Genomic DNA, 461,373 nt, shown 5'->3' on the forward strand with positions numbered 1-461,373 from the left:
ATGCACTTGAGAGAAGCCCGAAAATCGGGCCGGCCCAGTTGCTGGGTGCGGCCATTGTCTACGATGACAATGTGCATCTCCTTGCCCGCCACCGGCTTGGTGAAGTGCGAGGTGTAAGTAGTGACCGGCTGGCCGGTAGCGCTCCGCGCCAGCAGCCGCGTGAACACGCCCAAATCGGTGAGGCGCGGAATAATCTTCTCAATGCCCATGCAGGCGATGTGCACCGCCGCCAGGTTCACGCCTAAATCGGCGTTGCCCTCATTGGTGCACACCACCACGCCGCCCGTTTCGGCTATCGCAAAATTGACGCCCGAAATGGCCACCTGCCCGGCGATGAACTTACCGCGCAAGTGCTGGCGGGCGGCTTCGGTGAGGCGCTGGGGGTCACTTTCGCCCTTCTCCGTACCCAGGTGCGTGTGGAAAGTCTCGCCCACATCCTCCTTTTTCAGGTGGATGGCGGGCAGCACAATGTGGCTCGGCGGCTCATCCCGAAACTGAATAATCCGCTCGCCCAAATCGGTATCCACCACCTCAATCCCGTGCTTAATCAAATACGGGTTCAGGTGGCATTCCTCGGTCAGCATCGACTTGCTCTTGACGATGCGCGTCGCGCCCTGCTTCTGAATAATATCTAGGATAATGGCGTTGTGCTCGGCTGCATCGGCGGCCCAGTGCACGTGCACGCCGTTGGCTTGGGCGGCAGCCTCGAACTCCTGCAAATACAGGTCGAGCCGGCTAAGAGTGTGGTCTTTGATGTCGGACGCTAGCTGACGCAACTCCTGAAATTCGGGGACGGCGTACACGGCGCGGTCACGCTTTTCGCGCACGAACCACAGGGTTTCGTCGTGCCAGGTGGTGCGGTCAGCATCCAGCAAAAACTTGTCGGCGCGGGTGGCGTGGTTCATGCGGTCAGTCCGTTAAGAATTTCGGCGGCGTGCATCACTTTGATGGGCAGCTGGGCACGGCGCACAATGCCTTCGAGGTGCATCAGGCACGACATATCGCTGCCGGTGAGCACCTCCGTGCCGTTCAATACGTGGTCGGCCACGCGGTCCTGGCCCATGCGGGCCGAGATGCCGGCTTCGCTCACGCAGAACGTGCCGCCGAAGCCGCAGCATTCGTCGTTGCGGTTGAGCTGGGTCAGCTCGATGCCATCGAGCGAGGCCATGAGGCGGCGCAGCTGGCCGTCGCGCACCGGCGTCATCTCCGATTCGTTGGCCTGGTGCAGGCCGCGCTGGCCGTGGCAGCTCAGGTGCAAGCCCACTTTGTGCGGAAATGCGCCCGGCAGGCTTTCCACCTTCAGCACCGTGCTGATGAAGTCAATCAAGTCATACGCCGCGCCGCGCACGTGCTGCACGTCGGCCGTTTGGTCCAGTTTATCAAAGTGCTTGCGAACGTGGTAGACGCAGCTGCCGGAGGGCGCTACCACGTAGTCGTAGTCGCTGAATGTCTCCACGAAATGCTTGTAGATGGGCAGGGCGTCATGCTCGCAGCCGCTATTGGCCAGGGGCTGACCGCAGCAGGTTTGCTGCGCCGGGAAGTGCGCCTGCACGCCCAGCTTCTCCAGCAGCTGAAGCGTCGCAATGCCCACCTGCGGGTAGAACTGGTCGATGTAGCACGGGATGAATAGGGCAACTTTCATTTCAGCACAGAGCGGTCTGGGACCGGTCCGACCGCTCTAGGCGGTCCGACCGGTTATCGTTGGTACTTCGTTCTCACGGCAACCGGTCCGACCGCCTAGTGTGGTCGGACCGGCAATTGCCTCGCTACTTGCCCACTGGCGCGGCATCGCCGCGCACTGCCGCCAGTGGCATATCATCCTCATCCGTAAACAGCGGTTGCGTCTTCTTCAGCGCCTCGCCCTGCTCCAAATGCACCAAGGCACCCAGTGCCGTGGCCTGCGGCACCTCCAGCGTGCGGATTTCCGCCTTCGGGAAGTTCCAGCTCAGCGTTTGCATGAAGAGCGGGTTGCGGGCAAAACCGCCGTCGACGAAGATGGTTTTTTCGCCTTGCCACACGAGGTGAATTGACTCCAAAAGGATGTTAATCAGCCCGTGCATGAGGTGCTGATAGGCATCCGAAGCGGTACGGAAGCCGCTCAAGTCCCACTCCTCGGCCGGCTGGTCGGGGAAGGGGCCGGTGCCGGCCATGCATGCTGGGCGGAAGCCGGCGGAGGCTTCATCATACGGCCGGGCCAGCACAATGGAGCGGTAAAAATCGGGCTTGACGTGGAAGTGCGCAGCGATGCGCTCAACCTGAAAATCGTGCTCGCGGCCCAGGAATACACGGGCGGCGCGAGTGGCTTCACCCCGGGGCGTCATGAAGCTGAGGCAGTCGCGGCGCAGCAGTTCGGGGGTAAGTGAATTGCTGTTGAACGGGTTGATGGTGACCGACCACGTGCCCGTAGACACCAACACGAACGGCTCATCATTCTCCGCCAGGTAAGGCATAACGGCCGATGTGCTGTCGTGCAGACCCACGCCCACGAGGATGCCATCAACCACGGAGGCGATAGAATCGCGAGTAAGAGGCGCGAGCTTCTCGTCGATGCCCTCGCGGCGCACCCATTCGTGGTAGTCGTTGCGCTTGTAGTCCCACAGCGCCGTGTGGCAGCCGATGGAAGTGAAGTCGCTGAATTTCTCGCCCGAAATCAGGTAGGAGAGGTAATTCGGCAAGTGCAGCGAGGTGTGAATCTGCGCGTATTTCTCCGGCTTGGCGTATTTCAGCCAGTAGAGCTGCAGGCCCGAATTCAGCAGGCCCAAACGCGGCGAGCAGGTATCGGCCGCGAACTCCTCCGGCGACTGATTCAACGAGGCGTAGAACTGCGCTTCAATCTCGGCCGGCATCGGCTTGAGGTAATTGTAGAGCGGCAGCATGGGCTGGCCATCGGCCCCGAGGTGCACCCAGCTCGCGCCGTAGGCCGTGAAATTCACGCCCTTCACGGTGTAGTGTGGGTGGTGGCGGAGCTGGTTCCAGTGCGACTGCACCCATTCGGTGAGGCGCGGCAGGTGGTCGCAGGGGAAGCCGTCATCATCGAGCACGTCGGTGCAGATGTGCAGCTCCTCGTCAATAATCTGCTGGTTCTCATCGAAAAGAATCAGCTTTTTATTGGTCTTGCCAATGTCGAAAACGGCGTAGACTGACTTTTTCATTGTCGTGCTCATAGCCCGGTGGATACGCTGTGCTTGCCGCGCTGCTGGATGAGTTTCTCGCGCACTCCCTCAGCACGGAAGGCCGCGAGGGGATTCAGCGCGCCGCCGCTGCGCAGGTAGGCTTCCGATACCAGCGGGCGCACGTCGGTGAGGAAGGCGTCGCGCAGGATTTCCTCGGCGCGCACCACGTCGTTGGCATCCTGGGCTTCGGCGAGGGCTTCGCGGTCTACTAAAAGGGCTTTGGCGTAGGCGGATAGGATGTTTTCGACGGATTGCAGGAGGTCTTCCAGCGGGTCTTTCACGTTGTGGCTGGCGTCAATCATGTAGGCCACGGCCTCGGCGGGCACCGATTTATCGAGGGCGGCATCCACCAGCTCGTTGAAAATCAGGAACAGTTGGAACGGCTTGATGCTGCCGGTGGTCAGGTCGTCGTCGCCGTACATTGAGCCGTTGAAGTGGAAGCCGCCGAGGCGGCCAAACTGCCGCAGACGGCCCACAATCTGCTCGATGTTGGTGTTGGGCAGGTGGTGGCCGAGGTCAACCAAAACCTGCGCCTGCTGGCCCAGCGCCTGGCATAGCGCCAGCGAGGTGCCCCAGTCGGGAATCACCATCGAGTAGAAGTTGGGCTCGTAGGGCTTGTACTCCACCAGCATGGTCCAGTCGGAAGGCATGGCTTCGTAGATGGAAGCCAGAGACTCCTGGGTGCGCGAGAAAGCACGGCGCAAGTGCGACTGGCCGGGGAAATTTGAGCCATCAGCCAGCCACACGGTCAGCGTTTTGGCGTCGAGTTGGCGGCCGTAGCGCACGCAGTCAATGTTGTGCTGAATGGCCTGTTCGCGCACCGCTTTATCGGTGTGGCTAAGCGAGCCGAACTTGTAGGAATGAGGCTGGTCTTTCTGGTCCTGAAACGTATTGGAGTTCACCGAATCAATCACCAGGCCCTTCTCCTTCAGCAGCTGCTGGAGGCCGGGAATGTCCTGCGGAATATCCCAGGGAATGTGCAGCGAGATGGAGTTCGACGAGCGGTTGAGGGCTTGCAGAATGCCCACGTCGCCGATTTTATCTTCCAGCGTGGCAGGTTCGCCGCCGGCCGCGAAACGGCCGAAACGGGTGCCGCCCGTGCCCAGCGCCCAGCTCGGGATGGCGACCTGGAAATCAATCAGCTTTTGCACCACGGCGGCCACATCGGCGTGGCGCAGGCGCGGCGATTCGGCCGTGTACTGGAACTGGGTTTGGTGCTCGGCCAGCAGCGGCTGGTTGAGTTCGGCGAGGCGTTGGTCGGAGAACATAGTTGGCGAGAGAATAATGTCCGGTGTTGGTTGGGTAGAACAAATTACCCGTTTCCATTGGCCGGAACTGTTCTGGGCTCTCCTGTTTGCGGGCGGAAAGTTTTATCGACGCCCACGGGGAACCTCACCCCCGCAGAGGGGTGTAGCGTGGACTCTGCGAGTCCTCGCATGAGCGGGGTTGCGCGAACGGGTGCGAATGGAACGTACCATGCGCGGACTCGCAGAGTCCACGCTACAGCGACCCGCGCCGAATCGTGTAAAACGGGTTTTTCACTTTCACGCGCTGCTTTTCCAGCAGCAGGGTGGCGGCCGTGCGGCCCATCGCCTCGAAGTCGGTGGTAATCACTGTCATGTTCAGCAGCTCTTTCAGTGGCGTTTCGTTGAAGGAGATGATACCTACTTCGCGACCCAGCAGGTAGCTGGTCTGGCGGATTTTCTTCACCAACTCCACCAGGTCGGTTTCGCGGATTACCACGTAGGCGGTGCCGGCCTGCACCACTTCGTTCATGGCGTTTTCCACCACCGAAAACTCCTTGTTGCGCATCAGGCAGAAAGAGCGGAAACCCCAAGGCAATTCCTCGGGATGGTTGGCATCAGAAGGCAGCACGAGGACCAGGCGGGAGTATTTTTCCAGCAGGTCTTCAGCTTTTTCGAGGGCGGTGAAAATGTCCTTGTCGAAGTCCTGGAACACGCGCAGGCAGTCGTGCGTCAGCTCGGGAATGTCCTTATCGAGCAGCACCAATTCCTGGCTGGGAATGGTGTTGAGAATGGCCCGCGAAATGGCTTTGTCGGTATCCAGCGTGAAGTGCGGCATCACTACGTAGTAGTTGTATTTGCCGAGATTCTTCTCGATGATTTCCTGGAAAAGATTCACGTTGTAGTGGTGAATCTGGAGGTCGACGGTGGCGCGGTCGCCGAGGGTTTCGAGGAAAGCGTAGTAGATAATTTTCTTGTAGGAGCTCAGCTTGTTGAACACCAGCAGGATTTTCAGCTTCGAGTTATCGCTGGTTTCCACGTAGTAGCCCTTGCCCTGCACCGAGGTGATGAAGCCGCGCTCGCGCAGCTCGCGGTAGGCTTTTTCTACCGTGTCGCGCGCCAGGTAGTGCTCCACGCTCAGCTCGCTGATGCTGGGCAGGTGGTCGCCGTTTTTCAGCACGCCACGCTCAATATCCATGATGACCGACTGCACAATCTGCTTGTACTTCGGCGTTTTATCGAGGGGCTTTAGTTGGAGTTGATACATCCCGGGTGGTGGGCAAGTCAGGTGAATTTCGGCCGCGCTACTACGGATAAACCCGTTTGGCAGCGGCAGAATTCAGCGAGGTGGTATAAGGAGAGAAAAAGGCAGTATTCAGAGGCTGTACCCCAAATGTAGCCTTTTCGGCAATGCCAGCCGCACGCGCGCTAGCCAATACTATCGCAGCAAAAAACCTGGCGCCCCAATTCTAAAATCGGGACGCCAGGTTATCAGGCTTAACGCTGCAACAGGCTAACGCACGAAGGCCATGGCCACGCCGCCATCCACGTTCAGCACGTTGCCGGTGGATTTGCTCAGCGAGCCATCCACGAACACGCGCACGGCCTTGGCGATGTCTTCCGAAAGCAGCTCCTCGCCCAGCAGCGTGCGCTTGGCGTAGTGCTGGGGCAGCTCTTCGACCGTGATGCCGTAGGCCTTGGCCCGGCCGGCGGCCCAGTCGCCTTCCCAGATTTTCGAGCCGCGCAGCACGGCGTCGGGGTTCACGGTGTTGACGCGGATTTTATCCGCGCCCAACTCAGCGGCCAGCAGGCGGCTCATGTGCAGCTGGGCGGCTTTGGCCGTGCCGTAGGCCACGTTATTCGGCCCGGCCACGAGGCCATTTTTGCTGGCAATGTTCACGATATCCCCACCCAACGCCTGCTGGCGCATGATGGTGACGGCGGCCTGGCTCACCAGGAACTGGCCTTTCACGAGCACGTCGTTCAGGATATCCCAGTCGGCCTGGGTGGTGTCGGCCAGCGGCTTGGAAATCGACAGGCCGGCGCAGTTTACGATGATGTCGACGCCGCCGAACTGTAGCACGCCGGCTTTCAATGACTCGGCAATGCTCTCGGCGCTGGTTACTTCGATGGGGGCGGTGATGGTGCTGTCCTTGCCGAATTGCTTGCGCAGGTCGGCTTGGGTTTCTTCGAGGCGGTCGCGGTCGACGGCCACCACGCAGGCACCGAATTTCAGCAGTTCCTCGCAGATGGCTTTGCCGATGCCGCCGGTACCGCCCGTCACGTAGGCCACCTTGCCCGAGAGGGCTTTGGGCGGGGCCATGCGCTGGAGCTTGGCTTCTTCCAGCAACCAGTATTCAATGTTGAAGGCTTCCTGCTCGGGCAGGCCCTGGTAGGTGCTCACGGCTTCGGCCCCGCGCATCACGTTGATGGCATTGGTGTAGAACTCGGCGGCCACGCGGGCGGTCTGCTTGTCTTTCGAGAAGGAGAACAAGCCCACGCCGGGCCACAGGATGATGACCGGGTTGGCGTCGCGGATGGCGGGCGAATTGGCGTGCTTGCTGCGCTCGTAGTAAGCCGCGTAGTCCTTGCGGTAGGCTTCAAACTGGGCTTCCAGATAGGTTTTCACGCTGGCGGCGTCGCCCTGCATCACGTCGGCATCGAGGACGAGCGGACGGATTTTGGTGCGCAGGAAGTGGTCGGGGCAGCTGGTGCCTTTGGCGGCGAGGCGCGCGAGGTCGTGCGAGTTCACGAATTCGAGCACACGGGCGTCGTCGGTGTAGTGGCCCAGCATGCGGCGCTGGCTGCTGGCGAGGCCACGCAGCACGGGCATCACGGCGGCGGCGGCGTTGCGGCGCTGGGTAGCATCGAGGGTTTGCTCGCGCTTCACCCCACCGAAAACGGGGGCTTTCTTGCCGTAGTTGGCTTCGAGGTAAGTTGCGGCTTGCTCAATAACTTCGAGCGTGTTCAGGTACGACTCATACGAAGTGTCGCCCCAGGTAAACAGGCCGTGGCCGCCGAGGATGACGCCGCGCAGACCGGGGTTGTCGGCCACGATTTTCTCGAGCTGCAAACCGAGATCGAAGCCCGGTTTCTGCCAGGGCAGCCAGCCCATGGTGTCGCCCCAGATGTCGTGCATGATTTGCTCGCCGTCCTTGCTGGCCGCGATGGCAATCAGGGCGTCGGGGTGCAGGTGGTCGATGTGCTTGAAGGGCAGCAGGCCGTGCAGCGGGGTGTCGATGCTGGGCGTGGCGCACTTGGGGTCGAAGAGGCAGTACTCGAACAGGCCCACCATCTCGTCTTCGAACTCCAGGCCCCGGTAGCGGCCTTTGAGTTGGTGCAATTTCTCAACGTACAGGTTGGCGCAGCCGGCTTTGGTGAGCGTGCCGATGTCGCCGCCCGAGCCTTTCACCCACATTACTTCGGCGGCTTCGCCGGTGACGGGATTGGTTTCCTGGATTTTGCAGCTGGTGTTGCCGCCGGCGTAGTTGGTCAGGCGCAAATCCGCGCCGAGCAGGTTGGAGCGGTAGAGGAAAAGGGCTACTTCGTCGCCCGCCAGCTCGGCGGCTTTGGCTTCGTCCCAGAGGTAGCTGACGTGCTGGAAAGTGAGGGTTTTTTCCATGAGATAAGGTGCAGATGCGTTAACCAGAATTCGAAATAGGTTTGCGATGGTACAAAGGTGCCGGGAGGGCTAACGGCCAACATCCTGCACTCTCCTGCTTGGAGGTAAAAAAATTATTACCCGCCCGGCCCGGCTCCGAAAGGCGCGAAATCCGGCGTTATTTCGCGTTCAGGAGAGCACAGGAGGGTTTGTCCTCACTTACCCGGCAGCTTTGCCTAATACCTTACCATACCGAACGTAGCAATGGCTGTTATCTGGGGAGTTATCCTTCACGCGCTGGGCGGCTTTGCCTCCGGCAGTTTTTACCTGCCTTATAAGAAGGTGAACGGCTGGGCCTGGGAAAGCTATTGGCTGGTGGGCGGCATTGTGTCGTGGCTGGTAGCGCCGTGGGTGCTGGGCTACCTTACGGTGCCGCATTTGTTCGACGTGCTGCACCAGGCCGACAACTCCACCATTGCGTGGGCGTATTTCTGGGGCATTTTGTGGGGCACGGGCGGGCTCACGTTCGGGCTGGCCATGCGGTACCTGGGCCTGAGCCTGGGCATGGCCGTCACGCTGGGGCTGTGCGCGGTGTTTGGCACGCTGGTTCCTCCCATTTATGAGGGCAAGATGGGCGCGCTGCTGGCTACGGACTCAGGCCGGTACATCATCCTAGGGCTGGGCGTGTGCGTGCTGGGTATTCTGATTTGCGGCCGGGCGGGCCTGCTGAAAGAAAAGACCCTGACCCAGGAGCAGAAGCAGGAATCCATTGCTGAATTCGACCTAAAAAAGGGCCTGATGGTGGCCGTGTTCTCGGGCATCATGAGCGCCTGCTTTTCGTTCGGGCTCACGGCCGGGCAGCCCATTGCCGAACTGGCCGCTAAAAACGGCACCAACCCGCTGTTTGTGAATAACGCCATTCTGGTCATCATTCTGGCCGGCGGTCTCACCACCAACGCCATCTGGTGCCTCTACCTCAACGTCAAAAACAAGACCTATACTGACTACCTAAACCCCTCCTACCCGGCCCTGCGCAATATCATTTTCTGCGCGCTGGCGGGCACTACCTGGTATTTCCAGTTCTTTTTCTACGGCATGGGCGACAGCCAGATGGGGGCCTACCGCTTCTCGGGCTGGACGCTGCACATGGCCTTTATCATCGCCTTCAGCAGCATGTGGGGCCTCGTATTGCACGAGTGGCGCGGGGCCAACCGTAGCACCATGCGAACAGTGACGCTGGGCATTATTGCCGTGGTGCTGTCTACGGTGGTGGTGGGCTACGGCAATTATCTGGGCTCGCCCGAGCATAAGGCACCGGTAGAGGACACGGCCGCCATCAGCGCCAACGAATAGCCGCCATTTCAATGCTTGCCCTCAATAGCCCGGGCCTTATCGAATAGATGGGGGCCGGGCTTTTTTTATTCATCCTTATGAATCACCGCCTTGCTGTTTTTTTGCTGGCTACCGGCCTGCTGGGTGCCCGCCAAGTGGCCCCGCCAACCATTGCCCCGCAGGCGCAGCCCGAACGGTTGGGACGGGGGCTAGTGGCGGTGGCGCGCCCTGATGGCAAGGTACTGGTGAGCTGGCGGTTGCTGGTGAGTGATGCGCCCGGCGTGGGCTTTGATGTGTACCGGCAAACCGGCGCAACGGCAGTCAAGTTGAACAAGCAGCCGCTCACAGCCGGCACCAACTGGCTGGATGAAACCGCTAAAAAGGGCCAGGCAACTACGTACTCAGTACGAGTTGCTGGCGGCGCTACCAAACAAGTCGCGGGAGCCGCCAATGCTCCTGCTGATGCCTCAGCCACCGCCAAAACGTGGGCCGACGGCTACCTGCGCCTGCCGCTGCAGCCGCCGCCGGGCGGCACGGTGAGCAGCGGGGCCGAAACCAGCCCGTACACCTATACTGCTAATGACGCCAGCGCCGCCGACCTCGACGGCGACGGCCAGTACGAAATCGTGCTGAAATGGGAGCCTACCAACGCCCGCGACAACGGCTCCAGTGGCCTCACCGGCCCGGTTATTCTCGATGCGTACCAGCTGGATGGCACCCGCCTGTGGCGCATCAACCTGGGTCGGAATATCCGCGCCGGGGCGCACTACACGCAGTTTATGGCCTATGATTTGGACGGCGACGGCCGGGCCGAAATCGCCTGCAAAACCGCCGACGGCACCGTGGACGGCGCGGGCAAAATCGTCGGAGATGACAAGAAGGACTACCGCTCCCTCACCGTGCCCACCGACGGCGTAAGCGTGCCCACGGCCCGCGACGCCCGGTACGGCCGCATCCTGGCCGGGCCGGAGTATTTCACGGTGTTCGATGGGCGAACCGGCGCGGCGCTGGCCTCCACACCCTACCTGCCGGCGCGGGGCGAGCTGGGCGGCTGGGGTGGCATCGGGGGCAATGGCGGCAACGACCAGTACGGCAACCGCGTCGACCGTTTCCTGGCCGCCGTGGCCTACCTCGACGGCCAGCACCCCAGCGTAGTGATGTGCCGCGGCTACTACGGCCGCACCGTATTGGCCGCCTGGGACTGGCGCGGCAGCAAGCTCACCTCGCGCTGGGTATTCGACTCGAAAGACGGCCAGAACCCGTTCTCCGGCATGGGCAACCACGGCCTGAGCGTGAACGATGTGGACGGCGACGGCAAAGATGAAATCGTGTACGGCTCGATGGTGGTGGACGACAACGGCACGGGCCTGTTCAGCACCGGCCTGCGCCACGGCGATGCCCTGCACGTCTCCGACTTCGACCCCAGCCTGCCCGGCCTCGAAGCCTGGGGCGTGCACGAAAACGAGGAGAAGGTACCCGGCCACGAAAACGGCCCCGGCGCGGCTCTCTACGCCGCCGGCACCGGCCAAATCCTGTTCTCGAAACTGCCCGGCGAGGACGTGGGCCGGGGCATGGCCGCCGATATCGACCCGCGCTACCCCGGCGCGGAAATGTGGGTGAGCAACCCCGAGCTGGGCCTACTCAGCTGCAAAGGCGAACGAATCGGCCCTTCGCCGCGCTCCGTAAATTTCGGTCTGTGGTGGGATGGCGACCTGCTGCGCGAGCTGCTGAACGACACCCGCGTGGAAAAATGGGACTACCAAGCCGGCCAACTCACCAAGCTACTCGAAGGCAAGGATTTCAACGCTGCCTCTTGCAACGGCACCAAAGCCACGCCCTGCCTCAGCGCCGACCTGCTGGGCGACTGGCGCGAAGAGGTGGTGTGGCGCACCGCTGACAATTCGGCTCTGCTCATTTTCAGCACCTCGATTCCCACCCAGCACCGCCTCGTCACGCTGATGCAGGACCGCGCCTACCGCCTCGGCGTGGCCCGCGAAAACGTGGGCTACAACCAGCCCCCACACCCCGGCTTTTTTCTGGGCGAGGGGATGAAATAGGCCGGACGCCGACGGCAGGCCATACCTGAGGGGATAGGAATAGCTGGACGCCGGCGGCGGATGCTACTCAGGAGGGTAAGTGAGGCCGAACGCGCGCGGCGGGTGCTTTTAAGGCCGTTAAGTGGCATCCGCCACGCGCGCCGGATGTCACTTAGCATCTGCGGCGGCTCCCCGCAGTGCAGGTAGGTGCAGGATACCGCCGCCCGCATTCCGTCCAACATTTGGCTATCGAATACCGTGCTGCCTCTCCTCCCCCAAACCCACCCGTGAAAAAGCCCCTGCTCCCCCGGCATCTGCTGGCCGCTGCCGCCCTGCTGTTGCTGATTTGCGCCTTCGGCAAGCCCACTGCGCCGCCCACGCTCTACCTAATCGGCGACTCCACGGTGAACAACCCGAACCCGCCTCAGGCGGGCTGGGGTAACGTCATCGCCGCCTACTTCGACACCACCCGAATCAAGGTGCGCAACAACGCCAAGGCCGGCCGCAGCACCCGCACCTTCATCACCGAAGGCCGCTGGAAAACCACCATTGACGCCATCAAGCCCGGCGACTTTCTGCTGATGCAGTTCGGCCACAACGAGGGCAGCCCGCCCGATACCACCAAGGCCGGCCGGCGCGGCGTACTGCGCGGCACCGGCGAGGAAACCAAGAGTCTCGTGTGGCCCGACGGCCACCCCGAAACCGTGAACACCTACGGCTGGTACCTGCGCAAATTCATCCGCGAGGCCCGGGCCAAAGGGGCCACGCCGGTGGTCTGCTCCATGATTCCGCGCAACGAGTGGAAGGATGGCAAGGTCATTCGGGCCAGCAACGACTTCGGCAAGTGGGCCCAGGAAGTGGCGCAGCAGGAAGGCATCGCCTTCATCAATCTGAACGAAATCACCGCCCTGAAATACGACCAACTGGGCCCGGTGGAAGTGAAGAAGTTCTTCCCCGGCGACCACACCCACACCAACGAAGCCGGCGCAATTATCAACGCCGAATCGGTGGTCGACGGCATCAAAGTCAACAAGAAACTGGCGCTACGCAAGTACCTGAAGAAGTAAGCGGTTTATGAAATCCCCCAAACCCAACCTACCTCTCCGCGCCAGCTTGGGCTACGGCCTGCTGCTGGTAGCCCTGCTGCTGGCCAGCTTTACCCATCCGCTGGCCAAGCGCAAACCTACCCTCTACCTCATCGGCGACTCCACCGTGAAAAACGGCAAGGGCAAAGGCGACGGCGGCCTCTGGGGCTGGGGCAACTACCTGCCCGCGCACTTCGACACCATCCGCATCCGCATCGAGAACGATGCGCTGGGCGGCACCAGCAGCCGCACCTTCCAAACCAAGGGCCTGTGGGAAGCGGTGCGAGCCAAAATCCAGCCCGGCGACTTCGTTATCATGCAGTTCGGCCACAACGACGACGGCGCACTGGTTGATACTTCCCGCGCCCGGGGCACCATCAAGAGCAACGGCGAGGAAAGCCAGAACCTCTACAATCCCATCACCAAGCAGCAGGAAGTGGTGCACAGCTACGGCTGGTACCTCCGTAAAATCATCACCGAAACTAAAGCCAAAGGGGCCACGCCGGTGGTCTGCTCGCTCATCCCGCGCAACGTGTGGAAGGACGGCAAGGTGGCCCGCGCCATCGACAGCTACACCAAATGGGCCGCCGAAGCCGCCAAGCAGGGCGGGGCTTATTTCATCGATTTGAACCGGCTGGTGGCCGATAAATACGACCGCGAAGGCGAAGCCAAAGTGGGCACCGTCTACTTCACATCGAAAGACCACACGCACACCATCGAGGCCGGCGCGATGCTGAACGCGGCTACCGTGGCGGAGGGAATCCGGGCCACGAAAGGGCTAGCGTTGCGCAAGTATTTGAAGTAGCGCGAACTTTTAGTTCGCGTCCCCACGCCGTTACACCCATTCGGCTACGCGAACTAAAAGTTCGCGCTACTGCCACCTGCTATGAGAAAACTCGCCCTTTCGCTACTGCCGTACCTGCTGAGCCTGAATGCCAGCGCCCAATCGTTGCCCGCCGGCCGGCCCGCGCCGCTGCCGGCCACGGTCATCATACCGGCCTCGGATTTCATCCAGGAAATTCCACGGGGCGTCATTATCGCCGATGCCAACGCCCTGCACGCCCCCTGGATTTTCAACAACACGGCCCTGGTATTGAAATCGAAAACCAACATGCAGGTGCGCGTGCAGGTACCGGAAGCGGGCACGTACACGCTATTCGTGCGCAGCCAAGGTGAGAAAAACACCAGCTTCAAAGTCGCCATCAACGATAAGGTGACGGCCGCCACTTTTGGTCGCGGACCACTGAGCTGGCAGGCCGGCGGCACGTTTGAGCTGCCCGCCGGACTGGCTTACGTGAAGCTCACGCGCATCGAAATGGGCGCGGCCGTGGACGTTCTGGTGCTGAGCAAAAACGCCAATCTGAAGGAGGAAGACGTGCGGCCCTACCAGTTGCCAGAGGATGTGCAGCTGCTAAAGCAATACACCATTCCGCCCGCCAACGCCGTGAAATTTGGCGATGTGAACAACGACGGCAAAACCGATTTCATGGTGCTGGAACCGGACTTCTCTGCCCACGTTTTCGATAATTCCGGCAAAGAGCTGTGGGCGTATAAAGCGCCCGCCGAGTACGTGAAGGAACGTTCGGAATTTGAAGCGCCCGGCGTGCTCTGGGATTTCGACCACGATGGCCGGGCCGAAGTCGTCCACTGGCGCTTCATCGACGGCAAGGAATGGCTGGTGGTGGCCGATGGCCGCACGGGCCGCATCCTGCGCAAAACGGCGTGGCCCACCCAGCCGCTGCCGCACGCCTACAACAACTTCCGGCTGGCCATCGCGCACCTGCACCCCGGCCCGGCCAACGACCTGGTGGCCTACACCGACATGGGCGGCACCGAAAACGTGACCGCCTACTCGGCCGATTTGAAACAGCTCTGGCAGCACATCGAGCACCGCAAAAAAGACAACCTCGGCCACTACATCTACCCCATCGACCTCAACGGCGACGGCCTTGATGAGGTGCTCGTCGGCTCCCTCCTGCTCGATACCAAGGGCCAGGAAATCTGGAACCGCTTCGACCTGCTGCCCGACAACCACGACCACGCCGACAGCTACAAATTCATCGACATGAACGGCGACGGCAAGCTCGACATCGCCACCGCCAATAGCGAAACCGGCGTATTCATCTACGAGGCGATGACCGGCAAAATCATTTGGCAAAACACCGCCGAGCACAGCCAGCAGCTCGCTGTGGGCAATTTCCTGAAGAACGTACCCGGCCCCCAAGTCGTCATTGGCGGCCGCACCTACGGCAACCGCGCCGCCGACGAGCCCGGCCTCTCCAGCCAGCTCTACTGGTTCGACAACACGGGCAACCTGGTAACAAAATGGCCCGGCAACCCCCTCAATGGCAACCCCGATTTCGTGCGCGGTAACTGGCGCGGCGACGGCTCCACCTGGCTATTCTGGCACAAATTCCACCTCAACGACGCGGGCACCGGCGAGCTTTACTTCCCGGATATGGTCTTCCACATGTTCGATTTCATGGGTCAGGGCGCAGAGGAAGTCATCACTCTGAGCCAAGGGCGGCTGAGTGTTTTTGGCAGCCGCAGCGCCGTGCATAGCGGCAAGGATTCGAAAAAGGATGTGGAATATCTAAGAAACAGCGTGGTCAACCACACGCATTACTAGGCCTGCCCGAACGATGTGGAGACGCAACCCTTCGCGCCTCCCCGTTGAACGGCCGGAACTGCGGAGCCCTAGCAACATCAGCAACGACGAGACGCGAAGGGTCGCGTCTCTACATCGCCTTCCAATGCCCAAACCAATCCAATATCTGCTGCTGATTCTGGCGCTGCTCTCTGCCCCAACATCCCACGCTCAAACCCCAGCGCAGCGCCAAATTCAATACCTCTCCGGCCGCGATAACCACCCCACAGTACGCTGGGATTTCTACTGCACCGGTGGGCGCAAAAGCGGCTTCTGGACCACCATTGCCGTACCGTCGTGCTGGGAGCAGCAGGGCTTCGGCCTCTACAACTACGGCCGCGACTACAAAACCTACGGCAAAAACTTCCGCTTCGCCGATGAGCAAGGGCTGTATAAACATAGCTTCAACGTGCCCGCCAACTGGCGCGGGCGGCGCGTCGAAATCGTGTTTGAAGGCTCGATGACGGATACGGAGGTGAAGGTGAACGGGCAGATTGCCGGTGCTATTCACCAAGGAGCATTCTACCGTTTCAAGTACGACATCACCGACAAATTGAAGTTCGGCGAGGCCAATTTGCTCGAAGTAAAAGTGAGCAAAATGTCGGCCGAGCCCAGCGTAAACAACGCCGAGCGGCTGGCCGATTACTGGGTTTTCGGCGGGATTTTCCGGCCAGTTTACCTGCAATCCTACCCGCAACAATACGCCGACAACGTGGCTATCGATGCCCGCGCCAATGGCAGCTTCACGCTTCGCGCCAACGTGCGCAACGTTAAGCAAGCCGCCCAGCTTCAAGCCGAAATCCTCGACCAAACCGGCCAAACCGTGGGCACCGCCAGCGCCACTATAGCCGCCGGCGATACCGTCGCCCGCCTCAGCACCACCATCAAAAACCCCAGGCAGTGGACGGCCGAAACGCCCACCCTCTACCGCGCCCGCCTAACGTTGCGCAACGGCTCCGAAACCCAGTACCAAACTACCGAAACCTTCGGCTTCCGCACCATCGAAGTGCGGCGCGGCAAGGGCATTTACGTGAACGGTACGCAGGTGAAAATGAAGGGCACCAACCGCCACAGCTGGTGGCCCGAAACCGGCCGCACCCTTAACGATTCCATCCAGCTGATGGACGTGAAGCTGCTGAAGGAGATGAACATGAACGCCGTACGCATGTCGCACTACCCGCCTGATGCCGAGTTCCTGCACCTCTGCGACTCGCTGGGTTTGTACGTGCTCGATGAGCTGGCCGGCTGGCAGAAATTCTACAGCACCAAGGCTGGCACCCCGCTTGTGCGCTCCATGGTGGAAAAGGACCAGAACCATCCCAGCATCATCTTCTGGGACAATGGCAACGAGGGCGGCACCAACAAAGAATTGGACGCCATTTTCTACCAGTACGACCTCACCAAACGCCCGGTCATTCACCCGCACCACCGCCCCGGCAACGCCGCCAGCGGCATCGACTGCAACCACTACGAGGACTTCTACAGCACCCAGAAAATCCTCGCCGATTCGCTCATCTACATGCCCACCGAATTCCTGCACAGCCAGGACGATGGCGGCGGCGGGGCCGGCCTGGCCGATATGTGGGAGCTGCACTGGAAGGCCCAACGCTCGGGCGGCGGCTTCCTCTGGGCCATGGTGGACGAGGGCATCGTGCGCACCGACCAGCACAACATCATCGACGTGAACGGCGTGAACGCGCCCGACGGCCTCCTGGGCCCGCACCGCGAAAAAGAGGGCAGCTTCTTCGCCATCCGCGAGATTTTCTCGCCCATTCACATTACCCCGAAAGAGCTGCCGGCCAAATTCGACGGGAAAGTGGAAGTCGAAAACCGCTACCATTTCACCAACCTCAGCCAGTGCTTTTTTCAGTGGGAGCTGGTGAATTTCCGCAAGCCGAGCGACCCGTTTGCGGGCAGCATCACGCAGAAAAAGAGCCGCATCAAAAGCCCCAATCTGGCCCCGTTAGCCACAGGAAAGCTAAACCTGGAGCTGCCCAAAGACTGGAAAAGCTACGACGCCATCGTCCTCTCCGCCTTCGACCCGGCCAAAAACCTCGTGTATAAATGGACCTGGAAAACCGGCGGCAACGCCCGCCTGCTGGATAGCGTGCTGGCGCTCAAGGCCAAAGACAAGCCCGCCGTGCAAGTGGCCGAAACCGATACCACGCTCAGCCTCACGGCCAGCGGCATTTCGGTCATCTTCAACAAAACCAACGGCCACCTCAGCGGCATAAAAGGCAACAACGGCGACAAGCTCAGCTTCACCAACGGCCCCGTCATGGTGACCGGCACCGCCACCTTCACCGGCCTGAAACACCGCACCGAACCTGACGGCGAAGTAGTAGAAGCCAGCTACTCCGGCGACCTCAAAACCGTGCGCTGGAAGATGCACGCCACCGGCTGGCTTGAGCTCACCTACGAATACGCCCTCACCGGCGACTACGCCTTCACCGGCCTCAGTTTCAGCTACCCCGAGAACTTCGTGATTGGAGCCAAATGGCTGGGCCAGGGCCCCTACCGCGCCTGGAAAAACCGCCTTGCCGGCACCACCCTCAACGTGTGGGAAAACGCCAACAACAACACCCAAACCGCCGCCGCGCCCTGGATTTACCCTGAGTTCAAAGGCTATTTTGCCGACATCGCCTGGATGGAATTCAACACCGTGGAAGGCAAATTCCTCATCGCCAGCCCCGATAAAAACCTGTTCGTACGGCGCTTCAACTTCTACGGTCTTACCGGCATCAAGCCCCAGCCCGGCCTGCCCACCGGCGATATTTCTTTTCTGGATAACATACCGCCCATCGGCACCAAGCTCGGCCTCAACATCGACCAGCACCCCGAAAAACTCGGGCCCAACTCTGAGCCCAACCACCTGACCGGTACCCCAATCAAGCGCACGCTTTACTTCTATTTCGGCCTGCCGCCCACCGATAGCAAGCCGCAGCCCTACATCGCCCCGGTGAAGGACGATTTGTTCTAGCGCCGGCCAAGCTGCACAAACGTTGGCTTATCCCGATTACACGTCAGTTTTCCGTCTTTGAATTCCAGCTCGGCAACCTGTATGACGCTGCGTTTGGCGGCAATGGAATTGGCTGGTGCGGGACTGGCTTGGCTGCGGCCGGGGTGGGTGAAATAGAATACGTAGGCGCGATTGCCACTCACCACCACGTCGCAGTGGCCGCCGATGGCCTGGTCGTCGCGGCCCCGGCCGGGCTGTTCGAGGATGCGTTCGGGCTGGGGCTGCCAGTGCAGCAGGTCATCAGAATGATAGATGGCCATGCCTTTCCACTGGTCGATTATCATCCAGTATTGCTCGTGCCAGCGGAATACTTTGGGGCCTTCGCCGCGCTCGTTCAGGGCCTGGCCGTGGTCGGTCCAGTGCCGCAGGTCGGGGCTGTCGGCGTAGTAGATGGATTTGTGGTCCCGCTCGTTGTTGTACCACAGCCGCCAAGTGCCGTCAGGCAGCTTGAACACGCTGGCATCAATAACTTTATCGGTGATGAGCGGGAGAGTTTGCACGTATTTCCAGCTCAGCAAATCGGTGCTGGTGAGCTGGATGATAACGCGCGGGTGCTGCCAGTCGGTGAACGTGCCGGGCACGTAAGTCAGAAACATGTGGTACAGGCCCTTATCTTCCACGATGTCGGGTGCCCAGTGGGTGTAGTCTCGGTCAGGGCGGTAGTTGATGTTGGCGGTATCGCGGTAGGTCCAGGTGGTGCCGCCGTCGCCGGATTCGGCAATGCCGATGCGGGTGCCATGCACCCAGGTTACGCCGGTGGCGGTGGTATCGGTGGCGCGGCGGTCGGTGTAGAACATCCACCATTTGTTGGCCTGCTTGTTCCAGATAATGACGGGGTCGGCCGCGCCGTCGTAGATGGGGTCGCGGAATAGGGGTTTGGGGGCGGGTTTCACGACAGTTTTCCCAGAAGCCTTTTGCGCAACGGCATGGCGTGGGGAAACAATTACCAGCGCGGTTCCCAGCAAGCCCCAGGCAAAGGGGCGGGATATTTTGGTCATAAGATTCATCAGCGACTACTGTTGCTCCAGCAACTTTAACTCCTGGGCTGAGACGCGGAAAATAGTGCCGTGGCGTAGGCCCGCCGGCAGCTTTATTTGGTCAGAAACGTCGGTCCAGTGCGTTAAATCGGCGGATTTTATGGCTCCGTATTTATGCTCGCGGTACTTGTCGAAATACACCAGCCACTCCGCGCCCAGCTTGATAGCCGTCGGTCCCTCGGCCCAGTAGCTGCCAGTAATTGGCGCGGAAGAAGGGCCGTAGGGGCCGACGAGTTTATCGGAGAAAGCGACGCGCAGGTTCTTCTGCACAGGCTCGCGGGTTTCGTCCTTGAGGAACATCACGTAGCGCTTGCCATCGGGCTGAATGCTGGCATCGATGACGTTGAAGCCCGGCTCGTAGAGGAGTTTGGTGGGCGTGAAAGTCTGGAAATCCTTCGTGCTGGTGGCGTAGATGCGGTGGTTGTAGCCCTTTTCCTCCTGACTCTGGGTTTCGGGAAATTTGCCCGTGACGGTGCTGGCCCAGTAGATGAGGTAGGTTTTGGAGCCGGGGTCGTAGGTGATTTCGGGGGCCCAGGTGTTGCGGGTGCCGGGCTCGTGCGCCATCACGGGCAGAAAGCGCTGCTCGCTCCAGTGAATGAGGTCTTTGGAAGTGGCGTAGCCGATGCCCTTGTCCTGCCAGCTCACCGTCCAGACCATGTGAAAGCGGCCGTCCGCGCCGCGCAGGATGCAGGGGTCGCGCATCAGGCGGTCCTGGCTCACGGTGGGGCGCAGGAAGGTGCTGTCGTGTTTCAGGGCGGTCCAGGTGTAGCCGTCGCGGCTGCTGGCGAGGTGCAGGCCGTCCTGGCCGTTGTTTTTGAAGTAGCAGAAGATGAGGGCTTCGTTTTTAGGAAGCGCGGTCTGGGCGCAGGCGGGGCCGGCCAGAAGTCCAACGAAGGCGAGGAAGACGGCAATTTTCATTATCAAACTGCTTAGTAGCTTATATCAACGCTGCCGGTTGCGGAGTAAGCGGGCTTGACTCCGCTGGCCGATTTCACCTCCGTAAAGCTCACTCGCTCGGCATCGTTGATGACGACCTTCGCATTATCCGGCAGCCGGATATTACTAAATGTGACATTCCGCAGCCGGTGCGCGGGGTCTTTGAAGCCGTTGATGTTGATGGCAGGCTCAGCGGCGGAGGCTTCGGACAGGTCAATGTTCTGAAAAACGAAGTTTTCGAAAGTAGGAATTTCGGGAGCGGGCGCACCGTCGTTGTTATAATTGACGGCCGAGAAGATGGTGATTTGGCGCAGCTGACACTCCCTGACGGTGACGTTGCGAACGTAGCCACCCCGGTCTTTGGTGCCCTTTATCTGCATGCCGTGCAGCAACGGGCCGGCCTTACAGTCCTGCACCAGCACCTCGCTCACGCCGCCCGACATCTCGCTGCCGATGGAAATGCCGTGCCCGCGCAGGAAGTCGCAATCGGTAATCCGCACGTTGCGCGTGGGTTTGGCAATGGCGAAGCCTTCGGGGTTTTTGCCCGATTTGATGGCGATGCAGTCGTCGCCGGTATCGAAGGTGCAGTTGAAAATGTAGGAATCGGTGGACGAATCGGGGTCGATGCCATCGCCGTTGTGGATGCCTTTGGTGACGATGGCCAAATCGTGACAGCTGATGTTGTGGCTGTAGATGTAGTGGATGGTCCAGCAGGGCGGCTCCGTCACGGTGAGGTGCGAAATGCTCACGTCCTGGCAGCTCAGCAGGCAGATGAGGCGGCCCCGGCTGCGCAGGCCGTGAGCTTTGGTCATGGCATCGCCCAGCCGCCGCCCGCCGCCTAAAATAGTGCCGCCACCGGTGATGCGCAGGTTGCTCACCGTGTAGCCGTTGCGATTTAGCGTGCCGGCGTTGAGCAGGCTTGCGTAGGTGCTTAATTCCCAGCCTTCGAAGCGGTTCAGAATCATCGGCAGGTAGTCGTCGGGCACTCTGGAGCCTTTCAACACGCCTTCAATGCGCAGCGTCATATTGCTCTTCAGAAAAAGCGCGCCCGACACGTAAGTACCCTTCGGAATGTAGACGGTGCCGCCCGCCTCGCAGGCAGTAATAGCCGCTTGAATAGCTTTGGTGTTGACGATGGCGGTGTCGTTTTTGGCACCGTAATCGAGTACGTTATACACCTTGCCTTTGGCGGCAGTTTTGAAGGTGAGCGTGCTGAATTCTTTGTCCTTCTGGCCGCTGGCGGGCTTCACACTCAGCCGAATAGTGTACTGGGTAGCGGGTGCCAGTTGGGCAATAGTGTAATTGGTTTTGCTTGTCGAAGCCACGGCTTTGCCATTCAAGGACAGCTCGTAGGCCACCTTTTCTTTCCCGGATTCCTTGTCCCACAAGAGTGTAACTGAGCTCTCGGTGAGGGTACCCGGCGCAATAAGGAGGTGGCGTTTATCGATGGGCGCGGCCGCAACGCGGGCGGCAATAGCCACGAAGAAACTCACCCAGAAGAGGCGATGAATTGCGTTTAGGGAAGCTCGATTGGCCATTGAGGAAAATGAGTGGGTTTGATTTTTAGCAACAGTCAGGTCCCCGACTGCGCGGCTAATTCCCGTCCGGCTTAGTCACGGCGCTGCGGGGGCTGTCAATCCAAATCCAACTGGCCAGTGCGTCCGGCTTGGCCGGGTCGAACGTGAGCGTGTCATTTTTCAGGAATTTCACCAGGCCCAGCTTATTGGTTTTGATGCCTTCGACCACGCACTTGGCCAGCTCGTAGGCCCCGTAGGGATTGAAATGAGTGTTGTCGGCGAGGGGTTCGGGCTGGTTGGGATAGGTGTTGGCGGGGTAATGCACCAAGGCTTTTTTCGATTCTTCTACCCCGAGAGCTTCGTAGAATTTGGCCGACATGGCGTTGAGGTCGATAAGCGGGACTTTCTCCTCTTCGGCCACCTTGCGGGCAGCAGCAGGGAAGTCGCCGAGGCTGTTTTCAATCTTGCCATCGGCCCCGAAGGTGCGGCGGCTGGTGGAGGTGACAATGACCGGGATGCCGCCCTTTTTGCGCACCTCCTGCACGAAGAGGTGCAGCCGCTCAGAATATGATTTCCACGCACCGTCGTTTTCGCCCTTGTCCTTCTGGTCGTTGTGGCCGAATTCGATGAACAGGTAGTCGCCGGGCTTCATCACGCTTAGCACTTTGGTGAGGCGCTTCGAGCTGAGGAAACTGCCCAGCGTGAGGCCCGATTCGGCGTGGTTGGCCACGGCCACGCCGGGCTTGAGGAAGCGCGGCAGCATCTGGCCCCAGGCGGCCCAAGGCTCGTCGTCCTGGTTCACCACGGTGGAGTTGCCGGCCAGGAAAATGGTGGTGGCCGTGGGCGCGGGCGTTATTTCCAGCGCGGCCAGGCAGGGGTTCGCACCGTCGAATTCGAGGGTTAGGCGGTCGTCCCAGTCCAGTTTATGCAGCTCGCGGGGCTTCAGGCTCACGGTTTCAGTGTCGCTGATGCGGCGGCTCTTGACGTTGAGCGTGAAGGTTTGGGTCGTGAACTGGCCGGGTTTAGTGGCGGTAGTTTCGAGCAGCAGGCGGCGCGATTCGGCCTTCAGAAAAGTGCTGGATGGGCCCTTGGTGTCGCCTAGGGTCACGGTCACGTTGTAGTTGCCCTCGGGCAGCTTTACTGAGAAGTAGAAGGGCTGCCTGCTGGTTACGAAGTCGCTTTTCAGGGCATCCTTGCCGCCCCGGTCTGTGCCCGTCACCGTCGTGCCGAAATCGAAGCCGTAGCCGGTGGCATCCGAATAAGTGGCGGTGGGCAGCACCTGCTGGTAGCCGGCGGCCGTTTTGCCGGGGCCGAAATCAAACTTGTACGTGGTTTTAGGCGATTGCGCGGCGGCAGAAGCGGCCAGCAGCATACTAGCCCCAATGGTCAGGACGGAAATTTTCATGGGCGGGAAGTGACGAGTGGGCTAAAAGTACCGGCGGCGGCTACCGGCGCTTACCTGCACTGTCATGGCTCCGGCAGAGTGCAGGAGAGTGCCGCCCGAAAGACAGCCGTAGTTGCATCACATCTCATCCACTGCCCCAATCCCACCCGCGCTTATGCTGGCCCGCCGCACGTTTCTGACTGGTTTATTACTAGCCCCGCTGACGCGCGCTTTGGCCGGTTTCACGGGCCGGCTCATTGATTATCCCAAGGCCGCTTTCGCCAGATTCAGCAAGCACCTGCGGCCCGTGGGCCGGGCCCTGGAGCTGCCCGATTACTATGTGTGGTGCAACTCGCCCATCTACGGGCCCGATGGCAAGGTGCACGTTTTCTTCTCACGCTGGGATGCCAAAAAGGGCATGGGCGGCTGGCTCAACGGCTCCGAAATAGCCCATGCCGTGGCCGACAAGCCCGAAGGGCCCTTCACCGTGCTCGGAACTGTGCTGGCCCCGCGCGGCCCTGGCCACTGGGACGCCACCACCTGCCACAATCCCAGTATCCAGTTCGTGGATGGGCAATACTGCCTGTTTTTCATGGGCAATTCCAACGGCAAAACCGACACCAAGCGCATCGGCCTCGCCACCGCCCCCACCCTCAACGGCCCCTGGACGCGGCCCGATGCGCCGCTATTGCTGCCCGGCCCCACCGGAGCCTGGGACGACCATTGCACCACCAATCCGGCCTTCATCAAGCACCCCAACGGGCAATACTGGCTCTACTATAAGTCCTGGAATACCAAGGAATACGACGAGGCCAAGGGGAAAGAAATTCGCGGCAACCGCAAATACGGCCTTGCCATCTCGGATAAGCTGGCCGGGCCATACGTGAAATTTGAAGGCAACCCGGTTATCGATTTCTCCAAGCAGGGCAGCAACAAGCAGTTCGAAGATGCCTTTGTGTGGCGGCAGCACGGCAAACTCTGCCTGCTGGCCCGCGACATGGGCGTGTACAGCCAGGAAGTGGGCCTCTACCTTGAATCCGAAGATGGCAAGGCCTGGACATTCCCCAAAATCGCCTTCCTGCCCATCCGGGACTATGGCGTGCAGGAACCGCCCGCGCCGCCCAAACTCAAGCGTTACGGCCGCCTCGAACGGCCGCAGCTGTTGCTACGCGATGGCCGGCCGGAGTATCTGTTCTGCGCCTCGCAGGGTGGGAAGGAGATGACGGCTTCGGCATTCATTCTGAAAATAGTGTAGGGTGCGGGGCTTGTCCCCGCCCGTCGTTGAACGATTCGGGCACTAGCCGTTCAACGACGGGCGGGGACAAGCCCCGCACCCTACTTCAATCCCTAACTCATGGCCCGCTACTTCCTGCTGCTCCTACTGATACTCCCGCGCCTTAGCCACGCCGACGTCACCTTGCCCGCGTTGCTGACCGACAACATGGTGCTCCAACAGAAAACCACGGTGGCCCTCTGGGGCTGGGCCGCGCCCGGCGAAGCCGTGACGGTAACCGCCAGCTGGCAAAAAGCCCCCGCCAAAGCCACGGCTGATGCGCAGGGCAACTGGCTGGTGCGCGTGCCCACCACCAAAGCCGGCGGCCCCTACACCATCACCATCAACGGCCAAAACAAGCTCACCATCAACAACGTGCTGCTGGGCGAAGTGTGGCTGTGCTCGGGCCAATCAAACATGAAATTCTCAGTGGATAAGGGCGCGGCCAAATGGATGACGGGCGTCAAGAATGCCGCTGAAGTAATTCCAGATGCCCATTTCCCAGCTATCCGCATGTTCACGGTGGCGGAGCGCGTATCCGATACACCGCAGCGCGACGTGGCCGGTAACTGGGTAGTGTGCAACCCCGAAACCGTGGGCAAGTTCTCGGCCGTGGCCTACTTCTTTGGCCTTGAAATTCACCAGAAATTAAACGTACCGGTGGGCCTCATTCACTCCTCTTGGGGCGGCACTCCGGCCGAGTCGTGGACACGGCGGGAGGTGCTGGAAAACAACCCCGTGCTGCGCCCCATCCTCACCCGCTACGCCCTGGGCCTGACGCAGCGCCCGGCCTACGAAACTGCCCTGGCGGCCTGGAAACAGGAGAAAATTGATAATCCCCAGACTACCCGCCCCAAGCCGGAGGAGCCACTCAGTGCCACCAGCAATAAATCACCCGCGAAGCTCTACAACGGCATGATTCGCGGGCTGGAGCCGTACACGCTGCGCGGCGTTATCTGGTATCAGGGCGAAAGCAATGCCGAGCGCGCCTACCAATACCGCACGCTATTCCCGGCGATGATTGCGAACTGGCGGCAGGACTGGCAGCTGCCCGGCCTGCCCTTCTACTTCGTGCAAATAGCCCCGCACAAGGGCCAGAACCCCGAAATCCGCGAAGCGCAGCTGCTCACTTGGCAAACCGTGCCGCACACCGGCATGGTGGTCACCACCGACGTGGGCGACTCGCTCGACATCCACCCGCGCGACAAGCAGACCGTGGGCCATCGCCTGGCCCTGTGGGCACTGGCCAAAACCTACGGCACGCCGGCCCTCCCCTACTCCGGCCCACGCTACAAGGCTATGCTGGTAAAAAATGGTGAGGCCCGCCTCACCTTCGACTACGCCGAGGGCCTGCTGAGCCGCGACGGAGCTCTGCGTGAGTTCACCCTTGCTGGCCCCGACAGCGTGTTCCGGCCCGCCCAGGCGCGCATCGTGGGGCGCACGGTGGTGGTGAGCAGCCCGCAGGTGGCGCGGCCGGTAGCGGTGCGCTTCGGATGGGCTAAGTCGCCGATGCCCAACCTGTTCAACAGCGTGGGGCTGCCGGCCTCACCCTTCCGCACCGACCAGTGGCGCACGCCCACGCAGGGCAAAGAGTAGCGGTGAAAAATCGTTTTTGGAGGCGGGCAGGAGGGTGCGGGAAGGCTATTAATTAGAAAAAATAGATTTTTGCATAGATGAATGGTGAGCCCCGGCAGGTTGCTACCAAATCAACCCCGGCGAGGTCGGTATGGGCAGCTGCAACTGCCCGTACCGGCTGGGCCGCCGCCACGCAGCAGCACTTTGCTACCGGCCCGGCGCTCCGGCACCGGATTTTGGGTTACTCAAAGTGTGAGGCCGGCCAGCCGGGCGCGGCCCGCAGGTGGCAGCCTCGACGGTAGTGAGTAAGCAACTACTAAACTAAGTGCAGCTAAGCAGTAGTCTACAGGAGAGTACCGGCGAAACACGCTCATAATATTGGCCTCAGGTTCGGCCTCCACGTCCCTTCTTTCTTCAAAAAAATCTCACCCAAGTTCATACGCTCATGAAGAAGTTTTATCCCTGGCATCGGTTGCGTCTCGCGGCGTGTGTGCCAATGCTCCTGCTGGCGGGGCCGGGAACGGCACTGGCCGCCGCGCACCCGGTGCGCCACGTAGCCGCCGACTGGCAGCTGACCGGCAAAGTGACCTCGCCCACCGGCGAAGGCCTGCCCGGCGTGACCGTGGTAGTGAAAGGCACCACGCTGGGCACCACCAGCAACGCCGATGGCTCGTTCACCATCTCGGTACCTGAAAAGGCCGGCACGCTGGTTTTCAGCTTTATTGGGTTTCAAACCCAGGAAAAACCCTTTTCCGGCCCCGGCAGCTTCAACGTGAAGCTGAGCGACGACACCAAGAGCCTCGACGAGGTGGTGGTGGTGGGCTACGGCACCCAGAAGCGGGCCGACGTGACCGGCGCCATTGCCACCCTGGATGCCCGCAAGCTGGAAGAACGGCCCATTACCCGCGTCGACCAGGCGCTGGTGGGCCAGCTGGCCGGCGTGCAAGTGAAGCAGGTATCGGGCGTGCCCGGCCGGGCCTTCAGCATTCAGGTGCGGGGTGCGGGTTCTATTTCGGCCGGCAACGAGCCGCTGTATGTAATCGACGGCTTTCCGCTGGAGACGGCGGCGGCCAACGGTGGCGGGCGCTTCAGCGCCGGCAGCCCGTTGGACAACATCAACCCTAATGACATTGAGAAGATTGAGGTGCTGAAGGATGCGGCCGCGGCCGCCATCTACGGCTCGCGGGCGGCCAACGGCGTGGTGCTCATCACCACCAAGCGCGGCCGCTCGGGCAAGCCCCAAATCAGCGTGAATACCTACGTGGGCGGCTCGCGGGCCGCCAAAAAGCTCGACGTGCTGAGCGGCGATGAGTGGATTTCGAAAGCCACGGAAATCATCAACACCAACTGGGTACGCTCGACGCCGACCACGCCCGGTGCCACGCCCCGCACCGCCGACCAGAACAACACCACCCGCCGCCAGATTCTGAACTCGACGCTCACGGCCACGGGCGTACTGCCCACGCAGTTGGGGCCCACGCAGTACAACACCGACCTGATGCTGGACGAGCGTTGGGCCATGCCCGGCCACCCCGGCCTGGCGTTTGTGGACTGGCAGGACCAGCTCTACCGCACCGGCCTGAGCCAGAGCTACCAGGTGAGCGCCTCCGGGGCCACCGATAACGTGAACTACTTCGTATCGGGCAACTACAGCGACCAGCAGGGCTTCGCTATTGGCCTTGACTACAAGCGGTACTCGGCCCGCGCCAACGTGGAAGTAAAAGCCAGCGACAAGCTGCGCTTCGGCCTGACAGTGAGCCCGTCGTTTTCGATTGCCACCGACCCGGGCATCGAAGGCAAGGACAACCGCTTCCACCAGCTGCTTTCCGAAACCCCGGTGGTGGAAGACACGGCCGGCGTGAACACGGCTTATGGCAAAAACGACGCGTACCGCTGGGGCGTGAGCACGGCCAGCCCGATTGCCCTTATCAAGGCTTATCAGGGCGATACCCGCACGTTCCGGACCCTGGGCACGGTGTTTGGCGAGTTTCAGCCCATTACGGGCCTGCGGCTACGCTCCTCGCTGAACATGGACAACACCGACGCCACGTCGAAGTCGTTTCAGCCACCCACGCGCACGCTGGTTACCTCGCTGGCCAGCGGCTCGTACGCCGCCTTCCGCCGCCAGACGTTTGTGAACGAAAACACGGCCACCTACAGCAAGGTCATCGGCAAAAACGACTTCTCGGTGCTGCTGGGCCAGGCCTACAACTTTGCCAAGCTCGACAACGTGGCCCTGGCCGCAAACGGTGGCTTCATCAACAACAACCTGACCACGCTGAACGCGGCCACCAACATCACGGGCACGGCCGCCAACTACACCACCGAGACCCAGAGCGTGCTGCTCTCCTACTTCGGCCGTTTGCAATACGCCTTCGACGGTAAGTACCTGGTTTCGGCCAGCGTGCGCCGCGATGCGTCGTCGCGCTTCGGGTTTGAGGACCGGGCCGGCGTTTTCCCGGCCGTATCGGCCGGCTGGCGCATCTCGCAGGAGCCGTTTATGGCGGCTACCACTAACGTACTGAGCGACCTGAAGCTGCGCGGCAGCCTGGGCTACTCCGGCAACAACACCATCGGCGACTACAGCAGCATTGCCACGTTGGGCTTTGCCAACTACGCCTTGGGCGGCACCTCGGCCGTGCAGGTGACGGGCCAGGCTCCCAACAAAGTGGGCAACCCGTCGCTGAAATGGGAGCGCAACCGCACCGTGGACTTCGGCGTGGACGTGGCCTTCCTCAAAAACCGCATCACGGCCTCGGCCGACTATTACACCAAAACAAGCCAGGACCTGCTCCTGAACGTGCCCGTGGCCAGCGGCTCGGGCTTCACCACCAGCCTGCAGAACATTGGCGAGGTGCGCAACAACGGTTGGGAAGTGGAGCTGAACACCCGCAACCTGGAAGGCGCCTTCTCCTGGACTACTTCCTTCAACCTGAGCCACAACGAGAACAAAGTGGTGCACCTGGGCCCCGGCGATGCCACCATCGAAGTGCCTAACGGCCTGGATACGCCCAGCAACATCCTGAAAGTGGGCCTGCCCATCTACAGCATTTTCGTGGTGAAGCAGACTGGCATCCTTTCGCAATCCGACATCGACAGCAAGGTGGCCCAGCTGGGCACGCAGTCGGCCGGCGAGCCCAAGTTTGAAGATTTCAACGGCGACGGCAAAATTGACTTCAACGACCGCCAGGTGGTGGGCAACCCCAACCCCACCTACACCTACGGCATGACCAACACGCTGCGCTACAAGGGCTTCGACCTGAGCTTCCTGGTGCAGGGCCAGGCCGGCGGCTCCATCTACTCCACCCTGGGCCGGGCCATCGACCGGATGGGCGTGGGCTACAAGGAAAACGCCCTGGGCCGCGTGCGCGACCGGTGGTTTTCGGCCGACAACCCCGGCGACGGCATCAAGGGCAAGGCGACGCCGCTGAGCACCACCTTCATCCGCAACACCGACTGGCTGTACTCGTCGAACTACTACCGGGTGCGCACCATCACGCTGGGCTACGACCTGGGCCTGATTATCAAGAAGAGCGTGGCGCAGGGTGCCCGCGTGTATGTGACCGCCGAAAACTGGTTCGGGCACGACAACTACTACGGCGGCCTCAACCCCGACGCCCTGAACACCAACAACGGCAGCACCTTCGTGTCGGGCTCCGACTACGGCGGACTGCCGCTGGCCAAAACCCTGATTCTGGGCCTGAACCTCACTTTTTAATCGGCTGGGTTTGTCCCACTCACCCTTCTGAAAATTCCCATGAAACGTATATTCCTCTTCTTAAGCCTGGCCTGCGCCGTGGCCCTGAGCGGCTGCGAAAAAGACCTGGACCAGCTGCCGATTTCGAACGGTTCGGTACCAGACTTCTATAAATCGGCCACCGACTTCGACCAAGCCATGACCTCGGTGTACAGCCAGCTGCGCGGCTACCCCGACCGCGAGGTGTACCTGTCGGAAGTGCGCTCCGACAATATTTACGCCTCCAGCGCCGTAGGCGGGCGCGACTGGGACCCCATCAACAACTTCTCCACCCTGCTCAACATCAACGCCATCGTGGCCGATGCCTGGGCTACGGACTACGCCACCATCTACCGGGCCAACGTGATGCTCGACCAGCTGGCCGCCAATGGCTCGGTGGTGCCGGCCGCGCTGCGCACCCGCTACGAGGGCGAAGCCAAGTTCATTCGGGCTTTCATGTATTTCGATTTGGTGCGCAAGTTTGGCCGCGTGCCCGTGATTGAGCATGCCCTGCTGCCCCGCGAAGTAGCCCAGATTCCGCGCGCCGACGTGGCCAAAGTGTATGAGCTGATTATTAAAGACCTGGGCACCGCCATCACCAACCTGCCCGTTTCCTACACGGGGGCCAACGTGGGCCGCGTGACGGTGGGAGCTGCCAAGGGCATTCTGGCGCTGGTGTACCTCACCCGCTCGGGCCCGGACTACGGCATCAAAGGCCCCGGCATGAACTCCAACGAGTTTGACAAAGCCAATGCCCTGCTCAGCGAAATCATCGCGGCCACTGGCACGGCCCGCTACGCCACCCAGGCCACCTACGCCGGCATTTTCTCGCCCACGGCCGAGAACAACTCGGAGGTAATCTTCGACATTCAGTACTTCGCCAACGGCACGGTGGGTGGCTCGTTCCAGAACATTGTGGTGCCCGATGGCTACTATACTCAGATTGGTTTGTCATTCTCGGCCGGCTCGGTCGAAATCAAACCCTGCTCGAACGACCTGGTGAATACGTATGCGACGGCTGACGTGCGCAAAGCATTCAACATCCAGCCTGGCTTCTCGTACGTCACCGGTGCGACGACTATCTCGGATACCCGGCCGTTCTTCAAAAAGTACGTGAACGTGGCCGCCAAAGGCGCCAGCCGCACCGACTGGGGCCTGAACTACATCGTGTTGCGCTACACCGACATCCTGATGATGAAGGCCGAATGCCAGATGCGCGGCGTGGGCGGCAGCGTGGCCGATGCCCTGCTGCTGGTGAACCCCATCCGGGTGCGGGCGGGCGTGCCGCCCCTAACCACTCTCACTCTGGAAACGCTCATGGAGGAGCGCCGCCGCGAGTTTGCCGGCGAGAACCTGCGCTGGAACGACCTCATGCGCTCCGGTCTGGCCCTGACCGTGATGAACGCCTGGGCCGCACGTGAAGACCTGGCCCCGCCGTTCAACAAAATCACCCGGCCCATCACCGCCAACCTGCTGCTCTACCCCGTGCCGCAGGCCGAGCTGGCGGCAGTGCCCGGTCTCTACGACCAGAACCCCGGCTACTAAAAACCCTGTTTGCTGAGGCGCTACGCCCGGTTTTGGCTTCGGTCGGCACTATGCTGGCGGGGCCGAAACCGGGCGTAGCTGCGTTCGGACCGTCCCGCCGCACCCCACAGTACAGGACAGTGCGGGCCGCGACGGCCGCTTCTTTTGCTCCTCCCTCCTATTTCCCACCCGATGCCGCAACTCACCCGCTTATTTTCCGGCTTTTTGGCAAACCTGCGCTTTGTACGTGGGTGCTTTTTGTGCGGGTTTCTGATACTGAAAGTAGCCGCCGCTGCCCAAGCCGCGCCACCTGCAGCCAGCCGCCAGAAATTCAATTTCAACCCGGAATGGAAAGTGCGGGTGGGCGATGCGCCCGGTGCCGAAGCCGTCACATTTGATGATGCCCAGTGGAAAAAGGTGACGCTACCCTACGCCTGGAACGAGGATGAGGCGTTCAGCAAGGACATCAAGGATTTGAGCACCGGCGTGGCCTGGTACCGCAAGCACTTCCGGCTGCCAGCCGGGGCGGCAGGGCAAAAAGTCTTCATCGAGTTTGAAGGCGTGCGGCTGGCCGGCGAGTTCTACCTGAACGGCCAGCGCCTGGGGCTGCACGAAAACGGCGTAATGGCCATCGGCTTCGATTTAACGCCTTTTCTCAAGCCCGCGCCGGCCGACAACGTGCTAGCCGTGCGCACCGACAACGACTGGGATTACAAGGAAAAAGCCAGCGGCCAGGTGTTCCAATGGAGCAACCGCAACTTCAACGCGAACTACGGCGGCATTCCCAAGAACGTGTTTCTACACGTAATGAGCCCGCTGCACCAGACGCTGCCGCTATTTTCGGCGCTGGGCACCACGGGCGTGTATGTCTATGCGCAGGATTTCGACGTGGCCGGCGGCCGGGCCACGATAGTAGCCGAGGCGCAGGTGAAAAACGAATTTCCGGCCGCCCGCACCTTCACCTTTGAAACGTCGGTAGCCGATGGCGAGGGCAAACCCGTCAGCACCTTCAGCGGTGGCGAAACGACCTTGCAACCGGGCGAAACGAAGACGGTAACGGCCCGCGCCAGCCTCAGCGGGTTACATTTCTGGAGCTGGGGCTATGGCTATTTATACACGGTTTCAACCCGATTAATCATCGATAAAAAGGCCATCGACGAAGTAAAAACCCGCACCGGCTTCCGCAAAACGGAATTTGCCAACGGCCTCATCAAGCTGAATGACCGGGCCATGCAGGTGCACGGCTACGCCCAGCGCACCAGCAACGAGTGGCCGGCCGTGGGTCTGGGCATCCCGGCCTGGCTCTCCGACTACAGCAACGGCCTGATGGTGGCCGGCAACGCCAACCTGGTGCGCTGGATGCACGTCACGCCCTGGAAACAGGACATCGAAAGCTGCGACCGCGTGGGCCTGCCCCAGGCCATGCCCGCCGGCGACGCCGAAAAGGACGTGGCTGACCGCCGCTGGGGCCAGCGCCTGGAGCTGATGCGCGACGCCATCATCTACAACCGCAACAACCCCAGCATCCTGTTTTACGAGGGTGGCAACGAGAGCATCAGCGCTGCTCACATGCAGGAACTGAAGGACATTCGGAACCAATATGACCCGCACGGCGGCCGCGCCATCGGCTCGCGCGAGATGCTGGATATTCCAGCAGCCGAGTACGGCGGCGAAATGCTCTACATCAACAAAAGCGCCACCAAGCCGCTCTGGGCTATGGAATACTCGCGCGATGAGGCCCTGCGCAAGTATTGGGACGAACTCACGCCACCCTTCCACAAGGACGGCGCAGGCCCGCTCTACAAAGGCGCGAACGCCGCCGACTACAATCGCAACCAGGACTCGCAGGCCCGCGAGGATGTGATGCGCTGGTACGACTACTGGCACGAGCGGCCCGGCACCGGCACCCGCACCAGCGCCGGCGGCGTCAACATCGTGTTCAGCGACACTAATACCCACTACCGGGGCGAGGAAAACTACCGCCGCAGCGGCGAAGTCGACGCCCTGCGCATTGCCAAAGACGGCTACTACGCCCACCAGGTAATGTGGGACGGCTGGGTCGAGCCGGAAAAAATGCACACGCACATCATCGGCCACTGGAATTACAAAACGGGCACGGTGAAAAACGTGGACGTGGTATCAAACGGCGAGAAAGTGGAACTGTTTCTCAACGGCAAATCCCTAGGATTCGGCCAGCAGAGCTACCGCTTCCTGTTCACCTTCAAAAACGTGACCTGGCAGCCCGGCACCCTCCGCGCCGTGAGCTACGATGCGGCCGGCAAGTCCGTGAGCGAAGCCGAGCACCAGACCGCCGGCCCGGCCATGGCCCTGCGCCTCAGCCCGATACTCAGCCCCACCGGCCTGCACGCCGATGGCACCGATTTGGCCTTAGTTCAGGTTGAAGCAATTGACGCGCAAGGCCGCCGCTGCCCCACGGCTTTGAACATGGTGAATTTCACCCTGAGCGGGCCGGCCGAGTGGCGCGGCGGCCTGGCGCAGGGGCCCGGCAACTACATTCTGGCCAAGAGCCTGCCCGTGGAAGGTGGCGTGAACCGCGTGCTCATCCGCAGCACCACGCAGGCCGGCAAAATCAATATTACCGCCACCTCTGAGGGCTTGAAACCGGCTACGGTCAGCCTGAAATCGGAACCTGTGCGTGTAGAAAACGGCTTGATGACGCAGCTGCCGGGTGCAGATTTGCCGGTGAGTTTGCGGCGTGGGCCCACGCCGGCCGGGCCGTCGTTCACCGTCTCGCGGGTGACGGTGCCGATTACCGCCGCTACCGCCAGCTCCAATGCGGCCAACGCTGCTTTCAGCTTCGATGACAATGAGCTGTCGGAGTGGATTTCGGACCGTAAAGAGGCCCGGCCGTGGATTGAGTACGCGCTGGCCCGTACCGCCCCCATCAGCCAGGTGGCGATGAAACTGACGGGATGGCGCACCAGCACCTATCCCATTCGTATTTTACTCGATGGGCAGGAGATTTTCAGCGGTACCACGGAGCGCAGCCTGGGCTATTTCACCGCGATATTTCCGCCGCGCACCGGCCAGAAACTGCGCATCGAGCTAACCGGCACCACTCAAGCCAAAGACGCCTTCAATATCACCGAACTCGAAACGCCCAAAGTGCCCACCGCCGCCACCGACCAGGCCGGCCCGCCCGGCACCCTGGGTCTGGTGGAAGTGGAAGTGTATTCAACGCCGGCCGGCTCGCCCGCGCCCTAACCCGCCGCTATGCTCAAAAACGCTTTCCTGTTCTGCGCAATCCTGCTGCTGGCCGGCCCGCTGGCCCGGGCGCAAACTGCGCCGCCGCCGCCGCCGCTCTGGCACAATCAGCCGCGCACGTTGCGCTATCACCCGGAAGGCACCGATTTCGTCATCACCAACGGCACGCACCGCTTCACCCGCGCCCTCTACGGTACCAACACGGCCTTTCGCGTCGAGGCCGGCGACCTGCCCGAATTTGCCCTCTACCTGCCCGGCATGGGCGGCAATCTGAAATTCGGACTGCTGGCCAACGGCCAAAGCAAATGGCTTATCAAAGCCGAAAACATCACCGCCCGCTACCGCCCGGGCCTGATGCTCTACGACATCACCGACCCGCTTTTGGGACCCGGCAAGCTCCACCTCGAAGTGCTGGCCCGTGCCGAGGCCGAAGGCCTCATCATAAAAGCCCGCTTCGAAAACGTGCCGGCCAATTCCGTGCAATTGCTCTGGGCTTTCGGCGGAGCCACGGGCAAGAAATTCAGCCGCGACGGCGACATTGGAGCCGACCCAGAATCAAGTTTTTACCTGAAGCCGGAGTATTGCCAGGGCAATGCGTTTGACCTGAAAAAGAACAGTTTTACGCTAAACTACGGCACGGCTACGAAGCTGGTAGCAGGCACTGACAAAGCGGCAAAGCCAACCGCTGCTGAGCCAAAAATACTGATGGGCGTGGTGCCGCCCACATCCAAAACGCATGTAGCCGACGCCACGCAGCAGGAGACGCCGCAGCAGCTTCTGGCATCCTCCGCATCGGCCACGCCGGTGCTGGCGGGCACGGTACCGGTCATAAGTGAGAAGGAGTTTTACTTTGCCGTGCAAAAGTCAGAAACGGCTCCAATACCCACCTACGCCGCTTTACCGACCGCGTTTGCCCAGGCCGAAGCCGCCCGCGCCGCGCTGGCCGGCCGTGTCAAAGTCAGCACGCCCGACCCCTACATCAACACGCTGGGCGGGGCGCTGTCCGTGGCCGCCGATGCCATTTGGGAAGCCCCCTCCTACCTGCACGGAGCCATAGCCTGGCGCATCCGCCTCGATGGCTGGCGCGGTCCCTACGTGGCCGACCCGCTCGGCTGGCACGACCGCGCCGCTACCCACTTCCGGGCCTATGCCAAGTCGCAGCTCACCAGCCCGCCCAACGGCCCGGTCACGCCCGATACCGCCCTGCACCTGGCCCGGCAGCTTGAGAAGCTGGGCACCGCCGTGTTTACCGAAGGCTACATATCGCGCAACCCCGGCGGTGATTTCCGCGCCCACCACTACGACATGAACCTCGTGTTCATCGACGAGCTGCTGCGCCATTTCAACTGGACCGGTGACCTGAAATTTGCCCGCGAGATGTGGCCCGTGCTCCAGCGCCACCTGGCCTGGGAAAAGCGCAACTTCGACCCCGACAACGACGGCCTCTACGATGCCTACGCCGCCATCTGGGCCTCCGATGCGCTGCAATACAGCGGCGGGGCCGTCACCCACAGTTCGGCCTACAATTACTTCGCCAACCAAAAAGCCGCCGAGCTGGCCCGCCTACTGGGCGAAAACCCCGCCCCCTACCGCCAGGAAGCGCAGCACATCCACCAGGCGCTGCAAAGCCGGCTGTGGCTGCCCGCCCAGGGCCGGTACGCCGAATACCAAGATGCCCTCGGCCTCCGAAGCCTGCACCCCGCCGCCGGCCTCTGGACCATCTACCACGCCCTCGATTCGGAAGTACCCGATGCCTTCCAGGCCTACCAGGCACTCCGCTACATTGATGCTGAGATGCCGCACATCCCGGTGCGCGCCGCCGGCCTGCCCGATGCCGGCTACTACCTGCTTTCAACTACGAATTGGCAGCCCTACGACTGGTCGCTGAACAACGTGGTGCTGGCCGAAAACCTGCACACCAGCCTCGCCAACTGGCAGGCCGGCCGCCGCGAAGAAGCCTTCCTGCTCTGGAAAAGTGCCCTGCTCGAAAGCCAGTACCTGGGCAGCAGCCCCGGTAATTTCCAGCAGATTTCTTTCTATGACACCTACCGGGGCGAACTTTACCGCGATTTCGCCGACCCCATCGGCATGGCAAGCCGCTCGTTGGTCGAGGGCCTGTTCGGCATCCGCCCCGATGCCCTGCACGATACCCTACGCATCAGCCCCGGCCTGCCCGCCGCCTGGGATTCGGCCGCGCTGCAAGTGCCCGATGTCACTTTCCACTTCCGCCGCCAGGGCCGCCGCGAAACCTATACCATCGCCCCGCACCTCCCGAAACAGCTGGCGCTCCAGCTGCGCGTGCCCGCCCTGGCCAGCCGCGTGGCTTCGCTGACAGTGAACGGCCAGCCGGCCGCCTGGCACAACGTAGCCGCCGCCGTGGGCCAGCCGACTATCGAAATCAGCAGCGCCCCGGCAGCACGCTACGTGGTGGAAATCGAGTGGCAGGGCGAAATGCCCGATGCCGCCGCGTCGCAGGAATCAGCTGCTTTCGGTGCGGCTTTTAACGTCACGTTTGCCCATGCCCGGATTATTCAGGTTTCCGACCCGCAGCAGGTGCTGCGGCAGCCCCGCCTGAACGGCTCGGCACTCGCGGCGCAGGTGGCCGGTATGCCCGGCAGCCGCACCGCTTTCGCACAGCTTCAGCAGGGTGATTTGACGTGGTGGGAACCGCTGAAAATTTCCGTGCAACGCCCGGACACTTCCGCTCCTACAGCTAATTCTACTAATACTGCCAAGTGGGAAGCGCTTGATTTATCCGCCGCTTTCAATGACCGGGTAACGCAGATTTTCCGGAACAAATACCTTATTCCCCGCCCCGCCGTGGCCACCCTGGAGTTGCCCACCCAAGGCATCGGAAACTGGTGTTACCCTCTCACCCAGGCCAATATCGACGACAGCGGCCTGCGCCACTTAGCTGGTTCGAAAAACGAAATCCAACTGCCTGAAGGCGTGCCGCTACGCACACCTGGCGTGGCCGGTGCGAAGAATATCCTCTTCGTATCGCAGTGGGACAACTACCCCCACCAAGCCACGCTGCCGCTACGGGGCCGCGCCCGCCGCGCCGTGCTGCTCATGGCCGGCTCCACCAACGCCATGCAAAGCCAGTTCCTCAACGGCGAAATCACCATCACCTACGCCGACAACACCACCGCCACCCTGCCCCTGCGCAACCCCGACTCCTGGTGGCCCATCGAGCAGGACTACCTCGACGACGGCTTCGCCTTCCAAACCGGCGCGCCGAAACCTTACCGCGTCCACCTCAAAACCGGCCTCATCACCCGCGATTTCAGCCAGTACAACAGCATCAAAGGCTTTAGCACCCGCGCCATCGACGGCGGCGCGGCCACCGTGCTGGAACTGCTCCTCGACCCCAGCAAAAAATTAAAATCCCTCTCCCTGAAAGCCCTGGCCAACGACGTGGTAATTGGGCTGATGAGCGTGACACTTGACCGTAACTAATGCTTCTCCTAACCCTTATGAAACTGACTTCCAAATTTTTACTAACTATCTCATTAGCAACCAGCATCTTCTCGCTTGCCGCCCAGCCCATCAACCGGCAGGCCCTCGTGGAGCGCCACAAAGTGGTAATCACGAATACCGACTCGCTCAATTCCCTATCCGTGGGCAATGGCAGATTCGCCTTCACCGCCGACATCACGGGCCTGCAAACATTCCCCCTGCACTACGAGAAGGGCATTCCACTCGGCACCGAATCGGAATGGGGCTGGCACCGCTTCCCGAATAAAGAAGGCTACAAATTCGCCCAAAGCCTGCGCGAATACCAGTTCAACGGCCGCCCCGTGAGCTACTCGGTGCAGGTGAAAACGCCCGGCAACAAAGATGCCGTTGACTACCTCCGCGCCAATCCGCACCGCCTGCAGCTGGGCAATCTGGGCTTTATCATCCTTAAGAAAAACGGCCAGCTGGCCAAAATACAGGACCTCAAAAACATCCACCAGGAGTTGAACCCGTGGACGGGCGAAATCCAGAGCCATTTCACGGTGGAAGGCGCGGCGGTGGACGTGGTCACCGTCGGCCACCAAGCGCAGGATGCTGTGGCCGCCAAAGTCACTTCGGAGCTCCTAAAAGCCGGGCGCCTGAAAGTGGCTTTGCGCTTCCCTTTCCCCACCGCCGGCTGGGCCGATATGGGCACCGATTATTCGCACGAAGCCGACCATAAATCGGCCATCACCATGCAAGCGGCGGGCCGCGCCTTACTAACCCACCAGCTCGATACCACCAAGTATTTTGCGGCTCTGAGCTGGGTCCAGACTGCCACGCTGGCCCCCGGCCGGCCGCACGAATTCATCCTCACGCCCGGCACCCAAAGCGGCGTGCTGGAACTGAGCTGCCGATTTTCACCCCGCCAGCAAGCATCTGCCGCCCCCACTTTCGTCGCCACCCGCGCCGATAGCCGCCAGCAGTGGCAGGCCTTCTGGCGCAGCGGCGGGGCCGTCGATTTCAGCGGCACCACCGACCCGCGCGCCGCCGAGCTGGAGCGCCGCATCGTGCTCTCGCAGTACCTCACCCGCATCCACAACGCCGGCTCGCAGCCGCCGCAGGAGACGGGATTGCTGCTCAACAGCTGGTACGGCCGCCCGCACCTCGAAATGCACTGGTGGCACGCCGCCCATTTCGCCCTCTGGGGCCGCCCCGAAATCCTCGAAAAAAGCCTCACCTGGTACGCCCGCCCCGATGTGCAGGCCGAGGCCCGCGCCATTGCCCAGCGGCAGGGCTACGCCGGCTGGCGCTGGCAGAAAATGACCGACCCGTGGGGGGCCGAAGGCCCGTCGTCCGTGGGCGCATTTCTGCTCTGGCAGCAGCCCCACACCATTTATTTCGCCGAAGAAGCCTACCGCGCCCACCCCAACGCCGCCACCCTGAAACTATACCAGGAACGGGTACAGCAAACGGCTGAATTCATCGCCTCCTACCCGTTTTTTGAGAAAGACAAGGGCCGCTACATCCTCGGCAAAGGCGTAATTCCGGCCCAGGAGCGGTTCAAGGCCGAAGACACCTTCAACCCTACTTTTGAGCTCGTGTACTGGCATTGGGCGCTTGATATTGCCCAGAAATGGCGTGAGCGCCAGGGCCAGCCCCGCAACCCGCAGTGGGACGACGTGCTGGCCAAGCTCGCCAAACTACCCGAAGCCAACGGCGTGTACCTCGCCGCCGAAAGCGCCCCCGATTCCTACACTAACCCCGAATACAAAACCGACCACCCATCCGTGCTGGCCGCGCTGGGCATGATGCCCGCCACCGGCCAACAGGACGCCGCCACCATGCGCCGCACCTTCGACCTCATCTGGAAAGACTGGAGCTGGGACAAAACCTGGGGCTGGGATTTCCCTATGACATCCATGACGGCCACTCGCCTCGGCCTGCCCGAAAAGGCAATGGATGCCCTCCTGATGCAGGTCCAAACCAACACCTACCTCCCCAACGGCCACAACTACCAGGAAGGCCGCCTCCCCCTCTACCTGCCCGGCAACGGCGGCCTGCTCGCCGCCGTGGCCCTCATGTGCGCCGGCTACGACGGCTGCAAGGAGGCCACCCCCGGCATTCCCAAAACCTGGAAAGTGCGCTGGGAAGGCCTGCAAAAGATGCCGTAACAGCCGGTCTACTGTTGTCAACTAATCTCAAAAACTACTTCCTCTATTTTCTGAATTAGCGCCCTTGTAAATTCCGCCACATTTTTGGCTGCTACGCCCGCGTATATTTTTCCTATATCCACCTTATTCAAAGAACTATAGTTTACGTCGGCCAATTTATTCTTGCCTTTTGTGTCGGTATATTCTACCTGCAATTGAGAAGCATCACCGTCCTTATCTATAAATCCAAAATGCACCGATTCCGGCTTTTGGTTAATGGCCAGCGAAGTAATTTGCTTATCGTACAAACAAAACAACAGGTCCTCCGCCAGCTCATCCCGCCGCCGCACTTGCCCTTCGGCTTGGATAACCAGGTCCGGCCAGCCATCAACCGCCCGGGAGCGCAGCAAAAAGCCAGATTTTGGAATATTCTCATCCGAAATAATCACCCCGGTGCCATACAGTTCCGCATCCGTCGCCGCATCGGCCGAAGACAGTCGCCCGATGCTAAAAGCGCCATCTACCAGGCATCTAACCCATTTATCATCAACACTGAAGAACCGCAAAGACTCAAACGGCAGGAATGCTTCCGTGGGCACCAGGTAATTAAATGGCACCCCTTTCAACAGCGTCAAATCAGTAAGCCACTGCCCGACAAATGCCGGCATATCAGGGTACTGACTTGCCACTGATTTTAGAATGAGGTGGCCATTGAGCCGGCTGCTGGCCGACACTTTTTTGAATTGATAGCATTCCCGCTTCCACCGAAACAAAGCAGTGGAGAAGTTTTTATCACTCAGGGCCAGTATGCGCCCCAGCTCCCAGGCCGAAGCGTACGAAACATCAACATACTTCTCCCCTCCATAGGCCAGAAACCGAAATAGCTCATCTCCGCCCATCACCGGAACCGGCGCGGCCGGCTGCCCCGTGCCAGCCACCGGATTTGGCACCAACGGCCCCCGGTACACGGCATTAATTCGGTCGCCCGTCTTCAATACATACGGGAGTTTTAAATATCCGTCCAGCGACAAATCATCCGTATCGGGCAGGCGCAGATTTGCCGGGCTACGGTTCAAATGTTTCAGCAGCGATGTAAGATGCGCTATTTCAAACGTCTTAAATAAGCTCGCCGTCTCCTCATCGCTGACCGCAATACCAATTACTTTTAAGAAATCTGATTTATTAAAAAACTCAAGGCCCGCAATTTTAGCCAATGCCGACGCTAGCGCCGTGCTGACCCCACCAGCCGACACGTAAATAGCCAGCACCTCGGGCGTAACGATAAAATGGTCGTTACAAAAAAACTCCCAGCTATACAGCGAAGCAAAACCATAAAATCCATCTTTGGGCTTGCCGATAAAATCGCCCTTTTTGGAATACATATCCTCAAGGGATATCAGATGGACAATGTTCTTTTTATCCTTTACCGGCATCCGGCTGCCCACCACCGACGCTTTTTCATCTTTTTCCTGCCCCCGCACATGGGCCAGATAGCCCAACTCCTGATAAGTGGGCAGAATACTGGTCAGAAATGCCGCTTCAATCAGCAGGCCCCGCACCGAAATATCCGTTTCATTCGTGCTTTCAACGGGGGCAAATGGCGTCGTTTCCCAAATAGCTTTTACGGCATTTATTTTTCTGACTTTGCTGGCATCGGCCACCTCGTCTTCCGTAAGCAGCATCAAGGCCAGCCACGGTTTTACCGAATCATCTTTTTCATTGGTCTTTCTTTCCCAAGGGAAAGTGCTTCTTTCCAGGATAATATTCGGCAGAATAGTTGAAAAATCGCCTAATGCCGACATTGGCGGAAATACCGAATCAATCTGACTGGGATTCAACGTATACTGCTCGCCCTGCACCGAAAAATATAAAGTAGCAGGAGGCAACGCCAAAGAATCCTTATCAACGCCAAAGCGTTGCGTGCTCTCCACCTTATAATAGCCCGCCGTAAGGGCCGGCCGGTGGCTGTCGTAAATCAGTATTTTATCGTCGGTAGTAGCCATGATGCTATTTTTCGGACTGCCCGGATTGGCTACTCGGCAATGCCAAGCTGCTTACCCAATGCTTTGAAGGTGGAATTGTACTCGGAAAAAGGCAGTGGGGCACTGGTTTTCCGGCAGGTCAGATTAATAGGTGCATCCCGGAAAACAATTTCGGCTAACTGCGGAAATTCAACGCCACCTTCCGGCAATACAACCGGCTCGGTAGTAGACACATTAATGCCGTTGAACACTTCTACGGTTCGGTTTTCGGCATTTAAATCGGGCTGAAAACTGGTTCCCCAAATGGCAGCGGGCACTGCTTTTTGCTGCGGGGTGATAATAAGATTACGCAGACTTTTCGAATCCATTAGCGCATAATCCGATGGCTTATCCGGATTATGAGAAATAACTACTGCTAGTTCGCTTTTAATATCATCATTATTTTTCGCCATTGGCGAAACCCCAAATCGAACAGCGGAGCTGCTGCTGATATTATAAATCTCCTCGTCATTAATCGATATATTTTTGACTGGGATAGCCGAATTAACGAGTAATTCCAACTCTTTGGGATTCACAATAGGATTCTGGAACTCATCTTTACCGTGCTGCCCACCGGCCACTGCCGCCCCCAGCACTTTACCAGCCTCAGGCAGGCATTTCGCTTTGAAATCAGCCCAGGTAATTGGCTTCAAATCAGCCGAGTCATCCGCACCAAAATGTATCGTAATGTCGCACACGTAGATGTGCACCGTCGCCCGGCCCGAAAACTCCGGCCCCCATATTGCCAGGTCGGCCCCCAAATCGACTGAGATGGTATGGCTGCCGAAAAAATGTATGGTATAGGAGGCCCCCATACTCACATAAATGCTGGCCTCGTAATGATAGGGCTGCCAGGTAACCAAAAAGTCGGCCCCGGCCTTGAACCACGCCTTAAAATCGCCATCCTCATACACGGCCTCCAGGTGGCCGCCCGCCATGAAGGCATGGGCGCACAACGCGAAATACATATCGCCTTTCACGCTCAGCTTATCACTTACCTGCCAGTTCAGCGCCAGGCGCGGCACGCTCGGATAATGGGCCGGCACTTTAAAGGCCGGGTGGTACCCGCCCACCGTGGCCACAAAATCACCCTCGTGTTCTCCTTTGAACCAACTGTAAAACGCCGCTCCCCCGGTCAGGTGGCAATCCCTGGAAAAGATATAAGAGTCGCTGCTCAATTGCGCCAATACCGCCAGAAAGCCTTCGTCGGGCAGGTATTTGGCCATCAGCATTATTTTAACCTCAGCCAGCGGCGTAAATGCTTTTCCTAATTCCTGCAGCGGCACTACGATGTTGGATTGCCCCAGCAAATCAATTTCCATCCGGTTGCCAAAGGAAACTACGAGCAGCGCGAAGGAATTTATCAGCTTGAATGAGCTGAACTTTACCCCAACCGCCAGGAATATATCGCCTACCGATGGCGGCACATAAGCCGATAAAGCCTTCAGCTGGGCCTGGAGCGCCATTGCCGGATTCGCATCCGCCGGCACCGAGCTGCCGCCCATCACCTGCGCCACCAATGGGAAATTAGCCACCTGGCTGATATCGGGCATTATCAACGCCCTGTTATACCCAAACCCAGCGGCCAATCCTTCTACAAAGAAAAAGCTGGGGCCCCCAAGCGCTTTTTCGAGATAGGCATAAATAAATAGCGAAGGGTGCCCGTCGTAATAACAATAAGACCCCATGGCGGAAAGAGCAAATCCGGCGGTTTTTATGGTAGCGGCTCCATTATACACCTCCGTGCTTTTGCCATTAATCACCATTTGCTGCCTCAGAAAAGCAGCCCCTATTTCTAAACCGTTTTTTCTGAAATCAATACTTAAACCGGATAAATTGAACGACGGCCGAAAGCGTTTGATGGAAGAGCCAACCGATAATTCATCAAGCGCAATGGACAGCCCGCCCACGGATATGCCGGCATCGAGGTAAAGCCACAGCTCGCTGTTTTTAAAATCTACGCCAACACGTTTGAAGGTGGCGGGGCCAATTGTTTTTTCGATATTGAACCACTTCACCGAGGTTTCGGCCGCTGCCGGAACGGCAGGCTCACTTACAGTGGCAGCGGCAGCTTTCGACTTGCTGGACCGCGCCTTTTGCTTCGGCTTGGGCGCAACGGCAGTCGTCGCACCGCTGCCAACCATCAGCGTTTGGCTGGTGCCGGCAATGTTGAAGCGGCCGGAAAGGGCCAGGCCTTTCGCAATGCCCGCGGCGGCAAAACCGGCGATATGCGACGGAATCAGCTTGTTGATACCGACCATTTGGTCTTCGCTAAACTGGCCGGAGCTGTAGAGGATTTGCAGGTCGTCGAGGCCCAGCGATAAATCTTTTGGCAGCTGCTGGCCCACCATCGGCAGGTTGGCCAGGTCGATGGCCGTGCCCAGGTCAATGGCCAAAGCAAACTGCTTGCTGCCCGCACTCTTGTCCTGGTGGTACACAAACCTGACATCCTTCAAGTCAATCTCAATACCATCGGGCACCTCCCGGGCCATCTCCGCCGATATGGTGTTCAGCAGGCTATTGAGCCTTATGCTGGTCGCGGAACCATCCGGCCGGGAATAGGTCGCAATAAACGTATTGGCCTGGGGGTTGCCGTCAAAACGCAAATCAAATTGCAAGCTCCCAATTCGGATGGTACCACCGAAAGTATATTGATAATCAATCTTGCCCAAGGCCGCTTTTTTGGCAACGATATCAATCGTTACCACCGCATCCACGGCCGTACCGGCGATGTTGAAACCACCCTGACACGAAAAATGAAAGTTCTCGGTGTCGGTTTCATACCTGAAATCAATACCGGATAGCTCAAACATCTTGAAAGGGGCCGGCACTTTTACCCCAAACTTTTCGCTCAAATCAGCAATCAGGTCCCCCACCCTCACGGGCTGTCCGGCTTGGGTAGCGCCTTCTATCAGCCATCCCGCATCAGTCGGGCTATTTTTCGACAGGGATAGCGCGGCCGGAACGCCCGCAATGGTCATGCTACCCCTGAGCCCCACCGTATGCTTCCCAAACTCGAAAGCCACCGTATCCATTTCAAAGACCGTCGCCCCGGTTCCAACCTGCTGCAACGACACCTCGGTGGTTACTTCGAACCCACCCTGGGAGGAAATAACCAGGTTGAATTCGCGCGGTGCCCCGAATGAAAGGAAGTGATAAGACATATGCTATTGCTTGTAAGAAGCATACTGTAGGGCAAGGCGCTGGCGAAAGCCGTCCTCTTTGCACCCACAAAAAAACGAACCTGATTAGCCGGCAGAAAAGCCAAACGAGTATTTTTCGCCTTGCTATTTTCCCTTGTATTATCGGTTTTATCATCACTGCCTGCCAGTAGCTGCAGGCGACGCTGAACCTACTTTTTTTATTCTTCCGACTTATTCAACAAAGCCTCCAGTCGCTGCAATCGGGCTTCCTGGTGCTGGAGTTGCTGGGTGAGCGCATCAACCTGCTTGCTCAACTCCTGAATAGCGCTGATACCGGTGCAGAAAACGTAGTCGTAATCGAGCGTGCGGAAGTCGTCTACCTCTTCCCCGTAAATGAATAGGTGCTCTGCGGAAAATGTCCAGTCCTGAACCGTGAAGGTCAATTCATCCAGGACATTTACTTGCACGTCCTGAACACCACTTGCCTCCGTGATAATCCTCACCCGGTCGCCGGTGCTGAGCTCATGCGCTTTTTTCAGCGATATGGTCAACAGGCCATCTGCCAGTGTTGCATTTTCTGCTAAGGAATAAATACCGGGCGTAAAATCTTTGGTGATAGATACTGCTTCAGGAATGATTTGCTCGACTTCCTGCGCAATAAATCCTTTTTTTATTCCGGGACCTTGAGATACATAATCTTTATAATAATAATTTTTAACAACAAGCTTATTCAGCAACCCCAGCGCATCCCGACCGTCTGCCGTTGTTATTTCCTCTTTAATTCGCTCATCACTAAAGCAGTAGTACGCTGCACAATAAATCCCAGTTGATGCCCTGATAGAAACCGAATTTGTATGAGTACCAACGGAGGCCCGGCAAGCCCCATCCATCAGGAACCAAAATCCCTTTTGCATGGAAATATTGTTCCAACTATTGATATCGATTGGGAATTCCGGGTCATGTTTCCCTATTCCTATTTTGCCGTTGACGAGAAGGTTCGCATCGCTGGTGATGATAGCCAAATCCTTATAACCATTGGGGTCGCCTTGGTTGGACAGGGTTCTGAAATAGAGATTTCCGGTGCTCCGATTGCCCCAGTCAATTACAGCATCATAACTATCATACACTAAATGAGTGCTTTTTATGTAATAGTTACCAGCTTGCACGTCGCCTTCTACCTGTAGCTTCTTGCGTGGGTCAGGGGTGCCGATGCCAACGTTGCCATCAGGCAGCAGGCGCATGATTTCAGGATAAGACTGCTGCCCGTAGCTCCCGGAATTGGTATTTCCCACCCGCAGGGCCAGCCCATTTTCCGCGCCTCCGGCACTGATGAAGCCCGTGGTTCCATCATGATGTATCATCATGTGGTCCCAGGCCGCCGTGTTTCTAATGCCGATACTACCCACTACATCCAGGGTCTGCTGCGGTTCGATGTTATTAATTCCCATCCGGCCTCCGCTGGTGATAACCACCAGGTCACGGTGACCACCATCGGAATTACCCTGGTTTTGCAAAGACCTGAAATAGAGATTTCCATCGATTTGACTACCCCAGTCAATGGTGGCCCCCCGGTTATCATACACTAAGTTCGAACCCTTAATAAAGTATTTACTGGCCTGCAAATCACCGTTCACTTCCAACCGCTTGCTTGGGTCCGGGTTCGTTGTCCCAATGCCAACATTGCCGCCGCTGGTAATCGTCATGCGGGCATCCGCCAGGGTTGCCGGGTTGATATTCTCCTCGCTGTTTATCAAAAACTTCAGGCTGCCTGTGCCATAGCTCCCCAATCTTTCGTGCACAACGGCCGCCTTCACCCAATGGCCCATTGCCTCGTTGACAAAGCCTAATCCTACCGCATTTCCATTGCCCGCTGTGCCATTCAGGTTGTGTAGCAGCAAGGGGAAATTTAATCCGCTATTATTTACGACTATCTCTAATTTCTGAGATGGATTATTGGTCCCAATGCCTACGTTTTGGTTCTGAAAAACCATCGGCTGCTTATCGATGTGCAGCACGAATGTCTCGTCCCAATAGCCGGGGATATTCTCCAGCCGCACACTCAGCCGGGTTTTGCCGGTGATGTAATTGGTAATGATATTATCAAACGAAAAATCAATGTACGTTACGGCAGCCTTGTCGTTCACTACGCCCAGGGATGACTTGATGTATCCTATTTGCGAGCCTCCTTCGATTATCTTACCAACCGCAAATTTATCTTTATCAATAGTCTTGATAAACTTGCCGGTTATGGGCACATAAACCCTGCGGTCATCAATTATGAATAGCAGTTCACCTTCGGTCACCATCCGGCCATTCACACAAATATCCGCTTTGCTCGTCAGCACACCGGTGCTTACGTTAGAGACTTTTGTCTGAGCCGGAATCTGCCGGGTAAGAAGGCCCGCACCACTGCCATTAATCATTGGTAAAAGCAGCAAGCCCGCGCTATCAGCTATCGTAAAAGTCCACACAGGCAGCGGCTCCTGCCCGGATGGGGGAGCACCATTAAAATGGGTATCGAAAGGCGCGTCTTCTTTGACAATAATTCGCTGAATAGCGTCGGCATTCGCCAGCGCAGCAGCAGTTGAATTCAGATTGGGGTCGAAGAAAAAAATTATTTTAGAGTTTTCCGTAAACTCAATAGCCTTATCCCCATCAGCGTCCGACTTATTGGTATTACTGATTCTCAATCTCAGACTATTGCGTGATTCTCCATCATTCAGGATGGTATCGGCATCTTTAAAGCTGAGTTGCAGTGGCAAACCCGATTTTCCCCGGTGGTTTATCAGGGTCCAGTTAATTTGCCGAACAGAATCCTCAAACAGCACATCGCCAGCCGTAATATTCTTGCCCAACAATTCCACGTTGGTAGTCCGGGAACCCTTGCTGCCATTGATATCCACCAGAAACTTAATTTCAATACTGCCCTTGCTTTCGCAAATAAGCGGAGCTGCACCGGCATACAGCAGGTATATCGTGGAACAGCCCTGCGCATCAATTAAAGCCTCACTTATTTTCCATTCTCCGAAAGCCTGCTCTTTCTTGTTATCATTAAGCACCTCCGGCCGGAATTTCAGCGCAAAATGATAATTGCTTGCGCCAGCCTTTGCGCCCAGCGTATTAAGCAGCATTGGAGCCGCCAGCTGGTTGGCAATTTTGAGGGTTACCCCTTCCACCTTATCCTCCAGATAGAACAGGTCTTCCTCTTTGCTGTTCAACAGGCAAAAATCAAACGGGTAATTAGTTCTGAAACCCATAAATTCGGTTATTAAGGGGGGTGGCGACTTATTTGGTTACGCTTAAGTGTAGCCAGCCTTCTCTAATAAGAATTTCTTCCGAGAAGTGGCCTTGTGCATTCATGGGTACGATATGCCCGGCATCCAGCAGCTGTTGAATGCGTTGCAAATGCGCCAGCAGCAACGGCGACGGAGCTGCCCATTGCGTTTTGGGGTTGATAAGCGCCTTCTGGTCGGCAGTTTCTTTTATCCAGCCGGCAGTCAGCATATCCTGCCATATAGCTTCGCCATCGGCGGCAAATGCCTGTAAGAACAGCGCCTTATCGGCAGTGCCGGTAGTGGAAACCTGCGTCCATTTGCCGGCTTCCATTGCCAGCCACGACCAGGAATAGCCCGCCTCTTCGGGCAGCGAAATCGCAATGCTGTCTTTGGGCATCAGCAGTGGCCGGGTGAAGAAGCTCACGTTCATGCGGGCAAGGGCGGGCTTGAACTGGCTGGCGGGAATAGATATGCTTTTGGTCGGCAAAATCCCCGTGGTGGCATGGGCCTCGCCCCGGGGGTCTATCAGCAGCGTGAGATTTTTGGGCTTATCGGTGATGGATAGCGAAAAAGTATGGGCACCATCCCGATGCGCTAAAAAATAGCCTTTATCGATATTTTCCGGATACACTGACTGAAATACACTGGCACTTTCGTCTTCATCCCAAAAACCTAAAACGCCATCATTCAGAATACCGGGCTCACCGATAAGAACGGGAAATTTAACTTTTTCCCAGCTGTTCGTTTCCCGATTGTTGCGGCCTAAATCTGCGTTGAAATAGTCCCAGCTCTGGTTGATGGCCGGCATTCCCTTCACCTCCAGGCTGACTATCGCCTTTACCACGGCCATGGGCCGGCCCACCAGCATGGCCAGGTCTAAATGCTGGGCAAAATTCTCGGGGTCTATTTGCTGGAGCGTATTATCAAGTAGTTCAACAAAGTCCGCAAAGTCGCTTTTCCCAATCAACTTACTAACTATCTCCCGCAGATTACTATTCGGTATTTGGTTCGCGTCCGTAAGGGTGATGTTGCCGGGGGCCGACGCCCACTCGGTTACCGCACTGCCACCGGCGGCTTTATTCTGTTGAATAAGACCGAGAATATAACCATCGGCATCATACACCATTAAGCTGGCATCCAGATTATTGGGCACCAGCCAGCCGCACACCGGATTGGTATTCTGGCTGGCCTCTGATTGGTTTGAAGCAATATTAGCAGCCGAAATCCATCTGAAATTCAACCGCGCCGGCTGGACTATGCGCGGGGGCAAAAATGCCTCCTTGCCCTTGGGAACTACCGTAAACGAATGCGAGAACAGCACATCAGTGGTTCGTATCGGAATATTAGCCACTTGGCCGAAATTGTCGATAATGCCCAGCTGATTAATTCTGACAGTGCCCGTTTTTATGGGGTTAAACTGATTAAGCGGCAAGGGTGCCCGCTTATTTTCGCCTCCTATTAGCTTAGCGGCCAGTGAAGTCACCGCCTGCGATTCCGTGAAGGAAACCGGGTCGGCTACGGGGAGTTGCATGGTTTCGTGCAGCTGCAACAAGGCCGCATTGAAACCACCCAGCGACTGCGACAAATAGTTGCTGACACTTAATTCCATGGCAGCTGCTACTATATGCCGCAGAAATGTATTGATGGATTCCGGTGGCGTAACGGCCCTCAACAAATTATCAAAGGCGATAAAAACTTCATTATGAAAACTATTCGCTTCCGCTTCGGTAGCCTGGTTTTTTGCCGTGCCTTTAAGCCTTGCAATATCTTTTACCAGCCCAGCATAAATTACCTGCTCCAAATCATCCTTTTGCAAGCCCAGGTTGGCCGTTAGCTCGTCGGCATCCATCTTGAGCAAGTACGAGCTGATTACACTTTGCAGCTTTGTTTGGGCATGGGCTGATAATATGGTTGAGCCGGCGTATGATTTAATTCTTTCTCCCTGCAAAACGTTGGCCCCCTCAACGGTAAGGTCGTAGTCGCCGGTTTTGATACCGTAATTAGAGGTAATGAAATCCTCGGCAAACTCAGTTGAGTAAGGTCCGTCGAATTTGATATTATCCTGCGCAATTACTTCCCACTGCAAAAACGTAGGGTTCCAATTACCCTCCGGATTTCCCGGTCTTTGCGTCAATCCTTCGAGTTTATTTACCGCAGGGATTCTTTTAAGGTCATAATGCGATGATTGATTTCTTTCAATAATTCCGCTAAAATCAAAGCAAACACAATCGAGCCGCTGGCTTACCACATGCCGGTTCCCAACCTTCACATCACGGCCGGCAATCAGCACCACGGGGTCGTTGGGCAGCCAGAACCGGGGCGCTTTGTCGCTTTTGAGCTGAGCCTTTTTTAGCTTCAGCACGTTCCGGTCGTTGAAGAGGTCCTCTTCGCTCAGCAGCTTTTCGCTCATTCGCAAACTAGCCAGCTTGCCCTTCAGGCCACGAAACAACGTTATTTCCCGAGCAGCCACGGGGGCGCGGGCCACGAGGTGGATATGCACCCACCGGTCCTTGGGAATATCATCCCATTGCCGGGGCTTATAGGGGTCCAGCTTTACGCCATTTATAAAAACAGCCGTCCACAAATCGCCGGGCGTGGCGGGCCCCACTATACTAGTCGGGTCGTCATCAATCCGCAACAGGTAGCTCCCAACGGCTGGGGCCTTCGCGCTTACATTAACCAGAACCGACAGCGCCGCAACCTTGGTAGCCGGCTCAAGGGCATAGCCAAAAAAATCTGGTTCTGCGGCTGCACCATCCGGGCCTTGAAATACCGCAACGTATTGCCCGCCTAAGCTGGGCTCCGGGCTGAGCGTGAAAGACGGAGCCGGAGTAGTACCACTAAACAGCAGCGCATTCCCCAACTCCTGCCCTCCTCCGTCGAAATCAACGATACGTTGATTGACTTCTGTAATTGCTTTTGATAAGTCAGCAGCATAATCGGACAGCTCTTGCTTTTTGCGATTAATTAGCTCAAAATGGTCATTTTCTATCAAAAATTTGATTCGGTCAGCATCGGCGGTATGCGTATTTAAATCATCGTGATAGCAGGCAACCATGTATTTATACCAATCAGCAAATAATTGCTGCTGAAAGCTGACCAGCTCGTCATTGGCCCGGTCATGCCCTTGCTGCAGGCGATTTAAGGCCTGGACTTTACTTGCCATAAAAGATGGCAGGTCGAAGGCTACTCCGTCGGGCTGTACTGTTGGGCTACCGCCAGCGTTGGGGCTGGCATCGGCCGGCAAGGCATTTTCAATGCTTACGCTCCAGGCCGTGCCCCCGTCAACTTGGGCAAAACCCTGCTCGTGCATGGCTTGCAGCATTTTTTTACCGGTATCCAGTTCCTGGCCCGCCATTTTGGCAAAGAGCTGCAACGCTTCCAATTGGTCTTCGATAATCGTCCGATGATTATCGAGTCCGAATTGCTGGTTGATGCGATTGCCGAGTAGAGTGGAAAGCGCTTCCGTGCCGGTATTGCCTACGGTTACGGCCAGCCCTTCGGGATTCAAGGCATCTTTTCTTACGACGAAATCCTGGTATTTTATCGTTCCGCAGCAGATGAGACTGTCGCAGTCGAAATCCAGGTCAGCAATTTTCCAGTTAAGCTTATTCAGGATAATTTCAGCATATCCGCTGGCCGAGGAATCCTTATTCGCTTTCTGAAAAACGTGTAATAAGCCGATAGGGTCATTCGATGCGTCGCTGTACCAGCCCCAAATATCATATTCGAGCGTATACAGCATATCTGCCGTTACGTCGGCATCATAAAACCCAAAAACGCTGTGACAATTTGGGTAGAAGGCAGAAAAAACCGGGCTCCCGTAGCCTATCGAAGTCAGGTTTTGAAAATAGCCGGCGCCTTTGGGAATCTTGAGGTCTTCGGGTTTCACATTGCCTTCGCCATCCACGGGATAGTGCCGCCCCATGTACCGGTAGGGCTGCTCGCTGCCACTATTAGTGAGTGGGTAGCTGATGCCGTTGTAGGGATTGTCGTCGGGGCTGCCAGCACGATGGAGGTAGTTGCTTTCTACTATCCAGGCCTGATTAATATTTTTTTTAATCTTCCGAATAACCAACCATCGGTCGGGAACTACCGGAAAAACTACCCCACTATCTCCGGCGGCATTTTGGGAGGTGAAAATTTTAGGGGCTCTTTCATTTGAAATCCCATTCACCAAAGCGGCCGGAAGCGCCCAATGCAAATGAACACCGGGCGGCAGCAGTAAATTTTGATTTTGAAACGGCTTGGAAATAAAGCTCTCGCTCAAATACGGAACTTCGTAATTAAAATCGACACCTTTATTATTATAGGGCAGATTGGTGAAATCAGCAGTTGGCTCAGCAATAACCTTTTCAGTCGACAGATACAATCCATCAACATGTATCGGGGTGATTACTGATTTGTTCATAGCAAAGGATTGGGAGAATCGATACAATTAATTTGGTGGTCCGATATTCTGAAAGTATTATTTGCTTTTCATTTCATAAGTAAGAAGCCATAGCGTTTCCGGCTAATGCTAGCACATTAATCGGAGACACTATGGCTTCTTGCGTTGGAACTTCAACGTTTATTTCTCACCATCTCCGTCTTCAACGTATTTGCTTTCAACGCTAAAACCCGCCTCGACAACGCTAAAAAGGTTGCCTATTACTACCGGCTTGGGTATTTTTAGGCTGTCGGGGTCCATTAGCTTCCCGTTCAACTTCAATTTAAACTCTGCGTTCGGACGGTTACCATCTGCGTCTATAGCTCCTTCCCGGAATAAAAATTGGGTAACGGTAGCATCAGCGTCGAGAACCAATCCAATTATTTTGGCAATGGGTTCCTCACCCTTACTCTTAGCGGAAATTTCCGCCCCCTGCTCTTCAGTCAGCACTTTCAGCCGAATCAGCAGCTCTTTCAAAGAGCCAAGGTCAACGGTATCCCCTTTCTTAAGCTCGAATTCGATGCCGTTTTTTTTAACCTTTTCCCATTCTGAGGCATAGAGCGTAACTACTTTTGTAGCATCATTGCCGAGTTGAATAGTGATGTAAAAGTCCGTATTTGTAACGGACTTTAGCTTTTTGCCCTTTAGTGCGATTGGCTTCGTTACGGCTGGCAATGTGGATGATGCGGGCATTTGGCTGGGTCTGAAATGAGTGGTTTTACGTATTGCTTTCGGATTTTCCTAAGCGGCAGCGGGTATTTGCGGTAGCACTTCGGCTCAGCACCCGATAAATCAGGCGCACGGGGAAGCAAATAGGTTAGATTCTGTGATGCGTTCTTTTATACCGGCTTCTGCTCCTTCAACAGGGGATAAAAGCGGTTGAAGTATTTGGTGCGGTCGAGCAAGCCATTAGTACCGCCGTTCACGGCTTTGGTTACCGCCGTTAGCAGCGGCTCTGCGCCCTGATTGCATAAGTCAACCAAGGACATGGACTTGCCCTGGTAGACCACCTTGCGATTGAAAAAGAACCAAGCAGCCGAAACCAGTGGGTATTTGGTGGCTACCAGGTCGGGGCCGGCGAGCACGTCGTCGTCAACGAATTTATTGAATGCCTTAAAATTGTCTTTCCCGGTGAGCTGGATATAGCCCCGGCCTCGGTATTTCCAGCCATCTTTTGATGCTTCATCGCCATTGCCCATGCGCGAGGCATACACCCGGCACGCAATGGCTTCCGGCTTGCGGGCATAGGTATCGCACAGGTTGCTGGTGGCCGGGAAGTATTTGGGAAAGGTCTTTTTGAGGCCGTCAGCCGAATAGTTCAGGTTCTCGACCACGGCGGTAAAGTTGTTGCTCTCGTGGGCGCACTGCGCCAGAAAATGCGCCAGCTTCAACGGAGTATCTATCTTGAACAGCTTGATAACCGCGGGGATTTGCGCTAACACGCTACCGGGAATTTGCTTATCAAGCTTAGCGAGGTTCATGCCGTTTGGTTTTGTTGGGTTGGTCAAAACTGATTGAGCCGGCCGGGGAGGTTCAACCTCACTAAGCGCCCTGCAAACGTACACCGCGCATGGCACTTTGAACCACGTATTAATACCTGATTTTTGTTCCAAGCAATTCTACTTAGCCCATCAATTAAAATGGGCTAGGCGTTAGGCATCAGGCACTCCCGGCAATAGCTGTAGCTCGATGCCCCGAATGACCAGGCACACGCGATGCTGCGGCTTCCGCTACTGATAAAGATGAGCCGTTAGGCCGCCGAATCAGGCCAGGGTGGCCAGCCAGCTGGCCGCCTCGGCCTCCTCCGCAAACAGGCGGTAGGTCATGGAGCGGGCCGTGGCGGCGCCGGTGGCCTCGGCCAGGGGGAGGCGGGCCAGCACCTCGACGGGCAGCAGCACGGCCCCGTAGAAGTCGTGCATGCGCGTGCGGGGCATGCTCAGCCAGCACTCGGTGACCCAGGTGGATTCTTCGGGTGTGAAGGGCGTCATGCGGCGGTGGTCGCCGATGACCTTGTGCCAGCCGCGGAGCGCCAACAGCTGCTTGGCGTGGCCGAGGAGGGTTTGCAGGTCGGCCAAGCGGCGCGGGCCGGTGGTGTACCGGATAATGACGTATCCGCCGGCGGGCTGTTCCAGCAATTGACCCGCCGCGTTTCGAAAGTGGATGCGAAGTTTACCAGAAGCCATAATCGCCGCTAAGGTAATTAATTCCGCGATGGGAAACCGGCTCCAAAGCGCTGATTTCAGGGATACCTACCGCTTTTGTCTGGGCGGCCTGGCTGTCCGAGCGCGGCGGACGGGCAGTAGTATTTCCAGTCAATTCAACTCAGGGGCCAAGGCACCGATAGAAAATGCCCGGAAAATTGCACGAAACCGAAGCCGGTTTGGTTGGGCTTTTTCTATACCTTTTCTATACCTTTATTTTATGGAAATAGCTAACCACACTTTTGCCGAAGCAACTTCGGCGGCTCCGTTTCTGGATTATGCCATTTGCGTAGATGCCGACAACCGGCCGGCCAACCACGTGGGCGACTGGCCCGTGCAGGGACGGGCCTACGCCGTGCGCGTGGTAGAGAGCCGCACCGAAGGCCTGGACCTGGTACACGTACTGGGCTTCGAGGGCGAAGCGCCGTATTTCAACGCCTTTGCCCCGCACCGTTTTGAGTTTATTGAGCGCGTTTGGCTCAACTAAATAATCCTACTGCTACGTTGAAGCATTGAGTAGCTATTCAATTATTGCCAGGTTAAATCACACAAAAAAGCCCCTTCGCGATAACGCAAAGGGGCTTTTTTGTGTGAACCGGGCCGCCGCCTTCAAGGGGCCGCAGTGCTTCGGAGCTTTGACCAAGCAATTGCAACATCGTAGACGCTGCCCAATTACGGCGACTCGCCCAAGCTAACTACCTCACGACCATGAAGTACATCATGCCACGCCATGATACTGGTCATTTTAGCGGAAGGGGTTAGCAGTGAATTTTGGCCTGCCGGGCTGATGGTGTTCAGTTGTTGCCCGTGGCGATTCGGTGAGGCGTTTTGGCCGCCAAATCTTGCTTGACAGAGCATTTACCGCACCCGCCACCCATCCGCCTGCCTGCTGGTTCCCGTTGCTCGCTTCAGCCCATGGCCGCCCCCGATTTTCTGCTCAGTGCCCCGCCACGGGCAGCTACGGAGCGCTGGATGCAGCAGCTACAGGACGAGCTGTGCCGCCAACTGGCCCTGCTGGATGGGAGTGGTGTAGCATTTGAGCGCGACGACTGGCAGAAGGGCACCGGGCACGGCAGCACGCGGGTGCTTCAGCACGGCGACGTGCTGGAGAAAGGCGGGGTGGCCTTCTCGGTGGTTTGGGGCGAATTGGAGCCGGAAACCGCGCGGCAGCTGCGCCTGCCCACTCCTACCTACTTTCTGGCGCGGCTGCACGCGGTGCAGTTTCCGCGCAATCCGTGGGTGCCCATCGCGCATCTGAGCGTGCAGTATGTGGAGGCCGAGAACGGGGAAGCCTGGTTTGGCGGCAGCCTGGATTTGACGCCGGTGTACGTGGACCGGGCGCAGGCGCAGTGGTTTCATGCCCAGCTGGCGGCCCTGTGCCAAGCCCATAATGCCGACTATTACGCCCGGTTCAAGCCGGCGGCCGATAACTACTTCTACCTGCCCCACCGCCAGGCCACTCTGGGCATTGGCGGCCTGTATTTCGACCACCTGGCGGTGGATAAAGACGGCTCCTTTGCCCAGCTTTTTGCCTTCGTGCGGCAGCTGGGCCTCACCTACACCCGGCTATATGGCGTACTGGTGCGCCAGAATGCCGACCGGCCCTTCAACACCCACAACAAGCGCTGGCAGGTGATGCGCTGGGGGCATTACGCCGAATTCAACCTCCTGCTCGACCGCGATACCCGCCTCGGGCTGGCCACCGGCGTCCCGCTCGAAAGCACCTTGCTGGGCCTGCCGCCCCAGGCCGAATGGCCCGGCCAGCTGCGCCTGGACCCTCACTCCGCCGAAGCCCAGACCCAGCAGTGGCTGCGCCCCGGCGTGGACTGGCTGGCCCCGAACCCGGAGCTGCGGGAAGGCCAAACCTCCGATTCCTGAACCGCCTTATTTCCTCCCTGTCATGCGCACGCAAATCTGGTTACTCTGGGTGTTGGCCTCTTCGCTGGTCGGGGCCGGCTGCGAAAGCCCTCGGACTGGTGAAGAAACCGATTCGCCCAGCCGGGCGGTGCCCGTGGCTACCCCGCTGCCCCCTGATACGAGTGGCCGGGCCCGCCGCCCGCTCCCGCCTGCCCTGCCCCTCGACACGGAAGTGGCCGATGCCTGGACGCGCCTGCAAACCGCCCTGCGGCAGCACGACGCCGCGCAGCTCAACCAGCTCATCGACCCCGCGCTGGGCCTGTGGGTGGTGGAGGATGGCGACACGGGCGTGGTTATCACGCGGATGGCGGCGGGCGCGGCGCTGCGTAAGGCCATTGCCCGCGAGCCGCTGCTGCGCCTGGAGCGGCAGCTTCCGGCATGTACCACGCCGCTGGTCGTGGCCCAGTTTCCGGAAATTGACTGCGGCGACTACGGCCACGGGCGCTCCGGCTTTGCGCGGGATGGCTGCTTTGCCGGCCCGGCCGCCGACTTTCAGGCCGTGGATATATGGTCCCGCACCCGGCTGAAGGGTGGCACCGCGGCCCAGGGCCGGGCAGCGCAGGCGCGGGTGGGGCGCACGGTGCTGCATACGCTGAGCGGCTGGCGGTTTCATTTTGTCAAAGCACCCGGCGCTGGCGGGCGCTGGCACCTGGTGTTCGTCGACCTGCGCGCGCCCTGCATAAGCTGAAGCAGCGGGCCTGGTTCGCCCGGAGGCTCTATGACCATAATCAGGGCGATAACTGATTGGCATCATGCCCGGCAACCGGCGATAGCAGGAACTTTAACCTCCTGCTATCGCCGGTTGCCGGGCCGCGCCGCCTGGTTAATGCGAGCATTTAAACCGATGGATTTCAGCTCCTCATCTTCTTTCTGAGCCGTCATGAAAACACCCACGAAACCGTTGCGAATGCGCAAGCCGGCCCTCCTGCAATGGTCGGCTTTGGGGGCGAGCATTCTGGCCGGGCTCACGGCGGGCGTGTTGTGGGCTCCGGCGCCGGGCCAGTACTCGCGCGGGCGGCTGGCGGCCCGCTTCCGGGACTGGTCGCACAGCGTGGCCGGCCGCTGGAGCCTGTGGCAGCCCTGGCCCCCGCCCCGGCCTATCCGGCACCGCATGTCCAACGTTCCGCGAACCGCCGCCGACCTCGCCATGCAACCCAACCGCTTGCTGACGGAGGACTGACATCGGGCTACTTCTGCCCTCCTGTCCACCCACTCTTCTACCCTCTTTCCATCGAATTCGAAGCGGCCCCAGCGGCCACTAATCCGGAATGGACGGGCAGTCTGTGATGGCTGCCCGCCCTCCGGTAATTACCGCAACGCCGATGTATCAGGCGAGCCGCCACAGCCACTCGGCAACCCCTGATTTTCAGCAAAAAAAGACTGGCTTTTCTCCCTTTTATCTGCATTTAACGCCCTTCTTTTATGAAACGCAACGAAACCGTGGTGGCCGTGTACGACACCCACCAGGCGGCCGAAGCCGCCGTGAAAGAGCTTCAGCAGGCCGGCTACGACATGCGCAAGCTGTCCATCGTGGGGGCCGATTATGAAGTGGAGGAAAAGGTGCTGGGCTTTTATACCACCGGCGAGCGCATGAAAACCTGGGGCGGAATCGGGGCCTTCTGGGGCGGAATCTGGGGGCTGCTGCTGGGCTCGGCCATGTTTATGCTGCCCGGCATCGGGCCGCTGCTGCTGGCGGGCCCGGTGGTGAGTGCCCTGGTGGGCGCGCTGGAAGGGGCCGTGGTGGTGGGCGGCGTGAGTGCCCTGGGTGCGGCGCTGGTGAGTATGGGCGTTCCCGAGCACGACGCCCTGCGCTACGAAGTGGAGCTCAAAGCCGGCAAGTTTCTGCTGATGGCCCACGGCACCCCCACCGAGCTGGAACGGGCCCGGCAAACGCTGAATCAAGCCGCACTGGCTTAGCACCAGCGATAAATCAACGCATTAAGAATTCTATTCACCCGCCGTCCCTTTCCCGGCCCAACGCCTCCCCGCCATGAAACCGGCTTTTGTTGTCCTCACCGATTTATCGGCCGCCGCCGCCGATGCGCAGGCCTACACGGCCCGCCTGGCCACCCGCCTGCACGGCCGGCTGGTACTGCTGCACGTGTACCTCAGCCTGGACCCGCTGCGCGACCCCGAGGAGCTGGTGCTGACCACCGCCGCGGAGCTGGCCGGCCGCCAAAAAATCCAGGCCGACTTGCAGCAGCAGGTGCGCCAGCTCCCCGTGCCTGCCGAGGTCGAGCTGTCGTTCGACCCGCTGGCCTCGGCCGTGGACAAGGCCGTGCGCCACTACCAGCCGCTGCTGCTGGCCATGGGCCGCGCCGCGCACCCCGGCCGGCTCGAACGCCTGCTGCCCCACGAGGTGGAGCCCATCCTCCAGGCCGCGCACTACCCCCTGCTGCTGGTGCCCGAGGGCTGGGCCGAAACCGAGCTGCCACGGCACATGCTCGTGGCCGCCGACGGGCGCGCCTTCACCCTGGCCGCTCCGGCCCTGGCCCTGCAGGAGCTGCTGAGTGCCTTGCAGCCCACCGCAGCCGTGGTGCACGTGGCCCACGAAACGCATGGCCCCTCGCACGGCGACGTGGCGCTGAAATCGGTGGTGAGCACGCAGCTATTCGGGCACCTCACCAACAACAGCCTGTACGAAGTGCGCGAGGAAGCCCCGGCCGATGGCATTCTGCACGCGGCGGCCGAGCTTAATAGCCAGTTGATTGTGATGCTGGCCCGGCCCCACACCCTCCTCGGCGGGGTTTTCCATCGCAGCGTGACGGCGCAGGTGCTGCGCCGCAGCCCCGTGCCCGTGCTGGTGCTGCCCACCGTGGCCTGAGGCCGCGTCACCCTAACGTTTCTGCCTTATGCTTACGCCCGTAACGCCCCGCCACCATCAGCCGCAGCCCACGGAAGCGCCCGTGGAGAAAGCCCCAACTCCCACGCTCATTGTCCTGACCAGCTTCTTCCCGGAAAGTCGCCGGGCTCTGCGGTTTGCCGCCGAGCTGGCCGGCCCGCTGGCGGCCCCGTTAGTATTGCTGCACATCGACGCGATGGCCGCGCAATACCCCAACGAGCCGGTGGAAACCGCGCCCGCCGACAGCCGCGAGCTGCGCCACGACTTGCAGCAGCTTGCCCAAGAGCTGCACCGGCCGGTCACCATCGAGCTGGCCAGCGGCCTGCTGAGCCGCGTGCTGACCGACGTGGCCCACCGCTACGCTCCGGCCCTGTTCGTGCTGGGCCGCCCCGCCGATGAGCAGGCCGATTTCGAGCTGAGCGAGGCGATAGTGACCGAGCTGCGCGCCGCCCATCTGCCCTTGGTGCTGGTGCCCGAAGTGTACGCCGGCCCCGACCTGCCCCAGCACCTGGCCGTGGCCACCGACGACGAGCCCTTTGCCCTGCACGCCGGGGCCCAGGCCGCCCAGCTCCTGCTGCGCCAGCTGATGCCCAGCCAGGTAACGGTGGTAGCCGCCTCGCCCCTGCAGGACGACAACGTGTGCGCCGCCGCCCTGCACCACGTGCGCACCAGCGGCCTGCTGCCCACGCCCGGGCCGGTGCCCACCGTGGAGGGTTTTTACGCCACCCAAACCGAGCAGGGCCTGCTGCACGCCATTGCCACCACGCAGGCCGACTGGCTGGTGCTGCTGGCCCACCCGCGCCGCTACCTCGACCAGCTGCTGCACCACAGCATCACGAAGCGCATGCTGCACTGGAGCCCCGTGCCGGTACTGGTAGTGCCCTCCCAAACGTCCCGCAGCCGGGCCCCCAAACGCCCTACGCAGCTGGATAATGGCTTCCTTATTTGAGAATTAGCACCAATTATCGCACTGACATTAAACACCTTAAAAAATGGATTCAATCACCACCTCCGCCCCCACCATGGCGATAGCCGAAACCTCGGCCGTCTCCCACGCCCCGGCCCCCACGTCCTCGGTGGCCGAGCGGCTGGCGCAGCTCCTGAGCACCTCGGTTAATGCCCAAACCATCTACGGCAGCCCCGTGGAGCGCGACGGCGTGACGGTGATTCCCGTGGCGCAGGCAGCCTATGGCTTCGGCGGGGGCAGCGGCACCGGCCCCAACGCGCAGGGCGGCACCGGCGGTGGCGGGGGCGTGCGCCTCAAGCCGGTGGGCTTCATCGAATTGAAGAAAGGCCGCAGCCGCTTCCGGCCCATCCGGCGCTCGGTGGTACCGCTGGTGGCCGTAAGCGGGCTGATGGCGCTGCTGCTGCTGCGAGCCGTGCCCCGGCTGCTGCCTAACGGCCGCTAGCGCGGTAGGCCGGGTTAGTCAGTGTCATTTTTTTTCTGCCTCATGCAAGCATGAACTCCCCCGGCCCTCCTGCCATGAGCATCTGGCAGATTATCAAGCGCTTGATTCCGTATGTGCGGCCCTACCGGTTTTTGGTGGCCAGCACACTGATTCTCACGCTTATTGGTTCGCTCACGGCGCAGGTCAACCCCTTCGTGCTGCGCTACACCGTGGATAAGGTGCAGGTGCTGCTGCACCACGGCCACAGCCTGAAAGTAGGAATGCCGCTGCTGCTGGGCATCAGCGGCATTTTGCTGGGCAAGGAGGTGCTGAACGCGGCCCTGGATTTTGGCCAGAGCTATTTTGGGGAGGAAATCCGGGTGTACGTGTCCAGCGCGCTGAGCCAGGATGCGGTACGGCGCATATTATCTTATCGATTAGGGTTTTATGCGGCCGGCAGCAACCAGACGGGCAAGCTGCAAACCCGACTCGACAAGGGCGTGGACGCCCTCATGAAGCTGGTGCAGGATTTGTTCATCGACATCCTGCCGCTGCTGGCGGCGGCGGCGGTGTCGCTGGTGGTCATGTTTGCGGCCAGCTGGCGCATCGGGGTGGTGGCGCTGGGTGTGCTGCCGGTGTATTTCTGGCTGAGCTACCGGCAGGCCGTGCGCCTGAGCGGCGTGCGGCGCGGCATGCGCCAGCTCAAGGAAGACAAAAATCACGGCCTGCTCAACCTCATGGACTCGGCCGTGGTCATCAAAAGCTTCGTGCGCGAGCAGTACGAGGAGGAAAAGCAGGACCGCCTCCAGCACGAGCTGCGCGAAACCCAGCTGCGGATGCGCAAGACCAACTTCCTCTTCAACGGCCTGAAGTCGCTGGTGGAGCAGGTGGGGCTGGTGGTCATCATCGTGCTCACGGCCTATCTGGTGCTCTCGCACGAGCTGTCCATCGGCACCATCATGTTCAATAGCATGCTGTTCCACAACGTGTCGGCGCCCATCCGGCAGCTCCACCAGATGTACGATGAGCTGAACGAGGTGCACACTTACTCCGAAGCTTTCTTCGAGATGCTAGACGCCGACAATGCCGTGGAGCCCACCGGCTCGCTGCCGCCCACCAGCCTGCGCGGCACGTTTGAGCTGCGCCACGTCGATTTCACCTACCCCAGCGGCACCCAGGCCCTGCACGACGTAAGCCTGACCATCGAGGCCGGCAAAACCACGGCCCTCATGGGCCTGAGCGGGGCCGGCAAAAGCACGGTCATCAACCTGCTCTGCAAATTCTACGAGCCCCAAAGCGGCGAAATCCTGCTCGACGGCCGCCCGCTGGCTGATTACGATACCCACGCCCTGCGCCAATACATCGGCCTGGTGCTCCAGAAAAACCACATTTTCAAGGGCACCGTGGACGAAAATATTCGCTACGGCAACCTGTTGGCCACCCCGGCCCAGGTGCAGGACGCCGCCCGCCAGGCCCACCTGCACGACCAGCTGATGCAGCTGCCCGACGGCTACGAAACCGATGCCCAGCAGCTCTCGGGCGGGCAGCAGCAGCGCATCGCCATTGCCCGGCTGTTCCTCAAAAACCCGCCCATCATCTTCCTCGACGAGCCCACCGCCAGCCTCGACGCCGTGACCACCGAGCAAATCAAAACCAGCCTCGACGCCCTCAAACGGGGCCGCACGGTGGTCATCATCTCGCACAGCCTCTCCCAGATTGTGGAAGCCGACCGCACCTACGTGCTCGAACAGGGCCGCGTGGTGGAAAATGGCATCCACCAGGAGCTATATGACCAGAACGGGGCCTACCGCCGCATTTTCGACGCCTCGGCCCGCAGCCTCAACCTGGAGAAGCTGGCCCGCACGCTCACGTATTGAGGCCATTGCTGACACGAATCAGTCGCAAAGCCTGCCAGCGTCATGCCTTTTAGCGGGGCAAAAATGCATTTTTGGTTAAACCACCTCTACTCTGCCGGACCGGTAGCGGCCACTGTTTTTATCCATCATCCTTATCATCTTATCCAGTATTGTCATGAGAGCCTCGAACTTCATCTACTGGGCCACGACCATCATTCTGGCAGTCATGATGACGTATTCGGCCTATGCGTTCCTGACCCAACCGGGGATGGCGCAGACGTTTCACCACTTGGGCTTCCCTGATTATTTCCGGCATGAGCTGGCCATTGCCAAGTTGTTGGGCGTGGTGGCACTGCTATTCCCGGTGGGCCCGCGCCTGAAGGAATGGGCCTACGCCGGCTTTAGCATCACGTTCATTTCTGCCATCATTGCCCACATCAGCCTGGGCGACCCGCTGGCCTACCGGGTTGCTCCCTTCGTGGCGCTGGTCCTGCTCGTCACGTCATACCTCACGCTGCACCAGCGGCATCACCCCGACGAGGCGCGCATGATGACGGCGTAGCGCCTGCTTTCGCCAGCTGTCTGGCAGAAGCGCGGCACGGCCGGGTCAGGTAAATGATACAGACCATCGGTCAGGTGAAGGTTTGGGCACAACCTTCACTCGCCCGATGCTTTTTGCTTCACCCTCTTTCATCGAAATGCTATGAAAGCTTTTTTTACGCTGATTATTCGACAATTGTGCCACAGGATGCTGCCGAGCCTGCTGCTCCTGTTGGCTTGTCTGGGCAATGTGCGGGCGCAGGCACCCGCCTGGCAGTCGGCCGTGGGGGCCAACGGCGCTCAAGTGTATGCCATGGCAGCGGATGCCAGCGGCAACGTGTATCTGGCCGGCGCTTTCAATAACTCGGTCACCTTTGGCACCATCACCCTGTTTGGCAGCAGTTTGGGCGATGTTTTTGTGGCTAAGTGGAGCAATTCTGCCGGCCGCTTTGTGTGGGCCCAACAAGCCGGGAGCATTGGCAACGAGCGAGCAACGGGAATCGCGGTAAGTGGCAACTCAATATACATAGTGGGCGATTTTAGCAGTCCCACCCTCAGCTTCGGCACCAGCAGCATCACCAATACGACCACCACCAACACCTTTCCCGATATCTTCATCGCCAAGCTTACCGATGTGGGCAATACCGGCAGTTTTACCTGGGCCCGCCAAGCTGGAGGCGCTAGATATGATTTAGCCCCGGCAATTGCCGTGAGCGGTAGCAGCGTGTACATCGCGGGGTATTACGATAGCGCCACGATTAGCTTTGGCACAACCACCCTGGGCAATAACACAGCCCCGGGTGTCATCAGCACTGATATTTTTGTGGCCAGGCTTTCGGATATGGGCAGCACCGGCGAGTTTGACTGGGCAAACCGTGCGGGCGGCATCGGCAACGAAGAGGCTTATGGGCTAGCCACCAATGGTACCGACGTGTACGTGGTGGGCTACTTTGCCAGCGGCAGGGTCAACTTCGGGACTACGCGCCTGACTAATACCCGGGAGGGGAGCGAGGACGGCTACATTGCCAAGCTCAGTGACACGGGCAGTTTTACTTGGGCACTCCCAGTTGGCGGAATGGGGTCGGAAATCGCGACAGCAGTAGCGGCCAGCGGAAACAACGTTTTCGTAACCGGTTTTTTCAGTAGCAGTCCGGCCTCATTTGGCAGCACTACACTCGCCGCGGCTGGTGCCTCCGATGCCTTTGTGGCTAACGCTGTGGATGCAGGCCCGAGCGCAGCCTTTGCTTGGGCCCAGCGCGCCGGCGGCACCGGCCTGGATACGCCCCGGGGCATTGCCGCGAGCGGCACGGATGTGTATGTAACGGGCTATTTTGATAGTCCTGCGGCTAGTTTCGGCCCCACTACGCTGGTGAACGTGGCCGCGCCCGGCACGAGCAGCACCGATATTTTCGTCTGTAAGCTAACCGGCAGCGGCAGCTTTGCCTGGGCCGCCCAGGCCGGCAGCCCCGCCCGCGATGAAGGGCTCGCCGTAGCCACGAGCGGTACGACGGTGTATGTGGCCGGCAATGCTTCATTTCCCGCCTCCTTTGGCACCATTGGCCTGTCTCAAGTAAGTGGCTTGGCCGGATTTTTTGCCACCCTGGGCACCTCTGCCCTGGCGGTAGCCGTCGCGCAGGCGCGCCCGGATGTTGTCCTCTATCCCAACCCCGCTTCCTTGGGCACGGAGGTGCTGGTGGCCGTGCCGGTTGGCCGGGGCCTGGCCACGCTCACCCTGCTCGATGCGTGCGGCCGGGTAGTGCGCCAGCGCGCCAGCCTACCCGCCTCGGTGGCTCCCTATACGCTAGCTCTGGCGGGGCTGAGCGCTGGCCTCTACGTGCTGAAAGTGAAAACTGAGAACGGCACGCAAGTGTGTCGGCTGGTCATTAACTGAGGCTACCGGGGCCGCATCGCGGCTGTCCGATGCGCTGAACAGCGGGGCTATTGACCTGCGCTAAGCGCTATCCCATTGCTGATGCGCCCATCCTCCATCTCAATAATCCGATGGGTTTTGGCAGCAAACTCCGGGTCGTGCGTCACGATGAGCAGGGCCTGGTGGTAGGTTTCGGCCAGCTCCTTGAAAATATCGAACACGACCTCGCCGTTTTTCTTGTCGAGGTTGCCGGTGGGCTCGTCGCCCATGATGATGAGCGGGTCGTTGATGAGGGCCCGGGCGATGGCTACGCGCTGTTTTTGGCCGCCGGAGAGCTGGTTGGGCTTTTTGAGCGCCTCGCTTTCGATGCCGAGGATTTTCAGCTTTTCGTAGGCCCGGTGTTCGATTTCCTGGCTCGATAACTTGCCCAGCTTTTCGCCGGGCAGCATCACGTTGCGCAGCACCGAAAACTCGTTCAGCAGGTAGTGAAACTGGAACACGAAGCCGATTTGCTCGTTGCGCACGCGGGCCAGCTCGGCTTCTTTTTTGTCCCGCATGAACACGCCGTCAATCAGCAGGTCGCCTTCGTACACCGTGTCCATGGTGGAGAGGATGTATAGCAGCGTCGATTTGCCGCAGCCCGACTTGCCCACCACGGCCGCAAACTCGCCCCGGCCCAGCGCAAACGTGATGCCGTGTAACACCTGCACCCGCACGGGGTCGTCGAAATACTTGGTGATTTGACGGGCTTCGAGCGCAGGCGTGTCCATCTCACTTGCCTCTGATGATGACGACCGGGTCGACCCCGCTGGCCTTGCGGGCCGGAAAATACCCCGCCAGATACGTGGTAACGACCGAGAACACCGCCCCTATGCCGTAAAACCGCGGGTCGAAATTGACCGGGAAAGTGTGCACCGAGGGCAGCGAAGCCGGGTTGAACGGCAGCTGCGCAATGAGCGCCGAGAGCCCGTAGCCGAACACCAATCCCACCGCGCCGCCCGACAGCCCAATGGCCAGCGCCACCGCCACGAACAGCCGCTGCACATCGCCCCCCGCAAACCCGATGGCTTTGAGGATGGCAATGGTGTCCATCTTCTCGTAAATCATCATATTCAGGATGTTATAAATTCCGAAGCCCGCCACAATCAGCAGCGTGACACCCACGGCGTACGAAATGAGCGTGCGGATGAAGGTGCCGGTGGCAAAATCGGAATTGGCCGTTTGAATGTCCATGGCCTGCACCTCGTACAGTTGCGCGTATTCTTTGGCCAGCCGGGGCGCCAAGGTGAAATCGTGGAGCTTTATCTGAATATCGGTGATGTAGTTGTTGGCTTCGCCGAGCAGCTTTTGGGCGGTGGCGAGGGAGGTGTAGCTCTGCACTTTATCCACTTCCAGCAGGCCCGACTGGAACAGGCCGACCACCTTGAGCTGCACGCGGTTGCCCTTCACGGTGGTGATTTGGACCACGTCGCCCACGTTCACCAGCATGAGGTCGGCGGCGGCTTTGCCGAGGACGATGCTGTTGGCCACGGTTTTGAGGCTAAGCGGGTTGCCGGCCACCATGTAGTCGCCGAAGGCAAAAAGCCGGTCTTCCTGCTCCACCTCGATGCCGCTGATGGTGCCGGTGAGGTCGATGGTGCCCACGTTGTAGAACACCTGGACCTGGGCTTTGGGGGCCACGCCGCGCACGCGCGGGTCGCGGCGCAGGGCCGCGATGATGGCCACGGCGTTGTGAATGCGCGGCAACTCGTCGCTGGGCTTGATGGAGTGGATGAAATTGTGCGGCCCGGGGCCGGTGTAGCGGTCGATGGGCTGCTGCGGGGCGGGCTGCACCTCGTTGTAGAGGCGGACGTGGGGCGTGCGGTTCAGCACCAGCCCATCGAGCAGCCGGTTGAGGCCCGACATGAAGCTGAGCAGCGCAATGAACATGGTGATGCTGAACGTGACCCCGATGGCCGCCACCAGCGTCTGCCGCCAGCGGGCCAGCAGCAGCGACAGAGCCACGTCGTAGAGCAGGGGCAGTTTCATTTTGCGGGGGTCGTGAGTTCGTCATCGGGCGTGATGCCCGCCAGAATTTCCACCATCTGGTAGTCGCGCAGGCCGGTTTTCACCCGCGCCAGCTTCCCGTCGGCCTTCCGCACCGTTGAGTCATCCACCAGCAGGCGGCGCGGAATCAGCAGGGCTTTGGGCTTGGTTTGCAGCACAATGTTGGCCTCGAAGCTGATGAACGGATAGAGCACTGGCGGCTGGCGCATGAAGGCCGCGTCCACCTCAAACGTGCGGGTGCCGGTGTTCATCATGGGCGAAACCGTGGTGACGCGGGCGGTGAACACCTGGCCCTTGTAGCTGTCCAGCGTCACCAGCACCTGCTGGCCGGGACGCACTTTCACGATGTCCGTTTCATCGACCTGCATTTCGAGCACGAAGTGGCGGGCATCGCCCAGCAGGGCCAGCGGCGTTTGGGGCGTCACGGCCTCGCCTTTTTCGCGGTAGAGCTGGTACACGAGGCCGTTGATTTTGCTGCGCAGGATGAAGTCGCCGGCCTGCTGCCGGGCAATCTGGAGGTTTTTGCGCGACTGCGCGGCGGCGAAATCGAGCTGCTTTTTGAGCGTCTGGTAGCTGAGCACCGCCGATTCGTAGGCCGTTTTGGAGGCGGCGTAGGCCAGCTCCTTTTGCTCCAGCGTCAGCTTCGTGCCGATGGCCTGCTGCCAGAGCTGGCGCTGGCGGGTGAGCTGGAGCTGGTCGTTTTGCATGGTGCGGCGTTGGAGGGCAATGCGTTCGCGCGCTTCCTGCAGCTGGCTTTGGTTGGCGGCTACATCGGCGTAGCGGGCGGCCAGGGCGGCGTTTTCCTCGTTCAGCTTCTGCACGTCGCTGGATATGGAGAGCAGCGGCGTGCCCACCCGCACCGAATCGCCCTCGCGCACCAGCACCGCCTGAATAACGCCGCTGGCGGTGGCAAACGCCTGGTACTGCCGTCCGCTTTTAACGGTGCCGGCCGCGTACACCGACTCCGAAATAGCCGACCAGATGGGCTTCACGAGCTCGGCTTTATCCCGGCAGCCGGCCGCAGCCAGGCTTATCAGCAATAGCCAGGCCCAGGGCGGCACGGTGGGCGGGCAAGGCAGCGGGTACCGATTGACTTTCATGGGCAAGCAAGCCGCTACCGGCCCCGCCGGGTGCCGTGGTTCGGCGGCAATTTCTGCCGGAGCCGCGCCTCAACAAATGACCTTAATCAATTGAAATTTCGATTGTTGTCATGGCCCCGGAAGAGGCCAAGATTGAAATCAGCCCCGGGCCTGATTCTCCTCATACTCCACCATGAATGGTTTTTCTACTTTTAAGAAGCTGCCTGTAGGCCGTTGCGTAGTGGTCGATTTCCACTCCTTTTTAACGCCCATCTCCCAATGAAAAACACCGCGCATCGACTACCGCACAAACTGGCCGGGCATACTCAGGCCAACCTGACCGGACTGAGTGCCAAGTACGTCCGCAAGCTGGAAAAGCCTCTGGCCAACATCTTACGGAAGCTCAGCCGCAAGTTCACCAAGCTGCTGGATAAGTACAGCGAAGCGCGCAACCGGAAGGCCCGCAAGGCGACCCGCGAGGCGGCCCGATTCCTGGTGAAGCGGCTGTATAAAACATTCGAGCGGCGCGGGGCGGGCCTGGCCCTGCGGTCGGCCTGAGCCGGGACCGATAGCCAAAATCTATTGCTGCATATGATTCCATTTATCAGTTAAAACCGGGTGGGCTGTTGGTTGCCGCTTCGGAGGTGGAAGCGGTGCGTAGTTATCATGAATACCTGGCAATGGCCTGACCCACACGGGTGTGGGCGCGGCTACCGTGGTGGCGCGCCCGGCCCTGCTGCACGCCATGAACCACTCCTTACTCTACGATTTACTGGTTATCCTGCTGTTGTCGGTGAGCGTGACGCTGCTGTTCAACCGCATCCGGCTGCCGTCCATCATCGGGTTTCTGGTGACGGGCATGCTGGCCGGGCCCTACGCGCTGGGCCTGGTGAAGCTGCCCGCCAAGGTGGACCAGGTGGCCGAAATGGGCATCATCATGCTCATGTTCACCATCGGGCTGGAGTTTTCGGTGCAGAACCTGGGCCGGATGCGGCGGGCGGTTTTTCTGGGGGGCACGCTGCAGGTGGGGCTCACGGTGGCGGCCGTGGCGGTGCTGGGCATGGCCATGGGCAGCTCGTTGGGCACAGCAGTGTTCTGGGGCTTTTTGCTGTCGCTCAGCAGCACGGCCATCGTGCTCAAGCTGATGCAGGAGCGCATGGAAGTGGAGTCGGTGCACGGGCAAATTGTGCTGGCCATTCTGCTGTTTCAGGACCTGGCGGTGGTGCCCATGATGCTGCTCATTCCGCTACTGAGCGGGCAGGGTGGCGGCAATCAATTGCTGGTGCTGGGCCTGATGCTGGCAAAAATCCTGGCCGTGGTGGCCGTGGTGGGGCTGAGCGCGCGCTACCTCATGCCGCGCCTGCTGCTGGCCGTGGCGCGCACCCGCAGCCGCGAGCTGTTCCTGCTCACCATCATCGGCACCTGCCTGGGCGTGGCCGTGCTCACGGAGCAGGCGGGGCTGTCGCTGGCGCTGGGGGCGTTTCTGGCGGGGCTCATCATCTCGGAATCCGAGTACAGCTACGAGGCCGTGAGCAGCGTGCTGCCCTTCCGGGAGGTGTTCGCCAGCTTCTTTTTTGTGTCCATCGGTATGTTGTTCGATGTGCACGTGCTGCTATCTCACCCCATTGAAATCGTGCTGCTCACCATTGGGGTTATTTTGCTGAAAATGCTGCTGACGCCAGTGGCTACGGCCTTTTTGCGCGCGCCGGTGGGCGAAATCCTGTTCACCGGCATGGCCCTGGCGCAGGTGGGCGAGTTCGCATTTGTGCTCTCGCGGGAGGGGCTGCGGGCCGGCCTCATCAAGCCCGACAGCTACCAGGTTTTTCTGGCTATTTCGGTGCTCACCATGTGCTGCACGCCCGGCGTGATGGCTCTGGCGCACCCCGTAGTGGCGTGGGTGATGCGCCTGCCCTGGCCCCTGGAGCTGGAGCAGCGCCTACACGTGGGCCACGCCCCGCCCCCGCCGGCCGTGGCCACGGCCAGCCCCGCGCTCATCGACCACCTCATCATCGTGGGCTACGGCCTGAACGGGCGCAACCTCGTGCGGGCCGCCAAATTTGCCAAGCTCCCCTACATCATCCTCGAAGCCGATGCCGACAAAGTGCACCGGGCCTTGAAACGCGGCGAGCGCATGATGTACGGCGACGTGACCCACGAGCACGTGCTGGAACACCTGGGCGTGGTGCGGGCGCGGGTGGTGGTGGTGGCCATATCCGACCCCGCCGCCGCGCTGCGGGCCGTGGCGGCCATCCGGCGGCTCAACCCCATGGTGTGCATTCTGGTGCGCACACTGTACGTGTACGAGCGCAAAAACCTCTACCACGTGGGCGCTACCGAGGTAATTGCCCAGGAGCAGGAAACCAGCATGGAGGTGCTGGCCCATGTGTTGGCCCGCTTTCTGGTGCCGCAGGACGATATTGAGAAGCTCATCGGCGAGCTGCGCCACGGCAGCCACGCCATGCTGCGGCCCCACTCGCTCACCAAGGCGGCCTGGGCCAGCATTCACCTGGGCCTGACCGGGGCCGAGCTGGCCGCCGTGCCCGTCGAGGCCGACCCGCAAACCTGCCTGGACGGTCAGGTTTTGTCAGAAGCGGAATTGCGGCGGCACTTTGGCCTGTGCCTGCTGGCCATCCGGCGCGACGGCGCGATGCTGGAACCGGTGACCAACGAAACGGTCATTCTGCTGCACGACACGCTCTACGTTTTTGGCAAGCCGGCCCAGGTAGCGGAGCTGGTGCAGGTGGTGGAAGCGGCCTGAAATGGGCGCTAAAACAAATGCCGCTGGTCGACCAGGATTTCCTGCACGTCGGTGGGGCGGATGATGCCCCGGCGGGGGCGGTCCAGCTCCAGGGTGATGAACACCACCAGCGTCACCATCAGGTGGAAGGTGACGACGGCCATCCAGTCGAACCGGGCACGATTGGCGCTCACGTAGCCCGAAAAAAAGGCCGTAATGAGGGCAATAATGAACAACATGTACACCACGGCATCGGGCACGTGGGCGCGCAGCGAGGCCTGGCGGGTCACGCCATTAGCCGTCACTTCGTTCAGGGCATCCACCATTTTATCGGTCGCAATGGCATACTGCGGGTCGACCGACAGCCGCACCACGCGGTGCCACACCTGGTTGATGGCCGTATCGGCGTGCACCAGCGTTGCTTTAATAATCGTCGAATCATACGGAGCCGCGCCGAAGGCAATGCGCGCCTCCAGGTAGCTGCGCAGCTCCCGCCGGAGCCCGGCCCGCTCGGGGTCGGGGTAGAGGTTGGCGCGCAGCACGGCCGTGCGGAAGCTGGCGGCCAGCGCCACCAGGGCATCGCGTCGGGCCTCGAAACGGGCGCTGGCCATCGAAAACGAGAAGGCCAGCAACAGGCCCTGCAACGCCAGCAGCGACGCCACGGCCACCGACTGCTCGTTGGTGGCCGTGGCGTAGGGCTTGCGGAGGCGGCCCACCCACAGGCCGGCCCAGGTCAGGAGCAGCAGCAGGCCGAGCAGAATGAGCACCAGCAGGCGCGAATCGGTGCGGTACAGCAGCGAGTATTCTCTCATCAGTTCCTGGCTCAAATGACCGAATGGCTCGCTGCCCACCAGCAGGATGTTGTCTGACTGGCCGCACAAGCCGAATCGGTCAGCGAAAGGCATCATGACATTTCTGGCAATTGCTTCATACCATGAATATCAACCCGATAAGAGCGGTGCTAATTGACGCAAATCAGGTCATCGCCTGTTCATTATCCTGTTTTTTGGCCGAAGGCGCAGCAGGGCCGGCCTCTGCCCTCCAGCTAGCAATGCAGTGATAAAAATCACTGCGTAAGCTGATTGTATTCAATGCCCTGCCCGCCGTAGGGACGGAAATTTACGAAGGGTTTGCCGCGCACCGCCACGTTAGTCCTGCTCGCTCAGCCGCCGCCCGGAGCTGTGCTCCTTCCGGCCACTCGCGCCCGGCTGGCCGCCGCCCGCGCCGCTGTTTTTCTCTCCTTCTAATTCCCGTAAGCTCATGGAAACCATTGAACAACCGACCCAGACCGGCATGCAGGAACACGTAGCGGACGCCGACATCACGGCGGCCATCGAAACGCTGTTTCTCAGCAGCCGCGGCGTGACGGCGCACCTCATCGATGTGACCACCCTGCACGGCGTGGTGGAGCTCACCGGATTCACCGACAGCCTGTTATCCAAGCAGCGGGCCATGGACATTGCCTTGGCCGTGCGGGGCGTGCGCAGCGTGGTGGACGAGCTGGAAATCCGCACGCCGGAGCTATCCGACGCCGAGCTGCGCCGCGACGTGGAGCGCGCCCTGGCCCACGACCCCGCTACCAACGACTACAAGCTGAGCTGCACCGTGGCCAACGGCACCGTGACCGTGAGCGGCGTGGTGCAAACCTGGCAGGAGAAGCAGCTGGTGTTGCGCGGCGTGCGCGGCGTGCGCGGCGTGCGCCGCCTCGACACCGGCAACCTGAAGGTGCGCGGCGGCGAAATCATGAATTCCGACGAGGAAATCTCCACCGAAATCCGCGAGGTGCTCGACTGGGACATTCGGGTAAACAGCGCGTTGGTGGAAGTACATACTACTGATAAACAGGTGCATCTATCGGGCACCGTGGGCTCGGCGGCCGAGAAGGAGCGCATCATTGACGTGGCCTACCAGGCCGGGGCCGCCCGCGTGGATGCCCACGACCTGTTTGTGGCCTACTGGGCCGTGGTGGGCGATTTGCGGCGCGAGAAGTTTGCCCACCGACCCGACGAGGAGGTAGCCAAAGCCGTGCGCGACACCTTCCGCTACGACCCGCGCGTGCTGTCCTACGAGCCCAGTGTGCTGGTGCACAACGGCTACGTCACGCTCACGGGCACCGTGAGCAACCTGCGCGCCAAGCTCGATGCCGAGCAGGATGCCCGCCACGTGGTGGGCGTGTGGGATGTGCAGAACCGCCTGAAAGTGCGCCCGCCCCACCCGCTGCCCGATGCCGTAATCCGCCAAAACGTGAAAGATGCGCTGGCCCGCGACCCCTACGTGAGCGATTTCGATTTCATGGTGCTGGTGTACAACGGCAAAGTGTACCTGGACGGGCGCGTGGGCAACCACTTCGAGCAGGAGCACGCCGCCGACGTGGCTGCCGGCATCACCGGCGTGGCCGAGGTGGCCAACCGCCTCGAAGTGACCGGCACTACCTGCGCCACCGGGGTGCGGCCCTACGGCCGCCCGGCCGCCGGCCTGCATCCCACCCCCATCGCCGACCCCGACTACGCCCTGGCCGAGCGCATCCGGCGGCGGCATTACTGGTCGGCTGGCCTCTACCACCAGGACGTGAACGTGAAGGTGGAAAACGGCGTGGCCACGCTCACCGGCACAGTCGATACCTGGTTCGACCGCGAGCAGGCCGGCTTTGAAGCCTACGAGGCGGGTGCCCGCTTCGTGAACAACGAGTTGCAGGTGCGCACGCCCGTGCACGCTTAATTCCGGGTTTTCACCGTTGCTTTTCCCCCTTGCCATGTCGCCTTGCCTGGTTGTTCTCACCGATTTTTTCGCCGTTTCTAACCGGGCGCTTTCCTACGCGGCGGGCCTGGCCGTGCCTCTGAAGGCGCATTTACTGCTGCTGCACGCCCGGCACGACCAGCTGCTGGCCCCCGACGAATTTGGCAGCTACCACACCTGGGCCGGCGAAGAAAAAACGCGTCAGGCGCTGAAAAAGCTGGCCGCCGCCCAGGCCGTGCCCACCGAAGTGGAGTTCTCCGACGACTCGATTGCCGAAACCGTGCGCGAAATCATCGGCGAGCGGGAGCTGCTGGCCGTGGTGCTGGGCCAGCCCGGCTTCGAGGACGCGCCGCGGGGGCTGGTGGCCCGCACGGCCATGGGGCTGCTGCGCCGCGCGGCCTGCCCGCTGCTGGTGGTGCCGGCCATGGGCTGGGACAAGTTTCCGCCCCGCCGCCTGCTGCTGGCCGTCGATGGCGACCCGTTCAACGTAGGCCCGCACCACCGCGCCATCTACCGCCTGCTGCACGCCCTGAAAGGCACCCTGGAAGTGGTGCACATCACCGACGACGAGCACGAGCGGCCCACCGCCAGCGCGCTGCTCGCCTCCGTAACCCAGAACGACCTCGTGGAAGACGCCACCGATGCGCCCCTGCACCTGCACGAGCGGTACCACACCCGCGTGGCCAGCGGCGTGCTCACCGAAGCCGCCCAGCTGGAGGCCGACATGCTGGTGGTGGTAGCCCGGCACCACAGCTTCATGGGCAATTTATTTCATCGCAGCGTTACGGCCCAGCTCATTCAGGAAAGCCCCATTCCGGTGCTGGTGCTGCCGGCGGAGGACTGATTGAAGGATAGAGTTGGGTGATAAAGAAATGGTAGAAACGGTCATGCTGAGCGAAGCGAAGCGCAGTCGAAGCATCTCTACCTCATTAGTAATCAATGCCAATGCAACGAAGCGGTAGAGATGCTTCGACTGCGCTTCGCTCAGCATGACGGCCAATAAGCCTGCCTTTGACTCACCTTTTTTCTGTTGATTCCCCATCCCATGTCACCCTCCATTCTGGTACTCGCCAATGTGTCGGCCACCGCCGAGCGGGCTGCGCGCTACGCCGCCAAGCTGGGCGCCCCCCTGCACGCCAACGTAGTCCTGCTCAACCTGCTCGCCCTCAATACCTACCCGGTAATGCTGACGCCGGAGCTGGCCGAAATAGAAACCCGCGAAGCCGCGCTGGAACGCAATGAGCGGCTGGAGGGCCTGTGGTCGATTGCGCGGCAGCTGCCCGGCCTGGCCGTGGTGGAAGAAGCGACGGGGCCCATGTTCGATGCCGTGACCACGGCCGTGCGGCAGCATCAGTCCCTGATGCTGGTGATGGGCCTGAGCCCCGAGCACAGCCTGCTCGACCACCTGCTGCACAACCAGATACTGCCCGTGCTGCGCGCCACGCACCTGCCCCTGCTGCTGGTGCCCGAGGCTGCCCCGCCGCCCGGGCTGCCCCGGCGCGTGCTGCTGGCCCTCGATTCTAACCCCTTCACGCCCAATGCGGCGGCCCGGCACCTGGCCCCGCTGCTGGCCGCCTGCCCGGCCACCTTCACCATCGCGCACCTGGCCGATGAGGACGAGTCGCTCGAATTCTCCAACCAGCTGGTACGGGCCGAGATGCGGGCCAGCATGCTGCTGCCCGAAAACGCCCCGGTCGAGCTGTACCAGATAACGAAACAGTCGGCCGCCGACGGCATTCTGCAGGCCAGCTTCGATACCCAGGCCGATTTGGTGGTGCTCATTGCCCGGCCGCGCAGCTTCCTGGGGCGGCTGTTTCACCGCAGCGTCACGGCCCAGGTCATCAGCCGCAGCCAGAAGCCGGTACTGCTGCTGCCCGCCGAGGAATCGGACTAGGCCCCGGCCTGCGGCCCAGTTGCCTCAGCGGCATTCTCCACCCCTATTCATCTGCTGTTTTATCATGAAAACGAAACGCAAATTCACCAAGCCCGCCGCCAACGAACCGGCCACCAAACCCCACGCCGGCACCCCGCACTACGCCAACTTCGGCAAGGAGACCGAAAAGCCAGCGACGCCCGACCCAGCCCGCGATGCCGCCGCCGAACTCATCGCCAAAGGCGGCCCCGAAGCCAAGCTCCGCGCGGCCTACGCCACCGAAGACTCCCGCTACGCCGGCGGCGACGTGTTCGACCTAAAAAACGAGCAAACGGACTTATAAGCAAGCGGTTCTGCCCGAACAACCCCGGCGCATGCCCGTAAAACCGGTACCTCCTTTCCCTTGTGTACTAGCCGGCACGCCGCGTGCAGTTAGCCGTGAATGAAAACTCGTTGCTGAACCAGACCGGCTTGTTGACCCGCTTTGCCGGGCGGTTTTTTCGCGAGCTGTTCCGGCCGCATTTCGAGTGGGCTGAGATGGTGCGCCAGTGCTTCGCGGTGGGGTATCAGTCGCTGCTGCTGGTGGGCGTCACGGGGTTTATCATGGGCTTGGTCATCACCATGCGGCTGCGGCCCACCATGGTGCAGTTCGGGGCCGAGTCGTGGATTCCGACCATGGTGGGCGTCACCATCATCCGCGAGATGGGGCCCATCATCACCGGCCTGATGGTGGCCGGCAAGGTCAGCTCCAATATCGGGGCCGAGCTGGGCTCGATGCGCGTGACCGAGCAGATTGACGCCATGGAAGTATCGGGCACCAACCCGTTTAAGTACCTGGTGGTGACGCGGGTGGTGGCCACCACGCTCATGGTGCCGGTGCTTTCCATCCTGGCCGATGCCATTAGTTTGAGCGGGGCATACCTGGGAGTCCGGCTGCACGGCGACACTTCCCTATCCCTGTTTATCAACGATATTCTGAACAAGCTCACCCTGGCCGCAGTGGCGGAAGCACTAGTCAAATGCGTCTGTTTCGGCTTCGCCATTGGCCTGGTGGGCTGCTATAAAGGCTACCATGCCACGGAGGGCACCGAAGGCGTGGGCCGGGCGGCCAATTCGGCCGTGGTCGTGGCCTCGCTAGTCGTCTTCGTGCTCGATTTGCTGACCGTGCAAATGAGCACCATTCTGGGCATTGATTAATAAGTCCGTTTAGGTATTCGCCAGAACACGACATCAAGCACATCCAATTAAAAGCCAAGGCCATGACAGCCGATGGGAGCCTTTTTCGGCTTGAGCATACGGCGGCCCGCTGGCTGCGGCGGCGCGGGCCCGGGGTCGTTTTGTTTGCCGTGGGCTGGGCCCTGCCGTGGCTGGCCTTCATCAGTCTGGCCGAAGACATTTGGGACAAGGAAGGCTTCCCGCCCGACCAGAAGCTGCTGGCGTGGCTGCAAGCCCACCGCCACCCGGCCCTCGACGAGGTTGCGGTGCTGCTCTCGCGCCTGGGCGGCATGGAGGGCACGGGCTCCTTCGGCCTGGGGCTGATTGGCGGGCTGCTACTGGCCGGCCGCCGCCGGCCTGCCGGGCTGGTGGGCGCGGGCCTGGGCGGCGCGTGGCTGTTGCAGCTGGCCGGCAAAGCCCTGCTCCAGCGCCGCCGCCCCGAAGAATGGAGCCCGCTGGTAGAAGAACCGCTGATACCGGCCACGGTTTACTCCTTTCCGAGCGGGCACGCCATGGCGGCCGCCGCGCTGGCGGCTACCGGGATACTGCTGCTCTGGCCCTCGCGCTGGCGCTGGCCGATGGTGGGCCTGGGCACGGGCTGGGCCGGGGCTATGGGCGTGGCGCGGGTATATCTCGGGGCACACTATCCGAGCGATGTGCTGGCCGGTTGGCTGGGGTCGGTGGGCTGGGTGGTGGGGCTGTACCTGCTGGGTTTTCATCCGCCGCGGGAAGCACCGCGAAGGCAGTAGCTGCCGACTGGGCCGGCCGATGGGCGTAGCGGCGATAAAACCACTGCTTCAGCGCTTCGGCGGCCAGCACGTAGGTGGCCACGATGCCGAGAATGGCCCCATACAAGGCCAGCGGCAGCGGCGCAAAGCCCAGCACCCGCGCCAGTGGGCTCAGCGGCAACAGCAGCACCACCAGTCCGACGGCGGCCGTGCTCAGCACCAGCCACTTGCCCGGCCGGCTGCGGAAAAACACGCGGCGCGTGCGCACCACCAGCACAATGACGGAAGCCGAGAGCACCGACTCGACAAACCAGCCCGTGCGAAACAGCGTGGGCCCGGCCCCGAAGCCCCACAGCAGCAGCCCGAAGCTCAGAAAATCGAACACCGAGCTTAGCACGCCAAACGTGAGCATGAAGCGCCGGATGAACGGCAGGTCCCACCGGGCGGGCTGGCGCACGGCGGCCGGCTCCACGTTGTCCGACGAAATGGTCATTTCCGGCAGGTCGGTGAGCAGGTTGGTGAGCAGAATCTGGCCCGGCAGCAGCGGCAGAAATGCCAGAAACAGCGAGGCCCCGGCCATGCTCAGCATATTGCCAAAGTTGGCGCTGGTGGCCATAAAGAGGTATTTCATGGTATTGGCGAAGGTGCGGCGGCCCTCGCGCACGCCCTGCACCAGCACGCGCAGGTCGTGCTCCAGCAGCACGATGTCGGCCGATTCCTTGGCCACGTTCACGGCCGAATCGACGGAAATGCCCACGTCGGCCGCGTGCAGCGCGCTGGCGTCGTTGATGCCGTCGCCGAGGTAGCCCACCACGTAGCCGGCCTGTTGCAGGGCCCGAATCAGGCTTTCCTTCTGGTTGGGTTCGATTTCGGCAAACACATGCACGCGGGCCACCTGGTGGCGCAGCGCCTCCGGGCTCAGCTGGCGCAGGGCCGCGCCGGTCAGCACCTCCCCGGCCCCGTTGATGTCCACGGTTTTGGCCACGGCGGCGGCCACCAGGGCATTGTCGCCGGTTATCATTTTCAGCTGAATGCCCAGCTCCTCCAGCTGGTCGAGGGTGTGGCGGATACCTTCTTTCGGCGAATCGAACAGGGTGATAAAGCCCCGAAAAGTCATGCCCGTTTCGTCGGCGGCGGTGATGTCGCGCCGGCCGTCGGTCGCCTTCGTGGCCAGCCCCAGCGTGCGGAAGCCCTGCGTGCTCAGCTCCTGAAACAGCCGCTGAATCTCGTCGGCGTATTTGGCCAGCGGCTCGGGGGCGGGGCCGCCGGCATCGGCCCACTGGCACACGTCCAGCACGTTGGGCAGCGCGCCTTTGGTTATCATCAGAGGCTGGCCGTCGAGCTCGGTAAGGATAGTGAGGCGCTTGCGGAGGAAATCGTAGGGGATTTCGTCGAGGCGCGGGCAGGCGGCCACGTCGTCGGGCGCGAAGGCCAGGATGGCGGCATCGAGCGGGTTGCGGAAACCCTGCTGCAGCTGAGCGTTGATTTTGGCCAGCCGCTGCACCGCCGGCGCGGGCTGCCCGTGCAGGTCGATGATGCGGGCCACGCGCACCGTGCCGTCGGTGAGGGTGCCGGTTTTGTCGGTGCAGAGCACGGTCATGCTGCCCAGGTTTTCAATCGACGACAGCCGTTTCACCACCACCTGCTGCCGGGCCATGCGGCGCGCCCCCTGGGCCAGGTTGATGCTGATGATGGCCGGCAGCAGCTGCGGCGTGAGCCCCACGGCAATGGCCAGCGAAAACAGAAACGCTTCCAGCGCGGGCTTGTGCAGCAGCACGTTGCTGGCAAAAATGAGCAGCACCAGCACCAGTGTCAGCTCCAGCAGCAGGTAGCCAAACCGGCGGATGCCGCGCTCGAAATCGGTTTCCGGCGGGGCGGTTTCGATGCGGGCGGCCAGGTGGCCCAACTCGGTGGCGCGGCCGGTGCGCACCACCACGGCCGTGCCGCTGCCGCTCACCACGCTGGCCCCCATCAGCAGCGTATTGGTGCGGGCGGCAAGCGGGGCCTCGGCGGGCAGCACGCCGGGCAGCTTGGCGACGGGGAAGGTTTCGCCGGTGAGCGTGGCCTCGTTGAGGAACAGCTCGTTGCTGGTGAGCAGCAGGCAGTCGGCGGGCACCAAATCGCCGGCGCTGAGGCTGAGCACATCGCCGGGCACCAGCTCCTCATCGGGCAGCGGCTGAGGACGGCCGTCGCGCCACACGGTGGTGCGTACCAGCACCAGGGCCAGCAGTTGCTGCATGGCAGTAGAGGCCCCGTATTCCTGGCTGAAGCTGAGCACGCCGCTCACCAGAATGATAACCAGGATGATGCTGGCATCCACCACATCGCGCAGAAAAAACGAGAGCAAGGCCGCCCCAATCAGAATGAGCGAAATCGGGCTCTGAAACTGCCGAAAAAATAAGCCCCACGCCGAGGGGGCCGCGTGGGGCTTAAGGGAATTGGGGCCGACGGCCTGCCGGATTTGCTGCGCCTGAGCCGCGCTCAGGCCGGTTTCGCGGGTGTGCAGCCGGGCCAGTACCTCGGCGGCGGGCTGCGCCCAGTAGGCCGAAAGCCCGTCATCAGCCAGCGCCGGAGGGGGAAGTGCAGCCATCAGCCGGAAGTAGCGCGGGCTACCCTGAAAAGGACGTTTTATACCCGAATCCGGGTTTTCTTCACCACGCGGGTGATTTGGCCGGTGCCGTCGAGAAACACCTTCTTCTCTTCATGGCCTTTTTTGATTAGCACCCGGTAGGCCACCTTGTCGTGCTGGTTGTGCATGGTGAGCTTTTCCTGGTCGCCCACTATCAGCCAGCCGGGGAACTGGGTAGCCACGTTTTTCGCGGCATCGATGGGCAGCGGCGTGTTCTTAAGGACTTTGCGCGAGCTGATTAGATTACCGCTCTTGTCGTAGACGGCCGTGTAGGCCATGCCCTTGCTGCTGGCATTCACCTGGTAATAGGTTACGTCGGCCTGGCCGGTGGCGGGTTTTTCCTCGCTTACCGACCATTCCTGGCCGTATAGCGTGCCCGGAATGGTAGACACGTCTTTGACGATGGAGCCGGGAAAATCCTTCTCAAGCGCCGACATCACTTTTTGGGGCTCCTCGCCTTTCTTAACGTGATGGATGGTCACGGTTTCGGCTTCGGTGGGCTCCTGGGCCCAGGCGGCGCTCAGCGAAGCACCGGACAGAAGTACAGCAATCAGGGTCGTTTTCATGGCTTGGAAAGATTGAGAGGTGAGAAAAATGGGGGTAAGAAAACCGCGCCCGTGGGCGGAGCTGGCAGAGCCCCACGGGCGCTTACGCCACGGCGGGCAGCACCAGCACGGGCACGGGGCTGGTGCGCAGCAGCTCGGCCGTCACGTCGTGGTGAAACAGGCTGCCGGGGAAGAAATGGGGCCGGGGCATCACCACGAGCAGGTCGGCGTCGAACTCATTCACGGCGTGCAGCAGGCCCGCCACCGGGCCCATTTCGCGCAGGTCGTACACGCTGTTGCCGTCCAGTGGGCCAAACAGGCCGGTTTCGCGCACGGATTCCAGGGCCTCGGCGGCGCGGGAGGAGCCGTGGGCGTGGGCTGCTACGTGCACCACCGTGGTAGTGGGCCGCAGCTTGGCCAGCAGCGGAGCCAGGTCCTGGGTTGCGGCCGTCAGGGCCAGGGGGGCACCATCGGCCGCTACTACCAAGTGGTGTGGGAGCTCCGGCCGGGGCCAGTCTTCGGGCACCAGCAGCACGGGTATGTGGGTGGCTTCCAGGGCCGCGGCCTTGTGCGACTGCGTGAATAAATGCGTAAACCAGGCGTGGGCGTGGGCCCGGCCCAGCACCAGCAGCTGCGGGTAGCGGTGGGCCAGCAGGTGGTGGAGGGCCTCGCCCATGGGTGGTTCCATCAGCTCGGCCTCGGCGGGCACGGACAGTTGCCGGGCCTCACGGGTCAGCTCGGCCAGCACGGCATCGCGGCTGGCATGGGGCCGGGCGTGCATCCCGGGCTGGCCGAAGGCTGGTCCCGGAGGGAAGTTGGTGGGGCCAGACTCATGGTCTTCAAAAACGTGCAGCAGCAGCACCTGCCCATCCACCAGCGTGGCCAGACGGGTGGTGTAGGCCAGGGCGGCCTCCGCCGCCGCCGAAAAATCGGTCATTACAACAAACGTCGGTTGCATAGGGACAGGGGAAATGGCTAATGCCGGCGGCAGAAGTAGGCCCCACGGCCAAAGCCGCACAGGCGCTGATGCGGCCAGCCGGAACGATGCAAAGCTGCGTCCGTGTCGCGTCGAAACACATGATTTACATCAGCCCCCCGGCTAATCCTTGGCAGGGGCGCGCGCAGTGCTTTCCATCTTCCAAGCAGCCTCGGCTAAAAGGAAGAAAATGCCCGCCACGCCAGCGGCCCGCACCAAGCAACAGAGGCCCCCATGACGACCAGAATAATTGCCTTCGGCAAGCAAGATAAATTCTAATCATCTGACAGTCTGATTTCCATCATTCATCCCCGTCATAGCGCTGCCTTTCTTCACATCCTCAAAAGGCTCTTTTCTATCACCTCAACTCCTATACCCATGCGCCGCATTTGTACCCGCTGCCTGCTGGCAGCCACTGGCCTGCTCCTGCTGGCGCTGCCCGGCCACGCCCAGTCTCAAGCAGGGCTGCTGCCACCTACGGGGTTGGCATTGATGGGGGCCACAGCCATACCCGGTCTGCAAGCGCCGCACCAGCAGCCGGCTCCGACCAGTTCAGGGCCTTTGGCCAACTCCGGCCGCCCCGGCGGCGCAGTCACCGAAGCCTGGGTGGCGCGCTACAACGGGCTGGACTACTTCACTGACGAAGGCGAGAAAGTGGTTGTGGACAGGGCCGGCGATGTGTACGTGACGGGAAGGTCTTTCAGCAACAGCGGCAGCGACTATGGGACCATCAAATACGACGGGCGTACGGGCCGTCAACTGTGGGCGGCCCGGTATAGCGACCCGGGCTACAGTGACCCGACCTACGGCAACGATTACCCCACGGGCCTGGCCTTGGATGCCTCTGGGGCGCTCTACGTCACGGGGTATTCCTTCAACGGCACCAACTACGACTACGTCACTATCAAATACAACCAGCGAACCGGTGCCCAAGTCTGGCTTGCCCGCTATGATGGGTCGGCCAGTTTTAACGATTTGGCCACCGCGGTGGCCGTAGATGCGGCCGGCACGCCCTACGTGACGGGCTACTCGAGCACCAGCGGAAGCGGTTTGATTGATTACGTGACGATTAAGTACGACCCGCGCACGGGCCTGCCGCTGTGGGTAGCCTCCTATAACGGACCGAACAACACGGATGACTACGCCTACGCCCTGGCCATTTCTTCCAACAATGACGTGTACGTATCGGGCTCTAGCTACGGGCCAACGGCTTTCGACTACGCGACCGTGAAATACGATGGACACACCGGGAGCCAGCGGTGGGCTTCGCGCTACAACGGCCCCGCCTCCTTCGGCGAGGACCGGGTGACGAGTTTAAGCCTGGATGCAGCCGGTAATGCCTTCGTCACGGGCTATTCCTACAATGGGCAGAACTATGATTTTGCCACGGTGAAGTACGACCGCCGGACGGGCCAGCAGCGCTGGGTCACCCGCTTCAACGGCCCGGCCAATGCCGATGATATGCCCGCCCAGATGGTGGTCGATGCGGCCGGCGATGCCTACGTGGCCGGTACCTCCTTCAACGCGGCCAATCGGGACTATGCCACAGTCAAATACGACGGACGCACGGGCCAGCAGCGGTGGATTTCCCGCTACAATGGCCCCGGTAACAGCTTAGATGGGGCGACGGGCGTGGCGCTGGACGCTGCGGGCCAGGTGTATGTCACGGGGTATTCTTCCAACAGTGACTTTACGCTGGATTATGCCACGCTACAGTACGACCCGCGCACGGGCCGGCAAATCTGGGCAGCGCGCTATAATGGCCTAGGCAACCGGGACGATGTTGCCCGCGCCCTGGCCGTGTCGCCGGGCGGCAACGTCTACGTGACCGGCTCCTCCTACAGCGGGAGCAGCAGTGGCGACGACTTCGTGACCGTGAAATATGAAAGCCGCCGGGGGCATGGCCACGACCACGATGATGACGATGATGACCAGAACCGGACGACTCCCAGCCTGGCGTTGGAAGCCTACCCCAACCCTGCCGCCACGGCCACGGCCATCCGCTTCCGCCTGCCGGCGGCCGGCCCGGTGCAGGTGCAGGTTTACAACCAGTTCGGCACTCTGGTCGCCACGCTCCAAGCACCCGCCCCTACCGACGACGCCTGGCAAACCCTACCCCTGCCCACCGACAACCTGCCCAACGGAGTCTACCTGTGCCGGCTGCTGCACGATAACCAAGTGGAGCAGGTGCGCCTGCAAGTGCAGCATTGAGCGGCATTGCATCGCCCATTGCCAGTGTGTGGGCGGTCCCTTCAGCTGCCGTTCCAGGAAACAGTTTCACTTTATCCTCCCTCGCCATGCTTATGCCCGCCACCAGCTACACCGTTCAGCTCACGCTGCCCGACATCATTCTGCCGGGCCAGCTCGAAATCCCCAGCCAGGCCACGGGATTGGTCATCTTCTCACACGGCAGCGGCAGCAGCCGGCTGAGCCCGCGCAACCGCTACGTGGCCCGGCACCTGCGCGACGCCGGCCTGGCCACCCTGCTCTTCGACCTGCTCACCCCGACCGAAGACGCCACCTACGCCACCCGCTTCGACATCCCCCTGCTCACGCACCGCCTGCTCGATGCCACGCACTGGGCCCGCGAGCAGCCGGCCCTGACTAAACTGCCGCTGGGCTTGTTTGGGGCCAGCACCGGGGCGGCCTCCGCGCTGGCCGCCGCCGCCGAGCTGGGCCCGCGGGTGCGCGCCGTGGTGTCGCGCGGCGGCCGGCCCGACTTGGTGCTGCCCCTGCTGCACAGCGTATCGGCTCCCACGCTGCTGCTCGTGGGCGGCAACGATACCGAAGTCATCGCCCTCAACAAAAAGGCCCATCTGGCCCTGGGGCCGCCCAGCGAGCTGTGCCTCATCCCCGGGGCGGGGCATTTGTTTGAAGAGCCCGGCGCGCTCGAAGCCGTGGCCGCCGCCGCCACGGACTGGTACCAGCGCTACCTGTGATTTTTTCCAACTGCGCCCGTTAGCTCCATTTTGCCATGGAAATCCCGTTTGCCAACCGTCAGGTGGCCGCCCGGCTGCTCGTTCAGCAGCTGCTGCCCCTGCGCGGACAGCACGGCGTAGTGCTGGCCGTGCCCCGGGGTGCCCTGCCGATGGGTGCCATCATTGCCCAGGCGCTGGGCTGGCCCCTCGATGTGGTGCTGACCAAGAAGCTGGGCCACCCCAACAACCCCGAGTATGCCATCGGGGCCGTGAGCGAGCACGGCTACGTGCTCAGCCCCAACGTGCAGCTGCCCGGGGCCTACCTCACCCGGCAGGTGGCCGCCATTCAGGCCAATCTGAAGGCCCGCCGGCAGGCCTACCAGGGCCACCGCCCGCCCCTGCTCCTGGCGGGCCGGCCCGTGGTGATAGTGGACGATGGCGTGGCCACGGGCCAGACCCTGCTGGCCACCATCGCGCTGGTGCGGGAGCAGCAGCCGGCTCGCATCATCGTGGCCGTGCCGGTGTCGTCGCCCGAAGCGCTCCGGCACTTGCAGCAGGCCGCCGATGAGGTGATATGCCTGCTGGCGCCGCCGGATTTCAGAGCCGTTGGGCAATACTATCAGGACTTTAGGGAGGTGACTGATGCAGAGGCCCTGGCGGCATTGCACCCGGCCCAGCGCCCGGCCGCCTGAGCCGTCCGGCACCCCAATCGGCCCTCCATGATTAGAATCAGACTCTGCACTGATTGGCGTCAATTTTCTCGCTTGAGCCGGATTCTACCTTTGCGCTGAGCACTCACTCCTATTTGCGGGCGGGAAGCAATGGGCTTTCTGCTCGCATTTTTGGGAGAGTTGGATACGATGGTGTTGGCTGCTGATTTTCGGTGGATTGGCAGTTGCTGATGGGTAGATATCCTGGCCAATGTCGCCGCTGCGACGGACGGCCGCAATCCTTTTCATGTCGTGTTAACTCCCTGGCCTCCTGATTGCGACACCCAGACGCAGAGCCGGCTCTTCGTGCGCCAGTTCGCCCATCGGGTGGCGAGCGACCCGCTCCTGGGCCCCTCCTTTCCCGGCCAACACCACACGCCGGCCGACTGCGAATACGCGTGGTGGGAACAGGCCCTGACCGGCAACCTCTACACCGGCCGGCCGCTGCACCGGGAGGACACGCCGCCCTTCACGGCCCCGCAAATCAGACGCTGGTGCACCCTGCTCGAAGAAAGCCTGCACGAAGCCTTCGGCAGCCCGGCAGCCACCGAGATGAAGGGCCACGTACTCAATCTGGCCACCATGCTGGCCCACTGGCAGCTCAGCCAGCAGTGCGACGACACTGGGGAAGGCCGGCTCTCGGAAGCGATGACGACGGCTTGGTAATAGCTTGAATTATTTGCAATTAAATGAAACGGGGGCGGGTCAGTAAAATTATGGGCAATAGCGGCACGAGCTGATTGGCTGGGGCCGCCGAGTCGGTTTCGTGTGGTTTGCATGGCCGTTGTCCCCCATCCAGCCATGCCAACAGCCACCTCCATAAAGCCCAATCCCGATACCACCGCCACGCCCCTAGCCGGTGGTGCCACCCCGCCGGAGCAGCCCAATACAGCCGCCACGCCCTGGCCCGCCGATGTGCCGCGCCCCGTGCCCGACGATGCCCCGCTCGACGACACCCTAACCGAGGCCGCCGGCATGGCCCGCAACGACGACGCGCTGGGCCCCTACGCCGGCTCTTTCTAACCTTTTTTCCGTGCCCGCCATGCTGCCCGCTGCCCTGCTCGTGCTCCCCGATTTATTCCCCGGTAGTGGGCACGCACTGCCGTATGCTGCCCGCCTGGCCGAGGCGCTACAGGCCGGCTTGCTGCTGCTGCATGTGCGGCAGGATGAGCTGCTGACGCCCGAAGAGCACCCCGGCCTGCACACGCGGCGGCGCGAGCGGCAGTCGCTAGCCGCCCTGCAAACCCTGGCCAGCAAGCAGGCCGTACCCACCGAAACCGTCAGCATCGAGGAGTTTTTGCCCGAGGCGGTGGGCGAAATCGTGCGGGAGCACCAGCCCCTGGCCCTGGTGTTGAGCTGCCCCAACGCGGGGGCGGTGCCGGCCGAAGTTGTGACCGGCACGGCCCTGGACTTGCTGCGCCACATCAGCTGCCCGCTGCTGGTGCTGCCGCCCGGCGGCGCGGCGGCATTTGTGCCGCACCGCCTGACGCTGGCCGTCGATGGCCACGATTTCACCCTGCCCAACTACCCGCACATTGTGCCGCAGCTGCTGACCCGGCCGGGAGCCACCCTCGACATCGTGTACGTGACGGACCAGAAAGACCCGGGCGCGGAGGCCGGGCATCGGGCGCTGCACGCGGTGCGCCGCAGCGGCCTGGCCGCCGTGCCGGAAGGCACCTGGGCCCACATAGTTTACAACCCGGACACGGCCCAGGGCATTTTGCAGGGTGCCGCCGAGCGGCAGGCCGACCTGCTGGTAGTGGTGGCCCGGCACCATAGCCTGTGGGGCAGCCTGTTCCACCGCAGCATCACGGGACAGCTGATTGATGCCCGGGCCATTCCGCTGCTGCTATTGCCGGCGCTGGACTGAGGATGAGGCAGCATAGATTAGCACAAGTAAGTGCACAAAAAAAGCGCGTCAAAGCCCCGGAGGGGCGACATATCGGCAGTAAAACCAGTTGAAAGAAACGTCAAAGCCCCAGCGGGGCGACACTCGTTCAACGAATGTCGCCCCGCTGGGGCTTTGATTTTCGCGGAGGCCGGTATTTCTACCGATATGCCGCCCCTCCGGGGCTTTGATTCTCTGGCGGCGATGGTTTCTATGATATGTCGCCCTCCGGGCACGCCCCCGCTGGGGCTACCGCTCAATACTCCGCAACTTGGGTAGAGCACTTCAGTTTTCGCACTCATTTTCAATGACCTGAATCAGGACTTGGGCTGACTGGGGTCATACGTTGGCGGCCGAGGCGCTGGTAATTTCAACCAGGTTCCGGGAAGGGGTTTGGGCTGCTGGGCGCGGCCGGTTGCGCTTGCTTTCTCAGGGACAATTGTCGGCGGCAACCACTTGGCAGGCAGCCCCGGCAGCTGCGCTTTCTACGGCTTTCTCCTCACCCTTTTCCCTCCTCCACCATGAGTATCCTGACAACTCCTACCCCCAAACAGCTGTTGGCCGACCACGACATCACGGCCGCCATCGAGCGCCTCTACAGCCGGCGGCAAGGCGTGTCAGCCACCTGGATTGACGTGAGCACCGCCGAGGGCATCGTCACCCTCAAAGGCTTCACCGACAACCTGCTTTCGCTGGACCGGGCCGAGGAAATCGCCAAGCTAGTGCGCGGGGTGCGCGGCGTGGTCAACGAGCTGGAAATCCGCACCACGGAAGTGCCCGATGCCCAGCTGCTCACCGATATCAAGCAGGCCCTGGCCACCAACCCCGCCACCCAGGACTGCCCCATCGAGTGCCGGGCCACGGCCGGCGAAGTGGAGCTGCACGGCACGGTGCGCAGCTGGGCCGAGCGCCAGCAGGTGCTGCGCGTGGTGAAAGGCGTGCGGGGCATCCGCCGCCTCACCGATAGCCTGACCTATACGCCCGCCATCACGCCCCGGCCCGATGAGGAAATGGCCGCCTCCATCCGCGAGCTGCTGCGCTGGAACGTGCGCGTGCACGCCGCCCTGGTGAACGTGACCGTGAAGCAAGGCACCGTGACGCTGAGCGGCGTGGTGGGCAGCGCCCTCGAGCGCAGCGAAGTCATTGCCATAGCCTGGAGCGCCGGGGCAGCCAAAGCCGTGGACAGCAAAGACCTGCGCGTGGAACCCTGGGTGCCCGCCGACGACCTGCGGCAGGACAAGTACGCCTACCATTCGGAAACCGAGCTGGCCCAGGCCGTGCGCGATGCCTTCGTGTACGACCACCGGGTGTTTTCCTTCGAGCCCATGGTGAGCGTGCAGGGCAGCACCGTGACCCTAACCGGCACCGTGAGCAGCCTGGCCGCCAAGCGCGCCGCCGAGCAGGACGCGCGCAACGTGGTGGGCGTGAGCTGGGTGAACAACCGCCTGAAAGTGCGCCCCGCCGGCCCCTTGGAGGACGTGGCCCTGCAACGCAACGTGCAGGCTGCCCTCACCCACGACCCCTACGTGGGCCGCTACCCCCTCACGGCACAGGCCCACAACAGCACCATCAGCCTGAGCGGCAGCGTGCCCACGCACTTCGAGGCCGCGCACGCCGAGCAGGTAGCGGCCGGTATCAGCGGGGTGGTGCAGGTGGATAACCACCTGACCGTGACGGCCAATACGCCGGCCTGGTTTGGACGCCACCCGAACGGCGTGCTGGCCCACGCCGTCAACCTCGACCAGGCCATTGAGCAGGCCATCCGGCAGGAGCTGTACTGGAACGCCTTCCTGCACGACCAGAACATCCAGGTGAGCGTGAAAAACGGCCAGGCCACGCTGCGCGGCACCGTCGAGAGCTGGCACCAGGCCCAGCTGGCCATTCACAGCGCCCTGGCCGGCGGGGCCAGCAGCATCAACAACCGCCTGCGCACGACCGCCGAAGTCGGCTTCAACGGCTACTAAACAACCAGTATGCTCCGGTCCGACCGCCCTGGGGCGGTCGGACCGGCCCGCGCCACTATCTCATTTCGATGCGCCATGAAACCTCTTATTACCCTTCGCCGGCCATTGGCCGGGCTTTTTTCGCTGCTGAAAATGGGCTTGCTGCTGGGGCTGGGCACGGTGCCGCTGGCGGCACAGGCCCAGGACAAAGGCCCGCCCCGCCTGAGCCTGAAGGTCGGCGGCATCTACGCCAACCTCACCGGCGACGACTTCAAACAGCTGGCCGGGCCGGACTACACCACCCGCCTCGGCAATCGGCACCTGGGCTACCAGGCCGGCGCGGCCCTGCGCATTCCCGTTTCCCAGCACGGGGCACTGGCCATTCAGCCCGAACTGCTGCTCAGCATGCGTGGCTATCGCATTGAGGGCGACCGCACCAGCGGCCTGGCCACGGGCGAGGCCTCGTCCTCCTTCACCCAAAAACGGGCACTGACGTACCTCGACCTACCGCTGCTGGCAAACGTGAACTTGCAGGGCTGGTTTTTAGAATTCGGCCCCCAATTCGGCTACTTGGTGCACACCAAGGCGGAAACGACGACCACGACCCGCTTTGCCGACGGCTCGCCGGAAAAATCCACCAGCACCTCCAGCACCGGAAAATCGGATTTGACCCGCTTCGATATCGGCGTCATCGGCGGGGTGGGCTACCAAACCACTGGCGGCCTGAGCCTCGGACTGCGCCTCAACCGGGGGCTGACCGCCGTGCTCGACCCCGCCGGGGCCACCTCCAAACCCAAGGCTTACAATGACGCGCTGATGCTGCAGGCGGCGTATTTATTACCCGCCGGCCGATAGGTATTTCAATCGGTTCAGCCGATGTTTTTTAGCGCGGTGAGGGTGGCGGTTCTACCTGGCGGTATGTGCTGAGAACTAAGCTGAACCTTATTGCATTACTGATATATTTATGATTATTGCAGAAACGTAAGGCACAAGCCTGCATCTGCATATGCCGGCCACATTATACCGTAATCCACTGACGGACATTCTCTTTGAACAAAGCAAGGAGTTTGTGGGGCTGTATCATGTCGAACAGGGTTGGTTCACGCACGTCAACTCGGCGGGCTACCGCCTGCTGGGCTATTCGTCGGCCCAGGCCCTGTACGACGAGCCGGCCCGCACCCTGCGCGCCCGGCAACTCACCCCGGCCGAATGGACCGAGCTCCGCGACCGGGTGCTGCGCGATGGCTCCCACGAATTTGAGGACGAATTGCGCCGGCAGTCGGGCGAGCTGTTTTGGGCCCGGGTCGAGCTAACCTGCCTCGTGGTTGAGCAGCAGACGTATTTTCTCGTGCGCCTCACCGACACCACGCCCCTGCACGTGGCCGAGCACCGGTTGGCCGAAAGCATGGGCCGCTTCGAGGCCGTGGTGAGCCACGCCACCATTGGGATTGTGATGTGCAACCGGGTCGGCGAAATTTTGCTCGCCAACGATAAGGCCCACCAGTTATTTGGCTATCAGAACGATGGCATGCTTCATCAGCGCATCGAAGCGCTGGTGCCCGAAGCCGTGGCCCGCTACCACGAGCAGCTGCGCGATTCCTTCAATGCCCGCCCCGAAACGCGGGCCATGGGCCAGAACCGCGACCTGCTGGCCCGCCGCCAGGACGGCTCAGAATTTCCCGTGGAAGTCAGCCTGAGCTATTTCCGGCTCGAAGAGGAGCTGTTTGTGGTGGCTTACGTCATCGACATCTCCTTCAAAAAAGAGGCTGAGCGGGAGCTGCGGGCCCAGCACCAGCGCATTGCCCGCCTCAATGCCGAGCTGGAACAAAAAGTAACCGACCGCACCCACGCCCTGGCCGATACCCTGAGCCAGCTGGAGCTGCGCACCCGCGAGCTCACCCAGGCCCTGGCCCTGGAGCAGGAGCTCGGCGAGCTCAAAACGCGCTTCGTGGCCATGGCCTCGCACGAGTTCCGGACGCCGCTCACGGCCGTGCTCACGTCGGTGGCGCTGCTCGAAAAGTATGCCGGCCCCGAGCAGCAGGACAAGCGCCAGCGCCATTACGACCGCATTCGGACCTCGGTGATGCACCTAACCGATATTCTGGAGGAGTTTCTGTCGGTGGGCAAGATTGAGGAAGGCCGCCTGGAGGCCCACCCTACCCGGCTGGAGCTGGCCCCCCTGGCCAACGAAACCGTGGCCGAAGTGGAGGGCCTGCGCAAGCCCGGCCAGCACATCATTCTGCAGCTGCCCGCTGCCCTGCCGCCGCTGTGGCAGGATGCCTCGCTGCTGCGCAAAGTGCTGGTCAACCTGCTCTCCAACGCCCTGAAATATTCCCACGAAAACACCACCATCACCGTGCGGGCCACCGCCCAGGAGCACGCCCTCTGCCTCGTGGTGCAGGACCAGGGCATGGGCATTGCCCGCGACGACCAGACGCGGCTGTTCCAGCGGTTTTACCGGGCCCGCAACGCGGCCAATACGCCCGGCACGGGCCTGGGCCTCTACATCGTGGCCCGCTACGTGGAGCTGATGGGCGGCACCATTGCCCTGCAAAGCGAGCTGAACGTGGGCACCACCGTCACCATCACGCTTCCCTATGAAAACCATTCTGCTGATTGAGGACAACGACATCCTGCGGGAAAACACCGCTGAGATTCTGGAGCTGGCCGGCTACGGCGTGCTCACGGCCGAGAACGGCAAAGTGGGCGTGGAAATAGCCCTGGCCACCAAGCCTGATTTGGTGGTGTGCGACATCATGATGCCCGTACTTGATGGCTATGGCGTGCTGCACATTTTCAGCCAAAACCCGCAGCTGGCCGGCGTGCCCTTCATCTTCCTCACCGCCAAAACCGAGCGCACCGACCAGCGCCGCGGCATGGAGCTGGGGGCTGATGACTACCTCACCAAGCCATTCGACGAAACTGAGCTGCTGAGCGCCATCAGCAGCCGCCTCAACCGCTTCCGGCAGCTGCAACCCTCCTACGACCTGCGTGCGCCCGAGGGCCTGGGCGCGTTTCTGGACGATGCCACCGCCGTGGCCAGCCTGCACAGCCTCACCCTGGACCGCCGGCCCCACGCGCTGCGCAAAAAGCAGGTGCTGTATGCCGAAGACGAGGAGGCTACCCGGCTCTATTTTGTGGAGAGCGGGCGGGTGAAAACCGTGCGCCGCACCGCCGGCGGCAAGGAATTAATCACGGGCGTGTATGGCCCCGGCGAGTTTTTTGGCTACCTGCCGCTGCTGCAGCACCGGCCGCACAGCGACTCGGCCGTGGTGCTTGATGATGCCCAGGTGCTCTACATTCCGCAGAAGGATTTTGAGCTGCTGCTCCACTCCCACCCCGACGTGGGGAAGCAGTTTATCCGGCTGCTGGCCGGCCAGGTGGAGGAGCGGGAACAGCAGCTGCTGGGCATGGCCTACGACTCGCTGCGCCGCCGCGTGGCCAGCACCCTGCTGCGCATGCAGGAGCAGGCCGGCGATGGGGCGGCCACCATCCGGTTCTCGCGCGATGACCTGGCCGCCGTGGTCGGCACCACCCCGGAATCGCTGATTCGGACCCTGAGCGAGTTTAAGCAGGACGGCCTGATTGAGCTCACGCCCAAAAGCATTCACGTCCTTCAGCCCGAAAAGCTGCACGCGCCTAACTGGTAGCGGTTTGAGGTAGATGCGGCTTCAGGGCGGTGAATGTAGGGGCGGGGCTTGCCCCCGCCCGGACGTTCGCACCGTTCTAACGACCCCGTTCAAAGACGGGCGGGGGCAAGCCCCGCCCCTACATCGTTCAGGACAGCCCCTTCTCATTTAGCAAACCTGACAGGAATCAGCTGGCAAGGTGATGCGCATCAGGGCAGTATTAGCGAATAGGCAGGAGCTTTGCCCAGTTTACCGGGGGCAATGAATGCTCAGCTTAGCCCGCCGGCCAGGGTGCCCGGCTTGCCGGGGCTGGCTGGCCGGCGGGCATACCGCAGCTTCTGTTATCGTTATAAGTGCATTGCGCAGCCATGAAACAGCAGGTTATTTCGTCATCGGCGTTTGCGCCGCGTCCGGGGGTCGAGAATTGGATGCGAGAGTTCCAGGACTGGCTATGCCACCGGATGGAGATGGCGGATGGCGGCAGCAAGTTTGTGCACGACGAATGGACGCACCCCGGCGGCGGCGGCGGCATCACTTCCGCCCTCCAGTACGGGGCCGTGCTGGAGAAAGCGGGCGTGTCCTTTTCGGCCGTGTGGGACCAGATGAGCGAGCCGATGGCTCGCCAGCTCCAGGTGAAAGACCGGCACTACTACACCGCCGATGTGAACGTGGGCCTGCATCCGCACAGCCCCATGGTGCCCATCTCGCACCTCAACGTGCGGTATTTCGAGACCCGCACGGGCGAGGCCTGGTTTGCGGGCAGCCTCGACCTGACCCCGATTTATGTGGATGTGGTGCAAGCCCGCTGGTTTCACCAGCAGATTCACGCCATGTGTCAGCGCCACGATAACGGCTACTATCCGCGCTTCAAGGCTGGGGCCGATGCTCATTTCTACCTGCCCCACCGGGGCGAGACGCGGGGCGTGGGCGGCCTGTTTTTCGAGCAGCTCATGGTGGAGCGCGACGGCATGTTTGAGGAGCTGCTGGCCTTCGTGCAGGACGTGGGCGAGGTATTCGGCCGCACCTACGGCACCCTCATGCGCCAGAATGCCCACCTGCCCTACGCCGAGCCCGAGAAGCGCTGGCAGCAGCAGCGCCGCGCCCGCTGCGCCGAATTCAACCTGACCGTGGACCGCCCCAGCCGCTTCGAGCTGGCCGCCCACGGTCCGGAGGGTTTCGTCCTCAGCCTGCCCCCCCGGGCCGAGTGGCACAATGCCCCCGCTCCCGCCCCCGGCTCGGCCGAAGCGCGGACCCAGCAATGGCTGCGCCCCGGCGTGGACTGGATAACATCCAGCGGCGCGGCCTGAACGCGCAAAATCTATTTCTTAAGCTAAGCACTCCTATTGCTCCACATCAACCCCACGCCTCATGTCCTTAGTAGCCACCCTCACCCTGAACCCGGCGCTGGACACGAGCACCTCCGTGGCGGGCATCGTGCCCGACCAGAAACTGCACTGCGCTGCCCCCAAAACCGAGGCCGGCGGCGGCGGCATCAACGTGTCGCGGGGCCTGCACCGGCTGGGCACGCCGTCGGTGGCCGTGTACCCGGCCGGCGGGCACACCGGCGCGCTGCTGGAAGCGCTGCTCACGGCCGAAGGCATTGCGTCCTGCGTGATTCCGACCAAAAGCGCGGTGCGCGAAAACTTTGTGGTGGTGGACACCGCCAGCCACCAGCAGTACCGGTTTGGCATGCCCGGCGCGCCGCTCACCGACGCTGAGCAGGGCCAGGTGCTGGAGGCGCTGCACCAGCTGACGCCCCTACCCGATTTCGTGGTGCTGAGCGGCAGCCTGCCGCCCGGCATGCCACCCGCATTCCTGGCCCGGGTGGCCCGGCAGGCCCGCGAGGCAGGCAGCAAGGTGGTAGCCGATACCACCGGGCCGGCCATGCTGGCCGTTATCGAGGCCGGGGCCTACCTCATCAAGCCCAACCTGGGCGAGCTAAGCCAATTGGCCGGCGTGCCCGAGCTGGACAGCGCCGGCGTGGTGGCTACTGCTCGGCAGCTAATTGGCGCAGGCCGCTGCGAAATCGTGGTGGTGTCGATGGGCCCGCAAGGTGCCTACCTCGTTACCTGCGACCTGGAAGACTACGTTTCGGCCCCGGTTGTGAAGCGGCGCAGCACCGTGGGGGCTGGCGATAGCATGGTGGCCGGCATTGTGCACGCGCTGGTGCACGGGCAGTCTCTGCGCGAGGCCGTGCGCCTGGGCGTGGCCTGCGGCACCGCCGCCACCATGAACCCCGGCACCGAACTGTTCCACCCCGCCGACGTGGAAAAGCTCTATCGCTGCCTGCTGCAAGCCATCCCCGCGCCGCATGCCGCCGCCTGAGCAGCGGCCGCCTCGCTCCTGCCCTACGGGTACTCATCGGCCACCATTTCCTCGGCTTTCACCATGTTGGCCATGCCGTTGAGCAGGGCATCGGGGGTGAAGGAAATGCTGTCGATGCCCTGCTCGACCAGGAACCGGGCAAAGGCCGGGTAGTCGCTCGGGGCCTGGCCGCAGAGGCCAATGGGCCGCCCGTGCGCTTTGGCCGTGTGGATGACCTGGGCCAGCAGCCGCGTCACGGCCTCGTTCCGCTCATCAAAGAGCCCGCTCACGATGGCCGAATCCCGGTCCAGCCCCAGCGTTAGCTGCGTTAAGTCGTTGGAACCGATGGAGAAGCCGTCGAACACCGTGGCGAATTCCTCGGCTAGAATGACGTTGCTCGGGATTTCAGCCATCACGTAGATTTCGAGGTTGTCGATGCCCTGGCGCAGGCCGAAATCGGCCATCAGGGCCACCACGCGCTGGCCTTCCTCCACGGTGCGGCAGAAGGGAATCATTGCCTTGATGTTGGTCAGGCCCATGTCGTGGCGCACGCGTTTCAGGGCCTCGCATTCCAACCGAAAACCCTCGCGATACTGCGGGCTGTAGTAGCGCGACGCGCCCCGAAAACCCAGCATTGGATTTTCCTCATCGGGCTCAAACTGCTTTCCGCCCAGCAAATTGGCGTATTCGTTGGTCTTGAAATCACTCATCCGCACGATGACTTCGCGCGGATAAAAGGCCGCCGCCACAAAGCCCAGCGCCTGCGCCAGCTGCTCGATGAAATACTCGGGCTTGCTGGAATAATTGGCGGTGAGGACCGTGATTTCTTCGCGGGCTTTCTCATCCGTCAGCTGGTCGAACGCAACCAGTGCCATTGGATGTATCCGAATGGCGTTGCTGATGATGAATTCCATTCGCAGCAGGCCCACGCCCTGGCTGGGGTAGCGCGCCAGCGTGAGGGCCCGGTCGGGGTCGGCGAGGATGAGCATGGGCTTGGTATGGGGCTTCACGAGGTGTTCCAGGTCGATTTCGGTTTCCTCCCAGGCCAGCGCACCCTCGTAGATGTGGCCCTCGTCGCCCTCGGCGCACGACACGGTAATGCGCTGCCCGTCTTGGATTTTCTGCGTCGCATCGAGCGTGCCCACCACGGCCGACAAACCCAGCTCCCGCGCCACAATAGCCGCGTGGCTGGTGCGCCCGCCCTGGTTAGTCACGATGACGGCCGCCTTCCGCAGCACCGCGTTCCAGTCCGGACTGGTGCTGTTTGTCACCAGGATTTCGCCCGCCTGCAGCCGATGCCCCTCGGCCGGCGAGGCGATGATACGCGCCACGCCCGACACAATCTGGCTGCCCACGGCCTTACCGGTGGCCAGCAGCGGGCCTTTTTCGGTGAGGTGAAACTCGTGCAGGCACAGCGCCCGGCGGCCGTGGTGAATGGTTTCGGGCCGGGCCTGCACGATGAACAAAGCGCTGCTGAGGCCGTCCTTAGCCCATTCAATGTCCATGGGCATGCCGTAGTGTTCCTCAATCAGCAGGCACCAGCGGCCCAGCTGCTCAGCTTCGGCATCGGTGAGCACGAACTGGGCGCGGCGCTCGGCCGGGGTATCCGTGTTTTTGATGCCGGCCGCGCAGGCGGCGAGGCTGGTGGCGTAGCGCATGGTTTTGGCCTTGTCGCCCAGCTTTTTGCGCACCAGGGCGCGCTTGTCGGCGCGCAGGGCGGGCTTGAAGAGGTAGAACTCATCGGGGTTCACGTTGCCCTGCACCACGTTTTCGCCCAGGCCCCAGCTGCCGGTGAGGTACACCAGGTTTTCGTGCCCCGTTTCGGGCTCGATGGTGAAGGCCACGCCGGCCGAGGCCAAATCGGACCGTACCATGGTTTGCACGCCCACCGAAAGCGCCACCTTCATGTGGTCGAACCCGTTCTGCACGCGGTACTTAATGGCACGGTCGTTGAACAGCGACACATAGCATTTCCGGCAGGCATCGAGTACGGCATCGGGGCTGCGCACGTCCAGAAACGAGTCGTGCTGCCCGGCAAAGCTGGCCGTGGGCAGGTCCTCGGCCGTGGCGCTGCTGCGCACCGCCACTTGGATTTCGTGCTCATAACCGTCCTCCAATTGCTGGTAAGCGGCTTCAATGGCAGTGGCTACCGGTGCGGGTAGCGGGGCCACGCTCAGCATCGCCCGCGCCTGACTGCCGATGTCGGCCAGATTGGTAAACTCCTGGGTATCCAGTTGGGCCAGCAGGGCCGTGAGGGGCTCGCGCAAGTGGTTTTCATCCAGAAACAGCCAGTACGCTGCCGCCGTGGTCGCGAATCCATTCGGCACATTGATACCCTTGGCAGTGAGCCGATTGAACAGCTCGCCCAAGGAAGCATTCTTGCCGCCCACCAGCGCCACATTGTCGTTGGTCAATTCCTGAAAAAACAGTGCGAATGGTGCTGGTGCCATGATGCGGAGGGAAAAAACAGGGGTTGGAAAAATGACCGGGCACACGCCACGCACGGCGCAAAGCGGCCCTTCATTACGCCCAAAACTATCTGCTGCCTGTTCGGCCCGCACTGCGTTTTCTTACCCTTCAGCCTGATTAAAATCATGGCCTGAAACACTTGGCTGCCAATTGAAAATCAACCTTTTGCCTGAATCCGCAGCAACTTATACACCTCCACCCAGCCCGCGCCCAGCAGCGCCGCCAGCCCGCACCAGCCCAGCTCGACCAGCGGCACCGGCGCGAACTCAAACAGCTCCCGCGCGGCCGGCAGCCACAGCGCCGCCAGCAGCAGCGCCAGCGTGAGGCTCAGCATCAGCCAAAGCAGGCGGTTGGGCACCAGCAAAGTGCGCCACACCGAATGAGTGAACGAGCGGTTGACCAGCGTCAGGACGATGTTGCTGAGCACCAGCGTAGCAAAAACCAGCGTGCGGACTTCCGCCACGGGCCGGCCCCTATGCATGGCCACGAAGTACACGCCCAGCACGGCGGCGGCAATGCCGAGGCCCTGCACAATGCTGCGCCCCAGCTCCCGCCCGCCCAGAAACGTGGTGCTGAGCGGGCGCGGCGCGGCCTGCATCTGGCCGGCTTCGGCGGGCTCATTTTCGAAGGCGATGGAGCAAGTGGGTCCCATCACCAGCTCCAGAAAAATGACGTGCACGGGGTTCAGCAGGTTGGCGAATTTCCAGCCGGCCAGCAGCGGCACCGCCACCGTGAGAATAATGGGAATGTGAATGGAAACGATGTAGGAAATGGCCTTTTTGAGGTTCTGGTAGATGCGGCGGCCCTGCGCGATGGCCGTCACCATGCTGCCCAAATCATCATCGACGAGCACCAGCGAGGCGGCCTGTCGGGCTACTTCGGTGCCGCGACGGCCCATGGCCACCCCAATGTGGGCGGCCTTGAGGGCGGGGCCGTCGTTCACGCCGTCGCCGGTCATGGCTACCACTTCGCCATTGGCTTTCAGGGCTTCCACCACTTTTAACTTGGCTTCGGGAAACATGCGGGCGAACACGGCCGTGCCTGGCACCCGCTGCCGCAGCGCGGCCTCGTCGAGGGCCAGCACGTCGGCCCCGGTCAGCAAGGTGTCGGCCCCCGGCAGGCCCACCTGGCGGGCAATGGCCTGGGCAGTTTCGGGGAAGTCGCCGGTTATCATCTTCACCTGAATCCCGGCTTTAGCAAAGCAGTCGATGACCTTCGAGGCGTTGGCCTTGGGCGGATTTTCCAGCGCCACCAGGCCCAGAAACGACCAGTCAAAATCGTCCTGACTGGCCGGAAAACAGCCCACCTCCGGGCAGCGGGCCTGCGCCACGCCCAGCACTCGCAGGCCCTGCGCCGAGAGCTGCTGCGTGATTTCCCGCACCCGCGCCGCCACGGCCGGAGCCGGCCGGCATAAGGCCAGAATGTGCTCCACGGCCCCTTTGCCGGCCACTACCGGGTTGCCGGCCTGGGCGCGGCGTACGTGCGTCATCATGGGCGGGGTGCCGGCCAGCGGGTACTCGTGCACCATGGGGCAGGCGATGGAAGCCAGCACCGGGTCGGCCACCGCGAAGGCTTCGGTGATGGCTTTTTCCATGAAGTCGAACGGCTCGGTTTCGCTGGCCCAGCGGGCGTGGGCCAGCACAGCAGCGGCCGTATCGGACAGCGGGCCGGGCACGGGCACGAGGGCATCGGTGCTGCCATCGTAGAGCTGGGCCACGCGCATGCCCTGCTGGGTGATAGTACCGGTTTTGTCCACGCAAATCACCGTGGCCGAGCCCAGGCTTTCCACGGTTTGGGGCTGCTTGGTGAGCACGCCTGCCCGGCTCAGACGGGCCGCGCCCAGCGCCATGAAACTGCTGAAGGCCACCGGAATTTCCTCGGGCAGAATGGACATAGCCAGCGTGAGGCCGAAAAGCAAGGCCGTAACCCAGTCGCCCGACCGCGCATAATTGACGCCCCACACCAGCGCAAAAGCCCCGAGCCCCACCCAGGCCATGCGCCGCACAAACTGGCTCACCTGCAATTGCAGCGGCGTTTTCTCGCTGGCAATGGTATCGAGGCTGCGGCCGATGCGGCCCAACTCGGTGTGCTCGCCCACGGCCGTGAGCGTGAGCCAGGCACTGCCCGAAGCGGCACTGGTGCCGGCAAAAACCGGGTCGCCGGCCGCTTTGGCTACCGGCACGGCCTCGCCGGTGAGGATGGCCTCGTCGGCCGCGAAATCGTTGGCGGCATCCACGGTGCCGTCGGCGGGCACGCGGCTGCCTTCCTCCACCAGCACGGCATCGCCCACCACCAGGGCTTCGATGGGCACGGTGGTCAGGGCACCGTTGCGCCAGGCTTTGGCCTGTGGCTGGGTCAGGTCGCGCAGGGCGGCCAGGGCGCGGTCGCTGCGCAGGCTTTGGTACACCGAAATGCCCGCCACCGCCAGCAGCGCCACGATAAGCGTGATGGCTTCCTCGGTGCGGCCCATGCCGAAATACAGGCCGCAGGCCGCCAGCAGCAGCACAAACATGGGCTCGGTCACCACTTCCTTCAGCGTGAGCCACAGGCCCGAGCGGCGGGTGGCGGCAAACACGTTGCGCCCGTGCGCCGCCCGGGATTGGGCAACGGCTTCTTCGGACAGGCCGGGCGCGGCGAGTGGGGCAGACGGGGCAGATTTTACCATGACTATTTCAAGTATATAACCCTGATTTATTGCTACTTATTCAGCCTCGTTATTAAAACCAAACCGCCTCGCAGGGTGGGGCTGCGGGGCGGAAAGAGAAGCGCTTCATCGGCTGCGGATGAAAAGAAAGATGGTATCAAGCCAGACCAGGGCGGCTGGCCCGGGGTGCAAACGTGCGCTGGGATAGGGCCGGAAACTGGTCGAGCCAGCGCAGCAACTCCGATAAGTCGGCGTGGGCCGAGAAGGCTTGAAGCGGAAATGCACGGGCAGCAGTCCCCGAATATCTTCAACTCCTTCCCACCGACCAGAAATCACTGAGTAGCATTCATCACCGTGGAATAGAGCTGATTTGCGCCACAATATTCGTCAGCCCACGCGCCCTGCTCCATGACAAAAATCAAGGCATCGGCTAATAATGAACAGGGCGTTGGCGAACGACGGGCCGGTTCTTCGAATTCGGGTTTTGCCTTTTTCCGGCTGGGTTATGTCTCCTCGCCGGCTCACGCCTGAAATGGCCTGTCATCGCAGTGGGCCGAGCCCACTTTTTGCGGGCATCCGGGCACGACTATCACCCGCGAACTGCCGGTGGTGCTGCACAAGCACGAAACTGAGGCCTTGCGCCAGTTGGATTTACACTTCAGCAAAAAATTAGAGCGGGTCCGGGACCTAATGGTCGCGCAGATATTTTCCGGATTGCGCTTTTCGGACCTGATTCGTTTACGCAAGGACCATTTGCAGAAAGGACATGTGGTCATTCGCATGCAGAGCGCCGTCGGCCGCAAACGACTCGGGCTCGGGCCGGGCACGGTCGACGAAGTCGTATTCGCCCGTGACTAGGAACAGCTCGGCGGGTTTGCCCACCAAGTCGGCGAACACGGCAAGATGGCGGCGCAGCAGTTCGTGCCAGTCCGCGGCGGCGGCCGGGTAGCGTTGCCCCTCGGGTAGGCTGTAGAGCCGTAGCCACCGGCGGGGATAAGTCGTGCGCAACAAATGGCCCAGGGGCACCGCCTTGGGGTACGTGGCGCGCCAGTAGGCGTCGAAGTCAGTGGCCAGCATGCGGGACTTTTTAGGTAAGGTAGTCCATTTGCTCGTTTTCCGACTCCGACCCTTTAGTTAAATGTGGCTACGCGTGGTCCACGAAACAGATAACTCCCAAGGCCGTGGCTTGCTCCCACACAGCTGCAGCCAACGACACGGGCAGGGCGAGCACCACCGGCTCTTCCTCGAGCACTTGGGTTTTGATGCGCCACGCTTCCGCCAGCCCCAGACCCGCCACATCGTGCAGCAGCCGCGCAAACCGGAGGGATTTCATTCCCTCGCGCCAGCCCGAAAACGTTATTTTTACCTGGGGTTCCAATGACGAAGTGCAGTGAGTCGTTCCGGTGAATGTACACCCGGGCCATTACATCACCGGTTTTGCTATTCGGACCCTTTGGCTAAACACCTCATTTTACCTTTTTGCCCCTTTGCATGCCAGAAATTGCCGGGCTGCCCCATTTCTTTTAGTGGCCAAGTCAGGTATGGCCAACGTAGCTTGCCACCGGCAACACGTATCCGACACGTAGCAGCGCCACGACCGCCTCGACCCACACGAGGACGGCTTCAACCAGGACCATTTGGGCGGCATCTACTCCCGCCAGAAAGGCAGGCGCATGTGGGATTGCGTGGTTAGGTATCCTGTAGCAGGTCCCCCGTACAGCGCCAATAGAGCGCTAGGCAGGAGAAAGTGCGCCGTTCAGGGCGTGCCTTTTTTGCGCTTAGGGCGCTTTAGTGGCTGCTGAGTGGCGCCGCGAACTGGCCCGCAATGGCAGGTACCGGGCTGGCTCCGTTGCAGCGCAGGTGGCTGCGCGACTAGTTGCCTGAACCGGCAAAATAAGTATTCGGTGGCCCGGCCATGCTTACCACTTTGTCCAACAAGCAGAACTAAATGCAGTACCTTGCTCATCAGCAAATGCCTCGAAAATATTCTCATCCCGCCTTCTTCATTTGAGTGCCTGCGAGCATTTTTCTACCGACCCTTGTATGAACCTCGTAAGAAGCGGCCTGCTGCTACTGTGCCTGCTACTGCTGGCCACCCGCCCCCTGCTGGCCCAGCGCGGCCACGCCTACTGGGACGCTAACCCCGACTCCCTCCGGCAGGTGCTGGCCCGGCAACGCGCCGATACGGCCCGCTTGCGCACCCTGCAGCACCTGATTGACTGCTTGAGCGCAAGCACTGAAGAAGTACAAGTTCTGCAGTATCTGGAGCAGACCATAGCGCTGACGCATCGACTGCACCGCCCCGAGTACTTGGCTTATCGGTTATGGCTCAACAGCTGGCGGCTGCTCAATGCGAACCTGCCTGATGACAAACTGGGTCTAGCGGCCAAAACTCCGGCCCTGGACAGCTTGCAGGCGGCCGTTAACCTGTTTGATAGCCTTGGGCGTCAGCAGCCACGACTCCTGCGGCGCATAAGGATTGCTTTCGGCGATTTGCAGCGATGGGATGCTGCGCAAGCCTATTTCGAAACCAAACTGAGCTACTATCGCCAACGGGGAGCAATGGAAAGCATGGCCCCCTGCTACCACGGCTTGGCAGCCTGTTATAACTTCAGGGGAAACTATAACCATGCTATTAGCTATTACCTGCAAGCCGCCGAACTCTACCGCCGCCTCGATACCCGTTGGTACTACAATGAAATGGCCGTCGTCGGGGCTACGTACGCAAGCTGGGGAAACGATAACAAGGCGGAGTTTTACCTGCGGCAAGCCCTGGCCTACTCTGACCCCGACGCGCTTGCCTATGTCTACTTTAACCTGACCGCTATTTATCTGCATCAACGCAATTATGGGGAGGCAGCTCGGACTGCTGAGTCAGCGCTGCAAAATGCTGGATTGTCTGGTGACGTGAGCAATAAGAAGCCGATGGCGCTGGCTTTGAAGGCCGCGGTCCTCATTGCGCAGCAGCAACTGGCCGCGGCAGGCCGGCTTCTTCCCCAAGCCCAGCACCTGGGAGACTCCGCGAAGGTGCCCATTGTTAGTCGCAATGGCTTTTTCGAACTGGATGCCACCTGGGCGCAATACTACGCTGCCCGGAAGGAGCCGGCCCTGGCCGAAACCGCCTGGCTCGCGGCCTTGCGCCAGGCCCGGCAGGCGCATTCCCAGCCGCTTCGGCTTCGCTACCTGCGGCAGCTGGCCGATTTCTACGCCCAGCAAAGGAAGCCCGCGCTGGCCGCGCCCTACGCGCTGGCCGCGGCCCGGCTCAACGATTCGTTGCAGGAAATCCAGGGAGGCTTTCGGGTGTCGTATTACGAGCAGCAACAGGTGGAGCGCCGCCAGGGCGTGCGCATTGCCAGCCTGCGCCGGGCCCAAACCCAGGCCACGGCCCGCGCCACCCGCGAGCGCACGGCCCTGGCCTGGTTGCTGGGCGGCACGGGCCTGCTGGTGCTGTTCAGCGGAGCGCAGTGGCGCAGCCACCGCCGCCAGCAGCGGGCCACCGCCCTGCTGGCCTACCAAAAAGCCCAGCTTGAGGAGCAGGCCACCCGCCTCGGCCAGCTCGACGCGGCCAAAAACCAGTTCTTCGCCAACGTCAGCCACGAGCTGCGCACGCCCCTCACGCTGGTGCTCGGCCCCCTCGACGGCTTGCTGACGGCCCCGGCCCTGCCCGCCGCCGTGCACGAGCCCGTGGCCCTGGCCCACCGCAGCGCCCGCCGCCTGCTGGAGCTGGTCAACCGCATCCTAGATTTAACTAAGCTGCAGGCCGGCCGCCTGGAGCTGCGGCCCGGACCCACGGCGGTGGCCCCGCTGCTGCGCCGGGTCGTGACGCAGTTCGAGTCGCTGGCCGCCGAGCGGCGCGTGGCGCTGGTGGCCCCGCTCGCGCTGCCCGAAGGCCTGTGCCTATTGCTCGACGCCGACAAGGTGGAACAGATTCTGACCAACCTGCTCATCAACGCCCTCAATCATACCCCCGCCGGCGGGGCCGTGACCGTGGGCGCCGCCCTGCCCGATGCCACCGGCCACTACGTGCTGACGGTGCGCGACACCGGCCCGGGCATTGCGCCGGCCGAGCAGGCGCGCGTGTTTGAGCGCTTCTACCAGAGCCCCCAGGGCCAGGCCCAGGGCGGCACCGGCCTGGGCCTGGCCCTGAGCCGGGAGCTGGCCACGCTGCTGGGCGGCACCCTCACGCTGGCAAGCGAGCCGGGCCTGGGCGCGGCCTTCACCCTGCGCTTTCCCGCATCGGTGCTACCCGCGGATGCCGCCGAAAACACCGAAAACACCGAACCGGACGACCAAGAAAACGCCATTGAAGAAGATAAATTCGAGGAGCTAACTGACTTCATTCCGGTCTTGCCGGATGCGGGCACTGGCCCCCGGCCGCGGGTGCTGGTGGTGGAAGACCAGGCCGACTTGCGCGATTACCTCCGCCAGCTGCTGGCCCCCGCATATGAGGTGCTCACCGCCGTCGACGGCCAGGACGCGCTGGATGTGCTGGCCCGCGAAGCACCCGTCGACCTCGTCACCACCGACGCCATGATGCCGCGCGTGAGCGGCACCGAGCTGCTGGCCCGCCTTAAGGCCGACCCGACCTGCGCCGGCCTGCCCGTACTTATGCTCACGGCCCGCGCCGACGAGGCCCACCGCCTGGCCACCCTCACGGTGGGCGTCGACGACTACCTTACCAAGCCCTTCGTACCCGCCGAGTTGCTGGCCCGCGTGGCCACGCTGCTGCGCCGCCACACCGTGCGCCGCCAGTTTGCCAGCCAGCCGCCCGAGGCGCTGTCCTCCGCCGAGGAGCTGGCGCGGGAAACTGAGCTAGCGGCAACCGCTCCCCCCGACCAGGCCGCCGCCGAACCCGACGGCGCGGCCTCGCCCTTCACCAGCGCGGAGGGGGCGGAGCAACTGGCCCGTTGGCAGCCCCATTTGGGGGCCCGCCTAGCGGACCCCGCCTTCGGACCGGCCGAGCTGGCCAGCCTGCTGTGTCTGAGCGAACGGACCCTCTACCGCCGTCTGGGCGAGCTGGCCGGCCTGACGCCCGCCGCCTGGCTGCGCGAACTGCGCCTCGACCGCGCCCGCCAGCTGCTGGAAGCCGGCAGCTTTGGCTCCGTGGCCGACGTGGCCGACGCCGCCGGTTTTGTCAATGCCCGCTCCTTTGCCGCGCGGTATGCGGAACGGTTTGGGCGCCGGCCTCATACCTACCGTAGTTAGCGCTAGCACGAAGAGGAGGTCGCTATTGGGGGGGCACTGCTGCGCGCAGCCGACAGGAACTGCCGTTCGGGGCGCACCAGTTCTGCCACCTGAAACGACAGGCCGAATTTCGCGGGGCAGCGGCCCCGAAAAAAGCACTGGTGGAAGGCACGTTCTCTGCCAAACGGGCATCGCGCCTGCCAAAATCAGGACTTATTGAATATTGGCAAGGATTGTACCCTGTTACCAAAAGCATTGCGGGAGATTTGTGAACATCATTTTTCACATCCGGGAAGCGGGGAATTGCATGACGTGCTCCCGCTTCTCGCTAACCTCCCTTCCTATGGTTACAGCTATACACCTCTGGTTGAAGCGCACGAGCCGCCTACTGTCAGTGCTACTACTGCCCCTAGCGGCCCACGCCCAGGTGCCCGCCAACGACGACCCGGCCGGGGCCATCGGGCTGCCCCTGGCCGCCACCTGCACGCCTACCAGCGCCACCAACGCGGGGGCCACCACCACCGTACCCAACGGTTACACCAACCCCGGCTGCGGCATTGCCGTCACGCCGAAAGACGTGTGGTTCCGGTTAAGGACCGATGCCAGCGGACTCGGTAGCACGGCGGCCGCCATTGCGGTGACGGGCACAGTGGCCGGCCAAGTGCAGCTGTTTTCCAGCACGGGTGGGGTGGCGGGGCCGTTCACTTCTATTGGCTGCACATCCGGCGGGTCCAATAACTCCCAAGCGCCCCGACTGGTGGTAGTGGGCCTGACGCCCGCCACCACCTACTACGTGTCCGTAGCAGGCTACGGCTCGGGGGATACGCAGGGCCCGTTCACCATCTGCGCCACGGTGCCGGTGGCCAACGACGCGGCCGTGGATGCCGTGCTCACGCTCACCCAGCTGCCCATTCCGCCGGGTGCCCCCCACGTGGTGCAAGCCGTGGTGAGCAACCAGGGCAGCAGCCCTCAGACCAACCTGCCCGTGACCCTGGCCGTGACCGGGGCCAATGCCTTCACCAATACCCAAACCGTCCCTACGCTGGCACCCGGGGCCTCGGCTACGGTGAGCTTCGCCGCCTTCACGCCCACCGGCACCGGCACCAACACCCTGGCGGTGACCGTCCCGACCGACGACGACAATACCAACAATAGCCGCAGCGTGACGCAGGTGGTCAACACCACCACGTACTCTTACGCCGCCCCGGGCGGCGCTACTGGCAGTTTCTTCTATGGACCCAGCCTGCCTAACCGTGCCTTCTCCTGCCGTTATCACGTCAACAGTTCGGTTAGCGTGACGCAGGTGCGCTCGTATGTCGTCAACTTTGGGGGCCTGGCCGCCGGGCAACCCGGCAGCTCCATCGGCAAAACGGTGTACGGGGTACTGGTCGACCTGGCCACCGGCGTCCTGCTGGCCCGCTCGGCCGACTACGTGCTCACGGCCGCCGACATCAACACCTACGTGGCACTGCCCCTCACCACCCAGGTGGCCCTGCCGGCGGGCACCGATGTGCTCGTGGGCATGGTGGCAGTATACCCGGCCGGCCAAACGGTCAACTACTTTCCCTACGGTGTTCAGGTTGACGAGCCGGGCCGGCAGAATGCCTTCTACGACGTTTCCACCATCGGCGCTTTTCCTCCCTTAATCATTAGTGGCAATACCGGGGGCTACAAGCGGCTGATGATAGAAGCCGTGACGGCTCCCGCCACCGCCTGTCCCGCCCCGACCAACCTGACGGCCACCAGCCTCACCACGACCGGGGCCACGCTCGCCTTCACCGCACCCACCGGAGCCAACGGCTACACGCTGACTTACGCCACCGGTGGCGGCACGCCCACCACCCTGACGCCGGCCCCCACCGGCTCGCCCGTGGTCCTGACCGGCCTGACCCCCGGCACCCTCTACACCGTGGCCCTGAGCACCAGCTGCGGCGCGGGACAGGCCTCGCTGCCGGCCACGGTCAGCTTCACTACTACGCAAACGCCCGCCCCCTATGCCACGCTGCCCGTGAACGAAAGCTTCGAAGGCCCGTGGCTAAGCGTGAGCGCCGTGCGCGACGCCCCCACCGCTAACTGGCGTAACACCCCGGCCACGGGCATCCAGTCGTGGCGCCGGGAGGACGACGGCGCATCGGCTAACTGGCCGACAACCCTCGGCGGCTACTCCACGGGCGGCAGCCAGGGGGCGCATTCGGCCCGCTTCCACACCTACGATGCCCCGGCGGGCAGCACCGGCACCCTCGACCTGTACGTGAACATGAGCGCGGCCGGGAACAAGACCCTGTCGTTCGACTACGTCAATTCCAGCGGTACCGACCGGCTCGAAGTGTTGGTAAGCACCGATGGCGGGGCTACCTTCAATGCCACGCCCGTGCTCAACCTCCGCGTCAGCACCGCCATTCTGGCCGTCACGGCCCCCATCGCCAGCACCTCGGCTACCACAGTCATCCGTTTCCGCGCCACCGGCGACTTTGGCGTCACGGATATCGTTTTTGACAACGTGCGCTTGGCCGTGGTAACGGCCACCCGCAACGAGGCGCTGGCCGCCACCGTGGGCCTGTACCCCAACCCCGCCCACGGCAGCTTCGCGCTGGCCGTGCCCGCCGGTCCGCTCGGCGCGGCCTCGGCCACGCTGCTTAACGCGCTGGGCCAGGTGGTGCAAACCCGACAGTTGCGCCTGCCCGCCGGCGGCGGCACGGCGGAGTTTGACGTGCGCGGCCTCGCGGCCGGCGTGTACTCGCTCACGCTCCAATCGGGCAACGACGTGGTGGTGAAGCGCGTGGTAGTGGAATAACTTGCATATGCTTTCTCTAAAAAAGGCTGGCCACTTGGCCAGCCTTTTTGCGTTTGTAATGGCCCTGCGGAGCGTGACTTGCGCGGCTATTTCTGCGGCTTGGCCACGTAGCCAGCCTTGGCGGCCTTGATGGCAGTGGAAAACTTCCAGCAAACGAAAGACATAACATGTAATGACCCTTTGGCTAAACCGTTTTTAGTCTTCCCCATCCATGAAAAAGTAAACAGTTGCGTTGTAGAGGATGCCGTGCGGGCAGCTGGCCTTGCTGGAATGTCATGCTCCCCCGCAGCAGCCCCTTTGCCTGCCCTGCGCCCGGGCCTCGGCAGACGAGGAGGGCCAAGGCACTTTGCGTCCTTCGCGCAGTGGGCGGGAACTGAGCAACGGGACCGTAGGGCTGCACTTCAACTACAGATATCCCCTCGAAAAGCACCCCGACGGTGGGGGCGTCGGCCTGTGGGGAGGCGTTCGAACCTGCACCCTCGTTAAGGAGGTGCACTATCAACAGGCCCTACAACCAGGCCTTCGCCAAACATTTTCCGAACGGGGATGCTTGCCCCAGCATGAGACCCGCCGCCCTCCTACTTTTCCTGCTCCTGTCCATCGCCGGCCGTGCCCAGAACCCCGGCACCCTGGCCGGCACCGTGCGCGACCGCGCCACCCAAGAAGCCCTACCCGGCGTGAGCATTACCCTCGACGGCACCCCCTTTGGCACGGCCACCGATGCCGAGGGGCACTACCGCCTCGCGGGCGTGCCGGCCGGTGCCTACAACCTGCGCGCCACTTTTGTGGGCTACGATGCCCTGCTGCGGGCCAACATCAGCGTGAGCAGCGGCAACGTGAACACCCTCACGCTGGAGCTAAACAAGGCCGCGCAGGCACTGGACGAGGTCACCGTGACGGCCAGCCGCGCCATTCGCGTGGCCACCGCCGAAACGCCCCTGAGCGTGCAGCGCCTTACCACGGAGGAAATCAAGAGCAACCCCGGCGGCAACTTCGACATTTCCCGCGTGGTGCAGAGCCTGCCGGGCGTGGGCGGCGGCGGCAGCGGCGGCACGGCTGGGTTTCGCAACGACATCATCATCCGGGGCGGCGCGCCGAACGAAAACGTGTACTACCTCGATGGCATTGAGGTGCCCGTCATCAACCACTTTCCCACCCAAGGCAGCGCGGGCGGGCCGGCCGGCATTCTCAACGTCAGCTTTATTGAGGACGTGACGTTGAGCAGCTCGGCCTTTCAGGCGCGGTACGACAATGCGCTGAGCTCGGTGCTGCAGTTCCGGCAGCGCGAGGGCAACGCCGAGCGCATTCAGGGCAACCTGCGCACCTCGGGCACCGAGGTGGCGGCCACGCTGGAAGGGCCGCTCACGAAAAATACCACGTTTCTGGCCTCGGCCCGGCGCAGCTATTTGCAGGTGCTGTTTAAGCTGATTGACTTGCCCATCCGGCCCGATTTCTACGACTTTCAGTTCAAGACCACGACCAAGATATCGCCCAAAACCACGCTCACCACGCTGGGACTGGGCGCGATTGACCACTTCGAAATCGTGCCGCCCAAGAAAAGCTCGCCGAGCAAGGAATTCATCCTGCGCAACAACCCCACCATCAACCAGTGGAACTACACCGTGGGCCTGAACCTGCGCCGCCTGGTTGAAAACGGCTACCTGAACCTGGCCCTGAGCCGCACCCAGCAGTACGCCGCCGCCGACCAGTTCCAGTACGGCTACACCGGCCAGGAGGCCTACCGCAAGCTGGGCGCCCGCACCCACGAAACCGAAAACAAGCTGCGCGCCGACGTGAACAAGCGCCTCGGCCGCTGGCAGTACAGCTACGGCGTGGTGGGCCAGCTGGTGCACTACGATAACAACCTGACCAACCGCATCCGGGCCGAGGTGCGCGAGGCCGGCGCGCTTGTGAGCCCGGCCGTCACGGTGCGCTTCGTGACCGATTTGGACTTCGTGCGCTACGGCGCGTTTGCCCAGGCCACCCGCACGTTTGGGGCCGATAGCCGCCTCACCGTCTCGGCCGGCCTGCGCACCGACGGCACCAGCGCCCTCACCGAAGGCTACCGGCTTGACCGCACCCTCTCGCCCCGCGGCTCGGTGTCGTACGCCCTGCGGCCCACGCTGAACCTGAACGCCAGCATCGGGCGCTACTACAAAATCCCGCCCAGCACGCTGCTGGGCTTCCGCGATGAAGCCGGCAACCGCCCCAACGCTAGCAACCGCTACATCCGGGCCGACCATTACGTGGCGGGCCTCGAGTACCTGCCCGACGCGGCCACCCGCTTCACGCTGGAGGGCTTTTACAAGAAGTACAACAACTACCCGGTGTCCGTCCGCGACGGCATCAGCCTGGCCAATCTGGGCGGCGATTTCAACGCCATTGGCAATGAGGCCGTGACCAGCACCGGCCGCGGCCGCGCCTACGGGGCCGAGGCGTTCTTTCAGCAAAAGCTCAGCGGCAAGCTCTTCGCCATCGTGTCGCTCACGGCCTTCCGCTCCGAGTTCACGGGCCGCGACGGCATTTACAAGCCCACGGCCTGGGATACCCGCTTCCTAGGCTCGGCCCTGCTGGGCTACCAATTGGGCCGGCAGTGGGAGCTGGGTGCCAAGTACCGCGTGGGCGGCGGCGGCCCCTACACGCCCTATGACGAAGCCGCCAGCCGCGCTAGCTACCAGGCCGTGGGCCAGGGCATTCTCGACTATAGCCAACTCAATACCCAGCGCCTCCGCCCCTTCCAGCAGCTCGACCTGCGACTGGACAAGAAAATCAGCCTGCGCCGCCTCAGCTTCGATTTTTACCTCGATGTACAGAATGCCCTGCTCGCCAAGCCCGTTTCGGTTCCCACCTACACCTTCGAGCGCCTGGCCGACAACTCCGGCTACGCCACCACCGACGGCCAGCCCCTGCGCCCGGATGGCCGCAACGCCGTCCCGATTTTATTGCCCGACAGCGACGCGCTGGTAGTGCCCACGGTGGGGTTCATCGTGGAGTTTTAGCCGGGCGGCCATTTCAAGCCGGGTGCCCCCCGGCTTTACCCGCCTCCTCGCAAGGGCGCCGCTTTAGGAGTCCTTCCTTTATCCATCAATTCTGCCCGCCTCAACGATTTATTCCTGCCCCGCCAGGACGCGTTCCATTGGGGGTGGCATGATAGCGGGCTGTCCCGGGAACGTTGCGGCAACCCCGCGCGCGGAGCTGGGGCAAGCCGCGCACCTGCGACCCTACCTGATGATAGATAACGGACGAGTCCGGTCGTAGGCTCCTTTCATCAAACAGACCGCGTTTACCTTCGGACCGTTTCTCTATCCAAAACGGCATCCAACCCCGCGTAATATCCCTATTAACAGTCTTAACAAGAGGAGAAATGAGCGTACTGGGAACGCTGGCCGGTGTACGCGGCCTATCTTGCGGCGGGCGCCCTGTCGAACCGGTATAACGGCCATCGAGCCCGCAACGCCCCGCACGTTTTCTCTCCCCGTCCCTCCCTGCGCAGGAACCCGCCGCACCGCCGTATGCCTTCCCCCATTCCTTTGTTTCTCATGGCTCTGGCCCTCACGCTGGGGCTGACCCAGTGCCAGAGCGAGGGCACCGCAGCGGGCGACGCTTCCCAAACGGCCGCGAGCCCCGCGCCCGGGTACACCGCCGAAGAAGACCAGGTCTACCAGCACGTGTTGCCCCAGTTGCTGCAGCAGGCCTATTGGGAGGACCTGCAGGGACAGTACACCGCCGCGGGAGTTCCATTGGTGCCGCCCCCGCCCCCGTCCGACACCACGCAGGCCCAGCAGTGGACGTACTACCGGGCGTACCTGGCCGCGCACCCGGCGGTGGCCGACGCCCCATTCGTGTTGAATTTGGCACCGACGCTACGCAGCCTGCCCGCGTTTCTGGCCGAGAACGGGGGGCTGTTGCCGGACACCACCCACCCGGCCCACAACCACGCCCTGCGCGCGCTTCAGCGAGGAGCGCCGGCCTTTGCCACACTCCTGGACCGCCCGTACCGTCCCGACATCCCGCCCCCGGTCTGGCAATACGGGCTGTACTGGCGCTACGAACCCTTCCGCGAATACGCCGACCCGCCCGGCAGCGCCGGCCGGCAACGCGGGCTGCAACTCTCGCGGGTCTGCTTCAACGCGGCCCGCGACTCGGGCTTCTTTGTCTACGACGTGGATTACTACCGCTACGCGCTGGGCGGCGTGGGCCTCGTGTGCAAGCGCCAAGGCCGCTGGGCATTGCAGGAACCCAAAACGCGGGTTGTACCAAGGAGCAAACGCGGGAGACAGAAGCGCGGGTGAGCGCAGAAGGCCCACGTCTGCTTGTTGGACCGTGGCTGTTGCAGAGCTCACTATCGGCCTTTCCAAGGTGCTGCCATTGGTTGAACCAGTCCTTGAACCTTACGTTGTAGCCGCTTTTTGCTCGTTCTGCTGTTAAAGGCACGCTGTTTTCGAGCAAATTGCGGGTTCTGCAACAGACACGAGCGTCAATACCAGCCGGTGAACAGCGGCCCGGGCGGGTGGAGGCCAGGAAACGGGTTAGTGCTTGCCCTTGCCGTGCCCCTTGCCTTTGCCGTGCCCCGTGCCCCGCTCCTCGTAGTACACCGGGCCCGCGGGCACCAAGTACACCGCTTGGCCTTTCTTGAGCTTTTTGGGATGGTACGGCTTGGGGGCATGCTCGACCACCACAACTTGGGGCGCGTACGCGGGCTGGCCGATGTTGATGTTTACCTGGGCGTGGGCCGCCGAAGCGCAGGACAGGGTAGCAAAAAGAGCAAGGGCAATGGGGAAAGGGCAATGGGGAAGAGCAGGCGCATGGCGAATGAAAGAAAGTAAAAAAGCGGGGAGCACCACCCGGTGTTCCCGTCGGAGGCGGAACCATAGGCAAGAAATGCGCCACACTGCCCCGCGAGTAGCGTAGCCGTGGAATAAGCGCGGGCCCCAAGTGAGAATTATGGCGCCCGTCCACAAGAACGGTCGGAATAGAATAACGAGCGGAATTCTACCCCCCTGCAGAGGCTCAACGGATTTTCGTACTACCTTCCCCACCCCGCCTGCTTCCTCACCCCGCCTGCTGGCGACCTGTTCCATGACGATAATGCTACCGAAGCCCGTTCGTGGGCGTCAACTCTTGGTCCTTGGCTTGTTGCTATTGCCCCTGGCCTGCTTAGCGTGGACCTGGTCGGCGCTGCCGGCGCAGGTGCCGGTGCACTTCACCCGGGGCGGTGCCGACCAGTACGCGGCTAAGCCGGTGTGCTGGGCCCTGGTCTTGGTGCCGGTGCTGGTCTACGGAACGGCCCGGTGGCTCTCCCCGCCGGCCACCACCCCGGCCCAGGCGGCGAGTCGGCGCTTGCTCACGGGCGGGATGCTGTTCCTCAGCGCGGTGCTCTGCGTCTGGCTCGTGGCGGCGGGCCACGGTGTCCGCTAGCCGTGCCTGTCCTGGACCAAGGGAAGTTCACGCAAAGGGGCGAAAGATAGCCCGTCGAGCTGGCCCAACAGATGCAAGCCGTTCGGGCCGTGGTAGCGCAAGCCGCTGCCCCCGTCACGGCCGCTCAGGTTGCGGCCCGGTTCCGGCGCACCCGCGCTACTCAGGTGCAACCGCTGCTGGCCACCCCTACGGCCCTCTCCCTACTTCGCCACCTGGAGCCGGAAGATGCTTGCGCGGCCTAGTTTTCAACACTTACCAACCACACCTTTTTCCTATGGCAGTTTTTGGAGCAGGTTCCACATGGTATGGAACAGGGGCCGGGGCTACTTTGCCCACCGCCTAGCCTACCCTAGCCAGCGGCTTTGTTATGATTCCCAACTGATGCCAGCGAGTCTCAAGCCCCTCATTGCGCCACTCGCGCTAGACCGCAAGCTAGCAGATGCCCATATGGCCCGACACAAAAAGGGACGCAAAACGCACTACCGGGGCAAGCCTACCCGTTGGTATGCCCGCCTGCAGGCTCTAGAGGCGAAGGCAGACCGCGCCGCATTTGTCGGGCTGGCCCACACCGCGAGCGGCCGGTTTAACCCGCTGACCTGAGCGAGGCCAGAAAATTTGTCCCGCAAGCCTGAAAAAAATATTGCTTTTCGCGAGCCCTAGAGAGGCAGATTGGAATTTTTGTCCCGCAAGCCGTCCCGCAACAAAGGAATGAGGTCTGCAAACAGCTAATAATCAGCTGCTTACAGACCTCATTTGTGGGCCCAACTGGAATCGAACCAGTGACCTGCTGATTATGAGTCAGCTGCTCTAACCGATTGAGCTATAGGCCCGGTGCTGGAGGCAGTCATCTTTCACCTCAACCCTGCCGTTGCCGGCCCTCCAACGGTGCAAAAGTACGACCTTCGCGGATGGAAAAACAAGCCAGCCCATGCTTCCTCACTTATTGTTCGATTTTGGCGGTGTCATCATTGATATTGATTACGACGCCACCCCTACGGCCCTGCGCCGGCTGAGCCGCGCCGGCAGCACCATTCCCTTTTCGCAGGCCAGCCAGGCCGAGCTGTTCGACCGCTTCGAAACTGGCCACCTCTCCCCCGCCGAGTTTCGGGCCGGACTGCGTGCCGCCTACGACCTCGACGCCACCGATGCCGAGCTGGATGCCGCCTGGCACGCCATGCTGCTCGACGTGCCCGCCGAGCGCCTCGCCCTCATCGGCGAGCTACGCCGGCAGGGCCACCAAACGGCGCTGCTCAGCAATACTAACACGCTGCACATCGCCGAAATCAACCAGCGCCTCGCCGCGAAATACGGCTTCAAAAACGGCATTGCCGACGTGCTTGACCGCGTGTTTTACTCCCAGGAAGTGGGCCTGCGCAAGCCGGGCGAGGAAATATTCCACCACGCGCTGCGCGAAATGAACTGGCGGCCCGAAGACGTGTTGTTCATCGAAGACAGCCCGCAGCACATTGCCACGGCCCGCCGTCTGGGGTTGCGGGTGCTGCACCTGGCCCCGCCGCTCACCCTCACCACCGCCCTGCCCGAAGCCCTCCGTGCCTTTCCCCGAGAATACCCCGTTGCCCATTCCTGAACCTGATTTCGCGGGCTTTCCTGCTGATGTGGCGGCCCCGGTGGCCACCGATGCGCCCGGCCGCCTGGCCCGGGCGCGGGCACTGTTCCGGAGGTTCGAGCGCCCGGAGCCGTCGCCAGGGCGCACGGCGGCGCTGCATATCGGGCTGTTTCTGATAACGCTCATCACCACCACGCTGGCCGGTATTCAGCTCACGCGCGGTGCGGTCGATTTTTTGCCGCTGGATGTGTTTCAGTTGAGGGGGCCAGCCTTGTGGGCGGAGGTGCAGCGCGGGCTGTGGTTTGCGCTGCCGTTTCTGGGCGTGCTCACGGTGCACGAGTTCGGGCATTATTTCACGGCGCGCCGCAACCGAGTGCGCACGTCGCTGCCCTACTACATTCCGTTTCCGATGGGGCTGGGCACGTTCGGGGCCATTATCCGCATTCGGGAGCGGATTTTTTCGCGGCGCGAGTTTTTCGATATCGGGCTGGCCGGGCCGCTGGCAGGTTTCCTGGTGGCGGTACCGCTGCTGATTTACGGCTTCACGCACCTGCCGCCACTGGCGTATCTGTACGCCATTCACCCAGACTATGCCCAATATGGAGCTGATTATGCGCAGCATGTGTACGGCGCGAAGGAGCTGGCCAACGGCATCACCCTGGCCCGCCCGCTGCTCTACCAATTCCTGGAACACACCTTCGCCGACCCCGCCCGCCTGCCCCACCCGCTGGAGCTGATGCACTACCCCGTGCTGCTGGCCGGCTCGCTCAGCCTGTTTTTCACGGCCCTCAACCTGCTGCCTATGGGCCAGCTCGACGGCGGCCATATCCTGTACGGGCTGCTGGGGCCGCGGCGCTTCAACCGCATGGTGCCGGTGCTGTTCACAGGCTTCATTTTCTACGCCGGGCTGGGCCTGTTTTCGCTGCACGACGACTGGCAAACCTGGCTCTATGGCGGGCCGGTGTACGCGGGGTATCTGGCGCTGATATTCTGGCGGGTGCTGCCCCGGCCGCGCCAGGGACTGCTGCTGGCGGCGGGCATCTGGGCGGCGCAGCTGGCAGGGGCCGCGCTGCTGCCGGGCGTGGTGGGCAATCCCGGCTGGCTGGTGTTCGGGCTACTGCTGGGGCGCTTCACGGGCATCTACCACCCGCCGGCTCCCGATGAGCGCACCCTTAGCCCCGGCCGCCAGCTGCTGGGCTGGCTGATGGTGGTTATTTTTGTTCTTTGCTTTACGCCGAGTCCGTTTGGGTAATTCTCATTCCTGATTTAGTGGCCGTCATGCTCTTTCCAAGGTTCTCCCTTCTACCCGCTTCCCATTTCCCCTGAATGATTTTTAGCCAAAAACAGCTTTTTCTGGGCACTACGCACATTGAATTGCGGGCCGAAAGCCTCTACGTGTGCAAGCGCAACCCCCAGGGCGTGCCCACGCTCGAAACCGAGGTGCCCTACGAAGAAATCCTGCCCATCAAATCCGGCGAGCACCGCCACATTCCCACCAACCAGCTGCTGCTCACCGGGCTGCTGCTCGTGTTTCTGGGTTACGGCCCCTGGCGCGAGTGGCTGACCACCGGCCATACCGATATTGCTCTGTACTCGTGGTGGCTGATTTTTGGGCTGAATGCGCTGGCCAGCTGGCTGCGCTTCGAGCAGCAGTGGTGCACGTTCCGGCTGCGCACGGCGCATCTGGCCGTCACGCTGGCTGGCCGGCCTTGGCAGCGCAAGCAGTTTCGGGCGCTGGTGGCGGAGCTGGAGCGCCGCACCAAAACCTACCTGCGCGACGAGTACGGCCAGGTGAACCCGCTGGGCTTCATCGAGCCGCAGCTGCGCCGCGTGGCCTGGCTGCACGAGCTGGAAGTCCTGAGCGCCCCCGAAGCCCAGGCCCTGAGCACGCGCCTCACCGGCCGGCGCGGGGCCGCTACGCTCCGTAGCATGGGCCAGGAGCTGGAATCGCCTTACCTGAACTAGCCGGCCGACTGCCGCTTTTTTCCGTTCGCCATGCCGCTCCCTGCCCCTGCTGCCGCGCTGGTGAGCATCATCATCCCCACTTATAACGAGGCGGAAGGCATCGCGGCGCTGCTGCACCACTTGCGCCGGGCGGGCACGGCTACTGATGCGGGTGTGGAAATCATCGTGGCCGACAGCCCCGGCACCGATGCCACGGCCGCGCTGGCCCGCCAGGCCGGAGCCCGCGTGGTGGCCTGCCCGCGCAAGGGCCGCGCCGCCCAGCTCAACCACGGGGCGCGGCACGCCACGGGCAGCATCCTGTATTTTCTGCACGCCGATTCATTGCCGCCGGTGGGCTTTCTGAATGATATCCGGCGGGCGGTGGCGGCGGGGTATGGCTGCGGCTGCTTCCGACTGGCGTTCGATATGCCGCACTGGTTTTTGCGGGCGCACGCCTGGTTCACGCGCTTCGATGTAGCGTTGGCCCGCTTTGGTGACCAGAGCCTGTTTGTGCAGCGGAGCATTTTTGAGCAAGCCGGCGGCTACCGCGAGGACCTGCTCGTGCTGGAAGACCAGGAAATTGCGCGGCGGCTCAAGCGGCTTACGCGGCTTCGGGTGCTGCCCGGCATCATCATTACCTCGGCCCGCAAGTATCGTGAGAATGGCGTTTTCCGGCTTCAGGCCACTTTTTACCTGCTCACGGGGCTGTACTATCTGGGCGTGAGCCAGCCTACTTTGCTGCGGGTGTACCGGGCCATCATCCGGCAGGACAAGCTGTAGCGCCGACGCGGGAACCGGCCACAACAGGCAACGGTTGGCAGCGAGGAGCCGAGTACCTCACAAACCGGCCAGCGCGGACCGGCACGCGACGGGCGCAATCCAGCGCTGCCACCCCGTCGTTTATCCAGCCGGGCGATAGCCTGAATCGTGAGCCGTTGGCCTATCTTTGCCCTTATAGCTTCCCGCTTTATGCACCGCATTCTGGCTTTTTTCCTCGTCACGCTCATGCTGCTCCAGACTTTGGGGCAGGAGGTGCTGGTCGTGGATTATCAGCTGAATAAGGCCCGCATCACGGAGCTATACTGCGTGAACAAGGCCAAGCCGATGCTGCATTGCAACGGCAAATGCCACCTGGCCAAGCAGCTGCGCAAAGCCGAGGGCGGCGACAAAAAAGCCCCCGAAATGCTGGCCAAGGTGAAGTACGAGGTGCTGCCCCTGGCCACCTTGCGGCTGCCCCAGCCCCGGCGCTGGCCAGCCGCCGCCCGGCCCTACGCCCGCCCACAAATGCCGCGCTACGCGGCTGTGCCCGGCCGGGGCGTGTTCCGCCCACCCCTCTTATCTGCCTGATTGTGGCTTAGGGCTTTCTGCATGGCAGGAGGCCGGCCAATTTGCGGGCTCTGCCGGACTTTCGGCGAGCCAGCTGCGCGTGTACGCGCTGTTTTTCAATCAGTTGTTGATATCCCCCTCCCCCCGCTTTTCCGATGAAACGCTTTTCTATTTCCGCCCTTTCCTATACGTTCGCCCTCGCAATGCTTGCCCTGACGGGCTGCAAGAAGGACGTGGAGGCAACCAGCCCAACCGGCACCGTAGCCCTCGAATTTGAGCAGACAGTGGGGGCCGACGGGCTGGTACTGGACACCAAAACCTACACCACTCCGGCCGGCGACCAGTTCAGAATCGGCATTTTCCGACAGTACATCTCCAACATCGTCTTCACCAAAACCGACGGCTCGACTTATGCCGTGCCCGAGAGCTACTACCTCCTCGACGCGGCCAAGCCCGCCAACCAGCACCTCGCGCTCAGCGGCGTGCCAGTAGGCGACTACAAAGGCCTCACCTTCACCATTGGGGTCGATAGCGCACGCAACGTTTCGGGCGCGCAAAAAGGGGCGCTCGACCCCAGCAACAACATGTTCTGGTCCTGGGACTCGGGCTACATCTTCACGAAACTCGAAGGTTACTCGCCGCAGTCCACCACGTCAGCCATCACCTACCACATCGCCGGCTTTAAAAAGCCCAACAACACCATTCGGACGGTTTCACCGGCTTTCCCGAGCGGCACGACGCTATTGGTACGCGCCGACCATAACCCCGAAATCCACCTCAACATGGACGTGATGGCCATGTTTGTAGGAAAGCCCGGTGTCGCCGGAACCGGCGATATTCGTTTTAACACGATGCCTGACGTGCAATCGGCGGGCGCCAACGCCGTGCGATTGGCCAATAACTACGCGGCCGGCATGTTCTCCATCGAGCACATTCACGCCAACTAAACGGCCATGAAACCCCTTGTTGCTGCCTCGCTGGCCTGCGGGCTGGCGGGGCTGCTCCTGGCGGGCTGCGGCCTCGGCGATGTGGTGGTGCCAGATGCCTCGGTGCCCGGCACCACCCTCCCGGCCAATTTCCCCGCCCCCGTGTATGCCCTCGATGCCAACCCGCCCACGCCGGCGGCGTTTGCGCTGGGCCGTAGCTTGTTCTACGATGCGCGGCTCTCGCGCGACGGCTCGGTGTCGTGCGGCAGCTGCCATCAGCAGTTCGTGGCCTTCGCCAACGCCGACCACCGCTTGAGCCACGGCGTGGACAACCGCCTGGGCACGCGCAACGCCCCGGCCCTGCAAAACCTGCGCTGGAAGCCGGATTTTTTCTGGGATGGCGGGCCTAAAAACCTCGAAACCCTGCCCCTGGCCCCGCTCACCAATCCACTGGAAATGGACGAGACGCTGCCCCACGTCCTGGCCAAGCTCAACGCTGACGCTGACTATCCGCGCCGTTTCGCGGCCGTGTACGGGCCGGGCCCCATCGATTCCTACCAGTTTCTGCGGGCGCTGGCGCAGTTCACGGCCTCGCTCACCTCGGCCAATTCGCGCTATGATAAGGTGGTGCGGGGCGAAGGCAACGCCGTGCTCGCGGCCGACGAAATGCGCGGCCGGACGCTGGTGGCACAGAAATGCGCCAGCTGCCACGCCACCGATTTATTCACCGACGAGTCGTTCCGCAACAACGGGCTGAGCCAGTCCTTCGGGGCCGATTCGGGGCGGGCCCACATCACCGGCCGGGCCACCGACGTGGGCCGCTTCAAAGTACCGAGCCTGCGCAATGTGGCCCTCACGGCTCCTTACATGCACGACGGCCGCTTTGGCACGCTGGCGCAGGTGCTGGCGCACTACGACCACGGCGTATTGGCTTCGCCTACCCTCGATGCGGCGCTGCGCCCGGCGGGCGGGCCGCTGGGCATTCCCCTCACATCCACCGAACAAGCCGACATCATCGCCTTCCTGCAAACGCTCACCGACGACTCGTTTATCCACGATTCGCGGCTGGCTATGCAGCCTTAGGCATCAGCATTTACTTTGATGAACATTCAGAAATTTATTCTCATAGCACTGATGATGAGCGGGCTGGCGCTGCCTGGCCGAGCCTGCGACATCTGCGGCTGCTTCATGGGCATCACGCCCTACGACAACCAGAGCAGTTTCAGCCTGATGCACCGCTACCGCATCTTCAACGGCTACCAGGCGCTGGGGCAGTCGGCGCAGTTTTTCCCGACCGGGGCACGGCCGTTTTTCCCCTCGCCACTCAACGGCGACAACGGCTACGCGCACTCCCACCACGGCGACCCGACGGATTTTGAGGCTTTCCGCGTGATTGAGTTGCGGGGCAAATACTTCCTCTCGCAGCGCGTGGAGCTAAACGCCTTCGTGCCCTACGTGATGAATACCTCGCAGATAAACGGCCGGCAGCTGAACTCGGCCGGCGTGGGCGACGTAACGGTTTTTGCCGGCTACCACCTCATTAGGGCCATCGAAACGGCGGGCGTGCAAAGCCGGCTCATCGTGGGTGGCGGCGTGAAATTGCCCACCGGCGAGTACACCCGCCAGAATGCGCAGGGCCAGCGCTACCCGCTGCTGAACCAGGTGGGCACCGGCACCACCGACGGCTTTATCTATGCCAACTACATCGGTGGCTTCCACAGCTTCGGGCTGAGCGTGAACAGCAGCTACCGGCGCTCGACGGAAAACACATTCAGCAACAGCCTGGCGCCCAGCACGGCCATCTACGCCAGCCTGTTTTACCGCGTGCCGCTGGGCGAAAACTGGCAGATTTACCCCTCGTCGCAGTTTTTCTACGAGAAAACCAAGGGCGAAATGCTGGACGGCCACCTCACCGGTGAACACGCCATGAACAACGCCCTGCTCGGGCCGGGGCTGGATTTGTATTACAAAAACGTGTCCTTGAACACCAGCTTTCAGCTGCCCATCTACACCGCTGCTACGGACCACCCGGCCAGCGCCGGCCGGATGGTAGTATCCGTCGGCTACAGCTTCAAGCAGACCAAATATTTGCTCCACGGCAAAAGCTGAACACTGGGAACCCCGGCGCAACTACCACGTAGGAAAGCAGATACAGCCACCTTTTTTCCTTCTGAGCCATGAGCGTTTCCCTGAATTCCGCCGCCGTCACCTTCGCCAAAAAGCTGATTAAGGACGGCAAAATTAAAAACGATTCCGGTCACTGGGGCCAGCACAATCCCGATGCGTCGGACGAAAATGCTTACCTCAAAAAGCACGAGATGGACGAGTACGCCGGCTGGCACCTCGGCCTCGATAAGAGCAAGGGCGAAGACACCAAGGGCCGCTACAAATTTCCCTTCGGCGACTTCAAAACCGTGCACCGCGACGGCCTCATTGCCGCCAAGGAGCGCGCCGCCCAGCAAGGCTACGCCGACATCGAAAAAGCCGCCGATGAGCTGTTGGGGTTGCTGGAGAAGGCTGCTAAGTAGTAGCCAAGGCGTTTTTTTTACAACTCAAGGGGGTTGAGCCAGCGCATGGCAGCTCCTTCGTCTTCAAACAAATTCATGTCGAAGGGCCGGGCGGGGTCCATCACAAAGGCCACGTATTTTCTCTGGTCGGGGTCCGAGGTGTAGGCTTCGGTGAGGGCCGGCGAGTTGAGCACGGCCATGCGCAGGCGGCGAGGTGCCATGCGCGCAGTGGCTTGTGGATAAAACACATGCGTAACCCAATCGCTGAGGTCGGCAGGAATTTTGTCGCGGCGGCGCACATCCAACAGCCAGTCGCTGATGCCGTGCTCTTCGGCGGCGGCCAGCATTTGGGCGTAGTCGGCCTGCACCACTTCAAAGGCTGCGTGACTGTGCCAGCGCACCACCATCACCCGCAAATCGGGGCGGAAGGAAATGCTGCGGGAAGGAAGCTCGATGGGTTGGGCCATGGGCCAAAAGTACGCCGCCCAGCCCGCCGGGCAGTTTTATCATTAAAACAAAAAAGCCCCGACTGCCTGTGCATATGGGGCTTTTTTTTGGGCTACTTCGGCACGAAGCGGTAGAGCACCAGCCCGATGCCGGAGAAAATCAGGCTGGGCACCCAGGCCGCCAGCATGGGCGAAAGCTGCCCCACCTGCGCCAGATTGCGGCTGAACATCACGAAAAAGATGAAAATGAAGGCCAGCACAAACCCCAGCGCAATCTGCCCGCCCACGCCGGCCCGCGCCTTGCGGGCGCTGAGCGTGACGCCAATCAGGGCCAGGATGACGATGGCGAAGGGATAGGCGTAGCGCTCGTATTTGTCGCTTTGGTAGGTTTGGGTGTCGTTGGCCCCGCGTTCGATTTTGGTGCGAATCAGACCGTCGAGCTCGGGCAGGGTGAGGGTTTCGGCCAGATGGTAGTCGCTGCCGAAATCCTTGGGAAAGAGGTTCAGGGTGGTGTCGCGGGCGGGCAGGGTTTGCAGGGTTTCGTCCTGCAAACCGCGAAAGGTGCGCACCACCTGCGGCGATAAATGCCACGCGTGCCGGGCCGAATCCCAGTTGATGGCATCGGCGGTGAGGCGGCGGCGCAGCACGGTGCCGTCCACGGTTTCGAGGGCAAAATGGAAGCCGATGTTGCTGATGTTATCGTAGCTCTCCATGTACACGTAGTGGCGCGGCCCGATTTTGATGTGCACGTTGCGTCCCTCGTAGCGCCAGGGGCTTTTCACGTAGGCGCGCTCGAACTGTACGCGGCGCTTGTTGCCCAGCGGCAGCACCCAGCCCACCACCGCAAACGTGAGCAGACCCAGCAACCCGGCCCCCGCGGCATACGGCACCAACAGCCGCCGGAAGCTGACGCCCGATGCCATGATGGCCACAATTTCGGTGCGCGCCGCCAGCTGCGCCGTCACAAATACCACGGCGATGAACACCGTGATGGGCGAGAGCATATTGGCGAAATACGGGAACACGTACACGTAGTAGCCGAAGATGATTTTGTGGCCGGAGAGCCCGTGGCGCAGGAAATCGTCGTTTTTCTCGGTGTAGTCAATCACGCAAATCACCGATACGAGCAGCACCACGGTGAAAAAAAACGCCGTGAGAAACTTGCGGATGATATAGCGGTCGAGGATACGCACGAGCTTTAAATAAATATTCAATATATAAAATACAAAGACTAATTTGAATCCTACCTTTAGCGGGCTGATTCACCCTGCTTTTCGCCATGCTTCCCTTCCTGCCCTGGTTGCGGGCGCGCCCCTGGGTGCCCGCCGTGCTTGCCCTGCTGGTGCTGCTGCCGGCCCTGCTGCTCAACCTGGGCCTGCTCCCGCTCATCGCCGATGAGCCCATCCGGGCGCTGGTGGCCCTGGAGCTGAAGCTGCACGGCAATTACTTCGTTTCGACGCTCCAGGGCGAGTATTATTTCAACAAGCCGCCGCTATTCAACTGGCTGCTGGTGGGGTTTTTCCAGCTATTCGGCTCCGTTGAGGAATGGGTAATTCGCCTGCCCACGGTGCTGGCGCTGCTGGGCATGGGGGCCAGCCTGTACTACTTCGTGAGCCGCCGCCTGGGCTGGGTGCTGGGTGTGGTGGCCGCGCTGGCCTTCATCACCAGCGGGCGCATGCTGTTCTATGATTCCTTCCTCGGGCTCATTGATACCCTGCACGCCCTGGTCACTTACCTCGGGTTTATGGCGGTGTTTGAACTGGGCGCGCGGCGGCGCTGGGCGGCCCTGTTTGTGGTGAGCTACGCCCTCACGGCGGTGGGCTTTCTGCTGAAGGGGCTGCCGTCGCTGGTATTTCAGGGGGTGGCGCTGGGGGTGTATTTCGTGTTTGTTGACGGCCACTGGCGGCGGCTGTTATCGGGAGCGCACGCCATGGGGCTGGCCGTATTGCTGGGGCTGATAGGTGGCTACTTTGCCGTGTACCGCCATTTTCACCCGCTGCACGACTACCTGGCCACGCTCCTCGACCAGTCAACGCAGCGCACCGTGGCCGCCCACGCCTGGCGGGAGTCGCTGGCCCATCTGGTGAAGTTTCCGTTCGATTTTATCTCTGATTTCCTGCCCTGGACCCTGCTGCTGCTGTGCCTGGCCCGGCCCGGCTGGCGGCAGGTGCTACGCGAGCAGCCCTTCCTGCGCTTCAATGCGCTGCTGTTTGCGGCGCTCACGCCGGTGTTCTGGCTGTCGCCGGGCACTATTCCGCGCTACTTGTTCGTGCTCACGCCGCTGTGCTTCACGGTGGCGGTCTATTTCTACCAGCAGTTTTGGGCCGAGCGTCGCTGGTCCCACCGCCTCCTCGATGCCGTGCTGCTAACGGCCATGGCGCTGGTCAGCCTGAGCCTGGTGGCCGTGCCCTGGATACCCGCGGCCGCCGTGCAGCCCGGCGTGGTCTGGAAATCGGCGCTGGGGGCGCTGGCGCTGGCCGGCTGCACGCTGGCCTACTGGCACCTGCCGGCCCAGCGGCTGGCGTGGCTGGGGCTGTTTTTGCTATGCATGCGCGTCGTCTTCAACTGGTTTGTGCTGCCGGCCCGCCTGCTCACCCGCGATGAGACGCCCTATCGCACGGCGGCCATCCGGGTGGCGGAAATAGCCGGCCACGCCCCGGTGTACAAGCTGGCCGATACCCACGTCGACAACGACGAGGCGTTTTACATCACGCGGGGCACGGGCCACATCGTGTATTCGTCCACGTCGGCGCAGTTGCCCGCCGCTCCCGCCAAAAATGCCTTCTATCTAGCCGAAGACCGGTACCTCATCGGCCGGCGCTACCACCAGTACTATGAGTTCGTCATCGACCGGGGCATTCGGCTGCACTTAGTAAAATTCGACCAGCCGGGCTTATTTTCATCGTCAAACCGCTGTTTAAACCGCCTCCCCGCGCATTGACCTTCCCGCCTCGCCTGCGTGCTACTCTGCTGCTGCTGCTGAAGCTGGGGCTGCTTGCGGCCGCGCTGTGGTTCGTATTTCGCCGCATCAGCCCGCGCCAGATTGGGCAGGTGCTGGCCAGCGTGCAGCCGGGCTGGCTGGGGGTGGCCGTGGGGCTATTCGCGGTTTCGAAGTGGCTGGCGGCCCGCCGCCTCAACTACTTTCAGCGGGCCATTGGGGTTGATTTGACCGAGGCGGTCAACCTGCGCCTTTATTGGCTGGGCATGTTCTACAATCTTTTTTTACCCGGCGGCATCGGCGGCGATGGCTACAAGGTGTTGGTGCTGCGGCGGGCCTACCCTTCCAAAACTGCCGCACTGGTCCGCGCCCTGGTGCTAGACCGCGTGAGCGGCTTGCTGGCGCTGGGGGTGCTGCTGGTAGCACTGGCCTGGGTGGTGCCCCTGCCGCTGCCCGGGCTTTGGATATGGCGCGGGGTGGCGGGCCTGGGGGCAATTGGCATACTCTGGGGTGGAGCGGTGGCTATGGGGCGGTGGTTTGCGCCGTTTGGGCCCACGTACTGGCGCACGCAGGGGATGGCACTGGGGGTGCAGGCGGCCCAGCTGCTGTGCACGCTGGCTTTGCTTGCCGCTACGCACACCGTCTCGCAGCAGCCGGCGTACCTGCTGGTTTTTCTGGCTTCGTCGGTGGCGGCGGCTTTGCCCTTTACGGTAGGCGGAGCCGGGGCGCGCGAGGTGGTGTTTTTGCTCGGGGCACAGTGGCTGGGGCTTAATGCGGCGGTATCGGTCAGCCTCAGTTTGCTCTTTTACCTGCTATCGGCGGCGGTGGCTTTGCCGGGGGCTCTGGTGGGCGAGAATGGATTGCAGGGGGCAGTGGAGCGTAGTTGAAAAACCAGTTTCCACAATCCGGCTTTTCAGATTTCATCGTACCGAATCAAGCTCCCACCCTGCTCCGCCAGAGGCTCGCGCCAGGTACCACCGCGCCAGAATTCGTATTCCGTGCGGCGGGCTAGGTACGAGCCGGGCCGGTCGGCCAGGCCGGGGTGGGTCATAAATTCCACGGTGGGGCCGTGCCGCCGGGCGCGGGCCAGGCCCTGCACAAACAGCGGCAGCGTGGCCGCCTGCGCCGCCGAAAAATCGGCCACCAGCGCATTGGGCGTGGCAAAACCCCGTAGGCCGGCGGTCGAAATTCGCCCAAACACGTTCAGAATGCGGCCGCGCTGTCCGTAGCTGGGCTGGGGCGTCCAGCGCCGCAGCCGCCGCACGCCCAGCTGGCCCAGGATGCGCGTGAGGGCGGGCCCCAGTCCGGGATAGAGGTGCAGGTGCCGGTGCGAATCAGCATGGCTCGGGGGGAGGCCGTGGGCGCGCAGTCGGTCAAGCTGGGCGGTTAGCTCCGTGGTTAGCTCGGTGGGGCGCACCCGGCCGGCCAGGTAGCGCAGCCACAGCTGCTGGGCGGGCCAGAAATGTCCATTCGGCCCCAGAAGGCTGGGCACGGCGGCGGCGGGAGCCACGGGCGGTCCTAAAATCAGGTTTAGGTGGTAGCCTACCGAAACGCGGTCAGAAAACTGGCGCAGGGCGACCAGGTCCATTTCGCTGGCCATATTGGCCATGACGGTGGTGCTACTGAGGCAACCCTGGGCGGCCAGGTCAAGAATGGCGGCCGTGGCAGGTGCATCCCAGCCAAAATCGTCGGCGTTGATGATGAGACGCAGCGCCATTCGTCAGAGCGTTAGGGCCGGCGTGCGTAGCTCGTGCCGCACCACGTAGGGCGCCCGGTTTCGGCGGGCGTAGTAGGCGTGCGTGCCGATTTCGGCCAGCAGGCCGAAACAAATCAAAAAGATGCCGCTCATTATCAGGAATAAACTAAAAATGAACTCCATGGGGAATCGATGGGATATATTAACTCCGAAGAAAATGGAGCTGACCAGCAGGCCGGCGGTAGCCAGCAGGCCCACTGCCAATGTCAATATCCCCAGCACCCCGAACAGCCGGAACGGCTTGCGCGAGTAGCGCAGAAAAAAGCGCAGCATCACCAAATCGACTACCACCACCAGGGCTTTGCCCAGGCCGTAGTGGCTGGTCCCAAACTGCCGCTGATGCACCTCAATCGGGAATTCGCGGTAGCGGATGCCGCGCTGCGCCACCAGGGCCCCCAGGAATCGGTGCGAGTCGCCGAGCAGCTCCACGTTGCGCAGCAGGTAGCGGCGGTAGGCTTTGTAAGTGGCCCCAAAGTATTCGAGCTGCACCCCTGACAACAGGGAAATGACCTTGTGGGCCGTGTTGGCGAGCAGGGAATGGGCGCGGCCGTCGGGGCGCTTGGCTTTGGCCCCGCTCACCATGTCGTAGCCCTCGCGGATGTAGCCCACAAACTGCGGCAGGTAAGCGGGGTCGTGTTGCAGGTCACCATCCATGGCCACCACAATATCGCCCCGGGCCCGCTCGAAGCCGGCGCGCAGGCTGAGTGTCTGGCCGTAGTTACCGGCCAGGTCGATTCCTATTACGGCCGGGTTTTCGGCGGCTAGGGCGCTAATGCGCGCCCAGGTCTGGTCGTCGCTGCCGTCGTTTACTAGCAGTAGCTCGTAGGGCAGCCCGTGGGCGGTCATCACGTCGTCAATCTGCTCGGCCAGGGGGCGCATGCTGTCCTGCTCGTTGTGAACCGGTACCACGATGGACACCAGGTCTTTGATTTCCACGGCTGGGGTCACAACTCGACGGGCCGGGGCGGGAGCAAGAAAATCGGTGAACATGGCTTGGAGCTGTTCAGTAAATTCAATTAGTAAATATATATTTAAATTTATTATTATAAAAACACAACCATACCCTTCCACTAATCCGCCATCTATGCAGGTGCTTAACCCCACAAAAAAGCCCCGACTGCCAATGCAGCCGGGGCTTTTCAATGCCTGGTGAGGCGGGTTTTTTATTCCACCACCAGCTTTTTCACCACCACGCCGGCTTCCGTCTGGAGGCGCAGCGAGTACACGCCGGTGGCCAGGTTGGTGAGCGGCAGGGTGTAGGTGGGCTGGCCGGCTGGCAGGGCCTGCGTGAGCACCACCCGGCCCAGGGCATCAACCAGCGCGGCCGTCACGGCTTTGCGGTTGAGGACGTAGGGCAGTTCGACGAATACCGCCTTGCTGGCGGGGTTCGGGTACACGGTTACCTGGGCCGCCAGCTTGGCCGAAGCCACGCCCAGCACCCGGGCCCCAAACACCAACTCGAAGCGCGGGGTGGTATTGGCCGCGTTCATGGTGAAGGTGTAGTCGGGGTTCACACTTAGGTCGGTGAGCGTGCCCAGCTGCAAGTCGCGCAGGAAGGGCTGCTCGCCGGCACCGAAGTTGAGCACCTGCGCCGCGTGCAGCGTGTAAGTGCCCGTCACGGGCAGGCCAATGAACAGCGGCACCGTGACCGAAGCCGTCGAGGTCAGCGGCAGGCCGTTGATGGCCAGCTTGTTGTTGCCAGCCCAGGCGGCCAGGTTCAGGCCGGTGGGGTTGGCCAGCTTCATGGCGTCCATCTCGCGGTCGAACCCGGCCGTGGCGCCGTTATCGAAGTACACGTAGGCCTCGTCCGAAGCAGCGCCCGCGGCGGCACCTTGCAGCGTCAGCTGCACCAGCGGCCGCGTTTCGGCAGTGCGCTGGAAGGTGGTGCCGTTGGGCGCGGTCAGGCGTTGGGCGTTGCGCAGGGTCAGGTTGCCACTGGTCTGGCCAGCAGCTACGCGAGTAAAGAAGCCCTGCCCCGAGGGAACGACGGGATTGCCGATACCGCCAACGTAGGTCCGATACTGGCCGGCATACTGCCCGGTGCTGCTGTAGACGTAGATGGCGGCATCCAGGCCCACGCGGTCGGCATTAGCTACGCGGCTGTAGTCCAGGGGAGCGGGATAAGGGTTGCCCACCAGCTGCCAGCCGCCGTCGGGGATGGTGTTCCGGGTGCTGGTCAGGGTCTGCGACAGGTCGCCGTTGTTCAACGTGCCGGTTACGGCCAGTGTCTGCGGGGCCAGGTTCACGGTGTAGCCTTTGCCCACAGCCAGCGGGTCGGTCAGCGCGCTGGGCGACGTCCAGCCACGGTCGAAGGGAGCCAGGTTGTTGTTGGTGGCCGTGGCCACGCGGGCTTCGTCGTAGAAATAAACCGTGGGGAACGGCCGCACGCTATTGGGCGTCGCCGACGTGTTGTAGGTCGGGTTCACCACGGGCGTGAAGCTGGCCGTGGCCAAGCTGCCTACGGTGGCCGTGCTCACGGGCGCGCTATAGTGGCGATAACCCAGGCCGGGGTTCAGGGTCGGGTCGATGTAGCGCTGCACCGTCACGGTGCCGCTAACGATGGCACTGCCGTTGTTCACCACCAGCGCCGTGTTCGTATCGTTCGACTCCAGCGTGAGCGGGTTGCCGTTGGTGGTGAAGTTACCGTTGAGCGTGAACAGGCGCTGCACCGAGGTGCTGGCCGAAGTGCTCGACTGCGCGCCGTTGGCTTGCACCGTCAGGTTCCAGAAGCGGGTGTTGCTGCTGCCCAGGATGCTGCTCGCGGCGGTATTGCCCAACACCATCGTACCGCCCGTGGGCTGGTAGGTGCCGTTGTTGGTCAGGTTGGCCGCGACCACCACCGTGCCGCCGTTCTGGGTCAGGCTCGCGCCGCTGTTGAGGGTCAGGTTGCGCACGTTGGCCGTGCCACCCGTGAGGGCCGGGAAGCGTCCGCCGCTGGGCGCGGTCGGGATGGTGGCGTCAATCGTTGCGGTGGGCACCGCGTTGGGCGACCAGTTGCCGGCCGTGAACCAGTCGGTGCTCACGGTGCCGGTCCAAGTCACGGCCGTCACGACCGGGGCCGCGATGGTGAGCGTGTATGCCTGCGAACCAGTGAAGCCAAAGGCATCGGTGGCCGTCGCCGTGAAGGTAAACGAGCCGTTCACTGCGGGCGTGCCCGAAATCGTGCCATTCGTCAGGCTCAGGCCAGCCGGCAGGGCACCGGCCGTAATGGCGTAGGTGTAAGGAGCCGTACCGCCCGAGGCCGACAGGGCCTGGCTGTAAGCCGTGCCCTGCGTGCCGTTGGGCAGCGTGGTCGGAGCAATCGTGATGGTCGGGGCTGCAACCGTCAGCGTGTAGCTGCGCGAGCCGCTGTAAGGGCCGGGAGCCGCCGAGTTGTCGGTGGCCGTCACCGTGAAGGTAAACGTGCCAACTACCGTGGGCGTGCCCGCAATCGTGCCGTTCGTCAGGCTCAGGCCCGAAGGCAATGCGCCAGCCGTGATGACGTAGGTGTAGGGAGCCGTGCCCCCCGAGGCCGACAGGGCCTGGCTGTAGGCCACGCCCACCGTGCCACCTGGCACCGAAGCCGGAGCCAGGGTGATGGTGGGAGCCAGGAAGGTGATGGCATAAGGCGAAGGCGTGCCGGCCGTGTTGAAGTTGCCGGCCGCGTCCTGGGCTACGTTGGCCGGTACGGTCACCGTCGTGGCCGTGCCCGCCGTGGTCGGCGTCACGTTAAACGTGAAGGTGGTGCCCGCAACAACGGTGGTGAAGCCCGAGATGGCCCCATTAGTCACCGTCACGTCGCCCTGCACGAAGCTGGCGTTCACGTTCTCCGAAAAGGTTACCGTGAAGGGAATGGGCGAGGTCGTGGTCGTACCGCCGCTGGCCCCAGCGGAGCTCGTGATGGTCACCGCAGGACGCGTCGCATCGATGGTGAACGTGTTCGTGTTCGAATTCGCGCTCACCGACGTGCCGCTGGCCTGGGCCGTGGCGTACACCGTGTGGCTGCCGTCGGCCAGGTTAGTGGGTTGCGTCAGGCTGAAGCTGCCGCTGGCCGTGGCCGTGGTCGTGCCAATGCTCGCGCCGTCTACATACACCGTCACCGTCGAGTTGGCTGGAGCCGTGCCCGAGTAAACTGGCGTGCGGGTATTCAGCAGGCTGCCGTTGGCCGGGGCCGTTACCACCGGAGCCGGGGTAACCACCGTGAAGGCTTGGCTCAGCGTCTGGCTGCAGGGCAGGTTCACCACCAGGTTGCCCGAGGTCGCGCTGGCCGGCACCGTAAACTGGAAGCCGGTCGCGCTGATGCCGGTAGCCGTTACAGGCGCACCATTCAGCGTCGCGCTGGTCAGGCCGCTCAGGTTGGTACCGCTCACCGTTACGAGGGTGCCCGGCGTGGCCGGGTTGGGGGTGGCGCTGGTGATGGTAGCCGTGGGAGCCGGGTTCACCGTCACCTGGGCCACCGACGTGCTGGTGTTGCCGCTGCCGTCGGTCACAGTCAGCAGCACATACTGCGTTTTGCTGGCCTCCGAGCAGTCGTAGCTCAGGCTGCCGGCGTCGGCCGAGTAGGCGGCCTGCACGGCCAGCGCCTTGGGCGTGCCGCCGCAGGGGTCACCGAGCGTGGGGTTGTTGTTGGCGCTTGAGCCGTTGACAGCGTCCATGCTGCCGGTGCTGCGGCCGATGAACGAGTTCTGGGCCGTGGTCACGCTGTTGGCGGCGTTGCAGCTGCCCAAGCGGTAGTTGCCGTTGGTATCGTCGGTGGGCGTGCCGTAGCTGGCGAAACGGATGGCCGTGAAGTTGGCCCCGTTGGGCGTGGTCAGCGTCAGGGTGCTGCCTTCGGCTACCCGGCCGCGGGCGATTTTCTGGATAGTGTAAGTAAGCGTGCCCGGGCCGGTGCTGCCGTTGTTCACGCTGCTGGCGCTCAGGGTCGCCGTGCCGTTGGCAGCCAGGTTCACCGTTACGTTCTGCGCCGTCGCCACCACTGGCTGCGCGTAGGTGATGTTGAACTGCGCAGCGGCGGTGTTGAAGTTGCCGGCTGCATCCTGGGCCACGTTGGCCGGCACGTTCACCGTCACGGTGGTGCCGCTGCTGGTGGGTGTCACGTTGAAGGTAAAGGTCGTGCCCGAAACGGCGGTGAAGCCCGAAATCGTACCGCCCGTCACCGTCAGGTCGCCCTGCACGAAGCTGCCGTTCACGGTTTCCGAGAAAGTCACCGTGAAGGGCACCGGCGTGGTGGCCGTCGTGCTGCCCGAAGTGCCCGCCGACGAGCTGATGACCACCGATGGCCGCACGGTATCCACTGTGAAGTTATTCGTACTCGAGTTGGCGCTCACGGCCGAGCCGCTGGTCTGGGCCGTGGCGTACACCGTGTGCGAGCCCTGGCTCAGGGCCGTGGGCTTCACCAAGCTGAAGCTGCCGCCGGCCGTGGCCGTCGTCGTGCCAATGCTGCTGCCGTCCACGTAAACCGTTACCGTCGAGTTAGCCGCAGCCGTGCCCGTATAAGTCGGCGTGGTGGTATTCAACGAGCTGCCGTTGGCCGGGGCCGTTACGACCGGCGCCGCCGTTGCCGGCAGCTGGTACTGCACGCTCACCGAATTGCTGGCCGAGTTGCCGGTGTTGTTGGCATCGTTGGCCACGCCGGTGGCCAAGCTCACCGTTACCGTACCCGCGCCGCTGGGCGTCACGGTGAAGGTGTAGGGGCCCGCGCCGCTGCCCGCGAAACTGCCGCTGGTCAGCGTGCCGCCCGATACCGTCACGTCCGAAGCCGTGAAGGTGGTACCCGCGCTCTGCGAGAAGCTTACCGAGAAGGGAATGGGCGAGGTGCTGGTGGGGCTGCCCGAAGTCGTGCTCACGGTGGCCGTCAGGGCCGGAGCCACTACGTTGAACGTGGCCGAGGTGAAGGCGTCGTACGTCGGGATGTTGTTCGGCTGAATGTTGCCTACGAACACGTCGTTCACGAACACGTTCAGCCGCTGGTCGAGCGCGGTGTAGTTGCGCTGCATGGTCTGGAAGTTAATCTGGTAGCTGCCCGTGGGCACGGCCAGGTTTTGCGATACGCTACCGTTGTTGCCAGTAGCGCTTTGCAGCAAAGCCACTGCGTCGCCCGAGTAAGCCGTCGACGCAAAGCCGCTGCCGTTGCGCGACACACCGGCCTGCGTGCCGAAGCTCCAGGGACTAGCCACCACACCTTGGGCTTGGTACAGGAAACTACTGGGAGCTACGTTGTTGCTCTCGAAGCTACCGTTCTGCAAGCCGTTGGCGAAGGCCGTGCCGCCGCTCAACACCTGCACCACGTCCACGAAGGCCGTCACGTCGCCGTTGCCGCTGGCGCTGCCCGCCGCCTGAATGCGCAGCGTGGGCGCGGCCGCGAAGCTCTTGGTGATGGTGTACACCTCACCCGCCGTGTAAGGCACGTTCGTCACCGTGGGCGTCGTGCCCGTGGTGTTTTGCACGTCTAGGCGCAGGCTGCCGTCGCCAGTGCCCGTGTTCACCACGACCGTGTAGGTCGTGCCCGAGCCGCTCACGCTGCTGATAGCAGCACCGCTGATGCTGCCACTCGTGATGGTGGGCGTGAAGTTGGTGGTCGTCAAGTTTGCCACCGTGCCCGAGAATACCACCCGGTAGCTCACCTGGGCCGTGGCCGTGGGCGAAGGCGTCAGGCGCGTGACCGAGACTACGGTTACGCTCTGGTTGATGTCGTAGGTCTGGCCGCCCGTGAAGCCGCCGCTCAGGGCGTTGCCGGCGGCGTCGGTGATACCCGAGCCGCTGCTCTTCACGTCGAGACGAATCGTGCCGTTGCCGCTGAGGCTGCTGGCCGTTACGTCGTACTGGGTGCCGTTGCTGCCGCTCACCGAGGCCACGCTGCTGATGGAGCCGCTGGTCGAGCCGGTGGTCGTAACCAAGGTAAAGCTGCTGGTCGTCACGCCCGTCACCGTTTCGCTGAAAGTCACGCGGAAGGTGACCGAAGTGCCGCTGGTGCTGCTGCCCGTCGGGTTCTGGCGGTTGCTGCTGCTCACCGTTGGGGCCACCCCGTCGACCAGGATGCCGGCCGTCGAGGGCACGCCGTTGAGGGTCAGGGTCGCGTTGTTGCCCAGCGCGTCGCGCAGGGTGCCGCCGTTCAGCCCCAGGGCGCCCAGCGCAATGCCGTCCGCATCCTGGTCGCCGCTCTGCACGGTGTAGCTGAAGACTAGTGCCGTGGTGCCGGTGCCCGAGGCGTAGGCCGCCTGCCGGGCAGTCGCGCCGACGGTCAGGGCCAGCTGCGGCGTGCCCGTCACGGTCACGGCTTCCGAGAAGTTTACCGTGAAGCTCAGCGTCTGACCGGCGCGGTAGGTGCCGTTGGCCGGCACCGCCACGCTCGACACCGCCGGGCCATCCTTATCGATGGTGTATACTTCGCCGCTGGTGTAGGGCACGTTGCTCACGCTGGGCGTGAGGCCGGTGCTGTTGTTCAGGTCCAGGCGGAGGGTGCCGCTGCCGGTGCCGGTGTTCACCGTCACGGTGTAGGTAGTGCCCGAGCCCGATACGCTGCTCACGCTGGGCGTGGCGCCCAGCGTGCCGGTGGTCGTCAGGGTGAAGTTGCTGGTCGTCAGGCCCGTCACGCTGGCCGCGAAGGTCACCGTGTACTGCACGGTGGCGGCGTTGGTGGGGTTGGTGCTGGTTCGCACGATGGACGAAACCGTCGTCGGCACCGGCGTACCCGTTATCTGGATGTTGTCGAAGGCAATTTCTTCGCCCCCGTTGTCGCCCACTTCCACTCGGAAGCTCACGTTGGTGCCGGCCACCGCGGCGGGCAGCGCGATGTCCACATCCTGCATGGTGGTGGTCAGCAACAGGCCGGAGGCGCTACCGTCCTGGCGCAGCCCCCCGTTATTCAAGCCCGTGAAGTTGCCCGAAGGGAAGGCCTGCCAGCCCGCGCCGTTGTTCAGGTTGTAGGAGAAGCGCAGAAAGTCGTCGGTGGAAAAGGGACTGGGGGAGGTGGCGGCGGCCTTGAGCTTGAAGTGCAGGTTGGTGAAGCCGGTGGTATTCACCGGGGCCAATTGCAGTACCCCGCCAAGCGGCGTCGCGATGTTATTGCCCGCCGTGGGCAGCCCGTCGCTCGACGCGGGCAGGAATTCCTTGGTGCCCCGGCCGTAAAAGTAGCCGCTGCCCTGGATTTGACTGAAGACGGTGCTGGAGCCATACGTAGCGCCGGGGGGGCCGGTCAGCCGCACAAAGCCCTGCGTCCCGGAAGTAGCCGTGTTGGAGCCGTAGGTCGTGCCTTCGCCGTCATCTTCAAAGTCCTCGGTGAAAGGCAGCCCCACCGCGTCATTGAGCTTGGCCGTCACCACCACGTTGCGGATAAGCTGACCGCTGGTGCTACCGCTGTTGCTGACCGTAAACGCGAAGGTGCGCGTGCCGCCGCGGGCCGCCGTAGAGGTGGTGTTGCGGTATTTCACCGAGAGCAGCAGGTTCTGGTAATTGGTTTCCGAGGAAGAGCCGGTGAAAGCCAGCGCGCCGTTGGTGCTGTTGGCCGCATCGAACGAGATGCCGCTGCCAGCAGGAATCGTGTAGGTCAGCTCGTCCTGCGCCGCCACGCGGGTGCCGTTCGTGAAGACGACCTTGGCGGCATCCAGCGTGGCACCGCTGGGATTGTCGGCGGTCAAATCGGTGAAAATGGGCAGCGCCGCGCCCCCTTCGGCATAAGCCCGGTCACCGGTGTCAGTGGTAGCCAGGGTCGGGGGTAGGCTGGTGGCCTGGGTGCCCGTTACCCGAATGTTGTCAAACCCCAGCTCCCTGCCCGAAGCGGCGACGTCAACCTGCACACGGATAAACAGGAAACCGGAGCCCGAATTAATCGGAAACTCAAAATTTTTGAAGACTTCGGTCAGGTTCTGCCCGGTACTGACACCGTTTACATACTGATACCATAAGCCGGGGGAAGCATTGACACCAGTGAATTCGCCGGCTGTGAGAAAACTGGAAGCAGCGGGAACAACGTTCGTAGAGGTATACGCATACTGGATACGCATATGGTCGGTGTTGATGGCTACGCTGGTATTGGTGCCACTAGTCGTGCGGCGCGGGTCCGTGACCAGAATATTGACCTTGATGGTGTTGTAGTTCTGCGCGTTGGCTATGGCGTTGAGCGTCAACGTCGCCGGGGGAATCGTACGGTTAAAATCCACTCCTGCTTCCGCCGCCCAGAACCAGGAGCCATCGGGCGTTGGCGAAACAACCGGGTTACCAAATCCTGCTTTTGGATTCTGAGTCCGGGTGAAGTAGACCTGGGTAGCAGAAGTGTTATTAATGGTCGCGTTATTGTCGAAGGTAGTGGTGTACCCGTAGTCGCCATTAGTTGCCTCGAAGCTTTCCCTGATGCTCAACTGAGCCCAGGCGCTGCCGGAAAGCAGGAGCAGTACCCAGAGGATTATATGTTTTTTCATAAAAAAATATTTGAAAGGATGAAACAAAGGCACTATGTAATGCAGTGATTTACTCGATTTTAGCGTTTCCTTTTTAGGGAAATCAATTCAGTACTTCGCCGACGCCCACCCCAAGCTGCAGGAGCTGCGCCCCGGTGAAATAGCCTTCTTCCAGGGCTACCATGTCAAGGCGCAGGGCTTCATTTTTGCCGCACGCTACCCAGATGCCGGCCGCCGCATCTGCGTGGAGCACCGTACCGGGGGGCACCGGGCCGGTGGCGGCGTTGGGGTGGGGCAGCACGCTCAGCAGGCGCAGCGGCTGGCCGCGCAGGGTGGTGAGCGCGCCCCGGTTCCAGGGGTTGGCAGCGCGCACCAGTCGTTCAATGGCCGCAGCCGGCTCCGTCCAGCGCACCGATACGTCGGCCAGGGCCGGGCGCGGCCAGTAGCGGGCCCGGGCCTCGTCCTGGGGCACGGGCGCCAGGGGCGGCCCCTCGCCGCGCAGGCTGGCCAGCAGGCGCAGGGCCACGGGGGCGGCCTGCAGCGCCAGGCGGGCCCGGTGCAGCCCGTGCGTATCGGCCGGCCCGATGGGTACGGGCTCGGCCAGTAGCACGGGGCCGGTGTCAAAGTCGGCGTCCATGCGGTGCACGGTCACAGCGCCGGCTGGTTCGCCGTTGCGCAGCTGCCAGAACAGGGGCTCGGGACCGCGGTAGCCGGGCAGGGCGGCCAAGTGAAAATTGAGGAAGCCCAGCGGCGGCACCGCCAGCAGCGCCGCCGGAATGCGCCAGGGCAGCGTAAACACCAGCACGGCGGCCGGCTGCAGCTCCTGCAGCCAGGCCGCCAGTTCCGTCGCCAGCCGGGGCCGGGCCAGGCGCACCACGGGCAGGCCCAGCGTGGCGGCCTGCCCCGCCAGCTGCTCGGTGGCATCGAGCGGGGCGCAGCGGGGCACGGCCACGCCCGCCACGGCGCCCTGGGCCGCCAGGGCCTGGAGAGCAGGCCAGCCCAGCTCGTTGCTGATGATAACGGCTACTTGCATGTGGTAGGAAGCAGGAAAGCCCGCCGCCAATAAACCGCGCCGGCCACCGGCAGCAGACGGGCTGCTACCCAGGCCGGCGCGGTTTATTGGCGGCGGAGCCAAAGGATTAGCCGCGCGAAGGGAAGATGCCTGTTATGGCAATGGCGTAGTTCATTGCCATCAGCGGCTGGCGGTTTTCGTGGGGCTGGCTGCCCCCGCTGTTGTCCGTGTTGCCCGTAAACTGCCCGCCCAGGGTCGTGTTGGCCGAGCCATTGGCGTACTGGTTGCCTTGGTTGAGAGGGGGAGCCGGATACGAATTGGATGGGGAGGTGCCGTCGGCCGAGTCCGCTGTCTTCACCGTGCCCGAGAAGGGGTGCACGTGCGCCGGAATCTGGTTGGCGTTCAGCGCTACCGATTCGGTGCCGGCCACTTGGCCCGGCACGTAGTTGGTGCCGCTGGCCGTCGACTGGCCCTGGCCCAGAATCACGCGGCCGCGCAGGTCGGGCAGCTTGAACGTGGTCACGCCGTCGCCGCCGTAGGTGGTGCCGAGCAGCGAAAATAGGGCCTGGTTCTGGCTAACGGGCAATGTCTGGCCCTGGCAGAGCAGCCAGCCTTTCGGAGGAAAAACGAAGCTCATGAGGCGAATCTCGCCGAGGAATATACCGTCCATATGATGGGGAGCTGATACGAGGTGGGAGAGAAGAAACTACTGTTGCGACGGGTAGATGCCGTACAGGGCGATGATGTAGTTCAGCGCCAGCACGGGCTGGATGTTGAGGTGCGGCGCGCTGCTGCCCACCGGGGTGGTTTGGCCGGTCACGGAGCCGGGGGCCAGGGTGGCATTCGCTCCCCCCGCCGGGCTGGCGTATTCACTTGCTCCATTGCTCCCGAACTGGTTGTTGACGGGCGTATTGGCGGGTGTGCCGCCGTTCATCGCGCTGATGGTGCTGCTGACCGGGTGCGTATGCGTCGCCATGTTCAGGGTGGTCAGCGTCACGTTCTCCACGCCCGCACTCATCCCCATCGGGTAATTGGTGCCCGTGGCGGCCACCCCCTGGCCTACCACCACCCGGCTCTGCAGGTTGGGCAGGGCAAAGGTCGTTTGCCCGTCGCCGCCGTAGGTCGTGCCGACCAGCTGAAACAGCGCGGGATTTTCACTGATATTGACCAGGCTGCCGTTGCAAAACGCCCAGCCTTCCGGGGCGAAGTTGCCGGCAAAAACGCGGATTTCACCAACGTAGTTATCCATAAGAAAAGCTGTTTAAATGTCAGGGGTTAGGAACGGGGCGGGAAAACGCCCACCAGGCAGATGATGTAGTTCATGGTCAGGTAGGGCATCATGTTGCTGTGCGCCTGCCCGCCCCCGCCTGGGCCGGAGGTACCCTTGATAATGCCCTGGCCCATCGTTTTGCTGCCGGCTTCTTCCCCGTACTGGCTGACGGAGGTCGTAGCCAGAAAATTATTGTCGGGAGTGCCCTTGTCCGCCAGGCCATCGAAAGCCGGCAGCGTGCCGGTGATGGTGTGGAGGTGGGCCGGAATCTGTGTCATATCCAGCGTGACGCCCTCACTGCCTACGGCCGCGCCCTGCGGGTACACCGATAGCCCCGGGCCCTTGCCCGCGTTGATGATGGCCCGGCCGCAGAGGTTCGGCAGGGCGAAGGTGGTCGTGCCATTGCCGCCGTACGTCGTGCCCAGAATCGAGAACAGGGCCGTATTCGACCGGATTTGCATAATCTGGCCCTGGCATAAGGCCCAGTTCTGCGGCGCGAAATTGAACCCGACGGCACGGATTTCGCCTACGTAAGCTTCCATGTAAGAATGAAGTGAAGAGGGTGAAAAAATGGAATGAAAAGGCTTTTGCCGGGGCAAAAGCAATGAAAGCAACCAAGTGCTGCGTGGCAGCGGCGGACGTATAAGCCAGTGCTGGCCGCACGTGGCCGAAAGCCCTGTCGGTTTTACTAGCCGGTCCTGCCCGCTTCTTTTAGTGCGCACATAAAATCACGCTGTCGATTTTGTGCAAGCTTGCAGCATTCCCGGTTTGATGCCTCATATCATTGGCTTGCCCAGCCACATGGCGCGGCAGGGCAGCCGGTTTCGGCATGATGCCAATGCGGTGGGCAGCGCCGTGGTAGAACGCGTTGAGCGGGGCCAAAGTAGCGGGTAGAATCATCGGGTGGAAATGAGGCGATGAGGAAGGCGGCATAAAGGTACACGCCGGAATCATACTGCAAATAGCTTCGTCATTATTTAATCTTATTCGCTGTTGGTCAAAGCCTTTATGCACCAATTTAGCAGCAAAAAAGAAATTTAGCGTACCAGTCATGGGCGGGGCCAGCATTGGTTTTAGCAAGTTATGTCCTGAAAACATCCAAGTGTTAACAGCCCACAAAGTAAGGCCCGTACCAACCGCCGCAATAGCGTAGAAATACCTGATTTTCCGAGCCGCTCAATTTATTTTTTGCCCGTTCGAAAACAACAAAACACCGAAAAGCCCCGGCCGCTGTGGGGGCCGGGGCTTTTCGGTGTTTTGCGGAAATAGCGGGCGGCAGCCCTAGCCAAGAGCCGTCACGCCGGGCAGTTCTTTGCCTTCCATGTACTCCAGCAGCGCGCCGCCGCCGGTGCTGATGTAGCTCACCTGGTCGCCGAAGCCGAGCTGCTGCACCGCCGCGGCCGAGTCGCCACCGCCGATGAGCGAGTAGGCACCGGCCGCCGTGGCTTCGGCAATGGCTTGGGCCACGTACTCGGTGCCGAGCGAGAAGTTGCTCATTTCGAATACGCCCATCGGGCCGTTCCAGAGGATGGTTTTGCTCTGGCGGATAACTTCGGCGAAGGCCTCGCGCGAGTCGGGGCCGAGGTCGAGGCCCATCCAGCCGTCGGGGATGCTGGTGTTGGCGGCCACGTCCACGTTGGCGTCGTTAGCGAATTTGTCGGCGATGAGCGAGTCGGACGGCAGCATCAGGTTCACGCCCTTGTCTTTGGCTTTCTGGATGAGCTGGCGGGCCAGGTCCACCTTGTCGGCCTCCAGCAGCGAGCTGCCGACGTGGCCGTTTTCGGCCACGGCAAAGGTGTAGGCCATGCCGCCACCAATGAGGAGGTTGTCCACTTTATCGAGCAGCTTTTCGATGATGAGAATCTTGTCCGAAATCTTGGCCCCGCCCATGATGGCGGTGAAGGGCCGCTCGGCATTCTCCAGCACCTTTTTGGCGTTGTCGATTTCGGACTGCAGCAGGTAGCCGCCCACGCGGTCCTGCGGAGCGAAGGAGCTGGCCATGACGGCGGTGGAAGCGTGGGCGCGGTGGGCGGTGCCGAAGGCATCGTTCACGTACACGTTGCCAAGGGCGGCCAGCTTGGCGGCGAAAGCCGGGTCGCCGGCTTCCTCTTCCTTATAGAAGCGCACGTTGTCCATGAGCAGCACCTGGCCGGGCTGCAGCGCGGCGGCTTTCTGGGCAGCCTCGGCCCCCAGCACGTCGCCGCCGAACTGTACTTCGCGGCCATATTCCTGCGAGAGGCGCGCCACGAGGGCTTCGAGGGAGTACTTCTGCTCGTAGCCGCCCTTGGGCCGGCCCAAGTGCGAGAGCAGCACCACGGAGCCGCCGTCGTTCAGGATTTTCATCACCGAGCGGGTGGCCATGCGGATGCGCGTGTCGTCGGTGATGCGCAGGTCCTTGTCGAGCGGCACGTTGAAATCGACGCGCATCACGGCGCGCTTGCCGGCAAAATTATAGGTATCGAGGGTGTTCATGGTGTTTTGGGGACTTGGGGTGATGATGGCGCAAAAGTGCAGCGCTTTCATAGATTTACCTGCTTACCGGCAAAACTCATTCAGGGTTGGGCGTGCGGTGGTAGCGGACCAGCGCTTCAATCGGGGTTTCCAGAATCTGGCCCACGGCCATGCCGTGACGGGTGGCCGCAGCGGCCAGCGCAGCCCTGAAATGGTAGCCGATGGAGCCTACACAGTTGAAGGTATAATTTTGATAATCGGGATAATGCGTGACGATTTGCGCAAAAAAAGAATCGAACGCCTCCCCTACCACTGCCTGACAATAGGGCTCGGCATAATGCTCGCCGGCAAAGCGGGCGAAGCCGGCCAGGAAGCGGTTGGGTGAGGGCTGATTGTAGAGGCGGTCCAGCACTTCGCTGATTTCGCCCAGCTGATAAGTGGCTTTGAACTGGTCGGCCAGGCCCGCAGGCAGACGGCCGCGCAGGTAGTCACGCAGCAATACCCGGCCGATGGATGTGCCCGAGCCTTCATCACCCAACGAGTAGCCCAACGACTCGACCATCTGCGTAATCCGCTGGCCATCATACAAACAGGAATTGGTGCCCGTACCCAGAATGGCTGCGAAGCCCGGCTGCCGGCCCAGCAGCGCCCGCGCCGCCGCCAGCAGGTCTTCGGCCACCTGCACCTGCCGCGCCTGCGGAAACACCTGCCGCAGTGCACCGGCCACTATCTCCGCTTTAGCTGGCGAAAGCACCCCCGAACCGTAATAATAAATGGCGCTGATGGGGGCCTGGCGCACCGCTGCCGGCACGCTCCGCGCCAGCGAGGCGGCAATAGCGGGCGTATCCCAGAAATAGGGATTGTAGCCTTCGGTGCGGAAGTAGATGGGGTTGGCATGGTCCAGCAGGCACCAGCTGCAAGTGGTCGAGCCGCCGTCGGCGAGGAGTAGCATAGTGAAGCGAAAGTACGCGGGAGCTGGCGGCTGGGTGTATCTTTCGCCGTCTCATTTCCCCTCTTTATTATGTCGTCTCGCCGGAAATTTCTGCACACTTCCGCCGCCGGGCTGGCCGGACTAGCGGCAGCCCCACTCGCCGCTGTGGCCCTGCCGGCCGCCCCGGCCCTGGGCAAACCCATCGTGATTTCGACCTGGGACGCGGGCGTGAATGCCAACAAAGGCGCGTGGCGCATCTTGGGGCCCGGCGGCTACGCCCTCGACGCCGTGGAGGCCGGCGTGATGGTGACCGAGGCCGAACAAGGCTGCTGCGTGGGCCTGGGCGGCAACCCCGACCGCGACGGCGTCGTGACGCTCGACGCCTGCATCATGGACGAAAAATTCAACTGCGGCGGCGTGGCGGCCTTGGAGCGCATCAAGCACCCCATCAGCGTGGCGCGGCGCGTGATGGAGCGCACGCCGCACGTGCTGCTGGTGGGCGAGGGTGCGCAGCAGTTTGCTATGGCGCAAGGCTTTCCGCTGGAGCCGCGCAAGCTGAGCGCCGATGCGGAAAAGGCCTACAAAAAGTGGCTCGAGACCAGCCAGTACAAGCCCGTCGTCAACATCGAGAACTCCAAAATCCGCACCAATGGCCCCGTGGGCGGCCCGCAGAACCACGACACCATCGCCATGCTGGCCCTCGATGCGCAGGGCCGCATCTGCGGCAGCTGCACCACCAGCGGCATGGCCTTCAAGATGCGCGGCCGGGTGGGCGACTCGCCCCTCATCGGCTCCGGGCTGTTTGTGGACCCGGCCGTAGGGGCCGCCGCCGCTACCGGCCAGGGCGAGGACGTGGTGCGCATCGCGGGTGCCCACACCGTGGTGGAGCTCATGCGCCAGGGCCGCTCGCCACAGGCCGCCTGCCAGGAGGCGATTGGGCGCATTGCCGCCATCAAAGGCGTGAAGGCGAAGGACATCCAAGTGGCCTTCATCGCCCTCAACAACCAGGGCCAGACGGGAGCATACGCCCTGCAAAAGGGCTTCAATTTCACGGTGAGCACCACTGATGCGCCAGTGCTGCGCGACAGCGAGTTTTTGCTAAAATGACCCGAATCCTGGAAATCTGCGCGGGGTCGCTGGCCTCGGCCCGGGCGTCACAGGCGGGCGGCGCGCACCGCATCGAGCTGTGTCAGAACCTGGAGCAGGGTGGCATCACGCCTTCCTACGGCCTGATTCGGGCGGTGCGGGCGCAGCTTCAGATTCCGGTATTTGTGCTGATTCGGCCCCGGCCGGGCGGCTTCGTGTATGATGCCGAGGAGCTGGCCATCATGCGGGCTGATATTGAAATGTGCCGCCAGCTGGGCTGCGCGGGCGTGGTACTGGGCGCGCTGGATGCTGCCGGCCACGTGGATATGGATGCCTGCCAAGGCCTCATTGAGGTTGCCGGGAATCTGCAAGTCACCTTTCACCGCGCCTTTGACGCCTGCCCCGACCAGTCCCAGGCACTGGAGGATATTATTGCTCTAGGCTGCCAGCGTGTGCTGACTTCGGGCGGGCAGCCCACAGCATTTGCGGGGCAGGAGCAGCTGGCGGCACTGGTAGCGCAGGCGGCCGGGCGCATCAGCGTGATGCCGGGCGCGGGTATCACGGAAGCTAACATTCAGGCGCTTGCCACCCGCACCGGAGCGCGGGAGTTTCATGCCAGCGCCAAGCGGCTGGTGCCGGCCGACCCGGCTGCCGGGTTATTTCAGACCGAACGTTTTGAGACGGATGCGGTTTTGGTGGCCGGGCTTGTGGCGTAGCTGTAGCGCGGACTTTTAGTCCGCGAGCGGCGGTTGTTCACCCGCGGACTAAAAGTCCGCGCTACGGGTTCTTACCTTTGCCACACTTATGAAAATCGGTATTTTTTTCGGAGGCACTTCGCGCGAGCGGGAAATTTCTTTCGCCGGCGGCCGCACCGTGTTTGATAACCTTGACAAGGCGCTGTTTCAGCCCGTGCCCATCTTCGTCGATAGCCTGGGGCAGTTCATTCTGCTCGACTGGCAGTTTATTTACAAAGGCACCATTCGGGACTTTTACCCGCCGGTGAGTTCGCAGCCGCCTTCGCTGCACCATTTGCAGGTCTACATCGAAAGCCTGGGCGAGCTGAGCCACGACGAGAAGTTCGAGGCCATTGCCAAGGTGGGCCGCAAGATTGACGCCGAGCAGCTGCCGCTGCTGATGGATTTCGCCTTCCTGGCCCTGCACGGGCCGGGCGGCGAGGACGGCGCCATTCAGGGCCTGCTGGAGTGGCTGGGCATTCCGTACTCGGGTTCCGGCATTCTGCCTTCGGCGTTTGGCATTGATAAAATCGCGCAGAAAAATCTACTGAAAGCGCTGGGCCGGCCCACGCCCGATTTCCGCGTCATCACGGCCGAGGAATGGGACCGCACCGACCACGCCGCCACCCTCTCCTACCTAGTGCGCGAGCTGGGCCTGCCGTTGGTGCTGAAAGCGCCGCGCCAGGGCTCCAGCATCGGCGTGAGCATTCTGAAAACCGATGAGTTAGCCAAGTTTGAGGCGGCCATTGACAAAAGCCTATTCCGCAAAATCGTGACGCGGGCCGACTGGCAGCGCCTCGGCGAGCAGGACCAGATTGCCTGGGTGCAGCACCTCACGGACATCCGCGAAGGCATCGGCCTACCGGTGGTTCTCGATGACGAAACCGCGCCCATTTACCACCCCGAAACGCTGCTCTTCACCCTAAATGAGCGGCTGGAAACCGCCGAGGAAGTACGCCTGACTAACATCGATGGCGAAACCCAGGTGCTAGTGGAAAGCTTCGTGGCCGGCCGCGAGTTCTCGTGCATCGTGGTGGAAGACCCGGATGGCGCACCACTGGCCCTCCCTCCTACCGAGATTGTGAAGGGCGAGGAGATGTTCGACTACCGCTCGAAATACCTGCCCGGCCTGGCCCGCAAGGTCACACCGATTGACTTGCCGGAGGATAAAATCCAGGAAATCCGCGAAGCCTGCGAGGAGATGTTCCGCACGTTCGGCTTCCAGGTTTATGCGCGGTTGGATGGCTTTGTGGGGCACGATGGCCGGCTGTTTCTCAATGACCCGAACACGACTTCGGGCATGCTGCCGGCTTCGTTCTTCTTCCATCAGGCGGCCGAAATCGGGCTGAACCCGTCGCAGTTTCTCACCTACCTCATTCGCACCTCGCTGGCGGCCCGCCGCCGCGCCGGCCTGCGCCCGGTGAAGCTGGGGACGCTGTTGGAGCAACTGGATACGGCCGTGGCCGGCCGCCAGCACGAGGCCACCGAGCGCATCCGCGTGGCGGTGATAATGGGCGGCTACTCGTCGGAGCGCCACATTTCAGTGGAAAGCGGGCGCAACATTTATGAGAAGCTGAGCTCGTCGGCCAAGTACGCGCCGGTGCCGGTGTTCCTCACCGGCTCGGCCCAGGAGCACAAGCTCTACGTGCTGCCCGTGAACGTGATGCTGAAGGACAACGCCGACGACATCCGCGAGAAAATTGAGCACGCCGAGGCCGGCGAGGCCCCGCATCCCATCCTGGCCCGCATCCGGCAGGAGGCTAGTGTTATCACCAGCACCTACGCCGGGCAGGCGCTGGCCCAGCCGCGCCGCATCTCGTTCGAGGAGTTGGCGGATATGGTCGATGAAGTCTTCATCGCCCTGCACGGCCGGCCCGGCGAGGACGGCGCGCTACAGCAGGAGTTGGAAAGCTTCAACCTGCCCTACAACGGCTCGGGCGTGGCCAGCAGCAGCGTCACCATCAATAAATTCGAAACCAACAAGCGCCTGCGCGAAGCCGGCCTGCTGGTGGCCGAGCACCGCATGGCTACCAAGCTGGAGTGGCAGGCCGACGCCGAAAGCTTCTACCGCTCACTCGAAACGCAGTTTCCCTACCCCTTCATCGCCAAGCCCGCCGACGACGGCTGCTCCTCGGCGGTGAAAAAAATTAAGAACCGCGCGGAGCTCGAAGCTTTCAGCCAACTCATCTTCCGCACCGACGAAGACCTCATGCCCGGCCCGGCCGAAGTGCTGCACCTGGGCTTCAAGGAGGAATTCCCCCGCAAGGATGCCTTCTTGGTCGAAACCCTCATCAGCCGCGACGGGGCGGCGCATTTCCTCGAAATCACGGGTGGCCTGCTCACTTCTTATGATGAGGACGGCCTGCTCGACATCGAAGTTTTTGAGGCCAGCGAGGCCCTGGCCACCGGCGAGGTGCTGAGCCTGGAGGAGAAATTCCTGGCCGGCGAAGGCCAGAACATCACCCCCGCCCGCTACGACGTGGACCCCGTGGAGCGCCAGCGCATCTCGAACGAGGTGAAGGCCGTGCTGCGCCGCGTGGCCGAAGTGCTCGACATCCAGGGCTACGCCCGGATTGACGCCTTCGTGCGCGTGCGCCAGGAGGGCGAGGTGGAGGTGCTCATCATCGAGGTAAACTCACTGCCGGGCATGACGCCGGCCACCTGCATTTTCCACCAGACGGCGCTGGCCGGCTACACGCCCTACCAGTTCATCGACCGGATTCTGGAGTTTGGCAAGGCACGGGCTGAAAAGGCCGTTGCGCAATAAAAGGTCGTCATTGACCGTCATGCAGAGCGCAGCGAAGCATCTTGTCCGCCATCAGTAATTCCTTCAATTGAATTGCGTTGAGCGGTAAAGATGCTTCGCTGCGCTCTGCATGACGGGCGATTATGACGTTCTTTGGACTCCCAATTACAATACCCACGTTACCCATTCAATGGCTTTCCTCACCTCCAATACTCCGCTCGACGTTGTGAAGCACCTCGTGCTCATTGCCGTGGCGGGCCTGCTACTCGTGCTGGGCTTTTTCTACGTGTACCTGCCCGTGAGCACGCACCACGGCGAAACCATCACCGTGCCCAAAGTGACGGGCATGAACGTGGCCGACCTGGAGAAATATCTCGAAGAGCGCAACCTGAACTACTTCGTGGACGACTCCAGCTACAGCCCTAACATCCGCCCCTTCACCGTGCTGGTGCAGGACCCCGCGCCGGGCGAAAAGGTGAAGGAAGGCCGCAAAATCTACCTCCAGGTGAGCATGAAAAACCCGCCGGTGATTAAGATGCCCAAGCTCACCGACGGCTCTTCCAAGAATGCCATGCTCATCCTCAAAAGCTACGACCTCGTGGTGGGCCAGATTCAGTTGGTGCCCGACCTGGCATCCGGCGCGGTGCTGAAGCAACTGGTGAACGGTAAGGAAATCGCGCCCGGCGCGCCCATCGCCAAAGGCACAAAAGTGGACCTCGTGGTGGGCGACGGCCAGGGCAACCAAACCTTCGCCGTGCCCAACCTTATCAATATGCCCGAGGATGAAGCCATTACGCTACTCGTAGGCCAGGGCCTGCAAAAGGGCGAAGTCTTTGAGCAGCCCGCCGAAGAAGGCCAGGTGGCGGGCACCGTGGTGCGCCAGCGCCCCGTGGCTGGCCCCGATGCCACCATCCGCATGGGCCAGCTGGTGGATATCTGGGTAGCGAAGTAAGCTATTAATTTTCAGCGCAAAGCGGTGCTTTGCGTCGCCGCGCCCGTGCAAGTTTTTTCGCCGGCTCGGCGGCGCGGGGCACCGCTTCGTCGTAATGCACTTTTCCGGACGCTTTGGTCGTTAGGCCCTCAAAATCCTACTAATCTTATGATGACACGATTCCACACGTTGTCCCGCCTGCTACTGCCGGCGCTGCTGCTGAGTGCGGGCACGGCCGCCGCCCAACTCTCCCCTTCCGAGCCCCTGCTGGCCGACCCAAGCCGGGCGGCTTACGCGCCTACGGCCGCCGCCCACACCCAGATGTACCGCACCACGGCGCTGGCCCTGCCTTTCTTCGACGACTTTACCACGCCGCTCAACGGAAACCCCAACCCGCTGAAATGGATGCCCACGGGCGGTGCCTTCGTGAGCAACCGCCTGGCCATTCAGCCCCTCACCCGCGGGGCCGCCACCCTCGACGCCCTGCGCGCCGATGGCCAGAACTACAGCGGCCAGGTGAATATTGTGTACGGGGCCCTCGATTCGCTGGTATCGCAACCCATCAACCTGGGCGGCCTCACCATCAACGATAAAGTGGCCCTCAGCTTTGCCTGGCAGGCCGGCAGCGTAGTGAGCGCCCCCGGGGCCAACGGCGGCACCACGCCCGTGCGCCTGGAGCTATTTGTGAGAACCGATGCCAACCTCTGGGAGCGGGTCTGGATGTACAATGCCCAGCGGGTGCGCACCGGCTTCCGGCAGCAGGTGGTGCTGCTGGAACAAGCCAAATACCTGCATGGCAATTTCCAATTCATGTTCATCGCCACCGGCAACAGCTCCGAAAACCGCGACAACTGGAGCGTGGACTACATCCTGCTGGACCGGGGCCGCACCGCCGGCCTGGCCGACACCACGTTTCTGGATTCGGGGGCTGGGGGCGGCCTCACCGGGGGCATTCCGGCGGGCGGCATGCGCAGCCCTTTGCGCCGCTTTTCGTCGATGCCGGTCTGGCAATTCAACGCCGCCACGCCGCCCAGCAGCGAGCTGGCGGCCAACCTCGGCGTGAACTACAGCAACCTGCGCAGCAGCCTGGCCCCCCTCAACGTGAACGTGCTGGGCACCGTGCAGCAGCTACCCACCGGCCCGGTTATCGGCACCTGGCTGCAGCGGAGCCTGCCCCTGAGCACGCTGCCCCGCCTCACGCCCGTGACCGGCGCGGCCAGCGCCGTGCCCCTGCCCACTACCCCCGATGCCAAGCGCCTGCGCTACACCATGGCCCTGAACTCGCAGGAGCAAAACCCGCTCACGCTGCCCAACGACACCATTTTCCGGGACGTGGAGCTGGCCAATTACTACGCCTATGACGACGGCAGCGCCGAAGGCTCTACCTACCTGCCCCCCTTCGCCAGCGGCCCGCCGCTGGCCTTCGCCTACCGCTTCGACCTGAACCAGCCCGACTACGTGCGCGGCCTGCGCCTGTACCCGGTTTACCCCGCCTCCAGCGTGACCAGCGGCACCCGGACCTTCGATTTCGATGCCCGCCCCGTCACCATCAGCGTGTGGCCTGATGCCAACGGCCGCCCCGCCGCCACCGCCCGGGCTTCCAAAACGGCCACCATCCCGGCTTCTTCTGCGGCTAATATTCCGACCGGCGCGCAGTACTATCAGATTGATTTCGACCAGCCCGTGCCGGTATCGGGCATTTTCTACGTGGGCTTTTCGCAGCCCTCCACCTCAGCCGGCCGCTTCCTGCCCTACGCCGTCGACTACAACAACGGCTTCCCGGCCCAGCACCTGCTGGTCCGCGACAACGCCGGCGTGTGGGACACCACCAATTTCATCTCCGGCCGCGGGGCCCTCATGATGCGCCCCGTGATGACCAACAACGTGGCCACCGCCACCACCGCCGGCCACGTCGCCGCAGCCTACAGCCTCTACCCCAACCCCGCTCACGGCACCGTGAGCATTGCCGGACCGGGCTTTGCGCGGGCCGCCCTGCTCGATGCCCTCGGCCGCGTGGTGTGGGAGCAGCCCGCCGCCCAGGCCGGCAATGCCACCCTGCCCCTGCCCGCGCTACCTGCCGGCCTATACACCGTCCGCCTAACCCTGGCCGACGGCCGCACCATCGGCCGCAAGCTGGTGCTGGAATAGCTGCTGCCATTCAATAAATAAAAAAGCCGCCCGGACAATCCGGACGGCTTTTTTATTGGGACAAGGAGTCTGATTTGGCAGAATTACTTGGCCGGCATCAGTACGGTGTCAACTACGTGCGTTACGCCGTTGCTCGACACCACGTTCGGGATGGTTACGGTGGCCATGCCGCCTTTGGCGTCTTTCAGCATCACGCTGCTGCCGGATTTCATCACCGTCAGTTGCTCGCCTTCCACGGTGGTCAGTACCTGGCCGTCTTTGAGGTCGGCGGCCATGAGGCGGCCGGGCACTACGTGGTAGGTGAGGATTTTGGTGAGCGTGGGCTTCATCTCGGGCGTCACCAGCGAGTTCACGGTGCCGGCGGGCAGCTTATCGAAGGCCGCATTGGTGGGCGCAAACACGGTGAAGGGCCCGGCACTTTTCAGGGTTTCAACTAGGCCAGCGGCTTTCACGGCCGCTACCAGGGTGGTGTGGTCGGCGCTGCCGCCGGCATTATCCACAATGTCTTTATCGGGGGTCATCATGGCCCCGCCCACCATCACTCCGCCGGTGCTGGTGGTGGTGCTCATGGCATCGCCAGTCATGACCATTTCGCCTTTGCGGGGCGTGGTTTTGGACTTCATTTTATCGCCGGCATCCGACTTGCCTTTCACTTTCATCTTGCCATCGTCGGCCATTTTGGTCTTCGTCGTCATGCCGTCGGCTTTCGTCTTGGTCTTTTCAGCGTCACTTTTGGTTTTCATATCCTGCGCGAAGGCGGTGGCCGAGCAGGCGATAGTCAGGGCGAGGGCCGCGAAGAATGGTTTCGTGTTCATGGTGGTGGGAGTTGGAGTGAGAGAAATAGTTGTTATCCAGCCTATACGGCAGCGAAGCAGCATTGGGTTTTACACTTCGGTACTCATTTGCATAAATAGTTTATATATAATATATAAAATAAATATCATTTAAAAAGCATTCATTCCCCTGATTTTCACCGGTGCTTCAAGCGCCCCAACCCTGTACAATGTCCACCCAACAGCGGATAAAATAAAAAACCCCATTTCCAGCTTGGAAATGGGGTTTTTAGTGGTGATGCTAGGAATCGAACCTAGATCAAGAGCTTCGGAAACTCTCATACTATCCGTTGTACGACATCACCAGGTCTGGATAGGACTGCAAAAGTAGCCGCAAAAGCCTCGGCAGCCAAATACCGGGGCCGTTTTTCTACTCGACAGTTGCTTCTGTGCACTAACCGAAAAGCCCAAAAAAGCCTCGCCGATACTATATCGGCGAGGCTCTTAATTTCGAAGCGTCAACGGCTTAGGCAGTGGCCAGCACTTCTTTCACGCGGGCAGCGGCGTCTTTCAGCAGGGTAGCCGAATAAACCTTCAGGCCGCTCTCGTCGATGATGCGGGCACCTTCTTCGGCGTTGGTCCCTTGCAGGCGCACGATGATGGGCACACGGATGTCGCCGATTTTCTTGTAGGCTTCCACCACGCCGTTCGCCACCCGGTCGCAGCGCACGATGCCGCCGAAGATGTTAATCAGGATGGCCTTCACGTTCGGGTCCTTCAGGATGATGCGGAAGCCCGCTTCAACCGTCTGGGCATTGGCTCCACCCCCTACGTCGAGGAAGTTGGCGGGCTCGCCACCCGAAAGCTTGATGATGTCCATGGTGGCCATGGCCAGGCCGGCACCGTTCACCATGCAGCCCACGTTGCCGTCGAGCTTTACATAGTTCAGGTTGTTCTGGCTGGCTTCTACTTCCAGGGGGTCTTCCTCGTTGAAGTCGCGCAGGGCCACGAAATCCTTGTGACGGTACAGGGCGTTTTCGTCCAGCGTCACCTTGGCGTCCACGGCCAGGATTTTGTTGTCCGACGTTTTCAGCACCGGGTTGATTTCGAACATGCTGGAATCGGTTTCGTCGTAAGCCTTGTACAGGGCGGTTACGAACTTCACCATTTCCTTCTGCGCCTCACCTTCGAGGCCCAGGTTGAAGGCAATTTTACGAGCCTGGAAGCCTTGCAGGCCCACGGCGGGGTCCACGTGCTCGTGGTGGATTTTCTCGGGGTGCGCCTCGGCCACTTCCTCGATGTCCATGCCACCCTCGGTGGTGTAGATGATGACGTTTTTGCCCAACGCACGGTCCAGCAGCACACTCATGTAGTACTCCTTCGGCTCCGAAGCGCCGGGGTAGTACACGTCCTGTGCCACGAGCACCTTGTTCACCAGGCGGCCTTCAGGGCCGGTTTGCTTGGTGATGAGCTGCATGCCAATGATGTCCTTGGCAATGTCTTTCACCTTGTCGATGCCTTTGGCGAGCTTCACTCCGCCCCCTTTGCCCCGGCCTCCGGCGTGGATTTGCGCCTTGATGACGTACCAGCTGGTGCCGGTGTCGGCGGTCAGTTTCTCGGCGGCGGCCACGGCCTCCTCGGGAGTGTCGGCCACGATGCCTTCCTGCACGCGGACGCCGTATTTTTTCAGGATTTCTTTGCCCTGATATTCGTGAATGTTCATAAAAACGGGTAAGGGGTGGTTTTGAGCTACGCGACCTTGCGGTTGGTGGCACGAAAGTACGGCGGCCGGCCCTGATTGTAGCAAACGAATGCGCGTGGCGCGAATTTACTGCCCGTACCAGCGGGCCAAAACGGCCTCGGCGGGCTTGTGCTGGGGCGTAAAGTCGGCGTGGCGGCGGGCCGGGCCATCGGCTTGCAAGCCCGGGTACCACTTCCAGATAAACATGCCTTTGAGCCACGGTAGCCCCCAGCAGGCCCGGAACAATGCCTCGTAGCAGCGGGCCTGGGTGGCCTCGTCGGGCGTTTGCAGCATGGCCGTGCGCTCGGGCCATTCCCAAGGCCGGGCGGCGGCATCGGGGGTGGTTTTATAGCCCACTTCGGTGAAGACTACCGGCTTTTTGATTTTTTTCTGCCATCGGGCCAGCTTTTGCAGGTGCGGTTGCCAGCCTATTAGTAATGTATCAAGCGACGGACTAGCAGCCACGCTCAGCGGGAAATAGGCCTGAATGCCCACGTAGTCCAACGCGTCCCAGAACCGGATTTGCTCGTACTCGCCGCTCCAGTTGGCGGCGTAGGTGAGCGGGCCGTGATACACCCGCCGAATCTGGCGAATGAGGCTGCGCCAGGCCTTTTCGTGGGCGGGCTCGGTGGCGTGCTGCAACTCAGTGCCGATGCACAACCCGTCCAGGTGCGCGGCCTCGGCCAGCGCGGCGTAGTGCAGCATAAAGGTGGCGTAACTGGCAAACCACGCATCCCAGGCGGCCGGGCTAGTCATATTAATATCGCCGGGCCAGGTGCTGCGGCCCCGCACCCACAGGTGCGGCTTGAGCAGCGTGCGGATGCCGTGCGACCGGGCCAACCGGGCGGTGGAGGCAATGCCGGCGTCGCTTTCGCCCCACAGGCCGAAGCGGCCACCGGGCCGGGCAGTGTGCATTTGCACGGCCGGCTCGGCGGCACCTGCCTGCCAGCCGAAAGGCATCTGGGCAATCCAGCCGACGTGGTCGCGCAGCAGCGGGGCTAGGTCGGCCTCGGTCACAGAATCGCCGCCCACCCAGCTCACGCCGCGCAGCCGCAGACTGTCTGACGCCACCGCACCCTGACCACGCGGCGCAAATGCCGCCCCAAAGGCCGACGGCATCGTGGCCAAATCCTGGGCTTGGCGGGCGGTTTCGGCAGGGCTGGGGGCGCGGCGCGGCCAGTGCAACAGGCCCAGCAACGGCAGCAGGGCCAGTAAAACCAGCGGCCACCAGCGGCGCACCGAAGAAATAGGAAGCGGCATGGAAGGAAAATGCGTCAAGGCGGGGAATCGGTTTGCGCTTAATTGGCTGGCTACGTATAAGACGCGGCATGGCACCGCCCGGATTGTGCGTAGCTTTGCCACTACCGCATCACTCACGTCTATCGCTGCCCGCCGTTGCTGCAAGCTATCAACATTCACAAGAGCTACAATTCCCTGAACGTACTCAAGGGCATCGATTTGACGATTGAAAAGTCGGAAATCGTGAGCATTGTCGGTTCCTCGGGGGCCGGCAAGAGCACGCTGCTGCACATTCTGGGCACGCTGGATTCGCCGGATTCGGGCGATATCCTGTTCGATGGCGAGTCGGTGAGCTCGCTGGGACGCAACGATTTGGCCCGGTTTCGCAACCGGCACATCGGCTTCATTTTCCAGTTTCACAACCTGCTGCCCGAGTTCACGGCCCTCGAAAACGTGTGCCTGCCTGCCTACCTGGCCGGCCGCTCCGAAAAAGAAGTGCGCGTGCGGGCCCGCGAGCTGCTCGGGATGCTGAACATGGAATTCCGCGCCGACCACAAGCCCAGCGAAATGAGCGGCGGCGAGCAACAGCGCGTGTCCGTGGCCCGCGCCCTGATTAATTCGCCCGAAATCATTTTCGCCGACGAGCCCAGCGGCAACCTCGACACCAAAAACGCCCAGGAGCTGCACCAGATTTTCTTCCTGCTGCGCAAGGAGCTGGGCCAGACCTTCGTCATCGTGACGCACAACGACCAGCTGGCCGAAATGGCCGACCGCAAGATTGTGATGCGCGACGGCCACATTCTGGAAGGCGGCTAAGGGCCGTTTTTCAGTCGAGAACTAAACAAAAGAACGTCAGGCTGTGCCCGCCGTCGCCCTCCTGCAATAGGGCGGCCGGTAGGTTTAGCCTGACGTTCTGGTTTTATTTGGGGCGGCCCTTAGGGCGCGGCTACGTACCACTTATCGCCGGAATCGTCGAAATCGTGGCCTTCGGCGTGGCCGCGGGTGGCGTTGTCGCCGGCATAGTAGTAGAGCGGGTGGCCTTTGTAGGTGAGCTGCTCGCGGGTGCTGGTGGTGTTGCCATAAGGCCCGGCGGTAGTGCTGGGGTCGCGGGTGATGGTGGCAAAATCAGTCGTTTTCAGGGTTGAAGGCGCAACCGGTGCGCTCAGGTAGAAGGCGGGCCAGATGGCGGCGCAGCCCCCCATGCAGTTGGTGGGCTGGGTGGTGGGGCTGCTGTTATCCTTGGCGAAGTAGTACAGGGTGCGGCCCTGACCGTCCACGAGGAAGGTTTTACTGGCCACGACGTGCGTGGTTTTATCCTCCACGTTTTTGCTGGCCAGCATGACGTTGTAGGCCGGGTTCACCACGTGCCAGATGCCGCCGATGGCATTGCCGCCGGTGAGGCCGGGGGCTTCACGGGTGTTTGCGCCGCTGGTAGCCGGGGCGTAGTAGTAGAGCGGCCAGCCTTTGTAGGTGGTTTGCGGGCGGCCGTCGGTGGTGTTCTTGGTGGCGAAATCGGCCGCTTTCAGGGCTTTGGGCACTTTCACGCTGGCTTCGTAGTACACTGGCCACTGAGGGTTGCAGGTGGCGCTGGTGCAGGTGTTGGTGCCGTCGATGTCGCGGGCGAAGAAGTAGAGCGTGTTGCCGTTGGCATCGGTGAGGTAATTGCCAAGCGTGGCCGAGGTAGCCACTTTCACGTTGGCCACGGCATCGGGGTCGTCGGGCGTGTTGGTGGAGTCCTTTTTGCAGCTGACAACCACCAGGCTCAGCAGGCACAGCAGGGCCAGCCCCAGGCTAAGCGACCACAGGCGCAACGATGGAGAATTTATTGATTTTTGCATGACTTGTAAGGTGTAAGAAGTTGGTGTAAAATGGTTTGCAGCAAGAATTTCAAGGAGAAACAGGCACAGAAAAACCCACACTCCCCCGGCCGGCAAAGCCGGGGAGCAGTCACGGCAGCGCCGGAGGCAGAAAAAAATCGGGGAAATGCAGCAGGCAGCGCCAGGAGCAGCCGGAAACGCAGCGCCGGGTTCCCAGGCCGGGCGCGGTTTGGTCGGCTTTGCTGAGCGCGTCTCCACGCGGGCTTTGGGATGGCCTGCGGGCGTCGGGGGTACAACTACCTACTCGGAGCGGGCCGGCAAAAGGTTGTTTGAGGGGTTATAAAATCAGCGAGCCCTCCCACCGCCTCCCCGCTTCAGGCCGACGGGCCGGCGGCTGGACTGTCGGCCTGAAGCCATTTTTTATCGGCACGCGGCTTATCCCAAGTATATTAGTTTTAAATTATTTTGCTAATGTAGTCAAACACCTGATATACAACAATAAAATTTACCAATATTTTTGGCAATTGTGGCACGTTTCTTTCTAGCTTTGGGTTATAAACCCGAACATCAGTTGGACACATTACTAAAGAACAAAGCCATGAACGAGGCCCCCAAAACCACCAAGGACATTACCAAAAAAGTTAAAGTCGAGAGCTACGACATTGCCCGCTCCGATGAAACGCTGGATTTGGCGAAGGACCTCGCTAAGTTCATTAAGGATAACAAGCTCACGACCAACGTACAAGGCAAGGAGTTTGTGAACGTGGAGGGCTGGCAGTACGCCGGTTCGCGCCTGGGCATCGTGCCCATCGTGGAGCACGTCATCAACGTGAGCAGCCCCGAGGAAATGAAGTATCAGGCCAAAGTGACGCTGTTTGACCTGCGCCACGGCACCACGGTGGGAGCAGGATTCGCGGTGTGCTCGAACAAGGAGAGCGGCAAGAAATTCTACCAGGAATTTGCCATCATGAGCATGGCCCAGACCCGCGCCATCGGCAAAGCCTACCGCAACTGCCTGGCTTGGATTATCCGCGCCGCTGGCTACGAGCCCACGCCCGCTGAGGAAATGGACTACAACACCAATACCCACGCGGTGGCCGCCGCGCCGGCTCCGGTTGCTGCTGCAGTAGGCCAAGCCGTGCCTACCATGCAGGTGTTGCCCGCCGAAGCGCCGGCCGCAACGGCTGAAGCTCCTGCTGCTGCGCCCGTGCAGTACGCCACGGCCTCGCAGAAGGAGGAAATCATCCGTCTGCTGAATCATCCGGTCATCACTCGTCCCGAGAAGACCAAGATGCTTCTCAACATCAACCGCCTCGATGAGGAGCGTGCGGTGCAGGCCATTGCCAAGCTGCGCAAAGCCATTGACGACCGTGAGAACGGCGAGAAAGCAGCTGCCTAATTAATTGTTCTTTCTTTCTTCTACCAGCCCGGTGCCGTGAGGTGCCGGGCTTTTTTGTGGCTGCTTGCTTCTTTGAACTGGGTGAACCGCCAGCCGGCCTGAACTTGTGCGGGGCGACTGGGTTATGGTCACGATTTTCGGTGGTAGCAGTTGCCATAGGGCCTTGCTGCTGCAACAATCCGGTTATAACGTTTAATCAACAGGCAGAAAGACAGATGAAATCTACCCTCCTATTTACGGCCGCGCTGGCCGTTTTCGCGGTTCGGGCGCAAGCCCAAACGACTACTGCGGCCACTACACGTACGGCGGCTGACCAGATTGCAACCAAAAAAGGTCCGCTTACGGTGCAGCCGATAACGCACGGCAGCATCGTGTTTACGTGGAATGGCAAAACCATTTACGTGGACCCCTACGGCGGGGCTGCGGCCTATGCCGGGTTGGCCGCGCCCGATGTTATCCTCATCACCGACATTCACGGCGACCACTTGGACCCGCAAACGCTGGCGGGCCTCTCCGTGGGCAAGGCCCTAATGGTGGTGCCGAAAGCCGTGGCCGAGAAGCTGCCGGCGGAGTACAAGTCGCAGGTCCGTATCATGAGCAACGGCCAGCGGCTCGACACGCTGGGCCTGACGGTTTCGGCCATCCCGATGTACAACCTGCCCGAAGCGACCGATGCGCCGCATACCAAAGGCCGGGGCAATGGCTATGTGCTGAACCTGGGAGGCAAGAATGTGTACCTGTCCGGCGACACTGAAGATATCCCCGAAATGCGCGCCCTCAAAGGCATCGACGTGGCGTTTGTGTGCATGAACCTGCCCTACACCATGGATGTGAACCAGGCCGCGCAGGGCGTGCTGGCCTTCAAGCCGGGCATTGTGTACCCGTACCACTACCGGGGCCAGAACGGCCTGAGTGACGTGGAAAGCTTCAAAAAGCAGGTAAATGCAGGCAACAAAAAGATTGATGTGCGGCTGCGCAACTGGTACCCGGCGGCCAAGTAAGTGCGCGTAACTTCGCAAAAAAAACGTCCGGTCAAGCCAGTGGCTTAACCGGACGTTTTTGCGTTTTGATGCACAACACGCAGTCGGTTAAACCATGTAAAACTCCCAGGAGATGCGGTCGGGGTCTTTAAATGCCACGTACTTCATCGGAGCCACGGTGTCCATTTTGACGCCGGTGTTCTCCACCCCGGCGGCCTGTAAGGCATCGGCGACCCGGTGCAGCTCGGCCTCGTCTTCGCAGGCAATGGCGATGTGGTCGAGGCCCACGTTGAAGGGCGTGAAAGTGCCGCCCCCGGGATGGGTGGGCTGCGCCTGCTTGAAGCCGATAAACGTGCTTCCGACCAGAAAGCCCAGGATTTCGGGTGTATCGAGCGCGATGGGCAAGCCCAGCAAGTCGTGGTAAAAGGCCTTAGCGCGGGCAAAATCGGTGGTGCGCAGGGCAACGTGCGCCAAGCCTTTGGTTTTTGGTTGAATGGCCATGAACAAGAAGAGAGTAAGCGTTGGCTCTGTTGAACGGTAAAGCGGAGATAGTGGCTGACCAGCCCACCGAACAAACTGCCCACTATTAGCGGGTGTCGGGTAGCATCGGTCAGCCGTAACTTCGCACCATGTCCTCCACCCCTACCGAAACCTCGCCCCTGGCCCTTTTGAGGGAGCATTGGGGGCACACGGCGTTCCGGCCGGGACAGGAAGAAATCATTGATTCCGTACTGAAAGGACACGATACGCTGGCGCTGCTGCCCACGGGCGGCGGCAAGAGCATCTGCTTCCAAGTGCCGGCGCTGGCGCGACCGGGCATCTGCATTGTGGTGTCGCCGCTGATTGCGCTGATGAAGGACCAGGTGGACAACCTGCGCAAGCGCGGGCTGAAAGCCGAAGCCATTTACGCGGGCATGAGCCACCAGGAAATCGACCATGCGCTGGACAACTGCGTGTACGGCCGCAGCGTGAAATTCCTATACGTGAGCCCCGAGCGGCTGCTCACGGAGCTGTTCCAGGTGCGGGTGGCGAAGATGAACGTGGGCCTGCTGGCCGTGGATGAAGCGCACTGCCTTTCGCAGTGGGGCTACGATTTCCGGCCGCCCTACCTGCGCATTGCCGAGCTACGCGAGAAGCTGCCGCCGGGCACGCCCGTCATCGCCCTCACGGCCACGGCCACGGCCCAGGTGCAGGCCGATATCGTGGAGAAACTGGAGTTCGGGCCAGGTTCGGGGGTATTTCGGCAGAGCTTTGCGCGGCCCAAGCTCTCGTACTCGGTGCTGCACACCGAGGACAAGCTGCGCCGGCTGCTGGAAGTGGTGCGCGGCGTGGGGCCGAACAAAACCGCCATTGTGTACGCCCGCACGCGGCGGCAGACGGAGGACACGGCGGCATTTTTGCAGCAGCACCGGTTTGCGGCGGCGGCCTACCACGCGGGCCTGCCCTCGGAGAAGCGCACCCAAGTGCAGCAGGACTGGATTGCCGACAAAGTCCGCCTGATTGTGGCCACCAACGCCTTCGGCATGGGCATCGATAAGCCCGATGTGCGCCTCGTGGCCCACCTCGATGCGCCCGATACGCTGGAGGCCTACTACCAGGAAGCCGGCCGCGCCGGGCGCGATGGCCAGTACGCCTTCGCCGTGCTGCTGGCCGGCCCCAACGATGCCGACGAGTTGCGCCGCCGCACCAGCCAGTCGTTTCCGCCGCTGGATACGGTGCGGCGCGTGTACCAGGCACTGGCCAACTACTCCAGCACGGCGGTGGGCGGCGGCGAGCTGGCGGCGTTTGAGTTCGACATTCAGCAGTTTGCCGAAACCTACCGCATCAAGGCGGTGGACGCGCACAATTCGCTCAAGATTTTGCAGCGCGAAGGCTTTGTACAGCTGAATGAGGCCGTGAACCAGCCGGCGCGGGTGCACCTGATTATGAGCCACCAGGATTTGTACGCCTTCCAGGTGGCCAATGCGCAGCACGATTTGCTGATAAAGGCGCTGCTGCGGCTACACGGTGGCGAGCTATTTTCTGACTTTCAGACCATCTCGGAGAATTCGCTGGCCACGCACCTGCGCCGCAGCGTGGTGGAAGTGCGCCAGCAGTTGCGCTACCTGCACACGGCCGGCATATTGCACTACCAGCCCAAGCAGGAATCGCCGCAGGCCATGTTCACCACGCCGCGCTTCGATGCGCCCAAGCTGCCCATCGACCAAGTGCGCATGACCGCCGCCCGCGACCTGGCCCGCGCCAAAACCCACGCCGTGGGCCAGTACCTGAGTGGCACCCGCTGCCGCCAGATTCTGCTGCTCACATATTTTGATGAGGCTGACCCGGCCCGCTGCGGCGTGTGCGACATTTGTTTGGCCGAGAAAAAAGCCGCGCAGGCCGCCGCCCAGGCCCCGTCGCTGCGCGAGCCGCTGCTGGCGCACATTCGGCAGGCGGCCGTATCGCCGCGCGAGTTGCTGGCCGCGTTTCCGCCCGCGCAGGCGGCGGCCATCACGGCGGCCGTGCGTGAGATGGTGGACCGGGGCGAGCTGGCGTATGCGGCCGATGGGCGGCTGGTGGTGCCGTAGAGACGCATATTTGCGTCTCGTCTTCCGGGCCGCGTGGCCCAGTCGTTCATCAACACCGTTCAACGACGAGACGCAAATATGCGTCTCTACATCGTTCTATCCCCATGACTTTTCTCCATTGGCTGGCCGTGTTGCCTCTTTTCGCGGCCCTCGTTAGTGATGATGCGCCCACCCCGGCCAACCCCGGCCGGCTGGAGCATCTGGCCGATTTCCCCTCCAAATTTGTGAAGGCCCGCAATGTGGATGTGTGGCTGCCCGAGGGCTACCCGCAGCCTGGCACCCGCTACGCCGTGGTGTACATGCAGGACGGCCAGAACCTCTTCGACCCCAAAAACGCCTACGGCGGCGTGGCCTGGGAAGTGGATAGCACGCTGGCCGCCCTGGGGCCAGCCGTGCGCCCGTGCATCGTGGTGGGCATCTGGAATACCGACCGGCGCTTTCCCGAATACACGCCGGCCAAGCCCTACGCGGCCATGAGCGCCGCCCACCGCGCCCAGATTGAGCAGGAGCGGCCGGGCGCACCGCTCTCCGATGCGTACCTGAAATTTGTGGTACAGGAACTGAAGCCCTACGTGGATAAGCACTTCCAGACCTCGCCCCGGCGGGCCGATACGTTCGTGGCCGGCTCTAGCATGGGCGGCCTGATTTCGCTGTACGCGGCGCTGGAATACCCCAAAGTGTTTGGCGGGGCAGCGTGTTTCTCCACGCACTGGCCGCTGAGTTTAAAGGAGAATACGTCGGACTTCACCACGGCGATGGTGCAGTATCTGAATAAGCAGCTGCCCCGCAGTGGCCAGCCCAAACTGTATTTCGACCACGGCTCGGCCACGCTGGATGCGTGGTATGAGCCGCACCAGTTGCGCATCGACAGCGTCATACGGGCTCACGGCTACGGCCCCGGCAACTGGCTAAGCCGGAGCTTTCCCGGCGCGGCCCACAACGAGGCCGCGTGGAAAAAGCGGGTGGGGCCGGCGCTGCAGTTTCTGCTGAGGCGGTAGAAACGAGTAGGGTGCGGGGCTTGCCCCCGCCCGTCGTTGAACGATGATTCTGTTCAACGACGGGCGGGGGCAAGCCCCGCACCCTACTTAATTAACCGGCCGAATACTCGGTGAACCCGCCCAGCAGATTCCGCACGTTGGTGAAGCCCTGCTGGGTGAGGTAGGCTTTGGCTTGCGAGGAGCGGGCGCCGCTTTTGCAGTGCACGATGACTTCCTGGTCCTTCCACGCGTCGAGGTCGTCGAGCTTGTCGGGCAGGGAGCTGAGGGGGATGTTCTGGGCGGTGTCGATGCGGCCTTCTTCGTACTCCCAGGGCTCGCGCACGTCGATGAGGTTCGGGGTTTCGCCGGCTTGCAGGCGCTGGCGGAGTTCGGTGGTGGTGATGTCGGCCATGAGAATAGGGCGGGGTGAGTTGGAGGGAATTGCGGGGGCAAAAGTACGGCCGAAGTCTTCTTGGTTTCGTAATGGGCGGGGCTTCAGCCACCCGGTTTGAATCCATTATCTTTACTGCTTCCCTCTGCCCCCGCGCTTATCCCTCATCCCATTATCCCCTTCTTCGGTTTCGTATGAAACAACTTTTCGCTTCGCTGCTGGTGGCGCTGGCCCTGGTGCCCGCCGCGCTGCAGGCCCAAACTTTCCCGGCCATGCCGGCGGCTCCGCCCACCAATCTTCAGGGCCAGGCCCTGCGCGACTGGCTCCGCACCAACTGGTACGACGGCAAGCGTACGGTGCTTTCCTACGCCGGGGCCCGGGCCAAAATGTATAACTACGCCGACAACTACAACAACTCGGTGACCTGCGTGTACTCCGGCTACAACACCCCGGTGCCGCTCAACTTCAGCAGCTCGAACTCTTCGCCGGCGGCCAACATCAACTGCGAGCACAGCATTCCGCAGTCGTGGTTCAGCTCGGCGAACCGCATGGTGTCGGATATGCACCACCTCTACCCCACCTACATCCAGTGGAACTCGAACCGGGGCAACAACCCCTACGCCGACATCCCGGACGCCACCACCACCCTCTGGATGCGCAACACCACCAGCCAGAGCACCATCCCCACCACCAACATCGACGAGTACAGCGAGGACACCAACTCCCAGTTTGAGCCCCGCGAAGACCACAAGGGCAACGTGGCCCGCACGGCCTTCTACTTCTACACGATGCACGACACCCAGCCGGAGCTTATCGCCACCGGCCACCAGAGCATCACGGCGCTGGCCCCGCTGGCCACCCTCTACGCCTGGCACCTAGCCGACCCGGTGGACGCCCACGAGATTGAGCGCAACCGCCGCGTGGCCGCCAGCCAGGGCAACTACAACCCCTACATCGAGCACCCCGAGCTGGTGGCACTGGCCTACGGCCTGGCGCCTCCCGGCCCGGTGTTCACGTTTGCCAGCGCTACCGGTGCCATCACCGAAGGCAACACCGGCACCAGCACCTACACCTTCACGGTGAACCTGGCCCCCGCCGCCACCACGGCTACGACGGTGCAGGTGAACTTTGATGCCATGAACTCGACCGCCACCAGTGGCACCGATTTCACCTTCGCCTCGCCCGCTACCGTGACCTTCCCGGCCGGCAGCACCAGCCAGACCGTGACCCTGACCGTGACCGGCGACACCCAGCCCGAAGCCGATGAAACCGTCGTGCTCAACCTGACCAACCCCGCCACCGGCACCAGCCTGGGCGGCCCCAACGTGCACACCCTCACCATCACCAATGACGACGGCACGCCATCCACGGTGAGCTTTGCCTCGGCCGCCGGCTCCATCATCGAAGGCAATACCGGCACCAGCACCTACACCGTGAACGTGGCCCTGACCGGCGCGGCCATCACCAGCGCCCTCACGGTGCCGGTGAGCGTGGACGTGGCCAGCAGCACCGCCACCTCGCCCTCCGACTACACCCTGAACACCGCCAGCGTGACCTTCGCCGTGGGCGGGGCCACTACCCAGGCCGTGACCGTGACCGTGAACGGCGACGTGACCTTCGAGCCCAACGAAACCGTGCGCCTGCGCCTCGGCACGCCCTCCACGGCCACCGTGCTGGTGGGCCAGCCCAATGCCCACATCCTCACCATCACCAACGACGATGCGGCCCCGGTGGGCGCGCCCTGCACCAAGCCCTACTTCACGCAGTACACTGAGTCGAGCACCGGCAACACCAAAGTCCTGGAGATTTACAACCCCACCAACGCGCCCTTGTCGCTGGCCGGCATGAGCGTGGTGCTGTATGCCAACGGCGCTACTACCGCCACCACCACCCAGGCCCTGACGGGCACCGTGGCCCCCTACGACGTGTTCGTGATTGCCAACACCGGCGTGACTGACACCGGCGTGGCCGCCCAGACCGACCTGCAAAGCGGCGTGGCATTCTTCAACGGCGACGATGCCATTGCCCTGTTCAATGGCACCGATACCCTCGACGTGATTGGCGTGATTGGCCAGCGCCCCACCGAATGGACGGTGGCCGGCGGCGGCTCGACCCTAAACAACACCATGGTGCGCCTGCCCAACACCAACCAGGGCGGCCGCTGGAACGGCCCCTACGGCGCCGCCACCTGGACCGGCAACGGCGTGGACAACTACGCCGGCGTGGGCAGCTACACCAGCACCGCCTGCGGCACCGCCACCGCCACCCGCTCCGGCGCGGCGGTGCGCAACGCCCTCGAAATATTCCCCAACCCGGCTTCTGAAACCGTGCAGGTGCGCCTGACCGGCCTGGCCACGCCCAGCATATCCACCACCGTGCAGGTGCTGGATATGCTGGGCCGCCCCGTGCGCCAGCGCACCGCCCAGCTCGGCGGCGCCGAAACCGTGGCCGTGGACCTGCGCGGCCTGCCCGCCGGCATCTACGCCGTGCGCGTGCAAACCCCCGAAGCCGACTACACCGGCCGCGTAGTGGTGCGCTAGCCGCTATAGTTTGATGACAAAAGCGCCCCCGGCCTGCTGGCCGGGGGCGCTTTTGCGTTTGGTCCGGTGGGGGCGTCGCCCATGGATAGCCCCAGGTTGCAAAGTCAATGGACTAAGCCCCGGAGGGGTCGTACCCGGAGGGCGACATATCGGTAGTGAGTAGTGCAAAAAGAACGGCAAAGCCCCGGAGGGGCGACATTCGTTGAACGAGTGTCGCCCCTCCGGGGCTTTAATTCTTCAGCAGCGGGGGTTACTACCGATATGTCGCCCTCCGGGTACGACCCCTCCGGGGCTTAACCCGCTACTCCGCAAATGGAGTTGCAAATGATAGGATACCATGCAGCTCAGCCGACAAGCTCCCTACACGTTGTAGGGTACGATACTGCTCAGGCGAAAGGCACCCTACAAGCTGTAGGGTACAATACCGCTCAGGCGAAAGGCCCTCTACAAGCTGTAGGGTACGGTACTGCTCAGATGAAAGGCACCCTACAGCTTGTAGGGTACGATACCGCTCAGACGAAAGGCACCCTACAAGCTGTAGGGTGCCTTACAGAAGTGACGACAGCCACCCTACGCTTCATAAGGTACCCGACGGCCCGGCCGCCCGGCGACCTACCTCACGCCAGCAGGTCGGCGTACTCGGCGTGGTGCTTTTTCACGAAACCATTCATAAAGGTGCAGCTGGTTTTCACCTTGAGCTGGTGCTCGCGGGCGAAGGCCAGGGCGGCGCGGGCCAGCTCGTCGGCCAAGCCTTGGCCGCGCAGGTCCTCGTCTACGAAGGTGTGGGTGAAGTCGATGATGCCCTCGGCGGGGCGGGCGTAGGCCAGCTCGCCGGTGTGGCCGTCCTGGCTGAGGGTGAATTCCTGGTTTTTGGGGTCGTGCTTGATGGGCATCGGTTTGTGGGGGGTGAAGGGCGAAAAGTTGCGGCCTATACGCAAAAGCCAACGGCCGCCGCCGAATTGCGTACAGGGATACCAAAGCGGGCCCGGCCCGTTTGGTTTTTTATCCCCCTTCATTTTCTTCTGCATGGATACGCCCACTTCCCCCCTCCCGCCCGACAACGACCACCGGCCCCTCGACCAGCAGGAACGCGCCGCCGCCGCCCGCCCCAACGCCAACGACCCGGCCGTGACGGCTGGTAGCCCCGCCTTCGGCACCTTCGGCCACGCCACCAGCGCCCCCACCAACGAAGGCCCCGGCCGCAGCGGGGCCAACGACAACCCCGACGAGTTCAGCGAATTCTCGGACCGCGAAAAGGAAGCCCAAAACGCCCCCGACGCCCCCGAGGACCAGCCCGGTCACATCACCCAAAACCAAAACCCCGAGCTGGTGCGCCAGGTGCAGGCCGAAGGCGGCGACAACGAGGAGCTGCGCAAAGCCTGGGCCGCCGATGACCCCCGCTACGCCGGCGGCGGCACCCACAACACCCGCGAGGAGCCCGCCGACGCCGACTACCCCACCAAGGACGAGTAAGCCGGCCCCGGCCGCGCGTCTCCCATCTGTTTTTTATCCCCCGACCCCATGCCCACCAATCCCAACGATACCTTCGACCAAGAGCCTTCGGAAGACGGCGCTTCGACCCCCATGCTCGACGCGGCCACCCACGGCCAGGTCCTCGACGACAACAACGCCTCGGGCCAGGAAAAAGCCGACGAGATGGACGACTCCCTCCGCTCCGATACCGCCGAGATGCGCGCTGCCAACGGCCCCGCTCCCGCCTCGTCCGATAACCTCCCCAAGGAGCTCACCGACCCCAGCGACCGTGCCTTCACCCTGCCCGAAGAGCAGGAGCAGAAGTAACCCGCTTCGCTTCCCAAAAAAAGGCTTTCATCGGTTGATGAAAGTCTTTTTTTATGCCCACTCAGCGGCTTGGCCAGCTGTTCCATGCGGCCTGCAAGCTCAACTTTAAGACCCGCGCCCAGCCCGGTGAACTTTTGCTTGGTACCGTTCGGTTTCGAATATAACCACTATTATATATTTGGAATTCGGCAGAAATAATCCCGCATCCTGGAAGCGGATTGGGAGGAAATAATTTAGCCACGGTGGTGAGCAAAATGCGTGCGCAACCACAAACCCAAGACTGTTCGTTCGTTTTTCACTCTTTTTCTCTCCTCCCAATGGATACGCCAGAAGCCCCCAACCCGGCCCCCCTGCCCACCAACCAAGCCGACCAAAACCAAGCACCAGCCGCGCAAGCCGCTGCTCCAACGGCGGAAGCCGCCCCCGCACCGACGGCGGAAGCCAACCCCGCTGCGGCTCCGACGGCAGCGGCCCCCGCCCCAACCCCGATGGCAGAAGCCAACCCCGCTGCGGCCCCAACTGCGGCAGCGGCTCCGGCGGCGGCGGCCACCGCCGCCCCGGCACCAGTTGCTGTCGTTATCACTGCTACAGCTGCCCCGGCCGCAATCGCCACGCCTGCCCCGACGGCGGCGGCCGTTGCGGCGGCCCCAGCAGCAGCCACGGCTCCTACCGCGCTTACCCCGGAGGTCACTGCCCCCAACTACGCGGAGGTTGGAAACGCAAGTGCCCCGGCAGAGCCCGCCACCAAGCTCACGTTCTCCATTCCGATTGAGATATCCGTGAGCACCCCGCTGCAACAGCCGGCCAACCCACTGGAGCAGCCCGCCAACACCGCTCCGACTCTCACCAGCCCGACTGCCGCCGCCAACGCGCCGGCCAGCGAAAAGAACGTTATTGGCTTCCAGTACGCGGCCTCCCGCAACGAGGCCCCCGATACCCCAAGCGACCAGGCTGCCCCCGCCGAGTCAGCACCCCAGTAATCGCTTGCTCATAGGAGTAAAAAAGGCTTTCATCGGAGGATGAAAGCCTTTTTTACTCCTATTCACCAGTCTCTACCACCGCCAACCCACCTGCGCCCCGCCGTACCACGCCCGCCCCGGCGCGGGCTGGAAATACCGCCCCCCGAAGGCGTTCAAATCATTGCCCAGGCTGTAGCGGCGGTCCGTAGCATTATCAATGCCCGCGTAAACGTTGGTTTCCAGATGCCGGCCCAGCGGGTGCCGCCACCCGCCCCGCGCCCCGAAAACCCAGTAGCCCGCCGCCTCCTCAGTATTGGCATCGTTGAGCACGATACGGGCCTGGTGGCTCAGGCTGGGGTTGAGGTAGAAGCCCCGGCGCTCGCTGAAATCCAGCCCCGCGCTCAGCGTGTGCGGCGTGGTGCCGGTGAGGCGGTTGCCGCTCAGGTCAGCCCCGCCGCTGGCGTAGCTGCCAAAGCGGAAGTCGTTGCAGGCGTAGCTGGCCCAGGCGCGCAGGCCGCGGCTGGTAGTTTGCGCATCGTCGGGCGTTGGGGCGTTTTCGCGCCACAGCCAGCCGCTCAGGGCCGCTTCGAGGCCGCGCTGATGGGTGCTGCCGGTGTTGCGGAAGATGACCGTGCCTTGGTCGGCGGTGCTGCTGACGATGGTTTGGCGCAGCTCCAAGTCAAAAACAGTCACCTCATAAGTCAGGCCATTGCCGAAGAGATTGCCCCGCGCGCCCACCTCGTAGCTGGTGCCGCGCTCGGCCTGCAAGTCCCCATTCAGGCTACCATCGGAGGGCCGGATTTCGTCCACCGTGGGCGGCGAGAAGCCGGTGCTCACGCTGGCATACACCGACAGATTGGGGCTGAACTCGCGCAGCAGCGCCACGCGGGGCGACACCACGGGCCGGAAATCGCGGCTGAGTTGGTAGCCGGCGGGGTTGGCGGCCGCGCTGCTCACCCGCGCGATGCGGTGGCGCAGGCGGTTGTAGCTGGCAGCCACGGTTAGCTGGAAACTGGCCGGCAGTTCATAATCGGCCTGGGCGAAGGCGAAGCCGGTGGTGGTCGTGATTTCGTCGTCGTAGCGCAGCGCGCCGGGCGTACCGCCGTTGTTCTGATAGCTGCGCCCATCGGTGAAACCAGCTTGAAACTCGCCGCCGCCCTGTAGCCGCAGCACCCGCCCGGCCAGTGCGGCGCGGTAGCTCAGGGCCGTGCGCCCGCCCACGCCCACGCCGGTATTCCGCTCGTAGTCGACCAAATACGGCGTCCGAATCACGGTACCGCTGCCGTACAGCGTGGTTTGCAGCTCCAGCTTATCAGTAAAACGGTACTCGTGCGTGAGGCCCAGCAGGCCCGTGCGCGAGGCATAGAACGCCTGCTGCGCCACCGTGCCGGGCGCGGCGGCCGTACCCGGCCGCGCCTGCCGGGGGTCGGCCGCGAACTGGGCGCGGGTGAGGCCGCCGGGCAGCTGGTAGCTGATGTCGGTGTAGAGCAGGTGGGCCGCCAGCGTGGTTTTGGGCCCAGCCACGGTGCGGGTGTCCAGGGCAAATACGTCGCGCTGCAAGGCGCTTTGCTGGCGGTAGCCGTCGAGGCTTTGGTGGGCGTACTGGGCGCGGATGCGGCTGGTGGCGCTGCCCGTTTCGGCCGTGATGGTGCTGCGGCGCAAGCCGTAGCTACCCACCGTGGCCCCGGCCGCCACCCTACTAACGCCCGCCGCCACCGCCGGCGTACCGAATAGCGCCACGCCGCCCGTACCCGCGCCGTACACGCTGCCGGCCGGCCCCTTCAGCACCTCCAAACGCCCAATAACGGCGGGGTCGAGCAGATTGAGCGGCGTGCTGCCGTCGGCCTCGGTGAAGGGGATGCCATTGTAGTACACCTTCACATTGCGCACCCCAAATGGTGAGCGCAGGGTGCTGCCCCGGATGCTGAGCCGGTAGCTGGCCGTGGCGCGCTCTTCCAGCCGCACGCCAGGCAGCGTATTCACCGCCTGCGTGAGCGCCGTGGGACTGAACTGCTCAATCACGCGGGCATCAAGTACGCCCACGGCGGCGGCGGTGCGGCGCAACGGCAGGCGCTGGCCGTAGCCGGTGATGGTGGCTTCGGGCAGGGCCACGGCGCGGGTGGTATCGGGCCGGGTTTGGGCGCGGGCGGGCAGCTGGAACAGGCCCAGAAACACTATCAATAAGTAACGAAGAGGCATAAGGGGCAGGGCAAACGGCACGACGCAGACCAGCGGAGTACGCGAATTGTTGCCGACTGACGAACTGTAGCGCGAACTAAAAGTTCGCGTCCCCGCGCCGTTCGCATCGTTTAGGTTTCCACCGGGGACGCGACCTAAAAGTTCGCGTTACTCCCCACCCCTCCCCACTAGCAGCGCGTCGATTTCATCCGCGTCGGGCAGGCCGGGGCAGCGCCAGAGCTCCGCGCCGTGGTGCATGAGCACGCTGGTGGGCAACTGGGCCGGCGCAAAGCTGCGCAGGATAGCGGGGTAGCTGGCTTCGTCGATTTGCAGCACCCGCACGGCGGGTCCCAGCCGGCTTTGCAGCGTGGCCAGGTCGACCGCCGAAACGCCCCGAGGCTGAGCCAGAGGGTACCGGGCCGGCGGCGGCAGCATAACCAGCAGCACAGCCGTTGGCGGATACTCAGATTCAACGGCTTGGGAGCCAGACATGGCAGACATAAAAAAGTGTGCGGCAAAACTAGCCCGCCTCTGCAGGCGCGGACCTGACAACCGTCAGGTCCGCGCCTGATATCTGTCAGGACGCTTCGCAGGCCGCCATTCCGGTGTTACTTTACCGAATCAATTGCCCGCCATGCCGCTCGACTTTTACCGCAACCCGCTGACCGACATCCTGTTTGAGCAGACCAGCAACTTTGTGGGCCTGTACGACGTGAACGCGGCCTGGTTTACGCGGGTGAATACCACCGGCTACCGCCAGCTGGGCTACCCCTCGGCCCAGGCCCTCTACGACGACCCCGTGCGGACCCTGCTGCTGCACCGCCTCAGCCCGGCCGAGTGGGAGCAGCTGCGCGATGAAACGCTGGCCGCCGGCCACTACGAGCGGGAAGTGGAAATCCGCCGGCACGTGGGCACCCCGTTCTGGGCCTACCTGGAGCTCACCAGCCTGGCCCTCGACGGCAAGCCTTACTTCCTGGTGCGCATCACCGACACCGGCCGGCTGCACGAGGCCGAGCGCAACCTAGCCCAGAGCGTGCGGCGCTTCGAAGCCGTGTTCACCCACGCCACCATCGGCATCATCGTGGCCACGCGGCAGGGCCACATCGTGCTGGCCAATGAAAAGTCGCATCAGCTGTTTGGCTACGCGGGCGGGCAGCTGGTGGGCCAGTCCATTGAGGTGCTGGTGCCCGATGCCGTGCGCGGCCGCCACGAGCACCTGCGCGAGTCCTTCAACGCGCACCCGGCGGTGCGGGCCATGGGCTCGAACCGGGCGCTGCTGGCCCGCCGCCGCGACGGCTCGGTGTTTCCCGTCGAAATCAGCCTGAGCTATTTTCACCTCGATGAGGAGTTGTACGTGGTGGCTTACGTGGTCGACATCAGCGCCAAGCAGGAAGCCGAGCAGGCCCTGCAGGCCGAGCGCCAGCGCGTGGACCGCCTCAACGCCGAGCTGGAGCAGAAGGTGGCCGACCGCACCCACGCCCTCATGACCACGCTGGCCCAGCTGGAGCACCGCTCCGACGAGCTGGCCCAGGCCCTGGCCGCCGAGCAGGAATTGGGCGAGCTCAAGTCACGCTTCGTGGCCATGGCCTCGCACGAGTTCCGCACACCGCTCACGGCCGTGCTCACCTCGGCCACGCTGGTGGAGAAGTACCCGGCCGCCGAGCAGCAGCCCCAGCGCCTGCGTCACCTCGACCGCATCCGGGCCTCGGTGAAGCACCTGACCGATATTCTGGAGGAGTTTCTGTCGGTGGGCAAAATCGAAGAAGGCAAGATTGAGGCCCACCCGGCCCAGCTGGCCGTGCCCACCCTGCTGCGCGAAGCCGTGGCCGAAGTGCAGGGCCTGCGCAAGCCCGGCCAGCACATCGAGCTGAGCACCGACGGCCCCGAAATGGTGTGGCTCGACGCCTCGCTGCTGCGCAAGGTCCTCGTCAATCTGTTATCGAACGCGCTGAAATATTCGGCCGAAAACACCACCGTCCGGCTCAGCGCCACCGGCCGGCCCGGCCGCCTCACGCTGCGCGTGCAGGACCAGGGCGTAGGCATTTCGGCCGAAGACCAGGAACATTTATTCCAGCGGTTTTACCGGGCCCGCAATGCGACCAATACGCCCGGCACCGGCCTGGGCCTCTACATCATCACCAAATACCTGGAGCTGATGGGCGGCACCATTGAGTTGCAGAGCGAGCTGAGCCTGGGCACCACCGTTACCATTACCATTCCCTATGAAAACCATTCTGCTGATTGAGGACAACGACGTCATCCGCGAAAACACGGCCGAGATTCTGGAGCTGGCCGGCTACGCCGTGCTCACGGCCGAAAACGGCAAAGTGGGCGTGGAAAAAGCCCTGACCACCAAGCCCGATTTGGTGGTGTGCGACATCATGATGCCCGTGCTGGACGGCTACGGCGTGCTGCACATCTTCACCCAGAACCCGCACCTGGCCGGCGTGCCCTTCATCTTCCTCACCGCCAAAACCGAGCGCACCGACCTACGCCGCGGCATGGAACTCGGGGCTGATGACTACCTGACCAAGCCCTTTGAGGAAACCGAGCTGCTCAGCGCCATCAGCAGCCGCCTCCACCGCTTCCGCCAGCTGCAGCCCGACTACGACCTGCGCGCCCCCGAGGGCCTGGGCAACTTCCTCGACGATGCCGCCGCCGCCGGTCAGCTCAGCGACCTCACCAGCGACCGCCGCCCGCACTCGCTGCGCAAAAAACAGGAAGTGTACGCCGAAGGCGACGACCCCACGCGGCTGTACTTCGTGCAAACCGGCCGCGTGAAAACCGTGCGCCGCACCCCCGGCGGCAAGGAATTAATCACGGGCGTATATGGCCCGGGCGAGTTCTTCGGCTACCTGCCCCTGCTGGAGCAGGGCCCACACGCCGACACCGCCCTGGTGCTGGACGATGCCACGCTGCTCTACATTCCGAAGGCTGATTTTATGGCCCTACTGCACCGCAACGCGGCGGTGGGCCAGCAGTTTGTGCGCCTGCTGGCGGGGCGGGTGAGCGAGCGCGAGGAGCAGCTGCTGGGCATGGCCTACGGCTCCATCCGGCGGCGCGTGGCCGACACGCTGCTGCGCCTGCACGAGCAGGCCGGAGCCGCGCCGGAAGCTACCATTCAACTCTCGCGCGATGACATGGCCGCCGTGGTGGGCACCGCCCCGGAGTCATTAATCCGCACCCTGAGCGAGTTCAAGCAAAGCGGCCTGATTGAGCTGAGCAGCCATGGCATCAAGCTATTGCGCCCCGAAAAGCTGCGCCAGCCCAACTGGTAGGTGGTGCCTTCAGCCCGCCGGTATTACTGCGCCAGGTAGCCGCCATCGACCACAATGGCCTGGCCCGTGACGAAGGACGCCTGCTCGGAGGCCAGCCACAGCAGCGTGCCCGCAATTTCTTCGGGCCGGCCCAGGCGGTGCAGGGCGTGCCTGGCGGCAAGCTGCTCATGCATCTCGTTGTGGCCTTCGATTCCGGCTTTGGTGAGCATGGGCGTTTCGATGAAGCCGGGGCACACGGCGTTGATGCGGATGCCCTGCGGGCCATATTCGAGGGCGGCGGTTTCGGTGAGGCCGATGAGGCCGTGCTTGGCCGCCACGTAGGCGCAGGCCCCGGGAAACCCGACTTTGCCCAGGATGGAGGCCATGTTGATGATGCTGCCGCGCCCGGCGGCCACCATGGCTTGCAGCTCGTATTTCTGGCAATACCACACGCCGCTCAGGTTGATGCCGAGCACGCGCTGCCATTCCTCGTCGGGGTAGTCAGCGCTGGGGGCCGAAGCACCGCCCACGCCCGCGTTGTTGATGGCCACATCGAGCCGGCCAAACTTGGCCAGCGTGCGCTGCACCAGTTGTTGCACGCTGGCGGGCGAGGCCACATCGCAGGCCACAAACAGGCTTTCCGGGCCGGTTTTGCTGAGCTGCCGGGCCAGCGCCTGTCCGGCGGCTTCGTCCACATCGGCCACCACCACGTGCGCGCCGGCTTGCGAAAAAGCCTCGGCCGCCGCCTTGCCAATACCGGACGAAGCGCCCGTGATGAGCACTACCTGGTTGTCGAATGTTTTCATATCGTGTCGTGTGAAAGGGGGAAAGGCTTCGTTGCTCCGGTCCGACCGCCCTAGGCGGTCCGACCGGTTGTCGTTGTTTACCAGAATGTGCTGACAAGAACCGGTCAGACCGCCTAGGGCAGTCGGACCGGGGCAAGCGCTAGTAACTTAAGCTACTCAGCGACACAAAATTGCCGCCCCCAGGCTGCCGGCCCGCTGAGATTAATCAGGCCATTGGGCTGACATTCATCAGGCGAGGGGCTGGTGCGGGGCCGGAGCTTTGGGGTTGCCATCAGCCCCATTTTGCCCGTGCCCTTTGCGCCTGCCCTTGCCCCTCCCCCGCCCCACGTTGGCGTAGCCTGCACGCACTGCGGCGATGCCTGCCCCGACACCCCCATCCGCCTGCTGGCAGAGCCTGAGCTGGCCTTTTGCTGCCAGGGCTGCCGGGCCGTGTATGAGCTGCTGGCCGCCAACCGCCTCTGCACCTACTACCGCCTCGACGAGCATCCCGGCCAGAAAATGAAGGCCGTGGAACTGCCCGGCCGCTTCGACTACCTCGACGCCGAGGCGGTGCAGGCGCAGCTGCTGGCCTTCCGCTCGCCCACGCTGGCGCGGCTCACCTTCAGCATTCCGCAAATGCACTGCGCCTCCTGCATCTGGCTGCTGGAGAACCTGTTCAAGCTGAACCCGGGTATTTCGGCATCGCGGGTCAATTTCCTGCGCAAGGAGCTAACGGTGAGCTACCAGCCCGCCACCACAACGCTAAAAGAAGTGGTGAAGCTGCTGGCCTCGGTAGGCTACGAGCCGCAGATTACGCTGGCCGAGCTGGGCGCGCAGCCCCACGCCGCCAGCCGCACGCTGTACTACCAGCTGGGAATCGCGGCCTTCGGCTTCGGCAACGTGATGCTGCTGGCTTTTCCGGAATACTTTTCCTTCACCGAGCAGCTGCAAAGCACGTTCGGGCGATTTTTTGGCGGGCTGAGCTTCCTGCTGGCCTTGCCGGTGCTGCTGGTGAGCGCGCGGGGCTTCTACCGCTCGGCCTGGCAGGGGCTGCGGCAGCGCTACATCAACCTCGATTTTCCCATCAGCCTGGGCCTCACGGCGCTGTTTGTGACCAGCGTGTTTGAAGTGGCGACCCAGCGCGGGCCGGGCTATTTCGATTCCTTCACGGGGCTGGTGTTTTTCATGCTAATCGGCAAGTGGGTGCAGCAGCGCAGCTACGACGCCCTGCGCTTCGACCGCGACTTCACGTCCTACTTCCCGGTGGCCGTGACGCGGCTCACGCCCGCCGGCGAAGAATCCGTGTCGGTAAAAGAACTGCGGGCCGGGCAGCGCATCCGGGTGCGACACCAGGAAATCATTCCGGCCGATGCCGTGCTGCGGCGCGGCACGGGCCAGATTGACTACAGCTTTGTATCGGGCGAAAGCGAGCCGGTGGCCCGCCAGGCCGGCGACCTGCTGTATGCCGGCGGCCGCCAAATGGGCGAGGCCGTGGAGTTGGAAGTGGTGCGCGAAGTGTCGCAGGGCTACCTCACCCAGCTCTGGAACAATCCCGCTTTTCAGAAGGAAAAACAGCCCTCGCTGGAAACCTATGCCGATAAAGTGGGCCGCTATTTCGTGGGCCTTACCCTCACACTTGCGCTGGGCGCGGTGGCCTACTGGTACCCGCAGAGCCCGGCGATGGCGCTGCGAGCCTTCACCTCGGTGCTGGTGATTGCCTGCCCGTGTGCGCTGTCGCTGGCCACGCCGTTTGCGCTGGGGGCCGCGCTGCGCGTGCTGGGCCGCCGCAAATTCTACCTCAAAAACTCCGCCGTGGTAGAAACCCTGGGCCGTGCCGATACCATCGTATTCGACAAAACCGGCACTCTCACGGATGTTAAAAAATCGGTGGTGGAATACGTGGGGCCGCCGCTCAGCCCCGCCCAGATGCAGGCCGTGGCGGCGGTGGTGCGTCAGTCCACGCACCCGCTCAGCCAGCGTCTGGCGGTGGAGTTGCCCGCCAACTCATTGGCCGTAGCGGATTTTATGGAAGTGCCCGGCCAGGGTGTGCGCGGCACCGTGGGCGGCGTGGTAGTGCGGGTGGGCACGGCCGCGTTCGTTGGAGCACCCGCTGCTGAAGACGCTGCCGAAACGGCCGAAGCACCGCAATCCGGCGTGTATTTCAGCCTCGGCGAAGTCATTGGCTGCTACCGGTTTCGCAACGTATACCGCGATAGCCTGCGGCCGGTGCTGGCCGCGCTGGGCACACGCTACCGCCTGGTCGTGCTCTCGGGCGACAACGATACCGAGCAGACTCGGCTGCGCGAGCTGTTCGGCCCGGCGGCCGAAATCCACTTCCGCCAAACGCCGCAAAACAAGCTCGATTACATCGCGCAGCTCAAGCAACGGGGCCGCACCGTGGTGATGGTAGGCGATGGCCTGAACGATGCCGGTGCCCTCCAGCGCGCCGATGCCGGCATCGCCCTCACCGACACACTCACCAACTTTTCGCCCGCCTGCGACGCCATTCTCGAAGCCGGCAATTTCGGGCAGCTGGCTACTATGTTGGGCTTTTCGCGGGCCTGCCTGCGCATTGTGCTGGCTACGTTCGCGCTGTCGTTTGCCTATAATGGCATCGGGCTCACGCTGGCGGTGCAGGGCCGGTTCACGCCCATCGTGTCGGCCATTCTCATGCCCATCAGCTCGCTGAGTGTGATGGTGTTTTCCACGCTGCTGGTGCGGCTGGCGGCGTGGCGGCGCGGGCTTTAATCAACTCCAACCATGTCTATCATCTTCCTGCTTATCGGCATCAGCCTGCTGGTGGCGCTCACCTTTCTGGCCGCGTTTTTCTGGGCCGTGCGCTCGGGGCAGTACGAGGACGACTACACGCCCGCCGTGCGGATGCTGTTTGAGGACGAAACGGAGCCGGATAGCCCGCCCGGCGGGACGCCCGCCTGACATCAATCACGCCGTCGGCCTGACTTTTGTCAGCTTTTCGGCACCAGCTGGCCGGGACCTTTGGGGTAATAATAATTCAATTCCCCCTTTATGCAGGCCGAACCGCTAGCTCCCGTTGCTGCCCCCCGAGCGCCCCTGATTCCAAGCGCTGTGAACCGGGCCGTTGACACCTTTTTCTACGATAATAAGATTGTCCGCGACTTCGGCATTGCCACCGTTATCTGGGGCATTATCGGCATGGCAGTGGGCGTTTTGGCCGCTTTCGAGCTGGCCCGGCCCGAGGTGAACATGGGCACGGCCTACACCACCTTCGGCCGCATCCGGCCCCTGCACACCAACGCGGTGATTTTCGCCTTCGTCGGCAACGGCATTTTTACGGGTGTTTACTACTCGCTGCAGCGCCTGTGCAAGGCCCGGATGTTTTCCGACGTCCTTAGCAAAATCCACTTCTGGGGTTGGCAGCTGATTATCCTTTCGGCGGTGGCCACGCTGCCGCTGGGCTTCACCACCAGCAAGGAATACGCCGAGCTGGAATGGCCGATTGACATCGCTATTACCGTGATTTGGGTGGTGTTTGGCTGGAATATGTTCGGCACCATTGCCCGGCGGCGCGAGCGGCACCTGTACGTGGGCATTTGGTTTTACATCGCCACGTTCATCACGGTGGCCGTTTTGCACCTCGTCAACTCGGCCGAAGTGCCCGTGAGCTGGCTCAAAAGCTACTCGGCCTACGCCGGCGTGCAGGATGCCCTGGTGCAGTGGTGGTATGGCCACAACGCGGTGGCCTTCTTCCTCACCACGCCCTACCTGGGCCTGATGTACTACTTCCTACCCAAGGCGGCGGAGCGGCCGGTGTATTCCTACCGCCTGAGCATCATTCACTTCTGGTCGCTGATTTTCATTTACATCTGGGCCGGGCCGCACCACTTGCTCTACACTGCCCTGCCCGACTGGGCTCAGAGCCTGGGCGTAGCTTTCAGCATCATGCTGATTGCGCCGAGCTGGGGCGGCATGATAAACGGCCTGCTCACCCTGCGCGGCGCCTGGGACAAAGTGCGCGAGGAGCCCGTGCTCAAGTTCTTTGTGGTGGCCATCACGGCTTACGGCATGGCCACTTTTGAAGGCCCGATGCTCTCGCTGAAAAACGTGAATGCCATTGCGCACTTCACCGACTGGATTGTGGCGCACGTGCACGTGGGGGCCTTGGGCTGGAACGGTTTCCTCACTTTCGGAATGCTGTACTGGCTGTGGCCACGCCTCTACAAAACGCCGCTGTTTTCGAAGAAACTGGCCACTACGCACTTCTGGCTGGGCACGCTGGGCATCCTGTTCTACGCCATTCCGATGTATTGGGCGGGCTTCACGCAGGGCTTGATGTGGAAGCAGTTCAACGCCGAGGGCATGCTACAATACCCCAACTTCCTCGAAACCGTGATTCAGCTGGTGCCCATGTACTACCTGCGCGGCATCGGTGGGGTGCTCTACCTCAGCGGCGTGTTTTTGCTGATGTATAACCTCTACAAAACCGCCCAGGCCGGCACGCTGCTGGCCAACGAAAAGGCCCAGGCCCCAGCACTGCTGCCCGAAGCCCAGGACCCGCACGTGCAGGCCGGCCACTGGCACCGCTGGCTCGAGCGCCGGCCCTTCCAGCTGGCCGTAGGCGCCACGGTGGCCATTGCCATCGGCGGGGCGGTGGAGATGATTCCGACCTTTTTGGTGAAGTCGAACGTGCCCACCATCGCCTCGGTGAAGCCCTACCGGCCGCTCGAATTGCAGGGCCGCGACCTCTACATCAAGGAAGGCTGCTCGAACTGCCACACCCAGATGGTGCGCCCCTTCCGCTCCGAAACCGAGCGCTACGGCGAGTACAGCAAGGCCGGCGAGTACGTGTATGACCGGCCTTTCCTGTGGGGCAGCAAGCGCACCGGGCCCGATTTGCAGCGCGTGGGCCAGAAATACCCCAACTCCTGGCACTACAACCACATGATGGACCCCACCAGTATGTCGCCCGGCTCCATCATGCCGCCCTACCCGTGGCTGTTCGAGAATAACATCGATTACAGCACGCTGCCCAACAAAATCCGGGTGCTGCAAAGCCTGAACACGCCCTACCCCACCGGCTTCGATAAACTGGCCGTGGCCGATGCGCAGAACCAGGCCCGGGGCATTGTGGCCGAGCTAAAAAAGGAGGACATCGAGGTGAAATCGGACAAGGAAATTGTGGCTCTGATTGCCTACCTCCAGCGCCTGGGCACGGATATCAAGGTGAAACAGTAGCGCGGACTTTTAGTCCGCGACCTCCCACAACCTCATTACTCGCGGACTAAAAGTCCGCGCTACAATCATGGACAAGAACGTTTTGCAATCCATCGCCGGGGTAGAAATCTATCCGCTTATCTCGCTGGGCATCTTCGTGCTCTTCTTCCTGGGGCTGCTGGTGTACGTGCTGCTGAGCAGCCGCCAGCACCTGCGCACCATGAGCGAGCTGCCCCTGCTCGACGACGAGGAAACCATCCAATCAACCCTAAACCACGACGTGTTATGCTAACCACCCGCACCCTCCCGCTGACTTTCCTGGGCCTGCTCAACAGCTTCGCGGCCGCCGCCCAATCTGCTACCCCAAACGAGGCTCCCAACTCAACTACCGTGCTGAGCTGGGTGGTGTGGTGGGCCGCCGGCGTGGTGCTGCTGATGGCCGTCGTGACTGCCGGTTCGGTGACTTCGGCCGCAAAATATCGGTACGAAGCGCAGCAGGCGCAGCCGGAAGCGGCAGAAGCACCAGTTGCTGCCGCGCCAGCCATTGCCCCCAGCCAAGCCACGCCGGTTGAAACCGCACCGGTCAAAATCGCCACCCAAGAAGAGGTTTACGCATGATACGCCCTCACCAATTGCTTTACGGGGCCGGGGCGGCGCTACTAGTTGCCCACCCCGCCCTGGCCCAGGCGGCCGAAGCCAGCGCACTGGCGGGCACCGACACGCAACGGACCCTGCTCTGGTTTGTGCTGAGTACGCTGGTTCTGGTGCTGATGGTGTTTTTGCTGCTATTCGTAGCCTTAGTTGCTTGGATGCGGCCGCAGCTGCGCAAGCTCTACGACCTACCCACGGTGCACGACACCTGGAGCGGCCAAGTGCTGGGCCTGCTGGTGGGCGATGCCCGCCTGGTGCAGGGAGAAGTGCGCGACGAGCTGCTCGACCACAACTACGACGGCATCCACGAGTTCGACAACGACCTGCCGCCGTGGTGGAAGTATGGCTTTTACGCCACCATCGTATTTGCCATCAGCTACGTTACGTACTACCACGTCCTCAAAACCGGCCAGCTGCAGGGTGCCGAATACGCCGCCGAAATGCAGCAGGCCGCCCTGCTCATCGCCGCCACGCCCGACGACCCCAACCAGCTCACCACCTACCAGCCCCTGCTGGTGCCGGCCGAGCTGAGCAGCGGCAAAAGCATCTTCGCCACCAATTGCGCGCCCTGCCACGGGGCCAGCGGCGAGGGCAAAGTCGGCCCCAACCTGACCGACGAATTCTGGCTGCACGGCGGCGAGGTAAACCACGTCTACAAAACCATCAAATTTGGCGTGAATGGCAAGGGCATGGTGGCCTGGAAAGGCAAGCTCTCGGGCAAGCAGATTCTGCAAGTGGCCTCTTATGTGCTGAGTTTGCAAGGCACCAAGCCAGCTAATGCCAAGCCGCCGCAGGGCGAGAAAGAGGCACCTGCAAAGGCAGTGGCAAAGCTTTAGCATAACGCTTCAGCGCCGGAACCTCACCCCCGGCCCCTCTCCAAAAAAGAGGGTAGCCGAACGACTTGTAGCGTGGACTCTGCGAGTCCGCGCATTGAACGAATCCTCTCCCATACGCGGACTCGCAGAGTCCACGCTACGGCCCGCGCCGCGCCCCAACCGTCAACACCATGCCCGCCACCCAATTCAAGCCCGACGACTCGTACCGCGACTCGCTCTCCACGATAAGTGCGGCGGGCGAGCGGGTATGGCTCTACCCCAAAAAGCCCGCTGGCCGTCTCTACCGCTACCGCAAGGCGCTGAGCTACGGCTTTCTGGCGCTGCTCTTTGCCGGGCCGTGGCTGCGCATTCACGGCCTGCCCGTGCTGCTGCTCAACCTGCCAGCCCGGCGCTTCATCATCTTCGGGCAGATTTTCTGGCCCCAGGATTTCTTCATTCTGCTGCTGGCCACGCTCACATTTCTGGTGTTCATCATCGTGTTCACCGTCGTGTATGGGAGGGTGTTTTGCGGCTGGGTGTGCCCGCAGACCATTTTTCTGGAGATGGTGTTTCGCCGCATCGAGTACTGGCTGGAAGGCGACGCGCCCCAACAAAAAGCCCTCGACCGCCGCGCGCTGGACTGGGACAAATTCTGGCGCAAAACCACCAAGCACGCGCTGTTTCTCGGCATCTCGTTTCTGATTGCCAACACCTTCCTGGCCTACATCATCGGCACCGAGGAGCTGGTGAAAATTGTAACTGATTCGCCCACGGCCCACCTGGGCGGGCTGGCGGCGCTCACGGTTTTCACCGGCCTGTTCTACGCGGTGTTTGCGCGGTTTCGGGAGCAGGTGTGCACCATTGTGTGCCCGTATGGGCGTTTGCAGGGCGTTTTGTTGGATAAGGACAGCCTCGTGGTAGCGTATGACTACCAGCGCGGCGAACCCCGCGAAAAGCTGCGCAAAACCCAGACCCGCAACGCCGGCGACTGCATCGACTGCCACCAGTGCGTTCAGGTATGCCCCACGGGCATCGACATCCGCAACGGCGCTACCCAGCTCGAATGCACCAACTGCACGGCCTGCATCGACGCTTGCAACAACATCATGGCCCTGATTGAGAAGCCTCCAGGCCTCATTCGCCACGCTTCGGTGAACGGCATTGCCGAGGGCACCAAGTTCCGCCTCACCGGCCGGGTGAAAGCCCTTTCCGGCGTGCTGGCCTTCCTGCTGATTGTGCTCACCGGCCTGTTGGTGTCGCGCTCCAACGTGGCGGCCACCGTGCTGCGCACACCCGGCCAGCTCTTCCAGAAAACCGACCACGGCACCATCACCAACCTCTACAACATATCGGTCATCAACAAAACCAACCAGCCCTATCCCCTCACCCTGCGCCTGCTGGAACCGGCGCAGGGCACCATTTCCCTGGTCAGCACCTCCACCCTCACCCTGCCCGCCCAGGGCATCGCCGAGGGCGTGTTTTTCGCCGAGCTGCCCCGCGCCGCCCTCCACCACACCAACCAGAAAATCCGCATCGGCCTGTTTAGCGGCTCCACGCTGGTGGCCGAGACGAGCACGAAATTCCTCGGGCCGGTGCAGTAGAGAAAGGATGGCGCGGGCCTGCGGCCCGTGCCGATTATTCGCAGGCCTCTGGCCTGCAATCATTGAACAACACCCGCACGGCGCGACCGCCTGCGGGCCAGAGGCCCGCCAATAAGTAGACACGGGGCAAAGCCCCGCGCCATCCGCCTATACATGATGACTCCCTCCAAACCCCGCACCATCTGGCCCTACGCCATCATTGCCGTATTCGTGGCCTTCGCCGGCTACATCGGTTTTATGGTGCAACAGGCCATGCGTACCACCGTCGACCTCGTCAGCCCCGACTACTACAAGCAAGAGCTGGCCTACCAGCAGCGCATGGAATCGGTGGCGCGCACTGCCGCACTGCCCGCGCCCGTGCAGCTGCACCACGATGCCGCCGCCCAACGCCTCACCCTGCAAATGCCCGCCACCCTGGCCGGCCAAACGGTGCGCGGCAGCATCCACTTCTTCCGCCCTTCCGACCAGAAGCTGGACTTCAACCTGCCGCTGCAAACCGGCACCAACCAACAGTTCAACACCGCCAAAATGCTGCCCGGCTACTGGCGCGTGCGGGTCGATTTCACCGCCGACAACCAGGCTTATTTCGTCGAAAAAGAATTAATTATCCGCTAGAACCATGCTTTGGGCCGGCTTTTTATTCGGGTTGCTGGGCAGTTTCCACTGCGTGGGCATGTGCGGGGCCATTGCGCTGGCGCTGCCCGGGCCGGCGGCCGGCACCAGCCGGTTCCGCTATGTGGGCGGCCGCCTGCTCTACAACCTGGGCCGGGCCAGCACCTACGCCACGCTGGGCGCGGGCGCGGGCCTGCTGGGCCAGGGGCTGCGGCTGGCGGGCGTGCAGCAGGGGCTGTCCATTGCTTCGGGCGTGCTGATTCTGCTGCTGGTGGCGGTGCCCGAGCGCCACACGGCGCGGCTGGCGGGCCTGCTGGGTTTCAGTCGGCCGCTGGCTTGGGTGAAAAACACGCTGGGCCGGTTGTTTCAGCAGTCGTCGGGGCAAGCGCTGTTTGCAACGGGCCTGCTCAATGGCTTGCTACCCTGCGGCCTGGTGTACCTCGCGTTGGCCGGGGCTTTGAGCGCGCCGGGCGTGATGGGCGCGGCGGCCTACATGGCGCTGTTCGGCCTGGGTACGCTGCCGCTGATGCTGGGCCTTTCGCTGAGCGGGCAGCTGGTGCCGCTGGTCTGGCGCAGGCGCATGCGGCAGGCGGTGCCCTACGCAGCTTCGGTGCTGGCGGTGCTGTTCATCGTGCGTGGATTGGGGCTGGGCATTCCATATCTAAGCCCGCAACTGCAGGCCCCGGCCGTAGCGGCCGGGCCTCAGCCGGCTACCGTGCATTACTGCCATTAAGGTTTTCACCAATAGCATTCTACTGCTCCAAAAGCAGATTTTCAACCATTTACAACGGCATTCTGCGCCGCCAAAATAGCCCCATGAAAACCATCCTCGTTCCCCTCGACCACACCGCCGCCACCGAAGCCACCCTCGCCTACGCCAACAAGCTGGCCGTGCGCTGGCCGGCCGAGATTGTGCTGCTCTACTGCCAGCCCGCGGATATCGTAACTACCCTCGAAGCCCAGACGCAACACCTCCAGAGCCTGGTGGAGCGCCTGCGCTACCAGCAGCTCACCCGGCAGGACGGCCGCCGTATCCGCTACCATTACCGGGTGCTGGCCGGCTGCCTGCACGACCACATCCGCGCCGAGGCCACCCGCTGCGCCGCCGACCTCGTGGTGATGGGCCTGGAGCACATCGACTGCGGCCGGCAGGAAGCACCCGGCAACCACGCCGCCGCCCTCACCGAACTCGTGACCTGCCCCGTGCTGGTAGTACCGCCGGGCCGCCGCTCGCTGCCCCAGCGCCTGGTGTTCCTGGCCGATTTTGGCACCCTCAACCCCACCGTGCTGCCCCGCCTGGCCGCCTTGGAAAGCGCCTTCCCCACCGCCCCGCTCGATTTGGTGCAGTTCTACGCGCCGGCTCAGCGGCCGCAGCGGCGCAGCCTGCGCCAGGGTCTAGCCAAAGCCGCCGCCCAGTTGGCCTGGGCGGCCCCCAGCGCCCTGCACCTGCTCGAAGACGACGCCCCTCTGGAGGGTATCAGCGAGTTCTGCGCCCACATTCAGGCCCAGCTCCTGGTAATTGCGCCCGCCAGTCCGGCCCAGCTGTTGCGCTATTTCGATGCCTGCTACACCACCACGCGGGCCTACCACACCCAGATTCCGGTGCTGGTGCTGCGCGCCGCCGAGCGCCAGCCCGCCGTGCAGTGCTGCGATAAATGCGCCGAGCGCCTGGCCCGGCAGGAAGCTCCGGCCGGGGCTACGGCCACCGCCAGCAGCCGCGCCGCCTACCACGGCGTGAACTGGGTGTAGCCGTTTGGACAATCATTTGAACGGTCATGCTTCGACTGCGCGGACGCCAGATGAAGCATGACGTTCTTTTTCTCTCAGTCTTACTGATTTCACTCATGGAACCCTCCGTTTTACAACCCCAAACCCTCCCTGTCGCTACGCCGCGCGCCATGGTTGAGCAGTGGATGCGGCAGTTTCAGGACTGGCTGTGCCACCGCCTTGAAGCCGCCGACGGCAGCGGCCACCGCTTCGTGCCCGAAGACTGGACCCACGCCGGCGGGGGCGGCGGCTGCACCCGTGTGCTCCAGCACGGCCACATTCTGGAGAAGGGCGGGGTGGCCTTCTCAGCCGTGCGGGGCGAGATGAGCGAAACCGCCGCCCGCCAACTGCTCATGCCCGACCGCCGCTATTTTGCTACCGGCGTGAGCGTGGTACAGCACCCGCGCAGCCCGCGCGTGCCCATCTCGCACATGAACGTGCGCTACTTCGAGGCCGGCAACGGCGAAGCCTGGTTCGGCGGCGGGCTCGATTTGACCCCGATTTACGTGGATGCGCAGCAGGCCCGCTGGTTCCACGAGCAGATTCGAGAAGTGTGCCAGCGCCACAATCCCGACTACTACCCGCGCTTCAAGGCCTGGGCCGATGAATACTTCTACCTGCCTCATCGCCAGGAAACGCGCGGCGTGGGCGGCATCTTTTTCGACCGCCTCACGGTGGGGCGCGACGGCCTGTTTGAGGAATTATTCGCCTTCGTGCAGGACGTGGGCGAGGTGTACGGCCGCGCCTACAGCGCCATTATGCGCAAGAATGCGCCGCTGCCCTACACCGAGCGCGAGCAGCAGTGGCAGCGCGTGCGCCGGGGGCGCTACGCCGAATTCAACCTGGCCATCGACCGTGGCACCCGCTTCGGCCTCGAAACCGGCGGCCGCACCGAATCCATCCTCATGAGCCTGCCCCCGCAGGCCGACTGGCACTACAACCTCACGCCCGAACCGGCCTCGGCCGAAGCGGCCTCGCAGCAGTGGCTCCGCCAGGGAATCGACTGGCTGGCCGTGGGCGCGGGCGGGGTGGCGGCTTAGGCCGGCACCACCGTCAGTCGCACCCGCACCGGCGTCGGGGGGATGGAAATCTGGCCCACACGCGGGGCTGGCACCGTGGTGGCCACCCACCCCACGCCCCACGCCGCCGAAACCGTGGATGCCACAAAAACCAGTTGCAGATGGTCGGCAGAAACTTGCATGTACCTGGCAGGAAGCATTTCGAAATCCTCCGCTTGATTGATAAATAAAGCCGTTCGCGTGGGCCCAGTTCCGGCCCGTTGGTTCGCTGTGCAGCCGGACTGCTGAGCACTACTCGCAAAGCTGTCGCATGCTTCCCACACATTTAATAATCAGTATCACACCAATAGCTGACTTTTATCATTTTACCTGGACTGTTGCCGGCAAACCCAGGAGCTTAAATGGCGGCGGCCAGTCTTGGCTGGCCGCCCCCACCTCAGCCGCGCGGGTGGGCCGAGAGCAGCAGCACCGGCACTTTGGTGTAGCGCAGCACATGGTCAATCACGCTGCCGCTGACCAGCTTGTGCATCCAGCCGTGGCCCTGGTCGAGCAGTACCAGCAGGTCGGCGTTCAGGTCGTGCACCGCTTGCAGCACACCGGATGCGGGCAGCTCGCTCCGCACCGGGCGCAGCTCGCTGCCGGGCGTGGTGGCGGCCAGCCCGCACGCCTGGGCCGCCGCGTAGCCGGCCCCGGTGCCGGCCGGGGCACCGGGCGGCTGCACCGTCACGGGCAGGATTTCGCACTCCAGGGCATGCAGCACCGGGATTACGGCCGTGGCCGCCGGCTCCAGGGCGAAGGCCTGGTCGGCTTCCAGGGCCAGCACCAGGCGGCGGGGCGGGTGCATGGCGGCATCGGGCAGGTGCTCGGGCACGAGCAGCAGCGGGAAGTTGGTTTGGCGCACCAAGGGCAGGGTGCGGTTGCTCAGCCACTCGTCGAGGTAGCCGCTGGTGGCCGTGAGGCCGGACACCAATAGCAGCGGGTGGTGCTCGCGCAGGGCCTGCTCGATGGCGCTGGGCCAGTCGGCTTCCAGCAGTTCGGCGGTGGCGTGCACGGGCATAGCAGCAGCCACTTGCTGGAGGCTGCGCCGGGTGGCGGGCACGTACTGCTCGTCGAGGATGGGCAGCACCGTTCCGTATTCCCCGACGATGGGCTGCGGCAGGAAGACGTGTATCAGGTGCAGGTCGGCCTTGAGGGGCGTGGCCAGAGCGGCCGCGTACACCCGGGCCCGCTCGGCCGCGAGCGAAAAATCGGTTAAGACAACGAAGTTGGGTTGCATGACGAAGCGAAAAAAAGGGAGCAGAACAGCATCATGGTCAGCAGTCCGGTAATGCCTTAGCATTCAATTCCTCAGCTCATGCTGGGCATCCAGTCGGGGATTTCGGGGGCTTCGGCGGGCAGCAGCAGCACCGGCACGGGCGTGTGGCGCAGCACCTGAGCCGTGACGCTGCGGTGAAACAGCCGCCCCAAAAAGCTGCGCGTACGGGCGATGAGCACCAGCAGGTCGATGCGCGGGCCGTAGAGCGCCTCCACGATGCCGGTGGCCGGGATGGGGTGGTGCGACTCCTGCAACACCAGCGACGTGGCGGGCGGCAGCAGGTGGCTGGCCCGCACATCGGCCAGGGCCATGCGGCTGGAGAGGGCCAGCGGCTCGGGGGCGGCCGTGACGTGCACCACGGTGTAGGAGGAGTGCCAGGCGGCCATGAGCGGGGCCAGGGCCCGGGCGGCAGCATTAAGCTGAAATGGCTCGGCATCGACGGCGATGACTACGCGGCGCGGCAGGCGGGGCTCCGGCGCGTCTTCGGGCACCAGCAGCAGGGGGCGGTGGGTGGCGCGCAGCGCGGGCAGGGCGCGGTTGTGCATCAGGTGGTCGAGCAGGGTGTGTTCCTCGCTCAGGCCCAGGGCCAGTAGCAGCGGGTGGTGCTGGTGCACGGCCGTGGCCACGGCTTCGGCGAGGGGCTCCTGGGAGATGGTGACGCCGGTGGGCATGGCCAGTTGATGCCCCAGGGCTTCGAGGGCCTGAGCGGTTTCGGCCTGGCTATTGTAAGCATGAATGCCGGCCAGCGTAGCCGGCTCGGGGTCCGACTCCGGGCCTGAGCATAGGTGCAGCAGCTCAAGCCGGGCCTGGAGCGGGGCCCCCAGCACGGCCGCCCACCGCGTGGCCTGCGCCGCCGAGTCCGACAGATTGGCGAGTACCAGAACAGATGGATTCATGACCTTGAGCCGAAAAAACAACGATTAAAACACCCCGAATACTCCTGCCACGCTACTCCTCGGCGGGCAGCACCAGCACCGGAATGGGGCTTTCCTGAATGAGCTGCGCCGTGACGCTGCGGTGGAACAGGCCGCCCAGCAGGCTGTGCCGCCGGGCCACCACCACCAGCATATCGGCCTCCATATCACCAGCTTGCTGCAACACGCCCCCCACCACGGTGGGCTGCCGCACGCGGTGCACCCGGTGGGCATCTACCTCCTTCAGCATGCCGTGCTGGTAAATGCTGGCCATTACATCGGGCGAGGCCGGCGCGTCGTCGGTGGCCACGTGCACCACATCGAGCGTACCCTGGTTGGCCTGGAGCAGGCGGGTCAGCAAGTGACGGGTTTCGGGCAGCTTGAAGGACTGGCCATCCACGGCCAGCAGCAGCCGGCGGGGCGGCAGCACGTCCCAGCCCACGGTGGGCACCACCAGCAGCGGAAAGGGCGCGTGCCGGAGCAGGTCCATGGCCGCGTTGGTCACGATTTCGGCCGGCATGGTGGCCGAGCCGGGGCGGCCCAGCACCAGCAGCAGCGGGTGGTGGCGGCGCACCACGTCCTCCACGGCTTCGGGCAGGAAGTCCTCCGAAATATCCACTTCGGTGGGCACCTCCTGGCCGGCAGCCAGGTGCTTTAGCTGCCGGGCCGTTTGCCGCTCGGTGCTGGTGCTGTGGTGGCTGTACTCGGCCGGGGCCAGCAGGCCATCGCGGCGCACGTGCAGCAGCACCAGATGGGCGTGCAGCGGCACCGCCAGCCCCGCCGCATACGAGAGTGTGCGGTTGGAAACTGCAAAAAAATCGGTGAGGACGACGAGGGCGGGCGAATGATTCATAGCTAGAAAAAGCGCAAACAGAGCAAGTAAAAAATTGAAATCCAGACCAATTCGAAGCATTAGCTGAAAATAAGCCAATCCCCCAGCCGGAGCAGGTAGCCGCTCTGGGGCGCTAGGCCGGACGGTGAGCATTGGCCTCCAGCCGCCACCCCAGCAGGGTCAGCAGGCTGGCCAGCAGCACCGAAAACAGCAGTATCAGCGGTTGCATAGGCGGCGGTTTTGGGGTGGTGAGGACAGAATTGGGTTGAGACGGCGGCAGTTCAAATATCGAGAAATCGTCCCCTCGCCGCCGTGATGTTAATCGCCTTACAATATGATTTATATCATAAACCGGACACTACCGAGCCCAAGCTAGGGCCGCAGGCCGAACAGCGCCTGGCGCAGGGCTTCGTCGCGGTGGTACACATCGGCCAGGAAGCGGAGCTGACCATTTTCGGCGGTGCAGGTGGCGTAGCGCACGTACAGGGGCAAGGGGCGGGCCAGGCGCACATCGCGGGGGCGCGGCATCTCGGCGCACTCGTCTTCGGTGGGCAGCTGCACGGGGCGGCCTTCGCGGCGCAGCAGGTAGGCCGCCAGCAGCATGGGGTTCTGCAGGCGGATGCAGCCGTGGCTAAGGGCGCGACGAGGAGACTTGAACAGCGACCGCGCCGGCGTGTCGTGCAGGTAGATGGAATACGGATTCGCAAAGCGAAACACGATGTTGCCCAAGGCATTATCGCAGCAGGCCGACTGCCGAATGGTAAAATCGAAGTTCTCCGGCGTGACGTTGGCCCAGTTGATGTGCCAGGGGTTGCGGCCCCGGCCCTGGGCATCGGTGAGGCGGTAGTTGTTGCGGTACAGGTAGCCGGGGTCCTTCTTGAGGCGGGGCAGGATTTCCTTCGTGGCAATGGACTGCGGCACGTGCCAGTCGGGGGCCAGGGTGAAGTAGCTAAGGCGGCTGCTGAGCGTGGGCGTGGGCGTTTCGGGCTTGCCCACCACCACGCGGTGGCGGCGCTGCACCGAGTCGCGGGCGATGACCTCCAACTCGTAGGCGGGCAGGTTAATGAGGATGTATTCGGCTTCCGGGATGCCATCCCAGCGCCAGCGCTCCAGGTTCAGGGCCACCTGCTCGTACTGCGCCCGCCGCCGGGCCGCCGAGTCGGGCAGCACCGGGGCGGCCAGCCACTGCGCCAGTGCCTGTTGCAGCTGGCGGTACTCGCGGTTGGCGGGCTGGCTGGCCCGCAGGGCGGCGGGCACGTTGTGGCCGGCCAGGGCGGCACGCAGCACCGAGGCCGGCTGCCGGCCCGGCCCGGCAGCCTTCTCCCCCACCGACACCGTGTAGGGCCGCAGTCGCCCGCGCCGCAAATCGCGCATAAAGGCCAGCACCGCATCGCTGAGGTACACTTCGAGGCGGGCCTGCTGGGCGGCGGCCGGGTGCCGGGCGCGGCCCAGCGAATCGCGCAGGGCCAGCAGCTGGTCCAGGTGGTAGTCGGCGGCGCTCAGGCCGTGCTCGGCGGCACGGGCCAGCAGGGCCAGGGCGGCGCGGGTGTTGAGGCTATCGGGCGCGGTGCCCCAGGCCGGAGCATAGGCGGCCCCGAAAAATGCCCGCACGGTGGCCCCCGCCTGCAGGCCCCGCGACTCGTCGGCGGCGCGCAGGCTGCCGGCGGCCGTGGTATCAAGCAGCGCCTGAATGTAGTGGGCCACGGACTCGGTGGGTGGTGGGCTGGCGGGTTCGATGACGGCCGGGGGCGACTCTGGCACGCGCCAGCCGGGCACGAGGCCGCCCCCCGGGGCCGTCAGGACCAGGCACAGGCAAACCGGCAGGAGGCGGAGAGCAACCATCGGAATCAGCAAGTATAATTCTTTATAATAGTAATTAATATATATTACTTAAGCAAATCAGCTGCCGGGCTTTCGGCCCAATGCCGGAACCCCATTATAAGGCCAACCTCACCCCGTGGAACATGATAAAAATCAGGCATTTTTACTAACTTATTATAGCTGACCGGCATAGCGCAGGCCGGTTCTTTGTCCCGCTCTCTTTCACCAGCCCTTACCCACTCATGACGTCCTCCCTGCTCATTCTCACCGACTTTTTTCAGGCCGCCAACCGCGCCCTGGACTATGCTACCAACCTGGCCCGGCCGCTCCACGCGCGCCTGGTATTGCTGCACGTGCGCCGCGATTCCGCGCTCGACCCGGAGCACTTCACGGGCAATTTTTCCAACCTGAGCAAGGAAGCCGTGGCGCTGGCTCTCAATAGCGTGGCACGCGGCCTGCCGGTGCCCGTGGTGGCCGAGGTAGGCTACGGCCGCGTTGAAGTAGCCGTAGCCGATGCCGTGGCCCGCCACCACCCCGCCCTGATAGTGCTGGGCCGCCCCGACCACTCGGACCTGCCCGATGAGCTGGTGCAAACCACGTCGCTGGACCTGCTGCGGCACCACCCCTACCCCATGCTGGTGGTGCCCCACCTGGTGGCCAGCACGGCCCCGCCCCGCCGCGTGCTGATGGCCGTGGACGGGGAGCCCTTCAGCCTGGGCGCGCACGCGGGCACCATGCAGGAAATCTTCACGAATCTGAAGGCCGAGGTGACCGTGCTGAACGTATCGGCCGGCCGCCACGAGTTGGACCCCGCCGCCCTGGAATCGGTGCGGCAAACCGGCCTGCTGCTCGACCTGCCCCCGGCCCACGCCCGCAGCGTGACCAACGCCAGCCCTGCCCGGGGCATTTTGCAGGTAGCCCAGCCCCACGACTTCGATTTGCTGGTGGTGGTGGCCCGCGAGCGCAGCTTCCTGGGGAAGCTATTTCATAACAGCGTTACGGCCGAGCTGCTGCTGGACAGTGCGTTGCCCATCCTGGTGCTGCCGGCGAAGTAGGCCCCGGGGCACCTTCCGGGCGCGGGGCGCGTAGTTTGCGGCTGAACTCCCGCCCGCGTAGCGCCACCCCATGCCCGCCCTTTCGCCCGACCTCCGCAAAGCCCTGTTGCAGCTGCCGCAAAAAGAAAAAGACCAGCTCCTGGCCCGCCTCGTGGCCCAGGACGCGGTGCTGACCGAACAACTGGCCTTCCGCCTGCTCGAAGGACCCGAGGCCTTGGAAACCCGCCGCGCCGTCCTGCGCACCCAGGTCGACGACCCCGTGCGGGGCTTCCACCAAATGCCTAACGACCTGCTGGTTATTCTGCGGCAGCTCCAGGCGCGGCTGGCTTACCACGCCAAAATCACCGATGATGCCTTCGGCGAAGCTGAGCTTAGCTGGCGGCTGCTGGCCAACGTGTTCCGGCATCAGGCCGCCAGCACGGCGCGCCTGCATGGCCCCACCCAGCCCCTGCTTCAGCACCTGGCCAAGCGCACCCAGGAAGCCCTCCGCCAAACCACCCGTCTGCACGAGGATTTCCACCTGGAGCTGGCCGAAACCGCCAACGCCGTGTTGGCTGCGCTTTGGCAGTCGGGTGCGGCCCCGCTGGCGCGGGAGTTGGGCCTGCCGCGGGCTTTTGGGGGTTGATGAATTTTACAACGCCCGGAATACGATGGGCATGGTCATGCTCACCCACACGGGCTGGCCGTGGACTTTGCCGGGCGTCCACCAAGGCATGAGGCGCACGAGGCGCAGGGCTTCTTCGTCGAGGCCGCTGCCCAGGCCGCGCACCACGCGCGGGTCGTGCAGGTGGCCGGCGGGGTCCACGGTGAAGGTGACGTGCACTTTGCCCGACAGGCTGCGGTCGAGCGCAGCGGCGGGGTATTTCACCTTGCTGCTCAGGAACTTTACCAGCGCCGCGTCGCCGCCCGGGAAGGCAGGCATCTCCTCGGCCGTGAAGTAGACGGTGGGAGCCGCCGGGGCGGCGGCAGTTCCGCTGTCGGTTTGAGCCGGCACATCGGCTGAAGCCGTCTGGGCCTGGGCCAAACCACTGGCCGCCGCAATCAATCCAGCAACCAGCGCGAAACGGCAAAGCATAAGGTGGTCCGGCTAAAGTTCTATGGTACAAAGCTACACGCCCCCGTTGCTGGCTCAGAGCCCTCAGAATTATCCTTTTGTTGTGGTAATGTTGGTAACATAGCCAGCGGGTGCGCGGCGGGTTGGGCTGGCATCCTTTCGGCCCCGAAATCAGTACAATACCCTGCTAGTCCGCCCCTTACTTCGCCGCTTATGGTTCCCTCTCCTACTTCCGATGCGTCCGCTCCGCGCGACCCGCAGCTTTCGGCCGCCAACCTGCGCCTGGCCCTCGATGAGCTGGACGCCAAAATCAAGACCCTGCACAACCGCGCCCACGCCACGGCCGCCGGCTCAACTAACACTTACGAAACCCACGCCGCTGCCCTTGAAGCCAAGCGCGCCCGCCTGGCGGCCCAGCTCACGCAGGCCGGCACTCCCGCCCCCGGCGCCGAGCCCGGCCCCTGGCAGCAGCTGCGGCAGGACATCGAAAACCTGGGCCACGACGTACAGGCCTTATTGTAGCTGATTAATGGCTTAATCCTCTTCAAAAGCACTTTCCAAAAGTATTCCCTCCCTTCAGTTCACTGTCTTTTTTACCGTCATGCACAAGATTTTCTCACTGCTGCTTCTGGGTTTCGGCCTGAGTCTGACCCTTCCGGCCACTGCGCAGTCGCGCCCCAAGCTGAAAAAGCGTGCGTTTTCCCACACTTCAGAATCGGGCCGGGGCAAAAACAACAAGGCCCACTTCCGTGCTGAGAATGGCGGCAGCCGCCCGGTTCTCGACTTGAAACCCCACAAGCTGGAGTCCTTCAAAACGACCAAATCGCCCAAGCCTTACAAATTTTACAACCCCAAGTAAGGGCCCGCCTCACGGTCCTTGCCAGCCAAAGCCGCTGCTTCTGCCGAAGCAGCGGCTTTACTTTTTCGGCCCTTACCAATTAATCCAGACCGCACAATAACTACGTAAGCACTTATCTTTAACTACAATCTCACCGCGACGCTTCTGCCTGATGAAAAACACGTTACGCGCCCTATTTTTCTTGTTGATAATTGGACTGGGGCAGTCGGTTTCGGCGTTGGCCGCACCGCCCACTATCCCCGGCCGCGTGGTGCTGAAACTACGCTCCGGCCAGTCCCCGGTTACGCTCGAAGCCGCGCTAAAATCCCTGAATGCTCACGATTTACGGCAGAAATTCCCGCGTGCCCAGGCCCCCAGCGCCGAGCGGCCCGGTAGCGTGGATTTGCGGGGCATTTATCAAATCGAGCTACCCGCCGCCGTGCCGTTTGACCGCGCCCGGGCCGTGCTGCTGGGCACCGGGGCCGTGGAGTACGTGGAGCCACTCTACATCCGTGAGCCGATGTACCAGCCCAACGACCCCCGGGCCGATTCTACGCTCACCAGCCTCACGGCCAGCCAGTTTTATCTCAAGCAAATCCGCGCCTACCGCGCCTGGGACGTGACGCGCGGCGACAGCAGCATCGTCATCGGCATCACCGACGGCGGCGTACGCCTCACCCACGAGGACCTCCGTCAGCAAATCAAGCACAACTACGCCGACCCCGTGAACGGCCGCGACGACGACGGCGACGGCTACGTGGACAATTTCACCGGCTGGGACCTGGCCAACAACGACAACGACTGTGGCTACGACATCAACATCATCCACGGCTCGCTGGTGGCCGGCGTGGCCACCGCCCGCACTGATAACGGCCTTGGTATTGCCGGCCTGGGCAACCAGTGCCGGTTTCTGCCCCTGAATATTTACCCCAACACGCCCACGGGCAGCTTTGCCGGCTACGAAGCCATCGTGTACGCCGCCGACCACGGCTGCCAGATTATCAACATGAGCTGGGGCGCGCCGGGTGGCTACTCGCGCTTCGAGCAGGATGCCATCACCTACGCCGCCGTGAACCGCGACGCCGTGGTGGTAGCCGCCGCCGGCAACACCAGCGCCGACATCCTCTTCTACCCCGCTTCCTACGACCACGTGCTGTCGGTATCGGGTGTGAGCAGCACCGACCAGAAAAGCCCCGCTGCCACCTTCAACCACCGCGTGGATATGGTGGCCCCGGGCCTGAGTATCCTCACCACGCAGGGTTACCACACGGTATCGGCCGGCGGCGTGGCCGATGCAGATTACGTGGCCGTGGGCGGCACCTCGTTTGCCGCGCCGCTGGCGGCGGCGGCGGCGGCGCTGGTGCGGTGGCGTTTCCCGCAGCTCACGGCGGCTCAGGTGATGGCCCGCCTGCGCCAGACCACCGACAACATCGACGGCCTGCCCGCCAACGCGGCCTGGGCTGGCCGCCTCGGCACCGGCCGCCTCAATGTGCTGCGCGCCCTCACCGCCAACCCCAAGGAAGCCCGCGTCATCGCCAGCACGTTCCTGCCCGCCCGGCCCGCCTACGCGCCCAGCGACACCTTGCGCCTGGCCGTGGACGTGCAGAACCTATTGCAGCCGGTGGCCGGCCTCACGGTCACGCTCACTTCGCTCTCGCCCTACATCACGGTGCGGCAAGGCAGCTTTGCGGTGGGGAATATGGCCACGCTGGCCCGCGCTACCAACTTCACCGCGCCCTTCCGGCTGGCCGTGGCCGCCAGCGGTATTCCGCTCAATACCACCGCAACGCTGCGCTACCGCATTACCGACACGGGCGGCTTTCAGTATGACCAGTACGTGGACCTGATGCTGAACCCCGACTACGTCATTCTCAACGCCAACGACCTGACCCTCACGCTCACCAGCCGGGGCAATCAGGGTTTCGATAACCTGGCCGGCACCATAGGCGCGGGCCTCACCTACCGCACCAGCGGCAACATTCTGAGCGAGGGCGGCCTGCTGCTGGCCACCACGCCCACGCGCGTTTCGGACCGGCTGCGCACCAGCGGCGGGCAGTCGCGCCAGTCGTTTTTCAGCCTGCGCCAGGCCACCCGCCAGCAGCCCGGCCCCCGCGCCGACCAGGAAGCCCGCGTGGCCTTTCAGGATACCATTCCGGTAGCCGGCAGCCGCGTGCGGAGCGTGGGCGTGGCCGTGCGCCAGCGCGCCTACGCCTGGGCCACGCCCGGCCGCCGCGACTTTGTGGTGCTGGAATATTCGCTCAAGAACCTCACCGCCGATACCCTCAAACCGCTATACGCCGGCATTTTCACCGATTGGGACCTGCCCAACCCCGACGGCGCGGCCCGCAACGCCGCCGCTTACGACACCGCCCGCGCCCTGGGCTACTGCTACGCGCTGGGCGGCCCGGCCGGCACCACGCCCCCGGTGGCCTACGCGGGCATCCGGCTGCTGCGCGGCGGCACGCCGGCCGTGTATTCCATCGATGGTGGCGCGCCCGCCGGCTCCCCCATCCGCCTGGCCGACGGCTTTTCCTTAGCCGAAAAATTCCTAACCCTGAGCAGCGGCACCGCACGCGCCCAGCGCACCGCCGGCCTGCCCAACGGTGCCGATGTATCGCAGGTAGTGGGCACCCGCCTGGCCCGACTAGCCCCCGGCGACTCTACCACGGTGGCCTTCGCCATGCTGGCCGCGCCCACGCTGGCGCAACTCCAAGCCTCAGCCGATGCGGCGGCGGCGGTTTATAGTGCGGTACTGCCCACGCGCCCAGCGACGGTTGACGGCTTCAGTATTTATCCTAACCCTGCTACCGGCTTACTGCGGGTAGAAGTAGCGGCAAATTTGGGTTTGCGTGAGCTGCTGCTGCGCAATGCGCTGGGGCAATTGGTCCGCCAACAAGCTGCCAGCGGCATCGCCGCCACTCTCGACCTGACCGGCTTGGCACCGGGGTTATATATACTGCGGGCACAGGGAACCGGCGGCGTACTTACCAAATCTGTATTGCTACGCTAAAAAGATGCCCGAATCAGCACTGATAATAGGCACTTTTATAAAAGAAAGTGACGCTTTGCCTGGCAGCCGTTTACCGACTGGTCACACCGTCCAAAGCTCGTCCCAGCCGGTGGTGTAGCGCGGCGACCGGTGAGCGGAGCGCCCCGCCCAGGCCGGGGCCAGCGGCTGGCCCGTAGCAGACTTCGCCACGCCGGCCGCCGCCAGCTGCACCAGGGGCCGGCCGTAACGCATATTCAGCGCGTCCAGAGTTGTCATCAGTTGCTGGCGGCGCTGCTGGTCGGCCGCTGGGGCACTGAACAGGGCCAATTGTGCCTGCCCTACCGGTTCTAACCCACTGAGCAGTATCCCGGCGCGGTGGTAGGCCACACCGGGCCGGCGCAATTGGAGCAAGCCGCGCAGGGCCGCCTGCGTGAGCAAGGCGGTGTCGTTTGTCGCTTCGGGCAGGCTGAGCACGGCGGTGCGGGTGGCCGGCTCGGCAGTAGGCGCATACCGGTCGGTGCCCAGAATAATGGTTACCAGGTGCGCGGCCAGTCCGTGGTGGCGCAGCTTTACGGCCGCTTTGGCAGCGAAGGTGGCCACCGCCTCGGCCAGCACGGCCGCCTCGCGCTGCGGCCGACCAAAAGAACGGGTGCAGGTGACGCTGTGGCGGCTGGCCGCACCGGGGCGCAGCTGGTCGCCGTCGTCGTCCCATTCGGCGGGGTTCCAGTCTAGGCAGGGCTGGCCGTGCAGCTCGCGCCACAGGCGCTGGCCCACCACGCCGCCCAAGTGGCGGCGCAGCCAGGGCTCGGGCAGGGCCGCCAGGGCCGCGCCGGTATCAACATTCATTTCCAACAGCTTGCGGGCGTAGCGTCGGCCGATGCCCCACACGTCGGCAATAGCGGTTTGGGTCAGGGCTGCCTCGCATTCAGTGGGCGTGGCCAGAACCAGCACGCCCTGCGTGCCCTGCTTGCGGGCCAGGCGGTTGGCCAGCTTGGCCAGCGTTTTGGTAGGGCCGATGCCTACGCAGACCGGAATACCGGTGTGCTTTATCACCGTTTTGCGCAGCTTCTGGCCGTATTTCAGCAAGTCGGGGGCCAGCAGGTTCATGCCCCGAAAATCCAGAAAGGCCTCGTCAATCGAATAGACCTCTACGCCCGCGGCAAAGTGGCTCAGCACCTGCACCACGCGTCGGCTCATGTCGCCATACAGGGCATAATTGGAGGAGAATACGCGGACCTGGTGCTGCTCCAGCAACGGGCGCACGAGATGGTAAGGCTCGCCCATTTTCAGGCCCAGGGCCTTGGCTTCGTCGGAGCGCGAAATCAGGCAGCCGTCATTGTTGGAAAGCACCACCACGGGCCGGCCTTCCAGTTGCGGCGCAAACACCCGCTCGCAGGAAACATAGAAATTATTGCAGTCGACGAGGGCATACATAGACCTGAATGTGGAGTTGGGCGGGGAAATTCAACCATCTATCGGTTTATAACCATGTGTAGGAACGCGGGACCTACGTTTGTAACGTACCCTAGCAGCGGGGCCGGGCTACTTCCGGCCCCCGCCCGTCCCATTATTACCCAGCGAATGAATAACGTGCGTGACCACGCCCCACACCACCAGCCCCATGTCGCGGCTCACGGCCAGGGGCGGGTAGCGGGCGTTTTCGGCCACCAGCCAAGGCTGGCCGGCGCGCAGCTGCAAGCGTTTGATGGTGTGCTCGCCCTCCACCACGGCCACCACAATGCTGCCGTGGCCAGGGCGCAGGGCGCGGTCCACGGCCACGAGGTCGCCGGGGTGGATGCCGGCCCCGGTCATCGAGTCACCGCTGACGCGGGCCAGGAAAGTAGAGGCCGGATTTCGGAACAAATGCTGCGTCAGGTCGAACGGCGCATCGAGTTGGTCGTCGGCGGGCGAGGGGAAGCCGGCCGGCACCGGGCAACTAAACAACGGCAGCTCCCGAGTGCTAAAAAGAGGAGCAGCGATAAAATCGCAAATAGATGCAAGCATAACAATATTCAGGTGATTTAGCGACAACAGTCCGCACCGCTAATTACTAAATAAATTAGCCAATTGTTTCACCCTACCCTACCCATTACACAACAACCTTCCATTCAAAATTTTACAACCTTCATGGGATAATCATGTTGAACATATGAAATCACCCAACTACTCCTCGAAAAAGCCTAAATAAAATTCTTTCCAAATTTTTTAGTTTACCGTAATAATTGTATCTTTGGGTATGTCAAACGTCAAGCTCCCTACGCCGCTGCCCTTGCAGCAATTTGCCCGTTGCGTGAACGACGCGCAACGTCCGGCCGACTACGTTGGCGACTGGCCCGAGGCCGGCCGCGTGTATGCCGTGCGCGTGTTGCCGCACGTGCGCACCGGCCATCCGCAGGTGCACGTCCTTGGTTTTTATGCCGAGCGTCCCTACGGGGCTTTTGCCGCCCACCGCTTCGAGCAAGTGGCGGACGTATGGTTGAACTAGGCCGCGCCGGCCGTTCGCCCGATGGTTCCATCCCTTAAGACCCCGCTGGCTTCACCGCCGGCGGGGTCGGTTTGTTTTGGGGGGTGGGTTCTGTCACGGATAAAAGAAGACCGTCATGCAGAGCGCAGCGAAGCATCTTGCCCGCAGTCAGTAATCCTTATTGATTGGATTAGTGGTGGCGGGCAAGATGCTTCGCTGCGCTCTGCATGACGGTCTGGAAATCTGTCCAATACCCCGGCTACCGGCCGTAGATGTGGAAAATCCCTTTATCGGAAGGCGTCCAAAGACAAGCGCGCTGGCCACTGGCTTTCAGGGCGTTGTTGGTCCAGGTGTTGCAGGTGTACAAGAAGCTGTAGACGCGGTGAGCTTCGTAGAAAGCATCGTCCTGACCGTAGCTGTGGCCTTTGATATGCTGGGCGTGACCGGCGGCATCAAGCGCGAAGCTGCGCTGGATGTAGGCAATCAGGCGGGCGTACTCGGCGCGGCTGAGATGGAGCGGGATGGTTTCGGGGCCGGGCGCGAGGCTGTGGAAGTAGGTGGTGTGCATGGCCGAGGAGCCCAGCCAGAACGCGGCAACAAAGGCGGTGCTGAACTTGAGGTCGGCCCAGGTGGGCGTGTCGAGGTAAAAGCCTTTATCGCCCCAGCCGAAGGCGATGTAGCGCATGGTGCTGTCCTGCGAGGGAATGTTGGCGATGGGCAGCAGCTGATTCCAGTCAATCTGGTCGGTTTTGATGGGCAGCACGATGTCGGTGTGCACGCCGTTGGTGTGCAGGAACACGGTGACGTCGGCCGGGGCGTTGGGGTCGGTTTTGGCTACCGGAATGGCCGACAGCGCCAGGGCCGAGCCGACGTAGAGCGCTGCCACGCCGATAATGCCGCCAATGGTGTAGCCAGTGAATTTTAGGGTTTTGCGAAGCGTGAGCGACATAGATTGGGGTAAGCGGATTTATTGAGCAACGCCGGAACGCTGGCTGTCGCGGGTGTTCTTCTGCACGGCAATGGCCGCGAACATGCTCAGCAGAAACGACATGGCGTAGAAGCCTTTTTCGCTCAGGGTGAGCGTGGCGTTCCAAAGCCCAACAGTGAGCAGCAGAATGCACAGTACGGTAGAAAACCAGCTCAGGCCGTAATAAATGTTGGTTACAGGGATGCCTTCGAGGCGGTCGCGCACGCTTTTTTGTAGGGAAATGGCCGAAAACAGGCCGTACATGAGCACCGTGAAGTAGTAGCCTTTCTCGTTCAGGGGCATGGCGGCGTTCCAGAGGCCGATGATGAAGGCGGCCAGGCCGGCCAGCAGGGCTACCCAGGAAGCGGCGATAAAGGCGTTGGACGGTTGCGGTTGGGGGTTCATGCTTGTGTGGAAATGGTTGAGTTTAACGCCGCCAAGTACGGCAAAAATCGGATAGGCCACGGGCCGGGGCAACCGGCGGCGGCCTGTACTTTTGTCCGGCTGCCGCCGTCTGCGGCGGCCCCTCCCCTCGCTTTCCATGTGGACTTCAACCTCCGAGCGGCTGGCCGCCCTCGATGCCGAATGGCGGCAGCCCACGGCCCGCTTTCGCAACTTCCCGCTCATTGCCCGCTACCACGCGGCAGTGCCCGCCGAACCTGCTTACCACCGGCTCGACCAGCAAACCTGGACCGACCTGAACGGCGACGAGCTGTTCACGCTGCTCGACGGCACCGTGAGCCGCGTGGGCCAGCAGTGCCTCTACCACCGCCTGCGCAGCCCGCTGGATGATGCGACGGCCCTGCGGGAGTTCGACGAAGCGGCCGGGTTCTTCGCTGCCCGGCCCACCGAGCGCGGCCGGGTGCAGCTGGCCCTCAGCCGTCTCACCTCCACCGCCGCCTACTACCTGGCCGACCTGCTGGCCGGCGAGCCCCTGCCCGAGCTGCCCTGGGCGGCGGCGGCCCCAGCGCTGGTGCTGCTGCTGCTGGCCACGGTTGTGGGCGGCTTCTGGGCGCCGGCGCTATGGCTGCTCACGGGAGGGCAGCTGCTGGTGCACACGGTATTGCACATCTGGAGCCGGGCGCGGGTGGTGGCCGGCGTGCGGCCCATGCTGCAGCTGGGCAGCCTCTATCGCACCGGGCTCGATTTAAGCCGCCTGGGCCTGCCGCTGCCTGCGCTAAGCGGACTGGCCGCGCCGCTGGGCCGGCTGGGCTCGCTCGTGAAAAAGGTGGCCTTTTTGCAGTTCGAGGGCCAGCTGCAATCCGACCTGGCCGCCCTGCCGTGGCTGATATTGGAATACATCAAGATTGTGCTGCTGCTCGATTTCATCGTGTACCACCGCTGCCGACGCGACGTGGAGCAACACGCCGACGCCATCCGGGCCGTGTACGAGGCCGTGGGCTACGCCGATTGCGCGGTGGCGGTATCCGGCTTCCGGGCAAGATTCTTACACTGCGTGCCGGTTTTTACAACCGAAGAAACCGGCTTGCACCTCACGGCGGCTTACAACCCGCTGGTGCCCGGCTGCGTGCCCAACGACCTGGTCGTGACCGAGGCCAGCGTGCTGCTCACGGGCTCGAATATGTCGGGCAAAACCACGTTCATGCGCACCATTGGGCTCAATACGCTACTGGCCCAGACCATTGCCACCTGCCCGGCGGCGGCTTACGCGGCCCCGTTCCGGCGGGTGGTGTCCAGCATCAACCTGGCCGATAACCTGCCCGAGGGCAAGAGCTATTATTTTGCCGAGGCTGAGGCGGTGCTGGGCTTTATTCAGCAGGCGGAGACGGGCGGCTACCTGTTTATTCTCGATGAGCTGTTCAAGGGCACCAATACGGTGGAGCGCATTGCGGCCACACAGGCGGTGCTGGCGCACCTGCAAGCCCACAGCCTGGTGGTGGCCTCCACGCACGATGGCGAGTTGGGTGCGCTCCTCGCCCCGGCCTTCACCGAATACCACTTCTCCGAAACCGTGACCGAAACCGACTGGTACTTCGACTACCAGCTCAAGCCCGGCCCGCTCACTACCCGCAACGCCATCCGGCTGCTGGCGCGGGCGGGCTACCCGGCCAGCATCGTGCAGCAAGCCCTGGCCCTGAGCCGCACGCTGGATGCCGCCGGATGAGCACATTACGCACTCATTCGACCCAAACGGCAACTTTTCCGGCTTCGCCAACGAACACCGGGCATATGCATTTTTCTGTCATCACCCCCACTCACCAGCGCCGGGAGCTGCTGCCCGAGGCCGTGGCCAGCGTGCGTGCCAGCATCAGCGCCCCGCTCGACTTCACTTTTGAGCACCTGATTTACGACAGCGGCTCGCGCGACGGCACGGCCGCCTACCTGCGCGAAGCCGCCGCCCAGCCCGGCCCGCCGTTGCGCCACTGGCACTCGCCCGGCCGCCAGCTGGCCGGCGCGGCCCGCAACCTCCTCATCGCGGAAGCCACACCCGATGCCTGGATTGTGCCGCTGGATGATGACGATATCATGCTCCAGCGCACGCTGCATAATTATGCCGCCCAAATTAAGGCCCACCCCGGCCGGCCGTGGTTTGTGGCCGATTTCCTGCGGGTGGACGAAACCGGCCGCTACCTGCCCAACGAGGATTACTACGCCTGGCAGTTTGAGTCACCAACAGCCATGCTCCACGCCATTTTTCGGGCCGAGCATTTCATTCAGGGCAACGTGTGCTACAGCCGGGCTTTTGTGGACAAAGTGGGCGGCTACGACGGCGAGTTGAAGATGGCCGAGGACCTCGACCTCTACGTGCGCTTTCTGCTGGCCGGGCAGCTGCCGGTGGTGTGCCCACACATCAGCCACCTGCACCGCTTCCACGCCCGCAACGTGAGCATTGGGGTGGATGCGGAGACGCACAACGCTGATTTGCGGGTGATTTATCAGAAATACGCCAAACAGCTAAAAGCCTTGGGCGTGGCCGAACCAGGGAAGTAGCATACGCCTTATTTTTGGGCTTTTGCCCGCCCCATGGCCGCCCCCGAAACCGCCGCAGAAGAAGAAGTGTACGCCATCCCGGCTGCGTACCGGAAGATGGAAAACACCCACATTCTGTTCTGGCTGCTGAAGGACATTGCCTGGTGCATGGTGTGGCGGCCCCTGGGCCTGCTCATGGTGCTGCCCACGCTGGGCATTGCCCTGGTCATTGCCTGGCGCACCCGCGCCTACACCTCGGAGCTGGCCCACAACCTGGCCATCGTGTTCTGGATTACGGCCAACTCTTACTGGATGACCAGCGAATTTTTCGGGTTCGATACTGTGCAGGTGGCCCCGCACGTCACGGGCAAGCACCTGGCGCTGGTGCCGTTTCTCATCGGGCTAGGCATTCTGCTGTACTATTACCTCGTGCAGAAGCCGCGCGAAGGGCGTGCCGACCAAGTAGCCACGCTTTAGCTTCGACCCCGAAACTATGACTTCCGACGACGAACAGCAAGCCCGTATCGAGCTCCGCGCCTGGCAGCTGAAAATGCAGCGGGCACCCTCGTTTCTCAACAACTTTGCCCGGCGCGTGCAGGTGCGGCTCAATGCTTTCCTACCCGAAAAGGTGCACCAGGCCATCACATCTGCCATCAAGCAAATGGTGCGCGGCGTGCTCTTCGGCTCGCAGCACACCACCGGCAAGGTGCTGGCCAATGCCACGTTCGCGCAGCGCGAAACCGCTGTGCGCGGCCAGATTCGCAACTACCGGACCATGGCCACCGCCGAAGGGGCCATGACCGGCGCGGGCGGCTTCCTGCTCGGCCTCGCCGATTTCCCGCTGCTACTCGGCCTTAAGCTCAAACTGCTGTTCGACGTGGCCGCCGCCTACGGCTACGACGTGCACGACTACACCGAGCGCCTCTACCTGCTCTACGTGTTCCAGCTGGCCTTCAGCAGCCAGCACACCCGCAACGCCACCTACCACCGCCTCGCCGACTGGGATGCCTACCGCCTCACCCTGCCCCTGAACCCGGAAGAATTCTACTGGCGCACCTTCCAGCAGGAATACCGCGACTACATCGACCTCGCCAAAATGGCCCAGCTCCTGCCCTTCGTGGGGGCGGCCGTGGGGGCCGTGGCCAACTACAAGCTCATCGAGCAGCTGGGCGAAACTGCCAAGAACTGCTACCGGATGCGGTACTTCGCGGCCGAAAGCTTGCAGTCGCGGCCCCTGCCCCCACGCTTGCCATAGCGCCACGGATGCTTACCGCCCCGGCCGCCGGGCCCACCAGCTCCGCTGCGGTGCTTGTCGGCTCGGCAGACACCCATGTCACCCCGGCCGCTAGGCATGTCAACTCCGCTGCTATCATTGCCAGCCCGGCTAAGGTCTTCGCGGCTACGGCAGCAATGCTTGCCACCTCGACAACATGATATGACGTCACGGCAGACATCATTACCACCCCGGCAGCATTATTAACGGCCCGTGCTACATGACATGACGTCATGAACAGCATCATAATGGGCCGTTCATTTAGTGTTGCATTGCAATCGACTCCCCGCGGGCAAGCATCTGCCACGCGCACTAGAGGGAAATGACCTGACCTCAATACAAAACGGCCGCCCCAGTTTCCTGAGGCGGCCGTTGCAACTTAAGCTACTGGCTGACGGGAATTACACCGCCTGCCCGGCTTCTTTCAAGCGAATCAAATTCAGGGCCGAGCCGGCTTTGAACCACTCAATCTGCCCTTCGTTGTAGGTGTGGTTGAGGGTGATGAGGTCGGTGTCGCCATCGGTGTGGTGCAGGCGGGCCTGCAGGGGCTTGCCTTCCTGGAAATCCGTCAGGCCGAGGATGTCGATGGTGTCGCCTTCCTCAATCAGGTCGTAATCGGCCTTGTTGGCGAAGGTGAGGCCGAGCATGCCCTGCTTTTTCAGGTTGGTTTCGTGAATGCGGGCGAAGCTCTTCACAATCACGGCGCGCACGCCGAGGTGGCGGGGCTCCATGGCGGCGTGCTCACGCGAGCTGCCTTCGCCGTAGTTCTCGTCACCAATTACCACGGTGCCGATGCCGGCGCTCTTGTATGCGCGGGCCGACTGCGGCACGGTGGTGTAGCCATCGCCCTGCACCGCGAAGTTGCGCACCGAGTTGGCCTCGCCGTTGAAGGCGTTGGTGGCTCCGATGAGCATGTTGTTCGAGATGTTATCGAGGTGGCCGCGGTATTTCAACCACGGGCCGGCCATCGAAATGTGGTCCGTCGTGCATTTACCCTGGGCTTTGATGAGCAGACGCAGGCCCATCAAATCAGTACCTTCCCAAGCCTTGAAGGGCTGGAGCAACTCCAGACGGTCGGAGGTTTCGCTCACCAGCACCTGCACGCCCGAGCCATCGGCGGCGGGAGCCTGGAAACCGGCATCTTCCACGGCGAAGCCCTGCGGGGGCATTTCCACGCCCTGGGGCTCATCCAGTTTCACGGGGCCGTTTTTGCCAGGCAGCGTGTCGGTGAGGGGGTTGAAAGTCAAATCACCAGCAATGGCGAAAGCCGTCACGATTTCGGGCGAGGCCACGAAGGCGTGGGTGTTCGGGTTGCCGTCGTTGCGCTTGGCGAAGTTGCGGTTGAAGCTCGTGATGATGGAGTTCTTGCGCTTGGGGTCGTCGGTGTGGCGGGCCCACTGGCCGATGCACGGGCCGCAGGCATTGGCCAGCACCACGCCGCCCATGTCGGCAAAGGTGTCGAGGAGGCCGTCGCGGGCCACCGTGTAGCGCACCAGCTCCGAGCCGGGCGTAATGGTGAACTCGGCGTTCACGGTCAGGCCTTTCTCCACCGCCTGCTTGGCGATGCTGGCGGCGCGGGTGATGTCTTCATAGGAAGAGTTGGTGCACGAGCCAATCAGGCCGACTTCCAGCTTCTCGGGCCAGCCGTGCTCTTTCACGGCAGCGGCGAACTCCGAAATGGGCCAGGCGGCGTCCGGCGTGAACGGGCCGTTCACGTAGGGCTCCAGCGTGTTGAGGTCGATTTCGATGAGCTGGTCGTAGTATTTCTCGGGCTGGGTGTACACCTCGTCGTCGGCGCGCAGGTGCTGGCGCACGGCGGCGGCGGCATCCGCGATTTCGGCACGGCCGGTGCCGCGCAGGTAGTCGCCCATTTTCTCGTCATAGGAGAACACCGACGTGGTCGCGCCGATTTCAGCGCCCATGTTGCAGATGGTGCCTTTGCCGGTGGCGCTCAGCGCCTCCGCGCCATCGCCGAAGTACTCGATGATGGCCCCGGTGCCGCCCTTCACGGTCAGGATGCCGGCTACTTTCAGAATCACGTCTTTGGCCGAAGTCCAGCCGCTCATCTTGCCGGTCAGCTTCACGCCGATGACTTTCGGGAATTTCAATTCCCAGGCCATGCCGGCCATTACGTCCACCGCGTCGGCACCGCCCACGCCGATGGCAATCATGCCCAGGCCGCCCGCGTTGGGGGTGTGCGAGTCGGTACCAATCATCATGCCGCCGGGGAAGGCGTAGTTTTCCAGCACTACCTGGTGGATGATGCCCGCGCCGGGCTTCCAGAAGCCGATGCCATATTTATTGGAAACCGAGGCCAGGAAGTCGTACACTTCCTTGTTCTCGGTGTTGGCTTCGGCAAGGTCAGCCGTAGCGCCGTCTTTAGCCTGGATAAGGTGGTCGCAGTGTACCGTGGAGGGCACAGCGGCCGTGGGCTTGCCGGCCTGCATGAACTGGAGCAGCGCCATTTGGGCGGTGGCATCCTGCATGGCCACGCGGTCGGGGGCGAAATCGACGTAGGAAACGCCGCGCTCGTAGGCCTGCTTTACTTCGCCGCCGTAGAGGTGGGCGTAGAGGATTTTCTCGGTGAGGGTGAGCGGGCGCGCCACGGCGGCGCGGGCCGCCTCGATGCGGGAACCCATGCCGGCGTACACCGTGCGAATCATTTCCAGGTCGAAAGCCATAGGATGCGTGTTATTATAAGTGTGGTTGCGCAAATGTAGCACTCACGGCAAGTTGGACCTAGCCCAAATGCACAGATGCGGGTTTGCATAGGGTTAACGTGGGTTTTTGGGGTTACGTTCGGATGAGCTTAACCCGCAGCGGGCGCATCAGGCTTGCGCAGATGACGCAGAGGCAGGCGGCAACCTATTGGCAGGGTTAGCGGTTTGTGGAGCTTGCCTTTGCATTTTTGCGCTTACTTATGAATAACAATCTTCTCTGCCTAATGGCTACGGCCGCGCTAGGCCTGGGCCTTGCTGGCTGCTCTTCCAACACCTCTACTTCCGAAACGGCCGCTACCGGCGGCGCGGCGGCCCCGGTGCTCACGCCCGGCCCGTGGCGCGGCGTGCTGGCCACGCAGGGCCAGGAAATCCCGTTTTTGTTTGAGGTGAAAACCGAAGCCGGGCAGCCGGTGGTCTACCTCATTAATAAAGGCCTGAACGGCGAGGAGCGGCTGCGTTGCGAGGATATCAAATCGGCCGGCGACTCGACGACGATAAGAATGCACGCCTTTGATGCAGCGCTGGTGGTGCGGGCCAATGGCTCGGATAAGCTGAAAGGCACTTGGGTGAAATACGACTCGAAAACGCCGTACCGCGTGCCAATGACGGCCACGGCCGGCGCGCAGGAGCTGTTCTCGGCCTCTGAAAAGGCTGAGCAAATTGGCAGCTTTGGGGGTACTTGGCGGGCTACTTTCCGCGACGATAGCGGCGAGAGTTACCCGGCCACGGGCGTTTTCGTTCAGCATCGCAACCGCCTCACGGGCACCTTCCTCACCACCACCGGCGACTACCGTTACCTCAGCGGCGTAGTGACTGGGCAGAAAATGGCCGTAAGCACGTTTGACGGCAGCCACGCCTTCCTGTTCACGGCCCAAAACGGGCCGAAGGAGCCCATAGACATCACCAAAGAATACGCCCCCAACACGCTGTTCGGTGACTTCTACTCCGGCAAATCCGGCCACGAAACCTGGACGGCCGTGCCCGACCCCAAGGCCAAGCTGCCTGACGCCGACACCCTCGCCTACCTCAAAAAGGGCGAAAGCCGGCTGAATTTCAAGTTCCCAAATGCAATTGAGGGCAGCTCTATCTCCCCCACCGATGCCAAATACCGGGGCAAGGTAGTAGTGCTGCAAATCCTGGGCACGTGGTGCCCCAACTGCATGGACGAAACCAATTTCCTGGCCCCGTGGTACGAGAAAAACAAAGCCCGCGGCGTGGAAATCATCGGCCTGGGCTACGAGCGCAAGCCCGAATACGCGGTATCAGCCGCCAAGCTGCGCAGCATGCGCGAGCGGTTCCACATGGGCTACGACGTGGCTTTTGCGGGTGTGGCCGATAAGGATTCGGTGGCGAAATCGCTGCCGCAGCTGGCAAAATTCCTGGCTTTCCCGACCACTATTTTCCTCGACAAAAAAGGCAATGTGCGGAAGATTCATACCGGCTTCTCGGGGCCGGGCACGGGCAAGTATTATCAGGAGGAAATCGACGGCTTCAATAAGACCGTGGATAAGCTGCTGAAAGAGTAGACTGGAGCGGTAGAGTTAGCGCCTAACCAAATAGGGCTTTTCATTCCGACGGAGGAGGAATCTGGATACAGTTTTCAGATTCCTCCTCCGTCGGAATGAAAAGCCCTATTTTAATGCGTGGCCGAGGACAACTAGGCGGCATTGCGTAGTATATTGTGATATGCTATTATTCTTCCACCCGCCGCCTGGCACGGCGGGCGGAAGAGGCGGTAATTTCCCCTCACCTCACTCATTCCGGCCATGAAGAACATCCTGGTTTGCACCGATTTTTCACCCGAAGCCCACAACGCTTTTGAGGTAGCCTTGCAGTTGGCCAAGCGCACGGGTGGCCGCATCATGCTGCTGCACGTGCTGGAAGAAGCCGAGGGCGTATCGGGTGGTTTCAGTACGATGGGCTCGTCGGCGGGCGGCCACAGCGTCGACCGGATTTTCACCATTAAGCTGCTGGAAACGACCAAGCGGCGGATGCACCTGCTGCGCGATGAAGCGGCCATGCTGGCTCCCGAAGTGCCGGTGCAGGACGAGGTGGAAATTGCCCGCGTCGGCGACGGAATTCTGCACGCCATCAACCGCGACCACCCCGACCTGGTGGTGCTGGGCGCGCGCGGCCACGGCGCGGTAGAGCATTTTTTCGTGAGTTCCACCACCGAGCGCCTTATTCGAATGGCCCCCTGCCCAGTGCTCACGGTGAAGCACCCGCACACCGATTTCGACGTGCAGAACATCGTGTTTCCGTCTGATTTTTCGGCCGATGCCGCCAGCGCCCTGGAAGGCCTGCGCCAGGTGCAGGCCGATTTCCCCAACGCCACGCTGCATCTGCTACACGTAGCGGCCGGCGGCAGCGGCCATGTCGCCCAGCAGCAAATGCAGGCCTTCGCCCAGCAACACCACCTGCTCAACTGCCAGACGGCCGAGGTGGATGCGGAGCGCACCAGCGTCGGCATCGAAGAATACGCCCAGAATGTGGGGGCTGACATGGTGGTCATTCCCACCCACGCCCGCTCGGGCCTGAGCCGCTTCCTGCGCACCAGCATTGCCGAAACCGTGGCCACCCACGCTTTCCCGCCGGTGCTGACGTACCATCTGGCGGCGTAGGAGCCGGCGGCTTAGCCGTTCAGAACGCTTTACCAGAACGTCATGCTGAGCGCAGCCGAAGCATCTCTACTGAGGAAGTAATCAGTTACTCTCGCGGTAGAGATGCTTCGGCTGCGCTCAGCATGACGTTCTGAATTAGGGCTGTTCTAAAACCTAAACCCCTCACCTACCCCCGCACCCGCAGCCGGACCTGAAAATCGTGCTTCGGCCGCAGGGTGATGAGCGGCTGCACCGTCACCGGCGGCTGGCCAGCCACCCATTCAATATCGAACTGCCGCAGCAGCTCCAGCGTCACGAGTTGCATTTCGGTGAGGGCGAACTGCATCCCGATGCACAGGCGCGGCCCGCCGCCGAAGGGCACGTAGGCGTTGGCCTGCACCGGCCTCGCCGCGCCGGGCGCAAAACGACCAGGCCGGAATTCCTCGGGTGCGGGCCAGTATTTCGCATCATGGTGGAGGCCGTGGAAGTAGAGCGAAAACAGCGTGCCTTTGGGGATTCGCAAGCCGTTGTATTCGTCATCGGCCAGGGCTACACGGTCCACCATCCAGGCGGGCGGATAGAGGCGCATGGCTTCCTGCACAGCATTCAGGGCGGTGCCGAGACGTGGGAGGTCCTCAAATGCGGGGACGCGGCCGGCCAGCACAGCGGCCATTTCCTGCTGAATGACCACGGCCTCGGCCGGGTGGTGGGCCAGCAGGTAAGTGAGCCAGGTGAGAGCGTTGGCGCTGGTTTCGTGGCCGGCCACGAGCAGGATGAGGGATTCGTCGATGAGGCGGTCCGTCGGCATGGGCTCGCCGGTATCCTCGTAGCGCACGTCGAGCAGCATTTGCAGCAGGTCGTCGGGCGGGGTGGCGTTGGGATTCGCGTTGGCCTGCTGGCGCTTGGTGATGAGGCCGCCCAGCAGCGCGCGCAGCTCGGCGGCCAGCGCATCGTGGTAGTCAAACCGCCCGCGCAGCCGGAACCACGGCTTGAGGTAGGGCTGCCGAACGGAACGCACGAAAAACGCCTGAATCTCGGTAATCAGCCCCGCCAGCCGGTCCAACTCGGCCTCCGGGAAATTGGTACTGAACACCGAGCGAGCGATGATGCGGAAGGTGAGGCGCGTCATAAGCTCGTGCACGGCCACGGTGGCAGCACCGTCCGCGCCCATGGCCTGCGCCACCAGCGGGGCCAGCGTTTCGGCCGTTATTTCCTGCATCAGGCCAGTGAGGCCCGCCACCCGCTGCCGGTGGAAACCGGGCTGAATGAGCCGGCGCTGCCGCAGCCAGTCGGGACCGTCGTTGGTTAGCAGGCCGTGGCCGATATAGCGCGAAAAGCTCCGCGTGAATTTCGACTTGGCGTAGTTCCGGTTGTTTTTCTGCAACACGTGCTGAATCAGGCCGGGGTCGCGGGTGAGAATGCTTTTTTCCACGCCACCGATGAACAGCTCCACCGTGTCGCCGTAGTGCGCCAGCGTATCATTCAGCACCGGCAGCGGGTCTTTGGCCAGCGCAAATGAGCGCAACAGGGAGCGCCAGCGCGGCAACCGGGGCAGCCGAAACGCATTTTCCGAATCCTTCTCAACAACCGGTAGCTCGCTCATGGCACGGGGCCGCACTTGGATGCAGCTCCCAAAAATAATCCGACGGCGGCGGGAAGCTCATCTTTTTTCAAACCAGCCGCGTACAGCCAGATAAGGCCACGCGCCAGCACACTTTCTTTCTCCAAACTTCCCGCTCTTTATGTGGATTCACCAGCAACCCAACGCCCCCGCCCCGCTCGCCGACCTGCAAGGCCGTACCGTCGGCCTCAAGTTTGAGTGCAACAAGTGCCACACCGAAGTCTTCACCGACCTCATCGGTGTGCCCGCCCCCAACGACCAGGCCGACTCGCCCGCCCACGCCGACAATCACGAAATCGAGGAAATAAAGTGCCCCGGCTGCGACATGACCCACACCCTGGAAGTCGACAGCACTTTCGATGGCGTCACGTTCAAAGTGAGTGATGTGAAGCCGGGCAGCGTGAGCTATCAGGTGTCGAAGTAAGGACCACGGATTCGCTCGGATTCGCTCGGATTTCCCGGATTTTGTAGTCGACTGCTGATTTCAGTCAATGACATTTTCAGAACAAAAAAGCCTCTCATGCGAGAGGCTTTTTTTATGATTTAGATTTGAAAATCCGGAAATAAATTCGACTACAAAATTCGTGAAATCCGAGCGAATCCGTGGTCCTATTTCTCGCGCTCAATCGTGTAATTAATCAACCCTTCCAACGACGTGCGGCTGGGCGATTCCGGGAAGGTGTGCAGGATGGCGAGGGCCTCGTCGCGGTAGCGTTTCATGGTTTGCACGGCGTAGTCCAGGCCGCCCGATTTTTTCACGAATTCAATTACCTGCTGCACCCGGTCGCGGTGACCGTCGTTGTTTTTTACGTTAAAAATAACTTTGCGCTTTTCCAGCCACGAAGCCTGTTGCAGGGCATAAATGAGCGGAAGCGTCATCTTCTTTTCTTTAATATCAATGCCCACAGGCTTGCCGATTTCGGCGGTGCCGTAATCGAATAAATCGTCTTTAATCTGAAAGGCAATTCCGACTTTTTCACCGAATAATCGGGCGCGTTCGATGACCTCTTTATCAGCGCCAACGGAGGCCGCGCCCACGGCCGTGCAGGAGGCAATTAGGGATGCCGTTTTTTGCCGGATAATGTCGAAATAAACGTCTTCGGTGATGTCTAATTTGCGGGCTTTTTCGATTTGCAATAATTCGCCTTCGCTCAATTCGCGCACGGCGTTGCTCACGATTTTCAGCAGGTCGAAATCGTCGTTTTCGAGGGCTAATAGCAGGCCGCGCGAGAGCAGGTAATCACCGACTAAAACGGCGATTTTATTTTTCCAGAGCGCGTTGATGGAGAAGAAGCCGCGCCGGTAGTTGCTCTCGTCTACCACGTCGTCGTGCACGAGGGTGGCAGTGTGCAGCAGCTCGATGAGGGCGGCCCCGCGGAAGCTGGCGTCGGGCAGTGGGTCGCCGGTGGCGGGCTCGGGGCGGGTGGCGCGGGCCGTGAGAAACACGAACATGGGCCGGATTTGCTTGCCCTTGCGCTTCACGATGTAGCCCATTATCTTGTCGAGCAGCAGCGCTTTGGTGCGCATCGACTGGCGGAATTTGTGCTCAAACTCTTCCATTTCGGCCGCGATGGGGGCCTGAATCTGGTCGAGGGACAAGGGGGAGTATTGGGGCATTGCGGCGACAATGATACGGCAGAACGGCGGAGAGAACACCTAGGAAGCGCCAACCTTTTGGGCCGGCTACGAATTATAACCGCAGCGGCGGCCAATTGGCTGCGCTTCGCTCCTACCTTCGCCATATGCTCACTCACGCCTCCTTCCTGCTCTCGGGCGCTGCCCACGGCCGGCCCTTCGAGGCCGATGCCACCTACTACGCCACCGGCCATCCCAAGCCCGTGCTGCTGTTCGTGCACGGCTTCAAGGGGTTTAAGGACTGGGGGCACTTCCCGCTACTGGCCGATTATTTCGCGGAGCAGGGCTTCGTGTTTGTGAAGCTGAACCTGTCGCACAACGGCATCGTGGTGGGCGGCACCGGCGATTTGGAGGATTTGGATGCCTTCGGGCGCAATAATTTCAGTATTGAGCTTGATGACATCGGGCAGGTAATCGATGCGCTTTTTACGCCCGGGGCCACGCCCGTGCCGGCTGCCGAGATGGATTTGCAGCGGTTTTTCCTGGCCGGCCATAGCCGGGGCGGCGGCCTGGCACTGCTGAAAGCCGCCGAAGACCCGCGCGTGCGGGCCGTGGCGACGTGGGCCGCCATTGCCGAAGTGCACCCGCAGTGGCCGCAGTCGGTGTTTGACGAGTGGCAGCGCACGGGCGTGCTACACGTGCCCAACACCCGCACCGGCGTGGAACTGCCCATGCACTACCAGATTGTGGAGAACTACCACGCCAACCGCCCGCGCCTCGATATTCCACACAACGTGCGCCGCAAGCTGAAGCAGCCGCTGCTCATCATCCACGGCGACCAGGATGAGACGGTGTCGGTGGATGCGGCCCACAAGCTGCACCAGCTCAAGCCCAATGCCGAGCTGCTGCTGGTGCCGGACGCCACGCACATGTTTGGCGGCGCGCACCCCTGGCCCGAGACGGAATTGCCCGCGCCCGCCCGGCACGTTGCGGAGGTGACGGCAGCCTTTTTCAAGCGGCAGAAATGAGTGATGCCCCCGTGTTGGCCTACCTGCTGCTGGGCTCGAACCTGGGCGACCGCGCCGCGCTGCTGGCGCAGGCCCGCGCCCGGCTGGCCGCAACTGCGGGTGAAATTGTAGCCGAATCCGGGATTTATGAAACGGCCGCCTGGGGGCGCGAAGACCAGCCGGCATTTTTGAATCAGGCGCTGGCATTGCGCACGGTTTTATCGCCCGAGGAATTGCTGGCTACCTGCTTGGCCACGGAACAAGCCGCCGGCCGTGAGCGGCGCGAACAATGGGGCAGCCGCACACTGGATGTTGACATCTTGTTTTTCGGGCCGAAAATCATTGCTACGCCGACGCTGAGCGTGCCGCACCCGCGCCTGGCCGAGCGCCGGTTTGCACTGGTGCCGCTGGCCGAAATCGCTGGTTCGCTGGTTCATCCGCAATTGGGCGAAACAGTGGCCTCGCTACTCGCCCGCTGCCCCGACCCCTTGCCCGTGCGGCCCTGGCCCGGCGAATGAGTCGACCGGCATTGGCGGCACCCGGCGCAGCTCCTGCGCTACGTGCCCTACTCGCACCGCCGCGCCCAGCAGCCAGACGGCCAGCAGTCCCGCTCCCAGCCAGTGCGGAGCCCGGGCCGGCCACGCCGCCAGCACCAGCACCACCACGGGCGCAAACAGCACGCTGGCGTATCGCTCGGCATCGTGAATGCCGGCGGCGCTCTGGGCAAACACCGTGAGGGCCGCCACCAGGACTACCAAGGCTACACTGGCGCTCCATAGCGTTTGCAGCATCAGCTGAAGGCGGAAATCCGGTTCAGCTTGTGAGTTAGAAAGCGTTGTTGAAGTAGCTTCTGGAAGAGCTTCAGGAGCATAAGCAGCAGCTGTTTCAGCCGAGGTAGACTTATGACGCGGCCACAGCAGACAACCGATTATCAACAGCCCAGCAGCCCACGCAAATTCCGGCAGCAGAGTTCGGCCCGAAACAGGCAGCGGCAGCAGCCAGCGCCCCAGCACGAAGCCATAATCAGCGGCTGAACTTAGCAATTGTCCCCAACCCCGGCCGGGGTGGTAGCGACTGGGGCCGGCCACCAGCAGCGCATACCACTGCCACAGTACGCCCGCCAAGCCACTTATCAGCAGGTGTAAAAAAAGCCTTGTCCGGCCACGGGCTGAAAGCCTGCGCCACCCGCCCACCAGCAGCCCCGCCCCTACTCCGGCCAGCAGAAAAAGCCCCAAAGTGCGCTGCAAAGGCAACAAAATTCCAACAGCCGTGAGCACACCCCACCACTGCCAGCGGGCCGTGTGCAGCCATTGCCACATCGCCACCGCATACGCCGCAAACAGCAGCAGAAAAACGCTTTCGGCCCACACGAATTTACTCACCAGCAGCCACGGCGTGTTCAGCGCCAGCAGGATGGGCAACGCCAGCGCCCGGCCGGCCGGCAGCAGCCGCCGGCCCAGCCAGCTCCACAGCAGCAGGCTGACCAGCAGGCACGCGCCGTGCAAAAGCCGCACACACGCCAGCGAGCTGCAGGCGCTCAGCAGCAGCGGGAACAGCGGCGGCCAGTAGCGGTACGGCGTGCCGTCGGGGTTGAGCAGGTGGCCGGTTTCGCGTAGCGTGTGGGCGGCGTAGAGGTAGTAGCGCGAGTCACCGGTGCTGGCCAGGCCGGGCGCGGTGGCGTAGGCAAACAGCGCCAACTGCAACAGCCCGGCCGCCAGCAGCAGCCCCGCGAAGGGCCACCGGTAGCGCCGGGCTGCGGCAGAATCAGAGGGAAAAGTTTGGACCATCGGAAGCGGAATGTAGCGCGAACTTTTAGCTCGTGCCCCCGCGCCGTTAGAATCGTTCGGGTTTCGTTCGGGGGCGCGAACTGAAAGTCCGCGCTACGGCTAGAAGCTTCCTACCGTGGCCGTGGGCACAATTTTCTTCACCAGGCCTTGCAGCACCTTGCCGGGGCCGCATTCCACGAAGTCGGTGGCACCGTCGGCGGCCATGCGCTGCACCAGCTGCGTCCAGCGCACGGGGGCGGTGAGCTGGGCCAGCAGGTTGGCTTTGATTTCGGCCGGGTCGGTGTGGGGCAGCGCGTCCACGTTCTGGTACACGGGGCAGCGGGCGGGGCTGAATGTGGTTTTTTCGATGGCTTCGGCTAGGGCAGCGGCGGCGCTTTGCATCAGGGGCGAGTGGAAGGCGCCGCCCACGGGCAGCGGCAGGGCGCGCTTGGCCCCGGCAGCTTTCAGGGCTTCGCAGGCCTGGGCCACGCCTTCGGCCGAGCCGGAAATGACGAGCTGGCCGGGGCAGTTGTAGTTGGCGGCTACTACCACGTTGCCGGCTTCCATGATTTCCTGGCAGATGCGCTCCACCGTGGCATCGTCGAGGCCAAGGATGGCGGCCATGGTGCCGGGCTGCTCCTCGCAGGCGGCTTGCATGGCCTGGGCGCGGCGGGATACGAGCGGCAGCGCGTCTTCAAATTTCAATACGCCGGCGGCTACCAGGGCCGAGAATTCGCCCAGCGAATGGCCCGCCGTGCTGGCCGGCTGGAAATCGGGCCGCGCCACAAACTGCGCCACCGAATGCACGAAAATGGCGGGCTGGGTAACGTCGGTGCGGCGCAGGTCCTCCTCGGAGCCGCTGAACATGATGTCGGTAAGGCTGAAGCCCAGGATGTCGTTGGCGCGGGTGAGCAGGGCGCGGGCGTCGAGGTTCTGGTCGAACAGCTCGCGGGCCATGCCGGGAAACTGGCTGCCCTGGCCGGGAAATAGCACGGATTGAGTCGGATTCATCGGAAGTCGCGGATTGGTGGTTTTCGGGTGGTGGGAATTGGCAAATGATGGCCGGCCGCTCCTTCAGAAGCGGCAAAGCGGGCGCAAGCTGCACAAAAAGCCGCATTGCCCAAAAAAAAGCGGAGCCGACCTAATGGTCGGCTCCGCTTCAGGGCGAGTTATGAATCAGCCTAAATCCGTGATTAGCGGACGATTTCGACCCAGCCCTTGTAGGTGCGTTTGGTGTTGGCAAAGTCGGCAAACTCCACCTCGACTAGGTAGAAATACACGCCGCCCACGTTTTTCACCTTCGTGTTGGCTTCGCCCGTGGGACCGCCGCCATCCCAGTTGATGAGGATGGGGTCGTCGGCCGTGGTGGTGTTCTCGAATACTTTAGTGCCCCAGCGGTTGAAGGCCTGGAAGTGTACGCGCCGCACCGGGCTACTGTTTTTGGGCCGGAACTGGTCGTTGGAGCCGTCGCCGTTGGGCGTGAAAATATTGGGCAGCTTAAAGAATACACAATTGTCCTGGCAGACCACGTTGCTCGTGTCGCTCAACGCGCCGCTGCTGGCTACAGCCTGAATGGCGTAGCAGCCGCCCGAAAAGGCCAGGTTGCCGTGCACGTAGCTGGTGGTGGTGGTCGTGCCCAGCAGCGTGAAGCGCCCCGTGGGCGTAGGCCGGTAGAATACCTTGTAGCTCACCGGGGCCACGTCGCAGCCGGCCGGCGTGTTGCCCACCGTCCAGCGCAGGCGGTTGCTGTATTTTTCATTCTGGCGCGGGAATTCGGGCAGATTGGCCAGGCTGTCGCAGTTGGTGGCCAGCGGCCTGAGCACCGGCGTGCAGGGCGGCGAGATGAGCGTGAGGCAGCGTTCCTGGCTGCGGTTCAGCAGCGAGCTCAGGAAGGTGAAGCCAGCGTAGCGCCCGTTCGTTTCCACGTAGTAGCAGTAGTCCTGGCCTTTCACCAGCGCGGGGTCGCGGTCGGCGTAGGTGCCGCCGGCGGCCGTGGAAGTGGCCGTGCCGATGCGCACGTAGGCCCCGGTATTGCCGTTGCGGCGGTAGATGGTGGTAGGCTGCGCGGCGTTGTCCCAAGGCACATTAAAGGTCCAGTTCACCGTGATGGCCGAGGCGGCCACGTTGGCGGGCAGCGCACTCACGCGCACGCTGCTGGCGGTGGGCGAAAACTCACTGATTGGCGTGGCCAGCGCCTGCACAAACTCCAGCTTGTAGGTGTATTGCTTGTTCTGGGTGTCGAGGCCGGAGTCGACGTAGCTCGTATCGGCCAACGTGATGAACGGGCCATGCGCCACCGGTACAAACGCCGTAGCCGCCGGGGTCAGCCCCTCGGCCCGCGACAGGTTGTAGCGCACCGGGCTGGTGAAAGTGCCACTCACCGGGCGGGGCTGGGTCCAGCGCACGTTTATCTGGCCGGTGGTGGCGCTGGTGGTGGCCACGTCCACGTTGGTCAGCATGGCTCCGCGCCCGGCCACCTGGGAGCAGGCTTCGTTCGAGGCCAGGCTTTCGCCACCGGCCGGCAGCGAGAAGTCAGCGTAAATACGGTAGCAGTAGTTCTGGCCCCGGTCCAGGCCGCGGTTGGTGTTGGTGGCATCCGTGTTCAGGTCGGTGAACGTGGTCACGGTAGGCCCTACCGTGCCAATGCGCACGTAGCCCGATGAGGCCGGAATACCCGTTTGGCACGCTCCCGGCGCGGTTCCAGGGTTCACTTTGCGGTAGATGTAAATATTGGCCGCATTGCCGCATGTGTAGGCATCCCAGTTCAGCACCATACTGTTGAGGCCGCCCGTTGCCACGGCGGGCGTGGCCCGCAGGTTTTGTGGGGCCGGCCCTACCACCGTAATGCGCCAGGTTTTCTCGTCAATCAGCGCCGGGTTGGTGGTGGAGGGCACCGCTGGGTTGTCCTGGGCCTTAAACACCACCAGATATGGCACTTTGGCCACGTTGCTGCACGTGGTTTGCCAGCTGAACGTGCCGGCGGCCTGCGGCGGGCCGGTCGTCGTTTGGCGGAACGTGGCGGGCGGGAAAATTCCACCGTAGGCAAACAGCGTGATGGGCGACTGCGGACTGCTGGCAGTCACGCCGTCCACGGCCGTTACGGTGCCCGTTATGCGCTGCCCGGCCACCACGCAGATGTCCTGCGGAATGGTGATGGTGGGGCGAATGTTGACCGAGGCCGTCACGATTATCTGCATGTCCCGAATCACCTTGCCGATAAGCCGACGCCCCAGCGGCACGCGCCGCCATTCCTCCACTTCAAACGCGACGTTGTAGAAACCCACCGCCACGGGCGCGTTCCAGGTAATCTGGCCGGTGTTCACGTCCTGAAAGAAAATGGCATCGTCATTAACCACTCCCGCCGGCACGCCGCCATAGGCCACCTGCACGGCCCGCGGATTACCGGCGGTGATGGCCTGGTCGTTGGGAAAGCGGAAATTGGGCACGGGCTGGGCCACGGGCATATTGGTCCCCGTGCCGGCTCCCGGGCCGGTGCAGGGCGAACCACCCACCGAACCGCGAATGCCGGCCGGCACCTGCTGACTGGCTCGCAGGTGAAAAGCCAGCGAATCATTGTCGGCATCGTAGGCCCCGGGGTTATGCAAAAACACCTGGCTGGTAGCGGCCTTGTCGATGGCCGGAGCCGTGAAGATGGGCGAATGATTCAGCCCCAGCGACGGGTCGATGTAGACATAGGTTCGGATGTAGAACGACTGATTTTTTGAGTCGGTCATATTTATCACCCCATCGTTGCGGTTTTCGCCGATAAACTCCACGTTGTAGCCACCCGTGGACGGGTAAATGTGCTCGAAATAATAAATATTAACGCTGGTGTCGGTGTTGCCCGGAATGGCCCGCTTCAGGAAGCGGGGCACACCATCGACGCAGCTGGAGGTGCCATCACCAAAGAAGATGGTGGCCGTCGGCTGGTCCACCGGCGAGCTATTGTCCGTGTACAGCACCATCTTGAAGAAGATGCGGCGCGGGTTGGGGCTGGCCGTGGTGTCCACCTTGGCCTGAATGTCGCCGGCGCGCAGGTGCGATGCCTGGGCCACATTCGGGCGCACACTCAGCCCGGTCATTATTGTCAGCAGTAGCAGCGCCAGCCGCGCACCGGCCCCACCCCGGAGTAGAAGAAATTGTATCATATAATCTCGAACGGAAGAAAGAAAATTCGCTAGCCTTACGCTGATTCGGACCTTAAAGGCTGGCCCGGCAACGCGAAGCTATACGAGAAGTAACGGGAGAAGGAAAAGTTACGCTGCCTTCGGCCGAAGGCGAATAGCAGCCTGCCTCATTCAGCGGATTCAGTAAAGCCGACAACCCCGCAAAAACCGCTCCGAGCAGGGCAGTTTTTGCGGGGCAGTCATTTTATTTAAGCCAAAAAATACGCGGCGCTAACGAACGATTTCGACCCAACCCTTATACGTGCGCTTCGTGTTGGCAAAGTCGGCAAATTCCACTTCGGCCAGGTAGAAATACACGCCATCGCCCACTTTGGCGCTGGTGCCGTTGCCCGATTCGCCCGTGGGCCCGCCGCCGTCCCAGTTGATGAGCACGGGGTCATCGGCGGTGGTGGTGTTCTCAAACACCTTGGTGCCCCAGCGGTTGAAGGCCTGGAAGTGGATGCGCCGCACCGGGCTGTTGTTCTTGGGCCGGAACACCGAGTTCTGGCCGTCGCCGTTGGGCGTAAAGATATTGGGCAGCTTGAAAAACAGGCAATTATCCTGGCAGGCCACGTTGCTCGTGTCGCTCACCGCGCCGCTGGCCACCACGGCCTGCAAGGCGTAGCACCCGCCCGAAAAAGACAGGTCGGAATGCACGAAGCTGGTGGCCGAGGTAGTGCCCAGCAGGGTAAAGCGGCCCGTGGGCGTGGGCCGGTAATACACCCGGTAATTGATGATGTTGGCATCGCAGCCGGCGGGCGTGGTGCCCACCGTCCAGCGCAGGCGATTGGTGTAGCGCTCCCGCAGGCCCGGGAATTCGGGCAGGTTGGCCAGGCTGTCGCAGTTGGTGGGCAGCAGGGTGAGCACCGGCGCACATGGCGGCGAGTTGAGGGTGAGGCACTGCACCTGGCTGCGGTTCAGCAGCGAGCTCAGGAAGGGGAAGCCGGCATAGCTGCCCTCGGTCTGCAAATAGTAGCAATAGTTCTCGCCCTTCACCAGCGTGGGGTCGCGGTCGGTAAACGTGCCGCTGGTGGCCCCAGTCGGAGCAGTAGCCACCGGCACCAGTGCGCCCGTGGCCCCGGTGCGGCGATAGATGGTAACCGGTTTGCCCGAATTATTCCACGGCACCTGATAGGTCCAGCTCAGGGTGATGGACGTGGGCGGGTTGTTGGGCAACGCCGTGAGCCGGACGCTACTGGCCGTGGGCGAGGCCTCGGTGAGCGTGGTACCCTGGCCCGGGGCGAAGGTGCGCACAAACTCCAGCTTGTAAGTGTATTGCTTGCTCTGCGTGTCGAGCCCCAGGTCCACGTAGCTGGTATCAGTGAGGGCGGTGAACGGACCGTGGGCCACTGGTACAAACGCCGTAGCCACCGGGTTCAGCCCCTCAGCCCGCGACAGCATATAAGATGGCGTGCCCGTGAACGTGCCCCCGCCAATCGGGCGGGGCTGGGTCCAGCGCACGGCAATCTGGCCGGTGGTGGCACTGGTGGTGGCCACGTCCACGTTGGTGAGCATGGCGCCCCGGCCCGATATCTGAGCGCAGACCTCGTTCGAGGCAATGCTCTCGCCGCCAGCCGGCAGCGGAAAATCAGCATAAATGCGGTAGCAGTAGTTCTGCCCCCGGCTCAAGCCGATGGTAGTACCAGTTGCCGGGTCCACGTTCAAGTCAGTGAAGGTCGTCACGCCGGGCGCTACTGTGCCAATGCGCACATAGCCCGCCGAGGCCGGAATGCCGGTATCGCACGGCCCCGGGGTGAACGTGGAGGGGTTCACCTTGCGGTAGATGTAGATGTGGGCCGCATTAGCGCAGGTGTAAGCGTCCCAGTTCAGCACCATGCCGTTGTAGCCGCCCGGGGCGGCGGTGGGTGTGACCCGCAGGTTTTGGGGCGGCGGCCCCACCACCGTGATGCGCCAGGTTTTCTCGTCTATCAGTATCGGCGTAGGAGACGCTGGGCTGTCCTGCGCTTTAAATACCACTAAGTACGGCAGCCCGGCCACGTTGCTGCACGTAGTTTGCCAGCTAAAGGTGCCGGCGGCCTGCGGCGGGCCGGTCGTCGTTTGGCGAAAGCTGGCGGGCGGAAGAATTCCACCGTAGGCAAACAGCGTAATCGGGGTTTGGGCGCTGCCGGCGGTCACACCGTCCACGGCGGTCACACTGCCGGTCACGGTTTGCCCGGCCACCACGCAGATATCGGGCGGAATGGTCAGCGTTGGGCGCTGGTTGTTGGTCGCCGTCACGATTATCTGCATGTCCCGAATCACCTCCCCGATAAGCCGGCGGCCGAGGGGCGTGCGCCGCCATTCCTCCACCACCATCGCCACGTTGTAGAAGCCCACCGCCACGGGCGCGTTCCAGGTAATCTGGCCGGTGTGCACGTCCTGCACGAAAATGGCGGGGTTGCCCCCGGTGGGGTCGCCCGGCACGCCACCATAGGGCACGGTCACGGGGTTGGCCGCAATGGCCGGGTCGTTGGGGTATTTAAAGTCGGGCACCGTCACGGGCCGGGGCGTGTTGTCGCCGGTAGCGCCGGGGCAGGGCGGCCCGACAATGTTGGATGCCAGGCGGGGCTCCTTCTGGCTGGTGCGCAGGTGAAAGGCCAGCGAGTCGTGGTCGGCATCATATGCCGCCGGATTGTGCAGATACACCTGCCCTACGGCCCCCTTATCAATGGCCGGAGCCGTGAGCACCGGCGAATGGTTCAGCCCCAGCGCCGGGTCGATGGTGATGCGGGTGCTGATGTAGAACGACTGGTCGAGCGGATTGCTCATGTTGACGACGCCCCCGTTGCGGTTTTCGCCCACGAAGCTGACCGTGTAGTTGCCCGTAGACGGGTAAGTATGCTCGAAATAATAGATACTGAGCGCCGTATCGGAGTTGCCGGGAATGGGCAGCCGGCCGCCCGGCCGGGCAATGCCCGGGTTGCAGCTCGACGTGCCGTCGCCAAAAAAGATAACCGCGTTGGGCTGGTCTACTGAATTTGGCCCGCGGCTAATGTCGAGGTAGAGAATCATCTTGAAGAAGATGCGCCGCGGGTTGGGGTTGGCCGTGGTGTCCACCTTGGCCTGAATGTCGCCCGCCCGGATGTGGGTGGCCTGCGCCACCTCGGGCCGCAGGCCCAAACCTGCCAATAGCACCACCAACAGCAGTGCAGCCCGCACCAGCATTCCAGCCCGCGGAAGAGTAAACTGTACCATACCAATTCAGTTACAAGAAAGGAAAACCGTAATGCAGGCCCGGGCACCCAGCGAAGAAGCCAGCTTTTGAAGCCGGCCCTGGCAGAATTTGTTGCTGGTTAAGCCACACGCCCTTGCGTGTTTAACGATGCCAGCCGTGGATAGATTCACCACGCCTCCGCAATGTTTTTCGGAAGCGCGGCACTTGCACGAATCAAGCCCGACCGTTGCCCGGTTAGCGGGTGGGGGCTACCTTTGGGCGACCTAAACACACCTCTTCACTTCCCTAGTTTGGCAACTTTATGAGTTGGATAACAAAAACATTAACCAGCAGCATCGGCCGGAAGATAATTATGGCCGTTACCGGCCTGTTTCTGTGCTCGTTCCTGGTGGTTCACCTGATTGGCAACCTGCAGTTATTCAAGCACGACCAGGGTGCGGCCTTCAACACCTATTCTCACTTCATGGGTACCAACCCCATCATCCGCACCATCGAGTGGGGCCTGGTGCTGGGTTTCGGCTTTCATATTTTTGAAGCCCTCGTGCTCACCCGCCGCAACAAAGCGGCCCGTGGCGCACAAGGCTACGTGAGCAACCACTCGGAGCAGAACTCGGAATGGACCTCGCGCAACATGGGCATTCTGGGCAGCATCATCCTGATTTTCCTGATTGTCCACCTCTACAATTTCTTCTGGCGCGCCCGCTTCGCCGGCGACCTGCCCAAAATGGGCGGTGCCGACCCGCTGACCAGCGACTACGACAACCTGTATATGGCCGTAGTGTCGTCGTTCCACATCTGGTGGTACGTGCTGCTGTATGTGGCCGCCCAAATCAGCCTCGGCTACCACTTGTGGCACGGCTTCCGCTCGGGCTTCCAGACCCTGGGCCTGAACCACCGCAAGTACACCCCGCTCATTAAGTATGTGGGCTACACCTTCGCGGTAGTGGTTTCGGCGGGCTTCGCCTCCATGCCGCTCTACTTCTTCCTGTTCACCAATGCACAGGGCGAAATGGCTGCTAACGCGCCAGCATTCCTTCACACCGTGGCTTCGGCTTTTTAATTGATTAGGAGCAATAAAACCGGCCGGCCGCGCTAACACCTGCGGCGTTCGGCGGTTACCTTATTGTTCTATCACTCAGTCATTCCATCACTCCGTCGCTCTATGCTGTTGGATTCCAAAATTCCCGAAGGCTCCCTCGCCGAAAAATGGGACAAGCACAAGTTTAACGTCAAGCTCGTGAACCCCGCCAACAAGCGGAAATACGACGTAATTGTGGTCGGCACGGGCCTGGCCGGCGGCGCTGCCGCCGCCTCGCTGGCCGAGCTGGGCTACAACGTTAAAGCCTTCACGTACCACGATTCGCCCCGCCGCGCGCACTCCATCGCCGCACAGGGTGGCATCAATGCCGCTAAGAACTACCAGAACGACGGCGACTCCGTGTTCCGTTTGTTCTACGATACCATCAAGGGCGGCGACTACCGCGCCCGCGAAGCCAACGTGTACCGCCTGGCCCAGGTATCGGTCAACATCATCGACCAGTGCGTAGCCCAAGGCGTGCCCTTCGCCCGCGAATACGGCGGCCTGCTGGCCAACCGCTCCTTCGGTGGTGCCCAGGTGAGCCGAACCTTCTACGCCCGGGGCCAGACCGGACAGCAGCTGCTGCTGGGAGCCTACTCAGCCCTGAGCCGCCAGATTGCCTACGGCAAGGTGAAGATGTACACCCGCTCGGAAATGCTCGACGTGGTGATTGTGGACGGGCAGGCGCGCGGCATCGTGACGCGTAACCTGGTGACCGGCGAGATTGAAACCCACGCCGCCCACGCGGTGGTACTGGCCACTGGCGGCTACGGCAACGTGTTCTACCTGAGCACTAATGCCAAGTATTGCAACGTGACGGCCGCCTGGCGTGCCCACAAAAAAGGCGCATTCTTCGCCAACCCCTGCTTTACCCAGATTCACCCCACCTGCATCCCCGTGAGCGGCGACTATCAGTCGAAGCTTACGCTGATGTCGGAATCGCTCCGCAACGACGGCCGCGTGTGGGTGCCCAAAACGGTGGAAATGGCTGAGCGCGTGCGCAAAGGCCAGGTGAAACCTCAGGACATTGCCGAGGATGACCGCGACTACTTCTTGGAGCGCAAGTATCCCGCTTTCGGCAACCTGGTGCCGCGCGACGTGGCTTCGCGCAACGCCAAGATGATGTGCGACGAGAACCGTGGCGTGGGCAGCACCGGCCTGGCCGTGTACCTCGATTTCTCCGATATCATCAAGCGCACGGGCGCTGAAGCGGTGAGCCAGAAGTACGGCAACCTCTTCGACATGTACGCCAAAATCACCGACGAGAATCCGTATGAGATGCCCATGCGCATCTACCCGGCGGTGCACTACACTATGGGCGGCCTGTGGGTTGACTACAACCTGCAAACCACCGTGCCCGGCCTGTACGCCACCGGCGAGTGCAACTTCTCGGACCACGGAGCCAACCGCCTCGGTGCTTCGGCCCTGATGCAGGGCCTGGCCGATGGCTACTTCGTAATCCCTTACACCATTGGTGATTACCTGGCCCAAACGCCGCCCAAGCCGGTGGATACCAGCCACCCCGCTTTCGCCGAATCGAAAGCCTACGTGCAGGCCCGCACCGAGCAGCTACTAGGCATCAAAGGCAACCGCACGCCCGACGAATTCCATAAGGCGCTGGGCCACATCATGTGGGAATACTGCGGCATGGCCCGTACGGCCGAAGGCTTGCGCCACGCCAAAGCTGAGATTCAGAAGCTCAAAAAAGGCTTCTGGAGCGACGTGAAAGTGGTAGGCACGGGCGAAGAAATGAACCAGGCGCTGGAGAAAGCCGGCCGCGTAGCCGACTTCATCGAACTGGGCGAGCTGATGGTGGACGACGCGCTGAACCGCAACGAAAGCTGCGGTGGCCACTTCCGCGAGGAATACCAGACCCCCGAGGGCGAGGCCCTGCGCGACGACGAAAACTACGCCTACGTGGCAGCCTGGGAGTATCAGGGCGACAACCAGCCCGAGAAGCTCAACAAGGAAGAGCTTGTATTTGAAAACGTGAAGCTGACCCAGCGCAGCTACAAATAAATTTGATTTTTAGTAGTCAGTATTGGGTAGCCAGTAGTCAGTCCGTTTCGCCTGACGAATTATCCATCCGACTACTGACTACCCAATACTGACTACTAGAAAAAAGATGGCCGGTTCCAACCCCAACGCTAAACCGATGAACCTGACCCTGAAAGTGTGGCGGCAGCCCAACCGCCAGGCTCAGGGGAATATTGTGGAGTACCACGTGAAAGACATTTCGCCCGATATGTCGTTCCTGGAAATGCTCGACGTGCTGAACGAGGACCTGCTGCACGCCGGCCAGGACCCGGTGGCCTTCGACCACGACTGCCGCGAAGGCATCTGCGGCTCGTGCGACTTGTTCATCAACGGCCGCTCGCACGGCCCCGAGAAGGGCACCACCACCTGCCAGCTGCATATGCGCAAGTTCTCGGATGGCGACACCATCACCATCGAGCCCTGGCGCGCCGCATCGTTCCCCGTAAATAAAGACCTGAGCGTAGACCGCTCGGCGTTCGACCGCATCATTCAGGCCGGCGGCTACGTGAGCGTGAACACCGGCGGCGCACCCGACGGCAACGAGATTCCGATTCCGAAGGAGATTTCCGACCGCGCTTTCGAGGCGGCTACCTGCATCGGCTGCGGTGCCTGCGTGGCGGCTTGCAAGAATGCTTCGGCGATGCTGTTCGTATCGGCCAAGGTTTCGCAGCTTTCGTTGCTGCCGCAAGGTCATGTGGAGCGCAAAACCCGCGTCGAAAACATGGTGGCGCAGATGGACAAGGAAGGCTTTGGGGCCTGCACCAACATCGGCTCGTGCGCGGCCGAGTGCCCGGTGGGCATCTCGCTGGAGAACATTGCTATCCTGAACCGCGAGTTCCTGGCGGCCAAGGCTACGTCGAATAATCTGGCTTAAGTCAGTCGAAACGTTAGACGCAAAAGGCCCCGGCAGTAGCTACTGCCGGGGCTTTCTATTTAATGTCGGGTGCGGGGCTTGCCCCCTACTCTGTTAAGCTGTTACGGCATCCAGCGCTTTCATATCCTCGGCCGAAAGGTGGATATCGGCCGTTTTCATGTTCTCTTCCAAGTGGTTCACTTTGGACGTGCCGGGGATGAGCAGGATGTTGGGCGAGTGGTGCAGGAGCCAGCTCAGGGCAATTTGCTGGGGTTTCACGCCATGTTTGGCAGAAATCTGGTCCAGCGCTTTGAGGGCATCGGCGTTGCCGCCGCCCAGCGGGAACCACGGAATGAAGGCGATATTTTGCTCGCGGGTGTAGGTGAGCTCGGCTTCCCACTTGCGGTTTTCGACACTGTACATGTTCTGCACCGACACGATGGGCACGAATTCCTGGGCCTTTTTGATGTCAGCCACGCTTACTTCGGACAGGCCGATGTGCTTGATGCGACCGTCCTGCTGGGCTTTTTGCAGGAATTCCAGGGTATCCTCGAAGGGCACATTAGGGTCGATGCGGTGGAGTTGGTAGAGGTCGATTTGCTCGACTTTCAGGCGTTTGAGGCTGCCGTTGAGGGCTTCTTCGAGGTGTTTGGGGCTGGCATCAATGGGCCACTGGTTGGGGCCGGTGCGGAGCAGGCCGCCTTTGGTGGCGATAACGAGGCCTTTGGCATAGGGGTGCAGGGCTTCGGCAATCAGCTCTTCCGACACGTTAGGGCCGTAGCTGTCGGCGGTATCGATGAAGTTGACGCCCAATTCCACGGCCCGCTTCAGCACGCGGATGGATTCGTCGTGGTCGGCGGGCGGGCCCCAGATGCCTTCGCCGGTGATGCGCATGGCCCCGTAGCCGAGTCGATTGACGGTGAGGTCGCCGCCGATGGTGAAGGTGGTGGGGTAAGTGGTGGGGTAAGTGGTGGCAGTGGTTTTATCGGACATGAGAATTGACATTGAATGAAATACCCCGGCGCAGGTAGTGGCGGGGCGCTTTGTAAGACGATTGAGGAACCGAATTGTTTGAAGAGAGCTGTAGCGCAGACTTTGTAGTCCGCGTTTTCGGACGATATTATCAGGCGCGGACTACAAAGTCCGCGCTACTTTTACCGCCGTGCCCCTGCTTCCCCCCGACCGTCGCCTACCGCTGCTTTACGCTATTATTCTGGTCGATGTGATTGTGGGGGCGGCGGTGGGGCCCGTGCTGCCGGAGTTTGTGCGAGGGCTGCGGCAGCCGCAGCTGTGGCTGAGCGTGGGCACGGGCGTATTTTTGGGAGTGCAGCTGTTTTCAGCCCCGCTGCTGGGGCGGCTGAGCGATGGGTATGGGCGGCGGCCCATCTTCATCATTTCGGCAGTTGGTACGCTGCTGGCCAATGCATTGCTGCTGCCGGTGCGGGCGGGCCTGTACTTCGTGAACCGCGTTTCCGACGGCCTCACCAATGGCATGTACGCCACGGTGCGCTCGGCCATTACCGACATTTCACCGCCCGGGCGGCTCTTTCGTAACCTCGGCATTGAGGGCGCGATTATCTCGCTGGGCTTCGTGCTGGGGCCGATGGCATCGGGCTTGATGCTGACCTTTTTGCAGGTACCGCCGGCCCAGCAGGCCACTTACGTGGTGCGGCTGGCCGTGGCCCTGGCCGCCCTCAACATCGGGCTGAGTTTGTGGCTGCCCGAAACCCACGCCGGGCGCGGGGGAGTGCGCGGAGCCGAGCTACGCGCCGAGTTGGCCCGTAGCGTCAACCCGCTCACGCTCTGGGCGCGGCTGCGCGAGAAGAACGTGCAGAACCCCGGCGTGCGGCGCATTGTGCTCACGCAGGTGGCCCTCACGCTCAGCACGGGGTATTATTTCTACTTTGTGGCCTTTGCCAGCCTAGGGCCGCTGCGCCTCGATGCACGGCAGATTTCCTATTTTTTCATGTATTTCGGGGCGCTGAGCGTGGGGCTTAACTACGTGTTCTACGGCTATTTTGCCGACCGCATCAACCAGCGCCGGGCCATTGTGTGGCTGGCCGCGCTGGGCGCACCGGTACTGGCCGGCTACGGCCTGATGGGCACCTCGAAAGTGGCCCTCTACGTGCTGGTGACGCTGGACTGCCTCACACTCTCGCTCATCCAGGGCTTGCTGGAGGGGCGGCTGGCCCGCCGCACTACGGAGGCCGACCGGGGTGAAATCTTTGGACTGAATCAGGCCTTTCAGTCATTGGCCAGCTTCGGCACGGCACTGGTATTTGGGGGGCTGTCGGTGCTCGATTTGCGGCTGCCGTGGGCGTGGTTTGCGCTGTGCCTGGCGGCGGTAGCAGGGTTGGCAGCTACGGACCGGGATGCCAAAAGCCCCGCGTAAGGCGTGAGTTATTTGCCGGTGCGGGGCGCGGCTTTTTTAGCTGGGGCTTTGGACGCAGCTTTCGCGGCTGGTTTGGCGGTGGGCTTGGGGGCCGCCTTCACTGCTTTGGCATTGGACCGGGTAGTGGGTTTGGCCGCCGGGGTAGCGGCTTTATTTTTGGCAATGGCCTTGCTTCTGGCAATGGCTTTCGATTTAGCCGCAGCATCTGAATCGGGTTCTGCGGTAGTGACCGCTACACGCTTGGAGGCCGGGACAGCGGGTTTCTTAGCGACGGGCCTGGAGGCAGCAGTGGGCTTGCGCCGGGCCGGGCGCGCGGCCGATGCTCGAAAAAGGCTGCGCAACTCGTTGTAAACCTCTACCATCACCTGCTCGCGCTGGGTCCGGCTCATCCCGCTGAGGGGCGTGCGCGGTCCGTTCATGGACTGGAGCTGGCTCAGCGGCGAATCCTGAAACGCGCCCTCGCAGGGCCGCACAATGATGGTGAGCAGGGTGGCCCCCTCGCGGTCGGCCGCCTTCAGCAACGGGGGCAATTCTTCGGCGTGAATAAAGTCGGAGGCCAGAAAATCGGCACTCACCAGGAAAATACCGACCCGCGCCATGGCCATCTGCTGGTGAATGCGGTCGCGCCACCGCTCGCCCTTGCGGATTTTCTGGTCGCTCCAGATTTCCAGGTTCTGGTCGCGGACCAGTGGTTTGAGGTGGGTATTCAGCAGGTTCAGCCATTGGCTATCGGCGTGGCTGTAGCTGATAAAAACGCTGGTGCGGGCAGATGCTGGCATGGGACGAAAGTACCCACAAGGGACTGCATAAACTAGCCGCGCCGGGGCCGGGCCGCGCAACCTCTGCCCCACCCAAGAGGTTAAGCAGCATATTTGCACCTCGTCTTACCGCGCCTCCCCTTGATTACCATCCTTGCCGGCACCAACCGGCCCCACTCGCGCGCCCGCCGCATTGCCGACTACTACCGCGCCCTGCTCACGGAGCTGGGGGCCGACAGCCACATTCTGGACCTGGCCGAGCTGCCTGTCGACTTCATTACCACGGCGCTCTACGCCAACGTGGGCACGCACCCGGAGTTCAACCGCCTGGCCACCATGCTCGATGCGAGTGATAAGGTCGTCATTGTGGTGCCCGAGTACAATGCGTCGTTTCCCGGCGTGCTGAAGGCGTTTATCGACGGCCTCACCTACCCCGGCGGCATTCAGGGCAAAAAGGTGGCGCTGGTGGGCCTGAGTAGCGGTGGCCAGGGCGGCCTGCTGGCTATGGCCCACCTCACCGATGTGCTGATGTACCTCGGCACCACGGTACTGCCCCAGCGCGTGCGCCTGCCCTTCATCAACCAAGATTTGAACGCAGAGCACGGCCTGAACCACGACCTGTCGCGGCAGCTGCTGCGCGAGCAGGCGGCGGCGCTGCTGGCGTTTTAGTATCGGGGCTTTTAAAGAATCGCCTGTCATCCTGAGCGCAGCGAAGGACCTTATTACGTTAGAACAGCTGGCAGTAATTCAACTGTTGCGAACGTGATAAGGTCCTTCGCTGCGCTCAGGATGACAGGCGTTTTCTAGTCCTCCAACACCGCCTGCCGCGCCAGCACCCGCCGGAACACCACCCGCAGCACGAAGTACAGCACCGCCACCAGCGGCACCATGGCTACGGCCCATAGCAGCAGCGCGCCCAACTCAGCCCGCCACAATAATTTACCTACCGCTTCCCAACCTTCGTGGTCGATGAGCTGGCGCAGGCTGGCTACCGTGAGGTGGGCCACTTTATCGCCCTGGCCCATGATTATGGCCCCGGCGCGTAGGAAAGGAATGAGCAGCGCCAGCTGAAAAAACGTCATCAGGTGGGTGGCCAGCTGCATGGCGGCCACGTTGAGGCGCAGGCGCAGGGCCACGGCGGCGCTCAGTATGGTGGTGATGCCGAGGGCGGGAATCAGCCCGATGGCTACGCCCAGGCCTACGGTGAGGGCTAGTTTTTCGGGCGATAGGCCGGTTTTGAGCAGGTCCAGCAGCGGGTCGGCCACGCGGCGGCGCAGCCAGGAGCGCGGCGGCAGCGGGGCGGGCGGGACTAGCGGCGGCAATTGGGTTTCAGAAGGCGACATACAGAAAAATAACGGGGCCGAAAGCCGGGCCACACGGCAGCCCGTACCTTCGTTGGGGGCCTGCTTCTTACGGCTACGGCCCGAAATGTTGCGCCCCGGGTATTGTATGACAAAGTTAGATTCCCCGGCCGAGTTGCCGGGTCCGTGGTGGCGCGAGCTGCCCATCTTGCTGCACCGCGCCGGCCGCGAGCTGGGCCAGAACGACCCGCTGCGGCTGGGCGCGGCCACGGCGTTTTTCACCTCGTTTGCCCTGCCGCCCATCCTCATCATTCTGGTACAGTTGCTGAGCTCGCTCTACCCCTCGTCCATCGTGCGGGTGATGCTGCTGGGCAAGGTCAGCAACCTGGTGGGGGCCCCGGCGGCGGGGCTGGTTTCGCAGATTGTGATGAACGTGGCCGACCCCAGCCGCAGCCGGCTGGTGACGGTGGTGGGCTTCGCGTTTCTGCTCTTTGTGGCCACCACGCTGTTCACCATCATCCAGCATTCGCTCAATCAGCTCTGGCAAATCCGACCCAAGCGCGGCACCGGCAAGGTGTCGCAGGCCGTGCACGAGCGGGTGCGCTCGGGCGGCGTGCTGCTGGCCACGGCGGTGCTTACCCTGCTGGCCTTCGGGGCTGATGCCGCCCTGAGCTTGTTTGCCGAAAGCATCCGCGACTTCGATGCCACCTTCGCCTATTTCATCGTTCGCGGGCTGAATGCCGTCATTGCCTGGCTGATTCTGGCGGCCTGGTTCGGCGTCACTTTCCGCACGCTGAGTTTGGCCAAAGTGCCGTGGCGGGCGGTCACGCGCGGGGCGGCGCTCACGGCCCTGCTCATCAGCCTGGGCGAAGTGGTGCTGGGACAATTACTGGTCGCGCGGGATTTGGGACCAGTCTACGGCCCGGCATCCAGCCTGGTACTGGTGCTGCTGTTCGTGTTCTATTGCGCCATGATATTCTACTTCGGGGCGGCGTTCACGAAGGCCTACGCCCACCGGATTGGGCTGGACATCCGACCCAAGAAATCGGCCGTGCGCTACCGGCTGGTGAACGTGGAGGAGTAGCGGGGCGGGCCGACGGGTTTATTGCCGATGCAGTTTACATTAGCTCCCGGCGCGGCCAGCTTACTGCCAATGTAAGTTACATCGGTGCCCGGCGCTGCCAATCCACTGCCGATGTAAGTTGCATTAGCACCCGGCACCGCAGGCTGGGAGTCGATGTATCTTACATTGATGCTTGGCTCGGCGTACCGGGTACTAATGTAAGTTTCATGCGGTAGGGTGCGGGGCTTGCCCCCGCCCGCCGTTGAACGGGCTCGTTGCATAGGCGCGCGGGCGGGGGCAAGCCCCGCACCCTACGATACCACAGCCTGCGCCGTCAGGGGAAGCAAGCCGTACCTTTGTCCCGTGCAAACTCCTGATACCTCCGCCGCTGCCGGTGCCTCATCGGCCCAGCCCACCGCCAAGCCCAACCTCCAATTCGCCGATTTCGGCCTCTCCCCCGCCCTGCTGGCCGGCGTGGCCGAGCTGAATTTCACCCAGCCCACCCCCGTGCAGCAGCTGGTGCTGGCCCCCGCCCTCGAAGGGCAGGACGTGGCCGGGCAGGCCCCCACCGGCTCGGGCAAAACCGCCGCCTACGGCCTGGCCGTGTTGCAGCAGGTCGATGTGACCTCGGCCACCATGCAGGCCCTGGTGCTGGTGCCCGCCCGCGAGCTGGTGATGCAGGTGCGCGACGCCCTCCAGCGCCTCGGCAAGCACGTCCCGAACCTGCGCGTGGCCGGCTACTACGGCGGCCACGCCATGCGCGAAGAAGTGAAAGGCCTCCAGCAAATGCCCCACATCGTGGTGGCCACCCCCGGCCGCATGCTCGACCACCTGGAGCGCCGCACCATCGTGCCCAACCGCCTGAAAGTGCTGGTGCTGGACGAAGCCGACAAGCTGCTGGAGCTGGGTTTTCAGGAAGAAATGGCTACCATCATCAGCCGCCTGCCGCAGCGCCGGCAGACGCTGCTGTTCTCCGCCACCATGCCCGATAAGGTGCTGAACCTCGTGCGCGAGTACCTCACCCGGCCCCGCGTGATGAACGTGGGCGGCTCCAACGCCACCACCCTGCCCGAGAGCCTGGTGCTGCGCGGCCACGTAGTGAGCGCCGCCGACCAGAAGCCCGCCGCCCTCTACCACCTCATCAGCCAGCCCACCGCCGGCCGCTCCCTCGTCTTCGCCAATACCCGCGACCGGGTGGAAGAATTGACCCGCTTCCTGCGCGGCCGGGGCCTGGCCGCCGAGGCCCTGCACGGCAAAATGCTTCAGCCCGAGCGCGACAAAAGCATGATGAAGCTGCGCAACGGCTCGGCCACCGTGCTGGTAGCAACTGACGTGGCCGCCCGGGGCCTCGACGTGAACGAGCTCGACACCGTGGTGCAGTTCGACCCGCCCCACGAAACCGACACCTTCCAGCACCGCGCCGGCCGCACCGCCCGCGCCGGGGCCGTGGGCACTGCCCACCTCATCGTAACCTCCCACGAGCAGCAGAAAATCCAGCAGTGGCCCACCGCCAGAGGCGTGCAATGGGCGGCCCTGCGCCCGCCCGCCCTCCCCGATGCCCTGCCCAAAGCCCCGCGCCCCAGCACCGTCACCCTCCACGTATCGGCCGGCAAGAGCGAGAAAATCAGCCGGGGCGACCTGGCCGGAGCCTTTGTGAGCGTGGGCGGCCTGGAGCGCGACGCCGTGGGCCGCATTGAGGTATTCGACCACCACAGCTTCGTGGCCGTGCCCGAGGCGCTGGCCGAAGAAGTGCTGGCCCGCATGCAGGGCGCGAAGGTGAAAGGCAAGAAAGTGAAAGTGGCGCTGATTCGGTAGTAGCACACTCTCTGAACGATGCCCGGAACGTCATGCTGAGCGTAGCCGAAGCATCTCTACCGCAGTAGTAATCCTTTCGATTGGATTGCGTTGTGCGGTAGAGATGCTTTGGCTGCGCTCAGCATGACGTTTTTTTTACCCTTATTATCCAACTGCCCCCCATGCGCCTCCTTTTCATCTGCAGCCAGAACAAGTGGCGCAGCCTCACCGCCGAGCGGCTTTTTGACGACCACCCGCACCACGAGGCCCGCTCGGCCGGCACCGAGCCGGGGGCTAGGGTGCGCGTGGCGGCCGGCCACCTGGGCTGGGCCGAAATCATCTTCGTGATGGAGCGCCGCCACGCCGACCGCCTGCGGGAGAAATTCGCGGCCGAGCTGGCGGGCAAGACCGTAGTCACGTTGCGCATTCCCGATAAATACCCGTTTCAGCACCCCACGCTGGTGGCGCTGCTGCGCGAGAAGCTGGCGGCGCATTTGCCGTTACTTTAGTAGCCACATTATCTACCCTCTATGCTGCAACGACTATTACTGCTGCTGGCCGCCGCGCCACTTTTCACTCTCCAAACCCACGCCCAAGTATATGAGCCGGGCCTGCTGGTGCGCGCCAACGGCGACACGCTACGGGGTGAAATCGAGAACGGGTTCTGGGTCGAGCCGCCCGCCTCCATCCGGTTTAGGCCCGGCCCCACAGCCGCCATTGAGACGCTGAAACCCCGGCAGTTGCGGGCCGTGCTGCTCACCAACGGCCGGTACTTCCGCTACGAGGGCCTGCCCATCAACCACGCCGACGTAACGGAACTGGCACGATTGCCACACGGCTACGCCACCAATGTGCAGGTTGATTCGCTACTGGCCGAGGTACTGGTGGAGGGACCGATGACGCTGTTCCGGGTGGTACGCCCCGGTAGCCTGCACTTGCTGCTGCACCGCGCAGGCCAGCCCGTAGTGGACCTGTGCGAACGTCAATACCTGCGGCACGCCCCCAACGGCGGCTGGGAAGTCACGGATGGTAATAATTACCGCAATCAACTGGCCTTGTACTTGGCCGATTGCCCGGAGGCAAGCCAAGCGGCAAAGTCGGCGGCGTTTACACCGGCCGGGCTGGTGGCCGTTGTGCAGCGCTACAATCAGGCCTGCGGCCCGGCCCGGCAAGCGGGCCGCTCGTGGCTGGCGGTGGCCGCGCCCCGCCGCCGGGTGTCGGTGCAAGGCGGCGCACTGGCCGGGGTGCGCTACAATCACTCAGAAAACAGCAACGTCAATCTCGCTGACTGTACCGACTGCGAAGCCCGGCCCTTCGGTGGGCTGTATGCCGAGGTACTGCTGCCCAGCCGGCGAACCGCTGTGTACGGCGAACTAAATCTGGGGAATTTTCGCAACCAGCTTTCGCAGTTTGTGACGGTTGTAAACACTATTCCTGACCCGCGCTGTGCGGGCTGCACCCGCACAGAATTAGCCGTTGTCGCCGCCACCTACCATTACCAGGCCCTGATGAGCACGGCCCGCATCGGTGTGCGCTACTTTGTCTGGCTACCGCACGAGCAGCAATTGTTGTTTGGCCTGAGCTACGAGCTGAATTCGCTGTGGAACGTGCGGGGCAATTTCCAGCCAGGTCCCGATTTTACGCTCCGTGACGAGGACTTAGTTTACCATTCCGTCCCACTGTTGCCCGCCCTCACGGCCGGCTGGCGCTGGAACCGCGTGAGCGTGGCCGCCGATGTTCACTCGTGGTTCGTTATTGGTGGGCTGTTCGTGGTGCGGGGCAGCCTGGCTTACCGCCTGAGCCGGAACCACGACCAGCCAGCGCCCCAAACCCACCAGCCCTGAGCCAACCTCCCGGCCCGGCGGCCGTACCAACGGCCATGCCCTATCTGATTTCCCTGGCCGTTTTGGCGGCCATTATCTACGCGTTTTACCAATACGCCACCGCCGATTCGCGCCGCCGTACGGCCGCGCTGGCCCAAGACTTTCCCGCCGCCTGGCGGCAGATTTTATCCGAACAGGTGGCCTTCTATCTGGCCCTGACGGATGATGAAAAAGTTCGGTTCGAGAAGCAAACGCAGGTGTTCCTGGCCAGTACCCGCATCACCGGCGTGCAAACGGAAGTGGATGATACCACGCGCCTGCTGGTAGCGGCTTCGGCGCTTATTCCGGTATTCGGCTTCCCCGATTGGGAGTACCGCAACCTGGGCGAAGTCCTCATCGTGCCCGATGCCTGGCAGCTGGACAACGACCCCACCAAAGAAGTAAAACCCTTGCAGGGCACGCTGCTGGGTTCGGTGCAGGGCTTCCAGAATCAGCACTATATGCGTCTCTCGAAAGCCTCCCTGGAGCAAGGCTTCCGCGACGCGGTGGACCGCCAGAACGTGGGCATCCACGAATTTGCGCACCTGCTGGACGAGGCCGATGGCGTGATTGACGGCCTGCCCAAAGCCGCCCTGCCGCCCACGCTGCTCCAATCCTGGACGGCGGTGATGCAGCGCGAAATCGCGGCCATTCAGGCCGGCAAGTCGGAAATCAACCCCTACGCCGCCACCAACGAGGCCGAGTTTTTCGCCGTGGTCACCGAATACTTTTTCGAGAAGCCCGAGAAGCTCCAGGAGCATCACCCCGAGCTGTACGAGCTGCTCAACCAGGCCTTCCGCCAGAACCCCAAAAACCGTTTCCTCCGCTTCGCCACCGACCCGCGCGAGTGGCTGAAAACCCTGCGCAGCCGCCGCAAATTCGGCCGCAACGCACCCTGCCCCTGCGGCAGCGGCCGGAAGTACAAGGACTGCCATTTGGCCGCTCAAACGGTGTAGGTTTTGGCGCTGGTGTTGGCCTGATGGGTCGTCATGCTGAGCGCAGCCGAAGCATCTCTACCGCGTAACTAATCCTTTCGATTGGATTACCATTGCGGTAGAGATGCTTCGGCTGCGCTCAGCATGACGACCTACTTCAGGTGTGACCGCGCTACTTGCTCCCCTGCTGCAACACCCAGTCGCGCACCGTAGTGAGCAGCACCGGGGCAACCACGGGGTCAACCGTTCCATCATCGGCGACAATGAGTTCGGCGGTGGGGGTTTGAAACCAATGATTGAGGCCCGGCAGCCGGCGTGAGCTGACGCGCTTATTGCCTTTGAGGCCTTTTTCCAGCGCCGTCAGGTTGGTGGCGGCATTCACCTCGGCATCGTCGGTACCGTTGAGCAGCAGCACCGGGCACTGCACATCGGCAAGGCTGGCCTGGGGGTCAAATTTGAGATAGTAGCGGTACCAGGGCGTGAGCAGGTCGGTGGCGCGGGCGCGGGCCAGGGCGGGGTCCTGGTCGGGGTAGCGCTGGCGCAGCATGTTCACCACAATGGCCTGGGCTTGGTCGTTGCTGGCCGTCTGGCGCACAATTTCCAGCATAGTCCGCCGGAATTTGAGGGTCGCTTCCGCCTGCTTGCGCGCCTCGCTTTTGATTTTGAGCCGCTGCTGCGCCACGTAGGTTTCTACCTGCGCCGAGTTGGAGCCGCTGGTCCGGAGCTTAGCGGCTTTGGCCAAGACCTCGGCCCAGGCCTGGCGGCGGGCTGCGCCGATGCGGGCCGTGTCGGCGGTGCTCAGCGGCTCGGCCTGGCTGGCCAGCAGGTCCAACCCTACCAAGCCAGACGCGGCCATCGCCACCACAAAGCCGGGCGGCACGGGCTGGGCCGCCGCCAGCAGGGCCACGTTACCGCCCTCGCCGTGCCCGATGAGGCCGGTACGGGCCGGGTCGATGCTCGGCCGGACGCGCAGGTAGTTGAGGCCGGCCAGGGCATCGCGCACCAGGTCGGCGGTGGTGGCCAGGGTGCCGTTGCCGCCGCTCTGGCCCACGCCCCGGTCGTCGAGCCGCAGCACGGCAATGCCCTGACGGGCCAGCGTGGCGGCGATATCGGCAAAAAATCGGTAGCTGCCCTGCCGGGAGTCGCGGTCCTGGCTGCCCATATCGGACAAGAGCACTGCGGCCGGAAACGGCCCGGCCCCGTCCGGAATGCTGAGGGTGCCGGCCAGGGCCACGTTGCCGGGCTGGCTGGTCAGGCTCACGGTTTCGATGTGGTAGGTAGTGGCTTTCACGGCCACGGTTTTTTCCGTGCTCGCCGGGCCGGCACCGTTGGCGGCGGCCCGTTGCAGCACCAGCGGCACCCGCAGGCCGGGCTGCGACCACACGCCGCGTAGTTCCTGGCCCGCCTCACCAGCCTGGGTGCACACAAAGCGGCAGTCCACGGTGGCGGCGTAGAAGATGAGCGTATCGCCCCGCAGCGTGAGCGAGGCCGGCACTTTATTCAGGCGCTTGGCAGGCAGGTCGAGCGTGGCAATCAGCTTATTAGCGCCCGGCTGGATGATGCTGATTTGGACGGGCAATGTCCCACCGGGAATAGACAGCGGCCCTTTCCAAACTCCGGTCAGGCTGGGCTTGCCAACCACTGCTGCCGTCGCATGTTGGGCCGCCGAGTCGGGGCGGGTGGGCGTGCTGGTTTGCCCCAGCACCGCCGCCGGCCACAGTCCCATCCCAACTATCAACTTTCCCGCGTTGCGGAGAAACATCCTTGTCATATCAATTTTAAACAACCTCCTAGCCGCATCGGCTGCGGTTTTTTGGCCCCTTGCGAGAACAATAGAGCCGCGCCTGCGGCAAGTTAGGGCAGCAGCACGCGGTCAATCACGTGCACCACGCCGTTGGTACATTGCACATCGGGAATCACCATGTTGGCGGGCGTCGTAATGCCCCGCGACTTTACTGTCAGGACACCGTTTGTGAAGGTTCCGAGTTGCAGCGAACCCGTACCAAAGCTAGTTACGGAGGTGCCATCCGGCAGTTCCGGCGTGAATTTATCACCCAGGCTACCAGCCAGTACATGGTTTGCCAGAATGCCCGTCAGCGCGGCTACTTGGGTGGCATTCATGTTGTTGATGGCATCTACGCTTGGAATACCGGCATCGATAAACGCTTGGTCGGTAGGCGCAAACACAGTGTACGGGCCGGCCGCCGACAGCAGCCCGGCCAAGTTGCACTTCACCACGGCCGCCACCAGAAACGTCAACTCGGGCTTCACAAATACCTGCGCTGTTTGCAGCGCAATGGCCGATTGCACCACGTTGCCGCCCGTGGCCAGTAATACCTTATCAATAGGATGAATCAGGCCATTGGCCGCCTTCACATCAGTACCCAGAATTTTGGAACCGTTGACATACAGCGTGCCATCGGCCCGCCGGATGATACGCCTGGTGGGCGTCACCGGCTGAATTGCCGGGGTGGTTGCAGTAGCAGGAATGAGTTTGGTCGTGAACACCCCTGGCGACGGGCTGCTGCCCGGCGTTAGCGCGCTGCCCGGCAATAGGCCACTGAAGACATGATAATAAAGCGTGTTTTGTAAAAACGACTGTTGCAACGCCCCCAAATCCTGGGCCGTGTTGAGGCCTAGGCGGCTGAAAGCGGCATTGGTTGGCGCAAAAACAGTGAAGTTTCCGCCGCTGGCGGGGTCGGTGTTTTTGTTGCCGAGCAGCACGGCCACGTTGCCGCGAATAGCCGCATCTTCCAACTCCTGAAAATCGGGATTGGTGACGGCAATATTCGTGATGGACGGTTCAACTTCTTTGTTTTTGGCGCAGCTATTCACAGCCAAAAGGCCCAAGGCCAGCAACCCGGCTTTAATGGGAAAATATTTTTTCATCGGGCAAATTATTGTTTTTATCGTGCTGACAAGTGCGTTCAACTCAAATCGCTGAATATAAACGATTTTATAAAGCCATCGGATTGCGCTAAGGTAAATCCGCTCCCCCAAACTCACCCGTAGATTGCGTCAAAATAGACTGATTAAGCCGTTTTTGTTTGGCTGTTTCCAATCAGTCTGCTCCTTATAGTAATTCCTTATTTGTTGCTTTTATGCAAAATCTCTCCACCCTGTTTTGTAGTGCTCTTCTAGTTGCTGGCGTTGCCACCACCGCGCAGGCTCAGAGTCTGGTGAGCGGTTTCATGGCGGGCAAGGGCCACGGCTCAGTGGTGGTGTCAGGCACGGCCGAGCGCTACGACGATGTGTACCTGGCCCCCGAAAAAGTCTCCGGCGTGCCTATTTTTCAGGAGGTGCGCGTTAATTCTCTCAACCTGTACGGCACCTACGGCCTCTCCGACAAGATTGACGCCGTTATAAGCCTGCCCTACATCCAGTCGAAAGGCCGGGCACCGGGCGCGGTGATTGATAACCTGAACTCCTACTACTCCACGCAGGGCTATACCAACGTGCGCCAGGGCCTGCAGGACCTCACCGCGCTGTTCAAGTTCAAGTCCTACAGCCGCGAAATCGGCAGCAGCATTCTGGATTTGTTGGGCGTGGTCAGCTTCAGCACCCCGGTCAGCGACTACCAGACCAACACCGGCTACGGCTACATCATCGCCATCGGCAACCGGGCCACCAAGTACACGGCCGCCGGCGTGGCGCATCTCAAAACCAGCTCGGGGGTGTTTGCCACGGGCCAGGTAGGCTACAGCCTGCGCACCGGCCCCGTGCCCGATGCCCTCGTGGGCGAGGTCAAATTGGGCTACGCCGGCCCCAAAGTATACCTGGAAGGCAACGCTTCATTTCAGGAGTCCAACGGCGGCACCGACATTGCCGCCCAGAATTTCACTGGCTTTTTCCCCTCCACGCGCGTCAACTACATCCGTCTGGGAGCCAGCGCCTACCGGCCCATCACCAACGGCTTTGGCCTGACGCTGGGGGCCAGCACCTACGTGGCCGGCCGCAACATTGGCAAATCCACGGGCTACTCGGCCGGCATCACGTATAACTTCTAATTCGTTAGCCGTCTTTGTTTTAAGCAAACGAGAAAGCGCCCCCAAAACCGGAAGTCATCCGGTTTTGGGGGCGCTTTCTCGTTTGCTTGGTTAATAATTCGACTCGGCCGAAGGCAGGTCAATCAGAATAAACTGGGCATCTTTTGCGGCGCGGATTTGCACCACGTCGTCATCGGTCATGCGGGCCTGGTCGTTGGGGCCGAGTTCCGTGCCATTCACGAAAATGGTGCCCTGCTTCACGTAAATGAAGGTGAGGCGGATGGGGAAAGTTTTAAATTCAATCTCCTCGTCCTCGTCCAAGTTAGCCCAGTAAATGGTGCTGTTGGAATTCATGTATACCACGTCTTCCAGCACTTTCTGGCCGGTCACGAGGGGCACCAGCTTGTTTTTATTGCCGCTGGTGAAGCCCAGGTCCTTCTGCTCATAGCTGGGGGCCAGGCCCTTCTGGCCAGGAATAAACCACAGCTGGTACAGGTGCAGGGGCTTGTCCTGGCGGTTGAACTCGGAATGGGCCAGGCCGGTGCCGGCAGTCATGCGCTGTACCTCGCCGGCTTTAATGGTCGTTTTGTTGCCCATCGTGTCCTGGTGCGTGATTTCGCCATCCAGCACCAGCGTCACGATTTCCATTTCGGAGTGCGGGTGCTGCGGGAAGCCCGACTGGGCGGCCACATTATCGTCGTTGAACACGCGCAACGGCCCGAAGTGCATGTTGGTGCGGTCAAAATAATCGGCAAACGAAAACAGGAAGTAGCTGCTGAGCCAAGCGGCGGGAGCAGCGTGATGGCGGTCGGCGGCGGAAATGTATTTGAGCATAGCTTGGGAGCGAGAGGATATGGCGTGCCTCCCATACGCGCAGGCCGGGCCGGAAGTTGGCCCCATACCACACAGCAAAGCCCTTCCGGGATACGGAAGGGCTTGCGGTATTTCCAACTAAGCAGCGCGGCGCTAGGCTTTTCTCAGCAGAGCCACTTGCTGTTGCAGGTCGAGCACGAGGCTGGCCACGCGCTCCAGCGAGAGCTCAGCAATTGGGAATGTGCTGCTGATGTAGCTTTTGGCTTCCCATATTTCGAGCACGTCGTCGGCCTTCACGTCGTAGGGCGAGAAATTCGGGTTGTCGGAATGCAGCACGAACATGGCCCCGGAGCGCATTTTATTGAAGACGCGCTTGAACACAATGCCGTCGCGGGAGCTCACCACGATGCAAGGTGTACCGTCTTTGATGTTGGCCCACTCTTCCACGTAGCGGCCCACGATGACGGTGCCGCTGGCAATGGGCAGCATCGAATCGCCGGCGATTTCAAAGGCGCGGTAGGTGCCCGTTTGCGAGAGCATGGGCAGACGGAACTTGGGCAGAACCTCCAGGTATTCGCGGTCGGCATAGCCATTGAGGTAACCGGCAGCGGCTTTCTGGGGCACCAGCTCGATGTTCTCGTTCTGGTCTTTGTCCACGGTGAAGGCCAGCACGCGGAGCTTGCCGCCGGCGGCCGGCGTGGGCGGCTCGGGGTTGTCGTCGGCATCGGCCCCGGGCGCGTTGGGGTCAGGCGCGGGCAGGGAGCCGATGATTTTGGTGTTCTTCTTCTTGCTGAAATCGGTGGTCACGAGCTGGTCGAGCGTGATGCCGAACAGGCGGGCCATGTTGACCAGGGTGGCAAGGCGGGGCTCGGCGCGGCCCTCTTCGTAGGCACCCACCAGGGAACGTTTGATGCCGAGCTTCTCGGCCATCTGGGCCTGCGTGAGGGCGAGCTCGCGCCGGCAAAATTTGAGGTTGGTATTAATCATCGGTGGGGGCAGCAGCCGGGAGTGGCGTTGGATTTAACGCAGATTCGGCTGGTGAAGTTAGCAACGCAAGCGCGAAGTTACTAATTCACTTAGCTAATAAATTTCTGCCCACCACTTTAGCGTTGAGCAATTTGTCTTTCTACCCACCATTCGTCGTTTTTCCAGAAATTATTCCAACCCACGCGGGCATATTTGGGGTTGATGTGAGAATCCCGCTCGCCGATTTCGAAGCGCGTGAGTACCTCGTGCGTCACGGCAATTCCCTGTTTCCAGACCACGGGCGTGGTTTCGCTGCCCGGCCCGTCGGCCCAGCTGCCTTCAAACAACAGGCCGCCGTTGCGGGTGGCAGGATTAGCGGTATTTGTCATCAGCACGGCTCGGCGGCTGGGTGTGAGCTGAAAGTCGAGCGCAATGCGGCCCGTAAACTGGCCGCCCAGCCCGTGGCGGCTGGTGGCCTGCAGCGCAAAACCGCCCGTGGCGCAATACGTTGGCGCGGCCGACTCCTCATAATCAGGCGCAATCACTTTCATACCTGCCGGCAGGCGCTGTACCTGTTGCAATTCGACGCTGCCCCGAAAGGGCGTCACGTCGCCGTAGCAGCGAAACTTGCCGGCCACGAGGTAGCGGCCAGGGCTTTTGCCATCGGCCTGCACGGTGGTGAACACGAATTCCAGCCGCCGCCCATCGTAGCCGAAACAGCCGTTGAGCACGTCTTCGGTGCCGGCCTGGGGCTGGTGCTGCCATAGTTTCCCTAAGTTGGTGCGGGCCAGCAGGGCGGTGCGGGTGGCGTTGGTGAGCACCGCGCCGGGGGCAGCCAGCGGGGCAGCTGGGCTGGCAGTTGGCCCCGAAAAGCTGGGCAAGTGTTGGGGTTGGGGCGCAGCGAAGAGCAGCGCAGGCGCTGTGAGAAGCAGAAAGTACCGCATACAACCGAAAGAGAAGGGTTTTTAAGGCCAGCTATATTGCTAGATGGCGCTTATGCTTTCCCAACGGTGATGGTGGCTGGTTTAGTATTAGAGGTTGAGCTTTGGCTTGGGCGAGTCGGCCCACCATTCCTCATTCTCCCACAGTTCATTCCAGCCCAGCTTAGCGTATTTAGGGTTGATTTCTCCGCCCCGGTCGCCGATGGCGAAGTCTTTGTACACTTCGGGAGCAGCTGCGAAGAAATCGGTCGAAATGACAAATTTCTTCACCTGCTTGGTCGAACGGTTCAGCCGGTTTCCACGCACAAGTAAACCACTGCCCCGGGTGGGCATGCTTTCGTCGATACCCATCACGGCCGTTACGTAGTCCACTTTTTTCGACTTGGCCAAGGTATAGAAATCGAGTATGGCTTCTCCTTCAAAAAGGCCACTATTATCACTATTTTCCTCGGTTAGTTGGAGTTGAGCACGCGCCGTATACGTTTGGGCTGCTGCCGTATCTAGCAATTCACTGCCCGCTCCGGCGATGAAAAAATATCCCCGCGGCAAGTCCTGCACCTGCCGCATGGTTAGGGTACCGGCAAATTTTCGGACGTTTTTCCGGTAATGGCATTTCCCTTGAACATGGTAGATGGCTGGATGCTGCTCATCGCGCCGCACTTGACTAAAAACCAATGCAAAACGGTAGTGGTCAGGGCCAAAAAAACCTTCCAAAGCTGGATTTCCCTGCTTATCCTTCGTATCGCCCTGCCAAAGGTTGGCTAAGTTGTACTGGCTCACCAAGCGGCGCATAGGGGCCGTCAACGTATCTGAAGCCGCGAATAATGAAGGCAATGATGGTTGGGCCGTCATCGCCGCAACATCTGCGGCCGCAGGGGCTCCTTTGGCTGCTTGCGGAACTGTTGCGGCCTGCGCAACCGGCGCTTTCTGATGACATGCCGGGGCGGACACCGCTAATACAAGCATCCAAATCAGATTTTTCATGCCGCCAATTTACGCCGCAGGTCCGGCATGAACTCCTGCAGAAAATACCGTCCTAAGCCTGCCTCCAATAGGATTTCAATCACAACTAAATTACCTACCCACGAGAGCCACGTCACCGTCAGATACGTCTCAATCGGCTTGGTTTCGAACACGTAGTACATGATGTAGCTCTCGCCGCGCAGGGCCAGGGCGGCCAGGGTCACGGCGTAGGAGCGCAGCATCCAATCCACATGCAGGCTCCACTGGCGCTGGCGGGCGGCACGGTAGGCGCGCCAGGTGCACAGCCACCACACGAGGCATTGCAGCGTGAAACCGACCTGCGCGGCCAGCCCGCCATTTGCAAAGTGCGCCAGAATGAGGCCCGACGGGGCCGCCAGCGCCAGAATGCCGATGATGTAAAACTTGCCCAGCTGCCGGTGCAGCCCCGGCCCGCGCCGCGCCAGCACCGGCAGAAACTGCATCAGCCCCGCCACCAGCACCAGCAGACTGGTGGTGATGTGCACATAGAAACCCAGCCGAAACACGGGGCTGTCGTTGGTTTCGTCGCTCTTGGTGGTGAGGAAATGGATGCCCTTCTCGAAGGTATAGTAGGGCAGCGTTTTGGTGAGCATCAGGCCCGCGAAGGCAGCGATGACGAGGGCCGCGAGGGCCGCGAGGGCGAGCAAGAGTTTTCGGGCCATGAAGCGCGGCAGTTTCGAACGGGAACCTGCAAATAAAGAGGCCCGCCGTGGGTAACGGCGGGCCTCTTTATTTTATTGGCTTCTACTGACCCCGAAGGCGCTTGTGGTAGAGCGCGGCCATGCGCAGCTGGAAGTAGTCGTACTTCTCGCGCAGGTGGTCGAACAGGTCGCGGAGCGTAGGGTCGCCGCCGAGCTGGGCGCGGGCGGAGAAGATTTCGGCCAGTTCGGCATCGCTCACGAAGTCGTGGATGCGCAACTCGCGGCCTTTGGCGTAGGCGTTGTAGAGGTGGGTTTTGACGGTGCTCAGGGCCAAGCCGCGGCGCTCGGAAATGTCCTCGGGCGTGAGGCCCATCTGGTGGAACTGTATGGTGGCGTCCTCGGAGTCGCTCACGGGCTTGTCGGCTTTTTCGGCGGCCGTCAGGCGGGGGCGCGGCTCGCTGAACATATTGTCCGAATCGGATGGCATGGCCCCGCCGCCTTCTTCCAGAATAAGACGGATGAAGGCCTCGCCGTAGGTTTCGAATTTCTTCATGCCCACGCCCGAGATACCCAGCATGCCCACGCGGCTCACAGGCCGCTCGGCGGCCATTTCCTGGAGCGTGGCATCGGAGAACACCACGTAGGGCGGCACGCCCTGCTCATCGGCAATATGCTTGCGGAGCTTGCGGAGCTTGTCGAACAGCTGAGCTTCGGGCGTGCCGAAGGCGGCTGCGGCAGTGGCATTGGCGGCTTTTTTGCCGGCGCGGGTGGGCTTCTCGGCCTTCTCGCTGGGCTGGAATTTCTTGAGCGGCAGCGTCAGCTCGCCTTTCAGCACCTGGTGGCCGCGCTCGGTGATTTTCAGAGCGTAGCCTTCCTCGTAGGCGATATAGAACAGGCCGTCGTTCAGCATCTGGTGGACGTAGCTGTACCAGTCGAGGTAGGGCAAATCCGAGCCCGCGCCGTATGTTTTAATCTGGTCGTAGCCGCCTTGCAGCACGGCTTGGTTGCGCATGCCGCGCAGGATATCAATTAGCAGATTAATAGCAACTTTCTCCCGGCTGCGGAATACGGCGGAGAGGGCTTTTTGGGCAATGAGCGTGCCGTCGAAAGTCGTGGGCGGGTTGCGGCAGATGTCGCAGTTGCCGCAGTCCTGCGGCAGATTTTCGGAGAAGTAGTTGAGCAGGATTTTGCGGCGGCAGCTGGCGGCTTCGGCAAACTGCTGCATGCGCTCCAGCTTGGCGGTGTTGAGCTGGGCCTGACGCGCGGGCACGTCCTTGGTCACCATCTCGCGCATCTGCATCACATCGGCGAAGCTGTAGAACAGGATGGCGGTGCTGGGTGCGCCGTCGCGCCCGGCGCGGCCGATTTCCTGGTAGTAGCCTTCGATATTTTTCGGCAAATTATAGTGCATCACCCAGCGCACGTTGCTCTTGTCAATGCCCATGCCGAAGGCAATGGTGGCCACAATCACCTGAATATCATCCTGCAAAAAGGCCTCCTGGGCCTTGCCGCGCTGCAAAGGCGTGAGGCCGGCGTGGTAGTGCGCGGCCTTGATGCCCTTGGCGATGAGCTTGGCCGAAATGGTTTCGCAGGTTTTGCGCGAGAGGCAGTAGATGATGCCGGGGTCCTGCGGGTGCCGGGCGATGTAGTCGATGACCGAGCCCACGCGGTCCTGGCCGGGGCGCACGTTGAGGTTGATATTGGGCCGGTCGAAGCTGGAGAGGAACACTTTGGGCTCGTGCAGGTTGAGCTGGGTGATGATGTCGCGCTTCGTCAGCCGGTCGGCCGTGGCCGTGAGGGCGATGATGGGCGTGTTGGGGAAATGGTTCCGCAGCTGGCCCAGTTGGGTGTATTCGGGTCGGAAATCGTGGCCCCAGCTCGAAATACAGTGCGCTTCATCAATAGCAAACAGGCTGATATTAACCCGCGTCAGAAACTGCATAAAGCCGTCACTCAGTAGCTTCTCGGGCGACACGTAGAGCAGCTTAAGGTAGCCGCCGGTGGCGGCGCGGGCGATGTCGTTGGCCTCGCTCTGGCCCACGCTGCTGTTGATGTAGGCGGCGGCTATGCCGTTGGCTTTCAAGGCCTCTACCTGGTCCTTCATCAACGCAATCAGTGGCGAAACCACGATGCAGGTACCTTCCGAAACCACGGCCGGAATCTGGAAGCAGACCGACTTGCCGCCGCCGGTGGGCATAAGCACTACGGTGTCTTTGCCGGCCAGGATGTGCTGGATGATGTCGCCCTGCATGGGGCGGAAATTGTCGTAGCCGTAGTACCGTTTCAGGGCCTGTTGAGCGGCGGGCAGCAGGTTGGGTGGGGCGGTAGTTAAGGTATCAGACATAATGCGGGAGGAATAACTGGTTAAAATAACGAGACGGGGCCGGAAGTTCCAAGCAGATTAGCTTTCGGCCGGAGCCTCGGATGATTTTGGCTCACGGCGTGAGCCCCGGTACAACTCATACTTCAGCAGCCGGCAGTCAATCGGCCCGTTAAACAGCGGCACCCGACGCGCCGGCTTCAGCCCGATGCTCTTCGCCGCTTCCAGATTCCCGGTGAAAACAAAGGCGTTATACCCCTGAAAATTTGCCTTCAGCGAATCCCCAATCGTCTTGTACAACGCCGCCATCTCGGCCTCCTCCCCTATCCGCTCGCCGTAGGGCGGGTTCATAATTACAATGCCGGGCTCCTCCTTAGCGGGGGCGGTGGCATCCTTCACATCGCGCACCGACAAACGGATGAAATCCTCCAAACCTGCGGCCGTAATATTCGCGGCGGCCATATCAATGGTTTTGGGGTCGAGGTCGGAGCCGGCGAGGTAGGCTTGCGGTTCGTCGAGGCGCTGGGCTTTGGCTTCTTCGCGCACCTGGTTCCACAGCTCGGGGTCGAAGTCGTACCAGTTTTCGAAGCCGAACTTGCCCTGGTGGAACAGGCCGGGCGCGATACGCTGGCTGATGAGGCCGGCCTCGGTGAGGATGGTGGCCGAGCCGCACATGGGGTCGATGAGGGGCTTTTTGCCATCCCAACCGGAGAGCATGACCAAGCCGGCGGCCAGCACCTCGTTCAGCGGGGCTTCGTTGGTGTGCTGGCGGTAGCCACGGCGGTGCAGCGAGTCGCCGGCCGCGTCGAGGCTGAGGATGACTTCATTTTCCGTCATGCGCAGGTGCAGGCGGATGTCGGGCTGGCGAGTGTCAATGCTGGGCCGCTCGCCGGTGCGGGCCCGGAACTGGTCCACGATGGCATCCTTGGTGAGCTGGGCCACGAAGAGCGAGTGCTCAAACGTGGAGCGGTTCACCACGGGCGTGATGGCGAACGTCTGGCCGGGACCGATGAAATCCTGCCAGTCGATGCGGCTTACTTCGCGGTAGAGTGCTTTTTCATCGGCGGCATAAAAGGCGGCGAAGGGGCGCAGCAGGCGCATGGACAGCCGGCTCCACAGAGCGGCTTCATACAGCAGGCGGTGGTCGCCGATGAACTCAACGGCGCGGGAGCCGACGTGGGTGATATCGGCCCCGAGGGCGTAGAGCTCGTCGGCGAGCAGTTCTTCCAGGCCGAACTGGGTGGTGGCGGTGAGATGCATAGTCCGGCAAAGGTCGGCAGGAATACGGGAGAAGGAACTACGATTTATTTCGTACTAAACGATATCAAATAGCTAATCCCAGCATACATTTACAGCACATCATCCGAAACTCCTTCCTCTCATCGAAATGAAAACCTTGATTTTCTGCATAATGCTGATTTGGCCGCTGATGCTGGCTGCTCAAACCAAACCGATTGCTACGATTCCGTTCGTACTTGAAAACAACGGCATATACATCTATTGCCAGGTCAACGCTGCCGACAGCCTGAAATTCCTTTTCGATACGGGTGCCAACGGCTCGGTGCTGAGCGAGGCCGCCGCCACCCGCATCAAACTACCGCGCACCGGTACCACGCGCAACGTCGGCTCGAACGGCACCAACACGGTGGGCCAGAGCGCGGGCAACGTCGTTCGCTTCGGCAGCCTCACCAAAAGCGACGTGCTGCTGGCCGTCATTCCGTACAAGGGCTTCAACTTCGACGGCGTATTTGGCACCGACTTTATGAAAGGCTACGTTATCGAGGTGGATTACCATAAGAAAGAGCTGCGGTTTTACGAGCCTGCGGGCTACCACAACGACCTGAGTGCCTACGCCCGCTGCAAGCTGCGCTTCGTAGATGATTACCCCACCATCACGAGCACCATCGTGGCCAACGGCCGCCGCTACACGGGCCGGTTTGGCCTCGACACGGGTGCCGACGACGTGCTGACCGTGGCCGCGCCCTTTGGCCGCAAGCACGGCCTGCCGGGCCGGCTCCCCCGGATTGGCACGGCCACATCGCAGGGCTCCGACGGCTCTACCTACGAGAGCGCTGTGGTACTGGCCCCGGAAATCCGCTTCGGCCAGAAGTGCTTCTACCGCGTGCCGGCTACCCTGCCGCAATCAACCAGCGGCGTCAACGCGACCGAAGACAAGGCCGGCTTCTGGGGCAACGGCTTTTTGAAGCGGTTTAACGCCGTGTGGGATTTCGACCGAAACTACCTCTACCTCAAGCCCAATAAAAACCTGTACACAGAGCTCTAGCCGGTGAGCCCAAGGCGAACCCAACGAGCCGGCCCCACTCAATGGCCGGCTTTTTTTGTACCTTCCGCCCTCATATGGCTACTCCTATTTCTGCTGCTGCGGCGGCCTCCACCACTGCTGCACCCGCCCGCTCCTACGCCGGCCCCATGGTGCTGATGACCACCCTGTTCTTCCTGTTCGGGGCCGTCACCAATTTCAACGACGTGCTGATGCCGTATTTGAAAGACGTGTGCCAACTCACCGATTTGCAGTCCTCGGCAGTGCAGTCGGCCTTTTTCGGCGCGTACTTTCTCATGTCGCTGCCGGCCGGCTGGGTCCTGAAAAAGCTGGGCTACCAGCGCGGCATCGTGGTGGGCCTGCTGGTGATGGCGGGCGGCGCGCTACTCTTCATCCCGGCGGCCGACTCGCGGGCATTTGCGCTGTTTCTCACGGCGCTGGCCACGCTGGGCGCAGGCATCACGCTGCTGCAGGTGGCAGCCAATCCTTACGTGAGCATCCTGGGGCCGGCGCGGGGCGCGGCGGCGCGGGTGAGCGTGGTGGGCGTGGCCAACAACTTCGGCGGAGCCCTTTCGCCGCTGGTGGGCGGGCTGGTGCTGTTCGGCGGCTCGGTGGCGCTCAAGGCCCGGCTGGCGGCGTTGCCGCTGACGGAGCGACTGGCCGAAGAATCGCAATTAGTAAAAGGCCCTTACATCGGCCTGGCCGTGTTTCTGGTGCTGCTGGCGGCGCTGTTTTTCTTCCTCGTGAAGCTGCCCGACATCGAAGGCATTCCTGAAGAAGCCGCCGAAGAAGCGCGGCCCATGGCAGCGGGGCGGACGTCGGCGCTGGCGTTTCCGCACCTAGTGCTGGGCATCGCGGCCATTTTCGTGTACGTGGGCGTGGAGGTCGGGCTGGGCTCCTTCCTCATTCGCTACGGCGAATCGCAGGGGATTCGGCAGCTTTCGGCCTTCACCCAAAGCCTGGTGCAGGGGCTGAACGTGGCCACCAACTACGCGCTGGTGCTGTTCGGCAAAGAGCCGTCGGCCATTGATACCACGGCCGGCTTCACCAAGGCGGTGGGCGCGGTGCTGGTGTCATCGTACTGGTTTGGCTCGCTCATCGGGCGCGTGGTAGGCATTCCGCTACTGCTCAAATTTCACAACCGCATGCTGCTGGTGGCGGTGTGCGCGGCCGGCACGGCGCTGGTGGGCGCGAGCATCCTGAGCACGGGCGAAACGGCCCTCTGGCTCATCGTGCTCTGCGGGCTGATGAACTCCATTATGTGGCCCGTGATTTTCCCGCTGGCCATCACTGGGCTGGGGCCGTTCACCAAGCAGGGCTCTTCTTATTTGATTATGGCCATTGTGGGCGGGGCGCTTATTCCGCCGCTCATGGGATTCATCGCCACGCATGGCGGCGGGCTGCGCGTAGCCTTTGTGGTGCCGGCGCTGTGCTACCTGTACCTCTTGTTTTATGCACTAAGTGGTTATCGGGTGCGTTAGCCCACCCGCCGGTGCCGTCATCACCATCTCCAAACCGGCCCTTGTTTCATGAAAAGAATCATCCCTGTTTCCGCGCTTTTTCTGGTGGTTTTATTGCTGGGCACCGCCAGCTGCAAGAAAGTTCTGGACCTGCTCACCTTCCAGATTAACGACTCCTCTACCTTCCAGCTGCCGGCTACTGGTCCGCTGCCCATCGGCACCACCGGGCCGGTTATTGCGCTGCCGGGCGTCACGGTCAACTCTACCGCCAACAGCACTTTCCAGAACAACAACACGGCGGCCGACTACGTGAAGGACGTGACCCTCGACCGCCTGGCCCTGACCGTAACCGACCCGGCCGACCAGAATTTTGACTTCGTAAAAAGCATCAGCATTTCGATTGCCTCGGATGCGGCCGGCACCAACAAAGTGCCGCTGGCTTCTCTCAACCCCGTGCCCACCGGCCAGACCACCATCGAGCTCACGCCCTCCGGCCAGAAGCTCGACACCTACCTGCGCAGCGGCACCTACACGCTGTTCACCACGGTAGAGATGACTCAGCTCGGCCTGAGCAAAGCCACCACTGTGCGCGCCGACTCGCGCTTCAACGTGAAGGCCGACCCGAAGTAGCACACTGTAGCGTGGACTCTGCGAGTCCGCGCTTTGCAGAACGTTCGCCCACACGCGGACTCGCAGAGTCCACGCTACAGTGTGCTGCGGCGCGGCCGCTACCTTTGCGGCCATGATGCCTACGCTCGAAGAAAACGTCTCCCTCCGCCCCTACAACACCTTTGGCCTCGATGTGCAGGCCCGCTACTTTGCCCGCTTCGCCTCGGCCGATGCGCTGCGCCAATTGCTGAAAATGCCCGAAGTTCAGGCCGCCGATAAGCTCATTCTCGGCGGGGGCTCCAACCTGCTCTTCACCCAGGATTTCCCCGGCGTGGTGCTAAAAAACGAGATTCGTGGGCTGGAAATCATTTCCGAAGACGGCGAAACCGGCACGGCACTCATCCGCGCCGGAGCCGGCGAGAGCTGGCACGGCCTGGTCGAATACGCCCTCGACCAGGGCCTGAGCGGCATCGAAAACCTCTCCCTAATTCCCGGCACGGTGGGCGCGGCCCCGCTCCAGAATATCGGGGCTTACGGGGCCGAGCTGCGCGACACCTTCGACCATCTGGAAGCCGTCGAAATTAATACTGGCGCGGGGCGCGTGTTCACTGCCGGCGAGTGCGGCTTCGGCTACCGCGAAAGTGTGTTCAAGAACGTGCTCAAAGGCCAGTTTGTGGTCACGGCCGTGGTGCTGCGCCTGCACCGCCAGGCCCGCCCCAACGTGCGCTACGGCGCCATCGCCGACACGCTGGCCGAGCTGGGCATCGAAGGCGAGCCCACCCCGCACGACGTGAGCCGCGCCGTGGTCCACATCCGCCGCAGCAAGCTGCCCGACCCGGCCGAAATCGGCAACGCCGGCTCTTTCTTCAAAAACCCCGAAATCTCCCAGGCCAAGTTCGACCATCTCAAAAGCGAGTATCCCGAGCTGCCCGGCTACCCCGTGCCCGGCGGCGTGAAGGTACCCGCCGGCTGGCTCATCGAGCGGGCCGGCTGGAAAGGGCTGCGGCGCGGCCCCGGCGCGGGCACTCACGGCGTGCACGCCCGCCAGGCCCTCGTGCTGGTGAACCACGGCGGGGCCACCGGCAGCGAAGTGCGCCAGCTGGCCGAAGAGATAATCTCGTCCGTCCGCCAGCAGTTCGGCATCGAGCTACACCCGGAAGTTAATATTTTGTGATTGAATAGCACACTGGTCAGCAATCTGTATATATTGCTAAGAATGCCGAATGATGCGTAATTTGTCCCATCATTTGCATCAGTCATTTCTTCGCCGGTCTGCTTATTCTTCAATTTATGAAACGCTCTTTTCTCCTGTTTGCCGCGGTGCTATCCGGCCCGGTCCTGGCGGTTGCGGCTCCCCTTCCCACGCCCCCGGTACTCACCCTGAAGGTGGCCCGCGCCATGGGCCCCGGCAGCACCGTCACGGTGCGGGCCGTGGTGCTGAACGGGGCCGAGATGGGCAACGTCCGCTACGTGCAGGACGGCGAGGCCGGCCTCGCGCTCTACGCCCAAGCTGCCAAGCTGCCCGGCTACGGCGAGCTGCAGGCCGGCGACAGCATCCAGGTTACGGGCCAGCTCAAGGCCTACAACGGCCTGCTGGAAATGGACCCCATTGCCTCGTTTCATAAGCTGGCTGGCGGCCAGCGGCTGCACCCGCTGCGCGTGCCCGTGGCCCAAGTCACGACCGCCTTTGCCGAGGCCAATGAGAGTCGCCTCATCGAAATCAAGGGCGTGACACGCCTGCTCACGCCCACCGGCACCCCGGCCGAGGCCCTGGTTGGCAACGCCAACTACCTCCTCGACGGCACGGCCGGCGCACTACTGCGCGTGGGCTCCACCAGCACCGGCCCCGAGGGCCTCATCGGGGCCACCGCCCCCAGCGGCGAGCCGTTCGACGTGCGCGGCATCATGAGCCAGTACTCGCCGGGCGGCACCGGCGGCTACCAGCTGCTGCCCCGCCTGGCCACCGACTTCGTGCGCGGCAGCGGCCTGCCCCGCCTCACCGAAGAGCCCGTGCCCGTGAACGTGAGCCCCACCGGCTTCACCGTCGTGTTCTCGACCCTGAACGCCGGCGACACCCGCGTGCGCTACGGCCTCGATGCCAAGCAGCTCAAGGAAAGCCGCGTCGATGATGCCCTTACCACCCACCACAGCCTCACCCTGAACGACCTGATTCCGGGCACCACTTACTACGTGGAAGTAAGCTCGCGCAATGCGGCGGGCACCGAAACGGCCACGCCCGTGCCGTTCATCACCACCGGCGGCAAGCGGGTGCGGGCGGGCGGCAAAAATTAAGTTTTCGCAGCCCGGCACTATTGGCGTCCAGCGGCGGTTCGTTTCGCTGAAATTCAGCATCTTTGTATTTCCGTCTCCCACCTAATCTTTAAAATTTAACCGTTTCGTAACTCTGTTTTTTTCATGAAGAAATTTACTCTGCTGGCGCTGCTGGCGGCGGCCACTTCCTGGCACACCGCATCGGCCCAAACTGCGATTACCATTGCGGCCGCCCGGGCCCTGGCCCCCACCACCAACGGCACCGCCGGCCCCACGGTCACGGTGCGCGGCATCGTGACGAACGGGGCCGAGCTGGGCTCCTCGGTCAGCATCATTCGCTACATTCAGGACGGCACGGCGGGTATCGGCGTGTACACCACGGGTGGCACCACGGGGCCACTGGTTTCGGCGCTGGTGCCCGGCGACAGCATTGAGGTAACGGGCGGCCTGAAAATGTTCCGCGGCCTGCTCGAAGTTGACCCCATCACCTCGCTGACCGTGCTGGCCGGCAACCGGCCCATTCCGGCCCCAGTGGTATTTTCGGCGGCCAACGCGGCCAACGCTTTCGCCGAGCAGTACGAAGGAATGCTGGTGCGCATCAACGGCCTGACGTCGATGACGACGGCGCCCACCACCTGCACCACGGCCGGCGTTTCGGTATCGGCTTTCAACGCTAATACCTCGTACCGCCTCAATGGTAACTGCAACTTCGTTACCTACGTGCCCACCAACTCGACGGGGGCCGACGGCCTGATTGGCAAGCCCAGCCCCACGGGCACGTTCGATGCCATTGGCGTGATGAGCCAGTATGCGCCCTCGGCTACGTCCATCACGGGCGGCTATCAGTTGCTCAACCGCAAGTACAGCGACTTCATTCAGGGCCTCACGCCCAACCTGACCACCAGCCCGGTTCCGACGAACATCACCACGACCTCGCTCACCATCAGCTTCAACACCCAGAACACGGGCAACACGCAGCTGGCCTACGCTACTTCGGCGGCGGGCCCTTTCACCACGTTGGCCGGCAATACGGCCCTCACCACGGCCCACAGCCAGGTGCTCACCGGCTTGTCGCCGGCTACTATCTACTACGTGCAGGCCGTTTCGGTAAACAGCGTAGGTCGTTCGGAGTCGCGTGTGGTACCCATGGTGACGGCTTCGCTGTCGTCGGGGGTTATCAAGAACTTCTATAATAATACGGTCGATGCTTCGCTGGCCCTGCCCGGCAACACGGCCGTGACCATGCTCAACGGCGCGGCTCCCGATACGCTGGTGCGTTACATCAACCGCGCCACCCAGACGCTGGACATTGCCATTTATAACTGGAACAACGCCACCATCCTGAACGCGGTAAACGCCGCCTTCACCCGGGGCGTGCGGGTTCGTGTGATTTACGAGGACGACAATGCCAACGTGAGCATCACCAGCCTGAATGCCGGCATTCGCCGCATTTCGCGCCCCAACACGGCCGGCAGCACCACCAGCAGCATCATGCACAACAAGTTTGTGATTGTGGATGCCAACAGCACCAACCCCAACGTGCCGTGGGTGTGGACGGGCTCGATGAACTGGACCGCGGCCCAGCTCACGACCGACCGTAACAACGTCATCGCCATTCAGGACCAGTCGCTGGCCCGCGTTTACACCATCGAGTTTGAGGAAATGTGGGGCTCGAACACGGCCACGCCCGGCACCAGCACCTTCGGCTCGCGCAAAACCGACAACACGCCCCACTTCCTGAACATCGGCGGCAAATCGGTGGAGTCGTACTTCTCGCCCACCGACAACGTGAACGGCCGCCTGCTCCAGGCCATTGCCTCGGCTGATAACGACCTGCACTTCGAGTCCATGCTCATCACCCGCGCCGACCTGGCCCGCGCCATTGCCGCTCAGGTTACCCAGCGCGGCATCGGCTCCTGCTCCGACGGCCTCGTGAACGACACCAGCGGCACGGCCGGCTACTCCTTCCGCCTCATGCAGGCCGGGCTGGGCACCCGCCTGCTCATCAAGCGCGCCGGTGCCGGCTTCGGCATCATGCACCACAAAACCCTGATTGTAGACGCCGGCGCCAGCCAGTCGGACCCCACGGTATTCGTCGGCTCGCACAACTGGACGCTTTCGGCTGATACCGAAAACGACGAAAACACCCTCGTGGTGCACGATGCCCGCATCACCAACCGCTACTACCAGGAGTACGCCGCCCGCATTGCCGAGCAAAACGTGGCCGGCGTAGTAGTCTGCCGCCTCGTACTGGCCACCAAAGCAGGCAGCATCCAGGCCAGCACCATGGAGGTGTATCCGAACCCCGCCCGTGGCAGCTTCCAGCTGCACTTGGCTAGCTCCTCGGCCCGCACCGCCACCATCGTGCTGCGCGATGTGACCGGCCGCGTGGTACTCACCAAAACCCAGTCCCTCACCGGCACCGACCTGAACATCGACGCTACGTCGCTGAAGTCGGGCCTGTACATGGTGCAGGTAACCACTCCCGAGGCCGTGCAAACGGGCCGCGTAGTAGTGGAATAACCTGAGCGAAACTGATGCAAAAAAGGCGGCTCCCGATTTGGGAGCCGCCTTTTTTTTATGGCCTGACTGTAATACTCTGAACGGTCATGCTACTTCAGCACCGCAATGGTCACGCCATCCCCGCCCCTATCGGCGTGCTCGTCGGCCACGCTGGCTACGGCACGTTGGGAGCGCAGGTAGTCGCGCACCACCTGGCGGAGTACGCCGTTGCCGCGCCCGTGGAGGAACTTGATTTCGGGCATTCCTAGCATCACGGCATCGTCTACGAAGCTCATGGTTTTGGTGAGGGCATCTTCGGCGCGCTCGCCGCGCAGGTCGAGGGTGGGGCTGAAGCCGGCCATGCGGTCGGTGATGTTCACGCCGTTGCCACCGCCGGAGCTGCCGCCGCTGAGCTTCGACTTGCTGGCTTTAGCGGCCTGCTCCCGCTCGCGGATTTCGGCTCGGCCCAGCTTTTCGAGTTGGCTGAGCTTGGTCAGGGTTTTCAGGCCACCGAACATGACTTCGGCGGTCTGGCCCTTCACGCTCACCACTTCGCCGTGGCCTTCCTGGCCGAAAAGGGCCACTTTATCGCCGGGCTTGAGGTCGCCGGCTTCGGCGCGCTCGCGGGTGGCTTTGGGCTTGGGCGGCTCGATTTGCAGCTCCTTCTTGACGAAATTATCGAGCTTTTCGCGGGCGGCTTTGTTGGTTTCCTTCTCGGCGTTGCCCCGCCGGATTTCGCCGATGGTGGCTTCGATTTGCTGATTGGTATTCACCAACAGCGCCTTGGCCTGCTGCTTGGCCGTGCGCAGGGTTTCGATTTTGGTATCCTCAATGTGCTGCTTGAGGTCCTGGTATTCCTGGGCGGCACGCTTGAGGCGCTTCTCAGCTTTGGCAGCTTCGGCGGTGCGGGTTTCGAGTTCGGTTTTCTCCTTTTCGAGGCCTTCGAGCAGGCGGTCGTAGCGGATTTTGTCCTTGCCTACCAACTGCGTGGCGCGCTCCACTACCTCCTTCGGCAGGCCGATTTTGCGGGCAATTTCGATGGCGAACGAAGAGCCCGGCTTACCCACTTCCAGCCGATAAAGCGGCTGGAGCTTCTCCGGGTCGTAGCGCATGGCCCCATTCACGAGGTGCGGGGTGCGCTCGGCGAAGTTCTTGAGGTTGGTGTAGTGCGTGGTAATGACGCCGTAGACGCGGGCTCGGTTCAGCTGGTCGAGCACGGCCTCGGCGATGGCGCCGCCCAGGCTGGGCTCGGTGCCGGTGCCGAACTCGTCAATCAGCACTAGGCTTTTCTTGCCGGCCAGCAGCATGAACTGCTTCATGGCCAACAGGTGCGACGAATAGGTACTCAGGTCGTTTTCCAGGCTCTGCTCGTCGCCGATATCCAGGAAAATATCCTCGAAAACGCCGGCTTCGGAGTTGTCGGCGCAGGGAATGAGCAGGCCCATTTGCAGCATGAACTGCACGAGGCCCACGGTTTTCAGGCTCACCGATTTGCCGCCGGCGTTGGGGCCGGAAATGACGAGGATGCGCTGCTCGTGGTTCAATTCCAGGTCCAGGGGCACCACTTCGCGGGGGTCGCCGTTGTCGCGCTTGTGCTGGGCGAAGGCCAGCTGGAGCAGCGGGTGGCGCACCTTCACCCATTTCAGCAGGGGCTTGTTGTGCAGCACGGGCAGGCGGCAATCGAGTGTGACGGCCAGCCGGGCTTTCGCCCTGATGAAGTCAATCAGCCCCAGATAAGAATACGCTTTGCGCAGGTCCGGGATGTGAGGCCGGAGCTGGTCGGTGAGCGCCGTAAGGATGCGAATCAGCTCGCGGTGATAGGCATTGTCAAGGTCCTTGATGTCGTTATTCAGCTCGAAAACAGCTTCCGGCTCAATGTACACGGTCTGGCCCGAGGCCGATTCGTCGTGAATCAGGCCCTTCACCTTGCGCTTGTGCTCCGCAATAACGGGCAGCACCAGCCGCCCGCCGCGTATCGTGGGCTCGGAGTCGCTGGGAATCCAGCCCTCGTTTTTGGCGTGGCGCAGGATGCCGGCAATCTGCTTGCGCAGCTGCCCCTGACGGGCAATGAGTTCCTGCCGAATCTGGCGCAGCAGCGGGCTCGCGTCGTCGCGCACGGCCCCTTCGTCGTCCACCACTTTATCCAAAGCAGCCAGCAGGTTGCGGTCGACCTGGATGCCAATGCCCAGCAGGCGCAGCGTGGGATATAGGCTGGGGTCGGCATCGGAGAAGAAGCTCAGGGCCTGCCGAATGGTACGCAGGCTCATCTTCACCTCGAAGAAGGCGGCCACGTCGAGGTACGCGCCCGGTAGGGCGGCGCGCTTGAGATGCACCTGAGCATCGTGGTAGTGCGAGGCCGGGAAATCGGCCCCGGAGCGCAGCAGGTAGGTGAATTCGTCGGCCTGTTGCAGCAGTTTCAGCAGGGGCTCGTGCTTGGGTTGGAACTCCATGCGGGCCACGTAGTGCCGGCCCAGGGCGGAAAGGCAATTGGCCTCAAGCTGCTCGCGCAGGGTGGTGAAGCCGATTTTTTGTTCGAAGTGTTGGGGTAACAGCAAGTAGGTAGTATTTCAGTAATTGGGTACGAAGGTAAACAGCCAAGCGGGCGGGAAGATTCGCGGACGGCAAGGTATTGGGCTCTGACGGCGGCGGACAGCAGCCCAACCCGGCCTTCCGCCCGCCCCAAACGCCTGATTGATGGGAAAATCCCGGCCCCGGCCCGCCAGTTTATCGCGTTCGGCAACGATGCCGGGAACGTTTGCGCAACTATACTCCGGCTTAGGCTTTGCTATATACTCATTTGCTGACGCTTAGCGGCTAGGTTTGTACATAACCTCTCACCGATGGCAGCCGCCATCACCCACCCAAAACCGCTCCGACTATGAAGCACTTGTTCTCTCTACTCTTCCTGCTGTTGCTGTCGCCGCTGGCCCTGCGCGCCCAGGCCCCGACCGTGCTGGAATCGTCCGGCTGGCTGGAAACCGCCTACGTGCGCTGGACGCCGGTTGCCAACGCGCAAAGCTATAATGTGTACTACACCGGCGGCGGCCTCGTCAACCAGAAGCTCGACGACCAGCTCATCCGCAACTACGGCACCTTTTACCGGGCCGATGCCCTGGGCCTCACGCCCGGCTCGTACACGCTCAAAGTGGCCCCCGTTATCGGCGGGGTGGAGGGCGCGGCCACCACTACCAGCGCCCTCACGGTGCTGGCCCAGGACCGCACCGGGTTTGCCTTCAGCAACGGCCGCGTGCCGGGTGCCTACAATGCCAACGGCACGGTAAAAACCAACGCCGTCATCCTCTACATTACCCAAAACACTAAGAATACCGTGTCGCTCAACGTGACCGGGGCCACCACCAATCCCTGCGTGGGCCTGCAAACCATCCTCGACGGCTTTAAGAAAGGCCGCGATGCCCGGCCGCTGCTCGTGCGCTTCATTGGGCAAATCACCGACCTGACCTACATGCTGGGCGGCGACATCGTCATCGAAAACAACAACCTGGCCTCCGGGGCCATCACCCTCGAAGGCGTGGGCAACGATGCCGTGGCCGATGGCTTCGGTATTCGCATCAAAGGCGCGTCCAACATTGAAATTCGCAACATCGGCACGATGAACACCGACAGCGATGAAGGCGACAATATTGGCCTGCAGCAGGACAATGACTACATCTGGGTGCACAATTGCGACTACTTCTACGGCCACGCGGGCAGTGCCGCCGACCAGGTGAAGGGCGACGGCGCGCTGGACTGCAAAAAGTCGACCTACGTCACGTTCTCCTACAACCACTTCTGGGATTCGGGCAAGTGCAACCTGCTCGGCTTGAGCGAAAACACCACCCAGGGCCTCTACATCACCTACCACCACAACTGGTACGACCATTCGGACTCGCGCCACCCCCGCGTGCGCTTCTACTCGGCCCACGTGTATAACAACTACTACGACGGCAACGCCAAGTACGGGTCCGGCTCGACGGAGGGCTCCTCGGTGTTCATGGAAGGCAATTACTTCCGCAATTGCAAGTACCCCATGCTGACTTCGATGCAGGGCACGGACGTGTTCAATCCTGTGACGATGACGAACAACTACACCACGCAGCCCATTTTCTCCAACGAGGACGGCGGCACCATCAAGGCCTTCGATAACTACATGACCGGGCAGACGCGCTTCGTGCCCTACGGTGCCACCGGCTACCCCAATTCCACGGTCGACTTTGATGCCTACGTGGTGACCACCCGGACCCAAACCGTGCCCGCCACCGTGCTGTCGGCCTACGGCCGCAACGCCTACAACAACTTCGACACCAACGCGGCCGTGATGTACACCTACACCCCGGACAGCCCCACGGCGGCCCGGACCAACACGATGCTGTACGCGGGCCGCGTGAAGGGCGGCGACTTCCAGTGGACGTTCAACAACGCGGTGGACGACGCTTCCTCGGCCGTGAATCTGCCGCTGCAAGCGGCACTGGTGGGCTACACCACCGGCTTGGTTTCGGTGCAGGGCGTGACGGTGGTAACCCCTCCCGGTGGCGGTGGTGGCGGCGGCACGGGCGGCGGCGGCGGCACCAATACGTCGGACATGCTGCACAATTTCACCCTGTCCGGCACTACCAGCACCTTCTACACCATCACCGGCAACCTCTCCACGTCGCAGGGCACGGTGGTCTACAACGGCCTGAACCTGACGCAATGCCTCAAGCTGGAGTCGACCACGAACGTGGCCTTCACCACCACGGCGACCGCCACGCTCACGCTGGTGTTCAACGATGCGTTCAGCGGCACGGTTAAAATCGACAACGTGAACCAGACGGTGGCCTCGGGCCGCCTCTCGATGAACATCGCCGCCGGTACCCACCAAATCACCAAAAACGTGACGGCGAACATCTACTACATGAGCACCGTGTATGCGGCCCCCCTGGCCACGCGCAACCCGCTGGATGGCCTCGCCATCAAGGTGTACCCCAACCCGGCCACCGATGAAGTGACCGTGGCCTGGAAGAGCAAGCAGCCTTTCTCGCTCTACAGCATCACGGGCAGCCTGGTGAAAACCGGCCTCACCAACCAGTCCTTCGACCTGAAAGACGTGAAGCCCGGCGTGTACCTCATCCGCCTGCGCGACGAAGACGGCTACCTGCGCACCAGCCAATTGCTCAAGCAATAGATTAGCGTCTCCCCCGATTGAAAAAGGCCCCGGCAGCACTGCTGGGGCCTTTTTTTGTGGCTGGCAACGGGCTCGCAGCTTTCGTTTCGCCCGGCGCGGAGCGATATAGCAGTAACTTATGCCCTGTAAGGCCGCAATCAGCGCAAATAAGGCAGATATTATGCTAAGGCAGACCGTATAAATACCCAGAGAGGCCTTACTAGCACTAAGCGGGGCTGCATACATGCTCAGGAGGGCCTCATCAGCACTAAGCGGGGCTGCATATGTGCTCAGGGGGACCTTACTACCACTAAGGGAGGCTGTATAGATGCTCAGGGGGGCCTTACCGGCACTAAGCGGGACTGCATGTGTGCTCAGGGGGGCCGTCATTGGAGTAGGTAAGGCATTGTTCTTACCTTGCGCACCTCCTTTACCCGCTTGACTGCCTTGCTTATGGAACCCGTGCCCACCCCTGATGCCGCCACCGGCTCCCTGGCCGCCCGCTTTGCCCAGCGCCTGGTGGTGCGCGACGCCCCGCCCCCACCGCCCAGCCAGGAGCCGGCCGCCATTCTGGCCCGCATTCAGGCGTGGCTCATTCCGCCCCAAGGCGTGCGCGATGCCCGTACCCACGGGCGCATGGCCCGCATGCTGGTGGCCCTCATGGAGCACCTCGAACTCAGCACCGAGCAGTTGCAAGCGGCGGCGGGCCTGGGCTGGCGCGCCGGCTCGCGCATGGCGCAGGAGTTGCTCACGCGCGGCCTCACCGAGCGCGAGCGGCGGGGCCGGTTCTTCTACCACCGCCTCACGCGGGCAGCTGAGGACGCGCTGCTGCTGGTGGTGGCCGGGCCGCAGGGCTGATGGCGCGGGGCTCCGTCCCGTGCCGACTATTGGGGGGCCTCCGGCCCCCGGCGACCGGACAAGGCGGGTGTGAATCGCGCAACGATTGCAGGCCGGAGGCCTGCGAATAGCGGGCACGGGCCGCAGGCCCGCGCCATCGGGGCTGTTTAGATTTCGCTTTACCCTGCCGGTTATATCGGCAAAGCGTGTCGTTCATTACCTACACTTCTCAGCCAATTACTCACTTATCGCTCACATATCTACCCTGCTGACGCGCGTCTGTGACGCACGCCAGCAGGGTTATTCAGGGTTTGACAGTATAAGGCAAGTTGAACTGGCCGTTGGTGATTTTTCGGCTATCGCATCCCAGCGTATAGATACCGCTGAAGGTCCCGCTAACGGTGTGGGTGCTCGTGTCCACGGACTTTACCACCACCTCAAGGTCGGGCGCGCTGTCGATGTAAAATCGGTACAGTTGTGTGCCCAATACGAGGCTGCGGCAATTCGTGGAGTAGTTGGTAATGGGTAGGGTATAGGCACTGCCCGCGCTCGCGCCTCGGTAGGTGCGGGGCGTTTCCACACCTTGCCGGTCCGTGACAGACAAAGAAATTTGGTGGTTGTCGGCAGTACTGGCATCAATGGTGAGCTGCTTCACCCCCAAGGCATTGGTTTCCACCACGGCCGTAGGTGAGCCAAACACCACCACCTGGCCATTGTCGCTAAGCTGGATGCTATTGGCAGGAATGGCTGGTTCGGCATCAGACTTTTTGGAACAGCCGACGACGACAAGACTCAAGGATAACAAAAGGGTAAGAGCACGGACCATGGCAGCGATGGGGAATAGGTGAATGAGTGACAAAGAAAGTACGCTGGGGTCACGAGGCCCCAGCGTTTGAGTTTACTTATCCACCCCCGCGCCAAACAGGGCGAAATCGTACTTCACCGGGTCGCTGGGGTCGAGTTTGCGGAGGTTGGCGGTGAGCTCTTCGGCGGCTTCCCAGTCCACGAGCTTGCGGGTGAGCAGGCCCAGGGGGCGGGCCTGGCGCTCGACGTGCAGGTCGATGGGCATGATGAGGTCGGCGGGCGAGAGGCGGGTCCAGAGGCCGAAATCGACGCCGTGCTCGTCGCGGCGCACCAGCCAGCGCAGGTACATATTCACCCGCTTGCAGGCCGATTTGCGGGCCGGCGTGGCCACGTGCTTGCGGGTGCGCTGGGGCGCATCGGGCAGGCTGAAGAAGTGCTGATGGAAGTTAATCAGCCGCTCGCGCTGCGTGTGCCCCACCAAAAACGCGGTTTCCAGCGTCTCGTGCTGCCCGTACCAATGGCGCAGGAAATGCACGAAATACAGCAAATCGGTATCGCAAAACGTGCGGTGGCAGAAGCCGAGCAGCTTCTTCAAGTCCTCGTCCTGGTGCTGGGTGATGAACTGGTGCGGGGCGTCGTCCATGCGGCGCAGCAGCTCGTTGCACTTGTTGATGATGGTGGGCCGCTGCCCCCAGGCCAGCAGCGCCGCAAACAGGGCCGCGATTTCCACATCCTGCCGCTGGGTGAAGCGGTGCGGGATTTGAATGGGGTCGTTTTTGATGAACTCGGGGCGGTTGTAGCGCAGGTATTGCGCATCGAGCTGGCGGCGGAGCTGGGCGATGTTCATAAAGGGGGATAGGAAAAACGCCTGTCATCCTGAGCGCAGCGAAGGACCTTATCACGCTCGCATTAGCCGTGCTTACGGCGAATCGTTCAGTCGTGATAAGGTCCTTCGCTGCGCTCAGGATGACAGGCGGATTGAATTGCGCTACGTTTCTCTACTGCGGAATGTAGTTCGTCTCCACCCGAAAGCGGGAGTCGGTGGTGCCGAGCTTCTGCACGGCGCGGGGCGAGAGGCGCACCAGGATGTTGTTGTTCTCGCCCGTATCGGGCAGCTTGCCGATGACGCGCACATACACCGAGAGGCCATTCATGGCGTTTTTCACCTGCATGATGGTGCCCACGGGGGCCGTTTTGTGCAGGGCGAGGTACTTATCGGTAATGCTCTTTTCGATGGGCGCACCGAGGCCCGACTCCACCACGCGGGCCAGCACTTCGCTGGCGCGGCTGGGGGTGCGGTCCTCCTTGTCGTCCTCGCGCTCGGGGCGTTCGGTTACGGTCGCAATCTGGGCGGGCTTGTCGGGGGCCGGGGCTTTGGCGGGCGTGGCGGGCACGGCTTCCACTTCTACCGGGCGCACCACGGGCGCGGGCTTGGGCGCGGCGGCCGTAGTAGCCGGAGCTTCGGCCGCGCCGGAAAGTATCAGTTGCTGGCCCACGCGCACGGTGCCGCCGGCGGGCAGCTTGTTGAGCCGAATCAGCTCATCGGGCGTGAGCTGAAACTTGCGGGCGATGCCGAACAGGGTTTCGCCTTTGGCCACGGTGTAGTGGGTGGGCACGGTTACGGGCGCGGCGGCTTTGTCGGGCGCAGCGGCGGCCGGGGCCTTACCAGCGGCGGGACGGGGCACGTACACAATCTGGCCCACGCCGAGGCCGTTTTTAATCTGCGGGTTGGCGGCATTGAGCTCAGCCAGCGTGACGTGGTAGCGGCGGGTGAGGGCGGTGAGGGTTTCGCCGGCCGCCACGCGGTGCTTCACGAAGCGCTGGCCGCCGCGCATTTCCTGGCCAATGGAGTCGGCGGGGGCACTTTTGGCGTGGCCGGGTTTGCCCGGACCGGGGCCGCCCAGGGCCAGCAGCGTCAGCAACGAAAGAATTACAGTCATATAAATAGCCTTCCAAAATTCACTTTGCCCCCGCCCGGGAGCGCCAGCCAAACAGCCAGCGGAGGCAAAATAACGCAATAACCGGTGGGAAATTGAGCCCGGCCGGTTTCAACACGGTCCCGTTCCGTTATTTGGGGCTTATTGGCGGGGCTTTTCCCGCCGCTGGCTATTCACTTCCTGCCCGCTGCTATGGTTCTCGGCCTCATTCCCGCTCGCTTCGCCTCCACCCGCCTGCCCGGCAAGCCACTCGTCGATTTGGGCGGCCAGAGCATGATTCAGCGGGTGGTGATGCAGGCCCGGCAGGCCAACTTGGCCCGCGTGGTGGTGGCCACCGATGATGAGCGCATCCTGCGCCACGTCCAAGATTTCGGGGGCGAGGCCGTGCTCACCCACCCCGACCACCCCAGCGGCACCGACCGCCTGTGGGAGGCCTTCCAGCAGCTCGGCAGCCCGCCTGAGGTGCATTGCATCGTCAATATTCAGGGCGATGAGCCGTTCATTCACCCCGCCCAAATCAACGCCCTGGCCGATTTATTTGCCGACCCAGCCACCGCGCCCGCCATCGCTACGCTGGTGAAGCCGGTGATTTCGGAGGAAGAATTATTCAGCCCGCACCTGCCCAAAGTGGTGCTCAGCCAGCAGGGCCACGCCCTGTATTTCAGCCGCCACCCCCTCCCCTACCAGCGCGGCCGCGAGCCCGCCGAGTGGCTGGCTCACCATCGCTACCTGCGCCACCTGGGCCTGTATGCCTACCAGCCGCAAGTGCTGGCACAGCTCACGCGCCTGCCCGTATCGCCCCTCGAAGCCGCCGAAAGCCTGGAACAATTGCGTTGGCTGGAAGCCGGCTTCCAGATTCGCTGCGCGGAGACGGAGCTGGATGCGTTCGGGATTGATACGCCGGAGGATGTGGAACGGGCGCTGGTCCGACTGCGAGGCTAGTCGACGCGCTCTGCTACGGGCTTTGCGGCGCTGGTTTGGTGGCGCTCATCCCGCATTTCGCGCGAGAGGAAGTAGTTGAGGGCAGTGCGGATGATGGCAATGGCCCCGAGCTTGCCCAACTGCTCCCAGGTCGGAGAAATGGCTGTGGAGAGGATATCCGCCCCGAGTTGAAACTCCAGCGCCAGCGCCAAGTAACGGGCCAGGGTCAGCCGGATAGCGGTGAAGTCGGCTGTCTGGCCCTTGCTTAATGCTTTCAGCAGCAACCAGCCCGCGCTGAGAATGCCTAGCGCGATGATAACCGCGCCCACCATTTCCACGCCCAGCTTCAGCCACAGCACCGCGTCGATGACCGTGCTTTCAGCGCGGCCATGCAAGGAAGTCACGTCGCGGGCCGCTTCGGGCAGAATGGATAGGAAACAGGTAAACAGCAATGGCATGAGCGCGGGAAAGGCAACAACGAGCAGGATACGGGCAGTGTCGGCCCAAGGCTGGAATTAGCCGCCGGCCTTTTTGGCCTTATAACCTTCCTTCAGCAGTACTTCCAGCACTTTATCGCGGAAATCGCCCTGCACCACTACTTCGCCGTCTTTGGCGCTGCCGCCCACGCCGCACTTGGTTTTGAGGAGTTTGCCAAGGGCCTGCAAATCCCCATCGGTACCCACAAAGCCGGTGACGAGCGTGACCTGCTTGCCACCGCGCTGCTTCTTGTCGAGTTGCACGCGCAGTTGCTGCTGTTGCGGTGGCAGCGTGGTAGCGGCGGCTGGCTCGTTGCTCTGGTAAGTGAAATCGGGATTGGTGGAATAAACCACGCCGGTGCGGTTGGATTTGTCTTTCATTGGAAATCGCCTATTGATAAAGGGGAATTAAACCGCCACGGCCAGGGCCAGGGGCATAAGCTCCACGTCGAATTCGGTGGCGTGGCCCAGGTAGTCCCCATCGACGTGGAAGCCGATGGGCGCGGCGGCCACCACCCGGGCACGGGGCACCCGGAAATACTCGGCCGCCTTGCTTTGGGGCAGCGTGCCGAGGGCCATGGCCAGGCTCACGCGGAAGGCGCGAAACACGGGCAGGGCATCAATCAGACAGACATCGAGCAGGCCGTCGCGCAGGTCGGCCAGGGGCGCGATGTAGGCATTGTTGCCGTATTGCGAGGCGTTGGCGAAGGCCAGCACGTAGCAATCAGTGGTAATTTCCTGGCTGTCGAGGTTGGCCTGCACCGCTACGGGGCGGTAGCGGCGGTACTCGCGCAGCGTTACCTGCAAATAGGTGCTCAGGCCCCGCGAGCCGGCTTGGGCAAAGTGCTGGCTCACGTGCGCATCGAACCCCAACCCGGCCGTGCAGAAGAACGGGTGGCCGTTTATCACGCCCACGTCCATGCGGCTGAAGTCGGGCGTGGCCAAGCGGCGCAGGGCGTCGGGCAGGCCCAGTGGCACCTTGAGGTGGCGGGCCAGGCCATTGCCCGAGCCCTGGGGGATAATGCCCAGGGCCGTTTCGGTGCCCAATAAGCCCCGGCCCACCTCGTTCACGGTGCCATCGCCGCCCACGGCCGCCACGACTGCAAAACCCTCGGCGGCGGCTTTTTGGGCCAGCTCCACGGCGTGGCCGGCGTACTCAGTCGGGCGGATTTCATAGTCCTCCTCCCGCGCGCCGAAGTACCGCGCAATCAGGGCGGGCATGTCGTGGCGCTGGCTGGGGCCGGCCTTGGGGTTCAGGATAAAGCAGGTTTTGGGCATGGAAGACGCCCAGCGCAGGCTTGGCGGAATATTAGGGGAAGCAGTTCGTATTCAGTAGTGCGCAATAAGAGTAAAATCAGCTGATTTATCACCCCCTGAATACCCATTACGCTACACTTACAAATAAAAACGCCGTCCGCCCCGCCACAAATGGCAAAGCGGACGGCGTTTATTTACGGGAGCAGCAATTAGCCGTTCATCTTCTCGCCGAGCTTCTGAATCAAATCAGCCGTGCGGGTCGAGTAGCCGGTTTCGTTGTCGTACCAGCCAATTACTTTGGCCAGCGTGCCGTTGGCCGAAGTCAGCTCCGAGTCGAAAATGCAGCTGTGGGGGTTGCCCACGATGTCGATGCTCACAATCGGGTCGGTGGTGTATTCGATGATGCCTTTCAGGGGGCCTTCAGCAGCAGCCTTCAAGGCGGCGTTGATTTGCTCCTTGGTCGCCTCCTTTTTCAGGATAACGGTCAGGTCGGTCATCGAGCCATCCGGCACGGGCACGCGCATGGCGAGGCCGTCGAGCTTGCCCTTCAGCGTGGGCAGCACCAGGCCCACGGCTTTGGCAGCACCGGTGCTGGTGGGGATGATGCTGTAGGCAGCGGCGCGGGCGCGGCGCAGGTCCTTGTGAGGGGCATCCTGCAGGTTCTGGTCCGATGTGTAGGCGTGCACCGTGGTGATGTAGCCTTTCTCGATGCCGAACGCGTCGTCCAACACTTTGGCCATGGGTGCCAGGCAGTTGGTGGTGCAGCTGGCGTTGCTGATGATGGTTTCCGAGCCGGTGAGGATGTCCTCGTTCACACCCAATACTACGGTGGGGATGTTGCCGGTGGCGGGAGCCGAAATAACTACTTTCTTGGCACCAGCGGTGATGTGCTGGCCAGCGCCGGCCTCGTCCACGAAGCGGCCGGTCGATTCCAGCACCACGTCAACACCCATTTTGCCCCAGGGCAGCAGCTTGGGGTCGCGCTCGGCGAGGGCGGCGATTTTGACGCCGTTTACGGTGAGGCTTTCCTCGTCGTAGCTCACGGTGCCGTCGAAGCGACCGTGTACGGAGTCGTACTTCAGCAGGTGGGCCAGCGTTTTGTTGTCGGTCAGGTCGTTGATAGCAACGATTTCCACGTTGTCGCGGCCGAGCAGCGACTTGAAGGTGAGGCGGCCGATGCGGCCGAAGCCGTTGATGGCGACTTTAATTTTTGCCATTGTAAAACAGGTGGGGATTAGTGGCCAGCCGCCACGCTGGCGGCCGGTTGAAACACGGGGCGAAGATAGCAGGCAGGCGCGGGTTAGCCCACATTCTTACTGCGACCATAAAGGAGTTCGATTCCCCTACGGATTACGGTGCGTTTGAGTGGGTGGTTATCCGGCTCGCACCGTTTCGACAAAGGGCAATTAGGACCCTGCGGAAATTTTTCAGCCTGAAAAACAGGGTACTTTGGTCTTAACAGCACTTTTTTTTCTGCCAGAACTTGCACGAAACGAAGCGCGCCGTACCTTTGCATCATCAAAACGAACAACGGTCCGTTCGTCTAGGGGTTAGGACAGTAGATTTTCATTCTACCAACAGGGGTTCGATTCCCCTACGGACTACAACAAAGGCCCTCAGCATATGCTGAGGGCCTTTTTTATTGCACTGTTTTTTTCTGGAACGCATATTTGGCCGCCGCTCTGCAAGAGCAAGATTGACCGACGACCGTGGCTGGTTTACGCGGCTGCACTCCAGTGGCAAAGCGTGCACTAACGCGTTCTAGTTGGCAGAAAAAACGCTAATATTCCGCCCGGTCCGGCTTTATCAAGCGCCACGATTATCGTTGAGGGCACTTAGCCCGTATCTGATGTTGCTGCTAGGGCAGCGCGGGCCTTCGGCTGCGCTGCCACGCTTATCTGCTGACGATGCAATCCACTGCTAACCAACTGTCCTTAAAGCCGAAACCCTGCGCCAGTTGGGACGATGCGGAATTGGTGCTGGCGTTGCGCGGTGGGAGCGAGCCAGCCTTTGCCGAGATATACCGCCGCTACGGCTTCGGCCTTATTGAACAGGCGTACCGCAAAGTGGGCTCGCGCGAGGCGGCTGAGGAAATCGTGCAGGATTTGTTTGCCGCGCTCTGGCACAAGCGGGAGGGGGTTGATATTCAGAAACTGCCGGAATACCTGGGCACGGCCGTGAAGTACCGCGTCATCAACCTCATCAAAACCAAGCTTATCCACGCGGGCTATCTGGCTTATTGCCACACTCAAAGCCCCCGGGCCGACCACCACACCGAGCAAGAGCTGGCCGCCACTGACCTGGCCGGTGCCCTGCGCCGGGGCCTGACCCGCCTACCAGCCCATACCCGGGAAATTTTTCAGCTCAGCCGCCTGGAGCACCAGACGGTGCCAGAAATTGCCGGCCGGCTCAAGCTTTCTACCAAAGCCGTGGAGTACCACATTACCCGCGCCCTGAAGCAGCTGCGCGTTTCGCTAAAAGATTTTTTGGTGGTGCTAGCGTTACTGATACTCAGCTAAGCACTTGCTTGTCAAATTAGTGTACCTTGAGTAGCTCAAGGCATTCGGGCAAACAGCTACCCGAATGAAAGAATTTTGCTGGCGGGTTTAGGGGTACGGGTTTGTTCATTGACTACTGTTTCAAGCACCACTTTTGAGGTATGGCCACCGACAAGTCCGAATTTCGCCAACTGTTGCAACGCTACCAGGAGGGCAACTGCACTCCGGAGGAAGTGCAGCGCATTGAGGCGTGGTACCGCCATCTCGGAGCCGAGCAGCAGTTCAACCTCTCCCCCACCGAGAAAGAGGCGCTGATGACTACGGTGTGGCAACGCATCAGCCGGCAAACGGCCCCGGGCACCGTGCCGCAGGTTGACCTGCCGGGTGGGTGGCAGTCGTGGCCCGCCAGTGTGCGCTGGGCGGCTGCGGCGGCACTGGTATTGGGCGCAAGCTTAGTAGGATTGCAGGTATCGCACATGCCAACAAAATGGGCTGCACTGACTAATCCTGCCCCCTCGGAGAAGGCAGAGTGGCAGGTTTACGCGAATACCTCAGCTTACGAAACCCACGTGGCCCTGCCCGACGGCAGCGCCGTGACGCTGGCCCCGGCTAGTACCCTGAGGTACCGGCGGGAACTGCGGGGCGGCCGCCGCGAGGCCTACCTCGCGGGTGCGGCTTTTTTCGATGTTTTTCATGACAAGAACCACCCGTTTTCGGTGTTTACCGATAAGGTGGTGACTACCGTGCTGGGCACCAGTTTCCGGGTGCAGGCGTATGCCGGGCCGTCCGATGTGCAGGTGCAGGTGCGCACCGGGGCCGTGCGGGTGAGCCAGCGCCGTACTCTGGCGGGCGCAGTCGCGGCCACTGTGGTGGTGCTGCCCAACCAGCAGGCCGTGTACTCGGCGGGCGGGCAGCAGCTGCGCCGCGAGCTGGTGGCGCAGCCAGCGCTGCTGGCCCCGCAATCATTCGTGTTCGAGGACCGGCCGGTGGCTGAGGTACTGGCGGCCCTGGAAAAGGCGTATGGCGTACGCATTGAGTATGATGCGGTGGCGGTGCGCAACTGCACGCTCAACCTGAGCCTGGGCAATGAGCCCTTGTTTGCGAAGCTCGATATCATCTGCGAAACCCTGGGCGCGACCTACGAAAAGGCCGGCGACCACCTCCGCTTCCACAGCCCGACCTGCCTGGCCGAGTAGCCTTTTTTATTGTCCGCAAAATCTGCCGCCTATGACTTCATCTCCCGCAATCGATTCCAGAGACACTGCCGGGCCTCAGCGATACAACAGCTTGTGCTGACCGCAGCCGGATAATCATTCAATAATTCCCACCAAAACAATTCACCTTATGTCCACTCCCTTACAATTCCCACCGCTGCTGAGGCGCTGCCAGCGCTTTGCGCTGGTGCCCGGGCTGGCGCTGTGCCTGCTTGCGAATGTTGGCCCGGCGCAGGCCTCGGCGGGGCAGCCCCTAATGGAGCAGCCCATTACGCTGCAGGCCCGCGGCGAGCGCATGGCCACCGTGCTCAGCAAGATTGAGACGCAGGCCAACGTGCATTTTCAGTACAGTCGGCAGCTCATCGGGGCCAGCCGGCGGGTGTCGGTTGATGCCGTGGGGCAGCCCCTGGCTCAATTGCTGAACCAGCTACTGGAGCCGCTGAAAATCAGCTACAAGGTGATTGACGACGGCATTATTCTACGGCCGGCACTGGCGGCTACTACGGAAGCCACGCGGGCCGATGCGACCGTAACGGGCCGCGTGGTGGACGAGAAAGGCGCGGGCCTACCCGGCGTGAACGTCGTCATCAAGGGTGGCACCAATGGCACCCAGACCGATATGGACGGCAAGTTTACGCTGGCTGTGCCCGATGGCTCTACGCTGGTATTCAGCTTCGTGGGATATACGGCCCAGGAAGTGGTGGTAGGTAGTCAGACGACCATCAACGTGGCGCTGGTGCCCGATACCAAGTCCCTGAGCGAAGTGGTCGTCGTCGGTTACGGCACCCAGCGCCGGCAGGACCTGACCGGAGCCGTGGCCCGCGTGGACGGAGCCGAAGTGGTGAACCAGCCCGTGCAAACGGCCACCCAAGCCCTGCAAGGCAAGGTGGCCGGCGTGCAAATCATCAGCGACGGCACGCCCAACGCCCAACCCAAAGTGCGCATTCGGGGTACGGGCACGCTGCTGGGCGGGGCCGAGCCACTGTACGTGGTGGACGGCGTGCAAACTACCGACATCCGCAACCTGAGCAATGCCGACATTGCCTCGATTGACGTGCTGAAAGATGCTTCGGCGGCCGCTATTTACGGCGTGCGCGGGGCCAACGGCGTTATCATCGTGACCACGAAGCAAGGCAAGCTGGGCAAGCCCGTGCTGAGCTACAGCGGCACGGCCGGCTTCAAGCAGGCGGCGCATCTGGTGAAAATGGCCGATGCCGGCCAGTACACGAGCTACATCAAGGACACCTCGCCCACCACGGTGCTGCCCAACTACGGGGCCTCGACTAACTGGTACGACGAAATTCTGAAGCGCGGCACTTACCAGAACCACAACCTGGCTGTGTCGGGCGCGACGGACAACGTGAAATACTACTTCTCGGGCAACCTGTTGCAGGACGATGGCACGGTCATCAACAACAAGTTCCAGCGCCTGACGGTGCGCTCCAACACCTCGTTCCGGCTTTCGGACGCGGTGACCATCAGCTCGCAGGCCTCGTTCAGCCACGCCGATACGCGGTCGGTGAACCTGGGCACGGCCTACAACAACGCCTACCGCGCCGCCCCGGTGATTCCGGCCAAAGTGGATGGCTTGTACGGTAATACCTCGGCCTTCGGCAACGTGGGCAACCCGGTGCTCGACATCGAGAAAAACGACAACAAAGCCCTCGACAACCGCTTGCAGGGCAACATTGGCATTGATGTGCGGCCCGTAGAGTGGCTCACGCTGCGCTCGGCCATTAACGTAGACTTGATTTCCAACAACAGCCGCACCTACGACTACCAGTACCGCAACGACAACAGCACCTTCTTGGCGGCGGGCGGCGGCCAGCAAAACCTGCGCAGCAACCTGGGCGTGAGCCAGCTCAACGGCTACCGCTACCTCTGGGAAAACACGGCCACCTTCCAGCGCACTTTTCATGAGGACCACAACCTGACCGTGCTGGCCGGCACCGTGACCGAGGAAGGCATGACCACGCCGCTCTCGGGCTCGCGCAAGGACGTGCCCGCCGACCCCAACCAGTGGTACCTGAATACCGGCGACCCGACGTCGGCCGTGAACAACGCCGTGGACCCCAACAACCCCGACCCCGGCCTGCCCTCGAAAGACCGCCGCATCTCCTTCCTGGGCCGTATCAACTACGCCTACAAGGGACGTTACCTGCTGACTACCAACCTGCGTCACGACGCTACGTCGAAGTTTAATTCGGACCGGCGCAACGGCTTTTTTCCGTCGCTGGGTTTGGGCTGGGTGATTTCGGAGGAGAGTTTTTTGAAGGAAAACAAGACCCTGAGCTTCCTGAAGCTGCGCGCCAGCTACGGCCAGCTTGGCAACGACCAGATTCCGGCCAGCTCCTACATCCTCACGGCCAACGCCAACATTCCCTACGTGTTCAACGGCCAGCCCGTGCTGGGCAACACCATCACCCAAATCAAGGACCGGAACCTGCGCTGGGAAACCACCACGGAATACGACGCGGCCCTGGAATTCGGCTTCCTGGATAACCGCCTGACCGGCGAGGTGACCTACTACGACAAGCGCACCACCGACGCGCTGATTCCCATCAAAATCCCGGGCTTTTTTGGCGACCCTGATAACCAACTCATCACCAACGCAGCCACCATCACCAACCGAGGGGTGGAGGCGGCCCTGAACTGGCGCGCCGCCATTGGCACCAGCACCGACTGGACCTACAACATCGGCGCAAACGTGACCTTCAACAAAAACCGCATTGCCAACCTCAACGGCGGCCAGGCCCTGCCCGGCGGGCCGAACGACGTGACCAAATCGGACAATGGCGTGGCCGCCGGCAGCTTCTTCCTGCTCGATGTCATTGGCGTGTACCAGACCGCCGACGAAATCAAAAGCTCGCCCAAATCAATCTACGGCACCGGCCCCAACGGCATCACAATCCCCGGCGACCTCAAATACGCCGACACCAACGGCGATGGCGTGATTGATGCCAAAGACCGCAGCTACTTCGGCTCGTACCAGCCACCGGTGTATTTCGGCATCAACGGCGGGCTGAATTTCCGCAACGTGGACTTCTCCTTCGTGTTTTCGGGCAACCTGAATAACAAGGTGTACAACGCCAAAAAGCAGGCCGTCAGCCAGGCCACCAACAACGTGGAAGCCAGCTTCGCGGCCGACCGCTGGACGACGGCGAACCCGTCCAACTCCAACCCCCGCGCCCTCACGCCCAGCATGCCCAACTCGACGTATTTCCTCGAATCGGGCTCCTTCCTGCGCCTCACCAACCTGGTGCTGGGCTACACCGTGCCCGGCACAGCCCTCGAAAAGGCCCACTTGACTTCGGTGCGCGTGTTCGCGGCCGCCCAAAACGTGTTCACGGCCACCAAGTATACCGGCTTCACGCCGGAGCTGGCCGGCGGGCCGCTCGACTCGGGCATCGAACTCAACACCTACCCCACCAGCCGCACCGTGACCCTGGGGCTGAACGTCAACTTCAAATAAGCTACGCCGATGAAACCTAATTTCTCCGCCTTTCCCCGCCGCGCCGGCACGGCCGCGCTGGCGCTCACCCTGGCCCTGGCCAGCGGCTGCAACGGCTTCCTCGACGTAGCGCCCCAGGGGCAGCTCAGCGAAGACGCCATCCGCAACGACCCGGGCATTGCCCAAAAGCTCGTCGATGGCGTGTATAATACCATGTACCTGGGCGGTTTCGGGCCGGATATTCACGGGCTGCAGTTCGTCATCCTCACCGACATTGCCTCGGACGATGCCGACAAGGGCAGCACCCCGACCGACTACAACGACGCCCTCACGATTGACAACTTCACGCTGACGCCCAGCAACGGCACCGTCAACAACGCCTGGACGGGCTACTACCAGGGCATTTCGCGCGCCAACCAGGCGCTGGATAAAATTGCCCTCACCACCGTGCCTGATGCCACCAAGAACAACCTGCTGGGCCAGGTGCGCTTCCTGCGCGGCTACTTTTACTTCAACATGGTGCGCCTGTTTGGCGGCGTGCCCAAGCTTGACCGGGTGCCGACGGCCTCCGAAATCGGCAGCCCCCAGCTCCAGCAGCGCGCTTCGGCAGCCGATATCTACGCCTTCATTATCAGCGACCTGCAATTTGCCGTCGATAACCTGCCCTTGAAGGGTGCTACCGAAACCGGCCGCGCCACCAAAGCCGCCGCTCAGGGCCTGCTGGCCAAGGTGTACCTCTACCAGAAGAACTACCAGAAAGCCTTCGACCTGACCGAAGAAATCGTGAAAGGCCGCTCGGGCACCTACGGCCTGTTCCGGCCCTACGCCGACATCTGGCGCACGGCCGGGGCCAATAGCGTGGAGTCCATTTTTGAGGTGCAGGCCGGCACCAATGCCTCCTGCGACAATTCGGCCGTAAACCTGTATACCGTGAGCCAGGGGCCGCGCGCGGGCGGCCTGCGCGGCTGGGCCGACCTGGGCTTCGGCTTCAATAATCCTACCACCGACCTGGCAAATGCCTACGAGCCTAACGACGTGCGCAAGAACGGCAGCATCATTTTCATCAAGCCCAAAGGCCCCACCGTGCTCTGGGACGGCTTCCGCGTGCCGGGCCAGGACTCGGTGGAGAACTCGCGCTACAGCTACAAAGCCTACCACAGCCGTACCAAAGAGGCCAACTGCGGCAACAACGACTACCTGCCTAAGAATATCCGGGTGCTGCGCTACGCCGAAATCCTGCTCATCCACGCCGAAGCGGCGGCCCAGCTCGGCAACGCCGGCGCGGCCCAGTCCGACCTCGACGCCGTGCGCAGCCGCGCCGGCCTCGCGCCCACGGCCCCCACGGTGGCCAACATCTGGAAAGAGCGCCGCGTGGAGCTGGCCCTGGAGCACGACCGGTTCTTCGACCTTGTGCGCCAGGAAAGCGTGACGCCGGGCCGCATCGTGCCCATTTTCGCAGCCCAGGGCAAGACGTTTGTGAAAGGCAAGCACGAGCTGTTTCCCATTCCACAGCCCCAGATTGACCTGAGCGGCGGCCTGTTGACGCAGAACCCGGGATACTAGGCCGTAGCCACGGAATTAAAAAGAATGGTCATGCTGAGCGCAGCCGAAGCATCTCTACCGCAGCAGTAATCAACGCTACCACAACGAAGCGGTAGAGATGCTTCGGCTGCGCTCAGCATGACGTTCTGTTATTTATGACGTTCAAAACCAAACGAATGAACGCAAAACCCTTGCTCCTCGCGCTGCTTCTGCTGCCCGGCGTCCTCCACGCCCAGCAAAAGCCCTCGCCCAAAAAGCCTGCCGCCCCCGCTGCCAAGTTCGACCCGCGCCAGCGCCCCCGCAACCTCACCGACGACCAGCTGCTGGACATGGTGCAGAAGCAAACCTTCCGCTATTTCTGGGATTTCGGCCACCCCGTTTCCGGTATGGCGCGCGAGCGCAGCAACGTGGCCTACGACTACGGCAACGAAGTGGTGACCACCGGCGGCACCGGCTTCGGCATCATGGCCATTGTGGTGGCCGCCGACCGCAAGTGGATTACCCGCGAGCAAGCCGCTACGCGCATCTACAAAATGGTGCGCTTCCTGGAAAAGGCCGACCAGTTCCACGGCGTATTTCCGCACTGGCTGAACGGGGAAACGGGCAAGGTCATCCGCTTTGGGGCGAAGGATGATGGCGGCGACATCGTGGAGACGTCTTTCCTGATGGAAGGCCTGATATGCGCCCGTCAGTACTTCACCGGCGAAAGCGGCGTGGAGCGCGACCTGCGCAACCATATTCTCTGGATGTGGGAGAATGTGGAGTGGAACTGGCAAACCCAGGGCGGCCAAAACGTTCTCTACTGGCACTGGAGCCCCAACAACGGCTGGAGCATGAACCACCAGATTCACGGCTGGAACGAGTGCCTGATAACCTACGTGCTGGCCGCATCCTCGCCCAAATACGCCATCGACAAGCCCGTGTATGACCAGGGCTGGGCCGTGGGGCCGGAGTTCAAAAACGGTAAGGAATACTACGGCATTAAGCTGCCGCTGGGGCCGGATTTTGGCGGCCCGCTGTTCTTCACGCACTACTCCTTTTTGGGCCTGAACCCGCACGGCCTCAAGGACCAATATGCCGACTACTGGCAGCAAAACCAGAACCACACGCTCATCAACTACCAGTACTGCGTCGAAAACCCCAAGCACTTCAAAGGCTACGGCCCCAACACCTGGGGCCTCACCGCCTCGGACAGCTACCAGGGCTACGCCGCCCACAACCCCAAGGAAGATTTGAGCGTGATTTCGCCCACCGCCGCGCTCTCGGCCTTCCCCTACACGCCCGAGCAATCCATGAAGGCGTTGAAGCATTTTTATTTTGACCTCGGCGATAAAATCTGGGGCGAATACGGCTTTGTCGACGGCTTCAGCGAAGAGCACAACTGGCAGGCCAAATCCTACCTGGCCATTGACCAAGGCCCGATTGTGGGCATGATTGAGAACTATCGGACCGGCCTTCTGTGGAAGCTATTTATGAGCTCGCCCGACGTGCAGCGAGGCTTGAGCAAGCTGGGTTTTGAAAGCCCAGCGCTGAAAAAGTAGCTTTTTGAATCCTCCTAGAACGTCACGCTCATACTGCTAAGAACACCCTTCACACTTCTCTTTCGCATGAAACGCTTCCCCCTGCTCCTCCTTGCCCTAGCCCTGGCTCCCACCGCCCACGCCCAGAAAAAGCCCGCGCCCGCCGCTGCCACTTCCGACCAGAAGATGAAGCAGTACATCGACGGCCTGATGGCGAAAATGACCCAGGAAGAGAAAATCGGCCAGCTCAACCTCGTGTCCGTGGGGTTTGATGTGACCGGGCCAGTGGTGAGCAAGGACGTGGACGCCAACATCCGCAAGGGGCTGGTGGGCGGCGTGTTCAATACCTACACGCCAATTGCCGTGCGCAAGCTCCAGGAAATGGCCTTGAAGGAGTCGCGGCTGCACATTCCGCTCATGTTTGGGTATGATGTAATTCACGGGCACCGCACCATTTTCCCGATTGCGCTGGGCCTGTCGGCGAGCTGGGATTTGAAGGCCATTGAGCAGAGTGCCCGCATCGCGGCCGAGGAAGCCTCGGCTGATGGGCTGGATTGGGTGTTTTCGCCGATGGTGGACATTGCCCGCGATGCCCGCTGGGGTCGCATTTCGGAAGGCGCCGGCGAAGACCCCTACCTCGGCTCGCGCATTGCCGAAGCCATGGTGCGCGGCTACCAGGGCCCAAACAACGACCTGACCAACCCCACCAGCGTCATGGCCTGCCTCAAGCACTTTGCCCTCTACGGAGCCGCGGAGGCCGGCCGCGAATACAACACCACCGACATGAGCAAGCAGCGCATGTACAACGAGTACCTGCCGCCCTACAAAGCCGCGGTGGACGCCGGCGTGGGCTCCGTCATGTCTTCCTTTAATGACGTGAACGGCACGCCCGCCACCGCCAACAAGTGGCTGATGACCGACCTGCTACGCAAGCAGTGGGGCTTCCAGGGCTTCGTGGCGACGGACTACACGGCCATCCCCGAGCTGGTTGAGCACGGCATGGGCAACGCCGAGCAAGTAGCTGCCCTGGCCCTGAACGCGGGTATCGACCAGGACATGGTGGGCGAGGAATTCCTGAAATACACGGCCAAAAACATCCAGTCCGGAGCCGTGAGCAAGGCCCAGCTTGATGCCGCCTGCCGCCGCATTCTGGAAGCCAAGTACAAGCTCGGCCTCTTCACCGACCCCTACCGCAAGGTGAGCGCCGAGCGCGCCACCAGCACCCTGATGAAACCCGAGTTCATCGCCGCCGCCCGCGACATTGCCCGCCGCAGCATGGTGCTGCTGAAGAACGAGCGTAGCGCCCTGCCGCTGAAGAAAACCGGCAGCATCGCCCTCATCGGCCCGCTGGCCAACCGGCAGCGTGACGTCATCGGCAGCTGGAGCGGGGCCGGCGACTGGCACCAGGCCGTATCCGTGGAGCAGGGCCTGCGCGCCGCCGCGCCCGGCCTCAAAATCACCTACGCCAAGGGCGCTAACATCGCCGACGACCAGCAGATGCTCGACCGCCTGCAAGCCCACGGCGGCGAGTTGGAGCTGGACAAACGCAGTTCCGAAGACATGATAAAAGAAGCCGTGCAGGTGGCCCAAAGCGCCGATGTAGTGGTGGCCGTGGTGGGCGAAAGCCAGGGCATGACCGGCGAGGCTGCCGCCCGCGCCGACATCGGCCTGCCCGGCCAGCAGCTGGCTTTGCTGAAGGCCCTGAAAGCCACTGGCAAGCCGCTGGTGCTGGTGCTGATGAACGGCCGCCCGCTGGCCCTGCCCTGGGAAAACCAGAACGCCGACGCCATCCTCGAAACGTGGTTTGCGGGCACGCAGGCCGGCAATGCCATTGCCGACGTGTTGTTTGGCGACTACAACCCGAGCGGCAAAATCACGGCCACTTTCCCCGTGACCGTGGGCCAGGAACCCATCTACTACAACCATAAAAACACCGGCCGGCCCTACGGCGGCGTGAAGCTCGACAAGTACAAGTCGCGCTACCTCGACGCGCCCAACGACCCGCTCTACCCCTTCGGCTTCGGCCTGAGCTACACCAGCTTCACCTACGGCAAGCCCACCGTGAGCAAAGCCACCATCGGCCCCGCCGAAACCCTGACCGTGAGCGTGACCGTGCAGAACACCGGACCGCTGGACGGCGAAGAAGTGGCCCAGCTCTACATCCGCGACCTGGTGGGCTCCATCTCGCGTCCGGTTTCAGAACTGAAAGGTTTCCAGAAAGTGATGCTGAAAAAAGGTGAGAGCAAAACCCTCACCTTCCGCCTCGCCCCCGACGCGCTGAAGTTCTACAACAACGACCTGAAATTCGTGGCCGAGCCCGGGGATTTCCAGGTGATGGTGGGCGGCAACTCGCGCGACGTGCAAACGGCGACCTTCAAGCTGGCGGCCAACTAGCGTTTCAGCTGCACGCTGGCCACTTCGCCCAGGCGCAGCGGGGACCGTGAGGGCAGCCGGATTTCGAGGGTGATGCCGCCGGTGGTGTCGGTGGCGGGCGCGGCCACGCCGGTTACCACGCGGGTGGGGCGGCTGGTGGCCCACACCCGCACCGAATCGCCGGGCTGGACGTGGGCGGCTTTTTTGGCCCTGATGCCCACCGGCACCACCAGGTAGCCCTGCTTCGAGATGGTGCTGACCACGGTGGTAGGCGTCACGTACTCGCCCACGGTCACCTGCCGCTCGCCCAGGAAACCATCGTGCGGGGCCGTCACGAAGTTGTAATCGGCCAGCTTGGCCATTACGGCCCCGCGGCGCATGTACTCGCCGGGGCTGAAGTACACGCTGCGGATGCGGCCGCGCTTGCGGGCCAGCACCGGCTCGGTGCCGCCGGCCCCCACGCGGCCCGTGAGCACAATAACCGTCGAATCGGGCACGATGGCGGCGGGCGCGGGGCCGGCGGCCAGGGCGGCTACTTCGTCGGTGGATTTCCACCACCAGCGGCGGCCTACCACGGCCCCGATAATTAACAACAAGGCCAAGCCAATAAGGAGTGGTTTTTTCATAAAACAGAATAACAGAATTCGCCGGCCGGCGCTCCGGCTCGGTTGGTCAGCATACGGCAAAAGCCACTGAGCAGCTAGCCACGGCAAGAATGTTGCGCCAGTTCCCGCTACTCCACCCGGCGCAGGCGCAGGTAGTCCAGCATGGCCTGGTTCACAGTGCCGTTCATGTTCTGGTTGGCGGGCTCATAGGCCAGAGTGAGGGCGATGGTGCCTTTTTCGAGGCGCACGAGAATGGGGTTCGAGAACCCCCAGTTGCTCCACTCGGCCACGCCGCGCTGGGGCAGCACCACGGTACCCAGCAGCTCGCCCCCGCGCCGTAGCGTGCGGATGGCGCACTGGTTATTGGTGTTGATGGGGCCGTTGCCGTTGGCGTAGCGGAAATCGAGGACGTACACGCCGCTTTCCGACACGGTGACGGGGATGGTGAGGGACGGATTTTTGGTGGTTGAGATTTCGACGAAGCCCTTGCCGGAGTAGCCTTTGTAGGGCTGGGTGGCTTTGGGGGCAATGGTTTCAAGCTGTACCTGGTGGGTGAACAGGCCGGGGCCAACGGCTAGTGGCTCGCTGGCGAAGGACTCGAAGCCGGCGGTACTCACCGCAATTACTTGGTATTCGCTGTTCCCGTTGGCATCGGGCAGGGCAAATTTCGGCTCGGTGGTGCGGCCCAGCGGCTGGCCGTCGCGCAGTATCTGGTAGGCCCGAATATTAGGCTGCGCTGCCCAGCGCAGCCCACCGTTAGCAAAAGTCACCACGGCGGTCTCCGGTGAAAAGTCATCGGCCACGCGGTTCACGGGCTGCGTGGCCGTGGCCTCGCTGCGGAGCACGATTTTAACCGCGTGTCGCCCGCTGAGGCTGGCCGGAATGGCGGCATCGGCCAGCGGCTGGCCATCGAGCGTAATGCTTTTGAGGACGTTGCCGAAACCCGTCATCTCCACATCGAGCACGGCCCGGCGGTACTTAAAGCCGGTGAGCCGCCGCGCCCCCGCAAACGCCTGCGCCACGAAGGGCCGGAACACCAGCCGCTCATCCTCGTACCGCAGCCCAAACAGCACCTTATACACCAGGCTCAGGCTGCCGGACAGGCTCCAGAGCATGTTGCTGGAGTTGATTTGGGTGCCCGCGTAGTCGCCGGTGCGGGCCACGAAATTCTCTTTGTTGGTCAGAAACAACGCCGCCGGCCGGTAGATGGCCGCCATGCTCTCGGTGAGCGACGCTTCGTTGCCAACCTGCGCCGCCGCCAGCGCCCAGAAGCTCTGCACAAAGGGCCACACGGCATCGTTATGGTACGGCGGGATGCCCGGAATCTGGGGATAAATGCACGGCACGCCGAAGGGCACGGTGGGGGTGCGTGCTACCACCTCCCGCGCCCGCTCGCCCTCGGCAATGCCGAAGAGAACGCACAGGGCCTCGCCCAATGCTTCGGCTTTCGGGGAGAGAATCAGCGAAGTGCGGCCGTAGAGGAACTGGCCGTAGTAGCCCTTATCGGCCTGCCAGAGGTGCTGGTTGATGGCAGCTTTGATGCCGGCGGCCTGGCGCTGGTGCTGCGCGGCGGTGCCGGGGTCGCCGAGGCGGGCGGCCATGCGGGCCAGCACGATGTTGGCCTGGTAGTGCACGGCGTTGGTGCCCAGGTTTTCACTCTGGTAAATGTCCACGGGCTGCATCCAGCGCGGGTAGGTCTGCTCGCGCCAGTCCAGGAACGACGACTCGCCGCGCACCAGGCCGGTGGCGGGGTCGTAGGCGTTCTGCACATCGTCGGCAATGCTTTGCTTGATGATGGGGTACACCTTGCGCAGCCAGGCCTCGTCGCCGGTGGCTTGGTACACCTCCCAGGCCGCCGTGGCCCAGATAATGCGGTCCGTCGAGCACGGGTAGGCCCCGCCCGTGCCGGTGTCCTGAATGATGCGGCCGGTGGGGCTCACCTTGCGCAGCAGGCTGTTCATGGCCACCTTCGGCTGCAAGCTGGCCTGCGCCAGGATGATGCTGTAGCTCACATCGCGGGTCCAGACGCCGGCCCACTCCTTGCCGGTGCGGAAGGTGCTGTCCGGCTCCACGGCGCGGCGGGCTTCCTCCAGGGCCAGGTTGTAGAGGGCATCGGCGAGGGGGTAGTCGGAGGCGTATTGTGGAAAATCGTCGGTGTTGATGGTCTTTTTCCAGCTCGCGGCGGTGGTTTTGGCGGCGGTAGGCTGGTTCAGGGTCAGCGTGGCTTCGTAGATGCCGTCGCCGTCCGGGTCCTTCATTTCCAGCTCCGTCTTGTTGGTCAGGTTGTCGAAATCCCAGCTCAGCGGCGCGGTGCCCCCGGCAATGTAGACGTGCTTGAAATCCTGCTGGTACAGCTTCTCCCCCTTGAACGTGGTGTAGAAGCCCTGCTTCTTAAACGCCGCCAGCACCGGCCGCAAATCCAGCCGGATGCGGACCGGCGTGTTGGGGGCCAGGTAAGTATCGGCGGCAGCCGGCGTAGCATCCACGTAGCGCTGCCCGAACACGATGGGCGGCGTTTCGATGGCCCCGCCGCCGGGCCGGGGCACGGCCACCAGCAGGTGGTTGAGGCCGGGTGCCATCTCGTTGTCCTTGCCGTTGATGCTGAACTTGAACTCGACGCGCGGGTTCTGCCGGTCGTTGGCCGGGCTCACGTAGTTCGACACCAGTTCGGTGACGGAGAGGGCGCGGGCCTCGTGCGGACCCTGCGTCACGTGGTCGCGGTAGAGGCTATAGGCCTCGGATTGCCAGATGGGAGTTTGCACGGCGGGTGTAATTGCGGTGGTAGGGGCAGTTGGCTTGGTGGTCTGGCAGGCGGTGAGCAGGCCGAGGGTGAGCAGGAAGCCGGTGGCGAGGATGGTGGGTTTCATTGGGAAGCAGGGCGGCGAAAGTGGCGGGAACGCGCAAATTACGGAGTCGCTGGTCCGCGCTGGTCGGGCTGAGCAGAGGCCGGCGAACAGGCAATGCTGGCGGGCCAATGCTGCCGCCCTGAACCCGCCAAAATCCGGGGCGAGCCAGCCCCTCCGCCGAGAGCCGGGTGGGCAAAAAGAACTTTCTGAACCCTTGGAAAGCCCGGGTTTCAAGGCTGACCTTTGTCGGGAATTTTCTGTATTCCATCCCATAATCAACCAAGTTTTTTCACCTTTTCAACCACATTTTTCCACGTCGTTTTTTATGATGCAGCTGCTACCACTGTACTTCAATATGCTAACAACGCGCCGCCTACGGCCTATTCTGGCCTTCTTACTGGCGCTACTGCTGGCCGGGCCGGCGCAGGCGCAGTTTGTGGTCGATGGCCGCGCTTCGGCCAGCGAAATCGGGCCGGGCAAATACCAGCTGGTGGGCTCCTACACCGGCCCCCACTCGGTGGCCGACCGGGGCCTGAAAAGCCTCTACGTGGCCCGCACCGCCACCACGCTCAACATCATGATGGTGGCCTCGCCCACCCTGGCCACCGACTACAGCTCGCTGGTGCTCTACCTGAACGCGGCGGGCCGCACGGGTGTGCCGGCTGGCACGCGGCTGGCGGGCAGCTCGCGCATCGAGTCGCCCCTCTACCATCGGCCCACCCTTGACCAGGAAACCGACTACGCGCTGCGCCTGACCACGTCAGCCACCGGCGTCAACCGCGACAGCGTGTATTACAGCTACGTCGACTACACCACCCCGGCCACCGTGGGCGGCCGTAACGTGGACAATTTCCTCGGCCCGGCCACCAACCAGGGCGGCCTGCTAGCCGTGGCCAGCGGCGGCCTGAACGGGGCGAAGTTCGCCTACTTCAACACCGCCAGCATTGCAGCCAACACCGCCACGGGTTGGGAAATGGAGATTCCGCTGACTGCCATTGGGGCGCAGGGCGGCACCCCGCTCGACCTTTTTGGCGCCTTCACTACTAGCGTGGGCGACTTCACCACCGATTTGTTTCCGCAGGTGGCCGGACTGAACACGCCACTGGGCACCGACCCGAACTTCGGCACCATCGCCGGCACGCAGTCCATCCGCGTCAATGCCCTTACCATCGACGGCCGCCTCGATGCCAACGAAATCGGGACCGGCACCCAGGGTCTCTACCAGTTGGTGGGCGAGTACACCACCCCGCACCCGGCGGGCTTCGGCGACTACGGCCTAACCAAGCTCTACATGGCCAATACCGCCACCAAGCTCTACCTGTTTGTGGTGGGCACGCTGGAAAATAACGGCAACACGTTTCAGCTCTACTTCAACGTGCCCGGCCTCACAGGCGTGCCCCGGGGCACGGCCCTGCCGGGCGGCAATCCCAACTCGGGCACCAGCTTCGAGCAGATGAAAGCCAAAATGGACCTGGAAACTGACCTCGGCCTGGCCCTGCAAGGCAGCACGCCCGGCTACACGGTACAGGTAGCACGCTACGCGGGCAGCGTGGTCGACCAGTATTCGCTCCCGAACCTCTCAACGGCCGGCGCACCCAGTACGCTGAATTCTACTGCCGTCACGCAGTTCGATGGCGCGCTGATAGCCTACCGCAACTCGCCCACGGGCTTTTTGTCGGGCAACCCCGGCAACTACGGCTGGGAAATGGAAATTGACCGCGCCGCCCTGGGCGTGCCGGCCACGCTGGCTAATGCCACCATCCAGGCCTTTCTGGTGCAGAACAACGGCAACGGCAACTACCTGTCATCGGACATGATTCCGGCCATCCCCGGCAATGGGGCCACCAACCTGGGCGTGTCCACGGGTCTTGATTTTAACCTATTGCCAGGCCGTCAGGCCCTAACCTACGCCTTCAACTGCCCCACGGCCGTGGCCGTGGCGTATGGCGCGGCCAGCTACTGCCAGTCCGGTACCAACCCCACGCCCAGCGTCACCGGCCCCACCGGCGGCAGTTTCAGCGCGGGCACCGGACTGAGCATCGACGCCGCTACGGGCAGCGTGAACGTGGCCACGTCCACGCCCGGCACCTACACCGTGAGCTACAACGCCGACATCGTGAACTGCCCGACGACGGTTTCGGCCCAGCTTACCATTGCCCGGCCGCCGGTGGCTACGTTCAGCTACGGCACCGCAGCCTACTGCGCCAATGCCGGCACCACGGCCGCTCCCACCCTGGGCACCAACGCCGCGGCAGGCACCTTCACTGCTTCTCCGGCTGGGCTGAACATCAACGCCAGCACCGGCATCGTGACTCTGACTGGCAGCCAGGCCGGCACCTACACCGTTACCAACACCATTGCCGCCGCGGGTGGCTGTGCGGCCGCCACGGCCACGGCCCAGGTGGTTATCAATGCCGCGCCCGTGGCAAGCATCACGGCCAGCGGGGCCACCACGTTTTGCGTGGGCGGAACGGTTACGCTCACGGCCAACGGTGGCAGCAGCTACCGCTGGAGCACCGGCGCTACCACGGCCAGCATCACGGTTTCGGCCAGCGGCTCGTATGGCGTGACAGCCACCAACGCGGCCGGCTGCTCGGCCGCCGCCGCTACCCCGGTTGCCGTGACGGTGAACCCGGCCACTACGGCCACATTCGCCTACGCAGGCCCGACCTACTGCCAGAGCGGCCCCGCCCCCACGCCCACGGTAACGGGCACGGCCGGCGGCACCTTCTCCGCCCCCACCGGCCTCAATCTGAACTTTACCACGGGCACCATAAACCCGGCTACCAGCACGCCCGGCACCTACACCGTGACGTACAGCGTGGGGGGCAGTTGCCCGTCGTCGGCTACGGCTTCGGTGACCATCACGGCCGCGCCGGTGGCTACGTTTGCTTACGCCAACGCCGCTTATTGCGTATCGGGCGGCAATGCAACGGCCGTGGTGCCGGCCAGCAGCACGGCGGGTACGTTCTCCTCCGCAAGCGGCCTGAACATTAACGCCACCACGGGAGCCATTGCCGTAGGCACCAGTACGCCCGGCACTTACACCGTCACCAACACCGTGGCCGCTGCCAGCGGCTGCGCGGCTACCTCAGCCACCGCCACGGTTACCATCAACGCCCGGCCCGCCACGCCTACGCTCTCGGTCCAGTATAACGGTTCGACCACTACGCTGACCTCGAGCGCGGCTACCGGCAACCAGTGGTACCTCAATAATGGGCTGATTCCCGGCGCTACCAGCCAGACCTACGTGGTGAATGGTACGCCGGCCCAGTTCGGCCCCTACACCGTGCAGACCACCAACGCCAACGGCTGCATCTCGCTGCCTTCGGCTCCGCTGGTGGTTACTTCCAGCCTGAAACCGTTGGCCGGCAGCTCGCTCAGCGTGTACCCCAACCCTACTCCGGATGGCAACTTCCGCGTGGAGCTCACCGGCTACCGCGCTGCCGCCGAGCTGACGGTGCTTAATGCCCTAGGCCAGGTGGTTTTCACTGCCACGGTTCCGGCCTCAGCCAGCACCGCCACACAGGCCGTCAATCTGACCCAGCTGACCTCAGGCGTGTACCTGCTGCGCGTGAAAACCGCCGGCAGCCTCGATACCCGCCGCGTAGTTAAAGACTAAGTACATCGGTTTTAATTATTAAAAAGGTCCTGACCAAAATGGTCAGGACCTTTTTTTGTGGCGATATCGGCCTGTTTCCTGCAAGATTCGGAAAGCAATTTGTCACTACCCTAACGACTTCGTGAAACCCACCTTAATCTTCAGCTGAAAATCGGCAATGACCTTGAAAATCTCCTTCAGCGTCACCTGCTCCACCTTCGTCAGCGTCTTCGGGTCGAGGTAATTATCGGGCGTCACGTTGTCGTTGATAATCTGGGCGGCCTGCTTTTTCAGGCGCACACCCATGAGGTAGTAGTAGGATTGCAGCAGCTCGTGGGCCTCGCGCTCGGTGAAGATGCCAAGGGCCTTGAGCGCCTCCAGCCGCTCGCCGGTATTGGTGGCGAAAATGCGGTGCTTGAGGGCGTACATCCGCACCAAATCGACGATGGGCGACATGGTTTTCTTCAGGTTGAACACCTTGTGCGCGCCGTGGGCAAAGGTGCGGATGTTGTTGAAAAACGTGAGTGGCGGCTCGTATTGCAGCGCATTTACGGCCATGTGGTGGAAGAAGCGCTCCACCGGCTTTTGCAGCTCCACGGCCAGGAAATCGTGCAACTCGTCCATGATGGCGGGGTCGCCGTAGATGTAGCGGCAGTCGAACGAGGCGGCGAACTGCATGCCGGTTTCGGGGTTCGAGTCGGTCATCCACGCCACGTAGTTGCGCTTCCAGTGCGAGAGCGAGTGCGTCCACTTCGGGTTTTTGGCCATGAAGCCCCCTTCGCAGTAGCTGAAGCCGATTTCGTTGAGCTGGTCGCTCACCATTTCGGCAAATTTCAGGAAGTAGTCGCGCACTAATTCGCGCTGCTCGTTGGCCTTGTCCTCGTAGATAATGGCATTGTCCTGGTCCGTGAGCAGGGTTTGCTCCTTGCGGCCCTCGCTGCCCAGCACCATGTACACGAACTTGGCCGGCGGCGGCCCCAGCTCGGCAATGGCGCCCTCAATCAGCTTCAACGCAATAGCATCCGACACCGTGGTGATAACCTGATTCACGATTTCGGGTTTCACGCCGCGATTCAGGAGCTGATATACCATTTCCGGCACCTGCTCCCAGCGGCGCTTTAGCTCGGGCACCGCCTGCGCCTGCTTCACCGACTGAATGAAGATGAACGGCGACTGCGCCTGGTCGTCGGTCAGCAGCTTGTTGCGGCTCAGGAAGCCCACGTACTCGCCATCGGTTTCGACCAGCAGATAGCGCGTCTTCGTTCTGAACATCAACAAAATAGCCTCATACACAAACGCCCGCGAACTGATGCTGACCACCGGCGCATCCACGATGGTTTCGACGGGCAGGTTGGCATCGGCGCAGGCAGCTACCACCTTGTCGCGCAGCGTGATATCCGTCACGTAGCCAATGATGTGGCCGTCCACATCGGCATTGGTGATGAAGTAGCAGCTGGTGCGGGCGGCGGCCATGCGCCGGGCCACTTCGTGGATGGGCGTGTAGGCGGCGCATACGTCGAGCGGGCGCAGCTCCAGCGTCTCGATGCGGCGCGAGAACAGCTGGTCCGAAGCCAGATAGCTGGAGCCGGAGCTGGTAGCGGGCCGCACAAAATGGGCGTATTCCTCGTTCAGCATCCGCTGCCCGTAGCGCGTGGTGAAGAAGTGGAAGAAGCTCTCGTAGCCCTGGCACAGCGCCAGAAACTCACGCCGATGCAGGAAGTATACACGGGTATGGCGCTTGGCCACCACCGTGCGCAGCGACTTCTTCTTATTGAGCAGCAGTGAAATACCGCCGTAGCACTCGCCGCGCCGGGTGAGCTCCACCACGCGCCGGTTCTGCTGGCTGTCGTAGAAAAACGTCTCGTATTCGCCCTCCACGATGATGTCGAGGCCCCGCAGCTTCGTCTCGTCCTGGTAGTAGATAACACCCTCGCGGGGGTGGCGCACTTCTTCCAGGCCCTCGGCCACTTCGGCCAGCACGTCTTCGGGCAGCCGGTCAAAGGGCTTCACGGTGCGGAGGAAATCGAGTTTTTCGCTCATGGGGCAGGGTGTCGAAGGGTTAACAGGCATTAGTTGGTAGTCAGCAAAATCAGCCCGTCATGCAGAGCGCAGCGAAGCATCTTTACCGCGTAGTGTACCAATCGATAGGATTAGTATCACGGTAAAGATGCTTCGCTACGCTCTGCATGACGTTCCTTAAATCTTTCACATCAGTAAAAACACCGACAGCAGCACCAGCGCCACGGCAGCCAGCAACAGCCACGGGGCCACACCGATGCGGAGCTTACGTCGCCGACGGCGCGCCAGTCGGGCCTGCGGCGTGGGCAGCCCGATGGGCACCTGCTGAGCAATAATTTCATCAGTAATCACGCCCTGCTCCCGCATTCGGAAGTAGCAGCGGGCCGTGGCACGGGCGTCCACTAAGGCATCATGTTCGCGCAATAACGGCTCCTGAAACAGGCGCTCGTGTAATTCGCCCAGCCGCAAAAAACCCTGGGTGCTGTGGCGCAGCAGTGGCCCCGTGGCCCGCATGGTACAAAACTGCGGTAGCTCCGGCAGCGGGTTTTTCAGGCCAGCCCGATGGAAACCCACGCCCAACATGTGGAAATCGAGCTGCATGAAGTGGGCCACAACCCTGGGCTTATAGTGCAGCAGGTCGCGCTGCAGACGTTGCATCACGGCGTGGCGCGAGCGGCCGTTGGCTTGCAAAAACTCCGCCGTGAGGCCATGGATTTTGCCCGACTCCGGGCTCATGTCGTAGTCGTTGGGGCGGATGTAGTGGTTTTCGGCCTTCACTTCCTGGCCATCGGGCGTGCACACCACCCAGGCCAGCTGCACGATGTGCGGCCAGTTGTCGCGGCTGGTGTATGGCTGCGTCCAGTCGCGCGGAATGCCCGTGGTTTCGGTATCGACGAACAGCAGGTAGTCCTTCACGGGCCGGGAGCCGGGCGCGGCGTTTGTTAGGGCTGCTGGTGCCAGAGCGACGACTCCCGCTTTATCAGCCGGGGCTGAATCACAATTTTGCGCGGGGCCTGCTCGTGCTCCTGCACCATTTCCAGCAGCAGGCGCATAGCGGCCAGGCCCATTTCCTCGCAGCACTGGTCCACCGACGTCAGGTTGGGCTCGGTGAGAGAGGTGAAGCTTTCGTTGCTGAAACCAGAAAGCGCAATGTCCTCGGGGATGCGCAGCTTGCGCTCCTTGAGTACGCGCATGGCCCCCACAATGGAAAAGTCGCTGGCCGAGAAAACGGCCTCGGGCGGCCTGGGCAGAGCCAGCAACTGCTCCATGCCGGCGCGGCCGTCGGCCTCCCACATCTCGCTGAACAGCACCAACTCTTCCTCAATCGGAATGCCGTACTCCTGCAAAGCCTGCCGGTAGCCACCGAAGCGGTTGATGTAAATGTTAAGGTGCTGCGGCCCGCCGAAGTGGGCAATGCGACGGCAGCCCTGCTCCAGCAAATGCTTGGTAGACTGGTAGCCGCCCTGGAAATCGTCGAGCTCCACGGCATTCACCTCCGGGCTGTCCAGAATGCGGTCGAAGAACACCAGCGGAATATCGCGCTTCTTAATCTTGTCGAAGTGCTTGTAATCGTGCGTGGTACGGGCCACCGACACCATGATGCCGTCGACCTGCGCGTTAATCATTGTGTCCACGTTCTTCTGTTCCTGGCCGTAGTCCTCGTTCGACTGGCACAGCAGTACGTTGAAGCCGGCACGGTTGGCCACGGCTTCAGCGCCCTTCATCACCTGCGAGAAGAAGTGACCATCAATGTGCGGCACGATGACGCCCAGCGTATTGCTGCGCCCCTTGCGCAGGGCGGCCGCCAGGTGATTGGGCTGATAATTAAGCTGTTCGGCCAGTTTCCACACGCGCTTGCGAGTGGCTTCGCTGATGCGCGAATGGCCGCTCAGCGCCCGCGAAACAGTAGAAACGGCCAGGTTGAGCTCCTTGGCAATGTCCGAAATAGAGGCGCGTTTTTGAGCCAAAGCGGAAATAAATTAGTGAGTGCGGGGCTAAATGTAACCTACCGCTCCCATAACAGCGATGAAGCGCGGAACGTTGGCCGCAATTATTATTCCCGGCGGTAGCAGGGCTACTGCGCTGCCTTGTAGTGAACTTCCGACTGCTCGCGCAGCCGCCCGGCGCTAAATTCGGGCGTGATGTCGCGCTGCGGGTCGCCCAGCATCTCGTAGCCCACCATGAACTTGCGCACCGTGGCCGAGCGCAGCAGCGGCGGGAAAAAGTGCATGTGCAGGTGCCATTCCGGGTGTTCCTGGCCATCAGTAGGCCGCTGGTGCAGGCCGGCCGAGTACGGGAACGAGATGCTAAACAGGTTGTCGTAGCGGATGGTGAGGCGGCGCAGAATGTCGGCCAGCGCGTCGCGCTCGTCGGGCGTGAGCTGGGTCACGTCCTGCACCGGGCGGCGGGCGATGACGATGGTTTCGAACGGCCACACCGCCCAGAAGGGCACCAGCACCACAAAATGCTCGTTTTCGATGACCACCCGCTCCTTTTGCTCCAGTTCGATTTTCAGGTAGTCGCTCAGCAGGGTACGGCCGTACTCTTGGAAATAGGCCAGCTGCTGCACCGTTTCCTTGGCGGGCTCGCCGGGCACGGTGCGCTGCGCCCAAATCTGGCCATGCGGGTGCGGGTTCGAGCAGCCCATCATCGGGCCCTTGTTCTCGAAAATCTGCACGTAGTTGATATCCGGCCGCGCTCCGAGGGTCGTAAATTCCTCCACCCAAAGGTCCACGACATTGCGGATGGCGGGTGTGGTCATCTGCGGCAACGTCAAATCGTGGCGCGGCGAGAAGCAGATGACGCGGCACACGCCCGACTCGGCCTCGGCCCGCAGCAGCCCGCCTTCGTTGATGCCGCCGGTGGGCACGTCGGGGGTCAGCGCGCCAAAATCGTTGTTGAAAACGAAGGTGTCGGTGTATTGCGGGTTCACCTCGCCGCCCACGCGCACGTTGCCGGGGCAGAGGTAGCAGGTGGGGTCGTAGGCGGGGCGCTGGTCCTGCTCGGTTTCTTCCTGCTGGCCCTGCCAGGGGCGTTTGGAGCGGTGCGGCGACACCAGCACCCACTCGCCCGAAAGGGCATTGAAACGGCGGTGCGGGTGTTCGGTGGAATCGAAAGTGGAGGACATGAGAACAGGCGTTTGAACGATTGTAGAGACACAACATTTTGCGTCTCGTCGTTGCTGATGTTGTTTAATTGTTTGTGAGAACGGCGCGGTTCCGGCCGTTCAACGCGGGTCGTTCAACGACGAGACGCAAAATATTGCGTCTCTACATCGTTCAAACAGCCACCGCCCCTACCCCGCCCACAATCGTGGTCTGGTAGGTTTCCAGCTTCATATCGAACTTCTCCTGATAAGCCGCGTTCACGCTGGCAATGAACTGCTCCACCTTATCAGGAGCCACCAAGTTGATGGTGCAGCCGCCGAAACCGCCGCCCATCATGCGCGAGCCGAACACGCCGGGCACTTTCTGGGCCGCTTCCACCAGTACGTCGAGCTCCACGCAGCTTACTTCGTAGTCGTCGCGCAGGCCGGCGTGGCTGGCGTACATCTCTTTGCCGAAGGCAGCCAGGTCGCCGGCTTCGAGGTGGCGGCAGGCCTCTACTACGCGGGTATTTTCCTGCACCACGTAGGCGCAGCGACGGAACACCGTGGGGCCGAGCTCGTCGCGGTGGGCTTCGAGCTGGGCCAGCGTGGCATCGCGCAAGGCCGCGATGTGGGGGTAATGCTGCTGGAGCACCGACACGCCACGCTCGCATTCCTGGCGGCGGGTGTTGTAGGCCGAGCTGGCCAGGCTATGCTTCACGCCCGAGTTGCAGAGCACGATGCGGCAGGCCGTGGTATCGAAGGGGAAATACTCGTAATCAAGTGAGCGGCAGTCGAGGCGCACCACATGGCCATCGCGCCCAAACAGGCTGGCAAACTGGTCCATGATGCCGCACTGCACGCCGGCGTAGGTGTGCTCGGCCAGCTGCGCGATGCGGGCCAGCTCCATTTTATCGAGGTTGGTGCCGAGGAAATGATTGAGCGCGAAGGCCAAACCACATTCCACGGCGGCCGACGACGACATGCCCGCGCCCATGGGCACTGTGCCGGCAAACACGCAGTCGAAGCCCGGCACGGCGTGGCCGCGCAGCTGGAACTGGGCTGCCACGCCCAGCAAATAATTGGCCCAATGCGTGGCGCTGGGGCTTATTTCGGCCGCATTGGCCAGCTCAAAATCCTCGCCCAAATCATGGGCTACGAGGCGGATTTTCTCGGTGCCGTTCAGGCCCACGGCGAAGCTCATTTCCTTATCCACGGCGGCCGGCAGCACGAAACCGGCGTTGTAGTCGGTGTGCTCGCCGATGAGGTTGACACGGCCGGGCGCGCGCACCAGCAGCGGCGCATAGCCAAAGCGTTGTTGAAAATCAGCCTGAACGGCCTGGATGAGCGGAGTGGGCATAGAAAATCAGGGAGGAAATAACCGGGCGGAAACCAAACGCAAACGGCGCTACGACACTACGCAACTTTGGGCCGGGTGGCCAATCCATCGCATTTGCGGGCCGAAAAGTACGGCAGAAGAGTTACATTTGCGCAATCGTTTGTCTTAAAATTAACATTCAGATTTCGCTAATTACGCTGGCTGTGACAACAAACCGTGGCGGTATGCAGCAGCTCACAATCGGAATTTAGATAAACGATGACCTGATTTCGACAGCCGCCGTTTCATCCCTATCCATTTCGCTTTTCCGGTTCTATAAGTATGCCCTTACGCTATTCATTTCTGCTGTTGCTCAGCTTCTTTTTTTCGACTTTCATTACTTCAACTGCTTGCGCTCAAAAGGCCGCCAGAGAGCCTTCGGGCGACGTTTTTGTGGATAAAAAAGGCGTATTGCGCTGGCAGAAAACCCAGCAGGAAGTGGCCCTGTTTGGCGTGAACTACACTGCACCGTTCGCCTACTCCTACCGGGCGCACCAGAAGCTGGGCGTGAACCTGGAGCAGGCCATCCGGCAGGACGTGTACCACCTCTCGCGGCTGGGCGTGGATGCGTTTCGGGTGCACGTCTGGGACGTGGAAGTCACGGACACTACCGGCAATCTGCTTGAAAATGAGCACCTGCGCTTGTTCGATTTTCTGGTGAATGAGCTAAAGCAGCGCGGCATCAAGCTCATCCTCACGCCCATTGCCTATTGGAACAACGGCTACCCCGAGAAAGACAGCGGTACCGGCTTTTCCAGCATCTATTCCAAAAGCGAGGCCTACACCAACCCGCGCGCCATCGCGGCCCAGGAGCGGTACCTGACGCAGTTTCTCAACCACCGCAACCCCTACACCAAAAACCTCAACCGCGAAGACCCGGATATTCTGGCCTTTGAGGTGTGCAACGAGCCGCGCTACCACCAGCCCGAGGCGCAGGTGACCAGCTTCGCTGACCGCATGGCCGCCGCCATCCGGGCCACAGGCTGCCGCAAACCGGTGTTCTACAACGTATCGGAAAACCCCGACGTGTACCAGGCCATCCTCAACGCCAAAGTCGATGGTCTGACCTATCAGTGGTACCCACAGGGCCTGGTGAGCAACCACACGCTGCGCGGCAATTTCCTGCCCTACGTGGACCAGTATCCCATTCCGTACCGCACAGATGCACGCTTTTTGAGCAAGGCGAAGATGGTGTACGAGTTCGAGTCGGCCGATATTATTCAGCCGGTGATGTACCCGTTTATGGCCCGTAGCTTCCGCGAGGCTGGTTTTCAGTGGGCCACCCAGTTTGCCTATGACCCGTTGGCCATTGCTTACGCCAACACCGAGTATCAGACCCATTATTTGAATCTAGCTTACACGCCGGCCAAAGCAATAAGCCTGCTCATCGCGGGCAAGGCGTTTCGGAGCGTGGGGCGCGGGCAGTCGTTTGGGCGATACCCGCAGGACTCGGTGTTTGGCAATTTCCACATCAGCTACCGGCTGGGACTGAGCGAACTGAACTCGCCCGAGGAATTCTATTACACTGCCAACACCAACACCGCGCCCCGGCAGCCGGCCAAGTTGCAGCACCTGGCGGGCGTGGGTTCCTCGCCGGCCGTGAGCTACGGCGGCACCGGCGCATATTTTCTGGATAAGCTGGCCCCCGGCGTGTGGCGCTTAGAAGTATTGCCCGATGCCGTAGCCATCCGCGACCCATTCGAGAAAGCCTCGCTGAGCAAGCCGGTGACGCAGATTTCGTGGAACGACCAGCCGCTACAAGTGTCGCTGAGTGAGCTCGGCCGCAGCTTTTCTATCAAAGGCCTGAATGAAGGCAACACTACCCAAACCCAGGCCGCCGATGGCCGCGCTACCGTGCGCCCCGGCGTGTACCTGCTGGCCGCGTCCGGCAAATCCACGGCCGCTTTCACGGCCCAAACGGCTTTCAAATACATCAAATTGGGTGAGTTCGTGGCCCCAAAACCTACCGACTTAGGCCCGCAGGTACGGCACACCGCGCCGGCCCAGGCTGCCGCCGGCCAGCCCCTCCGCATCAGTGCCACCATCAGCGGCCTCGCGCCCACGGACAGCGTGTTTCTCGTGGCCCAGCACTACTACGGCCAGACGCGCACCCTGCCCATGACCACCCGCAGCTACGCGGCACTGGAAGCTACCGTGCCGGCCGAGTTGCTCTATCCCGGCCAGCTCCGCTACTGGCTGGTGGTGAAAAAGGGCGGGCAAACCCTCACCTTCCCCGGCGGCTTCAGCGGCCAGCCGCGCGACTGGGACTTTGCCCACGCCGAGCATTACGAAGTGCCCATTGTGGCGGCCGGCGCGCCGCTACCCCTCTTCCAGGCCAGCCGCGACCAGGAGCGCATCGAAGCCCACGGCCTAGCCCCAATGACCTGGACCGACTATGTCACCCTGCCCGACGGCACCCTGGCCCTTCGCCTCGTGCAAGGCCCGCCCCGGCCCAACCAACCCGCCCAAGCCACCGGCCCGGCGGCCAGCCTGCGAGCATTTTTCGGCGATAAGCTGGCCGGGCACGCCACCGATTTGGCCGGCTTTAAGGAAGTGGTGGTGCGGGCGCGTAGCAGCCAGCCCGATGCCAAAATCAGCCTCACTCTGACCACGAAAGATGCCGTGGCCTACGCCGCGCCGCTGGCGCTGGGCGCGGAAGTGCGGGAAATCCGTCTGCCGCTCAGTGCCTTCCGGCCGGCGGCGCTGCTGCTGATGCCCCGGCCCTACCCCGGCTTCCTGCCCCTGCACTACCAGGCTCCCGGCGCGGGTAGCCTGAAAATTTCGGAAGCCGAAATGCTGCACCTGACTTGGGAGGCGGCCACTGTCACAGGCAGTCCGCTCAGTGTGGATGTGGAGTCGATTTCGCTGCAATAGCGGGCTTTATACCCAATTTCGCTTTCCCGCAGTGTTCGCAGTGTGAACTTCAATACACTTTTTGATACAGAATACTTTGAGTAAATATTTTTCCTATAAAACTCCGTAAAATCAGTTAGCCCATGCAACTGATATCTTCCCCCAGCCACATGATGAGACGTCTACAATCACTGTTGATAATGGGGTTGTTCCTCGGGCTGCCGCGCTACGCTACGGCCCAAACCACGCCCTTTGCCAAAGGGGCCGATGTGAGCTGGGTAACTCAGATGGAGGCGTCCAACTACCGTTTCTACAACGAGGCCGGTGCCCAGCAGGACCTGTTTCAACTGCTGCACGACCACGACATGAATACCATCCGGCTGCGGGTGTGGGTGAACCCGGCCGGCGGCTGGAACGGTAAAAACGACGTCATCGCCAAGGCCATCCGGGCGCACAACCTGGGTTTCCGGCTGCTGATTGACTTCCACTACAGCGACTCCTGGGCCGACCCCGGCCAGCAGACCAAGCCCGCCGCCTGGGCGGGCCACACCCTGGCCCAACTGCAAACCGATGTATACAACCACACCTACGACGTTCTCGACTCCCTGAAAGACAACAACATCGTGCCCGAATGGGTACAGGTGGGCAATGAAACCGACGACGGCATGCTCTGGCCTGAAGGCCGCGCCTCGGCTAACATGGCCAACTTCGCCAGCCTCGTCGACCGGGGCTACGCGGCCGTGAAAGCCGTGAACCCGACCAGCAAGGTCATCGTCCATATCTCCAACGGCTTCAACAACAGCCTGTTTCGCTATCTATTTGATGGCCTGCGGAATAACAATACCCGGTACGATGTCATCGGCATGTCGCTCTACCCCACAGCCGCCAACTGGCCCACGCTCACGGCCCAGTGCCTCACCAACATGAACGATATGGTGAGCCGCTACCCCGGCAAGGAGGTGATGGTGGTGGAAACCGGCATCGCCGCCAACGTGCCCATTCCCGCCCAGCAAATGCTGCTCGACCTGATGGCCAAAACCCGCGCCGTGCCCAACAACAAGGGCCTGGGCGTGCTCTACTGGGAGCCGCAGGCGTATAACTGGATGGGCTACGGCCTGGGCATCTGGGACAGCACCGGCCGGCCCACGGTGGCCATCAACGCCTTCCTCAACAACCCGCCCAGCCCCGGCCTGGTCTACAACCCCGGCTTCGAGTACACCGCCGCCACGCAAACGCCGCTGGGCTGGAACACCGCCTCCACCACTGATGCCGACGCTGACCTGACGCAGAACCCTGGCTACGCCAGCTCCTACCAGCTGGGCCACCAGAAGGCCACGGCCTACCAGGTACGCACCTACCAGCTGCTCGCCAACGTGCCCAACGGCACTTACACCCTGCGCGCCTGGGCCCAAAGCAGCGGCGGCCAAATCCAGTGCCAGCTCTACGCCAACGGCTTCGGCGGTACCGAGCTGGCCACCACCCTGCCCACCGTCGGCACCTGGACGCGGGTGCAGGTGAGCGGCATTGTGGTGAGCAACGGGCAGTGCGAAATCGGCCTGCGCTCGAATGCCCACGCCGGCGAAACCGCTAGCATTGATGACGTAGAATTCGTGTCTTCATCCGTAACTTCTTCTGCATCTGCCACTTTCAGCACAGGCTTCACGGCCCAAGTGTACCCGAACCCCGCCACGGGGGCCCGCACCGTAGACCTGGTGCTGGACCGCGACGAAACCGTGCAGCTCACGCTCTACACCCTCACGGGGCAGCTGGTGCGCACCCTGGCTCCAGCCCAGCGCCTGACGCGGGGCACTCATCAGCTTTCGACCGAGGCAACCGGCATTGCGCCCGGCACTTACCTGCTAAAAATCAGGCACGGCGACCAGACTGTGATGCGACAATACGTGCAGCTATAGCCGCCTACCTCTCTCACTGTTTCCCATCATTCATCCTTAAACCCATGCTCAGAAGGGCGGCTCCAGTGTGGAGCCGCCCTTTTTTGATGTTCACAACAATGCATTTTTTGTGATATGCAATGATAATTATGTATATCTTAATTAAAAATTCATTATTATGATTTAATTTTTATATATATTTATTAGACAGTTTAACCTTTTACCTCCCGCCTTATGAAACAGTTTTTTATGCTCGCCGCGACTGGTATCCTTACCATCGCCTCGCTCACTGCCAGCGCCCAGTTTACTGTAGACGGCAGGGCGACAGCTGCTGAAATTGGTGCCGGCATGGGCAAATACCAGTTGGCCGCCACCTATACCGGCACCCACCTCGAAGCCGACCGGGGCCTCCAGGCGCTCTATGTGGGCTACACTGCTACCACGCTGAATATCATGCTGGTGGGTTCGGTCGAGGCGGTTAACAGTACCACGGCATCGGGCGGGTACCGTTCCCTCATCGTGTACCTGAACACACCCGCCCGGCCGGGCGCACCGGCCGGCACGGCCCTGCCCGGGGGCAGCGACCCGCAGTCGCCGCTCAAGCACCACCCCACCATGGACAACCCAACGGACTATGGCTTTCGGGTGTCGGTAGGCCCCGCCTCGGCCACGGCTAATGATGTTTATTTCAGCCGGGTATCCTACGTGACCGGCACAGCCGTGACGCCTGGCACCGATACGTTCATTGCGGCCGGCACCAAGGCCGGCGGGCAGGCGGTGGCCCCCGGTACACTGGATTTGTCAGGCAGCAAATATGCCTACAACAGTACCGCCTCCCTCACCGCCAACACCACCAATTCCGGGTTTGAGCTGGAGATTCCATTATCATGCCTGGGCACTGCGACGGTGCCCATTACGACGGGCACTAACATTGAGCTGGTAGCGGCCTACACCGACGGCGACGGCGTTTTCTTTTCCGATGTGATTCCCCAGATTACCGGCCGCACCACCGTCCTGGGCAGCAACCCGGATTTTTCAGCCATTCCGGGCAATCAGTTTCTTACGGATGCTTTGGGCACGGGCGTGCTGGCCAGCCGCAGCGCCGTGGCCACTGGCTTTGACTTTCAGGTGTATCCCAACCCGGCATCGACCACGTCCACCATTGCCTACACCGTGCCGGCAGGCCGGCAGCCCGTGTCGCTGGCCGTGTACAACGCCCTGGGCCAGCGCGTGCGCTCGCTGGCCAACACCGAACAGGCCGGCAATCAGCAGTTTGCCCTGGGCAGCCTGCCCGCCGGAGCCTACCTCGTCAAGCTTCAAATCGGCGACCAGCTCACCAGCCGTAAGGTGGTAGTGCAATAGCGAAAGCAGCGCCGAAATGACCAAAAAAAGGCGACTCCGCATTGGAGTCGCCTTTTTTATTGGCTTTTGGCTTAATGAATTATGCGGCCAGCGGCTGAATTTCGAATCCGGCGTCCTGCACGGCTTTCACTACCTGGGCGGCGGTGGCCGTGGGCGAGCTCACGGTGAGGATTTTGTCGGCGTTGGCGGTGTCGACCTGCCAGTTGTTGGCCCCCACTTCCTGGTTGAGCGCGGGCGTGACGGCCTTGATGCAGCCGCCGCAGTTGATGGTGGTTTTGAAACGAAGCGTTGACATGGAATTGACCAGTGAAATAGATGGAAAGCGCCCGATGCCTGATGCGGCGGGCGACATCATAAAGTTACCATTGCCCGCGCCGCCGGCTGGCATAGAATTCCTGCGCAAAGCTGTAGAATTCTGGTGCTCGTAGCTTTTGACTACGATTTTTTAACCAAATCCATTTCGCAGGTGGGGCACTTACCGGGCTTGCTGCTTTGGCTGCCGGCGCAGCCCATTGGGCACTCGTAGCTTGCCTCGGCTACAGGCGTGGCGGCGGGCTTGGCAGCCGGCGCGGCGGTGGCAGCAGCGGGCTTCTGGCCTTCGCAGCTGCTCAGCAGCAGGGTGGCGGCGCACAGGGCAGCCGGCAGGAAGGCGGGAATTTTTGAGAACATAAAGGAAACGGAAAGAAGAAGCAATGAAACAACGTCCGCGCCAGTGGCGGCAGCCGAACGGCAAATTTAACGATGAAGGTTCCGGCTGGCCTACTCGCACCGGCGGCAGCTTAATCGAAGCCGCCGCCGCGGGTGTCGTCGGGCTGGTCGTCTTTGCGCTTGCTGCGGGAGCTTTCGCCGGCGTTGCCGAAGCGGTAAGTGAAGCCCAGGTACACGATGCGCGACTCGCGCTTGTTGCGGGCCAGCGACTCGAAACCGGGGCCGTAGGCGTTAAAATTGAATTGCAGGGTGTTGAAGATATCGGACACCCGCAACGAGATGCTGCCCTTGTCCTTGAGCACGCTTTGCTTGGCGGCAAAGTCGGCGTTGAACTGAGTGAGGCGCTGGCCCTGAGCTGATACCACCGGCGAGCGGTAGTTGGCCGACAGCTGCAAATCGAGCTTTTTGGTGGCCGACACCGTGGTATTGAGCCGACCCGTGTACACAATGTTGCTGTTGTTGAAATCCAGATTCGTCGGCACCGAGCCCTTGATGATGCGCCGGAACGCCGAGGCATTGGCACTCACTTTCCAGATGCTGGTGACCGGGGCCGAGGCCACTAGCTCCAAGCCGTAGTTGGTTTCCTGGCCCACGTTGAGGCGCGTGGTGTTCGTGACGAGGGCGTTGGTGACGGGGTCACGGAAAAACGGGTCGCGGATGTTGGTAATCGTGTTTTCTTCGAGCCGATAAAACGCCGTGGCGCTCACCGAGCTGCTGGCCCCGAAGTACCGTTGGTTGCCCAGTTCCAGCGAGTGCACGAACTCGGGGAACAGCAGCGGGTTGCCGGTGCGCAGGTTCAGCGGGTCCGAGCGGTCGGTGAAGGGGTTGAGCTCATCGGCCCCCGGCCGCTGCACGCGGCGCGAGTAGCTGAGCTGCACCCGGTTCTCCTTGCTCACATCGTAGGCCAGCACCGCGCTGGGAAACAGGCTGAGGTAGCTGCGCGTGAAGTGGGCGTTGGGCACGTCCGTCGACTGGTCGCCCCGGGTATTGGTCTGCTCCAGGCGCAGGCCCAGCTGGTAGCTGAACGCGCCGGCCGCGTTGGCATACGTGCCGTAGGCGGCCTGAATAAACTCGTGGTAGATGAAGCGGTTCGAGGGGTCGAAGGCCAGCGCGGGCAGGCTGGTGTACTTATAATCATTGTCGGAGCGGCGCGAAATGCTTTTGGCTCCCAGCTCGTAGCGGCCCTTCTCCCCCACCGGCATCACGTAGTCGATTTGGGCCGAGGCCAGGTCGTTCTGGGTATCAAATTGCTGGTGCTGGATGCCGGCGGTCTGGTCGCGGTAATTCACGTTCGAATTCACCCCGATGCTGTTTTGCACGGGCGTGTAGATGGCGTTGGCAGTCAGCTCGCGGCCCTTCTGGGCGGGCCAGAGGCGGCGGTAATCGATGCTGAAATCGGCTTGCCTGGCGGTGCCGGCGTTGGTGACGTAGCGGGTGCTGTTGCCCAGCGGCGGCGTGGCACCGGTTATCAGGTTGGTCTGGGTTGAGATGATATTTTCCTGGTTATCCTGGCTGTTGTAGCGCGGCTGCACGGTCAGGGTCAGCGTCTGGTCGGGCGTGAGGGCGTAGTCCAGGCCCAGGCGCACGGCGTGCGACGTACCCTGGAACACGCCGGTGCGGTCCTGGTTCAGCACCACGGTGGTATCGAGGCGGGTGGTGCGCTGGCGCACCGAGCCGTAGCCCGTGCGCCGGTCGTCGCGGAAATCGTAGGAGCCGAACACGTTGAACTTGCCCTTGTGGTAGTTCAGGCTCAGCGAGGTGTTGTACTTCTCGCCGGTGCCAGCGGTGGCATTGGCCTGGCCGTTCCAGCCGTCCTGGCGCTCCTTTTTCAGCACGATGTTGATGATGCCAGCGGAGCCTTCCGCGTCGTAGCGCGACGACGGGTTGGTCACCACTTCAATGTTCTGGATGGAGCTGGCCGGCAGCTGGTCCAGCGTGACGCCGGTGGGCTTGCCGTCCACCAGAATCCGCACGTTGGTCGAGCCGCGCAGGCTCACCGCGCCGCTTTGGTCCACGGTCACGGAGGGCACATTCTGGAGCACATCCACGGCGGTGCCGCCGGTGGCGGTCAGGTCCTTGGTTACGTCGATGACTTTTTTGTCGAGGTTGTCGGTCACGATGGCACGTTGGCCCTTCACTACCACTTCGGCCAGCTTGGTGGCGGCCACACGCAGCCGCAGCGGGCCCATTTCCAGCGCCGGCGCGGCAGCCGTAACGGCCACGGCCCGCTGCCCGGTGCGGTAGCCCACCACCGAGGCCCGCAGCACGTAATTGCCAAACGGCACTTTCTCGATGGCAAACGCGCCGGTTTCCAGCGTCTGCGCGCCGGCCACGAAACTGGAATCCGTGGCGCGTAGCAGCACCACGCCGGCAAAGGGCAGCGGCTCGTTATTGGCCGCGTCGAGCAGCTTGCCGCTCACGCTGCCGGTCTGCGCCTGCGCCGCCAGCGGGCCAGCCAGCCCGGCCACTAACAGCATCCCGCCCACCAATTGTTTCTGGACCAACCCAATGGGCCGGGCACTAAAAAACCGCACGAGGGCGGTGAGTAGAACGTTCATATCCCTAAAAATCATCCATCAACTGCGGCAAACGACACCATTCGCCCCTACTAGCTGCTTGCAGTCCCAAAATTGCAGCACGAACCTGTGGTAATTCTGTATCGTGTCTGTATCTATCAGCACAAAAAAAGCCGGCGCAGCCACGAATCCCGCAGCCGCGCCGGCTCATTATTTTAAAGCCCGGCCCGGCCTACGGCTTGGCAAAGCGTCGGTCGTGGGTGAAGGTGGTATCGGTGAGGGTGCGCAGGAAGGCCACTATTTTGGCCTTCTCGTCTTTGGTCAGGCCCAGCGGGTGGCCGGCCCCGAGCGCGTTGTTGCTGCCGTTGAGGATGAGCGGGTCGAGGTTGGGGCTAGCCGTGGCAATGTGCTCGTTGTAGTGGCTCAGCACGCTGTCGAGGTTGGGAAAGCGGCCGTCGTGCATGTAGGGGGCCGTGAGTTCGATGTTGCGCAGCGAGGGCACCCGGAACTTGCCGTTGTCGGTGGGCTTGCCGGTTTGCAGGCCCAGGCCCAGGTCCGTGAGCGTGGCATCGAGGCCGTTGTTGCGAAAGGCGTTGTCTGTTTGCAGGTTGCCGCTGTGGCAGTCCTGGCAGTTGCCGCCCCGGATGCCGGCCGGCCCGTCGGGGTGCGTCACGAATAAGACCAGGCCCTGCTGCTCGTAGCTGGTGAGGGCCGCGCGGTTGCCTTTCAGGTACTGGTCGTAGCGCGAGTTACTGGAAACCAGGGTGCGCTCGAACTGGGCCAGCGCCTTGAGGGTGTTATTCTCAGTAATAGTGCTGCTGCCAAAAGCCTTGCGGAACAGTGGAGGATACGTAGTGGTGGCTTGCAGCCGGACCACGCCGGCAGCCAGCGTCTGGTGCATCTCCGCCGGGTTTTCGATGGGAATGCGGGCCTGGGCTTCGAGGCTACTGGCGGCTCCGTCCCAGGTGAGCTTGGGCTCCCAGGCCAGGTTGGCCAGCGACATGGCGCTGCGCGGCGTGGTGCTGCCGTTCACGCCTTGGGCATGGGCCAGTCCATCGGTGAAGGCCAGCTCCTGGCGGTGGCAGCTGGCGCAGGATATCGTGCTGTTCACCGACAGGGCTTTTTCGTAAAACAGCTGCCGGCCCAGCGCCACGCCTTCCACCGTCAGCGGGTTGTCGGCGGGCTGGGCGGGCAGGGGCGGGAATTTATCGGGCACCGTCAGGTTGTAGGCCGTGGGGGCCACCACCGGGCCTTCCGGGTCCACGGTGTCGCTGTCGTGCTTGCAGCCGGCCAGGGCCAGCAGGGCGGCACTGAGCCACAGGGCCGTTGTCTTCGGGGCCTTCCGCATACGGGCCGTCAGGGGTAAGGAGTGGGTCATGGGCGAGGGTACTGGCAGAAGCACGGCAGCCGCGCATAGGTTCCGGGCAGGTTATAAAGTTAAGCGTTAGGAGTTGAGAGTTGAAACGGTACAGCTGTTGATTCAACTCCTAGCTCCTAGCTCTTCACTCCCTCACACGTCCAGCTCGAAGCTGATGATGGTGCCCCGGCCCAGGCGCGAGTTGATGGCCAACCGGCCGCCCAGCAGGGCCACGCGGTTGCGCACCCCGGCCAGGCCAATGCCCGCCAACGGCTGCCCCACCAGCGCGGCCGGCTCGAAGCCGCAGCCGTTGTCCTCCACGCTCACTTCGAGGCGGCCGTTTTCGTGGGCCACGTGCACCACGGCTTCGGTGGCGTGGGCGTGCTTCATCACGTTGTTCAGCAGCTCCTGCACCGTGCGGTACACCCCGATTTCGACCGGTGGGCTGAGGCGGTGGGCCAGGCCGGACAGGTGCAGGCGAATGGGCAGGCCGGCCGGCGCAATGCGCTTCACCAGCTCCTGCAGGGCGGTTTGCAGGCCAAAGTCCTCCAGCACGCCGGGCGTGAGCTCGAAGGAAATGGTGCGCGTGGCCCGAATGGCTTCCTCCAGCAGCTTCAGCGACCCGGACGGGGGGCAGGGCACCCCGGCCCGCCCCGCCAGGCTGAGCTTGGTGGCGTAGAGGAGCTGGCCCAGCCCGTTGTGCAGGGCCTCGGCAATGCGCTTGCGCTCGGTTTCCTGGGTGTTCAGGATGGCGGCCAGCACTTCCTGCTGCTGGCGCAGGCGCTGCTGGGTGGCCTCCTCGGCCAGGCGCTCGCGCTCGGTCACGTCGCGCACCACCGTGAGCACGCCGCTGGGCTGGCTCTCGCCGCTGTGGTAGAGGGGCACGATGTGGGCATCGTAGCGGCCGGGGCGTTGCTGAAACGCGCGGCTGAACAGGTCGATGCGTTCGCCGGCCAATGCCCGGTTCATGAGCTGGTGGGCTTCGGGTTTGAGATACGGCAGCGCTTCGGCTAGGGAGCGGCCCAGCACGGCGGCGGCTTCGTGGCCAAAATAGCTGGCGGCTTGGGTGTTCCAGGCAGTGATGCGCAGGTCGCGGTCGACGGCCACAATGCCGTCCACGGTGTTATCGAGCAGGCTTTCGGTGAATTCCTTGCCCTGCTGGAGCTGCTGCCGGGCCAGCTTGGCGGCCGTGATGTCGCGCCATAGAATGTGCACCACCGGCGTGGCCCCGTCCAGCTCGATGGGCGTGAGTACGGCCTCAATCCAGACGGACTCGCCCGTGAGGCGCTGCACCAGCACCTCGCTTCGCTTCGAGCCGTTGTGCAGGGCCTCGGCCATGGCTTCGTGAATCAGGTCGATGGTGCGGCGGCCGTCGGGCTGCCGCTCGGGGGCGTGGGCCCAGGCCGGCTGGCCCACCAGCTGCTGCCGGTCGGTGGTGCCCAGCAGGCGCAGGGCGGCGGCGTTGCAGTCCACCACCTGGTAGCCTTGCAGCAGCACCGCGGCCGTGTAGCTTTCGCTGAACAGCTTGCGGAAGCGGGCCTCGCTGGTGGCCAGGGCCGCCGTGGCCTGCTGGCGGGCGGTGGTATCCAGCACGGCCAGGCGGCACTGGGGGCCGGTCGGCGTATCGACCCGCAGGCCTTCGAGCTGGCCAAAAAACAGGCTTCCGTCTTCCTGCTGCAATTGCAGTTCCAGGCTCTGGGTGCTGTCGGTGCCGAATACGCGGGCCAGGAACTGCCCAAAAACCAGCCGCTGGGCCGGCACCACAAACAGGGCAAAGCGCCGCCCGGCCAGCCGCTGGCGCACGGTGCCCAGCAGCTTGGCCCCGCAAAAGTTGAGCTGCTCAATAATCCCGGCTTCGGTGAGGGTGAAGTAGCTCACCGGGGCGTAGTCGTAGAGGTCCATGTACTGGCTACGGGCGGCCTGGGCTTCGGTTTGGCTGAGCAACAGCTGTTCGTACTGCATTTCCAACTCTATCTGGTGCACTTGCAGCTCCTGCACCAGGCGCTGCATCTCCTGGGGCGTGTGCTGCTCGGTGGCCTGGGTCAGCAACTGCCGGCGCTGCTCGGCGCGGACACGGAGCTCCAGCAGCGAGGCGTGCGGGTCGGGGGGGAGCGCGGGCGTATTGGGCGGGGGCATTGAAGAAGGGAAAGGCATAAAGTGAAGGTAAGCACTCGCGGGCACCGGGTAAGTGCAGCGCGGGGCAAGCCGACTAAAAACCTGCTTGGCGGCGGCCCGGAGGCATCATTCCCGGCATTTCACGCGCTCCATAATTGTAGCCAAGGGGTCCGGTGTCACCAACCGAAAGCCCGGCATCGTTCATCAAATGCCTACCGGTAGCATTAGTATGCTTGGCATTAATACCCAAGTGACGGATGTTAGCAATTAACTGATTGATGTTAGCGATAGAATGATTTATATGGGCAATAGAATGATGGATGTGAACAATCGGATGATGTATATTGGCAATCGGATAACGTGTGTGGGCAATCGGGTGACGGATGTGGGCAATCGGGTGACGGGTGTGGGCAGTCGAGTGACGGGTGTGGGCAGTCGGGTGACGGGTGTGGGCAATCGGATGACGGGTGTGGGCAATCGGGTGACGGGTGTGGGCAATCGGCCGCCCCCCTACCCCGGCCGGCTCATGAGCCAGGCCACGGCCGCCCCCTCGTCATAAAACAGGCCCGCCTGGTACGGGCGCTCCTCGGCCAGGGCCGCGCCCACGGCGGCGGCCACCGTGGGGTCGGTGTGCAGCTGCTGGAAACGGGCAAGGGAGCAGATGACGGCCAGCCGCAGCGGGTGCGGGGCGAGCCGGGCCGCCGCCATCGGCAAAAACTCGTGGGTGAGCCACGCCGCCACCTCCAGGTTGAGCGGGCCGGTGCTGCGGGCATCGAGCAGCCACCGGGCGCAGCAGTGGCGGCGGGCCAGCGCCAGCGCCGCCTGATATGATTTGCGGGCCTCGGCCGGGGTATAGGGTCCCAACCAGCGCAGCAGCACCGCATCGAGGCTTTCGTGATAGGCCAGCGAATAGGTGGGCGCGGGGATAACGGATACGGCTTGCATAGATACGGGGAAGGCTTGCATGGCTAAATATATAACAACCATTATATCAAGCAAACCCCTGGCCAGTGCCCTCCCCCGCGCGGCCCGGCCTGGCGGGGCTTGCAGGCCAGTGAATCCGTATTTATACCCTGCTCAAAATCCGTATTTGTCCGGCGGCTAGGCCGGCACCACCTCCACGCCCAGCAGCAGGCGGCCGGTGCGCGCCCCGCCGCTGGTGAGGGGCCGCCCAAACAGCCGCAGCGTGTGGGGGCCGGCCCCGGGGAAATCGGCCGTGTAAGGAAAGTCCAGAAAGGGCTGCTCCGGGTGGCGCAGGGTGGTTTCGAGGCGCTCGCGCAGGGCGGGCTGCTGCCAGGCCCCGCCGTCGAGCTCGCGCAGCAGCCGGCCCTTGCTCTGCTCGCGGTCGAGTTTGAACAGCGTGGCAAAGGCCTCGCTGATGGCCAGTACGCGCTGCTCGTTATCGAGCACGAGCAAGGGCTCGCGCAGGGTTTCCACGATGCTTTCGGCAAAGCGGGCGCTTTCCTGGAGCTGGGCCTCGAGGGTTTTGAGGTCGGTGATGTCGGTGAAGGTGATGACGGCCCCGCTGATGTAGTTGTCGAGGGTGCGGTAGGGCAATATGCGCATCGCATACCACTGGCCCTGGGTGGTCTGGATGTTGGCCTCCACGGTCACCAGCTTGTCGAGCACCTGGCGCACGTCCTGCTCCAGGGTTTCGCGGCGCAGGTTGTTGGCAAAGTGCATGATGGGGCGGCCCACGTCGGTGGGCAGCAGGCTCACAATGCGGTGCACGGGCGGCGTAAACCGCTTTATCACCATGTCGTTGTCCAGGAAGATGGTGGCGATTTCCGTGGCATCGAGCAGGTTCTTCATGTCGTTGGCGGCCTGGCTCAGCTCCTCGGTTTTGGTGAGGTACTGCATGTTGAGGGTCATCAGCTCCTCGTTCAGGCTCTGCATTTCCTCCTTGTTGGTCATGGCCTCCTCGTTGGTGCTTTGCAGCTCCTCGTTGGCGCTCTGCAGCTCCTCGTTGGTGCTCTTCAGCTCTTCCACGCTGCTTTCCATCTCCTCGATGGTGGTTTGGAGGCGGTGCTTGGTGTAGTGGAGCTCCTTTTCCAGGGTTTGCACCTGGGCGTCGTGGTCGGGGGCCAGGGTGGCCTTGCCCAGGCGCACCTTGCGGGGCGTGGGCTGCTCCTCAAACACCACCAGCAGCAGGCCGGCCAGGGGCTCGCCCTCTTCCAGCACCTTCACCGTGACGCGCAGCAGCTGCACGCCGGCATCGAGGCGCAGCTTCACGCCCTCGGCCACCACGTCCTGGCGGGTGGCCACGGCCTGGTGCACGGCCTCGCTCAGCTCGTAGTTGAGCTCTTCGCGGGCCATGTCGAACACGTTCATGGCGCCCAGGCCGGGGGCGGGCTCCAGGTAGCGGCCGGTGCGGCCGTTCACGTACAGGATTTCGCCTTTGGGGTTGATGACCACGGCGGGTGGGGTGTACTGGCGCAGCAGCACGCGCTGGACCAGCGCGGCAAACGGGCCCTCTTTGCGGGCGGGGTGGGATGTCATGGGACCAGCGGTAGAAGCAGGCGCGGCCTGGGCGTGTTGCCGGGCCAGCGCGAAAGGGAAATTGGCCAGCCGCGTGAGCGACGACGGCGTATCGGTGCGGCGCGAAATCTTCCATTTCACGTCCAGCGGCAGAAACAAATCCTGGAAGCCGGTGAGATTTTCGCTCGGCCCCAGAAACAGCAGCCCGCCCGGGTTCAGGGCGTAGTGGAAGATGGGCACGAGGTTTTTCTGGAGCTCGGCCGAGAGGTAGATGAGCAGATTGCGGCACACCAGCAGGTCGAGCTTGGTGAAGGGCGCGTCCTTGTTCAAATCGTGCACGGCAAACACCACCACGTCGCGCACCTCCTTTTTGATGCGGTAGCCGTCTTCGTCTTTGGTGAAAAAGCGCCGCAGCCGCTCGGGGCTCACGTCGGCCGTCACGTTCTCGGGGTACAGCCCCGCGCGGGCAAAGTCGATGGCGTCGGGGTTGATGTCGGTGGCAAAAATCTGGAGCTTGAGGTAGCTGGGCGGCGTCATTTCGCCCATGCATTCGAGCAGGGTGATGGCCAGGCTGTAGGCTTCCTCGCCCGTGGAGCAGCCCGGGGCCCACGCCCGCACGGTGCTGTCGGCAGGCTTGCCGCGCAGCAGTGGCAGCAGCCGCACCTTAAGCTGCTCAAACGCGTCGCGGTCGCGGAAGAACTTGGTCACGCCGATGAGCAGCTCCTTGAACAGGGCGTCCACTTCGGCCGGGTTTTCCTGGAGGTAGCGCACGTACTGGGTAAACTCCCGAATCTGGTGCGAGTTCATGCGCCGGTCGATGCGCCGGAACACTGTGTTGCGCTTGTAGAAGCTGAAGTCGTGCCCCGTTTTGGCCCGGATGAGGTGAAAAATCTTTTGCAGGGCGTGGGCCGGGCGGGTGCTGCCGTCGGCCTCCTCGCGGCGGGGGCGGGTGTCGGGGTGGCGCACGTAGTCGAGCAGCTTGGCTGGCAGCTGCTCGGCGGGCAGCACAAAATCCACAAACTCGGTGGCCATCGCCGAGCGCGGCATCGAGTCGAACTCGGCCGTTTCAGGGGCCTGCACCATCACCATCCCAAAGTTTTCCATCACCATTTTCAGGCCCAGCGTGCCATCCGAGCCCAGCCCCGAGCAGATGATGCACACCGCCCGGTCGCGCGCGTCCTTGGCCAGGCTCTGGAAAAAGAAGTCGATGGGCAGCCGGTGCCCCGTGGGCTGGGTGGGCGCAAACAGCAGCAGCATGCCGTGCAGAATGCTCATGTCGCGGCCGGGCGGAATCACGTACACGTTATTGGGGCGCACCCGCAGGCCGTCGCTGGCCTCCTGCACCGGCATTTTGGTGAAGTGCTGCAGCACCTGCGCCAGCTCCGACGGCTGGTCGGGCATGAGGTGCGTCACCACCATAAAAGCCATTCCACAATCGGCCGGCATGGCCCGAAAGAACCCCTCAAACGCCGCCAGCGACCCCGCCGAGCCGCCCAGCGCCACCAGCGGAAACTTGTCGGCCACGTGCTCGGGCTGCCGGGCCTCGCGGGCCAGCGTGCCGGTGATGGGCTCATCGCCGTCGCGGGGCATTTCGCCGGCCGGGGTGATGTGGATGCCGGGTTCGTCGGGCGCGGACGCCGAATGGGTGGGATTCATAAAACAACAGACGTGAAAGGCCGCGCTCCCTTTGGAGGTGGGCCAAAGCAAATTTACCGGAAAAAGACCGGGGCCTTCGCCGTTTCGCCGGATTTGCCGTAGGAAATACTATTTTCCGCGCTTCCCATGTCAGCTCCTACTTATTTGATTGTAGTTGGCACCTCGGCCGGCGGTATGCCGGCCCTGGTCGAATTCGTAACCAATCTTCCGGCTACCATTCCCGCCGCCATTCTGGTGGTACAGCACTTCGCCCCCGATGCCGACGGCCAGCACCTGGTGGAGCGGCTGGGCCGCCACACCGCCCTGCCCTGCCGCCTGCCCACCGACGGCGAGGTGCTGAAGGCCGGCACCCTCTACCTGGCCCCGCCCGACCGCCACCTGCTGGCCAAGGATGGCAGCGTGCCCCACCTGCTCGTGACCAAAGGCCCGCGCGAAAACCACTACCGCCCCGCCATCGACGCCCTGTTCCGCTCGGCGGCGGTGGCCTACGGGGCGCGGGCGGTGGGCGTGGTGCTCACGGGGATGCTGCACGACGGCACGGCCGGCCTGGAATTCATCAAGCGCTGCGGCGGCATTGCCATCGTGCAAGACCCCCACGAAGCGGCATTCCCGAGCATGCCCGAATCGGCCCTGCAAAACGTGGACGTGGACTACGTGGTGCCCCTAAGCCAGATGGCGGCCCTGCTGGATGAAATCACCCACAGTCCCCCGCCTCAGCGCCAGCCCATCATTCCCGAAGACCTGAAGCAGGAAGCCGCCATTGCGGAAAGAGTGGTGGGCGATACCATCGCCGTTGATAGCATCGCCCACCTGGTGCCCCTCACCTGCCCCGACTGCGGCGGCAACCTCTGGGAAGTGAACGAGGGCAAAGTGCTGCGCTACCGCTGCCACACCGGCCACGCCTACACCGCCGACGGCCTGCTGCACAATTCCCAGCAGCAACTCGAAGAAACCCTCTGGGTGGCCCTGCGCATGATGGAGGAGCGCAAAAACCTGCTCACCGGCATGGCCGCGCGCGACGAGGGCGCCTACTCGGCGCAACGAGCAGAAAAGCTGAACGAAATCAAAATGCACATCAACCGCCTGCGCGAGTTTCTGCTCAGTGGCAGCAGCCCCACCACCGTTGCCACGCCCGAAGACTAGCGGCGCGGGGGCCGTGAGCGGGCGACGGGCTTAGGCCTCCAGGCCCCAGTCGTGCCAGCTGGCCTGGCGGGCGGCGTCCAGCAGCGTGGGCACCATGCAGGGCGCGGGGCCCAGCTCCTGCTCCAGCAGCTCGCGCTTCACGCGCTCGGGCACGTGCACCAGCACCAGCTGCGCGTGTTTTTCCTGAAGCTGAAAGTGCGAGTTCCACAGCAGTCGGGCGGCTTCGGTCGACAACGATTCCAACATGCCGCAATCGACCCACACCGAGGGCTTGCCGCTGCGCTGCGCCCGGCGCAGCCAGCGCGCCAGCACCGATTCCGGCTCGCCCTGGCGGCCGGGAGCCAGGATGAGCAGGTAGCTCTCCGGCAGCATTTCATGGTATATCACATGCATAACGAATAGAATTTAAGCAGTTGTCAAACAGACATAAACAAGATATTTTGATACCATGCGGCAACCTATCGTGTAATGTTGATACAAATTACGCCGGCAGGACAAGTTGATACCAAGCTAAAAATACTGGTTTTACTATGTATAAATACTTAAACTATTGTTGGGATAAATTTCATTATTCAGTCTTTTCCCTGCTCATCGTCCTGCCCGACATTTCCGGGCAAAAATGGGTAGACCATCATAACGAAAGTTAAACATAGATTTATATATATACAATAACCGGCTATTAAATTTCCGTTCCACCGCAGACCAACCAAAACATCTTTCCCCGATAATCGTCTCCATTTTGCCGACATTGGCGACGGGGCAGACGTCAGGCGCAACAGCAACCGCCCCAAAACCGCCTTATTAACCTTTTTCCACCTTTCACCTCTTCACTATGAGCCCTTCCGTACGCAACATCATCGCCTGGATTTTGCAGGCTCTGCTGGCCGCCATGTTCATCTATGGCGGCAGCCACAAGCTGATGGACCTGCCCGGCACCATGAAAATGTTCGAAGGCCTGGGCATGCCGGGCTGGTTCGGCGGCTTCATTGGTGGGGCCGAGCTGCTGGGCGGCATTGGTCTGCTTATCCCCCGCACGGTGCGCCCGGCGGCCATGGGCCTTATCATCATCATGATTGGAGCCGTGTTCATGCACGCCACCAAAATCCCCGGCGGGCTGGCCAAGGGTGTGCCGGCCATTGTGGCGCTGGTTCTGCTGGTAGTAGTGCTGATGCTGCGCAGCCGCACCGAGGCGCGGGCGGTCTAAAGACGGAGCTGGCCTGTCATTCCGGCGAAGGAGGAATCTGAGTCAAACCGTTCAAACAACTTTGCTCAGATTCCTCCTTCGCCGGAATGACAACCGAGCCTTGCTTCTAACCTAAACCATTGCCGCCCGGCCGGGTTGCTTGCCTTCTGGCCGGCCCGGCCGGGCTACTTGTGTGTTCCCTTTGTCATGAAAATCCTTTATAGCTACCTGCGCAACTACTGGCCGCTGCTGGTGCTGGCCCTCGGGCTGGCCGCCGTGAACCAGGTGTTCTCGCTGCTCGACCCATATTTCTTCCGCAAGCTCATCGACCATTTTGCGCCCAAGGGCGGCGATTTGGGCGCGATTCATCTGGTGCCGTTCGGGCCGTTTCTGCGCGAGGCGCTGCCCTACATCGGGCTGATGCTGGGCGCGGCCATGGTGTCGCGCATCGCCAAAAACTTCCAGGATTATTACGTCAACGTCATCACCCAGCGGCTGGGGGCCAAGATGTATTCCGACGGCCTGCGCCACTCGCTGGAGCTGCCCTACCAGGTGTTTGAGGACCAGCGCTCGGGCGAGACGCTGGGCAAGCTCCAGAAGGTGCGGATTGACGTGGAAAAGCTCATTCAGAGCTTCGTGAACGTGCTGTTTACAGCGCTGGTGGGCATCATTTTCGTGATGTGGTACGCCATTACGGTGTACTGGCCCATTGCGCTGGGGTATTTCCTCACCATTCCGCTGCTGGGCATTCTGAGCTTTTTCCTGAGCAAGCGCATCAAGGTCATTCAGAAAACCATCGTGGCTGAGACGACGGCCCTGGCCGGCTCTACTACCGAGAGCCTGCGCAACATCGAGCTCATCAAAAGCCTGGGCCTGGCCCAGCAGGAAACCGAGCGCCTGAACGCCACCACCGACAAAATCCTGAAGCTGGAGCTGCGCAAAGTGCGCTACCTGCGCTCGCTGAGTTTCGTGCAGGGCACCTTCGTGAACCTGCTCCGCAACGTGATTGTGCTGCTGCTGCTGTACCTGCTGGTGCAGCGCCACATCAGCCTGGGGCAGTTTTTCTCGTTCTTCATCTACTCGTTCTCCATTTTCGGGCCGTTGCAGGAGCTGGGCAACATCATCGGGGTGTACCGCGAAACGGAGATTTCGCTGGGCAATTTCCAGACGATTCTCGACACGCCGAAGGACGTGAAGCCGGCCGACCCCAAGTCCGTCGCGCACATCGACAACTTAGCCTTCGACCACGTCAGCTTCCAGCACCTCACGGCCAAGGGCAAGGCGCTCACCAATATTTCCTTCGGGGTGAAGCTGGGCGAAACCATTGCTTTCGTAGGCCCCTCGGGCTCGGGCAAAACCACCTTGGTGAAGCTGCTGGTGGGCCTCTACCCGCCCCTGGCCGGCCAGATTCGCTACAACGGCATCCCCGGCGATGAAATCGACCTCGACGAATTGCGCGAGCAAATCGGCTTCGTAACGCAGGATACCCAGCTTTTCGCGGGCACCATCCGCGAAAACCTGCGCTTCGTGGCCCCCCACGCCACCGACGAAGAATGCCTGCTGGCCCTGCACCAGGCCGCAGCCGATACCCTGCTGGCCCGCGCCCCGCTCGGCCTCGATACCGTGATTGGCGAGGGCGGCGTGAAAGTGAGCGGCGGCGAAAAGCAGCGCCTCAGCATTGCCCGCGCGCTGTTGCGCAAGCCCACGCTCATGGTGTTCGATGAAGCCACGTCGGCCCTCGATTCGCTCACCGAAGAGGAAATCGGCAAGACGGTGCGGGAACTCTCCGGCTCACGCCAGCACATGACCATCCTCATTGCCCACCGCCTCAGCACCATCCTGCACGCCGACCGCATCTTCGTGCTGGAGCGCGGCCACATTGCCGAGCAGGGCGGCCACGCCGAACTGCTGGCCCAAAAAGGCCTCTACTACGCCATGTGGCGCCAGCAGATTGGCGAGCGCAAGGAGGCCGAGGTTACCAGCGCCGTGGCCGTTTAGCCCGCCAAATTGCACTTTATCGCCTGAAAATTCTCTGTTTTGTAGTCCGGTCGCGGCCGGAGGGCTTGGCAGAGCTCTGCCAGGCGCTCTGGACCAGACCGGAGCCCTAAAAAGAGCTCTGCCGAGCACTCCGGACTAGACCGGGGTGCTCGGCAGAGCTCTTTTAGGTAGTCCGGACTCGGCCGGGGCGCTCGGCAGAGCTCTTTTTACCCGTCCAGATTCGGCCGGAGGGCTTGGCAGAGCTCTGCGCGGACGGCCATTCCTCCTACTCAATCACCTGCGCCTTCGGGTCGAAATCGACGGTGGGCTGCTGGAGGTTCATGTCCTCCAGGGCGGCCACCACAATTTCGGTGATGGCCAGGTCGCGGCCCCACTTGTGGTTGGCGGGAATCACAAACCACGGCGCAGCACCGGAGGAGCACTGCCGCATGGCCTCCTGGTAGGCGGCCTGGTAGTCGGCCCAATGGGCGCGCTCCTTGAGGTCGTTGGGGTCGAATTTCCAGTTTTTGCTGGGGTCGTCGAGGCGGGCTTGCAGGCGCCGGGCCTGCTCCTCCTTGCTGATGTGGAGGAAGAATTTGAGGATGCGCGTGCCGTTATTGGTTAGCAGCTGCTCAAAATTATTGATGTCGGCGTAGTGCTGCTCGCAGGTTTTCTCGTCAATCATGCCGTGTACGCGGGTGATGAGCACGTCCTCGTAGTGCGAGCGGTTGAACACGCCAATATGGCCACGCTTGGGCGTCTGGGCATGGATGCGCCAGAGGAAATCGTGGTTCAGCTCCTCCGAGGTGGGCGCCTTGAAGTTGGCCACCTGCACGCCGGCCGGGTTCACGCCCGTGAGCAGGTTCTGGATGGCCCCGTCCTTGCCGCCCGTGTCCATGGCCTGCAGCACGATGAGCAGGCTGCGCGAGTGCTCGGCGTAAAGCAGCTCCTGGAGCGCGCTCAGGCGCTGGCGCAGCTGGAGCAGGCGCGGGCTGGCCTCCTGCTTGTCGTCGGGCTGGTGCTTGAAGGGCGTGATGTCGGCCGGGTCCACGTCGGCGAGGCGAAAGGACTTGCTGTTGACGAAAACGGCGGGGGTTTCGGGGAGCTTGAATTTCATGATGAGTTGAATAATAATTTCTACGCGCCGCCCACCAGCCGCGCAATGCCAAAGGCCGCCGCCGCTGCCAGCGCGCCTACCACGGCCATTTTCACGGCCCCGGCCACGGGCGGCTGCCCGGTCATGCGGCTCTTGAAGTAGCCAAACACGAACAAACACACCAGCGTGATGGCCGCCGACCACGCCAGCCCCTGCTGCGGCGTATCGGTCACAAAATAGGCGCTGAGCGGAATCAGCCCGCCCACCGCATAGGCCACGCTGATGGTGAACGCGCTTTTGGGGGCCTGTTTGGGGTCGGGCTCCTCCAGGCCCAGCTCGTACTTCATCATGAACTTCACCCACTGCTCGGGGTCGGCGGTGAGCTCGGCCACGGCCTGGCGGCGCGTTTCCGGGGAGAGGCCCATGTCGGCCAGCAACTCGTCTACTTCGGCGCGCTCTTTTTCCGGCACTTCCTGCACCTCGCGGTGCTCGCGGCTCAGCTCCGAGGCGTAGTGTTCTACCTCGGTGCGGCCGGCCAGGTAGCCGCCCAGGCCCATGGCAATGCTGCCGGCCACAATCTCGGCCAGCCCCGCCGTGATAACCAGACTGGACGACGACACGGCCCCGCTCAGCCCCGCCGCCAGCGCAAAGGGCACGGTGAGGCCATCGGAGAGGCCAATGACCACATCCTGCAGCATGGCCGAGCTGGTGAGGTGGTCTTCGGGATGCACGTCGTGTGGCAATTGGGTGGTGGTTTTTGGCTCGGTCATAATAGGAAATTTAAGAATGTGGCCTGAACCCGGCAAGGTGCTTTACGTACGCAGAAATAGAATTTTCGCTGCCGGAATATTTCGGCGGCCTGCCTCACCTCACTCGTTTTCATCATTATGGCTGCTCCCGCCAAAACCGCCGCTCCCAAAACCGCCGCACCCAAAAAAGCTGCCGCCCCGGCCGCCAAGAAAGCCCCCGCCAAAGCCGCTGCCTCCAACAACGGCAAAGGGGCCGGCACCAACGCCGCCGTCGACATCCAGCCCATCCTCAACCAGCAAAACCACGCCCCCGCGCCCACCCAGCGCTACGGCACCGTGAGCCAGCGCCTGCCCATCGGCCTCGACGAAGCCACCCGCCGGAGCAGCGTGACCATGCTCAACCAGCTCCTGGCCGATACCATCACGCTGCGCGACATGTACAAAAAACACCACTGGCAGGTAGTAGGCCCCACTTTCTACCAGCTGCATCTGCTGTTTGATAAGCACTACGAGGAGCAGGCGGTACTGGTCGATGCCATCGCCGAGCGCATCCAGATTCTGGGCGGCGTGGCCGTGGCCATGGCCCACGACGTGGCCGAGCTCAGCAGCATCCCCCGCGTGCCCCGCGACCGCGAAGAAGCCCCCGTACAAGTCTCACGCCTGCTCGACGGCCACCAGCGCCTCCTCAAAAACTGCCACGACTACGCCGGCAAAGCCGACGAAAGCGGCGACGACGGCACCAACGACCTCATCGTGAGCCAGCTCATCCGCACCAACGAAATGCAGGTCTGGTTCGTCTCGGAGCACGTAGTCGAGTCGCCCCTCACCCGGGCCGAGTAGCCTTAGATTAAACCACAAAAAAGGCTGCCGCATCATTTGCGGCAGCCTTTTTTGGTTTTGGTTTCAGTCGTTAGTCGACTTGCGCGGCCAGCTTTTCGCTGTGGTTGTCCTCAGCTTCTTCTATCGAATGGGTTTTGCCCAGGTCGTTGTCCTTCTTGGCCAGCTCGGCCAGCAGACAGTAGAAATCGTGCAGAGTCTTGATTTCCTCTTCCGAAAAGTCCTGCGCGTTGATAAGGCGGTTGCTGGCCCCCTGCTGGGCCGCAATCAGCTCGTTCAGCTTGAGGTGCAGCACCAGCGAATCCTTGTTCTGCGCCCGCTGAATGAGAAACACCATCAGAAACGTGATGATGGTGGTGCCCGTGTTGATGACCAGCTGCCAGGTTTCAGAATAATGAAACAGCGGCCCCGTGATGCCCCACACAATCACGATGCTCGCCGCAGTAACAAATGCGGCCGTAGAGCCCGAAAACTTGGTAATGGCCTCGGCCATGCGGCCGAAAAAGGAGTTTTTAGTGGGCAATGAGGAGGAATTCATGGCGTTTTTTCTGAAAAAAGGACGAAAAGCACCCTAGTGCTATTACGAAACCACAAGATAACCAGTTCAATGGTGGGGGCTTGGTGAAAAAGGCCAATAAAAGGTTGTGTGGCCAAAATCCTCCGGCTATCTTTGCACCCGCTTCGCCACCTCAGCGACGCCGGCCTCGGCCGAATACCCGGTTTAGTTGCTCTATTTGCGCACGTGGTGAAACTGGTAGACACGCCATCTTGAGGGGGTGGTGCCTTCGGGTGTGGGAGTTCGAATCTCCCCGCGCGCACGCAAATCGAAAGCCCGCTGCAAGTAATTGCAGCGGGCTTTTTCGTTTCTCTCACTGCCTCTAACTCTCTCCTACTCCCGCTCAAATGGGTTGCCGGGCTTCACCAGCACCACCCGCTCGCGCTCCACTACCACCTGGCCGGGCAGCGCGCCCTTGGGCTTGCGCACAAACTTCTTGGGCGTGACCGTGACCGGGCACAGCGTATCATGCTGGCGGCGCGAGTACCAGCCGGCCAGCATGGCGGCGTGCTCCACCACGGGTTCAGGCACAACCTGCCCCGCCTTGTGCCGGATGACGACGTGCGAGCCGGTCACGTCCTTGGCGTGCAGCCACAGGTCGTCCTTATGAGCATATTTCTGGGTGAGCAGGTCGTTATTCGCCGCGTTGCGGCCCACCAAAATGGTGAAGCCCCGGTCCTCAAAAACTTTGAAGGGAAGTTCCGTGGCCGCTTTGGCCGCCGTGGGCGTGGGGTCGAGGCCGTGCTGCTTGCGCCAGGTGCGCAGGCCGCGCAACTCGGCCAGGGCGGGCTGGGTGTCCATCTCCTCAAGGCGCTCCAGGGCCGTGAGGGCTTCGGCCTCGCGGCGAGCAATGCGCTCACTGAGCTGGCGCTCTTCGATTTGCTGGTTTTTGCCCTTGCGGTAAAGGTTTTCGGCGGTGAGCTGGGGTTTTTCGGTGCGCTTCAGCTTGATGGTTTTGGGCTGGTTGGTGTAGAAATCCAGCACTTCGATTTGGGTGGCCCCGGCCGGAATCTCGTGCAGGTGCGCCATGATGAGGTCGGCGGTGTGGCGGTAGCCGGCCTCGTGAGCCAGGGCATGGAGGCGTTGGCGGGCGTGGGCGGCGGCGGTACTGGCCTCGTCGGCGCGGCGCTCCAGCAGCTGGCGAAGCTGCTTGGTTTCCATTTCGAGGGCACGGCGGCCCAGAGCCATGGGCACGAAGCGGCGCAGGGCGACCACGGGGTCGTCGCCGGCAAAGGTTTCCAGCGCTTCGCCCAGCGGCAGCAGGCTGAGGCGCGTGCGGCCGTCGAGCTGGATGATGTAGTATTGGGCCGGCTTTTCGAGCTGGGCCAATACCTGGTTCACCAAGCGGGTTTTGGTTTCGGGCGGGGCTAGGTCGTAGCCGTTTTCGCGCAGGTAGCGCAGGGGCAAATCGGCGAGCGGCGGCGGGAGTTTCCCGGCAACTGGAGGCGTAGTAGCTGGCTGGGGCCGCAGGTCAGCATCAGCCAGCAGCTTTTGGTGGAAAAGCTGGGCTTTGGCATCCGGCGCAGTGCGGAAAATGGCATTGGGGCGCGGGCCGTATAGCTTGAATACGAGGCGGGCACCGCTACGGAAATTTAGTTGCAGCACCCGGTCCTGGGGCCAGGCGGCCACGGTTTCGACCTGCTGGCCCAGCATGTCCGGGAACAAATCGACGGAATTGGCGCGGGCACGCTGGAAGGTTTCGGGCAACGCCAGGGCCGGAAAATTGGCTCCCAGCTGCGCTTTCAGCCAGAACTCAGCCGTGCCGCTGGTGAGTCCGATGACCAGCTCATCCTTTTCCTGCGTGAAGCAAACGGCCACGCGGTAGCCCCGCAGCCGCTCGGTGAGCGCGGGGGCCAGCTGGCGCAGGAAATAGTAGTTGGTGTGCATGGATGTAGCGCGGACTTTGCGAGTCCGCGAGTGTGGTGCTAACTCGGTTGTTCAATTCGCGGACTCGCAAAGTCCGCGCTACACCTCCACTTTCAGCCCATCATACGCCAGCCGAATCCAGCTAGGCAGTTCGGCTTCTACCTCGCGGTGCAGGCCCAGCTGGTGGCTGATGTGGGTGAGGTAGGCGCGTTTGGGTGCGGCTTCTTCGAGCACGGCCACGGCCTGGGCCAGGGTGAAGTGCGAGATGTGCTCCTCGCGGCGCAGGGCGTTGAGCACGATGACGTCGGCATCGCGGAGCTGGGCGCGGGTTTCGGGGCCGAGGTGGTTGGCATCCGTCAGGTAGCAAAAGCCGCCGATGCGGAAGCCCAGCACCGGCAGGCGGTGGTGCATGGCTCGGAGGGGCAGCACGGGAACGCCCAGCACGTCAAACGGCACGTCATCGCGCTCGATGGGGTGCAGCGTCACGCGGGGCACGCCGGGGTACTTGTGCTCGGCAAAAATGTAGGCAAACTCCTGCCGGAGCTGCTGCAGCACCCGGGGCTCGGCAAAAACCGGCATGTCAGTCTGCTGCCGGAAGTTGAAGGCCCGGATGTCGTCGAGGCCGGCGGTGTGGTCCTTGTGCTCGTGGGTGAAGAGCAGGGCGTCGAGGTGGGTGACGCGGGCGCGCAGCATCTGCTGGCGGAAATCGGGGCCAGAATCGACCACGAAGCTGCGGCCGTCCACTTCCAGGTGCACGGACACGCGCAGGCGGTGGTCGCGGTGGTCGAGCGAGCGGCACACCACGCAGGTGCAGCCAATCATCGGCACGCCGGAAGACGTGCCTGTACCTAAGAACGTTACTTGCACTGCGTTTGAATTATGAATTATGAGTTTTGAATTATGAGTTGTTTCGCAGTCAAAACCGCCGTGAGGCATTTGGGCCTACGATTTCAACTCATAATTCATAATTCAAAACTCATAATTCCTTTAGCCCACGTATTGCTTCACTACGCGCACCAGGGCGTCGAAATCGAGCGGCTTGGGCAGGTAATCGGTCACGCCGGCCTCGCGGAACTGGTCCATCGAGTAGTTGTTGGCGTTGCCGGTGATGGCGATGATGGGCAGCTTGTTGATTTTGGGGTCGGCGTGGGCGCGGATTTCGCGGGTGCACTGCATGCCGTCTTTCACGGGAATGTTGATGTCCATCAGCACGCAATCCACCGGGTTGCTCTCCAATTGCTTCAGCACTTCGCCGCCGTTTTTAGCCAGCACGATTTTATACTTCTGCAATTCGAGGATTTTGCGGGTAAGATTGAGAATTACCGAGCTGTCTTCGGCAATGAGGATGGTTTTGGATGCGGGTTCGGCGGACATTGGCGAAGGGGTTTGAGTTGGGTTCATAGGGTAGAGCGGTAAGAAATTGGCCGCGCTCAGGCGGCCGAAGGGTCAGCAGCGCGCTCAACTGCGCCGGGGTATTCGGCAACGAACTGCGCAAAGTAATGTTCCAGAAGTTGAAAACCCACGGCACCTTCATCCAGCCGGCCCTCTTTGAACTGGTGTTCAAGGTGCCGGGCCTGCGCGGCCAGGGCCACCCCGCCCAGCGTAGAGGCCGTGCCTTTGAGCTGGTGCAGCATGGGCAGCAGCTCGCGGAAGTTGGCCTCGGCCACCACGGGGGCAGCGTCGCGCAGCAAATCGCCGGCCTCCTGCTCAAACTCCTTATACAGCTCGAACGTGAATTCGGAGCCACCCAGCTCTATCAACTGGTGCATGATGTTCACATCGAGCGTGGGCTCCTGAGGCGCGGCTGGCGCGGGCAGCGCAGCCGGGACCGGGGCAGTGCCATTGGCACCAGGGGCTGTGGCGGGGGTATTACGCGGGCGCAGCCAGCGGTGCAGCACTTCGTAGAGGTGGCGGCTTTTCACGGGCTTGCCCACGTAGTCGTCGAGGCCCTGGCTCATGAAGCGGCCGGCGTCTTCCTGCATGGAGTAGGCCGTCATGGCCACCACGGGTGGGCAGGCAGCCCCCAGCAAGCGGCGGATTTCGGCGGTAGCGGCCACGCCATCCATTTCCGGCATCTGGATGTCCATGAAAATAATGTTGTAGCTGGCCCCCGGCTTGCTAACCAGGGCAATGGCCTCGGGGCCGCCGCCGGCAATGGTCACATCGCAGCCCAGCTTGGTGAGCAGGCGCTGGCCCACCTTCTGGTTAATGGCGTTGTCATCGACGAGCAGCACCCGCGGGGCGGCCTCGAAGGGCTGGAACGCGGCCTCGCGCTGCGGAGCCGCAGCGAGTGGCTCAACGTGCTGGGCCTCGCGGGCCGTGATGGTGAACCAGAACACCGAGCCCTCGCCCTCGTCGGATAATACGCCGATTTCGCCCCCCAGCAACTCGGCCAGCTGCCGGCTGATGCTCAGGCCCAGGCCCGTGCCGCCGTAGGCCTTGCTGGGCGTGGTGTCGAGCTGGGTGAAATTGGTAAAGAGCAGGCTGGCGTTGTCGCTCGAAATGCCGATGCCCGAATCCTGCACCGCAAAGCGCAGGGTGTGCAGCTCGCCGTCGGTGCTCACGCTGCTCACCACGATGCCCACAGTGCCTTCGTTGGTGAACTTGATGGCGTTGGCCACCAGGTTGGACAGAATTTGGAGCAGGCGCACCTCGTCGGTTATCACGTAGCGCGGGGTGTGCGGCGTGATGTGGTAGGTGAAACGGATGTGCTTCTGCTCGGCCCGGTAGATGAACAGGGCGCGGATGCGCTCCATCACGGCTTGCAGCTCGATAGGCGTTTCGTGAATCTGGAGCTTGCCGGCCTGGATTTTCGATAGGTCGAGAATGTCGTTCAGGATGGTAAGCAACGCGTCGGAGCTCTTGCGCAGGGTATCCACGTAGTCGAGCTGCTCGTCGGTTTCCACGGTCTGGTCGAGCAGGTCAATCATGCCGATGATGCCGTTCATGGGCGTGCGCAGTTCGTGGCTCATGTTGGCCAGGAACTGCGTTTTGGCCTCCAGGGCGGCTTCGGCCTCGTCTTTGGCCAGGCGCAGGTCGTCCTGCATCTGCTTGATTTCGGTTACGTCGCGGGCAATGCCCTGGGTGCCGGCATCGCCGCCGCCTACGATGCGCGCATTCACCAGCACGCTTACCGGGTAGCCGTCCTTGTGCCAGAGCTGGGTTTCGAAGTTGCGCAGGCCACCGCTGCGGTCCACTTCCTCGGTGGCGCGGGGCCGGTCGGCGGGCTCCACGTAGAAATCTATCACGGGCCTGCCCACCACTTCTTCGGGCTCGTAGCCCAGCACGTCGCGCACCGAAGGGCTGACGATGGTGAGAATGCCTTCCTCGTCGGTGCGGTAGTAGATGTCCTGAAACGACTCGAAGATGGAGCGGAACTTCTCCTCCTGCCCTTCCAGGGCCAGCTGGGCGCGCTTCTGCTCGGTGATATCGTGGGCAATGGCCGAAATTTCCTCAAACGAGCCATCGCCCAGGTAAATCGGGTTCAGGTAAATATCGGTCCACACGTCATAGCCCCGGGCATCGCGCAGGCGCATCTCGAAGCGCTGGGCCTGGCCCTTGGCGGCCGCGTCGTAGTGCTGCACGAAGGTGTCGCGCTCGTGGGCGGGCATGTTCGCCAGGTCGGCCTTCCACAGGTTGAGGCCGCGCACCGGGTAGGTGCCGTTGCGCCGCAGGAACAGGGCCGCGTAGTTGCGGTTGAAGTTCATGAGGTTGGCGTGGGTGTCCACCGTCCACATCACGTGCGAGCCGCTCTCGAAGATAGCATTGAGGCGGGCCGTTTGCTTGCCAATCTGTTCCTCGTTGCGCTTGCGCTCGATGGCCAGGGCCACTTGGTTCGAGATGAAGTGCAGCACGTCGAGGTCGCCGGGTGTGTAAGCATCGGCGCGGCTGTAGTCCTGCACGGCCAGCACCCCAATGATGCGGTCGCCGATGCTGAGCGGCGAGGCCAGCATCACCTCCGGGGCCTGCCCGAAGGCCGTGACGGCCCCGCTGCGCACCAGCTGCTGGTAGTCGGTGTGGGTGAGGTAGCGCGGCTGCCCGCCGGCAATGATGTACTCCGACACGCCCGCCGAAAAAGGCCGCGTGCCCTGCGGCCGGGCCTGTGGGTGCTGGTCGACGTGGTACACGAACTGCAGCTGCGTGCGGGCATCGTCGCAGAGGGCGATGAACAGGTTGCTGGTTTCGATAATCTTGCTCAGCTCGCGGTGAATGGCCCCGTAGAGGCTGGGCAAGTCCTTGGCCGAGATGGCCAGGTTGGCGATGCTGTAGTAGACCTTTTGCAGGCGCTCGGCCTTGATGCGGTCCGTAATGTCGTGCAGAATGGCGCGGCTGCTCACCGGCTGGCCTTCCTCGCGCACCACGTTCATGCTCCCGATAAGGTGCACGGGCTTGCCCTGGCTAGTCAGAAACACGGTTTCGACCTTGTTCACCGGCTCGCCATCATACAGATTGCGGAGCTGATAGAGCAGCTTGGCCTTGTAGTAGGGGTGCACCACATCGGCCAGGGTGCGGGTGGCCAGCTCGGCGTCGGTATAGCCCAGCTTTTCCTTCCAGGCCTTGTTCACAAACAGGAAACCGTTGTCGGCCCCGAGGTGCTGCACCAAGTCTTGGGCATTGTCGAGAAAGTCCTGCAGGTGGGTGCTGTCGCCGGCCAGGGCCGGGCTAACCACACTGTGGCTGGCCACTTCCTGGCCGGCCATCCAGAGGCCCGTAACGCCCCCGGCGGCATCGTGCGTGAAGCCGGCCTGCCAGTTCAGGTAGCGCAGCTGGCCCGTGCGCGTACTTATCGACCGCTCGTAGCTGGCCGCCACGTTCTGATGCTCAATTATTTCCAGGAACTCCCGCCGCCGCGCTTCGCGCTCGGCAGGCGGGGCAAACAGCTGGTAGCAGTGCTGGCCCAGCACTTTGTCGCGGGTATAGCCCGTGAGGGCCAGCAGGGCCTCATTGACCTCAACGATGGTCCCCTTCGAATCGGCCAGCATGTACACCTGGCCAAGCTGGTCGAGCAGCGCCGCCAGGGGCGGGGCCACGGGGCGGGCAGTGGAAGTAGCCGAAAAAGGAGCCATAAACGACACGAACTACCAGTTGATATTTCCGGCTAAGATAGCCACCGCGCTGCGAGGCGGCGGTGTAAATTTGGCCAAAATATAATTATCGCCGGCCGTCCCTGCCCGGCTGGCCCTCGCCCCACCCCGCCCTTGCCGCTCCCCTCCCAGCCGCTGCTTTTCACCGTCACCACCGATTTGTGCTTCGACCAGCGGATGCAGCGCATCTGCGGCAGCCTGGCCGCCGCCGGCTACCGCGTGCAGCTGGTGGGCTGGCAGCGGCCCACTTCGCCCCCACTCACGCCGCAGCCTTACCAGCAGCGCCGCCTGCGCGGCTGGTTTCAAAAGGGCAAGCTGTTTTACCTGGAGTATAACCTGCGGCTGTTTTTCTACCTATTGAGCCAGCGCGCAGCCGCCTGGTGCGCCTGTGACCTTGATACCGCCCTACCTGTGTGGCTGCGCGCCAAGCTCGGCGGCCAGCCCTTCGTGTACGACGCCCACGAGCTATTCACGGAAGTACCCGAGGTGGTGGCCCGGCCGGCGGTTCAGCGCATCTGGCGGTGGGTGGAGGGCTTCATCGTGCCGCGCGCCCGGCTAGCCTACACCGTGGGGCCGGCACTGGCGCAGGTCTTTGAGCAGCGCTACGGCCGGCCCTTTGCCGTGGTGCGCAACGTGAGCCGCCTGCGAACTGGCGAGGTGCTGCCGCCCGCCCCCACCGCTGCCCCGCCCGCTGGCTACATCCTCTACCAGGGCGCGCTGAATGTGGGCCGGGGCCTGGAAAACCTGATTGATGCCATGCCGCAGGTGGCGGGCCGGCTGGTGATTTGCGGTGAAGGCGACCTCTCGGCCATGCTACGTGAGCGCGCCGAAAAGCTGGGTTTGCTGGCATCAGGCAAAGTTGAATTTCGGGGCTTCGTGCTGCCCGAGGCATTGCGCGAAGTCACGCGGCACGCGGCCGTGGGCATCATGCTGCTGGAGAATATCGGCCTGAGCTACTATTACTCGCTGGCCAATAAATTTTTTGATTACGTGCACGCCGGCATCCCGCAGGTGCTCATCGACTTTCCCGAATACCGCGCCCTCAACGACCAGTTCGACGTGGCCGAGCTGGTGACCGACCTGCAACCCACCACCCTGGCCGCTGCCCTCAACCGCCTGCTGCGCGACGAGCCCGCCCGCTACCAGCACCTGGCCGAAAACTGCCGCCGCGCCGCGCTCCAACTCAGCTGGCAACATGAGGAACAAGTGCTGCTGAAGCTATTTGCGGGCTTATTTGCATAGCCTGGCTTTCGCTTGCACATTGAGCCAATAACTTAAACTACTGGCTCGTTGGCGCCAGCGCATCGGCCGCTTGCTGCCTGGAAGGCGGCCGTGGGCGTTATCTTGCCGGTCCGATGGGTGGCACTACACGCCGAAAATATTGTTTTGTAGCTGCTTACCCTGGTTCCCCGTTGCTCCGGCCTATGAAGATTTTTCTGACGCTGGTACTGTTGGTTTTTCGGCTGATACTATATGCACAGCCCACGCCGCCCGCTATCCCGTACACCGACGCGCAAGCCCGCTACCAGCTGGCCTTTGCGCCGGGCTGGGTGCCGCCCCGGGCCGCGGGCGGGCAGGTAGCCACGTTCACAGCCGGCGCGCCGGTTATCGCCGCGACAGTGAAAGTCCTCCAGCAGCCACTGCCCGACGACCGCCGCGACCTGCGGCTGCTAGGCGCGGGCCGGCCCGATTCGGTGTACCAACGCATCCAGCGCCTTCCCCGCGTGCAGGTGCTGCGCCTCGACCAGCACAGCATTGGCCCCACCGATGAGATTGATTACGAGTACACCTACGCCCCGCCAGCCCTAGCCACGCGCATGCACGTAGTGGGCCGGCAGCTCTGGCGCGGCGGCTACGAGTTTCGGGTAGAATACCGGGCCGGCACCGACCAGAGCGGCCGCTACCTCACCGAAGGCCGGCAGTTGGTCGAGTCGTTCGCTTTCACTAACTCGCCCTGGCCCAGCCGCCGCTACGCCGACCAGATTTGTGACGGCAAAATGTATGGCATTGCCGCCCTGCGCTACCACGACGGGCAGTGGGAAGATGACTGCCGCACCATCCACGAGTTTTCAACTTCCGACCCCACAGCCACGCCCCGTGCTCACCGCCGGGTGCTGCCCTTCCAGTCCTACGCCCTGGCCAAAGGTTTCGATAACTGCCTGTATTCCGTCACGAAAGCCCCCACCAACGCGCCTGAACGCGTGTACCGCTACGACCCCGCCGCCCGGCGCGGCGCGTACACCGACTGGCAGCTCCCCGCCCAAGGCCCGGAAAACGTCTGGATTTCCGCCGCTACCGACGACCACGGCGACCTGTATTTCATGACTTCCGATGCCAACCTGCTCGTGCGCGTGAGCCCCCACGAAGGCCGCGTGAGCGTGGTGTGGGCCACGGACCCCATCCGCAAAGCGCCGTATTATCCCCTCATCGGCTTCGCCAGCGCGGGCACCCACGGCAATTTCTGTCTCGACGATGCCAGCACGATGTATATGGTGTACAGCACCGACGGCTCGCTGCTAAAAGTAAACCTGACCACCAAGCAGCCCGCGCCCGAGCGCATTCCCATCGACGGCTTGCCCGTGCGCGGCGGCTACAGCGACCTGCTGATGCAGAACGATGCCGCCGGCCGCCGCCGCATGTACCTAGCCGGCCCGCACGGGCTCTATCAGGTCGATTTGGCCCGCCGCCAGGCCACCCGCGTGCGCGGCGGCACCTATACCGACCTGGCCGGCTGCAACCTGTTTGGCGTGGTGCAGCCCGCCCCGCCCGCGCCGCCACCCACGCCCACCACTTCCATTTGGGAAGGCCGCGTGCTCGATGCCACCACCTCGCTGCCCCTGCCGCAGGCCCAGCTCCGCCTCGACCACGACGACGTGGGCACGGCCGTGCTGCTGTCGGTGCGCGGTAGCTTCACCTACACCACCACGCCGGGCAGCACCTACCAATACCACGCCCAGCACCCCGGCTATTTCTCCACCGACAGCACCTGGGCCGCCGCGCCCGGCCCGCTGGTACGCGACATATTGCTCCGCCCGCTGGCCGTGGGAGCCACCCAGCAACTCGCCAACGTGCAGTTCGAGCAGGGCAAAGCCGTTATGCTGCCCTCGTCGGCCGCCGCCCTCAACAAGCTGGTGCGCCTCATGATTGACAACCCCGGCCTGACCATCGAGCTGCGCGGCCACACCGACAACGTGGGCCCGCCCGAAAAAAACGTGGTGCTCAGCCAGCAGCGCGTAGCCGCCGTGAAAGCCTACCTCGCCGACCACGGTGTGGCCGGCAGCCGCATCACCGGCCTGGGCCTGGGCGGGGCCGAGCCCATTGCCAGCAACGACCAGGAAGCCACACGCCGCCTCAACCGCCGCGTCGAATTTCGCATCGTGGGGCTGCAATAGCGCGGGCGGCGCGAACTTTGCGGCCCGCGTTGACGCTTTTGACAGCGCATTATTTCCGCCGTGTCCGCACTTCCTCCCGAAATCCTCGCCCAGCTGGCCCCCACAGCCACCGACCCGCGCCCCGTGCTGCTCACCATTGCCGGCCCCACGGCCGTGGGCAAAACGGCCCTGTGCGTGCAGCTGGCCCAGCAGTTTCACACCGAAATTGTCTCGGCCGACTCGCGCCAGTTTTTCCGCGAGCTCAGCATCGGCACGGCCAAGCCCACGCCCGCCGAAATGCAGGGCGTGCCCCACCATTTCATCGATAGCCACAGCATCACGGAGGATTACAGCGCCGGCCGCTTCGCCACCGATTGCCTGGCCGTCCTCACCGACTTATTCCAAAAGCACCCGCTGGTCATCCTCACCGGCGGCTCGGGCCTCTACGTGCAGGCCGTGACCGACGGGCTCGACGAGCTGCCCAGCGTGCCGCCCGAAGTCCGGGCCCAACTCCACGCCGAGCTGGCCGCCCACGGCCTGCCCCACCTCGTGGCCGAGCTGGCCGAAACCGACCCCGTGGCCCACGCCCGCATCGACCAGCAAAACCCCCAGCGCGTGGTGCGCGCCCTGGAAATCACCCGCGCCACCGGCCGGCCTTTTTCCAGCTTCCACACCGCCGGCCCACCGCCCGAAAACCCACTTTTCCGCAACGTGAAAGTGGCCCTCACCCGCGAGCGGGAAGAGCTTTACCAGCGCATCAACCTCCGCGTGGAGCACATGCTAGAAGCCGGCCTGCTCGATGAAGTAAAAACCGTCCTGCCCTACCGCCACCATCACGCCCTGCAAACCGTGGGCTACCAGGAGATTTTCGGCTTTCTGGACGGTGAATACGACTGGGCCGAAGCCGTGCGCCTGCTTCAGCGCAACACCCGCCGCTACGCCAAGCGCCAAATGAGCTGGCTGCGGCGGGACTCGGCTTATCAGTGGGTGCAGTTATAACCAGCTGTCATTGCGAGCGGAGCGAAGCAATCCGTCCTGTCAAAACCAGCCATTTTCTTATACCAGAAAGCCCCGGCACTTTGCAGTACCGGGGCTTTTCACATTATCAGGTTAGTCGCTGGGAACAGGACGGATTGCTTCGCTCCGCTCGCAATGACAGCCGTCAAACGCTATACGCTCAGAATCTCCACCATCCGCATGAAGCTCTGGTTGATGAGTTTTTTCTTGTTAATCGTATCCGTGAACGGCGTGTACACCAGCTTTTTATCCACAATTCCGGCCATTACATTACGCATGCCGTTCATGAGGCCTTCCACGGCGGCGATGCCGATTTGGGAGCCCAGCAGGCGGTCGGCGGCCGTGGGGGAGCCACCGCGCTGAATGTGCCCGATAACCGTGACGCGAGTGTCGAGCTGCGGAATGGCTTCCTTCACGCGGGCGGCCGTGTTGGTGGCGTTGCCTTCTTCCTCGCCCTCGGCCACGATGACGATGAACGAGGTTTTGGAACGCTGCCAGCCCGTTTGCAGCGTGTCAATTACCACATCCACACTCATTTGCGTTTCGGGAATCATCACGATTTCGGCCCCGCCGCCGATGGCACACGGGATGGCGATATAGCCCGAGTCGCGGCCCATCACCTCCACAAAGAAGCAACGGTCGTGCGAGTCGGCCGTGTCCCGGATTTTGTCGATGCACTCCAGCGCCGTGTTCACGGCCGTGTCGTAGCCGATGGTGTAGTCCGTGCCGTACAGGTCGTTGTCGATGGTGCCCGGCGCACCCACCGTGGGGATGCCGAATTCTTCCTCAAAAATCATAGCCCCGGTGAAGGTGCCGTTGCCGCCAATGGCCACGAGGCCTTCAATACCGTTGTTTACCAATTGGTCGAAGGCCTGTTGGCGGCCTTCCTTGGTCATAAACTTCTGACTGCGAGCCGATTTAAGAATGGTGCCGCCCTTCTGCACCGTGTTGGACACCGAAGCCGAATCAAGACGCACAAATTCGCCCTTAATCATGCCACTGTAGCCCCGCATAATGCCGTAAACCTCAATACCGTGGTATGTGGCCGTGCGTACCACCGCCCGGATGGCGGCATTCATGCCCGGCGAATCGCCTCCACTCGTAAAAACCGCTATTCTCTTCATCTGACCTGATATATATACAACCGGGCGCGCAAATGGCACCCAAACCGCGCAAAGTTGGTGAAATGAATGCAAACCCTCAACCCAGGCAAAGAAATTGCCGTTATGGAAACGATTGTAATTTCTCTTAGCAGAACAGTAATTTGACAACAAAAAGCTGATTTTTCGTGTATCTTACCCCTGAAATCGCGGTTTCGCTCCCAAAATCATTCCCCACATCTTAATTCCCACGTTTATGTTCGGTTTTTTCGAAAATGAGCAGGCTAAAAAAATCAAAAGCCACCTGTTGAATCTCGCGGCGCTGGCTAAAGCCGACGGCCATATCGACGCTCGGGAGATGAATTTTATCCTCGCCGTGGGTAAAAAGAATGGCATCAGCTCCTCTGAAGTGCAGGCGCTGGTATCGGGCTCGAAAGGCAGCAGCAACGACCTGCCCACCACCGACTCGGAGCGTTTTGACCAGATTTTCGACCTTGTAGATATGATGTTGGCCGACGGCATCGTGGACGAAACTGAGATGGACTTCTGCATCATGATGGCCGAGAAGCTGGGCTTCCGCAAAGCCATTGTGGGCGTGTTGGTGCGCAAGATTTCGCAGGGCGTGAAAGATGGCCTGCCCAAGGAACGCATCAAGGAAGAAAGCACATCATTTCTGAACTACAACGAGTTGCCCCGCCCCAACGTGGCGGTGTAGTAGATTTCCCAACGGGCAGCCCGCAACAGAACCGGCCCTTTGGCAACCCCGTTTCGGGCTGCCAAAGGGCCGGTTTTTTGCTGCACCGAGCTTGGTTCGTTAATCGCCCTAGCTAGCCCTACCGGGTGCAACCCCGCCCCCACCGGCAATGTGCTCGATGGCGCGCAGCAGCGCGGCGCAGGCGTCGTCAATCTCGGCCTCGCTGATGGTGAGCGGCGGGGCCAGCCTTAGGGAGTTGTCGCAGAACAAGAACCAGTCGGTGAGGATGCCTTCGTGCTCTAAGGCATAGTCGATGATGGGCTTGAGCACGGCGAAGGAATCGAATTCCACAGCCATTAGCAGGCCTCGGCCGCGTACCGCCCGAATGGCCGGGTGCCGCAACTGCTCCCGGAACCGCACCGCTTTGGCGTCCACGCCTTCGGCCAGTTTTTCATCCTGCATCACCTGCAGCGTGGCCAGGGCCGCCGCGCAGCTCACCGGATGCCCGCCGAAGGTGGTGCAGTGGCCGAGAATCGGATTGGTTTTGAAGCCGGACATGATTTCCGTGCTCGAAATGAAGGCCCCAATGGGCATGCCGCCCCCCATGCCCTTGGCGCACACCAGAATATCGGGCTCGATGCCGAACTGCTCGAACGCCCACATGGTGCCAGTGCGCCCGTAGCCGCACTGGATTTCGTCGAGAATGAGCAACGCGCCCACTTCGGAGCAGCGGGCGCGCAGGGCGGGCAGGTAGCCGGGGCTGGGCACGCGCACGCCGGCTTCGCCCTGCACGGTTTCGATGACCACGGCGGCCGTGCGCTCGGTGATAAAGGCGAGGTCGGCCAGCTCGTTGTGGCGGATGTGGCGCACGTCGGGCAGCAGCGGGCGGAAGCTGTTTTTGAAGCTCTCGGAGCCGGTGATGGACAGGGCACCGTGCGTGGAGCCGTGGTAGGCGTTGAGGCAGGAAATGAGCTCGGTGCGGCCGGTGTGGCGCTTGGCCAGCTTCAGCGCGCCCTCGATGGCCTCGGTGCCGGAGTTGGTAAAAAACACCGAATCCAGCTGCGCGGGCAGGGTTTTGTGGATGGCCTCGGCCAGCTGCGCGGGGACGGCCTGCACCAATTCGCCGTACACCATCAGGTGCAGGTATTTATCGAGCTGGGCCTGAATGCCGGCCAGCACGCGCGGGTGGCGGTGGCCCACGTTGCTCACGCCGATGCCCGAAATCAGGTCGAGGTAGCGGCGGCCGTTGGGGCCGTACATGTACACGCCTTCGGCCCGCTCAATTTCCAGCAGCAGCGGAAAATCAGAGGTTTGGGCCTGGTGGCGCAGGAATAATTGGCGGGGTGTGAGGACCACGGCTTTATCGGATTTGACGGATTAGTCGGATTTTGGGGACGAGGATGCATTGGCAGCTTCACCCACCCGCCCTTGATAACAACCTGCGAAGTGGCTGTTTAGATTATCCCACAAAAGTAAAGAGGCCACTGCGGGGGCAGCGGCCTCTTGGCATAGCTCAGAAAGAAACGGTCTTAATTGGTGTCAATGGCTGGCTGGGCACCCGCCCCGGCCACGCGCTTGATGACTTCCTTCGTGAAGTCGCGTTCGGCCTGAAACAGCTGAGCCACTTGGCGCAGGGAAATGACTTTCTGAAACTTATCGAAGTATTCCTTTTCGAGGTTCAGCTCCTGCTGGCGCATGTTGAAGGATTGGGTGAAGTTGTCGCGGATTTGCTGGTCGGTCATGCCTTCGGTCACGTCGCGACGCAGCAGGCGGCCGCTGCGGTTGAGCTCGCGGCGGCGGGTCGAAAACTCGTTGTAGAGCGGCCAGAACTTCTGGGCCTGGTCCTGGGTAAGGGATACGCGGTTGGTGATGAAGGCAATTTTGGCGTTTTCGAGCTGGCCGAGGCGCTGGCGCCGGCCGCCGCCCAGCCCACCCTGGGCGTGCGCGGCCGGGGCCAGCAGCAGCAGCAAAGCCGCGAGGCTCAGCAAACGAAACATGGATGATAAAACGGACATGATAGCGAGGTAGGAATACAGAAATTAGAGGTACGTAGAATCGTCGGAAGGTTGCGCGTCCAGCGCGTCGTTCAGCTCATCTTCCGATGCTTGTAGGAAGCCTTTGGTGATGGCTGGATGCGCGGCGGTGAGCACGGCCAGGTCGGAGTTTTCGACGCGGGCACCGCTCGTGAGCAGGTAGCCCACCAGCTCGGTGCGCGGCACAGCATCGAGCGAGGCGGTGGTGGCCGTGGCGGGCACCAGCGGCGCAGTGCCGCTCATGTAGAACGAGGCTGCAAACCCGCCCAGCACGGCCACCGAGGCCAGCCCGGTGCGCAGCGCCGGCGACAGGAAGCTGAGCCAGCCGCGACCTAATGCAGTTTCGCGGGCATCGGCCTGGGGCAGCCGGGCCATTATATGCATCGGCAGTTTATCGAAGTAGCCAGCGGGCGGCTCGCTCAGCAGCGGGCGGGGCCGCCGGGGATGCGCGTCTAGCTTGAAAGCAGTTTTCATGATGGTTGGATGAAAAGGCAGGGGCAGCGTTTAATTCCGCCAGTAAAAAATTGTGCGGGGCGGGGTTAGTCGTCGGTGTTGCGGGTCACGTATTCTTCTACTTTTTTCACGGCGTGATGGTAGCTGGCTTTCAGCGCGCCCACGCTGGTGCCGGTTACTTCGGCCATTTGCTCATAGGGCATTTCGTCGTAGTAGCGCAGGTTGAACACGAGGCGCTGCTTGTCGGGCAGGCGCAGAATGGCTTGTTGGAGCTTCAGCTCAATGGCATCGCCGGCAATAGCGGGGTCGGCTTCAATTTTGGCAGCCAGCTCGGCCCCCACGTCATTCAGCGGCAGCAGGAACTTGCGCCGCTTGCTGCTCAGGAAATTCAGGCACTCGTTGGTGGCGATGCGGTAAATCCAGGTAAAGAGCTGGGAATCCTGGCGGAAGTTTTCGAGGTGCTTCCACACCTTCACAAACACGTCCTGGGTGAGGTCGTCGGCGTCGTCGTGGTCCACCACCATCTTGCGCACGTGCCAGTACACCTTGCTCTGGTACTTGCGCACGAGCTGGTTGAACGCCAGATTGCGGCTAGCGGGGTCCTGGAACTTGAGGAGAATTTCGTGGTCTTCCAAACGCGATAGATTCTTGCCTGGGCGGCGAAGGCGGGGGTTGGACGCGCTGACAAAGGTCGCGTTTAATGCGACTGGTGAAAAAGTATTTGCCCCGGCCCACTACACTGGCAGGTACAGGCAGTTAGCCTGCACCAGAGTTGCGGCTACTTTTCCGCGTAAGTGCAAGTCCAGCGGTTATCAGGATTGGTCGGAAATACCAGAAAGTATTTATCGGGCCGGTCTATTTTCTCTGCTTTGCCTTTATCAAAATAGCCACCAGTAAATAGCAGGTTTCCGTCTTTATCAACGATGAATTTTCCCTTGCTGGGTTTCTCAAAACCGGAGTAGAAATAGGTGCCATCGGTACTTATCGTGAACGAACCGCGCGGGATATATTCGGTCACTACCCCACGGTATTTGCTGGCTGTGCAGCTGTATTTGCCATATTTAAGCTTGGCTTTTGGTGCCGCCTGGGCCAGAAGCTCGACTGAAGTAAGCGCGAGCAATGCGCAGCTGACAGCTGTAATCAGAAATCCCTTTTTCATTTTAACTACTTGTGCTTTGAAAACTTCGGGGCACTAATCAACAATAATTTACACAAATTAAAAAATCCAAATAATCTCTGTTTACCCCCGCTGAGATAAGTGGTATTACGCAGCAAAATGCGCCGCGAGCCGCCGAGCAAAGGCTTTGTTTAAAATTCACTATGTTTAATATAAATTCTACCAGAATAATCCGTCAGGGTTGGCACACCGAGGAGCGGCGAGCTTAATTCCGATAGCTGGCAACGCTTTTAGCAAGTAGTCGATATGCAACGGACATCCCTGAATTGGACAATTATCACCTTGCTGGCGCTGGCATCGTCGTGCAGAGAGAAAACCACCACCCCATCACAGGCCGCCATCACCCAACTGAGCCTCAAACGCGGGCAGGTGATTACTTGCGGGGCCAGCAACCAGCAGCTGGGCGCGGTTCAGTTCAAGGTTTCGTGCGGGGCGGCCGCACAGGCAGATTTTGACCTTGGCCTGAAGCTGTTGCATTCGTTTGAATACGATGAAGCAGAAAAGGTCTTCGCAAAGATTATTGATAAAAATCCGGCTTGTGCCATGGCGTATTGGGGCGTAGCCATGGCCAATTTCCATCCGTTGTGGACGCCGCCCGCCGAGCCGGAATTACAGAAAGGCCTTAAGGCTATCACTCTGGCACAATCAATTACCCAAAAAACTGCCCGCGAAGCCGATTATATCGATGCCATTGCGGCCTTCTATCAGGATGCCGACCACGCCGACCACCGCACCCGCTGCGGCCGTTTTGAGAAGGCCATGGAAGCTCTTCACACGAAATATCCGGCGGATAAGGAAGCCACTATTTTCTACGCGTTGGCGCTGAACGCGTCTGCTAATCCGGCGGACAAGCAGTTTGTTAATCAGAAAAAAGCGGGACAATTATTAGCCGCGCTCTATCCTAATGAGCCGAATCATCCGGGCATAATTCATTATATCATTCACACATACGATTACCCGGAACTGGCCGAATTAGCCTTGCCCGCGGCTCGGAAATATGCGGCCGTGGCGCCATCGTCGGCGCACGCGCTGCACATGCCTTCGCACATTTTTACCCGGTTGGGACTGTGGGAAGAGTGTATCAATTCCAATTTGGCTTCCGTGGCCTCGGCGCAATGCTACGCGCAAGAAGCCGGCCTGCCAGGGCACTGGGACGAGGAATTGCACGGCATGGATTACCTCATGTACGCGTACCTGCAACGGGGCGAAAATGCCCTTGCCCAACAGCAATGGGACCACCTGCAAAATATCAAAATTGTCACGCCCCAAAACTTTAAAGTGGCGTATGCTTTTGCGGCCATCCCGGCCCGCTATTTACTCGAAAACCGGCGCTGGCAAGAAGCGGCCGCACTGGAAATTAACAGGCCCGATTTTCCCTGGCAGGATTTCCCCTGGCAGCGGGCCATTGTGCATTTCACACGGGCGCTGGGCCTGGTTCATTCCAACAAAGTGGTTGCTGCCAAAGCAGAGCTGCAGGCGTTAAAGGAGCTTCAGGGCAAGCTCCTAGCTCAGAAAGACGAGTACAAAGCCCGGCAGGTTGAAATCCAAGTCAAAGCCGCCGAGGCCTGGATTCTCTGGCGAGAAGGCCAAGGCGATGCTGCATTAGAGCTTATGCATGCCGCTGCCGACCTGGAAGATGGCACCGAAAAGCACCCGGTTACGCCTTCCGAAGTACTCCCGGCACGCGAGCTATTGGGCGATATGCTCCTGCAATTTAATAAGCCTCAGGAGGCGCTAATGGCGTACGAGGCCAATCTTCGCAAACACCCCAACCGCTTCAATGGCCTGTGCGGCGCGGGGCTGGCCGCCAGCCGGGCCGGCGATGCCGCCAAGGCCACCCGTTATTATCAGCAATTGCTGCGGGTTGCCAACCTGGCCAAATCAGACAGGCCCGAAATAGCGGCTGCCCAGCAGTTTCTGCAAGCTCATCGGCCGCCCCAAAAGCTGATGAGCACTACAAATATTTGAAGCTACTTAGAACATTGGCACTCCCTCTAGGCGGAAAGAATTGAATGCCTCGGCACGTTTAAAACGCAAAAGCCCCCGCAACTTTCGGAGCTGCGGGGGCTTTTGCGTCACTGAAAGCTAATTATTTCTTCCGCTTCATCACCGCTTCCACGGCTTCTACAATGGCCTTATCGGTGAGGCCGTATTTCTCCATCAATTGGTCGGGGGTGCCGCTTTCGCCGAAGCTGTCGTGCACGGCCACCATTTCCAGGGGCAGGGGCTCCTCGCGGGCCAGCAGCTGGGCGATGCTGTCGCCGAGGCCACCGTTCATCTGGTGCTCTTCGGCGGTTACCACGCAGCCAGTTTTGCGGGCCGAGGCGAGGATGGCCTGCGCATCGAGCGGCTTGATGGTGTGGATGTTGATGATTTCGGCATTGATGCCTTTCTCGGCCAGGAGCTTGCCGGCGAGCACGGCTTTCCACACGAGGTGGCCGGTGGCGAAGATGCTCACGTCGGTGCCTTCGTTCATCAGCCAGGCTTTGCCGATTTCGAATTTCTGGTCGGCGGCCGTGAAGTTGGGCACCACGGGGCGGCCGAAGCGCAGGTACACGGGGCCTTCGTAGTCGGCGATGGCGATGGTGGCGGCTTTGGTCTGGTTGTAGTCGCAGGGGTTGATGACGGTCATGCCGGGCAGCATTTTCATCATGCCGAGGTCTTCCAGAATCTGGTGGGTAGCGCCGTCTTCGCCCAGCGTGAGGCCGGCGTGGGAGGCGCAGATTTTCACGTTCTTGCCCGAGTAAGCAATGCTCTGGCGAATCTGGTCGTAGACGCGGCCGGTGCTGAAGTTGGCAAAGGTGCCCGTGAAGGGGATTTTACCGCCAATGGTCATGCCGGCGGCCACGCCCATCATGTTGGCCTCGGCAATGCCGACCTGGAAAAACCGCTCGGGGAAGGCCTTTTTGAAGGCGTCCATTTTGAGCGAGCCAGTGAGGTCGGCGCAGAGGGCGACTACGTTGGGGTGGGTGGTGCCCAGCTCGGCCAGGCCAGCGCCGAAGCCGCTGCGGGTGTCTTTGGATTCGGTGTAGGGGAAGTCTTTCATTGGGATGTTAGGGAGGTTTCGTTAGAACAAACTCCCCTCCTTTTTTAAGGAGGGGACATTTCAGCAAGGCTGAAATTGGGGTGGTTAAGTCGTTGAACGACTCGCACCAGAAAGATTAAACAAGATGAAACTTACTTTCAATAGTGTGCAATACACTGGTCAGGTCCGACCAAATCAATTTATTTTCAAATCGGATTACCTGAATACCCAACGTATTGAGGTAATCCGTGCGAGCAGCATCGTGCAGATTACCCGTCGCAGTGTAGTGGCCGGCACCGTCCAGTTCCACGGCAATTCTTTCTTCAGGGCAATAGAAATCCAGAATGTAAGCGCCGACGCTATGCTGGCGGCGGAACTTCCGGCCGGCAAGCTGGCCGCCTTTCAGGGATTTCCATAGGGTTGCTTCGGCAGGAGTGAGCGCATTGCGAAGGGTGCTGCGGTCTTCTTTCTTTTGCGGCAGGTTGTGGTAAGTGTCCATTGCTACTTGATGAAGAATCTTGCGTTTCTGATGCGAGTCGTTCAACGACTTAACCACCCCAATTTTCACTTCGTGAAAATGTCCCCTCCTTAAAAAAGGAGGGGAGTTTTCGTTCTGCTTTACTTTCCAAAAATGGCTACCGAAGTCGTCTGCCCGCTCCGAATACTAAAATTGCGCACGTCCGTGTATTTGCTGCCGTTGCTGGTGGCAGTACGGAAAACTAAGCGGTAAGCACCCGGCTGCATGGGTAGGTTGATTTTGCTGCTCCCGCCCTGCGGCAGGTCGTAAATCCAGGTCTGCGACTCATCATCATTCAATTGATAGATGCTGCCGTAGCCTTTCAGGTCGGAGGTGATGTTGAGGGTGCCGGGGGCGTCGTAGGTGAAGGTGTATTCCTGGCCCTGCTTGATGGAGAGGCGGCGCACGGTGCGCGGCAAGGTCAGGGCTTCCACTTCGTAGTTACCGGCCAGCAGCTTCTGGCGGGTGCCGAAGGTGCCGGCGGTGACGGTAGCGCCGGCCGGGGTGCGCACTACGGCCCGGATGGTGCCGTAGGGATTGGGCGAGAGCGGCGGGTTTTGCAGCCAGAGGGTGCCCTGCGGGGTTTTGTAGGTGAGAACGTTGGCCTTGCCGGGGATGATGGGGATGTTGGCCTGGCGCACGGGCGGCACGGTGTTTATCACGAGGTCGTAGCTCTGGAGGGCATCGATGTCGAGCACATCGGCCTTGCCCTGGGCGTCACGGTAGTGGACGTAGTTGTACTCGGGCTGCTCGGTCACGTTGTTGACGAACGTCATGTTGACGTTCGTCTCCACGGGCTTGCCGTTGGCATCGGTGAGGTTTACCGAGACGGTGGTTTTACTCAGGGTTTTGGCGATTACGTCGTTCATCACCGTGCGGAAGGTCTTCACCTCGGCGGCGTTGTAGTACTGACCGAGGCATTCGAGCTGCCGGCCGAAATCGCGCTCAGCCCCGATGCCGATGACGAACGGTTTCAGGAAAACGTGCTTGCGCTGCAGGGCCAGGGAGGCCGCGCAGGGGTCGCGGTTGCAGGATTCGAGGCCGTCGGTTATCAGCAGCAGGACGTTGCGGGAGGACTTATCGGTGGGGAAATCGTTGGCCGACTGCTCCAGCGAATACGTGATGGGCGTGTTGCCCTGGGCCTTGAGCGTGCCGAGTCGGGCCTTGATGGCCTTGGCATTGCGGGGCGCGAAGGGCACTTCCAGCTTCGAGTCCTGGCAGTTTTTCTCGGAGTTTGGGTACTGGTGGCCGTACACGCGCAGGCCCAGCTCCAGGTTGGGGTAGGCGTTGAGCGAGTCGACCATTTTGCTGAGCATGCGCTTGGCCACCTCCCAGCGGGGCTGGCCCTCCCAGGGCGCCATCATCGAGCCCGAGGCATCGAGCAGGAAGAGAATGCGGGTGACCTTGGGCTTTTCGGGCGGGGCGTTTTGGGCATGCGCTTCCTGAGCTGGCAGCCCCAGCGGGGCCACCAGCAACAGGAAACATAAGGCCCGGAGCAAGCGCGGCAGCATGAGCAACAGCCGCGACCTAGTAGTCGCCTTCGGTGCCTACTTTCAGCTCATCCAGCGCGGTGGCCAGCTGGGCATCGTTCGGAGCGACGCCGTGCCACTTGTGGCCGTCCATCATGAAATCGACGCCGAAGCCCATTTTCGTGTCCATGATGAACATGACGGGCTTGGCCTTGCCGGTGGCGGCTACGCAGTTTTCGAGGAGGGGAATGAGGGCATCGAAGTGGTTGCCGTCGCCTTCGATGACGTGCCAGCCGAAGGCTTTGAACTTCGCGGCCACATCGCCGAGGCCGCCGATTTCGTCGGTCGAGCCGTCAATCTGCTGGCCGTTGCGGTCCACGATGGCCACGAGGTTGTCGATTTTGTGGTGGCTGGCGTAGAGGGCAGCCTCCCAGTTCTGGCCTTCTTCGAGCTCGCCGTCGCCCATGAGCACGAACACGCGCTGCTTGTCGCCGTTCATCTTTTTGGCCTGGGCCGCGCCACAGGCCACGCTCAGGCCCTGGCCCAAGGAGCCGGAGGCCACGCGCACGCCGGGCAAGCCTTCGTGCGTAGTGGGGTGGCCTTGCAGCCGCGAGTTGAGCTTGCGGAATGTGCCCAGTTCGCTAATGGGGAAGTAGCCCGAGCGGGCCAAACACGAGTACATGGTGGCCGAGGTGTGGCCGTTGGACAGGAAAAACAGGTCCTGGTCCTTGCCGTCCATATCGAAGGGCTCGGGGTGGTGCTTCATCACCTTGAAGTAGAGCGCCACCAGCAAATCAGTGATGCCGAGCGAGCCGCCGGGGTGGCCCGAATTCACGGCGTGCACCATGCGCACGATGTCGCGGCGCACTTGGGTGGCAATTTCCTTGAGCTCTTCGTTCGTCTTTTCGGGTTTTTCGACGGTCTTGGCGGTGGTGTCGGTCATGGGTCGGGAATAGTTGGGTTCGGTGGGTAAAGGTAGTAAACGGCGGGATGGAGCCTCCAGGTAGGCACACGATGGCAATATCAGCCATAAGCGGCACTCCGGATGTCCGGAATGGGCTCCGCCGGCCGGAAACAGGCACTCCGGAGGTCCGGAGCGGGCTCCGCCGTCCGGAAATGCCCGTTCCGGAGGTCCGGAGTGAGCTTCGCCGCGTGAAAATGGGTACTCCGGAGGTCCGGAACGGGCTCCGCCGTCCGGAAATGCTCGTTCCGGAGGTCCGGAGCGTCCGTTTCTGGATGAAAATGGGTTCTCCAGAGGTCCGGAGCTACTTCAGCAACTGGGCGGCGTGCTCTTTGGTATCGACCTTCTTGATGATTTTTTCAATCAGGCCGTTTTCGTCAATCAGGAAGGTGGTGCGGACGGTGCCCATGTAGGTCTTGCCGTAGTTTTTCTTTTCCTGCCACACCCCGTAGGCCTGCACGATGGTCTTGTCGGTATCGACGAGCAGCGGGAAGGGCAGGTCGTACTTGAGGGCGAATTTCTTGTGGGCCGCCTCGCCGTCGATGCTCACGCCGATGACCTTGATGTTGCTCGCTCTGAGCTCCTCCTGGTGGTCGCGCAGGTTGCAGGCCTGGGCGGTGCAGCCGGGGGTATCGTCCTTGGGGTAAAAGTAGAGGGCGACTTTCTGGCCGCGCAGGTCGTGCAGGCTGACGGTGTTGCCGTCCTGGTCCTGGGCGGTGAAATCGGGGGCGGGTTGGCCGGGTTCGAGGGACATGGTGGGAGGTGTTTTGATTAAGAATACGAAGAACGTAAAACTCCCCTCCTTACCAAGGAGGGGATGTTTCAGCAAAGCTGAAACGGGGGTGCTTGTGGGCGTTGAACGGCGGAAATGGACTTGTTCGGGGACTGTTCAACGCCACAACCACCCCAGTTGAGCCTGCGGCTCAACGTCCCCTCCTTGGTAAGGAGGGGAGTTTTCCGCTAACTCCTCCCCCGCTCCTACAAGCTCAGTGGAATCACCCGCTCATTCCCCGCTTGGTCCGTCAACCGTAGCTCGGCGGGGCCGCGCAGGCGGGCTCCTACGGTGTCCGTTGGCACGGTGAAGAGGGTGGAATTCTTGTGCTCGAAGCGCAGCAGGCGGAACTTGCCGCCCACCAGCAGGCGGTAGGTGGCCAGGCCGGAAAGGTCGTCGCCGACGCGGAAGAGCACCTGCCCGCCGGGCCGCCCGATGAGGCTGCCCTTGGGGGCCACGGTATCGGTGAGGATGCGGTATGAGCCGAATTGCCGGATGTTGGCCGTAATCTGCCCCTGCTCGTCCCACTTGCCACCGAGGTAGGCCTTGCCACCGGCCGCCGTGGCCGCGTAGATGGCGGTGCGAGTTGGGTCGGCGGGCGGGGTGGCGGGCTTGAGGGTGAGCACGGCCGTGTGGTAGAGCGGCAGCAGCGGCGAGCCCACCGTCCAGAAGCCGCTGCCGGTGGGCTCGGGCTTGTAGGCGGTGGCGAGGTAGATGTTGCCGAACAGTGTTTCCTTGCCGAACATGACGTTGAGCTTGGCCGTGGCGTAGTTGGTTTCCCGGCCCGCCGGAATCATCACCTGCCGGTCGAATTTCTTGGTGATGCTGCCGAAACGAATGGAATCGGGCAGGCCGGCGCGCAGGTCGTAGAGGTACACGTTTTCGCTGTTCTGGGTGTAGCTCGGGCGGATTTCGAGGCGGCGGTTGCCGCGCAGCAGCACCAGGTTGGCCCCTACCGAGTCCGTGCTGGGGTCGGCCGATACGGCTTTCAGCAGGTTGCGGGTCACCTCGAAGCGCAGGGCGGGCTTCTTCACCACGCCGGAGCGGGTTTTGAAGTATTCAGGCTGCTCGCCGCGCAGCACCAGGTGCAGGGGCGTCTGGTTGTTGTAGGAGTCGGCCAGGATGACGTCGACGTTGTAGGTTTTGCCGGCCTCCACGTTGAGGCGGCCCTTGCCGGGGCTGGTGGTGGAGTACATCAGCAGGTCGTTGCCGTCGTCCACCCACAGCTTTTGCAGGGTGCGGCCCTGGGTGTTCTGGTACAGGAAATCGACGAAGTTGCCCACCTGCCGGGTACCCGTCGGGAAGGGTATCGCGTCGATGTTGTGCTGGTAAAACGGCTGCCCGTTCACCTTCACCGTCACGCGCTGGATGCCGTTCTTGTTCCAGGCATTATCAAATCTATCGAAACCCTGAATCAAGACTCCTACCGTGCCGAAGCAGCTGATGGTGTCGGCCCAGGTGGTGGATACGCCCGGCCCCGGCTGCACCTTCGGCACAAACACCGCCTTGGCAAACACGTTTTTCACCCGCGCCTCAATGCCCAGCGGCTCCAGCGCAAACGCCTGCATGGTGGGCGCTACATGGTCCTGAATCTCGGGGAAGCCGCCCCATTGCAGGGGGTTGTATTGCCGGTCTTGGGCGTCGCGCACTTCCCAGTGCATGTGCGGGCCGGCCGAGCCTCCCGTGTTGCCGCTCAGCGCCACCAGTTCGCCCTTCTTCACCGGAAACCGGTCCTTCTCGAAGAAGCATTCCAGTTCGTAGCTCTGCTTCTCATACTGCCGGCGCAACAGCTCTGCCGCGAAAGTCCCTTTGAACTCATTCAAATGCCCATACACCGTAGTCAGGCCATTCGGGTGGGTGATGTAGAGCACGTTGCCGTAGCCAAACGACGACTGCTTGAGGCGCGACACGTAGCCATCGGCGGCGGCGTACACGGGCTGGTTCACCCCGCCGCCGGTCTTGATGTCGATGCCGCCGTGGAAGTGGTTGGGGCGCAACTCGCCCATGCTTCCGGCCAGGAAACCCGGCTTGCCCGGCGCAATCGGAAACATGAAATACCCCGGGGCCACGATGGGCCGCCCGGCATTTAGCAGCTCGGTCAGGCTGTGGTCGTGGTCGGAAGAGTCGGCCTCCTGCCCCCCTACCCGCCACGCCAGCAGCACCAGAAACACACTTACTATCAACCGCACAGTTAGCTTTCCCTTTTGCACAATAACGCTTCTTTTAATTCAGCTTGTTTTTGATGTCGTTGAACGGGTGTAGAGACGCATAATTGCGTCTCGTCGTTCGCGCCATATAGGATGCGTTCAACACCGCAGTTCAACGCCGAGACGCAATTACGCGTCTCTACACCCTAACGAATACCCAGCTCCAATAGCTTCTCCCCTTCCAGAAATCCTTCCAGTTGGTCGCCCATTTTCACCGGGCCTACGCCGGCGGGTGTGCCGGTGAAAATCATATCGCCCATTTTCAGGGAGATATACTTGGACACGAAACTGATGATTTTGGCGAAGGGATGCAGCATCAGGCTGGAGTTGCCGGTCTGGCGGGTTTCGCCGTTCACTTCGAGGTGGAAGTTGATGTTGGCCAGGTCGGCAAACTCGGCCACGGGCTTGAATGTGGGCGAAATCGGGGCCGAGCCGTCGAAGGCTTTGGCCAGCTCCCACGGCAGGCCTTTCTTCTTGAGCTCGGCCTGCAAGTCGCGGGCCGTGAAGTCGATGCCCAGGCCGATGGCATCGAAATAATTGTTGGCAAACGACTCATCGATATGGCGGCCATTCTTGCTCACGCGCAGCACCAGCTCTATTTCGTGGTGAATATCCTGAGAGAATTCGGGGATGAAAAACGGCTGGCCGCGTTGCAGCAGCGCCGTTTCGGGCTTCATAAAGATGACGGGTGCGGAGGGCACCTCGTTGTGCAGCTCGGCAATGTGGTCGGCGTAGTTGCGGCCGATGCAGATGATTTTCATGGCGACGGGAAAGGCGGGTCGTAGATATGTCAAAACTACGGCTCCCCGTTGGCTTACGGCAATCGGGTAGCCGCTTTTTCCGGCCCGGTAGCCGTATAAAGCCAAAACTTTACCCCGCCCTGCTGCCGTATAGGCCGCAACGGCAGCCCGCGCTTCGGCCCAAAATACCTGGCCCGAGGCTGACGCTTTCACCCATCTTTCTTTCTCACTCCCATGCTTAGAAAACTCACCCTCGTGGCCAGTCTGGCCTTTTTGGCCGCCTGCTCCACGGTGCCCATCACAGGCCGCCGCCAGCTGAGCCTCGTGAGCGACAGCGAAATCAACACCCTGGCCGCCACCCAGTACCGCGACGTTATCGCCAAAGGCCCGCTCTCCACCAATTCGCAGCAGGTGAACATGGTCCGCACCGTGGGCCAGCGCATTCAGGCGGCGGTAGAAACGTATTTCCGCCAGCAAAACGCCTCCGACCAGCTGGCCGGCTACCAGTGGGAATTCAATGTGATTCAGGACGACAAGCAGCAGAACGCCTGGTGCATGCCCGGCGGCAAAGTGGCCGTGTACACCGGTATCCTGCCCATCACGCAGGACGAGAACGGCCTGGCCGTGGTGATGTCGCACGAAATTGCGCACGCCGTAGCCAAGCACGGCTCCGAGCGGATGAGCCAGGGCCTCGTGCAGCAGCTGGGCGGGCAGGCGCTGTCGGCCGCACTTTCCACCAACAGCGCGGCTACGCAGCAAATTGCCTTGCAGGCGTTTGGCGTAGGCTCGCAGGTGGGGCTGCTGAAATACGGCCGCAACCAGGAATCGGAAGCGGACCACCTGGGCCTGATTTTCATGGCGATGGCCGGGTACAATCCCGACGGCGCAATTACGTTCTGGCAGCGCATGGATGCCCGCGAGAACCAGGCTTCGCCGCCCGAATTCCTCTCCACTCACCCCTCCAACGGCACCCGCATCGCGGATATTCAGCGCGAATTGCCCGAAGCCCGTAAGTACTACAAACCTCGCTAGTCCGCAGCGACTCACGTCCACCTTTTTGCTCTTCTGCCATGAAACTTATTCCGCGTTTGCTTGGGCTGGGCCTGTTGAGCATTTTGGTAATGCTGCTGGCTATGTCGTGCGAAAGCACCAAGCAGGCCACCAATGAGTTCGGCAGCCCCAACCGCATCAAGGGCGAAGTAATTGCCAAGCCGGAAAGCCGGCAAATCGTGCATTTCACCGACAGTTCGACGGAGTATACCACACCCCGCAGCGAGTTGGCCAAAGCCTTCATCCGGCAGTTCGGCGATGGCACCGTCATCGACAAAATCCAGGTGCGCAAAGCCCCCGCCGGCCCCGACGAGCCAGTTAGCTACTACCTCATCGGCATGGGCCTGCGCAACGGCATGTTCCGGGCCATGGCCCTGCCCCTCACCACCGGCGGCGATAACACCTACTACCTGCGCCCCACCGCCGAGCGCTACACCATCAGCGGCCAGGGCTGCCCCATGTGCTTCTTCAACTTCGAGAACGGCCGCATCGTGGGCACCACCTGTGGCGAGAAAGTAGGCGGCAGCACCTGTGACTTGAAAGTGGACGTTAACAATTCGCTCTTTTCATCAGCGCCCGCTACGAAATGAACACCCGCAATAAATGGCTGCTCCGGGCCGCGCTCACCGCGCTGGCGCTGCTCATCACTACTGATAAGAAACGGCCCGCCGTGCCCCCAACACCAAAAAAGCCCGCTGAATAGCGGGCTTTTTTCTTTGGGTGAAAGGTTGTCATTCCGACGAAGGAGGAATCTGGGTAAAACTTGAAGAACAACTTTCCTCAGATTCCTCCTTCGTTGGAATGACAATACTCAGCCTGCCTATTCCGTGATTTCTGCCGCCAGACCATTCAAATCCAGCCCATCAAACGTGCCCGAGGACATGAGCAGCAGGTTGGCATTATCCCAGGTCTGACTTCTTAAAAACGCGGCCAGCTCGGCGCTGTCGGTAATGACTTTGATGTCAGGGCGCTGAAAGGCTTCGGCTACGGTAGCTGCGGCCAGCGGCGGCAGGCGCTTGTGCTCCAATACATGAGGATTGAAGTAGACTACGGCCACATCGGGCGCATCGAAGCAATGCGCGTACTGCGGCAGGAACGCCGGATTGAGGCTGCTGAACGTGTGCAGTTCCAGGCAAGCCACCAGGCGGCGCTGCGGAAACTGTTTTTTCAGGGCCGTGGCCGTGGCTTTGAGCTTGCTGGGCGCGTGGGCAAAATCCTTGTAGACCACCGAGGTAGCGCCTTCGCGCACCAGCTCCAGCCGCCGCGCCGCGCCGGGGAAGGTGGCCACGGCCCGGAAGAAATCCTTGCCCTTGATTCCAAGCTGCTTGCACACCTCTTTGGCGGCCGAAATATTGCGCAGGTTATGCTCGCCGAACACCTGCACGGGCACTTCCTCGTCCTTTTTGGTGATGAGGAACGTGCGGCCGTCGCGGATGACGTGCTCATGCGGGCCGTAGCCGATGTAGGTCACGTCGGGGTTGGTGGGCACGGCGATAAGTTGGGTTTGCTCATCGTCGCGGTCGTAGATGAGCACGCCGGCCTTGGGCGTCATATCGGCGAAGATGCGGAACTGCTCGCGGTAGATTTCCTCGGTCGGAAACACGTTGATGTGGTCCCAGCTGATGCCCGAAATCACGCCAATGTGGTGCTGGTAGAGGTGAAACTTGGGCCGCCGGTCCACCGGCGACGACAGGTATTCATCGCCCTCGATGATGATAATCGGCGCGTCATCCGTCAGTTGCACCATCAAATCGAAGCCGGCCAGCTGCGCGCCCACGGCATAGTCGAATTTGCGACCATGAAACCGCAGCACGTGCAGAATACAGGCCGTGATGCTGGTTTTGCCGTGCGAGCCGCCGATGACGATGCGCTGCTTGTCACGGCTGGCCTCGTAGATGTACTCGGGGAAGGAATAGATTTTCAGGCCCAATTCCTGAGCACGGAGCAGCTCGGGGTTGTCGGGCCGGGCGTGCATGCCCACGATGACGGCCGTGAGGTCGGGCGTGATGCGGGCCGGGTCCCAGCCCTCCTGGGCGGGCAGCAGGCCGGCGGCGGCAAGGCGGCCTTTGGCAGGCTCAAAAATTTCGTCGTCGGAGCCCGTCACGCGGGCACCGCGGCGGTGCAGGGCCAGCGCCAGGTTGTGCATGATGCTGCCGCCCACCGCGATGAGGTGAATGGATTCGGGCTGGGCGGGACTGGTGGAGGATTCCAAATGGAGAAGGCGTTAGGTGGTCATTGTCAGTTGGGAAGAAGCTGTTTTCAGAGTCAGTCGCGAGAAAATATTCCTCCACAACCACCCTCCCGACAAGCAATACCTAGCAACTGAAAACCAGAATTATCGGGGCGCGAAAGTACAAAGGTCCGGCCGCCGCCGCCATCGCCCGCCCGAAAGAATCGGCGACCGGGTCCAATCTTTTCCGTGCCGTCGGGGTTAACTTTGTGTACATCGTGGCCGGCTCGGTTTTATTTCCCGGGCCGGCCGCGTTGTCCCCTGCTATCTCGTTACTTTAGTTACCCAATCCCCCTATGCCCGACCAGATGGACGACCGCCTGAAGCAATCCGCTGCCCGCGCCAAGGCGGCCTGGACCAATCGGGGCGGCATGGTGGTCCCCCAAAATGCCAGTGCGGCCGGCAAGCTGCCACCCCAGGCCCCCGAGCTCGAAATGGCCGTGCTCGGCGCCCTGATGCTGGAAAAAGACGCCCTCACCTCGGTCATCGATTTGCTCAAGCCCGAGAGCTTTTATAAGGACGCACACCAACGCATCTACAAAGCCGTTATCCGGCTTTTTGATAAGTCGGAGCCCATCGACCAGCTCACCGTAGTGCACGAGCTGCGCGAAATGGGCGAGCTTGAAGCCGCCGGCGGCCCCTTCTACGTAGCCAACCTGACGCTGAAAGTTAACTCGGCCGCCAACGTCGAATACCACGCCCGTATCATCACCGAAACCGCCATCAAGCGTGAGCTAATTCGGATTTCGAGCGAAATCCAGCGCGATGCTTTTGAGGATACGACCGACGTATTCAAGCTGCTGGATGATACTGAATCGGCCCTATTTGAGGTGTCGGAATCGAACATTCGCAAGAACTTCGACGATATGCGGAGTTTGATGGGCAAGGCCATCAAGGAACTTGAAGAAAAGAAGAATCAGGCTGATGGCTTGACGGGCGTGCCCACCGGCTTCACGGCTCTGGACCGAGTCACCAGCGGATGGCAACCATCTGACCTTGTGATTATTGCAGCTCGTCCGGGCATGGGCAAAACGGCTTTCGTAGTATCGGCCATGCGCAACGCGGCGGTCGACTTCAAGAAAGCCGTGGCCATTTTCTCGCTGGAAATGTCCTCGCTGCAGTTGGTTAACCGTCTGATTTCAGCCGAAGCTGAGCTCGATTCGGAGAAAATCAAAAAAGGCAGCCTCGCCGACCACGAGTGGCAGCAGCTCAACCACAAAATCACGGCCCTCTCGGCCGCCCCAATTTACATTGATGACACGCCCGGCCTGAGCATCCGCGAACTGCGAACCAAGTGCCGCCGCCTGCGCTCGCAAAAGGACGTGCAGATGATTATCGTCGACTACCTGCAGCTGATGAGCGGCAACACCGACGGCCGCGGCGGCAACCGCGAGCAGGAAATCGCCAGCATCTCGCGGGCCCTCAAGGGCATTGCCAAAGAGCTGAATGTGCCCGTGCTGGCCCTGTCGCAGCTGTCGCGCTCGGTAGAAACGCGGGGCGGCGACAAGAAGCCGCAGCTGAGTGACCTTCGTGAATCGGGCTCCATCGAGCAGGATGCTGACATGGTAATCTTCCTCTACCGCCCCGAGTACTACGGCCTCGACCAGGACGCCGAAGGCAACTCGACCCAAGGCGTGGGCGAAGTCATCATCGCCAAGCACCGAAACGGCTCGCTCGAAACCGTGCAGCTCAAGTTCATCGGCAAGTTCACCAAGTTCGCCGACCTTGACGGTGTGGGCGGTGGTTTCGACCCCAGCGGCTACCAGCCCATGGGCCTGCCCGCCAGCAACTTCGACAACGAGCCCAGCCCCTTCGCCCCGACCACCATTCGGCTGGGTTCGAAGATTAACGAGTCGCCGGTACCGTTCCCGAAGAGCAACAGCTTCGGCGAGGAGCCGCCGTTTTAAGGACTTATCCGGCAGAAATCGCCTGTCATTGCGAGTGGAGCGGAGCGGAACGCGGCAATCCGTCCTGTGCAATGTGATAAGCCCTGAGATGTGAAAAGCCCCGACTCTTGGTAGAGGCGGGGCTTTTCGTTTAACATAGGGCTTTGTCACACTACTAGGTTTGTCGCCCATGAGAGGACGGATTGCCGCGTTCCGCTGCGCTCCACTCGCAATGACAGGCGCTACCTTCGCGCCATGACGGTTGCGCTCCCACTACTATGTTTTTTTGCCTTTCTGGCCGGTTTTATTGATGCCATGGTGGGCGGCGGCGGGCTGATTCAGTTGCCGGCGCTGCTGCTGTTGCTGCCCAATGTACCCATTCCTACGGTGCTGGGCACCGGCAAGGTGGCCAGTCTGGCGGGCACGTCGGCCTCGGCCTTTCGGTATTTAAAGGGCCTTACGGGCGTGCCCATACGCTGGCGCACGGTGGCAGTAGCAGCCGTGGTGGCGGGCTGTTTCGCGCTACTGGGAGCCCGCGCCGTGAGCGGCCTCAACAAGGACTTGGTGAAGCCGCTGGTGCTGGCGCTGCTGGTGCTCATGGCCGCCTACACCTTCTGGCGCAAGGATTTTGGCAGTCTGCACGCGCCGCGCCTGCACGGCCGCCGCGAGCTGTGGACAGGCGTGGCCCTGGGAGCCAGCATCGGTTTTTATGATGGTTTTTTCGGGCCGGGCACGGGCAGTTTGCTGCTGTTTGCTTTCGTAGGCTTGTTCGGCTATGATTTTCTGGCGGCCTCGGCTTCGGCCAAAGTGGTGAACGTGGCTACCAATATTGCCGGGCTGGCCTACTTCATCTCGACCGGACAGGTGCTGTACCAGGTGGCGCTGCCTATGGCGGTGTGCAACGTGCTGGGCTCCATGCTGGGGGCGCGGGTGGCTATGCGGCAGGGCACGGGCTTTGTGCGGGTGCTGTTTCTGGTGGTGGTCAGCGTGTTTATTCTGAAGCTGGGTTGGGAGACGTTGGCCTGAAATAGCGAGTGCCCCGAATTTCTACGTTCGGGGCACTCGCTATTTCAGTTATAAAGAAGGATTAAGTTTTACTCGGCGGCGGCTCTTATGAAGCGGGTGCTGCTGCCCGTGCCCAGGTCGCGCACAAAGTACACACCGCCGGGCAGGGCTCGCACGTCGAACACCGGGCGCGCCCCGGGCAGCACATCGCCCGTTTGCAGCTGCCGGCCCAACTGGTCGAGCACGGCGTAGCGAGTGCCGACCGCCCCCGTAATCACCACATTTTGAGTAGCCGGGCTGGGGTACACGGTCAGCGGCTGGCTGAGTGCGGCATTTTTCACCACCACCACGGGGCTGAAGCTCGTGGCACCGTCGCGGTCTACCTGCCGTAGCCGGTAGTAGCTGAGCGCGCCCGGGCGGGCATCCACGAAATCGTACTGGGTGCGTTGCGACGTGGTGCCGGCCCCCTGCAACTGGCCAATGGACTGGAAATTCTCCGACGAATTATCGGCCCGCTCCACGACGAAATAGTCGCTGTTGCGCTCCGAAGCCGTGCTCCACGACAAGGCCGTGCCAGCCACCGTTCTTTTGCCCTGAAAAATAACCAGTTCCACCGGCAGCGGCGGGGTAAGCGTACCGTAAGCCGAAAACACGTCCACATCGAAACTCGCGCTAAGCAGGCCCGAAATGCGCAGTTCGACCTGATTGAAGGCCTTGCCCACTGGAAACTCCACAGTGGCCTTGCCCGCGCCCGCGCTCAGCAGGCTCAGGCTGATTAAGCTATTGAGCGGCATGCTTTCCTCGTACGACGCACTCGAACCCATGTAGGTGCGAATGGTCATGTTGCTCAGCAGCGATAAATCCAGGTTAGAGCCGGCCTGAATAACGAGGCCGGCCACGCCGCCCTGCGGCACTATCGAGCCAAAGCCCAGGCGCAAACGGGCACTGCCGAGCAGTGATGGAGCCGTAAGGGTGGCGGCCGTCATGACCGAATTATCAATGGCGTGCGATGTATTCGCCGTATTCAGCGAGGAAGCTACGGCGTTAACGTATTGAAATTGCGCAGCCTGAGTTTGCCAGGCCAAACAACTCAACAGAAGTAAAAATAGCGTGATTCTGATGGAGGCGTATAGATTGTACATAAGCAGATGATTTAGTGAATCTTCTACCCGCAATACAATCTATTTGCCAATTCATTCTTCGGCCACCAACCCCCTATATATCAATTATATATTATTATTAAATTATTAAATCCCCAGTACAAAAATTGGAAATCTGTTTCAAGATGGGAATTATTTTAATAGGATTATTCATCATACGTAACCCTACTGCCAATAGTTACAACAATTTATACATCAACAAATAGCAGCATCGAAATCACTGCCTTAGGCATAACATAAATTGAGTAATACCCAGTTAAACCGAAACATTCACCCCTCACCCCACAGCATTTAGTGCCACGGCTTGCTGCTGCGTTTTGCGCCGGCTTTTGCGCCGCCGGTTCAGCCACATGATGGTGCCGGTGATGGGGAACGTGGCCCCCAGCAGGCCGATAACGAAGGCCAGAATTTTGGTGGACAAGCCAAAAATGGCACCCGTATGCACCGGCTTGAAGAGGCCGCGAATGCGCTGGCCCACGGGCCGCTGGGCATAGGTCTGGCTGCTGATTACTTGGCCGGAATACTGGTCGAGGTACACTTCATCGGTAGCGTTTTCGGTGATGGCACCGGGGCGCAAAACCGCTACGCGAATGCTGCCGGTGGGCTCCTTGGGCATTTGCACGGTGTATGATTCGGCATCAGGGGCCTGCTGACGGGCCAGGGCCAGCACGGCATCGGCTGTGAAGGGGGCGGTGCCCGCCACGGCTGGCGCGGTTGAAGTGGGCGGCTCGGGCCGTTTCAGGGGCGAGTGGGTGAGCTTGTTGATGCCCGCGCCCACCCAATCGAACGACATACCCACGCCCGTGAGGGCCATGATGAACAGGAACACGGAGGCATAGAAGCCCAGCGAGATGTGGAAATCGTGATTCAGGCGCTTCCAGCCACTGCCCCATTTCACCTTCAGGCGCGGCGTGAGGGCTTTGCGGGCGGTGGGCCACCATAGCACCAGCCCGGTGCCGAGGATGAACAGGAACACCGTGGCACTCACGCCCATCACCAGCTTGCCGATTTTGCCGGCCGCCAGGCCGCGGTGCAGCTGCTCCACGGTTTTGAAGAAATTGTCGCGCGGGTTCAGCTCGCCTGTGATGGCGGCCGTGTAGGGATTCACGAAGATGCGGGGGCCGCCGCCGTCGCCTTTGTTGCCCTTACCACCTTCGCCTTTGCCGCCTTTGCCGGCTCCTTCGCCGCGCTGCTCACCGGACATCCGCCCAGCTCCTCTTTCCGAAGTACCGCCACGCTCGCCATCTTTGGCACCGGGGCCGCCCGGGCCGCCAACCAGGCTTACTTCCACAGTGCGGGCGGGGTCGGCGTAGAGCTTGAAGCCGCCAATTTTGGCTTTGGGCTTGTGGGCTTTCACGGCCTCGGCCAGCTGCGCCAGCGGCAGGCGCGGCGTGGTGGTGGGGGCCACGAAGTAGCGCTCCCGGTGCCAGGCCTGCTCAATTTCCTGCTCGAAGGCCAACACGCTGCCCGTGAGGCACACGAAGACGATGATGAGCCCGGTGGCCAAGCCCAGCCAGAGGTGAACGGTGCGAAAAGCTGATTTAACCGGGGTCATAAGTTGATGCAGATGAAGGATTTTGAAAGCGCAGGCGTCGGAACGGCTCAACTGCCCGGATGAATAGCGGGCGGCTATTCATCCGGGCAGTTGAGCCGTTCCGAAAACGGTATTGATTACAGCTTGTAGGTGAGCGTGGCGGCGAAGTTGCGGGGCGCGATGGGGCTGATGCTGTTGTCGTCGTGCACGTTGTAGCTCAGCTCGTTGAGCAGGTTGGCCAGCTTCACGCGCACCGAGAACCGCTCGTAAGAGTAGCCCAGCGAGGCATCGAAAAGCATGTAGTTAGGCAGAGCAATCAGCTTGAAGGCATCAGCCACGGGGTTGTTGTTGGCATCGACCCAGGGCTTGCCGGTGGCGGGGTTCAGGGTGCGGTTGTTGCGGCCGGCCAGGCGGTCGCCCACGTAGTAGGCCGTCACGCCGGCGCTCAGGCCGCGCAGGGCGCTGTTGGCGAATACGTTGCCAAAGCTGTAATACAGGCTGGCGTTGGCCGTGTGGGCGGGGTTGTAGCGCAGGCGGCTGCCGTCTTCGTAGACGTTGCTCTTGGTATAAGCCGTCTGGTTGTAGCTGTAACCGGCAATGAGCGAGATGCCGTTGATGGGGCGGCTCTGCACGTCTACCTCCACGCCTTTGCTGGTGACCTGGCCGGCCAGTTCCATGGGGCTGGCGGTGGCGGCGGTGGTATAGCGCGGGTCGGTGGGAAGTACGGCCTGGGCCTGGTTGCTGTTCACAATGCGGTAGGCCGTCACGTTGGCTGACAGGGCCCCTTTGAACAACTCGTTTTTGATACCCGCTTCAAACTGGTCAATGAGCGAAGGGGCCAGCGACTTGCCCTGCAGGTCGATACCCGTGTTGGGGGCAAAAGAATTGGCGTAGGAGGCAAACAGGGAGGTCGTTTTGATGGGCTGGTACACCAGGCCCAGGCGCGGCGAAAACGCGTTGTCGTAGCGGCGGTTTTCCAGGTAGGTGTTGGCCGTTTTGGCCGCCACGCTGGCGATTGTGTTGTAGGTGTACACGTCGCTGGGCGTTTCCTGGTAGCTCCAGCGCAGGCCGGCCAGCAGCTTCACCTTATCGGAAAGGCTGAGCAAATCCTGGGCGTAGAAACCGGCGCGGCGGGTGTTGCCCAGCGTCAGCGAGTTGCGCACCAGGCTGTTAAAATCGGTGAGGCGCTCAGTGGGCTGCGCGATTACCTTGCTGGGGTCCAGAATGTTGATAACATCGTAGGCCGCAACGGCGGTAGTGGGTTTTGACGGTGAGGCCGGGTTGGTGTAGGCCAGCGTGTTGCTGTCGTACTGGTCGGCATCGGCCCCCACTAGCAGCGTGTGGCCGATGCGGCCGGTGCGGAAATTCCCGGTCAGGTCCAGTTGGGCCAGGAAGTAGTTTTCGGCGGTTTCGGTGCGTTGCAGGCCGCGCGTCCAGTTGCCGTAGGTAGGCCCAGGCGTGGCAATGATGCCGGTGGGACGGGCGGCGCTTTTCAGGGCGTTATCGTAGCGCTGGAACGAGCCAACGGCCCGCACCTGCCAGGTGTCGTTGAGGCGCGAGGTGAGCGTGGCGGTGGCACTGGTCTGGTTGGTGGCATTGCTGGCCCCGGGCACGTTCAGGAAACGGCTGCGCGAGTCCTGAATCTCGTAGTTGATGGCTCCGATGCCGTAGTCCGGCGTGCGGTTGTCGCGCAGGTAGTCGCCTTCGATAATCAGGTCGGTTTTGGGCGTGAGGCGGAACAGCAGCGAGGGGTTCACATACACGCGGTTGCTGCTCACGCCGTCGCGGTAGCTGTCGGCGCGCTCGTAGGTGCCATTCAGGCGGAAGGCCACTTTCTGGCTCTGGCCCACGGCACCATATATGTCAAACTGAGGCTTCACGAAGCCGAAGCTGCCCACCCGCAGCCCCACCGAGCCGCCGCGCTGAAACTGCGGCTTCTTGGTCACCAGGTTCAGCACGCCGCCGGCCGCCACGTTGCCGTAGAGGATGGCCGCGCTGCCCTTCAGCACCTCCATGCGCTCCAGCGAGCTTACTTCGGGAATGATGCCGTTGTTGAAACGGACGCCGTTTTTAAAGGTATTGGCGCTGGTGTAGGCGAAGCCGCGGCTGGCAATTTCCTCCTGGGTGCCGCCGGTGGTGCCCATCACGTACACGCCGGCTACGTTGGCCAGCACGTCGCTCAGGCGCAGCGCCTGCTGCTGCTCCAGCACCGGCCGCTCGATGGTGAGCGTGGCCTGGGGGTTATCGAGGGGCGCGATGGGCATCTTGCCGATGCTGGGCGTGCGCTGGTTCAGGCTCTTTGCGCCGGTCACGGTCACTTCCTGTAGCTCCTGCTCGCCGCGGGCCAGCGTGAAGGGCGGCAGCGTGGCCGTCTGACCGGGCTGCACTTCTACGGCCACTTCCTGGGCCTGGCAGCCCAGGCAGCTCACCACAAACGCCTGCCAGCCGGCCGGCACCTTCAGGGTGAAGGTGCCATCGGCGGCGGTCACGGTGCCGCGCTCGCTACCCTTGAGGCGCACCGAAACCTGCTCGGCCGGCTGGCCATCGGCCAGCAGCACACGGCCCGTCACCGTGCCATTGTTCTCATTGCCATGCTGCTTGTGATGCCGCATCGGCATATCCTGGGCAAACCCAGTGGCGGGCAGCAGAGCAATAGAAAGAGACAGGAGCGTGACGAAGTACCTCATGAGGTTATTTAGACAGATTCAAAATAGAGCACAAAGGTGCAGCCTATTTAGAATCATTCCAAACACTATTTAGAGTCATTCTAAATAATAACACTGGAATTTTCGCGACAATCCGGTTGATTCTATCAACATCATCTTCTAATATTTTAAATATCAGATATCTATCAACAAAAAAACACCCGGCTGATGAGCCGGGTGTTTCACAACAGTAAATCGATGTCAGAGCTGGCTACACCAGGGTGGCTTCCCGCTCCGAGGCCACCGGGGCAGACAATTCGAAGGCTTCGGCCAGTAGCTCGTAGGAGCGCAGGCGGTCCTGGAAATCGGCGGTGATGGTGACGGCTGTGATTTCTTCCACGCCGTAGTCGGCCGCCATTTGGGTGAATTGGACGTGGACCTGCTCGGGGGTGCCGCTCACTACGCGGTTGCGGTTGAAGGCGAGGTGGGCCTGGTCTTCAGTGGAGAATCGGTGGTTGCGCACTTCCTCGGTTGACGGGAAGGTGCGGAACTCGCCCCGGTTGAAGCGAATCAGCTGCATGTCCATGGCTTTGCGCAGCTCGTCGGCTTTCTCCTCGGTATCGGCGCAGAAGGTGAAGACGGCCACATTGGCCAGCGGCGCGGCCAGCTCGCGGCTGGGCCGGAACCGCTCGCGGTACTGGCGCACGGCCGCCGGACCACCGGCTCCATTAATAAACTGGGCGAAGGAAAACGCCATGCCTAAGTGCGCGGCAAACAGGCCACTCTGGCCGCTGGAACTCAGCAGCCACAGCTCCGGCACGGTGGGGGTGGTGGGAATGGCCATCACCCGCTCGTGGATGGTGTCGGGCACTTTTTCATCGCGCAGGTAGGCTTGCAGGTCCATGAGCTGCTCCACGAAATCCTGCTCGCTGAAGGTATTACTGGGGTTGAGGGCGTGGGCGGTGAGGCGGTCGCCGCCGGGCGCGCGGCCCATGCCCAGGTCGATGCGGCCGGGAAACAGGTTTTCGAGCAAGCGGAAGTTTTCGGCCACTTTCAGAGCCGAGTAGTGGGGCAGCATCACCCCGCCCGAGCCCAGCCGGAGGTGCTGCGTCTGGCTGCCGAGGTGGGCAATGAGGACTTCGGGCGTGGAGCCGGCCAGCGTGTTGGTGTTGTGGTGCTCGCTCACCCAGAAGCGGGTGTAGCCGAGGCGGTCGGCGAGCTGGGCCAGCTGCACGGTTTCGAGCAGGGCCTCGCGGGCGGTGCTGCCGGGCCGGATGGGCGACTGGTCGAGGACGTTAAGACGAAGTTTGGGGGTGGCGTTCATAGCTGGGGGATTGGAACAAGGTGCTTAACCGCTGGTGGGGGCATCCGGTTCGGAATAGCCCGCTGGCCGGGCCGGCGCGATGAACAATTGCCCGCTCAGCTGTTAAGGGCCGAACTATCTCCCATTCCTTTACTATGAGCGACCAGAACTTCGTCACCCTCGCCGTGGCCGATGGCACCGAAATGCGCGCCTACGTGGCTTTCCCCAGCAGCACCGGCCCCGTGCCGGGCATCATTCTGCTACAGGAAGCCTTCGGCGTGAACCACCACATCCGCAGCGTGGCCGACCGGCTGGCGGCGGCCGGCTACGCCGTGGTAGCGCCCGAGCTGTTCCATCGCACGGCCGCGCCGGGCCTGGAAATTGCCTATTCCGACTTTAATAGCGTGGCCATGCCGCACTACAGCGCCATCAATAACAACGACCTGACCTCGGACCTGCAGGCGGCCTACGACTGGCTGACGACACAGCCGCTGGTGAAGGCCGACAAAATTGGCAGCATCGGCTTCTGTCTGGGCGGCCGGGTGTCGTTTCTGGCCAACGCCGTGCTGCCGCTGGCGGCGGGCGTTTCGTACTACGGCGGCGGCACCCACACCATTGCCGACCGCGCCCAGGACCTGCACGCCACGCACCTTTTCTTCTGGGGCGGGCTCGATGCCCACATCGGCAAAGAGCAGATTAACCAGGTAATCGAGGCGGTGGAAGTGGCGAAGAAGCCCTACATCAACACCGTTATTTCCTACGCCGACCACGGCTTCAACTGCGATGAGCGGCCGAGCTACCACCCCGAAGCAGCCAAGGAAGCCTGGGCACTGACGCTGGCGTTTTTTGGGGAGAAGCTGGGAGCGTAGCTTCTGTAGGCAACAAAGAGAGCCCGTCATGCTGAGCGCAGTCGAAGCATCTCTACCGCAGTAGTGATTCAATCGAATGGATTGCGTTGCGCGATAGAGATGCTTCGACTGCGCTCAGCATGACGTTTTTTTGGTGCTATCGAGCTCTGGCTACTGTCACAGGTTCAGGCTCAACCGCCACCACCTGCCGGCCCAAATACTGCGCCATACTGCTGGCCATAATAATCTGTAAGGCGTGGTACAGCATGAGCGGCAATAGAATGAGCCCGGTGGCGGCGCTGGCCGGAAATAGCAAGCTGGCCATCACGCTGCCGTGAACCAGCGACTTTTTCGAGCCGCAGAATACGGCCACAGCTTGGTCGGCACGGGGGAATTTCAGGGCACGGCTCAGGCCCCAGATAACGGCAAACGCCACCAAATAAAGCGCCACCATGCCCGCGCCCAGCTTGAACACATCGGCCGGGCGGTAGCGGCTGAAAATGCCATCGGCAAAGGAATCGCAGAAGGCGGTGAAAACGATGAGCAGGATGGTGACCTGGTCGAAGACGCGCAGAGCGGCTTTATGGCGGTCGGCGAAGGCGTGGAAGCGCGAATTGAGCAGCACCCCCGCCCCTACCGGCAGTACTACCTGCCACAGCAGCTGCACCCCGAGGCTCCAGAGCTGCCCGCCGCCCGTGCCGGTATGTAGAAAGAGGCTGCACAGCAGCGGCGTGAGCACGATGCCCAGCAGGCTGGAAATACTGGCGTTGAAAATAGCCGCCGGCAGGTTGCCGCCCGCAATGCTCACCATCACCACCGATGTGGAAACCGTACTGGGCAGCGCGCACAGAAAGAAGATACTCTGCCAGAGCATTTCGCCGCCCTCGGCTCCAAAAAATGGCCGCACCAGCAGCGCCAGCGCTGGGAACAGCACGAAGGTGCTGAGCTGCACCAGCGTGTGCAGCTTCCAGTTGCGCATGCCATCGCGCAGCTTTTCAAAGCTCAGCTTCAGGCCATAAAAGAAGAAAACCAGCGCCACACCCACCGTGGTAATGTCGTGCCAGGGCACAGGACTAGCCTTACTGCCCAGGCCCGGCGCGAAGTACGCCAGTGCCACCACCCCCAGCAGCGCCAGCAGAAACCAGTCGAGCCCGGCGCGGGCGAGGAGGGCGACGAGGCGGTTTGGGGCAGGCGGCGGGGATGGAGTCATGGGCAGGAATACGCCGGGGGCGGCAGTTGTGATGCGAGTGAGGCAACAAAAAAGCGCCAGACTCTTGAGAATCTGACGCTTTTAGAAGCAGTAATACGATAGTAGCGCAAACTTTTAGTTCGCGTCCCCGCGCCGTTTGGACATCATTCGGATTTCCGCCGGGGACGCGAACTAAAAGTTCGCGCTACTTTGCTACTCGCCGCCAGGCACGCCGCTGCCCAGGCCGGGGGCGGCGTTGCCCTGCACGCCCTGCACGTTGGGCACGCCCATTTTCTCTTCGCGCTTGCGCTGGTATTTGCCGAATTGGGCGGGGTTGAGCACGTCCTTGAGGGCTTCGAGGCGCGAGCGGCCGGCGCTTTCTACCACGCCGGCCAGCTTGCGCGGGTCGGATTTATAGCGTAGCCGGCCGATTTCGACCTGCTCCACGGCCCGGCGGTTGATGACGCGCACCTTTTCGGTTTGCTGGGGGGTGAGGCCCAGGTTTTGCTGCATGTTGGTGGTGAGGGCATTGGCTTTGCCATCGATGACGGCATCGGGTGGTGAAACCACGGGCGGCTCATCGGGCACAGTGGTTTTGGTTTTCACGCTGGGCTGGCCGGCGGGCTTCACCTTGGTTTTGACGGTGGCCTGCGCGTGGGCGGCCGGAGCCGCCGACAACAAAGCCAGGGCCAGCAGCGGCGAGAGCAACAAGAATTTCATAGAAAAGCGAAAAAGCAAAAAACAGCGCCCGGCAACATAGCGCTATGACGGAGTAAATATCGGCCAAAAGCCCGGCTCATTTCGTGCCGAACGCCCTGCCACGCATCTTTCGTGCCAGCGCCGCCCGAAAATTCGGGCCTCCCGGGCCAGCAGTGCAACCTTTCGCGGCCATTTGCCATACTACTGAGCATGAAACACGCCAAACGCTCCAAATCCAATTGGCTGCTGGCCGCCGGCCTCGGCGCGGCTACCCTGGCCCTTACCCTGTGGGGCAACCGTCGCGGCTCCTACGACCTGAGCCGCCGCGTGGTACTCATCACCGGCGGCTCGCGCGGGCTGGGCCTCGTGCTGGCCCGCCAGGCCGTGGTCGAGGGTGCCCGCGTGGCCATCTGCGCCCGCGATGAGGCCGAGCTGGCTCGCGCCCGCCAGGACCTGCTCATGGCCGGCGCGGCCGAGGCCGACGTGCTCACCCTGGCCCGCGACATCACCAACGAAGTGGAAGTGCGCACCATGGTGGCCGAAGTCGAAAACCGCCTCGGGCCGGTTGATGTGCTCATTAACAACGCCGGCATCATCACCGCCGGCCCGCTGGACAACATGGACTCGCGCGATTTCGAGGACTCGATGGCCGTGCATTTCTGGGCTCCGCTGCATGCCATGCAGGCCGTGCTACCCAGTATGCGGAAGCGCGGCGCGGGCCGCATCGTCAATATCTCGTCGCTGGGCGGCAAGGTGGCGCTGCCCCACATGGCTCCGTACAGCGCCAGCAAGTTTGCACTGGTGGGCCTTTCCGAAGGCTTCCGGGCGGAACTGCGCCAGCACGGCATTTCGGTGACTACCGTGTGCCCCGGCCTGCTGCGCACCGGCAGCCCCGACCACGCCGAGTTCAAGGGCCAGCAGCAAAAGGAATTTGCCTGGTTCAGCATTGCCGATTCGCTGCCCGGCTTCACGCTGAGCGCCGAGCAGGCCGGCCGCCAAATCTGGAACGCCTGCCGCCGTGGCGATGGCGAGGTAATTCTCTCCCTCCCGGCCAAATTCCTGGCCGCTTTCCACGGCCTGCTGCCCGGCACCACCACCGACATCCTGAGCTGGATGAACCGCGCCCTGCCCGCCACCGGCGAAAGCCCGGCGGCCAACGTGCGTCGCACCGGCTTCGAGAGCGAGTCGGACGCTACCCGCTCGCCCCTCACGGCCCTCACCCGCAAAGCCGCCGCTAAGAATAACGAGCTATAATGCCACAATTACCCCGAATTGAAAATTCGGCCCGCTAAAACGATTCTCCAAAGAGTCGTTCTGGCGGGCCGAATTTTCAATTCGGGGTAATCGGTTTTACGGCGCATCTTGCGCCATGCATTTCCCCGTCGAGCTAGCCCTCGGTCCTGCCCGCCTACCCGTGCACCTGCTGTGCGAGGTACTGGCCTACACCCTCGGTTTCCGCCTCTACCAGCGCCTGCGCACTGGCACTCGCGACCGCATCAGCGACGCGCACCGGCAATGGATTTTTGTGGGGGCCGCCGCCGGGGCCTTGTTCGGCTCGCGCCTGCTGGGCTTGCTGGAGCACCCCGAGTTGCTGGCGCACCCGCCCGGCGGCTGGCTCTACTACTTCACCAACAAAACCATCGTGGGCGGCTTCCTGGGCGGCCTCATCGGCGTGGAGCTCACCAAAAAGCGCCTGGGCGTAACGGCCAGCAGCGGCGACTTGATGGTGTTTCCCATCCTGCTGGGCCTTGCCATCGGCCGGCTCGGCTGCTTTTTCAGCGGGCTGGAAGATGGCACCTACGGCACCGCCACCTCCCTGCCCTGGGGCATCAATTTCGGCGATGGCATCGCCCGTCACCCCACCAACCTGTACGAAATCCTGTTTCTGGGGGCGCTGGCGCTGCTGCTGTGGCTGCTGGAACGGCGCACTTCTTTGGCCGATGGCCGGCGGTTTCAGCTGTTTCTGAGTGGCTATCTGATATTCCGGCTGCTGGTGGAGTTCATCAAGCCCACGGCGGCGCTGCCGGGGCTGGGGCTCACGGCGATACAATGGGCGTGCGTGGCGGGGCTGGGGTATTATGTTTGGGGTTGGTTTTCAACACCATCCTCATCCAGATTACAAAAATCTTAATTTCATTAAACGCCCTTTTAAATACGCAAATGCAATTATATCACAAACGCTGGTTGATGAGTATGATGAAGACATCGGGCAGCAAAAGGAAATATGTGCAGAGTGGAGATTTTGCTGATACTAGAAATTCAAAGGCCAAATCAGACCTCGAAGAATTACCTCAGTTTGAAAGCGTAAAATCAAGTCGTAAATTTTACAATGGCAAAATCAATTACGGATTATTAGTAAGATTTTTACGCGGCAAAGTTGGCAACGATTGGGACGAAGTATATTCAGAAATAATCAACCGCATTCCTGTAGCATTACTTGAATATAAAGAAATGATTTTCTGGTTCGTGGCCGACAAGGTTGTGTTCGAGGACGAAAAGCTTTGGAATAAAAAAAACCAGCGTTTTATCTGGCGGGGTGAAGCATACAGCTATTTCAGTCACTACTCACAGATTTATTTGAACCCTGAGTTCATAGAATTTTATGTACATCCTGACACAAACATATTAGAGCACATCCCACAACTTTCATTTAAAAAGCGAGCGAAAACCATCAGGAATTAATTAGCACTGCCGCCTATTTCCAGTCAACTTCCAAAAGGTCTTTTCCCTTAATTGTTTCCAACTTCCGCTCCATGCCCGAACGTCCTTACACCTACTACGATTTCACCCTCAGCCTGTGCCCGCAGTGCCTGCGACGCATCGAGGCCAAAATCGTCTTCGAGGACGGGAACGTGTTCATGTTCAAGCGCTGCCCCGAGCACGGACGTCAAAGAGTCCGTATTGCCACCGATATTGAGTATTACAAAAGCATCCGCAACTACGTGAAGCCCAGCGAAACGCCGCGCCGCTTCAACATGGCCACGCATTTCGGCTGCCCGTATGACTGCGGTCTCTGCACCGACCACGAGCAGCACAGCTGCCTCACCGTCATCGAGATAACCGACCGCTGCAACCTCACCTGCCCCACCTGCTACGCCGAAAGCAGTCCCACCCACGGCCGGCACCGCACCCTGGAAGAAGTGGAAGCCATGGTGGACCTGGTGGTGGCCAACGAAGGCGAGCCCGACGTGGTCCAAATCTCGGGTGGCGAGCCCACGCTGCACCCGCAGTTCTGGGAAATTCTGGACATGTGCAAGCGCAAGCCCATCAAGCACCTGATGGTGAACACCAACGGCGTGCGCCTGGCCAAGGACGAGGCTTTTGTGGCGCGGCTGGCCACGTATGCGGGCGCATTTGAAGTGTATCTGCAGTTTGATTCTTTCCGCGAAAACGTGCTGCTGGCCATGCGCGGCCGCGACCTGCGCGAGGTGCGCAAGCAGGCCATTGAGCATCTGAATAAATATAATCTCAGCACCACACTGGTCGTGACCTTGCAAAAGGGCCTGAACGATGACGAGATGGGCGAAATCATCGACTACGCGCTGAAGCAGAAGTGCATTCGCGGCGTCACGTTTCAGCCCACGCAGGCGGCCGGGCGGCTCGATAATTTCAACCCCGAAACCGACTCGTTTTCGCTCACCGAAGTGCGTCAGGGCATCATCGACCAAAGCCCGGTTTTCTCGGCCGAAGACCTGCTGCCCGTACCCTGCAACCCCGACGCGCTGGCCATGGCCTACGCCCTGAAAATCGACGGCGAAGTATTCCCCCTCACCCGCTATGTGGACCCCGCCGAGCTGCTCCAGAGCGGCGGCAATACCATTGTGTATGAGCGCGACCCGCGCCTGCGCCAGCACATGCTCAAGCTCTTCAGCACGGCCAATACCGTGGATACGGTGGTGCCCGAAATCAACCAATTGCTGTGCTGCCTGCCGCAGGTTTCGGCCCCCAATCTGGGCTACGAAAACCTGTTCCGAATTATCATACTGCAATTCATGGATGCGTATAATTTCGACGTGCGGGCCGTGAAAAAATCCTGCGTTCATATCGTAAGCAAGGATTTGAAAATTATTCCGTTTGAAACGATGAATATCTTCTACCGCGACCAAGAGAAGCTGGCGCGGCTGGAGGAATTGCGGGCCGAACGAATCGGGATTATCTAATGGCCCCAAACCAGGAACCCGGACCACCGCCCGAACGCACACGAGGCAGCGTAAGAGGCCCGCTGTTGCTCAATGCGGGCCTGATGCTGGTGCTCTATCTGGCAGCTTTTGCCGCGACCACTGGCCGGCCCGGCGAAACGGCTTACGCTTATTTCTTTGCGTTGGCGGGTTTGTTTTGCCTCAATGTGTTGGCGGCCATCGGGCTGGCGTTTATGGGCCGCAGTCAGACGGTGATGGGTTGTATTTATTCCGGCATCGGCATTTTTCTGATTGGGCTGGGCAGCTGTGCCTACTCGCTGTCCCACATGCACATGGGAAGTATGCAGTGAGCGACAGCGGCATGTAGCCATACCCTGCCAATCGGCGGGCCAAAGCATCGGATTTACGGCATATCTTGTACTACCAATTGCCAATCAACTAGCCGCTTATCATGCCTCCTACCTTTGGCAGCATTGTGCGCAATAACTTGCTGGCCGTGCTGGCAGCGGCCATAGTATTCGGGCTGGCCGCGAAGCTCGTCGACCAAGCGGCGGCTTTCATTTTCGCGCTGGTCTATTTAGGGCAGGCATCGTTCAACCTGATTCTGGGTTTCACGCACCTGGGCAGCAAGCCCGGTGAGCCTGGGGCCGCACCTTATTTCCTGAGTATGCTGCTGGTACTAATTATTGGTTTTGGGGCGTGCTCAGGCATTTTTGCGCTCGGCGGCGGGCTCGGCAACATGCACTGAGTCGGGCGCGGGCTGGCACTTGGGGCAGGTGTAAGTAGCCCGGCCACCCACGTATTCTTTCTCGATTTTCACCTTCGGGTGGCGCGGGCAAAAGGTGTGGGCATCTGAGCCAGGCGTGGCCGAATCGTCCCACTCGCGGGCGTGGATGAGGAAGGACTTGGGGAAATATTTGTAGTTGGCCTCGTGGTCGATGGCCGTGTTCAATACCAGTTGAATGGCGGCGTGTAGGGCTTTGAACTCCTTTTCCACCAAAGAAGAACCCAGCCGCTCCGGGTTGATTTTGGACTGGAACAGCACCTCATCCACAATCCAGTTGCCGAGGCCGGCGGTGATGCTTTGGTCAAGCAGCAATGGTTTCAGCAGGGTTTTGCGGCGGCTGAGTTTCTGCTGCAATTCGGCGGCGGTGATGGCGAGGGCATCGGGGCCGATTTTCTTGGCGGCCTGGTGGGCGGCGGCGCTCTCGGCGAGGCGAATGCGGCCGAATTTGCGCGGGTCGATGAAGGCGAGGCGCAGGCCGGAATCGTCCAGATGCAGCGCTACGCGGGTGAAACGTGGGGCATCGGGCTCGTCGCGGTAGGCCCCGATGTCGCCGGTCATGCCGAAGTGCAGGACGAGGACTTTGCTGTTGTCGAGTTCCAGAAAGCAGTTTTTGCCTAGGCGCGAGGTGCCGCTGATGGTGCGCCCCACGAGGCCGGCGCGGAGTTGGTCTTCGGGCGTGGCCAGGACGTGGGCATCGTTCACCTGCACGGCGGCGATGGTTTGGCCCACGGCCAGTTCGTCAATAAAGCGGCGGTAGGTTTCGACTTCGGGGAGTTCGGGCACTGTGGAAAGTATTGAGGGTTAGGGGCTGAGTACTGATGCGACATAGAACGTCATGCTGAGCGTAGTCGAAGCATCTCTACTGCGCAACGCAATCCAATCAAAAGGATTACTGCTGCGGTAGAGATGCTTCGACTACGCTCAGCATGACGTTCTTTCTCTGGCCTGTTAACAGAAATAAGCCAGTCCCGGTTGCACCCTGCTCTTACAAATCCCCACGCAGCCCCCCTTCCAGCACCACCACGCCGGTGCCGCCAATCTGCACCGATTCAATAGCCTCGCGCGAACCCTGGATTCGCACCTGCACCGCACCGGCGCGGCCCATATCGTGGCCCTGCTCGGCAATGAACTCGGGCGAACTGATATAGCCGTGGTGCCAGAGGTAAGCCGCCATACCGCCCGTAGCCGAGCCCGTGACGGGGTCTTCCGACACATCGGGCGGGGTGCCGAAGTGGCGGGCGAAGGTGTGGCCTGCCGCAGTCGCGCCGCCCAGGCAAAACAGGTGCGGGCTGAAAAAGTCGCTTTCGGCACGATAGCGGCCGAAGGCGGCGGCATCGGCGACGTGGGCGCGGCGCAGGGCCGCGTGGTCGCGCAGCAGAATCATGAGCTGCGGCGTGCCGGTGCTCACCGTCTGGATAGGCGCGCCGGGCAGCAGGTCGTCGGGCGTGAGGCCGAAGAGGGACAGCACTGATTCCGGCGCGTGGGTGGCCCCGAAAACGGGCTGGCGTTGCGTCATCCAAACCAAAGCCGGCGCACCGGCCGCACCCGGCAGCACATCGACCCGAATGGGGCCATGCAGCAGGTGCAAGGTGAGTGTGAGGGATTCGCCAGAGGCAGGCAGCGCCACGCAGCCGGCGTGTAGCAGCGCCGTGACGGTGGCAATGGTGGGATGCCCGGCCAGCGGGATTTCTTCGGCCGGCGTGAAAAACCGCACCGTGAATTCGGTGCTGCCGGGCGCGGCGCGGTTCACGAAAGCCGTTTCCGACTGGTTGAACTCGCGGGCCAGGCGCTGGCGCAGGGCGGGGCTGAGGTCGTCGGCATCGAGCACTACGGCGCAGGGGTTGCCGCGCAGGGGCTCGGTGGTGAAAGCATCGACGAGCAGGAAAGGGAGTTGGGACATAAGCAGGGGGCCGGTGAGATGGGTAAACCGGCCACGAAGGAACAACAGCACATCAAAACCTAACCCGCCAACCCACAAAAAAGCCGGTCCGCTTGTGTGCAGACCGGCTTTCCATTTTCTACAAAGATGATTTACATCGTATCGTGTAGCTTGGCTACGCGCTGGCCAGCTTTGTCATACACATCGCCGCGGGCGGTGATGAACAGGCGGCGCTGCTGGCCATCGGTGAGCACGAAGGGGAATGTTTGGCTGGTGGTGCGGGTGATGCGGCCCACCACATCGGCGTTGTCGTCGTCGTCCACGCGCACCACTTTCAGGGCGTTGGTGAGGTAGTAGCGCTGGCTGGGGTCGTTGCGGAAAGTGAGCTGGCCCACGAGGCGCACGGCGTCGCCGGAGTTCTGGCTCACTGCTACCATTTGGCCGGCATCATCGGCCGGCATGGTGGGATATTGGCGCACTTGGCGAGCAGGGGTTTCGCGGGACGGCTGGGCCATGGGCGCGGCGGCCACCACGGCCGGAGCGGCCGAGGGCGCGGCGGTGCGGGCGCTGGCTACAATCTGGCCATTGGCGCGCTGCCAGCCCTGGCTGATGGCCGTGAGGCGCGGCGTGCGGCCGGGGTGCGTGGAGGAGCCCTCATCGTCGGCTACGGTAGCCAGGGCGGCCTGGGCCTGGGCCAGGCTGGCCCCCAGCTTGCGTAGCACGAAGCCGGAAAATTCATCGGCTTCCAGCTCATCGGCGGGCTGCGAGCCACCGGCGCGCAGGGTGTGGCCGTTGAGGTGATGGCCCATTTCGTGGGCCAGAATACTGATGCCGGCCCAGTCGGTGTGGCCGGCGCGGTTCACGGCGTTCAGGAAATCGGGGTTGTAGAGCAGGTAGCGCTGGCCGTCATAGACCACGGCGGCGGCGTTGTCGACTTCTCGCGTGGCCCGCAGCTGGAAACGGGCTTTGAGGCCCACAGCATCGGTGATTTCGCGGATAACGTCGGTGGGCGCGGGGGCGGTTTGGGCCTGTGCGGGAGCCGCCAGGGCCAGCGGCAGCGCGAGCAGCAGCGGGGCCGCCAAGCGGCTGATGAAACGAGGGAGGAAAGCCATATCGAAGGAGGAGAAGGGAAATGACTGTTAATTCAAACCTAAAGGCAAGCGCAATGCCAGCTTTTCGGGCAAAAAACCAACTGCAGTGCCTGTTTGCAACCGGGGGAGCTACGGCAGTAAATCAATTTTAGCGCAACAGGAATTGAGCTGGTAATCAAGCAACGGCAGCGCTGTTTTTTATTGCTTTATCGTTGCCTACAGCCCGCTCAAAAGCATGGGAGCTGGCTGTTGAAATAACGATTTTGCCCCGCTGGCAGTTCATTAAACGAGAGTCGTGGCCGGGCAAAAAGGGTTGCGTGATTCCGGCACCGCAATGGGCCGGAGTAGCTTTGCGCCCCGGCCGCCGTAGCCCGGCCCATTTTCCCGTTTTGCCTTGATGAACCAAGCCCACCTGCACCTCATTGTCAACCATGTGCCCATTGTGGGCAGCCTTTTTGCCGCCGTGCTGCTGGGGGCGGGCGTGCTGAGGCATAACCTCGACCTGACCAAAGCCGGCCTGGTGGCCGTGCTGGCTGCCGGCCTACTGTGCCTGCCGGCCCAGCTCACCGGAGAGGGCGCGGCCGCCATCGCCCAAAATCTGCCCCGCGTGAGCCGCGCCCTCATCCACAACCACGAAGAAGCGGCGGAGCTGGGTTTCTGGGTGCTGGAAGCAGCGGCGGCACTGGCGCTGTTCGGGCTGCTGCTGCTGAAGAACAATTCACCCAAAGCCCGCTTAGTAACCCTACTGACGCTGGCGGTGGCCGTACTCAGTTTCGGCCTGCTGGCCCGGGCCGGCAACCTCGGCGGCCTGATTCGACACACCGAAATCCGCGAAGGTTTTGGTACGGCCGACGAGTTATAATTCCCCAAAATCAATCCCCTAGCCCTTCCGCATGCCCTTTCCCTTTTTTGGCGACGATAAATCGACCGTGGCGCGCCTGCTGGCCACGCTGCCCCAAACCGGCACCCTGGACTGGATTGGCCAGCGCCCGGTGCGCCGCGAGCCGCTCGTATCAGTGCCCGAAGCGGAGTTGAAAACCGACTCCCACATGCTCGGCGACCACGCCCGGCCCAAGACGGGCGGCAAGCGGCAGGTCACGCTCATTCAGCAGGAGCATCTGGCGGCCGTGGCCGGATACCTGGGCCTGGATGCACCGCTGGACCCGGCCCGCCTGCGCCGCAACCTGGTGGTGCGCGGCCTGAACCTGCTGGCCCTGAAAAACCGCCAGATTCGCATCGGCGAGGACGTAATTCTCGATATTACCGGCGAGTGCCACCCCTGCTCGCGCATGGAGGAAGAGCTGGGCCCCGGCGGCTACAACGCCATGCGCGGGCACGGCGGCCTCACGGCGCACATTGCGCAGGGCGGCATCATCCGGGTGGGCGATGTGGTGCGCGTGGTGAGTTGATTCCCACGAATATTTTCTTATTTTTAAGTGCGTCGCAGGCATTAGGCAAACGGCTCAGGCATACTTTTTAAACTCATTTTCATCCGGGCACCGGGCCGCAATCGTATGTGCCGCCAACGGCGGCGTGGCCAGCCTGTTCTTGTTGGTTTTAACCCCTCCATTTTCTCTTATACTATGTCCAAACTCCTACTTTCGCGGTCTGCTTCGGGCCAGCGACTAAGTCGCTTTCTGCGTCTTGCCCTGAGTGCGGTGCTATTGCTGACTGGCTTGGTGGCTCAGGCGCAAACCACCATTTACGGCATCGGCACGGTCACCCATACTTTTGCCTACTCGCCCATTTATCCGGCCGGTGCCACGGCGGGCTCGCAGGGCATAGCGGCATTCGACCCGGCAACCGGAGGCCCCAACAACAACTTGTTCTTAATCACGGGCGTGGTGGGCAACCAGAAACTGGTAGGCATTGATTTTCGCCCCCTGACGGGGCAGCTCTATGCTTTAGGCTACGACCCGGCCCTGACAACCAACAACGCCCAGCTTTATACCCTTAACCCCAGAACCGGGGTGGCCATGGCCGTGAGCGCCTCGCCGATTTCCCTGACGCTGGGCGACGCTACGGAGCGCATTGGCTTCAACTTCAACCCAGTGGCCGACCTGGTGCGGGTGGTGAGCTCCAACGATGCCAACTACCGGATTAGCCCGGTAACGGGCCTAGTCGTAACCACCGGCGGTGTTGATGGGCCGCTGGCCTACGCTGCCGGCGACCCCAACGCCGGGCTCAACCCGCGGGTGGGGGGCGCGGCCTACACCAATTCGTTTGCCGGCGCGACCAGCACCATTCTCTACGATGCCGAGAACAAATACGACCTGTCTGCTCCTTCCGGCATTTTGTCAACGCAGTCGCCGCCTAATGATGGCACGCTTAATACGCAAGCCGATATCAGACTGGGCTCGGGCAGCGGCCCGTTCTATGGCATCGACGCGACTGCCCGCATCAACATTGACATTTTCTGGGCCGGAACTTACAACAAGGGCTACTTGCTGGAACTAACGGCTCCTAACGGTTCGGGCTATTCGAGCAGCAACCTCTACGATTTGTCGCTGCCGGCCAGCGCAACCAGCCCCCCCGACCCCACCAACGCCAACCCGGTCGGCTACGGCAGCAACAAGCGCACCCTGGTGCCCGCCAACTTCCTGACGCCGTTCAATCTGCTGTCGATTGCCGTGGCCCCCACGCCCGCCATCACCAGCCTATCGCCTCCCTCGGCCGAGGTGGGCACCCCCGGCCTGACGCTGACTATTAACGGCACGGGCTTCGTGAACTCGACCACGGTGCAGTTCAACGGTTCGGACCGGACGGCCACCTACGTATCGGCCACGCAGCTGACGGCGGTGTTGACGGCTGCCGACCTGGCCACGGTGGGTGCTTACAACGTGACCGTTACCAACCCGCCTTTCCCGAGCACGCCGCCCTCGGCCCCGGCCACGTTTACGGTGACGCCTACCTGCGCGGCGCCGACCAACCTGACGGCGGGCAGCATTACCAGCAGCTCGGCCACGGTGTCGTTCACTGGCAACGGCTCGGCCACGAGCTACACCGTGACGACCTCGCCGACCACCACCACGCAAACCCTGCCTGCTACAGCTACTTCGGCAACCCTCACGGGCCTGACGCCTAATACCAGCTACACGGTCAGCATCACCACCACCTGCCCGAGCGGCACCACCGGCCCAGCTACCGTCACCTTCACCACCAGCACGGCGGCCGCCACGCTGGCCGTGAGCCAGGGTGCCACCAGCTACCCCAGCGGCGGCACGGCTTACAGCTTCGGCAACCAGACGGTGAACACGACCAGCCCGGCCGTATCCTTCACCCTCACCAATGGCGGCACCGACCCGCTGGCCATCAGCAGCATCACCACCACCGGCAACTTCGCCGTAAGTGGCACGGCCCCGACCACGGTGCCCGCTGGCGGTACGGCCACTGTGAACGTGACCTTCACGCCCACGGTGACCGGCACCCGCACGGGCACGCTGGTCATTAATTCCAACGCCACCAACGGCGCCACTTACACCGTGAACCTGACCGGCAACGGCCAGGCCGCCACCCCCAACCCGCAGATTGCCGTAAGCCAGGGCGGGACCGGCATTGCCAACGGCGGCAACTTTACAGGGTTTGCCAGCACGCAGCAGGGCAGCACGTCGGCCCCGGTTACGTTCACCATCAGCAACGGCAGCACCACGGATGCCCTTACGCTGGGGGCTTTCACCTTCAGCGGGCCGTATGCCCTGAGCGGTGCGGCCCCGACCAGCGTGGCCCCGGGCGGCACGGCCACGTTCAGCGTCACGTTCTCGCCCACGGCTACCGGCACCAACACCGGCTCAGTGAGCATTGCCAACAACAGTCAGGCGAATAACCCCTACGTTATCAACTTCAGCGGCCAGGGCACTTCGCAGGATTTGGTGGTGAGCACGCCGCAGGCCGTGCAGGGCAGCTACCGCAACGTAACCATTGTGGGTCCCAACGGCGTTGCTACGCTGAGCGGCCCGCTAACCGTGAGCGGCATGCTGGCCGTGCAGGCGGGCGGCTCGCTCATTCAGAACTGCCAGCCGATTACCGGTGGAGGTAATTTCGACCTGCAAGCCGGTGGCGCCATTGCCATCTGCGACGCAGCCGGGATTGCGACCAGCGGTGCCGTGGGCGCGGTGCAGGTAACGGGCTCGCGCAGTTTTAGCCCGCAGGCCAGCTACCTCTACAACGGCACCGTGGCCCAGGCAACCGGTACGGGCCTGCCCGCGCAGGTGCTGAACCTGGGCGTGCTGAACACCGCAAACGTGACGTTGACCCAGGCCGTGGCCGTGGCCGGCGTGGTGCGCCTGCAAAGCGGCAACCTGAACACCGGCGGCCGCACGCTGACGCTGCTGTCGTCGGCAGCCGGCACGGCACTGGTTGATAATACGGGCGGTGCAGTGGTGGGTACGGCCACGGTGCAGCGCTACATCACGCCCACCTTCAACGGGACGGGCTACCGCCACTACTCGCCTCCCGTGAGCGGCAGCAACTTGAATGACCTGACCACGGCCGGCTACACGCCGGTTATCAATCCGGCTTTTAATACAGTGGGCAAATCGGTGCGGCCCTTCCCCACGGTGTTTAGCTACGACGAGACGCGCGTGAACAGCAGCGGCAGCGGCGGCTCCATTGATTTTGACAAGGGCTACCTCTCGCCCGGCTCGCTCTCGGATGCGCTCAACCCCACGCAGGGCTACACCGTGAACATCTCGGCGGCGGCCAACGTGGACTTTGTGGGCACGCTCAACAACGGTAACTACACGGCCAGCAACCTCACCCGCGGCCCGTACACCGATGCCGGCTGGCACTTCCGGGGCAACCCCTACCCCGCCCCGCTCGACTGGCAGGCCATGGTAACGGCCGGCCGCCTGACGAATATGGAAAATGCGCTGTACGTGTTCAAGAGCAATGGCCAGTACACCGGCACGTATGCCAGCTACATCAACGGCGTGACTGCAAATGGCGGCACCAATATTTTGCCGTCGTCGCAGGGCTTTGTCGTGCGCACCATTGCAGCCGGGCAGGTGGGCAGCATCGCCTTCACCAACACCGAGCGCCTCACGACCAACAACAACACGCCCTTCCAGCGTGGCACCGCCGACACCCGCACCCAGCTCACAATGAGCCTGCGTAACGCCACCGCCGCCACCCAAACGGCCATTTATTTCGACCAGGGCGCGACAACCGGGTTTGATGCCGCCTTCGATGCCGTGGCCCTGCCCTCTTCCAATGGCCTGACCCTGGCCACCGATGCCAGTGGCCAGACGGCCTCCATCAACGGGATGCCCACCCTGGCCGGCACCGCCGATGTGGTGCTACCGCTGTACCTGAGCGCGGCCACCGCCGGCACGTACACGCTCGGCGTCGATAATCTCGCCAACCTGCCCACTGGCTACCACGCCTACCTGCGCGATGCCCTCACCGGCACCTACACCGACCTGGCCACCACGCCCGTCATCAACCTGACGCTGTCGGCCAATGCCGCCGCTGCCGGCCGCTACGCCGTGCTCTTCAGCACGCAGGCCCGCGTGCTGGCTACCGCACCCGCCGCCCTGGCCCGCCTGGCCAGCGTGTACCCCAACCCGGCCCACGGCTCGGCCACGCTGCTGCTGCCGGTGGCCCTGCGCGGCACGGCCGCCACGGCCGTATCGGTAGTCGACAACCTGGGCCGCACGGTGCTCACGCGCACCCTGGCCGCCGGCACCACCGAAACCCTGGACCTGCCGCTGGCCGGCCTGGCTCCCGGCATCTATTCGGTGCAGGCCCGCACAGCCGCTGGCCTCGTGGCCAAGCGCCTGGTAGTGCAATAGGTCCACGGCTTTTTCAGGAATAAAAAACACAAAGCCCCGGCCGTAATGGCCGGGGCTTTGTGTTTGGGGCAACCCTTCTTCCCCGAATTAAAAAACCTCCCGCCAAAGGCGAGAGGCTTTCCAAGCTATGAAAACAACTGTCCCCTGTAAGAGACACTCATTTATGTACGTGAGGCATCGGGGGTTTGGATTGACTAGCGGCATTAATTAGGCCCCATCCATCCGCACAATTTTGGGGGTGAAGGAGCCCAGCACGTCCACCAGCTCGCGTTGGCTGGCCATCACGGTGCGGATGTCTTTGTAAGCCATCGGCGCTTCATCGAGCCCGCCGCCGATGAGCTCGATGCCGTGGTCGGCGAGGTACTTGCGCACCTGCGCTTCGCCCAGTTCGGCCTTGGCACGGGTGCGCGACATCAATCGCCCCGCCCCGTGCGAAGCCGAAGCCAACGACTCGGCCACACCCCGCCCCCGCACGATGAAGCCGGGAGCCGTCATCGAACCGGGGATGATGCCGAGCACGCCCGCACCGGCCGGCGTGGCCCCCTTGCGGTGGGTGATGACCTCGCGGCCATTGGCCAGCCGCTCCTTCCAGGCGAAGTTGTGGTGGTTTTCCACTTTCGCCAGGGGCTTTTCGCCGAGGGCGCGGGCCAGGCGGCGGTGAATCTGGTCGTGGCAGGCCGAGGCATAGTCGCCGGCCAGCGTCATGGCGGCCCAGTACTCTTGGCCGGCTTCGGTGTCGAGGCCGAGCCAGGCGAGGTGCTGGGCTTCGCCGGGCAGTTGGCAAACGTCCTTGGCGAGCTTGGTGTAGCGCTCGGCAATGCCCGCGCCCAGCCCCCGCGAACCGGAGTGCGAGAGCACGCCCAAGTACTGGCCCACCGGCACGCCCAGCTCGTTTTCCACGTCGGTGATTTCGACAATGCCGAACTCCACGAAGTGGTTGCCGGAGCCGGAAGTCCCGACTTGCTCAGCGGCTTTATCGAGCTTGTTTTTCAGAAAAGGGATTTCCTGAAATTCGGCCCGGTCGAGCACGGCGTGGTCCATCCGCTGACCGCGCTCGAAGCCCCGGCCGCTGCCGAAACGGGTGTTTTCGAGCAGCAGGCTGCGCAACTCCTGGGTGCGCTGAGATAGGTATTTGGGTGGTAAATCGAACACCGACAACGCCATCCGGCAGCCGATGTCCACGCCCACGGCGTAGGGAATCACCGCGTTGTCCGTCGCCAGCACGCCGCCGATGGGCAGGCCGTAGCCGTGGTGGGCGTCGGGCATGAGTGCACCAGCCACGGTCACGGGCAGTTTCATGGCCGTTTCCATCTGGTGAATGGCACCGGGCTCAATGTGCTCGGCCCCGAATACGGCGTATTCCTTGCGCTCGACCAGGGCGATGTGGCGGTTGGGCGGTGGCAGCAATGCGGCCGCCGTATGGCTCCAGTCGAGGTGGGTGAGGTAGTCGTTGGGATTGGCAATAAGTTGACCTAGCAAAACCAGCTGGTCGGTTTGAGAGAGTTTTTTGAGGTGCTTGCGCTGCAATTGAGCCAGCGCAAGCCCGATGGCCCGACCTTCGGGAAACCCGAGGGCGCGAAGGTCGTTGCCGCGTAAAATGTTGGCCATAAAAATGGTTTTTGCACGAGGTGGCGGCGCTTATTCGGGCCGTCCTCGTTGTTAATGAAAAGAAAAATAAAACGGGGCTGGGCAACAGGGCGCATCGCCTGCATTATGTGCTCTAACCAACTGAGCTACTGCAAGCCGAAGCGCACAGGCCGGCCTCGAACCGGCGACCCCATAGTCCCATAGCGAAGTATGGCGGTGCTACGGCACCAGCCCGTTTTATCAGCAAAAAACCAGAGCAACAGGCGTCCCGCGTATTGGCCCAGGGGGCCGACGTGACAGGTCGAAGTAGCGCGAGACTACGGCATCCGGCAGTTTGTTTACCATTCGGCTTTCTCCGAAAATTCGGGGCAACAGGCGGCAGGCGTGTCAACCGCAGCCGAGGCCACGGAAGGGGAGTCGAACCCTAAGCGGAGCCTCCGAAGAAGCCCCCTTTCACCAGCGAAGTAACGCCCGCCTACGGCACCCGAACCATAACGGAGCTGGCCGAGGTGGGATGCGCCCTCGCAAGCGAAAGGCGGCATCCCGGTCGGCGACTGCCCCAAGTGGGCAGCCGTCTTCCTCATGTCAGCAGTTTTTAAACGTAATTCATGTCGTTTTTATTGCAAATGCGCATAAGCAAGGGGAATCAGCGGCGGGCTACGTAAGTGAAGGGACTCGAACCCTCGCCGCCAAAGCGGCCACCCAGCACCCCCGAAGTAGGCCACGCCTACGCCACCTTACACCGCGCGGCCGGGGGTTCCGCTTTATTGCCCGGCCATTTTTGCATCAGGTTTTACAAGTCAATTTTCTCGATTTCGGTGAGGGCCGAGCCGCCGTTATCCAGCGCGCTCAGCACGTCGAAAACTTTATCGGACCAGCCGGCGATGAGGGCCACGCCCGTTTCGGGGCGCACCTCCAGCGGCGCGGTGCCGTGCCCGGCCAGGTCGAAGAGGTAGAGGCGGGCATTGGGGCCCACGGTGCGGCGGTAGTCGGCCCAGATTCGGCCAAACACGCCGCTATCGCCGGTGCTGTTCCAGAGCTGACAGTCGGTGAAAATCATCACCTTATCCACCACCTCGCGGCGCAGCAACAGCTCCTGCACTACCAGGTGGCCGTTGGTGGAGTAGCCCACTTCGCCTTCGCGCTGGTAGAGCTCGTCCACGTTGCGCAGCACCGGGCCACGGGGTAGGCTGATGCGCTTCCAGACGTTGCCGAACATGCCGGTAATCACGTTCTGGCAGCGGCTCTGGAGCAACATGCTCAGCACCAGGCCCACGTCGTAGAGCAGCACTTTGCTGCGCGCCGAAATGGGTTGCTGCATCGAGCCCGACACGTCGCAGGCCAGCACCACACGGGTATCGTGCCCGAAACCGCGCAGGTTCACAGCGCTGTGCGCAATGGCTGTTTCCAGAGCGGCCAATACGCTGGCCACATGGCCACTGGGCAAGGCTTTCACCTCCCGGTAAGCCGCCAGGAAACGGAACGGCAGTTGCTTGCTGCGCGCCACCGCAAACCGGTCGGCCAGCGTGTCGCACACTTTCTCCATCGTGGCGGCCGATACATTGGCTTCGAGGATGTTGCGCAGGTTGCGGAGCAAGGCCATGTAGCCCAGCTTACCGCTGCCAATCAGCGTTTCCCAGGTGGTGCGGACGGCCGTTTGCCGGTCCGCATCCGTGGCGTAAGTCTCCTGCCCCACTGCCGACAACTCGGTTTCCCAGGTGTAGGGCGTGGGCAATTCGCCGCGCACCAATTGGTTGAACAGCGCTTGCTGGGCCTCATCTTTCGCGTTCGGGTGAACGAGGAAGAGGGCATCGCGCAGGCGCACCGCACCCTCACGGTCGTACTTGGCCAGCTGGTAGCCGTCGAAACGGTTGAAGCTGAGGGCCAGGCCTTTTTGCAGTTGCTTGGAGAGGCGGTTGAGGATTTTGGTCCCGCCCCGGGCGTTGGCCTGGGCGTAGAAGGCCAGCAGTTCCGTGATTTCGTCGGGGCGCTGCACCACACGGGCCACCAGGCGGCTCACGAGGCTGTCGCCGCGGTGCAGGCGGGCCAGCTCCACGCACAGCACCAGCGGCACCGAGCGCAAATTCAGGCTCTCACGGGCGTACACTGCCAATTGCGCCACGAATCGGGGCTCGTTTTTCGCCACCAAGTCGCGCAAACGATGCAAACGAGTGTCAGCCGTTTCGTAAAATTGGTCACTGAGCGCGGCCGTTGCCACGGCGGCGTACAGCTCTACCTGAGGCGTGAGGGTGAAGGCGGGCGCCCCCTCGTGGTTGACGGTGGGCGCGCTGTTTCGGGAGAAGAAGTTGAAGCGCATATTGGGGAATTTTGGAAAGTGGAAAGGAATGGATTGAACAGGTTGATTAATTCAAAAATTAATTAATGGCCAATTATTATCTCGGCTAATTAATTTGAATTTGAATTAGGCGCACCTCTTCCAGGCAAATAAAAACACGTTTTTATTTGGGAATTAATAACACGAAAAAGCCCGGCTTTTGCGGGCCGGGCTTTTCTATTTCGCATGATTTACGCCGAAGTTATCGACGCATCCAACAAAGAAGAAAAGCACGACCACACCGTTTATCCTGGCCGCAATCGGACCGGAATTGTTTCGGCTCTGGCTGGTAATTGGGACGGATGAGGGGCATGGATTGAATGGGTAAACGGTTGACAAACCGATTAGCAACAAAAAACCCGAGCTTGTGGGCTCGGGCGTGGCGGGTTTTCAGCGGGAGCTGAAATCAGGCAAACGTACCGAGCGGAGACAGCCGTTCTGGCTGCATCTTATCCGAATTACTGGTGAATGTGAAGTGGCGGTACATGGTTGTTTGCTTTTGGTGCGACAAAGGTTAGATATTAATTTTAATTGCGCAAATTATTTTTGAAAATAATTATCAAATATTTCTACAAAGTTTAATTCAGCAGAAATTAACGGCTTTTTATAAAGCAATAAATTCCTTCAATTGACTAGCTACTATTAGCCCGCAGCAACAGAACAGGCACTATTGGGGCCATAATTGCGTACGCACTGGGCAGGCTTTGCTAGTTACAACCAGCCACTGCCCGCACTTTGCTATTTATGCCCCGCCTCGCTACTTCCGATCATTACACCCTCACTCTGCCAGACGGCCACCGATTCCCCATCGCCAAATACGCGCTGATTCGGGAGCAGCTGCTGTGGCAGGGCATAGCCGAGCCGGCCGATTTCTACGAGCCCGGCCTGTGCGCCGAGGAAGATGTACTGCGCGTGCATACCACCAACTATTGGCACCGCGTGCGCGACCTCCAGCTCTCGCCCCGCGAGGTGCGCAACCTGGGCCTGCCCCAAAGCCCGCAGCTGGTGCGCCGCTCGCTGAGCAGCAGTGCAGGCACGCTGCAATCGGCCCTGAATGCGCTGCGCGATGGCATTGGCCTGAACCTGGCCGGCGGCACCCACCACGCCTTTGCCGACCGGGGCGAAGGCTTCTGCGTGCTGAACGACCAGGCCATTGCCGCCGCTTATCTGCTGACGCACGGGCTAGCGCGGCAGATTTTGATTGTGGACCTCGATGTGCATCAGGGCGATGGTACGGCCGCCATTTTCCGCGATGAGCCGCGCGTGTTCACGTTTTCGATGCACGCCGGGGCTAACTACCCGCTGCGCAAGGAACAGTCGGACCTGGATATTCCGCTGGCGCTGGGCACCGATGATGCGAATTATCTGGCGCAGGTATTAGCTACGCTGGAGCCGCTGGTGGAGCATGTGAGGCCCGATTTCATTTTCTACCAAGCCGGCGTGGATGTGCTGGCAACCGATAAGCTGGGCAAGCTGGCGCTCACGCCCGCTGGCTGCCGGCAACGCGATGAGCTGGTACTGGGCTTGTGCCGGGCGCGGAACCTGCCAGTGGCCGTAAGCATGGGCGGGGGATATTCCGAAAAGCTGGCCGACATCGTGAACGCGCATTGCAACACGTTCCGGGTGGCGTTTGAGCTGTGGCCGTAAAGACGGGCCGTACCTTTGCTATCCAATGAAAAAAGCCGATTCCGCGCATCCCGACCGCATTACTGTTCCCGTGCTAACCAATGAGCAGCCCACGGGCACGCTCGCGCAGCAAGCATTCCGGCAAGCCATTCTCGACGTGGAAAATCTGCGCGAGCGGCTGCGCGACCTCCGCGCCGAGCAGGCCGAGGCCCGGCGGCGCTACTGGCAGCAGGTGGGGCCGGCGGCCACTGCCGTGGTAGCGGCCCGCCACGCGCTGTATGCGCCGCTGGAAGAAGCGCTGCTGCTGAGCTACTTCAGCCGCCTGGAAGAAGCCCAGATTACGGGCGTGATTCTGGGCAACGCCCGCACGCTGGAAGACCGGTTTGGGGAAGATGAAGCGGCTATTATCCGCAAATACGCCCCGGCCGGGCACCGCTCCGCAACGGCTAAAAATGCCGCCGAGCGCAAAAAAAGCGAGGATTCGGCCCCGGAATTCATCCCCGACCCTACCCTGCCGCCGCACGAGCAGGCTGCCGCCGCCGCCCGCGCCCGCCGCAAAACCAAGGCCCAGCGCCAGCAGGAAGCCGCCGCGCAGGCCGACCAGAAGCAGCTCGAAACCAACGCCAAAACCATCTACCGCCAGCTGGCCCGCACCCACCACCCCGACCTGGAGCGCGACCCCGAAAAGCAAGCCGACAAAACTGCCCAGATGCAGCGCATCACCGAGGCCTACGAGGCCGACGACCTCTACACCCTGCTCCAGCTGCTGGCCGAATCCGGCCCCGCCGACGCGGCGGCCGACGACGTGCTGGCCCGCTACACCCGCGCCCTGCTCCAGCAGCAAACCCAGCTAAAGCAGGAAATGAACGAGCTGAAATACGGCCCCAACGGCTTCGTCACCACCTCAGGCAAAAAGCAGGAGCTGGAATTGCGCCAGCTCAAGCGCGACCTGCGGGCCGAGGCAGAGTACGTAGCGCACATCGGCCGGCTGCTGCTGGACACCGACGGGCTGCGCGAAGTGCTGCGGCAGCTGGCCGCCGAAGGCCTGGAAACTATCTGAGCCGGGCTCAGCCAATAAAATCTACTGCCAGCTGCACCACGCCGGCATCGCGCAGAATGCGGTTGTGGCCCAGGCCGCGCGTGGCGTGTAGCCGGGTACCGGGCCAGGCCGCGGCTATCTGCTGGCCTTCGGCGAAGGGGATGATTTCGTCTTCTTCGTCGTGCAGCACCAGCACTTGCTCGGCCCCAGTGCCCGGGCCCGCGGTGGCCACGGCGAACGAGTCGACCGGCCGGCCGGTGCGGCGCTCGATGTGTTCGGCAAAGCGCCGCACCAAATCGGCGGGCAAATGCAAGAAATCGGCAAACCGCTCGGCCACCGGCCGTGGCCCCAATGGCGCACTGACGAGCACCAGGCGCGGCAACGCTACCCCGGCCGGCAGCCGCACCGGCAGCCCCGCCACCGACGCCGCCCCAAACGAGTGCGCCACAATGGCACGCACCTCCCCGATAGTATCCACCACTGCCTGCACGGCCCCGCCAAAATCGGGGAGCGTGGTGCGCCGGCCGGCCGAAGCCCCGTGTGCCGGGCCATCCAAGGCCACTACGCGGTAGCCGGCCGCCAACAACGGCCCCAACCAGGCCCGCCAGAAGCTGGCCCGGTGCTCCCAGCCATGCACGAGCAGCACGGCGGGCGCGGCAGCCGGCCCCCATTCGTACACAGCAATGGGGCCGGTGGCGGCGGCCACGGTGTGGCGGCGGGCTTCGGCCAAGGCGGGCGCTTCCCAGGCTTTGATGGGCAGGCGGCGCGGCGTGGTGAATACCTGCCAGGCCTGCCGGAAGCCCAGCGCCGGAGCCACTGCCCACAGCGCCCCCAGCTGCCAGCGGAGCCACCGCAGGCCCGCCGGCTCGGGGTAGCGCATGGTCACCACCGGCGGCGCAGCAGGCGTTTCATCAGCACACAAAGAATAAGCGGGCGAATAGGTATTGGTCATGGGAAGCGTGGATTGGTGCAAGCAGAGGCTTTTCCGGTAGCAAGTGATGGATGGAAATAACTGCGGGTCAAGTGGCAGAAAAAGCCTTCCCGCTAAGGCAGCAGCTCCAGCCGAAGCTGGCCCACTATCACCTGAAAGGGCGTTTCGTCGTGCACGCGGGCCACTTGCAGCGCCCCGGCCAGGGTGGTGAGCACCTGCGCCGCCTTGGCCGCCGGGCTGCCCACGAAGCGCAGAGTGCCCGTGGCCCGGCCCACGGCCAGCACCTGGGCCAGCCACTCGGTCAGCTCGCGGTTGAAGGTGCGGAGCTCGGCCTGCATGGGCGCGGGCAGGGTCCGGAAATCGGCGGCCAGCGCGCCGAACAGGCACACGCGGCGCTCGTGGCCGAGGTGCGTGTCATACACCGCCAGCAGGGCTTCGAACTGGGCGGCCGGCGGCAGGTCGGCTACGCGGGGCAGGTCGCGCCACTTGCGCAGGCGGCGTAGCTGCCGGGCCACAATGGCCGTACCCAGGTCGTCCTTGCTCGGGTAGTGATAATGAATAGCCGCCGGTTTCACCCCCAATTCCTTGGCCAAATGCTGGTAGCTGAAGGCGTTGAAGCCGCGCTCCAGCAGCAGCTCTTCCGCCAGGTCGAGGATGCGAGTGCGGGTATCGGGAGGCAGCGTAGGGGTTGGAGGCGGCGTTAGCATGGTGGGACAAATATACAATTTCTTTACTTACTAACTAGTAAGTAAGTGTTAATTTATTGGTTTTTGAACAAAAAAATCCCCGCCTGAATTGGGCGGGGATGCTTGTATAAATTGGTTTTGCGCCGGCTTATTCGTCGTCCGAAGGTTGCCCCAGCGCATCCACGGCGGCCTGCACGGCTTCGGCGCGGTAGGCGGGCGCGGTACCGGGGGCTTTCAGGAGGCGCAGCAGGCGATGGTATTTCTGGCGGCCCTCGGCCAGCATCTGCTCGCTCACTTCGATGGTGAACACGCCGAAGGGCTCATTTTTTTGCACCCCTACTAATAGGAACCGTTCGGCGCTGAGGGCATCGGTGTAGAAAGCGGCCTGCCGGTCGTAGTCATAGGCCGAGCACTGCCAGAGGAAATGGTCGGCGTCGCGGGCGCTGGTGGTTTTGAAGTCGATGATGGTGAACGGCTCGTCGGGGTGGGCCACCACGAGGTCGGCCCGCAGCTTGCAGAGCGTATCAGTGGCGGGCTCGGTGAAGAGCACGCTCACTTCGGGAGTGCCGCGCTCCAGCAGCCCGGCCAGGTGGGTGTTGAGTTTCACGCCTTCCACCAGCCACCACACCAGCGTATCGTTCAGACCAGGCAGGCCGGCCACGTAGTCGGCGGGCTCCAGCAGGGCGGTGTGGAAGGCCGTGCCGAAGTTCAGCGCGCCTTCGTTGGCACTGGTTTGGGGGCGGGGCGCGCGGCCATCGAGGGCATCGCGCAGGCGCGAGAGGTCGGAATTGGCAATGGCCGGCAAGGCGCGGTAGGTATCGTAGTCGAGGCGCAGCAGGTCGGGCCGGCGGAAGTCAGGGGCAGATTTGGGCACAGGATTCGGGATGGGTCGAAAAGGTAACAGGAAATTCCGCGAAATGGCTTCACCGACCGGCAATTTTGCTTGGCCATCAGCGCTGGTGCGTCGGCTTACGTACCCTTGAAACCGGCGGTTATTTCCGACCTGTTGGCGGCACCTTCTCCCCTCTTAACGTTATGGCTTCCTGGATTCCCTACGCCCTGCTTTCGGCCCTGTTTGCGGCCCTCACCGCCATTTTTGCCAAAATCGGCATCAAGGGCGTCGACTCGGATTTGGCCACGGCCATCCGCACGGTGGTGATTTTGCTGCTGGCCTGGGGCATTGCCATTGCGCGGGGGGCCACGGCTGGGCTGCCAGCCCTCACGGGGCGCACGTGGCTGTTTCTGGTGCTGTCGGGGGTGGCTACCGGAGCGTCGTGGCTATGCTACTTCCGCGCCCTGAAGCTGGGGCCAGTGGCAAAGGTGGCCCCGGTCGACAAGTTGAGCGTGGCGCTGTCGCTGCTGCTGGCAGTAGCGTTTCTGGGCGAAACCATCAGCCTGAAAGGGGCGCTGGGCGCGGGGTTGATTCTAGCCGGAACAGTAGTTCTGGTATGGGCCTGAGCCAGCAAGAAATGGCCTAAGGACGCAGCCAATCCATCGGATTTTAGTGACTTTTATAGTCATATAATATAAATAAATAAAGTATTTTTATTATATAAACACAACCGTAGCGATTCCCCAAATACCGAACACTGCGTTCAGGGCGCACCAAGCGCTATCGATTTCAGATACGCTCAACGCGTAGCTCACCTGATTATTTCGATGTAAAAATCTCATTAACAATATTTTGTACACACAAAAAATTTTCATAAATGCTGATAATTCATTCGAATGAAGACCCGGGCTAAGCTTTTAGCAAAATTGTATTTTTTATATTATATTTTTTATTTATCATTGATTTGCGTATATTTAGTAGTGTCTTGAAGTTCATCACACGCTTTTCTTATGCGCCATGAAAAATTTATTACTTGTAACACTGATTGTCAGTGGATTATTTTCAGGAGTACCGATACTGGCAATGGCCCAATGCGTGTATCGAGTATCTCAGGACGGCTCCTTAAGTGACCCTAACACTTTTGCAGCACAAAGCACGGGCTCGGGCTGCCCGGCCCTGCCAACGCCGGGAAGCAACGCCAGAATCGTTATTGGCAACCATAACGTGACGCTATCAAGTGCCTACTCGGTGGGCAATGGGGGAAGCATTTCGGTGGATGATGGGGTGCTAACCATTCTCAACGGCGGCTCCATTAGCGTAGCGGTAGGCGGCACCATCACCGTATCGAGCCGGGCAGCGCTTAATGTGTCCAATGGGGGCACTATTGATGGCAATGCTGCTTTCACCCTGGGCGACGGCACCAGCTCGCTAAGGGCGACCAACCTCATCGTAGGCGCGGGTAGCAGTGTCCGGGTCGACAAAATGACCGTTGACAAAGCGACCGTAAGCATTGCTGCCGGTGGCTCGCTCACTACTGTCTGCAACCTAATTCTGCTCAGCTCCAACATTGTTTCCGACGGTGCCGTGAATATTGGTGGCAACCTCGACCTATCCGTGGGCGGCGCGAATAATACCCTGTGCGGCAGCAGCAACAAATTCTCCGGCTCCCTGACAGTGGCCGGGTGCGTGTATGGGGGCAATGGGGCCACTACGCACTTATTGAATAACTGCGCAGCGGCGGCCATATCGGTCTGCGTAAAACGCACGCCTTCGGCTGGGTGCGGGGCGGCGCTGGCAGCGGCCAATACCAACGAGGCCAATTGCGATGCGGAAGCGCCCAGCATCCGTTGCACAGCCCTTCCGGTTGAACTGACGCTTTTCAACGCGCAGGTTCTGGAGAACCAGCAGGTGGACCTGAACTGGGTTACGGCATCGGAAAAAAACAGCCGTGCCTTTGTAGTAGAACGCTCGTCGGACGGCAAAGTCTTCCGTGAGCTGAGTTCCGTAGCTGCCGCCGGCACCACCCAGTACCAGACCACATACCATACTACTGACGAGCGGCCGCTACCGGCCACGAGCTATTACCGCCTGCGGCAGATAGATTTGGACGGCACCTATTCCTTCTCGCCGGTGCGGGCCGTGAAGGTAGACCGTTTGGGCAGCAGCCTGGCCGTGTACCCGGGCCGCGCAGCCCAGGAATGGGTGGTCAGCACTTCGCTACCCGCCGAAACCCTGGCGCAGGGCCCCGCCACCGTGCGGGTATTCGATGCGCTGGGGCGCCTGCTGCCAGTGCCCTGCGCTGCCGATGCGGCCCGGCCCGGCCAGTGGGTACTGAGCCTCCGCTCGCTGCCCACGGGTGTATACGTGGTGCGGCTGATTACCGCGGCGGGTTCGTTTAGCCAACGCATTTCGCAATAGCTATCCAGCAATTGACCAGAAAATAGGCCGTTTGAGCTTTCGGGCGAGAACGGCCTTTAGGCTTTGGCCCAGCGCCACGTCAGCGACAAGTTGAAGACCCGGCCTTCCACGGGTGCCCACAGCTCGCGGAAGACCGGGTTATCGAACGGGGCCAGCACCACTTTTTCCTGGCGCGTTTGGCGATAGTCAAGCAGGTTTTCGCCATTCAGCGCCAACGTGAAATTGCCCGCGTGGTAGCGCAGCAGCGCGGCAAACAGCGGGTAGCCGGGCGTGGGGCGGCCATTGGTCAGGTATTGCTGGCCAATGTAGGAAGCCTCAAGGCCGGCACTGAACGCATCCGTGAATTCAACCAGTCCCACCGCCGCAAACTTGTGCCGGGCGGCCAGCGGCAGGTGCGGGTTGGCAGCATCGTACTGCCGGCGGGCATCGGTGAACACGTAACCCAGGTAAAGCTCAGTTTCATCGGCCCGCAGGCGCACGTAGGTTTCGAGGCCGCGCGTGGAGAGCGGGGCGGCCGCATTTTGCCAGCTGAGGTAGTTGGCCTGAAAGGGCCCGGTAAAACCCAGCCCACTCAACACCAACGGATTGCTGAGGTGTGTATAGAAAAACGACTGGTTCAAGCTCAGCACCAGTGGCTCATCTCCTCCCTCAAATGTGTGCTGGTAGTTCACGTCGCCGTTCAGGCCAAAAGAGGTTTCGGCGCTCACGCCTTGCAGGGCCTTCACGAGGGGGTAATCCCGCTCGTCGAGGCTATTGATGTAGGGCACCGGGGCGCGGTAGCCCAGGCCGCTGCTGAGGCGGGCCGTAACGGCCGCACTGGCCCGGTACAGCAGTGCGAGGCGCGGCAGCAGGAAACTGCCATACTGATTGTGGTGGTCGAGGCGCAAACCGGCTTGCAGGCTCAGACGAGGCAGCACGCGCCAGTCGTCCTGCGCAAACGCGCCCAGCGTGTGGTAAGTATAGGGGCTGCGCAGCGGCGTAGCGCTGCGGTTGAAGGACGCCAGCTGCTCGCCGTTGGCGTTCAGGCCCACTACCAGGGTGTGGCGCGGGCCGGCCGCGTGCAGATAGCTGGCCTCCGTATAATAGGTGGTTTGGTAGGCGGTGAAGGCATCGGAATTGGTATTCACATCGCGCACAAAATCCGTGATGGTACCCTTGACGGTGAGGCGGCCGCCGGCCAGCTCGTCGTTGGTGTAAAGCAGGTCGGCGGTATTGCGCAGGCTGGTGTTGTCGACGTAGAATACGTGGCCGCCCACGGGGTCGAAGCCTTTTTTGAGAACTTCCAAATCGCCGGCCCGGCGGCTTTCCAGGGTGCCGGTGTAGCCCAGCGCCACCTGGCTGTGGGCATTGGGGTAGAAAAACAGGCGCGGATGCAGGTTGAGATTGCGCACGCGGGGCACGTCCACGAAGCCGTCGCCGTCCACGTCCTTTTCCTTCTGATTGACGAGCCCCACAAAGGCCGAATAGCCCCAGCGCCGCCCCCGCCGGGCCGCGAAACCGTTCAAATCCGTCTCGCGCAAAGTGGTCTGGTTGAGGCTGGCGGCGTACTGCGGCGTGCCCAGCGTGGGCGTTTTGCTCACTAGGTTCACCAGCCCGGCAATGGCCCCACCACCGTACAGCGTCGAGTTCGAGCCCTTAATTAATTCCACTTGGCGCAAATCGAGCGGCGGCACCGTGAGCAGCCCGAATGAGCCCGCAAAACCGCCGTAGAGCGGCACGCCGTCGCGCAAAATCTGCGTGTACTGGCCCGGCAGGCCTTGCAGGCGCAAATCCAGATTGCCGGTGGTGGGCGAAGTAGGCTGAATCTGCGTCCCCGCGATGTCGCCAAACAAGCTGGCGATGCTGGCCGGCTTGATGCTGCTTTCCTCCTCCATTTCCTCGGCCCCCAGCACCTCCACCCGCGTAGGCAGGTCGTCGATGCGCGAATTGGTACGGGTGGCCGTCACCAGCACTTCTTCGCTTAGTGTGTCGCGCAACATAACCGGCGGGGCCGGATGCTGGGCCCACGCCAATTTTGGCAGCAGCCCGCCCATCACTCCCAGAAGAAAAACGCGGCCGGCACAAGGCCAATAACGAAAGGGCATAGAAAAACTCGTAGTTACTTAGCCTGTAAAAGTACAGGGTAGCAACAGCTAATTCCCAATCTAATAAAGTCTTGCAAGCAACCGCTTTCTACTTCCCAAACAGCTCGCTGCCCTCCTGCCACTGCCGCACTTTGGCCGTAATTTCGGCCAGCCCCAGGTTGTGAATGCTGCCTAAGTGCGTGGTCTGAAACTCACGGTGCGGCACGTAGCTGCCGTCTTCCACGGCCCGCCCCACCTGCTGGTACGCATCCCGGAACGGCACGCCGGCAATAATAAGCTGGTTAATATTTTCGACCGAGAAAATCGGGTCGTATTTCGCCTGCTCAATTACACCGGGCTTAATCTTGATTTCGGGCAGCGCAAACAGCAGCATGTCCAGCAAATCGGCAAACTGCATCATCGGCCCAAACAGCAGCTCTTTCAGCAACTGGAAGTCGCGGTGGTAGCCGCTGGGCAGGTTGCTGGTGGCCAGCATAATATCATTGGGCAGGGCCTGGAGGCGGTTGGCGTGGCCGCGCACCAGCTCAAACACGTCGGGGTTTTTCTTGTGCGGCATGATGCTGGAGCCCGTCGTGAACTCCTTCGGCAGCGTCACAAAGCCCAAATCCTGGCTGTTGTACATCACCAAATCATACGCCAGCTTGCCCAGCGTACCCGCCGCGCCGGCGATGGCAAAGGCCAGCGTTTTCTCGGTTTTGCCGCGCAGCATCTGCGCGCCCACGCTGCTCACCGCCACGCTGCCGAACCCCATTTCCCGGGTCGTCATCTCGCGGTCAATCGGGAAGCTGCTGCCGAAGCCCGCGCCCGAGCCCAGCGGGTTCTGGTCGGCCACCTTATGCGCTGCCTCAAACAGGGCCAAATCCAGCAGCAAATGCTCGGCATATGCCGAAAACCACAGCCCGAAGCTGCTCGGCATGGCTGCCTGAAAGTGCGTGTAGCCCGGCAGTAGGTCATTTTTGTGCGCCTCGGCCTTTTGCAGCAGCACCTCCGTCAGCGCCAGCATTTTGGCCGAAATCTGCTCGGTATAGTCCTTCAGAAAAAGCTGAATGGCCGTCAAAACCTGGTCATTGCGCGAGCGCGCCGTGTGGATTTTTTTGCCCGCGTCGCCAAATTTTTCCGTCAGGTAAGACTCTATTTTGGAGTGCACATCCTCAAAATCCTCCTCAATCTGAAAAGTACCCGCCGCCACCTGCGCCAACAGTTCATCCAGGCCGGTAATCAGCTGCTGCCGTTCTGCTTCCGAAATCAGCCCCACTTTGGCCAGCATATTGGCCTGGGCTTTCGAGGCCCGCATATCGAACGGCGCGAGGTACATATCCAGCACCCGGTCCTGGCCCACGGTGAATTTTTCGATGGTATCGTTGACCGAAAATCCTTTTTCCCAAATTTTCATAGCGTACTCCGGTAATTAAAATCTAAAATCAGTCAGCAACTCAATGTAATCCCGAATACCCGCTCGTATTTCACTCACGAGAATAAATTCATCCGGCGTATGCGAGCGGGCACTTTCGCCCGGCCCCATTTTTAGGGTTTCAAACGGCATCATCGACTGGTCCGACAGCGTGGGAGAGCCATAAATTGTCTTCCCCATTGCCACGCCTTTCCTAATTAACGGATGATTTTCGCTGATGCGCGAGGAATTTAAATGCGTGGAGCGCGGCACAATTTCCGACTGCAATTTCGAACGCAAAAAATCAACTATTTCCTGGTTTTGGTACAGCTCGTTTGTCCGCACGTCAACTACAAATTGGCAGCGGTCGGGCACCACATTGTGCTGCGTGCCGGCGCTTATCTGGGTCACTGTCATCTTCACCGGCCCCAGCAGCGGCGACACCTCCGGAAACTGGAACTGCCGCAGCCACTGAATATCATCCACTGCCTTGTAAAGGGCATTTTCGCCTTCCTCACGGGCAGCATGGCCAGTTTTGCCGTGGGCAGTAGCATCCAGCACAATCAAGCCTTTTTCGGCGATTGCCAGATTCATTCCCGTAGGCTCGCCCACAATTCCCAAATCTATTTTACCAAATTCCGGCAGCACGCTTCGGATTCCATTCGCACCTGAAACTTCTTCTTCTGCCGTAATCGCGCAAATCAAATTAAACGCATTCGCTTTACCCTGAAAATACAGGAACGCAGCCAGCAAACTAACCGCCGAAGCTCCCGCATCATTACTCCCTAAGCCAGTCAATTTATCGCCTTCCAGCACCGCACCAAATGGGTCGTAATTCCACCCGGCACCGGCTTTCACAGTGTCGTGGTGAGAGTTGAGCAGAATCGTCGGTTTATCAGCATCAAAATGCGAGGAAACGGCCCACACGTTATTCTGTTGGCGTTGCGCGGCTATACCATGAGCTATCAGAAACTCCTGAATCAACGTCGCCGTCCCGGCTTCTTCCCTCGAAAATGAAGGCGTTTTAATTAACCGGATTAATAAATCAACGGCATCATTGCTCAGCTGCTCTACTAATTCAGACATAGCGTCGTTTTCAATACTTCATTGATATACAGTGCGTGCTCGATAATGACTTTATCAACGCCAAACTGCAAGGCATCGAACGCATTTTCGAGTTTCGGCAGCATCCCATCGGCAATAATTCCGCTTTCCTTTAATTCGGCATAATCTGCCAGATTAATTTTAGCAATTACTGATTTATCGTCAGTCACATCCGTTAGCACACCTCTTTTCTCGAAGCAAAAATGCAGCGCCACCGCATATTTAGCACTCAACGCTTTGGCTACAGATGCCGCAATAGTATCAGCATTCGTATTTAATAATTGCCCGTGGCCATCGTGGTTAATCGCGCAGAAAACCGGCGTCAAACCCATCTCCAGGAACTGATGAATCAGCGTCGAATTAACACTGGCCTCGCTCAAATCGCCCACGAAGCCATAGTCCACATCGCGCACGGGGCGTTTCGTGGCCTGAATCACATTGCCATCGGCTCCGCTGAGGCCCAGAGCGTTGACATCCCGGCTTTGCAGCGCGGCCACCAGCTGTTTGTTGGTTTTGCCCGCGTAAAACATGGTTACAATTTCCAGCGTCGCGGCATCTGTGATTCGGCGGCCATTTATCATGCGCGGCGCAATGCCCAGATTGGCCATCATTTCGCTGGCTCCTTTTCCGCCGCCATGTACGAGGATTTTGGGTCCGCTTACTTCGGAAAATAGCCGCACGAATTCCAGCAAGTCAGCCTCGCTGTCAATTATACCACCGCCTATTTTAAATATTTTTAACTCGGGCTTCATCACTGCTTCACATACGCGCAAACCCAGGAGTAGGGCCAGCGCTATTTCAAAAAAACCACGGAAAATGTTGCAGGCAAAAGTAGGGGCTTTTACCTTTGCGGCAGAATTGAACCACTTGGTTCGCTGCTTCGTTAAAGCGCCGAATCAACTTAGTTTCCGCCATGCCCCTCCCCGTTTCCACGTCTTCGATGCTCGCTCTGGCCAATCGGCCAGCGGTGGCCGGCGTGTGCCAAACGACGTGCGCTCTGGTGCGACGACCCTAGCGGCTTCAGCAGCCGCATGTTGGCCCCTTGGCCAGCCCCTATTGAGCCGGGCTAGTATCCGCTCAACCTACAGACAGGTTTGGGCTTTAGCAGGAATTCCACGTATAAACTACGAACGGATTTTCCGGACAGCCACGCATCTATCCCTAAGTATCTTATAATCAATGACAATTCGGGTTGCAACGGAAGCGGACGCTCAGTACGCTGAACAATTATGCCAATGGTACGTCGAGTCGGCCAAAACGCGCGGGACGGGTATCGCCAAGCGTGAGCCAGCCTACGTGGCCAAAAAAATGGCCAGTGGCGACGGCATCATTGCTTTCGTTGATGGCGAGTTGGCGGGCTTTTGCTATATCGAAACCTTTGATGACAAGACCTTTGTCGTCAACTCGGGTCTGATTGTGAACGCTGAAATCCGCAAGGGTGGCGTGGGCCGGGCCATCAAGCAGGCCGTATTTGACCTGTCGCGCACCAAGTACCCGCAGGCCAAGATTTTCGGCATCACAACCAGCCTGGCCGTGATGAAAATCAACACGGACCTGGGCTATGAGCCCGTTACTTTCTCGGAGCTCACGACCAGCGAAGACTTCTGGAAAGGCTGCAAAAGCTGCAAAAACTACAGCATCCTGATGGAGAACGAGCGCAAAATGTGCCTCTGTACCGGCATGCTTTACGATACGCCCGAGAAGCAGTTGGTACAGGTCCAGGTTCCTGATTTTGCCGCCCTCACTCCTACTCTGCCCCTGCCCCAAAACCCCGCTACTGAAACCGATTCTGCACTGTAATAATGAAGAAAAAAGCCATTCTCGCCTATAGCGGCGGCCTCGACACCTCGTTTTGCGCCGTGTATTTGTCGCGCGACCTTGATTTGGAAGTGCACACGGTAATCGTCAATTCCGGCGGCTTTACGGCCGAGGAACTGGCCGCCATCGAGAAGCGCGCCTACGAATTGGGTTCGGTGAAGCACGAGGTGATTGACGTGACCACGCGTTTCTACCACGACTGCCTGCGCTACCTGCTGTTCGGCAACGTGCTGAAAAACGACACCTACCCGCTGAGCGTCAGCGCCGAGCGCATGTTCCAGTCACTGGCCATTGCCGAATACGCCCGCGCCAACGAAGCCGATTACATCGTGCACGGCAGCACCGGTGCCGGCAACGACCAGGTGCGTTTCGACGTGGCTTTTTCGGTTATTGCCCCCAAAACGGAGATTCTGACGCCCATCCGCGACCTGAAACTCTCGCGCCAGGCCGAGATTGAATACCTGCAAAAACAGGGATTCGAAATGAGCTGGGAAAAGGCAAAATATTCCATCAATAAAGGCATCTGGGGCACCAGCGTGGGCGGCGTCGAAACGCTGACTTCGCACGAAGCCCTGCCCGAAAGCGCATACCCCTCGCAATTGCAGCGGCAGGATTCGGAACGCGTGGAAATCACCTTCGAAAAAGGCGAGCCGGTGGCCCTGAATGGTGAAACGCTGGAACCGGTGGCCCTGATTCAGAAGCTGAACGAGTTGGGCTCGGCCTTCGCCATCGGCCGCGACATACATGTGGGCGATACCATTCTGGGCATCAAGGGCCGCGTGGGTTTCGAGGCCCCCGCGCCGCTTATTCTTATCAAAGCACACCACTTGCTGGAAAAGCACACCAGCACCCGCTGGCAGCTGCTGCACAAGGATTACATCGCCAATTGGTACGGCACCTTGCTCCATGAAGCTCAATACCTCGACCCGGTTATGCGCGACATGGAAGCCTTCTTGGAATCGTCTCAGAACCACGTTTCGGGCAAGGTGTTCGTGCAGCTCAAGCCTTATCAATTCGACCTGCTCGGCATCGAGTCCAAGTATGATATGATGCAGTCGAAAGTGGCGACCTACGGCGAGGAAAACAACGCCTGGGATGCCCGCGACGCCCGTGGTTTCATCAAGATTTTCGGCAACCAGCTGAAAATTAGCGCCAGCCTGCACGATGAAAATTAAGGCCGGCATCGTGGGCGGGGCCGGCTACACGGCCGGCGAGCTCATCCGCATTCTGCTGCACCACGAGTTCGTGGAATTGGGCGGCATTGTCAGCTCCTCGAACGCGGGCAACCCCGTGCACCAAGTGCACGACGATTTGGTGGGCGAAACCGACTTGGCTTTCACATCGGAGCTAGCCGGCGATGAAGACGTAGTGTTTCTGTGCCTGGGCCACGGCAATTCTAAAGCCTGGCTGCAAAAAAACTCCCTGCCAGAAACCACGCACATCATCGACCTGAGCAACGATTTCCGCCTGAACGCGGATACCGAGTTCGAAGGCCGCGAGTTCGTGTACGGCCTGCCCGAGTTGAACAAAAGCCGCATCCAGCAGGCCCAGAGCATTGCCAATCCCGGCTGCTTCGCCACAGCCATCCAGTTGGCACTGCTGCCGCTGGCCAAGGCCGGCAAGCTCACTGACGACATCCACGTCTCCGCTATCACCGGCTCGACCGGCGCGGGCCAGAGCCTGTCGGAAACGGTGCATTTCTCGTGGCGCACCAACAACGTGTCCATCTACAAGCCCTTCACGCACCAGCACCTCGGCGAAATCGGCGAGAGCCTGGTGCAACTGCAGCCGCAGTCGGAAGCCGAGATTCATTTCATCCCATACCGCGGCAATTTCTCGCGGGGCATTTTCGCCAGCGTCTACACGCCCTCGGATTTAACGCAGGACGAGGCGCGGGAACTTTATAAGCAATTTTATGCTGACGCACCGTTTACCACGGTTTCGGATAAGGAAATTCACCTCAAGCAGGTGGTGAATACCAACAAATGCTTGCTGCACGTGCAGAAGCAAGGCAAGCAACTGCTCATTACCTCGGTTATTGATAATCTGGTAAAGGGCGCTTCGGGCCAGGCAGTGCAGAATATGAACCTGATTTTTGGCCTGCCCGAAACAACAGGCCTCAACCTCAAATCGGTGCTTTTCTAATGGAGCTTTTCAACGTTTATCCGCTCGTCAACATCACGCCAGTAAAGGCGCTCGGCGCCAAGCTGTGGGACGACCAGGGCCAGGAATACCTGGATTTCTACGGCGGCCACGCCGTTATTTCCATCGGCCACAGCCACCCGCATTACGTGCAGCGCCTCACCGAGCAACTGCAAAACATCGGCTTCTATTCCAACTCGGTGCAGATTCCGATTCAGACGCAGCTGGCGCACAAGCTGGGCCAGGTATCGGGCTACGAGGACTACGCACTGTTTCTGTGCAACTCGGGGGCCGAGGCCAACGAGAATGCGCTGAAGCTGGCCTCCTTCCACACCGGCAAAACCCGCGTGGTGGCGTTTAAAGGTGCGTTTCACGGCCGCACCTCGGGTGCGGTGGCCGCCACGGATAACCCGAAAATCGTCGCGCCCTTCAACGCGGGCCACGCTATCAGCTTCCTGGAATACGACTTGGCGGCGGTAAAAACCACGCTTCAAGGCGGCGACGTGTGCGCCGTCATCATCGAGCCAATTCAGGGCGTGGGCGGCATCATCATGCCTTCCGATGAGTTCCTGCAGGGGCTGGCGACGCTGTGCAAGCAGTACGGCGTCATCCTGATTGCCGATGAGGTGCAGAGCGGCTACGGCCGTAGCGGCAAGTTTTTCGCCCACCAGCACGCCGGCATCAGGCCCGATATCATTTCCGTGGCCAAGGGCATGGGCAACGGCTTCCCCATCGGCGGCATCCTGATTGCGCCGGAGCTGAAAGCCTCCTACGGCCTGCTGGGCACCACCTTCGGCGGCAACCACTTGGCCTGCGCCGCCGCTCTGGCCGTGCTTGAAGTCATTGAGCAGGAAAACCTGCTGGCCCACGCCGCCGAAATGGGCGACTACCTCCGCACCGAGCTGCTGGCCCACGCCGGCGCCGAGGAAATCCGCGGCCGCGGCCTGATGGTGGGCATCAAGTACGACTTCCCCATCAAGGAGGTGCGCGACAAGCTGCTCTTGGAACACCACATTTTCGTGGGCAACGCCTCCGACCCCACCGTACTGCGACTGCTACCACCGCTGAATATCAGCAAGGTAGAGGTCGACCGGTTCCTGCAGGCGCTGTATGCGCTGACGGAAAAATCGGTAGAAATTATCCAACAAGCCTCAGCACTCGACTAATTTTTTTGCTGCGCCGCCGCATCTTTGTGGTGCGAAGTCGAATCTGACTTAGCCACCTGCCCCGATGAAACCTTCAACTATGGTCATCATTATCTGCTGCTGCTTGTCGGTCGGATACGGGCTTTATTTGAAATACTTCGTCGGGGCTTACAACACGTTCAATCGCATAAGCCGGGTGAGCCAAGCTAAAAAAGGCATGACGCGGCAGCAAGTTTTGAATACGCTATCAACGCCTGATTCTACCTATTGGGAAAAATCAAAGGCCGATTCCTTGCTGGTAATGGCCTATCAGCTGCCTGATACCGATGGCAGCATGATACTAGTAAAGCTGCTTAACGACAGCGTACGGTCAGTAAAATATCAACAATAGGAAAACGGCTGAAGCGCTTCGCATTCAGCCGTTTTTTTAATATAAACCCTACCTTGGAAAATACGAAACAGGTCAAACTCATCCTCGAAGACGGCACCGAAATCGAGGGCACTTCCTTCGGCGCGTTCACCTCATCGGCGGGCGAAGTGGTATTCAGCACGGCCATGACCGGCTATCCCGAAAACCTCACCGACCCGTCCTTCGCCGGCCAGATTCTGGTGCTCACCTACCCCATGGTGGGCAACTACGGCGTGCCCGGCGAAGAATTGTACGAGTCGATTTCCACCATTTTCGAGTCCGACAAAATTCACATTGCCGGGCTGGTGGTGAACTATTACTCCGAGGAGCACAGCCACTGGAACGCCGCCAAAAGCCTCGGCGACTGGCTTAAGGAGTACAACATCCCCGGCATTTTCGGCGTCGATACCCGCATGCTCACCAAGAAGCTGCGCGAGAAAGGCGCCATGCTGGGCAAAATCGTGGCCGAAACCGACGTGCCCCTGCACGACCCTAACCTCGACAATCTGGTGGCCCAGGTGAGCCAGCCCGGGGTGCAGCACTATGGCCACGGCAAGTATAAAATCGCACTGGTAGACTGCGGCACCAAAACCAACATCATCCGCTGCTTCCTGGAGCGCGACGTGGAGCTGATTCGGGTGCCCTGGGACTACGATTTCACGACTCTGGACTACGACGGCCTGTTCCTGAGCAACGGCCCCGGCGACCCCAAAATGTGCGAGGCCACCATCGCCCATCTGAAAAAAGCCCTTCAGCAGGACAAGCCAATTTTCGGCATCTGCCTGGGCAGCCAGCTCATGGGCCTGGCCGCGGGCGGCGACACCTTCAAGCTGAAATATGGCCACCGCAGCCACAACCAGCCCGTGAAGCTCACCGGCACGCAGCACTGCTACATCACCAGCCAAAACCACGGCTTCGCAGTAGACACCGCCACGCTGCCCGCTGAGTGGGAAATGTTGTTTGAAAACCTGAATGACGGCACCTGCGAAGGCATCAAGCACAAAACCAAGCCGTTCTTCTCAACGCAATTCCATCCCGAAGCCGCAGGCGGTCCGGAGGATACAGGGTTCCTGTTTGACGACTTTTTGAAAGCGGTGGCGGAGTATAAGGCGAAGTAGAGACGCATAATTGCGTCTTGTCGTTAACGACTTTTAAGCCTGATTCTCCATGAAACTTAAGCAGCTATTGCTTCTCTCGCTGATTGTTTGTTCGGCCTATACTTGTGTAGGTCAAAACACTCGGCATTTGAAAAAAGTAGCCGTCGGCTCTAATTTTTGTTTAGCCGATTCACTAAAGCAAATACTGGCTTCCCTGCAACACAAAGCAGATGCTGTCATGACGTTTCAATACTACTACGACAATGGAGTACCAGAGTCTGCAACAGTATTTTGGCAAGCATCAGGCAAGACCTATTCTAAGTCCCTTCAAAATTGCAAACCGTCCATTTCGGTAAAATATCCACACGCTGATACGCTGTTTTCATTCTATCGAAAACAGCGGATTGCTGACTTACCCAAAATGGAAATTCCAGATAGCGCGCCTTCGCATGGCATGGCGTACTTCATCGGAGTTTATTTTCCAGGAAACACACGCTTTTACAACATTAAAGAATGTCAGCGACATCTCCTCATCTACCCAAATCAAACTGATTTGTTGCCTGGAGAAAAGCTAGTTGAAACCAAAGAAGACCCGCGTAGTATTTGGGTCGATTTATTTGAAAAAGTAACGAAGCAGTAGAGATGTTTCGACTTCGCTGCGCTTCGCTCAACATGACGGGCTTTCTATTCCGCCAGAGCATAAAAAGAACACACCCTTTAGAATGAACAAACCCAACAAAGTTCTCATCCTTGGTTCCGGCGCGCTGAAAATTGGCGAGGCCGGGGAGTTCGATTATTCCGGCTCGCAGGCCCTCAAGGCGCTGAAGGAGGAAGGCATCCGCACCATCCTCATTAACCCCAATATTGCCACCGTGCAGACGTCGGACAACATTGCCGACGACGTGTACTTCCTGCCCGTGACGCCCTACTTCGTGGAGGAAGTCATCAAAAAAGAGCAGCCCGATGGCATTCTGGTGGCCTTCGGCGGCCAGACGGCGCTGAACTGCGCCGTGGCCCTGTACCGCGCCGGCGTGTTCGAGAAGTATAACGTGAAGGTGCTGGGCACGCCCGTGCAGAGCATCATCGACACCGAGGACCGGGATATTTTCAAGGAGAAGCTGGAGCAGATTGGCGTGCTCTCGGCCCGCAGCGTGGCCGTGACGACCATGGACGACGCACTGGCGGCGGCCGAAAAAATCGGTTTCCCCATCATCGTGCGGGCGGCGTTTGCGCTGGGCGGACTGGGCAGCGGCTTCGCCAACAACATAGACGAGCTGCGGGCGCTGGCCCAAAAATCCTTCACTACGTCCGACCAGATTCTGGTGGAAGAATCGCTGAAGGGCTGGAAGGAAGTGGAGTACGAAGTGGTGCGCGATGCTTATGATAACTGCATCACGGTCTGCAACATGGAGAACTTCGACCCCATCGGCATTCATACCGGTGAGAGCATCGTGGTAGCCCCGTCGCAGACGCTGAGCAACCGCGAGTACCACAAGCTGCGCAGCATCGGCATCAAGACCATTCGCCACCTGGGCATCGTGGGCGAGTGCAACATTCAGTACGCGCTGGACCCCGTGTCGGAGGATTACCGCGTGATTGAGGTGAACGCGCGCCTGTCGCGCTCCTCGGCGCTGGCCTCCAAGGCCACGGGCTACCCGCTGGCCTTCGTGGCCGCCAAGCTGAGCCTGGGCTACTCGCTGGCCGAGCTGAAAAACAGCGTGACGCAGACGACTTCGGCCTTCTTCGAGCCGGCGCTCGACTACGTGGTGGTGAAGCTGCCGCGCTGGGATTTGGGCAAGTTTGCGGGCGTTAACCGCCAGATTGGCAGCGCCATGAAGAGCGTAGGCGAGGTCATGGCCATCGGCAAATCCTTCGAGGAAGCCATCCAGAAAGGCCTGCGGATGCTGGACACCGGCAAGCGCGGCTTCGTGGCCAACCGGCCCGAGGACGAGCTGGACAACGCCGCCATCGACCAGCTCCTGAGCGAGCCGAACGAGGAGCGCATCTTCGCCATCAACAGCGCGTTTGAAGCCGGCTACACGCTGGAGCAGGTGCATGAGCTGACTAAGATTGACCACTGGTTTTTGCAGCGTTTGCACACCATTTTCGAGCTGGGCAAGCAGCTGGCCGCCGGTCGTGCGACCGGTATTGATGGCCTGGAAACCAAGCTCCTGCGCGACGTAAAGAAGGCCGGTTTCTCCGACCAGCAGATTGCCGTGAAGCTGTTGGGCGAGGGCGACGTGAAGGCCGACGAGCTACTGGTGCGCGCCCGCCGTAAGGCCTTGGGCGTGCTGCCCGTGGTGAAGCAGATTGACACGCTGGCGGCCGAGTTTCCGGCCAAAACCAACTACCTCTACACCACTTACCACGGCACCGAAAACGACCTGGCGCGCGAAACCGAGAAGTCAGTGGTGGTGCTGGGCTCGGGCGTATACCGCATCGGCTCGTCGGTGGAGTTTGACTGGTGCGGCGTGCAGGCCGTGCAAACGGCAGCGGCTGAGGGCTACAAAACCATCATTATCAACTACAATCCCGAAACCGTTTCGACCGACTACGATGTGTCGGACCGGCTGTATTTCGAGGAGTTGAGCTTCGAGCGGGTGATGGACATCCTGGATTTTGAGCAGCCCGGCGGCGTGATTCTGAGTACTGGCGGCCAGATTCCCAACAACCTCGCCACCCGCCTCGAAGAAGCCCACGCGCCCATCCTAGGCACTTCGGCCGCCCGCATCGACGAGGCCGAGAACCGTCACAAATTCAGCAGCATCATGGACGAGTTGGGCATTGCCCAGCCGCGCTGGAAGGAGCTGACCTCGCTGGCCGCCATGCAGGAGTTCGTGAAGGAAGTTGGTTTTCCGGTGCTCATTCGTCCTAGCTACGTACTGTCGGGCGCGGCCATGAATGTGGTTTCCAACAACTTCGAGCTGGAATTATTTCTGCAAACCGCCGCCGAAGTGAGCGACGAATACCCGGTAGTGGTATCCGAGTTCATCCAGGAAGCCAAGGAGATTGAGCTGGATGCGGTGGCCGACCACGGCGAAATCGTGAGCTACGCCATTTCCGAGCACGTGGAGTTTGCCGGCGTGCACTCTGGCGACGCCACCATGTATTACCCGCCTCAACGGGTGTACGTAGGCACCATCCGCAAGCTGAAAATCATCGCCGAAAAGATTGCCAAGCGCTACGAAATCAGCGGCCCGTTCAACATCCAGTTCCTGGAAAAAAACGGTGTCATCCGCGTGATTGAGTGCAACTTGCGCGCCTCGCGTAGCTACCCCTTCGTGTCGAAAATATCGGGCAACAACCTCATCAAAAAAGCCACGCAAATCCTGCTGGGCAAGAAAGTGGAGCGTGACGAGAGCGAGCGAGTCTACGACCTGCCCTTCGTGGGCGTGAAGGCCCCGCAGTTCTCCTTCACCCGCCTGCCCGGTGCCGACCCGGTGATGCGCGTGGACATGGTGAGCACCGGCGAAGTAGGCTGCCTGGGCGACACCGCCGAGGAGGCCCTGCTGAAATCGATGCTGAGCGTGGGCTACAAAATCCCGCAAAAATCAGTGCTCATTTCCGGCGGCCCCATTAAGTCGAAATTGGCCCTGCTATCGGCCGTGGAGCTACTCGTGAAAAAGGGCTACCAGATTTACGCCACCCAAGGCACGCACCGATTCTTCGCCGAAAACAACGTGCCCAGCAGCCTCCTCTTCTGGCCCGACGACCACGTGGAGCCCAACGTGCTGACGTATTTGAAGGAGAAGAAAATTGACCTGGTTATTAATATCCCCAAAAACCTGTCGAAAGGCGAGTTGGACAACGACTACAAAATCCGCCGCACGGCCGTGGATTTTGGCATCCCGCTGCTAACGAATGCGCGGCTGGCGAAGGCGTTTATCCAAGCCTTCTGCACGCTGGAAATGAAGGACTTGAAGATTAAGAGCTGGAACGAGTATAAGGCGATGTAGCTCAGCAGAATCACAGCAAAAGCAACTTTTATATAGAACGTCATTTTATATAGAACGTCATGCTGAGCGAAGTCGAAGCATCTCTACTGCAGTAGTAAATCAAATTACTTGCGCAGTAGAGATGCTTCGACTTCGCTCAGCATGACGTTCTTTTTGACACTAAACTCCTATGAAAAACTTCACCTCCTTCGCTGATGCGGGCGACTACAAAGCCCTGTTGCAGCAAGCCTTGGATATCAAGGCCAACCCCTACGGCTACCAGCACATTGGGCGCAACAAAACCGTCGGGCTCATTTTCTTCAACCCCAGCCTGCGCACCCGGCTCAGCTCGGTGAAGGCGGCCTACAACCTGGGCGCGCAAGCCTGGGTGCTCAACGCCGGTGCCGACTCCTGGACGCTGGAAATGGCCGACGGCGCGGTGATGAACGGCGGCACCCAGGAACACATCAAGGACGCCATTGCGGTGATGAGCCAGTACTGCGACGTGCTGGGCGTGCGCACCTTCCCCACCCTCAAGGACAAGGCCGAGGACTACGGCGAAGTCGTGTTCAACAAGATTCTGCAATACGCCACCGTGCCCGTCATCAGCCTGGAAAGCGCCACGCTGCACCCCCTGCAGTCGTTCGCCGACCTCATCACGGTAGCCGAAACCAAGCAGAAGGAGCGCGTGAAAGTGGTGCTCACCTGGGCCCCGCACGTGCGCGCCTTGCCCCAGTGCGTGCCCAATTCCTTCTGCGATTGGTTTTCGGAAATCGACTGGATTGATTTCGTCATCACCCACCCCGAGGGCTACGAGCTGGAACCCAAATTCACCAAAGGCGCCCGCATCGAATACGACCAAAAGAAAGCTCTCGAAGGGGCCGACTACGTGCAGGCCAAAAACTGGAGCAGCTACCTCAATTACGGTCAGGTACTCGGGAACGACCCCTCTTGGATGCTCACCCCCGAGCACATGGCCCTCACCGACGGTGCCAAATTCCTGCACTGCCTGCCCGTGCGCCGCAACGTGGAGGTATCCGACGCCGTGCTCGACGCGCCTGGTTCGCTCATCATCCAGGAAGCCGGCAACCGCACTATTTCCATGCAAACCGTGCTGCACGAGCTGCTAAAGTAGCAGGAATGCCTCAGCAAGCGGTAGATATTGTGGAGAAAACGGTTCCCCGCTGCGCGGCAATCTGTTATTAGTCCAAGTAAAGGCCTATGGTTATTAGCTCAACGCTAATGGCTATGGGCCTTTTCGTATCGTTCCCACACGTAGGGAATCCCACACCCCCAAAGCAGCCGCAACTGGACCAACGCCAATGAAAAAGCCCCATCCTGTTTCCAGAATGGGGCTTTTTGCTGTGATCCCGCTGGAATCACATGATATTACTTCAATTTATCTATTAAACCTTCTCAGCAGGCCCTAAAACAACATTATCAGAAGCCGTTTATTATACTTTACCTCCTTTTATTTAAGTTCACGGTCCCACTAGCGGCCCCACTCAAATTTTTACTTACCTTTGATTAGCCCATCAAAAAAGCATGATATCCCCCACCCATGGCCTCTACAAAACTGGTTATCCGCAGCGACCGGAAAAACTTTGATAAGACTACGATTTACGTTCAGTACACTCATAAGAGCGCTAAAAAGAAATTTAGCACTGGTTTCAGTATTGAACCTGAACGCTGGAATAGTGCCGCAGGCAAACCGATTGGTAACACCAAAGAAATACAAGAGTTCTATACCCGGCTACAGGTTATCAAAGGGCGCATAGACAAGATTGCCCAAGCGGCTATCCTAGCTGGCGAGGATCCTTCTTTTGCCCTTGTCGAAGAACGGCTGAAAAAACTCCTTCCTTCCGCTGAACAGACGCCTGAATTGACAAAGTCGGAACAGCACATACAGAAAGACTTTCTCCAGCTGTTCGCAGAATATATTGACGCTACCAGTGCTTCCAAAGCGCACGGAACAGTCAAGCATTATAAGAGCACGTTAAATCATCTTAAAGCATACGCAGCAGCAAGAAGCCTTAATCTGACCTTAGCTCAGCTGGATACCAACTTTTACCACGATTGGGTGAAGTTTCTGACTAAGGAATTAGAGCTAACAAATGGCACCGCTAACAACCAAATCAAACGGGTCAAAGTGGTTATGAGCTATGCGCTAGACAAGGGCCTGACGGAAAATACCACATTCCGGAAGTTTAAGCTCCTAAAGCATACGGAAGCAGATATTACTTACCTAACTCAAAGTGAATTACAAACGCTCTTCGAGGCTGATTTGTCTACTAAGCCAAAATTATCCAAAGTGCGGGACCTGTTCGTCTTAGGGTGCACCACTGGCCTACGCCATTCTGATTTCAGTAAAATACATCCCGAAAGCATTGATAACGACCAACTCGTGTTACGTACTGTCAAAACTGGGGATTGGCTCCGAGTGGATCTGAACCAATACTCTCGCACTATCTTGGAGCGATATCCCGATGGGTTGCCAAAGTTATCCCAACAGAAGCTTAACGAGTATGTAAAAGAACTCGGCCAGTACTGCGGAATCGATAAATCAACGCTTGTGGTACACTATCAAGGCAGCAAACGGATTGAAAAGCGGGTACCGAAATATACCTTACTCTCTTCCCATACTGGACGGCGCACATTTGTGACCCAGAGTTTGGAGCGTGGTATGTCTCTGGAAGTAGTACAGAAGTTTACTACTCATAAGGATATCAAAACATTAATGCGCTATGCAAAGGTAGCCGATGAGCAGAAAAGACAGCAGATGGATAAAGCGTGGGGCTAGACGTTTATCACTAGGAAAGTATCAATTCAATTTTAGCAGGCAGAAGTTGACCTTTTTCAATTTGAATGCTGGGATGGTCAGTAACTATAACTGTAGGATCAGAATTTCCGGCACCTAGGACCCGATATATAGAATAATTTACTCCTTGGTCAAACATAACGCGCCACTCGGCGGGAGAAAGGTAGATACTGTCTTTGAGACGGGATGGTGTCCCTTTTACTTCCAGAAAACGTTCTTGTCCTTTCTGAATAACTTTGAAGTCATACGGCAGACTGCTCTCAGCGTGCTGGTTCATCCACTTTACGTTAGTAAACTCAGTTGAAGCGGCACACAGCATTTTATAAACTAGTTCTTCGCACCAGCGCCCGATGTTGAGCCGGACTTCCGGGTTGCTAATTGTACCGTAGGTGCCTTGCTGAGTGATGGTGGCTGCAGTTAAGGTTCGGTTACTAACACTAATCGAGGCCGGGTCAATTTCATCAGCTGAGACGCTGGGCTCAAAACTCTCATCTCCCCAATCAGAACTATCGGGCGATTCTTCAAAACCATTCGTATCGAGGCTGGTTTTGGGCTGCACCGAAGCAAGGCTCTCAGGGGTTGGCACAACTGGGGCTGATTCCGGACTAGTCGCTTTGGGTAACCAATCGAGGGCGGCGTTTAAATCAGCAGGCGCTACACCCACATCCTCCAACAGCCATTGTTCTATCTCAGCGCTTGGCAGTTCTAGAAGTAAGCGTAACTCATTATCAGTCTTCTTCACCTCTAGCAACGCGCTGAGCTCACGGAGTAGGTGGTACGCAGTGAGGGGACTACGCCAGTTACCTTTCAAGTAGAAACTGCTATCAGCACCACGGAAGATGGGTAAGGGCTGCCCATTGAACGTTTCGCCCCGGTACGTGAAGGAGAGACAAATGGAGGATGCCGAGTAGAAGGTAGTTGCTTCTACAATCTTATTCATGCGATTGAACTCGCCTTCGGCTGACTTATACTGCCGCTTGTGAATGATAAGTGCCAGATAGGGCAGAATCTGGAGCAGCTTGTTTTTAAGTGCAGGGTTGGGGCTGTGGTCCTTAATTTGAGGCGTAAACTCCCGGATGCACTGTATCTGCAACATTTCCAATAATTGGGCAAACTCGGGGGTGTCCGTCTGGCAGTTTTTTGGAATGTAGAGAGCTTTTAGGCTGCCCCCTGATACGGAATTAAATCCTTCCTCAGTAATCCATTTTAACTCCCCGGCCGGTTCGAAGCCACCGTTGGCGGCCAGCAAGCGGTTATTACCTGACCAGGTAAACAAGGCAGCTTTCTCAGTTGACGAAAACTGAGGCATTCGTGTGGCCAGTTGATTATAAACCAATCCAATCCGGCCACGCTCAGTGTCGCTTACTGCCCCATTTCGTTCAACAGAAGTTTTCGCAATACTTGCTAAGACTTTCAGATAGTCTTCTACCTCCAATTGCTGCCGAAACTTTAGGAGTGACTTCCAAACTTCGGGAATTGGCTCATCATAGTCGAAGACCGGTAGGTGTGCGCCAGCGACTTCAGCAATATCCTTACGGTTGGAGAATACATCAACTGCTTTGCGGCAGGTCTTCTGGCTGGTTGGAAAAACAGTGCAGTTTTCTAAGTACCAGTGCAGGTAGTTGGTTACCGCTTCTGCACTGCCATAATAACCCCACGGCATTCGGGCGTACTTTTTCGCGTCTGTGGGGTTGATATTGCTAAAAGCTTGTTCCCAAAAAAGCTTAGAAAATTGATAATTAACGGCGAATTGCGAAAACCTTATTTTATCAAGAATTACTATGTTATCAGCACCTATAAGGTGGGGATATCCATTGCTTTTCTTGGCTTGCTCTATCACTAAATCAAAGTATTCCGGCTCTATACCTTTAGTAACAATTTTCTTGCATCTAAAGCTTGACAAAGAGATATTTTCGCTTACACCAAGTTTGATAAGAAATGACTTCCATTCGCTGGTTAAGTCTTTTTCTTGCTTGTATTCGAAACCAACGAAGTCCCCCAACTTATTTCTTTCCTGGAGCTTAAGTACGGGCTCATACGCATCAGCCAGGTAGCATTCTTTGGCCGCAAGCATTTTGCCGTTTGAGCAGAGCAAGCGTAAGTCCTGTAGCTTTTCCAAGTGAATGGAAGTCAGCTTTCCTTTCTTGAATTGACTAAAAAGGTAACGAGTAAGCTGCTGATAGTTTTCAGGGGTAATGCACTTTTCAATGTTGCCGAGGATTTCGTTCTCTAGATAGGCTTCATCGGACGGCTCTTTGACTCCCAAAGACTCGAGCCAGCTTTTGAGGTCAGCGTGCTGGTTGAGTTTGGCATAGACGGTGGGATGGATAACAGTAACGGTCTGGCCAGATTCTGTTTTATAGGCAAGTGAGGGGAAGCAGATAGTAGCAGGTGCTTTTAGCTGCTGGTCGGAACTGTAAATGAATGGGATGAGCTTGAGCTTATGCTTCCACTCGCCGGTGGTGTCGTACTTGGTGGCTTTGCGAAAGAAGTATTCGAGCAGCGAATAGTTCTGGTCGAGCTGGTGACTGGCTGCAAACACATCAGAAAGAAAGAATTCTTCCAAGTTGCTGGCTTCAAACAGCGTAGCCCCGAGGGCCTGCAGCTTCTGGGGGCGTTGTAGGTCGACGTGAGCGAAAGATGAGGGGGAGAAATGGCTGCCTGTTTTGGCATTCATGAACTCTACCAGGGCTTCCTTCGAGATGAAAGCCTGACTCGCCAGGCCGGTATCGTCAATAACCACTTCGCTAACGCGGGCCAGCGTCTGGCTTTGGGTTGGAACGAAGGCGCACGTTGCAATTGCCTGCTTGGCTTTTTCGGTAAAGGCTATCTTTAACTCGTTGCCGGAGGTTGGAAATAGCGTCGGCAGCAAGTGTAGTACCTCGTATCGGTGCGGTGTCTGCGCAAGCTGAGCCAGCCAGGTGAATAGGTTGTCGGCTACCAGTCCCAAGAGCCACTGGTTCCATACCCGGTCTTCGTGTAGGCCTTCGCGGGCGGCACTAGTAAGGAAACTGCCATTCACCAGAAATGGAAAGCTGAAGTCGGCAACCTTGGTCGGAAGGTAGGTAAACAGCAAACTCTCCTCGGCGGTGAGTGCCCGAATGCGGCCGCTATCGACACGGGCCGCAAAAGCGAGTTCAGTATGGCTACAGTTGCGGAGCTTCGCCGGGGTTTTCTTATCGGCACGCAATGCCTTTTGCGTATCGGCATCAACTGGTAACTGGTCGAAGCGTTGCACTAGCCAATTGCTGGTGACTTTTCGGTCCTTCCACAGCGTTGTGGGCTGATAGGCGGAGGTAGCCGGCTCTACGGTTTTGGAAATCGTGTACTGTACCTGTCCTTGCCGGGCAACTTTGATTATATTGACTTGGCGCAAAAACAACAGAATCTGGCCATTGTGAAGCAATTCGGCTAATTCATGTTCAAGGGCTGCTGCATCGGGCAGTTGAATAGCTGTAGTGACATGATAGTCGCTGGTTTCAACAAAGCGACGAACCTCACTAGCTAGGGCGCTGGCTTCCGTCCAGATGGGAATGACTTGCCAGGGTAAGAGGGCGGTATGAAACTCCTTCTCAAAGCGAAAATGGTAACCATCGGAGAAAATGCCAACCCAATCAGACTTACCGAACACAGACTTAAAACCAATGCCTTTGTAGCCAGTTTTGGTGGGGTCATTCTTCTTACTGCTGGAACCAGCTCCAGTTATGGACTCTATATCGGTTACAGTGAAAGGAGACCCATTGTGCGAAACGAGAAGGTAGTTCTCAAAAAAGTCAAAGCGCACCTCGTTGCCGGCTTCGTGCGCGGCATCGTCTGCATTTTGTATTAGCTCAAAGACAAAGCGCTGGCTTTCGGTATAAATATCACTCGAAAGTGTTTCGAGCATATTAGCAGCCATTTCAGCCTGGTCAGGGTCGGTGTAAGTGGCCCGCTTTGTAAAGAGACTGTCGATAAACGCTTGCTTGCTCATGTTGAATAAGTGGTTAGGATGTAATCCAAATTTCCAATCAGGTTACTTCCAGATTATAGAAGCGATGTCAAACAACAGTTTATGTCGTTCCTCCAATTCATCCGGGCCAAAGGCAGGGAGAGGTTGGAATTTGAGTCCATATGTGCTCATCATATGCTGGAAATCCTTTTTCGACTTGTAGGCATCTTCGCGCAACGTCTCATTCCAATAGAGGGTATTGGCGTAGCTTTTGAGCTTCTTGGTGTACGACTCGTTATTGCTCGAAATATTGTCTTTGCCTTTTAATAGGAGAAGGCCACCGAGGCGGTTACGCTCACGCTCGAACACTTCTTCGTCATTACCGAAAAGGGCTTGGTTTGGGCGATTGTAGGAGAGAATGTGCTCGATGTGAAAGCCGTTAACCGAGCCAGTTTTGAGTACTAGGTCTTGGTAATTGTGCTTCATATTGACATTGGTATTGTCGGCGATGAAGCCATCGATGCGAGCGAAAAAATAGCGTTTGAAACGCCTGTTTAGCTCTATTCCAGTTTCCTTGAACAGGCCGTAGGAGAAGAGATTATCAGCTGGCGCACCGCGGTTGGTGCTGAGCAACTCGCGCAGCTCATCCTCGAAAGCAGGCCGGATGCTTGCTAGCGGCTGTTCCCTAATGCGTGCGCTGATGCGGAAGGTGGCCTGTGCCCAAGTATTGCTATCATAGCTCCGCTGGAGTTGCAGCATGCAAAACAATCGGTCTGTCTGATAAGAAACTTCCTTAATTTTAGCTGCCTCTTCAGGGTCGTTGCGACTGCAGGAAGACATCAGGAGCAAAAATTGCGAATCAATTTCGTTCAGGCTGTTGAAGAAGACGTATGGCTGCTGCTCATTATACTCTGTTGTGTATTCCAGCAATCGAGCAAATAGATTGGTGAAATACTGAAAATCTTTAAGGAGAAATTCGGTTACACCCTTGGGATTGTGGCTGAGCTTAAAGTATCGGTCAGCACCATCTTCAAACATGACCCGGTGGTAATCGTCCTGGCCATATTTTTTCGCCTCGCCGATGGTGTTTGCCAGCTTTGACCGTAGGTAATAGAAGAAGAATTCATCGATGGCATCTTCCCAAAAATCATTGATTTTGCCAACTTGGTCTTCCCACAGTTCATTCAATTCCAGGCGGTCCAACTCTTCTTTGTCAAGCTGGCCCAACAGTTTCCCTTTCAGGATTTCATAAGGCTTCAGGCGTACGCCACGGTCATTGATAACTTCAAAAACCATCGGTACATCTGTCTGGGCTACTTCCAAGTTGATGAGCACCAGGCGGCGGAGGAAGTAGAGCGTGAATAGCTCGAACTTGTGCTGGTTTTCTAAGCGCGGACGCAGCCACTTTTCTATTTCCTCGTAGTTGGCTACTAGGTTACGAGCTGTAATGCCCGAGCTTACATCAACCTTATCAAGAGGGGCACTTTTGTCATAGAGGGCTTTGAGGGTAGACAGGTGCGCCTCATGATTCATCCAGAAGGTAGTACTGAACCCTGACTGGCCAATGATTTTGTTACTCAGCCAATTCTGTAGCACCGATTTGTACTCGCCAGCTTGGTGATGGAGGTATATCAGAATAAGCGTGAGCGTGGTGAGACGCTGCTGGCCATCAACTACATAAAGTTTGTTATCAATCTTGTTTGTAACATAGGTATTGAGATAGTACCAAGCGTATTTACTAATCTCCTTTTCTAAATCATTTGATGTATTACCGTGACGCTTATACTCTTCGCTGAAGCGGTGATATACATCCTCAAGCAAACGTAGCACTGGCTCCTTTGTCCACTTGTACTGACGCTGATAGAAATCAATGTAGTAGGTTGTGTTAGAGAAAACCTTGTCAATATTTTGTTTATCGGGCGAAATGTCCATATAAGAAGCGAGTGGTTAGCAGAATGAAGGTGTTGACAGAAAAATGCTGGAAATGTATCAGATTGTGCAATTACTGGAAATCGTTTGGCGAAGCAAAAGAGTATATGTCAATGACTAGCCATGACGCTGTCAGTGGCAAATCTGTATTGCCAACTCCTGCAAGGCTTTCATAATCTGCCGGAGTTGGACGCTTAGCATTTTGTCTAAATCGAATTAATGGTGAGGAGGCATCCTCTCTCCATATACCAAACCGGTCCAGCGCCTGCTCGATAATTTGTCTTTGCCCGTCCGTACTGAATTCTCCTACTTGGCAGGTCAACCAGCTGACAAGCCATTCAGCTAAAGTCTGCCAATCATGAGTGAAAACATCATGAGGCTTCTCTCCCTTTAACTCTGCAGGTTCAGGTCCAAGCTGTTTTATGGTTTCCCTAGTGCTTTGTACACGAAATTCTGCTTTGGTTTCATCAGCATAAAGCACGAAGCTATGACCAGCAAGCCCTCTCGGCTGCAGTAATTGTCTCCGCTCCAACTTGGTACGGAAATTTTCATCCGTTTTTAATTGAAATAAGGCTGTCTTAGAAAATACACTGGGCCCGGCTGGCCCATCAATGGATAAAGGCCTGCTGAATATGTTGAGAGTTATGGCGAGGTCTGCACCGTAAGCGTCCGTGCCCCCATCATCGCCACTTTGTTTACCGCCTCTCTTGTGCAAAACAAACAGCTGTCGTCGCAAGTCATAAATTAGGCTCCTGGCTGTTTCGGGCCATTCAGGGCAAGTGCCATATCTAAGTTCCTCCGTCAGCCGATTGAGAAGCGCTAGTTCATCATGAGGTTGGCCACGTAACCAGCCGTGCAATGCCTTGTAAGCAGCACTTAAAGCAAACGCTACCATATGGTCAAGGCTTAGGTAGGGCTTGACTGAATGGCCTGTAACAATAGTGGAGGCAGTTTTAGGAAGAGTAGGCATACCGAGAAATGGAATTAGCGTTTGGCGGGGGCGACGCGGGAGTGCTGGCCCTGGCCGCGGGGAACTAGGTCGTTTTGGCGTATGAAGTTGAAGCCCCACTCCCACTCTTCGGAGCTGATGCCTAGTTTGCTTTCGTTCCAGGCGGTGGTGGACTCTTCGATGATGCGGGCGTCGGGCGGGGTGGTTTTGCCATCGAGGAGCAGGTCGTTCCAGGCGACGTAGAGGGTGGCGACGATTTCGGACTGGCGCATGGATAGCGGGCGCAGCAGGTCGAGCACGCGGTTGATTTCGGGTTGGTGCGGGGCCCAATAGCCGGGGAAGTACTTCTGGTGGCTGCCGGCTTTGGGGAGGCGATCGTAGCGGGCGCCACCACCGGGGATGGGCACGGCCTTGTACCACTTCTGCTGCTCGAACTGGCTGTCGAGGGAGCGGATTAGGGCGTTGTCGTAGGGGCCGGCGGCCTGGCGGTAGTAATGGGTGTCGAGGTCTACTTCGGGCAGGACGTGCAAGTCGAGCAGCACCATGGCTTTCATCAGCTTGACGTGGCCGAAGCCGGGGGAGCCATATAGCTGGTGGATTACTTCTCCGCCCAATACGGTGCGCTCGAAGGGCGCGGCGCGGCGCGAAGGGCGCGGCGAAGCAACGACGGGGGTGGCAGTTGCTAGCTCCTCATCGGGGAAAATATCGGAGAAGTCGATGACTTTGGCTGGCTTCTCTACCGCAGGCTTAGCAGAAGTGATTTCGAGATGCTGAGTTGCGGTAGTAAGGGCCAACTGGGGGACAGCTCCGGCTTTGCTCTTACGTACAGGCTTGGCGGCTTTGGTGGCCAGGGCCAGGGCAGCCTGCTCTTCTACTTCGCGGGCGTGGATTTCGTGGTTGAGCTGCAGGAGTCGGCGCAGCACCTCACGACGGGCGGCAGGCGAGATGGTATAGCGCACCCGGTCGTTTTCGGGCAGGTATTCCTGTTCGTGGAAGCCGTGTTCAAGGGCGAAGTCCGACCAGCCGTAGGCAGCAGCTACTGCTTCGTCAATCTGGCGGTGAAGCTCGCGTAAGTGCAAAACCCGCTCGTATAGGTCTACGACGTTAGAAAACTCAGGAAGCTTGGCAGCTTTGGTAATGTCTGTTAACGAAAGGTCGGAAGTGTGTAAGAGGTTATAGGTTTTAGTTAATCCGAGGTTCAGGTCTATCATAAGCTGACGACGGTGCTCGATATATATTTTGTTTAGTGACCGAAGAGCAACCCGATTCTCATCTGTGATATTCAAGAGAAAAGGGAAAGTTTCAAAGCCAGAAGTAGGAGTAAAACGCAAAGTAACCGAACCCATTGTTGAGCAATATTTCCAAAGCCAATTGTCAAAAAACGTGGAATTTAAAATCAGATTTTCTTCTTCTGATATGTCAGTCAATACAATTATAGAATCAGTAAAAACCAACCCCTCGGATTTTGGAAAAAACCCTAAGTATTTACAATACCTATTTATTACAAGTGCATGGCCATGTTTAGCTAGAGCAGAATAAAGACCTGGTCGTTTTTCGCTGTAAATCCACCATAACTGTGGAAGTGGTTTACGTAGGGCATACTCTCCATTCTCCCCTAGTCTAGTTCTTTCTGGCTTGACTTTTTCTTCAACGATAGATAAACAGTCGGGGTAATCAGAAGCCACTTCTAACTCGTAGTCCGGCGGAGCAATAGCCTCTGAACTTCCATCTTTTAACCGTTCCTCAATTCGTTGGCGCTCCTTGGCATCTAATTCATTCCACTCAGCATAATCATATCTGCGTAATGGCCAATTCCGAAAATTAATTACCCAACGACTGGGACTCTGGTCTGCATTATTATTTAAGTCATCTCCATTTATATAAGGTTGCAATACGTTAGCATTAGCATGATTACGTTTAATTAGAACGTCAACTTCTGCCTGAGTGAGTACAAACCCGCTGCCCAATACATATGAGCCAATAAAACTTTTGCCCGCGTTGTATCGAAGCTGTTGTGGACTACTTGCTGCCCTCTCACTATCTAAGTGATGAGTAATTTCTTCTACAACATTCTCGTCTAAAATAAAAGGGCCGTTCCAAGTACGCTTGACAATTGTAAGTAACGATACATCAACGGCTGCCTCTCCCGGCCATTTTATACTGCGCACAGCATGATTAATAGTGCCTCCTTGATTAATAATTACCTCTAAAGCGCCCACACGGGTATCCCCTTGTGAAATAGTTTTTGTTGAAATAAGCGACAAAAATGCTCCAGGCTTAAGTAGCGAAAATACTCTGCGGAAAAAATAGCCAACTAAATCGGCTGTCCCTCCCATTGGCGCATATTCTGAATAAAGCCAATGAAGCATTTGATGGCCATATTTGGTCGACAGTTTTAGGCCGCCCAAAAAGGGTGGATTGCCTATGATACAATCGAATCCCCCATTGACTTCCATCACATCAGGAAACTCTAGAAACCAATGGAAAAACCGCTTCTCAGTGGCTATTTCAGCAGCGTAAGCGGCGGCTGGGTCTTGGATGGCGTGCTTACCGGTGAGGTGGCGGCGGTAGGCAGCATCAGTGAGGACGTGGTCGGCAGTAGCGAGGGTTTTGGGGATGAAGAATGGCGCAACCTGCAGGTTGGCCAGCTGCTCGAGACGGTGGCGGGCTGCCCCGCGGGAGAGGCGCTGGTAGGCAGCTGCTTTGGCTTCGATTTCGGCGGTGGAGTGGTCGGGCATGCGGCGCACCTGCTCGGCGGCGCGGCCTAGGTTGGAGAGGTCGCCATTGGTGGCCTCGTGGAAAAGGTTGGTTTGGTTGGGGATGGCCTTCTCGGCTTTGTTGCGTTTGCGCAGGGCGGCAGAAGCGGCTTTATCGTCGTTAGGCAGGTTTTTGAAGGCTTCGTCGGCGATGCCGCGTTCCAGGTCTTCGGCGCGGGCCAGGCCCACGATGGCATTGCCGCAGCGAATGTGGTGGTCGAGGAAGTTGAGGGGTTCGCCGGGGTTGTGGGCTTCGAGCCAAAGGGCCACCTTGCATAGTTCGACGGCCAGAGGATTGTAGTCGACCCCGTAGATGCATTGGCTGATGACATCGCGCATGGCTTGCCGCTGGGCTGTGGGGCTGGGCTGGTCTTCCTGGGTACGGACGCGGGCTACTTCCACGGCCAAGCGGCGGGCGGCGGAAAGCAGCATGTGGCCGCTGCCACAGGCTACATCGCAGACGCGGATGGACAGTAGCGCGGCCGCCTGGGCCTGCGCCACCTCGCCCCCCAACCCTCGCTCCAAAAGTGAGGAGGAGCCAGAGGACTTGGTTAGGCCGGCTTTTTCCAGCACGGTGGCTTTGGCAGTGGTTAGCTTGTCGGCAATGACGTGCTCGAGGGAATGCCGGATGAGGGGCTGAACCAGTTGCTCGGGCGTGTAGTGCGAGCCGCTGGAAGCGCGGTCGGAGCCGGCTTGCAGGCTGTAGGACCAGCGGCCGGGGCCCTGGGTAATGACGGCGTTGTAGTCGAGCAGGCCTTCGTACACGGAGCCAAACTCTTCGACATCGAGGGCGCCGTAGTTAACGCGGGTGGTTTGGTTGGTGTTGGGGTTGCGGAATTCGTTGAGGGACTTAATGCAGCTAAGCAGCACATGGTTGGCGAGCTGGCACTCCGGGAGGCTGCCCACGGCGCGGGAGCTGAATAGCTCACCGGCCAGCGGCTTGATGCTGAGGGGAGCTCCCTGGCTTTCTCTCTCGAACAGGCGGAAGGTGCGCATGAGGCCCTGCCAGAGGTCGGCAAAGCGGGTGTCGTGGGATACGTGGGACTGCTCGCACAAGCGCCGCAGGCGGGCTAGGCTATAGTACTGCTGGTACACCTGTTCGTGAGCTTGCTGGGTGGCAGCGGCCTTGCGGGCGGCTTCGTCGGCGGGTTTGGGCAATGCCGGGAACAAGAGGTGGCGCTCTTCGGTAACCAGCAGGAACAGCAGCCGGTAGATGAGGCGCAGCAGGGCGTGATGGTACTCCTTAGGGCTGAGCTTTTCCTGCTCTATTAGCTCGCGCAGGGCCTCGTTGTCGGGGTGTTGCAGAAAGCCGGTGCCAAAAGCGTTGAGGCAATGGTACACGGCATTGCTGAGGCCTTCGCGGATGCGGGAGCCGGATTCCAGCGCTTCCTGGTGGTAGTGCTCGATGAGCGAGCTGGCGCCTTCGGCTTCGGCGGCCGGCATACGCGAGGCATGCAGAAGGCGGAAGAGCACGGCGAAGTCGGCGAAGTGGTCGTCGTCGAACATGCGCTCGAGGTCGAATTCCACGAAGCTGAGGCGCACTAGGCGGCTGCTGTCGCGCAGTAGGCGCAGGCGCAGGCCATTAGTGACCAAGCCGTAGAGGTGCTCGTGCAGGTTGATGTATTCCTGCACCAGGGCGTGAGGCGACAGACGCGGGCCACCGGTTTCGCGCTTTTTGTCAAGCGAATCCCGAAAGCCCATGATGTGCAGGGGCAGGTTGCCGCGGCTGGTATCGGCGTGGCTGATGGGGTAGGTTTTGTCGTCAATGCGCGGGGTGTCGCGCAGCAGCTCGGGGTTGTATCCGAGCAGGCCGAGTAAGGGCACCATCCAATAGCGGCGCGTTTCGGTGGTACCCGTTTTGTCGAGGGCCACGTTTTCCATCTGGCGCTTGAACATGCGCCATAAGCCCTGGGCATCGGTCCAGGCCCGGACTATTTCATCTTTTACCTTGGCGTTGGTGGGTAGGCCAAAATCGGTGGGACGCTGGCCGCTCAGGTCGGCGTTTTCGAGCTTGTCGAGAATGTCGGCCGAGAGGATGGACCCTTCGATGCGAATGGTAGGAAAGCGCATATGCTGGTGGTTCCGGCCGTGCCCCAAGAGACTTTAAGCACCTTCTTCAACGCATTGCGCTGGAGAGCAAGAGGTAGTTTAGCCTCCAGGGTGGTTAAAATGGGAGTTAGCGGGATTATTTCGAGTAATAGTAAGGGAGAGAAACAGGCTGCGGGCGCGGAAGTACAAAACACTAAAACCGAGCTAACTCTGGGAGCCTATGACAAGGTATTGGATGAACATTAGCCGCCTTGCAGCAAGGGTAGCAGAATGTAGAGGCCCATCACATCCATTGGCAAGACGGGCGTAACAATCTGGTAGCGGTTGCCTTTCACCATCTGGCTAAACCGGTCGTGGGCGGCCACCAGGTTTTCGGCGCGCTCTTCGGCTACGTGGTTGAAGGCCGTTTCCAGGTCAGATAGGCGGTCGAGCTCCCGGGTGAGGAAATTGGCGTGCGCCTCCGGGGAGCTGGGGTCGCGGCCGGCAATGGCTTCGAAGAGGAGGTCGCGGGCTTCGTCGTGCGTGAGAAAATTGGCATCGGAAGGGCTGCCCCGGTAACCCCACAGCAGCATTTCTTCGGCTACCAGCTGGCGGCGCGTGGCCCGCTCGGCAATGACGTTGCGGACGCGGAACAGCAGCAAGGTGGTTTTGACGGTTACAGAACCGGTGCGCAATACGGCGGCGCGAGCGGGAGCTTTGCCTTTGCGGTACACAGCATTGGCCAGCATTGACTGGCACAGCTGCTCGACAAACGGATGGTTACGACCCAAGTAATGGTGTCCGGAGGGCGTAGGCGACACAAAGCTTACGGGCACGGCCGTTTGGCCAGGAAAGTACACCTGCAGTTCGACGGGTAGGTTGGTGGTGTAGAGCGTGTAACCCTTGCCCTCACCGGTGCGGGTTGCGTGGGGAGTAATCTGGGCTCCTAGCAGGGCCGGCAGGGCCTGGGTGACGAAGGCTTCGACGGCGGCGGGGTTGCCGATGGCCTCATCGGCCAGGCGCAGGTCGTCGGCTACCTCGTCGGGCTTGATGGCATTCTGCGCAAAAATGGAACGGGACTTTTTCTCGAGCTCAACGGCGGCTTTGTATTCGCTGTCTACCTTCTGCTCTTGGCGACGCACTACGTCGGACTCGCCGAAGTCGATGCCGAGCTGCACGGCAGTGGGCGAAGCCGGCTGGGGGTTGAGTAGCACAGCGGTGAGCACGGCGTCCATCACCGTCTTGCTGTCTTCGGGGAAAGGTACCGTGATGCCGGTAGCCTTCCGGATTTCCCGGACTTTTTGCAGGATGACACGCAGCACAACGCCGTCGATGGGGTTGTCCTTGCCATACAGCAAATAGGCCTTCACGCGGGGAGCAGCCTGGCCATAGCGGTCGACGCGGCCTTCGCGTTGTTCAAGGCGGTTGGGGTTCCAGGGCAGGTCGTAGTGCAGGACTGCGGAAAACAAGTGCTGCAGGTTGATGCCTTCGCTCAGGCAGTCGGTGGCCACCAGTACACGCAGAGGAGCATCGGCCATGTCGGCAATGCGCAGGCGGCGCACTTCGTCGGGGTCTTCGCTGGTGACGGTTTCGACGCGCACCGGCAGGCGGTCGACCTTGCTGAGGTGCTTTTGAAGAATATCACCCAAGTACTTGGCGGTGGCGATATAGCGGCAGAAAATGACCGGGTGAAAGCCTTCGCGCAACCACTGGGTGATGAGCGTGACGGTTTCGGCAGCCTTCTGGTCTTTGGCGATGCCATGCAGGCCTTCGAGCTTTTCGACCAGCTCCCGCAGCTTGACCTGCTGCGAACTGGTGAAGTCGGTGCGGCTGATGACTTGCGTAGGGGTGTAATCTCCTTCGAAGCCGAAGTCGGAGTCCAGCACAGGGTTAGCTTGGTCGGCGGCCAAGTCGGCATCGGGTACCGTGGTGGCTTCAGATTCGACAGCGGCTGGACGCTCGTTTCGTTGGCGGTTACGCAGCATTTCAACGCCGGCCGCAGGGCTGGACATTACGCCACGTAGCAGGGCAAGAGCAGTCCAGTAATGGAATTTCTGTTGGCCACCACCGAGGCCCTGCGCTGACTTGGTGAGGTGACGGGCCAGCTCCAGAACGGCGATATACACCTCGCGGTAGGCCGGTGCCAGCGAGTAGCTGCGCTCGTCGGGCTCGCGGGTCGGGAATGGGGTGTCCTCACCCAACCATTGCTCCACGTCGGCGCGACGACGCTGCACGAAATGGCGGGCTAGCTCTTCACGCTGAGGTTTGGTGGCATTGGGAATGTCGAGCGTTTCGAAAGAAGACTTTACCAAGCCTAACAGGGAGCTAAATTCTTCGGCTTTGCCGCTGTGGGGCGTAGCAGTGAGCAGGAGCAAATGCTGCTTGGGATTAGCTGCCAGCTTATGCAGCAGGTGGTAGCGCTGCTGTTGGCTTTTTTGCGCGCCGGCGGGCTTGGTAGCAGTGTGAGCCTCATCGACAATCACGAACTCGGGGCACTCGCGCAGAAACACATCCCGGCGGTCGCCCTTGATGTAGTCGATGGAAATGACCTGATAAGGGTAATGCTGATATACGCTGGTGACGTGGCCAGGCACTTCGCGGTCGAGCCGGGCCTGGGTGTTGGAGCGGATAATGACGGCTTCAATGCCCGCTTTGTCGCGTAGCTCGGCCTGCCACTGCTCGCACAAGTGCGGGAGGCAGATGACGGCAAACCGGTCAATCTCGCGGCGCTCCAGCAGCTCTTTTAGAATCAGAATGGCTTCGACGGTTTTACCAACGCCCACGTCGTCAGCTACGAGTAGGCGCACCGGGTCGGGGCCCTGGCGCAGCGCCATGATGAGGGGCACCATCTGGTAAGGCCGGGGCCGGAAGGACAGCTTGGCCAGGGACCTAAACGGTCCCGCTCCGCTGCGAAACGAAAGCCGGGCGGCGTTGTAGAGTAAGCGGGCCGAGGCGAAGTCGCCGAGGTCGGCGGGGACGGGCTTGGGGAATTCGGCAGAAGTTGGTTTGTCTTCGGCGAAGGCTAGTGGCAGGTAGATGCCAGTAGTTTCTTCTTCGCTGCCACCCAAGGGGCGGATGAGCAGCAAATCAGCGTCGGGAGAGGGCATAACGACCCAATCACGGTGGCGAACATGAACGAGGGAACCTGGAGCGTAGCTCATAGCAGAAAAAGGAAGGAACTATAAAGGCTGGGTGGACCGGTGTGCCGGGGTTGCTGGGTGATATGCAGCGGGTTTAGCTGACGGCAAAGAAGATGTCCGGACGCTTAGCAGTTAGCTCCTCCAGAGATTCGGAATAGTGGTAGACAAAGACTTCCTCTCCCCTATTTTCAATGGCTTCGCGCTGCAATTTGTCATGGGCCTTTTGGCCGGGCTCATCGTGGGGCGTTCCATCGCAGAATACCCAAATGCCGGGTTCATAATAGAAGTCAGGCTGACAATAGATGCCCTCGACCCGATGCTGGGCTTTGTCGGGTAAGCGAAGCTTGTTCTTTTTGAGGTAATCCAAGAATTTACGTTCCGTGCTAGAACTCTTGTCGTGGGCCTGCCAGAGATGCTCAAACTGCTGCTCGTAGCTATCGAAATCGGAATTGGTGAGCAGGTGGATATCGGCGGCGATGAGCTTTTCTAGCGCGTCACGGATATCGAAACGATTGATAAGCAAGTGGTCGCGCTGATTGTAGTAACTCAGCAGGTCGTTGTAGGAAGCAGGTTCTTTGTAGGAATCGTCATCAAATCGGCAGAGTCGATAGGCTTCCACCATTACCTGATGGAAAACGTCTTTGTCGTGGACGAACTGCGATAAAACACCCAAGCTGCCCTCGGCGCTTTCATACAGGAAGATGTTGCGGCCCTCCCCCATCAACGTGACGCCGATTTCGTTAGACTCGACCTGGAACACATTTTCGATGGCCCGCTTGATGGCGTACTGGAGCGTAACTACGCCATTATCGTTCAGGGCCAGGGCGGCTACTGGCTCCAGGTACAGCGCGTCGGCAGTGTCGGTGGTGAAGAGCTGAATGCGGCGGGGCACCGGCTGCCCGGGGTTAGCAGCCGGGTTAGGCATTTGGGCGGCCGTTTCGCGCATCCACTGACCGAAAACCATATCGACCAGGAAACCCTGCTCCCGAGCTGAACGCCACTTCCGGTTAACCTGAACCAGCTGAGCGGAGGGAATGTAGCGAATGTGTAGGAAGGGGTCTTCAGCGGCGCGTGCTTCGGCCCGCACTACGGTGTGCATGCCGCCGGGCACGTTGAAGTATGTTTCTATCTGGAAGCCTTCGGAACGGCGCTCTTCTTCCTCACAGGAAATGCGTTCAATCTCCTCGCAACGGGTTTCGGTCATCTCCACCAGCACCTCGCCGAACTCCTCCTTCGAGCTGTTATTATCGAGCGGAGTGTTGCTGAACGGGCAGACGTTGCGGGTCAACTCGGCACCGGTGAGGAAATAGCCGGCGGCCCGGCTTACCCGAGCGGACTGTAAGCTTTGCTCCAAGTTCGAAATCTGGAGCTGGTCGATGCGGAACTTGTTGCCGTTGTGGTAGACAATGTTGCGGGGGCCAAATTCGCGCAAGGCCACGAAACGAGGCCGGGAGATGAATTCACCGTCGAAGTCACCTTTGGGTAAGAAGGTGCGGATGGGTAGACGAGTGAAATTGTATCCGGGCAAGAACCCTTCGGAGGCCAGGTAGCGGAATGGATAAAACTCCGAAGCCGCATTGGTTTGGCGGCCCAAGTCATTCCGCAATAAGTCGCGCTGCTTGGTGGCTTGACGCTCGAGGCGGAAAGCGCGCTTGCGCTCGGGGGTGTTGTCTTTGTAAATGTTCTGGCTGATGATGTTTTGTGCGTCGCGCAACTGCAATTCGGCAGCCTGGTACAGCCGGCGCCACCGGTTGAGTGCCCGATTGAGGTTGCTGGGCACCTGGTCGATATGCAGGTCAATCCACGAGAGAGAATACTTGGCATGAACAGCCACTGGCAGCCGCTGAACGATGCGCTGAAAGGCCGTTCTAATCCGCAATTTGGACGCATCGGCAGCCTCCATAGATGCTTTGACTGCTTCTTTAATAGGCAGTTCCGGGTTAGACATTTCGATAACATCCGTCAGCGAGTTTTCAAATGCCTGGGCCCCTACTTCCGCCAAGTAAAGGGCGTTGAGGTGGGATATGAGCAGTTCTTCCTGCGTGAGGTCGAGGCGCGGTGGGGCGACTTGGCCGGCCACCATTTCAGTAGACCGGGCAAAATAATGCCGGTCGTGAGGTGAATAGAAAGAACAGTATGTGACGACTAAGGCAGCTTGCCCGCTCCGGCCGGCCCGCCCGCTGCGCTGGGTATAGTTGGCCGGATTTGGGGGCACGTTGCGCATATGCACAACATTCAGTGACGAGATATCAATACCCAACTCCATGGTAGGGCTGCAATAAAGGGCGCTAATATCCCCGGCACGGAACTTAGTTTCACGGTCCTGGCGCTGTTCGGTATTGAGCTGGCCGGTGTGCTCTGAGCCAATCAACTGCTTTTGGGCGCTGAAATTGGTCTGGTAGAGGTCGCGAAAGAACTCGCTCGGATGAGGGGCGCTGGCTTCCTTGTAGCTATACAAGCGCACTTCGTCACGGCGAGGCGTACCAGCCGCTACCTGCCAAAGCAATTGGTCGGCGCGCAATTGGTAGACATAAATGGCATCGCCGTGGTCGTCCTTTCCTACTGATGTTGGTTGCAGCCAGCCAGCTTCGCAAAACTTATCAAACAGGGCTTTAGCTATCTCATTGTAGGAAGCAGCCTTCATGTCAAGGCCTTCACAATGATTCCCAACAATTCTATTGAGGTACTTACCAACAGCGCTTTGACGGCCGGCGCTTACGGTGAAAAAGCGGCCGCCGGCGGGCGGTGGCGTAATGCACATGTAGGCCGGCTCCTCCATTTCGTCCTTTTCGATGCGATATGGATTCTTCAGCTTTTCGCGAATGACCGTACCCTTACTGCGCATGCTGTCGGGCGTGAGGTATTCGTCGCTATAGAGGGCGTAGGAGCTACGGAAATAATCCAGAAGCTGCCGCGTTACCTTCTCGCGTTGTTTGGGTTTGAGTTGATTAAAGATGGGCGTATCCTGCCAAGCTGCATCATCAGCACAGTTTTCCTCAACATACCCATACTCAATTTGGAGTAGCCCGCTCTGCTCTAGGTTCGGCATTATGACCCGCCAGGAACGGCGTAGGTCGTAAAGCGCACGGTACATCAGGAAATCTTTCAGTGCTTCCTGGTAGCCTTTAATCTGGGCCGCGAACGTGGGCACGATGTCTGAATTGACGTAAGCGCTAGCGGGCAGGGCCAATGCTTTGAAAATAGCATCTGGCAACTGGCTATGACTTAGTTGAGCCGATGGCTCCTGCGCTACGGCACGGTAGATACCTGCACGAAGCTGGGCTACCTGCACAAAATCGTTGAAGTGCCCTGACTGCAGGGCGGCATCTTGCCGGTTGTCAGTAAAGCTCAATAGCTTTCGTTCGGCCGGCGTTTTTACGACAGCCCCCAAATTTTGGAGCAGGGCATAAGATAGTACCGTCGTGGAAGTGCTACGGCCCTCGCTGCCTAGATTGGTAAGTTTGGTCCCCTCATTGGTTTTAGGGTCGTAGAAAGTACCACTGGTTGGGTCGAAAAGTAGCTTTTCTGACATAAACCACCCTTCCAGAGGCAGATGGGGAGCAGGATTTGTGGAGTAGTTGCCGGCTTCATCGCACCACAGCTTGAGCGGCATTCGGTCCTGGTATTTCTTCTCGACTACGATAGTATCATCCTTGCGGCGCTTCCACCAAGCACTAGGCAGCTCTTCGGTATCTCTGATGGGGTCCCAAATGTCAGCACCCAACAACAAGTAGCCGGGTTTGGCACCTTGGTCGCCCGCTGGCTTCTGGCGAAACTCCCGGGGGTCGAGCCTAGATACACCCTGCCGAAGGGTAACGCAGATGAATTCGTGGCCAGATTGCCGGCTAAATACCACTGGATAGATGGGCTTCAGCTCCTGCGTGGTGGGGTCGGCACGGCGTACTCCGGGTTCCAGAGTGATGATGCGGTCCGGTCCGGGAGTTAGGCTAACGTAGACTGAGCCCGTCTGGGAGATGAACTGATGCAGCTTGAACGGGAGATAAGTACCCCGCTCTTCCCGGGCTTGCCGGGCGGTATTTACGTTGTTAATCCAATCCAGAACCTCTACGAGGCGGCTTTCACAGATACTGCGAGAGACGTTCGTTTCATCGTGCAATTGGGTAATAATTGTCTCCAAGCTGGAAGGCTTGTTGCGTACCCAAACACCTTCTTGTTTGGCGAGTGCCACGCGGCCTTCTAACCACGTTGCTAATGGATGCAAGCGCAGATTTTCCTCCTGGCCATCTGGTGTGATTGGGGTTTGCAGTGAATCCGCTAACTCGCTGGCTGTACTTTCCTTTACCAGCGTGCTGAGAGAGGGCACTAGCTGCTCCATCACCACATCAGCTTCTGAGTAAGCAGTACCGAATATCTGTTCAGCGACTTCGGCCACTTTGGTTCGCTGCTCGAGAAGCGTGAGGTTGTCGCCCGAAACCATGGTAGCTGACGTACCAATGCAAATCAGTGGGTTCTGCGCATGAGCATGCAGGCGACGAATCAGCAGGGATACATCGGCCCCTTGGCGCCCACGGTAGGTGTGCAATTCGTCAAAAACCAGGTAGCGAAGGTTACGGTAGAGGTTTTCGCGCATGGGCTGTTCCTGCGACCTTGTCAGCAGCAGCTCCAGCATCATGTAGTTAGTAAGCAGAATGTGCGGCTGCTCTTTGCGGATGCTTTCTTTATCGTCCGTCTTCTCCTGGCCAGTGTATTGCGCGAAGTTGATGGGAAAAGGGTTGCCCGTCTGCTCAGTATACTGTTTGGCGTAACGCTTAATTTCCTCGTGCTGGGAATTGATAAGCGCGTTCATCGGGTACACGATGATAGCTCGAATACCTGGCTCCGTGGGTGGGTTTTTCAACAAGTCGTTGAAAATGGTAGCCATGTAGGTCAGAGACTTTCCGGAACCCGTGCCGGAGGTCACGATGAATCCTTTGCCCGCGCTACCCCGCTTGATAGCCTGCACCTGGTGTTCATAGAGCGAGTAGTCATGAAAGACTTTCGCCATGGCCGGGTGTAATGTACCCTCGTCACAGAGCGAAGAAATTGATTGTCCCGGTTTAAACGCCGGGTTAAATTGTAGCAGCGGCTCTGGCCACAGCTTATTCTCAGATAGCGCAGCCGTGACCTGGTTGCGGATTGCCTCATCCTTAATATTAATGAAGCCTTTGATATAGGCTTGATATTCAGATATTAATTTTTTATGAAGCGTAAAAACATTCATGATACTTGGTAGAACCTGTATTTACAATGGAAAAGAGAGGGACAATATAAAACAATAATGTGGAAGGAATTTTGAAAACTTCTCAATACAAAATCAATATTCCTTATATTATTAATATTCTTCATCTTAAAGGACATCATGTTATGGAATACAGATTATGGAATACAGAAGGCCACCTAGCTATCGCTAGGCGGCCTTCGTTATGTTACCGTTAAGTGTTACCAACTGTTACATGCGTAACGATTCAAGACATAACCGTGACAAAAGCCGTTACTGTAACAGCATTAGTTCATCCCAACAGGCGTTCCTGCAATTGTCTTCTCCATTTCTTTGTCAGCTCGTACTGGCTGGTATGGCTAAGCCAGCCATCTTGCGCATCTTGATGCGTTTCTTGGATTATTATGATAATCTCACGCAAATCCTTCTGACACTTTTGGGCAATGCTACCGGCCTGGGTCAACTGAGGATGGAGCTTATAACTTTCATAAGCGTCCATACTCGTTCTAAGCATTTGCCTCAATTGGCGTGACTGAAGGCGCTGCTGTTCTTTTTGCAAGAAGGATTCTACCACTTTCACGTAATACCCCTGCAGCTGTTTAGCCAATGCCGCTTCGTTGGAGCGCTTTTGCTCGGCAGCATCCTCATAGTCTTCTGGCTCATCCCTTCGGTTCAGGTAATCGCGTTCGGTGCTGGTAATAGGCTGCTTCCTTAGCCAAGGCAAATCCAACGGGGCATCGTGCCCAGTAGATAGCCCATTGCCCTCTTCGTTGGGTTCCTGAATATCTTCATTTTGACGTTGGCGGTGAAGTCTTACCCGGCAGGCATCGCTACAGGTGGTTTTATCGGCGCGGCCATACAGCGGAGAGTCGCAGATGACGCAGGTTTTTGCTGGGGTTTTCATAAGGCAGAGATTTTAAAGTTGCATGGTTGGAGAAGTGCTGTGTTGGCAATTCCAATGATTTCATCGGTTCTTCCCGTGCCAGCCGTGCCATAGCTTGGATAGCGCGTTTGCCCCAATCCTAGGTCTGGGTTAGCACATGACACACATGCCATCCACCGCCGTAAAAGGGCATAAGGATTAGCGTGCGCTAATGGCACGGCTGTCACGAGAAGAAATAAGGGTATTCGCCGGACTATGGCAGAACCGAGGAGGATGCGCGAGCCCACTCGGCCTGCATCAGTTCCTCCACGTGGTATCCCCCAACGCGGAGATCTTTACCAAAGCGCTGGACTTTTCGGGGCATCCCCAGTCGAGTTAGTGCTTCACCCAGAGCCTTATTCTGAAGGGTACGCGTAGTTGAGCGTGCTTGCAGATGGTCTTTAATCTGCGCCAGGGTGAGGAAAGTATCGCCCGGCTTGAAGTGGGCAGCAACCAAATCGTATTCCGGCGTATCGTGCTGAAATTGACGATTCCGGGTGTGCACCACTTCCAGCTCGCTTTCGTCAAACCAATACTGGTAATCATTTTTCCAGAGTTGGTAAGCCTCACGCCACACCCCATCAATATCGACCTGCTTAGCCGCTTTGATATCAATGGCCTCTACCTCGAATGGCAGGAAGCGCCGTGAGCCAGTTGGGTCCGTCAGAAAATCGGCCCCATTTACACTGCCCATAAATGAAGCACGGCGTGGCAACTCTGCAATCAGCCGAGCATACGGCCGGCGCACTTTCACAGAGGGCTGCGTAATCAGCGTTTTGAGCGAGTTCTCATCCTGCTTGTTCAACGTGCGCAACTGATCGTCGATGTTGATAAACAGGTACTCCGACAACAAGAGCTGAGTGTCCTTACTTTCAACATGGATTTTCCCAGTGAACAAGTACTGTTTGGCTAAAACCGGTGGGCATATCAGTTCTAGAAATGTGGTTTTGAATTGGCCCTGTCCACCAGTAAGCACCAGACATGTATGGTTTTGGCAGCCGTTATCAGTCAAGGCATTAGCCGCCACAGCCACAAGCCACTTGGTTAAGTAATTAGCGAATACGGCAGGGTCCGCAACCGTTACCGTAGCTGCCAATTGAGCAATAAAACCGGTTGCTGGAGCCGGCCCTAGGCTAGTAAAATACTGGTGTAACGGGTCCACGCGAGGAGTGAATTCGGAAGCCAGCAGCCGATATAGCGAATCGGGGCGCATCGGGCACCCGTTGTGCGTCAATTCGCGGCTGATGCTGTTGAGCCGGTAATCGTCCAGCAGTTGAAAAGGAGTGGCGTCGCCGCTAGAACGCCACTCAACCACTTCTTTCACGACATTAAACCGCACCTCGAATCGTTTTTTCAAGTAACCTTCGACAGCTAACAGCTTTTGATCGCCTTCTACCGAGTTTTGCGGCGGGACAGATGATGAGGAAGTGGGCTTTTTCATAGGACCAAATCCTTCATTGGTACCATATCAGCGATTCGGCCATAATTAGGATTGGCTTTTCCTATGGCTCGGTCCTTCTGAACCAGTATCCAAACTCCATCTAGCTCCGAATCCTGCTGATAGAGGAAGCGAGTACTCGTTTCAGCGCCCAACCAGAAACTAGGCTGCTGCTGTTTGGCTTCAGCCTCATTTGCTGAAATACCATCCATGATTTCACTTGACAACCGCAGGATGGAGCGAAGGCACTTGAGCACATAGCAGAGTCTTTCCGATGCGATAGATGAGCGTGATTTCCTTTGGCTCTCCGCCTCCCAGCTATTCAGCCGATTGATTAGGTGCAGAACCCAGCGGTTTAGTGTTATCAGCTGATTTAGCATGATGACTTCCCCCCTTTCTGCTTTGAGGTCTCCAAATACGCAACTAATTCGCTGCGTTTGTAGAGTACCCGCTTATCCGACGAATTCAACGCCGTGATGCGACCTTCTCGGCGCAACTTGTTTAAAGTTGGCTTGGAGAGATGGATAAAATCCAGCGCTTGCTGGGTGGTAAGGTATTCGACCTCTCCACGTTTTTGCCCTTTGCCTACGGCATCAAGCATGAGGGTGATTTTTTCGTCAAAGATGCTGTCTAACATTCCACGCAACTGCGGGACGGTTAACAGGACCATTGACGTTTCGGAAAAGGGTAGATTTCCCATGGCACTATAGGGTTTAAGTATAGGCCAAAATAAAGACCGCGTTAAAGCGGCGGTAAGTAGTCTTTAATGAAAATTTTACTCTGCTTTCCCATGCTGTACCGCACCTCGTAATGCAAAAGGGAATTCCAACGCACTTATATCCACATTTGGTATTAATGTTAAAATGTAGTCAAGAGCATCAGCCTTATTATCCCTAGAATATATAAAATAATTGGGCCGATTAGATAGCGAAGATTTTATATATAGCTCGACTGTTCTAGAACCCAAACCCGTTTTTTCCACGATGTATTCCCTCTGAGTGTCACTTGCAGCCTCCTGGCTGAGAGGAGGCGCTAAACCGGATTTAATGAGGATAAGATAAGCCAGGGTTTTAACCTTGCCCGTAACCCGAGTAGTACCACTTCCTTTTTTCTTCGCATTTAGTAATTGAGTCTTTACCTGTTTGCTTTCTTTACTGAGCCAGTCAAGACAAAATTGCAGCAGGTCGTAGCTGATTTCCCATGCGTCAACTAGCCCACGTTGAACATCGGCTTGGTCTTGGCAGACTTGCCAAGCATTTTCCGCGATTGCTTTCTTGCCGCTCATGTTCTGGGAAGCGTAAATCTTTTCGTCTAGGTCTGCCTGTTCAGCTTCCAGAATGGGGCGTAGGTAAGCAGCAAATTTGTACTGTGTGGAACTGTCAAGCCGGGCGTAATGAAAATTGAGTAATTGCCGACAATAGGTTTTGGAAGGGTTGACCATTCCAGTGTGGTATTCATAGTCCCCTCCACGTAACAGCCGTTGGAGGAGCATAGAATCCCATACTTCCGCCTTAGCGGGCGTGTTCTTCCCCTTCTTATCACGCACCATATACAGTGGAAAAGCCAAAGGATTATCTAGTTCCCCGACCGGCCGCGGCAGAACTCGCCTTTGATAACCACTACTCCCTACTTCCAACTTTGCCTCTGGCACCGAGTCGTCACTTACCCAAACTTTAGCTGATTCTTGAATAAAGACAAAAGGGTGTTTACAGCGACTGGCCATATTTTGCTTGCTTTATCTTACCTGACTTTACCACGAACAGCCAATCTACGACAAGACTATGTGAAGAGCACGGTCCCACTTACGGTCCCAATCATAAAAAAACCCTCTCTGCACATTGCAGAGAGGGTTTTTGGTGATCCCGCTGGGATTCGAACCCAGGACCCGTACATTAAAAGTGTACTGCTCTACCAGCTGAGCTACAGAATCGGTACCTTTACCTTGGAAGGGCGTTTCCTTCTTTGGTGGTACAAAAGTACTATAGCCCTCGGAACTACACAACCCTGACTTTAAAAAAAAGTCACCCTCATTGCTGTGCGCATCCTTTTCTTCTTTCTAATCTTCCTGCCTATCTGTGCCTTGAGTGCAAATTCGCCGGCAAAAAAAAATTTAGCAAGTAACCTTTCCAGTGCGCCTGCAGACCTGCGGCGAGCCGATTCGCTTTTCGCAGCGGGGCAATACGAGGCTTCTTTTCCTGATTTTCGGCAGCAAGTGTGGCAGCAGCGGCGCGTTTCGCCGGAGCTGCTGCTGAAAATGGCTTATGCGCAGCAGCAACTCGGGCACTATCCGGCGGCACTGCTCTACCTGAGCATGGCCCAGGCGCGGCAGCCGCGGGTGCGCACGTGGCGGCAGCTGGTGGCCCTGGCCACCCAGCACCGGCTGGTGGGCTACCCTGCTACCTGGCAGCAGGAGCTGCGGGTGCAGGCGCAGCGGTATTTCTATCCGGGCTTGCAGGCGTTGCTAGCGGGCGCGGTGGTGGGCGCAATGGCCCTGCTGTGGCGGCGGAGCCCGCGCGGGGCCTGGGTGGGCTATGCGGCATACGTCGCGTTGCTTGGAGCTTACCTGCACTTTCTGCGGCCGACGCCGACAGGACTGGTGGCCCGCTCCGGGGCGGCGCTAATGGATGGGCCGGGAGCCAGCGCGGCCTGGCTGAGCACGGCGGCTATGGGCGACCGGCTGCCCGTGCTGGGCCGCCAGGATATCTGGTACCGGGTGCAGTGGCAGCAGCGCGTGGCATTTGTGCGGGCCGCCGATTTGCTGGTGGTGGAGTAAGCGGAGTGGTGGGTAGCGAATTGGTGGATTTCTTTTTTACTCCACCACTTCCCTAACCGGCCTATTTTTGCGGCTATGTCTGCTACCCTTTCCCTCACCGGCCTTTTTCTGTACCCTGTAAAATCCCTCGGTGGGTATGCTGTGGATGAAGCCGAGGTGACCACCCGCGGCCTGCGCCACGACCGCCGCTGGCTGCTGGTGGATGAGCGCAACCGCTTCATGACGCAGCGGCAGCAGCCCGAACTGGCCCTGCTGACCGTGGCCCCGGCCTACAATGGCTTCCTGATTTCGCACCGCCAGCGGCCTGATTTGCTGCCGTTATTCACTCCATTTGAGGCCACGCCTGACCGGACCTTGTTCGTGACCGTGTGGGACGATATTCTGTGGGCCTGGCGCGGCACGCCCGAGGCCGACGAATGGCTGGGCGAGGCGCTGGGCCGCCCCTGCCGGCTGGTGTACATGTCGGACATGGTGCGGCGTGACGTGGAGCCGGAATTAAACCCCGAAGGCAAGCTGGTGAGCTTCGCTGATGGTTATCCCTACCTGCTGGCCGGCGAGGCCGCGCTGGCCGACCTGAACACCCGCCTGGCCGAGTCGGTGCCGATGAACCGGTTTCGGCCCAACCTGGTGTTTGGCGGCGGCGAGGCGTATGAGGATGATGCCTGGGAGCAGTTTCAGATTGGCGAGGTGCCGTTTCGGGCGGTGCGGGGCTGCGGGCGGTGCGTACTCACGACCATAGACCAAGCTACCGCCATCAAAAGCCCGGTGGGCGACCCGCTGCGCACGCTGGCTACTTACCGGAAGGCCGAGAACAGCACGTTGTTTGGCCAAAATGTGACCGGACCGAAACAGGGCCACCTGCGCGTGGGCGATGCCGTGACGGTACTCAGCCGGAAATAATGCTGCTGGGGTTCACTGGCTGAATATTTTGCAACTCCTGTTCCGACTAGTGCGTTGGAAGAAAGCCGGGCCTGCTGCCCGGCTTTTTTTATGGAACTGGAGTATCTGCTGAATTTTCTGGCCCGCCTGGCGGCCAACAATACCACGGCCTGGATGGCTGAACATCGGCCCGACTACCAGCGCGCCCGCGCCGCCTGCACCGAGCTGGTGCGTCAGGTACTAACCCGCGTTGCCGCCGTTGACCCTGATTTGGCCAATCTCACTACTACGGATGTGATGTTTCGCCTCCACAAAAATGACCGGGCACACCGCGACCCCGAGCCTTATAAGCGCCGCATGGGCGCGGGCCTGAAGCGTGGGGGCCGTCACGCGCCCCGGGCGGGCTATTTCCTGGCCATTCAGCCGGAGGGGCGCAGCTGGCTGGGGGCGGGCACTTTCCACCCTACTCCGGAACTGCTGGCGGCCATCCGGCAGGAAATCCACTACAGCGGCGACGAGTTTCACCGGCTGCGGCAGGCGCCGGAGCTGCTGCGCTACTTCCCGGATGGTATCGACACCACCGGTCCGCAGTTGACGCGGCCGCCGCGCGGCTATGCGGCCACCGACTCGGATGTGGCTTGGCTGCGGCTGAAGACGTTTGGGGTAGGCCGTTTTTACTCCGACGCGGAAGTGCTGGCTCCGGGCTTTGTGGACGAGGTGGTGGCGGGCATTGCGGCGGCCCGGCCGCTGGTTGATTTTTTCAACGCGGCTATTCCGGAGCCGGCTTAGGGCTTTGGGTTTGCTTCACGCCAAAGCGCCCCGCTCTCCATAGTGGAGGGCGGGGCGCTTTAATTTAGTTGGCTTGGTTCAGGACTTAGAACAGGCCAAACAGCGTATTGTCAATCTTCTCGATGATGGTGCCCAGGTCCTCCGGGTTGCGCACGTAGTCGAGTTCGTTCACGTCCACGATAAGAGAGCGGCCGGCATCGTAGGTGCTAATCCATTTCTCGTAGTGCTCGTTGAGGTTTTTGAGGTACTCGATGCTGATGGTGTTCTCGTAGTCGCGGCCGCGCTTCTCAATCTGGCCGATGAGTTTGGGCAGGTCGGCGCGGAGGTAGAGCAGCAGGTCGGGCGGGGCCACGAGGTCTACCATCGACTCGAACAGGGCGTAGTAGTTGTTGTAGTCGCGGGTTTCGAGCAGGCCCGATTGGTGCAGGTTGGCCGCGAAGATGTGGGCATCTTCGTAGATGGTGCGGTCCTGAATGATGCCACGCCCGGCTTTTTGCAGCTCCTTGATGTGCTGCGTCTGGCGGAAGCGGCCATTGAGGAAATACACCTGCAGGTGAAAGGCCCAGCGGGGCATGTCGTGGTAAAAATCCTTGAGGTAAGGATTGTCGTCCACATCTTCCAGAAATACTTCCCAGCGGAAGTGCTGGGCCAACTTATGGGCCAGCGTGGTTTTACCGGCCCCAATGTTGCCGACGATGGCAATGTGCATGCGCTACGAACGAAAAAGACGAGAGAAAAGCAGAACCCCAAAGGTAGCAGCGCGGCCCGCATTGGCTCCATTATTTGGGGCCGATATTATGTAGTATGTTTGATATACAATACTCTCCATCTGCCATGCTAACCGCCGAAGCCGTTCATCTGACCACGCTGGCCGACAGCTACGGGGCACCGTTGGCCGAATATTATTTTTTTCCGGACAATGCGCTGCTCTACATCCGCTGGCACGGCCAGCTCACCGCCGCCGAGGTAATTCGGGGGGTGCTGGAAGGGACGCGCCTGCTGGAAGAGCACCGTTTTGAGCGGGTGCTCAACGACAAGCGCGACACCGGTGGCGACTGGAGCGAGGCCCTGCCCTGGCTCGAATACGAATGGCTGCCCAAGGCCGTGGCGGCCGGCCTGCGGGCCATTGCCTACATCCTATCGCCCAGCCTGGATGCCCAGATTGTGAGCCAGGAATTCGTGGAAGCGGTGCGGGGTCAAATTCAGATTTCGCTGTTTACCAACGAAGAAGACGCCCAGGAGTGGCTCGAAACGAAGTAGTTAAAACCTGTCATTCCGACGTAGGAGGAATCTGAGTTAATCCGTTCAAACGGTTTCTCCCAGATTCCTCCTGCGTCGGAATGACAGGTTTGCGTTAGTCAAGCTTTTCCTTCACCTGCCGCGCGCCGCGCAGGGTGTGAAACTCACCCTGGAAGGAGCGAATGCGGATGCGCTCTTCGAGCGGCAGGGTGGTGCGCACCTGTTCGTAGCGCTGGTTGAGGCGGGCCAGAACCTGGCCGGCGGCGTCCCACTGCGCGTAGGTCCAGGCGCGGCGCTCGTCGCGGGTGGTAGCGATGAACCGCTCGTAGAGGTTGGGGAGCTGGTCGGCGCTGGCCTGGGCCAGGTTCACATCGGTTTGCAGCAGGTGCTGCTGCACGGGGTCGGAGGAATTATTGGTGGCGCGGGTGGCGGTTTGGCGGGCCTGGCTGCGGGCGGAGGTGGATTGGCGGGAGCCGGTGAGTTCGCCGCGCCGCAGCAGCTCGGCCTGGGAGGTGGCTTGGGCGTGGCCGGCGAAGGGCAAGCCGGCGAGGAACAGAATGAATGCAGATTTCATAGTCGGGAAGAAGAAAAAACGGAGGTTTGCGGGGTTAAACGCAAGGAATGGGCCAACCGTATCAGAGTGGGCGGCCCGGTTTCGGTTTTTTCGCCGCAATTTCGTGTTTTACCGCTTATGACTTCTGACGCCCCTACCGCGCCGCCGCGCATTGAGCCTGCTACGCTCAACGACATTCCGACCATTATTCAGCTGGCTGAGGCTACTTGGGAGCCGACCTACCGCTTCATCATTTCGGAGGAGCAGCTGGAATATATGTACCGGGTGATATACTCGCCGGCTGCCCTGAAGCGGCAGATGGAGGAGCAGCACCACGTATTCCTGATTGCGCAGATTGATGGCGAGCCGGCCGGCTTCGCCTCCTTCGGCCCGCTGCCGGCCGAGGACGGCAATGGTACCGGCTACAAGCTGCATAAGATTTACGTGCTGCCCACGCGGCAAGGCCAGGGCTTGGGCGTGCACCTCATTGAGGCGGTGGAAAACGCGGCCCGCACCGCCGGCGGCCAGTTTCTGGACCTGAACGTGAACCGCTACAACCCCGCCATTGCCTTCTACGAGCGGCGCGGCTTCGTGCGCCAGAGCGAGGTAGACGTGCCGATTGGGCCGTATTTCATGAACGATTATATCATGCGCAAGGCGCTTTGAATGGTTGAGTTTTGAGGGTTGAATGTTGAGTTATTTTCAGCACCAAAACTCAACATTCAACCCTCAAAACTCAACCATTCCCAAACTCAACATTCAACCCTTAAAACTCAACCCTCCCAAAATGGCCACCAAACTCACCGTCCTTTCCAATGGCTCCCTCCGCGTAGAGGGCGAAGACATCGAACTCGTGGATGCCCAGGGCCAGCCCTACGGCCTCGGCGGCCGCGAGCGCATCAGCATCTGCCGCTGCGGCCTTTCCAAGCAGAAGCCCTTCTGCGACGGTTCGCACAAAGGCCACTTCGAGCACGCCGCCGTGGCGTTCGATTTGCCCGCACCCAAGCCGGCTGTATAAGCTGATTCTCTTAATGAAAAAGCCCGCTGACCATTTGGCCAGCGGGCTTTTTTAGCTTTAGACGAATCAGGCTTTACTCCACCACCAGGCGCTGGGAGAACTGACCGCAACGCACCACGTAGGTACCGGCGGGCAGGCCGCGCAGGTCCAGTTCAACATCCGAAGCGGCCGGGGCGGGGTAGCGGCGCACGGCGCGGCCCAGCGCATCGATGAGCAGCAGGGGCTGGCGCGCCGCGCCGGCGGGCAAGCGCAGCGTGGCCGTGCCGTGGGCCGGGTTGGGGAAGAGCTGCGCGGCCGGCGTCGCGGTGGCTGCTTTGGTGGCTAGTAGGGCATTGGAGTCGTAGATGCCGACGTGGGCCAGGTGTTTGCTACCGTCGCCAGTAGTCGTAAAATCTCCACCCGCATAGAGTTTGCCATTGGCACCAAGAGCCAGCGCCCATACAACATCGTTGGTGCCGGTTCCCAAACCGCTCCACGTGGCACCGTTCCATTTGGCTACCCGGCTGGCAGGTACGCCACCGGCTTGGCTGAATTGAGTACCGCCAACATATACCTCCCCTATGCCTGTCACGACTAGGCTTAAGACGGGACTGCCCACCCCATTTGCGGCTCCCGTACCTAAAATACTCCAATTGCTACCGTTCCAGCGGGCTACGCTGTTGGCTGAAATGCTACCAGCGTTGCTTAACGTTCCGCCCACATACAAGTCGCCAGTCGCCGCTATGGCCATACTAAACACGCTGGCCCCAACGCCATTGGTTACGCCTGTACCCGTGCCTAAGGCACTCCAACCAGTACCGTTCCAGCGGGCTATGTAACGGGTTGTGATGCTACCGGCGTGGGTAAAATCCCCGCCGGCATATACGTCTCCGTTGGCAGCGAGGGCCAGTGCCGATACGTAGCTGTCCAGCCCGGTTCCCAAGCTGTTCCAGCCGGTACCATTCCAGCAAGCTACACGGTTGGCGCTGGCTCCACCGGCCTGCGTGAAGCCACCACCCGCGTATACGCCGCCGTTGCTGGCAATGGCCAGCGCATAAACGTAGCTATTGACCCCGTTGGCAGGGCCGGAACCCAAAGAATTCCAGGTTCCGTTACTCCAGCGTGCTACGTTGTTGGCCGGAGTGCTGCCGGCTTGGGTGAAGTTGCCGCCGACGTACACATCCCCATTGGCAGCCACGGCCAGCGCATTCACCCAGCTCGGATAGATGCCCGTTGAAGTGCCGGTGCCCAGCGCCGCCCAGGCCGTGCCATTCCAGCGGGCTATGTTGTTTGCCGACACGCCGCCGGCCTGCGTGAATTTTCCTCCCGCGTAGACATCGCCATTTGCGGCCACGGCCAGGGCATACACCGAGCCGTTTATCCCATTGGCAATGCCGCTGCCAAGCGCCCAGGGGCTCCACGCCGAGCCATTCCAGCGAGCGAGCCGATTGGCGGAAGTGCCTCCGGCCAGCGTGAAATTACCCCCCACAAATACTTCGCCGGCAGCATCAACGGCTAAGCCCGCAACATACCCATCCGCAAAGCTGCTTCCCACCGCGCTCCACGCCGTGCCGTTCCAACGGGCCACTTGGTTGGCCGAAACGCCGCCAGCCGGCGTGAAGCTGCTGCTCACGTACAAGTCGCCGGTGCTGGCCACCACCAGTGCCCCCACTGTGGCGTTGGCACCATTGACACCACCCGTGCCCAGGGGGCTCCAAACAGTACCGTTCCAGCGGGCTATTCTGTTGACCGAAACACCACCGGCTTGGCTGAAAATTCCGCCCGCATACAGGTCCCCGTTGCCAGCCACAGCCAAAGAGCCAACGGCGCTATTTGTGCCATTGGTCCCTCCTGAAGCCAGCAAGCTCCACGTTGTGCCATTCCATTTGGCCACATTATTGGCAGATGCGCCTCCGGCCAGCATGAACTGACCGCCCGCATAGACATCTCCGTTGGCCGCTACGGCCAGGGCCAGCACATAGCTGGCGGCCCCGTTGGGGATACCCAGTCCTAATGCGCTCCAGGCAGTGCCGTTCCAACAGGCCACGTTTGCGGCTGCCACGCCGCCGGCTTGGGCGAAGTTGCCGCCCGCGTACACATTCCCATTGTCAGCTATAGCCAGCGCGCTCACTTCATAGCCGCTGCCAGCACTCACCCCGTTGGCCGTCCCGGTGCCCAGGCTGCTCCAAGCCGTGCCATTCCACCTGGCCACATGGTTAGCCGCTACCCCGCCCGCCTGCGAAAACCGTCCGGCCACGAATACATCGCCATTACTCGCCACCGCCAGCGCGTGCACATAGATATCAAATACCCCGTTGCCAGGAATACCAGCGCCCAGAGCACTCCAGGAAGTGCCATCCCACTTAGCTACCCGGTTGGCCGATATGGTGCCAACTACCGTGAAAGCACCGCCGATGTAAATGTTGTTGCCAGCCCGTACCACCACCTGTACTTGACTATCGGCTCCATTCGGCAACCCAAACCCGTTCTGCCACCGCTCATCGCCCGTCCCGGCCACGCCGGCTGGCCGGAACACCGGCCGTCCGTCCGGCGCGGTCTGCATCCGAAAGGCGCGGGCATCAAACGAGCCATTGGCTCCAGCTTTTAATGTCCCGTCGGGGTTGAGGGCTTCGGCCAGGGGGCGGCCGGGAGCGAGCGGCGGGGTAGCCGCGCGGGCCGGACCGCACAAGTTTAGTAACAGGAGAAGCGAAAGCAGCGCGGGCAGTAGATTTTTCTTCATCGGTAGCGAGAAATGGAAAGGAGTTAAAGTAAACGGGGAAGATACACCACCCAGTGGAGCAGCACCGTGCCGGCCGGTGCACTTAGTGCTGTGGCTGCAAGCGGTAGCACAGCTCATCGTCCGGTAAGTCGGCTGACTTGCGGAAGCCAAGCCTTTCGAGCAGGCGGATGGCCGGGCCGTTCGGCCGGGTGGTGATGGTGGTGATGCGGGCCAGCTGCATGTCGCGCCGGCCGAATTCGATGGCCAGCCGCATGGCCTCGGCCATCAGGCCCCGGCCCCGGAAGGCGGGTTTCAGCACGCAGCCCAGTTCCCCGGTCCCGTCCGCAAAGCCCCGGTAAAAGCCCAGCGTGCCCACCACTTCATTGGTCGCGACGCTCACAATGGCCCAGTGAATGGAGGAGCCGTTGCGGTAGTCGGCGTTTATCTTTTCCTGCATTTCGGCCGCTTCCGGCGCGTTTTGAGCCGGCCGGGCATTGTAGAAAGAGATTTCGAGCAGGCTGCTACTATCCGCTGGCACCACCTGACGCAGCCGCACGGTGGCCGAGGCCAGCACCGGGAAAACGGGGTAAGGAGGCAGGTTCATGGCAGTTTATTGAGGTCAATTGCTTAAAGCAAACGCTCCTACCCCACGCCCGGCCGCACGCTACCGCCCAGCATCAGCCACAGGTTCTGGCGCACGATGTCGCCCATCGAGTCGCAAGGGTCGAAAGCGTCGGTGTGGTGGTAGCGGTTGAGTTCGGCCTTAAGCTGGGCCACTTTTTCGGGCGGGGCCAGCTCGTGGCGGCGCATGGCCTCCAGCAGGTCGCGCAGGCGGTGGCGCTCGGCGCGGGCGCGGCGGGCCATCAGGGCACGCTCCTCGGTCTGGTACTGCCGGATGGCCTCGGGCTTGAGGTGGCGGGCGCACATGGCCACCACGGCGGCATTATCTTTGAAAAACTGGGGCAGGTACATGCTGCGGCGGCCCTCGTAGCTCTGCTGGTCAAAGTCGATGGCCTTCACCCGGTACTGCTCGTTCTCGAAGTCGGGCGTCACGGCAATGACGTAGTTGTAGGCCCGCATATCGCCCAGCAGCCGCACGAAGCAGCGCTCGTTAAACTTCACAAACTCCTTGGCCAGCCGCACCTGGTTGAGGTGGGGCAAACTCAGGTGTTTTCGAATAAAATCATCGCCCGGAATGCCCACAATGTGTTCCTCAATCAGCGTGTCGCCGCTCACCAGGAAGTTCATCGAGTTGGGCGAGAGCAGGTGCTCCAGTTCCAGCCCATACAGGCGCGAAGCATCAGCCTGCTTCACATAAAAGTAGTCGTAGTTGTCGTTGAGCTGGTTCACGATGCGCACCCGAAACGGCCGCGAGTTGCCAAACTCGCAGTAGTCAATCCGGTCGGCCACGAGGTGCTGGGAGAACGACAGGTCGCCGGCCGTTTTCAGCAGCGCGTACACCTCCGTCAGGCCCTGTCCCAGCTCGCGCAAGGTCTGCGGCTCGAAGAATACAGTTTGCCAGAGCGTGTCCTTGCTCGCCCGGTCCAGCAGCGGAAACGAGCCCGTGAACTGCCGCAAGTCGGCATACGTCACGGGCAGCTGGGTTTCGCGGTCGTAGGCGCGCAGGTACTGGCGCAGGGCCGGCGTGATGGGGTACGGCGGCTTTTTGCGGGAGATGTCCATGGGGGGCAGGTTGGTAGTAGAGGGAAAACCAGAACGTCATGCTGAGCGCAGCCGAAGCCTCTCTACCGCAGGAGTAACCCTTTTGATTGGATTAGTTGCGCGGTAGAGAGGCTTCGGCTGCGCTCAGCATGACGTTCTTTTGATTTGGGCAGTCTTAGTCCCTACCCTGCCAGCTCGCTCACCAGCTCCACGTACTGCTGGCGGGCGGCTTCCTGGCTGGTGCCTTTCAGGCTGTTCCAGGCATCGAACTTGGCAATGGCTTTGAAGTCGAAGCCGCCGGGGCGGTCGCCGGTTACATCGCCTTCGGTGGCCTGCTTGTAGAGGGCGTAGAGCTGGAGCAGAATCATGTTGGAGGGCTTGCTGGGCAGCTGCTGGGCGCGCTGGCTGGCGGCGTCGAATTCTTCTTGCGTGGTGGTCATAAAAGGGAGAAATGCAGTGGGTTTAACCGGGATGCGCCGCTTACCTTGGCGGCTCATTCACACAAACGTATGACGCGCAAATCTATTCCCGCTTTAGCCACGGCCATGTTTCTGCTGGCCGGCCCCACCGCCTTCGCCCAGAAAACCTACCTGCACTGCGGGCATCTGCTGGATGTGCGCAGCGGCAAGCTGCTGGCCCAGCAAACCATCGTGGTTGAGCGCGACCGGATTACGGCCGTGCAATCCGGCTATACCGCCGCCAGCGGCCCCCAGGACCAAGTCATCAACCTCGAAAACCGCACCGTGCTGCCTGGCCTCATCGACTGCCACGTGCACCTCGAATCCCAGTCGAGCCGCAATAATTTCCGTGAGCAGTTCACCCTTAACCCCGCCGATGTGGCTTACCGCGCCCAAGGCTACGCCCTCACCACGCTGCGGGCGGGCTTCACCACGGTGCGCGACTGCGGCGGCTCGGGCGTGAACACCAGCCTGCGCAATGCCGTGGCTCAGGGCCTGGTGCCGGGCCCGCGCATCTTCTCGGCGGGCATGGCCATTTCGGCCACCGGCGGGCACATGGACGAGAGCGACGGGCTGAACGAAGACCAGCTCACTAAGGCCGGCCACCCCATCTACCTCGCCAACGGCCCCGACCAGTGCCGGCAGGCCGTGCGCGAACAGTTCAAGCGCGGGGCCGACCTCATCAAAATAGCCAGCACCGGCGGCGTGCTCGACCTGAGCAAAGACGGCACCGGCGCGCAGTACACCGAGGAAGAAATCCGTGCCGTGGTGGAAACCGCGAAGGACCTCGGCATGCGCGTGGCCTGCCACGCCCACGGGGCCGAGGGCATCAAGCGGGCCGTGCGGGCCGGCGTGACCAGCATCGACCACGGCTCGCTGATGGACGACGAGGCCATCCGGCTCATGGCCAAAAGCCGCACCTGGTACGTGCCCACGCTCATCGCCGGCAAGTCGGTGGCCGATACCGCGCGGCTGCGACCCGGCTACTTTCCGCCCGTCATCGCCCGCAAAGCCCTCGATGTAGGCACCAAAATGCAGGGCACTTTCACCCGCGCCACCAAAGCGGGCGTGCGGGTAGCGTTTGGCACCGATGCGGGCGTGTACCGCCACGGCCAGAACGCCCGGGAATTCGGCTACATGACCGAGGCCGGGATGTCGCCACTCGACGCCATCCGCACGGCCACCCTCAACGCCGCCGAGCTACTGGGCGAAACCACCGATTTGGGAGCCATCGAAGCCGGCAAGCTGGCCGACATCGTGGCGCTGGACGGTGACCCACTCCAGGATATTTCGGCCCTGATGCGGCCAAAATTTGTGATGAAAGCGGGCGTGGCCTACCGGCAGGAGTAGCTATGAAATGTAGGGTGCGGGGCTTGCCCCCGCCCGTCGTTGAACGACGGGCGGGGGCAAGCCCCGCACCCTACTTCACTATTAGCTTACTTCCCGGCCATCTCGCGGTAGAGCGTGGTAACGCGAAACAAGCCGGTTTTGCGGTCAAAGTCGACTAGGCTTTTGTCGACGCGCAGCTGGCCCACGGCGGCGGCAAACCCCGGGCTGCTGGCCGCATAGGCTTCGCGCAGGTAGCGGGGCGTGAGCGGAAAAATAAGCCCCGTGAGGCCCCGGCTGAAGAAATAGCGGGTGCCGGTGCCGTTGGTGCCGCCCAGCGCGCCGTTTACGTTGGTGGAATTCTGGGAGTACACGCACAGCGTATCGGCGTATTCGAGCCGGTACTCCTCGTTGCGAAACAGGCGTGAGGTGCGGCCTTTCTCCGACACGTAGCCCCACACGCTGTCGGGGGCTACGCGCAGCTTGGCGGTTTTGGTGCCGCGCGGCACCACTACTACTAGCTGGCCGCGCTTGTCGGGGTAAAAGGCATCCAAGCCGGCGGGCTGGGGCTGCTTGCGGTGGTAGGCCGCGCCCGTGCGGTAGGCCCCGGGCGGAATGGTAAAGGTCTGGGCAGCGACCGGGCCGGCCAGCAAACTCAATACCCCTAGTAACAAGCGACGCGGAAGATTCATATCAGCTATTTGAGCCGTGAAGGTACGGGCCGCCCCGCCCCCATGGCGCGGCTACAGCCGGGGTTTCTGAATGTGGCGGCCATTGCCGAACTTTGGCCAGGGGAACTATCCCTGGCCCCGTAATCATTCCGCATTCATGAAAAAAACGTTGTTGCCGCTGCTGCTTGCGGCCCTCATTCTGGCCCACGGCACCGCGAGCGGCTGGGGGTTCTTCGGCCACCGCACCATCACCCAGATTGCCGTATACGAGCTGCCGGCCACCATGCAGGCCTTCTATTTCCGCCACATGGCTGAGGTGGTGCGCCTGAGCACGGCCCCCGATGAGCGCCGCAACGACGACCCCACCGAGGCCCCCAAGCATTACATCGACATGGACCATTACTCCGAAAACGACCCTTTCGGAAAGATGCCGCGCCAGTACGACGAGGCCGTGGCCAAGTTCTCGGCCGATACGCTCAAGAAGTACGGCACCGTGCCGTGGGTGATTATGGAGATGAAGGACAACCTGACCGAGGCCTTCCGCCAGCGCGACACGCTGAACATCGTGAAGTATTCGGCCGAGCTGAGCCACTACGTGGGCGATGCCTTCGTGCCGCTGCACACCACCGTGAATTACGACGGCCAGCTCACCGACCAGAAGGGCCTGCACAGCCTCTGGGAAAGCCAGCTGCCCGAGAAATATATCAACGACTACAAGCTGGACGGCGAGCCCGCCAAGTACGTGAAAGACCCGCTGGCCGCCGTGTGGGGCGTGCTGGCGCAGAGCTACGGCTTCCTGGGCGAAACCTTTGACCGGGCCAGCAAGATTGAGAAGGTGATGAAGCCCGAGGTGCGCTACACGTTCTCGCACAAGTACGGCAAAACCTCGCGCCGCTACTCCGATGCCTTCGCGGCCGAGTACGAGAAGGCCGTGGGCGGCATGGTCGACTACCGCCTTAAAGGCGCGCCCAACCTGGTGTCGTCGCTCTGGCTCTCGGCCTGGCAGGATGCGGGCAAGCCCGACCTCGGCGGCATGATGACGCCCAGCAAGCCCACCAAGGAGGAAAAGGAGAAGCTGAACACCGAAGTTTCGGCCTGGAAAAAGAACACCCTGGCCCAGGACCAGCTCCTGCTGGCCCAGCAAAAGGCGAAAAAGGTGGAAACCGTGGACGAAATCAAATCGGCCAAAGACATGGCCGAGCCGCCCGCCGAAGCCGAAGCGGCCCCGGCCCCGGTTACAGCCGCCCCAGCCGCCGCTGCTACGCCTCCCCCCGCCGCACCCGTGGAAAAGGTGAAAGTGAAGGTAAAAACCAAGGCCGGCAGCGAGAAAACCAAGCAGAAAACCAGCGCCCCGGCGTGGTAAGCCCCGCCTGGAATTAGCTCCGCTTTAAAAGCCCGCGCCCCGCAGCGCGGGCTTTTTTTGGGCCTGAACCCAACCGGCGGGGCCGGCTGGCCGTCTTACCTTGGGCCACTTTTCGGCCCCACCGCTATGCGTATATCCGTTTCTTCTGCCTGCCGACTGCTGCTCGGCCTGGGCCTGCTGGCCGCCTGCAACCAGGCCCCGCCGGCCACCGCCCCCACCGCCACCAAACCCGTGGTGCCCGGCCCCGACCTGGCCACCCTCACCGACAGCGCCGCGCCGGCTGCCCTGCTGGCCTACGGTAAGCAATACCCCGGCTCCGAGGTATTGGTGAAAACGCGGCTGGGCAACATCCGGGTGCGGCTCTACGACGACACGCCCATTCACAAGGCCAATTTCCTGCTGCTGGCCCGCAAGGGTGTGTTCGACGAAACCATGTTCAACCGTGTGGTGAAAAACTTCGCCGTGCAGGGCGGCCAGACCTACAACGCCCGCACCATCCGGCTGAAGCGCTACCGCCTGCCCCCCGAAATCCGCCCCGAGCACTTCCACCACAAAGGGGCCCTCGGCATGGCCCGCTACGACGACGAACAGAACCCCGGTCGCCTGTCCTCCAACACCGATTTTTACTTCGTGGTGGGCGAAAAAATGGCTCCGTTCCAATCGCAGGCCATGGCCGGCCGCAAGCTCACGCCCGCCCAAATCAAGGCCTACGCCACCGTGGGCGGCGTGCCCTCGCTCGATGGCCAGTACACGGTGTTCGGCGAAGTAATTGAAGGCCAGGATGTGGTCGACAAGATTTCCAACGAGCCCGTGGAGTCTGATAAGTGGCCCGTGAAGGACATCACCATGAAGGTGGAAGTGGTGAAGTAGCCCGGCGGGGGTCCCCGCCGGGCGGTTTGGAATTCCAACTCGGCAGCAGGGGTCCCCGCTGGGCAGTTTGGAGTTCCAACTCGGCAGCAGGGGTCCCTGCCGGGCAGTTTGGAGTTCCAACTCGATAGCAGGGGTCCCTGCCACCGAGTTTGGATTTCCAGGAGGGCAGCAGGGGTCCCCGCCGGCGGCTACACCCGCGGCTCCAGCTAAAGCAATTAAAAAGGCCCGCCCCCAGGGGGAGCGGACCTTTTCGTATCTGGCGCGGAAACAGTTTTCCGTGCGTGATTCAACAAACCTTATGCAAACAGCTTACCAAATTTTGGCGCGGGCCTCCGCCGAGCGCACCATCTTGTCGCCGTCCTTGCAGCCAAAGGCCTGGTGAAACTCCGGCAGGTTTTGTAGCGGGCCGTTGGCGCGAAACTGGCCGGGCGAGTGCGGGTCCGTCTGGACGCGCATCCGCATGGCTTCCGGGCGCATGTTGGTACGCCAGATTTGGGCGTAGCCCAGGAAGAAGCGCTGCTGGGGCGTGAAGCCGTCGATGCTCTTGCCGGCTTTGGCCTGCGGGGTTTTCAGGAAGGCCTGGTAGGCGATGGTGAGGCCGCCGAGGTCGGCGAGGTTTTCGCCCATGGTCAGCGCGCCGTTCACATGCACCGAGTCGAGCGGCGTGAAGGCATCGAACTGCTTGCTCACCACCGCGGCTTTGGTGTTGAACTTGTCGGCGTCCTCCTTGGTCCACCAGTCCTTCATATTGCCCTGGGCATCAAACCTCCGGCCCTGGTCATCGAAGCCGTGGGTCATTTCGTGGCCAATCACGGCCCCGATGCCGCCGTAGTTCACCGCGTCATCCGCTTTGGGGTCGTAGAACGGGGGCTGCAGGATGCCGGCCGGAAACACAATCTCGTTCACCAGCGCGTTGTAGTAGGCATTCACCGTGGGCGGTGTCATGGTCCACTCGGTACGGTCCACGGGCTTGCCGTACTTGTTCAGGTTTTCCTGCCCGGCAAATTCCTGGGCGGCAAACAGATTGTTCAGGTAGCTCTCGCGGCTCACGTTCAGCTTGGAGTAGTCCTTCCACTTATCGGGATAGCCGATTTTCACCGTAAAGGCATTGAGCTTTTTGAGGGCGGCGGCTTTGGTGGTGGCACTCATCCAGTCGGTGGCCTGAATGCGCTCGGCGTAGGCGGCCCGCAGGTTTTCCACCATCACCTTGGCGCGGGCTTTGGCCTCGGGCGAGAAGGCTTCGTCCACGTAGAGCTGGCCGAAAGCTTCGCCCAAGGCACCGTCGGTGGCGGCCTGGGCACGCTTCCAGCGGGGCTGCTGCTGCTTGGCCCCGCTCAACACCTGCGAAAACCGGAAGGCTTCATCAACATACGCTTTGGGCAGCGCCGGCGTGGCCGACGTGACCAGGTGCCAGCGCAGGTAGGTTTTCTGGTCGGCCAGCGGCTCGGCCACCAGCATGGTGTTCACTTCCTTGGCAAACTCGGGCTGCGCCACCACCAGGTCTTTGGCAGCAGTCAGGCCGTTGATTTTCAGGATGAGCGGGAAGTTGATGTTGGGGTAGTCCTGGGCGAGCTGCGCGAGGGTGCGCTTGTTGTACATGGCCGGAATGTCGCGCATGGCCACGCGGGTGCGGCTGGCCTGCGCCAGACGGGTTTCGATGCGCAGCACAGTGGCCGCATTCTTTTCGGCAGTAGCTGGGGCGTCGCCCAGCAGCTTAAATGTATTCGTCAGGTACGCCTGGTACGCCGTCCGGATGCCTTTCGAGCGGGCATCGTCCTTCACGTAATAGTCGCGGTCGGGCAGCCCCAGGCCCGCCTGGTTGAAGAAGGCCATGTACACGTCGTTCTGCTTGAGGTCCTGTAGCACCCCGAAGCCGTACCAGGAATTCCCCACGTGGGATTTGGGGTCGTTGAGCAATTGCTGCATGCCCGCCAGGTCGGTCACGGCCTCAATCTTGGCCAGGTGCGGCTGCAGGTACTTCAGGCCCGCAGCTTCAATGGCCACCGTGTCCATAGCCGCGCCGTAGAAGTCGCCCACTTTCTGGGCGTTCGAGCCCGGCTTGGCCGTGCGGTTGGCGGCGGCCTGGTTCAGGATGCGGCGCAGAATGGTGCGGTTGTTATCGGCCAGCGTGTTAAACGAGCCCCAGCTGGTTTCAGCCGCCGGAATGGGATTGTTTTTCAGCCAGGAGCCGGAGGTGTACTGGTAGAAGTTGTCGCACGGCGACACCGACTTGTCCAGGTTCGCCAACGACAGGCCCGTGCCACTGGTGGGCACCGCCACCGTGGTTTTTGCCTTGCCCGCACCGCTGGACTTGGTTTTAATCTTGGTTTGGGCCTGGGCCGTGCCAGCCAACAGCCCAAGCATGGTCGCCGACATAGTCGCGCACCGCACAAAGTATAATTGTTTCATAAATTGAAAAAAAGGGACAAAACCATTAATGCGGGCAAGGTAGACAATTATGTGATATCAATAGAAAATGGCCAAAACAAAAAGGAAGAATAAAGGAGTAGCAATAGTGCCAACCCCCTTATTCTTCCTTTTCAACCTCTCAGGAGGCGTTTATCAGCTTACCAGATTTTGGCGCGGTCGGCAGCAGAGCGCACCATCTTGTCGCCGTCCTTGCAGCCAAAAGCCTGGTGGAACTCCGGCATGTTCTGCAACGGGCCGTTGGTGCGGTACTGGCCGGGCGAGTGCGGGTCGGTCTGAATCTGCTGGCGCATAGCCTCCGGGCGCTGGTTTGAGCGCCAGATTTGGGCGTAGCCCAGGAAGAAGCGCTGCTCGGGCGTGAAGCCATCAATCGACTTGCCGGCCTTGGCCTGCGCCGTTTTCTGGAAGGCCTGGTGCGCGATGGTGAGGCCGCCGAGGTCGGCCAGGTTTTCGCCCATCGTCAGGTTGCCGTTTACGTGCACCGAGTCCATCGGCGAGAAAGCATCGAACTGCTTGCCCACCACGGCCGCTTTGGCCATGAATTTCTCGCCGTCTTCCTTGGTCCACCAGTCGCGCAGGTTGCCGCTGGCGTCCGACTTGCGGCCCTGGTCGTCAAAACCGTGGGTCATCTCGTGGCCAATCACCGCGCCGATGCCGCCGTAGTTCACCGCGTCATCGGCCTTGGGGTCGTAGAACGGGGGTTGCAAAATGCCGGCCGGGAACACGATTTCATTCATGCTCGAATTGTAGTAGGCATTCACCGTGGGCGGGGTCATGCCCCACTCACCGCGGTCAATCGGCTTGCCAAACTTGCTCAGGTTGTCTTTCGAAGCCCATTCGGCCGTGGCAAACAGGTTGTTCAGCGCGCTTTCACGCGAGATTTTCAGGGCTGAATAGTCCTTCCACTTATCCGGGTAGCCGATTTTTACGGCGAAAGCGTTGAGCTTTTTTAGTGCCTCAGCTTTGGTTTCGGCGCTCATCCACTCGGTGGCCTGAATACGCTCGGCGTAGGCGGTGCGCAGGTTTTCCACCATCACCTTGGCGCGGGCCTTGGCGGCGGGGCTGAAGGCCTCATCCACATAAAGCTGGCCGAAAGCCTCGCCCAATGCGCCATCGGTAGCACGCAGGGCACGCTTCCAGCGGGGCTGCTGCTGCTTGGCGCCGCTCAGCACCTGCGAGAAATGGAAGCTCTCGTCACCGTAAGCCTTCGGCAGGGCCGAGGTCACGCCCGACACCAGGTGCCAGCGCAGGTACTGCTTCTGGTCGGCCAGCGGCTCTTCCTTAAACATGGTGCTCACCTCTTTCAGGAATTCGGGCTGGCCCACGATGATTTCCTTCACGCCGTTCAGCCCGCTGTCCTTGAGGACCAGTGGGATGTTCAGGTTCGGGTAGTCGGCCGCGGCCTGCTCCACGGTCATCTTGTTGTAGTTCTTCTCGCGCTCGCGCAAAGCCACGCGGCTGCGCGACGCTTTGGCGAGGCGGGTTTCGATGCGGGTAACGGCGGCGGCGTTTTTCTCGGCCGTGGCCTGGTCGTCGCCCAGCATTTTGAACACGTTCACCTGATAGGTCTGGTAAGCGGTGCGAATGGCTTTCGAGCGGGCATCATCCTTCAGGTAGTAGTCACGGTCGGGCAGCGTGAGGCCGCCTTGGCCCATGCGCACGGCGTATTGCGTGCTGTTCTTGCTGTCCTGGCTCACGCCGAAGCCGTACCAGCCGGTCCCGAACGAGCGCGGGTCGGCTAGGTAGTGCTGCATGGTGGGCAGGTCGTTGATGGCCGCAATCTGGTTGAGGCGCGGCTGCAAATACTTCAGGCCGGCTTTTTCGATGCCCATCGAATCCATGGCGGCGGCGTAGAAGTCGCCCACTTTCTGGAGGTTGGTACCGGGCTTGGCCATGCGGTCATTAGCGGCTTTCTCCAGAATGCGGCGCTCGATGGCCTGGTTGTGGTCGGCCAGCTCATTGAAAGCGCCCCAGCGGGTTTCGGCAGCTGGGATGGGGTTGTTTTTCAGCCAGGTACCCGAGGCAAACTGGAAGAAGTTGTCGCAGGGCGACACCGACTTGTCCATGTTGGCCAGCGAGATGCCCGTGCCCGTCTGGCCCACGTTGGCCGGCACGGTGGTTTTGTGCTTGCCGTCGCTGCTCGACTTGGTTTTGATTTTGGTCTGGGCCTGCGCCGCACCGGCGGCGGCCAAACTCAGCATGGCTGCCGAAAGCGCAACACGGCCTGTAAAGGAGTATTTGGACATAATTAATTGAAAAGAGAAAGAACTAGAAACAAAAAAGAACGTCATGCTGAGCTTGCCGAAGCATCTCTACCGCGCAAGTAATCAATTTTACTATTGCGGTAGAGATGCTTCGACTTTGCTCAGCATGACGTTCTAAGGTTTTCGCTCAAATCAGCCGGCTTACCAGATTTTGGAGCGGTCGGCCGTGGGGCGCATCATCTTGTTGCCGTCCTGGCAGCCGAAGGCTTTGTAGAACTCCGGCATGTTCATCAGCGGGCCGTTGGTGCGGTACATGGCCGGCGAGTGCGGGTCCGTCTGCACCTGCTGGCGGATGTACTCGTCGCGGGTGTTGGTGCGCCAAATCTGGCCGTAGGCGAGGAAGAAGCGCTGCTCGGGCGTGAAGCCGTCGATTTTCTGCTGCGCTTTGGCCTGCGGAGTTTTCTCAAAAGCCTGGTAGGCGATGGTGAGGCCGCCGAGGTCGGCGAGGTTCTCGCCCATCGTCAGCTTGCCGTTCACGTGCACCGAATCGAGGGGCGAGAAAGCATCGAACTGCTTGCCCACGATAGCGGCTTTGGCGTTGAATTTCTCGGCATCTTCCTTGGTCCACCAATCTTTCAGGTTACCCTTAGAGTCATACTGACGGCCCTGGTCGTCGAAACCGTGGGTCATCTCGTGGCCAATCACGGCGCCGATGCCGCCGTAGTTCACCGCATCATCCGCCTTCGCGTCGAAGAAGGGCGGCTGCAGAATGCCGGCCGGGAACACAATCTCGTTCATCGGCGGGTTGTAGTAGGCGTTCACCGTGGGCGGGGTCATGCCCCATTCGTTTCGGTCAATCGGCTTACCAAACTTGCTGATTTCCTCCTGGTTGGCCCACTCCTGAGCGGCAAACAGGTTATTCAGGTAGCTCTCGCGGCTGATGTTCAGCTTGGAATAGTCCTTCCACTTGTCGGGGTAGCCAATCTTCACCGTGAAGGCGTTGAGCTTGGTCAGGGCCTCCTTTTTGGTGGCGGCGCTCATCCAGTCGGTGGCCTGAATGCGCTCGGCGTAGGCCACGCGCAGGTTCTCAATCATCTGCTTGGCGCGGGCCTTGGCAGCGGGCGAAAACGCCTTGTCCACGTAGAGCTGGCCGAAAGCCTCGCCCAGGGCGCGGTCCGTCGAGCCCAGCATGCGCTTCCAGCGCGGCTGCTGCTTTTTGGCCCCGCTCAGCACTTTGCTAAAGGCAAAGGCTTCGTCGCCGTAGGCCTTGGGCAGGGCCGCTGTGGCGCTGCTCACCAGGTGCCAGCGCAGGTACTGCTTCTGGTCGGCCAGCGGCTCGTCCTTCAGGGCGGCGCTCACCTCTTTCATGAATTCGGGCTGGCCCACGATGACTTCCTTGGCTGCGCCCAGGCCGCCGTCCTTCAGCAACATGGGCAGGGCCAGGTTGGGGTAGGCGGCGTTGGCATCGGCCACCGTCATCTTGTTGTAGTTGGCGTAGGGGTCGCGCAGGTCCACGCGGCTCTTGCTGGCCTTGGCCAAGCGGGTTTCGATGCGGGTAACGGCGGCGGCGTTTTTCTCGGCTGTGGCCTGGTCATCGCCCAGCATCTTGAAGATGTTGACCTGGTAGTTCTGGTAGGCGGCGCGAATGGATTTCGAGCGCGCATCGTCCTTTAGGTAGTAGTCGCGGTCGGGCAGCGAAAGGCCGCCCTGGCCGAGGTACACGGCATACTGGGTGCTGATTTTTTCGTCCTGCCCCACACCCGAGCCAAACCACACGCTACCGGCGTGGGCTTTGGGGTCGGCCAGGAATTTCTGCTCGTCGGCCAGGCTGTTGATGGCCATGATGCGGTCGAGGTGCGGCTTGAGGTACTTCAGGCCGGCGCTTTCAATGGCAGCAGAGTCCATGGCCGAAGCGTAGAAGTCGCCTACTTTCTGGGCATTCGAGCCCTTGGTGGCTTTCGGAGCATTCTTGGCCGCCTGCTCCAGAATGGCGCGCAGGGTGGCGTTATTGTTGTTGGCCAGCTCGTTGAACGAGCCCCAACGCGACTCCGCGGCCGGAATCGGGTTGTTTTTGAGCCAGTTGCCCGAGGCGTAGTGGAAGAAGTCCTCGCAGGGCTTCACCGACGGGTCGATGTTGGCGATGTTGATGCCGACGCCTTTCTGGGGGGGCGTGGGGCCGGTTTTGGTGGGTGGGCCGGCGGCTACCGTAGCAGCCAGGCTGCCCAGGCCGAGGGCGGCCAGACTCAGCCGGCGCACAAGAGAAGTTGAAAACATGAAGTGTGAAATTGTTGGGTTGGGAGTTGAGGCCGTGAAGTTACAGACACGGAGCAATAAGGGCGGTTGCACCAATGCCGCAAAGATTGGCACAGGTTCCGGAATATTAGCACGGGCTGCAATCAGCCGGGAAAATTGTCGCGCCGCACCCTCCCCTACCCGTAACTTGCGCTCTATGCCGCTCTACAACCGCCGTCCCGAACTAGCGCCCCCGCCCGCCCCGGCCCCCCTGGGCCTGGCCGAGCTGCTGAGCTATGTGCGCCTGGCTCTTCAGCAGCAGCTGGCCGAATCCTACTGGGTGGTGGCCGAAGTTTCCGACCTCACCCTGCCCCGCTTTGCCGGCGCGCACTGCTACCTCACCCTCACGGAGCAGGGCACCGACAGCCGCGGCATGCCCATGAAGGCGCAGGCCCGCGCCACGCTCTGGAGCCAGCGCTACCAGCAGCTGGCCCCCGCGTTTGAGCGCGCCACCGGCCAGCCGCTGCGCACCGGACTCAAGCTGCTGCTGCGGGTGCATGTGCGCTTCCACGAGCAGTATGGCCTGAGCCTCGACGTAGTGGCCATCGACCCGAGCTACACCGTGGGCGAGCTGGCCTTATTAAGGATGAAAACCCTGCGCCAGCTGGAAGAAAAAGGCCTGCTGGAGCGCCAGAAGCAGCTCCAGCTGCCGCTGGCTCCGCAGCGGCTGGCCGTTATTTCCTCGCCCACGGCGGCCGGCTTTCAGGATTTTGTGCAGCAATTACAGGAAGCGCCCTATGACTTTGCGCTCACGCTGTTCCCGGCCGTTATGCAGGGCGACGACTCTCCGGCCAGCATCCGAGCGGCGCTGGACGGCATCCGCGCCCGGCGCGGGCAGTTCGATGCCGTGGTGCTCATCCGGGGCGGGGGCAGTCGCACCGATTTGCTGGCTTTTGATGAATATGGCTTGGCGGCGGCCGTGGGCGCGTTTCCGCTGCCGGTACTCACGGGCATCGGCCACGAGCGCGACGAAGCCCTGGTCGACCTCACCGCCCACCGCGCCCTGAAAACGCCCACCGCCGTGGCCGTCTTTCTGGTCGAGCGCCTGGCCCGGCTGGAAGCGGCCGTGCTGGGCCTGGGCGAGCAGGTGGTGGCCCTGGCCCGCCGCCAGCTCAGCCAGAACCACGCCCGCCTCGACCAGCTCAGTGGCCGGGGCCGCTACGCCGCCCACCGCCAGCTCGACGCTGCCCGCGATGCCCTGCGCGCCCGTGCCCACCAAGCCACCCAAGCCCCGCGCGAGCAGCTCCGGCAGCTGGCCGTGGGCCTTGGGCGCTTCCGGCACCAGCTGCCCCGCGCCGCCCGCCGCACCCTGGCCCGCGAGCAGCGCGGCCTGCGCCAGCGCGGCCGGGTACTGCTGCGGCGCTTCGGGCGGCACCACCAGCGACGGCGCGAGGCCCTGCTGCGCCAGCGCTACCAGCTGCAGCTGGCTATGGAGCGCCAGCTGCATCGCGCCGAGCTGCGGCTCTGCCAGTTAGCTGCCAGCAATGAGCTATTGGCCAGGATAAAGCTCCCCAACCAGCCCGTGACTGGCCAACCCAACAAACGCTAATTTATTATTGATAACTGAAATACATGACTTACCGCGAAGCCATTGAGGAGCTTGAAACCATTCTCCGCGCCCTGGAAACCGATGCCGTGGACGTGGACGACCTCACCACCCGCGTAGAGCGCTCGGCGGAGCTTATCCGCCTATGCCGCCACAAGTTGCGCCACGCCGAAGCCTCGCTCGACCGCGTATTTGATACGCTGGACGAAGAGGAAGAAACCGAGGAGCCCGCCGACCAGGAGGACGATGAGGAAGAAACCGACGACGAGGATGACCACGACCACCTGCCCGGCGGCCCCGGCCGGGGCTGGTAAATATTTTTGGATGGTGATGCCATTATTCGGGCACACCGCTATATTTGACATCTCCATCCAATACAAACTTCTTTTTTTTCAATTTTCCCCACTAATACCTTATGTCATTTTTTGGAAGCGAGGGCAAGTCCATTGACCACGACAAAGCCGGTGAGTGGACCAGCAGCTTTCGCAAGGCAAATCCCAACAAAACCATTGCGCATTTTTTTGGCCGCGATATCCTGACGGACATTCTCAACCAGGAAGGCTGCCGGGGCATCCGCTTCTACTACGGCTCCGATGGGGGTGTGGCACAGCTGATAGCCGTGGGAGCCGATGAAAACGAAAACGACCAGCTGGACGAAAACCACATTGTGGCCGACGAAGCCCACGCCTGCCCAAGCAGCTGCAGCCAGCCCAACATCCTTAATGGCAGGGAATAGCCCCTCTTTCCAGCTTTCTTAGCACGCTTTTCATTTTCCCAACGGCCATCCTCCTTTATATGGGAATTGCGCAAGTACATGTTTTAACGTCGTGGCTAATGACGTTCATGCAACTCAGCATTCTGGTGCCGATGGTGGTGGTATGGCAGCGGCGGAAGCATTTTCCGCCGCCCGTGAAGCTGCTGAGCTGGTACGTGTACATATCGGCTTTCTTTGTAATAAGCGCCCGTTTAGCAGCAATTTACCTGCACAACAACTTGTATTTTCTAACCGGGTTCAATGTGACGAAGATGCTGCTTTTTGCGGCAGTGTACCGGCTGGTACTTACGTCTCCAAGAATGCGACGGGTGCTGACCATAGCCACTGTAGTGGCCCTTTGCACGGTAGCCGGAGCGCTGGCCTTCGGGGCGGCACAAGCCTTGCCCGTGAGCCGGGTAGTGCAATGTGCCCTGTTGGCGGGCTTTGCCCTGGCCTACCTGGAGCAGCTCCTGAACCGGGCCGATAATAGAAGGCTGAGCCAGGACTCCCTGGGGTTGCTGAGCCTGGGCCAACTCATCTATTCGGCCACCACGGTGTCGGTATTCAGCCTCGAGGTAGCAATCCAGGATTCCTGGCCCGTTTTCCACCTGTTTTCCGACATCTTTATGGCGAGTGCCGGCCTGGCTCTTAATTACTTTCTGACGCTGGCTTTTTTGCGGGCCACCCCCGATATTCCGGCCCCGGCCGCAGTTGCCGTGGCTGGGGGCCGGCTGGTTGTTTCCTGAATTCGCACAGCCCAAAGCCTCAAAACAACCTACTATGCCTGCCTGCCATTTGTTTCTAACCCCCGTAACCTGAACCGTCTGCTCTACGCTACACTCCTGCTGCTCTTGAGTATCTGACCCGGAGTCTCCTTTTTCTTTTTTTTGCGCGCCTCCTCTGCCAGGTGCCCTCACGTGACAAATCTTCTACCCTTGTTACTCCTCACTCCTACTTTGCTCTTGCTGGTGCTTGGGCTGGTGTGGTTTGTGGTACGGTACCAACGAGGGCAGCTGCGCCAGCAGCAGGAGTTGGCGCAGGTGCAGGAGGCCGCGCAGCAACAGGCGCTGGCCGCCGCGCTGGTGGCCCAGGAAGACGAGCGCCAGCGCATTGCCGCCGAGCTGCACGATGGCGTGGGCACCATTCTGGCCCTGGCCAAGCTGCACCTGTACGCGCCCGGCAGCCAGCCCTCGCCCGAGGCCAGCGCGCTTATTGACCAGGCGGTGGCCGAGGTGCGCCGCATTTCGCGCAACCTCCAGCCGGCCACGCTCCAGCAGCTGGGCCTGGCCCAGGCGCTGCGGGCGCTGGTGCAGGCCGTGCCCACCGACAATGGCCCCGACGTGCGCCTGGAACAGGTAGGCCCGCTGGGTCGGCTCATTCCGCCGCACGAGCTGATGGTGTACCGCATTGCCCAGGAGCTCCTTACCAATGGCCTGATACACGCCGAGGCAGCGCACATCGTGCTGCACGTAGCCACCGTGCCGGGCCTGCTCACCCTTACTTATTCCGACGACGGCCAGGGTTTCGACCTCGCGGCCCTGGAAGAGCTGCCGCCCCCCGGCCCCCACGGCCAGCCCGTGGGCATGGGCCTCATTAACCTGCGCAGCCGCGTGGCGGTGTTGGGCGGCCAGCTGCATTACCATTCTGAGCCCGGCGTGGGTACCCGCGTCGAGGCCGTACTGCCCGTCACGCTGTTGCCGGCGGGCACGCCAACCCCTTCTTTTTCCCTTAACTCATGACCGCCATCTCCGCTTCCGCCGCCGGGCCCGTGCCCGTGCGCCTGGCCATTGTCGACGACCACATTCTCTTCCGCAAAGGCTTGCGGGCCTTGCTCAGCGGCTACGCGGGCATTGAAGTGGTGTGCGAGGCCGGCAACGGCCAGGAACTGCTTGAACTCCTGGACCAGGGCAGCAACCCCAACGTGATTCTCATGGACATGCAAATGCCCATTCTCGACGGCCTGCAAACCACCCGCCTGCTGCGCACCCAGTTTCCGGGGGTGCGCGTGGTCATCATCTCCATGCACGACGACCCCTCCCTGGTGAGCACCGTGCTGGCCGAGGGCGCGCACAGCTACCTGGTCAAAAACACCTCGCCCGAGGAAATGCGTAGCGCCGTGCTGGCCGCCGCCGCAGCTGGCACGCGAGCCTAAACGGCTCCGATTATCAATAAAAAAGCGCGCTTCCTGCCAGGCAGGGAGCGCGCTTTTTTTGGGTCGCTGAAATGCTTCGCGGAGGACTACAGCGTGGCCGAGAGGCCCACGGTGAAGGTCCGGCCGCGGTTGAAGAAGCCCTGTAGCAGCGATGGGTTGGTGGCCGAGGTGCTGGCGGGCACATCGGTGATGTAGAACTCGTTGAGCACGTTGAGCATGGAGCCTTTGATGCCGAGGCGGATTTTGTCGCCGAACAGGCGCTTGGGCAGGTCGTAGCCCAGGTGCAGGTCGAGGTTGCGCGAGGTGGGCACGCGGTAGGTATCGGTGCGGCTGGCTTCGTTGAGCAGGGTCACCGGGTCGAAGCCGGCGTAATACTTGGTGAAGAGCAGGAACGAGGGACGAACGTAGAAGTTGTTGAACGGCTCGTAGCGCAGGCCAATCTGGAACTGGTTCTGGGCGGCATCGCCCACGTGTACGCCTTTGAGGTAGATGGGCTGGTCGACGGCACCCACCTGCACGTTGTTCACGTCAAACTGGTTGACCACACCGTTGCCGGCCCAGCGCCAGTCGCCGAGGCTGATGGCGGCGTTGAGCTGCAGCCGGCGGCTAATTTCCTGGGCCACGCTCATCTCGATGCCCATGTGACGGGCATCCACGTTGCGCACGTTGTTGGTGACGGCCGCATCGCCGGTGCCGCTGATGGAGTTGCTGGTTTTGTTGGTCCAGTAAGTGTAATAGGCATTCAGGGTCACCTTCAGGCTGGGGTAGCTAATGCCATAGCCCAGCTCCAGCGAGGTAATGCCTTCGTTACGAATGTCGTTATACTTCTGCCCGGTGTTGCTGAACACAAACTGGTAGAACGGCACCTTGCTGTTGTAGCCCACGTTGGCAAACAGGTTATCGTGCTCGGTCAGGTTGTAGTTGGCGCCGGCCTTCACGCTGTAGCCGGTGATGTTCACCCAGTCATTTTCCTGGTAATGACCGTCGGCGTTGGTGTAGCGCTGGCCGTTCACCACCACGGGGGCGGCGCCGTAGGGCACGTCGTAGTTTTTGCCATCCACGGTCACCTGCTTGGCCTGGAAGTAGTCGATGCGCGCATAGCTGATGCGCGAAACCGTGCCACTGACCACCGCCGAGAGCAGCGGCGTTTTGTATTCGAGCTGGCCGTAGCCGCCCAGCCAGCCCGTTTTGCTGTCGTTGTAGAAGCCGAATTTGTCGCCCACCCGCAGGCGGGTGCTGGCGTCGACGTTGCGGTTGATGCTGTTGCCAGTGCCCGTGGCGTAATCGCCGCCCAGCAGGTCCCGCACTTCGCGGTAGTGCTTGCCGTAGTAGTAGCGGGCATCCACGCCGGCCGATAGCGTGAGGCTGGGCTTGAGCAGGTAGTCGAACCCGGAAACCACGCCGTACCAGCTGTGCGAGTTCACGTTATTGGCCAGAAACTGCGTAGACTGGCGCTGGCCGTCGGCCTTCAGGTTTTTGTAGTTGGTGTCGTACACTTTCTGAATATCGTCCTGACCGGCCGCGTCCACGGGCAGCGTGCTCGACGTGCCCGCGCCCTGCGAGCCCCCACCCGTGCCCTGGGAACCATACAGGACCGTGGAGACGAACAGCCGGTCGGTCACGTTCCAGAAGTGGTTGAGGTTGACCTGGGGCTTGAAGAAATAGTTTACCCGCTCGTTCACCACTTCCTGGCCGTTGCTGATGCGTTTGCCACTGGCATCCAGCGTGTAGCGGTCCAGGTAGCCCCAGCCTTTGTTGTACTTAAAGCCCTTATCGCCGGGCAATACGGGGGTAGCGCCAAGTTCCCGGGCCTTGTCATTAGAATACGTCCCAATCTTCTCGCCAAACGGAATGCGCTGGCCGTGGCTCTGGGGCGAGCCCATGCCCGTGAGGGAAAAAGTGTGCTTGCCGATGCGCTTGCTCACGGTGCCGAAGAAGGTCCAGGCATCATCAAAGGTCTTGTCCACCCAGCCGTCTTGGGTGCGGCGCGCGCCGTAAGCCGTCACGGCCCAGTCGCCCTTGAGCTGGCCGCTGCTGAGCATGAGCGAGTATTTCTGGTAGTTGTTCGAGCCGCCTTCCACGCGGGCCACCACGGACCGCTTGTCGTCGAAGCCCTTGGTGAGCACGTTGATGGTGCCGCCTACGGAGGGCACGGTGATTTTGGAAGCCGAAAGGCCGCGCTGCACCTGCAGGGATTTGGTCACGTCGCCCAGGTCCCAGTTCGACCAGTACACCTGGCCGTTCTCCATGTCGTTCACGGGCACGCCGTTGATAAGCACGGCCACGTTGCGCTGGTCGAAGCCGCGCACGTTGATGCGGGAGTCGCCGGTGCCACCGCCCGCGCCCTGGGTGGCGTACACGCCGGGCGTCTCGTTGAGAATCATCGGCAGGTCGCGGTTGGATAGGGTTTCGCGCAGCTTCACCTCGTTCACGGCCGCGAAGGCCACGGGCGTTTCGCGCTCCTGGGCCTGGCTGGCCACCACCTGCACCTCGTCGAGGCTGGCGTTGTCGGAAGCCAAGGTGAAAGAGGCCACCACGCTTTGGGTCGAGATTTTGACCGTTTGGGTAGTGGGCTTGTAGCCGATGAAGCTGGCTTGCACCGTGTAGCTGCCGGCGGGCAGGTTGCTCACTTTGTAGCTACCGTCGGCATCGGCCCCGGCCCCGGTGCTTTTGCCGTTGCCGGTTACCTGCACGGTGGCGCCGGGCAGGGTTTCGCCGGTCACCTTATCAAGCACGCGCCCGCGAATGGAGAACGTGGTTTGGGCCAGGGCGGGCAGGGTAAGCAGAATGACTAAAAAAGCAGTAACGAAGTGCTTCATACCTATTTAAATACTCCCCGGCACATTCCGGGACAACAAATATACAGATTAGCCGGGGCCGGCAGTAGTGTCCTGCCCGTAAAGGTTTGATGAAGAAAAAAAAGTATGCTCCCAACCCGAATCCGGCAAGGGCCAGCCACAGCAGCAGGGCCAGGCATGCCGGATTGTTGGCCGGGGGCGCTAGGTTTGTAGGCTACTACTTCTGCCCACCCTTAGTATCCTCCTTTCCGCATGTCTTTCCAGTTACCGTTTTCGTACCGACTCGTTCGGTTTCACCCTGTTTTTAGTCTGTTGCTTTTTGCCCTTTGGGGCCGGCCGGCACAGGCCCAGTTTTACTACCTCGACCTCAGCCAACAGACGCTGAGCCTGCCCGACCGCGCCGTGTATGTGGAGCAGGTGGTGGACGGACGGCCGGGCAAGCCGGCCATTGGCACGGTGTACCGGGGCTTGCAAAACCAGCAGCAGGCCGTGATTTTCCGAAAAGGCCTGGAGCCCACGCTCACGGAATACCTCCAACAACAGTTCCCCCGCCGCGCCACCGACCACGCCGTGGTGCTGTGCGTGCGGCAGTTGGTGGTGAATGAAATGATGCGCGCCTTTGCCGAAACGGCCAGCGCCGATGTCTCGGCCGATGTATATGCCCACCTGCCCGATGGCTACCATTTTGTGCGCACCGTGGCCAGCCACATCGACGAGCGCGCCCTCGAAACCACGGGCCGCCACGCGCACCACCTGGCCGGGCTGCTGCAACAGTGCCTGGCCCAGCTGGCCGATGCCGACTGGGCGAAGGCCGCGCAACGCCCGGCCCGCACCCTGGCGCAGCTGCCCACCGAGCAGCTGCCAGCCGCCGCCAAGCCCGCCATTTTGCGCACGGCCACGCCCAAAGCCGGGCCTTACAAAACCTTCGAGCAGTTTCTGGCCAACCAGCCCGAGGCCATTCCGCTGGCTTTCGACACCGTGCGTGCCCACACGGCTGGCTGGGAAGGCACCGTGCTGATTCGGCCCAGCGTGCGCAACCTCAACGGGGGCCACACGGCCTTGCCTAAAGCCTGGGGGTTTTCGGATGGGCAGCAGCTCTACGTGCGCTACCGCAACCACTACCGGCCGCTGCACCGGCAGGGTAGCTTTTTCACCTTCGTCGGCCCAGCCCCATTTGACATGGCGGCTGCCAACAAACGCGCCTGGGGCTACAACGTGCCGCGCGCCAACGGCATGGGCACGCGCACCCCGGCTACCGGCAATACCTTGCCCTCCACCGGTGCCGAAGACACCAGCGGCCTGCCCATGGTCTTCGCCCTCGACATGCACTCGGGTGAGCCCATTCCCTACCCGCTGCCCGGCCAGGCCCAGCGGGCCGACACCGCTTTTATGTACGTGTACCGGCCGCTGGGCGGGAGCCCGGAAGCGCTACGCGTTTTCATGAATGACCGCGAAGCCGGCCAGCTGCGGCCCGGGCAGTACCTGGAGCTTTTTTCGCCACACTTTGCGCACGCCGTGCGCCTGAGCGCGGGCACGGCCAGCGGCCCGGCTTTCTATTTCGTGCCCAATACCGCCAGTGCCAACTACCTCAAGCTGGTACCGTCGGGCACAGCCCTCACGCCGTGGCAGGCCATGCCCACGCGCCAGGGCGAGGCCGAGGTAGATGCGCTGGAAAAGCCGCGCAAGTAACCGGCGCGGGCTCTGGGCGCTACCCCAGCTCCACGGCCGGGTCCCAGAACAGCTTGTCGAAATCCAGCACGCGGTCGGTATCCACGCGCACGCCTTCGGCTTCCAGGGCTTCCTGCATGGCGGTGGGCGTGGCAAAGTGCATCCGGCCGGTGAGGTGGCCCAAGCGGTTGACCACACGGTGGGCCGGGATACTGGCATCGGCGTGGGCGGCCATCATGGCGTAGCCCACGGTGCGGGCCCCGTGCCGCGCCCCGAGGTAGTGCGCGATGGTGCCGTAGGTGCTCACCCGGCCCGCCGGAATGAGCCGCACCACTTCGTGCACGTCCTGGAAAAAATTGCGCGGCTCGGGCGCGGCGGAGGCAGTTGGCTTCATCGGGACGAAGATAGTTTCGGTCAGGGTGATGCCAGCTTACGTCTATTTATAGGACAGGCAAGCAACCTTTTGGCCGAAATTTGCACTATGTCCTTTCGGGGCGGCGGGTGCACACCTGCTAAACAGATGCCTCACGGGTTGATTTCAAGTCATCGGCCCTCCCCGAACATCTGCCCCCCGCCGCACGTTCTTGCTTACTATGCCATTGGAAACCAACACCGCTGCCCCACCCAAAACCTGGGATACTACCACCACCACGCCCCCGTCGGCCCCGGCTCCTGAGCCTGCGCCGCGCCCGGCCCCCTCGGGCAAACGCGGCTGGCTGGGCTGGCTGATAGCCGTCCTCATCATCGGCGGCATGGCCTGGGCCAAAATGAAATATTTCCCCAGCCCCACGGCCGGCGAAAAGGGCGGCGGCAAAGGCGGCGCAGCCGGAGCCAAAGGCGGCAAGGGCGGCGGTGCGGGCGGCCCCGGAGCCAAAGTCCCGGTGCAGGTGTACGTGGTGGCGGCCACGCGCCTCTCCGACCAGGTGGCCGCCACCGGCTCCATCATCGCCGACGAGTCGGTGACCATTCAGAGCGAGATTTCGGGCAAGATTACCAGCCTCAACATTCAGGAAGGCAAGCCGGTACGCAAGGGTCAGTTGCTGTTCACCATCAACGCGGCCGACGTACAGGCTCAGCTGCAAAAGCAGGAATACAACATCAAACTCTACCAGGACCAGGAGAAGCGCCAGCGTACCCTGCTTCAAAAGGAGTACATCAGCCAGCAGGAGTACGAGCAGAGCAACAACGCCTTGCTCACGGCTCGGGCCGACTTAGCTGCTCTGCGCGTGACGCTGCAAAAAGCTTACGTGCGGGCTCCGTTCGACGGCATTCTGGGCCTGCGCAATACCTCGGTGGGCGCGTATGTGTCGCCGGGCACGGCCATCACCACGCTCTCGCGGGTGCAGCCGGTGAAAGTCGATTTCAACGTGCCGAGTCGCTTCGCGCAATCGGTGCGGGTGGGCGACCCGGTGCTCGTGACCGACGAAGCCACGACCAAAAAAATCGAAGCCAAAGTCTACGCCATCAACCCGCAGATTGACCCGGTGTCGCGCACGTTGCCGGTGCGGGCCATCTACGCCAATAAAAATATGGAGCTGCGCCCCGGCGGCTTCGTGAAAGTGAACCTGGAGCTGGGCGAAACTGCCGAGGCCCTGCAAATCCCCACCGAGGCGGTGGTGCCCGTGGCCAGCGGCTACACCGTGTTCACGGTGAAGAACGGCAAGGCCGCCATTCAGCCCGTGAACATCGGCGTGCGTTCGGATAAGGTCATCCAGATTACCAAAGGCTTGGCTGTGGGCGATACCATTATCCGCACCGGCATTTTGTCGGTGAAGGCGGGTGACCGGGTGAGCATTCAGAAGTAATTGCAGGAACATCATGCCGAGCGCAGCCGAGGCATCTCGCTCGCATCGTTGCAAAAATTGAGTTACGTGTTGCACGCGAGACGCTTCGGCTACGCTCGGCATGACGTTCTGTTAATTCCATTTAACCTATGAGCCTTTCCTCCGTCAGTATCAACCGGCCGGTCCTCGCCATTGTGATGAGTCTGCTCATTGTGATTTTCGGCGCTATCGGCTTCCGTTCGCTCGCCATCCGCGAGTACCCAAGCGTCGACCCGCCCATCATCACGGTGCAGACAAGCTACACCGGCGCTTCGGCCGATGTTATTCAAAGCCAGATAACTGAGCCGCTCGAAGAGGGCATCAACGGCATCGCGGGCATCCGGAACCTGTCGAGCACCAGCCGCGACGGGGCGTCTACTATTACGGTCGAGTTCGACCTCGGCGTGGACCTGGAAGCCGCCGCCAACGACGTGCGCGACAAGGTATCGAGCGCTCAAGGCCGCCTGCCGCGCGACGTGGACCCGCCCACTGTAAGCAAGGCCAACGCCGATTCCTCCCCCATCATCCTCAGCTACCTGAGCAGCTCCTCCCGCACCCTGCTGGAGCTAACGGACTACGCCAACAACGTGCTCAAAGAGCGCCTGCAGACCATTCCCGGCGTGAGTGAAATCCGGGTCTGGGGTGAGCGCAAATACTCCATGCGTCTCTGGCTGGACCCCGTGAAAATGGCCGCCCTCGGTATCTCGCCCGTGGATGTGCAGCAGGCCCTGGCCCGCGAAAACGTGGAACTGCCCAGTGGCGCGGTGCAGGGCCAGAGCACCCAGCTCTCGCTCCGCACCATGGGCCGCCTGGCATCGGTGGCGGACTTTAATAACCTGATTATCCGCAACGACCCCACCTCGCTGGTGCGCCTGACGGACGTGGGCTACGCCGAGCTCTACCCCGAAAACGACCAGACCATCCTGCGCCGCAACGGCATCCCGATGGTGGCCGTGATGGCCATTCCGCAGCCCGGCGTGAACCAGATTGCCATCACCGACGAGTTTAACAAGCGGATGAAGCAATACCAGAACGACCTTCCCAAGGACTTGAAGGTCAGCACTGGTTTTGATAACTCCGTGTTTATCCGGGCTTCGATTGCGGAGGTGGAGGACACGATTATCGAGGCATTTGTGCTGGTGGTGGTCGTGATTTTCCTGTTCCTGCGCGACTGGCGCTCCACCATCATTCCGGTGGTGGCCATTCCGGTGTCTCTGATTGGCATTTTCTTCGTGATGGACGTGATGGGTTTCACCATCAACGTGCTCACGTTGCTGGCCATCGTACTGGCCATCAGCCTGGTAGTGGATGATGCCATTGTGGTGCTGGAGAATATTTACAGTCGAATTGAGGAAGGAGAAAGCCCGCTCGAAGCGGCTAAAAACGGCTCGGAAGAAATTCTGATGGCCGTTATTTCCACCACCATCGTGCTGGCGGCGGTGTTCCTGCCGGTAGTGTTTTTGTCGGGCATCACGGGCAAGCTGTTTCGCGAATTTGGGATTGTGCTGGCCGGCTCGGTGCTGATTTCGGCCTTCGTGTCGCTCACGCTTACCCCGATGATGTGCTCAAAGTTGCTGAAAAAGGGCGGCGACCACAACTGGCTGTACCGCAAGACCGAACCCTTTTTCCAAAGCCTCACCAATGGCTACCGCAACGCCCTCATCGCTTTCCTCGACCGGCGCTGGCTGGCCTGGGGCATGGTGGCCCTGACGGGCGTGGGCATCTGGTTTTTCATGAAAACCCTGCCCACCGAGCTGGCCCCAGTGGAAGACCGCAACCGCCTCAGCATCAACGCCACGGCTCCAGAAGGCGCATCGTTCGAGTACATGGACGGCTACATGGGCGAGCTGACCAAGGTGCTGCAGGACAGCTCGCGGGAGGATGCCGATAACATTCTGACCGTGACCTCGCCCGGCGGCGGCAGCAGCGGCGGCGCGGCGAACTCGGCCATCGCCCGCGTGCTGCTAAAGGACCCCACGGACCGGCCGCACTCGCAGCAGCAACTGGCCGACATCCTCAC

350 protein-coding genes, 5 tRNA genes and 2 pseudogenes (2 of these 357 only partly in view) are annotated in these 461,373 nt (G+C 61.4%); 189 read left to right on the forward strand and 168 right to left on the reverse strand.

The window, feature by feature from the left end; genetic code table 11:
* From ACYU70_RS06330 to ACYU70_RS06355, 6 genes are all read right to left on the reverse strand, one after another.
* Window positions 1-905 carry the 5' portion of a lactate utilization protein B gene (locus tag ACYU70_RS06330; RefSeq protein WP_342298331.1) on the reverse strand. Its footprint begins 496 nt before the window's first position, so the window shows 905 of its 1,401 coding nt (coding positions 1-905); its start codon is at window positions 903-905; its stop codon lies beyond the left edge, outside the window.
* Complete coding sequence (locus tag ACYU70_RS06335; RefSeq protein ID WP_342298333.1) at window positions 902-1,642, reverse strand: (Fe-S)-binding protein; 741 nt, start codon at window positions 1,640-1,642, stop codon at window positions 902-904. The genes ACYU70_RS06330 and ACYU70_RS06335 overlap by 4 nt, the downstream gene beginning before the upstream one ends.
* Window positions 1,643-1,766: 124 nt before the next feature.
* On the reverse strand, window positions 1,767-3,152 hold the full coding sequence (locus tag ACYU70_RS06340; protein WP_342298335.1) for an FGGY-family carbohydrate kinase: 1,386 nt from the start codon (window positions 3,150-3,152) through the stop codon (window positions 1,767-1,769).
* A gap of 8 nt (window positions 3,153-3,160) precedes the next feature.
* Window positions 3,161-4,441: a TIM barrel protein gene (locus ACYU70_RS06345; protein WP_342298337.1), complete on the reverse strand. Its 1,281-nt coding sequence runs from the start codon at window positions 4,439-4,441 to the stop codon at window positions 3,161-3,163.
* Between the two features lie 232 nt (window positions 4,442-4,673).
* Window positions 4,674-5,684, reverse strand: a complete 1,011-nt coding sequence (locus ACYU70_RS06350) for a GntR family transcriptional regulator (RefSeq protein ID WP_342298339.1) — start codon at window positions 5,682-5,684, stop codon at window positions 4,674-4,676.
* 246 nt (window positions 5,685-5,930) lie between these two features.
* Complete coding sequence (locus ACYU70_RS06355) at window positions 5,931-8,039, reverse strand: bifunctional aldolase/short-chain dehydrogenase (protein ID WP_342298341.1); 2,109 nt, start codon at window positions 8,037-8,039, stop codon at window positions 5,931-5,933.
* Between the two features lie 243 nt (window positions 8,040-8,282).
* On the opposite strand from ACYU70_RS06355, the gene rhaT reads away from it, so the two are divergent.
* From rhaT to ACYU70_RS06385, 6 genes are all read left to right on the forward strand, one after another.
* Window positions 8,283-9,371, forward strand: coding sequence for an L-rhamnose/proton symporter RhaT (gene rhaT, locus ACYU70_RS06360; RefSeq protein ID WP_342298343.1), 1,089 nt, complete (start codon window positions 8,283-8,285; stop codon window positions 9,369-9,371).
* A 77-nt stretch (window positions 9,372-9,448) separates the two neighbouring features.
* Window positions 9,449-11,407 (forward strand): rhamnogalacturonan lyase, encoded by a 1,959-nt coding sequence (locus ACYU70_RS06365; protein ID WP_342298345.1) that lies wholly within the window; start codon window positions 9,449-9,451, stop codon window positions 11,405-11,407.
* A 266-nt stretch (window positions 11,408-11,673) separates the two neighbouring features.
* Entirely contained in the window at window positions 11,674-12,453 is a 780-nt protein-coding gene (locus ACYU70_RS06370; RefSeq protein ID WP_342298347.1) for a rhamnogalacturonan acetylesterase, read from the forward strand.
* A gap of 7 nt (window positions 12,454-12,460) precedes the next feature.
* A complete protein-coding gene (locus tag ACYU70_RS06375; RefSeq protein ID WP_342298349.1) occupies window positions 12,461-13,276 on the forward strand; it encodes a rhamnogalacturonan acetylesterase in 816 nt (271 codons plus the stop codon).
* 81 nt (window positions 13,277-13,357) lie between these two features.
* Complete coding sequence (locus ACYU70_RS06380) at window positions 13,358-15,100, forward strand: hypothetical protein (RefSeq protein ID WP_342298351.1); 1,743 nt, start codon at window positions 13,358-13,360, stop codon at window positions 15,098-15,100.
* Between the two features lie 124 nt (window positions 15,101-15,224).
* Entirely contained in the window at window positions 15,225-18,098 is a 2,874-nt protein-coding gene (locus ACYU70_RS06385) for a glycoside hydrolase family 2 protein (protein ID WP_342298352.1), read from the forward strand.
* Here ACYU70_RS06385 and ACYU70_RS06390 read toward each other — a convergent pair.
* The 4 genes from ACYU70_RS06390 to ACYU70_RS06405 all read right to left on the reverse strand — a co-directional run bounded on the left by ACYU70_RS06390 (window position 18,095) and on the right by ACYU70_RS06405 (window position 23,032).
* Entirely contained in the window at window positions 18,095-19,030 is a 936-nt protein-coding gene (locus ACYU70_RS06390) for a glycoside hydrolase family protein (protein WP_342298353.1), read from the reverse strand. The genes ACYU70_RS06385 and ACYU70_RS06390 overlap by 4 nt on opposite strands.
* A 120-nt stretch (window positions 19,031-19,150) precedes the next feature.
* Entirely contained in the window at window positions 19,151-20,092 is a 942-nt protein-coding gene (locus tag ACYU70_RS06395) for a glycoside hydrolase family 43 protein (RefSeq protein ID WP_342298355.1), read from the reverse strand.
* An 11-nt stretch (window positions 20,093-20,103) separates the two neighbouring features.
* Complete coding sequence (locus ACYU70_RS06400) at window positions 20,104-21,648, reverse strand: glycoside hydrolase family 28 protein (protein ID WP_342298357.1); 1,545 nt, start codon at window positions 21,646-21,648, stop codon at window positions 20,104-20,106.
* A 55-nt stretch (window positions 21,649-21,703) separates the two neighbouring features.
* A complete protein-coding gene (locus ACYU70_RS06405; protein WP_342298358.1) occupies window positions 21,704-23,032 on the reverse strand; it encodes a rhamnogalacturonan acetylesterase in 1,329 nt (442 codons plus the stop codon).
* A 154-nt stretch (window positions 23,033-23,186) separates the two neighbouring features.
* Between ACYU70_RS06405 and ACYU70_RS06410 the strand changes: the two genes are divergently transcribed.
* The 7 genes from ACYU70_RS06410 (at window position 23,187) to ACYU70_RS06440 (ending at window position 39,956) form a co-directional block, all read left to right on the forward strand.
* Entirely contained in the window at window positions 23,187-24,266 is a 1,080-nt protein-coding gene (locus ACYU70_RS06410) for a glycoside hydrolase family protein (RefSeq protein WP_342298360.1), read from the forward strand.
* Window positions 24,267-24,365: 99 nt separating this feature from the next.
* Window positions 24,366-25,880: a sialate O-acetylesterase gene (locus ACYU70_RS06415; RefSeq protein ID WP_342298362.1), complete on the forward strand. Its 1,515-nt coding sequence runs from the start codon at window positions 24,366-24,368 to the stop codon at window positions 25,878-25,880.
* A 424-nt stretch (window positions 25,881-26,304) separates the two neighbouring features.
* Window positions 26,305-29,577 (forward strand): SusC/RagA family TonB-linked outer membrane protein, encoded by a 3,273-nt coding sequence (locus tag ACYU70_RS06420; RefSeq protein WP_342298363.1) that lies wholly within the window; start codon window positions 26,305-26,307, stop codon window positions 29,575-29,577.
* A gap of 39 nt (window positions 29,578-29,616) precedes the next feature.
* Complete coding sequence (locus ACYU70_RS06425) at window positions 29,617-31,140, forward strand: RagB/SusD family nutrient uptake outer membrane protein (RefSeq protein ID WP_342298365.1); 1,524 nt, start codon at window positions 29,617-29,619, stop codon at window positions 31,138-31,140.
* A 171-nt stretch (window positions 31,141-31,311) separates the two neighbouring features.
* Window positions 31,312-34,344, forward strand: a complete 3,033-nt coding sequence (locus ACYU70_RS06430; RefSeq protein WP_342298366.1) for a glycoside hydrolase family 2 protein — start codon at window positions 31,312-31,314, stop codon at window positions 34,342-34,344.
* Between the two features lie 9 nt (window positions 34,345-34,353).
* Window positions 34,354-37,803, forward strand: coding sequence for a DUF4450 domain-containing protein (locus ACYU70_RS06435; RefSeq protein ID WP_342298369.1), 3,450 nt, complete (start codon window positions 34,354-34,356; stop codon window positions 37,801-37,803).
* A 17-nt stretch (window positions 37,804-37,820) separates the two neighbouring features.
* Window positions 37,821-39,956: a hypothetical protein gene (locus ACYU70_RS06440; protein ID WP_342298371.1), complete on the forward strand. Its 2,136-nt coding sequence runs from the start codon at window positions 37,821-37,823 to the stop codon at window positions 39,954-39,956.
* A 17-nt stretch (window positions 39,957-39,973) separates the two neighbouring features.
* Here ACYU70_RS06440 and ACYU70_RS06445 read toward each other — a convergent pair whose 3' ends face one another.
* From ACYU70_RS06445 to ACYU70_RS06475, 7 genes are all read right to left on the reverse strand, one after another.
* On the reverse strand, window positions 39,974-41,938 hold the full coding sequence (locus ACYU70_RS06445) for a hypothetical protein (protein ID WP_342298372.1): 1,965 nt from the start codon (window positions 41,936-41,938) through the stop codon (window positions 39,974-39,976).
* A 29-nt stretch (window positions 41,939-41,967) separates the two neighbouring features.
* A complete protein-coding gene (locus ACYU70_RS06450) occupies window positions 41,968-45,120 on the reverse strand; it encodes a DUF6603 domain-containing protein (RefSeq protein ID WP_342298373.1) in 3,153 nt (1,050 codons plus the stop codon).
* 197 nt (window positions 45,121-45,317) lie between these two features.
* On the reverse strand, window positions 45,318-48,356 hold the full coding sequence (locus tag ACYU70_RS06455) for a tail fiber domain-containing protein (RefSeq protein WP_342298375.1): 3,039 nt from the start codon (window positions 48,354-48,356) through the stop codon (window positions 45,318-45,320).
* Between the two features lie 28 nt (window positions 48,357-48,384).
* Window positions 48,385-52,785: a hypothetical protein gene (locus tag ACYU70_RS06460; protein WP_460615930.1), complete on the reverse strand. Its 4,401-nt coding sequence runs from the start codon at window positions 52,783-52,785 to the stop codon at window positions 48,385-48,387.
* A gap of 159 nt (window positions 52,786-52,944) precedes the next feature.
* Window positions 52,945-53,496 (reverse strand): hypothetical protein, encoded by a 552-nt coding sequence (locus ACYU70_RS06465; RefSeq protein WP_460615931.1) that lies wholly within the window; start codon window positions 53,494-53,496, stop codon window positions 52,945-52,947.
* 146 nt (window positions 53,497-53,642) lie between these two features.
* Window positions 53,643-54,416, reverse strand: coding sequence for a glycoside hydrolase family 19 protein (locus ACYU70_RS06470; RefSeq protein ID WP_460615932.1), 774 nt, complete (start codon window positions 54,414-54,416; stop codon window positions 53,643-53,645).
* A gap of 150 nt (window positions 54,417-54,566) precedes the next feature.
* Window positions 54,567-54,986: a hypothetical protein gene (locus ACYU70_RS06475; protein WP_460615933.1), complete on the reverse strand. Its 420-nt coding sequence runs from the start codon at window positions 54,984-54,986 to the stop codon at window positions 54,567-54,569.
* 238 nt (window positions 54,987-55,224) lie between these two features.
* Here ACYU70_RS06475 and ACYU70_RS06480 point away from each other — a divergent pair, with 238 nt between their 5' ends.
* The 11 genes from ACYU70_RS06480 (at window position 55,225) to ACYU70_RS06530 (ending at window position 65,438) form a co-directional block, all read left to right on the forward strand.
* Window positions 55,225-55,491 carry a hypothetical protein gene (locus tag ACYU70_RS06480; protein ID WP_460615934.1) on the forward strand — a complete coding sequence of 89 codons (267 nt, stop codon included), beginning with the start codon at window positions 55,225-55,227 and terminating at the stop codon, window positions 55,489-55,491.
* Window positions 55,492-55,919: 428 nt separating this feature from the next.
* Entirely contained in the window at window positions 55,920-56,882 is a 963-nt protein-coding gene (locus ACYU70_RS06485; RefSeq protein WP_460615935.1) for a coproporphyrinogen III oxidase, read from the forward strand.
* A 22-nt stretch (window positions 56,883-56,904) separates the two neighbouring features.
* A complete protein-coding gene (locus ACYU70_RS06490) occupies window positions 56,905-57,609 on the forward strand; it encodes a hypothetical protein (protein WP_460615936.1) in 705 nt (234 codons plus the stop codon).
* A gap of 192 nt (window positions 57,610-57,801) precedes the next feature.
* Window positions 57,802-58,101, forward strand: coding sequence for a hypothetical protein (locus ACYU70_RS06495; protein ID WP_460615937.1), 300 nt, complete (start codon window positions 57,802-57,804; stop codon window positions 58,099-58,101).
* A 242-nt stretch (window positions 58,102-58,343) separates the two neighbouring features.
* Entirely contained in the window at window positions 58,344-58,838 is a 495-nt protein-coding gene (locus ACYU70_RS06500; protein WP_460615938.1) for a general stress protein, read from the forward strand.
* A gap of 73 nt (window positions 58,839-58,911) precedes the next feature.
* Entirely contained in the window at window positions 58,912-59,745 is an 834-nt protein-coding gene (locus ACYU70_RS06505) for a universal stress protein (protein ID WP_460615939.1), read from the forward strand.
* Window positions 59,746-59,773: 28 nt separating this feature from the next.
* Window positions 59,774-60,712 (forward strand): universal stress protein, encoded by a 939-nt coding sequence (locus ACYU70_RS06510; RefSeq protein WP_460615940.1) that lies wholly within the window; start codon window positions 59,774-59,776, stop codon window positions 60,710-60,712.
* Between the two features lie 43 nt (window positions 60,713-60,755).
* Entirely contained in the window at window positions 60,756-61,172 is a 417-nt protein-coding gene (locus ACYU70_RS06515; RefSeq protein ID WP_460615941.1) for a spore germination protein GerW family protein, read from the forward strand.
* Window positions 61,173-61,222: 50 nt separating this feature from the next.
* The gene (locus ACYU70_RS06520; RefSeq protein WP_460615942.1) at window positions 61,223-63,028 is read left to right on the forward strand and encodes an ABC transporter ATP-binding protein; all 1,806 of its coding nucleotides are present in this window, start codon (window positions 61,223-61,225) and stop codon (window positions 63,026-63,028) included.
* A 154-nt stretch (window positions 63,029-63,182) separates the two neighbouring features.
* The gene (locus tag ACYU70_RS06525) at window positions 63,183-63,569 is read left to right on the forward strand and encodes a DoxX family protein (RefSeq protein ID WP_342300321.1); all 387 of its coding nucleotides are present in this window, start codon (window positions 63,183-63,185) and stop codon (window positions 63,567-63,569) included.
* 141 nt (window positions 63,570-63,710) lie between these two features.
* Window positions 63,711-65,438 (forward strand): T9SS type A sorting domain-containing protein, encoded by a 1,728-nt coding sequence (locus ACYU70_RS06530; protein ID WP_342300322.1) that lies wholly within the window; start codon window positions 63,711-63,713, stop codon window positions 65,436-65,438.
* Between the two features lie 47 nt (window positions 65,439-65,485).
* Here the strand turns inward: ACYU70_RS06530 and ACYU70_RS06535 are convergent, their stop codons facing one another.
* The 3 genes from ACYU70_RS06535 to ACYU70_RS06545 are packed head-to-tail and all read right to left on the reverse strand — an operon-like array spanning window position 65,486 to window position 68,563.
* A complete protein-coding gene (locus ACYU70_RS06535; RefSeq protein WP_342300323.1) occupies window positions 65,486-66,187 on the reverse strand; it encodes an ABC transporter ATP-binding protein in 702 nt (233 codons plus the stop codon).
* A gap of 1 nt (window position 66,188) precedes the next feature.
* Complete coding sequence (locus ACYU70_RS06540; RefSeq protein ID WP_342300324.1) at window positions 66,189-67,445, reverse strand: ABC transporter permease; 1,257 nt, start codon at window positions 67,443-67,445, stop codon at window positions 66,189-66,191.
* Window positions 67,442-68,563 carry an efflux RND transporter periplasmic adaptor subunit gene (locus ACYU70_RS06545; RefSeq protein ID WP_342300326.1) on the reverse strand — a complete coding sequence of 374 codons (1,122 nt, stop codon included), beginning with the start codon at window positions 68,561-68,563 and terminating at the stop codon, window positions 67,442-67,444. The genes ACYU70_RS06540 and ACYU70_RS06545 overlap by 4 nt, the downstream gene beginning before the upstream one ends.
* A gap of 258 nt (window positions 68,564-68,821) precedes the next feature.
* Between ACYU70_RS06545 and ACYU70_RS06550 the strand changes: the two genes are divergently transcribed.
* Both ACYU70_RS06550 and ACYU70_RS06555 read left to right on the forward strand, forming a co-directional pair.
* Complete coding sequence (locus ACYU70_RS06550; RefSeq protein WP_342300328.1) at window positions 68,822-69,100, forward strand: hypothetical protein; 279 nt, start codon at window positions 68,822-68,824, stop codon at window positions 69,098-69,100.
* Window positions 69,101-69,287: 187 nt separating this feature from the next.
* The gene (locus tag ACYU70_RS06555; RefSeq protein ID WP_342300329.1) at window positions 69,288-71,300 is read left to right on the forward strand and encodes a cation:proton antiporter domain-containing protein; all 2,013 of its coding nucleotides are present in this window, start codon (window positions 69,288-69,290) and stop codon (window positions 71,298-71,300) included.
* Window positions 71,301-71,308: 8 nt separating this feature from the next.
* Here the strand turns inward: ACYU70_RS06555 and ACYU70_RS06560 are convergent, their stop codons facing one another.
* Window positions 71,309-72,187: a bestrophin-like domain gene (locus tag ACYU70_RS06560; RefSeq protein ID WP_342300331.1), complete on the reverse strand. Its 879-nt coding sequence runs from the start codon at window positions 72,185-72,187 to the stop codon at window positions 71,309-71,311.
* 352 nt (window positions 72,188-72,539) lie between these two features.
* Here ACYU70_RS06560 and ACYU70_RS06565 point away from each other — a divergent pair, with 352 nt between their 5' ends.
* The 6 genes from ACYU70_RS06565 to ACYU70_RS06590 all read left to right on the forward strand — a co-directional run bounded on the left by ACYU70_RS06565 (window position 72,540) and on the right by ACYU70_RS06590 (window position 77,852).
* Window positions 72,540-73,997 (forward strand): BON domain-containing protein, encoded by a 1,458-nt coding sequence (locus tag ACYU70_RS06565; protein WP_342300333.1) that lies wholly within the window; start codon window positions 72,540-72,542, stop codon window positions 73,995-73,997.
* A 34-nt stretch (window positions 73,998-74,031) separates the two neighbouring features.
* The gene (locus ACYU70_RS06570; RefSeq protein ID WP_342300335.1) at window positions 74,032-74,859 is read left to right on the forward strand and encodes a universal stress protein; all 828 of its coding nucleotides are present in this window, start codon (window positions 74,032-74,034) and stop codon (window positions 74,857-74,859) included.
* 201 nt (window positions 74,860-75,060) lie between these two features.
* Window positions 75,061-75,909, forward strand: coding sequence for a universal stress protein (locus ACYU70_RS06575; RefSeq protein ID WP_342300337.1), 849 nt, complete (start codon window positions 75,061-75,063; stop codon window positions 75,907-75,909).
* A gap of 64 nt (window positions 75,910-75,973) precedes the next feature.
* Entirely contained in the window at window positions 75,974-76,231 is a 258-nt protein-coding gene (locus ACYU70_RS06580; protein ID WP_342300338.1) for a hypothetical protein, read from the forward strand.
* 83 nt (window positions 76,232-76,314) lie between these two features.
* Complete coding sequence (locus tag ACYU70_RS06585) at window positions 76,315-77,085, forward strand: MlaE family ABC transporter permease (protein WP_460615943.1); 771 nt, start codon at window positions 76,315-76,317, stop codon at window positions 77,083-77,085.
* Between the two features lie 62 nt (window positions 77,086-77,147).
* On the forward strand, window positions 77,148-77,852 hold the full coding sequence (locus tag ACYU70_RS06590) for a phosphatase PAP2 family protein (protein ID WP_460615944.1): 705 nt from the start codon (window positions 77,148-77,150) through the stop codon (window positions 77,850-77,852).
* A gap of 34 nt (window positions 77,853-77,886) precedes the next feature.
* Here the strand turns inward: ACYU70_RS06590 and mgtA are convergent.
* The 3 genes and pseudogenes from mgtA to ACYU70_RS06605 all read right to left on the reverse strand — a co-directional run.
* Window positions 77,887-80,421 (reverse strand): annotated as a pseudogene (gene mgtA / locus ACYU70_RS06595) (magnesium-translocating P-type ATPase); the annotation flags it as partial.
* Window positions 80,422-80,459: 38 nt separating this feature from the next.
* Entirely contained in the window at window positions 80,460-81,026 is a 567-nt protein-coding gene (locus tag ACYU70_RS06600; protein ID WP_342300341.1) for a hypothetical protein, read from the reverse strand.
* 82 nt (window positions 81,027-81,108) lie between these two features.
* Window positions 81,109-81,963: a universal stress protein gene (locus ACYU70_RS06605; RefSeq protein ID WP_342300342.1), complete on the reverse strand. Its 855-nt coding sequence runs from the start codon at window positions 81,961-81,963 to the stop codon at window positions 81,109-81,111.
* A 396-nt stretch (window positions 81,964-82,359) separates the two neighbouring features.
* Here ACYU70_RS06605 and ACYU70_RS06610 point away from each other — a divergent pair, with 396 nt between their 5' ends.
* The 12 genes from ACYU70_RS06610 (at window position 82,360) to ACYU70_RS06665 (ending at window position 95,394) form a co-directional block, all read left to right on the forward strand.
* The gene (locus ACYU70_RS06610; protein ID WP_342300343.1) at window positions 82,360-84,192 is read left to right on the forward strand and encodes an outer membrane protein assembly factor BamB family protein; all 1,833 of its coding nucleotides are present in this window, start codon (window positions 82,360-82,362) and stop codon (window positions 84,190-84,192) included.
* 86 nt (window positions 84,193-84,278) lie between these two features.
* Entirely contained in the window at window positions 84,279-84,920 is a 642-nt protein-coding gene (locus tag ACYU70_RS06615; protein ID WP_342300344.1) for a dienelactone hydrolase family protein, read from the forward strand.
* Between the two features lie 35 nt (window positions 84,921-84,955).
* Complete coding sequence (locus tag ACYU70_RS06620; RefSeq protein ID WP_342300347.1) at window positions 84,956-85,591, forward strand: phosphoribosyltransferase; 636 nt, start codon at window positions 84,956-84,958, stop codon at window positions 85,589-85,591.
* A 270-nt stretch (window positions 85,592-85,861) separates the two neighbouring features.
* Entirely contained in the window at window positions 85,862-86,275 is a 414-nt protein-coding gene (locus tag ACYU70_RS06625) for a hypothetical protein (RefSeq protein WP_342300349.1), read from the forward strand.
* A gap of 135 nt (window positions 86,276-86,410) precedes the next feature.
* Complete coding sequence (locus ACYU70_RS06630; RefSeq protein ID WP_342300351.1) at window positions 86,411-86,632, forward strand: hypothetical protein; 222 nt, start codon at window positions 86,411-86,413, stop codon at window positions 86,630-86,632.
* A gap of 19 nt (window positions 86,633-86,651) precedes the next feature.
* Window positions 86,652-87,479, forward strand: a complete 828-nt coding sequence (locus tag ACYU70_RS06635; RefSeq protein ID WP_342300361.1) for a universal stress protein — start codon at window positions 86,652-86,654, stop codon at window positions 87,477-87,479.
* A 539-nt stretch (window positions 87,480-88,018) separates the two neighbouring features.
* A complete protein-coding gene (locus ACYU70_RS06640; RefSeq protein WP_342300354.1) occupies window positions 88,019-89,461 on the forward strand; it encodes a BON domain-containing protein in 1,443 nt (480 codons plus the stop codon).
* A gap of 75 nt (window positions 89,462-89,536) precedes the next feature.
* Window positions 89,537-90,295, forward strand: coding sequence for a porin family protein (locus ACYU70_RS06645; RefSeq protein WP_342300356.1), 759 nt, complete (start codon window positions 89,537-89,539; stop codon window positions 90,293-90,295).
* A gap of 151 nt (window positions 90,296-90,446) precedes the next feature.
* Window positions 90,447-92,060, forward strand: a complete 1,614-nt coding sequence (locus ACYU70_RS06650) for a sensor histidine kinase (RefSeq protein ID WP_460615945.1) — start codon at window positions 90,447-90,449, stop codon at window positions 92,058-92,060.
* A complete protein-coding gene (locus tag ACYU70_RS06655; protein WP_342301417.1) occupies window positions 92,038-93,090 on the forward strand; it encodes a response regulator in 1,053 nt (350 codons plus the stop codon). Before ACYU70_RS06650 ends, ACYU70_RS06655 begins: the two co-directional genes overlap by 23 nt.
* A gap of 347 nt (window positions 93,091-93,437) precedes the next feature.
* A complete protein-coding gene (locus ACYU70_RS06660; protein ID WP_342301419.1) occupies window positions 93,438-94,376 on the forward strand; it encodes a coproporphyrinogen III oxidase in 939 nt (312 codons plus the stop codon).
* A 61-nt stretch (window positions 94,377-94,437) separates the two neighbouring features.
* Window positions 94,438-95,394, forward strand: a complete 957-nt coding sequence (locus tag ACYU70_RS06665) for a 1-phosphofructokinase family hexose kinase (RefSeq protein WP_342301420.1) — start codon at window positions 94,438-94,440, stop codon at window positions 95,392-95,394.
* A 23-nt stretch (window positions 95,395-95,417) separates the two neighbouring features.
* Here the strand turns inward: ACYU70_RS06665 and ppsA are convergent, their stop codons facing one another.
* The 5 genes and pseudogenes from ppsA to ACYU70_RS06690 all read right to left on the reverse strand — a co-directional run bounded on the left by ppsA (window position 95,418) and on the right by ACYU70_RS06690 (window position 101,864).
* The gene (gene ppsA / locus ACYU70_RS06670; RefSeq protein ID WP_342301421.1) at window positions 95,418-97,823 is read right to left on the reverse strand and encodes a phosphoenolpyruvate synthase; all 2,406 of its coding nucleotides are present in this window, start codon (window positions 97,821-97,823) and stop codon (window positions 95,418-95,420) included.
* Window positions 97,824-97,999: 176 nt separating this feature from the next.
* A complete protein-coding gene (locus tag ACYU70_RS06675; protein WP_342301422.1) occupies window positions 98,000-100,507 on the reverse strand; it encodes a cation-translocating P-type ATPase in 2,508 nt (835 codons plus the stop codon).
* A 136-nt stretch (window positions 100,508-100,643) separates the two neighbouring features.
* A pseudogene (locus ACYU70_RS06680) lies at window positions 100,644-100,760 on the reverse strand (MBL fold metallo-hydrolase RNA specificity domain-containing protein); the annotation flags it as partial.
* Window positions 100,761-101,224: 464 nt separating this feature from the next.
* A complete protein-coding gene (locus ACYU70_RS06685; protein WP_342301424.1) occupies window positions 101,225-101,563 on the reverse strand; it encodes a DUF3885 domain-containing protein in 339 nt (112 codons plus the stop codon).
* 67 nt (window positions 101,564-101,630) lie between these two features.
* Window positions 101,631-101,864: a hypothetical protein gene (locus ACYU70_RS06690; RefSeq protein ID WP_342301426.1), complete on the reverse strand. Its 234-nt coding sequence runs from the start codon at window positions 101,862-101,864 to the stop codon at window positions 101,631-101,633.
* Window positions 101,865-102,529: 665 nt separating this feature from the next.
* On the opposite strand from ACYU70_RS06690, the gene ACYU70_RS06695 reads away from it, so the two are divergent.
* The 4 genes from ACYU70_RS06695 to ACYU70_RS06710 all read left to right on the forward strand — a co-directional run bounded on the left by ACYU70_RS06695 (window position 102,530) and on the right by ACYU70_RS06710 (window position 112,756).
* The gene (locus ACYU70_RS06695; RefSeq protein ID WP_460615946.1) at window positions 102,530-105,691 is read left to right on the forward strand and encodes an ATP-binding protein; all 3,162 of its coding nucleotides are present in this window, start codon (window positions 102,530-102,532) and stop codon (window positions 105,689-105,691) included.
* A gap of 322 nt (window positions 105,692-106,013) precedes the next feature.
* Window positions 106,014-108,464, forward strand: a complete 2,451-nt coding sequence (locus ACYU70_RS06700; RefSeq protein WP_460615947.1) for a fibronectin type III domain-containing protein — start codon at window positions 106,014-106,016, stop codon at window positions 108,462-108,464.
* A gap of 560 nt (window positions 108,465-109,024) precedes the next feature.
* Window positions 109,025-111,463 carry a TonB-dependent receptor gene (locus tag ACYU70_RS06705; protein WP_460615948.1) on the forward strand — a complete coding sequence of 813 codons (2,439 nt, stop codon included), beginning with the start codon at window positions 109,025-109,027 and terminating at the stop codon, window positions 111,461-111,463.
* Between the two features lie 531 nt (window positions 111,464-111,994).
* Window positions 111,995-112,756 carry a hypothetical protein gene (locus tag ACYU70_RS06710; RefSeq protein WP_460615949.1) on the forward strand — a complete coding sequence of 254 codons (762 nt, stop codon included), beginning with the start codon at window positions 111,995-111,997 and terminating at the stop codon, window positions 112,754-112,756.
* 237 nt (window positions 112,757-112,993) lie between these two features.
* Here the strand turns inward: ACYU70_RS06710 and ACYU70_RS06715 are convergent, their stop codons facing one another.
* Window positions 112,994-113,308: a hypothetical protein gene (locus tag ACYU70_RS06715; protein ID WP_460615950.1), complete on the reverse strand. Its 315-nt coding sequence runs from the start codon at window positions 113,306-113,308 to the stop codon at window positions 112,994-112,996.
* A 235-nt stretch (window positions 113,309-113,543) separates the two neighbouring features.
* On the opposite strand from ACYU70_RS06715, the gene ACYU70_RS06720 reads away from it, so the two are divergent.
* Both ACYU70_RS06720 and ACYU70_RS06725 read left to right on the forward strand, forming a co-directional pair.
* Window positions 113,544-113,882, forward strand: a complete 339-nt coding sequence (locus ACYU70_RS06720; RefSeq protein WP_342300542.1) for a DUF1648 domain-containing protein — start codon at window positions 113,544-113,546, stop codon at window positions 113,880-113,882.
* A 71-nt stretch (window positions 113,883-113,953) separates the two neighbouring features.
* Window positions 113,954-114,124 (forward strand): hypothetical protein, encoded by a 171-nt coding sequence (locus ACYU70_RS06725; RefSeq protein WP_342300545.1) that lies wholly within the window; start codon window positions 113,954-113,956, stop codon window positions 114,122-114,124.
* 514 nt (window positions 114,125-114,638) lie between these two features.
* Here ACYU70_RS06725 and ACYU70_RS06730 read toward each other — a convergent pair.
* A tRNA-Ile gene (locus ACYU70_RS06730) sits at window positions 114,639-114,712 on the reverse strand.
* Between the two features lie 98 nt (window positions 114,713-114,810).
* Here ACYU70_RS06730 and ACYU70_RS06735 point away from each other — a divergent pair.
* The 9 genes from ACYU70_RS06735 (at window position 114,811) to ACYU70_RS06775 (ending at window position 122,173) form a co-directional block, all read left to right on the forward strand.
* Window positions 114,811-115,470 (forward strand): HAD family hydrolase, encoded by a 660-nt coding sequence (locus tag ACYU70_RS06735; RefSeq protein ID WP_342300546.1) that lies wholly within the window; start codon window positions 114,811-114,813, stop codon window positions 115,468-115,470.
* The gene (locus ACYU70_RS06740) at window positions 115,457-116,701 is read left to right on the forward strand and encodes a site-2 protease family protein (RefSeq protein ID WP_342300547.1); all 1,245 of its coding nucleotides are present in this window, start codon (window positions 115,457-115,459) and stop codon (window positions 116,699-116,701) included. Before ACYU70_RS06735 ends, ACYU70_RS06740 begins: the two co-directional genes overlap by 14 nt.
* Window positions 116,702-116,775: 74 nt before the next feature.
* On the forward strand, window positions 116,776-117,414 hold the full coding sequence (locus tag ACYU70_RS06745; protein ID WP_342300548.1) for a hypothetical protein: 639 nt from the start codon (window positions 116,776-116,778) through the stop codon (window positions 117,412-117,414).
* Between the two features lie 30 nt (window positions 117,415-117,444).
* A complete protein-coding gene (locus tag ACYU70_RS06750) occupies window positions 117,445-118,173 on the forward strand; it encodes a TIGR04283 family arsenosugar biosynthesis glycosyltransferase (protein ID WP_342300550.1) in 729 nt (242 codons plus the stop codon).
* Window positions 118,174-118,362: 189 nt separating this feature from the next.
* Window positions 118,363-118,740: a hypothetical protein gene (locus tag ACYU70_RS06755; protein WP_342300551.1), complete on the forward strand. Its 378-nt coding sequence runs from the start codon at window positions 118,363-118,365 to the stop codon at window positions 118,738-118,740.
* A 134-nt stretch (window positions 118,741-118,874) separates the two neighbouring features.
* A complete protein-coding gene (locus tag ACYU70_RS06760) occupies window positions 118,875-119,666 on the forward strand; it encodes an MbnP family protein (RefSeq protein ID WP_342300553.1) in 792 nt (263 codons plus the stop codon).
* 6 nt (window positions 119,667-119,672) lie between these two features.
* Complete coding sequence (locus tag ACYU70_RS06765; protein ID WP_342300556.1) at window positions 119,673-120,728, forward strand: cytochrome-c peroxidase; 1,056 nt, start codon at window positions 119,673-119,675, stop codon at window positions 120,726-120,728.
* A gap of 18 nt (window positions 120,729-120,746) precedes the next feature.
* Window positions 120,747-121,754, forward strand: coding sequence for a hypothetical protein (locus tag ACYU70_RS06770; protein WP_342300558.1), 1,008 nt, complete (start codon window positions 120,747-120,749; stop codon window positions 121,752-121,754).
* Between the two features lie 68 nt (window positions 121,755-121,822).
* Window positions 121,823-122,173: a hypothetical protein gene (locus ACYU70_RS06775; RefSeq protein ID WP_342300560.1), complete on the forward strand. Its 351-nt coding sequence runs from the start codon at window positions 121,823-121,825 to the stop codon at window positions 122,171-122,173.
* Between the two features lie 17 nt (window positions 122,174-122,190).
* Here ACYU70_RS06775 and ACYU70_RS06780 read toward each other — a convergent pair whose 3' ends face one another.
* Both ACYU70_RS06780 and ACYU70_RS06785 read right to left on the reverse strand, forming a co-directional pair.
* Window positions 122,191-122,619, reverse strand: coding sequence for a hypothetical protein (locus ACYU70_RS06780; RefSeq protein WP_342300562.1), 429 nt, complete (start codon window positions 122,617-122,619; stop codon window positions 122,191-122,193).
* Window positions 122,620-122,711: 92 nt separating this feature from the next.
* Window positions 122,712-123,791 (reverse strand): LptF/LptG family permease, encoded by a 1,080-nt coding sequence (locus ACYU70_RS06785; RefSeq protein WP_342300564.1) that lies wholly within the window; start codon window positions 123,789-123,791, stop codon window positions 122,712-122,714.
* An 86-nt stretch (window positions 123,792-123,877) separates the two neighbouring features.
* Here ACYU70_RS06785 and ACYU70_RS06790 point away from each other — a divergent pair, with 86 nt between their 5' ends.
* Window positions 123,878-125,539, forward strand: a complete 1,662-nt coding sequence (locus ACYU70_RS06790) for an ArnT family glycosyltransferase (protein WP_342300565.1) — start codon at window positions 123,878-123,880, stop codon at window positions 125,537-125,539.
* Window positions 125,536-126,423, forward strand: a complete 888-nt coding sequence (locus tag ACYU70_RS06795) for a lysylphosphatidylglycerol synthase transmembrane domain-containing protein (RefSeq protein WP_342300567.1) — start codon at window positions 125,536-125,538, stop codon at window positions 126,421-126,423. Before ACYU70_RS06790 ends, ACYU70_RS06795 begins: the two co-directional genes overlap by 4 nt.
* A 26-nt stretch (window positions 126,424-126,449) precedes the next feature.
* Here the strand turns inward: ACYU70_RS06795 and ACYU70_RS06800 are convergent, their stop codons facing one another.
* The 10 genes from ACYU70_RS06800 to ACYU70_RS06845 form a co-directional block, all read right to left on the reverse strand.
* Entirely contained in the window at window positions 126,450-127,253 is an 804-nt protein-coding gene (locus tag ACYU70_RS06800) for a carbohydrate deacetylase (RefSeq protein WP_342300568.1), read from the reverse strand.
* A gap of 3 nt (window positions 127,254-127,256) precedes the next feature.
* Window positions 127,257-128,282, reverse strand: a complete 1,026-nt coding sequence (locus tag ACYU70_RS06805; protein ID WP_342300570.1) for a glycosyltransferase family 2 protein — start codon at window positions 128,280-128,282, stop codon at window positions 127,257-127,259.
* A gap of 173 nt (window positions 128,283-128,455) precedes the next feature.
* Window positions 128,456-136,687, reverse strand: a complete 8,232-nt coding sequence (locus ACYU70_RS06810) for a putative Ig domain-containing protein (RefSeq protein WP_342300571.1) — start codon at window positions 136,685-136,687, stop codon at window positions 128,456-128,458.
* A gap of 82 nt (window positions 136,688-136,769) precedes the next feature.
* Window positions 136,770-137,699, reverse strand: coding sequence for a methionyl-tRNA formyltransferase (locus ACYU70_RS06815; protein WP_342296620.1), 930 nt, complete (start codon window positions 137,697-137,699; stop codon window positions 136,770-136,772).
* Between the two features lie 106 nt (window positions 137,700-137,805).
* Window positions 137,806-138,348 (reverse strand): phage tail protein, encoded by a 543-nt coding sequence (locus tag ACYU70_RS06820; RefSeq protein WP_342296622.1) that lies wholly within the window; start codon window positions 138,346-138,348, stop codon window positions 137,806-137,808.
* Window positions 138,349-138,384: 36 nt separating this feature from the next.
* On the reverse strand, window positions 138,385-138,927 hold the full coding sequence (locus tag ACYU70_RS06825) for a phage tail protein (RefSeq protein WP_342296624.1): 543 nt from the start codon (window positions 138,925-138,927) through the stop codon (window positions 138,385-138,387).
* 26 nt (window positions 138,928-138,953) lie between these two features.
* Window positions 138,954-139,490, reverse strand: coding sequence for a phage tail protein (locus ACYU70_RS06830; protein ID WP_342296625.1), 537 nt, complete (start codon window positions 139,488-139,490; stop codon window positions 138,954-138,956).
* A gap of 169 nt (window positions 139,491-139,659) precedes the next feature.
* On the reverse strand, window positions 139,660-140,001 hold the full coding sequence (locus ACYU70_RS06835; protein WP_342296626.1) for a hypothetical protein: 342 nt from the start codon (window positions 139,999-140,001) through the stop codon (window positions 139,660-139,662).
* A 228-nt stretch (window positions 140,002-140,229) separates the two neighbouring features.
* Window positions 140,230-141,420: a phosphoglycerate kinase gene (locus ACYU70_RS06840; RefSeq protein ID WP_342296628.1), complete on the reverse strand. Its 1,191-nt coding sequence runs from the start codon at window positions 141,418-141,420 to the stop codon at window positions 140,230-140,232.
* A gap of 76 nt (window positions 141,421-141,496) precedes the next feature.
* Window positions 141,497-142,351, reverse strand: coding sequence for an N-acetylglucosamine kinase (locus tag ACYU70_RS06845; RefSeq protein ID WP_342296629.1), 855 nt, complete (start codon window positions 142,349-142,351; stop codon window positions 141,497-141,499).
* A gap of 69 nt (window positions 142,352-142,420) precedes the next feature.
* On the opposite strand from ACYU70_RS06845, the gene ACYU70_RS06850 reads away from it, so the two are divergent.
* The 5 genes from ACYU70_RS06850 to ACYU70_RS06870 all read left to right on the forward strand — a co-directional run bounded on the left by ACYU70_RS06850 (window position 142,421) and on the right by ACYU70_RS06870 (window position 149,975).
* On the forward strand, window positions 142,421-143,437 hold the full coding sequence (locus tag ACYU70_RS06850) for a N(4)-(beta-N-acetylglucosaminyl)-L-asparaginase (protein WP_342296630.1): 1,017 nt from the start codon (window positions 142,421-142,423) through the stop codon (window positions 143,435-143,437).
* Window positions 143,434-144,132: a copper homeostasis protein CutC gene (locus ACYU70_RS06855; RefSeq protein WP_342296631.1), complete on the forward strand. Its 699-nt coding sequence runs from the start codon at window positions 143,434-143,436 to the stop codon at window positions 144,130-144,132. Before ACYU70_RS06850 ends, ACYU70_RS06855 begins: the two co-directional genes overlap by 4 nt.
* Window positions 144,133-144,220: 88 nt before the next feature.
* Window positions 144,221-146,917, forward strand: a complete 2,697-nt coding sequence (locus tag ACYU70_RS06860; RefSeq protein WP_342296632.1) for a D-alanine--D-alanine ligase family protein — start codon at window positions 144,221-144,223, stop codon at window positions 146,915-146,917.
* Window positions 146,918-147,086: 169 nt separating this feature from the next.
* The gene (locus ACYU70_RS06865) at window positions 147,087-147,848 is read left to right on the forward strand and encodes a PASTA domain-containing protein (protein ID WP_342296633.1); all 762 of its coding nucleotides are present in this window, start codon (window positions 147,087-147,089) and stop codon (window positions 147,846-147,848) included.
* Window positions 147,849-147,995: 147 nt separating this feature from the next.
* The gene (locus ACYU70_RS06870) at window positions 147,996-149,975 is read left to right on the forward strand and encodes a T9SS type A sorting domain-containing protein (RefSeq protein ID WP_342296634.1); all 1,980 of its coding nucleotides are present in this window, start codon (window positions 147,996-147,998) and stop codon (window positions 149,973-149,975) included.
* A gap of 83 nt (window positions 149,976-150,058) precedes the next feature.
* Here ACYU70_RS06870 and ACYU70_RS06875 read toward each other — a convergent pair whose 3' ends face one another.
* The 4 genes from ACYU70_RS06875 to ACYU70_RS06890 form a co-directional block, all read right to left on the reverse strand.
* Window positions 150,059-150,565 (reverse strand): fasciclin domain-containing protein, encoded by a 507-nt coding sequence (locus ACYU70_RS06875; protein ID WP_425293319.1) that lies wholly within the window; start codon window positions 150,563-150,565, stop codon window positions 150,059-150,061.
* A 476-nt stretch (window positions 150,566-151,041) separates the two neighbouring features.
* Window positions 151,042-151,113 (reverse strand) — tRNA-Arg (locus ACYU70_RS06880).
* A gap of 161 nt (window positions 151,114-151,274) precedes the next feature.
* Complete coding sequence (gene sucC, locus ACYU70_RS06885; protein WP_342296636.1) at window positions 151,275-152,471, reverse strand: ADP-forming succinate--CoA ligase subunit beta; 1,197 nt, start codon at window positions 152,469-152,471, stop codon at window positions 151,275-151,277.
* 105 nt (window positions 152,472-152,576) lie between these two features.
* A complete protein-coding gene (locus tag ACYU70_RS06890; protein WP_342296637.1) occupies window positions 152,577-153,749 on the reverse strand; it encodes a glycoside hydrolase family 113 in 1,173 nt (390 codons plus the stop codon).
* A gap of 135 nt (window positions 153,750-153,884) precedes the next feature.
* Between ACYU70_RS06890 and ACYU70_RS06895 the strand changes: the two genes are divergently transcribed.
* Window positions 153,885-154,544: an ABC transporter ATP-binding protein gene (locus ACYU70_RS06895; RefSeq protein WP_342296638.1), complete on the forward strand. Its 660-nt coding sequence runs from the start codon at window positions 153,885-153,887 to the stop codon at window positions 154,542-154,544.
* A gap of 119 nt (window positions 154,545-154,663) precedes the next feature.
* Here the strand turns inward: ACYU70_RS06895 and ACYU70_RS06900 are convergent, their stop codons facing one another.
* Window positions 154,664-155,566, reverse strand: a complete 903-nt coding sequence (locus tag ACYU70_RS06900) for a COG4315 family predicted lipoprotein (protein WP_342296639.1) — start codon at window positions 155,564-155,566, stop codon at window positions 154,664-154,666.
* Window positions 155,567-156,116: 550 nt separating this feature from the next.
* Here ACYU70_RS06900 and ACYU70_RS06905 point away from each other — a divergent pair.
* Window positions 156,117-156,944, forward strand: coding sequence for a hypothetical protein (locus ACYU70_RS06905; protein ID WP_342296640.1), 828 nt, complete (start codon window positions 156,117-156,119; stop codon window positions 156,942-156,944).
* A gap of 215 nt (window positions 156,945-157,159) precedes the next feature.
* Window positions 157,160-157,945, forward strand: coding sequence for an MBL fold metallo-hydrolase (locus ACYU70_RS06910; RefSeq protein WP_342296641.1), 786 nt, complete (start codon window positions 157,160-157,162; stop codon window positions 157,943-157,945).
* 87 nt (window positions 157,946-158,032) lie between these two features.
* On the opposite strand, the gene ACYU70_RS06915 is transcribed toward ACYU70_RS06910, so the two are convergent.
* Complete coding sequence (locus ACYU70_RS06915) at window positions 158,033-158,425, reverse strand: VOC family protein (protein ID WP_342296642.1); 393 nt, start codon at window positions 158,423-158,425, stop codon at window positions 158,033-158,035.
* 128 nt (window positions 158,426-158,553) lie between these two features.
* Between ACYU70_RS06915 and ACYU70_RS06920 the strand changes: the two genes are divergently transcribed.
* Window positions 158,554-160,491 (forward strand): RecQ family ATP-dependent DNA helicase, encoded by a 1,938-nt coding sequence (locus ACYU70_RS06920; protein WP_342296644.1) that lies wholly within the window; start codon window positions 158,554-158,556, stop codon window positions 160,489-160,491.
* 104 nt (window positions 160,492-160,595) lie between these two features.
* Window positions 160,596-161,489, forward strand: a complete 894-nt coding sequence (locus ACYU70_RS06925; RefSeq protein ID WP_342296646.1) for an alpha/beta hydrolase — start codon at window positions 160,596-160,598, stop codon at window positions 161,487-161,489.
* A 91-nt stretch (window positions 161,490-161,580) separates the two neighbouring features.
* Here ACYU70_RS06925 and ACYU70_RS06930 read toward each other — a convergent pair whose 3' ends face one another.
* On the reverse strand, window positions 161,581-161,880 hold the full coding sequence (locus ACYU70_RS06930; protein WP_342296648.1) for a rhodanese-like domain-containing protein: 300 nt from the start codon (window positions 161,878-161,880) through the stop codon (window positions 161,581-161,583).
* Between the two features lie 173 nt (window positions 161,881-162,053).
* On the opposite strand from ACYU70_RS06930, the gene ACYU70_RS06935 reads away from it, so the two are divergent.
* Window positions 162,054-164,399, forward strand: coding sequence for an endonuclease (locus ACYU70_RS06935; RefSeq protein WP_342296650.1), 2,346 nt, complete (start codon window positions 162,054-162,056; stop codon window positions 164,397-164,399).
* A gap of 617 nt (window positions 164,400-165,016) precedes the next feature.
* On the opposite strand, the gene ACYU70_RS06940 is transcribed toward ACYU70_RS06935, so the two are convergent.
* On the reverse strand, window positions 165,017-165,292 hold the full coding sequence (locus ACYU70_RS06940) for a GNAT family N-acetyltransferase (RefSeq protein WP_342296651.1): 276 nt from the start codon (window positions 165,290-165,292) through the stop codon (window positions 165,017-165,019).
* Window positions 165,293-165,425: 133 nt separating this feature from the next.
* Between ACYU70_RS06940 and ACYU70_RS06945 the strand changes: the two genes are divergently transcribed.
* From ACYU70_RS06945 to ACYU70_RS06955, 3 genes are all read left to right on the forward strand, one after another.
* A complete protein-coding gene (locus tag ACYU70_RS06945; RefSeq protein ID WP_342296652.1) occupies window positions 165,426-165,872 on the forward strand; it encodes a hypothetical protein in 447 nt (148 codons plus the stop codon).
* Window positions 165,873-165,920: 48 nt separating this feature from the next.
* A complete protein-coding gene (locus tag ACYU70_RS06950; protein ID WP_342296654.1) occupies window positions 165,921-166,199 on the forward strand; it encodes a hypothetical protein in 279 nt (92 codons plus the stop codon).
* 317 nt (window positions 166,200-166,516) lie between these two features.
* Window positions 166,517-167,179 carry a hypothetical protein gene (locus tag ACYU70_RS06955; protein ID WP_342296655.1) on the forward strand — a complete coding sequence of 221 codons (663 nt, stop codon included), beginning with the start codon at window positions 166,517-166,519 and terminating at the stop codon, window positions 167,177-167,179.
* Between the two features lie 72 nt (window positions 167,180-167,251).
* Here ACYU70_RS06955 and ACYU70_RS06960 read toward each other — a convergent pair whose 3' ends face one another.
* On the reverse strand, window positions 167,252-169,357 hold the full coding sequence (locus ACYU70_RS06960) for a TonB-dependent receptor family protein (RefSeq protein WP_342296656.1): 2,106 nt from the start codon (window positions 169,355-169,357) through the stop codon (window positions 167,252-167,254).
* A 147-nt stretch (window positions 169,358-169,504) separates the two neighbouring features.
* The gene (locus ACYU70_RS06965) at window positions 169,505-169,828 is read right to left on the reverse strand and encodes a thioredoxin (protein WP_342296658.1); all 324 of its coding nucleotides are present in this window, start codon (window positions 169,826-169,828) and stop codon (window positions 169,505-169,507) included.
* A 142-nt stretch (window positions 169,829-169,970) separates the two neighbouring features.
* Here ACYU70_RS06965 and ACYU70_RS06970 point away from each other — a divergent pair, with 142 nt between their 5' ends.
* Window positions 169,971-171,581 (forward strand): sensor histidine kinase, encoded by a 1,611-nt coding sequence (locus ACYU70_RS06970; RefSeq protein WP_342296660.1) that lies wholly within the window; start codon window positions 169,971-169,973, stop codon window positions 171,579-171,581.
* Window positions 171,559-172,614 carry a response regulator gene (locus ACYU70_RS06975; protein ID WP_342296662.1) on the forward strand — a complete coding sequence of 352 codons (1,056 nt, stop codon included), beginning with the start codon at window positions 171,559-171,561 and terminating at the stop codon, window positions 172,612-172,614. The genes ACYU70_RS06970 and ACYU70_RS06975 overlap by 23 nt, the downstream gene beginning before the upstream one ends.
* 23 nt (window positions 172,615-172,637) lie before the next feature.
* Here the strand turns inward: ACYU70_RS06975 and ACYU70_RS06980 are convergent, their stop codons facing one another.
* Window positions 172,638-173,399, reverse strand: a complete 762-nt coding sequence (locus tag ACYU70_RS06980; protein ID WP_342296663.1) for an SDR family NAD(P)-dependent oxidoreductase — start codon at window positions 173,397-173,399, stop codon at window positions 172,638-172,640.
* A gap of 288 nt (window positions 173,400-173,687) precedes the next feature.
* Here ACYU70_RS06980 and ACYU70_RS06985 point away from each other — a divergent pair, with 288 nt between their 5' ends.
* The 11 genes from ACYU70_RS06985 to hemF all read left to right on the forward strand — a co-directional run bounded on the left by ACYU70_RS06985 (window position 173,688) and on the right by hemF (window position 185,057).
* Complete coding sequence (locus ACYU70_RS06985; RefSeq protein WP_342296664.1) at window positions 173,688-176,126, forward strand: heavy metal translocating P-type ATPase; 2,439 nt, start codon at window positions 173,688-173,690, stop codon at window positions 176,124-176,126.
* Between the two features lie 12 nt (window positions 176,127-176,138).
* A complete protein-coding gene (gene ccoS, locus ACYU70_RS06990) occupies window positions 176,139-176,315 on the forward strand; it encodes a cbb3-type cytochrome oxidase assembly protein CcoS (protein ID WP_342296665.1) in 177 nt (58 codons plus the stop codon).
* 90 nt (window positions 176,316-176,405) lie between these two features.
* The gene (ccoN, locus tag ACYU70_RS06995; protein WP_425293318.1) at window positions 176,406-178,592 is read left to right on the forward strand and encodes a cytochrome-c oxidase, cbb3-type subunit I; all 2,187 of its coding nucleotides are present in this window, start codon (window positions 176,406-176,408) and stop codon (window positions 178,590-178,592) included.
* Window positions 178,593-178,659: 67 nt separating this feature from the next.
* Window positions 178,660-178,863 (forward strand): hypothetical protein, encoded by a 204-nt coding sequence (locus tag ACYU70_RS07000; RefSeq protein ID WP_342296668.1) that lies wholly within the window; start codon window positions 178,660-178,662, stop codon window positions 178,861-178,863.
* Window positions 178,857-179,189 carry a hypothetical protein gene (locus ACYU70_RS07005; RefSeq protein WP_342296669.1) on the forward strand — a complete coding sequence of 111 codons (333 nt, stop codon included), beginning with the start codon at window positions 178,857-178,859 and terminating at the stop codon, window positions 179,187-179,189. Before ACYU70_RS07000 ends, ACYU70_RS07005 begins: the two co-directional genes overlap by 7 nt.
* Window positions 179,186-180,058: a cbb3-type cytochrome c oxidase N-terminal domain-containing protein gene (locus ACYU70_RS07010; RefSeq protein WP_342296670.1), complete on the forward strand. Its 873-nt coding sequence runs from the start codon at window positions 179,186-179,188 to the stop codon at window positions 180,056-180,058. The genes ACYU70_RS07005 and ACYU70_RS07010 overlap by 4 nt, the downstream gene beginning before the upstream one ends.
* Window positions 180,059-180,228: 170 nt before the next feature.
* Window positions 180,229-181,638: a cytochrome c oxidase accessory protein CcoG gene (gene ccoG, locus ACYU70_RS07015; protein ID WP_342296672.1), complete on the forward strand. Its 1,410-nt coding sequence runs from the start codon at window positions 180,229-180,231 to the stop codon at window positions 181,636-181,638.
* Window positions 181,639-181,791: 153 nt separating this feature from the next.
* Window positions 181,792-182,253: a FixH family protein gene (locus tag ACYU70_RS07020; protein ID WP_342296673.1), complete on the forward strand. Its 462-nt coding sequence runs from the start codon at window positions 181,792-181,794 to the stop codon at window positions 182,251-182,253.
* Between the two features lie 4 nt (window positions 182,254-182,257).
* Window positions 182,258-182,983: a sulfite exporter TauE/SafE family protein gene (locus ACYU70_RS07025; RefSeq protein ID WP_342296674.1), complete on the forward strand. Its 726-nt coding sequence runs from the start codon at window positions 182,258-182,260 to the stop codon at window positions 182,981-182,983.
* An 83-nt stretch (window positions 182,984-183,066) separates the two neighbouring features.
* The gene (locus ACYU70_RS07030; protein WP_342296676.1) at window positions 183,067-183,999 is read left to right on the forward strand and encodes a universal stress protein; all 933 of its coding nucleotides are present in this window, start codon (window positions 183,067-183,069) and stop codon (window positions 183,997-183,999) included.
* 95 nt (window positions 184,000-184,094) lie between these two features.
* A complete protein-coding gene (hemF, locus tag ACYU70_RS07035; protein WP_342296678.1) occupies window positions 184,095-185,057 on the forward strand; it encodes an oxygen-dependent coproporphyrinogen oxidase in 963 nt (320 codons plus the stop codon).
* Here the strand turns inward: hemF and ACYU70_RS07040 are convergent.
* The 5 genes from ACYU70_RS07040 to ACYU70_RS07060 form a co-directional block, all read right to left on the reverse strand.
* The gene (locus ACYU70_RS07040) at window positions 185,054-185,218 is read right to left on the reverse strand and encodes a hypothetical protein (protein ID WP_342296680.1); all 165 of its coding nucleotides are present in this window, start codon (window positions 185,216-185,218) and stop codon (window positions 185,054-185,056) included. The genes hemF and ACYU70_RS07040 overlap by 4 nt on opposite strands.
* 254 nt (window positions 185,219-185,472) lie before the next feature.
* Window positions 185,473-186,312 (reverse strand): universal stress protein, encoded by an 840-nt coding sequence (locus ACYU70_RS07045; RefSeq protein WP_342296682.1) that lies wholly within the window; start codon window positions 186,310-186,312, stop codon window positions 185,473-185,475.
* Between the two features lie 71 nt (window positions 186,313-186,383).
* A complete protein-coding gene (locus ACYU70_RS07050; protein WP_342296684.1) occupies window positions 186,384-187,247 on the reverse strand; it encodes a universal stress protein in 864 nt (287 codons plus the stop codon).
* A 52-nt stretch (window positions 187,248-187,299) separates the two neighbouring features.
* Entirely contained in the window at window positions 187,300-188,118 is an 819-nt protein-coding gene (locus ACYU70_RS07055) for a universal stress protein (protein ID WP_342296686.1), read from the reverse strand.
* A gap of 351 nt (window positions 188,119-188,469) precedes the next feature.
* Window positions 188,470-189,939: a L,D-transpeptidase scaffold domain-containing protein gene (locus tag ACYU70_RS07060; RefSeq protein WP_342296687.1), complete on the reverse strand. Its 1,470-nt coding sequence runs from the start codon at window positions 189,937-189,939 to the stop codon at window positions 188,470-188,472.
* A gap of 221 nt (window positions 189,940-190,160) precedes the next feature.
* Between ACYU70_RS07060 and ACYU70_RS07065 the strand changes: the two genes are divergently transcribed.
* On the forward strand, window positions 190,161-190,973 hold the full coding sequence (locus ACYU70_RS07065; protein WP_342296688.1) for a universal stress protein: 813 nt from the start codon (window positions 190,161-190,163) through the stop codon (window positions 190,971-190,973).
* 70 nt (window positions 190,974-191,043) lie between these two features.
* Window positions 191,044-191,598 (forward strand): hypothetical protein, encoded by a 555-nt coding sequence (locus tag ACYU70_RS07070; protein WP_342296689.1) that lies wholly within the window; start codon window positions 191,044-191,046, stop codon window positions 191,596-191,598.
* A 6-nt stretch (window positions 191,599-191,604) separates the two neighbouring features.
* Here the strand turns inward: ACYU70_RS07070 and ACYU70_RS07075 are convergent, their stop codons facing one another.
* On the reverse strand, window positions 191,605-192,048 hold the full coding sequence (locus ACYU70_RS07075; RefSeq protein WP_342296691.1) for an energy transducer TonB: 444 nt from the start codon (window positions 192,046-192,048) through the stop codon (window positions 191,605-191,607).
* Between the two features lie 192 nt (window positions 192,049-192,240).
* Here ACYU70_RS07075 and ACYU70_RS07080 point away from each other — a divergent pair, with 192 nt between their 5' ends.
* The 3 genes from ACYU70_RS07080 (at window position 192,241) to ACYU70_RS07090 (ending at window position 195,875) form a co-directional block, all read left to right on the forward strand.
* Window positions 192,241-192,549, forward strand: coding sequence for a hypothetical protein (locus tag ACYU70_RS07080; protein ID WP_342296692.1), 309 nt, complete (start codon window positions 192,241-192,243; stop codon window positions 192,547-192,549).
* Window positions 192,550-192,628: 79 nt separating this feature from the next.
* On the forward strand, window positions 192,629-192,886 hold the full coding sequence (locus ACYU70_RS07085; protein WP_342296694.1) for a hypothetical protein: 258 nt from the start codon (window positions 192,629-192,631) through the stop codon (window positions 192,884-192,886).
* Between the two features lie 151 nt (window positions 192,887-193,037).
* Entirely contained in the window at window positions 193,038-195,875 is a 2,838-nt protein-coding gene (locus tag ACYU70_RS07090; protein ID WP_342296696.1) for a S8 family peptidase, read from the forward strand.
* Window positions 195,876-195,956: 81 nt separating this feature from the next.
* Here ACYU70_RS07090 and ACYU70_RS07095 read toward each other — a convergent pair whose 3' ends face one another.
* Both ACYU70_RS07095 and ACYU70_RS07100 read right to left on the reverse strand, forming a co-directional pair.
* Window positions 195,957-197,288 (reverse strand): Y-family DNA polymerase, encoded by a 1,332-nt coding sequence (locus ACYU70_RS07095; protein ID WP_342296697.1) that lies wholly within the window; start codon window positions 197,286-197,288, stop codon window positions 195,957-195,959.
* 108 nt (window positions 197,289-197,396) lie between these two features.
* The gene (locus ACYU70_RS07100; RefSeq protein ID WP_342296698.1) at window positions 197,397-197,858 is read right to left on the reverse strand and encodes a LexA family protein; all 462 of its coding nucleotides are present in this window, start codon (window positions 197,856-197,858) and stop codon (window positions 197,397-197,399) included.
* A 232-nt stretch (window positions 197,859-198,090) separates the two neighbouring features.
* On the opposite strand from ACYU70_RS07100, the gene ACYU70_RS07105 reads away from it, so the two are divergent.
* The gene (locus ACYU70_RS07105; protein WP_342296699.1) at window positions 198,091-198,339 is read left to right on the forward strand and encodes a hypothetical protein; all 249 of its coding nucleotides are present in this window, start codon (window positions 198,091-198,093) and stop codon (window positions 198,337-198,339) included.
* A gap of 238 nt (window positions 198,340-198,577) precedes the next feature.
* Here ACYU70_RS07105 and ACYU70_RS07110 read toward each other — a convergent pair whose 3' ends face one another.
* Entirely contained in the window at window positions 198,578-199,267 is a 690-nt protein-coding gene (locus ACYU70_RS07110) for a TIGR02117 family protein (protein ID WP_342296701.1), read from the reverse strand.
* A gap of 18 nt (window positions 199,268-199,285) precedes the next feature.
* Window positions 199,286-199,690 carry an inner membrane protein YiaA gene (gene yiaA / locus ACYU70_RS07115; protein WP_342296703.1) on the reverse strand — a complete coding sequence of 135 codons (405 nt, stop codon included), beginning with the start codon at window positions 199,688-199,690 and terminating at the stop codon, window positions 199,286-199,288.
* A gap of 136 nt (window positions 199,691-199,826) precedes the next feature.
* On the opposite strand from yiaA, the gene ACYU70_RS07120 reads away from it, so the two are divergent.
* The 4 genes from ACYU70_RS07120 (at window position 199,827) to ACYU70_RS07135 (ending at window position 203,471) form a co-directional block, all read left to right on the forward strand.
* Window positions 199,827-201,410: a MutS-related protein gene (locus ACYU70_RS07120; RefSeq protein ID WP_342296705.1), complete on the forward strand. Its 1,584-nt coding sequence runs from the start codon at window positions 199,827-199,829 to the stop codon at window positions 201,408-201,410.
* A 65-nt stretch (window positions 201,411-201,475) separates the two neighbouring features.
* A complete protein-coding gene (locus ACYU70_RS07125) occupies window positions 201,476-202,237 on the forward strand; it encodes a glycosyltransferase family 2 protein (RefSeq protein WP_342296707.1) in 762 nt (253 codons plus the stop codon).
* 33 nt (window positions 202,238-202,270) lie between these two features.
* On the forward strand, window positions 202,271-202,693 hold the full coding sequence (locus ACYU70_RS07130; RefSeq protein ID WP_342296709.1) for a hypothetical protein: 423 nt from the start codon (window positions 202,271-202,273) through the stop codon (window positions 202,691-202,693).
* A gap of 16 nt (window positions 202,694-202,709) precedes the next feature.
* The gene (locus ACYU70_RS07135) at window positions 202,710-203,471 is read left to right on the forward strand and encodes an EcsC family protein (protein ID WP_342296711.1); all 762 of its coding nucleotides are present in this window, start codon (window positions 202,710-202,712) and stop codon (window positions 203,469-203,471) included.
* 419 nt (window positions 203,472-203,890) lie between these two features.
* On the opposite strand, the gene ACYU70_RS07140 is transcribed toward ACYU70_RS07135, so the two are convergent.
* Window positions 203,891-206,170 carry an aconitate hydratase gene (locus tag ACYU70_RS07140; RefSeq protein ID WP_342296713.1) on the reverse strand — a complete coding sequence of 760 codons (2,280 nt, stop codon included), beginning with the start codon at window positions 206,168-206,170 and terminating at the stop codon, window positions 203,891-203,893.
* Between the two features lie 239 nt (window positions 206,171-206,409).
* Between ACYU70_RS07140 and ACYU70_RS07145 the strand changes: the two genes are divergently transcribed.
* The gene (locus tag ACYU70_RS07145) at window positions 206,410-207,735 is read left to right on the forward strand and encodes a peroxiredoxin family protein (protein WP_342296715.1); all 1,326 of its coding nucleotides are present in this window, start codon (window positions 206,410-206,412) and stop codon (window positions 207,733-207,735) included.
* 240 nt (window positions 207,736-207,975) lie between these two features.
* Complete coding sequence (locus tag ACYU70_RS07150; protein WP_342296717.1) at window positions 207,976-208,830, forward strand: universal stress protein; 855 nt, start codon at window positions 207,976-207,978, stop codon at window positions 208,828-208,830.
* A 166-nt stretch (window positions 208,831-208,996) separates the two neighbouring features.
* Here ACYU70_RS07150 and ACYU70_RS07155 read toward each other — a convergent pair whose 3' ends face one another.
* Complete coding sequence (locus ACYU70_RS07155; RefSeq protein WP_342296719.1) at window positions 208,997-210,412, reverse strand: cytochrome P450; 1,416 nt, start codon at window positions 210,410-210,412, stop codon at window positions 208,997-208,999.
* A 139-nt stretch (window positions 210,413-210,551) separates the two neighbouring features.
* On the opposite strand from ACYU70_RS07155, the gene ACYU70_RS07160 reads away from it, so the two are divergent.
* Window positions 210,552-210,854 carry a hypothetical protein gene (locus ACYU70_RS07160; protein WP_342296720.1) on the forward strand — a complete coding sequence of 101 codons (303 nt, stop codon included), beginning with the start codon at window positions 210,552-210,554 and terminating at the stop codon, window positions 210,852-210,854.
* A 185-nt stretch (window positions 210,855-211,039) separates the two neighbouring features.
* Here the strand turns inward: ACYU70_RS07160 and ACYU70_RS07165 are convergent, their stop codons facing one another.
* Entirely contained in the window at window positions 211,040-212,047 is a 1,008-nt protein-coding gene (locus ACYU70_RS07165) for a polyprenyl synthetase family protein (RefSeq protein ID WP_342296721.1), read from the reverse strand.
* Between the two features lie 125 nt (window positions 212,048-212,172).
* On the opposite strand from ACYU70_RS07165, the gene ACYU70_RS07170 reads away from it, so the two are divergent.
* Window positions 212,173-213,033 carry an alpha/beta hydrolase family protein gene (locus ACYU70_RS07170; RefSeq protein WP_342296723.1) on the forward strand — a complete coding sequence of 287 codons (861 nt, stop codon included), beginning with the start codon at window positions 212,173-212,175 and terminating at the stop codon, window positions 213,031-213,033.
* Window positions 213,030-213,530, forward strand: coding sequence for a 2-amino-4-hydroxy-6-hydroxymethyldihydropteridine diphosphokinase (gene folK / locus ACYU70_RS07175; RefSeq protein ID WP_342296724.1), 501 nt, complete (start codon window positions 213,030-213,032; stop codon window positions 213,528-213,530). The genes ACYU70_RS07170 and folK overlap by 4 nt, the downstream gene beginning before the upstream one ends.
* Here the strand turns inward: folK and ACYU70_RS07180 are convergent.
* The 4 genes from ACYU70_RS07180 to ACYU70_RS07195 all read right to left on the reverse strand — a co-directional run bounded on the left by ACYU70_RS07180 (window position 213,477) and on the right by ACYU70_RS07195 (window position 222,139).
* Window positions 213,477-214,799, reverse strand: coding sequence for a hypothetical protein (locus ACYU70_RS07180; RefSeq protein ID WP_342296725.1), 1,323 nt, complete (start codon window positions 214,797-214,799; stop codon window positions 213,477-213,479). The two genes, folK and ACYU70_RS07180, sit on opposite strands and share 54 nt — an antisense overlap.
* 99 nt (window positions 214,800-214,898) lie before the next feature.
* Window positions 214,899-215,789, reverse strand: a complete 891-nt coding sequence (gene fabD, locus ACYU70_RS07185) for an ACP S-malonyltransferase (protein ID WP_342296726.1) — start codon at window positions 215,787-215,789, stop codon at window positions 214,899-214,901.
* A 182-nt stretch (window positions 215,790-215,971) separates the two neighbouring features.
* Window positions 215,972-218,926, reverse strand: coding sequence for a T9SS type B sorting domain-containing protein (locus tag ACYU70_RS07190; protein WP_342296727.1), 2,955 nt, complete (start codon window positions 218,924-218,926; stop codon window positions 215,972-215,974).
* A 249-nt stretch (window positions 218,927-219,175) separates the two neighbouring features.
* Complete coding sequence (locus ACYU70_RS07195; RefSeq protein WP_460615951.1) at window positions 219,176-222,139, reverse strand: T9SS type B sorting domain-containing protein; 2,964 nt, start codon at window positions 222,137-222,139, stop codon at window positions 219,176-219,178.
* Between the two features lie 281 nt (window positions 222,140-222,420).
* On the opposite strand from ACYU70_RS07195, the gene ACYU70_RS07200 reads away from it, so the two are divergent.
* The 3 genes from ACYU70_RS07200 (at window position 222,421) to ACYU70_RS07210 (ending at window position 226,108) form a co-directional block, all read left to right on the forward strand.
* Window positions 222,421-223,179 (forward strand): succinate dehydrogenase cytochrome b subunit, encoded by a 759-nt coding sequence (locus tag ACYU70_RS07200; protein ID WP_342296729.1) that lies wholly within the window; start codon window positions 222,421-222,423, stop codon window positions 223,177-223,179.
* A gap of 102 nt (window positions 223,180-223,281) precedes the next feature.
* Window positions 223,282-225,216, forward strand: coding sequence for a fumarate reductase/succinate dehydrogenase flavoprotein subunit (locus ACYU70_RS07205; protein WP_342296730.1), 1,935 nt, complete (start codon window positions 223,282-223,284; stop codon window positions 225,214-225,216).
* 136 nt (window positions 225,217-225,352) lie between these two features.
* A complete protein-coding gene (locus ACYU70_RS07210; protein WP_342296732.1) occupies window positions 225,353-226,108 on the forward strand; it encodes a succinate dehydrogenase/fumarate reductase iron-sulfur subunit in 756 nt (251 codons plus the stop codon).
* Window positions 226,109-226,201: 93 nt separating this feature from the next.
* On the opposite strand, the gene ACYU70_RS07215 is transcribed toward ACYU70_RS07210, so the two are convergent.
* On the reverse strand, window positions 226,202-227,080 hold the full coding sequence (locus ACYU70_RS07215; RefSeq protein WP_342296733.1) for an aldo/keto reductase: 879 nt from the start codon (window positions 227,078-227,080) through the stop codon (window positions 226,202-226,204).
* Window positions 227,081-227,249: 169 nt separating this feature from the next.
* On the opposite strand from ACYU70_RS07215, the gene ACYU70_RS07220 reads away from it, so the two are divergent.
* Window positions 227,250-228,479: an MFS transporter gene (locus ACYU70_RS07220; protein WP_342296734.1), complete on the forward strand. Its 1,230-nt coding sequence runs from the start codon at window positions 227,250-227,252 to the stop codon at window positions 228,477-228,479.
* Between the two features lie 8 nt (window positions 228,480-228,487).
* Here the strand turns inward: ACYU70_RS07220 and ACYU70_RS07225 are convergent, their stop codons facing one another.
* Entirely contained in the window at window positions 228,488-229,258 is a 771-nt protein-coding gene (locus ACYU70_RS07225; RefSeq protein WP_342296735.1) for a toll/interleukin-1 receptor domain-containing protein, read from the reverse strand.
* Between the two features lie 120 nt (window positions 229,259-229,378).
* Here ACYU70_RS07225 and ACYU70_RS07230 point away from each other — a divergent pair, with 120 nt between their 5' ends.
* A complete protein-coding gene (locus ACYU70_RS07230) occupies window positions 229,379-229,906 on the forward strand; it encodes an NADPH-dependent FMN reductase (RefSeq protein WP_342296736.1) in 528 nt (175 codons plus the stop codon).
* Window positions 229,907-230,040: 134 nt separating this feature from the next.
* Here the strand turns inward: ACYU70_RS07230 and ACYU70_RS07235 are convergent, their stop codons facing one another.
* Window positions 230,041-230,580: a DUF2062 domain-containing protein gene (locus ACYU70_RS07235; protein WP_342296738.1), complete on the reverse strand. Its 540-nt coding sequence runs from the start codon at window positions 230,578-230,580 to the stop codon at window positions 230,041-230,043.
* Window positions 230,581-230,686: 106 nt separating this feature from the next.
* Here ACYU70_RS07235 and ACYU70_RS07240 point away from each other — a divergent pair, with 106 nt between their 5' ends.
* The 5 genes from ACYU70_RS07240 to ACYU70_RS07260 all read left to right on the forward strand — a co-directional run bounded on the left by ACYU70_RS07240 (window position 230,687) and on the right by ACYU70_RS07260 (window position 236,213).
* Complete coding sequence (locus ACYU70_RS07240) at window positions 230,687-231,622, forward strand: YihY/virulence factor BrkB family protein (RefSeq protein ID WP_342296739.1); 936 nt, start codon at window positions 230,687-230,689, stop codon at window positions 231,620-231,622.
* 342 nt (window positions 231,623-231,964) lie between these two features.
* Window positions 231,965-233,416 (forward strand): DEAD/DEAH box helicase, encoded by a 1,452-nt coding sequence (locus ACYU70_RS07245; protein ID WP_342296740.1) that lies wholly within the window; start codon window positions 231,965-231,967, stop codon window positions 233,414-233,416.
* A gap of 161 nt (window positions 233,417-233,577) precedes the next feature.
* The gene (locus ACYU70_RS07250) at window positions 233,578-233,904 is read left to right on the forward strand and encodes a low molecular weight protein tyrosine phosphatase family protein (protein WP_342296741.1); all 327 of its coding nucleotides are present in this window, start codon (window positions 233,578-233,580) and stop codon (window positions 233,902-233,904) included.
* Window positions 233,905-233,925: 21 nt separating this feature from the next.
* Window positions 233,926-235,239, forward strand: a complete 1,314-nt coding sequence (locus tag ACYU70_RS07255; protein WP_342296743.1) for a hypothetical protein — start codon at window positions 233,926-233,928, stop codon at window positions 235,237-235,239.
* A 35-nt stretch (window positions 235,240-235,274) separates the two neighbouring features.
* The gene (locus ACYU70_RS07260; RefSeq protein WP_342296745.1) at window positions 235,275-236,213 is read left to right on the forward strand and encodes a zinc-dependent peptidase; all 939 of its coding nucleotides are present in this window, start codon (window positions 235,275-235,277) and stop codon (window positions 236,211-236,213) included.
* 151 nt (window positions 236,214-236,364) lie between these two features.
* Here the strand turns inward: ACYU70_RS07260 and ACYU70_RS07265 are convergent, their stop codons facing one another.
* Window positions 236,365-237,918 carry an alpha/beta hydrolase gene (locus tag ACYU70_RS07265; protein ID WP_460615952.1) on the reverse strand — a complete coding sequence of 518 codons (1,554 nt, stop codon included), beginning with the start codon at window positions 237,916-237,918 and terminating at the stop codon, window positions 236,365-236,367.
* Window positions 237,919-238,046: 128 nt separating this feature from the next.
* The gene (locus ACYU70_RS07270) at window positions 238,047-239,081 is read right to left on the reverse strand and encodes a fasciclin domain-containing protein (protein ID WP_342296747.1); all 1,035 of its coding nucleotides are present in this window, start codon (window positions 239,079-239,081) and stop codon (window positions 238,047-238,049) included.
* A 212-nt stretch (window positions 239,082-239,293) separates the two neighbouring features.
* Between ACYU70_RS07270 and ACYU70_RS07275 the strand changes: the two genes are divergently transcribed.
* Window positions 239,294-240,199, forward strand: coding sequence for a hypothetical protein (locus ACYU70_RS07275; RefSeq protein ID WP_342296748.1), 906 nt, complete (start codon window positions 239,294-239,296; stop codon window positions 240,197-240,199).
* 90 nt (window positions 240,200-240,289) lie between these two features.
* Here ACYU70_RS07275 and ACYU70_RS07280 read toward each other — a convergent pair whose 3' ends face one another.
* From ACYU70_RS07280 to ACYU70_RS07310, 7 genes are all read right to left on the reverse strand, one after another.
* Complete coding sequence (locus ACYU70_RS07280) at window positions 240,290-241,012, reverse strand: pirin family protein (RefSeq protein WP_342296749.1); 723 nt, start codon at window positions 241,010-241,012, stop codon at window positions 240,290-240,292.
* A gap of 132 nt (window positions 241,013-241,144) precedes the next feature.
* On the reverse strand, window positions 241,145-241,978 hold the full coding sequence (locus tag ACYU70_RS07285) for a LexA family transcriptional regulator (protein WP_342296751.1): 834 nt from the start codon (window positions 241,976-241,978) through the stop codon (window positions 241,145-241,147).
* A 116-nt stretch (window positions 241,979-242,094) separates the two neighbouring features.
* The gene (locus ACYU70_RS07290) at window positions 242,095-242,901 is read right to left on the reverse strand and encodes a hypothetical protein (protein WP_460615953.1); all 807 of its coding nucleotides are present in this window, start codon (window positions 242,899-242,901) and stop codon (window positions 242,095-242,097) included.
* An 87-nt stretch (window positions 242,902-242,988) separates the two neighbouring features.
* Window positions 242,989-243,882, reverse strand: coding sequence for a hypothetical protein (locus ACYU70_RS07295; protein WP_342296753.1), 894 nt, complete (start codon window positions 243,880-243,882; stop codon window positions 242,989-242,991).
* A complete protein-coding gene (locus ACYU70_RS07300) occupies window positions 243,879-244,562 on the reverse strand; it encodes a DUF2306 domain-containing protein (protein WP_342296754.1) in 684 nt (227 codons plus the stop codon). The genes ACYU70_RS07295 and ACYU70_RS07300 overlap by 4 nt, the downstream gene beginning before the upstream one ends.
* 82 nt (window positions 244,563-244,644) lie before the next feature.
* A complete protein-coding gene (gene recQ / locus ACYU70_RS07305) occupies window positions 244,645-246,885 on the reverse strand; it encodes a RecQ family ATP-dependent DNA helicase (RefSeq protein WP_460615954.1) in 2,241 nt (746 codons plus the stop codon).
* Between the two features lie 57 nt (window positions 246,886-246,942).
* Window positions 246,943-248,121: a THUMP domain-containing class I SAM-dependent RNA methyltransferase gene (locus ACYU70_RS07310; protein ID WP_342298380.1), complete on the reverse strand. Its 1,179-nt coding sequence runs from the start codon at window positions 248,119-248,121 to the stop codon at window positions 246,943-246,945.
* 127 nt (window positions 248,122-248,248) lie between these two features.
* Between ACYU70_RS07310 and ACYU70_RS07315 the strand changes: the two genes are divergently transcribed.
* The 6 genes from ACYU70_RS07315 (at window position 248,249) to ACYU70_RS07340 (ending at window position 256,005) form a co-directional block, all read left to right on the forward strand.
* On the forward strand, window positions 248,249-249,145 hold the full coding sequence (locus ACYU70_RS07315; RefSeq protein WP_342298381.1) for a retropepsin-like aspartic protease: 897 nt from the start codon (window positions 248,249-248,251) through the stop codon (window positions 249,143-249,145).
* A 74-nt stretch (window positions 249,146-249,219) separates the two neighbouring features.
* Window positions 249,220-250,623 (forward strand): sugar MFS transporter, encoded by a 1,404-nt coding sequence (locus ACYU70_RS07320; protein ID WP_342298382.1) that lies wholly within the window; start codon window positions 249,220-249,222, stop codon window positions 250,621-250,623.
* A gap of 48 nt (window positions 250,624-250,671) precedes the next feature.
* The gene (locus tag ACYU70_RS07325) at window positions 250,672-251,232 is read left to right on the forward strand and encodes a hypothetical protein (protein WP_342298384.1); all 561 of its coding nucleotides are present in this window, start codon (window positions 250,672-250,674) and stop codon (window positions 251,230-251,232) included.
* 112 nt (window positions 251,233-251,344) lie between these two features.
* A complete protein-coding gene (murB, locus tag ACYU70_RS07330; protein ID WP_342298385.1) occupies window positions 251,345-252,385 on the forward strand; it encodes a UDP-N-acetylmuramate dehydrogenase in 1,041 nt (346 codons plus the stop codon).
* 116 nt (window positions 252,386-252,501) lie between these two features.
* Window positions 252,502-253,503 carry a fibronectin type III domain-containing protein gene (locus tag ACYU70_RS07335; RefSeq protein ID WP_342298387.1) on the forward strand — a complete coding sequence of 334 codons (1,002 nt, stop codon included), beginning with the start codon at window positions 252,502-252,504 and terminating at the stop codon, window positions 253,501-253,503.
* A 123-nt stretch (window positions 253,504-253,626) separates the two neighbouring features.
* Window positions 253,627-256,005, forward strand: a complete 2,379-nt coding sequence (locus tag ACYU70_RS07340) for a phospholipase D-like domain-containing protein (protein WP_342298388.1) — start codon at window positions 253,627-253,629, stop codon at window positions 256,003-256,005.
* Between the two features lie 89 nt (window positions 256,006-256,094).
* Here the strand turns inward: ACYU70_RS07340 and ACYU70_RS07345 are convergent, their stop codons facing one another.
* The gene (locus tag ACYU70_RS07345; RefSeq protein WP_342298390.1) at window positions 256,095-258,539 is read right to left on the reverse strand and encodes an endonuclease MutS2; all 2,445 of its coding nucleotides are present in this window, start codon (window positions 258,537-258,539) and stop codon (window positions 256,095-256,097) included.
* A gap of 323 nt (window positions 258,540-258,862) precedes the next feature.
* Between ACYU70_RS07345 and ACYU70_RS07350 the strand changes: the two genes are divergently transcribed.
* Both ACYU70_RS07350 and ACYU70_RS07355 read left to right on the forward strand, forming a co-directional pair.
* Complete coding sequence (locus ACYU70_RS07350) at window positions 258,863-261,145, forward strand: pectate lyase family protein (protein WP_342298391.1); 2,283 nt, start codon at window positions 258,863-258,865, stop codon at window positions 261,143-261,145.
* A gap of 417 nt (window positions 261,146-261,562) precedes the next feature.
* Window positions 261,563-261,982, forward strand: a complete 420-nt coding sequence (locus ACYU70_RS07355) for a hypothetical protein (protein ID WP_342298392.1) — start codon at window positions 261,563-261,565, stop codon at window positions 261,980-261,982.
* Between the two features lie 283 nt (window positions 261,983-262,265).
* Here the strand turns inward: ACYU70_RS07355 and ACYU70_RS07360 are convergent, their stop codons facing one another.
* From ACYU70_RS07360 to ACYU70_RS07370, 3 genes are all read right to left on the reverse strand, one after another.
* Window positions 262,266-262,757 carry a hypothetical protein gene (locus ACYU70_RS07360; RefSeq protein ID WP_342298394.1) on the reverse strand — a complete coding sequence of 164 codons (492 nt, stop codon included), beginning with the start codon at window positions 262,755-262,757 and terminating at the stop codon, window positions 262,266-262,268.
* A 102-nt stretch (window positions 262,758-262,859) separates the two neighbouring features.
* Window positions 262,860-263,612, reverse strand: a complete 753-nt coding sequence (locus ACYU70_RS07365) for a TIGR02757 family protein (RefSeq protein WP_342298395.1) — start codon at window positions 263,610-263,612, stop codon at window positions 262,860-262,862.
* Window positions 263,613-263,763: 151 nt separating this feature from the next.
* The gene (locus tag ACYU70_RS07370; protein WP_342298397.1) at window positions 263,764-264,705 is read right to left on the reverse strand and encodes a DPBB and LysM peptidoglycan-binding domain-containing protein; all 942 of its coding nucleotides are present in this window, start codon (window positions 264,703-264,705) and stop codon (window positions 263,764-263,766) included.
* A gap of 189 nt (window positions 264,706-264,894) precedes the next feature.
* On the opposite strand from ACYU70_RS07370, the gene kdsB reads away from it, so the two are divergent.
* A complete protein-coding gene (gene kdsB / locus ACYU70_RS07375; protein WP_342298399.1) occupies window positions 264,895-265,644 on the forward strand; it encodes a 3-deoxy-manno-octulosonate cytidylyltransferase in 750 nt (249 codons plus the stop codon).
* Here kdsB and ACYU70_RS07380 read toward each other — a convergent pair.
* From ACYU70_RS07380 to gap, 4 genes are all read right to left on the reverse strand, one after another.
* Window positions 265,641-266,081 (reverse strand): DUF1622 domain-containing protein, encoded by a 441-nt coding sequence (locus ACYU70_RS07380; protein ID WP_342298401.1) that lies wholly within the window; start codon window positions 266,079-266,081, stop codon window positions 265,641-265,643. The genes kdsB and ACYU70_RS07380 overlap by 4 nt on opposite strands.
* 57 nt (window positions 266,082-266,138) lie before the next feature.
* The gene (locus ACYU70_RS07385) at window positions 266,139-266,480 is read right to left on the reverse strand and encodes a translation initiation factor (RefSeq protein WP_342298402.1); all 342 of its coding nucleotides are present in this window, start codon (window positions 266,478-266,480) and stop codon (window positions 266,139-266,141) included.
* A gap of 27 nt (window positions 266,481-266,507) precedes the next feature.
* The gene (locus ACYU70_RS07390; RefSeq protein ID WP_342298404.1) at window positions 266,508-267,377 is read right to left on the reverse strand and encodes a diacylglycerol/lipid kinase family protein; all 870 of its coding nucleotides are present in this window, start codon (window positions 267,375-267,377) and stop codon (window positions 266,508-266,510) included.
* 188 nt (window positions 267,378-267,565) lie between these two features.
* Window positions 267,566-268,573 (reverse strand): type I glyceraldehyde-3-phosphate dehydrogenase, encoded by a 1,008-nt coding sequence (gene gap, locus ACYU70_RS07395; protein WP_342298406.1) that lies wholly within the window; start codon window positions 268,571-268,573, stop codon window positions 267,566-267,568.
* A 315-nt stretch (window positions 268,574-268,888) separates the two neighbouring features.
* Between gap and ACYU70_RS07400 the strand changes: the two genes are divergently transcribed.
* The 7 genes from ACYU70_RS07400 (at window position 268,889) to bglX (ending at window position 279,975) form a co-directional block, all read left to right on the forward strand.
* Window positions 268,889-268,960: transfer RNA gene (locus tag ACYU70_RS07400), tRNA-Glu, on the forward strand.
* A gap of 303 nt (window positions 268,961-269,263) precedes the next feature.
* Window positions 269,264-269,875, forward strand: coding sequence for an RNA polymerase sigma-70 factor (locus tag ACYU70_RS07405; protein WP_342298409.1), 612 nt, complete (start codon window positions 269,264-269,266; stop codon window positions 269,873-269,875).
* A gap of 140 nt (window positions 269,876-270,015) precedes the next feature.
* Window positions 270,016-271,050 (forward strand): FecR family protein, encoded by a 1,035-nt coding sequence (locus ACYU70_RS07410; protein WP_342298411.1) that lies wholly within the window; start codon window positions 270,016-270,018, stop codon window positions 271,048-271,050.
* 148 nt (window positions 271,051-271,198) lie between these two features.
* Window positions 271,199-274,540 carry a TonB-dependent receptor gene (locus ACYU70_RS07415; protein WP_342298412.1) on the forward strand — a complete coding sequence of 1,114 codons (3,342 nt, stop codon included), beginning with the start codon at window positions 271,199-271,201 and terminating at the stop codon, window positions 274,538-274,540.
* A 9-nt stretch (window positions 274,541-274,549) separates the two neighbouring features.
* A complete protein-coding gene (locus ACYU70_RS07420; protein WP_342298415.1) occupies window positions 274,550-276,082 on the forward strand; it encodes a RagB/SusD family nutrient uptake outer membrane protein in 1,533 nt (510 codons plus the stop codon).
* A gap of 155 nt (window positions 276,083-276,237) precedes the next feature.
* Entirely contained in the window at window positions 276,238-277,602 is a 1,365-nt protein-coding gene (locus tag ACYU70_RS07425) for a glucoamylase family protein (protein ID WP_342298417.1), read from the forward strand.
* 66 nt (window positions 277,603-277,668) lie between these two features.
* Entirely contained in the window at window positions 277,669-279,975 is a 2,307-nt protein-coding gene (gene bglX / locus ACYU70_RS07430; protein WP_342298419.1) for a beta-glucosidase BglX, read from the forward strand.
* Here bglX and ACYU70_RS07435 read toward each other — a convergent pair.
* Window positions 279,972-280,580 carry an efflux RND transporter periplasmic adaptor subunit gene (locus ACYU70_RS07435; protein ID WP_342298422.1) on the reverse strand — a complete coding sequence of 203 codons (609 nt, stop codon included), beginning with the start codon at window positions 280,578-280,580 and terminating at the stop codon, window positions 279,972-279,974. The genes bglX and ACYU70_RS07435 overlap by 4 nt on opposite strands.
* A gap of 107 nt (window positions 280,581-280,687) precedes the next feature.
* The gene (locus ACYU70_RS07440; RefSeq protein ID WP_342298423.1) at window positions 280,688-283,426 is read right to left on the reverse strand and encodes an MGH1-like glycoside hydrolase domain-containing protein; all 2,739 of its coding nucleotides are present in this window, start codon (window positions 283,424-283,426) and stop codon (window positions 280,688-280,690) included.
* A 304-nt stretch (window positions 283,427-283,730) separates the two neighbouring features.
* On the opposite strand from ACYU70_RS07440, the gene ACYU70_RS07445 reads away from it, so the two are divergent.
* Window positions 283,731-287,027 carry a T9SS type A sorting domain-containing protein gene (locus ACYU70_RS07445; protein WP_342298425.1) on the forward strand — a complete coding sequence of 1,099 codons (3,297 nt, stop codon included), beginning with the start codon at window positions 283,731-283,733 and terminating at the stop codon, window positions 287,025-287,027.
* 105 nt (window positions 287,028-287,132) lie between these two features.
* On the opposite strand, the gene ACYU70_RS07450 is transcribed toward ACYU70_RS07445, so the two are convergent.
* The 5 genes from ACYU70_RS07450 to galK form a co-directional block, all read right to left on the reverse strand.
* Window positions 287,133-289,046, reverse strand: a complete 1,914-nt coding sequence (locus tag ACYU70_RS07450; protein ID WP_342298427.1) for a DUF294 nucleotidyltransferase-like domain-containing protein — start codon at window positions 289,044-289,046, stop codon at window positions 287,133-287,135.
* A 165-nt stretch (window positions 289,047-289,211) separates the two neighbouring features.
* Window positions 289,212-289,940, reverse strand: coding sequence for a 3'-5' exonuclease (locus tag ACYU70_RS07455; protein WP_342298429.1), 729 nt, complete (start codon window positions 289,938-289,940; stop codon window positions 289,212-289,214).
* A 26-nt stretch (window positions 289,941-289,966) separates the two neighbouring features.
* Window positions 289,967-290,992 carry a LacI family DNA-binding transcriptional regulator gene (locus ACYU70_RS07460; protein WP_342298431.1) on the reverse strand — a complete coding sequence of 342 codons (1,026 nt, stop codon included), beginning with the start codon at window positions 290,990-290,992 and terminating at the stop codon, window positions 289,967-289,969.
* A 107-nt stretch (window positions 290,993-291,099) separates the two neighbouring features.
* Entirely contained in the window at window positions 291,100-292,152 is a 1,053-nt protein-coding gene (locus ACYU70_RS07465) for a UDP-glucose--hexose-1-phosphate uridylyltransferase (RefSeq protein ID WP_342298433.1), read from the reverse strand.
* Window positions 292,153-292,303: 151 nt separating this feature from the next.
* Window positions 292,304-293,470: a galactokinase gene (galK, locus tag ACYU70_RS07470; RefSeq protein WP_342298435.1), complete on the reverse strand. Its 1,167-nt coding sequence runs from the start codon at window positions 293,468-293,470 to the stop codon at window positions 292,304-292,306.
* 300 nt (window positions 293,471-293,770) lie between these two features.
* On the opposite strand from galK, the gene ACYU70_RS07475 reads away from it, so the two are divergent.
* The 3 genes from ACYU70_RS07475 to ACYU70_RS07485 all read left to right on the forward strand — a co-directional run bounded on the left by ACYU70_RS07475 (window position 293,771) and on the right by ACYU70_RS07485 (window position 299,595).
* Complete coding sequence (locus ACYU70_RS07475; protein ID WP_342298437.1) at window positions 293,771-296,362, forward strand: cellulase family glycosylhydrolase; 2,592 nt, start codon at window positions 293,771-293,773, stop codon at window positions 296,360-296,362.
* Window positions 296,363-296,511: 149 nt separating this feature from the next.
* Window positions 296,512-298,254: a glycosyl hydrolase 53 family protein gene (locus ACYU70_RS07480; RefSeq protein ID WP_342298438.1), complete on the forward strand. Its 1,743-nt coding sequence runs from the start codon at window positions 296,512-296,514 to the stop codon at window positions 298,252-298,254.
* 213 nt (window positions 298,255-298,467) lie between these two features.
* Window positions 298,468-299,595 carry a T9SS type A sorting domain-containing protein gene (locus ACYU70_RS07485; protein WP_342298439.1) on the forward strand — a complete coding sequence of 376 codons (1,128 nt, stop codon included), beginning with the start codon at window positions 298,468-298,470 and terminating at the stop codon, window positions 299,593-299,595.
* A 79-nt stretch (window positions 299,596-299,674) separates the two neighbouring features.
* On the opposite strand, the gene ACYU70_RS07490 is transcribed toward ACYU70_RS07485, so the two are convergent.
* The 7 genes from ACYU70_RS07490 to ACYU70_RS07520 form a co-directional block, all read right to left on the reverse strand.
* The gene (locus ACYU70_RS07490; protein WP_342298441.1) at window positions 299,675-299,890 is read right to left on the reverse strand and encodes a heavy-metal-associated domain-containing protein; all 216 of its coding nucleotides are present in this window, start codon (window positions 299,888-299,890) and stop codon (window positions 299,675-299,677) included.
* A gap of 140 nt (window positions 299,891-300,030) precedes the next feature.
* Complete coding sequence (locus ACYU70_RS07495; protein ID WP_342298442.1) at window positions 300,031-300,264, reverse strand: heavy metal-binding domain-containing protein; 234 nt, start codon at window positions 300,262-300,264, stop codon at window positions 300,031-300,033.
* Between the two features lie 110 nt (window positions 300,265-300,374).
* Window positions 300,375-302,861: a TonB-dependent receptor gene (locus ACYU70_RS07500; RefSeq protein ID WP_342298444.1), complete on the reverse strand. Its 2,487-nt coding sequence runs from the start codon at window positions 302,859-302,861 to the stop codon at window positions 300,375-300,377.
* Between the two features lie 190 nt (window positions 302,862-303,051).
* On the reverse strand, window positions 303,052-304,197 hold the full coding sequence (locus tag ACYU70_RS07505) for a cytochrome-c peroxidase (RefSeq protein ID WP_342298446.1): 1,146 nt from the start codon (window positions 304,195-304,197) through the stop codon (window positions 303,052-303,054).
* A 132-nt stretch (window positions 304,198-304,329) separates the two neighbouring features.
* A complete protein-coding gene (locus ACYU70_RS07510) occupies window positions 304,330-306,312 on the reverse strand; it encodes a sensor histidine kinase (RefSeq protein WP_342298447.1) in 1,983 nt (660 codons plus the stop codon).
* Window positions 306,313-306,801: 489 nt separating this feature from the next.
* On the reverse strand, window positions 306,802-307,236 hold the full coding sequence (locus ACYU70_RS07515; RefSeq protein ID WP_342298449.1) for a hypothetical protein: 435 nt from the start codon (window positions 307,234-307,236) through the stop codon (window positions 306,802-306,804).
* Between the two features lie 156 nt (window positions 307,237-307,392).
* On the reverse strand, window positions 307,393-310,425 hold the full coding sequence (locus ACYU70_RS07520) for a CheR family methyltransferase (RefSeq protein ID WP_342298451.1): 3,033 nt from the start codon (window positions 310,423-310,425) through the stop codon (window positions 307,393-307,395).
* Window positions 310,426-310,551: 126 nt separating this feature from the next.
* On the opposite strand from ACYU70_RS07520, the gene ACYU70_RS07525 reads away from it, so the two are divergent.
* Window positions 310,552-311,568: a chemotaxis protein CheB gene (locus ACYU70_RS07525; RefSeq protein ID WP_342295345.1), complete on the forward strand. Its 1,017-nt coding sequence runs from the start codon at window positions 310,552-310,554 to the stop codon at window positions 311,566-311,568.
* A 30-nt stretch (window positions 311,569-311,598) separates the two neighbouring features.
* On the opposite strand, the gene ACYU70_RS07530 is transcribed toward ACYU70_RS07525, so the two are convergent.
* Window positions 311,599-311,955 carry an STAS domain-containing protein gene (locus ACYU70_RS07530; protein ID WP_342295346.1) on the reverse strand — a complete coding sequence of 119 codons (357 nt, stop codon included), beginning with the start codon at window positions 311,953-311,955 and terminating at the stop codon, window positions 311,599-311,601.
* A 445-nt stretch (window positions 311,956-312,400) separates the two neighbouring features.
* Between ACYU70_RS07530 and ACYU70_RS07535 the strand changes: the two genes are divergently transcribed.
* Complete coding sequence (locus ACYU70_RS07535; protein WP_342295347.1) at window positions 312,401-312,772, forward strand: DoxX family protein; 372 nt, start codon at window positions 312,401-312,403, stop codon at window positions 312,770-312,772.
* Between the two features lie 186 nt (window positions 312,773-312,958).
* Window positions 312,959-314,749 carry an ABC transporter ATP-binding protein gene (locus ACYU70_RS07540; RefSeq protein ID WP_342295348.1) on the forward strand — a complete coding sequence of 597 codons (1,791 nt, stop codon included), beginning with the start codon at window positions 312,959-312,961 and terminating at the stop codon, window positions 314,747-314,749.
* Between the two features lie 265 nt (window positions 314,750-315,014).
* On the opposite strand, the gene ACYU70_RS07545 is transcribed toward ACYU70_RS07540, so the two are convergent.
* A complete protein-coding gene (locus ACYU70_RS07545; RefSeq protein ID WP_342295349.1) occupies window positions 315,015-315,845 on the reverse strand; it encodes a polyphosphate kinase 2 family protein in 831 nt (276 codons plus the stop codon).
* A 20-nt stretch (window positions 315,846-315,865) separates the two neighbouring features.
* Window positions 315,866-316,594, reverse strand: coding sequence for a VIT1/CCC1 transporter family protein (locus tag ACYU70_RS07550; RefSeq protein ID WP_342295350.1), 729 nt, complete (start codon window positions 316,592-316,594; stop codon window positions 315,866-315,868).
* A 117-nt stretch (window positions 316,595-316,711) separates the two neighbouring features.
* On the opposite strand from ACYU70_RS07550, the gene ACYU70_RS07555 reads away from it, so the two are divergent.
* Window positions 316,712-317,413: a Dps family protein gene (locus tag ACYU70_RS07555; RefSeq protein WP_342295351.1), complete on the forward strand. Its 702-nt coding sequence runs from the start codon at window positions 316,712-316,714 to the stop codon at window positions 317,411-317,413.
* Window positions 317,414-317,483: 70 nt separating this feature from the next.
* Here the strand turns inward: ACYU70_RS07555 and ACYU70_RS07560 are convergent, their stop codons facing one another.
* Window positions 317,484-317,948, reverse strand: a complete 465-nt coding sequence (locus ACYU70_RS07560) for a low affinity iron permease family protein (RefSeq protein ID WP_342295352.1) — start codon at window positions 317,946-317,948, stop codon at window positions 317,484-317,486.
* A gap of 198 nt (window positions 317,949-318,146) precedes the next feature.
* Here ACYU70_RS07560 and ACYU70_RS07565 point away from each other — a divergent pair.
* Window positions 318,147-318,228 (forward strand) — tRNA-Leu (locus ACYU70_RS07565).
* Between the two features lie 71 nt (window positions 318,229-318,299).
* Here the strand turns inward: ACYU70_RS07565 and ACYU70_RS07570 are convergent.
* The 4 genes from ACYU70_RS07570 to ACYU70_RS07585 form a co-directional block, all read right to left on the reverse strand.
* Window positions 318,300-319,853, reverse strand: a complete 1,554-nt coding sequence (locus ACYU70_RS07570; protein WP_342295353.1) for an NFACT RNA binding domain-containing protein — start codon at window positions 319,851-319,853, stop codon at window positions 318,300-318,302.
* Between the two features lie 78 nt (window positions 319,854-319,931).
* Entirely contained in the window at window positions 319,932-320,699 is a 768-nt protein-coding gene (locus ACYU70_RS07575; RefSeq protein WP_342295354.1) for an MBL fold metallo-hydrolase, read from the reverse strand.
* Window positions 320,700-320,819: 120 nt separating this feature from the next.
* On the reverse strand, window positions 320,820-321,206 hold the full coding sequence (locus ACYU70_RS07580) for a response regulator (RefSeq protein ID WP_342295355.1): 387 nt from the start codon (window positions 321,204-321,206) through the stop codon (window positions 320,820-320,822).
* A 56-nt stretch (window positions 321,207-321,262) separates the two neighbouring features.
* Window positions 321,263-324,898: a PAS domain S-box protein gene (locus ACYU70_RS07585; protein WP_342295356.1), complete on the reverse strand. Its 3,636-nt coding sequence runs from the start codon at window positions 324,896-324,898 to the stop codon at window positions 321,263-321,265.
* Window positions 324,899-325,030: 132 nt separating this feature from the next.
* Between ACYU70_RS07585 and ACYU70_RS07590 the strand changes: the two genes are divergently transcribed.
* The 3 genes from ACYU70_RS07590 (at window position 325,031) to miaA (ending at window position 329,286) form a co-directional block, all read left to right on the forward strand.
* Entirely contained in the window at window positions 325,031-326,158 is a 1,128-nt protein-coding gene (locus ACYU70_RS07590) for a glycosyltransferase (RefSeq protein ID WP_342295357.1), read from the forward strand.
* Between the two features lie 182 nt (window positions 326,159-326,340).
* Window positions 326,341-328,308, forward strand: a complete 1,968-nt coding sequence (locus ACYU70_RS07595) for an OmpA family protein (protein ID WP_342295358.1) — start codon at window positions 326,341-326,343, stop codon at window positions 328,306-328,308.
* Window positions 328,309-328,368: 60 nt separating this feature from the next.
* Window positions 328,369-329,286 (forward strand): tRNA (adenosine(37)-N6)-dimethylallyltransferase MiaA, encoded by a 918-nt coding sequence (gene miaA, locus ACYU70_RS07600; protein WP_342295359.1) that lies wholly within the window; start codon window positions 328,369-328,371, stop codon window positions 329,284-329,286.
* Between the two features lie 170 nt (window positions 329,287-329,456).
* Here the strand turns inward: miaA and pfkA are convergent, their stop codons facing one another.
* A complete protein-coding gene (pfkA, locus tag ACYU70_RS07605; protein ID WP_342295360.1) occupies window positions 329,457-330,428 on the reverse strand; it encodes a 6-phosphofructokinase in 972 nt (323 codons plus the stop codon).
* Window positions 330,429-330,660: 232 nt separating this feature from the next.
* On the opposite strand from pfkA, the gene ACYU70_RS07610 reads away from it, so the two are divergent.
* Window positions 330,661-331,119: a tellurite resistance TerB family protein gene (locus ACYU70_RS07610; protein ID WP_342295361.1), complete on the forward strand. Its 459-nt coding sequence runs from the start codon at window positions 330,661-330,663 to the stop codon at window positions 331,117-331,119.
* Window positions 331,120-331,227: 108 nt separating this feature from the next.
* Here the strand turns inward: ACYU70_RS07610 and ACYU70_RS07615 are convergent, their stop codons facing one another.
* The 5 genes from ACYU70_RS07615 to ACYU70_RS07635 form a co-directional block, all read right to left on the reverse strand.
* Window positions 331,228-332,454 carry an aspartate aminotransferase family protein gene (locus ACYU70_RS07615; protein WP_342295362.1) on the reverse strand — a complete coding sequence of 409 codons (1,227 nt, stop codon included), beginning with the start codon at window positions 332,452-332,454 and terminating at the stop codon, window positions 331,228-331,230.
* Between the two features lie 173 nt (window positions 332,455-332,627).
* A complete protein-coding gene (locus ACYU70_RS07620; protein WP_342295363.1) occupies window positions 332,628-333,113 on the reverse strand; it encodes a hypothetical protein in 486 nt (161 codons plus the stop codon).
* 24 nt (window positions 333,114-333,137) lie between these two features.
* Window positions 333,138-333,605, reverse strand: a complete 468-nt coding sequence (locus ACYU70_RS07625) for a hypothetical protein (RefSeq protein WP_342295364.1) — start codon at window positions 333,603-333,605, stop codon at window positions 333,138-333,140.
* 65 nt (window positions 333,606-333,670) lie between these two features.
* Window positions 333,671-334,219, reverse strand: coding sequence for an RNA polymerase sigma factor (locus tag ACYU70_RS07630; RefSeq protein WP_342295365.1), 549 nt, complete (start codon window positions 334,217-334,219; stop codon window positions 333,671-333,673).
* Between the two features lie 143 nt (window positions 334,220-334,362).
* The gene (locus tag ACYU70_RS07635) at window positions 334,363-334,743 is read right to left on the reverse strand and encodes a hypothetical protein (protein ID WP_342295366.1); all 381 of its coding nucleotides are present in this window, start codon (window positions 334,741-334,743) and stop codon (window positions 334,363-334,365) included.
* A 264-nt stretch (window positions 334,744-335,007) separates the two neighbouring features.
* Between ACYU70_RS07635 and ACYU70_RS07640 the strand changes: the two genes are divergently transcribed.
* A complete protein-coding gene (locus ACYU70_RS07640; protein WP_342295367.1) occupies window positions 335,008-336,729 on the forward strand; it encodes a hypothetical protein in 1,722 nt (573 codons plus the stop codon).
* A 121-nt stretch (window positions 336,730-336,850) separates the two neighbouring features.
* On the opposite strand, the gene ACYU70_RS07645 is transcribed toward ACYU70_RS07640, so the two are convergent.
* The 7 genes from ACYU70_RS07645 to ACYU70_RS07675 all read right to left on the reverse strand — a co-directional run bounded on the left by ACYU70_RS07645 (window position 336,851) and on the right by ACYU70_RS07675 (window position 344,473).
* Entirely contained in the window at window positions 336,851-337,807 is a 957-nt protein-coding gene (locus ACYU70_RS07645; RefSeq protein ID WP_342295368.1) for a transketolase family protein, read from the reverse strand.
* Window positions 337,808-337,922: 115 nt separating this feature from the next.
* Window positions 337,923-338,285 carry an endonuclease domain-containing protein gene (locus ACYU70_RS07650; RefSeq protein WP_342295369.1) on the reverse strand — a complete coding sequence of 121 codons (363 nt, stop codon included), beginning with the start codon at window positions 338,283-338,285 and terminating at the stop codon, window positions 337,923-337,925.
* 119 nt (window positions 338,286-338,404) lie between these two features.
* Window positions 338,405-339,814 carry a vWA domain-containing protein gene (locus ACYU70_RS07655; protein ID WP_342295370.1) on the reverse strand — a complete coding sequence of 470 codons (1,410 nt, stop codon included), beginning with the start codon at window positions 339,812-339,814 and terminating at the stop codon, window positions 338,405-338,407.
* A gap of 16 nt (window positions 339,815-339,830) precedes the next feature.
* Window positions 339,831-340,715: a transketolase gene (locus ACYU70_RS07660; RefSeq protein ID WP_342295371.1), complete on the reverse strand. Its 885-nt coding sequence runs from the start codon at window positions 340,713-340,715 to the stop codon at window positions 339,831-339,833.
* Between the two features lie 322 nt (window positions 340,716-341,037).
* On the reverse strand, window positions 341,038-341,487 hold the full coding sequence (bcp, locus tag ACYU70_RS07665) for a thioredoxin-dependent thiol peroxidase (protein ID WP_342295372.1): 450 nt from the start codon (window positions 341,485-341,487) through the stop codon (window positions 341,038-341,040).
* A 224-nt stretch (window positions 341,488-341,711) separates the two neighbouring features.
* Window positions 341,712-343,715: a M23 family metallopeptidase gene (locus ACYU70_RS07670; protein ID WP_342295373.1), complete on the reverse strand. Its 2,004-nt coding sequence runs from the start codon at window positions 343,713-343,715 to the stop codon at window positions 341,712-341,714.
* Window positions 343,716-343,858: 143 nt separating this feature from the next.
* Complete coding sequence (locus ACYU70_RS07675) at window positions 343,859-344,473, reverse strand: fumarylacetoacetate hydrolase family protein (protein ID WP_342295375.1); 615 nt, start codon at window positions 344,471-344,473, stop codon at window positions 343,859-343,861.
* 213 nt (window positions 344,474-344,686) lie between these two features.
* Between ACYU70_RS07675 and ACYU70_RS07680 the strand changes: the two genes are divergently transcribed.
* Both ACYU70_RS07680 and ACYU70_RS07685 read left to right on the forward strand, forming a co-directional pair.
* Window positions 344,687-345,484, forward strand: a complete 798-nt coding sequence (locus ACYU70_RS07680; protein WP_342295377.1) for a M48 family metallopeptidase — start codon at window positions 344,687-344,689, stop codon at window positions 345,482-345,484.
* A 38-nt stretch (window positions 345,485-345,522) separates the two neighbouring features.
* A complete protein-coding gene (locus tag ACYU70_RS07685) occupies window positions 345,523-346,092 on the forward strand; it encodes a hypothetical protein (RefSeq protein WP_342295379.1) in 570 nt (189 codons plus the stop codon).
* A 230-nt stretch (window positions 346,093-346,322) separates the two neighbouring features.
* On the opposite strand, the gene ACYU70_RS07690 is transcribed toward ACYU70_RS07685, so the two are convergent.
* Window positions 346,323-347,714 (reverse strand): UDP-N-acetylmuramate--L-alanine ligase, encoded by a 1,392-nt coding sequence (locus tag ACYU70_RS07690; RefSeq protein ID WP_342295381.1) that lies wholly within the window; start codon window positions 347,712-347,714, stop codon window positions 346,323-346,325.
* 389 nt (window positions 347,715-348,103) lie between these two features.
* On the opposite strand from ACYU70_RS07690, the gene dnaB reads away from it, so the two are divergent.
* Window positions 348,104-349,639 (forward strand): replicative DNA helicase, encoded by a 1,536-nt coding sequence (dnaB, locus tag ACYU70_RS07695; protein ID WP_342295624.1) that lies wholly within the window; start codon window positions 348,104-348,106, stop codon window positions 349,637-349,639.
* Between the two features lie 234 nt (window positions 349,640-349,873).
* Entirely contained in the window at window positions 349,874-350,644 is a 771-nt protein-coding gene (locus ACYU70_RS07700) for a sulfite exporter TauE/SafE family protein (RefSeq protein ID WP_342295383.1), read from the forward strand.
* A 68-nt stretch (window positions 350,645-350,712) separates the two neighbouring features.
* On the opposite strand, the gene ACYU70_RS07705 is transcribed toward ACYU70_RS07700, so the two are convergent.
* The 4 genes from ACYU70_RS07705 to ACYU70_RS07720 all read right to left on the reverse strand — a co-directional run bounded on the left by ACYU70_RS07705 (window position 350,713) and on the right by ACYU70_RS07720 (window position 357,286).
* Window positions 350,713-351,609 carry a T9SS type A sorting domain-containing protein gene (locus tag ACYU70_RS07705; RefSeq protein ID WP_342295384.1) on the reverse strand — a complete coding sequence of 299 codons (897 nt, stop codon included), beginning with the start codon at window positions 351,607-351,609 and terminating at the stop codon, window positions 350,713-350,715.
* 451 nt (window positions 351,610-352,060) lie between these two features.
* Window positions 352,061-353,338: a PepSY-associated TM helix domain-containing protein gene (locus ACYU70_RS07710; RefSeq protein ID WP_342295385.1), complete on the reverse strand. Its 1,278-nt coding sequence runs from the start codon at window positions 353,336-353,338 to the stop codon at window positions 352,061-352,063.
* Window positions 353,339-353,454: 116 nt separating this feature from the next.
* Window positions 353,455-356,004, reverse strand: coding sequence for a TonB-dependent receptor (locus tag ACYU70_RS07715; RefSeq protein WP_342295386.1), 2,550 nt, complete (start codon window positions 356,002-356,004; stop codon window positions 353,455-353,457).
* Between the two features lie 229 nt (window positions 356,005-356,233).
* Window positions 356,234-357,286: an LLM class flavin-dependent oxidoreductase gene (locus ACYU70_RS07720; protein WP_342295387.1), complete on the reverse strand. Its 1,053-nt coding sequence runs from the start codon at window positions 357,284-357,286 to the stop codon at window positions 356,234-356,236.
* Window positions 357,287-357,420: 134 nt separating this feature from the next.
* On the opposite strand from ACYU70_RS07720, the gene ACYU70_RS07725 reads away from it, so the two are divergent.
* Window positions 357,421-358,134, forward strand: a complete 714-nt coding sequence (locus tag ACYU70_RS07725; RefSeq protein WP_342295389.1) for a dienelactone hydrolase family protein — start codon at window positions 357,421-357,423, stop codon at window positions 358,132-358,134.
* A gap of 136 nt (window positions 358,135-358,270) precedes the next feature.
* Here the strand turns inward: ACYU70_RS07725 and ACYU70_RS07730 are convergent, their stop codons facing one another.
* Both ACYU70_RS07730 and ACYU70_RS07735 read right to left on the reverse strand, forming a co-directional pair.
* Window positions 358,271-359,323: a bile acid:sodium symporter family protein gene (locus ACYU70_RS07730; RefSeq protein WP_342295391.1), complete on the reverse strand. Its 1,053-nt coding sequence runs from the start codon at window positions 359,321-359,323 to the stop codon at window positions 358,271-358,273.
* A gap of 192 nt (window positions 359,324-359,515) precedes the next feature.
* Complete coding sequence (locus ACYU70_RS07735; RefSeq protein ID WP_342295392.1) at window positions 359,516-360,022, reverse strand: hypothetical protein; 507 nt, start codon at window positions 360,020-360,022, stop codon at window positions 359,516-359,518.
* A gap of 189 nt (window positions 360,023-360,211) precedes the next feature.
* On the opposite strand from ACYU70_RS07735, the gene ACYU70_RS07740 reads away from it, so the two are divergent.
* From ACYU70_RS07740 to ACYU70_RS07760, 5 genes are all read left to right on the forward strand, one after another.
* Window positions 360,212-361,255 carry an SDR family NAD(P)-dependent oxidoreductase gene (locus ACYU70_RS07740; protein WP_342295394.1) on the forward strand — a complete coding sequence of 348 codons (1,044 nt, stop codon included), beginning with the start codon at window positions 360,212-360,214 and terminating at the stop codon, window positions 361,253-361,255.
* A gap of 115 nt (window positions 361,256-361,370) precedes the next feature.
* Window positions 361,371-362,132, forward strand: coding sequence for a prolipoprotein diacylglyceryl transferase (locus ACYU70_RS07745; RefSeq protein ID WP_342295395.1), 762 nt, complete (start codon window positions 361,371-361,373; stop codon window positions 362,130-362,132).
* 622 nt (window positions 362,133-362,754) lie between these two features.
* Complete coding sequence (locus ACYU70_RS07750) at window positions 362,755-364,161, forward strand: radical SAM protein (RefSeq protein WP_342295396.1); 1,407 nt, start codon at window positions 362,755-362,757, stop codon at window positions 364,159-364,161.
* Window positions 364,161-364,490, forward strand: coding sequence for a hypothetical protein (locus ACYU70_RS07755; protein ID WP_342295398.1), 330 nt, complete (start codon window positions 364,161-364,163; stop codon window positions 364,488-364,490). The genes ACYU70_RS07750 and ACYU70_RS07755 overlap by 1 nt, the downstream gene beginning before the upstream one ends.
* Before the next feature lie 101 nt (window positions 364,491-364,591).
* Window positions 364,592-364,888: a hypothetical protein gene (locus ACYU70_RS07760; RefSeq protein WP_342295399.1), complete on the forward strand. Its 297-nt coding sequence runs from the start codon at window positions 364,592-364,594 to the stop codon at window positions 364,886-364,888.
* Here ACYU70_RS07760 and mutM read toward each other — a convergent pair.
* From mutM to ACYU70_RS07775, 3 genes are all read right to left on the reverse strand, one after another.
* A complete protein-coding gene (gene mutM / locus ACYU70_RS07765) occupies window positions 364,844-365,710 on the reverse strand; it encodes a DNA-formamidopyrimidine glycosylase (protein WP_342295400.1) in 867 nt (288 codons plus the stop codon). The genes ACYU70_RS07760 and mutM overlap by 45 nt on opposite strands.
* A gap of 202 nt (window positions 365,711-365,912) precedes the next feature.
* Window positions 365,913-366,827: a PhzF family phenazine biosynthesis protein gene (locus tag ACYU70_RS07770; RefSeq protein ID WP_342295401.1), complete on the reverse strand. Its 915-nt coding sequence runs from the start codon at window positions 366,825-366,827 to the stop codon at window positions 365,913-365,915.
* Between the two features lie 131 nt (window positions 366,828-366,958).
* Complete coding sequence (locus ACYU70_RS07775; protein ID WP_342295402.1) at window positions 366,959-367,918, reverse strand: M48 family metalloprotease; 960 nt, start codon at window positions 367,916-367,918, stop codon at window positions 366,959-366,961.
* Between the two features lie 373 nt (window positions 367,919-368,291).
* On the opposite strand from ACYU70_RS07775, the gene ACYU70_RS07780 reads away from it, so the two are divergent.
* The 3 genes from ACYU70_RS07780 (at window position 368,292) to ACYU70_RS07790 (ending at window position 373,686) form a co-directional block, all read left to right on the forward strand.
* The gene (locus ACYU70_RS07780; RefSeq protein ID WP_460615956.1) at window positions 368,292-368,759 is read left to right on the forward strand and encodes a hypothetical protein; all 468 of its coding nucleotides are present in this window, start codon (window positions 368,292-368,294) and stop codon (window positions 368,757-368,759) included.
* Window positions 368,760-368,790: 31 nt separating this feature from the next.
* Entirely contained in the window at window positions 368,791-369,306 is a 516-nt protein-coding gene (locus ACYU70_RS07785) for an MOSC domain-containing protein (RefSeq protein ID WP_342295404.1), read from the forward strand.
* 174 nt (window positions 369,307-369,480) lie between these two features.
* Window positions 369,481-373,686 (forward strand): DUF4394 domain-containing protein, encoded by a 4,206-nt coding sequence (locus tag ACYU70_RS07790; RefSeq protein ID WP_342295405.1) that lies wholly within the window; start codon window positions 369,481-369,483, stop codon window positions 373,684-373,686.
* A 207-nt stretch (window positions 373,687-373,893) separates the two neighbouring features.
* On the opposite strand, the gene ACYU70_RS07795 is transcribed toward ACYU70_RS07790, so the two are convergent.
* A complete protein-coding gene (locus ACYU70_RS07795; protein WP_342295406.1) occupies window positions 373,894-375,294 on the reverse strand; it encodes an RtcB family protein in 1,401 nt (466 codons plus the stop codon).
* 772 nt (window positions 375,295-376,066) lie between these two features.
* Entirely contained in the window at window positions 376,067-377,590 is a 1,524-nt protein-coding gene (locus tag ACYU70_RS07800) for a TROVE domain-containing protein (RefSeq protein WP_342295408.1), read from the reverse strand.
* A gap of 762 nt (window positions 377,591-378,352) precedes the next feature.
* Between ACYU70_RS07800 and ACYU70_RS07805 the strand changes: the two genes are divergently transcribed.
* Both ACYU70_RS07805 and ACYU70_RS07810 read left to right on the forward strand, forming a co-directional pair.
* Window positions 378,353-379,255 (forward strand): histone deacetylase family protein, encoded by a 903-nt coding sequence (locus tag ACYU70_RS07805; protein WP_342295409.1) that lies wholly within the window; start codon window positions 378,353-378,355, stop codon window positions 379,253-379,255.
* Between the two features lie 25 nt (window positions 379,256-379,280).
* Window positions 379,281-380,294, forward strand: coding sequence for a J domain-containing protein (locus ACYU70_RS07810; protein WP_342295411.1), 1,014 nt, complete (start codon window positions 379,281-379,283; stop codon window positions 380,292-380,294).
* 7 nt (window positions 380,295-380,301) lie between these two features.
* On the opposite strand, the gene ACYU70_RS07815 is transcribed toward ACYU70_RS07810, so the two are convergent.
* From ACYU70_RS07815 to ACYU70_RS07825, 3 genes are all read right to left on the reverse strand, one after another.
* On the reverse strand, window positions 380,302-381,225 hold the full coding sequence (locus ACYU70_RS07815) for an alpha/beta fold hydrolase (RefSeq protein ID WP_342295412.1): 924 nt from the start codon (window positions 381,223-381,225) through the stop codon (window positions 380,302-380,304).
* 92 nt (window positions 381,226-381,317) lie between these two features.
* Window positions 381,318-381,911 (reverse strand): TetR/AcrR family transcriptional regulator, encoded by a 594-nt coding sequence (locus ACYU70_RS07820; protein ID WP_342295413.1) that lies wholly within the window; start codon window positions 381,909-381,911, stop codon window positions 381,318-381,320.
* Window positions 381,912-382,038: 127 nt separating this feature from the next.
* Window positions 382,039-382,764, reverse strand: a complete 726-nt coding sequence (locus tag ACYU70_RS07825; protein ID WP_342295414.1) for a PD-(D/E)XK nuclease-like domain-containing protein — start codon at window positions 382,762-382,764, stop codon at window positions 382,039-382,041.
* Window positions 382,765-382,925: 161 nt separating this feature from the next.
* Here ACYU70_RS07825 and ACYU70_RS07830 point away from each other — a divergent pair, with 161 nt between their 5' ends.
* A complete protein-coding gene (locus ACYU70_RS07830) occupies window positions 382,926-383,348 on the forward strand; it encodes an EamA family transporter (RefSeq protein ID WP_342295416.1) in 423 nt (140 codons plus the stop codon).
* Window positions 383,349-383,946: 598 nt separating this feature from the next.
* On the forward strand, window positions 383,947-385,140 hold the full coding sequence (locus ACYU70_RS07835) for a T9SS type A sorting domain-containing protein (RefSeq protein WP_342295418.1): 1,194 nt from the start codon (window positions 383,947-383,949) through the stop codon (window positions 385,138-385,140).
* Window positions 385,141-385,196: 56 nt separating this feature from the next.
* Here the strand turns inward: ACYU70_RS07835 and ACYU70_RS07840 are convergent, their stop codons facing one another.
* From ACYU70_RS07840 to argB, 4 genes are all read right to left on the reverse strand, one after another.
* Entirely contained in the window at window positions 385,197-387,119 is a 1,923-nt protein-coding gene (locus tag ACYU70_RS07840) for a TonB-dependent receptor plug domain-containing protein (RefSeq protein WP_342295420.1), read from the reverse strand.
* A gap of 193 nt (window positions 387,120-387,312) precedes the next feature.
* Window positions 387,313-388,617 (reverse strand): argininosuccinate lyase, encoded by a 1,305-nt coding sequence (gene argH, locus ACYU70_RS07845; RefSeq protein WP_342295421.1) that lies wholly within the window; start codon window positions 388,615-388,617, stop codon window positions 387,313-387,315.
* Between the two features lie 15 nt (window positions 388,618-388,632).
* Window positions 388,633-389,700 carry a M20 family metallo-hydrolase gene (locus tag ACYU70_RS07850; RefSeq protein WP_342295422.1) on the reverse strand — a complete coding sequence of 356 codons (1,068 nt, stop codon included), beginning with the start codon at window positions 389,698-389,700 and terminating at the stop codon, window positions 388,633-388,635.
* Entirely contained in the window at window positions 389,688-390,470 is a 783-nt protein-coding gene (gene argB, locus ACYU70_RS07855) for an acetylglutamate kinase (protein ID WP_342295423.1), read from the reverse strand. Before argB ends, ACYU70_RS07850 begins: the two co-directional genes overlap by 13 nt.
* A gap of 427 nt (window positions 390,471-390,897) precedes the next feature.
* Here argB and ACYU70_RS07860 point away from each other — a divergent pair, with 427 nt between their 5' ends.
* The 10 genes from ACYU70_RS07860 (at window position 390,898) to ACYU70_RS07905 (ending at window position 403,064) form a co-directional block, all read left to right on the forward strand.
* Window positions 390,898-391,518, forward strand: coding sequence for a GNAT family N-acetyltransferase (locus ACYU70_RS07860; RefSeq protein ID WP_342295424.1), 621 nt, complete (start codon window positions 390,898-390,900; stop codon window positions 391,516-391,518).
* A 2-nt stretch (window positions 391,519-391,520) separates the two neighbouring features.
* On the forward strand, window positions 391,521-392,711 hold the full coding sequence (gene argG / locus ACYU70_RS07865) for an argininosuccinate synthase (protein WP_342295426.1): 1,191 nt from the start codon (window positions 391,521-391,523) through the stop codon (window positions 392,709-392,711).
* The gene (argC, locus tag ACYU70_RS07870) at window positions 392,701-393,681 is read left to right on the forward strand and encodes an N-acetyl-gamma-glutamyl-phosphate reductase (protein ID WP_342295428.1); all 981 of its coding nucleotides are present in this window, start codon (window positions 392,701-392,703) and stop codon (window positions 393,679-393,681) included. Before argG ends, argC begins: the two co-directional genes overlap by 11 nt.
* Entirely contained in the window at window positions 393,681-394,844 is a 1,164-nt protein-coding gene (locus tag ACYU70_RS07875) for an aspartate aminotransferase family protein (RefSeq protein ID WP_342295429.1), read from the forward strand. Before argC ends, ACYU70_RS07875 begins: the two co-directional genes overlap by 1 nt.
* Before the next feature lie 64 nt (window positions 394,845-394,908).
* Window positions 394,909-395,214: a hypothetical protein gene (locus tag ACYU70_RS07880; protein WP_342295431.1), complete on the forward strand. Its 306-nt coding sequence runs from the start codon at window positions 394,909-394,911 to the stop codon at window positions 395,212-395,214.
* 53 nt (window positions 395,215-395,267) lie between these two features.
* The gene (gene carA / locus ACYU70_RS07885; RefSeq protein WP_342295433.1) at window positions 395,268-396,350 is read left to right on the forward strand and encodes a glutamine-hydrolyzing carbamoyl-phosphate synthase small subunit; all 1,083 of its coding nucleotides are present in this window, start codon (window positions 395,268-395,270) and stop codon (window positions 396,348-396,350) included.
* A gap of 49 nt (window positions 396,351-396,399) precedes the next feature.
* On the forward strand, window positions 396,400-396,969 hold the full coding sequence (locus ACYU70_RS07890; RefSeq protein ID WP_342295435.1) for a hypothetical protein: 570 nt from the start codon (window positions 396,400-396,402) through the stop codon (window positions 396,967-396,969).
* Window positions 396,970-397,051: 82 nt separating this feature from the next.
* A complete protein-coding gene (gene carB, locus ACYU70_RS07895; RefSeq protein WP_342295436.1) occupies window positions 397,052-400,285 on the forward strand; it encodes a carbamoyl-phosphate synthase (glutamine-hydrolyzing) large subunit in 3,234 nt (1,077 codons plus the stop codon).
* Window positions 400,286-400,454: 169 nt separating this feature from the next.
* The gene (locus ACYU70_RS07900; RefSeq protein ID WP_342295438.1) at window positions 400,455-401,399 is read left to right on the forward strand and encodes a Rossmann-fold NAD(P)-binding domain-containing protein; all 945 of its coding nucleotides are present in this window, start codon (window positions 400,455-400,457) and stop codon (window positions 401,397-401,399) included.
* A 426-nt stretch (window positions 401,400-401,825) separates the two neighbouring features.
* Window positions 401,826-403,064, forward strand: coding sequence for a site-specific integrase (locus ACYU70_RS07905; RefSeq protein ID WP_342295439.1), 1,239 nt, complete (start codon window positions 401,826-401,828; stop codon window positions 403,062-403,064).
* A 10-nt stretch (window positions 403,065-403,074) separates the two neighbouring features.
* On the opposite strand, the gene ACYU70_RS07910 is transcribed toward ACYU70_RS07905, so the two are convergent.
* From ACYU70_RS07910 to ACYU70_RS07960, 11 genes are all read right to left on the reverse strand, one after another.
* Window positions 403,075-407,052, reverse strand: coding sequence for a sacsin N-terminal ATP-binding-like domain-containing protein (locus ACYU70_RS07910; RefSeq protein WP_342295441.1), 3,978 nt, complete (start codon window positions 407,050-407,052; stop codon window positions 403,075-403,077).
* A 42-nt stretch (window positions 407,053-407,094) separates the two neighbouring features.
* Window positions 407,095-408,942 (reverse strand): DUF262 domain-containing protein, encoded by a 1,848-nt coding sequence (locus ACYU70_RS07915; protein WP_342295443.1) that lies wholly within the window; start codon window positions 408,940-408,942, stop codon window positions 407,095-407,097.
* A 70-nt stretch (window positions 408,943-409,012) separates the two neighbouring features.
* Window positions 409,013-409,909 (reverse strand): hypothetical protein, encoded by an 897-nt coding sequence (locus ACYU70_RS07920; RefSeq protein ID WP_342295445.1) that lies wholly within the window; start codon window positions 409,907-409,909, stop codon window positions 409,013-409,015.
* A 14-nt stretch (window positions 409,910-409,923) separates the two neighbouring features.
* The gene (locus ACYU70_RS07925) at window positions 409,924-414,714 is read right to left on the reverse strand and encodes an Eco57I restriction-modification methylase domain-containing protein (RefSeq protein WP_342295447.1); all 4,791 of its coding nucleotides are present in this window, start codon (window positions 414,712-414,714) and stop codon (window positions 409,924-409,926) included.
* 221 nt (window positions 414,715-414,935) lie between these two features.
* The gene (locus ACYU70_RS07930; protein ID WP_342295448.1) at window positions 414,936-417,779 is read right to left on the reverse strand and encodes a helicase-related protein; all 2,844 of its coding nucleotides are present in this window, start codon (window positions 417,777-417,779) and stop codon (window positions 414,936-414,938) included.
* 127 nt (window positions 417,780-417,906) lie between these two features.
* Window positions 417,907-423,033: a DEAD/DEAH box helicase gene (locus ACYU70_RS07935; RefSeq protein ID WP_342295449.1), complete on the reverse strand. Its 5,127-nt coding sequence runs from the start codon at window positions 423,031-423,033 to the stop codon at window positions 417,907-417,909.
* Window positions 423,034-423,322: 289 nt separating this feature from the next.
* Window positions 423,323-423,934 (reverse strand): hypothetical protein, encoded by a 612-nt coding sequence (locus ACYU70_RS07940; protein WP_342295450.1) that lies wholly within the window; start codon window positions 423,932-423,934, stop codon window positions 423,323-423,325.
* Window positions 423,935-424,166: 232 nt separating this feature from the next.
* Window positions 424,167-425,393: a VapE domain-containing protein gene (locus ACYU70_RS07945; RefSeq protein ID WP_342295452.1), complete on the reverse strand. Its 1,227-nt coding sequence runs from the start codon at window positions 425,391-425,393 to the stop codon at window positions 424,167-424,169.
* Window positions 425,394-425,763: 370 nt separating this feature from the next.
* Entirely contained in the window at window positions 425,764-426,090 is a 327-nt protein-coding gene (locus tag ACYU70_RS07950; RefSeq protein ID WP_342295453.1) for a helix-turn-helix domain-containing protein, read from the reverse strand.
* 75 nt (window positions 426,091-426,165) lie between these two features.
* Window positions 426,166-427,113 carry a hypothetical protein gene (locus ACYU70_RS07955; RefSeq protein ID WP_342295455.1) on the reverse strand — a complete coding sequence of 316 codons (948 nt, stop codon included), beginning with the start codon at window positions 427,111-427,113 and terminating at the stop codon, window positions 426,166-426,168.
* A 131-nt stretch (window positions 427,114-427,244) separates the two neighbouring features.
* A tRNA-Lys gene (locus ACYU70_RS07960) sits at window positions 427,245-427,320 on the reverse strand.
* Window positions 427,321-427,602: 282 nt separating this feature from the next.
* Between ACYU70_RS07960 and ACYU70_RS07965 the strand changes: the two genes are divergently transcribed.
* From ACYU70_RS07965 to ACYU70_RS07975, 3 genes are all read left to right on the forward strand, one after another.
* Window positions 427,603-428,163 carry a hypothetical protein gene (locus ACYU70_RS07965; RefSeq protein WP_342295457.1) on the forward strand — a complete coding sequence of 187 codons (561 nt, stop codon included), beginning with the start codon at window positions 427,603-427,605 and terminating at the stop codon, window positions 428,161-428,163.
* A gap of 75 nt (window positions 428,164-428,238) precedes the next feature.
* A complete protein-coding gene (locus ACYU70_RS07970) occupies window positions 428,239-429,063 on the forward strand; it encodes an MOSC domain-containing protein (protein ID WP_342295459.1) in 825 nt (274 codons plus the stop codon).
* Between the two features lie 90 nt (window positions 429,064-429,153).
* Window positions 429,154-429,831 carry a DUF2461 domain-containing protein gene (locus tag ACYU70_RS07975; RefSeq protein ID WP_342295461.1) on the forward strand — a complete coding sequence of 226 codons (678 nt, stop codon included), beginning with the start codon at window positions 429,154-429,156 and terminating at the stop codon, window positions 429,829-429,831.
* A gap of 85 nt (window positions 429,832-429,916) precedes the next feature.
* Here the strand turns inward: ACYU70_RS07975 and ACYU70_RS07980 are convergent, their stop codons facing one another.
* Window positions 429,917-430,540 carry a deoxynucleoside kinase gene (locus tag ACYU70_RS07980; RefSeq protein ID WP_342295463.1) on the reverse strand — a complete coding sequence of 208 codons (624 nt, stop codon included), beginning with the start codon at window positions 430,538-430,540 and terminating at the stop codon, window positions 429,917-429,919.
* 125 nt (window positions 430,541-430,665) lie between these two features.
* Between ACYU70_RS07980 and ACYU70_RS07985 the strand changes: the two genes are divergently transcribed.
* Window positions 430,666-431,091 (forward strand): STAS/SEC14 domain-containing protein, encoded by a 426-nt coding sequence (locus ACYU70_RS07985; RefSeq protein WP_342295465.1) that lies wholly within the window; start codon window positions 430,666-430,668, stop codon window positions 431,089-431,091.
* Between the two features lie 94 nt (window positions 431,092-431,185).
* Here the strand turns inward: ACYU70_RS07985 and ACYU70_RS07990 are convergent, their stop codons facing one another.
* The gene (locus ACYU70_RS07990; RefSeq protein WP_342295467.1) at window positions 431,186-431,644 is read right to left on the reverse strand and encodes a hypothetical protein; all 459 of its coding nucleotides are present in this window, start codon (window positions 431,642-431,644) and stop codon (window positions 431,186-431,188) included.
* Window positions 431,645-431,761: 117 nt separating this feature from the next.
* On the opposite strand from ACYU70_RS07990, the gene ACYU70_RS07995 reads away from it, so the two are divergent.
* Together ACYU70_RS07995 and ACYU70_RS08000 are read left to right on the forward strand one after the other, a co-directional pair.
* Window positions 431,762-432,289 (forward strand): GNAT family N-acetyltransferase, encoded by a 528-nt coding sequence (locus ACYU70_RS07995; RefSeq protein ID WP_342295468.1) that lies wholly within the window; start codon window positions 431,762-431,764, stop codon window positions 432,287-432,289.
* Window positions 432,290-432,410: 121 nt separating this feature from the next.
* Entirely contained in the window at window positions 432,411-432,641 is a 231-nt protein-coding gene (locus ACYU70_RS08000) for a CDGSH iron-sulfur domain-containing protein (protein ID WP_342295471.1), read from the forward strand.
* A gap of 73 nt (window positions 432,642-432,714) precedes the next feature.
* On the opposite strand, the gene ACYU70_RS08005 is transcribed toward ACYU70_RS08000, so the two are convergent.
* The 4 genes from ACYU70_RS08005 to ACYU70_RS08020 form a co-directional block, all read right to left on the reverse strand.
* Window positions 432,715-435,360 carry a hypothetical protein gene (locus ACYU70_RS08005; RefSeq protein ID WP_342295472.1) on the reverse strand — a complete coding sequence of 882 codons (2,646 nt, stop codon included), beginning with the start codon at window positions 435,358-435,360 and terminating at the stop codon, window positions 432,715-432,717.
* Window positions 435,361-435,442: 82 nt separating this feature from the next.
* Window positions 435,443-435,943, reverse strand: coding sequence for a GNAT family N-acetyltransferase (locus tag ACYU70_RS08010; RefSeq protein WP_342295473.1), 501 nt, complete (start codon window positions 435,941-435,943; stop codon window positions 435,443-435,445).
* Between the two features lie 38 nt (window positions 435,944-435,981).
* Window positions 435,982-437,022, reverse strand: a complete 1,041-nt coding sequence (locus ACYU70_RS08015; protein WP_342295474.1) for a hypothetical protein — start codon at window positions 437,020-437,022, stop codon at window positions 435,982-435,984.
* Between the two features lie 161 nt (window positions 437,023-437,183).
* Window positions 437,184-437,441 carry an acyl-CoA-binding protein gene (locus ACYU70_RS08020; RefSeq protein ID WP_342295475.1) on the reverse strand — a complete coding sequence of 86 codons (258 nt, stop codon included), beginning with the start codon at window positions 437,439-437,441 and terminating at the stop codon, window positions 437,184-437,186.
* 69 nt (window positions 437,442-437,510) lie between these two features.
* Between ACYU70_RS08020 and ACYU70_RS08025 the strand changes: the two genes are divergently transcribed.
* Window positions 437,511-438,809: a metal-dependent hydrolase family protein gene (locus ACYU70_RS08025; RefSeq protein ID WP_342295476.1), complete on the forward strand. Its 1,299-nt coding sequence runs from the start codon at window positions 437,511-437,513 to the stop codon at window positions 438,807-438,809.
* An 86-nt stretch (window positions 438,810-438,895) separates the two neighbouring features.
* Here ACYU70_RS08025 and ACYU70_RS08030 read toward each other — a convergent pair whose 3' ends face one another.
* Window positions 438,896-439,477: a hypothetical protein gene (locus ACYU70_RS08030; RefSeq protein WP_342295477.1), complete on the reverse strand. Its 582-nt coding sequence runs from the start codon at window positions 439,475-439,477 to the stop codon at window positions 438,896-438,898.
* A 136-nt stretch (window positions 439,478-439,613) separates the two neighbouring features.
* On the opposite strand from ACYU70_RS08030, the gene ACYU70_RS08035 reads away from it, so the two are divergent.
* Together ACYU70_RS08035 and ACYU70_RS08040 are read left to right on the forward strand one after the other, a co-directional pair.
* Window positions 439,614-440,819 (forward strand): zinc dependent phospholipase C family protein, encoded by a 1,206-nt coding sequence (locus ACYU70_RS08035; RefSeq protein WP_342295478.1) that lies wholly within the window; start codon window positions 439,614-439,616, stop codon window positions 440,817-440,819.
* A gap of 126 nt (window positions 440,820-440,945) precedes the next feature.
* The gene (locus ACYU70_RS08040) at window positions 440,946-441,689 is read left to right on the forward strand and encodes a peptidylprolyl isomerase (RefSeq protein ID WP_342295479.1); all 744 of its coding nucleotides are present in this window, start codon (window positions 440,946-440,948) and stop codon (window positions 441,687-441,689) included.
* Between the two features lie 309 nt (window positions 441,690-441,998).
* On the opposite strand, the gene ACYU70_RS08045 is transcribed toward ACYU70_RS08040, so the two are convergent.
* The 3 genes from ACYU70_RS08045 to ACYU70_RS08055 all read right to left on the reverse strand — a co-directional run bounded on the left by ACYU70_RS08045 (window position 441,999) and on the right by ACYU70_RS08055 (window position 448,594).
* A complete protein-coding gene (locus tag ACYU70_RS08045) occupies window positions 441,999-444,098 on the reverse strand; it encodes a M13 family metallopeptidase (protein WP_342295480.1) in 2,100 nt (699 codons plus the stop codon).
* A gap of 158 nt (window positions 444,099-444,256) precedes the next feature.
* A complete protein-coding gene (locus tag ACYU70_RS08050; protein WP_342295481.1) occupies window positions 444,257-446,362 on the reverse strand; it encodes a M13 family metallopeptidase in 2,106 nt (701 codons plus the stop codon).
* Window positions 446,363-446,521: 159 nt separating this feature from the next.
* On the reverse strand, window positions 446,522-448,594 hold the full coding sequence (locus ACYU70_RS08055; RefSeq protein ID WP_342295482.1) for a M13 family metallopeptidase: 2,073 nt from the start codon (window positions 448,592-448,594) through the stop codon (window positions 446,522-446,524).
* Between the two features lie 175 nt (window positions 448,595-448,769).
* Here ACYU70_RS08055 and xseA point away from each other — a divergent pair, with 175 nt between their 5' ends.
* From xseA to ACYU70_RS08085, 6 genes are all read left to right on the forward strand, one after another.
* Window positions 448,770-450,161: an exodeoxyribonuclease VII large subunit gene (xseA, locus tag ACYU70_RS08060; RefSeq protein WP_342295483.1), complete on the forward strand. Its 1,392-nt coding sequence runs from the start codon at window positions 448,770-448,772 to the stop codon at window positions 450,159-450,161.
* Window positions 450,162-450,184: 23 nt separating this feature from the next.
* Complete coding sequence (gene xseB, locus ACYU70_RS08065; protein WP_342295484.1) at window positions 450,185-450,472, forward strand: exodeoxyribonuclease VII small subunit; 288 nt, start codon at window positions 450,185-450,187, stop codon at window positions 450,470-450,472.
* A 101-nt stretch (window positions 450,473-450,573) separates the two neighbouring features.
* Entirely contained in the window at window positions 450,574-450,894 is a 321-nt protein-coding gene (locus tag ACYU70_RS08070) for a hypothetical protein (protein ID WP_342295485.1), read from the forward strand.
* Between the two features lie 98 nt (window positions 450,895-450,992).
* Window positions 450,993-451,658, forward strand: a complete 666-nt coding sequence (locus ACYU70_RS08075; RefSeq protein WP_342295486.1) for a hypothetical protein — start codon at window positions 450,993-450,995, stop codon at window positions 451,656-451,658.
* A gap of 189 nt (window positions 451,659-451,847) precedes the next feature.
* Complete coding sequence (locus ACYU70_RS08080; RefSeq protein WP_342295487.1) at window positions 451,848-452,651, forward strand: sensor histidine kinase; 804 nt, start codon at window positions 451,848-451,850, stop codon at window positions 452,649-452,651.
* Complete coding sequence (locus ACYU70_RS08085; protein WP_342295489.1) at window positions 452,648-453,064, forward strand: response regulator; 417 nt, start codon at window positions 452,648-452,650, stop codon at window positions 453,062-453,064. The genes ACYU70_RS08080 and ACYU70_RS08085 overlap by 4 nt, the downstream gene beginning before the upstream one ends.
* A gap of 86 nt (window positions 453,065-453,150) precedes the next feature.
* On the opposite strand, the gene ACYU70_RS08090 is transcribed toward ACYU70_RS08085, so the two are convergent.
* On the reverse strand, window positions 453,151-455,883 hold the full coding sequence (locus ACYU70_RS08090) for a TonB-dependent receptor (RefSeq protein WP_342295490.1): 2,733 nt from the start codon (window positions 455,881-455,883) through the stop codon (window positions 453,151-453,153).
* A 291-nt stretch (window positions 455,884-456,174) separates the two neighbouring features.
* On the opposite strand from ACYU70_RS08090, the gene ACYU70_RS08095 reads away from it, so the two are divergent.
* Window positions 456,175-457,551 (forward strand): hypothetical protein, encoded by a 1,377-nt coding sequence (locus tag ACYU70_RS08095; RefSeq protein WP_342295491.1) that lies wholly within the window; start codon window positions 456,175-456,177, stop codon window positions 457,549-457,551.
* A gap of 19 nt (window positions 457,552-457,570) precedes the next feature.
* Here ACYU70_RS08095 and ACYU70_RS08100 read toward each other — a convergent pair whose 3' ends face one another.
* Window positions 457,571-457,924: an MGMT family protein gene (locus ACYU70_RS08100; protein WP_342295492.1), complete on the reverse strand. Its 354-nt coding sequence runs from the start codon at window positions 457,922-457,924 to the stop codon at window positions 457,571-457,573.
* 199 nt (window positions 457,925-458,123) lie between these two features.
* On the opposite strand from ACYU70_RS08100, the gene ACYU70_RS08105 reads away from it, so the two are divergent.
* Together ACYU70_RS08105 and ACYU70_RS08110 are read left to right on the forward strand one after the other, a co-directional pair.
* Complete coding sequence (locus ACYU70_RS08105; RefSeq protein ID WP_342295494.1) at window positions 458,124-459,335, forward strand: efflux RND transporter periplasmic adaptor subunit; 1,212 nt, start codon at window positions 458,124-458,126, stop codon at window positions 459,333-459,335.
* A gap of 128 nt (window positions 459,336-459,463) precedes the next feature.
* Window positions 459,464-461,373, forward strand: partial view of an efflux RND transporter permease subunit gene (locus tag ACYU70_RS08110; RefSeq protein WP_342295495.1) — the 5' portion only. 1,198 nt of this gene lie beyond the right edge of the window; 1,910 of the gene's 3,108 nt are visible here — the first part of the coding sequence; its start codon is at window positions 459,464-459,466; its stop codon lies off the right edge, out of view.

Source organism: Hymenobacter segetis (assembly GCF_054776495.1).

Excerpts from the sequence above, each read along its gene's own strand:
- ACYU70_RS07260 (WP_342296745.1), top strand. The coding sequence starts at position 235,275 with ATGCCCTATCTGATTTCCCTGGCCGTTTTGGCGGCCATTATCTACGCG.
- ACYU70_RS06645 (WP_342300356.1), top strand. The coding sequence starts at position 89,537 with ATGAAACCTCTTATTACCCTTCGCCGGCCATTGGCCGGGCTTTTTTCG.
- ACYU70_RS06665 (WP_342301420.1), top strand. The coding sequence starts at position 94,438 with ATGTCCTTAGTAGCCACCCTCACCCTGAACCCGGCGCTGGACACGAGC.
- ACYU70_RS07315 (WP_342298381.1), top strand. The coding sequence starts at position 248,249 with ATGAAAACCTTGATTTTCTGCATAATGCTGATTTGGCCGCTGATGCTG.
- ACYU70_RS08100 (WP_342295492.1), bottom strand. The coding sequence starts at position 457,924 with ATGAAGCCAACTGCCTCCGCCGCGCCCGAGCCGCGCAATTTTTTCCAG.
- sucC (WP_342296636.1), bottom strand. The coding sequence starts at position 152,471 with ATGAACATTCACGAATATCAGGGCAAAGAAATCCTGAAAAAATACGGC.
- ACYU70_RS07875 (WP_342295429.1), top strand. The coding sequence starts at position 393,681 with ATGGAGCTTTTCAACGTTTATCCGCTCGTCAACATCACGCCAGTAAAG.
- ACYU70_RS07485 (WP_342298439.1), top strand. The coding sequence starts at position 298,468 with ATGAAACAGTTTTTTATGCTCGCCGCGACTGGTATCCTTACCATCGCC.
- ACYU70_RS07435 (WP_342298422.1), bottom strand. The coding sequence starts at position 280,580 with ATGAAAAAACCACTCCTTATTGGCTTGGCCTTGTTGTTAATTATCGGG.
- ACYU70_RS07090 (WP_342296696.1), top strand. The coding sequence starts at position 193,038 with ATGAAAAACACGTTACGCGCCCTATTTTTCTTGTTGATAATTGGACTG.
- ACYU70_RS08030 (WP_342295477.1), bottom strand. The coding sequence starts at position 439,477 with ATGAATCTTCCGCGTCGCTTGTTACTAGGGGTATTGAGTTTGCTGGCC.
- ACYU70_RS06465 (WP_460615931.1), bottom strand. The coding sequence starts at position 53,496 with ATGCCCGCATCATCCACATTGCCAGCCGTAACGAAGCCAATCGCACTA.
- ACYU70_RS07680 (WP_342295377.1), top strand. The coding sequence starts at position 344,687 with ATGCTTAGAAAACTCACCCTCGTGGCCAGTCTGGCCTTTTTGGCCGCC.
- ACYU70_RS07300 (WP_342296754.1), bottom strand. The coding sequence starts at position 244,562 with ATGGCCCGAAAACTCTTGCTCGCCCTCGCGGCCCTCGCGGCCCTCGTC.
- ACYU70_RS07770 (WP_342295401.1), bottom strand. The coding sequence starts at position 366,827 with ATGTCCCAACTCCCTTTCCTGCTCGTCGATGCTTTCACCACCGAGCCC.
- ACYU70_RS07945 (WP_342295452.1), bottom strand. The coding sequence starts at position 425,393 with ATGAAAAAGCCCACTTCCTCATCATCTGTCCCGCCGCAAAACTCGGTA.
- ACYU70_RS07620 (WP_342295363.1), bottom strand. The coding sequence starts at position 333,113 with ATGTCCGTTTTATCATCCATGTTTCGTTTGCTGAGCCTCGCGGCTTTG.
- ACYU70_RS07030 (WP_342296676.1), top strand. The coding sequence starts at position 183,067 with ATGAAAACCATCCTCGTTCCCCTCGACCACACCGCCGCCACCGAAGCC.
- ACYU70_RS06815 (WP_342296620.1), bottom strand. The coding sequence starts at position 137,699 with ATGCAAGTAGCCGTTATCATCAGCAACGAGCTGGGCTGGCCTGCTCTC.
- ACYU70_RS08050 (WP_342295481.1), bottom strand. The coding sequence starts at position 446,362 with ATGTCCAAATACTCCTTTACAGGCCGTGTTGCGCTTTCGGCAGCCATG.
- ACYU70_RS06580 (WP_342300338.1), top strand. The coding sequence starts at position 75,974 with ATGAAAACGAAACGCAAATTCACCAAGCCCGCCGCCAACGAACCGGCC.
- ACYU70_RS07085 (WP_342296694.1), top strand. The coding sequence starts at position 192,629 with ATGCACAAGATTTTCTCACTGCTGCTTCTGGGTTTCGGCCTGAGTCTG.
- ACYU70_RS06790 (WP_342300565.1), top strand. The coding sequence starts at position 123,878 with ATGCTTCCCTTCCTGCCCTGGTTGCGGGCGCGCCCCTGGGTGCCCGCC.
- ACYU70_RS07365 (WP_342298395.1), bottom strand. The coding sequence starts at position 263,612 with ATGAACATCGCCCAGCTCCGCCGCCAGCTCGATGCGCAATACCTGCGC.
- ACYU70_RS07820 (WP_342295413.1), bottom strand. The coding sequence starts at position 381,911 with ATGCTAACGCCGCCTCCAACCCCTACGCTGCCTCCCGATACCCGCACT.
- ACYU70_RS07310 (WP_342298380.1), bottom strand. The coding sequence starts at position 248,121 with ATGCATCTCACCGCCACCACCCAGTTCGGCCTGGAAGAACTGCTCGCC.
- ACYU70_RS07270 (WP_342296747.1), bottom strand. The coding sequence starts at position 239,081 with ATGAAAAAATATTTTCCCATTAAAGCCGGGTTGCTGGCCTTGGGCCTT.
- ACYU70_RS07390 (WP_342298404.1), bottom strand. The coding sequence starts at position 267,377 with ATGCCCAAAACCTGCTTTATCCTGAACCCCAAGGCCGGCCCCAGCCAG.
- ACYU70_RS07255 (WP_342296743.1), top strand. The coding sequence starts at position 233,926 with ATGCTGCAACGACTATTACTGCTGCTGGCCGCCGCGCCACTTTTCACT.
- ACYU70_RS06865 (WP_342296633.1), top strand. The coding sequence starts at position 147,087 with ATGGCTTTCCTCACCTCCAATACTCCGCTCGACGTTGTGAAGCACCTC.
- ACYU70_RS06455 (WP_342298375.1), bottom strand. The coding sequence starts at position 48,356 with ATGGGTTTCAGAACTAATTACCCGTTTGATTTTTGCCTGTTGAACAGC.
- ACYU70_RS07410 (WP_342298411.1), top strand. The coding sequence starts at position 270,016 with ATGGCCACCGACAAGTCCGAATTTCGCCAACTGTTGCAACGCTACCAG.
- ACYU70_RS06545 (WP_342300326.1), bottom strand. The coding sequence starts at position 68,563 with ATGAAAGTCAATCGGTACCCGCTGCCTTGCCCGCCCACCGTGCCGCCC.
- ACYU70_RS06405 (WP_342298358.1), bottom strand. The coding sequence starts at position 23,032 with ATGAAAATTTCCGTCCTGACCATTGGGGCTAGTATGCTGCTGGCCGCT.
- ACYU70_RS07320 (WP_342298382.1), top strand. The coding sequence starts at position 249,220 with ATGGCTACTCCTATTTCTGCTGCTGCGGCGGCCTCCACCACTGCTGCA.
- ACYU70_RS07040 (WP_342296680.1), bottom strand. The coding sequence starts at position 185,218 with ATGCAAGTTTCTGCCGACCATCTGCAACTGGTTTTTGTGGCATCCACG.
- ACYU70_RS06840 (WP_342296628.1), bottom strand. The coding sequence starts at position 141,420 with ATGAACACCCTCGATACCTATAATTTTGCCGGCAAGCGCGCCGTGATG.
- ACYU70_RS07440 (WP_342298423.1), bottom strand. The coding sequence starts at position 283,426 with ATGAAACCCACCATCCTCGCCACCGGCTTCCTGCTCACCCTCGGCCTG.
- ACYU70_RS07610 (WP_342295361.1), top strand. The coding sequence starts at position 330,661 with ATGTTCGGTTTTTTCGAAAATGAGCAGGCTAAAAAAATCAAAAGCCAC.
- ACYU70_RS06435 (WP_342298369.1), top strand. The coding sequence starts at position 34,354 with ATGCTCAAAAACGCTTTCCTGTTCTGCGCAATCCTGCTGCTGGCCGGC.
- ACYU70_RS06875 (WP_425293319.1), bottom strand. The coding sequence starts at position 150,565 with ATGGTCATGACTGGCGATGCCATGAGCACCACCACCAGCACCGGCGGA.
- ACYU70_RS07210 (WP_342296732.1), top strand. The coding sequence starts at position 225,353 with ATGAACCTGACCCTGAAAGTGTGGCGGCAGCCCAACCGCCAGGCTCAG.
- ACYU70_RS08075 (WP_342295486.1), top strand. The coding sequence starts at position 450,993 with ATGACGTTCATGCAACTCAGCATTCTGGTGCCGATGGTGGTGGTATGG.
- ACYU70_RS06855 (WP_342296631.1), top strand. The coding sequence starts at position 143,434 with ATGACCCGAATCCTGGAAATCTGCGCGGGGTCGCTGGCCTCGGCCCGG.
- ACYU70_RS07105 (WP_342296699.1), top strand. The coding sequence starts at position 198,091 with ATGTCAAACGTCAAGCTCCCTACGCCGCTGCCCTTGCAGCAATTTGCC.
- ACYU70_RS08010 (WP_342295473.1), bottom strand. The coding sequence starts at position 435,943 with ATGAACCTGCCTCCTTACCCCGTTTTCCCGGTGCTGGCCTCGGCCACC.
- ACYU70_RS07775 (WP_342295402.1), bottom strand. The coding sequence starts at position 367,918 with ATGGCTTTCCTCCCTCGTTTCATCAGCCGCTTGGCGGCCCCGCTGCTG.
- ACYU70_RS06825 (WP_342296624.1), bottom strand. The coding sequence starts at position 138,927 with ATGGATAACTACGTTGGTGAAATCCGCGTTTTTGCCGGCAACTTCGCC.
- ACYU70_RS07625 (WP_342295364.1), bottom strand. The coding sequence starts at position 333,605 with ATGAAAACTGCTTTCAAGCTAGACGCGCATCCCCGGCGGCCCCGCCCG.
- hemF (WP_342296678.1), top strand. The coding sequence starts at position 184,095 with ATGGAACCCTCCGTTTTACAACCCCAAACCCTCCCTGTCGCTACGCCG.
- ACYU70_RS06420 (WP_342298363.1), top strand. The coding sequence starts at position 26,305 with ATGAAGAAGTTTTATCCCTGGCATCGGTTGCGTCTCGCGGCGTGTGTG.
- ACYU70_RS06660 (WP_342301419.1), top strand. The coding sequence starts at position 93,438 with ATGAAACAGCAGGTTATTTCGTCATCGGCGTTTGCGCCGCGTCCGGGG.
- ACYU70_RS07990 (WP_342295467.1), bottom strand. The coding sequence starts at position 431,644 with ATGAAATCTGCATTCATTCTGTTCCTCGCCGGCTTGCCCTTCGCCGGC.
- gap (WP_342298406.1), bottom strand. The coding sequence starts at position 268,573 with ATGGCAAAAATTAAAGTCGCCATCAACGGCTTCGGCCGCATCGGCCGC.
- bglX (WP_342298419.1), top strand. The coding sequence starts at position 277,669 with ATGAAACGCTTCCCCCTGCTCCTCCTTGCCCTAGCCCTGGCTCCCACC.
- ACYU70_RS07065 (WP_342296688.1), top strand. The coding sequence starts at position 190,161 with ATGACGTCCTCCCTGCTCATTCTCACCGACTTTTTTCAGGCCGCCAAC.
- ACYU70_RS07760 (WP_342295399.1), top strand. The coding sequence starts at position 364,592 with ATGCCTCCTACCTTTGGCAGCATTGTGCGCAATAACTTGCTGGCCGTG.
- ACYU70_RS07915 (WP_342295443.1), bottom strand. The coding sequence starts at position 408,942 with ATGGACATTTCGCCCGATAAACAAAATATTGACAAGGTTTTCTCTAAC.
- dnaB (WP_342295624.1), top strand. The coding sequence starts at position 348,104 with ATGGTGGTCCCCCAAAATGCCAGTGCGGCCGGCAAGCTGCCACCCCAG.
- ACYU70_RS07800 (WP_342295408.1), bottom strand. The coding sequence starts at position 377,590 with ATGCGCTTCAACTTCTTCTCCCGAAACAGCGCGCCCACCGTCAACCAC.
- ACYU70_RS06445 (WP_342298372.1), bottom strand. The coding sequence starts at position 41,938 with ATGGCTACTACCGACGATAAAATACTGATTTACGACAGCCACCGGCCG.
- ACYU70_RS06975 (WP_342296662.1), top strand. The coding sequence starts at position 171,559 with ATGAAAACCATTCTGCTGATTGAGGACAACGACGTCATCCGCGAAAAC.
- ACYU70_RS07165 (WP_342296721.1), bottom strand. The coding sequence starts at position 212,047 with ATGCCCCAATACTCCCCCTTGTCCCTCGACCAGATTCAGGCCCCCATC.
- ACYU70_RS07520 (WP_342298451.1), bottom strand. The coding sequence starts at position 310,425 with ATGAATCCCACCCATTCGGCGTCCGCGCCCGACGAACCCGGCATCCAC.
- ACYU70_RS06960 (WP_342296656.1), bottom strand. The coding sequence starts at position 169,357 with ATGCCTCTTCGTTACTTATTGATAGTGTTTCTGGGCCTGTTCCAGCTG.
- ACYU70_RS06410 (WP_342298360.1), top strand. The coding sequence starts at position 23,187 with ATGCTGGCCCGCCGCACGTTTCTGACTGGTTTATTACTAGCCCCGCTG.
- ACYU70_RS06525 (WP_342300321.1), top strand. The coding sequence starts at position 63,183 with ATGAGAGCCTCGAACTTCATCTACTGGGCCACGACCATCATTCTGGCA.
- ACYU70_RS07180 (WP_342296725.1), bottom strand. The coding sequence starts at position 214,799 with ATGGTCCAAACTTTTCCCTCTGATTCTGCCGCAGCCCGGCGCTACCGG.
- ACYU70_RS07080 (WP_342296692.1), top strand. The coding sequence starts at position 192,241 with ATGGTTCCCTCTCCTACTTCCGATGCGTCCGCTCCGCGCGACCCGCAG.
- ACYU70_RS07120 (WP_342296705.1), top strand. The coding sequence starts at position 199,827 with ATGTGGACTTCAACCTCCGAGCGGCTGGCCGCCCTCGATGCCGAATGG.
- ACYU70_RS06780 (WP_342300562.1), bottom strand. The coding sequence starts at position 122,619 with ATGGCCCAACCCATCGAGCTTCCTTCCCGCAGCATTTCCTTCCGCCCC.
- ACYU70_RS06870 (WP_342296634.1), top strand. The coding sequence starts at position 147,996 with ATGATGACACGATTCCACACGTTGTCCCGCCTGCTACTGCCGGCGCTG.
- ACYU70_RS08085 (WP_342295489.1), top strand. The coding sequence starts at position 452,648 with ATGACCGCCATCTCCGCTTCCGCCGCCGGGCCCGTGCCCGTGCGCCTG.
- ACYU70_RS07225 (WP_342296735.1), bottom strand. The coding sequence starts at position 229,258 with ATGCCAGCATCTGCCCGCACCAGCGTTTTTATCAGCTACAGCCACGCC.
- ACYU70_RS07660 (WP_342295371.1), bottom strand. The coding sequence starts at position 340,715 with ATGACCGACACCACCGCCAAGACCGTCGAAAAACCCGAAAAGACGAAC.
- ACYU70_RS06705 (WP_460615948.1), top strand. The coding sequence starts at position 109,025 with ATGAGACCCGCCGCCCTCCTACTTTTCCTGCTCCTGTCCATCGCCGGC.
- yiaA (WP_342296703.1), bottom strand. The coding sequence starts at position 199,690 with ATGAACCCCCAACCGCAACCGTCCAACGCCTTTATCGCCGCTTCCTGG.
- ACYU70_RS07715 (WP_342295386.1), bottom strand. The coding sequence starts at position 356,004 with ATGAGGTACTTCGTCACGCTCCTGTCTCTTTCTATTGCTCTGCTGCCC.
- carB (WP_342295436.1), top strand. The coding sequence starts at position 397,052 with ATGAACAAACCCAACAAAGTTCTCATCCTTGGTTCCGGCGCGCTGAAA.
- ACYU70_RS07380 (WP_342298401.1), bottom strand. The coding sequence starts at position 266,081 with ATGCCATTGCTGTTTACCTGTTTCCTATCCATTCTGCCCGAAGCGGCC.
- ACYU70_RS07195 (WP_460615951.1), bottom strand. The coding sequence starts at position 222,139 with ATGGTACAGTTTACTCTTCCGCGGGCTGGAATGCTGGTGCGGGCTGCA.
- argH (WP_342295421.1), bottom strand. The coding sequence starts at position 388,617 with ATGAAAATTTGGGAAAAAGGATTTTCGGTCAACGATACCATCGAAAAA.
- ACYU70_RS07280 (WP_342296749.1), bottom strand. The coding sequence starts at position 241,012 with ATGCTCAAATACATTTCCGCCGCCGACCGCCATCACGCTGCTCCCGCC.
- ACYU70_RS06605 (WP_342300342.1), bottom strand. The coding sequence starts at position 81,963 with ATGCAACCGACGTTTGTTGTAATGACCGATTTTTCGGCGGCGGCGGAG.
- ACYU70_RS06515 (WP_460615941.1), top strand. The coding sequence starts at position 60,756 with ATGGATTCAATCACCACCTCCGCCCCCACCATGGCGATAGCCGAAACC.
- ACYU70_RS07785 (WP_342295404.1), top strand. The coding sequence starts at position 368,791 with ATGCCCTTTCCCTTTTTTGGCGACGATAAATCGACCGTGGCGCGCCTG.
- ACYU70_RS07720 (WP_342295387.1), bottom strand. The coding sequence starts at position 357,286 with ATGAACGCCACCCCCAAACTTCGTCTTAACGTCCTCGACCAGTCGCCC.
- ACYU70_RS07830 (WP_342295416.1), top strand. The coding sequence starts at position 382,926 with ATGGCTTCCTGGATTCCCTACGCCCTGCTTTCGGCCCTGTTTGCGGCC.
- ACYU70_RS08105 (WP_342295494.1), top strand. The coding sequence starts at position 458,124 with ATGCCATTGGAAACCAACACCGCTGCCCCACCCAAAACCTGGGATACT.
- ACYU70_RS06400 (WP_342298357.1), bottom strand. The coding sequence starts at position 21,648 with ATGGCCAATCGAGCTTCCCTAAACGCAATTCATCGCCTCTTCTGGGTG.
- ACYU70_RS06630 (WP_342300351.1), top strand. The coding sequence starts at position 86,411 with ATGCCAACAGCCACCTCCATAAAGCCCAATCCCGATACCACCGCCACG.
- murB (WP_342298385.1), top strand. The coding sequence starts at position 251,345 with ATGATGCCTACGCTCGAAGAAAACGTCTCCCTCCGCCCCTACAACACC.
- argB (WP_342295423.1), bottom strand. The coding sequence starts at position 390,470 with ATGAAGCCCGAGTTAAAAATATTTAAAATAGGCGGTGGTATAATTGAC.
- ACYU70_RS07290 (WP_460615953.1), bottom strand. The coding sequence starts at position 242,901 with ATGCGGTACTTTCTGCTTCTCACAGCGCCTGCGCTGCTCTTCGCTGCG.
- ACYU70_RS06725 (WP_342300545.1), top strand. The coding sequence starts at position 113,954 with ATGCAAGCCGTTCGGGCCGTGGTAGCGCAAGCCGCTGCCCCCGTCACG.
- ACYU70_RS07100 (WP_342296698.1), bottom strand. The coding sequence starts at position 197,858 with ATGCTTGCATCTATTTGCGATTTTATCGCTGCTCCTCTTTTTAGCACT.
- ccoS (WP_342296665.1), top strand. The coding sequence starts at position 176,139 with ATGTCTATCATCTTCCTGCTTATCGGCATCAGCCTGCTGGTGGCGCTC.
- ACYU70_RS06805 (WP_342300570.1), bottom strand. The coding sequence starts at position 128,282 with ATGTTCACCGATTTTCTTGCTCCCGCCCCGGCCCGTCGAGTTGTGACC.
- ACYU70_RS07750 (WP_342295396.1), top strand. The coding sequence starts at position 362,755 with ATGCCCGAACGTCCTTACACCTACTACGATTTCACCCTCAGCCTGTGC.
- pfkA (WP_342295360.1), bottom strand. The coding sequence starts at position 330,428 with ATGAAGAGAATAGCGGTTTTTACGAGTGGAGGCGATTCGCCGGGCATG.
- ACYU70_RS06965 (WP_342296658.1), bottom strand. The coding sequence starts at position 169,828 with ATGTCTGGCTCCCAAGCCGTTGAATCTGAGTATCCGCCAACGGCTGTG.
- ACYU70_RS06915 (WP_342296642.1), bottom strand. The coding sequence starts at position 158,425 with ATGGCCATTCAACCAAAAACCAAAGGCTTGGCGCACGTTGCCCTGCGC.
- ACYU70_RS06355 (WP_342298341.1), bottom strand. The coding sequence starts at position 8,039 with ATGGAAAAAACCCTCACTTTCCAGCACGTCAGCTACCTCTGGGACGAA.
- ACYU70_RS06570 (WP_342300335.1), top strand. The coding sequence starts at position 74,032 with ATGTCGCCTTGCCTGGTTGTTCTCACCGATTTTTTCGCCGTTTCTAAC.
- ACYU70_RS07480 (WP_342298438.1), top strand. The coding sequence starts at position 296,512 with ATGATGAGACGTCTACAATCACTGTTGATAATGGGGTTGTTCCTCGGG.
- ACYU70_RS08005 (WP_342295472.1), bottom strand. The coding sequence starts at position 435,360 with ATGAAGAAAAATCTACTGCCCGCGCTGCTTTCGCTTCTCCTGTTACTA.
- ACYU70_RS07475 (WP_342298437.1), top strand. The coding sequence starts at position 293,771 with ATGCCCTTACGCTATTCATTTCTGCTGTTGCTCAGCTTCTTTTTTTCG.
- ACYU70_RS07735 (WP_342295392.1), bottom strand. The coding sequence starts at position 360,022 with ATGAAATTCTTGTTGCTCTCGCCGCTGCTGGCCCTGGCTTTGTTGTCG.
- ACYU70_RS07200 (WP_342296729.1), top strand. The coding sequence starts at position 222,421 with ATGAGTTGGATAACAAAAACATTAACCAGCAGCATCGGCCGGAAGATA.
- ACYU70_RS06490 (WP_460615936.1), top strand. The coding sequence starts at position 56,905 with ATGCGCACGCAAATCTGGTTACTCTGGGTGTTGGCCTCTTCGCTGGTC.
- ACYU70_RS06760 (WP_342300553.1), top strand. The coding sequence starts at position 118,875 with ATGAAACGCTTTTCTATTTCCGCCCTTTCCTATACGTTCGCCCTCGCA.
- ACYU70_RS07340 (WP_342298388.1), top strand. The coding sequence starts at position 253,627 with ATGAAGAAATTTACTCTGCTGGCGCTGCTGGCGGCGGCCACTTCCTGG.
- ACYU70_RS08055 (WP_342295482.1), bottom strand. The coding sequence starts at position 448,594 with ATGTTTTCAACTTCTCTTGTGCGCCGGCTGAGTCTGGCCGCCCTCGGC.
- ACYU70_RS07075 (WP_342296691.1), bottom strand. The coding sequence starts at position 192,048 with ATGCTTTGCCGTTTCGCGCTGGTTGCTGGATTGATTGCGGCGGCCAGT.
- ACYU70_RS07240 (WP_342296739.1), top strand. The coding sequence starts at position 230,687 with ATGACAAAGTTAGATTCCCCGGCCGAGTTGCCGGGTCCGTGGTGGCGC.
- ACYU70_RS06495 (WP_460615937.1), top strand. The coding sequence starts at position 57,802 with ATGAAAACACCCACGAAACCGTTGCGAATGCGCAAGCCGGCCCTCCTG.
- ACYU70_RS07540 (WP_342295348.1), top strand. The coding sequence starts at position 312,959 with ATGAAAATCCTTTATAGCTACCTGCGCAACTACTGGCCGCTGCTGGTG.
- ACYU70_RS07570 (WP_342295353.1), bottom strand. The coding sequence starts at position 319,853 with ATGCACACCAACTACTATTTCCTGCGCCAGCTGGCCCCCGCGCTCACC.
- ACYU70_RS08045 (WP_342295480.1), bottom strand. The coding sequence starts at position 444,098 with ATGAAACAATTATACTTTGTGCGGTGCGCGACTATGTCGGCGACCATG.
- ACYU70_RS07910 (WP_342295441.1), bottom strand. The coding sequence starts at position 407,052 with ATGAGCAAGCAAGCGTTTATCGACAGTCTCTTTACAAAGCGGGCCACT.
- ACYU70_RS07705 (WP_342295384.1), bottom strand. The coding sequence starts at position 351,609 with ATGACGGCCGCCACCCTTACGGCTCCATCACTGCTCGGCAGTGCCCGT.
- xseB (WP_342295484.1), top strand. The coding sequence starts at position 450,185 with ATGACTTACCGCGAAGCCATTGAGGAGCTTGAAACCATTCTCCGCGCC.
- ACYU70_RS07810 (WP_342295411.1), top strand. The coding sequence starts at position 379,281 with ATGAAAAAAGCCGATTCCGCGCATCCCGACCGCATTACTGTTCCCGTG.
- ACYU70_RS07010 (WP_342296670.1), top strand. The coding sequence starts at position 179,186 with ATGATACGCCCTCACCAATTGCTTTACGGGGCCGGGGCGGCGCTACTA.
- bcp (WP_342295372.1), bottom strand. The coding sequence starts at position 341,487 with ATGTCCCTCGAACCCGGCCAACCCGCCCCCGATTTCACCGCCCAGGAC.
- ACYU70_RS07580 (WP_342295355.1), bottom strand. The coding sequence starts at position 321,206 with ATGTCCGCCGAACCCGCATCCAAAACCATCCTCATTGCCGAAGACAGC.
- ACYU70_RS07000 (WP_342296668.1), top strand. The coding sequence starts at position 178,660 with ATGGACAAGAACGTTTTGCAATCCATCGCCGGGGTAGAAATCTATCCG.
- ACYU70_RS06755 (WP_342300551.1), top strand. The coding sequence starts at position 118,363 with ATGCACCGCATTCTGGCTTTTTTCCTCGTCACGCTCATGCTGCTCCAG.
- ACYU70_RS07790 (WP_342295405.1), top strand. The coding sequence starts at position 369,481 with ATGTCCAAACTCCTACTTTCGCGGTCTGCTTCGGGCCAGCGACTAAGT.
- ACYU70_RS06520 (WP_460615942.1), top strand. The coding sequence starts at position 61,223 with ATGAACTCCCCCGGCCCTCCTGCCATGAGCATCTGGCAGATTATCAAG.
- ACYU70_RS07370 (WP_342298397.1), bottom strand. The coding sequence starts at position 264,705 with ATGACTGTAATTCTTTCGTTGCTGACGCTGCTGGCCCTGGGCGGCCCC.
- ACYU70_RS07515 (WP_342298449.1), bottom strand. The coding sequence starts at position 307,236 with ATGCAAGCCGTATCCGTTATCCCCGCGCCCACCTATTCGCTGGCCTAT.
- ACYU70_RS08000 (WP_342295471.1), top strand. The coding sequence starts at position 432,411 with ATGGCCACCAAACTCACCGTCCTTTCCAATGGCTCCCTCCGCGTAGAG.
- ppsA (WP_342301421.1), bottom strand. The coding sequence starts at position 97,823 with ATGGCACCAGCACCATTCGCACTGTTTTTTCAGGAATTGACCAACGAC.
- ACYU70_RS06955 (WP_342296655.1), top strand. The coding sequence starts at position 166,517 with ATGGATACGCCAGAAGCCCCCAACCCGGCCCCCCTGCCCACCAACCAA.
- ACYU70_RS07420 (WP_342298415.1), top strand. The coding sequence starts at position 274,550 with ATGAAACCTAATTTCTCCGCCTTTCCCCGCCGCGCCGGCACGGCCGCG.
- ACYU70_RS06940 (WP_342296651.1), bottom strand. The coding sequence starts at position 165,292 with ATGCCCATCAAGCACGACCCCAAAAACCAGGAATTCACCCTCAGCCAG.
- ACYU70_RS06765 (WP_342300556.1), top strand. The coding sequence starts at position 119,673 with ATGAAACCCCTTGTTGCTGCCTCGCTGGCCTGCGGGCTGGCGGGGCTG.
- ACYU70_RS07215 (WP_342296733.1), bottom strand. The coding sequence starts at position 227,080 with ATGTCCGATAAAACCACTGCCACCACTTACCCCACCACTTACCCCACC.
- ACYU70_RS07055 (WP_342296686.1), bottom strand. The coding sequence starts at position 188,118 with ATGAATCATTCGCCCGCCCTCGTCGTCCTCACCGATTTTTTTGCAGTT.
- ACYU70_RS07655 (WP_342295370.1), bottom strand. The coding sequence starts at position 339,814 with ATGCTGCCGCGCTTGCTCCGGGCCTTATGTTTCCTGTTGCTGGTGGCC.
- ACYU70_RS07295 (WP_342296753.1), bottom strand. The coding sequence starts at position 243,882 with ATGAAAAATCTGATTTGGATGCTTGTATTAGCGGTGTCCGCCCCGGCA.
- ACYU70_RS07725 (WP_342295389.1), top strand. The coding sequence starts at position 357,421 with ATGAGCGACCAGAACTTCGTCACCCTCGCCGTGGCCGATGGCACCGAA.
- ACYU70_RS06950 (WP_342296654.1), top strand. The coding sequence starts at position 165,921 with ATGCCCACCAATCCCAACGATACCTTCGACCAAGAGCCTTCGGAAGAC.
- ACYU70_RS06415 (WP_342298362.1), top strand. The coding sequence starts at position 24,366 with ATGGCCCGCTACTTCCTGCTGCTCCTACTGATACTCCCGCGCCTTAGC.
- ACYU70_RS07930 (WP_342295448.1), bottom strand. The coding sequence starts at position 417,779 with ATGCCCTCTCCCGACGCTGATTTGCTGCTCATCCGCCCCTTGGGTGGC.
- ACYU70_RS07535 (WP_342295347.1), top strand. The coding sequence starts at position 312,401 with ATGAGCCCTTCCGTACGCAACATCATCGCCTGGATTTTGCAGGCTCTG.
- ACYU70_RS07935 (WP_342295449.1), bottom strand. The coding sequence starts at position 423,033 with ATGAATGTTTTTACGCTTCATAAAAAATTAATATCTGAATATCAAGCC.
- ACYU70_RS07850 (WP_342295422.1), bottom strand. The coding sequence starts at position 389,700 with ATGTCTGAATTAGTAGAGCAGCTGAGCAATGATGCCGTTGATTTATTA.
- ACYU70_RS07815 (WP_342295412.1), bottom strand. The coding sequence starts at position 381,225 with ATGACCAATACCTATTCGCCCGCTTATTCTTTGTGTGCTGATGAAACG.
- ACYU70_RS08070 (WP_342295485.1), top strand. The coding sequence starts at position 450,574 with ATGTCATTTTTTGGAAGCGAGGGCAAGTCCATTGACCACGACAAAGCC.
- ACYU70_RS07585 (WP_342295356.1), bottom strand. The coding sequence starts at position 324,898 with ATGGCTCCTTTTTCGGCTACTTCCACTGCCCGCCCCGTGGCCCCGCCC.
- ACYU70_RS08025 (WP_342295476.1), top strand. The coding sequence starts at position 437,511 with ATGACGCGCAAATCTATTCCCGCTTTAGCCACGGCCATGTTTCTGCTG.
- ACYU70_RS07045 (WP_342296682.1), bottom strand. The coding sequence starts at position 186,312 with ATGCAACCCAACTTCGTTGTCTTAACCGATTTTTCGCTCGCGGCCGAG.
- ACYU70_RS07170 (WP_342296723.1), top strand. The coding sequence starts at position 212,173 with ATGCTCACTCACGCCTCCTTCCTGCTCTCGGGCGCTGCCCACGGCCGG.
- ACYU70_RS06380 (WP_342298351.1), top strand. The coding sequence starts at position 13,358 with ATGAGAAAACTCGCCCTTTCGCTACTGCCGTACCTGCTGAGCCTGAAT.
- ACYU70_RS08040 (WP_342295479.1), top strand. The coding sequence starts at position 440,946 with ATGCGTATATCCGTTTCTTCTGCCTGCCGACTGCTGCTCGGCCTGGGC.
- ACYU70_RS07970 (WP_342295459.1), top strand. The coding sequence starts at position 428,239 with ATGTCTGCTACCCTTTCCCTCACCGGCCTTTTTCTGTACCCTGTAAAA.
- ACYU70_RS06350 (WP_342298339.1), bottom strand. The coding sequence starts at position 5,684 with ATGTATCAACTCCAACTAAAGCCCCTCGATAAAACGCCGAAGTACAAG.
- ccoG (WP_342296672.1), top strand. The coding sequence starts at position 180,229 with ATGCCCGCCACCCAATTCAAGCCCGACGACTCGTACCGCGACTCGCTC.
- ACYU70_RS06510 (WP_460615940.1), top strand. The coding sequence starts at position 59,774 with ATGCTTACGCCCGTAACGCCCCGCCACCATCAGCCGCAGCCCACGGAA.
- ACYU70_RS06600 (WP_342300341.1), bottom strand. The coding sequence starts at position 81,026 with ATGAAAACGACCCTGATTGCTGTACTTCTGTCCGGTGCTTCGCTGAGC.
- argG (WP_342295426.1), top strand. The coding sequence starts at position 391,521 with ATGAAGAAAAAAGCCATTCTCGCCTATAGCGGCGGCCTCGACACCTCG.
- ACYU70_RS07350 (WP_342298391.1), top strand. The coding sequence starts at position 258,863 with ATGAAGCACTTGTTCTCTCTACTCTTCCTGCTGTTGCTGTCGCCGCTG.
- ccoN (WP_425293318.1), top strand. The coding sequence starts at position 176,406 with ATGCAGGCCGAACCGCTAGCTCCCGTTGCTGCCCCCCGAGCGCCCCTG.
- ACYU70_RS06860 (WP_342296632.1), top strand. The coding sequence starts at position 144,221 with ATGAAAATCGGTATTTTTTTCGGAGGCACTTCGCGCGAGCGGGAAATT.
- ACYU70_RS06820 (WP_342296622.1), bottom strand. The coding sequence starts at position 138,348 with ATGGACGGTATATTCCTCGGCGAGATTCGCCTCATGAGCTTCGTTTTT.
- ACYU70_RS06920 (WP_342296644.1), top strand. The coding sequence starts at position 158,554 with ATGTCCTCCACCCCTACCGAAACCTCGCCCCTGGCCCTTTTGAGGGAG.
- ACYU70_RS06845 (WP_342296629.1), bottom strand. The coding sequence starts at position 142,351 with ATGCTACTCCTCGCCGACGGCGGCTCGACCACTTGCAGCTGGTGCCTG.
- ACYU70_RS06340 (WP_342298335.1), bottom strand. The coding sequence starts at position 3,152 with ATGAAAAAGTCAGTCTACGCCGTTTTCGACATTGGCAAGACCAATAAA.
- ACYU70_RS06430 (WP_342298366.1), top strand. The coding sequence starts at position 31,312 with ATGCCGCAACTCACCCGCTTATTTTCCGGCTTTTTGGCAAACCTGCGC.
- ACYU70_RS07250 (WP_342296741.1), top strand. The coding sequence starts at position 233,578 with ATGCGCCTCCTTTTCATCTGCAGCCAGAACAAGTGGCGCAGCCTCACC.
- ACYU70_RS07325 (WP_342298384.1), top strand. The coding sequence starts at position 250,672 with ATGAAAAGAATCATCCCTGTTTCCGCGCTTTTTCTGGTGGTTTTATTG.
- ACYU70_RS06385 (WP_342298352.1), top strand. The coding sequence starts at position 15,225 with ATGCCCAAACCAATCCAATATCTGCTGCTGATTCTGGCGCTGCTCTCT.
- ACYU70_RS06850 (WP_342296630.1), top strand. The coding sequence starts at position 142,421 with ATGTCGTCTCGCCGGAAATTTCTGCACACTTCCGCCGCCGGGCTGGCC.
- ACYU70_RS07445 (WP_342298425.1), top strand. The coding sequence starts at position 283,731 with ATGATGCAGCTGCTACCACTGTACTTCAATATGCTAACAACGCGCCGC.
- ACYU70_RS07640 (WP_342295367.1), top strand. The coding sequence starts at position 335,008 with ATGCAACGGACATCCCTGAATTGGACAATTATCACCTTGCTGGCGCTG.
- ACYU70_RS07050 (WP_342296684.1), bottom strand. The coding sequence starts at position 187,247 with ATGAATCCATCTGTTCTGGTACTCGCCAATCTGTCGGACTCGGCGGCG.
- ACYU70_RS07415 (WP_342298412.1), top strand. The coding sequence starts at position 271,199 with ATGTCCACTCCCTTACAATTCCCACCGCTGCTGAGGCGCTGCCAGCGC.
- ACYU70_RS07510 (WP_342298447.1), bottom strand. The coding sequence starts at position 306,312 with ATGCCCCCGCCCAATACGCCCGCGCTCCCCCCCGACCCGCACGCCTCG.
- fabD (WP_342296726.1), bottom strand. The coding sequence starts at position 215,789 with ATGAATCCGACTCAATCCGTGCTATTTCCCGGCCAGGGCAGCCAGTTT.
- kdsB (WP_342298399.1), top strand. The coding sequence starts at position 264,895 with ATGGTTCTCGGCCTCATTCCCGCTCGCTTCGCCTCCACCCGCCTGCCC.
- ACYU70_RS06485 (WP_460615935.1), top strand. The coding sequence starts at position 55,920 with ATGGCCGCCCCCGATTTTCTGCTCAGTGCCCCGCCACGGGCAGCTACG.
- ACYU70_RS07645 (WP_342295368.1), bottom strand. The coding sequence starts at position 337,807 with ATGAAAGACTTCCCCTACACCGAATCCAAAGACACCCGCAGCGGCTTC.
- ACYU70_RS06550 (WP_342300328.1), top strand. The coding sequence starts at position 68,822 with ATGAAAAACACCGCGCATCGACTACCGCACAAACTGGCCGGGCATACT.
- ACYU70_RS07560 (WP_342295352.1), bottom strand. The coding sequence starts at position 317,948 with ATGAATTCCTCCTCATTGCCCACTAAAAACTCCTTTTTCGGCCGCATG.
- ACYU70_RS07205 (WP_342296730.1), top strand. The coding sequence starts at position 223,282 with ATGCTGTTGGATTCCAAAATTCCCGAAGGCTCCCTCGCCGAAAAATGG.
- ACYU70_RS07905 (WP_342295439.1), top strand. The coding sequence starts at position 401,826 with ATGGCCTCTACAAAACTGGTTATCCGCAGCGACCGGAAAAACTTTGAT.
- ACYU70_RS06500 (WP_460615938.1), top strand. The coding sequence starts at position 58,344 with ATGAAACGCAACGAAACCGTGGTGGCCGTGTACGACACCCACCAGGCG.
- ACYU70_RS07425 (WP_342298417.1), top strand. The coding sequence starts at position 276,238 with ATGAACGCAAAACCCTTGCTCCTCGCGCTGCTTCTGCTGCCCGGCGTC.
- ACYU70_RS07675 (WP_342295375.1), bottom strand. The coding sequence starts at position 344,473 with ATGAAAATCATCTGCATCGGCCGCAACTACGCCGACCACATTGCCGAG.
- ACYU70_RS06980 (WP_342296663.1), bottom strand. The coding sequence starts at position 173,399 with ATGAAAACATTCGACAACCAGGTAGTGCTCATCACGGGCGCTTCGTCC.
- ACYU70_RS07150 (WP_342296717.1), top strand. The coding sequence starts at position 207,976 with ATGAAGAACATCCTGGTTTGCACCGATTTTTCACCCGAAGCCCACAAC.
- ACYU70_RS07025 (WP_342296674.1), top strand. The coding sequence starts at position 182,258 with ATGCTTTGGGCCGGCTTTTTATTCGGGTTGCTGGGCAGTTTCCACTGC.
- folK (WP_342296724.1), top strand. The coding sequence starts at position 213,030 with ATGAGTGATGCCCCCGTGTTGGCCTACCTGCTGCTGGGCTCGAACCTG.
- ACYU70_RS06735 (WP_342300546.1), top strand. The coding sequence starts at position 114,811 with ATGCTTCCTCACTTATTGTTCGATTTTGGCGGTGTCATCATTGATATT.
- ACYU70_RS06945 (WP_342296652.1), top strand. The coding sequence starts at position 165,426 with ATGGATACGCCCACTTCCCCCCTCCCGCCCGACAACGACCACCGGCCC.
- recQ (WP_460615954.1), bottom strand. The coding sequence starts at position 246,885 with ATGTCTGATACCTTAACTACCGCCCCACCCAACCTGCTGCCCGCCGCT.
- ACYU70_RS06575 (WP_342300337.1), top strand. The coding sequence starts at position 75,061 with ATGTCACCCTCCATTCTGGTACTCGCCAATGTGTCGGCCACCGCCGAG.
- ACYU70_RS07490 (WP_342298441.1), bottom strand. The coding sequence starts at position 299,890 with ATGTCAACGCTTCGTTTCAAAACCACCATCAACTGCGGCGGCTGCATC.
- ACYU70_RS07495 (WP_342298442.1), bottom strand. The coding sequence starts at position 300,264 with ATGTTCTCAAAAATTCCCGCCTTCCTGCCGGCTGCCCTGTGCGCCGCC.
- ACYU70_RS07805 (WP_342295409.1), top strand. The coding sequence starts at position 378,353 with ATGCCCCGCCTCGCTACTTCCGATCATTACACCCTCACTCTGCCAGAC.
- ACYU70_RS07550 (WP_342295350.1), bottom strand. The coding sequence starts at position 316,594 with ATGACCGAGCCAAAAACCACCACCCAATTGCCACACGACGTGCATCCC.
- ACYU70_RS06910 (WP_342296641.1), top strand. The coding sequence starts at position 157,160 with ATGAAATCTACCCTCCTATTTACGGCCGCGCTGGCCGTTTTCGCGGTT.
- ACYU70_RS07925 (WP_342295447.1), bottom strand. The coding sequence starts at position 414,714 with ATGCGCTTTCCTACCATTCGCATCGAAGGGTCCATCCTCTCGGCCGAC.
- ACYU70_RS06720 (WP_342300542.1), top strand. The coding sequence starts at position 113,544 with ATGACGATAATGCTACCGAAGCCCGTTCGTGGGCGTCAACTCTTGGTC.
- ACYU70_RS06555 (WP_342300329.1), top strand. The coding sequence starts at position 69,288 with ATGAACCACTCCTTACTCTACGATTTACTGGTTATCCTGCTGTTGTCG.
- ACYU70_RS07700 (WP_342295383.1), top strand. The coding sequence starts at position 349,874 with ATGACGGTTGCGCTCCCACTACTATGTTTTTTTGCCTTTCTGGCCGGT.
- ACYU70_RS06450 (WP_342298373.1), bottom strand. The coding sequence starts at position 45,120 with ATGTCTTATCACTTCCTTTCATTCGGGGCACCGCGCGAATTCAACCTG.
- ACYU70_RS08020 (WP_342295475.1), bottom strand. The coding sequence starts at position 437,441 with ATGACCACCACGCAAGAAGAATTCGACGCCGCCAGCCAGCGCGCCCAG.
- ACYU70_RS08035 (WP_342295478.1), top strand. The coding sequence starts at position 439,614 with ATGAAAAAAACGTTGTTGCCGCTGCTGCTTGCGGCCCTCATTCTGGCC.
- ACYU70_RS07900 (WP_342295438.1), top strand. The coding sequence starts at position 400,455 with ATGAAAAACTTCACCTCCTTCGCTGATGCGGGCGACTACAAAGCCCTG.
- ACYU70_RS06750 (WP_342300550.1), top strand. The coding sequence starts at position 117,445 with ATGCCGCTCCCTGCCCCTGCTGCCGCGCTGGTGAGCATCATCATCCCC.
- ACYU70_RS07130 (WP_342296709.1), top strand. The coding sequence starts at position 202,271 with ATGGCCGCCCCCGAAACCGCCGCAGAAGAAGAAGTGTACGCCATCCCG.
- ACYU70_RS07795 (WP_342295406.1), bottom strand. The coding sequence starts at position 375,294 with ATGGCCAACATTTTACGCGGCAACGACCTTCGCGCCCTCGGGTTTCCC.
- ACYU70_RS06535 (WP_342300323.1), bottom strand. The coding sequence starts at position 66,187 with ATGGACACGCCTGCGCTCGAAGCCCGTCAAATCACCAAGTATTTCGAC.
- ACYU70_RS06675 (WP_342301422.1), bottom strand. The coding sequence starts at position 100,507 with ATGGTAAAATCTGCCCCGTCTGCCCCACTCGCCGCGCCCGGCCTGTCC.
- ACYU70_RS07140 (WP_342296713.1), bottom strand. The coding sequence starts at position 206,170 with ATGGCTTTCGACCTGGAAATGATTCGCACGGTGTACGCCGGCATGGGT.
- ACYU70_RS06530 (WP_342300322.1), top strand. The coding sequence starts at position 63,711 with ATGAAAGCTTTTTTTACGCTGATTATTCGACAATTGTGCCACAGGATG.
- ACYU70_RS06900 (WP_342296639.1), bottom strand. The coding sequence starts at position 155,566 with ATGCAAAAATCAATAAATTCTCCATCGTTGCGCCTGTGGTCGCTTAGC.
- ACYU70_RS06745 (WP_342300548.1), top strand. The coding sequence starts at position 116,776 with ATGATTTTTAGCCAAAAACAGCTTTTTCTGGGCACTACGCACATTGAA.
- ACYU70_RS07595 (WP_342295358.1), top strand. The coding sequence starts at position 326,341 with ATGAAGATTTTTCTGACGCTGGTACTGTTGGTTTTTCGGCTGATACTA.
- ACYU70_RS07555 (WP_342295351.1), top strand. The coding sequence starts at position 316,712 with ATGGCTGCTCCCGCCAAAACCGCCGCTCCCAAAACCGCCGCACCCAAA.
- ACYU70_RS06345 (WP_342298337.1), bottom strand. The coding sequence starts at position 4,441 with ATGTTCTCCGACCAACGCCTCGCCGAACTCAACCAGCCGCTGCTGGCC.
- ACYU70_RS06615 (WP_342300344.1), top strand. The coding sequence starts at position 84,279 with ATGCTTATGCCCGCCACCAGCTACACCGTTCAGCTCACGCTGCCCGAC.
- ACYU70_RS06590 (WP_460615944.1), top strand. The coding sequence starts at position 77,148 with ATGACAGCCGATGGGAGCCTTTTTCGGCTTGAGCATACGGCGGCCCGC.
- ACYU70_RS07110 (WP_342296701.1), bottom strand. The coding sequence starts at position 199,267 with ATGTCGCTCACGCTTCGCAAAACCCTAAAATTCACTGGCTACACCATT.
- ACYU70_RS07740 (WP_342295394.1), top strand. The coding sequence starts at position 360,212 with ATGAAACACGCCAAACGCTCCAAATCCAATTGGCTGCTGGCCGCCGGC.
- ACYU70_RS07235 (WP_342296738.1), bottom strand. The coding sequence starts at position 230,580 with ATGTCGCCTTCTGAAACCCAATTGCCGCCGCTAGTCCCGCCCGCCCCG.
- ACYU70_RS07265 (WP_460615952.1), bottom strand. The coding sequence starts at position 237,918 with ATGGGACTGTGGCCGGCGGCGGTGCTGGGGCAAACCAGCACGCCCACC.
- ACYU70_RS07070 (WP_342296689.1), top strand. The coding sequence starts at position 191,044 with ATGCCCGCCCTTTCGCCCGACCTCCGCAAAGCCCTGTTGCAGCTGCCG.
- ACYU70_RS06375 (WP_342298349.1), top strand. The coding sequence starts at position 12,461 with ATGAAATCCCCCAAACCCAACCTACCTCTCCGCGCCAGCTTGGGCTAC.
- ACYU70_RS06335 (WP_342298333.1), bottom strand. The coding sequence starts at position 1,642 with ATGAAAGTTGCCCTATTCATCCCGTGCTACATCGACCAGTTCTACCCG.
- rhaT (WP_342298343.1), top strand. The coding sequence starts at position 8,283 with ATGGCTGTTATCTGGGGAGTTATCCTTCACGCGCTGGGCGGCTTTGCC.
- ACYU70_RS06655 (WP_342301417.1), top strand. The coding sequence starts at position 92,038 with ATGAAAACCATTCTGCTGATTGAGGACAACGACATCCTGCGGGAAAAC.
- ACYU70_RS06505 (WP_460615939.1), top strand. The coding sequence starts at position 58,912 with ATGAAACCGGCTTTTGTTGTCCTCACCGATTTATCGGCCGCCGCCGCC.
- ACYU70_RS07860 (WP_342295424.1), top strand. The coding sequence starts at position 390,898 with ATGACAATTCGGGTTGCAACGGAAGCGGACGCTCAGTACGCTGAACAA.
- ACYU70_RS08090 (WP_342295490.1), bottom strand. The coding sequence starts at position 455,883 with ATGAAGCACTTCGTTACTGCTTTTTTAGTCATTCTGCTTACCCTGCCC.
- argC (WP_342295428.1), top strand. The coding sequence starts at position 392,701 with ATGAAAATTAAGGCCGGCATCGTGGGCGGGGCCGGCTACACGGCCGGC.
- ACYU70_RS06480 (WP_460615934.1), top strand. The coding sequence starts at position 55,225 with ATGGAAATAGCTAACCACACTTTTGCCGAAGCAACTTCGGCGGCTCCG.
- ACYU70_RS06810 (WP_342300571.1), bottom strand. The coding sequence starts at position 136,687 with ATGAAAAAACATATAATCCTCTGGGTACTGCTCCTGCTTTCCGGCAGC.
- ACYU70_RS07940 (WP_342295450.1), bottom strand. The coding sequence starts at position 423,934 with ATGAAAACCCCAGCAAAAACCTGCGTCATCTGCGACTCTCCGCTGTAT.
- ACYU70_RS06540 (WP_342300324.1), bottom strand. The coding sequence starts at position 67,445 with ATGAAACTGCCCCTGCTCTACGACGTGGCTCTGTCGCTGCTGCTGGCC.
- ACYU70_RS07685 (WP_342295379.1), top strand. The coding sequence starts at position 345,523 with ATGAAACTTATTCCGCGTTTGCTTGGGCTGGGCCTGTTGAGCATTTTG.
- ACYU70_RS06930 (WP_342296648.1), bottom strand. The coding sequence starts at position 161,880 with ATGGCCGACATCACCACCACCGAACTCCGCCAGCGCCTGCAAGCCGGC.
- xseA (WP_342295483.1), top strand. The coding sequence starts at position 448,770 with ATGCCGCTCTACAACCGCCGTCCCGAACTAGCGCCCCCGCCCGCCCCG.
- ACYU70_RS07385 (WP_342298402.1), bottom strand. The coding sequence starts at position 266,480 with ATGAAAGACAAATCCAACCGCACCGGCGTGGTTTATTCCACCAATCCC.
- ACYU70_RS07275 (WP_342296748.1), top strand. The coding sequence starts at position 239,294 with ATGCAAAATCTCTCCACCCTGTTTTGTAGTGCTCTTCTAGTTGCTGGC.
- ACYU70_RS06425 (WP_342298365.1), top strand. The coding sequence starts at position 29,617 with ATGAAACGTATATTCCTCTTCTTAAGCCTGGCCTGCGCCGTGGCCCTG.
- ACYU70_RS06640 (WP_342300354.1), top strand. The coding sequence starts at position 88,019 with ATGAGTATCCTGACAACTCCTACCCCCAAACAGCTGTTGGCCGACCAC.
- ACYU70_RS06935 (WP_342296650.1), top strand. The coding sequence starts at position 162,054 with ATGAAACAACTTTTCGCTTCGCTGCTGGTGGCGCTGGCCCTGGTGCCC.
- ACYU70_RS06925 (WP_342296646.1), top strand. The coding sequence starts at position 160,596 with ATGACTTTTCTCCATTGGCTGGCCGTGTTGCCTCTTTTCGCGGCCCTC.
- ACYU70_RS07190 (WP_342296727.1), bottom strand. The coding sequence starts at position 218,926 with ATGATACAATTTCTTCTACTCCGGGGTGGGGCCGGTGCGCGGCTGGCG.
- ACYU70_RS07450 (WP_342298427.1), bottom strand. The coding sequence starts at position 289,046 with ATGAGCGAAAAACTCGATTTCCTCCGCACCGTGAAGCCCTTTGACCGG.
- ACYU70_RS07135 (WP_342296711.1), top strand. The coding sequence starts at position 202,710 with ATGACTTCCGACGACGAACAGCAAGCCCGTATCGAGCTCCGCGCCTGG.
- ACYU70_RS06460 (WP_460615930.1), bottom strand. The coding sequence starts at position 52,785 with ATGAACAAATCAGTAATCACCCCGATACATGTTGATGGATTGTATCTG.
- ACYU70_RS07160 (WP_342296720.1), top strand. The coding sequence starts at position 210,552 with ATGTGGATTCACCAGCAACCCAACGCCCCCGCCCCGCTCGCCGACCTG.
- ACYU70_RS06635 (WP_342300361.1), top strand. The coding sequence starts at position 86,652 with ATGCTGCCCGCTGCCCTGCTCGTGCTCCCCGATTTATTCCCCGGTAGT.
- ACYU70_RS07145 (WP_342296715.1), top strand. The coding sequence starts at position 206,410 with ATGAATAACAATCTTCTCTGCCTAATGGCTACGGCCGCGCTAGGCCTG.
- ACYU70_RS07635 (WP_342295366.1), bottom strand. The coding sequence starts at position 334,743 with ATGAAAAAGGGATTTCTGATTACAGCTGTCAGCTGCGCATTGCTCGCG.
- ACYU70_RS06695 (WP_460615946.1), top strand. The coding sequence starts at position 102,530 with ATGAACCTCGTAAGAAGCGGCCTGCTGCTACTGTGCCTGCTACTGCTG.
- ACYU70_RS07285 (WP_342296751.1), bottom strand. The coding sequence starts at position 241,978 with ATGATTAATACCAACCTCAAATTTTGCCGGCGCGAGCTCGCCCTCACG.
- ACYU70_RS06560 (WP_342300331.1), bottom strand. The coding sequence starts at position 72,187 with ATGATGCCTTTCGCTGACCGATTCGGCTTGTGCGGCCAGTCAGACAAC.
- ACYU70_RS08015 (WP_342295474.1), bottom strand. The coding sequence starts at position 437,022 with ATGGACATCTCCCGCAAAAAGCCGCCGTACCCCATCACGCCGGCCCTG.
- ACYU70_RS07020 (WP_342296673.1), top strand. The coding sequence starts at position 181,792 with ATGATGACTCCCTCCAAACCCCGCACCATCTGGCCCTACGCCATCATT.
- ACYU70_RS07155 (WP_342296719.1), bottom strand. The coding sequence starts at position 210,412 with ATGAGCGAGCTACCGGTTGTTGAGAAGGATTCGGAAAATGCGTTTCGG.
- ACYU70_RS07840 (WP_342295420.1), bottom strand. The coding sequence starts at position 387,119 with ATGTTGCGCGACACACTAAGCGAAGAAGTGCTGGTGACGGCCACCCGT.
- ACYU70_RS07755 (WP_342295398.1), top strand. The coding sequence starts at position 364,161 with ATGGCCCCAAACCAGGAACCCGGACCACCGCCCGAACGCACACGAGGC.
- ACYU70_RS07890 (WP_342295435.1), top strand. The coding sequence starts at position 396,400 with ATGAAACTTAAGCAGCTATTGCTTCTCTCGCTGATTGTTTGTTCGGCC.
- ACYU70_RS07730 (WP_342295391.1), bottom strand. The coding sequence starts at position 359,323 with ATGACTCCATCCCCGCCGCCTGCCCCAAACCGCCTCGTCGCCCTCCTC.
- ACYU70_RS07710 (WP_342295385.1), bottom strand. The coding sequence starts at position 353,338 with ATGACCCCGGTTAAATCAGCTTTTCGCACCGTTCACCTCTGGCTGGGC.
- ACYU70_RS07880 (WP_342295431.1), top strand. The coding sequence starts at position 394,909 with ATGAAACCTTCAACTATGGTCATCATTATCTGCTGCTGCTTGTCGGTC.
- ACYU70_RS06775 (WP_342300560.1), top strand. The coding sequence starts at position 121,823 with ATGAGCGTTTCCCTGAATTCCGCCGCCGTCACCTTCGCCAAAAAGCTG.
- galK (WP_342298435.1), bottom strand. The coding sequence starts at position 293,470 with ATGCCCACTCCGCTCATCCAGGCCGTTCAGGCTGATTTTCAACAACGC.
- ACYU70_RS07985 (WP_342295465.1), top strand. The coding sequence starts at position 430,666 with ATGCTAACCGCCGAAGCCGTTCATCTGACCACGCTGGCCGACAGCTAC.
- ACYU70_RS06565 (WP_342300333.1), top strand. The coding sequence starts at position 72,540 with ATGGAAACCATTGAACAACCGACCCAGACCGGCATGCAGGAACACGTA.
- ACYU70_RS07950 (WP_342295453.1), bottom strand. The coding sequence starts at position 426,090 with ATGGGAAATCTACCCTTTTCCGAAACGTCAATGGTCCTGTTAACCGTC.
- ACYU70_RS07060 (WP_342296687.1), bottom strand. The coding sequence starts at position 189,939 with ATGGTTGCTCTCCGCCTCCTGCCGGTTTGCCTGTGCCTGGTCCTGACG.
- ACYU70_RS07975 (WP_342295461.1), top strand. The coding sequence starts at position 429,154 with ATGGAACTGGAGTATCTGCTGAATTTTCTGGCCCGCCTGGCGGCCAAC.
- ACYU70_RS06970 (WP_342296660.1), top strand. The coding sequence starts at position 169,971 with ATGCCGCTCGACTTTTACCGCAACCCGCTGACCGACATCCTGTTTGAG.
- ACYU70_RS06770 (WP_342300558.1), top strand. The coding sequence starts at position 120,747 with ATGAACATTCAGAAATTTATTCTCATAGCACTGATGATGAGCGGGCTG.
- ACYU70_RS07955 (WP_342295455.1), bottom strand. The coding sequence starts at position 427,113 with ATGGCCAGTCGCTGTAAACACCCTTTTGTCTTTATTCAAGAATCAGCT.
- ACYU70_RS07545 (WP_342295349.1), bottom strand. The coding sequence starts at position 315,845 with ATGAAATTCAAGCTCCCCGAAACCCCCGCCGTTTTCGTCAACAGCAAG.
- ACYU70_RS06890 (WP_342296637.1), bottom strand. The coding sequence starts at position 153,749 with ATGCCGCTTCCTATTTCTTCGGTGCGCCGCTGGTGGCCGCTGGTTTTA.
- ACYU70_RS07005 (WP_342296669.1), top strand. The coding sequence starts at position 178,857 with ATGCTAACCACCCGCACCCTCCCGCTGACTTTCCTGGGCCTGCTCAAC.
- ACYU70_RS07980 (WP_342295463.1), bottom strand. The coding sequence starts at position 430,540 with ATGCACATTGCCATCGTCGGCAACATTGGGGCCGGTAAAACCACGCTG.
- ACYU70_RS07505 (WP_342298446.1), bottom strand. The coding sequence starts at position 304,197 with ATGACCCACTCCTTACCCCTGACGGCCCGTATGCGGAAGGCCCCGAAG.
- ACYU70_RS06650 (WP_460615945.1), top strand. The coding sequence starts at position 90,447 with ATGCCGGCCACATTATACCGTAATCCACTGACGGACATTCTCTTTGAA.
- ACYU70_RS06620 (WP_342300347.1), top strand. The coding sequence starts at position 84,956 with ATGGAAATCCCGTTTGCCAACCGTCAGGTGGCCGCCCGGCTGCTCGTT.
- ACYU70_RS07500 (WP_342298444.1), bottom strand. The coding sequence starts at position 302,861 with ATGAACGTTCTACTCACCGCCCTCGTGCGGTTTTTTAGTGCCCGGCCC.
- ACYU70_RS07465 (WP_342298433.1), bottom strand. The coding sequence starts at position 292,152 with ATGTCCTCCACTTTCGATTCCACCGAACACCCGCACCGCCGTTTCAAT.
- ACYU70_RS06475 (WP_460615933.1), bottom strand. The coding sequence starts at position 54,986 with ATGGCTTCTGGTAAACTTCGCATCCACTTTCGAAACGCGGCGGGTCAA.
- ACYU70_RS07125 (WP_342296707.1), top strand. The coding sequence starts at position 201,476 with ATGCATTTTTCTGTCATCACCCCCACTCACCAGCGCCGGGAGCTGCTG.
- ACYU70_RS06610 (WP_342300343.1), top strand. The coding sequence starts at position 82,360 with ATGCGCCGCATTTGTACCCGCTGCCTGCTGGCAGCCACTGGCCTGCTC.
- ACYU70_RS07095 (WP_342296697.1), bottom strand. The coding sequence starts at position 197,288 with ATGTATGCCCTCGTCGACTGCAATAATTTCTATGTTTCCTGCGAGCGG.
- ACYU70_RS06835 (WP_342296626.1), bottom strand. The coding sequence starts at position 140,001 with ATGACTGGTACGCTAAATTTCTTTTTTGCTGCTAAATTGGTGCATAAA.
- ACYU70_RS07405 (WP_342298409.1), top strand. The coding sequence starts at position 269,264 with ATGCAATCCACTGCTAACCAACTGTCCTTAAAGCCGAAACCCTGCGCC.
- ACYU70_RS06440 (WP_342298371.1), top strand. The coding sequence starts at position 37,821 with ATGAAACTGACTTCCAAATTTTTACTAACTATCTCATTAGCAACCAGC.
- ACYU70_RS06830 (WP_342296625.1), bottom strand. The coding sequence starts at position 139,490 with ATGGAAGCTTACGTAGGCGAAATCCGTGCCGTCGGGTTCAATTTCGCG.
- ACYU70_RS07745 (WP_342295395.1), top strand. The coding sequence starts at position 361,371 with ATGCATTTCCCCGTCGAGCTAGCCCTCGGTCCTGCCCGCCTACCCGTG.
- ACYU70_RS06700 (WP_460615947.1), top strand. The coding sequence starts at position 106,014 with ATGGTTACAGCTATACACCTCTGGTTGAAGCGCACGAGCCGCCTACTG.
- ACYU70_RS06395 (WP_342298355.1), bottom strand. The coding sequence starts at position 20,092 with ATGAAAATTGCCGTCTTCCTCGCCTTCGTTGGACTTCTGGCCGGCCCC.
- ACYU70_RS07525 (WP_342295345.1), top strand. The coding sequence starts at position 310,552 with ATGTCAGCTCCTACTTATTTGATTGTAGTTGGCACCTCGGCCGGCGGT.
- ACYU70_RS06800 (WP_342300568.1), bottom strand. The coding sequence starts at position 127,253 with ATGGCGCTGCGTCTCATCATCAACGCCGACGATTTTGGCTGGGATGCA.
- ACYU70_RS06365 (WP_342298345.1), top strand. The coding sequence starts at position 9,449 with ATGAATCACCGCCTTGCTGTTTTTTTGCTGGCTACCGGCCTGCTGGGT.
- ACYU70_RS07920 (WP_342295445.1), bottom strand. The coding sequence starts at position 409,909 with ATGCCTACTCTTCCTAAAACTGCCTCCACTATTGTTACAGGCCATTCA.
- ACYU70_RS06685 (WP_342301424.1), bottom strand. The coding sequence starts at position 101,563 with ATGCTGGCCACTGACTTCGACGCCTACTGGCGCGCCACGTACCCCAAG.
- ACYU70_RS07650 (WP_342295369.1), bottom strand. The coding sequence starts at position 338,285 with ATGGACACTTACCACAACCTGCCGCAAAAGAAAGAAGACCGCAGCACC.
- ACYU70_RS07995 (WP_342295468.1), top strand. The coding sequence starts at position 431,762 with ATGACTTCTGACGCCCCTACCGCGCCGCCGCGCATTGAGCCTGCTACG.
- ACYU70_RS07335 (WP_342298387.1), top strand. The coding sequence starts at position 252,502 with ATGAAACGCTCTTTTCTCCTGTTTGCCGCGGTGCTATCCGGCCCGGTC.